A 461,373-nucleotide genomic window follows, 5' to 3' on the forward strand; every position below is an offset into this window, starting at 1 on the left:
TATGTTCGTTAATCATAATGTGCCCTCAAACAAGATTTGAAGATCTGATCATGACATTGAGATTTAGTTCAAAAAAATCCCCGCTAATTTCTTAGCAGGGATTTGTGTATAAGAGACAGCTTTAAAAGCGCCTTTCTTTATGAGCTAAAATTAATTATTCAACAGTTTGTGTAGCCGTTGGTAAGTTAAGTTCAGCATTTGCTTTAAGCGCTTCAATAAATACCATGTAGTTTTTATTAGCTTGCGCCATAGTAATGCTTTGTTTTGCTTGAGGGTCAATATTAGCTGCAACTTGTGCATCTGTTACCGACTTAAGCGCAACAATTGCTGCATCACCATTATTTAAATTCACAAGCTCAACTACCGCAGAATCTGCTGGGTGAGCCATTTTAAATGCTTGAGTCACAATAGCAGGTGAAACAGTGTAGCTTTGACGTGTTAACTGCGCTTCTTGACGAACCGTCAAGCTTTGCTCGTTTGCTACATCGTTTAAGCTCTTACCTGCTTGTACTTCTGCAAATAAGCTACGCGCTTTTTCTTTAGCAAGCTCAGATGATTTTTCATTAACTAAACGCGCTTTAATTTGCTCGCTTACTTCATCCAGCGCTTTAGTAGCAGCAGGTTTATGCTCGTTAATACGAACAATAATTGCATGCTCCTCACCAAGCTCAATAACTTCAGAGTTTACTTTATCTTCAAGTAAATCAACTGATGTTAGTGCTGTTACAACTGCAGGGCTGTTTAAAGGCTCTGGTAGAGCATTAAGTGCTAAAAGAGGTGTAGATTTAACTTCCACTTCAGCAACTTCTGCAGCGTCGTCTAAGCGGTCTGAAATTTCAAATGCAAGTGCGCCCATTTCTGTTTGCTTTTCGTAAAACGCATCTACTTTTTCAGCTTGTTCTAATTCAGCACGTAAGTCAGCTTTAACATCGTCATACGCTTTAACTTGTTGTGGTTGAATGTCTGTAAGTTTAATTATGTGATAACCAAACTCAGAAGCAACAACCTCAGAAATGTCACCTTTGTTTTGCAGTGCGAAAGTCGCGTCTTCAAATGCAGGGTCCATTACGTCACGTTCAATCCATTCAAGGTCGCCGCCCATTTCGCCACTAACGATATCGTCAGATGATGATTCTGCTAACTCAGCAAAGTCTGCACCTTGCTCTAGTTGTGCATGAAGTGCATTGGCTTTTTCTTTTGCTGCATCATCGTCTTCACTGTTATCAATTAAGATATGTGATACGCGACGTTTTTCAGGTTCTATGTACTGCGCTTTGTTTTGCTCGTAATACGCTTTAACGTCGTCCTCGGTTACCGATTCAACATTAATATCTGCTGCTTTAAGCTCAATATAACTTACTGAAATAAGCTCTGGAGATAAAAATTGTGATGCGTTTAGCTCATAGTAATCAGACACTTCTTGCTCTGATACTTCTACGTCCGCGGCAAGCGCTTCTTTATTAATGACTAAGTAGTCAATACTACGAGTTTGCTGCTGCAGAGCAATTGCGCTTTTAAGCTCACTCTCTAGGGCAAAGTCTGTACCTGCAACAGCAGATACTACCTGACTACGTGTCATATCTTTACGTAAGTATTCACGAAAAGCATCTGGTTGAAAGTTCATTTGACGAATTACTTGTAAGTAACGATCGTTATTAAATTTTTCACCAATTTGAAAGTACGGTAGTTCTAAAATTGTTTTACGTACACTTTCGTCGCTTACGCGAAGGCCTAAATCAGCCGCTAGCTGTGATTGCAATTCTTGTTGTACTAAGCGGTCAACTACACCTTGGCGAATTTGCGCCATGTAATTTGGATCAGCGGCAATTTGTGTAAAATATTCACCAAATTGTTGCTCTAAACGGCTACGTTCATTTTGGTAAGCACGGTTAAAATCGGTTTGACTAATTTTAATTCCATTTACTTCAGCAACGGGTTGTTCTGTGGTTTGACCTAAGTAACTACCGATCCCTGCTAAGGCAAAAGATAAAATCACCGCGCCTAAAATTATTTTGGCTACAGGTCCTTGCGAACCTTCTCTGATTTTCTCAAGCATTTGTTTATCTCTTTTTGATCAAGGTATTTTACCTTGTCACATGTAAAAAAAGCGTATCTTACCAGATACGCTTTTTCACTTGAAGTAACTGGCGGTAAAGTTACTTAATTCATCTGTTGTGGTGAATCAGTAACTTTACACTCGCCATAACTAATGTGTTTAAAACAGTGATTAGTTTACTGCGTCTTTAAGCGCTTTACCGGCTTTAAAAGCTGGAATAGTTGCAGCAGCAATTTGGATTGTTTCACCAGTTTGCGGGTTACGGCCTGAACGTGCAGCACGGTCACGTACTGAGAAAGTACCAAAACCAACAAGTGCAACTGAGTCGCCTTCTTTTAGCGCGCCAGATACAGATTCGATGAATGAATCTAGTGCACGACCTGCAGCCGCTTTAGAAATGTCAGCATCAGCTGCGATTTGATCGATTAATTGAGATTTATTCACAATATCATCCTCTTTCATTGTTATTATCAAGAGCGATGGTTTTTTAAACTAACATCACTTTTTTGAAAATTGTAGAGCAAACTTTTAATGCTCACATGATTATATTTTTCTTAAGCCTACGCCCCATAAGGGCTAGGCTTGAAAACCAGTGCTTAACTTATCATACCGTTTAGATTTGAAAAGCCCTAAAAAGCACTTTTTTTAGCTTTTTTCTTGGTTTTTAGGTGTTTCGACCGAAAAACTCTCAACAGGATGCACTAAAGCAAGCTTTAACACCTCGTCAATCCAAGTAACTGGGTGAATATCAAGACCTGCCAGCACGTTCTCTGGAATCTCTTTTAAGTCACGTTCGTTAATTTTTGGAATGATTACTGTTTTAATTCCACCACGATGCGCCGCCAATAATTTCTCTTTTAAGCCACCAATAGGAAGTACTTCACCACGTAGCGTAATTTCACCGGTCATTGCAACATCTGCTCGTACAGGGTTACCCGTTAAGCTAGATACAAGACCTGTTACCATTGCTGCGCCCGCACTAGGACCATCTTTCGGTGTTGCGCCCTCTGGTACGTGAACGTGAATATCACGTTTTTCGTAAAAGTCGCTATTAATACGAAATGTATCTGCGCGATTACGTACTACCGTCATTGCCGCTTGAATCGACTCTTGCATCACATCGCCCAGTGAACCGGTATAAGTAAGTTTACCTTTACCTGGTACAGCCGCACATTCGATTGTTAGCAAATCACCGCCAACTTCTGTCCATGCTAAACCTGTAACTTGACCAATACGGTCGCCATCTTCAGCTTTACCATAATCAAAGCGTTGCACACCTAAAAAGTCTTCTAGGTTATCTTGATTGATAGTCACTGTTTTAGTGTCTTTTTCAAGTAAGATATTTTTAACTGCTTTACGGCATAGTTTTGAAATTTCGCGCTCTAGGTTACGTACACCCGCTTCACGTGTGTAGTAACGAATAATGCCAATAATTGCACTATCTTCGATAACTATTTCAGACTCTTTTAAGCCGTTACGTTTTACTTGTTTAGTAATTAAGTGCTCTTTTGCAATGTTTAGCTTTTCATCTTCGGTGTAACCCGATAAACGAATAACTTCCATACGGTCCAATAATGGGCCAGGAATGTTAAAGCTGTTTGATGTTGCTACAAACATAACATCAGATAAATCGTAATCTACTTCAAGGTAATGATCGGCAAAGTGGCTGTTTTGCTCAGGATCAAGCACTTCTAATAGTGCTGAAGCTGGGTCGCCACGCATGTCTGATGACATTTTATCGATTTCATCTAACAAAAATAATGGATTTTTAACGCCCACTTTTGTCATGTTTTGAATTAGCTTACCTGGCATTGAACCAATATATGTACGACGATGACCACGAATCTCAGCTTCATCACGTACGCCACCAAGCGCCATACGCACATACTTACGACCAGTTGAACGCGCTATAGATTGCCCAAGTGATGTCTTACCAACACCTGGTGGCCCAACTAAACATAAAATTGGTCCTTTAAGCTTATTAGTACGCTGTTGGACCGCGAGGTACTCAATAATGCGTTCTTTTACTTTATCTAAGCCGTGGTGATCGCTATCAAGAATTTTTTGCGCGCCCGCTAAGTCTTTTTTCACTTTAGAGCGTTTTTTCCATGGCACATTAATTAATGTGTCAATGTATGAACGCACTACAGTCGCTTCTGCAGACATTGGCGACATCATCTTAAGCTTATTAAGCTCTGTCGTCGCTTTGTCTTGTGCCTCTGCTGGCATACCCGATTCTTCGATGCGTTTTTTAAGTGCTTCAAATTCGTCAGGTACATCGTCAAGCTCACCCAGCTCTTTTTGAATGGCTTTCATTTGTTCATTGAGGTAATACTCGCGCTGAGACTTTTCCATCTGCTTTTTAACGCGAGTACGAATTTTCTTCTCAACTTGCAGTAAGTCTATTTCGCCTTCCATTAATGCCATTAAATATTCAAGACGTTCTGTAACGCTTGAAATTTCGAGCACTTTTTGCTTTTCAGGTACTTTAAGCGGCATATGGGCTGCCATTGTGTCGGCAAGGCGTGCTGGCTCATCAATACCTGAAACTGAAGTTAGTACTTCAGGTGGAATTTTTTTGTTTAGCTTTACATAGCCTTCAAACTGGCTAATTGCGCTACGAATAAAAATATCTTGTTCTTTATCATCTACCGAATCAGATTCAATAAATTGAGCATTAGCAACAAAAAAGTCATCGTTATCTACAAATTCTTCAATTTGTGCGCGCTGTGTACCTTCAACTAAAACTTTAACTGTACCGTCTGGTAATTTTAATAACTGAAGTACAGTGGCAATAGTACCGATACGATAAATATCATCTTGCTCTGGTTCATCTACAGTTGCATCTTTTTGTGCAACCAAGAAAATTTGTTTGTCTTTGTCCATTGCCGCTTCTAGGCATTTTATTGATTTTTCACGGCCAACAAAAAGCGGGATCACCATGTGCGGGTATACCACAACATCGCGCAGTGCAAGGACTGGGATTTCGACTCGGTCGGTTCTCTCAAGCGTCATTATAGTTTCTCTTCGCACTTCATTTATTTTAAAGATTACTCAAGTATATGGGGATAACCTAATTAAAGTTCAACAATTTTCCCATACTCGATTAAATTAATTATAAAAAAAGGAGCCTAAGGCTCCTTTTTTCATTCAAATAGCTTAAAAACTATTCTGATGCAGCTTTATCTTGTTTATTATTTTCATAAATCAAGATTGGGTCTGACTCACCTTTAATAACGGTTTCATCAATAACCACTTTGCTTACGTCATCCATTGAAGGAAGTTCGTACATAGTATCAAGTAACACACCTTCAACGATTGAACGAAGACCACGTGCACCTGTTTTACGCTCCATTGCTTTGTGGGCAATTGCAGCTAAGGCATCATCGCGAAACTCAAGTTCAACGTCTTCCATACCAAACAATACTGAGAACTGTTTAGTAATCGCGTTTTTAGGTTCACTCAATATTTGCACAAGAGCAGCTTCGTCAAGTTCTGTTAACGTAGCAACTACTGGCAAACGACCTATAAACTCAGGAATTAAGCCGTATTTAACTAAATCTTCTGGTTCTACGTCTTTAAAAGTTTCACTTAAAGAACGACTCGCCGCAGATTCTTTCACGCTAACGCCAAAACCGATACCGGTATTTTTATGGCTACGTTGCTCAATTACTTTATCTAGGCCTGAAAATGCACCACCACAAATAAACAAGATTTTAGAAGTATCTACTTGTAAAAACTCTTGTTGTGGATGTTTACGACCACCTTGCGGTGGAACAGAAGCAACGGTGCCTTCAATCAGTTTAAGTAGCGCCTGTTGAACGCCCTCACCCGATACATCACGTGTAATTGACGGGTTATCTGATTTACGAGAAATTTTGTCAATTTCATCAATGTAAACAATGCCACGTTGCGCTTTTTCAACATCGTAATCGCATTTTTGTAAAAGCTTTTGAATAATGTTTTCAACATCTTCACCTACATAACCTGCTTCGGTTAATGTAGTGGCATCGGCCATAGTAAACGGCACATCAAGTAGACGCGCTAATGTTTCTGCAAGTAATGTTTTACCACTACCTGTTGGGCCGATAAGCAAAATATTACTTTTACTTAATTCAATGTCTTGCTTAGTCGATTGGTTACGTAGACGTTTATAATGGTTATAAACGGCAACAGACAATACTTTTTTAGCATGATCTTGACCAATAACATAATCGTCTAAGTGTTTACGAATTTCTTTTGGTACAGGTAGTTTGTCAGACGTATCATGCTTAGGAGCAATGTCTTTGATCTCTTCCCTGATAATATCGTTACACAACTCTACACATTCATCACAAACGTATACTGAAGGGCCTGCAATTAATTTACGCACTTCATGTTGGCTTTTGCCACAAAAAGAGCAGTATAACAATTTATTACTTTTGTCGCCGTCTGTAGGAGTGTCAGACATTCAGCTACCTCATTTTATTACGTTGGCCACCAAAACTGTTGGCGGCTATTTCAATACGCTTTAACTATACCAAAATTTATTGGTTTTCGCATAGTAACTCAAAGTGGCAAACAGGCAATCCTGTTCGCCAAGCGCTTACTTTTTGTCGCGATTTGTAAACACAGAGTCTACCAAGCCGTAATCTACAGCTTGCGTGGCACTCATAAAGTTATCACGATCTGTGTCTTTAGAGATAATATCTAATGGTTGGCCTGTATGCTCAGCCATTAAGCGGTTAAGCTTATCTTTAATAGACAGAATTTCTTTAGCATGTATTTCAAAGTCAGATGCTTGACCTTGGAAACCACCTAATGGTTGGTGAATCATCACACGTGAGTTTGGTAGGCAAAAACGCTTACCTTTAGCGCCAGCAGTAAGTAAAAAAGCACCCATGCTTGCAGCTTGACCTACACATATTGTACTTACATCTGGTTTGATGAAGTTCATTGTGTCGTAAATAGCCATACCCGCAGTTACTGAACCACCTGGTGAGTTGATGTATAAAAAGATATCTTTATCAGGATTTTCTGATTCTAAAAATAGCATTTGCGCTAAAATCAGATTTGCCATGTTGTCTTCAACTTGACCTGTTAAAAAGATAATACGCTCTTTTAATAATCTCGAATAAATATCATACGAGCGCTCGCCTTTCGGTGTTTGTTCAACAACCATTGGGACCAATGCATTTAGGGGATCTGTAATACCAGTATTCATACTTATTTAATTCCTTATGCGCTTATACTTATCCTTATTATAAGGAAGCATAGTTATCGTTTTTCGCAAATTTAGAGCCAAAAACTAAAATGGCCCGGGCACGCTGTATAAACAGAGTAGCACGAGCCATTTAATCGTTAGCGAGAGCTTAAGTCAATGACTTATTAAGCACCTTGCTGTGGATTCATGATGTCATCAAATGCTTTTTCAACATCAGTAACAACTGCTTTAGCTAAAATAGCTTCAACAGCTTGCTCTTCCATTGCTACATTACGCATTTGCTGCATAAGTTGATCATTACCTTTGTAGTATTCTACTACTTCAGTTGGGTCTTCGTATGCAGAAGCTACCGTTGCGATTAATGCTTCAACTTTAGCGTCATCAACTTTAATCTCGTTAGCTTTAATCACTTCACCTAATAAAAGGCCAGTTTTAACACGTGTTACAGCTTGCTCGTGGAACAATTCAGCTGGAAGCTCTGGCATGTTTTGAGCGTCGCCGCCAAAACGTTGAGCTGCTTGCTGACGTAGAGCATCAACTTCTTGATCAACAAGTGCTTTAGGCACTTCGATTTCGTTGTTAGCTAAAAGACCTTTGATTGCTTGGTCTTTAACGCTTGCTTTAACCGCTTGGTCTAGCTCACGTGTCATGTTCTTTTTAACTTCTTCTTTAAGCGCGTCTACGCCGCCTTCGGTAACACCGAATTTAGTTGCAAACTCTTCGCTTAATTCTGGTAATTCTTGCGCTTCAACTTTTTTCACTGTGATAGTGAATTGAGCCGCTTTACCTTTTAAGTTTTCAGCGTGGTAATCATCAGGGAAAGTTACATCAGCAACTACTTCTTCGCCTGCTTTTTTACCTACGATGTTATCTTCAAAACCTGGGATCATACGACCTTGGCCAAGTTCTAATGGGAAGTCTTCAGCTTTGCCGCCTTCAAATACTTCACCGTCGATAGTACCTACGAAATCAACTGTTACACGGTCGTTTTCGCCAGCAGCTGCATCAACATCAGCCCACGCTGCGTGTTGCTTACGAAGTGTTTCTAGCATGTTAGCTAAATCTTCGTCAGTCACTGTTACCGCTGGTTTCTCAACAGTAATTTTATCTAAACCTTGAACTTCAACTTCAGGGTAAACTTCAAACGTTGCTGAGAATTCTAAATCTTTACCTGCTTCAAGTGATTTAGGTGCGAATGTAGGCGCGCCAGCTGGATTGATTTTTTCAGAAACGATTGCTTCAATGTAATTACGTTGCATTACTTCGCCAGCAACTTCTTGACGAACTGCAGGGCCAAAACGCTTGTTAATTACAGATACTGGAACTTTACCAGCACGGAAACCATCTATACGCTGTGTTTTTGACAGTTGTTGTAGGCGTTTTTTTACTTCGGTCTCAACGTTCTCTGAAGGAACGGTGATAGTTATACGGCGCTCAAGGCCTTGGGTCGTCTCAACAGAAACTTGCATGATTTACCTCAATATTCAATTTTGGCGACTGTTCGCCTTCCTTTACAAACAAAGTGATCTGCATGAGTCTTGATAAAGTTTAAGCGGTTTTTCACGCTTAAAAGCATCCGTCGCTACCATGAGATACCATTGCTGCTTTGCCCTTCGGGCACTATGTTAAACAATAGACGCGGCATTATAACCTAATATTTATGATAGTCGAGTATAGGGGGCAATTATTTGGACTAGATAAGGGACTATAGAGACTAACTGAATAAAAAACAGGCTAACTAGGCATTGAATGGATTAAAGTAGAAATTATTTAATAGAATTATAGGCTAACAGATTTAGATTTATAACTTAGAGGAATTTACTTATTATTCTTATTAGATAAGAAAATGGTCGGCGATGCAGGATTTGAACCTGCGACCCCTTGGACCCAAACCAAGTGCGCTACCAAACTGCGCTAATCGCCGACATTGAAGAGTTAACTTCTTTTTTCATACTGAACACTTAAACTGAGAGTTTAAGACCATTTTAAGAAAATGGTCGGCGATGCAGGATTTGAACCTGCGACCCCTTGGACCCAAACCAAGTGCGCTACCAAACTGCGCTAATCGCCGATATTCGTTGTAAATGGGGTGACTGATGGGGCTCGAACCCACGACAACCGGAATCACAATCCGGGGCTCTACCAACTGAGCTACAATCACCGCTATATTTACATGTTTTCAAATGGTGCACCCAGAAGGATTCGAACCTTCGACCCACGCCTTAGAAGGGCGTTGCTCTATCCAGCTGAGCTATGGGCGCATCGAAAACTTCATAGTTTACCAATAAGCTATTCGATTATAATAAATTATAAAAATGGTCGGCGATGCAGGATTTGAACCTGCGACCCCTTGGACCCAAACCAAGTGCGCTACCAAACTGCGCTAATCGCCGAAACTTATTATTGTTAGCGAGTGACCTCGTTGACAACGGGGTGCATAATAGTGATTTGACGGGGTTAGGTCAAACGTTTTTTTAATAAAACCAATCAAGTGCTCATTTTTAGTGCACAATGGTTAAATATTATAATAGTAGGCTGAAATTTAAACTATTTAATAACTCAAATGTTATATACATTAAAAGCAACTTGGCGCTGCTATGCTTTTCTGCGAAAATAGTAGGCACATTATAAAACGAGTTAAATAAAGAGTATGTTTTCTTTATTAGCATTTTTACCCCTATTTTATTATGCATTCGTTTTTAGAGTATCGGTATCTAGTTAATTAACCCCAATTAAAGGTCACCCATGACGGCAAACATCATTGATGGTAAGGCAATCGCAAAACAAGTACGTAGCGCTGTAGCAGAACGCGTAAGTGAACGTGTAGCAAATGGTTTACGTGCACCAGGACTTGCAGTAGTACTTGTTGGACTTGATCCAGCAAGCCAAGTTTATGTTGGTTCAAAACGTAAAGCCTGTGAAGAAGTAGGTTTTATCTCCAAATCATTTGATTTACCAGCAGACACGCAAGAGCAAACTCTTTTAGATTTAATTGACGAGCTAAATAATGATGCCGAAGTTGATGGAATTTTAGTGCAGTTACCACTGCCAAAAGGTCTTGATGCTGAAAAGATTTTAGAACGCATTACCCCACATAAAGATGTTGATGGATTTCATCCATATAACATTGGTCGATTAGCACAGCGTATGCCTGCCCTTCGCCCATGTACCCCTAAAGGTATTATTACATTACTTGATTCAACGGGTGTACGTTATAAAGGGATGCATGCAGTTGTCGTTGGCGCGTCAAATATTGTTGGTCGTCCAATGTCGTTAGAGCTTTTATTAGCGGGTTGTACTACCACAGTATGCCATAAGTTTACTCAAGACTTAGAAACGCATGTTCGCCGCGCTGACTTATTAGTTGTGGCTGTAGGTAAACCTGAGTTTATACCTGGAGATTGGATAAAAGAAGGCGCTATAGTCATCGATGTAGGCATTAACCGTTTAGACACGGGTAAATTAGTCGGTGATGTTCAATACAGTGTGGCTGAACAAAAAGCGCATTTTATTACACCTGTACCAGGTGGCGTTGGCCCGATGACGGTCGCGAGCTTAATTGAAAACACACTTGAAGCGTGTGAGAAATATCACAGCTAAGCTGTTAAAAAATCAAAAAAGGGTTGCCATTTGGCAACCCTTTTTTAGTTGAACGTGAATTACTTTAAACGCTTACGCTTTACGCCACGTTGTTTTACCGGCTGAATCTTCAAGTATTACACCTAACGCATTAAGCGCATCACGTGCTTCATCAGCAGCAGCCCAGTTTTTACTCGCACGTGCTTCATTACGTTTTACAATTAATGCTTTAATTGTCGCAACTTCGTCGTCATCTTGCCCGCCTTGTAAAAAGGCTTCCGGTGCTTGTTGAGCAACACCTAAAACGTTACCAATACTGCGTAATATAAACGCAAGTTGCCCAGCTTGAACTGCGTCACTTTCTTTTACGCGGTTTAATTCTTTAGCAAGTTCGAACAACACAGGTAGTGCTTCTGGTGTATTAAAGTCGTCATTCATTGCTTTTCTAAATTTAGCAACAAACTCATTACCTTCTAAATCGCACTCTACCGGTTCGACATCACGAAGCGCTGTATAAATGCGCTCAAGTGATGAACGCGCTTGGTCTAAATTTTCTTGTGAGTAATTTAGTTGGCTGCGGTAATGACCTGAAATTAAAAAGTAACGAACAGATTCAGGATCGTATGCTTTTAAAACTTCACGCACTGTAAAGAAGTTATCTAACGACTTAGACATTTTTTCTTTGTTTACTTGAACCATGCCAGTATGAATCCATGTATTTACATACTTGCCGTTGTTTGCACAGCACGATTGTGCAATTTCGTTTTCATGATGTGGAAACTGTAAATCAGACCCCCCACCGTGAATATCAAAATGCTCACCTAAGTGCTTTGAGCTCATTGCCGAACATTCAATATGCCAACCCGGACGCCCTTCACCCCAAGGTGATGACCATGATGGTTCACCTGCTTTTGCTTTTTTCCATAACACAAAATCAAGTGGATCGTCTTTATCTTGCGCCACTTCAACGCGAGAACCTGATTGCAACATAGTTAAATCTTGCTGAGAAAGTGCACCGTATTGCTCAAACGTTGATACATCAAACAAAACATCGCCGTCGGCTGCAACATAGGCATGGCCTTTTTCAATCAAGCGCTTAACCATAACGATAATTTCATCCATATGGCTTGTAACTGTTGGCTCAATATCTGGGCGTAGCATATTTAGGCTATCAAAATCTTCATGCATCGCTTTAGTCATGCGCACAGTTAAGTCGTTTATTGACTCACCATTTTCGTTCGCACGCTTAATTATTTTATCGTCGATATCTGTAATGTTACGTACATATTTTAAATCGTAACCAATATGACGTAAGTAGCGCACAATAACGTCAAAACCAACAAAAGTACGAGCGTGTCCAATATGGCAGTAATCATAAATGGTGATACCACACACATACATGTCGATTTTCCCTTCGACCATAGGTTTAAATTGCTCTTTTTGTCGCGTGAGTGTGTTGTATATATTTACCATTTACTTTGAGTCCTTGACTATTTACTTGAACAGTTATGTTACCACTTGAAAAGCCCCTGCTCTAGCGCTTTATAACAAACCAAACATCTACTTTGTTAATCTTAGCCAACTACGATAAAATAGCGCCAATATTTAAACCGGATATAGGAAAACACATGGTTGTTCTACACACTAATTTTGGTGACATCACCATTAAAATGTTTGAGCAAGAAGCTCCAAACACAGTTAAAAACTTTTTAGAGTATGCAAATGCTGATTTTTTCAACGGCACTATCTTTCATCGCGTAATCGATGGTTTTATGGTTCAAGGCGGTGGTTTTGTTCCAGGTATGGAACAAAAAGAAGTAAACGACCCAATTCAGAATGAAGCGAATAATGGCCTGTCTAATAAAGTAGGCACTTTAGCTATGGCACGTACACCTGATCCTCATTCAGCTACAGCACAGTTTTTCATTAACGTGAACAACAACGACTTTTTAAACCACAGCAGCGAAACATCGCAAGGTTGGGGTTATTGTGTTTTTGCTGAAGTAGTAGAAGGCATGGACGTAGTAAATAAGATTAAAGCAGTTGCAACAGGTAGTACTGGTTTTCACCAAGACGTACCTCTTGAAGATGTGATTATAGAAAGCGTTACTGTTAACTAGTAACGTTTACTCATATTATGTGAGTATATAAGCGGGTGTATACTATTAGTATGTGCCCGTTTTTTTAAAACTAGAATAGACTGACCTATGACTCGCCAAACTTACTTTATTGCAGATTTACACCTAAGCGAAAACCGCCCCGACATTAGCGCTGCATTTTTTGACTTTTTAAATACACATATATTAAATAAAGATGTAGATGCACTTTATATTTTGGGTGATTTTTTTGAAGTATGGGTTGGAGATGACTACATTACTGCACTGAGTGCCGATGTAGCAAAACATTTAAGCGCCGTTAATGATGGTGGCACACCTGTTTATTTTATACATGGCAATCGTGATTTCATTATGCGCAAGCAATATGCCGACATGGCCGCAATGACATTACTCGATGAACAAACAGTCATTGATTTATATGGCACGCCTACCGTTATTTTACATGGCGACGAAATGTGCACTCAAGACACTGAATATCAAAACTTTCGTAAAAAGAGCCGTGGTTGGTGGTGGCCAAAATTGATGCTTGCAATGCCGCTTTGGTATCGTAAAAAAATAGCGCGTAATGCCCGCGAAAAAAGTAAGTTAAGCCAAGCTGATAAACCTATCGAAATTTTAGACGTTGTCGATGAGGCTGTACTTGCCACCTTTGCCAAACATAACGTTACGAATATGATTCATGGTCATACTCACCGCCCTAATGTTCATACGTATAAAGTTAATGAACAAACACTTACTCGCACAGTGCTAGGTGACTGGTATACCCAAGGCTCTTATTTAGTCGTTACCCCTCAATCACAAGAATTAATTAGCACGCCTTTCGCATAATTTAAAATTCTGACTATTATTTATCTATATATATGAATAATAGTGAGAGGTTGAATGATTAAGCTGTTAATTTTCATCGTAGTAATTGCCATTCCTACACAAGTATTTAGCAAGCAAACATGGCAAATTGTTACAGAAAACTACCCTCCCTATTTTAGCGAAAACCTACCTAGTAATGGCTGGCTATATGAAATAGCCGAATCAGCTCTTAAAACGCAAGGTATTAATAGCGAAGCCGAGTTTACGACCTGGGACCGCGCCCTAAAGCTATTAGAAAAAAACAGAAAAACCGCTATTTTAGGTGCTTTTTATTCATTAAAAAGAAATGAAGTTTTTTACTACTCTCGTCCACTTGCAGTTGCTCACTCAGGAGTTTTCAAACGAAAAGAGAGTGTTATTAATTTCGATGGTACAGTTCAATCATTAACACCTTATAGTATTGGTATAGAAGACAATGCCGTTGTAAGCCAAGAGTTTGCTAGAAATAGGGAGCTGGCAATAACGTCCACTAAAAGCCTTCCTACAAGCTTATATTTACTACAACAAGGGCGTATTGATTTAGTCGCGGGTACTAAAGAGGTTGGAAATTATTGGCTTGAACACACTAAAACCGAAGATTCAGATGATAATAATATTGAGTACTTATCGCCAGATCTTGCTTCTCATAAACTATATTTAGTTGTCTCTAAATCAAATTATAGAGCCAAAGAATACTTACAAAAATTTAATAGAGGAATTGATATAATAACTAAAAATGGATGCATTGCTAAAATTATGAAAAAACATAATTTCAGCAATCAGAAAATAGCAGAGTATATTAATTTCTTAAAAGAAAATTAGCTTTGCGTTATTGGAACACCGCTGTGAAATTTAAAATCAGTATCGGTTGTAGAAATTAGCTCTTTTTCTTTTTCACCAAAAAAGTTTACGCGTTCGGTAATATCAAAATCAGCAATTTCTTGCGCTAAAGTTAAATAATCTTGGTAATGACGCGCTTCTGAACGTAACAACGAAATATAAAAATCACCTAAACGTTTGTCAACATGCGGTGCAAGCTTTGCAAAACGCTCACACGAACGCGCCTCAATATAAGCGCCTACTATTAGCTTATCGACTAATGCATTGGGCTCGAACGTTTTAACATGACGGAGCATGCCTTTTGCGTAACGACATGGTGTAATACTTTGATACTCAACACCGTACTCGTCCATAATTTCGAGCACTTGATAAAAGTGATGCAGCTCTTCTTTTATCAGCAAAACCATTTTATCGATTAGACCTTGCCCGTATGGAGAACTCGATTTAGGAATTATTGATTTAGTGAGCTTATTTTTAGCAGCCAGATCGCGCCAATTCCCTTCTCGTTTGTAAATAAGCGTTTCAAATGGCTTTAGCCACTCGAGTAATGCATCACTACCCTCTTTATCTACCGCGTATTTACGTATTAAAAACATCGCACTTTGAGCTGCTTTTAATTCACAAATTAAGTGATCTATTAAAATGACTGATAAGTTTTCTTTTTTAATTGCTTGCTCTACCCATTGCTCTGGGGTGGTACACAATAAAAAGTTATTAATCGGCTCTAAAAGTTGGCTATGTGGCACGTTGACTGCTCATTACTAAATAAATTTGATAGACCATTATTTTAACACGAAATTTTGCTTGGGATAAATCAAAGCCCTGATCTGCGTCTAAATGTTAATACCGAGTTAACTTGACTTTGCAAAATAAGTGAACCATAACTGTACATAGACTGTATAAAAATAAACCAACCAAAACAATAATACGTTCCTTTTATGGAGTAAGTACTATGATACTAAATCACCTCTGGGGCATTTATGCTCACCCACTTGAAGAATGGCAAACAATAGATAATCGCCATGAAAGTTTAACCTATAGTTTGTCGCATATTTTACTGATTGCTTTATTTCCTTCAATAATGGGCTACTACTCATCTGTTTATTTAGGATGGAGTATAGGTGCAGGCAATCCCGTATTTTTAACGCACGATAGTGCACTGCTAATTGCAGGTGCAATGTATTTTGCATTAATAGCGGGTGTTTTTGCATTGGCGTATTTAGCCCATTGGATGGCGGTTACATTTGGCTCTAAACCTACATTTACACAAACACTTGAACTTGCAGCATATACTGCAACACCAGTGTTTATGTCGGCACTCGCCGCTTTTTGGCCTGTACTTTGGTTTGTAGTGTGTATTGGAATTATTGCACTGGCTTACTCGGTTTATTTACTCTACACCGGCGTACCAATACTTATGCATATCCCAGAAGAGCGTGGCTTTATTTACGCCAGCTCGGTAGTAACGTGTGGATTAATATTACTGGTTATTATTTTAGCTGTAACAGCTATGCTTTGGACTAATGGGATTGTTAGCCCAATGTTTACTTAATAAAGTTTACCTAATAAAGAGTCGTGTTTGATAGAAATGTTCCCTTTCTTTCCTTCGCAAAAAAGGAGCTAATTAGCTCCTTTTTTTTGTGTAACGACTTTTTATTAACTAATCATTAATCAGCTTCGTTTTCGTCTTGGTTGTGTATTTCTAAACCTGAAGACATCGCACTTTCTCGGGTGCTTTTTGCTGAATCGTTACGTAGCTTATCAATACGATTTAAATAGTTTTGATCAATATCGCCAGTAATATATTGGCCATCAAATACTGAAGTTTCAAACTTAGTAATTTCAGGATTTTCTTGGCTAACCGCAGCAATTAAATCTTTTAACGATTGAAAGATTAAACCGTCAGAACCAATACTTGCATTAATATCTTCAACTTCACGTCCGTGAGCGATAAGCTCAGCTGCTGAAGGCATATCAATACCGTACACATTAGGGAAACGTATTTCAGGTGCAGCTGATGCAAAGTAAACGTTTTTAGCGCCAGACTCTCGGGCCATTTCAACAATTTGTGCTGATGTTGTACCACGAACAATTGAGTCATCAACTAATAATACGTTTTTACCTTTAAACTCGCGATCAATTGCGTTTAGCTTTTGACGCACTGATTTTTTACGCATCTCTTGGCCAGGCATGATAAATGTACGACCAATATAACGGTTTTTAACAAAACCTTGGCGATACGGTAAATCAAGCACACGTGCAATTTCCAGTGCTACATCACATGAAGTTTCTGGGATTGGGATAACTACATCAATATCTTTATCAGCCCATTCACGTGCAATTTTTTCGCCTAGTTTAGTCCCCATGTTTACCCGTGTTGCGTACACAGACATACGGTCTATTGTTGAGTCAGGTCGAGCAAAATAAACAAATTCAAAAATACACGGCGAGTAAGATGCCTTATCAGCACAACTAAGTGAATGGAATTCACCTTCTTCTGTAACATATATAGCTTCACCAGGGGCAACATCACGTACAAACTCAAAACCGTCCGGTTTCAACGCAACGCTTTCTGAGGCAAACATGTACTCAGTACCTTTTTCGGTTTCGCGTTTACCAAATACAAGTGGGCGAATACCATTAGGGTCGCGAAAAGCAACAATGCCGTGGCCGATAATCATAGCAATAGTTGCATAACCACCGCTTACTTTATTGTTTACTTCGGTTACCGCAGTAAAAATATCTTCAGGGTCTAAATGCAACTTATCAGATTTGCTTAATTCGTGTGCCATGATATTAAGTAAAATTTCAGAGTCTGATGTTGTATTAACGTGACGACGTGCTTCAGAGAATAGCTGCTCTTTTAAAGCTTCTGCATTAGTAAGGTTGCCATTATGGGCAAGTGCTATACCAAACGGTGAGTTAACATAAAAAGGCTGTGCTTCAGATGAGCTTGAAGATCCTGCTGTAGGATAGCGCACATGGCCAAGACCAATTGTACCTTGTAGTCGTTTCATATGACGTGTGTGAAAGGCATCTTTCACTAAGCCATTTGCTTTGCGCAAGCTAAACGTATTATTCTCAATGGTAATGATACCCGCGGCATCTTGACCACGGTGCTGCAAAACAGTTAAGCCATCATAAATCGCCTGATTCACAGGGGATGTTCCGACTATTCCAACGATACCACACATGTAATTTATCCTCGCCGATTAACGGTTTACTGAATTTAAAAAGCTCGAGTTGTTTTCTAGGTACGAAAAGAACCATTCAACAACAAAGCCAAATTCTGGAATCAAAATAGAATTGCCCCACCAGTGCGTATTGGGTGCACCAGTAAAAGCATCAAGAAAGAAGAGTAACGCGCTCACGACCAACACGCCTCGTAGAGCACCAAACACTATGCCAAAGACACGGTCGGTACCCGATAAACCAGTACGATGTACAAGCTCACCTAAAATATAGTTTAGTAAACCGCCTAACAGTAGCGTCGCAAAGAATAATATGGCTATGGCCGCAGCATTTCTTAAAAGGGGTTCAGAAATGGTTGTTAGGAAGGAAGCTAAATATTGGTAAAATAAGCTAGAGATGATAAAGGCGCCAGCCCATACCGCTAATGACATTGCTTCTTTTACAAAGCCGCGTATTAAACCGATGATGGTAGACAATGCAATGATGCCAATAATGGCGTAATCAACCCAGATCATAAGAACCAATTAGTCGCTAATTTGGGGCGCATTCTATACCCAAACATCGTTAGTATGCAAGTTTAAACGGGAGATTACTGGGTTGTAGTCAATACAAAAAATTAACATTATAGAATGGGTATTGTGAGATAAAGATAATGATAAAAACAAATATAAATAAATAAAAAAAGGCTTGTGATACAAGCCTTTTATAATTATTTTGTTACTTCGTATTGCGTAACTTTACCATTTAATTTAGTAAGCTCTTTCAGCTGGGGAAGCTGCTTTTGTAATTCATTTTTATCAAGCGAAGGACCAACAAATACCTTGGTTAACGTCCCATTTGGGGTTTTAATCGGTTTAGTAAACGTTTTAAACCCTTCAACTTTTAATTTAGCCTGTAATGCTTTTACATTTGCAACATGTGAAAAACTACCTAATTGAATAACGTAAGCCATACTTGTTAGGTTTTCATCACTTTTACGAGGCGCAATAGGTTTTGGTTTAGCCTGAACCGGTGCCTTAGTGATCGGTGTAGCTTTGGGTTCAATAGTCGCTTCAACAACTTTATTCTCTACAGCGTAGTCACTTTCATCCATAGCGTTTTGCTGCTCAAAAGCTTCATCGTCAGCTTGAATATCTTCAATTTCATCTTGTTTTAGTGGCTCAGCATTAGTCATGTTTTCATCAATTGACTCTTGAAGATCGATTGTTTTGAACTCAGGGCGATCAGGTATCGCTTTAAAGCCTTCTTTATAATGCACTTTTTCGCCATCGAGTATATTAGGGATAAACACAATTGCTGCGATCACTACTATACTTGTTCCGACTAAGCGATTAATAAAACTTGAGTTCACCGACATCCTCTCTATTTTTTAAAGTAATTAATAGCGCCGGCCACTGTAAAAAATGAACCAAATACAATCAACATAGTATCACTTTGTTGTTTTGGTAAAATTACACTCAGTGCCTGTGCCACACTATCATAGCTATTGATAGTATTATGATGAGATATACCCTGCAGCGCATTTTGTAAATTACTTGCAGTGTCGCCTCGCGGACCACTTAAGCTCGCTAATGACCACTCATCGACCAAGTGACTTACTTCTTTAAGTACACCCACTTTATCTTTATCAGCAAGCATAGCGGCTAATGCATGAATTTTAAAGCCTTTATCTTTATAGCTTGATAACTTATTGGCTAAATAACGCGCCGACTCAGGGTTATGTGCTACATCAGTAAAGACTAAAGGCTCAGCGCTTAACTGCTGAAACCGCCCTTCTACAACTAAATTAGCGAGGCAACTTCGTATGACTTGCTCACTTGGTAATAAGCTTAAAACACTTAGCGCAGTTAACGCAGTTGCTGCATTTTGACACGGTATTGCTGGCTTATCTATTACAAGATTATGTTCTTTATATTGCCAATTAAAGCTCTCAGCATTCTCTTTGAAAATAAAGTCACTGCCCGACAACGTCATATTGGCATTAATTTCTTTGCCGTAATCAGTCATTGTGTGAGGAATATTTAAATCCCCTATAATAGCAGGCGTATTTTCACGAAAAATACCGGCTTTATCATAAGCCACTAACTCTCGTGTATCACCTAGGTACTCTTTATGATCTAAATCGATAGTGGTGATCACGCTTGCAAAGGGAGTTACTATATTTGTAGCATCAAAGCGCCCGCCTAGACCAACCTCTAGTAATACATAATCGACCTTACAGCGTTTAAAAATTGCCAACGCACCCAAAGTACCATATTCAAAATAAGTCAAAGGAGTGTCTTTACGGCCTTGCTCAAGCTGGTGAAAAGCATCTATATGAAGTTGGTCTGCCAGTTCTTCGCCATTAACTCGTACACGCTCGTTATAACGAATTAAATGAGGAGATGCGTAAGTACCCACGCTAAAACCTTGCGCTAGCAATAGCGACTCTAAGCAACGTGCAGTGGTGCCCTTACCGTTTGTACCGGCAATAAGAATAATTTTACTTGGAGTGTTTAAAAGGCCAATATTGTTGGCAACATTAGCAACTCGTTCTAGGCCCATTGCAATGTTAGCGGGGTGAACACTTTCTAAATAAAAAAGCCAATCATCAAGGCTTGATGATTGGCTAGGAATTGTTTTTGTCATAGCGTGTAATCAGTAAAGCTGAAATTTACGCTACTCTATGCTCTTGTTCCGTAGAAGGCAAGTTCATAAATTTAGCTAAAATGCGTGCAAGGGTATCGCGCATTTCACGGCGGTCAATAATCATGTCAATTGCACCATGTTCTAGCAAAAATTCACTACGCTGAAAACCTTCAGGTAATGTTTCGCGAACAGTCTGCTCAATAACACGAGGGCCCGCAAAACCAATTAACGCTTTAGGTTCAGCAACGTTAATATCACCCAGCATAGCAAGTGATGCAGATACACCACCCATTGTCGGGTCGGTCATTACTGAAATAAATGGAAGACCTTTTTCCGTCATTTTTGCAAGTGCAGCACTTGTTTTAGCCATTTGCATAAGCGACATAAGCGCTTCTTGCATACGTGCTCCGCCTGATGCAGAAAAACAAATAAGCGGCATGTTATGCTCTAAACATTGATCAACAGCATCAACAAAGCGAGCGCCAACAACAGAAGCCATTGAACCACCCATAAATGAGAACTCAAATGCTACCGCTGCCACTGGAATACCTTTTAATCGGCCTTTCATAGCTACAAGTGCATCTTTTTCACCACTTGCTTTTTGGGCTGCACTGATACGGTCAGAGTACTTTTTAGAATCTTTAAACTTAAGAATGTCTTTAGGCTCATGTTGTGTACCAAGCTCTTGACGATCACCTTCATCTAAAAAGTGCTCTAGGCGCTTACGGCCACTAACACGCATGTGATGGTCACACTTAGGACATACGTTTAATGACTTTTCTAATTCAGCTTTATATAAAATTGAATCACACGATGTACACTTAGCCCAAACACCTTCTGGGATTTCTTTACGACCTGATGATTTTGTCGTTTTAGGTAAGATTTTTTCTAGCCAACTCATTTGCAACTCTCTTAATACTGTTCTGTGTCGCGAGCCTGCTAATAGCAATTAGCAGACAAATTTTTTCAATTAAAACATGAATTACACTAACGCGGTATAAAAAACTGGTCTTAGTAGTTAAAAGTGCTCATAAAAAGTACTTATACCACATCTATATCAGGTAAAAATAAAGGGCCTAGAGGTGTTTGAGGAATATTAAATTGCTCAGGGTAGTCAACATCCACTAAATACAAACCAGCAGCCTTAGCGGTAGCACTGGCCTTTGCGCGTTCTTTACAATCGAGTAGCTCTTTTATCCATATAGGTTGTTGTTTATGTAAACCAACATCCATTAAGCTGCCTGTGATATTACGTACCATGTGATGTAAAAATGCATTCGCTTTAATATCAATAATAACGTAAGTACCTTGGCGCTGTACCGACAGATGATGAATTGTTCTTGTCGGTGTATTCGCTTGGCAATGTATCGCTCTAAAAGAGGTGAAATCGTGTTTACCTATTAAGTACTGACACGCCTCTTGCATCTTTGTTTCATCAAGATGATGATGAAAATGCGTAACACCCTCGTTTAATACCGCACCTCGTAGGGGGGAGTTATAAATAACATAGCGATAACGACGAGCTGTAGCACTAAAACGGGCATGAAAGTCATCAGCAACCGGTTGGGCAAAGCGAATAGCAATATCTTTAGGCATTAAAGTATTCATACCTAGTGTAAATGCGACCATATCGCGATCGGCTTGCGTTTCAAAGTGTATTACTTGGCCTGTACCGTGCACACCAGCATCTGTACGCCCTGCACATATAACTTCAACAGGATGATTACAAATACGCGACAACGCTTTTTCTACTTCTTGCTGTACGCTATTTACATGTGATTGACGCTGCCAACCACTATAACGTGCGCCGTTGTATTCAACTCCAAGTGCTACTCGCATAATTACCGTTTTACCTACTGTGCTAATGAACGAGGCATTTTATGCTATCTAACGATGCAATAAAAGGAGACCTGTCGTAATCAAACCAATACACATAAAAAAACCCGTATTTAGCTAAGCTAGATACGGGTTCTTATAAACATTTTAATTATTTTAGTTTAGCTTTTAAGCTAAGTGCTTCCTCTTGAACTTCTTCAGGACCTTTGTTAATGACATCCTCAATAACTTTAAGCGCAGAATCAAAATCATCAATTTCAATATAAGCACGCGCTAAATCAAGTTTAGCTGAGTAGCCACCACTTTCAGCATCAACATCCGTTGGGTTATCACCTGCAAGTAATGCATCAAACTCACTCAAACCGACATCCATATTAACGTCGGTGTAAGGTTCGTGTTCAAGTTCAGCGTCGTCACTTTCTTCTAATAATGAATCAATATCTACAAATTCGTCATTATCAAGTTGCTCAACATCACTACCTTCAACAAGTGACTCTTTTGTAGTTAATGAATCATCTGTCTCTAAGTCTTCTTTTAGCAAGCTGTCAAAGTCAACATCAAATTCACTGCTGTCATCAACACTTAAGTCTTCAGGCTCTGCTAACTCACTAAGTAATGAATCAAAATCAGTTTGCGTCAAATTCGACATAAACTCTTCATCAAGTTCGTCGTCAGAGCTAATATCAGTGCTACCCACTTCATCTAAGCTTGTTAACTGTGCTTCGCGCTCTGCATTTGTTTGCTCTTGCGATTCCTCTGATAACTCATCAGTTAGCGCTTGCTCTAAACTATCTTCGTCAAATTCAGCATCTAATTCAGAAAAATCATTTTCAATTAAAATCTCATCATCAAAATCATTTTCTAAACTATCTAAATCAGCATCTGCCATAAGTGCGTTTGCTAAATCTTGCTCAGCTTGGCTGGAAGCGACTCCCGGTGCCTCACCATCTAAATCATCCCCTTGTAATTCTTCAGGGGTAAATGGCAACTCACTTTCTAATGTTTCTTGAACTTCATCAAGGTTAAGAGGTTTGATGTCATCTTCAATACTTGGTGGTTCAACAGAATCAACCTCATTATTAATTTCTTGAAGTAAATCATCATCAAGCGACTCATCTTCAATCTCCGTTTCAGTTTCTAATTCAGAGAAGTCATTATCAATTAATAGTTCATCATCAAAATCATCTTCTAAACTATCTAAATCACCATCTGCCATAAGCGCATTTGCGAGATCTTTCTCTGTTTGACTAAGTGCTACTGCATTTTCATCACCCGATGCATCTCCTTTAAGCTCTTGCGGCTCAAACGAAGGCTCATTCTCTAATAATGATTGATCATCGTCTAATTCAAGTTCAGGATATTCATCCAACTCTTCACTTGGCGTTACAAGCTCGCTATCAAGCTGCTCTTCAATTTCAGTAAGATCTGAGTCATCGTCGCCCGCTAGCGGATCGTCACCAAGATCAACTTCTATTTCTTCAAGATCATCATCAAGCTCATCTAAAGACCAATCAGGTGTTTCTATATAGTCGTCATCAGTGGCCTGTTGTAGCTCACTTAAAAGCTCATCAACGCTCTTTAAAGTATCATCTGTATATTCTTCAAGTGCATCTTCAGGATCAAGAAGCGACTCTGATGTGTCTGAAAAATCATCAACCGTTACATCTATAAGTTCTGGCTCTTCTTCAAGCTTAGGCTCTTCTTCAAGCTTAGGCTCTTCTTCAAGCTTAGGCTCTTCTGCAAGCTCTGGCTCTTCTTCAAGCTCAGGCTCTTCTTCAAGCTCAGGTTCTTCTTCAAGCTCTGGCTCATCGTAAAGCTCAGGCTCTTCTTCAAGCTTAGGCTCTTCTTCAAGCTTAGGCTCTTCTTCAAGCTTAGGCTCTTCTGCAAGCTCTGGCTCTTCTTCAAGCTCAGGCTCTTCTTCAAGCTCAGGTTCTTCTTCAAGCTCTGGCTCATCGTAAAGCTCAGGCTCTTCTTCAAGCTTAGGCTCTTCTTCAAGCTCAGGCTCTTCTTCAAGCTCAGGTTCTTCTATAAGCTCAGGCTCTTCTTCAAGCTCAGGTTCTTCTATAAGCTCAGGCTCTTCTTCAAGCTCAGGCTCTTCTTCAAGCTCAGGCTCTTCTGCGAGTTCAGGCTCATCGTAAAGCTCTGGCTCTTCTTCAAGCTCTGGCTCTTCTTCAAGCTCTGGCTCTTCTTCAAGCTCTGGCTCTTCTTCAAGCTCTGGCTCTTCTTCAAGCTCCGGCTCTTCTTCAAGTTCTGGCTCTTCTTCAAGCTCTGGCTCTTCTTCAAGCTTAGGCTCTTCTGTAAGTTCAGGCTCTTCATTTAATGATGAAGCAAGCGACTCAATATCATCAACATTTAATTCTTCTTGAGCATCTGCTAAATCCTCAACTGAGTCTGCTAATGCATTATCAATTTCTGAATCTCTTACATCTGAATTTTTTAGTTCATCATCAATTAGGTTATCTATGTCGTCTAAATCAAAGTCGTCACTTTCCTCAACTAATGATTTATCTGCAGTATCTACTGCAGCCTCATCAATTAAGCTATCTATGTCGTCTAAATCAAAGTCGTCACTTTCCTCAACTAATGAATCATTTGCAGTATCCACTGCTGCCTCATCAATTAGGTTATCTATGTCGTCTAAATCAAAGTCATCACTTTCCTCAACTAATGAATCATTTGCAGTATCAACTGCTGCCTCATCAATTAAGCTATCTATGTCGTCTAAATCAAAGTCGTCGCTTTCCTCAACTAATGAATCATTTGCAGTATCAACTGCTGCCTCATCAATTAGGTTATCTATGTCGTCTAAATCAAAGTCATCACTTTCCTCAACTAATGAATCATCTGCAGTGTCAACCGCTGCTTCATCAATTAAGCTATCTATGTCATCTAAATCAAAATCGTCGCTTTCCTCTACTAATGAATCATCTGCAGTGTCAACCGCTGCTTCATCAATTAAGCTATCTATGTCATCTAAATCAAAATCGTCGCTTTCTTCTAGAAGTTCATCTTCGTCGAGTAACTCTGCATCAATTGAGTCATCTACCACATCACTTTTTGGGTCATTCGCTTCATCAATTAAGCTATCTATATCGTCTAAATCAAAGTCGTCGCTTGTATCAAGTTCAGCTGAAGTGTTATTTGAGGTATCTAATTCTGTTGATGTTTGATCTAATAATTCATCTATATCAAAATTATCATCATCTGCAAGCTCCTCACTTAAAGCCGCCATTTCATCATGAGACTCTAAGCTATCATCCTCTAAAGCTTCGCTTGTTTGCTGTGCATCAAACTCAGGTAGACTATCGTCTTCATCAAACAAGCTATCTAAATCGTCATTAGTTATAATTTCATCATTGTTTATTGAGTCATCAGATAAGTCTAAATCAATATCTTCAGCGTTTTCATCTGAAGGTTGATCAAACCCTTGCTGCATAAAAATATCGAGTTCATCATCGTCATCGGTATTTTCATCATCAAAAACAATGTCATCACTTAGTAGACTTTCAAGCTCATCCTGATCGAGTAAATTCTCACCACCTGAAAAATCATCTAGGCCGTCATCTAAATCATCATCAGGCAACATATCATTTTCGAGATTATCATCAAGTTGAACACTCAAGTCATCTAAAGGGTCGGGTACAATTGGATCGTCATTTAAACTTGGGCCTAAATCATCATCGCCAGTGTAAATTGGGGTTTGTGGTAAAAAGTCATCATCGTTTTGTGGCTCTTCTTGATTACTTGCTCGTTTGCGTAAAAACATAACAATTGCAAAAATAATCAGTAGCCCAGGAATAAACATTAATAAACCCAGCACTATCGGATTTGAAAATAATGAGCTTAAATCAAACGATTCTTTTGGTACTATCTCTTGTTTTTTTTGCTGTGCAATAATCTCGTTTTGCTTAACAATTAGTTCTTTTAATTGATTTTGAATTTCACTGTCTTGTCCTAACTGTAAGCGTAAGTTTTCGAGTTCGTTTGAAATACCTGATAATTGTTTTTTAAGATTATTATTCTCAACTAAAATTTCTTCTACATTGCTTACAGAATTTTTAAATTGTTGTTGTAACTCAACCAGCTTAGTACTTTGCTCTGTTTTTATTTCATTTAATTCTTTCTGTATCTCTTTTTTGGCATCGTCTACGTCGACTTTACGAGCTTGGGTTACTTTTGTTTGTGCTGAGGTAATTTCGCTTTGCGTAAGTGTGCCATTTTTTTTCTTTTCCCATAATGCATCATCTTGCTCTGAGCGTTGTTTTGCAAGCTGTGTATTTACACCTTTTATTTCGGCTAAAGTAGGGATTTTTAAATAGGCACCATTTTGAATATGATTAAGATTTTGTTCTAAAAATGAGTTGGGGTTTTTGTTATACAAGGCCTGCATAACTTGATAAATGCTGACGGAGTTATCTGGGCGCACTTTAGCCGCTATACGCCAAAGTGTGTCTGTTGGTTTAATTGGCCCAATAGATCGCCCTTGCGCACCATAGTCAACGCCTTTAGGCCCCTTTAATTGGGTACTGTCTTGAGAGTAAACTGGCGTTACTATCAATGCAGACGCTAATATAATAAGTGTAACTAAACCGCGCATGCTGATCCTTTAATATTTAAATATTAACAAAACACTTAAAGCTTAAGTGCATAATATTGTTGATTATTGCTGTTATCAGCCAAATGACTGACTCGCATTTATTATTACAATCTATTTTTATTGCAAGCTCTATTCCAATTACAAACTATAAACCAGTTAAGGCTTAATATCCATCGCAACACCTTGAAAATAAATGCCTTAAAACATCTTTATAAATATTAATTTATTGAGTGTTATCAATCAGTTTTTATACTTTTAAAAATAAACGGCAAAAAACTGACAAGCTCTATAAACAAAAAGCGGCAAACAAATAATGTTTACCGCTTCTAAAATGTGTTCAGCGCTATTAACTATTACATGTAATTAGCAATAAGCTCTTCTGCAATTTGAATACTGTTAGTTGCAGCACCTTTGCGAGTGTTATCACTTACAACCCACATGTTTAATCCATGAGGATGAGAAATATCAGCACGTAATCGGCCTATATAAACAGTATCGTTACCACTAGCGTCAGACACTGCTGTAGGGTAATCACCTTCATCATCAATTAGCTCGACACCAGGCGCGTCTTTTAAAAGTTGCTTAACGTGTTCAAAGTCATAAGGCATGCGCGTTTCAATATTAATTGATTCTGAGTGACCAAAAAACACGGGAACACGTACACATGTAGGATTTACTGCAATAGTGGTATCACCCAAAATTTTATGAGTTTCATTTACCATTTTCATTTCTTCGCGTGTATAGCCATTATCCTCAAAGCTATCAATTTGAGGAATAACGTTAAATGCAATTTGCTTTGGAAATACTTTATTATCCATAGGGCGTGCATTCATCAAGTTAGCTGTTTGCTTTGCAAGTTCATCAACCGCTTCTTTACCTGCGCCCGATACAGCTTGGTAAGTAGATACGTTAATACGGTCTATTCCGTAAGCATCATAAATTGGTTTAAGTGCTAACATCATCTGAATAGTTGAACAGTTAGGGTTAGCAATAATATTACGATTCCTAAAATCAGCTAGGCTTGAAGCATTAACTTCTGGCACCACTAGTGGGATTTCAAAATCATTTCTAAAGTGCGATGTATTATCGATTACAATACAGCCGGCATCAGCAGCAATAGGAGCATATTTTTCAGATACACTACCACCAGCAGAAAACAAACCTATATGCGCTTGGCTAAAATCAAAGCCTTCAACGTCAACTACTTCAATGGTCTCACCACGAAACTTTATGTCTTCACCTGCGCTGCGGCTGCTCGCAAGTAAAAAAAGCTGATCTACAGGAAACTTACGATCTGCTAGCGTTTCAATGATTTGACGGCCTACTAAACCAGTAGCGCCAAGTACGGCAACGTTATATTTTTGCGACATATTTCTTCCTCTATAAACGACATTAAAACAACATCGTTAGTTAAATAATTATTTAGCTATGCTAAAGCCAAGTTGACTAAGTGCTGCAAGTTGTGGGCTATCACCTTGTAGGAATAAGGTGCTAAATTCTCGCCTTACCGGATAATTTTTACGTAAACTATCAAAGCCCTCACCTTCTAAATGACGAAGTAAAATTCCGTCATCGCGGCGTACGTCATAAATTAAATGCACCAAACGGGCAATATCTTGCTCGCTTAGGCTTTGCGTAACAGTTGCATTTGTAATAGCAGGTATTGGTAAAAAATCATCCAACGATTTACTCACCTCTACACCTTTTAGGTCACACAATTTTTGATACAACATTTGTGTACCTCGTGCTTTCCCCTCAAGTGTATGCCCTGCGATATGCACACTGGCATAACGCACATGCTCTAGTAATTCAGTTTGAATATTGGGCTCTTTTTCCCATACATCAAGTACTATATCTAAATCAGCCCCAGCTTCCATTACCTCAAGCAATGCTTGATTATCAATTACGTCGCCTCGGCTTGCATTAATTAGCGTGGTTCCTGGCTTAAGTGCTTGTAATCGCTCTTTATTCATCATGTGCAGCGTTTTGTGCTCGCCACCTTTAATAAGTGGAACATGAAAAGTAACAACATCTGATTGCGCTAATAACTCATCAAGCGCTACATGCTCTTGTAGTAAGCCCTGTTCGTGCTTAATTGGATCGCATAACAGTACGTCGACATTTAATGCTTTTAATTTTTGCGACAAACACGTGCCAATGTTACCCATTCCTACAATACCAATTGTTTGACCGCACAATGGGCGCGCATTTTCTTGGCTTAATGCAAATAAACTACTAATTACATATTCAGCTACAGCAACTGCATTACAACCAGGAGCACTGGTAAAAGCAATATTTCTATCATGTAGTAATTGCGTATCAATATGGTCAATGCCAATTGTGGCAGTGCCCACAAAGCTCAGCTTGTTAGCTTGTGCCAATAGTTCATGATTAACATTAGTCACTGAACGAGTAAGGAGTACATCTACATTTATTAATTGTTCAGGCGTTAATTTACGACCATCAAAACGCTCAACCTCACCAAAGTCTGCAAAGTACTGCTCAACTAAAGGCATATTTTGATCGGCAAGAATTTTCATCACTGAGTCCGTTTGGCAATTAAGTGGCGCCATTGTAACGAACAACCAAGCCTTTACACAAACTAAAAAGGCGCATTTTAGCTGATACAAATACTTAAAAGTGGTTATGTTGATTGTTTTAAATCAGCAATTTAAATTAGGGATTTAAATTATGTGGATAATAATTTTACTATTGAATATATAAAGGCCGAATCACAGCATGATTCGGCCTTTGTTAATGAAAAATAAACTTCAATTACATTGAATTTTATTTACTTGATTTTAGTTTATAGCTCAAAATCTTTTTTGAATTTCAAACCAAATTCACTGCGGTCATTACTACGCATTACACCAACAAAACCTGATTGTTGTAGGCGACCAACATCGTAAACTTCGTTTAGAACGTTTTCACCATATAGTGTAACTTCCATATCGCCATATGGATTAGTGTACGAAATATTAAAACCAACTAGTTCACGAGAATCAATGGTCTCACTTTGGTTGTAAACTGATTGGCCTTGCATTTCACTGCGATACGAATAATTAGCATTAAACGCAAGTGTTGCGCCACTCTCTAAATCCATAAAGTAAGAAGGTGCAACCATGACAGTCCAGCGTGGCGTCAGTGCTGGTGAATCGCCTTTACCTATGCCTTGTACACCCTCAGCCACTTCTGTTATTTCAGAATCTAAATAACCAACTGCACTACGAATAGTAAAGTCATCGGTAATAGCAACAGTTGTTTCAAGCTCAATACCTTGCGCTTTAGATTGACCCGCATTTTCTACAATTGTTACAAAGCCACCACCCGCTGTTGGATCTGAAAACGGTAATGCTAAATCGGTGTAATCAGTCACAAATACCGCAAGCATCATAGATACATTTTCGTGTACTTGGCCTTTTAAGCCCATTTCGTAGTTAATCGCTTTTGTTTCGTCAAACGATACAAATTGATCTGGTCCACCAAATGGACGCGGTGGAAAACCACCTGTTTGATAGCCTTTTTGAATCTGGCCATAAACATTCATATTATTGCTAAGCTGATAAGATGCATTTACATCCCACGTAACCGCATCAAAATCTGCACTTACATATTTACGAGTTGGAAATGATGGGAATATAGCATTTGCATCTTTTTCATCTTTTGAATAACGAAGGCCACCACCTACCGTTAAATCGTCAGTTAAATCGTAGCTGGCATTTATATATGCTGCATACGAATTAGTTTCTTGGTTAATTTCAAATTCGCCGTAACCGCCAAATGATTCTGTTACACCATCATTCAACAAGCCATTAGGTGTATTAAATGGGCTAAATACAAACGGGCCTGAACGTGTAAAGCCATCTTCATTAAAAAAGTAAAGACCAGATACAAAGTCCATATTATCGAATGTTGCATTTAGCTGAACTTCAAATGAGTACTGATCAGCACCGCCCTCCTCTGGAAACTCAGACAAGTTTAAAGGTGATGCATCATCATCTAGGCCACCTTCATACTCAGATGTACGGTAGCTTGAGATAAACTTAGTGGTATAAGTATCGTTAATTGCCCAATCGGCTGAAAACGATGTGCCCCAACCTGAGTAAGAGGTAGATTCAATACCCGCAACAGTTGTGCCTAAATCATCAGGGTCTGATGGAATTAAATCTTGAGTCAATAATGGGAAGTCGCCATTAAAAACATCATTTGAGTCTAGTGGGTCTGTCAATTCAATTGTATAAGGCGATTGGCCAGATTCGTTATCAACACCATCTAAAGAAAAAGTGAATGCTAAGTCGGTATTTGCTTGCCATTTAAGTGCAACACGACCACTAAATTCTTCTTCCTCACCAATTTCTTTTTCTGGGTTTGCTAAATTAACAGCTTCGCCCACACCATCACGTGTTTTGTACGATGCACTTGCAGACATACTTACATCATCTGTTAGTGAGTTATTAAAATAAACATCACCGGCAATACGTCCTCGGCTTCCCAGCTTAGCTGCAGTAGTAACAATACCTTCATCACCAGGTTGCTTTGTAATTACATTTACAGCGCCACCTAATGTATTACGGCCATATAAAGTACCTTGTGGGCCACGAAGCACTTCAACACGCTCAACATTAGGTAATGATAAGTTAGAACCCATTTGACGACCTAAGTACACACCATCAAGATACACACCCACACCCGGATCGGTAGTTATTATGTGATCTTGCAAACCTATACCGCGGATAAATACAGACGCATGCGCAGAATTGCCCACGCCATAGCGGGTAATATTTAAATTTGGAACATATTTACCAATATCTTCTAGGTTACTCATATTGGCTTTATCAATTAGGTTAGCGCCAATTGAAGTGATAGCGGTTGGAGATTCAAACAGGCTCTCTGTACGTTTACGAGCTGTGACTTCTATCTTTTCAAATGCGTCTTGTTTAGCTGTTTTTTTAGTTTCTTCGGCGTTTACAGAGGTAGTGAGTGCAGCAAAAATTGCTAGACTTAACTGTGAGAGGTTACGTAATTTCAAAATATTCTCCAAAGGATACCGTGTGATTTAGTTATGCATTTATACTTAAAAGTATAAATTTCAGGCATAAAAAAAGATGCGTAATGCATCTTTCCTCTGGATGGGTATTATATGACAGAATTGTGAAGAAATGTATAAATTATTTAAATAAATGCATAAAGAATAAAAGCAATTTAGGCATTGTTGGCTTTAGGTGGATTATCATAAATAAAGAACATTAATATCAACCTCACTAAAAAGCTGTTTTAAAACAAAAAACCGCATAAATACAATTTTAAAAAGTACATAAAACGTACTTTACACATGTACTTTAGTGTATGAAAAAAGAGCTACAACACATTCTCCTATCATTGAAATTAACTAAAAATAAGAATATAGTACTAAAATGTAGTCTATGGATAGAATATTATGAATATTGAAAACACAGCTGATAAAAGCCTCAAATGCTTCACAAATCCAAATTACACTTCACTTTTTTGTGTTGCAGCTGACTTCAACGTTTTACTTGTTAATTATCAAGCTTTAAACGTCATTACCAATTATGAACTTATTAATCAATTCATGCTTAAAAATGGTCACCAAGGACTGGTAATTTTTGATGTACCAAAAGAATGCGATGTACTAGCATTAAAAGAGTGGCCAAATTTAAAAGGATTGTTTTACGAAGGTACTGACGAAGTACTACTTCAACAAGGATTAGAAGCCATTGAACAAGGAAAGTTATGGTTCCCTCGTGCAGTAACCGATGATTGGATGAGGCAAATGCTAGCGAGTGAACAACAAACTACTCTGCAATCAAACAACTTAACCTGCAAGGAAATGAAAGTATTAAACTTATTATTTTCTGGCTTACATTCAAGTGCAATTGCCGACACTTTATTTATAAGTGAAGCTACTGTTCGAGTCCACCTACACAAGGTTTACCAAAAAATTGCTGTAAAAAATAAGCAGCAAGCATTACTTTGGTGTCAAAAAAACTTAAATAAGATCAATAGTTAAGCGGGCTTACTTGAAACCTTATTGTGTCTACTCGACTCTGACTCTGACTCTGACTCTGACTCTGAATTATTATTTCAACTGAAAGCATAAAGTCAAAGTTGGACCCACTTAAATACCCTATACAACCAGCAACTTTCTTTTCTTAAACAGCACTCTGGAAGTGCCTTTCATGTCGAGTCAATATCAAAAATCCACTTTTTCGAACTTAATACTGCAAATAAAAATTATACTTTTCTCCTTACTATTTATTAATACCTGAAATAATTACAAGGTATTGATATTACTTATTGTATAAAGCAGTGGCCCGGCACCACAAACTTTCAGATCTCCAGCAAATAATGGACCAGGCCCTAGAGTAGTAATTACTGATAACGAAGGCCACCACTTTCAGAATGCTTGATTCTCCATAGGTGAATTACAATTAATCACTAGTTTTATACTCACGAGGTCATCTGAAAGTACTGCAAAGTATTATTTTGTGTAATGGAGACGCTAAATAGCGAGATATAACCTATCAAAAGACTTACTTCATCGTAACCGTATGCATTCATTGCAAAGCAGCATAATAAAAAAAAAGTTAGCTTCTTCATGAGCGCTATTTCCTTTGGACAATCTCGCTAAAAAAAATTTAATCCTATAATAAAACTTCCGTTTAGAAAGTTGCTATTTGCTTATAGCTAACTTTACTTATTAATAATTTCGACTATATATTTACATAAAATATAAACATTTAAACCAAGTAACTTATGTGAAATACATAGAGTTAAGTAATAGCAACTTTATGTAGCAGTAAATACAGCTCTGATGGCTTACAGATAAAATTATAAAAATAAGTTACAGGAGGCATATTTTTGTACCCGAAGACAGGGCTAAACATTTTTAAACACAAACATTCGCACCTGATTAATTTAAAAAACAAAATAATATTGACTAAAAATTAAATAAAAACCTTAAACCATTCTGTTCATTAGATAAATACTCGTTATGCACTTATACTAATAAAGAAATCAACATTTAAATAACAAATAGGAACAACATATGAAAAAGCTATCTGTAGCAGTGGCTGTATGTGCAGTTTTAGCATCTAGCTATGCTAGTGCTGAGGTAAGAATTAATGGTTTTGCATCAATTGTCGGTGGTAAAAGTCTGGATAGTGACAGTACTTTGTACGGCTATGATGACGATATCTCTTTTAAAAATGAGAGTAAATTCGCTTTACAATTATCTGCAGACCTACATGAAAAGCTAACAGCTACGGCTCAAATTATTGCGCGTGGAGAGGATGACTTTGACGCTACATTCGAATGGGCATACGTTACTTATGAATACAGCGATGAACTGCAATTTAGCGCTGGTAAAATGCGTGTTCCTTTTTACAAGTATTCTGATTTCTTGGATGTAGGTTATGCTTATCGCTGGGTACGTCCGCCAAAATCAGTATACGGTATCCCATTTTCAACTTATGAAGGAGTTAGTGTAGTTTACAGCTCTCAATTGGGTGATTGGGATTCTACGCTTCAAGGCTTTTATGGTGCATTCGATGGTGATATTGACGTATTTGGAACAGAATTACCTGCTGAATTAAATAATTTAGGCGGTATAAACTGGAGTCTATCATACGACTGGTTCAGTGCGCGAGCTGCATACATTGTAGCCGACACTAGCATTTCATCAGAGGATAGCGGCCTAATTGGTCTCGTAAGTGTATTGTCTGATAGTGGCTTAACTAATACTGCGAATGACCTAATCACTGAAGAAGATAAAACGAGCTTCGTTGGCGTTGGTTTTTCTGTTGATTATGAAAACTTTTTGTTTGATGCCGAATATACGCAATTTGAGGTTGAAGACAGTATACTACCAGAACAGTCACAGTATTACGCATCAGTTGGTTACCGTATTGACAGTGTAATTGTTCATTTTACTTATGAAGATAATGATGACAAACATGACTCATCACGTTTTAATACCATTGAGTCAATACCAACCTTAAATTCAGCTGTAAATGGTGCTCTTGAAGGTCTTCGTGCACAAAGTAACGTATACACAATTGGTGCACGTTATGATTTTCATCCTTCAGCTGCTTTCAAGATCGACTTTAGTCGTTTTGAAGATGACATAACTGATACAGAGACGGATGTTGTAGCTGTTGGTGTAGATCTTGTCTTTTAATTGGAGCTTATGATGAAAAAATTAATTTTAGTAAGTGCACTTTCATTGTGCTCAATTAATGTATTTGCAGAAGTTGCTGTGATTATTAATCCAAGCAATGCTAGCTCTGTAGATGCTGACACAATAAAAAAGATTTATCTGGGAAAAAGTAAGTCATTTAGTAATGGCGATAAAGTTAATCCTATAAATCAAGACGGTACATCTGTAGCTGATGAATTTAACGACAAAGTAGTGGGTAAGTCTAGCAGTCAGTTAAATGCATATTGGTCAAAGCTTGTATTTACAGGTAAAGGTACCCCGCCTGAAAAACTAACATCTGACCAAGCTGTTATTGATTTTGTTGCAGCTAATGGAAATGCAATTGGCTATGTTGATAGCGCTAAAGTGACCGATAAAGTAAAAGTTATTGCGACCTTTTAGCAGTGAAATTGATATAAAAAACCACCCAGAGGTTAATACAGATAGGTTGAGAAATATTTAACTAATCGATAAACCGGCCTTCGGGTTCCTTTATGAAGGCTTCTGAATTTATTCAGAGGCCTTTTTTTTGCAACCCACTACAACACTTTCTCTAGCCAATAGCTACGCACCCAATTCAGAAGACTTCTGTCAACTGAGTGTTACGACGTGTGCAATTAATATTATTAACTTAATTCAGACTATGTTTATTGAGAACTCAGGGAGCATCCCTAAATAAATAGAGCAATAGTAAGCTAAAGTAGAGCATCACATATTACTAATAAAGCGAGAGTGGACATATACTAGGTATGTCAAACCAGATATCCAAACAAAAAAGCCAGTCAGCGGTTAACTAACTGGCATCAACCCTAGGGTAGATTTTTATACTGGCTCAGTACTAAGCTTTACTCGATTCTAAACTTAGCGGTTGCATCTAATAGGTTATCAGATAGGTAATGTAGGTTTTTGGCTACGTCGCGTACAGCAAGTAGTGAGTCCATAGTATCTTCGAACGATACATGCATATTTGACACATTATCTACTACCATAGCTGCAACGGATGTTTGTTCTTCAGTTGCTGCTGCTATTTGCGAATTCATACCATTAATTTCTAACATTTGCTCTGCGATTTTCTCTATTGAAATACCTGTTTTTTCTGCGGCTGTAGCATTATCTGTTGCCATATCACGTGCTGAAGTCATAGCAGCAACAGATTCATTTGCGGCAGTCGTTAATGATCCCAATAGTTCACGTATTTCATTAGTAGAATGTGCAGTGCGAGAAGCCAGTTCACGAACCTCATCTGCCACTACAGCAAAGCCTCTTCCATGTTCACCTGCTCGTGCAGCTTCAATAGCAGCATTAAGAGCAAGTAAGTTTGTCTGATCTGCAATAGACGTAATTACATTCAAAATCTGCGATACATTTTTTGTATCGTCCGCAAGCTTATTAATAGTCCCTGCAGCTCGATTAATTTCATCACTGAGCGTACGAGAAGCGGTAACTGACATCTGTACTTGTGTACGACTTTGTTCAACTTCTTTCTCGGCCGTTTCAGCTGCGTGAGAAGCGTTAGCTGCAGATTCTGATATATCACCAACACTCTGCTTCATTTCTTCCATAGATTGCTTAACAATTTCAGCATCTGTGGTTTGCTTTGTTGTAGCACGCTCAGCTTGTTCCATACCTTGAACTAGTCGTGTTGAGTTTTCCATTAAAGGCTCACATACAGCAATAACTTCAAGAACTGTTTCTCTTAGTAAAGAAATAAATGCGTTAAAATTAATAGAGACTTGGCCAATTTCGTCTTCTGAGTTAACAGATAGCTGTGTGCTTAAAGAACCATTGCCGCTTGCTAATAAACTAAGGTTGTTAGCTGCATCACTCGCAGATGAACCTATATTCTTAGCAATCCAAATAGCCATAAACAATAATAAAATTAATGAAATAATGGATACAGCTAACATTAGAGTTAATGCTTCATCAGAGCGCGCTTTAGTGTTGGCAACCAGTTCAAAAAAACGATTATCCGCTTTTTGTTGAGCGCCTTTAAAACTTTCTAAGACAGATCCATATAAACTTGTTTTAAGCTGCGCTTGTTGCTGAATCTTACTAAAATCAGCAGTACCGTTAACCATACCTGTAGCAATACTTGAGGATATTTTTTCATAATCTGACAACTCATTAATAATATCGTTATTAATGTAGGAGTTATTAAGTTGCGTTATTAAGGTAATATTAGACTCTAAAGTTTGATATACCTCGTCTGCTTTAACTATAAGATCTTGCTCACCAAACGTAACCGCTTGGGTATAAAGTTCATCAAGTTTTTCTAAAAGCCCTACGTTTTGCGACGTTATTTTTACAACCTTATACGATGAGTTACTCATTTCATCGAGAGAAACCTTATTATCATTCATAGCTAAATAGTTTATCAATACGATCACTATGAAAGCCACTACCGCAATGCATGTTATTGCATGTATTTTTTTTGTTATGCTTAGGTTTTGAAAAGAGAAGCCTGAAGCCATACTGTGCTACCTTATTTTATTGTCTATATCTATTATCGGCTTGATATCTATAAGTGTGAGCTAAATTTGTAATATTTCTAGTTTTTTCTAACAAATAGAAGAATTATTTAACAATAAACACACATCGCTCATAAAACGATCACAATAAATTACAGATACAAAAAAACCAGTAACATCACTGCTACTGGTTTCTAAATTTGGTGCGGATGGGGGGACTTGAACCCCCATGCCCTAAAGCACCACCCCCTCAAGGTGGCGTGTCTACCAATTCCACCACATCCGCATTTTTTAAGCTTTCGCTTAATTGTTAAACATGTGATTTATTTGAGGACTATAAATCGTTTAACGATAGCTTTACGCTAAATTAGTTTGGTACGTCAGAGCTTTGCTCTTTAGTAGATGTTACTGGAACATCTTCTTCAACAGGAACTACTGTTTCTACTGCTGGAGCTGCTTCTAGGTTTTCCCATTCGTCAGTCTTTTTAATTTGACCAGCAGTTAGGTTTCCTAACACAATGCTTAATACAAAAAATACCGTTGCTAAGCTTGTGGTTGTTTTTGTCATAAAGTTACCTGCACCTGACGAACCAAAAACTGTGCCTGATGCACCAGCGCCAAATGAAGAACCCATATCTGCGCCTTTACCTTGTTGAATTAAAACCATTCCAACTAGAGCCAAAGCCACAACTAAATAAACTACTAATAAAATTTCGTACATCTTATACAGTCCCTTTTGCACTGTTACAGATTGCAGTAAAAGATTCTGCTTTTAGACTTGCGCCGCCAATTAAGCCGCCATCTATATCTGTTTGTGCAAATAATAATTCGCTATTTTTTTCATTAACGCTACCACCATATAAGATGGTAAGCCCTTGTGCTAAATTGCTATCAAGTGATGCAATTTTGTCACGGATAAATTTATGAACAGTTTGTGCCTGCTCTGGCGATGCAGTCTTACCTGTGCCTATGGCCCAAACGGGCTCGTATGCTATCACAGAATCTTTCAGTGCTGCTACACCTAATTTCTCTATTACTGCATCAATTTGTGCAGCAACTACTTGTTCGGTTTGGCCGTTTTCTTGCTCACTTTCGCTCTCGCCTACACATAATATTGGTGTTAACCCAACTTGCTGTGCTCTAGCAAACTTTTCAGCGACTGTTGCATTACTTTCGTTATAAATACTGCGGCGTTCAGAATGACCAACGAGTACGTAAGTTGCACCTAAATCTTTTATAAGCTGCGCATCAACTTCACCAGTAAATGCGCCAGGTGTATTTTCAGAAACAGTTTGAGCTCCTGTAGAAACACCGCTAGCTACCATTGCTGGTACAAGTGGGAATGGAGGAAATAAAACAATGTCCATCTCTTGTGATTTTACATCGTTAATAGCGTCAGACATTTGTTTAACTAACTCTAAAGAGCCATTCATTTTCCAGTTGCCTGCGACCATCGCCTTGCGTATTGCCATTATCCACTCCACATTAGAAAGCGGGCGAGATATTAACTTTTCTCGCCCAAAGTTACAAGAGATTATTGTTATTAATCAGTTTGTTTGCTCATAGATTCTACAACAGCTGCAATTTTTTGAGCGCTGTCTATTACAATCTTTTCTTGCTCGGCTTCAACCATAACACGAACCACAGGTTCAGTGCCTGACTTACGCAGTAAAACACGGCCTTTATCGCCTAAAGCAAGCTCTACTTCTGCTACAGCTGAAAGCACTTCTGGTGCTTTTGTCGGGTCAGTTCCAGCTGTATAACGCACGTTAATCATCTTCATTGGATACTTGGTAAAACCAGCGCCTAAGTCTTGCAATGTACGATTTTGTGCAACCATAGCAGCAAGTACTTGTAAGCTTGAAATAATACCATCACCCGTGCTAATTAAGTCTAGATTCAGTACATGACCTGAGCTTTCACCGCCAATTTTCCAGCCTTTTTGCTGTAGTAATTCCATAACATAGCGATCACCCACTTTACTGCGAGCAAACTCGATACCTTTTGCTTTTAAAGCGTTTTCAAGGCCCATGTTAGACATAACAGTACCAACTACACCACCACCCAAATTATCATCTTGGGCTGCTTGGCAAGCAATAATATAAACCAGATCATCACCATCAAAAACACGGCCATTATGATCAACCATCATCACGCGGTCACCATCACCATCGTATGCAATACCTACGTCGGCTTTAAGTTCAAGCACTTTACGTTTAAGGGTATCTACGTGAGTAGCGCCACATTCATGGTTGATATTAACGCCGTTAGGCTCACACGCATGTGTTATTACTTCTGCGCCAAGTTCACGCATAACAGAAGGTGCAATATGATAAGTAGCGCCATTTGCGCAATCGACAACAATCTTAAGACCTTCTAAAGACAGGCCTTGCGGGAATTGGCTCTTACAAAACTCTATATAGCGGCCATCCGCACTGACTAAACGCGATGCTTTGCCTAATTTATCTGAAGCAACACATGTCATTTGCTCATCAAGCATCGCTTCAATTTCAAGTTCTACTGCATCATCAAGCTTTAAGCCTTGACCATTGAAAAACTTAATACCGTTATCGTAATACGGATTATGTGAGGCACTAATTACAATACCTGCCTCAGCACGAAATGTTTGCGCTAAATAAGCAACGGCCGGTGTAGGCATAGGACCCAATAATACAACATCAATACCAGCAGCAATTAAACCAGCCTCAAGTGCGGTTTCAAGCATATAGCCCGAAATACGCGTATCTTTACCAATAATTACTTTTTTAGTACCACTTTGCGATAATACACGCCCAGCAGCCCAGCCTAGCTTCATTGCAAATTCAGGGTTTATTGGAGCAGCGCCTACAAGTCCACGCACGCCATCGGTGCCAAAATATTTTCTTTCTTTCATTGTGAAATTCCTTGTTCGCAGGCTTGATATACACCAAGTACATCTGCGGTTTCTTTTACGTCATGTACACGAATAATTTTTGCGCCATTTTGCGCTGCGATTAACGCACCCGCTAAGCTGCCCGCTAACCGTTCATTTGTATTTCTGTTTAATAAATTACCTATCATCGATTTACGAGATAATCCGGCCAATAATGGCAAACCTAATTTATTAAAATCGTCAAACTTAGCCAATATTTGATAGTTATGACTAAGCGTTTTTCCAAATCCAAAACCTGGGTCTAGAATAAGTCGTTCAAACTTAATCCCAGCTGTTTCACATGCTTTAATACGCTCACTAAAAAACATACTTATATCTGCAAACAAATTATCGTAATGAGGTGACGATTGCATACTGCGGGGCTGCCCTTGCATATGCATTAAACAAATTGCTACATCTTCATACTGCGCAACCGTTTCTAAGGCGTCTATTTCTTGTAAAGCTCTAACATCATTGACTATATCTGCCCCTGCAAGTATTGCTTGTTCCATTACCTGTGCTTTACTGGTATCAATTGAAATAACGCAATCACTGTGCTGACGTATCGCTTTAATAGCGGGGATTACTCGAGCAAGTTCATCTTCTAAGCTAACATCTGGCGCGCCTGGGCGAGTAGATTCTCCCCCTATATCTAAAATTGTCGCACCGTCATCTAATAATTGCATTGCGCGTTTTAGCGCTATTTTAGGATCTAAAAACTGCCCACCATCAGAAAATGAATCCGGCGTTACATTTAATATTCCCATAATAACGGGCTTTTCAAGATTAAGCGTACGCCCTCTCGGAAGCTTTAATATGTTAGTCATTGCCAACCTTTATTCTTTTTCTAAATAGCTGATACAAAAAAGCCCCGAAGTTCGGGGCTTTCATTACTATTTTAACGATTATTCAGCTTTGTCATCAAGGTTTGTTTCATCTTTTTTTGATGAATCATCAGTCTTTTGATTTTCATCAGCAACTGGTTCTTGAGGTTCTTCCGCTTTTACCGGTTTAGCTTCATGACGGTCATGTGCATCACGCGGTTCACGAACTGGTTGGCGTGCCATTAAATCATCAATTTGTTTAGCATCAATAGTTTCGTATTTCATTAACGCATCTTTCATTGAGTGAAGAATATCAATGTTTTCTTTTAATATTTCTTCTGCTCTTTGATAGTTACGATCTGAAAGTAATCGAACCTCTGCATCAATTACTTTTGCCGTGTCGTCCGACATGCTAGATGAACGACTACCGCCACCACCCATATACATTTCGTTCTGATCTTCAGCGTAAAGTAACGGGCCTAGTTTTTCACTTAAACCCCAATGTGTAACCATTTTACGCGCTATATCTGTAGCTCGTTCAATGTCATTACTTGCACCCGTTGTTACTTTATCTGCACCGTAAATAAGCGCTTCAGCAATACGGCCACCATAAAGGCTAGAAATCATTGATTCTAAAAGCTCTTTTGAATGACTAACACGATCCTGCTCAGGTAAATACATTGTTACACCCAGCGCACGGCCACGTGGAATAATAGATACTTTATAAACTGGATCATGTTCTGGCACCATACGACCAACAATTGCATGGCCAGCTTCATGGTACGCTGTCATTGCTTTTTCTTGCTCGCTCATCACCATGGTCTTGCGCTCTGCGCCCATCATGATTTTATCTTTAGCAGCATCAAATTCAGCCATACTTACAACACGTTTATTACCACGTGCTGCATAAAGTGCAGCTTCGTTTACTAAGTTTGCTAAATCCGCGCCAGAGAAACCTGGAGTACCACGTGCTATAAGAGCAGCTTCTACGTTATCGCCTAATGGCACTTTACGCATGTGTACTTTAAGTATTTGCTCACGACCACGAATATCAGGTAAACCTACTTCAACTTGACGGTCAAAACGACCTGGACGAAGTAATGCAGGGTCTAATACATCTGGTCGGTTAGTTGCTGCGATAACGATAATACCTTCATTACCACCAAAACCATCCATTTCTACTAGCATTTGGTTAAGCGTTTGCTCACGTTCGTCGTTACCGCCGCCCATACCGGCACCACGTTTACGACCAACAGCGTCAATCTCATCTATGAAGATAATACAAGGCGCCGCTTTTTTAGCTTGCTCAAACATGTCACGTACACGTGACGCACCAACACCCACAAACATTTCAACAAAATCTGAACCAGAAATTGTAAAAAATGGTACTTTAGCTTCACCAGCAACAGCCTTCGCAAGTAACGTTTTACCGGTACCTGGAGGACCAACCATTAGTACACCTTTAGGAATACTACCGCCAAGTTTTTGAAACTTAGAAGGATCTCGTAAAAAGTCTACCAGCTCAGTAACATCTTCTTTTGCTTCATCACAACCTGCAACATCAGCAAACGTTGTTTTAATTTGATCTTCACTCATTAAGCGAGCTTTACTCTTACCAAATGACATAGCGCCTTTACCGCCGCCGCCTTGCATTTGACGCATGAAGAATATCCATACACCTATAAGCAGTATCATCGGGAACCAAGAAATAAATATACTTGCTAAGAATGATTGTTCTTCAGGTTGTACACCCTTCACATTTACATCATTTTTAAGTAAATCATTTATTAAGTCTTCATCGTACATTGGCATCGTTGTTTGAAAACGCTCACCACTGCTCTTAGTACCAGTAATATTTCCTGTACCGCGGTCGATAATAACTTCTTGTAAAGAGCCACTGCGGACATCTTTTACAAATTGAGTGTAACTTGTTTGACGATCAACTTGCTCGCCGCCATTAAAGCTCTGAAAGACTGACATCAGCACAACTGCAATCACCAGCCATAGTATTAAATTTTTCGCCATATCGCTCAAGGGGTTAACCTCTTGTATCCAATTAATTTAAATTCAACTAAACGCCAAGCAACTGTACTACAGTTTGTATCCAGTCGCTACTATATATACTTCCCGAGAACGGGCACGTGAGGCATCAGGTTTGCGTATTTTCACTGCTTTAAAACTATTACGTACATCTTGCAAGTATTGATCAAAGCCTTCTCCTTGGAAAACTTTAACAATAAATGCGCCATTTTTCTTTAGTACTTGACTACACATATCCAGCGCAAGTTCTACCAAATACATACTACCCGCTTGATCTACTGAGTTATTGCCACTCATATTTGGTGCCATGTCAGAGAGTACCACATCAACATTTTTACCATCAATACGTTTTAACAACGCATTTAATACAGCCTCCTCACGAAAGTCACCTTGTAAGAAGTCAACACCCGCAAGTGAATCCATCGGCAATATATCACACGCGATCACTTGGCCTTTGTCACCTACTTTTTCAGCCAAATATTGAGACCAACTTCCTGGAGCCGCCCCTAAATCAACAACTGTCATACCTGGACGAAGTATTTTATCTCTATTTTGTACTTCATCTAATTTAAAAACCGCTCGGGAACGCCAGCCTTTTTTTTGCGCTTCTTGAACATATTTATCATCAAAATGTTCTTTCAGCCATCGCTGTGAACTGGCTGACTGTTTTTTATTTGTCATAAATTAACACGCAACTAATTAGTAATATTCTCTAGATGGCGTTAGAATACCCTTAATTCAAGCCATATTCAGCAAAATTTGTATAAACATGACATTATCAAACAAACAAAAGCAGTTTTTAAAAGGTCAGGCACATAGCCTTAAGCCTGTAGTTTTACTAGGTTCTAACGGTTTAACCGAGGGCGTAGTAGTAGAAATTCAAAGTGCATTAGAAATTCACGAATTAATCAAAGTTAAAGTTCCAACTGACGATCGTGAAACAAAAGCATTAATTTTTGAAGCAATCGTACGTGAAACTGGTGCGACTAAGCTACAAACGATAGGTCACACTATTGTGCTTTATCGTCAAAGCGTTGAGAAAAAAATACATTTACCTCGTAACTAATTATTCCTGTTAAAGGATTTAGTGCGTTTAAATTGAAAAACCAGCTTAATGCTGGTTTTTTATTATTTAACGTTTTAAATCAAAAACTCATTTTATGATGGGTTACATCATATTCACTACCATTACTACTGGGCTTCTTATTCAATATAAAGTACTGAGTAAATTGTGTTTCACTCATTGCTGGCACTTTTTCATTCGAAAGTAGCTCGGCTAGTTGCGATGTTGTATTACTGTGCCCAATAACAACAACTACACCTTTTAGTTTTAGTAACTCATTTTTTAAATCACTTAGCTCACCTGCGTTATACACATTTACGTCGGTATTAAAATATGCCTGCAAAGGGGCCGCTGTTTGTAACGTGCGTTTATAGTTGCTGCTGAAAATATGTATATTTTGATACTCTTTGAAAAAAGTAACTAAATTATTTGCACGTGCCTTTCCCACCTCTGAGAGCGCTGGATTTTTACCCGTTAACTTTTCGCTATGACGAAACAAATATATCTCATCAGGTGCTGCAAACACTAAACTACAATTGAATGACATGACTAAAAAAGTGATTGCTAATATTATTTTATTATTCATATTTTTTTACCTCGTTTGTATTCTAATAGCCTGTCGATAAATTCAGTCGTTAGCTCATTGATTACACCGGTTTCAGCATTAACTATTAAGCTAAAACCAATATTTAAGTGAGGAAATACAACCACATCACTTCTATAACCTTGCACCCAGCCACTATGATAGTAAAGTGTTTCATCAGCATAGTTATAAACGCGCCAACCTAACCCATAATAAGCTTCATTAAGGTGTTTTTTCCACACCCTGCGATGCATTTCTTTTTTTGTATGTGTATAAGGGCGTGTTTGTTTTGCTAGAGTATCCAATGACAAAATATCAGGATATTGGCCCAGCTGCGCTCTTAACCAAATAGCCATATCACTTGCGCTAGCGTTCACACCAGCTGCAGGTCCCACTTTATAATAATTTTTTTTAAGCTTAGCGCTATACCAGCGTTTTTTACCCCGCACATGAGGTAGAGCATAATTATTGTCATGCACCATTTGTTCAAAACCTAAGCTCGCATCACTCATTTTTAATGGCTCAAAAATAGCTTCTCGTAACCACTGTCCGTAACTTTTTTCGGTGTTTTGTAATATCACATCGCCTATAAGACTAAACATAACGTTTTGATAGCCATAACATTCGCCGGGTTTGCAAATTGGTTTGACGCTAAGCAGCTTTTCAACAATACCTGGGTAATCCATACGAGATTCAATTAAATTGTCGTATGCATTAGGAACTAATCCACTTGAATGACTTAAAAGATGAAACACCTTTAAATCATCTTGATAAACAGTCCCTTTAAAATCAGTTATGTATTCGCTAACAGGCTTATCTAATTCCAGTAGGCCGTTAGCAGCCAATTTAGCTGATAACGAGCCTGCAAATGTCTTCGAAACAGACGCGAGTCTAAACCGAGTATGCTTATTAACTTTTTGTCCATTTCGTGATTTAGTTACGCCCATGGTGTGGATGTAATCTGAATTGTTTATATTTACAATCGAAAGCGCTGCACCGGGTATACCTTTACTTTTTAATTTTTTTTGTGCGTAACGGCCGTACTTTTTTACAAATGCATCCCAATCAGGATCCGCTTTTGCTGCAAAACCCACAGAACTAAACAGCAAACACAAAGCAGATAGGCAATACAATAAAGAGTTGAGATACTTCATTTTTTATAAATTTTATCTTTTTAACTACATCTGCGCAGATAATATCATGAAGTTTTGTTTGGACTAACGTACAATACGACGATTATTTGGTTTTAAGCGAGTGTTTAGTACTTATGCGTTTTTTAGTTGTGTCACTTTTTATTTTATTAACAACTGGTTGTGCTATTACAAAGCAACCGGCCGAACCACTGGCTATGCCATTAAAGCCAACATTAAAAAGTCAGACCTATCAACTTGAGTACACTACAGAGCACTCATCTCCAAAAGTTAAATCGGTTCAACTTCCTGCACATAAAGTAGTTAGAAACCAAACAGTAAAAATCATTACCGATAAGGCAAGCGTAACCGATAAACTTCTATCGCAAATTAGCCAAGCACTGAACGATAAACAACTAAAAGTAACAACTAAAAATAACAGTGACTACACACTGACTATTCAGCAACTCGATTTAACTTTCACAGACGATACTAAGTACGCAATAAAGCAACCAGAGAAGCCATTTACTTTATATTCAAATGTTGCCCAGCAATACCCAACACAGCAGTGCGCTGCAATATTTGCACAAGTTAGTATGCGTCTCACGCACAAGTCATCGGGTGATGTTGTTTGGTTTGCTAAATCTTCAATCGACAGTGCAAGTTTTCATCGTGAACCACTAATTTACAATTTCACCGAAGAGCAAAAAATAACAAATGAGCTTGAGGTTGTCGCTTTTATTCATCAGCAAAACACTGACGAGGCCCGTATTGAAAGACTTGGCAAAGATATTCAAATCCCTCAGTACAAAACGTTGTCAAAACTATCTAGCCTTACTAAACTTAGCGGTCCATGTAATAGAACAGAAGTAAGTGCATTAACACCTATGATGCAGTTTTACTTGAGTAGTATATTAATCGATAAAATTAAAGTTCAGTAAATTAGGGTCTGTTGATCTTTACGGATTAAAATTTGTTCAAACTAGGGGCTATTTAATCGCGGCGCGAGATTTGTAACCTAGTGGGCTAAGTCAAAACCGAGCAACAAAGAGTAAATAGCCCCTAGGAAGAACCCTTTGGGCAGCGCCTGTTTGGCATTAATGCTACGTTATCGCCCATTTATGGGGAATAGCCACACTGCATAGGCTCTGCCTTACCTAAATACCAAACAGACTGCTGCAAATTTAACCTTGAAAGATCAACAGACCTAACACTTACTACATTTTTTTACAGATTAAAGGAACGAATTAACAATATACTACGCTTAATAACAAATAATAATTAGGCCCTAAGGGATGAGAAACGCTTTGCTTAACCATACTTTACTGAGCATAACACTGCTTTTTTGCTGCATTTTTAGCACGTCGAGTATGGCAAGTAACCGCTATTATGCAGATAATACGTTAGAGCCAACCCAAGGCTTTGCGTGGGATTGGAGTGCTGGTGCGGGCTTTTATATTGAAGATTCTTACCTTGTCGGCATTGAGTCTTACGATAAAGGCGTTGAGCTCGACTTAAGTCTTGCTGTTTCCTACGATAAATTTTACCTTGATTTCGATCACAATCAACTCAGTGGCGGCCTTGTAATAGGCTACAGTCTTATAGATAAATTTGATTGGGGCCTAGATATATTAGGCACAAATACTCAAGCTGGATTTGACGAAAAAGGCCTCGGATTCTATAACCATGGTGTTATAAAAGAACTCCAAGGTATAAAAAAACGTAATTACGACTTTGACGTCGGCCTTCGACTTTCTCGTCGATTTGAAAATTCTCAATTCTCTTTTGAATACCTTCATGATGTATCTGGCGCGCACAATGGCTGGGTTATAAACAGCTTTTTTAGTCACATTTTACCATGGCGAAACTGGGAGTTTAGATCTGGTGTTGGTTTAAGCGCCTACTCTGCTGACTTTACCAATTATTACTTTGGTATTGATAGCGATGAAGCCACCAGCCTTCGCCCGGTTTATAGCAGCAATGCCAGTACTAGTATTATTTTTGAGTTCCATGCTGAGTACCCAATAAGCCAAGATTGGGTGTTTTTATCCGGCTGGCTTACCACATGGTTTTCAAAAGAGATTGACGACAGTCCAATTATTTCCCAAGGATATCAACACAAAGCCAAGGTAGGCCTACGTTATGTATTTTAGATGGATCTGTGTATTACTGATCTTCCCCAGTACTTTTACTGTTAAAGCTCAGGAACCTCCTGAAGCACTTATAGCAGTTCCAGACACCTGCGTTGCATTGCGCGAAGGGCGAAATTGCTATGCTGACGTAACGCTAACGTGGGAGCAACCTATCATTGGTAATTACTGCCTACGTGACGCCACCTCAAAGTACATAATGCAATGTTGGCTCAAGCAACAGAGCGGTACCTTTAATTATGCATTTGATTCACAGCAAAGTATTTCATTTGAACTATTTGACAGCAATACCTCTAAAATAATTAGTATTGCCGAAGTAAAGCTTCAATGGGTATATCAAAACAGGCAAAAAAAGCGCCGCTGGCGACTATTTTAATACCAATCGCATTAAGGATATTTTCATGGATAACTATGGCACTATTTTACTCGTTGAAGACGATGTATCACTTGCTCAATGGGTTGCTGAATACTTAACAGAGCAAGGCTACACAACGCATGTTTGTCACAGAGGTGACGAAGTAATTAGCCAAGTCAAAACGTTAAATCCAAATATCGTGCTCCTTGATATTATGCTTCCAGGGCAAGATGGTATAAGCGTGTGTAGAGAACTTCGTAGTTTTTATAATTCGCCCATCATAATGCTCACCGCACGCGATGAAGAAATGGATGAGGTCATTGGTCTAGAAGTAGGTGCAAGCGACTACATAATGAAACCTGTGCGCCCTCGTGCATTGCTAGCGCGTATAAAAGCAGCCCTTCGCCAAAATAATGAGCCAAATACCCCACACGTTAACGAGAGTGTTATTAATGTTGGTGCGCTTAGTATTGATACCGAATCTAGAAATGTAAAACTCAACAAGCAAGACGTAAACATATCAAGTGCTGAGTATTTACTGCTTCATTACCTTGCGAGCAATGCAGGCCAAGTGGTCTCGCGTGACGCTGTATTTAAAGCAACCAAAGGCAGAGAATACGATGGGCTTGATAGAAGTGTTGATGTACTTATTTCTGCACTTCGTAAAAAGTTTAATGATGATCCACAAAACCCTGAAAAAATTAAAACTATTTGGGGCCGTGGATATTTACTTGTTTCTACTGCGTGGTAATAAAGTGATGAATAAATAAATGAAAAAGTTTTATATATCGCTTCTAGGCAGTGCACTTTTATCTATTGTGGTATTGGGCTGGCTTATTGATGCTTTTAGTCAACAAGCGCATACCCCACAGGATGAATTTAGTCAGCAAAGTAAAATGATCATGGGTTTTAGCAAGCAGTTAGCTAACATACCCACATCTGAGCGCAGCGATTATGTAAAACAACTGGCGCTAGAGTTTGATGTTTTAATTGATTACAAACCTAATGAATCACTTGCTTTACCGCCTTCTTTATTATTACAAATGCACACGCCGGGTGGGCTGATTTTAGAAGATCAGCAAGGCTTTTATATGCTTTATAGCAGCGCTGTTTTAAATCCTTTTCACTTATCAATGCGTTTAGATAAAATTTTTGATAGCGAGCAACATAACGACATTATATTAACCTTACTCTTTTACGCAGGCCTATGTGTATTTATGGGGTTTATTATTGCGCCCTTAGCTAAACGATTAACCGTGTTAAATGAAGCCGCTAAAAAGTTTGCCTCTGGTAATGTTCAAGCCCGAATAAAAGTATCGCATTTTACTTACATAAAAGACGTAGAGCTTACCTTTAACCGCATGGCCAGCCAAATAGAGAAACTTGTCGCCGAAAACAAGCTAATGGCCTCAAGTTTATCTCATGATATACGCACCCCTATCGCGTGCCTGCGATTTGGTTTAGATGCGGCATTAGATAGCCATGATGAGCAAAAAGTAAAACAGTATTTAACCCGTATGGAAAATGATTTAGACCATATGGAATCGATGCTTAGTAGCTATTTAGCATTTGCTACTTTAGAGCAAAATGCTAATAAGCTGACCTATTCATCAACAAACATTAAGTCCTACCTTGAAGATATTTTAGTGCAACTTGCACCTAAGCTTGAAATGCAAATGCTCAACGTACAACTCAATAGTACCGATAAAATAATAAATGCAGATCTTCACTGGCTTGCTCGCGCAATTACTAATTTATTAACTAACGCATGTGATTTTGCAAGCCAACATATTTACTTAAGCGCAAAGTTACACGAGCAACAGCTTATGATAACAGTAGAAGATGACGGCCCGGGTATCGCTCGAGAAAATTTTAGTAATGTATTTAGCCCATTTTTTAGGGAAGAAGATCACCGTAACAGAGCTGATAAAAGTTACGGCCTTGGTCTAGCTATTGTTGAAAAAGTAGCCGACTGGCATCATGGCAGTGTTAAAGTAAGTAAAAGTACCCAGCTAGGTGGTGCGTGTTTTACTCTCACTATTGCACAGCATCATAATTCGTAAAGCAATAGTTACAGACTGTAATTAACAATTATTAAACAAAATCAACTCGTTATTTTAAACGACTCGATAACAACAATTAAAATCGATGGTTATAACACACACTTTACTTATTAAATTGTGCTAGATCAGCAAATAAGCACTTTTTATTTTTTAACATTTCCAGTAGATTGTCACCGCCGTCACACAATAGAGAAGTACAATAATATGAGCGCAGTTAGAGGCGAGTTCAGCTCTCGCTTTGGTTTTATTATGGCCGCCGCGGGTTCTGCCGTTGGTTTGGGCAATATTTGGGGATTCCCTACACAAACAGCAAGTAATGGCGGTGCTGCATTTTTAGTCGCATATTTAGTGCTTGCGTTCTTTTTAGCCTACCCCGCTTTAATGGCTGAACTTATGATTGGTCGTCATGGCCAAGCAAACGCGGTTTCATCACTTCAAAAAATATCTAATAAGCCATGGCAAAAACACTTTGCCTTTATTGTTGGTTTTGGCGGTATTTTATGTGCTGGCTTTATATTAAGTTTTTACGCGATTGTTGCCGGTTGGATGCTCAGCGCTACAGCTGAACCCATAGCTACTCTTGTCGGTGCCGACACAGCATCGACATGGCTAAGTGAACAATCACTTACCCGAAACATTATATTCACTCTCGTCTTTATCGTACTAACTGTCGCTATTATCAGTAGAGGCGTTGAGAACGGTATTGAAAAATGGTCAAAACGTTTAATGCCCGCTCTTTTGGGGATTTTATTTGCACTTATTGCTTATGTAATGACCCAAGATGGCGCAATGGAAGGTTTAAAGGCTTACTTAGTTCCTGATTTTTCGTCTATTTTTGACGCAAAACTATTAGTTAGCGCACTAGGACAAGCTTTTTTCTCTTTATCGCTAGGTACTAGCGTAATGATTATTTACGGCTCGTACATTAGCAAAAAAGAAAATCTTGTTTCTTTAGGTGCCTATGTAACCCTTATTGATGTATTTATAGCCTTTGTAGCGGGTTTACTGATTATTCCGGCTATGTATGTAGCGCAAGCTCAAGGCGTTGAAATATTCTCGGCCTCAACAGGTAAATTACTCTCTGAAGATACGTTAGTATTTCAGGTACTCCCTGCTTTATTTGATGGAATGGGCGAAGTTGGCTTATTTGTGGGCTTTTCATTTTTTGCGTTAATGAGTATTGCCGCTTTAACGTCATCTATTTCAATGTTAGAGGCGCCAGTATCATACACTGTAGAACGCTTTGGGATGAAACGCGTTCAGGCAACCTGGTTGATTGGAGCTTTAATTGCTATCGTTAGCATTACAATTGTGTGTAACCTTAGTAGCTTATTTGGCTTAGTGATTACTTTAACTACAAAAGTAGCTCAACCTTTGCTTGGCCTGATGTGTTGTATATTTGTAGGCTGGATTTGGTACAGAGGCTCATTACTTAAAGCAATTAAAGAAGGTAATCCTGAGGTCCATAACACATTGTTTTGGAAAATATGGCCTTGGTATACCAAGTTTGTGTGTCCACTTGCTATTGGTATGGTATTTTTACACTCACTCTTGAGCTAAATAATACCTTAAAATAGTCTTAAATTAAAATAGCCCACATTAGTGGGCTTTTTTATAGCTGCTTAAATTGGATTTATTTAGTGAGTTTTAAAATCATATCTTGATGAGGTATACCGTCTTCTAAATATTCACTTTTATAATCCTCAAAGCCAAAAGAGCGGTAAAAATCAAGCAAGTAAGTTTGTGCACCTATATAAATATCTCGCTCAGGCCATTGTGCTTTGCAGCAGTCTATAGCTTCAGTAATAAGTAAAGTAGCATACCCATTACCACGCGCTCCTTCACTCACTAGCACGCGACCTATTGCGCTGTATTGCTCACTTTTGTCATAACAACGCGCATAAGTTTGTAGTTGCCCATTATCCAATGTATATAAATGCTGTGTATTTAAAGCAATATCTACATCATCAATTTCAGGGTAAGGACATTTTTGTTCTACAACAAATACATTAACCCGCCCACGCATAATAGTAAAAAGAGTCTGTGTATCAAGAGCGTCAAACTGCTCACATTTAAACTGCATATTAAATCCTATAAGCAAAAAACCCAGCTTAGGCTGGGTTTATTAAAATCACTCGCTAGCTTAGTTAGCTTATACTAAGTAAATAAGCGCTCTAGCTGATCACACAACTGCGATAGATTCACATGATCGTGCTCTATGGTCAAATCTACATAACCATCGCCTTTAAAGGCTCTGTCTAGCTCTATAAGCACATGTGTTTTATGTGCCTCTGGTACAAACGATAATTCAATCTCCTGAATGCCAAATAAGCTGCGGCTATTAGGCTTATACTCAAGTTCTTGGTAACACCCAGATAATGACTGAAAAGTTGAAGCCCGTAAGTGGCCTTTTTCTACGTCAGCTTTCATTAAACTAAAACCTAACTTTTCCATCGCTTGCATACACGTTTTAACCGCTTCATTAGGGTAAATGTGTAAATGGTCTTTATCTGTTGGGTCAAGTGCTAAGTCTATATCTAGGCCTGTTTCTAGCCATACATGCGATTGATTATAACCTGCATTAATTTCTGTAATAGGTGTTTCAGAATGAAGACGTGCTTCAAAAGGGATGTTTTTAACTTCGCCTGGCTCAATTGTACCAATATCTGTAATTCGCCATTGCTCAATTACATGATTAGTAAAATAATCGCCATCATCACCCGCAACTTTAACACGAGTCATTAATAATAAATCTAAGCCTGCGATATCTTGGCTAACATCCCCTGCTGTGATAACTATTTGTGCGTTAAAAAGTTGACCTGGTTGTAGGTGTTCAGTTTCTAAAATAGTGTCTACTTTTGCAGCACCAATACCTACCGACGCTAAAATCTTTTTAAACATATCTCTCTCCTTAAGCTGAGCTGCTCTATTATTTGCTCCGGCTTAAACTTCTTCGTTATCGCATCTTAACCATATTTAAAAGCTAATGTCAGTGAAAAAATGTTATTTACATACTATTTACGATTAAATAAGTGTTTAATGCGCATTTTTCATACGCAGCAAGGCAAGTAATTGATTAGACGCGTTCATTTTTAGGTCTATTATATTTTCAATGGCATAAATTTTTCGTTACACTGCAATACCAAATGAAGTGATATTAAGAATTATGGAACTAATCTATTTTGCTGCCGCGTTTGTTTGTGGTTTTGCCGTTTATCAATTAAAACTACCTCCTCTTATTGGATTTTTATTAGCAGGCTTTGCTTTAAATTTATCGGGTTATAAAAGTACAGAGTTGCTCGATACAATTGCAGCCCTTGGCGTTACCCTTCTTCTTTTTAGTATTGGCTTGAAACTTAAAGTTAACAGTTTAATTAAACCTCAAGTTTGGGCACCTGCAACATTGCATATCATTTTTAGCAGTGCGTTATTTAGTGGTTTTATGCTGTTACTTGGCGTATTCGCTATTCCACTATTTGTTGATTTAAGTTGGCAAAGTGCTTTATTAGTTGGGTTTGCGCTTAGCTTTTCAAGTACTGTATTTGCAGTAAAAGTGCTTGAAGAACGCGGAGAAATGGCAAGCTTACACGGTAAAATAGCCATTGGTATATTGGTAATGCAAGATATCTTTGCTGTTATCTTTTTAGCTATTAGCACCGGCAAAGTCCCAAATTTATGGGCAATTGCACTAATAATTGCTTTGCCTTTATTACGACCTGTAATGTATGGCGTATTGAACCGATCTAAACATGGTGAACTATTACCATTGTTTGGTTTTTTCTTTGCTCTAGTTGCTGGTTATCATGCATTTGAATTTGCAGGCCTAAAAGGCGATTTAGGTGCACTAATAATAGGAATGATGTTTGCCCCTCACAAAAAAGCAGGCGAGCTATCAAAATCCCTGCTTAATTTAAAGGACATATTGCTAGTTGGCTTCTTCTTAAGTATTGGTTTGAGCGCAGAGCTAACCACTAACTCCTTGATTGTTGCTATTATACTTATTTTAGTATTACCCGTTAAAATAGCGCTTTATTATGTGTTCACTAATATATTTAAACTACGCGCGCGTACATCATTACTTACTGCTTTTAGCTTATCTAACTACAGTGAGTTTGGTTTAATTGTATGTGCAGTGGCTGCAACTACAGGCATGATCACCTCTGAATGGCTAGCTGTAATGGCAATTGCTGTTTCTATTACCTTTATAATTGCCTCCCCATTAAATAAACGTTCAAACGAGTTGTACGTCAAAATTGAGCACTGGTTATTAAAGTTCGAAAGCAAAACTCGTTTAGCTGAAGAGCTACCTGTTAACCTTAACGATACTAGAATAGTCATTTTTGGTATGGGACGTATTGGTACTGGTGCTTATGAGACTATCAACGCGACTCACCCAAATGTTGTTGCAGGTATAGATATAAAACCTGAGGTGGTAGATAAGCACGTTAACAGAGGCCGCAACGTCTTAATTGCTGATGCAACCGACCCTGACTTTTGGCAACGAGTAAATCACTCACAAGTAGAAATGGTTATGCTTGCGATGCCAAAGCATATGCAAAATATCTTTGCCTTAGAGCAACTACAAGCCTCTGGTTATAAAGGCCAAGTAACAGCTATTGCAAACTACCCTGATCAACAAAAAGAACTAGAAGAAATGGGTGTTCATTCTACTTATAACTTTTACCTAGAAGCCGGTAGTGGTTTTGCAGAGCACGTTAAACAAGAGCTATTTAACGAATAATTACTTTTTATAACGTCTATAAATAACAAGGCCTTAATCCATTAAGGCTTTGTTATTAGTTTTTAAATAAAAAGCAATTCTATTTACATTCCTTTACAAGCCAATTCACCACAACAATGAAAAACAGGTAGACTAACTGTGTTGGTTAAATAAGAACCCATGTTCTAATAATAACTTAATTAGATCCCAGCTAATTAAAGTTCAACTAGGTTTATATCAATCAACATAAAATTATTAAATCAGAGGGCCTACTCCCTCGCAAAATAGGCTGTTTCTTGCCCGTCACAGCCTATTTTATATCTCTAAAATCCCTTACACTTACGCATACTTTAAATACATAAGTAGTTTTTATGGATCCAAAACAACTAAAAATAGCGATAAATACTACAATGCCGTTTGGAAAATATGCAGGACGGCCATTGTTGTTACTCCCAGAGCCTTATTTAGTCTGGTTTAATCAGCAAGGGTTTCCTGACTCAAAACTAGGTAGTCAACTTGCGATGATGTATGAGGTAAAACTAAATGGCCTTGAGCAAATGTTAATGCCATTACTTGAAAAAAATAAAAATAGTTGAGAACTTTTTTAAGCACCTGCGGTCTATTATATTGCTACTTGTTGATTTTGGTTTTTAACCGCAAAAAAAGCGCCTTTAGGCGCTTTTTTTATGTCTTAAATTTGAGGGGTAAATATACAATAAATTTAGCACCACCTAAGCTTGAGCTTTCTGCTTTACACTCTCCTTGGTGCCACGACACAATTTTAGCAACTATAGCGAGTCCTAAACCAAAACCACCGGTATCCTTGCCTCTACTTTTATCTAGTCGAGTAAAAGGTTTAAATACATTTTCTCGCTCAGCGGGAGCTATCCCCTCCCCATCATCTTCAACAATCAATACGATGTATTTTGTCTCTTGTAGCAATGTAATTTTGACTTGTTTATGGGTATATTTGAGCGCATTGCCAATTAAATTTTGAAATACTCGCGCCATAAAGTGACTATCACAGTAATAATTTAAATGCTCAGGGAGGTTTACGGAGAGCGTTGTTCGGGCTTCAAAGTTTAGCTTTTCAACAGTTGTTTTTACCAGCCCAGCTAAGTCACAGTTTATTGGCTGTAAACTAGGTTGTTGAGAGTCTAATCGCGCGTATTCGAGCATTTCAGAAACTAGTGACTCAAGCTCGCTAATGTCTGTTTGCATGTTTATTAAGTATTTCTCACCTTTTTCGTCAAGCATTTGTTCTTGCAGCATTACAATTGCAAACTTTAAACGTGCTAGTGGTGTTCTAAACTCATGCGACACCGATGAGGTAAGTTCTTGCTGCGCACTAAGTAAAAACTCAATACGTTGCTGCATTACCTTTAATGTATCAGTAATAGGTAAAAAGAAAGACTTAGAAGAGTCATTTAGTTGAAAGTCTTGCAAACCCTCTACCGCTTCACACGCTTTACGTAGCTTTGCAAAGTCGCGCCATAGTAAAAAGCTCCACAGCCCAACAGGTATACCTACAATAATAAGTAGTAATAAATACGGCCAAACAGAAGATGATTCCTGCGTTAATACACCTACCGGTCCTACTTGAAGTAATGAATCATTACCGAGATCTACATACCAAACAATGCGTTGTTGCTTATCGTATAAGTATAAGTAGTGGTTTTGGTTGAGCTGCGATTGTTGTTTTTGAGGGAGTATTAAATCACGTCGTTCAATCACTTTACTTTCAAAGTTGTGCTTTAATTTTTTAAGACCATTTGGAGTTTGTGAGAGCAACCAGAGTGATTGCCCAAACTCATCATCTAAGAAGACCTGTTGTTGCGACTCTTCGTAAGGCCACAATTGCTCTATAACACCGCTTACTACAAACAAAGAAACGATGATATATAAATATAAGCTGGTAAACAGTTTTCCCATTAAAGCCGACTAACCTTAAATAGTTCTAAAGATCCCATGCATCAGAAACAAATAAGTAGCCTTGTCCCCATACAGTTTTTATACGATACGGCTTATCGCTGTTGTCGCCTAATTTTTTACGAATTCGTGATACGCGTACATCCACAGTTCTATCAAGTCCATCGTATTGGCGACCAATCATATGCTGGTGCACATGTTCTCGACTTAGTACTTCACCCGCATTTGACGCTAATAGCCATAGTAACTCAAACTCGTGCGAAGTTAATACAATCTCCGAATCACTTAGTTTTACAATACGACTTGTTTTATCAATGACTAAATCACCAAACTGGAGCTCTTCGCTTGATTTTACCATGGGTTGTCCACGACGCAGTAATGCATTAATTCGCGCTAGTAATACACGTGGCTCTGCTGGTTTTATTACATAATCATCAGCGCCAAGCTCTAAGCCAAGTACTTGGTCGAAATCTTCACCTTTAGCAGTCAACATTAAAATTGGTAGAGTAAATTTATCTCTTACTTGGCGGCAAACGCTAAAGCCATCTTTACCTGGCAGCATAACGTCTAAAATCATTAAATCGGGTGTATTGTTTTCTAAGTAATTAAACACTTCGTCACCACGGTCTAATACTTCGACTTCAAGGCCATTATGTTCAAGGTAATCTTTTGTTAGTTGTTGTAAACCGAGATCATCTTCAACAAGTAAAATTTTTGGCATTAGTTGCTCCTAAATTAAAAAAAGCTCCACGGAGAGCGAAGCCTACGCCTATTTTTTTTAGCATGGGCGCTTTGTACTTCAACCTGTGTTTTTGCTATTAACACACCCGTATGAGGATTGATTAAGGAGTATATGGTCTCCACCTGAACACGCGCTTTATAATTAAATTGCCCAGAAAGTTGTTGCTCCCAGCATTGAAGCCGTTGCTCTTGCTGATACAAACAGACATCACTGTAGGTGTTTAATTGCCATTTAAATTGTAAATCAAGATCGCAAAAACCCTGCTGTTCAGAGACAACGCAGACTTTTGGAGAAACGCTAAAAAAAGGGGTTTGTGCCACACTAAAACCACTAAAAAAAGTGGTAATAAAGACAACTAATATTAAATACTTCATATTAAAAAGTACGATCGAATCCTATAAATGCAGTCATTGAATAAGTACGTTCGAAGAGCGGACTGCCATCCATAGCCGAATAGTCGTAATATGCTACATGAAAACGAAGAGAGTCAGCCTTACTCAGAGGCCAACGGGCATCGATTTTAGCATAAGGTTGCCAACTACTACCAACGTCTATTTTGCCAAATTGAGTTTCACCCTCATTAAGTCCATAAAAATAGCTATTTAGTTCCGCAGATTTATAGTTTATTCCAAGTGTTGGCTTTATTTTGAGCTTTCCTATCACAGTATGATACTGCCACTGTAATGCTGCGCGTACACCTCGATAAACATCGGTTATATCATGCAGAGCCTGAACCGAAAAAACATGGTCTTCATTTACATAGTGATATGCAATACCCGCATCCAGTGCAATTTGCCGTTTATGTAAATTATCAATATCAACATAGCGAGAGGACGAGGCTTCATCTTGCATTACGAACTGATTGTTGAGAGCACTGCTTTGTAGTGTAAATACATTTTTAGGGTGCCAGTCTATAAAAAAGCGAGACTCAGAGTTGAGTTCACCAACTAGATTAAAGTGATGCTTAGGGGTTTGCAAAAATGAATAACCAAGACGGCCATTATCAAAAAACCATTGCTCTGCATAAAACGCAACTTGAGGAATAAGCACGAGCGGAATATTATCTCCACCATGCAAAGGGTTGGTTATAACTCCAGCCCCCACGCTTAAACTCAAATGCAGACGATCGGTTGTTATATCTTGCTCTGTATAATCGTCAGCATGCTTGCTTGCCTGTGTTGCTTGCACCGAAAGGCAAATAAACAAAGTGCTAAAACATAGAGCTGTTAATAATGAGAAGGCATACCGCATCAGCGTAAATCAAAGTATCAAAATAAGTGAGTTCCCCATACTAGCAAGGTCTTTTTAAACTAGCTCTAGCTGGTTACAATTATTCACAATTTGTATACAAAAATGTTAACTTTATGCTTTTCGGACTATTTATCTTTCAAGGTAGTTGTGTCTAAGGATTGTACTTTGAGTTGCTTGTGTAGTTTTTGACTAATAGTACTTTAAGATACTTTGAAAATGAGGCACAACGTAGCAAATGCAATTATTCAAATAAAAAATTACTAAGAGCTAACTCGCTACAGCTCTATTGGGTTTTACCTGCTTGTTTACCAAAACTGAAGTTGGATTAAATCGCCCTAAATTGAGCGGCTTTAACCCAAATAAATCAAAAACCTCTGGTACTTATTAAATATCAGGGGCTATTTCTATACGATTTCGTCCATGTGTTTTGGCAATGTATAAGGCTCTATCTGCACGCTCAACTAAAACAGAACTATTTGTAAATGGTCGTAAAATTGCTAAGCCAAAACTTGCTGAAATAGCACGTTTTGCAGTTACATCATGCTTTTTACGAATCGCCAATTTTGCTATTGCTAAACGAATACAATCTGCAAATGCTATTATATCGTTAATAGTGTCAAAGTAGGCTGTTATGCAAAACTCCTCGCCACCATATCTATACACATTTGCAGCTTCAGTTGTATTTTCTCTCACTTTTTTAGCAACTAGCCTAAGCACTTCATCACCCTTTTGATGGCCAAAATCATCGTTAAAGCGCTTAAAATGATCAATATCAAACATAATGAGTACGGCAAGAGAGTCTTCTTGCGCTTGCTCTGAGTATTCGAGGCAAAAGTTTACAATATCAGAATCAAACTTACCTCGATTATAAAAACCCGTAAGCGTGTCGGTATCGGCTGCTTCCTTTGAAATATTGAGTGCTTCTTTTAAATCTTTTATTTCATTGTAGGCAACGGCTAATTTAGTCTGAAACTCCCGAGCATAATCTTGCATTGCAATAGAATCGTCGGTTAAACGCTCAACACAACCTAGTATCTCATTGTAAGAGTTTACATCAACAAGCATATTTAATTCATTTTGTGAGTCAACTAAACTCGTCGTAAAGCTTTTAGAGTGATCAAGCGTTGTGCTTATATCTTGCTGAACTTGCTCCATAGTTGTATGAAATTTTTCAGTCATTTCTTGAAAAAAAACGAGATCGTCTTGCGTTAAATGTTTATCAAAAATTTCTTTTGCTTTGTCTTGTGAACATGTTTGTTGCAGAGCAATAACATGGTCTAACTCAGCATTTAATGAAGGTTTGTTTCCTTGAATATAACAGTACCAAATTGCATAGTTGATGGGTGTAACCGGCATTCGGTATTTTACCATCAAAGGAATCGCCTTTTTTAGGCATTGAGCAGAATGAGCAAGTGATACGGCGTGGTTCATAAATAAACTCTCAAGCGTCATTGTTTTTATTATTAGCGCTCAATGTTAAGTAATAGTAAACTTATACGCAACCTATATTCATACTATTTAACTAACTTGCTTATTCTCTGCGCGCATTAAATCGCTTTTGCATCTAAAGTTTGCGCAATATTCCACAAAGCACTGATTGCAGGGTCATTTAACTCTTTCCTTAATACTGCCAAACCAATATCAAACCCATCAGGCGCTTGCATTTTTGGTGTTAGTATTTGTACTTTATCTTGCAGCGGGCTGTTATCTAGCACTATTTTAGGGACCATTGCGACACCTAATCCTAAGCTCACCATAGATACCATTGCTTCGTGCCCAGCAACTTGTGCGTAAATTTTCCCGTGAATATTATTTTTGCGCCACCAGTGTTCTAACCTTTGGCGAGAAAAACCTTGTTCTGGCACTATAAATTCTAAATCAGACCAATTAATGTCATCACCATTCTGCGTTAGTTTTTGTGTGATCGGGCATTGAATTTTTGGTCCAATTAATAAAAGTGGAGAATGCCCTATATCTACAAAAGCAATTTGCGCCGGTAACTTATTTGGCTTAGCTGCAATAGCCATTAATTCATGCCCATCTAACACACGGTTTATAGCAAGTGCAGGGTCGCCTGTATTTAATGTTATTTCTATATACTGATGCTGCGCACGAAGCTGCTCTAATATTTGATGTAAAAAACTATAAGATGCAGTAACCGAGCAATAGATACTTACTTTGCCGTAAATATGTTGTTGTGGGTCTTTCACATTCGTTTTAAAACGCTGCCAATTAGCAAGCGTTGCTGTGGCGTAATCAATAAACGACTCACCCTCACGCGTTAATTTAACACTGCGGTTATCGCGTACAAATAATGCAACACCTACCTCTTCTTCTAAGTGTTTTATATTGCGGCTCAAAGTGGGTGCGCTTATATGACAAAGCTCGCTTGCGCGTCCAAAATGAAGTGTTTTAGCCAGTGCTAAAAAGTAGTTTAAATGTTTATGATCCATGCCAAACCCAGTATTTCATATTATGAAACATTTTAATTCAAATATATCATTTTACGCAAGCAACGATTTTACATATGGTGTTTGTAAGCGCAACAAACCTTGCGCATCTAACAAACATGACTTTATAGGACACTAACAATGGCGAATTATTTCAATACCTTACCTTTACGCGAACAATTAGCGCAATTAGCGCAATGTGAATTTATGGACGCAGGCGAATTTGCCGATGGCGTTGACGCACTTAAAGGTAAAAAACTAGTTATTGTAGGCTGTGGCGCACAAGGTTTAAACCAAGGCTTAAACTTACGTGACTCTGGTTTAGATGTTTCTTACACATTACGTGCTTCAGCTATTTCTGAGCGTCGCCAATCATTTTTAAATGCGTCTGAAAACGGCTTTACTGTTGGTACTTATGAAGAATTAATTCCTACCGCTGACGTAGTACTTAATTTAACGCCAGATAAACAACATACCGCTGTAGTAAGTGCGATTATGCCACTTATGAAAAAAGACTCTACACTTGCTTACTCTCATGGCTTTAATATTGTTGAAGAAGGCATGCAAGTACGTGAAGACATTACCGTAATCATGGTTGCGCCTAAGTGTCCTGGTTCTGAAGTACGTGAAGAATACAAACGCGGTTTTGGTGTGCCAACTCTGATCGCAGTTCACCCAGAAAATGACCCTCAAGGTCTTGGTTTAGCACAAGCTAAAGCGTATGCAGCGGGTACGGGCGGACATCGCGCAGGTGTACTTAAATCATCATTTATTGCTGAGGTTAAGTCTGACCTAATGGGCGAACAAACCATTTTATGTGGCATGTTACAAACTGGCTCTATTTTATGTTTTGATAAAATGGTAGAAAAAGGCGTTGATGCGGGTTACGCATCAAAACTAATTCAATACGGCTGGGAAGTAATTACCGAAGCACTTAAGTATGGCGGCGTTACTAACATGCTTGACCGCCTTTCAAACCCAGCAAAAGTAAAAGCGTTTGAACTAAGTGAAGAGCTAAAACTAATTATGCGTCCGCTTTATAATAAGCATCAAGATGACATCATCGACGGCACTTTCTCACGCACTATGATGGAAGACTGGAATAACGATGACGTAAACTTACTTAAATGGCGCGCAGAAACAGCAGAAACTAACTTTGAAAAGACCCCTGCTGGCGATGTAGAAATCTCAGAACAAGAATTTTTTGATAACGGTATTTTAATGGTAGCAATGGTTAAGGCAGGTGTTGAACTTGCATTTGAAACCATGACAGCAGCCGGCATTATCGAAGAGTCAGCTTACTACGAGTCATTACACGAAACGCCATTAATCGCCAATACTATTGCGCGTAAAAAGCTTTTTGAAATGAACCGTACTATCTCTGATACTGCAGAATACGGCTGTTATTTATATAACCATGCATGTTTACCATTACTTGCTGATTTTATGAAAAACGTTGATACAGACATTATCGGTAAAGGCCTTGGCGAGCACAGTAACCAAGTTGATAACCAAACATTAATTCAAATTAACGCAGCATTGCGCGAACACCCAGTTGAAAAAGTAGGTGCTAAATTACGTGGCTACATGTCAGCAATGAAAAAGATTGTTTAACCCTAAACAATAAATGTTTCGCTTGTTAGAAACCAAGCCCGTATGCTTTTTGCATGTGGGCTTTTTTATGCCTGTTAATAAAACTTTAACCAATCTGGTATATCTTTGCCTATTCTGCTTAGCCAATATTTAGTTCCAAATAAATAATGTGCTAATATGTTTTTCTATTTAGTTGTAAAATTAATTAATATCATGACGATACAAAATCTTTCGATCACTCAAAAAATCACAGCTTTAGGCAGTGTTATTGCTATATGCGTAGCCGCACTGATTGGTTTGACTTCCCTACACAGCTCAGAGGATATTATTGAGCGACGTATGATTGAGTCAGAGCTCCCTAGTAAACTGCAAACAATCAGCAATCACATAGGCGGTGAAATCAACGAGTTACTCGGTGCTGCTCAGCAACTATCATCAAACGAATTTATTTTACAATGGGCTCAATCAAACAACCAAGACGATACATTACTATTAAAAGAATTAAATCGCGTTGCCCAGCAATACGATTTAGCCACAGCATCTTGGGCAAATAGAGACACTGCACAGTACTGGAACCAGAATGGGTTTTTGCGTGTGTTAAAAAACGATGCAGCCGATGGCTGGTTCTTTGCTTTTAAGCAATCAAAACAACCTTACTCTATCAGTATTTATCAAGAGTCAGCCAATGATGTGAAAATGTTTGTAAATCATCAGCAAGCTAATGGTACTGGTTTAGCAGGTCTTGCAAAAAGCATCACTGATATGCAAAAGTTATTACAGCAATTTAAAATTGAGCAAACAGGCTTTGTATTCATTGCAGATAAAAGTGGATTGATTCAGCTTCATAAAGATGCAAGTAAAGTAGCTAAAGCAAATATTGATGATTTGTATACTGCAAATATCCACAGCCAACTATTTAATAGTAATGGCTTTGCACTAGAAGAAATTAATTTAAATGGCGAACCGACACTTGTAGCTGCTATGCCTATTAAAAACACCGATTTATATGTTGTAGCTCAAGTGCCAAAAAGTGAAGTTTTCGCAAGCGTAAACACCCTCCAATGGCAAATATTTACTTTTACGGTAATTACAGCATTGGTTGCGAGTTTAATCAGTTATTTGCTTGCTCGCTCACTTTCATCTCCACTTTCTAAAATGGCTGAGTTATTTTCACGCCTAGGCTCAGGCGATGCAAATTTAGCGTACCGCTTACCAGAATCGAGCCAACCAGAGCTTAACAATTTAAGTAACGGCTTTAACCAGTTTATAAATAAAATAGAAACAGCGATTACTCAAGTTGCCAGCGAAAGTCACGATATTAGAAAAAGCTCTGATCATGTATTTGAACAAGCAAAACGGAACTCCCAAGCAATAGACAACCAAAAAGAACAAACAATATCTGTCGCAGCAGCAATCAACGAAATGGGCGCTACAGTACAAGAAATAGCGCAAAGCGCAGCAAATACAGCTAAGTTAACCGATAACAGCCGCGAAAACACCATTCAAAGTCACAAACAAGTACTCCAAAGCCAAGCAACTATATCAGCCCTTGCCAGCGATATTGATGGCATAACAGAGCAAGTTACTTTGCTTTCTAAAAAAACGGTTGATATTGCAAGTATTGTTGACTCAATTAGAGGCATATCGGATCAAACTAATCTACTTGCTTTAAATGCTGCAATTGAATCTGCTCGCGCAGGTGAACACGGACGCGGCTTTGCTGTTGTTGCTGATGAAGTACGTGCACTGGCAAACCGTACATCGCAATCAACCACCGAAATTCAATCTATGATTGAAGAGCTTACAAAAATATCTGATGATGTAGTTAATGATATTAGCCAATCGAAAGATAAAGCTCAGCAAAGCGTTGGTGCAATGCAAAGCTCTGTTGAATTACTTGATACGATAACCGAAACAGCAAATCAAATAAACGATATGGCTACGCTTATAGCGACTGCAACTGAGCAGCAAAGTAATGTGGTTGCCGATGTAAGTCGTAATATTGAGCAAATTAGCGAAATTAGCGATAAAGCAATGAGCGAACAAATCAATACAGAGCAAGCGATTCGCGACTTAGCCAACAGTGCACAAACACTTGATGCGCTTGTAGCTACCTTTGAAAAGCATCGCTAAGCGACTCTAATATTACACGCCAGCTATGAGCATAAGCTATATTCGAAGATAGTTTTTGCTCATAACGAATATGCTTAATTTACACAAACTAAGTACTTTTGCTATCGCCAGTATTAAATGCTGAAACGTACGCTTCCTTTTTAGCTCTAGGGAGCTTTTTTAATTGATACTCAAGCTTACTTGCTTCACTTTTATTACCTACTTGTTGTTGATGGATAAGTAAAAGAGGCCCTTTTCCTCTAAGGTTTTTAGCCCCTTTACCAGCTTGATGAGTTGCAAAGCGTTTTTCAACATTAGTCGTGATCCCTGTGTACCAATGACCAAATCGTGTTTCAACTATATATAAAAACCAAGTAGACTCAGTTTTTAAAATATTCGTTTCAATATGCTGTAAACTTTTTTCATTATCAGTGGTCAAAACATTACCTTAACGCCCTTAACATAAAACAATTGCTTAAAAGGGTTTTACCTTCAGTGACTAATCGGTATCATGCAGATTATAAAAAATAAGGATCACAACTAACAATGCAGTCGTTAAAAACTTTTTCTCTTTGGCTTATCGTCGCTTTAACACTTAGCTCAGCAGCAGGTTGCTCTAGCTGGGTATACCGAATTAACATTCCACAAGGCAACTTTTTAGAGCAATCGGATGTTGAAAAACTTCGTGTAAATATGACCCGAGAGCAAGTTGTTTATGTATTAGGTAGACCTATTGCCGAGGACGCCTTTGATAACAATACTTGGCGCTATATTTACAGCTTTAATAAAGGCCGTAAAAACGAACAAAATAAAGAGTTAGTAATTAACTTTGAAAATGAAAAGTTAGTTTCAATCTCAGGTGATTATGACCAACCTGAAAACTTTACTACACCGCTAGAGCAATAAACGCCTCAGGTAGTAAAAAAGGTGAGCATGGCTCACCTTTTTTATTGGTTTACTTAAAAAGCTTTTACCATTTTAAACGACGTTAGCGTGTGATTTAATCTGTTAAATTGTTCGAAGTTTATGCCGATTGGTATTACTTTTCGAGTGGGCGACCACCCGTTATTTTATTTGCACGCCCTTCTTCTTTTGCTTTTTCTGCACGTTTTCTGCGGGCATCTTTAGGATCTGCAATTAATGGACGGTATATTTCTATACGGTCACCGTCTTTTAATTCATAGTTAGCTTTTACAGTTCGATTCCACACACCTAACGTTAGCGATGTGGCATCTATTTCTGGGCACTTTTCTATAATACCTGACTGAATAACAGCTTGCTCGACTGTAGTCCCTTGTGGCACTTCAATTGATAAACACGTGGCCGTGGTCGGTAATGCAAAGACCACTTCAACATTAATCATACTCGCGCTCCATAAACCTGTTTTGCACGTTGAGTAAATGCACTCACCATATTTTTTGCTACATCGTTAAAAATCTTTCCAAAGGCAAGCTCTATTAACTTACTTGAAAATTCAAACTCTAGGTGCAAATGAACCTTACATGCTTTGGCGTCGAGCTCTTGAAAATGCCAGCGCCCTTTTAACGTCTTAAACGGACCATCAACAAGGCGCAGTAACACGGTTTGTTCATCAACAAAGGTGTTTTCGGTGGTAAACCACTTTTTTATACCCGCCTTAGATATTTCTAAACTCGCGGTCATGTTATTATCGTGCTGTGAAACAATTTTTGAGTCTGAGCAATTTGGTAAAAACTGTGAATAAGCTTCTACATCATTAACTAGATCAAACATCTCTTTAGTGCTGTACATAACCAGCGCACTTTTTTCTATTTGTGGCATACTCACTCCCAACTGTGTGGGCGAATTTTAGCAAGCTTTGCGCGTTTCCCCAAATTTTCATGCGGCTTAAATTAAAGCTAAATTTTTAAAAGCATTATTAAAAAAATCGATGTAAAACATCTCACATTACGTATATTATAGGGCACTATGGCTAAGAAAAATTCATCAAAATCGACAAGTAATACCATCGCGCTAAACAAAAAAGCGCGACATGAGTATTTTTTACACGATAAGTTTGAAGCAGGTATTGAACTACAAGGCTGGGAAGTTAAAAGTATCCGAGCTGGTAAAGTAAATATCACAGAAACTTATATTCATCTTAAAAATGGCGAAGCATTTCTACTTGGCAGTCAGATTCAGCCACTTATTAGTGCCTCGACCCATGTAATTTGCGACCCGCTACGTTATCGTAAATTGCTATTAAGCAGACGCGAACTTGACCGTTTATTCGGTGCTACAGAGCGCGATGGCTATTCTTTAATAGCTACAGCGATGTACTGGAAAAACTGCTGGGTAAAACTTGAGTTTCATCTAGCAAAAGGTAAAAAGCTACACGACAAACGCGAAGACGGTAAAGATAAAGACTGGTCGCGTGAAAAAGAACGCTTAATGAAGCATAAAGCATAATTAAAAACGCCTAATTTATTAGGCGTTTTTAATTTCACCTATATAAAAACTCAAATAATACCAGCTCGCTTAATTAAGTAATCTGTTTTGAGATAAGAAAATCGTGTCGATAACAAGACAAAACTTGTTATACCAATCTGCTTATATATGGGGTCTATTTAACGTTAAGAAAATTACGCTAGAACTAGGCAAAAATTTTTATATCTAGTTGTTCTAAATAAAAAATTTTTAACGACGTTATAGTGCAATTTAATTCGTTAAATTGATCAAAGATTTATGCAGGTTGGTATTACTTAGCCATTATCAGCAATTGCTCCTGCATTACCCCACCTCCTGTATCTAGCAGTCGTAAATCAGAAAATTTCAATGCCTTTAGCATCAACTTTAACCCCTCAAATTGATTAAGTATTACTGCGAATTGGTATTACATAATTGAATAAATTAAAAGCAGAAAAACAAACATAAGTTTTAATTTATAGAAATAAATTATTACAAATTATTTCTATCACTAGCTATTCCACACATGGCTTCATCTAGCTATATAACAATTATTAACTCTATGTCCTATTCACGCTTAGTTTCACCTAGAAAACAAAGTATAAATAAGGTCATAAAACCCACAAAAAAGCATTAAAACTAATACTTAAATCACAAATTAAGCTAATTGCTAACACTTAAGTTACATGATATTAATACCCGCGCTTGTTAAGCAAATAATTTTATAATATATCAACAAGGACTTAAGGATGAAGCAATCAACTGCATTTACACCAAGCATTATTGTGGGCGCAACACTCGCATTATCAGCAGGTTTTACAACAACAGCCTACGCAGCAGAAGAAGCTAAAAAAGTAGAGCGAATTCAGGTTACTGGTTCTCGTATTAAGCGAACTGATATTGAAGGACCTTCTCCGGTACAGTCAATCGGTAGAGCTGAAATCGAAAACATGGGTTACGATAATTTACAGCAACTTCTAGAAAGAATGCCTGTAGCAGGTAGCGGTACTTTCTCTACTCGTGGTAACAACCAAGATTCAACAGCTAACGGTTCAGCTGCAGTAAGCTTACGTGGCTTAGGAGCCGATGCAACACTGGTACTAATTAATGGTCGCCGTGTATCAATTAGTGCCTTTGCTGAAGGTATCACCAACTCATTTGTAGATATTAACAGTATTCCTGTTTCTGCTATTGAGCGTATCGACATACTAAAAGATGGCGCTTCAGCTATCTATGGCTCAGATGCAGTAGCGGGTGTAGTTAACGTTATCTTAAAGAAAGATATTGATGGTGTTGAGATTAACCTAGGCTATGGCGGTACGGATGGTCCAAATTATGAAGAAACAACAGCAAGCCTAGTTTGGGGTACAACAAGCGAAAAAAGTAGTGCATCTGTTATTATCGATTACTTTAAAAACACATCTCTTTCTTCTGATGAAATGGGCAGCCTTGGAACTGCAAACCAAGCACCTTATGGTGGTGAAGATTTCCGTTCATCTCGTGGTTTCCCAGGCTACTTTTATGTGGATGGCGTTAAAACAATCGACCCTGCCTGTCCTGCTGAAAATGCAACTTCAAGTGGTAGCTGTTTATTTGATTACGGCCCATATGGATATGTTGCCCCAGCATCTGAGCGTGTAGGCGCTATTTCACAATTTGAATACCGCTTTGATAACGGCATTACTGGCTTTTTAGAAATGGCTGTTCAGCATAACAGCTCTGTCGCTGCAGGTGCACCAACACCACTTGATGAAGATGCAGGCCTTACGGTACCCGCTAATCACCCAAACAATCCATTTGGTGAAGACATTCAAATTGGTCGTTACCGTACAGTAGATGCAGGCGCTCGCCAATGGGACATTGAGTCAGACACCTTACGCTTTGTTGCAGGGTTAAAAGGCGAAATAAACGATTGGAGCTGGGAGACAGCGGTACAAAAAGGTCGCAGTAAATCACTACAAACAGGCGATCGTACACAAGGCTGGGTACGCACCGATTTCTTACAACAAGAAATTGATGCCGGTAACTATAATCCATTCGGTGGCACATATAACGACCCAGCTGTAATTGACAGAATCACAACTAGCTTAGTGCGTCGCGGTGAGTCTCATATGACCTCTTTTGACGCTAACATTACAGGTGAAGCGTTTAGTTTTGGTGGCGAAGCTGTAATGATGGCCGCCGGTATTGAGTACCGTGAAGAAGATGTAAATGATATCCCTGATGATCAATTTCAACGTGGCTTAATATTTGGTACTGAATCAGTATCAGCTTCTGCTGATCGTGAACAATACGCTGCATATGTTGAGTTCTCAATCCCACTTGCTGAAAACCTCGAACTACAATTAGCCGGTCGTTACGATGATTATAGCGACTTTGGTACAACAACAAATCCAAAAATAGCTCTGCGCTGGGCACCGACTGATGAAGTAACGGTTCGTGGTTCTTGGGCGCAAGGCTTTAGAGCGCCTTCGTTAGCGCAAATAGGCTTAGGTCCATCACAAAAAAGCCAATTTTTTGTTGATACACAGCGCTGTGAACAAACAGGATTAGATTGCCAAGCACTTGATTACAACATTGAGTTCTCTGGTAACCCTGATTTACAAGCAGAAGAGTCAGAATCATGGAACGTGGGCGTTATCTGGGCACCAACAGCTGAGTTTGGTTTAAGTGTTGATGTATGGAGCATTACTCAAGATAATAAAATCGATGAAGAAGAATTTGGTCCTATTTATGCTGCAGAATGTGGTAACCAAAATAGTACCGTATGTGTTCGTTTAGCTCCTACAGGCGGAGCAAGCTTAGGCACAATACAAAAAATACACAGCACATTTAAAAACTTATCATCGCAGGAAGTATCTGGTGTTGATGTTTCAGCAAACTATAACCACTCTCTTGATGACTTAGGTTTACTTAAATTTAATTTAGAGTGGGCATATCAAGATAAGTTTGAAAAAGATGGTCGTGATTACACGGGTGAATATGGCTACCCAGAGCATCGCTTTATTTTCTCAACCAACTGGGAAATTGGTGAGTTTAACACCAATGTAAATATCAGTTATGTAGGTGAATTTGAAGATACGCCTGATATCGACTTTGATGGTAATTTAGACTTTGATAGCAATACTTCACGTATGATTGACTCGCAAACGCTTGTTGATTTACAAACGTCGTACCGTATTACTGAGTCAGCTAAAATATCTTTAGGTGTTAATAACTTATTTGATGAAGAGCCACCATTTGCAATTGGTGATGGCGATGGCGATTTATACGGTTATGCATCAGCTGTGCATAACCCTCGTGGCCGCTACTTGTACACTAAAGTAAGCTTTTCTTTCTAAATAAAAGACACAAAAAAACCGCCAATTGGCGGTTTTTTTATTTAAAACTAAGGGCTAAATTATAGCTCGCCTTCGTTTTCAGATAAGAACTTAGCAACGCCTTCAGGGCTTGCGTCCATACCTTTTTTGCCTTCAGTCCAACCAGCAGGACATACTTCACCGTGTTCAGTGTGGAACGCTAGCGCGTCAACCATGCGAAGCATTTCGTCGATGTTACGACCTAGTGGTAAATCGTTCACTACTTGGTGACGTACATTGCCTTCTTCGTCGATTAAGAATGAACCACGAAATGCAACACCTGCTTCTGGATGCTCAACGTCATACGCTTTACAAATTTCGTGTTTAACATCTGCAACTAGTGCGTATTGAACTTTACCAATACCGCCGTCTGCAACAGCAGTGTTACGCCATGCGTTATGTGAGAATTGTGAATCGATAGAAACACCAATTACTTCTACGCCACGCTTTTGAAACTCTTCAAAACGCTTATCAAATGCAATAAGTTCAGAAGGACATACAAACGTGAAATCTAGTGGGTAAAAGAAGATAACTGCTTTTTTACCTTTAATTGTTTCATGAAGGTTATAGCTATCTACAATTTCACCGTTACCAAGAACAGCTGCAGCGGTAAAGTCTGGTGCCTGGCGGCCTACTAATACACCCATTTTATTCTCCAAATATTTTGAGTTTGTTTTCAATTGCTTTCGCAATGCTGGTACTTATATGGGCGCTAAAAATTAAAAACCAATAGCGCACACATATAATTAATTGGCATTCTAAAGTTATTCACTACAAAAGAACAATCGCATTTAACGATGTGAGCAATCGAAAATAACGAACACTTACAACTTGCACTAATCTGCTTGAATAATAGGTCTATTTTGAAGTGTAAATTGCGTTGTAATTAGATAGAACTTTTGACGTTACTGAAGAAAGCTTAATACATTAAATTGTTTAAAAATTCATATAATGCGGTATTAATTTTTACAGCTACAAAAAAACCTGCAAATGCAGGTTTCTCGTTTAAATTTAATCCATTATATCTGAGGGCATATCGCCTCGAATTTTTTGCCAAATCTCACCTGTTTGATGACCGTATTTACGCATCATCGAAATAGCACCATCGTGCTCTTTATTTTCTGCCAAGATTGTTAAATCTTTATAAAACTGACGAGCAAGTTCACGAGTTCCAGCATCAGAGAAGTAATGACAACCAATCTTTGAATAAAAGCCTCTAAAACCGTTGAGTATTAATACATAAATACGGTTATTACCCGCAACGGCTAATTCATGATGAACTTTGTAATCGTAGTCAGCAAATGCCTGCGCAGTATCTTCTAGCTCATGACTTTGTGATAAAATTTCAATTACACGTTCAGGATTTAACTTAATTGCAGCACGTGTATAAATAGCACTAATATTAGTACGTGCAGATAAAAGCTGATCTGTCAGCTCAGGCATCTTGTCTTCATCTAAGCGCGCTAGTGTTTCAAGAATATTTAAGCCAGACGTTTCCCAAAAGTTATTTACTTTTGTTGGTTTACCATGCTGAATTGTTAACCAACCATCACGTGCTAAACGCTGTAATACTTCTCTCAAGGTCGTTCTTGTTACACCAATTAACTCTGAAAGTTCTCGCTCGGCAGGTAGAATTGAACCTGGAGGGAAATCGCCGTTCCAAATAGATTCAACTATATATTCTTCAGCAAATCCTGCTGGGCTTTTCGCTTTAAAAATTCTCATCCAGTTCCCACTCGAATTAATCAACACTCATCGTTTTACACGAATAACTGACTGATTGTACCAGACGAAGCATAACTAACAAGTAAAGTCAGGTATATTAATAAGCAAATGAGTAGAAATTAAAGATTAATAAATAATAAAATTTAGGTTTTTCTAATATAGCTACAATGTATAAATATACAGAGCAATATTCATTGTAGGTACATTGTAATTATTGGTATTTTTTATTTACACCATACCTAGCTTAATCAACTTAAAACACATAAGTACATTAAAAAGGAACACCTATGCAACAGAGCGTTCTAACCGCAACTTTAAAGAATTGATTAGGCAATGTACCATGTAGTATAAGTAAGCGATATAACTAAGCTTATGTATCAATGGGAACTAAGTAGAGCGTCATGTAGCCTCTGCTGAGGCTGCATTGAGTGGTCAATAATTTCATCTTATAAAAAGCGACTTCGGTAGCTTTTTTTTCCTTTTTGTTGCCGCATACATTATCCTAGGTCATAATCTAACGTCTTATTTAAACGCGGAATTTTTATGAACTGGCTTGCCCAATTACCCACCCAACGTACCCCGTGGCTTTTATTTACAGCTATCGTTTTTTTACTTGAAGTGACCGCCCTTTTCTTTCAATACCAAATGGGATTGGCGCCTTGCATAATGTGCATATATCAACGTACAGCCGTACTGGGTCTATTAGGCGCAGGAATCGTAGGTTCGACTAAACCACAGAGCAAAGCAGTTCGTATATTAGCGTATGTAATTTGGGGTGTATCGAGTGTTTGGGGATATTTAATTGCTCGCGAGCATATTGATATGCAAACCACCACAGACCCTTTTGCATTTAGCTGTGAGTTTGAACCAAACTTCCCATCGTTTATGCCGTTACATGAATGGATACCTAGCTTTTTTCAGGCGACCGGGGATTGTGGAAATATAGATTGGCAGTTTGTTGGTTTGAGCATGCCTGCTTGGATGGAAATTATATTTGGGATTTTCTCACTAACACTATTTATTATAGTTATTGGCCGTTTATTAATTAAAAAGTCGATTTGATATGTTTACATTTTTTTCAAGCCAATTAGATGAGCTTAAACATCTAAAAGTACGCAAGCGCCAAGACGTAATAGCACTTTCTTTAAGTATGTTATCGCCAACTGATAAAGTGTTACTGCGTATTATTAAATTAATATTACTAAGTCCACTATTTTTAATATTCACGGTATTTAAAGGTTGGATATTAATCCCGTTTTTGATACTCGGCGGACTTTGCTACCCACTTTTAACAACACCTATTGAAATCAACTTTGCTAAAAAACACTTAAGCGATGCATTAAAACAATTTAATCAGGGCGCATAGCGCCCTGATTGTTATCTACTGCTATTAAAGTGAAATTTTCCCCTCTAATTTGGCTAATAGTTTTTTACCAATTCCTTTAACTTGCGATAAATCACTAACGCTTTTAAATTCGCCGTTTTCTTCACGGTAATCCACAATTGCCTGCGCTTTTTTCTTACCTATACCCGGTAGCTTAGCAAGCATATCTGCATCAGCATTATTTATACTAATTGTCTCAACTTGAGGCATTTGCTTAGTTACTTCCGATAATTGTGCATATACGGTAGTTGCAGGTAGTAAGCATAATAAGCTTATTATGAATAAATTTTTTAACGTTTTCATCAAACTTGTCCCTATTCTTCTTTTCTTAATTTTGAATGTTGCTTAGGAAAACCAAAAAGTAAGGAACTGAAAAGCTCATCATTTAAAGTGTACCTAAACGCATTATCACTATGATCCGAAATCCTGAAAATGCAGCTGGTACAACAAGTGATTGCTTAACTAAAGTAAAGTTACCGTTTTTTGTCAAATTTAAGACACCTAAAAATTAATACTTCGCGCTTGCAAATTTACGCCCAAACCATTACTGTACATAAAAACAGTAATCTAATGGTTTTTACAAACCACGGTGCCAAGCAATTTTTCAGGAGAAATCATGGCTGTTGTTGTTAAATATGTTGTAGAACGAAACGGAGTCGAGCGTATGACGTTTACTACCAAAAAAGAAGCTGATGCTTATGACAAGATGCTCGATATAGCAGAATCACTTGAGCTAATGCTAGAAAAGGTAGACGTACCGCTTAGTGAGCAACAAATTGAATCACTTGCTTTAGAAATAGCGAAAAGCAAAGATGACTTTATGACCATATTAAAGGGCGGCAAAGATCCAGTTGTTACCAAAGCGCCAGCAAAAAGTAAAAAGTCAGATAACGTTGCGTCAATTGAAGATAACAACGATAAAAAAGCAAGTTAACTCGTAGATTGCCCTCTCCTCGGACGGGACAAACTAAATAAAAAAGGGAGCAACTTAGTTGCTCCCTTTTTTATTATACCAATTCGCTTAATTAAGTGATCTATTTTGAGGGTGGAAAAACGTGTTGATAGCTAGGCAAAAAATTGATATTTAGTTGTTCTAAATGATAATTTTTTAACGCCGGTAGCAACACGTTTAGCACCGCAAAATGATTAAGTATTATCGCGGATTGGTATTACTTACTACTCATTTTAAAATGAATAGTAATTGCTATTTAAAGCTCTTTTTCTACTTCATCAAATAAAGCAGTGATGTTTTGCTCTGGCTCTTTTGTTACTAAGCTAACAACAACAATTGCGATACTCGCTAAAATAAAGCCAGGTACTATTTCATACATAAAGCTACTTAAACTTTCACCATTAATAGTAAACGGACCATAAATCCAAACAAGCACTGTAAACGCACCTACTAACATACCAGATAAGGCGCCAGCAAAATTCATACGTTTCCAATAAAGGCTAAACAATACAAGAGGTCCAAAAGCAGCACCAAAGCCTGCCCATGCATTACTTACTAGGTCTAAAATAGAGCTATCTCTATCGTACGCTAAATAAATTGCAAACAGGGCAACAAATGCAACGCTAATTCGACCAACAGTAACTAATTCAAAGTCGCTAGCATCTTTACGTAAAAATGTTTTATATAAATCTTCAGTCAATGAACTTGAGCTTACTAGCAATTGCGATGAGATAGTACTCATGATAGCAGCCAAAATTGCAGCTAGTAAAAAGCCAGCAATAAGTGGATGGAACAATAACTCAGAAAGAATTAGGAAAATCGTTTCAGGATCTTCAACTACAATATTATTCTCATAAGTATAAGCAGCACCAAATATACCAGTACCAACAGCACCAAGGGCAGCAACAATCATCCATGTCATACCAATACGGCGAGCTTTAGGCATATCCTTAACACTACGTACCGACATAAAACGAACGATGATATGTGGTTGACCAAAATAACCTAAACCCCATGCCATTGCAGAAATAATACCTAATGCAGAGCCTGCTCCAATCCAGTTAAGCATATCTGGATTTACACTATGTAAAGTAGATTCTAGAGGTTGTTCAAGTAAAGAGTATGCAACGGTAGGCACTAGAATCAGCGCGATGAACATAATACAACCTTGCACGAAATCAGTTAAGCTAACCGCTAAAAAACCACCAAACAAAGTGTATAAAACAACGACACCCGTTGTAATGTATAAACCCACTTCATAACTTAAACCAAATGAGCTTTCAAACAATTTTCCGCCGGCTACAACACCAGATGACGTGTAAAGAGTAAAGAAGACTATAATCACAACAGCTGATACAACACGTAATAAGTTTGACTTATCATTGAAGCGATTTGAGAAGTAATCTGGGATTGTTATAGAGTCATTTGCTTTTTCAGTGTACACACGTAATCTAGGTGCAACTAACAGGTAATTTAACCAAGCACCAATCACCAAACCAATTGCTATCCATGTACTACTAAAACCAGTAACAAACATCGCACCAGGTAGGCCCATTAAAATCCAGCCACTCATGTCAGATGCACCTGCAGATAGTGCAGCAACACTTGGTGATAGATTTCGTCCACCTAACATGTAACCTGATACATCGCCAGTAGATTGCTTATATGCATATAGTCCGATACCTAACATTACAACAAAATATAATGCTAGTGAAATAATCATTCCTGTTTCCAAATTAGCCTCCGCATAATTATTAATAACAGGCTCTTGATCCGAATATTGACTCTTAAAATATTATAATAAAGACACTATTAGGATAAAAACCATTCTCGCTGACTATATCATGCCTAACAATAAAATCTCCAACTTGTTGCTTCCAGCTGATACAAAAATACTCATGTTGAATAATTTTAAAGCGAATTGGTAAAATATAATAAATTAAATAGAAGAAACACCTTAATTTATAATGATAATTTATTAATCATGCAAATATACGTAATGCTATTTTGAATCTTTTGCCATATATTATTACAATACCCAATTACATCACTCTTACGGAACTGTTTATGTATTTTTACGCTGCACGTCAACCGATTTTAGATAGAGATAAAAAACTTATCGGTTATGAGCTTTTATTTCGTGATGGCGTTGATAACGTATTTCCCGATATAGATGGTGACGAAGCAACAACACGACTTATAGAGGGTAGCCAGTTTAATTTTGGTTTAGAAGATTTAACCGACAATAAACCTGCTTATATAAACTTCACCCTAGAAACACTATCAAAGGGTTACCCTACACTACTAGGTAAAGACACTATAGTTGTAGAAATACTTGAAACTATCCAGCCTGGTAAGCGTTTATTAGCTATCGTTAAAGATTTAAAAGATAAAGGTTACACTATTGCTCTTGATGACTACATTCATCAACCTGTATGGCGTCATTTTTACCCATTTATTGATATTATTAAAATAGACTTTTTAGCATCCGATATAGATACAATAAAAACGGTTCTAAACGATTTAAAACCGCACTCACATATTAAGTTACTTGCCGAAAAAGTAGAAACCTATGAAATTTACCAACAAGCTTTAGAGCTTGGGTTTGATTATTTCCAAGGATTTTTCTTCTCAAAACCTGAAATGGTACAAAGTAAGGCTCTACCACCATCAGAAATGGCATTAGCTGAATTACTTTACGAAACATCAAGTGTTGATATGGATCTTAAGAAAATCACTGATGTGTTTGAACGTGATGTAAACCTATCTTATAAATTACTTAGGTATTCAAATTCTGCCGCATTTGCAAGACGCGCAGAAATAAGTACCATTAAGCAAGCTCTTATAGTGCTTGGCGCCAACGAAATTAAAAAGCTATTGTCACTACTGTTTGCAGCACAAGTATCAGCAGATAAACCTGTAGAGCTAATAAGGCTATCGCTTACGCGCGCTCGATTTGCTGAATTGCTCGCTATATCCCATGGGCAGTTTAAAGATACCGGCATGGCATTTTTAACCGGTATGATGTCGCTAATGGATGCAATTTTGGATGAGAGCATGGAAAGCGTGATGAAAAAGCTTCCACTTTCTAATGACATAAAAGCAGCGCTATTAAACGATGAAGGCTTGCTAGCAAAATATTTAAACTTAGTTAAATACTACGAGCAAGCAAACTGGTCAGCTGCAAACGAGCTAACGAAAGAACTAAATCTAGGTGAAAAAGTTCCCGATGCTTATCATGAAGCGCTAGCTTGGGTTAATGAACAAATGCAGTTAGTAGTGAACGAAAAATAAATATATAAACAGCAAATAAAAACGCCAGCATTTAGCTGGCGTTTTTATGAGTGGCTTTTCAATTATAAACTTTCTAAAAAGTCTTCATCAAAATCAGCTGGCTCTTCTTTTATAGGTGGGTTGCCATCGTACAGCTCATAAATTTGACGCTGGAAGTAAATATCTTTTACAAATAAGTACGGATCAAGTGAATCATTTAATAACCCTTCTTGTGGGATTAATGATGCACGTGCCTCAACTGCTTTTAAAACAAACACTAGAATAGTTTGTGGAGTCGTTAGCGCAACTTCAGGTAATACAAAGTTGTCGACTACATCACCGGTCAGGTTACGTGCTGTTGTAGGACCCATGCCAGGTAGCATTAAATAAGCGCCATCACCCACGCCCCATACACCTAACGTTTGTCCAAAGTCTTCATCTACAATTTCAAGACCAAGTGAACTGGCAACATCAAAAATACCAAAAATACCAACCGTAGAGTTAACTAAAAAACGCGCTAAGCTCACACTTGCATTACCCGGCTTACCTTGCAAACCCGCATTAATCATATCGACAGGTGCTGTAATATTACCTGTGAAATTAACAATACCATTTCTTACCGGTACAGGCGTTACTTCAACATAACCTACAGCAACTGGGCGCAATAAATAAGCATCCAGTACATCCATATTAAAGTCGTATAACGGACGATTAATACTTTGCAGCGGATCTCTGTCATCTACTTTGCTTTGTGGTACTTGAGCACACCCGGCTAGTATCAATAAACATAAAAAAGTAAAACTGTGTTTTAACATCTAACGTCCTTAAGGTATTAATGTATCAATTTGAAGTTGGTAGTCACTTACACTTTCACGCTTTAACGACTCTGAATGACCTTCTAGCTCACCAGAACTTGGCATAACCGAGTCATCTATAGAAATACGCGCCGAAATAATAATATTTTCTGCACTAGATAAGTTAAGCCCTGCAACCATTGCACTACTATCACTCAACTCAACTGTAATTGGAAATGAATATTTAGCGAGTTTAACAGCAGCTAATGGCATTGGCGAACCACTTGCTGCTTTTGCAAATATAAACAAGATACCGTCTTTTGGCTGTTTATCTATAAGCTCTTTTGCAATGTCGACTGTAACTGCAATAGCACCCGTTGTAGTAACTGGCATAACAGAACCTTCCGCTCGCATTTGCTTCTCTATATCAGCAATACGCTCAGAGATCATGCTATAACGAGAATCATTTTTTTCCATACTCGCAAGTAAAACTTCAAATGCAGCTTTGGCTTGAGGCCAATCTTTACGCTCATAAGCAATGAGTGCTAATAACGAAATTGCATCTAAATTGGTAGGCTCTACTTTTAGTACTTTTGAGAGCATACCTGCCGCACGGGTCATATTAGCTTCGCTACCTTCTAGCAATAAAACTTGGCTGTAACTAATAAGTACCTGCATATTATCAGGATTCATACGAAGTGCTTTATCAAATGACTGCTGCGCCATGTCAAATTCATTAAGCGACATAGCAACTCGTCCAAGTAGCATCCAAGCGACTTCGTCATCACCTGAGCGGCTAAGCTTTGTACGAAGTGCCAATGCAAAAGCCTGCAGCTCATTTTGGCTAAGCGGCTCACCTTTTTGCATTACAGCACGCTCGCCGTAATCAGCTAAATTATCCATTGCATCATGCCAAGCCGAAATTTGCTGCTGGCTACCCGTTAAACCATAAAAAACACCTGTTAGAGCAAGAACAAATGCGCCACCAGTTAAAGCAAAAATACGATTATTACCTTTGCTGTTTAGTGATTTTTCTGGTGATAACTCATTCAATAAACGGCGTTTTAATTCAATAATTGATTCTGCATGATTTACGGTATCAATACGCTGATTATCTAAATCGGTTTGTAAATCAACTAAACGCTGCTCATAAATGCTAATTAGCTCAGCATTGGCGTTATGAGTAATTGTTTGAACGCGCTCTTTTTTTAAAAAAGGCAACATCACAAACCCAAGAGCAACCAGTGTGAGTAAAGCAAAACACGCCCACATTAAAATCATTTAACTTTGCTCCTGACGTTTATTTTGTTCAATTAGCTTCGTTAACAGCATTTCGTCGTCACTGCTCCACGTTTGTTTTACTGATGCTTTTCGCTGGCGAATAACAATAAAACCAAAGCCGACTATGACAATTAATACAGGTAATACCCAAAGTACTAAAGTCGCTGGTGTAACTGGTGGGTCGTAATGAACAAAATAGCCAAAGCGGTCAATCATGTAATCAATCACTTCGTCTTTGCTCTTACCTTCTTTAACCAATACGAGCACTTTATCGCGCAAGTCTTTAGCAACAACAGCGTCAGAATCCGCAATGTTTTGATTTTGACACTTAGGACAGCGCAGCTCTTTAGTTAGCTCTTCAAACAATATTGCTTGTTTGTTGTTATCAAATTGATAGCGATCTTGCTCTGCAAACGCACTGATGCTTACAAAAAGGCTAAGCGTAAGTAGTAACCATTTCATTATTTAAGCTCCTGCATAATTGGCGCAAATTTGGCTCGCCATACTCGCGGGTTTATATCGCCCGTGTGATGCAACAAAATAGTGCCGTTTTTATCGACTAAAAATGTTTCAGGCGCACCCGAAACACCTAAATCCAACGACAAAGTACGATGTAAATCCAAGATATTAAATTGATATGGGTCACCCGCACGTTGTAGCATATCGCTCACTTCGGTGCGAAGTGATTGCATATCAAAAGGGCCATCAAAGTCAGCGTCGTAACCTTGTACGTAATAAAGCCCAATAATTTTAACGCCTTGCTCACGTAACTTAGTTAAATAACCAAGTTCAACTAAACATGTTGGGCACCAAGTACCCCATACATTTAGTAAGTAAACTTCGCCTTTTAAAGACTCGTTAGTCCACGGCTTATTGTCTTGCATTAAATCAGGTAGATTAAATGCTGGCATTTCTTGACCTAACCGACCCGTTTGAATTTCACGAGGATTAGCAAAAAGGCCTTGGTATAAAAATACACACACAAAAGCAAATACTAAAAGCGGCGCAATAGCTAAAATTTTACGGTTCATAAAACATTCTCCGATGCAGCTCTACGCGCTGTTTTAGCTGATGTACGGTAGCGTTTATCAAATAAAATCATAAATCCAGCTAGGGAAATAAGCACACCACCAATCCACATCCAACGAACAAACGGTTTATGATAAATGCGAAGTGACCATGCACCTTGGCTCAACTGCTCACCTAACGCTAAGTATAAATCACGTGTAAAGCCTGCATCTATTGCCGCCTCGGTCATAAACTGCATACCAATATCATACTTACGCTTTTCGGCGTGTAAGCGTGTTACTAGCTCATTGTTTTTAAGCACCGATACAACACCAGCATGACCACTGTAGTTCGGCCCGCGAATAGTTTTAACACCATCAAAGCGGTATTCATACTCGTTAAGCTGAACTGTGTCGCCTTGTTTCATCGATACGTCACGCTCAACTGAATATGCTGATGTAAGCGTTACACCTGCAATAACAAACGAAATACCAATATGCCCAAGCACCATAGCCCAGTAACTTACACCTAAGCGTTTTAAACCTTCTTTTAAGGTGCCGTGTACAGCAGATTTAGTATAAATGTCGATCCCAGTTGATATTGCAATCCAAACCGCAAGCGTAGTGGCTAGTAGCGTAAGTGGTTTTACTAAATCGTAACTTGAAAACAACCAAGCACAGGTAATCACTACACTGGCTAATACGCCCATTAATATTTTGTTTTGTAAGAAAGCCCATTTATTTTGCTTCCAGCGTAAAAATGGCCCTATCCCCATCAAAATAGCAAACGGCACTAAAATTATTGCAAACATCTTATTAAAAAACGGTTCGCCAATAGAAATACTGCCCAAGCCCATTTCTTTATGAACCATAGGTAATAAAGTACCCAGCAATACGATTAATGTAGCAACTACTAAAAATATATTATTGAGCCATAACGCCACTTCGCGTGATACAAACTTGTATCGACCTTCACTATGTACTTGCGATACACGCAGTGCATATAACGCTAAGCCACCACCTACAACTATGCCTAAAAAGGCGAGTATAAATAAGCCTCTATCAGGGTCTGTTGCAAAAGCATGTACCGATACAATAATACCCGAGCGCACAATAAATGTGCCTAATAAGCTCAATGAAAATGCTGCTATAGCAAGTAATACGGTCCACGATTTAAACACACCGCGTTTTTCAGTTACGCTTAACGAGTGCAGTAATGCGGTCGCAACAAGCCATGGCATTAATGATGCGTTTTCTACTGGATCCCAAAACCACCAGCCACCCCAGCCAAGTTCTGAGTATGCCCACCAGCTACCAATTGTAATACCTAGTGTTAAAAAGCCCCACGCAGTCATTGTCCAAGGACGTGACCATTTAGCCCACGTGTTATCAAGCTTGCCAGTTAATAGCGCAGCAATAGCAAAAGAGAAAGCAACTGATAGCCCTACATAACCCATGTAGAGTAATGGCGGGTGAATAATCATGCCCGGATCTTGAAGTAACGGATTTAAATCACGCCCTTCTACCGGGAAATAAGGAAGTAGGCGCTCAAACGGGCTTGAAAGTAGTAAGGTGTACATCATAAAACCTACACCTAAAAAACCAAGTACGCCCAATACTCGGGCACGTAGCACCCAAGGGAGTGATTTAGAACGCGCAGCAACAACGGCAGTCCAACCAGCTTGCATTACTAACCACAGTAAAATAGCGCCTTCATGGCCGCCCCATGTAGAGGTGATTTTGTAATACCAAGGTAGCGTACTACTTGAATGATATGCCACATACGATACGGTAAAATCATCCGTTACACTGGCGTAAATAAGTGCTGCAAAAGAGATTAAAACAAAAGCGAATTGCCCAATTGCTAAAGAGGGAGCTGCACGCATTAATCGAAGATTACCGGTATGCGCGCCCCAAAGAGGAAAAATACACAGTAAAACGCTTAGCACCATGGCAAGCGTTAAAGAAAAATAACCAATTTCTGGGATCATAGCTAATTACCACTATCTAAGTTGTATTTTGGTTTTTCGTGCTTAATACCTTTAACTGCCTCTGCAACTTCTGCTGGCATATATTCTTCGTCATGCTTTGCAAGCACTTCAAATGCTTCAATAACATTAGGTTCGATTAATACGCCCTGCGCTACAATGCCTTGCCCCTCACGAAACAAGTCTGGCAATATGCCTTGATAACGCACGGTCACTAATGGACCTGTATCAATTAGCTTAAAGCTTACTTGTAAGCTCTGTTCATTACGCTCAACCGTGCCTGGTACAACCATGCCACCAATACGTAGCTTTTGGCCAATGAATGGTTTTTCTTTATTAGGCCCTTTGCCATCAATAAGTTCGCTTGGCGTATAAAAAAGATTAATATTTTCTTGAAGTGCATAAAGCACTAAACCAATTGATCCACCAATACCAAACAGTACGGCAATAATTACCAATAGGCGCTTTTTACGTCTTGGATTCATGAGGCTTGTTCCTGTTTAGCTTTTTTAATTCGCGCTTCACGTATTATTTGTTGCTCAACTGAAGCCATAATACGTTTGGTATCTCTTAAAGAGTTCACTAAAATACCGAGTAAAATAAGAGCGCATGTACCAAAAGAAAGCCAGATATAAAACCCATAGCCTCCCATTGCAATAAAATCAGAAAAAGAGTCAAACTGCATAATTACCCCTTATTTAACAACAAACGCACCCACGGTCGGTGCTTTTCGCGTTGTAAAATTTCATTTTTAAGACGAATTAAAGTCACTGTTCCTACAAAAGCAGCAAAGGCTAAAATATTAACCATAAGTGGCCAAAACATACTTGGGTCTATTGCTTTAGTGTCTAGTTTTGTAATGCTTGCGCCTTGGTGTAGCGTATTCCACCACTCAACTGAGTAATGAATAATAGGTAAATTGATTACGCCCACAATCGCTAAAATGGAAGCCGCACGCCCTGCTGACTTCTTATCTTCAAATGCATGGTAAAGCGAAAGCACGCCAAGATATAAAAATAATAAAATAAGTTCAGACGTTAAACGCGCATCCCATACCCACCAAGCACCCCACATAGGTTTACCCCATGCAGCGCCAGTAATAAGCGCTATAGCTGTAATACAAGCACCAACAGGCGCTATAGCAATAACGGCAAGTTCGGCATTTCGTAGTTGCCATACAAGTGCAACAACAGCTGCAATAGCCATTGATGAGTAAGCCCCCATAGACAAAATGGCAGAAGGAACATGAATAAAAATGATACGGTAGCTGTCTTTTTGTTGGTAATCGGCAGGTGCAAAACCAAGCCCCCATACCCATCCAACAATCATACTAACTACAGTAACTACGGCAAAATAAGGCAGTAACGTATTGCATAACTGGTATGCACGCTCTGCTTTAGCATAGGGATGTAACCACTTCCACATTAACTTACACTCACTTTTAAAGCTGACGATATGGCAATTGGTGCGCTAATAATAGCAATAAGTAACATTGCACCAAGGATGGCAAGCTGCCCGCTATAATCCAGCGACATAGAGCTGGTATCGATAGCCGACGTTGCAAAAATCAAAACAGGAATATACAAAGGCAGTACGAGTAAACTCATCAAAATACCCCCTTTTTGTAATCCCACAGTAAGCCCTGCGCCTATTGCGCCAATAAAGCTCAATAGTGGAGTGCCTAATAATAATGTTAAAACAGTCGCTGTTAACGCCGTACTTTCTAGGTTTAACAACAATGCAAATAGCGGCGTCATTAATACAAGCGGTAAACCTGTTACCACCCAGTGAGCAGCCACTTTAGCAAGTACGGTTAACGATAACGGGTAAGACGATGCAATTAACTGCTCCAATGAGCCATCATTAAAATCATCTCTAAACAGTTTATCCAAGCCCAGCATGGTAGAAAGTAATGCGGCAACCCAAATAATTCCCGGTGCCATTCTCGCTAGTAAACCAGGCTCAGGCCCGATTGCTAACGGAAATAATGAAATTACAATTAAGAAGAACAAAATAGGATTTACAATTTCAGCGCGCTGGCGAAACGCAAGTTTTACATCTTTGGTAAATACCGCACTAAATAGCAACCAATAAGAATGTTGACGAGTCATTAGTGACGATACTCCAGTGTAACCGTTTGCAAGTTACTAAAATGGGTCGTTAAGTCTTGGTGAGTCGTTAATAAAATAGCACCACCGCTTTGTAAGTGTTCAGTAAATCGCTGCTGCAAAAAAGCAACACCGCTTTTATCAAGCGCGGTAAATGGCTCATCAAGTACCCATAATTTAGAATCACTTAACCAAAGCCTAACCAAAGCTACACGTCTTTGTTGTCCAGCAGATAACATTCTAACCGGTACATCTTCAAGTCCAACAAGGCCAAGTTGCGCTAAAATGGGATACAAGTCAGGCTGATTTATGTAGCCATTAATTTGTAACCAATGACGAACATTTTCAACTGCACTAAGCTGAGTATTTACACCTGTTTTGTGGCCTATAAAGAGTAGCTCTCTGGCATACTCTTCGTAATACTTAGATATAGGCTGTTCTTGAAATAAAACAGCCCCTTCATCAGGCACAGAAAAGCCTGCGATAATACGCAATAGCGATGTTTTACCAGCCCCATTAGGACCCGCTAATTGCATGATTTGACCGCTATTAAGGCTAAAATTAAGATCCGCAAACAAACAACGATCTTGCTTGATGCAGGTGACGGACTTAATGTGTAACAAGATGACGATTCTCTCTGCCAAAAATTAGGCGTTAGTCTACCATAATGATAGGGTAATACGAATATTGCTTTAAAATCGATTCACTTAAAATAGAGAAAACTTGATTTAAAATAATGAATACGCCAACGCAAATAACATTATCTAATTCATTGGTTATCAATCAATCGACAAACCCTCAAACCAATGAGTTATCGCAATTACCTAATGAGGTACTTGCGGCTAAAAACATTCAATTTTCGAAAGACTCGATTACGCTTGATGTATTTATTGATAAACATTGGCAGACATTAAGACTTGGCACTACAAGCGCACCTCAAAATTTACAAAAAATAGCCAGTGCTAACATACAACTTAGTCCCGATGGCAAACAGCTCAACATCACGCCAAACACTACAACCCTTACTTTAAATCAACCAGTACAATTACAGCGTTTATTAAATTATGTAAGCACGGGCACTGAGGTACAAAGCAAACCAATGGATTTACAAGTGGTTATGTCCCCTACCCCAAAATTAGTAATTGATAAACTTAACGCCAGTATTGCCATAAATAAAGACGTAGCGCAGTTACTTTTAACCGAGCAGCCTTTAAAAGTAGTTGTTAGCACTACTAACAAAGGCGCACAGCTTAATGTTATTAATCGTTTTGCTGATACGGTTCATACGCAACCACTTAGCCAAACTAAACTTACTAAATTACTCGTGGCCTTATTACCTAGTGCGCAACTTCAAGCAACACCTAAACTAGCTATTTTGACTCATCCTCAAAAGTCAGGTTCGTTTACAACGCCTATTACTAATCAACAAGTTAGTGAACTACCCAACACCCCCATTAAAGTAAATTTAGTAAATCAGGCTGATAAATTACTTATTAAAACCGCTACTAATAATATAAAAGTAACGCTTAATAACTCATTTTCTAAACCGTTTAACGAGATACTTTTAGCTCAAAAAAGCAGTGTCCCTGAAATACATTTTTCTGCGTCCACTATTAAAGCAAGCCCACTGCTTACACCTGATAGCCCAATAAAGTCGTGGCTACAAAATAGCTTTAGTGATTTAAAAACGCGAATTAATGATGCAGTTAAATATTTTGAAAGTAAGCCCTTTGCAGCAGCAAATAAATCTGAGTTAATGCCGCCGTCTGGATCATCTGCGATACAAAGGCCGAGCTTAGTTATGCAATTAACAGTATCACCGTTAAATAGAGTTAACATTACCCAAAATGTAAGTACTGCGTTAAATAGTAATACGAGCAATACTTTACCAGAGCACTTTTCAAGACTTCCGCCACTTGTACAATTAACTCAGCAAATAAAAGGAAGTGTTAGTGTTTGGCAATCATCTACAAATATAACAACAGCTAACACGCCAACGCCAACGCCAAATAATATTACTCAAAACGAAGTGGCGAGCGCTAAGCCAAGTAATTTAAACGCGAGTCAATTGAGTGCTCTGAATATTAGTACTAACAGTAAAGTTGATACGTTAATTAAGCCTACAAGTGAAATTGTTACTAAAGGGCAAATAACCTCTTCAGTGCAACCAGTAATAAACGGCAACAATCAAAACAGTGCAAACTCAGCCTCGATTAAAAACATGCTCCCATTAGCAGAGCCGTTATCTAATATTGCCTCTCGTAGTCAAATGCTACAACCAATAGAAGCAAAGCTATTAAGCACACTATTAAAGCTTCCTGATACCACAATCCCTACGGATAGAGTAGCTGGTAACAAACAGCTTTTAAGTAGTCAAATTACTGACATTACAAATAGAGCAACAAAAGAAACGCCCGATTTAACTCGCTTAATTAACCAAGCATTTAATCGCATGGTCTCAAGTAATAATATTAACCCTGCGACCATACGGCGTGAAGTATTAGCCACCTTACAACCATCTCAATTAACGGGTGATATACTACAAAGTAGCTTCACTAAAGGACTTGAACAAGTTGCAGTGAGTATTTTAGCAGCCCCTATAATTAGCCAATCAGTAACACCGATAAGCTTTAATAACCAAACTGGCTTAGATGCACTTTTACAAGTACTCATACCTACTTTTAAAACAGGAAACGCGGGAGCAAAAATACTTGAGCAACTGCAGCAAGCTCAAGTTCAAGCATTGGCTAGCGAAATCGTACAAGTTAAAAACACACTTACCCAAGTAAGTGTTTCAACACCAAATCAACAACCAGACACAAACCCGCTTGCGCAATTTTTATTACCAATGAAATTGCCGCCTGAGGCCGCCCAAACAGAAATAACATTGGGACAATATAAAAAGCCAAGCGCAGATAAATTAGAAGATAAAAATGTATGGTTTGTCAGGTTAAACTTTGATTATGCACAGATTGGGCAGTTACAGATTACCGCTGAGTTAATGGATAAAGCACTCGATTGCCAGCTATTAGCCTCAAGCCAAGAAGTAAGCGCAATTGCTCACCCTCACTTAGATAATTTAAGATCCAAACTAGCTAAGCATGGTTTACAGGTTGGAGAGCTCAACTTAAAGCGAGGTGATGCAAATAATCAGGCGTTTTATAAATCTCATGCAATTATTAATATTAAGGTTTAGTAATGAGTGATACACCTATTAATAAGTCAGCCATTGGGCTTTTATACGAAGCTGGCAACACCCCCACTGTAAGCGTAAAAGGGTTTGGTGAGTTAGCTGACGAAATAATTGCAGCGGCAAAATTAAAAGGAATTATGATCCACGAAGATGCAGCGCTTGCTAAAACGTTGTCGCATTTAAGCTTAGGGGAAGAAATCCCTAAAGAGCTTTATTATGTAATTGCAGAGCTTATTGCGTTTTCGTATGTATTAAGAGGTCAATTTCCGCCAGGCTGGCAAGACTTTCAAGGTAAGTTAAATATTAAAGCGTGAGATTATTTACACGCTTATAACTAAAAAGGCGCTAAGCGCCTTTTTGTTTATGTAGTGAAAATAGTAATTCGGCTTCTGCTCGCGGTAATTCGCATTCGCGTATCACCTCATCGAGGTCCGCACCTAACTCAACCATTTTTACTGCACGAGAGTAAATTTTAGCATCAGGGTCATCGTATTTTTGCGCAGCTTGTTGTTGTATTAAATCTTGATTTTGTTGCTCAACCTCAAGCACTCGCTTACCAATACTTAAAAGCCCTGTTCTAAGCTCTGAAATTTCACTTCGCAAAATATGAGTTTGCTCTGAGCTATCTTTAAGCTGCTGTAATACAGCATTAATTTCATTCACTTGTTTGTTTTTTAATGCAATTATTAGCGCAAGCGATATAAGACCTACCGCTAACGCTGATATAGCTATACTAAGTAACAGCATAATTTATTTGGTAAAGCTTATATATCGCTTAACTCATCCCATTCATCATCGCTGAGTAACTTGTTTAAATCGACTAAAATCAGTAGCTCATTATCACGATTACAAACGCCTTGAATAAACTTAGCACTTTCTTCAGTACCAACATTTGGTGCACTATCGATTTCAGAGCTGCGTAAATAAACGACTTCAGATACGCTGTCGGCTAAAATGCCGATAACTTGTTCTTCAGCTTCAATAATTAATATACGAGAATTATCGGTTGCATCAGCAGCTAACAAACCAAAACGTGCACGAGTATCAATAACAGTTACAACGTTACCGCGTAAGTTAATAATACCAATAACGTAAGAAGGTGCACCTGGTACAGGGGCTATCTCTGTATAACGAAGTATTTCTTGTACTTGCATTACATTTACGCCGTAGGTTTCTTCCTCTAGCTTAAACGTAACCCACTGTAAAATTTCATCATTATTATCTGCGTTTTTATTTGCTGACAGTAATTTATCTTGATTCATGCTATTACCCCGTAATGGTCATTACTACTGACGGCTATCTAAGCCTTTCTCTAATAATATATTTAAATTATCTACATCTATTAAAGCACACATTTTTTCTTTTATAACACCAGCAAGCCATGGGCGCTTACTTTTATTTGTACGCCATTTTACATCTTCTTTACTCAATGTAATGTTATTTATCAACTTTTCAGCTAATAAGCCCCACTGGCTATCACCTAAGGTAATTAAATACTGATAATCTAAAGACGCCTCTAATTTATCATCATACTTTTCTGGCATTACCCAACGAGCAGTATCAACAACATTAAGCTTTTCTTCTCTGTTGAGCATAACGCCTTTAAACCACTTTGGCTTACCAAATAAATGATTTACTTCACCTAATTGATGTATACCGCCTAATGCTTTTAATGGCACAGCCAATGTTAAACCAGCAACTTCAAAAAATAATGCCTGAAATTCACCATCAAAATAGTCAGATTGGCTAGTGGTTACAATCTGTGGTTCTGGTTCTTCTGTAATCGTACTTATCGGCTCTATTACTTCATCGTCAATGGCTTTATTAACTTTTGCGGCTTCAAATATCGGTTCAACTATTGGCTTAATTTCAGAATTAAGTAAGTCTTGATCAAATATTTTTTCTGCCGCTTTTATCTGTTCTTTTGGTTTTAAATGAATATGTTCTTGCTGCGAGTCGTGTGGCATTTGCTCAAGTAATTTTGCGACTGGCTCAAGGTTATCTACAGGCTCGTCTTCACATAACAAAGCCCCTAGGTATTGTTTCATTACTTTTTCATTAGCAAATAATTGCTTACTCATTCATTAACCTTGTTCAATTAAATATTCTAGCAGTGCTTTATATGCGTATACACCACGCGAACGAGGACAATACTCTACAGGCACTTTTTGCGCAAAGCTTGCATCTCTAAATTTAGTATCTACCGGTATCACACCTGGCCAGACTTTATCACCATATGTACTTTGCAGTGTTTTATATGCTTCTAACGATGCTTTAGTACGTTTATCATACATAGTAGGGATTATAGTATATTGATAATCTTTCGCTTGAGAGGTTTGCATTAATTCCATAGTGCGCATCATTCTATCAAGCCCTTTCAGTGCTAAAAATTCCGTTTGCACTGGCACTAAAATTCGCTCACTTGCTGCAAGCGCATTAACCATTAACACCCCTAAAACTGGGGGGCAATCTAAAATGGCATAATCGTAATGTTCACTGATTTTTGCAAGCGCTTTTTTTAGTATTAATCCCATACCTGTTTTATTACCCATGCTTCTATCAAGCGTGGCTATCGCCATTGTTGCGGGTAAAATATCTAGGTTTTCAAGTGTTGATGGGCATAAAGCTTGAAGTATCTCTTCACTTTGCATGCTCGTGCCACGCGCAAAAATATCATATACGCTGACTTCCAAATCTTCTGAGTCAATGCCAAAGTAATAAGTGAGTGATGCATGAGGATCTGTATCAATAAGCAACACACGCTTACCCTGCAAAGCTAAAATACCAGCAAGGCTCACTGCTGTTGTTGTTTTACCAACACCACCTTTTTGATTTGCGACAGTCCAAATCTTCACATTACATCCTAATTACTGTTCATTGCGCGTTGTTATGCGAATACCACCATGAGGCAAACGAATTATTTTTATTGTATCGTCATCTGAAGGGAGCTCAATTTCAGGCTCTGCCACTACTGGCTTGACGGCCTGTTCATCACCTTTAATGTCTTGTATTGGCGGTAAACCATACTTAGAAAGTGCAATAACAACTTTACGATTTTCTGCTCGCCCTTGTTCTGTATCGTTACTTACAAAAGGTGAATATTGACCATAACCTTCTATCGCCATTCTGGCAGAATTAATACCTAATGCTTCCAACTCTACTAAAATAGATGTTGCTCTAGCAACCGAGAGTTCCCAATTTGAGCGAAATATTTCATTGCGAATACTTTCATCATCAGTATAGCCACGCACCCTAATATAGTTATCTACTGGAGCAATAATATCTTTAACAATTTTGACGACTTGCTTTGCCCTAGAGTGTGCAACTGAGCTACCACTTGAAAATAACATACCTGAGCTTAGCTCTATAATCAGCCAATCTTGATTAAGCTCTAAACTGGCTTCTCCATCACGAATTTCATCAATAAGCGCTGACTGCAGCTTAGCAAGTAAGCTATCGAGTGGTTTTCCTAAATATTTTTGTTGTATGTTACTTGTATCACTTTGACCGTCGAGTAACTCTGGACCTTGTTCTTCTTTTAAAATACTTTCACCATAAAGAACTTCTTGTTCAGGTGTCACTCTATCAGTCAATATTCCATTACCATTGACGCCCTCACCTTGCTGGGAGTGCTGGCGGGCAGATTTATCAAAAACGTGTTCAAGGGAGTCTGACAATATTTGAAATTGTTCTTCTTTGTTGATCGCTATCGCATACAGCACCACAAAAAAAGCAAACATAATGGTCATGTAATCGGCATACGATACAAGCCAACGCTCTGTATGTTGACTTTTAGGAGCAGAGTGACGAAGTCGTCGGCGTAGCATGTTATTCGTCCACTAAATTAGGACGCTCTACACGGTAGGCTTCAAGCTTTAATTCTATATTTACTGGGCTTTCGCCAACGCTTATCGCAATCACACCTTCGGCAAGCATTTCATGGTAAAGCATTTTTTGCTCTACACGCTGTTTTAACTTATTTGCCATAGGTAAAAACAATAAATTAGCTAAACCAACACCATAAATGGTCGCGATAAATGCCGTTGCAACGCCTGCACCAAGCATTTGTGGGTCGGTAATAAACGACATTGCCTGTATTAAACCAAGCACAGCACCTAAAATACCAATGGTAGGACTGTAGCCCCCCATCGCTTCATAAACACGTGCGGCTTCAAGCAAGCGATCGCGTTCTAGCAGTAAATCAATTTCAAGCGTGTCACGTAGTTTTTGCTCTGAGCAGCCATCTACAAGCAAGCTTAAACCTTTTGCTGCATATGCATCTGGGTGAGCTAGCGCTTCGTTTTCAAGCGCTAAGTAACCTTCTTGACGTGCCTTATGAGACCATCGCTTAACTTGCTCTATTGCATCTTCAATATCATATTGTGGCGCAACAAAAACCCAAGAGCTCATATTTAGCATTTTTTTAAAGGTACTTGCTGATGTTTGCAACATAACAGCACCAAGCGTGCCGCCTAATACAATAATAAGGGCAGGACCATTAAATAAAGCAGAAACAACGCCGCCTTCTAAAGAGTAACCTAAACCTATTGCACCAAGTGCTACAAATAGTCCAAATATTGAGAGTTTATCCACAACCTACCTCTCTCTTGATACGTGCTGCAACATCGCTTAATGCTAAACTTTCACTCGAAAGCCCCGCATTAGCAATGGCTTGAGGCATTCCATAAACAACACAGCTTTTTTCATCCTGTGCCCAAATGGTTGCACCCGTTTGTTTTAACATTCTTGCACCGTCACGTCCATCAGCGCCCATGCCTGTTAAAACGATAGCAAGCACATCGCCTTGATACGTTTTTGCTGCACTGGCAAAAGTTACATCTACACTCGGTTTATAACTTATTCTCTCGCTATGATCTTCAAATACGCGCAGAGTTCTATTTGCACCACGCCCTTCTACCATCATCTGCTGTCCGCCAGGCGCTAGATAAGCAGTTCCTGGTTGTAAGCGGTCACCTTGTTGCGCTTCTTTCACTTTTATTTGGCACAGACCATTTAAACGTGCCGCAAATGCAGGTGTAAAAGCCGCAGGCATATGCTGAATAAGCAAAATAGGGTGAGGGAAATTAGCTGGCAATTGAGTCAGTATAGTTTGTAGTGCAACAGGGCCACCTGTAGAAGTGCCAATAGCTACAAGCTGGTATTGCTTTCCACTTGCTCGCATTGAGGCAACATTAGAACCTGACGGTGTTGTAGGTGCTGCTCTTTGAAAGCTTCTATCGGGTTGTTTTATCGAAGGCGTTAGTGTGTTTGTTCTTTGCGAAAGTGAGCTTGTTATCGGTTTACTTGATATTACTGGCTTAGGTGGTGTTGCAGCTTTAAACGTTCGCGGTAAACGTCTTCGCCCTATATCTTTCACTTTATTTTGTAAAAGCTTTATAGCGTCTTCATTATTGCGAGCGATGTCTTCAAATTTTTTCGGTAAAAAATCCATTGCTCCAGCATCTAGCGCATCAAACGTTGCTGTTGCGCCATCACGTGTTAGTGATGAAAACATTAAGATAGGCGTTGGATTACTCGCCATTATCTCTTTAACTGCGCTAATACCATCAAGCACAGGCATTTCGACATCCATAGTTATCATATCTGGACGTAGCTGAGCTGCTTTTTCAACAGCTTCTCTGCCATTCACAGCAAAGCCTATAACTTGTATGTCGCTATCTTGCTCGAGAATTTCGCTTACCCTGCGGCGAAAAAAGCTTGAATCATCAACAACTAAAACTTTAACGGCCATTTAGCTCTCTTATTAAATTTATGAGTAGGTATATATTAAATATATACCTACTTTATTATTAGCCTGCGTAATGTTTTAACATGTTTGGAACGTCTAAAATCAGTGCAATGCCACCATCCGAAGTTATTGTAGCACCTGCCATACCTGGTGTTCCTTGAAGTAACGCATCAAGCGGCTTAATTACAACTTCTTCTTGGCCAATTAATGAGTCAACAACAAAACCAATTTGCTGCGTACCAATTTGCACAATAACTACATGGCCTTTTGCTTTTCGCTGTGAGCGATCTGAGCCTTTAACTAACCAGTGCTCGAGGTAGAATAACGGTATTGCCTTCTTACGCACAATAATTGTTAATTGCCCATCAACCACATTTGTTTTCGTTAAATCTAAGTTGAATATTTCACTAACACCAGCAAGTGGTAACGCAAATGTTTGTGCGCCAACAATTACCATCAAGGTCGGTAATATGGCTAAGGTAAGTGGTACTTTTATCTCTAAAATGGTACCTACGCCTAACTCAGATTGAATACTTACAGAGCCGTTTAATTGGGTGATTTTAGTTTTCACCACATCCATTCCAACACCACGACCTGAAATATCAGATATCTCTTCTTTTGTAGAAAAGCCAGGTGCAAAAATGAGGTTGTATGCTTCAGTGTCAGAAAGTCGACTCGCTTGATCGTGGTCGAGTACGCCTTTACTAATTGCTATTTTTTTCAGTTTCTCAGCATCCATACCAGCGCCATCATCTTTAATGGTCAACAAAATATGGTCGCCTTCCTGAGACGCTGATAAAGTAACATTACCTGTTCTAGGCTTACCGGCAGCCTCACGAACAGCTGGCATTTCAATACCGTGGTCAACTGAGTTTCGAACTAAATGCACAAGCGGATCGGCTAGTGCTTCCACTAAGTTTTTATCTAAATCGGTTTCTTCACCTACAAGTTGTAAGTCAATGTCTTTGTTTAAGCTGCGTGCTAAATCGCGTACTACGCGAGGGAAACGACCAAATACCTTTTTAATTGGTTGCATTCGCGTTTGCATAACCGCGCCTTGAATATCAGCAGTCACTACATCTAAGTTAGAGATTGCTTTACCCATTGCTTCACTGTCTGAATTGGTCGCTAAACTAACCAAACGATTTCGCACAAGTACTAACTCACCAACCATATTCATAATTTGGTCAAGTCGTTTTGTATCTACGCGAACTGTCGTCTCTGCTGCTGGTGGCGCTGATTTTTTAGGCGTTGCTGGCGCTGCTTTAGCAACCGGTTTTTCTACCGGTTTAGAAGCGGGTGCTTTTACAGGTTCTGGTTTTTTTACAGGCACACTCGCTTTTGCAGCTGGTTTAGCTGGGATATTGGGCTGTTTCACAGCTGGAGTGCTTTCTATTGATTTAGGTGCAGTGCCTTTACCATGAAGTTCATCAAGAAGCGCTTCAAATTCATCATCACTAATTTCATCATCTGATGAATTAGCAGTATTTGACGCTGGTTTAGCTGGTTCTACAGGTGCTTTAACTACACTACTTTGCTCAGGTGCTTTACTGGCAACCTCACCAAAACTGCCAACTCCATGTAACTCGTCTAATAAGCTGTCAAATTCATCATCAGTAATATCACCATTAAAATCACTACTACTTGCTACTGGCTTTTCAACTGCAGGACCTTGTCCTTTACCGTGTAGTTCATCAAGTAAGTTTTCAAATTCATCTTCAGTGATTTCGTTTATTTCAGCATCACTAACCGAAGGAGTTCCGCTAAACATTTCATCAAATGCAAATGGATCTTCCTCATCAGCTATTGGCGTATCAACTACTTCATCAAGAGGTTGTTCAACGTCAGTTTCTGAAGCGACTCCGTTAAGCTCGGCTTCTGTTGGAGGTAGGCCCAAAATGTGGAGGGTTTGAAGTAACTCAGGATCTGCTGGTTCTGGCTTATCCCTATTTTGGATAGTCGCGAACATTTCATTAATGGTGTCGAGCGCTTGTAAAATAACATCCATTAACTCTGAATTGACCGTTCGCACGCCTTGACGTAGTAAATCAAATACGTTTTCAGCGCCGTGGCAAGCATCAACAAGTTCTGTCATAGCTAAAAAGCCTGCACCACCTTTTACAGTGTGAAAGCCTCTAAATATGGCATTTAGTAACTCGGTATCTTCTGGATTATTTTCCAGTTCAACTAACTGTTCAGATAAAAGCTCTAGGATTTCTCCTGCCTCTACAAGAAAGTCTTGTAAAATATCTTCATCGACTTCAAACATGCAGTTACTCTCCTCTTAGAAGCCCAAACTTGATAAAAGATCATCGACTTCATCTTGATCAGACACAACATCATTACGCGATTCTTTATCAATAATAGGGCCTTCAGGACCTGCTAAAGTTTGTGTGGCAACTGGTTCTTTTATTTTTTGTTGTTCTACTTTATTCGCTGTGTTGTCACTGTCATCTTGTTCAGCAAACGCTGTTAAAAGATGAAGTAAGCTTTCTTCTACTTCTCTAACAAGTTCTATAACACGGCGAATAACTTGACCTGTTAAGTCTTGATAGTCTTGAGCCATTAGTACATTTGTCATTAAGCTTTGAAGCTCATCCGTTTTATGATGAGAGTTATTCATAAACTTATCGATACTATGGCAAAGTTGTTTAAACTCACCAAGCTCAATCTCCCGGCTCATTAAACGATCCCATGTCGGTTTGATATGAGATATTTCATCTGCAAGTTGCTGAGCTATAGGTAAACTAGCCTCAACAGCATCCATTGTTTTATTAGCCGCATTTTCTGTCATTTCTATAACATAATTAAGCCGCTTTTTAGCATCTGGAATCGCATCTGTCGTTATGTTAGTTAAGCGAGTATCAAGCTCAAAGCTTTTAAGTGCTTCGTGCAGTTGACGAGTCAACTTCCCAACTTCAGCAAATAATTTAGACTGCTCTTGCGAAGCTGTCTCTAAAATCAACTGATTAGCTTTATCTTGCTCATCGTTTTCTAAATAAATGACGAGTTGACGAGCTTGTTCTAACGTTATTTGAGGCGCAGCTGGTGCTGACATAAGCCTCTCCCCCATCATTAGCCTAAGCGTTCAAATACTTTTTCTAATTTAGTTTTTAATGTTCCAGCCGTAAATGGCTTAACAATATAACCATTAACGCCAGCTTGCGCTGCAGCTATTATTTGTTCTTTTTTAGCCTCTGCCGTTACCATCAGTACAGGGATATGTTTTAACTTATCATCTGCACGAATTGCTCTTAAAAGGTCAATACCTTGCATTCCCGGCATATTCCAATCTGTAACCACAAAATCAAACACTTGATTTTGTAACATAGGCAAAGCTGTAGACCCGTCATCAGCTTCTTGAACGTTAGTGAAACCTAAGTCACGTAATAGGTTTTTTATAATTCGTCTCATCGTTGAAAAATCATCAACTACAAGAATTTTCATGTTTTTATCCAAAACATCCCCCAGTGAGGTATTAACCTTAGTTTACTTACTACTAGTTTATCCAGTCATTGATTTTAGCTTTAAGCTTAATCATCGCCTGACCATGTATCTGACTTACACGCGATTCGCTTACATCGAGTATATGTCCTATTTCTTTTAAATTCATTTCATCGTTATAGTATAAAGAAAGTACCATCGCATCACGCTCTGGTAATGACTTTATTGCATTTAGCAAAGACTCATTAAACCGATCATTTTTAACATTATTAAAAGGTTTGTCTAGCGCTAAATCTTGGCCTACGGGAGTAATAACATCCTCATCTACACCAAGGTCTTCTATGCCTAATACTTTACTGGTATTAACATCATTTAAAATATGATGGTACTCATTGAGTGAAATTTCAAGTTTTTCAGCAACTTCTGTATCTGTTGGTTCGCGATTCAGACTGCTTTCGAGCCCAGTAATTGCCTCTGCAACTTGTCGGCTTTTACGGTGTACTGAACGAGGAGCCCAATCACCACGGCGCATTTCATCAAGCATAGCCCCGCGAATACGAATACCGGCAAAGGTTTCAAAGCTTGCGCCTTTTGTTGCATCAAAGTTTTTTGAAGCTTCTATTAAACCTATCATTCCTGATTGAATTAAATCATCAAGCTGAACGCTAGGTGGTAATCGAGCAATTAGATGACATGCCACTTTTTTAACAAGTGATGCATGTTTCTCAACAATCACATTTAAGTTTTGTGTTGATTGATATCCCATAGCTCTATTCACCAATGTTGTCATAATTAGCCGTTTACTAGTTTCTCAATGAAAAACTCTAAATGCCCAGATGGTTGATTTGGTATTGGCCATTTAACTGCTTTTGTCGCCAGCGCTTTAAACGCGAGAGCGGCTGGCGAACTTGGAAAGAGCTCAACAATCACCTTTTGGCGACGTGTTGCTTTGCGCATATTTTCGTCATAAGGAACCGTTGCTACTAGCTCCATTGAAACATCTAAAAAGCGATCGGTAACTTTAGATAGTTTTGCAAATAATTCAGTGCCTTCACGCATACTGCGCACCATATTGGCAACAATTTTGAACTTATAAACACCGTGCTCGCGGCTTAATACTTTAATAAGTGCGTAAGCATCGGTTATTGATGTTGGTTCATCGCACACTACAACCATTACATCTTGTGCTGCTCGTGAGAAGCTTAGCACCATGTCTGAAATACCAGCGGCTGTATCTACAATTAAAATATCAAATTCGGTATTCAATTCGCTAAATGCACGAATTAGCCCGGCATGCTCAGATGGCGATAGTTCAACCATACTTTGCGAGCCCGATGTAGCGGGTACAATTTTAATACCAGCAGGGCCTTCAACTAAAATCTCGTCAAGCTCACATTCACCTGACAAAACGTGTGATAAATTGCGCTCTACACGTAAACCAAGCATCACATCACAGTTTGCTAAACCTAAGTCAGCATCCAGCACTAATACTCTATTACCTTGTTGCCCTAGTGCAATAGCAGTATTTAGAGAAACATTTGTTTTCCCTACCCCACCTTTACCACCGGTTACAGCGATAACTTTTACGCCGTTGTTATTGTTTTGACTCATTTTGCGCAGGCCGCTTGCTTGATCTAATACTGTGTTAATCATACATCCCTACTGTACTTGGCGCCACTGCTTGGTGCCTTGAATGTTGTGCTTTTGTTCTTTTTAAATATAACTGCTCAGCCTTTTTCACTAGTTTTTCAGCATTTGCAACACGAATATCTTCTGGCACTCGTTGACCGTTAGTAAGATACCCTATTGGAAGGCGATTTTGAATCGCAATACTAATAATCTCACCCAAACTTAATGATTCATCTAACTTAGTGAAAATACAACCACTTAACTGTACTTTTTTAAAGTGACGTACTGTTTCTTGTAATACATTAATTTGTGCCGTTGCGCTTAGTACTAAGTAGCTGCGAATATCCACACGTTGGTTACGCATTAACGTGTTTAACTGCTCAGTTAAACGTAAATCTCGCTGACTCATACCTGCTGTATCAATTAATACTAGACGTTTATTTCGTAAATGATATAAAACTTCAGCTAATTCATTAGCATCTTTAACTTGCTTTACACCACAACCAATAATACGGCCGTAAGTAGCAAGCTGTTCATAAGCACCAATTCTGTATGTATCAGTAGTTATTAAGGCCACTTTATCAGCGCCATATTTTTGTGCGCCTAAAGCTGCAAGCTTAGCAACTGTTGTTGTTTTACCAACACCTGTTGGACCCACTAACGCATATACACCACCTTGGCGAAGTATTTCATTATTGGTTGTTTGCATTTGATCTTCGACCATCGTTAACAACGCTTTCCAACCTTGCTTACGAGATACATCATCAGGTACAAAACATGCCATTTGTTGCGCTACTTCTTTATCAATACCCATACCGACTAAGCGGTCAACCATGCAAGCGCGTGTTGGATCGCGACGCGCCATATCTTGCTGCATTAAGCCCGATACTTGATGCTCAAGCAATTGACGAATTGCGTTCATTTCTTCACGCATTGTTGTCATTTCTTCGCTTTCATTATTGGGTGTTTGTTGGCGAGCCGTTGCTGGACTATCTAAATCATCAAAGTCGCTGTCTAAATCATCAAAACCTAAGCTATCCGCTTGAGTTTGTGGACGAACTGGCGCTGCATTTTCAGGAGCAAACATATTTTTAGTACGCTGTTCCATAACTGGTTCTTGATAGTTATCGGTAGTATCAATACCTGATTGTGAAAACATTGATGCAAGTTCAGGGGAGCGAGGACGCGGTGATTGGCGCTCTAATAAAGCTTGTAGGCTGTCAGCCACTTTTGCCTGCGGCTCTGGTTTGGCACGCTGAGGCTCTGGTTTTACAAAATTATGCATACTTTGCTGTGGTGCTTGAGCACGCGGCTCTGCAGTACGTTGTGGTTGCGCTGCTACTTTAGGGGCTGCTTTGTCATAATCAACTGCCGCTACAATTTCTACACCGTTAGCCAGCTTCTTATTTGACATAATAACCGCATCAACACCTAGCTCATCTTTAACTTCTTTAAGTGCTGTGCGCATATCTTTAGCAAAAAAACGTTTAATTTTCATGATTCAACCCCTGTTAAAATCTTATTGTTGGCCTACAGAGCTAACAATCTTGATCTGTCTTTCGTCTGGTACCTCTTGATAAGACATCACTCTCAATCCTGGAATGGTGTACTTAACAAAACGAGATAACACAGTGCGTAACATTCCTGACGTTAGCAATATAGAAGGTTCACCGGCCATTTCTTGATTTTGATGCGCTTGTGTCAATGACACTTGAAGTCGCTCTGCAAGTCCAGGCTCAATACCGGCACCTTCATCGCCTGCATTTTGTAATGACTGATGCAACATCTGTTCCAACTCAGGTGCCAAGGTTATGACAGGGATTTCTGATGACATACCAACCGCATCTTGAACAATTAACCTACGCAGAGAAATACGCACTGCAGCCGTTAATACATCAGGGTCTTGGCTACGCGGACCATACTCAACAAGGGTTTGAACAATTGAGCGCATATCGCGAATAGCTACACCTTCATTCAATAAATTTTGCAGTACTTTTACAATTGCAGTTAATGGCAACACATCAGGTACTAGTCCTTCTACTAAGCGAGGATGGCTTTTAGCAAGCATATCAAGCAGGTTTTGAACTTCTTCATGCCCTAGTAGCAACGCCGCACTGTTAGTTAATAACTGGCTAATATGAGTGGCGACTACCGTGGCTGAATCTACAACGGTATAACCTAGTGATTGCGCTTCATCTTTTTGATCAGGCTTGATCCATACTGCATCAAGGCCAAACGCAGGATCTTTAGTTTCAACCCCTTTAATTGGGCCAAATACTTGCCCTGGGTTAATTGCTAGCTCGTCGCCATGTTTAAGTTCGCTTTCACCGGTTGAAACACCCATTAGCGTTATTCTGTAAGCATTTGGATCAAGCTCTAAGTTATCGCGAATATGAACAGGTGGTACTAAAAAACCAAGTTCTTGAGAAAGCTTTTTACGTACACCTTTAATACGATTAAGTAACTCACCACCTTGAGATTGATCTACCAATGGAATTAATCTGTAACCTACTTCTAAGCCAATTACATCAACTTGTTGAACGTCATCCCAGCCAAGTTCTTTTTGCTCTTGTTTATTAGCAATACCCGTTGCAGCGCTTCCACCACTGGCGGCTTCTTCAGCTTCTGCTGCAGCGGCTTTTAACTTAGTTTGCTGTGTGTAGTAAGCTAAATAACCCAGTAACGCACCTAAGCTTAAAAAAGCAAAATGCGGCATACCAGGCACTAACCCCATGATGATCAAAATACCTGAAGCAATAAAGAGTGATTTTTCGTTACCTAGTTGTTTCTTAAATTGGTCACCCATATTGAGCGACTCATTTTGACGTGTTACAACAATCGCGGTACCAATTGAAAGCAGTAAAGAAGGGAGTTGAGCAACTAAGCCATCACCAATGGTAAGTAATGTATATACTTCCATTGCGTTGCCAAAACTCAAATTATGTTGAATCATACCGACAAATAAACCACCAACAATATTGATGATTAATATAACAATACCTGCAATGGCATCGCCTTTTACAAATTTACTCGCACCATCCATTGAGCCGTAAAAATCAGCTTCGCGAGTTACTTCCTCGCGGCGGTCACGCGCTTGCTCAGCACTGATAAAACCAGCGTTTAAATCGGCGTCGATTGCCATTTGTTTACCCGGCATTGCATCAAGGGTGAAACGTGCAGATACCTCAGAAATACGCCCAGCACCTTTGGTAATTACCACAAAGTTAATAATAATAAGGATTAAAAATACGACTAAACCAACTGCGTAGTTACCACCAATAACAACTGAGCCAAACGCTTCAATTACTTTACCGGCAGAATCACCACCATTATGACCTTCAAGTAATACAACTCGAGTGCTGGCAACGTTAAGCGCTAAACGCATAATCGTAGCGATTAGTAATACAGAGGGGAATATACCAAACTCAACCGGCTTCATCGTGTAAACAGTCACGAGTAAAACCACTAATGCGAGGGCAATATTAAAGGAGAAAAGAATATCGAGTAAAAATGGCGGTAACGGTAAAATCACCATTCCCAAGGCAGCAAGCACAAGTAAAGGAGTACCTACCCCTTTGGCATAGTCTTTTTTGTCTCTGTTAAGTTGTTGTAATACCGCTTTAAAACTCATAATTCTACAATTTCAAAAAATTGACACTACGTAGAATTAGCAATAACTATTCCAAGTTACTAAGTTAACGGTTTAATACTTGTAGGCATCGGGGATTGGGAGCTTGTTATTGAGCTTAGTTGGACGTTTACCGCGCCCTTTATTAAAGCGCTTAAGCTGAAATACATACGCTAAAACTTGCGCTACAGCAGTAAATAGCTGATCAGGTATTTGCTCTCCTACTTCAGCCGTATGGTAAAGCGCTCGGGTCAACATGGGGGATTCTAAAATAGGTACTTCGTTCCCTATTGCTACTTTTCTAATTTGCATCGCCATTTCATCAATACCTTTAGCAAGTACTATAGGCGCACCTGCGCGCTCTGTATCGTATTTTAATGCTACAGAGTAGTGAGTTGGGTTGGTAACAATAACATCAGCGTCAGGGACATCTTGCATCATACGGTTTTGCGACATTTGCCTTTGTGTTTGCCTAATACGCGCTTTTATTTGTGGGTCACCTTCAGAGTTTTTATACTCATCTTTAATCTCTTGCATTGTCATTTTAAGTTGTTTGTTATGGTTATAACTTTGAAATGGTGCATCAATAGCCGCAATAATAATTAAAGTGCACGAAAGACCTAAAAACATCCAGCCTAAAATCTCTAAGGCATGGATAATATTACCTGGTGCACTTTCTAAACTTAAATGCAGTATTTCATCAAAATAGGTATTAATTAAAAATATAGCAAAACTTGCAACCAAACCAAATTTTAAAAGTGACTTTACAAGCTCAATAGCCGCTTGCGGGCCAAACATACGTTTAAAGCCTTTCATTGGCGACATTTTACTTGCTTTAGGTGCAGCGGCTTCCCAGCTAAAATTAAAACCACCTAGTAACGTATTACCAATAAATGCAGCCAAAACTATAATTAATACAAACATAGCCATAGGAAACATTAAAGCGTCTGCAACCTCTCCCCATACGGCAAACATTTTAGTGGTATCAAAGGCTTCGTTGCGGTTTAAGCTAAGGGTTCGGCCCATTACATTGTATAAACCTTTGCCAATTTCTGGCCCATACATCAAAAGCGATATAGCCGAAAAAATAAGTACAAACATAGTACCTAGCTCTTTTGAGCGCGCTATTTGGCCTTTCTTTTTAGATTCTTCAAGCTTTTTGGATGTGGGTTCTTCTGTTTTTTCTTGTCCTGAGTCTTCAGACATGACTTTCTCCTAAGGTGAGCAACCAACTAAAGTACACATTAGCTCAACCATTTTTAACCATTGAAACTCAAACTGAGAAACAAAGTTACCTAGTGTCGCCCAAATAATAATAAGTCCCGCTACCAAGGTAAACGGAAAACCAATAGAGAAAATATTTAATTGCGGTGCTGCACGCGTCATAATACCAAACGACATATTAATAACGAGCATCGCGGTAAGCGGTGCAAGTGAGAGTACAAGTGCTGTAGTAAACATCCAGCCGCCCCAGGTCACTATGTCCCAGTAATGATCTACAGACCACCATGTGCCATCAATGGGTAGCACTTGAAAACTATGCACTACCATTTGAATCATCATTAAATGCCCGTTAAAAGCAAAAAATAACAAGGTGGCCAAAATAAGGAAAAACTGCCCCACAGCAGGCACACTCGCACCATTAGAAGGGTCAATAACCGAAGCAAAACCTAAACCGGTTTGCATCGCGAGTATTTGCCCTGCTAATACAAAAGTATTTAGTAAAAGTATAGATGCAAAACCAATAGCAACACCAATCAGCATTTGTTGAATAACGACTAAAATCATCTCAAACGAAAATAAATTAGTGAATGTAGCTGGGGGCAAAACAGGAACTACAACAAAAGTTACAACAACCGATAAACCCATTTTTATACGTGTAGGAACATTTTTAGCCCCCAAACCAGCCATAATCATAATCATTGAGCTAATGCGTACCAGCGGCAACAAAAAATCGCTCAACCATTGAATAACGACAGCAAAGGGGTATTCCACGTTTAACCTGCAATTTCAGGAATAAGTAATACTAGGCGAGTAAAAAAGTCCATTAGCTCTTGAGTAAGCCAATGCCCACCCACAATAAGCGCACTAATGGTAATTAATAAACGAGGTAAAAAGCTCAATGTTTGTTCATTGATAGACGTTGCAGCCTGAAACACGGCAACAACTAAACCAATAATTAAGCCTGGGACTACAATTGCAGACACCAGCTTAATAACTAAAAAAAGAGCGTCACTTAGGATATCAACAAAAATTTCCGGTTCCATGTTGTACTCCTATTGTTGGGTCATGTTAATGCTTTGCATACTAAGTCCCTAAACCAAAGCTTTTGGCTAAGGTACCCATCACTAAGCTCCAGCCGTCTACAAGTACAAATAACATAATTTTAAACGGTAAGGACACAATCATGGGTGAAAGCATCATCATACCCATCGCCATTAATACCGAGGCGACCACTAAATCAACAATTAAAAATGGGATAAAAAACATAAACCCTATTATAAATGCGGTTTGCAATTCGCTGGTTACAAAGGCGGGTATAAGCACTATTAACGGTGTGTCTTGCGGCGAATCTAGCTGATCATAACCGGCAATTTTAGCAAACGTTTCTAAGTCTTTGAGACGCACTTGAGAAAGCATAAAGGCTTTCATTGGCTCTTTAGCCAGCTCTAAAGCTTGTACTGAAGTAACCTGCTCATTTAAGTAAGGTTCTATAGCTCGCTCGTTTACCTGCTGATAAATAGGCGACATTATAAAAATACTTAGAAAAAGCGACATCCCTAATAACACTTGGTTCGACGGTGTTTGCTGCAAACCAATCGCTTGGCGCAAAATGGCGAGTACAACAATTATTCGTGTAAAGGAGGTCATCATAATTATGGCAGCCGGTATAAAACTCAGCGCCGTCATAATTGCTAAAACTTGTAACGTTACTGAGTAATCTTGTGTGCCATCAGCGTTTGTTGTAATAGTAAGCGCATCAATTCCTTCTGCGCTTACATTTGGTACAAACACCATGGCAAAAATAATAAGCAGCCACTTTGTCATAGGTTTAATTCTTTTTATTTTGGTTTGATTGCGGGTTTAAAAGTTTACCAAATCGTTTAGCTAATTCAGGTAGTTCTTTTTCACTTAATGGAGTTTCTAACTTGTGTAAGTAATTAATACTGTGGGGAGTTACACCAAGTAAATGCTGAGCATTATCTATCTCAACAACCATTAAACGCTCGCGAGAACCCAAAGGTAGACTTCTGACTACTTTAAATTCATCGCTGTTTGCTAAATTTGGATTAAGCTTTTTAACAAAAAATGCCAGCACAATAATTAGTACTAGCACCATTACAAGCGACAGCACCATAGAGAGTATATCTCCAGTAGGTGTTGCCACATCTGCTTTTGAAAAAACGGAACTCGTTAAAGCAACTAATAAGCTCATCGTAGTTTTTTGATCCGCTCTACTTGGCTTATCACGTCAGTTAAGCGAATACCAAACTTGTCGTTTACTACAACTACTTCACCATGGGCTATCAAAGTACCGTTAACTAGCACGTCTAGCGGCTCGCCCGCAACACGGTCAAGCTCAACAACAGAGCCTTGGTTAAGTTGCAATAAGTTACGAATATTAATTTTAGAGCGTCCTACTTCCATTGAAATAGTAACGGGGATATCTAAAATAGTGTCGAGTTTTCGTTTTTCATCGCCACTCATTTCGTGTTTTGAATCACTTAACTCATCAAGCTCTGCAACATGTGCTTCGCTACTATCATCTGGAGCTTCGGCTTCTGCTAATGCTGCTGCCCATTCATCCATTGTGTCTTGATCATCGCTCATACTTTTAACCTTTTAATCAATTACCAGTCTAAGTCTACACCGTCAGAGAGGTGTAAATCATCTTCTAGTTCTGCTAATTCTGCATCTGAGTCAATTTTCTTGCCGCCTTTGGTAAATACATGCAGCTCAGATTTAACTGAATCAGGTCGTTTAATTTTTTCACTAATTTGAAGCGCAACATTATCGCGAGAGCGACCCATTTTGGCTCTAAATGTAGGTAGTTCTTCAACAAACACGGTTATATGCTCAGGCATTTCAACCGGAATAATATCACCGGCTTTGAGTTCCATAATTTGTTTTAAGGTTAAATCAACTTCAAGTAACTGAGTTGATATTTCAACCTCTACATCCATTATTTCATCGCGAAGCGCTTTGCTCCAACGTAAATCAGTATCTTCAGTATCAGACTGAACACCCGCATCTAACAGCTCTCGAATTGGCTCAAGCATTGAATACGGAAGTGCAATATGAAAATCGCCACCGCCGCCATCGAGCTCAATATGGAAAGAACTAATAACCACAACCTCAGTTGGGCTTACAATATTAGCCATAGCTGGATTTACTTCAGAATCGAGGTATTCAAACGATACATCCATAACCGGTGCCCAAGCTTCTTTATAATCTTCAAAGATTATTTTAAGGAGCATTTGTACAATTCGGCGCTCTGTTGGGGTAAATTCTCGGCCTTCGATTTTTGCATGATAACGCCCGTCACCACCAAAAAAGTTATCTACCAAAATAAACACAAGTCGTGCTTCCATGGTAATCAGGCCAGTGCCTTTTAAAGGTCTAAAACGCACCATATTTAAACTGGTTGGAACAAATAGAGTATGAATATACTCGCCAAACTTAATCATTTGCACACCGTTAATAGACACCTCTGCGGTGCGGCGCATCATGTTAAATAGGCTAATTCGCATATGACGAGCAAAGCGTTCATTAACAATTTCCAGCGTCGGCATACGACCACGTACGATCCGATCTTGCGAAGAAAAATCGTACTGAAGCGTACTTCCTCCGCCATCTTCACCGTCGTGTATATCTTCCTCTTCAACGTCATCAACGCCATGTAATAGCGCATCAATTTCGTCTTGGGATAATAAATCGCTCACGCTAACCCCTTATTGCATCACAAAGCCGGTAAACAATACCCGCTCAATTACTTTGCTGCCTTCAACATCCATTAAAGCTTTTTGTACCTTTTCAAGTGCAGAAAAACGAAGTGTTTCTTTACCAGAGCTCGTACTTAACTCATCAGCTGTTGTAGTAGAAAACACACTTAATAGCGTCCCTTCTATTAGTGGAATGTGTTTTTTGGCTGTTTCTTCATTTACTTCGCCACGTACTAGTAACTGTACTTTAATTTGCACAATTCTGTCGCGACTTGAACCGGGAACGTTAAATACAAATGGGCGTGGCATTGACACATATAAAGCACTGCCTATTTCAGCTGAATCACCAACTGCAGCAGAGGGTGCATCTGCTGACATCGCAGTCTCTTCATCTAAGGTTTCAACTGGCGCATCCGAACCCGACATAAAAAAGTAACCTGCAGCACCGCCTACAATAAGTAGTACAGCTACTATGATTATTATTAGTTTCTTTTTGCTTTTACCGGTTTCTTCAATTTCTAAACTTGTTTCTTCAGCCATCATGATTCCTTTAATCGCAAAGGTACTTGCTTGTTTTAGTTATTATAATAGCAGCACTTAGGCATAGTAATCTATTGATGATGAAGTTTGTTGTCGAGAACTTTGTGCAGTGTTATTTGCTTGCTCGTCGTTTTCATCATTAACTGACTTATTATTAGCTAAATTACCTTGGGTTCCACTCTCACTTTGCTCAGCAGTTTCACCACCTGATTGCCCATAAGAAATAGTACTTTCACCAAGCTCTAATCCTTGTTGCGCTAACATTTCACGTAAGCGCGGCATTGATTGTTCAAGTGCTTCTTTGGCTTGCTGGTTTTGTACTACAAAGTTTATATGTGCTTGTTCTGCATCGCTACGAATACGTATTTGCATACTGCCCATTTCGGGAGGATCTAGGCGAATTTCTGCTTCTTTGTTATTAATGCTCAGCATTGAGCTAACGCGCTCTTGCAGTAATTTAGCTGCATCACTTTTAACAATATTAATTGCCTGCATTACACCAGGATCAATACTTACTTGCTTAACTTGCGATGTACTTTGTAATTGTTGAGTTTGTATTATTTGGGTATCAAGTAAGCTCTGCTCGTAACTTAATGAGTCGTATTGGCTTAATGTGCTCACTTGCTGAGTATTTAGAGCTGCTGTAATTTGCGTAAATACTTGTGCTACGCGTGCAGGAGTTTGTTCTGCAGTTATTTTTTTAAGGCCATCTTTTTGTAATTCTTCAAGTGATTTTAATAAATCATCACCCTTAGTTGAGGTTGTTACAGCTTTATTTAAATCAGCCCCTTCGTTTGTCGATGTCTTTAAGCTTAACTTTTGTGGATTATATACTGTATTAGGAGTCTCTGACGCCACAAACGTTTTTGAGTCGGTCTTAGCGGTATCGGCAAGTCCTATTTCAATTGAAGCTTTTAATTCATTAACTGTTTGCTTAAGCACTTCCAATTGCTCGCCTTTAGGCTGCTCTGCTTTAATATAAGCGTTTAATTGCGTTAATAAGCTTTGTTTTTCAGTTGTATTAAGTGAATTGATTTCTGCGCTAAAAGAGTGTTTTGTTACTGTGCTCTGCGTTTTTTCGTTATCAGTAATAAATTGCGCAAGCATTTGCTTAAGATTTGAAGTGCTACTAGTTGCGTTACTGGCTGAATCAGTATTTTCTAATACTTTAACTTGCGCGTTAAGTTGTGAGCGCTGCTCCGGCGTTAAACTAGCAATAACATTATTAGCTTTAATTAAGCTTGCATCTTTAGTCATTAACGTATCTATTGCTGCATTATTATCAGCTTCAGTTGCGACTAAAGAAGACTGAGTAACGCCCGCTTTGTCGGTGAGTGTTGGCAAAACTATATTATTTTCATCAGCAGACTTATTTTGTCCTATTTGCTCTTTAGAACTAATTAAGGTTGAGGCAACTTCAGGTTTTTCTAATATAGGGCCAATGCTGTCATCTGGCTTTTTATTTATAGAATTTAATGGCCCTTCAATAGCTTCAGCAACACCACTTTTACGATGCTTGAATTCATTTAATGGTAACGAATTTAAAGGTGGGGTGCTCAAGTTATCGCTTTTTGAATCAGTTAATTTAGCCGTTTTAGAGTCTACATTAGTGGCAATTGGATTTTGCACTACACTGGCTGTATTCGCTTCTTTAGCCGATACTTCATCACTTGTATTGGTGGATGCAATTATTGGTGTGCTTTGTAATTCTGTATTTTCTGATTCTGTATTCTCTACCTGTGTAGCTGCTAGCTCTGTATTTTCAGCTGTCTCAAAAGGCTTATTGACCGAAGTGCTCATTGCTTGTGCTGAATTAATTTGATCAAGCATCTCAACAGACACAAAAGTAACTTCGTCAGTTATTACTTCATCTAGCTTTACGCTCAGATTTTCATTTTCTTCTGGCTGTTTATGCTTAGGTATGGCAATAGAGTTTTCGGCATCGGGATTTTTATTGCCTTTAAGCAAAGGCTCCATAGAGTTATGCGCTTCGTTTAGCTGACTTAAAAATTCATCGCCTAAATTTTCTCCGCCATTAGCTAAGCTATTGTCTTTAAAAGCTAACAGTGAATCTTTTTCAGAAGAAACTAAAAACGAAATGTTATTCATCGCCATAAATCACCTAATACCATTACGGCAATATGCCACCGCATACCGCCAAAAGTTGAATCCCACTAAGTAACAAAGCAATTAACGTGCCTGAATTACAAAGCTTTACGACGTTGAAAAAACTGATTAGCTGAGAATTCATCTAACATTTTTTGCTCATTTTTAGCCATTAACGCATTTGCTTTAAGTTTTTGATTTTCGATTAGTTTGGCAACTGCTTTAGCTTTAATTTGCTGCTTAAGCCATAGAGTTTTACGTTGAGTAACAACTTGCTTAGCTGTATTTACGGTACTTGCTTGTTGGCGAATTGCCTCTTCAATTTTAGCTATAAAAGCATGGTACTGCCCAAACCCGGCGCTGGATAAACCCGACTTACCTTTTAGGTGTAACTGCTGAGAGTATTCAAGTCTAAAATTGTTTAAACCTTGTAGTTTTTGTTGATTCGATTGCAAGTTTTGATTAGCTTGTAAGTAACTCATGCGCAAATTTTCTTCTTTATCATTTTCAATTTTGAGCAATAAATCGAGTTTGTTTTTAGCCATTATGCTTGTCCTAGTAACTGAGCAAGACCTTGCAGACCATCATCGTAACTAATGACATCTCGCATACCTTGTTGTAAAAATGCATTTACTCTTGGCATCATATTTATGGCTTGGTCGAGCATTTGATCGGTCCCTTTTTGATAAGCACCTAAAGTAATCATATCTTTGTTTTGTTGATACATTGAATAAACTTGCTTAAGTACACGGGCTTGTTGCATGTGTGGTTCAGAAACGACTTGAGGCATAACACGCGAAATCGATTTTTCTATATCTATAGCGGGATAGTGCCCGCTGTCTGCTAAATCACGCGATAGTACAATGTGGCCATCTAATATAGCTCGCGCTGCATCAGCAATAGGGTCTTGCATATCATCGCCTTCACTCAACACCGTAAAAAAGCCAGTAATTGAACCTTGCCCTTCACCGCCATTACCAGCACGCTCCACCAGCGCAGGTAATTTAGCAAACACCGAAGGCGGATAACCCTTTGTAGCGGGCGGCTCGCCAACAGCAAGTGCAATTTCACGTTGTGCCATTGCGTAACGTGTTACCGAATCGAGTAACAATAATACGTTTAAACCCTGATCTCTAAAATACTCTGCAATAGTTACGGCGCTCTCACAGCCTTTTAAACGCATAAGTGGTGATGAATCAGCAGGCGCTGCGACAACAACTGAACGTTTACGTCCTTCTACACCGAGTATTTCTTCAATAAATTCTTTTACTTCGCGGCCACGCTCCCCCACCAAGCCAACAACAATAACATCGGCTTCGCTACCTCGGGTCATCATACCGAGAAGTACTGATTTACCCACACCAGAGCCTGCAAACAAGCCCATACGCTGGCCTTGCCCTACTGTGATAACCGAGTTAATAGCACGCACACCTACATCCATAGGCTTAGTGATTGGTCTTCTTGAAAGCGGGTTTATAGTATTTTGCGCAAACTTTAAATGATGCTCAGCATTAATTTTACCCAAGCCATCTAGCGGTCGCCCTAAACCATCCACCACGCGGCCTAATAAACTCATCCCTACAGGCAAACCTAAATTATTTATTTGAGGAATAACACGCGCACCAGGTAATACACCAGAGATGTGGTCGTTAGGCATTAAGTACAAAGTTTGATCGTTAAAACCGACTATTTCAGCGTCTACAAAGCCGTTCATAGTTTCTATTTTACATTGGCTACCAACGGGTGCACGTAAGCCTCTAGCCTCAAGGGTAAGGCCAACAACACGCGTTAAAATACCTGCCACAGCAGGCGCCGGGGTTTTAATATGTTGTTGATATTGAGATAAGCGTTCGCTTAAAGGTGCACGTTGAGTTGACATAACACGCCAATAAAATAGTTAGATACCACTATTATGCAAAAAACTATCCAACGTTTCTTTGACACGTGTTTTAAGGGTCATGTCGAGTGACGATTGCGCTGTTTTAACTTCACAGCCACCGCGCTCAAGAGTGGGCTCTGCCATTAATTGCCAGTTATTATCAATAATGGTTTGTTCGCCGTAGCTCTCTTTTATGAGTTCTAAGTCTTCGGGGTTTAAATGGATTCGTACTTTTTCTTGCTCCGCATTAAGTGAATCAATACTTTGCTTTAACGTATGTAAAATTACATCAGGCGATGTTTTTACTTCTTGATAAATAACAGCTTCCGCCAACATGCTAGCAAGTTGTACTAATTGCTTTTCAGCTTGTTCGTCCACTTTATCTAGCGGTGCAGTTAACCCCTCTAAAATGGTTTTTAAACTTGTTAACTGCTCTTCAATTAATGGTTTTACGTCATCAAGGCCTTGTGTTTTACCTTGCTCTAACCCTTCTTTGTAACCTGCTTCTTTACCTTCGCCAACGCCTTTTTCAAAGCCGTCTATGTAGCCTTGCTCATGACCTTGTTTAAGGCCTTCTTCGTACGCATCTTGTCTAATGCGTTCAAGCTCAACCATGGTAAGCGCAGGGAGTTCTGGTTCTTGTGGCTCATCAATAGGCATTTCTTCGGCTAATTCTTTTTTGTACAGCTCACTAAGCGGTGTGCCGTAAGCCGTAGAGCGATTACCAAAGCTGCTCTCATCTGGTGCTACATCTGGAATAGCCCAGTTTTTTAATAATTCATCTGCTTCATCAGCGTGAAGTGTGCGTCCTTTGAGTTTGCTCATGGTTTACAGGAACTCCTCGCCACCGCCGCCGCCCAGCTGAATTTCACCTGAGTCAGATAAACGACGCGCTGTTGATAAAATCTCTTTTTGCGCCGCTTCTACTTCGCTTATACGTACCGGTGCCATAGCTTCTAAATCATCAGCAAGCATTTCGGCTGCACGCTTAGACATATTGCCCAGTATTTTGTCTTTAAGCGCATCGTCGGTGCCCTTAATTGCTTTCATTAATACGTCTTGTTGTACTTCTCGTAGGATTGCTTGAATACCGCGGTCTTCAACATCCATTAAGTTTTCAAACACAAACATTAAGTCTTGAATTTGCTGCGACATCTCTTCGTCATGTTCACGAATAGAGTCCATTAACTGCCCTTCTACGTTGGTATCTAGGTAGTTCATAATATCTGCAGCTGCTTTTAAGCCCCCCATTTTAGCGGCTTGTGCACCTGCTTGGCCGGCAAATTGTTTTTCCATGATTTCGTTTAGCTCTTGCAGTGCTGCTGGCTGAACTTCTTCAAGGTTTGCAATACGCATGGTTAAATCTAAGCGCACTTTTTCAGGGAACTGAGCAATAATCTCAGCAGACTGCTCTGGCTCTAAGTACGATAATACAATGGTTTGAATTTGTGGATGCTCATTACGAATAATGTTTGCTACCTGCTTAGAGTCCATCCATTTTAATGAATCCAAACCTTTAGCGCCTGAGCCCATAACAATTTGGTCAATAAGGCTAGCGGCTTTGTCTTCACCAAGTGCTGCAGTAAGCGCTTTTTTAATAAAATCTTCTGACTGAAAACCAATGGTACTAAAGCTTTGAATTTGTTCTATAAACAAGTTGTGTACAGCGCTAATCTTAGCTTGTGATAAGTCCTGTAACCCAGCCATAGCCATACCCACTTTTTGTACCTGTTTAGGTTCTAAGTGTTTAAGGATTTGCGCGGCATCTTCTTCTGATAAACTCAAAAGTAATATAGCGGCTTTATCTACCCCATCTAGCTTATCAACATCAAAGGCTGGCGGGAGTTGTTTTTGTTCTTGATCAGTCATCTTCTGTTAACCACGCTTTGACTACTTGTGATGATAGTTCTGGTTCGTTAGCTACAAGGGCACGAATTGCTTTAAGTAAATCTTCGTCGCCATGTAAATCCGGTAACTGCAGTGTACCATCACTTGAGAAACCAACCGAAGCAGAATCAAAGTCTTTATTTAGCATATCAAGCGTATTGTCGCCAATATCTACGCCTGAACTTAATGCATCTTCGTCGTATTCTTCTAGTGTATCGTCTGGGTAAATTAAGCGTTTAAGCATTGGTTTTACTACTGCCATTATCAATACAATGATAACTAAGGCGCCTAATACAAGGCGAGCTATTTTCATAAACCAGTCTTGTTCCCACAGTGGCACTTCTATTGCTAAATTTGTTTCTTCACGTACAAACGGCACTGTTACGACTTCAAGTGCATCACCACGTTGCATATCAAAACCTACACCACCTTGCAGTAAGCGACGAATATTTGACAATGCCTCTACCGAACGTGGAGTCATGGTTGTTTCGCCGTTTTCTCCCACTTTAGCAATGTAGTCAACAGCAACTGATACGCTTATTCTACGTATTACACCACTTTGCTGGCGCTTATGAGAAATTGTAGTGTCGAGTTCATAATTACGCGTTGCTTCTTTGTGGCTGCGTGTTGGTGATGTAGCTGTGCCTGCACCACCTTGCCCCGCAACCTCAGGAATGTTCGAGTTTAACGGTGGCTGATTTGTAAGCGCACCTGGAATACCAACAGCTAGGCCGCCAATGTTATTTTCTTCAAATGTGGTTTCGCTTCTAACCGCTGGTAGGTCTGGGTTATAACGCTTTTGAGTTTCCTCAATCGAGCTAAAGTCCATACTCAAATCAACTTGAGCTGTATAGTTTGCAAGCCCAACAACCGGTATTAAAATACTGTCTATTTTTTCAAGGTACTCTTGTTCGCGCTTACGTTCTAAATCGTATTCTTTACGAGAGCGTGCTGCTAATGAGCTTTGCGAACCTGAATTTAGTAATCGACCATTTTGATCGGTAACAGTAACTCGCATAGGCTCTAAACCCTGTACTGCCGAGGCAATCATATCAACAACAGAATCTACTTCTTCACGGTCAAGTGAGCGCCCACGTTTAAGTGTTAATACAACGGTAGCTGATGGTTTTTTCTCTCTGCGGGCAAATACGTTTTCTTTAGGAATAGCTAACAATACTTTAGCGCGAGTAATGTTGTTAAGTTCTTCAATGGTGCGTGCAAGTTGTTGCTCGCGGCCATGTTTTAGGCGTTCGCGCTCTAAGCGTTGGCTTACACCAAAGCCCATATCTTGCATAATTATGTCAGAGCCCGACGCTGGCCCTTGCTCTAATCCTTCGCGGGTCATTAACAATTTAATATTTTGGTATTCGCTTTCATCAACCGATACAACGTTGCCATCTAGTTGATATTCAATTTGTTGCGCATCTAAAAAGTCGAGCGTTTGAATAAGCTCTTCAGTTTGCATTTTACCTAACGGACGCATATCTGGCTGACGAGCCCAAATAATAATGAAAATCGCGATAGCTAAACAAATAGCCAATGCTATAACCAATGTTACTTGGCGCAATACATCAACACCATTTAAAGCACTTAAGTAGCCTGACTTTTGTTCTTGTTGATCATCACCACCACTTTGGTCGATACCGCCGCCAGCAAGTGCTAGGTCTGTAGATTGGTTAGATTGCGCCACAATAATTCTCCACTACCTAATTAAACAGGCATGTTCATGATTTCTTTATAAGCTTCAACAAGTTTATTACGAACCTGTACTGTAGCCTCAAAAGCAACTGACGATTTTTGAGAAGCAATCATCGCCTCAGCAAGCGATACACTTCGATCACCCATTTCAACCGCTTTTACTTTTTGACCTGCATCTTGCTGTAAACCGTGCACTGTATTTAGTGCATCACTTAGCATGTCGCCAAACTGGGAAGTAGAAGTAGGCTGAACTTGAGTCGGCAATTTATTTATTTGATTATTACGGCCGGCTTCTAAAGCCATTGATTGCATTTCTTGAAATACAGCACTGTTTTGAATTTTCATAATTTATCTCTGACACGCAGTGAACTCTTACAAGTAATAAAGCACAAAGCATGCCAAATAATTAATCATTAAAATACAATAGGTTAACTTTAATTTGTGTTAGTCAGAGTTTTGACAACCCTAAGTTCGCAGCGCAAACTTAGGGTTTATAGGAGGTTATGCAGGAAGTGAAATACCTAAATCGCGCATTTGCGCTAGTTTATAACGTAAAGTTCGTGGGCTTATGCCCAACGTTTCGGCAACGTCTTTACGCTTGCCTTGGCAACGTGCAAGGGTTTCTAAAATAATGCGATGCTCTTTGTCTTTAAGCTCATCTTTATAGCTACCGGTATCTGCCGCTAGCAAGCCCTGCTTAGGTTCAGCCTCAACAGGTGCTTTTTCATCGTAGTATGCCGAGCTTAGCGTACTTTTATCAACGCCTTTATCTGCGTGAGCTAATTCTGTTGGCGATACTGTTTGCGCTGGTGCCAATGATGGCTCCATAACAAAATTATTAGATACTAAGTTTTCGATAAAAATAGCATGCTCGTTTATTGTATCGCCACTTCGCAGTATAAGTGCACGCTGTATAACGTTATCAAGCTCGCGCACATTACCAGGCCACGCGTGAGCCAGTAACTTTTGCTCGGCAGCTTTATCTAAATACGCCATAGGCTCTTTGCTTTTAATTATATGGCGCTCAATTAAATGCTTAGCCAATACAATAATATCGCCTGGGCGTTGGCACAATGGTCGCCACATTAGTGGAAAAACATTAAGCCTGTAATATAAATCTTCTCTAAACTGATTTTCAGACACGGCTTCTTTTAAATCACGATTACTGGTTGCCAAAATACGTACATCGAGCTGGATTGTTTTACGACCCCCTAAACGCTCAACTTCACGCTCTTGCAGTACGCGTAAAAGTTTAGCTTGTAACCCTAAGTCCATCTCAGTAATTTCATCAAGTAAAATAGTCCCGCCCTGTGCTTGCTCAAACTTACCCGGACATGCTTGAATCGCGCCCGTAAAAGCCCCTTTTTCATAACCAAATAACGTGGCTTCGAGCATATTTTCAGGTATGGCCGCACAGTTAATTGCCACAAATGGCTCATTACATCGGCTCGACTTATCATGAATATAACGCGCAAGTACTTCCTTACCCGAACCACTTGGGCCAAGTACCATTACACTTGCATCAGAGCGTGCTACTTTACTCGCAAGCTCTAATAATTGAATACTAGTTGGGTCGGCAACAATAGGTCCGTCGGTTTCTTTTGCTTTTTCAGGCAAATAACGGCTCACCATATTTAACAGCACTTCAGGTGCAAATGGTTTAGCCATGTAGTCAATTGCACCTAGGCGCATGGCTTCTACCGCATCGTCAATTGTGGCGTACGCCGTCATCATCAATACAGGTAAATCAGGGTGGTTTAATTTAATACTGCGTAGTAAATCAAGTCCACTCATTGCGCCCATTTGCACGTCGCTTACAACAAGCGAAAATTGATCTTTTTTAAGCAGTAACATTGCTTGCTCAGCACTGTTGGCTGCAACACATTCAATACCCGACATTTCAAGGGTATCTATTAAGGCTTCACGAAGCCCAGCGTCATCTTCGACAACTAAAATAGTGTTACTCATAATGACCCCTCTAGTTTAGATGTTGCCTTAATAGGCAGTAACAAGCTAAAGCAGGCACCACCCTGCGTATTATTGGTCACATCAACACGGCCTTGGTGCGCACTAGCCACCGAACTCACTACAGCAAGCCCTAAACCTGTGCCCTGACTTTTGGTAGTAAAAAATGGTTCAAAAATTTTATCGCTTTGGCTTAAATCAACACCTGGGCCATTGTCGCTCACACTAATACGAACCATATCTAAATCTTTTAAATCTCTTTGTGCGCTAATTTTTACTTTTGCACCGCCGCCAATAACTTGAATACTATTGTGCACAAGATTTTGAATAGCACTGGCCAATGCCGTTTTATTACCGACTATTTGTATATCTGGCTCTGGTAAGCTTACATCCAGCTCACTTTCATTAAGTGCGACCATCGCATCAGCACCGGCTTTAACTTCTGTTAAAAGCTGCTGCATTGAAACTTGCTCAACAACTTGCTGATCGCCACTTTTAGCAAATAACAGCATGTCGTTTACTTGAGTTTCTAAATCTTTTAAACGCGACATTAACTTTGTTTGAAAGTTATCGCGAGATGCTTCGGGTAAGCGCTTAGACCCTAAATTAGCCGCGTAAAGCATAGCGGCAGAGAGCGGCGTACGTACTTGATGCGCCAGTGACGCAACCATTTTACCCAGCGCGCTTAATCGCTGCATATGTGCAACACGTTTTTGTAAACGGCGAGTTTCGGTTAAATCCGTCATTAAAATAAGTTGCCCAGGCTCTGGGGCTAAAGCGGTAATATCAAGTTTTATTAGGCGCCCGTCTTTTAAAGACACTTCGTGACCATCATCTTGATGTGGCCTAAAAGAGCGCTGAATAACATTAAACCAGCGTTCGCCTTCAAGTGGCTCGCCAAGCATATCAATCGCTATTTGATTCGCTTTTGCAATCAACCCTTTGCCATCAAGTACAACCACGCCTGCTGGCATGGTATCAACCAAATGCGAAAGCCAACTTGCTTGCTTGCGCAGATCGCTTAATTCACCAATGTACTCCTCTTGAAGTAAACATGGGTTATACTGATTTGCAGAAAAAAACTGTGGTTTTAGCACGCTAGCAAGGGCCATAATCAAATCTCGAATTGATGTAGATACATGTCTAAATGCACGATTTATACCAAAATTTATTTACATACTTATCATTAAGTTACATCAATAATTTGAGCGACATAAAAATGACGCACGCAAAAAGGAATAATAATGAGTGAGCAAATAAAGTGCCGTTGCCCGTGGCTCGACACCACTAAACCCGACTACGTTATTTACCATGATGAAGAATGGGGCGTCCCCCTTTATGATGATACAAAGCTGTTTGAATTTATCACTCTAGAATCAGCGCAAGCAGGCTTAAGCTGGTACACAATTTTAAAAAAGCGCAGCGGTTATAAAAAAGCATTTGCTAATTTTGATGTAAAAAAAGTAGCACAATTCACACAAGATGACGTTGAGAGACTAATGCTTGATGAGGGTATTGTGCGCAATCGCTTAAAAATTTCGGCAACTGTTAATAACGCAAAGCGCTTTATAGAAATACAAGAAGAATTTGGAAGTTTTAGTAACTACCAATGGCAGTTTGTGGGTAATAAGCCGATTATAAGTAATTTAAATAACGTTGAGGACTACCCAGCAATTACAGAGGCATCAACTGCATTTGCTAAAGATTTAAAAAAACGGGGTTTTAAGTTTTTAGGCCCTACAACGGTTTACGCTCATATGCAGGCCTGCGGTATGGTTAACGATCACAGTAATGATTGTTTTAGAAAAGAAGAAATTATTGAGGCTTTTAGTAGTAAGTGATTTATAACCATAAAAGTGATTTGTTCACAAAGAGGTTAAGAGACGCTGCGCTATAGAGAAGTAACGCGTAAGTTGACTATGGTTTCTCATTTAGCCTCGTTTTTTCTCTTTGTGAAATAGCGTTTTATTTAAATGATTAAAAGCTACGCTTTTCACGCGAGCAAGTCTAGCGTCTACCGCCAAGGTTTAAGTTTGTGTTTATCTTGTAGACGCCAAGCTTGCTTGCGTGACGGGCAAAGCCCGTAAAGTGATTGATCACAAATGAATAATAAATAACGAAAAGTATTTCACCATTTTCGCACTTCTAATCTCTTGAAAGATTATACTTTTTCATTTTCTCAACGAGTGTTGTTCTGCGTACACCTAGTATTTCTGCAGCGCGAGCTACAACGTAATCATAGCGCTCTAACGCTTGGGTTATTAAGCTAATTTCAAGCTCTGCTAAATAATCTTTAAGTTCAATACCATCATCTGGCAATAGCCCACTACCCGTTTGGCTAAACTCAGCATCTGGCTCACTTTCATAATCACTAAAACCGGTGCTAAATATGTCGTTAAAGGCGTCTTTTTCCATTAACTCTTCAGGATATTCTGGCTCGTATGCTTCAACTTCAATGTAACGATATTTATTAGGTAAATCGGGAATATCAACCACTTTTTCAGGAAACATAATAACCATACGTTCCACTAAGTTAGCAAGCTCACGAATATTACCAGGCCAAGCATGTTCTTTTAAGCTCTCAACTGCGCGCTCTGTAAACTTAGCGGTAGAACCAGTCTGGTCGTTAACTCGGCGCATTAACTCCTTTAAAAGCAGCGGTATATCATCAGCACGTTCACTCAGCGATGGGTTTTCGATAGGAAATACATTTAAGCGGTAATATAAATCTTCCCTAAAACTCCCCTCTTCAATCATTGTTTCTAAGTTACGATGCGTGGCCGCAATAACGCGTACATCAGCCTGAATAGCCTTTGTGCCACCAACACGCTCGTAGCTGCGTTCTTGCAATACTCGCAGCAACTTAACTTGCATTTGCAGTGGCATATCGCCTATTTCATCTAAAAATAGCGTTCCACCTTGAGCAAGTTCAAAGCGCCCTTTACGAGCCGATATAGCACCAGTAAACGCGCCCTTTTCATGGCCAAATAGTTCACTTTCGAGCAGCTCTGCAGGAATAGCACCACAGTTAACTGGTACAAACGGTCCATTAATACGCTTTGAAAGCAAGTGAACATTACGGGCAACCACTTCTTTACCTGTGCCTGATTCGCCTAAAATTAAAACATTAGCGTCGGTTTTTGCCACTTGTTCAATTAAAAAGCGAACATCTTTTACGGCCTCTGTTTCACCAACAAGTCCATCAAAAATCTTATGCGGTTTAGTATGCTTATGCTCATTAGGCAGCATACGCTGATACTGCTGACAGTCGTGAAGTAACTGAGTTGTCACTTCGTGATTAAATGGCTCGCAAATAAGCCCCACCACATTAGCTATACTTAATAGTGGTTTTAGCGTTTCGCCAATTAATAAAAACGGTAATGTTGGATAGCGTTTAATTAAGCTTTCGTGGTCAAGTGATTGCAACGCTCCTAAAATAATCATGCATTCTTGCTGCTGATATTTTTTGCATTCTTGTTCAAAGCAGTCTTCGCTTAATAGTTGAGCAGCTTCACCAATAAAGCCAAGCGAAGCATTTAATCCTATTGCGCGGTTGTTATTATTATCTAAAATCAAGATCATATTTAGCGAGCCGTACTTTCACTAATTTGTATAATTAGTTAAATTGTAAGCCAGTTCAGCATGGATGCAAGTGATAGCGGCAGTTTTTTGACATAAACTGCCAAAAAACAGACACTTTTCGATTAATATATTAATTATCTGTAGGTAAAGATTACTTCGCCTACCAAAGTAAATTACAAATGGTAGACACTAGGTTAAATGCACTTTAGTTTTTTAATTAAATACAGAGTTCAATATTTGCATAACCTGAGTTTAAATTTTTTATTTAAACCACTAACTAAGAGTCGCACTTTGGGTGCAAACCCCAAAAACTGTAACCAACTTTACAAAACTAAACTCTTAAAGTGGCGCTAACTAAACTTAGCAGTATAATTTTCTTTTATAGCTTCAAGGTAGTTGCAAACTATTTGCGCACTAGTGTAATAGTTATTTATTGCTAACTGTTCATCCTGGTCGCTATACAAAGAATTTATTAACATTGAGTGAGTGTGTAAAAGTGTGCCGCGTAACAACTCATCAAAGTAGCTAATCGTCGTGTTATGAAAACTTGAAAGGCGACGAAGTTGCTCGTCTAGTACCTCTAACACTGCATTAATAGAAGCCGGTTGGCTTGACAGTTGCTCAATAAATAAATTACACAAATCTAAAAACAGCGGTACATCGTTGTGGATCGCAGCAAAAGCATCATTTGTATAAGTTTCTGAGCTTTTAATCTTGTCAGCTATATTTGAAAACAGTGCTGCTTTATTTTTTATTGGCGTACTAACTAATGAGTCGGTCTGAGTTGGCTTAGCACCTTCAACACAGGCTCCATCACTGCAATTTTTTATCTTTAAATGCGGATTTTGCGCTAATGTTCTTTCAAGTACAGAGTGAGAGTACTTAAATATCTCATCTGTTTCTACAAAGGTATCAGGATCAAAATTACCTTTTAGTTTATATTTTGCTTTGTGTTTATATAAGCCAGAGTCTTGGTCGCCCTTATAATACACACTGTTTTTGGAGTGATGCTGCTCAGACTTATAACCCATATCAACACCAAATAAGGTAATATCGGTAAAACCTATTTTTTCACAAAAAGCCAACGCACAATTACTTACGGTTGGATTACAATTTACTAGTAAAGCCGGTTTTTCTTTCAGCCCTAGACCTTGTACAAAAATTTTACTACTTGCTTCTCCCCATTTCACGCCCTGCACTTTATCTTCAAACATAGCAAACACAGAAGGTAAAACAGTATTTAAAGCTAAAAGGGTAATATCACTAAAAAACTCTTTATCGTAAAAAGAAGCTAATACATCATGTGTTACTTGGCAGCGCTCCATCTCACAATGGAAGTCTGGCTTTAATCCATATTGATGCAAAGCACTGAGTGCCGTGCCACAACTTATAATAATTGCGTTATCCTGATGCTCAATCAGCCATTGTATGTCTTTATCTAATGATGGACCATTAGCAATTAAGAAGACAGGTATATCTTTTAACTTCTCTAAGCTATCAGGCCTAAGAAAAGGCACGTCAAAGTTTTTTGAGAAGTTTTCAATACTCAAAATTGCATCATCATAAAAACCAAACCCTAAAATATTACCAACAAATTGCTGTGAAAGTTGCTTAGTAACACGGTCGAGATAGTCATCATGATAATGTTTATATAAAAAGCTATATCCTGAGAAAAAGCGTCCGAAGCGTTGAAACACCGATTCCACTTCTTTACTAATACCCAGTTCAGTATCAAACTCACCAACGCTAAAATGTAATTCAGTGTTATTTACATTAAGCTGCTCAAAAATGTGTGACCAATCGGTTAAAAATAAGCTTAAATAAAGAAGGTCAATATGAGGCTCATAAATATATAGCTTTTTCACTATATGGTCACTTAAAATAGAGTGAATATGATAACCGCAACCTATTCCCATTAGCATTAAAGTTGGCAAAACCTTAGGTAATCGATTACTTTTCTTTTGCTCGCTCTGCTGTTTTAAATTAATAGCAAGCTCATTTAAAAAATGACTATGAATAAATCCATCACTGATTTTTTCGCGGACAGAAAACTTATTTTTTAGCACAACTGGGTTTTCTTGAAAGCTTAAATACTGTACATATGAATCTTGATAAATATCATGTTTATATAGGTTTACTTTTTCTTTAGTGTCATAAACATTAACTTTCCCGTCTTCCATATGCAACTCAAAGCGGGAGAGCTGATAATTTAAAAAAGTATTGTAAATATCAGGATAAATAGACTCAAAAGCTAACATATTAGATTGAAACATTTTTTCTAAATCAAAATCAGGCCTTATAAAATCTTTTAATTTAACCTCGTATTTTTTTCTATTTTCAATCTGTGTCTGTAAAAATGATTGATAGCGCTCAAGTTCTTCTAACTTTTCATTTATAGCCAATGTTAGGTCATTCATAATTACTCGCTTCCTTAACTATTGAGTAAGCTTTTAGCTGTTTTTTCTTTTTTTGCATTGAGATAAGTAACATATGCAGCCTTACTTTTTCATCACCTAACAAGTCATAATGCTTTTGAGTTTCTGCTTGGAGCTGTACCATAAACTTACTGACAAACGCCTTACTTTCTGGTTCGAGACTACTGGATAGCTCAAGTAATTCGGCTAACAAGTTGTTTTTCTTTTCAATAACCTCTGCTAAACCGCTATAGTCTTCAGCCTTTGTCATAGAGCGCTCATCTTTAAGTAAGTTTTTTAGGCACTCACTAAGCTGCATCGCCTTGTAATTGAGAGACTTATCCACTTACGAACCACTTTGCTCTAAAAGTGCAAAACCTTTTTGTTTATCTTCTTCTGTAATACCATCCCAAGCTTCTTTTATAGGCGAAAACAACTCCTTTATCTCATCTAAAATATATATCGAATTTTGTGTATTCGCTTCTGATAATCTAATAACTAAATAATCATAAAGAGCATTTAAATTATCAGCTATATCACCACCTTGCTTTAAATTTAATCCTCCTTTTAATCCACCTATAATACCAATTGCTTTTTTAATACTATTATTTCTAGACTCAATATCTGAACGCTGAATAAAAACTTTAGCCTGATATACTTGAGTTAAAAATTCTCTCATCAAAATTTGAATAACTTGATGAGGATTGGCTTCTGAAAGAGAAAGTTCTTTTTGAGCTTTTTTATAGGTATTTACACGTAAGTTCATATTATTCCTATTAATTATCACTTGATACACTTGTTAATATACTTGAAATATAAGAGCTAGAAGTTTGGTATTGTGCAATTATGCTATCTAAAGACGCATACTGGCTTCGTAGTGATGCTTCAAGGTTTATAAGCCTTTCACTCAAAGTTTCTCTGTCTGTTTCAACTTTTTCTAAAGACACATTAAGACTTTCTTCTCTTTTTAATAAAGATCCACCACTACCGGTGTAAAGTTCAATTAAGCTATCGACCTTATTTACTAGACCATCCTCACTGCTAAAAAAGCTTTGTAATGAGCTATACCTATCAGAGATCGTACTATTTAGTAACTCTTCACCACTTTGTAATGTGCCAATACCTAATGTTGATATTTCCATCTCACCTTCACGGTTAAAGTTAATACCTATTTCTAATAATGACTGTATCTCTGTAGTACCACCTAGATCATTAGTAAACATTCTTTGCAATTGTTGTTCCACAGTTCTAACAGTACTGTCTGATGCTAAAGACCCAGATGAAGCATTTGACACCGTATCTAACTGCCCTTTAAGAACATTATAAGCATCAACAAACTCTTGCAAACCCTCTTTTACAACTCCTTCATCTACAGAAACACTAAACTCTTGGGGTTGAGTAGTTACTGATTTAAGAGTTATTGTAGTACCTTGTATTTTATCACTTAATTCATTAGTGGAGCTACTTACAGTCTGGTCGTTAATTAATGCCTTTGCGTCCTGTGATTGTTGTTGAATAACCATGCCTGAACTGCCACTAGGAGAACTCGTTGCTATGGCAGCAAGTGAATCATCATCTGATGTAACTGTAAGTGTATTACCGTCACCTGAAATGGAAGAGCTAAATGTTAAAACTGCGCCAGAGTCACTATTTACTATATTCGCACTAACACCAAAGTTTTCACTTTCTTTATTTATTTTATTTCTTATATCTTCGAGGGTATCTGCGCTTTCTATATTTACTGTAAATTCAGAACCACCTGCATTAAACGTTAAATTGCCAGTGCCAATAGTGCTATTGGAAGCACCTAATGCTACAGATTGTAATTTAGAGCCCTTTGCTAATTGCAACACTTCGACAGAAAAGTCTCCAGATTGCATAGAGCTGCCTACTTCTACTTCAAATGCTTGCTCTGACTCCTCTAAACCATTACCAAATGATACAAGCCTAGAATTGTACGTTTCATCATCGCCAAGTTTAGCAAGTGCATCATTAAATGTATCGAGGGCCGCTTTAAAAGTTCCAACACCTGATAGCTCTGTTGTGTAATTTATTTCACGAGCGTTGAGTTGGTTTGTCTTAACTGCGCTTTCAGCTTGAATAGTTACTTCAATTATAGACTCAAGATCTAAACCTGAACCTACCCCTGCAGATGTAATACTAGCCATAATTTAGCCCCTAAATTTCTTGGTCAAAAAGTAAACCTAGCGAAGTTCCAAAAATTTCTTCCTGTAATTTGTCTATTTTGCTTGCTAGCTCCAGCACTTCTTCACTTGGTATTTGACGTATAATTTCATTTGTTTCAGAATCGGTCACTACAACAAATGATTTTTTAGATTCTTCATGAATGTTAAACTTAAACTGTTTAGATTGAAGTTGAGATAGTGATTCTATTTTTAAAACTGACTCCTGCAAACTTTGTAACGAAATAAGTTCTCTAGGACTAACTTGAACCTCTTGTTCTAATTTTTCATCACTGGCATTTAAAGTGAGTTGCCGCCCTTCACTTAAAACAGAAGTTAAATTGATATTTAAGTTCTGTTTGTTTAAATCAGCGCTATTTGACTCCATTTAATTTCTCCCAAAAAAAAAGCTTTGTCTACCAGATATCTCCAGTATACAAAGCTTTTCTTAAATAAGCTTTTTTTATAAAAGAGACAAAGCAATCTGTGGTTGTTGGTTAGCTTGCGCTAACATAGAGCTTGATGCCTGCTGTAAAACTTGGTTTCGAGCAAGACTGGCACTTTCCGCTGCAAAATCAGCATCCATAATGCGAGATCGTGAAGCTGCAACATTTTCAGATACATTAGACAAATTGCGAATCGTTGAGCTAAAACGGTTTTGTTTTGCACCTAGATCAGCTCGTACATCATTAACCGTTTTCAGAGCTGCGTCTATACCATCTATAGCAAGCTGTGAAGTAGACGCATTACCTATACTCAAAGTATCAGTACCTAATCCGTTTGCTCCCATACTTGTAGCAATTGCAACTGAAATAGTTTGGCTTGCATCAGCTCCAACTTGAAATTCAACCCCATAACTACCATCTAACACTTTAACACCTGCAAATGTTGTAGTACTTGCAACTCGAGTGATTTCTTCATTTAATTGAGTAAACTCTTTTTGAAGAGAGGCTCTATCATCAGCGCTATTAGAGCCGTTAGCTGATTGGATAGACAATACACGCATACGTTGTAACATATTTGTTGTTTCATCTAACGCTCCCTCAGCAGTTTGAGCTATTGAAATACCATCATTTGCATTACGCGCCGCTTGGTCTAACCCTTTCATTTGAGACTCTAAGCGAGAACCTATTTGTAAACCAGCTGCATCATCAGCAGAGCTGTTTACACGTAAACCAGAAGATAGACGCTGGAATGACGTAGATAAATCGTTTGTAGAGTTTGATAAGTTACGTTGTGAGTTTAATGACATTACATTTGTATTTACGCTTAAAGCCATGATAGCCTCCTAATAATTTAACTAGATGGGAATCAAGCTTAACGTTAAACGTATTTTGCTCTGTGATTCCTGATTCAATTAAGTTATCGGCGCTAGATTTATTTACTTTAATGTTTTTTAGCTTTATTTTTTATTTTTATCTTCTAAAGCTTTAAAGCTAGGTAAAACCTAGCTTTAATTAGAAGACAATGGTTACTGTAATAATGATAATGCAATCTGAGGCTGCTGATTTGCCTGAGCAAGTATAGTACTTGATGCTTGTTGCAATACTTGATTTCGAGCCAAGCTAGCACTTTCCGCAGCAAAATCGGCATCCATAATGCGCGATCTAGAAGCCGATACGTTCTCTGCAACATTACTTAAATTTCGAATTGTAGAACTAAAACGATTTTGTTTGGCACCTAAATCAGCCCTAACATCATTAACAATTTTTAATGCGTCATCTATACTATCAATCGCTATTTGTGCTCCGGCCGCTGTCGAGATAGTGTCAGCGTTAACTCCCAATCCTGTAGCCCCCATACTTGTAGCAATTGAAACTGAAATGGTTTGGTTTGCATCTGCACCAACCTGAAACTCAGCAGAATAAGTACCATTTAGAACGTTTACTCCACCAAATGTCGTTGTTTCAGCTATTCTGTCTATTTCTTCTTTTAATTGGAGGAACTCTTTTTGCAGCGCAGCTCTATCATCATCGCTATTAGAACCGTTAGCTGATTGAATTGATAAAACACGCATACGTTGCAACATACTTGTTGTTTCATCTAAAGCTCCTTCAGCCGTTTGTGATATTGATATACCGTCGTTTGCATTTCTAGCAGCCTGATTTAAGCCATTTACCTGAGTAGTTAAACGAGAACCAATCTGCAAACCAGCGGCATCATCTTTTGCGCTGTTTACACGCAAACCCGATGATAGTCTTTCAAACGAAGTACTAAGGTCATTCGTTGAGTTTGCTAGATTTCTTTGAGAGTTTATCGAAGCAATATTTGAGTTTACTGTTAAGGCCATTTTACCATCTCCTAGTGTTAAGGTGCGGTTCTATATGCTTTAAGCAGGAACCACTATTTGTAGTTTATCTTTGTTAATTTAAATGCATGAGTCATGCCAACTAACAAAAAAACTTAAGTAACTGTTTTTAATTGATATATCCGGACAGGCAGTAGAATGAATTTGAATTAACATATTTTTATAAGGGAGTTATTAGTAAGTGACATATTTTTGCCGCTCACTTTCACTTATTTCTATATGCGAGGAGGCAAGTTATTACCTTTTAGTAAGCTAATAACTCTAATAACGGAATTTACAAATAATCAAATAATGAAAGGTTGGATAAACGCCCAAAAGTTGCCTGCGATGCTTGCAATGCAGTTTCTTGCTTAGTCAATTCGCTAATTGCTTCAACCATATCAACTTCTACTAAGTTAGAGCGATTACTTTTATTTTGTATGTCAATCGACAAGTTTGAAGCTGTAATTCTATCGACTACATTTAGCCGCCCGCCTAAATTTGCTTGGGTAAATACAACTTGTTCACCTGCATTCTGCAGTTGTACAACTCCATCAGCAAGTACTTGTTGAAAGTCTTCACCTTCAAGTGTGCCATCGTTAAGGCCTGCAATAAGTGCTTGTAATGTATTAAGTACATTTTCTTTGCCTGGTTTTTCAAGGCTAATATCTAGCTGTCCAGGCGCACTGCCTTCTAATTCAATCGTCATACCTGCGTATTCAATTGTATCATCGTTAACTTCGCCAGTTACTGCGGGGGTTAGTGCTGCGCCGTCTCGGTATATTTCGTAGGTTTGTGGATCTGTTGCTGTAGCACCTGGGCTTACTAATACACTATATGTATTTGCTGTTGCCGAAGCTGCTGGGTCTGCGTTGTAATTTGCTTGATGAAATTTATCAAACTCAGCTTGGCCGTCAACATATACACTTGCCGCTGTAATAGAGCCTGAAACACTTGCCGTGTTAGATTTTACGTTTAACCGCGCATCAACCTTTTCAAACGTATCAAAGCCGTTATCGCTTGATTTAATTGATACACCTTCAGCTATAGTTATTTGGTGCTGACCTTGGTCGCCATTATAAGTGTATTCTTCTGCAACTGAGTCAAACTGATATGGTTGCGTATTGTCTTGGTAACCTGAAAATATAAATTTCCCATCTTCTAAACGGGTATTCATTAGGTCAAGTATACTACTTTGTATCCCTTCTAATTCTGAAGCTATAGAACTTAAATCAGACTTACTTAATGCTCCGTTACCTGCTTGAATTGTTAATGTTTGTGCTTTTTGTATAGCATAGTTAATACTTTCTAATATAGTTTCTTCACTATTTAATCTATTACTAAGCTGGTCGATATTTTTAGTGTATTGCTCATTAGTTTGTATTTTATTTGAATACAGCATAGCTTGCGAAATAGCAGCTGGCGCTTCTGAGGTGGTTAAATACTTTTCACCTGTTGTTACTCGCTCTTGAGCATTTGCAACACCTTGTTGGTTGTCGAGTATTTTATTTATGTTGTTTTGGTACATTAAATTATTTGATAAACGCATAATTACCTCGCCGCATTTAATAAGGTGTCAAAAATTTCTTGAGCTGCTGCTAAAACTTGTGCTGATGCTGAATATGATTGTTGAAAACGCAGTAAATTTGCGGCCTCTTCATCAAGGTTTACACCCGATAACGACTCGTACCATGCCTCAGATTGCTGTGCTAGAGCATCAAATGCAGCCCCACTTGTGATTGCTTGGCCAGTTATCACACCTATATCACTCACTAATCCTGAATAAGCTTGGTTAAAGGTTTTATGGTTGTCGGCCGTTACTGTTGTTTCTACATTTAAACGGACTAACTCACCATTTTGTAAATCAGCTAATTTTAAACCATTACGGTTATCATCAAAGCCGCCTTCGTTAAACTCAAGTGTAAAGGTGTCGCCTGTTGCTGGTGTACCTTCTATATCAAAATCGAATCCGTAGGTATCGAATGGGGCACCCGCTTGCGATAACATTCCTTTTGCTGGAGGCGTAATAGTAAACGTACTCGTTCCGCTATTATCTGTAATTTGATATTCGTTAGCATTATCTGTTTTAACAAGTGTTATTTCACCGTTTGTTAAGCTTGGTGTTGAAGTAAATCCACCGGAGGTAACATTTGTTACTTCTCCCGCTGAAATAGTAGCGGTACCTATATTATTTAAATCGTTAGCAGTACGAATTGGCGATGCTAGTGCTAAATCTTCTGCGCGCCCTGTTGCAAGTGTAATACTTGAAGCGGCATCTGAATTAAGCTTTATTTGAAACTGATCGCCTTCAACACCTGCCCCAGATACATTCACTTGAAGGCCAAATGATTCGCCTGAGGTTATAGTCGATGAATCAATAACACCTGTCGATATATCAGCAAGTGAAGGCTGCCCCAGCGGCTCCCCTTTGTTATCTATAGGCTGAATACTTACTTCATTAGCATTGCCTGTATAGGTAATAATAAAGTCACTGGCAGGGAGTTCACTGCCCTTACCTGGCTCTACCGTTGCAGTCATACCGGCTGTACCTGTGTTAGCTTGATACGCATAAGCGCCAACGGTAGGAATATTAAAAATATTACCCCCTAGCTGACCTGTTGCATCCATACCCAATTTGTTTTGTTCGTTAAATGCATCAGCTATCGCTAAGCCCATTTGACCAATTTGGTTTTGCGCAGGGACTAATATGTCATCTCTAAAAGCAAGTAAGCCGCCAATTTTTCCTTTAAGCTTACTTACATCAACTTCAAGCGGCACTGCTTTGCCACCATTAACGTCAAGCGTGAATTCTTTAAAATTAGGATCGGGGTCGCCTGTCATCGAAAATAAGTTAAATGCGCCATTTTGCATAACAACCGCTTCGCCTGTGCCCATAAAAACGAGTTTTTCGCCATTTGGACCATCAAGCGTTTCTATGTCTATTAGCTCTGATAAGTCGCGTATTGCTTTATCGCGTTCGTTATAGGTAGAGCTCGCATCTGCGGCGTTATTAGTGCCATTAACTGCTGCAATATTTTGATTTAGCGTGCTAATACTTTGAATTAGTGAGTTTGCTTCATCTGAAAATATTTCGAGCTGCTCGTTCACTACACTTTTTTGATCAAGCACGATGCCCGAAAGTCTATCCATTTGATCAATTAAGCTTTGCGCATCTGTCATTACTAATGAGCGGGCAACGGTAGATGACGGCTGATTTAGCGCTTCTTGCACGTTATTAAATAAAGAGTTAATTCCGGTCGAAAGGTTGTTCGACTCTTCAGAAAAAATAGTATCAACTCTATTTGCCTCAGTAATAAACTGATCGAAAAACGATTTATTAGAGGTGTCACGATTTAGCTGTGACTGAGCAAACTCGTTTAGTAATCGGTATGTTTCGCCTCGCCCCACTTGGTTATCAACCATAGTGGTAAACTCTGTACGCTCACGCACATAGCCTACGGTATTTACATTGGCGATATTTTTACTTGTCGTTTGCAGTAGCTCCGAGCTTGCTCTAACCCCAGAACTGGCAATGTTTAATAAATTAAACGACATGTTACTCTACTCCTTGGCGGATCACGTTTGCCGCAATGTCTTTTAGCTGACTGCTATTGAGCACTTTTTTTATTTTGCTGGCATAATTTGGATCGGTTGCATAACCTGCTTTTTGTAATGAATCTAAAAAGTCATTTGGTTTTGCTGTATTTTGTAATGCTTCTTTGTAGCGTGGGTTTTGCGTTAAAAAATCAACGAAGTCGTTCACGCTATCTTTAATTGAATCGTAGGCTCTAAAGCTGGCTTGTTTTTTAACGGGTGTACCTTGCTCAAACTCAAGCGTTACTTTGCTTGCTTTATCGCCTTCCCAGCTATTATCTGACTTAATATTAAATAAGTTATTTGAGCTACCACCGTCACTTTTATTAATAATGTGCTTACCCCAACCGGTTTCAAGTGCCGCTTGTGCAACCATTACCGCTGGGTTTAAACCAATTTTTTGCGCTGCAGTTTTAGCGTGTTCCCACACTGAACTTATAAACTCTTCTGCATTTTTAAATGTTGGGCTATCGGTTTTAGACTCTGCAGTATTAACCTTAGGCTCAGCAATATCGGCTTTAGTGTTATTAACGATAAGATCGGGTTGCTTATTTTTTTGCTCATGAGGAAGAGCTGAGCCGACTTGCGTATCGCTAAAAATATCGTTGGTTGTTCTAAGCACCGAGCCTGGCATAAAGTTTTTAGACTCAGGCGATAACTGCTGAACAATTAAATCGGCAAGGCCTAACGAGCCATTTGATGAAAGCTCTGTTGAAAGTTGCTGATCGTGCATTTCTTCAAAAAACTTTACGCCACTTGAATTAAATGGGCTGTCTTTGTCTTCAAATGCTTCGTTAGCTTTGCGCATTCCTTTGAGCAACATTTGCGTAAAAATAGCTTCAAATTGTGCGGCCGCTTTTTTGAGCGCAGCTTTAGAGGCATCAGTTGATGCATCGCCACTGGTTAAGGCTTCTTTACGAAGTGAATCTAAGTTGCCTAAATCAAAAAAGTTTTGCTTATCGAGGTGGTTAGTTTCCATCGGCTTTTTGACACAAAATGAATAATGCAGTTAAAAATGCAAAAATTGAGCCACTACCGATAAAACGAGGAAGATAAAAATAATAAACTTAAGTTGTTGTAAATAAAAAGCCCTAGTTTCAAAAAATAGGGCTTAAGTAATACGTTATTTATTGGCTTGGGTTATTTATATAACAACTAACTGCCCGTTAATTGCGCCGGCTTCTTTTAGTGCTTCTAAAATAGCCATTAAGTCACCAGGCGCTGCGCCTACTTCGTTAATTGCGCGAACTAAATCGTCAAGGCTTACACCTGGATTAAATACAAAGGCGCGCGAGTCGTCTTGGTTTACATCAATAATACTTTGCTGTGTGACAACTGTATCACCGTTTGCTAGCGGGTTTGGTTGTGACACATTTTGTTGTTCTGCAATTGTTACTGTTAAGCCACCATGAGTTATAGCCGCAGGCTGAAGCTTAACGTTTTTGCCAATGACAATTGTACCGGTACGCGAGTTAACTATAATTTTAGCGGCCATATCAGCTGGTTTAAATTCTAAGTTTTCGAGTGTCGATAAGTACGATACACGCTGGGATGCATCGCGTGGCGCTATAACACGAATAGAAACAGAATCTATTGCTTGTGCGCTATTTGGGCCAACTAAGTCATTAATTGTTTTTTCTAGGCGTTTTGCCGTTGTAAAGTCTGGGCGGTTTAAGTTGAAGGTAATGTAATCGCCTTGCATAAATGGGCTTTCTACAGTGCGTTCAACTGTTGCGCCATTTGGTATACGACCAACTGTAGGGGTGTTAATTACAACCTTACTACCATCAAGACCTTGTGCGCCTAAGCCACCGACAATTAAGCTACCTTGTGCAATAGCGTACACGTTACCGTCTACACCCTTTAAAAAGGTTTGTAGTAAAGTACCGCCACGTAAACTGCCTGCACTACCAATAGAAGAAACCGTAATATCTATTGTTTGTCCGGGCTTTCTAAATGCAGGTAATTCTGCATGCACAGCAACAGCGGCAACATTTTTAATTTTAGGACTTTGAGTTGAAGGTAGCGTAATACCAAAGCTGTTCAACATGCCTCTAAAACTTTGTTGTGTGTATGAGTTTTGCTCGCCAGTGCCTGGTAAACCAACCACTAAGCCATAACCAACTAATTGGTTAGAGCGTACGCCTTCAACCATAGACACATCTTTTATGCGCTCAGCACTGGCAGTAAACTGCCAACCTAATAACACAACTAAACATAAAGCTTTAAGGCTATTCATGTTGTTACCCTCTAAAATGGAAACAGCGAACTGCTAAAGAAACGTGTAAGCCAACCAGGACTTTGCGCTTCTTGCGTTTGCCCTTTACCTGAGTATTGAATGCGTGCATTAGCAATACGGTTTGATTCAACCGTATTATCGGCGCTTACGTCTTGAGGGCGTACTAGCCCTTCTAAACGAATAAACTCCTCACCGGTATTAAGCGTTAGCCATTTTTCGCCGCGTATAACTAAATTACCGTTAGGTAAAACGCGCATTACATTAACCGAAATATCACCCACTAAGCTGTTTGACTGGTTTGATTTTGAGTCGCCCGTAAACGACGAATCGCTACCAATACCAAACTGAATACTATCGCCACCTATATTTACAGGTAGACCACCTAATCCAATAACGGGGTCTAAGCTTGCGTCGGTTTCTTTGTCTGTTTCTGTTTTAGCGGCTTTTGTTGCTTGAGTAGACTCTTGCAATTTAACCGTAATTATATCGCCAGTACGTAGCGCTTTTTTATCAGAATATAAGTCGTTTGATGTATGAGTATTAAACAATGAACCTGTGGCTACCAGCGGCTCTAAAATAGGCTCGGGGTACATAGGTGCGTAGTAAGGGTCGTCCTGCACTACTTCACTATTTTGCGTAGACATACAGCCACTTAAAAATAATGTGCCCGCTGTAAATAAAATAATATTACGCATAATTCCCCCTACTCTATTAAAGCTGTTGATTGATATAACTCATCATTTCGTCAACGGCCGAAATTACTTTTGAGTTCATTTCGTAAATACGCTGAGTTTCAATTAGGTTTACGAGCTCTTCAGTTACATTTACGTTTGAAGTTTCGAGTGAGCCTTGAATAATGCTACCTAACCCTTCAACACCAGGATTACCTTGTACCGGCGCACCACTTACAGCGGTTTCGGTATAAAGATTTTGACCGATTGGCTCAAGGCCCGACGGATTAATAAAATCACTAATAGTAAGCTGACCAATGACCACGTTATCAGCTTGGCCTGCAACACGTACAGATACTTCGCCGTCTTGCGAAACCGTAATTGATTGCGCGTCATCAGGTACATTCATTTCTGGCTGAATAACGTAACCTGCGCCCGATGTTACAATTCGTCCATCGCCATCGGTAGTAAACTGACCATTGCGCGAGTAAGCAATATTGCCATCTGGTTGCAGTACTTCAAAAAAACCTTCACCAGAAATCATCCAATCTAGTGAGTTTTCGGTGGTCAACATGTTGCCTTGCGTAAACTCTTTTTGGTTAGCTACAACTTTAGCACCCGCACCTAACATTAAGCCCGATGGCATTTCGGTATCTTGCGATGAACGACCACCTGGTTGATTAATATTTTGATAAAGTAAATCTTCAAATATAGCGCGGCTTTTTTTATAGCCTACGGTACTCGCATTCGCTAAATTATTTGAGATAACCGATATATCGGTTTGTTGAGCGTCTAGCCCAGTTTTACTGATCCACAATGCTGGATTCATAATCGTGTCCTCACTTTAAAGTTAAACTATGCGTAATAACTGATCTTGACGCTCGTCAATTTCTTCAGCTGTTTTCATTAATTTCACTTGTAATTCAAATTGGCGCTGGTGGCTTATCATGTCGACCATTTCGTGAACAGGGTTCACATTAGACATTTCAAGCGAACCACTTAAAACTTTTACATTGGCAGAGGTATCTACTGTTACATTTGCTTTTGGTCTAAATAAACCATCGTTACCTTTTTCGAGCTGTGAGCTATTTGCTTCTACTACTCTAAGCGTGTCTATTTCTTCTAAAAAGTTAGCGGGAGCGCCTTGTGGTCGAACTTGAATAGCGCCATCTTGGCTAAACCCTATTTTTTCGACTGGGACAGGTAAAATAACAGGTCCCCCTTCGCCAATAACTTGACGACCATGACTGGTTACGAGCATGCCTTGAGCAGTAACGTTTAACGTACCCACTTTTGTGTAAGCTTCATTACCGGAGGCATCTTGCACAGCAAGCCATGCGTTATCGCTCATCGCGATATCTAAGTCTCGCCCGGTTTGAACAATGCCACCCGATACCATGTTAGAACCCGGACGCTCTTGCATTGAAAATACACGTGTAGGCAAACCTTCGCCAAACGCTTGCATAGAACGCGCCTGCGCAAAGTCAGCTTTAAAACCCGTTGTATTTGCATTTGCCAAATTATTGGCTTTTAAAGCAAGCCCTTGTAGGCTTTGCTTAGCGCCAGAGGCCGCAATGTAGACCATTTTGTCCATAGTATCGACTCACATAAAAAATCTCTGAACTTACAAATGCAAAATAGATGCCAGATTAAATTTGACGCAACATTGAGAGGTATTTAGAAGGGCTTGCAAAGAGGACTTATAAAAAAGGCTGCAAAAATGCAGCCTAATATATTTAATAGGGTTTAGCTTATCGAATCTGCAAAATACTTTGCTGAATAGTTGAGTTAACTTCAAGCGCACGTGAGTTTGCTTGGTAATTACGCTGTGCAGTAATTAAGTCTACAAGCTCATTAGTAAGGTTAGTATTTGATTGCTCAAGTGCTGATGAGTTAATTCCACCAAACGTACCCGAACCAGCTTCACCCGCTACAGGTTCACCTGAATCAATACTTTGCTTCCAGCTTGTATCACCCACTTGTGATAACCCTTGTGAATTTGGAAAACGTACCATAGCCACTTGGCCTAGGAATGTTGAGTCACCATTACTGTAAGAAGCGACAATTTTACCGTCTGTTCCTATATCGATTCCGGCTAAACGACCAACTGTTGAGCCATCTTGATCGAGTGCTTTTACTTCAAAACCGCTAGAATACTGAGTTGGGATACGTCCTGCCGTGTTATTTTCATCGCGCCAGTTAAGCTCAATACCAGTACCTGGGAAAGTTGCACCATTGTCTAGTAATGTTGATAAACCAGCACCAGAACCCGCTGGCAGTAGTATTTCATCAAAAGTAGTTGTATTTGTATTTGCCACACCACCTGTTGTTGATGGTAAACCACTTGAGTTAAAACCTAGGGTAGTCAGTGGTGTATAAGGCGCGGTTTGTTCTCCACCAGTTGTGCCATCAACTACTTTGCCATCGAGTGTTGCGTATACTTCCCAACTGTTATCTGTACCACCTGCTGCGGCATCATCTTCTTTAGCAAAAAAGTATTGTAAAATATGTGGTTCACCTAGTGAATCATATACCGTTGTTGACGTAGATGAGTTATAAGTACCACTAGAAGCAGGGTCAAAATCTAGACCTGATGGATCCGCCGTTGCATCTAAATTAAACGACAAAAATACATTTTCTGTTGCGCGAGGAGAACCAGACGAATCAGGGATTTGAATTGGATCAGTTGTGCTCAAACTTACCGACGTTGTATCACCTGTAGATGAATCAACTGGGAATGCTTGTAAAAAGTTACCTTTTGCGTCAACCATAAAGTTATCTTGGTTAAGCTTAAATGCACCTGCACGTGTATATGTTAAATCTTGCGAAGATAAATCATCGGTCATCGCAAAATAACCTTCACCAGTGATTGCTAAATCAAGTGAGTTATTTGTAAATTGTAGTGAGCCTTGATGAAACTGCTGCGCAACCATGGTTGTTTGCACACCGTCACCATTTTTAGTCTTACCAGAGCTAAATACTGATGAAGCGTAAACATCGGCAAACTCAGCGCGTGACTCTTTAAAACCTGTGGTATTAACGTTTGCAATATTATTTGCCGTTACGTCTAAATCTTTTTGCGCGGCAGCAAGGCCGGTTAATGCAATATTGAAGCTCATAATTCACCTCTAACCTGTTAGTCTGTGGCCTGCTAGCAGGCGAAAAATACTAAAATTTATTACGCGATTTCTGCTACATCTGTCAGCCTAACCGCACCTTCTTTAGTGTTAATAATAATGCCACTTGAGCCATTAATATTAACGCTTTCAATGTTCTTGAATGTAGCAATGGGCAAGCTTGAAAATTCGCCGTCAGTACTTCCTTCGGCGGTTACTGAGTATTCACCTTCAGGTAAACGCTCACCGGCTTCATTTTTGCCATCCCACGCAAAACGTACTGCACCTGCTGATTGAGAACCCATATCAATAGTTCTCACTAGTTGACCTGATGCATCTGTCACTTTAATTTTTAAGTTATCAACGGCTTCTTCTGCCACTGCAGAGCCTCTGGCATCACCCGTTTCATTTAAATCCAGGGTGTTTGACTCAAGTAAAGCTTGCTTGCCAACAAGTGTTGATGCTTGCAATGCTGAATTTGATGTCATAGATGACGCTAAGCTATCAAAATTTGAATTTAAATCGCTGATCCCTTGCGCCATTGTAAAGCTCGTCATTTGAGCAATCATTTGATCGTTATCCGCAGGGTTACTGGGATCTTGAAACGATAATTGCTGAGTTAACAAAGAGAAAAAGTCTTCTTGTGTTAACGCATCACTCTCAGTATCACTGGTAGCAACTTGTTGCTCTTGCCAGCGTATAGAGTCTAAATAGGATGAAGATGTACTAATATCGTTACTCATAACCTACCCTCGGTTACCGCTGCCCTAGCAACAGTGTTTTACTTAGCATTTGCTTTGCTGCATCAGCAACTTGCACGTTTGTTTGGTAAGAACGAGAGGCAGAAATCATATTTGCCATCTCCTCTACAACATTAACGTTGGGTTTATAGATATAGCCATTTTCATCCGCACTTGGATGATTTGGGTTATATTCAATTTGTAATGGTGCATTACTTTCAACAATGCCCAAAACTTTAACACCAACTGCGGAGCCCTGCTGGTTACTTGCTGATGCTGAAGCTTTTGTTAGCTCAGCCGCAAATACAGGTTGGCGCGCTCGGTACGTTTTGTCTTGAGATGAACTAATGGTATTAGCATTAGAAATATTACTAGCTGTAGTATTTAAGCGAACGTTTTGTGCGCTCATACCCGAACCTGCAATATCGAAAACATTATATAAACTCATAATTTTTATCCTTGACTACCGAGAGCTTTATTCAGACCTTTGAATCTGCCGCTTAAAAATTGCAAGCTGGCCTGATACTCCATAGCATTCTGTGTATACAAGTTTCGTTCCACTTGTATATCAACCGAGTTACCATCGCCTGTATCTGATTGATTTGGCAAACGAAATGATTCTGAACTGCCCATACTATGAGTACCTCCACCAATGTGTTTATCATTAGTTCTTACCATAGTATTGCCGCTTTGCTGGGTTGACCTTGCCGCTTTTAAAGCTGAGGCAAAGTCTATATCTTTTGCTTTATAGCCAGGCGTATCAGCGTTAGCTATATTAGTTGCAATTAATTCTGCTCGCTGTGAACGGATCAACATGGCTTGCGGATGCACACCTAATGCTTTATCAAAACTGATAGCCATAACCTTCTCCAAAAAATTGACTTACCCATGAATAAAGCAAAAAATAAGCCATTAATATTAGGAAGTGTTATATTTTTATAAGACTATGTATCTAAATAGAAAAACGACGCTTGGTGCGTCGTTTTAGGGAAATGAATTAACTTAATTATTTCTTTTGGTAAATGATACCGGGGTTGCATCTAACCATATCGAACTCAGTACTTAAGCCAGTCAAGGACTCTGACGCTCCTAAAAATAAGTACCCTTTTGGGTTTAATGCTTGTGCAAACTGATTAATAATTTTAGCTTTTATTTCAGGCGCAAAGTAAATAAGTACATTACGGCAAAAAATAATATCAAATTTGCCCATTAACGCGTAAGAATCAAGCAAATTCAGGTGCCTAAAACTAACTTGTTTTTTTATTGTATCGTTTACTTGTGCCATACCATTGCCGCTGTCTTTAAAAAACTTTTTACGACGCTCTGCAGATAACCCTCTGGCAAGTGCAAGCGCGTCATATTCTGCATTTTTACACATATCAAGCATGGTATTAGATATGTCGGTACCAATAATTTGTGCACCCATACGAAGCACACCAGGTTGCTTAGTATTAAATTCAGCTACTGACATAGCTATTGAATAGGGTTCTTGTCCTGATGAGCTGGCAGCAGACCAAATTTTTAAAGGCCTTCTTAAGTCTTTAAACTCAGGAAAAAGCTTATTTTGGAGCAACTCAAACGGGTATTGATCTCTAAACCACAACGTTTCGTTTGTGGTCATTGCATCAACCACAGCGGCTCTTAATTGCCGCTCGTGAGGCCCGAGAGTTTTACTAACCAACTCCGATAAAGATCCCACATTAAATCGAGTCATTAACGGAGCAAGTCGGCTTTTAACTAAATACTGTTTGTTTTCACCTAAAACAATGCCGCATTGCTGCTCTAAAAACGAACGAAACTGGTCGTATTCACTTTGCTGCAAATCTTTATTATTCAAGTTAGTAGCACCTATTTTTGTTAATCACAATGAACCCACTTTTTAACCGCTGTTGCTAATTCGTCAGGGTTAAATTTAGCAATAAAGTCATCTGCCCCGACTTTTTCAATCATCGCCTGGTTAAAAACACCACTCAGAGAGGTATGCAAAATAACATGCAAAGGTGCAAGTTTGGGATCTGCTTTTATTTCAGCTGTTAAGGTATAGCCGTCCATTTCTGGCATTTCAACGTCTGAGATGAGTAATGCTACTCGCTCAGTAATATCGTTTTTACAATCAAGCTCTGCTATTTCTTTTAATCTTATAAGTGCTTCTTTACCATTTTTGGCAAGCTCTGTTTGCACGCCTAACGGCTCTAGGGCACGTTTAACTTGATTACGCGCAACAGCAGAGTCATCTGCAATAAATACGATACGTTCGCCTAAATCTTTTTGAATATCGCCGCTTTGTGCAACTTCAGCACTTACTTCTGTGTTTACTGGGCAAATTTCGTTGAGAATTTTTTCTACATCGAGAATTTCGACTAATTCATTTTCGATTTCGGTCACTGCTGTTAAATATGAATAACGTCCGGCGCCTGATGGCGGTGGCATTATTTTTTCCCAATTCATATTTACAATACGTTCAACTCCGCCCACTAAAAACCCTTGCACAGAGCGATTGTATTCAGCAATGATTATAAAGCTGTCTTTAATGTTGTCGATTGGGCGCCCACCTACAGCCATTGATAAATCAATTACTGAAATAGTTTGACCACGAATATGTGCAACACCACGAATATACGGATTAGATTTTGGCATGCTTGTTAGTGGAGGGCATTGCAGCACTTCTCTCACTTTAAATACATTAATACCAAAACGCTGACGCCCTCTGAGCTTAAATAAAAGTAATTCTAGGCGGTTCTGCCCAACCAACTGTGTGCGTTGGTTTACTGAGTCTAAAATGCCTGCCATTCAAATCTCCTAAAGAAAACAAATAATACGGAACGATAATTGCTTTCTATTTATAAAGCTACATAACATCGCGGGTGCGTCTACTTTTTGACGCAAAATATTTATACCCTGTTTGAAACCATAAGCATAGTCGAAACATTATGAGTTTGTTAAAAAAAATCAGAAGATACAGTGTTTTTTATTTTGTTACTAGCTTGTGCTTTGTATTCCCTTTGCAAGCTAAAGTGTTTAGTAAAGATTTATTACAAGACATGGCCGTTGCTTATATAGCTAAGCAGATTGGTACATTGCAAAATACTAATACTCAATTAAGTGCACTGCCTTTAGATAGTCGCATTCCTGATCGTGTCTGTAATACTGAACTTGAATTATCAACATCCGATGAGCCACCATTTAACCGCCAAGTAACCTTACAAGCCAAGTGCAATGATGCGCAAACGTGGGCTCAATACGTTCATGTAAGAGTTGTTGAAATGGCTCCAGTTGTTGTTGCCACTGCTAATTTAACCCGCGGTGAAGTAATAACTAAATCGCATTTAAGTATTGAAATGAAACCAACTCACTTTGTACGCATACAGTACTTAGATGACCCCACAATGCTAATAGGCAGCAGAAGTAAACGAAATATTAGAAGTGGTATGCCAGTATTACTAAACCAAATTTGTATGGTGTGTAAAGGTGACTCTGTTAATATTTACGCTAACCTTAGAGGCCTTAGAATTAAAACCACAGGTATTGCTTTAGAAGACGGTACTTTGGGCGAACAGATACAAATAAAAAACAAAAAATCAGGTAAAGTTTTAAATGCGCGAGTAGATGGTGTAGAGTCTGTTCAGGTGAATATTTAATTTAGATTTATACTAAAGTATCCTACGTATATGCCGATAACATGGCATAAGTTGGGTAATATACGGGTTTATTATTATGGTTAATCAAGTTAATGGCAGTAATCAACAAGCTAATGCGTTAACAAATGCAAAGCAACAACAAGTTGATTTAAAAAAAGATAACGCAAATACACAAGCGACGCAGACTCCTTCGCCTAAAGCAGCAAGTGACTCTGTAAGCTTGACGCCGCAAGCGCAGCAATTAAAAACGCTTCAAGATAAAGCACAGCAATCGTCTGGCTTTGATAGCGATAAAGTTGCTGAGCTAAAAAAAGCAATAACTGAAGGTAAATACCAAGTGGACAGTGAAAAGCTTGCTAAAAACTTAGCTGATTTTGAGTTTAACGTGTATGGCTGATCATAATAGTTTAATTAGCGTAAAACTAAACCAACAAGTAAGTTGTTTAGATTCTTTGCATACGCTATTAAACGACGAGCTTACTGCTATTGCTTCACGACGTGGTGCTGGTTTAAAAGAAATTACCCAACAAAAAATGTCTTTTTTAACTAAGCTAAGCACTCTAGATAAAGAGCTAAGTAAGCTTATTGCCAGTAACGACTCACAAAACCCTGAAATATCTGAGCTAATAAGCCAAGTTAAAACTCAACTTGCGCAATGCCAAAAACAAAATAATGTTAATGCTCATGCTGCCCGCCAAGCGCAACTAAGTGTTAAACAATTAAAAGAGATATTAATTGGCGCACCAACGTCAATGACCTACGACCAAGCCGGTAAATCTGTAAATACCGAGAGTAAACTGGTTCGTAATTTAAAAGCTTAAGCCCAAAATTTTACATTAAAAAAGCCTTATTGATTTATCAATAAGGCTTTTTTAATGTCCTTTATTCTTAAATTTCGTTATAAATAATATCAATTTGCTTAATAATATAAGCCCCCTTAATAAATAATTAAGAGGGCTCTATTAATATTAAATATCCGTTTGATTATTACTACTTTCAATTAAGTGTTTAATCATCTCTTCCGATTGATTTTGCACATCAACCGCAGGTGCTGCTGCATCAATGCTTCCCCCACTTTGAGCTGGAGTATAAGCAATTGCAGAGCCTTCATCCTCAACCAGCGTATTTAGCGCTATAAGCTGCTCTGCATCTTCGCTAATGATTACGTCATTAATATTAAGCGGTTCTGCCGAACTCATTTGCACCGTTTGCTCAGGTGTTGATAGACCACTCAAGTTACCTAAATCAATCGTTTCAGTGCTTAATACGTTGCTGCTTGAAACTTCATTAGGAATTGTATCGCCTAGAGCCGACTCTTCGCTAAATGATGCAGGGATTGTATCGCCAGAAGCAGCGCTTGCTCCACTATCGTAAATATTGCCTGACTCTATAAATACATCATTTCCATTTTTAACTTGATAATTACCAGCTTCGTCCACAGTATAGAAATGCGTGTTTTCAAGACCTGTACCCAGTAAACCTAAAAGATTCAGATCTAAATTAGTAGAGTCCCAATTACCTTGAGCATCTACAACTGCATATGGCGCTGAAGTTAATACTAAATCAATGCCTAAAACTAATGAGTCGAAAATATAGACCTTACTTCCCTCACCGCCATCAGATGTACCTTCGTAACCAACCAATATCCCTGTACCCAATAAATTAAGTAAGTACTCAGGTTCTACTGTAAAGTTGATCGGTGTATTATCAATAACCAATCCAGATAAACTACCGCTTGATGTTGCGTTTCCAGAACTATCGGTCGCTACAGCTGTTACTGTATAAGCCCCATCAGCTAAGGTAGTATTAGCTGCTACGCTCCACTCACCAGATGCATCAGCAAATACTGTTTCAGTTGCCTCTGTAGCGCCACTAAAGGTCACCGTTACTGACTCACCTGGAGCGGCTGTACCTGTTATAACTGGGTTTTGATCTGTAGTTAGTACCAATCCTGAATCAATTGTAATACCTGAGTCAATTGCGCTACTTGATGATTGCGTACCAGTATTACTTGCACCATCAACAATGCTTACATCAACGCTGTAGTTGCCCTCAGGAAGTACTTCTGCTGATGTCACGCTCCAAGTTCCATCAGCTCCAACTGTTGTTTGAACATTGTGAGTGGCACCAGCTGAATCAGTAAACATAACTATAACCGCTGCACCTGCAAAGCTTCCAGTAACTGACCCCGTAACAGTAGGCGTTGTATCTTGCCCTACCAATATTGGATCTATGACTATAGTTGGTGCAGTGTAGTCTGTGCTTGACACCATTGTATCGCTTGATGAGTTACCTGCAGCATCACTCACTGTCGCAGTAGCACTAAAGCTACCTTCACTAAGCGCGGTGGTAGCTGTTACTGACCATGTGCCACTTCCTGAAACTTGAGCGGTAACAGTTTGTGAATCATTATTAGCATCGGTAATAACAACACTCACATTTGTACCTGCTGGTGCATCACTTATACCTGTTATCGTCGGTAGCGGGTTATTGGTTACAGGTAATTGATCAACTTCAACTGTTGGTGGTGTTAAATCAATTATTCCACCAAGACTTGTAGAGCTTGAAAGCCCTAAGTCTTCAACTGTAGCACTTACAGTAAAGGCGCCTTCAGCTAATGGTGTTGTAGGTATTAGAGTCCATTCACCGGCAATGGCTGTGGTGTTATATGTCGTTGCTGTACCGCTACTATCGGTAATAACTACCTGTACATCACCTGCTAATACATCCGTGGTACCTGTAATCGTGGGCGTTGTATCGCTTGTATCTACAATTTGATTAATTAACAAACCAGGTAAGGTTGTACTAATAGTGCCTGTTTGGGTTGCTGTTGCTTCATTTCCAGCGCTATCGGTACTTATGGCCTCAACTGTAATTTCTCCTTCAGGTAATAAAGAAGCAATGACAGACCAAGTGCCATCTCCTAAAACAGTAGTAGTAACTGTTTGTACTGCGGCTGTTGAGTCAGTGATATTTACAGTAATTAAACTCCCTACTTCCTCATCGCTAGAGCCTGTAATTGTTGGTGTTAGAGTATTAAGTACTCCGAACGCATCTATTACTAACACTGGTGGAATGGTGTCTATAGTTACTTGTTCAATGGCTGACTGCCCAGTATTACCTGCGGCATCAGTAATACTCGCATACACATCATATACACCATCTGATAAGCTAGTTGTTACTAAAGACCACGTGCCGTCGCTACCAACTACAGCATCAAATACTGTTTCATCACCATTACTACCAATAACAGTTACGTCAATGTCTGTACCCTCAGGCTCTTCAGAACTGCCTGAAATAGTTAATATATCGGTATCGCTAATAGTCAATGGTAAAATATCAACCACTGGTACTAGTGTATCCACTACAAACTCGAGAGTATCGGTAACTACGTTTCCTGCATCATCAGTAATACTCACATTAGCAACGTGCTGCCCTTCAGATAATGCATCAACTTCAAGTGTAAATATTCCCAAAGCATCAACTGTAGTAGTTAGTACAGTGCCGCCATCTAGTTGTATTTCAACAACACCATTAATTAAATCACTGGTACCTTGGATTATTGGCGTGGAGTCTGATGTTGTGCCAATAACCTGTAAGCCAAGTGTTGGCGATATTGTATCCACCACTGCGGTAAGTAGTTGCGTGGTAGTAATACCGACCTCACTTAACACGTCAACTGTTACGCTAAATGTACCTTCAGCTAATGATTGAGGAACCTGTACAGCCCACGTATTATCGGCTTGCACTATAGCCCTAAGCTCTTGTACTACATTTCCGCTATCTACCACTTTAACTAGCACTTCAGTGCCTGGTGCTTGGTCGGTCGTACCACTAATTATTGGTAAATCGCCCTCACCAGTAGCAAAGTCAACTACTGCATTTAGTACTGGGGTTGAAGCATCTACATCAGCAGTCGTAATAGTGGTGGTGTTACCCGCATCATCGGTTGCAGAGGCTTCAATAACTGATAAGCCAATAACATTAACGGCTAGGCCTAATAGCTCCCAATCACCATTTGCATCTGTGGTTACATCGTATGTTAAATCGAGTAAATCACCTGCAAGCTCTAGAGTAACCGTAACGGTTTTACCTTCGCCCAAATCAGATGTACCAGATAAAGAAACCAACTGACCTAATAGGAACGAAGGCACAATTGTTAGCTCTGGTCCCACGGTATCAACCTCACCACCGGTTTTATTGTCAACCGAAGTATTGCCCGCAGCATCGCTAATAGTTGCACTAACACTGTAAACACCGTCAGCTAAAATATTATTAGCAGCCGCTTGCCAGTCTCCATTGCCATCGGTTTGAACGGTCATTTGATGAGAAACTCCAGCAGAATCAGTAAAGGTAACAATAACGTTTGTATTTTCCTCGTTAGACGTACCTGTAATCAATGGAGTGCTATCTTGAGTTAGTATTAATGAACTTTGATTAATACTAATTTCAGGAGCAATTGTATCAATGGTTGCTGTATTTGTTGCGTCCCCGGTATTACCCGCGCTATCAGTAACAGAGACTTCAACTGAATAATCTCCTTGTGATAGAGAGCTAGTTGCCTCTACAGACCATACACCACCAGTTTGAACTGTTGTATTTACAGTATGCTCATTACCTTGTGCATCAGTAAATACCACTGCAACAGCATCACCCACATTGGCACCTGTCACACTTCCAGAAATACCCGGGGTTAGGTCTGTACTTCCAACAATATCGCTAATAGTTACAACTGGCGCAGTTATATCAACTACCCCTGTAGTACTTGTGTTTACAGGGTTACCGGCAGTATCTGTGGTTGAAGCTAAAACCGTGTAAATGCCCTCACTCAACTCTGTACTTGCAGCGACTGACCATGTGCCATTTGCACCAACAGTAGCATTAACCGTCTGCTCTGCACCTAAGCTATCAGTAATTAAAATAATAACTAATGCGCCCTGTGGTGCAGTGGTTGTACCTGAAATAGTTGGCGTTGTGTCATTTAAAGTTACAAGCGGCGTAATACTAAGTGCTGGTGCTGTTAAATCGATAACACCACCGCCCGTTGCATTACTCGTTAATCCTCCTTCAGTTACACTTGCCGAAACAGTAAACTCACCTTCAGGAAGAATAGTTGTCGCATCAACACTCCAAATCCCGCCTACTACCGAAGTAGTTACAGTATGTGAAACGTTATTAACGTCAGTTATAACGACTGTGATCACCGAGTTATCTATTGCACTACTTGTGCCTGATATTGCTGGTGTTTGATCGTTCGTATCAACAATTGTATTAATATTAATTGTAGGCGCATTGGTATTTAAAGTTGCGGTACTATTTGCAACTGATTCATTCCCTGCGGCATCAGTAACACTTGCAGAAACTGTAACTTCACCATCAGTCAGTACATCTGTAATATCTACAGTCCAAGCACCTCCTGCACCAACAACAGTTGTGTAAGTCTCGGTACTATCTCCATCGGTCACAGTTACTGTAATACTCGTGTTTTCAGGTTCATTGGATGTGCCTGAAATAGTTGGCGTGCTGTTATTAATTGTACCTAATGCATTTATAGTAATACTTGGTGCTTGAGTATCAATAAAGCTCGAGCCTGTATCCAAACCTTGATTGCCAGCATCATCGGTAATACTTACCTCTACATCATAATTGCCATCTGGCAAGCTTGGCGCCGTAACTTGCCAATCGCCGTTAGCATCAACTATTGCGGTTAAAATGTGTGTGTCATTATTGCTATCTGTAATGACTATATCGACCACCGTATTCTGTGGTTCAGTTGAAGTACCACTTACAATTGGTGTATTAGTGTTAAATACAGTTATATCATTAAGTACAATAACAGGTACTTGGGTATCAATTGTTAAATCAATAGTCGTGCTGCTGATATTATTAGCATCATCGGTAATACTTACTTGCGCCGTATAATCACCATCAACAAGTGCTACGGGGACATCTACTTGCCAATTGCCATCAGTACCCACAGTTGCTGTTAGTGTTTGACCACCAATAATAATGCTTACATCTGCACCTATCTCATTACTTGTGCCTGAAATTGTAGGTGTTGTATCTATTGTCGCGTTAACTTCGTTCACAATTAATGTAGGATCAACACTGTCTATTTCACCTTGAGCCTGCTGCGTTGTTAAGTTGCCAACACTGTCTCTAACCTCTGCAACAACGGTATATTGACCTTGCGCTAGCTCTGCAGGTACAGCAACAGACCAGTCGCCACCGGCTTGAACTGTCGCAGTAAACGCTTGGCTTTCTCCTTCACTATCAGTCACGGTTATATTAATTACAGTGCCTTGCCCCATATCGGTGGTGCCGCTAATTACTGGCGTACTGTCATTAGATAAAGCATCGACACTAACTGTTAGGTCTGGCGCTACGTTATCAAAATCAAGTGTATTGATTGTTCTAACATTACCAGCGGCATCCGTTGCACTGGCAGTTACATAGGCAAGATTTAGTAAAGGTACTGTTATGTTTGCAAGCCCCCACGTACCATCAGGATTTGTTGTCGCTGTATAAGTTGCGCCAACTAACCCACCAACTAGGTACTCTGTAATAGTGATTACAGAGCCTCCTGGTAAATCAGAATCCCCCGAAAGAGAAACCAAATTTCCTAATAAAAACGATGGAATAATTTCAAGATCCGGAGCGGTTATATCCACTTCGCCAGTGTCTGTACCCGTGCCTGTGTTGCCTGCTGCATCGGTGATGCTGGCGCTGACGCTGTAATTACCTTCAGCTAATGTGCCTGTTGGTGTCGCACTCCAGTTACCATTGGCATCGGTTTGTACATCAATGCTTTGAGTAGCATTTGTTGCATCGGTAAACGTAACCGTGATGGTGCTGTTAGGCGCATCACTGGTGCCAGTAACCGTCGGTGTGCTGTCGTTTGTTAATAATGGCGCATCCACACTCACACTTGGTGCAGTGGTATCAATGGTGCCATTGCCTGTAATATCGGTGCTGTTACCTGCCACATCGCTGATGTTAGCTTCAATACTATACGGTCCTTCTGCTATCGCTGTTGGCACTTCGACTGAGAAGTTGCCATCTTCATCAACCGTGGTGGTGAACGTTTGTGTATTGCCTAAATCATCCACTACGGTGAAGTTAATAACGGTGCCTTCAACCGCATCGCTTGTGCCGCTAAATGTCGGGGTGATGTCATTACTTGAACCAGGGCTGGTAAGTATAAGTGTCGGTGCAATGGTATCTATTTCACCAGCACCTGTGGCGATGGTGTCATTGCCTGCTGCATCGCTCACGCTTGCGCTGATGGTGTATCCACCTTCTGCAATGGCTGCCGGTACAGGAATTGACCATGTGCCATTGGCTAGTACGGTGGCGCTCATTGTTTGCGGTGTGCCACTGCTGTCAGTGACAATAATCGTTACTTCACTGCCTTGCGGTGCATCGCTGGTACCTGCAATCGTTGGCGTGGTGTCGTTGCCTACACCGTTGTCGGTGATAACAAGGCTTGGTGCGGTTAAGTCAATCTCGCCTGTCTCGGTGGCGCTGCCGATATTACCTAGGCCATCGTCTACCTCTGCGGTGACAGTATATTCACCTTCGGCTAGTACGCTTGGTGCATCGACACTCCATACTCCACCCGTTACGGTCGCATCAACTGTCGTAATATTCCCTGCACTGTCTTCAAACGTTAAGCTAATGGTGGTGTTATCTGCCGTATCGCTTGTACCATTAATGGTTGGGGTGGTGTCGTTGGTATCAACCAGTGTATTAATACTGATGCTTGGCGCAGTGGTGTTGAGTGTTGCGGTTTCACTTAACGTGGTGGTGTTGCCTGCACTGTCACTGACGCTTGCTTCAATAGTAAGCTCTCCATCAGCTAATGCTGTCGGCACATCTGCTGACCAGCTGCCATCGGCTTGCACTGTTGCGGTAAACGTTTCTGTTGTGGTGCCGTCGCTTACACTGATGTTTATCACTGTGCCCGCTGGCGCATTGCTGCTTCCGCTGATTGTTGGGGTGCTGTCGTTAGTGGCGCCCACGGTATCCAGTGTTAATGTCGGTGCTAAGGTATCAAGGGTGCCTGATTGAACTGCGCCGCCGGTGTTCCCTGCCGCATCGGTGATGCTAGCCTGTACAGTGTAGCCCCCATCTGGTAATTCAGGGCTGGTTGCTTGCCAATCACCGTTTGCATCCACAGTAGCGGTGATTGGGTGTTCATCACCGTTGCTGTCAGTAATAACAATGTTTACAACCGTGCCTTCAGGCTCTGTTGAGGTACCACTAACAACTGGGGTGCTGTCGTTGCCAAGGCCCAGTGCATCAACGGTGACAACCGGTGTAATAGTATCCACATTACCACTGCTGTTTGCGGTGCTCTCATTGCCTGCCGCATCGGTAATACTCGCGCTTACAGTAAAATCACCTTGTGCAAGGGCACCTGGAATTTCAATATTCCAGTGACCATCGCTGCCAACTAGGGTCTCAATGGTTTGCACAGCACCTGTGCTGTCGGTGATAGTGAGCGTTACGGTGCCACCAATTTCATTACTGGTGCCCTGAAGCTCTGGTGTTAAATCGCTGACATCGCCCACGTTTTGAATGGTGAGCGTTGGCGCTTGCGTGTCGATGGTACTGGTGTCACTCACGGTGGTTTCGTTGCCGACACTGTCGCGTACACTTACTTCAATNTTTTCACTTAATGTAGTGGTGTTGCCTGCACTGTCGCTTACGCTTGCTTCGATAGTGAGTGGACCATCAGTTAGCGCGTTCGGTACATCCGCTGACCAACTGCCATCGGCTTGCACTGTCGCGATGAACGTTTCTGTATTATCTGCATCCGTGACGTTAATCGTTATAACCGTGCCTGCTGGCGCGTTCGATGTCCCACTAATTGTTGGCGTGCTGTTATTAATTGCACCCACTGTATCCAGTGTTAATGTCGGTGCTAGAGTATCAAGGGTGCCTGATTGTGTGGCGCCGCCGGTATTGCCTGCATCATCGGTGATACTGGCTTGCACTGTGTAACTTCCATCTGGTAATTCAGGGCTGGTTGCTTGCCAATCACCATTTGCATCCACGGTGGCGGTGATTGGGTGTTCATCACCGTTATTGTCGGTAATAACAATGTTTATAACCGTGCCTGCAGGCTCTGTTGAGGTACCGCTGATCACTGGCGTGCTGTCGTTACCCAAGCCCAGTACATCAACGGTGACAACTGGCGTAATAGTATCCACATTACCACTGCTGTTTGCGGTGCTCTCGTTGCCTGCCCCATCGGTAATGCTGGCAACAACGCTAAAGTCACCTTGCGCAAGGGCTGTTGACACTTCAATAGCCCAATGCCCATCGCTGCCGACTATAGTGTCAATGGTTTGTACTGTGCCTGCGCTGTCGGTGATGATGAGTGTAACGGTGCCACCAATTTCATTACTGGTGCCCTGAAGCTCGGGTGTTAAATCGCTGACATCGCCCACGTTTTGAATGGTGAGCGTTGGCGCTTGCGTGTCGATGGTACTGGTGTCACTCACGGTGGTTTCGTTGCCGACACTGTCGCGTACACTTACTGCAATGGTGCTTTGACCTTCACTTAATGGTGTCGCTGGTGTGGCACTCCAGTTGCCATCCGCATCCACAAGCGCGGTGATGGTTTGTGGATTACCATCACTGTCGGTCACTACAATAGTGACTTGCGCGCCTTCCCCCGCATCACTTGTGCCGCTAATAACCGGTGTATTGCTGTCACTTTGTGCTGCAACATCAACAGTGAGTGTCGGCGGTGTATTATCAAAGTCATCTGAGCTAATTGTACGGGTATTACCTGCGGCATCGGTCGCTGTTGCGATCACGGAGCCAACATCAAGTAAAGATACATCTAATCCGACTAATGACCAGTTGCCATCCGCATCCGTTGTAGTGGTATATGTTGCACCAATACCACCGCCTACCAGTTGCTCGGTAATGGTAATTTCACTGCCTGCAGGCAAATCAGAGGTGCCGCTTAGAGTAATTAACAAACCAAGTTCAAACGTTGGTGTAAAGGCAAGTGCCGGTGGGGTTACATCTACTTCGCCACCGTCCGTGCCAGTACCTGTGTTGCCTGCGGCATCGGTAATGCTGGCGCTGACGCTGTAATTACCTTCAGCTAATGTACCTGTTGGTGTCGCACTCCAGTTACCATTAACATCGGTTTGTACATCAATGCTTTGGATGGCATTTGCTGCATCTGTAAACGTAACCGTAATCGTGCTGTTAGGTGCATCACTGGTGCCAGTCACGGTTGGCGTGCTGTCGTTTGTTAATACTGGCGCATCCACAGTAATACTTGGTGCAGCGGTGTCTATTGTGCCGTTACCTGTAATGTCAGTGCTGTTACCGGCAACATCGCTGATGCTGGCTTCAATACTATACGGTCCTTCTGCAAGTGCTGTAGGCACTTCGACTGAGAAGGTGCCATCGGCATCAACCGTGGTGGTGAACGTTTGCTCTCCCCCTAAATCATCCGTTACGATGAAGGTGATCACGGTGCCTTCAACCGCATCACTGGTGCCGCTTAAGGTTGGGGTTACGTCGTTACTTGAGCCTGGGCTGGTAAGTACAAGGGTCGGTGCGGTGGTATCTATTTCACCAGCGCCTGTGGCGGTGGCTTCGTTGCCTGCCACATCTTCAACACTCGCGCTTACGGTGTATGCACCTTCTGCAAGTGCTACCGGTACAGGAATTGACCACGTACCATTAGCAAGCACGGTGGCATTTATTGTTTGCGCTGCGCCGTTGCTGTCGGTGACAACAATGGTTACTTCACTGCCTTGCGGTGCATCGCTGGTACCTGCAATCGTTGGGGTGGTATCGTTGCCTACGCCGTTGTCGGTAATAACAAGGCTCGGTGCGGTTAAGTCTATCTGACCTGTTTCGGTGGCGCTGCCGATATTACCTAGGCCATCGTCTACCTCTGCGGTCACCGTGTATTCACCTTCGGCTAAATCAGTTGGTGCATCAACGCTCCAGACGCCACCCGTTACCGTCGTATCAACAGTCGTAATATTCCCTGCACTGTCTTCAAACGTTAAGCTAATGGTGGTGTTATCTGCCGCATCGCTTGTACCATTAATGGTTGGGGTAGTGTCGTTGGTATCAACCAATGCATTAATACTAATGCTTGGGGCCGTGGTGTTGAGTGTTGCGGTTTCACTTAATGTAGTGGTATTACCGGCGTTATCACTAACGCTAGCTTCAATGGTGAGCTCACCATCGCTCAGTGCATTCGGTACATCCGCTGACCAGCTGCCATCAGCTTGTACTGTCGCGGTGAACGTTTCTGTTGTGGTGCCATCACTCACGCTGATGCTAATAACAGTCCCCGCTGGCGCATTGGTACTTCCGCTGATAGTCGGGGTGCTATCGTTCGTTGCGCCCACGGTATCAAGCACAAGCGTTGGCGCGAGGCTATCAATGGTGCCCGATTGTACGGCACTATCGGTGTTACCTGCGGCATCGGTAATGCTGGCTTGCACACTGTAGCTGCCCTCTGGTAATTCAGGGCTGGTTGCTTGCCAGTTGCCGTTCGCATCGACTGTGGCTGTAATTGGTGTTTCATCGCCGTTACTGTCGGTGATAACAATATTCACAACGGTGCCTTCAGGCTCTGTTGAGGTACCACTAATCACTGGGGTGCTGTCGTTGCCTGAGCCCAATGCATCAACGGTGATAACGGGTGTAATGGTATCTACATTACCACTGCTGTTCGCGGTGGTGTCGTTGCCTGCAGCATCGGTAATACTCGCGGTTACAGTAAAGTCTCCTTGCGCAAGCGCACTTGGAATTTCAATGTCCCAGTGACCATCACTTTCAACGGTGGTGGTAATGGTTTGCACAGCCCCTTCGCTGTCGGTGATGATGAGTGTAACGGTGCCGCCAATTTCATTACTGGTGCCTTGTAATATCGGTGTTAAGTCGTTTACATCGCCAACAGTTTGGATAGTTAATGTCGGTGCTTGCGTATCTAATATAATTGTATCTGTAACTGTTGTCGTATTTCCTGCTTCATCAGACACACTCACTTCGATGGTGTTATCACCTTCATTTAAATCTGTTTGTGGAGTTACTTCCCAGTTACCATTTGTATCTACTGTAGTGGTAAGTGTTTGTTCAACCCCGTTTTCATCGGTAATAACAACCGTGATACTGGTACCAACTTCTGCATCACTAGTACCTGAAATGGTAGGTGTTGAGTCGTTAGTTACAGTATCAAAGTCAACTGTTAAGCTAGGCCCTGATGTATCTATGTTGCCTGTAGCCGTATCTGAAGCGCTATTTCCTGCAGCATCAGATACTTCAGCTTCTACAGAGTAATCGCCCGAGGCCAACTCTTGAGAAAGTTCAATACTCCAATTACCTTCTACATCTGTTGTAGTGCTAAATGTGCGAACAACCCCTTGAGAATCAGTAACCGTTAAATTTATAACTGTGCCTGCAACTACGTCTGTTGTGTTACCAGAAATAACTGGGGTTGTATCATTACTTGTTTCTAGTTCATTTACTTGTATGGTTGGAGGCGTAATATCAATTACAGCATCAAGCTCTGCATTAGCCGTTCCACCACCTATGTCTGTTACTGTTGCACTAATTAAAATGGTGCCCTCAGCTAAATCGGTTGGCGGAGTAACACTCCAGAGTCCGTTTTCATCAACAACTGTGGTTAAAGTAATTGTTGCACCCGCTGAGTCAGTGATCTGAACTTCAACTTGAGAGCCAACTTGTGCATTAAAAGTATCACCATTTATTTGAGGTGTTTGATCGTTAGTTTCGCCAATAATATCAATGGTGATAGTCAATGCGCTTGTATCGATTGTACCTAAAGCACTTGCTGTGCCTTCATTACCAGCGCTATCACTGATACTTGCATCTACAGAGTAGGTCCCTTCTGCTAAAGCCGCTGACACTTCTGCAGTCCAACTCCCGTCTGCAATTACTTGTGCTGTAATTGTTTGTACTGCACCATTAGCATCAGTCACAGTTAGAGTAATAGTTGAACCAGCAGTCTCCCCACTAACTGTGCCTGAAATGGTCGGTGTTGTATCACTCGTATCGCCTAGCGCATTAATAGTAACTATTGGCGCTGTGGTATCAACTTCGCCTGTTGTTGTTGCGGTTGTTTCATTGCCCGCTGTATCTGTAACCGATACCTCAACCGTAAATTCGCCTTCGCTTAATTCATTTGGTACATCCACACTAAAGGTGCCATCGGCTTGTACTTCAGTAGTAATTATTTGTGGATTACCAGCTTCATCAGTGACCGTAATAGTAACTAACGTGCCCTCAGGCTCGCCAGTAGCGGTGCCTGAAATAGTTGGGGTGGTGTCGCTAGTATCAGCCAGTGCGTCTATCGTGATCACCGGTGCTGAAGTATCAACTTCGCCCGTTGTTGTTGCGGTAGTTTCATTACCTGCAGTATCAGTAACCGATACCTCAACCGTAAATTCGCCTTCGCTTAATTCATTTGGTACATCCACACTAAAGGTGCCATCGGCTTGTACTTCAGTGGTGATGGTTTGCGGGTTACCAGCATCATCAGTGACTGTAATTGTAACAACAGTGCCCTCCGGCTCGCCCGTTGCTGTACCTGAAATAGTTGGGGTGGTGTCGTTAGTATCAGCCAGTGCGTCTATCGTGATCACCGGTGCTGAAGTATCAACTTCTCCCGTTGTTGTTGATGTGGTTTCATTGCCCGCAGTATCAGTAACCGATACTTCAACCGTAAATTCACCTTCACTTAATTCGTTCGGTACATCCGCACTAAAGGTGCCATCAGCTTGCACTTCAGTGGTAATTATTTGTGGGTTACCAGCTTCATCAGTGACCGTAATAGTAACTAATGTGCCCTCAGGCTCACCCGTTGCGGTGCCTGAAATGGTTGGGGTGGTGTCGTTAATATCACCTACGGGGTCAATAATAACTGTTGGCGCGGCAGTATCAACTTCGCCTGTTGTTGTTGCGGTAGTTTCATTACCTGCAGTATCTGTAACCGATACCTCAACCGTAAATTCGCCTTCGCTTAATTCATTTGGTACATCCACACTAAAGGTGCCATCGGCTTGCACTTCAGTGGTGATGGTTTGCGGATTACCCGCGTCATCAGTTACCGTAATAGTAACAACGGTGCCCTCTGGCTCGCCCGTTGCTGTGCCAGAAATTGTCGGTGTGGTGTCGTTGCTATTTGCCAGTGGATCAATCGTAATAGCAGGAGCTGAGGTATCAATAATACCCGTTGTTACTTCTGTACTTACGTTACCAGCAGTATCAGTGATTGATACGTCTACGCTGTATTCGCCTTCACTTAATTCATCTGGTACATCAACAGTGAAAGTGCCGTCAGCGAGTACTTCTGTAGTGATGGTTTGTGGGTTACCAGCTTCATCAGTCACGGTAATAGTAACAACTGTGCCTTCTGGCTCGCCAGTTGCGGTGCCTGAAATAGTCGGTGTTGTATCGTTGCTATCAGCGAGTGCATCAATCGTAATAGTTGGTGCGGTATTATCGATAGTTCCTTGTGCTGAAGTTTCACTTTGGTTACCTGCTTCATCGCTAACGATGGCATTAACGCTAAAGTCACCTTCAACTAACTCATTAATAGCATCAGCTGTCCAGCTACCATCAGCTAGCGTTTGTGTTGTAATTGTTTGTGTATTACCACCAGCATCTGTCAATGTTAACGTAACCGTTGTTCCAGCTGGCACATTTTGTACGGAACCTGAAATTGTTGGAGTAGTATCGGCGCTATCTGGGATTGTATTAATTGCTATAATTGGAGCTGATAAATCAATTGTTCCAGTACCGGTATCGCTTGCTTCATTACCTGCAGCGTCTGTTACTGTTGCCGTAATTGTAAAGTCGCCTTCAGCAACAGCTTGGGTTGCCCCAACTTGCCAAGTTCCATCTTCTGACACAACCGCCGTCAATGTTTGAGACTCACCATTTGCATCAGTAACTAAAACACTAACAAGGCTACCCGGAGCTACATCACTCGTTGTTCCGCTAAATGTAGGCGTTGTATCGTTTGAATCAGCAAAGTCATTTACTGCAACTAAAGGAGGGGTGGTATCAACTGAGCCTAATTGTGAATCTTGAGCTGCGTTACCTGCATTATCAGATACATTAGCTGTTACTGTAAAATCCCCCTCACTTAAAGCAGTTGGAACCTCAATACTCCAAGTACCATCAGCACTTATAGTAGTAACTAACTGTTGCTCAGCCCCTAGACTATCGGTAACAATTAAAGTTACTTCACTCCCAGATGCTAAACCTTGGGTAGAGCCGGTAAGAATAGGTGTTGTATCGTTTGTATCTGCAATATTGTTGATAGTCACACTTGGTGCGGTTAAATCGACCGAACCTGTAACAGTTGCCGTACTGCTATTGCCTGCAGTATCGCTAACACTTGCTGTTACTGTGAAATCACCTTCACTGAGATCTGCAATAATATCCGCTGTATATGTACCATCTGTATTCGTAATTGTTGTAAGTGTTTGTTCATTGCCTTCACTGTCAGTTATTACTAATGTAACTTCGGTCCCTGCAGGTACATCAATTACATTACCGCTTACAGATGGGGTTACATCATTCGTATCCTCAATAGGATTTATCGTGATTGCCGGATCGGTTAAATCAATCTCTCCAGTTTCACTTGCAGAAGCTGTATTACCCGCAGCATCAGTTACAGTTGCAACCACACTAAACTGACCTTCAACCAATTCATTACTTGCCTCAACTGACCAACTTCCGTCAGCACCAGTAACTACTTGCACGGTTTCTGCTACGCCATCGCTTCCTGTAAATGTAACGGTTACTAACGCACCAGGTTCTACGTCTTGTGTAGAGCCGCTAATTGTAGGTGTTGTATCGTTAGTATCAATAATAAAATTAATACTTACAGTTAAATCAACATTACCTACTGCACTTGCTTGCGCTTCATTACCCGAGTCATCTATAACAGCAGCAACTACAGTAAAGTCGCCCTCCGGTAGAGGAGTTGTTACTTGTGCAGTCCACGAACCATCTTCTTGCGTCACTGCAAGTAATGTAAATGTACTCCCATCGCTTGCCGTAATAGTTAAAGTAATGGTTGTACCTGCAGGCACATTACCGGTGTTACCACTTAAAAATGGAGTGGTATCGTTAGTATTAGCAATTGCATCGATTTGAATTGAAATAGGAGCAAACGTTATTTCGCCGTTTGTTTGCGCAGTAGCCTCATTACCTGCTGCATCGGTTACTGACGCAGTTGCTGTAAACTCACCACCTGGCAAGATGTCATTAGCATCAACACTCCATGTACCATCTTCATTTAATAAAGTAGTTAAAGTTTGTACGCTACCGTTTATATCGGTTACTAATACTGTAATTACAGAGCCCGCTGGAGCGTCTTCTACCCTACCTACAAATGTTGGTGTAGTATCGTTAGTATCAGCAATTGCAGTAACGGTAATATCTGGATTTGTTAAATCAACAACACCTTGGTTATTTGCTTGGGCTTGATTACCTGCAGCATCGCTTACACTTGCATCAACCTCAAACTGCCCTTCAGCCAATGGCGTAGTTACGTCAATAGACCAATCACCATCAGCGTTAGTTTGGGTTAATAATGTTTGAGTTTGACCATTAAAATCGGTAATAACCACACTAATAATAGAGCCAGCAGGTACATCTTGCGCGTTACCTGTAATAGTTGGCGTGGTGTCTTGAGTGTCGTTAATATTATTAATTTGTACCGTAGGCGCCGTTAAATCAACTACTCCTGAATCACTTGCTAATGCTAAGTTTCCTACACTGTCGCTTACTTGTGCATCAACAGTAAAATCACCTTCGGGTAAAGGAGTCCCAACTTCTACACTCCAGCTTCCATCGGCTTGAGTAACCGCTGTTAATGTTTGTATTTGTCCTGCACTATCTGTAACAGTAATTGTTACTTGCGTGCCTTCAGGAACACCATTTGTTGTTCCAACAAGTGGTGGTGTTGCGTTATTTGTTTCATCAGTTACATTTACTGTGATTACCGGAGCAGTTAAATCTACATTAGCTAAAGCTTGGTCTACAGCTTGATTTCCAGCGGCATCAATCGCCACTGCGCTTACGTTAAACTCTCCTTCAGATAAAGGTGAGGTAGTAGTAATAACCCAATTTCCTAGCGCATCAACCTGAGTAACAATTGTTTGTACCGTACCTGCACTATCCGTTAACGTGACTGACACATTATCCCCAGTATTCAACCCAGATACAGTCCCTGTTACTGTCACTGTTTGCGAAGCAGAATCGGAAACAGGATCAATAGCAATAAGCGGAGGTGTTGTATCAATTTCTATAGAAATAGTGTCGTTTATAGGGTTGCCAACAGGATCTGTTGCTTCAACAACAACGGTCACAGGGCCATCCGCAACTGGAGTTGGTAGGGTTATTTCAAAGGTACCATCAGGGCCAATCACAACACTAACTACTTGAGAATTTCCATCAACATCAGTTACCGTTACATTAACCGTTTCGCCAATTAAGTTTTCACTCGTACCGGTAATTGTTGGTTGTGATGAATTAGTAACGCCCAGCTCATTAAGTGAAATAGAAGCCGAAGTTGCGTCAGGCACAATACCATCAGAGGTATCTCTTAAATTAAAAGCTTCAGTAGCGCTTTGATCAAAAGAAGAATCAAAAGTAACACTACTAGGATCAACACTTTCAGAAATTCGGGTTAACTGTACAAACGAACTACCTCCATCTGCACCAGCTGCATTACCGCCACCAGCGGCTGTTGCCTCTAAATTATCTAAAATGTCCCCATCACCCTCTAATGCATCTAAAAAATCTGTTACATCTGAATTAGCCGCCGTTGATGAGTCTTGCTCTGTACCTAAGTCTAAGCTTGCGATTGCTTCATCTAAACTTTCATCAAAAACAGTTGTTTCGCTAGAGTCTCTTGCTTCTTTAGCTAATAGGTCTGGTGTTATTTTTACCTTTTGATTTGCGGGTATAGATAAGGTTTCACCTTGCACATCTATTTGTAACGACGACTTAATAGCAGTAACAACTAAATCACCTACGGTAATAATGTCACCAACGTTTAACGCTCTTATTGATCCATCATCCAACACAACACCCGCCGAACCCTGAATATCAATAACTACAAGTTGATTTGCTTCCATTTAGATACCCTCAAACTTTTTAAAATAACAATCTAATAAGTTAAAGGTAGAACAAAAAAAGCACATAGATACTGGACTCAAGTACAGGTTTAGAAGAAAAATTCAAAAATAAAAAATCAACAAAAAAGTGGTAGAAATTTTTTTTTATGCTGTCCAAAAAGATTACTTGCAAAATTAGCACTCCTTTACTAAATATTTAAAAGAGTATTTTCGGTCTTAACAGGATCTAAGAGGAAGAAATGATTATAAAAAACACTTTTAAAAAGCATCAAGGGACTATGTTAATCGGATTAGCGATTACAGCCGTAACTTTATCAAACTACGTGCATGCAAACGAACAATCAGCAATGCCACTTACATACGTCTCAAGTAAAGCGATTGAAAACAATCCTGAAGTACAAGAAGCATGGCATGCTTTTAAATCTTCTATTTATGGAGTGGATGCTGCCCGTTCAGGTTATTTACCAAGTGTTGATGTATCAGCGAGCGCAGGATATGAAAGAAGAAATTACGGTATTGAAGAAGAATATAACCGTAATACAGCCGAATTAAGCGTTACTCAAATGCTTTATGACGGTTTTAGAACATCTAATACAGTTGACCGTTTTCAACGTATTCAACTTATTAGGTACTTTGAGCTTATTTCTCAAACAGAACAAACAGCACTTGAAGCCTCGATTGCACTACTTGACGTACAAAAATTCAAAGAGTTAGTGCAACTTGCAGAAGCTAATTTACAAGAGCACGAGTCTGTATACCAACAAATAGAGCAAAGCGTAAGCGCCGGTGTAGCGCGCGCAGCAGACCTAGAACAAATTAGTGGCCGTTTATCTCTAGCGCAATCTAATGTATTAACGGAGTACTCTAATTTACATGATGTAAGCGCTCGCTACCTAAGAGTTGTAGGTGAGCTACCTATGAACGATATAAAGCAAGCTGACCTTGATGAAAACAATATACCAATTTCGGTTAACCAAGCGCTAGACGTCGCCTACAAAAACAGCCCTTCATTTTATGCCTCTTTGTATAATATTGAAGCGCAAAAAGCGAACGCCAAAGCACAAAAAGCGGCCTTTCATCCTAACGTAGATTTATCTGCCCGCTACGGTAGCCAAGATAGAGATGAGCTTGGTCAAAATGAAACCAGAACAGAAGCGCGAGTCGGCATAGATATTAGTTATAACTTGTATAACGGTGGTCTTGATAGCGCTAATTTAGAACAAGCTTATCAAGATATAAACATTGCAAAATATCAACGAGATCAAGCCTGTATTGATATTCGTCAAAGTCTGCAAATTGCCTACTACAACGTAACTATACTAGAGCAAAAGTTGCCAGCGCTTAATCAACACCGCGAATCATCAACTAAAGTTAAAATTGCATATAAAGATCAATTTGATATAGGCCAACGAACTCTACTAGACGTACTTGATGCCGAAAACGAATCGTTCCAATCAACACGTTCATACATAGTTGCGCTTTACGACCGCCAATCGGCTATTTTAACTATGCTAAAAGAAATGGGGAAATTATTGCCAGCACTTGACGTAATGTCAGGTAAATACCCTACATTAAAAGAGCTAACTGACGATCCTATTGTGCATAACGCACAAAATATTTGTCCGAGTTACGATGTAGCAACCACCTTTAGCCGCAAGGCATTTCTACAAAAAAAAGCGAAGCAAGATAATGCCTACATGAGTGTAACCGCTATGCCAAGGTACTTAGATATACCGTTGGAAACCGACACTACACCAAGTAACTTTTTAGATGATGATGGTGACGGCGTACCAAACGAGCAAGACACTTGTCCGAGTACACCGCTGTCAACTAATGTTGATTTATCTGGCTGTACAATTTATAGCGCATCAACCTCGAATATAGAGATTGGTATCCCTTTTTCTGCTGACTCAAGCGATGTAAGGTCTCAATATATTCAAGAAATTAGTCGGCTTGCAGATTTTTTAAAAGAAAACCCAAATAAGCAGGTTGAAATACAAGGTCATGCTTCTCTAGATGGAGATCGAACATATAACCGCAAACTATCTGAAAAACGTGCGTTTGCCGTTGCTGAAATCCTAATTAAACAATTCGATATAAAACCAAAACGTGTTAAATCGTTCGGGTACGGTATTGATCAACCTCGAGTAAACGAAATATCAGTAAGAGCAAATGCTGCGAATCGACGTATCGAAGCTGTAATTACTGATAGCTAAGTCAATTAACGTTATGTAAATAACTAGGGTCTGTTGATCTTTGCGGATTAAAATTTGTTCAAACTAGGGGCTGTTTAATCGCGGCGCGAGATTTGTAACCTAGTGGGCTAAGTAAAAACCGAGCAACAAAGAGTAAATAGCCCCTAGGAAGAACCCTTTGGGCAGCGCCTGTTTGGCATTAATGCTACGTTATCGCCCATTTATGGGGAATAACCACACTGCATAGGCTCTGCCTTGCCTAAATACCAAACAGACTGCTGCAAATTTAACCTTGAAAGATCAACAGACCCTAAACTCGGCTTGAAATATTTAGGCTAAATTTATTTCTCGAGTTTAGGTTTAGTAGTAACAACCGCATGCAGTTCTACATAACATTGGATGGTTTATGGAATTAAACGATGTACTTGATCACGGTGGCATACTCGTTGACTGCCTAGCAGTTTTATGTCGCCATCATGATAAAGAGTTTTCAAGAGAAGCACTATTAAATGGACTTCCTCTAACTGATGGAAATCTTACTCCATCAGGTTTTTCGCGCGCAGCTAAGCGCATTGGCTTTAAATCGAAAGTAGTTAATAAGCCACTACAAAAAATTAATACAGCACTGCTACCTGCCATCTTAATTTTAAAAGACAATCAAGCCTGTGTTATTAATTCTATTGATTACGATAAGCAGTTGGTGAGTGTAATTTACCCAGAGCTTACCGAATCAGTTATCGAACAAAGCATTGATGAATTAGCAGGCAACAGTGTTGGTTTAATTATTTATGCACAACCAGAATTTGCATTTGATGAGCGAACACCTGTACTTGAAAAACTATCAAAAGACGGATGGTTTTGGGGAGTAATTAAAGAGTGCCGCTCACTTTATAAAGACGTAATCATTTCAGCTATTGCGTTGGGCTTTTTGTCGGTTGCCATGCCTTTATTTGTAATGAACGTATATGACCGCGTAGTGCCTAACCATGCAACAGAAACCCTTTGGGTACTTGCTATTGGTATTTTGATAGCACTCACTGCTGACTTTGTTTTACGCTTAGTAAGAGGCTATTTTGTAGAGCTTGCTGCAAGCAGAATAGATGTAAAAGTATCGGCTGTAATTATGGAGCGGGTATTAGGTATGAAACTAAAAAACCGTCCATCATCAGCTGGCTCCTTTGCTAGCAATATTCAATCATTTGAAGCTGTACGTAACTTTTTTAGCTCCATAACGCTTGTCGCATTAGTCGACTTACCATTCGTAGTTTTATATTTAATTGTTATCGCCATTATTGGCGTACCTCTAAGTTTACCCATTATAGCGGGCGCACTTATATTATTAGCTTACGCTATAGCCGCACACCGCAAACTTGAAGCCCTTTCAGAGCAAACAATGAAAGCAAGCTCAATGCGAAATGCAGTATTAGTAGAAAGTTTAACCAACATTGAAGATGTAAAAAGTTTTCACTCAGAGTGTAAAACACAATCTGTATGGGAAAAGTCGACCATTTACATTGCGCAAGTAAACGCACAAAGCCGATTAGTTTCCAGCTCAATATCAAATACAGCATCGTGGATACAGCAATGTGTAGGCGTGATAATAATGATAATAGGCGTACACCTCGTTATTGAAGGTGAGCTAACTCAAGGCGGATTAATTGCAGCCTACTTATTATCATCTCGTGCTATGGGCCCTATTGGGCAGTCAGCCGCTGTTTTAGCGCAATATCATCATGCCGCAATAGCAATGCAATCACTAAATGAGATTATGGAAAAAGAGGTCGAGCGCCCACCTGGTAAGCATTGGTTAAGCCACCCTATTTTAAAGGGCGATATAGAATTTAAAGATGTATGTTTTAAATACTCTGACGAATCTCATAATGCACTCAACGGCGTTAGCTTTAAAATTAAAGCTGGTGAAAAAGTTGCAATTTTAGGACGTAATGGCTCAGGTAAAAGTACATTAGAAAAGCTTATCTTAGGGCTATATGAACCCTGTTCAGGAGCAATTTTGATGGACAATAACGATATACATCAAATTGACCCTGCTGAGCTTCGCCATAATATTGGTTATGTACCGCAAACCGTTGCCCTGTTTTATGGGACCTTAAAAGACAACCTTACGATAAGCGCTTGGCATGCCAAAGACGAGCAAATTATTGAAGCCTGTGAGCGAAGCCAATTATTTGATTTAATTAATTCGCACCCAGACGGATTTGACCTACAAGTAGGCGAGCAAGGCCGCCAATTATCAGGAGGGCAACGCCAAGCTGTAGGTATGGCAAGAGCCATAATTAACGACCCACCAATACTATTACTAGATGAGCCAACCTCATCGCTAGATCACAATAGTGAAAGTAAAATTATTAACAATTTAAAAAATTATTCTAAAGATAAAACCCTAATTGTAGTGACTCACCGCTCATCATTACTCGAGCTTGTTGACCGTATTATAGTTTTAGATAACGGAAAAGTAGTTGCTGATGGACCAAAACAAAAAGTAATTGCGGCGTTAAATAATAAAACCGTGGAGCAAGCCTCATGAGTGATAACAAAAAACCACTTGAACAACGCTCTTTTGAATCTGTTAGCAAAGCAATAGAAGCAAGAAAACAAGGTAAGCCATCCGTATTTAATAAACTATTTAAAGGATGGATTTCACCGCCAAATACTCAAGACTGGGTAGTCGATGCACAGTGGGAAAAAATGCAGCAGGAACCAGCAAGCGCTAGGTTACTACTTTATTTAATTTGCTTAACGTTTATATGTCTCATTGTGTGGTCTGGCTTTGCTAATTTGGATGAAGTTGCTCGTGGCGAGGGCCGTGTTATTCCCTCTAATAAATTACAGCTTATTCAATCTTATGACGGCGGTATGGTCGAAAAAATAAATGTCCGAGAAGGCCAAATAGTAAACGAGGGGGATGTACTCATTAAAATAGACCCTACCCGCTTTATTTCTAGCTTTAGAGAAAATCAATCCAAGGTTGAATCGTTAAGTGCAAAAGTTGCGAGGCTCAGAGCGCTCACTCAAAAAAAGGAGCTCGTATTTAACGAAGATGTTATAAAAAATGCACCTCAGGTGGTTCAACACGAACGCTCTCTTTATTTAAGTAACAGCCAAGAGTTGGAGCAACAGGTAAGTATTCACAAACGCCAACTAGAGCAGCGACACCAAGATTATATTGAAGCAAAAGCGGCACTTCAGCAGCATACCAGCGCGCTACGCTTAACAAACAGGGAGCTTAAAGTGACCCGCCCATTGTTACGCACCGGTGCCATTTCGGATATAGATATTATTCGTTTAGAGCGTCAAATAGTTGATTTAAACGGCGAGATAAACAGAACCAAAGCCGTTATAAATAGGAGTCTTTCGGCCATTAACGAAGCTAAAAATAAGGTAACCGAAGTTGAGCTCGTTATGATTAACCGCTGGAACAATGAACTCTCCGAAGCGCTACTGCGATTAGATTCAATTAAAGAAACTGAATCTGGCTTAGCCGATAAAGTAACTCAAACTGAAATACGCTCTCCTGTTAAAGGCACTGTACAACGATTATTAGTTAATACTGTTGGCGGTATTTTACAGCCAGGTAGTGATGTTATGGAAATTGTCCCGCTTGACGATCAACTTGTAGTAGAGGCAAAAATCCCGCCTAAAGACATTGCATTTTTACGCCCTGGGCAATCTGCAATGATAAAATTTAGTGCCTACGACTTTGCCGTATATGGTGGCCTTGAAGCCGAAGTATTACATATAAGTGCCGATACAATTACAGATGACCGCGAGAATACCTTTTATTTGGTGCAGCTAAAAACCACCAAAAATAATTTTTCAAAAGAACTAACTATTATTCCAGGAATGACCACTCAAGTGGATATTATTACCGGTAAAAAAACCGTACTTGAGTATATTTTAAAACCGGTTCTTAGAGCTACATCGCAAGCAATGACAGAGCGTTAAAACATTTTATAAATGGAGAAGTAATGCGCCAAAGTATTTTTATTACACAGCCTGAATTTGAATCGAAACACTGGCATACAGCGTTTCCTGGTTGTTTGATATTCACAAAAGAACCACACAGAGTCACGGCATCAAGTATTATTTGGGTTTTGGCCGGCACACCTAATTGGCTTGAGCTTGTTAAAAAGTATTCTCAGCAACGTTTACTGGTTATAGTTATGACCAACGAACTAGAAATAAATCAACTAAGAAGTGCGCTTGAAGCAGGAGCTAGGGGGTACGTAGAAGCACTCGCTACTAAAGTAATTATTGAACAAGTACTTGAGACAATTTGTACTGGCGGAATATGGTTACCAGGGCAATTACTATCTAACTTAGTAGGTGCTTTATCAAATACACCGTTTAAATATGCGAGCACATGCGAGCTTGATGTACTCACAAAACGAGAACGCCAAGTAGTTGATATTGTTGTAACAGGTGCAACTAATAAGCAAGCTGCAGAATCTTTAAATATTACAGAACGTACAATTAAAGAGCATATGAGCTCTATATTTAATAAGCTAAAAGTACGCGACCGTATTCAATTAATGTTAGTTGTAAAAGGGCATTAACCGCACCGCTAATGCCTATTACTTACTCTTTAATAACCCCATCAAAACCTAAGTTAATAAGCGTATCTATATCATCTTGGCTTGTTACACCTTGAGCCACCACTTTAATGCCAATAGAATGCGCTAACGTACACACTCCTCGCAGGAATGTTTGGTTATCTTGGCTGTAACTAATATTGTGGCCGTAAACGCTATCAACCTTAATCATTTCAAGACCAAACTCCTGAATTTTATTAATTTTAGTAAATTCAGGGCCTACACGTTTTAATGCTACTTTAGCGCCCATACATCGAGCCTGCTCACAAAAATCTTTAAATATCTCAATTTCGCTAACGGCAATACTTTCACGAATATCAAAACAAATTTTAGAGGCTAAATCAGGAAACGCCGAAAGGTACGTAAGAATCGAAGCAAGTGCAGCATCATCAAGTAGCGTTTGAGCAGATAATTCAACCGAAATCAGTTCACTTGGTGGCTCAATACTATAATGAGCCACCAACGCCTTAATTAAACCCCAATCTAAACGCGCTAATAACTTTAATCGGTTAGCCCACTGGTAGTAGTAACTAGCACGGTATACTTGCCCACCAAGCTTTAGGCTCAACCCTAATTGATTTTGCATTACCTGCCCTGTAAAGCTCGTTACTGGGTAAGTATTTATTTCTAAATTATTATTGTTGAGTGCCTCTTCTATGGCATTTTTCCAGCTAGTTGCATTATCAAACAGCTCACTTTCTTGCTTGATTTGAGCTACTTTTGCTTGTACATCAGATTGTTTACCCGATGATTTTAAAAGTTCATCCGCACGCTTTAATACATCAAATCGCGTGTCGTCTTTTTGAATATAAGTACAGCTGTGAGGTATCGCTAGCTTAACGTTTTTATACTCTTCAACAAACGATTGATGCATCAATAAAATACGCTCACTGATTGCTTGAATATCATCAATATCACTAAATAAAACGGTAAAATCGCTGTGAGAAATACGTGCAATGTAATTTTCAGAAAAGTGTTCTTGGTTGCTCTCTAAGAAGCTAACCAACATCTGTGAAAATCGACGTAGAAAGTTAACCATTTCTACTCGTCCCACTTCCTCACTTACTCGATCGAGGTTTACAACCCTAAATAAAAACAAAGCACCATGGGCATGATCTTTCGATTTTTGTAAGTGAGCCTCAAGCGTTGCACCAAAGTATTCTCTATTTGCTAAACCAGTTAGCTCATCGTGTTGCGATTTAAATCTAAGCTCTTCTAAACGTTTGCTATCTTCTTTAATAATACGGCTAAAACGGGTAGATAATTGGTTCATTGATTGCACTAAACGCGCAAACTCAAAAGTGCGCGGAACGCTCGATTTAATAAAACGTTTTTCACCAAATGCATTAGCCTGATACACAACATCATCTAGTGGTTTTAATATCCTACTTAAAAAGTAAGCACTAACTATACAAGCAAAAAAAGCGACAATTAAAAAACTAAAAAATAGTTTAAGCGCACTTTCCCATAAGGCTTGCTCAGCATATTGACTATGGCTTTCTATAAACAAAGTACCAAACTGCTGCCAACCATTATTTACTTGCCCAACCCCTGGCTGTACATTTAATCCATATATTGCTCTAAACCACTGCGGAGCCGTCGCTTTAAGTTCATCGGTAAACGTGCGTTTAACAATCACCTCACCATTAGGGTTTTGTAGTTCTATTCGCTTATAGTGACCGGTATCAAATGTGGCCGATACTAATAACTCAAGCTCAACGGGGTCTTTGTCTAATTGGCTGATCATTAACGCGAGTGAACTGGCGTTATCTACATTTTTTAAGTACAGCTGGGTCGAAAAATAACTTTTAGCCGAATTAGTGCTAATTAAAACACTACTTATAAAGCCTACAAAAATAACAATTAATAATGCAATCCACAGCTCTTGCCTGAGTGTTATTTTTCGTTTTTTAAGATACTTAGATAAGGAAAATGATGCCATTACCACATAACTCCTTCTTTGGTTGTCTGCTCCAAAATTTTACGCCAGCGTGAAAGTCTTGCTGTTGGGCTGGCTACACTTTTGGTTGAATTATTAGCCCATAAACCTTGGCTGTTAAAGCTAAAAACAGGGCTTAAATCTACACGTTTTGCAGCAGGTAAAACCTTTGTTATTAAACTGTCTAAAATAAGTGGCTGAGCGTTTGGTGTAGCAAAATAACCTAACACCATATGTGCTTGCGTTTTGTTAGTGCCCGCAATTTTTGCTTTTACATAAATAAGACGTAACTTGTCGTCGCTCACCCCTAGGGCTCTCAAGCTTATATACTTTGCTATTGCGTAATCTTCACAATCACCTAAGCCTCTGCCTAACGTTTCTAAAGGGGTTGCCCAATAATCGTTTTGTTTCCATAGCAAGATATCAGTTTGATAGCGTAAATTACGCGCAAAAAAATCATTAACAATAAGAATTTGTTGTTGCTCTGGTTTGTTTTGAGTTTGTACCAACATACTTTGCCAGTTACGTGCAACAGCCGCTCGCGCAGGTCCATATTTTTGACCCATCAGCTCAATAAAGGTATTAAATTGAATAGTTAGTCGGCTTGCAAGCACACCACTAGAGAGTACAAAAAACAGTAATAGGTAGCGCAAATTGGCTTTGCACCATATAAATAATTTAGGATTTAAATAAGTTGGCTTAAACGCCATTTACAGAGCCACTGTTAATATAAGTGGCAATAAAATACATCTGTTGAGCACTACGCAATCTGCTTAAAAATTAATCCTAACAACAGCATAGCACTCAATATAAGAGGATGAGATATTTTGAATAACTTTTTTAATTAACTGGGCTATTTAGTAATAAGTTACTTTTTTAACTTCGCGTGGTTTTACTTCACCTATATATAAATCGTGCACACGCTTCATATTAAGCTCAAGCTCGGTCACGTAAGTGTCATCTACTGCGTAAGTTTTAATTATTTGTGCACCTTTAATAAGCCCCTGCACTTTACTTTCTAAGTAATCGTCTTGAGCAATTGAACCTTCCACCGTTGTTCCGGCGGTAATTTTTTGCCCATATACTTGCTCAGTAAGCTCGCGGTAAGCCTCAAGCTTAGAAGCTTTAATGGCCATAAGTTGTTTTTGCGACGCGTTAGCGCCTTTTTGCAAGCTAATAGGTGCATACCCTATCGCTTTTAAAACGGGGTAATTATTTGGCTCTACATATTTATATTCAACATGCTTATCAAAAACGCTGCTACAACCACCTAAGGTTAAACACCCAAGTGTAATAAGTAATGAAATTGCTCGCATAGCATCTAGCCCTTGTATAGTAATTAGCAGTACATATGCACGTTTAATGCCATTTATAGCATTACTAATAATTACCAAATAACATTGGTACAGTCCTTGCTCTACCTAGTTAATAGCTAACGTTTAATTGGAGTAAAAGTATGAAGTCGTTTTTATCATTGGCATTTGCAGGATTAAGTGTAACGGCATTATTAACCTTCTCCCCTTTTACTAAAGCACAGTGGTATGAATCAACGGGTCACGCGAACGTTCAAAATGGTGATACGAGCGCAGCTAAATCTGCCGCTATAAAAGATGCGATTACACAAGCGTTAGTGTTCTCTGGCGCACGGGTTAGCTCTGTACAAACCCTGGTAGATGGCGTGTTAATGCAAGATCAGCTAAAAATTAGCAGCCACGGCGAAATTCAAAAAATTGAACTGATCAGCGAAAATAAATACGACAATAAATTTGCTGTTACATTACGACTCGATATTTTTTCTCAAACAGAGCAATGCCCACAAAATAGTTTTAATAAGTTTGTGGCCGTTACACAAAGCCAACTTGTTCATCGTGAACATGCCAAAATGGGTCAAATATTTGACGTAAGCAAAGCGATTAGCAAAAATATTTTTACCTCTCTACAAAAATCAAAAATGAGCGCAGTACCTATTGCTTACTATAATAATGCAATAAGCGTTGATAAATACTTTTCGCAGCAGCACGACTATTCAAACGCTCAATTAGAAGAAATATCTTCGCGCAGTAACGCTCAATATGTTCTGCTTAGCCAAATAACCAGCCTTTCGACTAGCGACAAACTCAATAACGATTATGCATTTTGGCAAGACGAGGCGTATGAGCGCAGTTACAACATTGAGTTTGCACTGTTTGATGGCACTACCTATGAGCAACTTTGGCAAAATAGTTACCATACTCAAGCAATTTGGCCATTTGAAAAAACAACCATAGTTGATGTTAATAGTGATAGGTTTTGGCAATCGCCTTATGGGCAAAGCATAACCGATATCAACCAATCAGTAAGTTATGACATTCAAGCAGCTATGGCGTGTTTACCTACTCAAGGTAAAATAATGCATATGGAAAATAGCAAAATCGTTATTAACTTAGGTAAAGCTCATGGGTTAAAAAAAGGCCAAATGCTAAGCATTGCGCACCATAACTATTTAACCGACGCGGCAGGTAATGTTATGCCACACACCATCACCACGCTTAATAAAATTCGCGTAGAGCAGCTTTATCAGCAAACTGCAGTAGCTGTCAGTATTGATGACAAACCACTACCTGGCGTGCAAATTAACGATGTTGTAGAAATAATCAGCCAAAACCTTTAAATATTTAATTAACTTTTTTAGTTAATTTAGCTTTTAAATTAGGGTGAGCCGATAACCACTCGCCCAATTGTTCTACACCAGATAAATGCGGATAATGCTTTCTGCATGCAAACACCACATTACGCTGCTGATTAGGGAATATAGGCAAGTAATCAATCCCTACACGGTCGGTACATGCCAACTTTGGTACAAATGTAATACCGTCATCCATAGCCACTAACGCTAATAATGTTTCTAAACTATTACCTTTATACTGGTTAGATACATCGACTCCTGCAGAAAAACAAAACTTTTGGGCTTGATCTTTAAAGCAATGGCCATCACTTAACATTAATAGGCTGCATCCTTGAAGATCGCTCAGCGCTACTTTTTTATGCTTAGACAGCGCGTTATCGTGTGATACCGCCACTAAAAAATCTTCTTTGTATAAAGCAACCGTATGGTAATTAATAAGCTCTGGCACATCGGCTAAAATAGCAAAGTCGAGTTCACCCTTGTTTAAAGCTTCTAAAATTGTTGCTGTTTGCATCTCAATAAACGAAAACTGGCTATCAATAAATGCCGCTTTCATCGATGTTAATAACGCAGGCAACAAGTAAGGCGCAATGGTAGGAATAATACCAATAGTTAATTTACCTTGTAGAGGCTCGTTAGAAGTAGCAGCAAGTTCTTTGAGTATTTGCGTTTGTTCTAAAATAATCTCTATTTGCGTCAACAAACGTTCACCTTTTGCTGTTAAGGTAACTTGCTTGGTTGAGCGATCAAACAAAGTAACGCCAAGCTCATTTTCGAGTTTTTTTACTTGACCACTTAATGTAGGCTGGCTTACAAAACATGCATCGGCAGCTTTGCGAAAATGTTTATATTGCGCTATTGCTTTTACATATTCAAAATCTTTTAAGTTCATATTCAGCTCTACGTGATAGTTTATAACTATCAGTTTAATACAAACAAACGATTGGAACTATATTTAATTATTCACCATAATGGCTATCAACAAATCAAGAGGAACAAAAACTATGTTAAACAATATCGAAGGTCAAACAATCCCAAGTGTTACATTTGCAACTCGTCAAAATAACGATTGGAAATCAGTAACAACAGATGACATTTTTAAAGGTAAAACTGTTGTAGTGTTTTCACTACCAGGTGCATTCACACCAACATGTTCATCAACTCACTTACCACGTTACAACGAATTAGCAGGCGTACTTAAGCAAAACGGCGTTGACGAAATTGTATGTTTATCAGTAAACGATACCTTTGTAATGAACGCATGGGCTGAACATCAAGAAGCGCAAAACATTACTTTATTACCAGACGGCAACGGCGAATTTACTGACGGCATGGGCATGTTAGTAGACAAAAACGACCTAGGCTTTGGTAAGCGCAGCTGGAGATACTCTATGCTTGTTAAAGATGGCGTGATTGACAAAATGTTCATCGAACCAGATTTACCAGGTGACCCGTTTGAAGTATCTGACGCAGACACAATGCTTGATTACATCAACCCTAAGCAAGCTAAACCAGAACCAGTAAGCATCTTTACTAAACCTGGCTGTCCTTTCTGTAAAAAAGCAAAAGAGCTTCTTGCAGAAAAAGGCTTCGCATATGAAGAGATTGTTATGGGTGCAGGCGCATCACTAACAAGCCTAAAAGCTGTATCTGGTCGTGACACTGTTCCACAAATATTCATTGGTGGTAAACACATCGGTGGTTCAGACGACTTAGAAAAATACTTTGCTTAATTAATAAGTAAATTAAATACCTAACGTTAGTAGGTAAAAAATAGGGGCTTTTATGCCCCTATTTATTAGAGGAAAAAATACTATGAAAGAATTGCAAACCGATGTTGTTGTTATAGGCGCAGGCACTGCTGGTTTAAGTGCTTATCGTAATGCTAAACAGTTCACACAAAATGTATTAATGATCGAATCAGGCCCATACGGCACCACATGTGCACGTGTTGGTTGTATGCCAAGTAAGTTATTGATTGCAGCCGCTGAAGCTGCACACGCAATTGAAATGGCACCTGCATTTGGTGTTCATAGCTCAAAGCCTATCATTGATGGCAAAGCAGTTATGGCACGCGTTAAAAGTGAACGAGATCGTTTTGCAGGGTTCGTAGTAGAAGCCGTAGATGAATTACCAGATGGTGATAAAATTCGTGGTTACGCTAAATTTTTAGACACAAACCGCATACAAATAGACGACCACACAATTATTACAGCAAAACGCTTTGTAATTGCCACCGGTTCACGCCCTTCGTACCCTGGCGTATTTAATAACTTTGGCGACAAACTTATTATAAACGACGACGTATTTGATTGGGATGACCTACCAGAATCAGTCGCTGTATTTGGCCCTGGTGTAATAGGTCTTGAAATTGGCCAAGCACTTAGCCGACTAGGCGTAAATGTAAAACTATTTGGTGTAGGCGGCGCAATTGGCCCACTTACAGACCCAGTAGTAAAAGACTATGCAAATACTGTTTTTGCTGAAGAATTTTTTGTAGATACCGACTCAAACGTATCTGACATGATGCAAGTTGGCGACAAAGCACAGCTAACTTACACCGACAAACAAGGTGAAAAACACACCGAACAGTTTGACTACGTACTTGCAGCCACAGGCCGAGTACCTAACGTAGATAAACTAGGCCTTGAAAACACCGGCATTGAGCTTGATGAACGCGGCGTACCGCACGCAGACACGCACACAATGCAATGTGGTGAGTCGAACATATTTATAGCAGGCGATGCGAGTAACATGCTCCCATTGTTACACGAAGCATCAGACCAAGGTGCTATTGCAGGTCAAAATGCCGGGCGCTTCCCAGATGTACGTATAGGTCTGCGCAGAGCTAAAATTGCAGCTGTATTTAGCGACCCACAAATAGCGATGGTAGGCGAAAGCTACAAGCAAATTACCGACCGTTTAGGCCCATGTGGTTGTTTTGAAGTAGGCGAAGTCAGCTTTGAAAACCAAGGCCGTAGCCGAGTAATGCTTAAAAACAAAGGTCATATGCGAGTATACGCAGAGCAAGGTACAGGCTTATTTTTAGGTGCTGAGTTTATTGGCCCACAAGCCGAACACATCGCTCACTTACTTGCATGGGCTGTACAAAACAAAATGACCGTACCAGAAATGCTTGATATGCCATTTTACCACCCAGTAATTGAAGAAGGGTTACGTACCGCCCTTCGCGACTTAAATGCCAAACTTAAATTTGGCCCAGACATTGTAAATTCATGTATGGAATGTGGCCCAGGCGCATAACCTATTTGCCACACATACAAACTTGCTAGCAAAAGCCAAAACTAACGTTTTGGCTTTTTTTTATAATTTTTTTGAGCTGACCTCTCAAAAAAAAATTTAGCTGTTACACTTAATTGATAATTCAATTTAATAAATGGAATAGCTATGCCCAATAATAAATTTAGACTAGTCACCCGCAGCGATTTTGATGGCTTAGTTTGTGCTGTATTGCTTAAAGACTTGGACCTAATTGACGATATTTTGTTTGTTCACCCAAAAGACATGCAAGATGGCAAAATAGACATTACCGAAAACGACATTACCACCAACCTCCCCTACGTTGCAGGTTGTCACATCGCATTCGATCATCACCTTAGCGAAACCGTTCGTAACTCAAGCGACATAAAAAATCATATTATTGATCCAGAAGCCCCATCAGCAGCTCGCGTAGTTTATGACTATTATGGCGGCGCTGAAAAACTTCCAAATATTTCTGTTGAAATGATGGACGCGGTAGATAAAGGCGATGCTGCTCAGTTTTCAAAAGACGAAATATTAAACCCAACCGATTGGGTATTAATGAACTTTATTATGGATGCGCGAACTGGCCTTGGTCGTTTTCGCGAATTTAAAATTTCAAACTACCAATTAATGATGAAACTGATTGATGCGTGTAAAGATCAAAGCATCAAAGAAATCCTAAAAATGGAAGACGTAGCCGAACGTGTTGCTTTATATAACGAGCATAACGAAAAAGCCAAAGAGCAAATTTCTCAATGCGCTACCGTCCATAAAAACTTAGTGGTCCTTGATTTAACCCAAGAAGAAACAATTTACGCCACAAACCGATTTGTTATTTATGCAATGTACCCCGACTGCAATATTTCGATTCATAAAATGTGGGGCCTTAAAAAACAAAACGTAGTGTATGCCGTTGGCAAATCAATCACTAACCGCAGCTCAAACACGAATGTTGGCGAACTGTGCCTTAAATACGGCGGTGGTGGTCATTTAAATGCAGGTACTTGCCAAGTAGAAACAAGTAAATCTGAAGCCGTGCTTAGTGAGTTAATCGATACGATTACAAGTGATGGCTAGGTTTTAATATTTAATTATGTAAAAGCGAGTAAATTAACGTTTACTCGCTTTTTTTGTGCAACAAACTATTTTAGCTAAAGTCATAAAGACTATGAGCTATAAAGTCATTATCTGACTTAGTCGCGCCCTTCTTTACAAACCTTTATTACAATAAAGCATTTTATGCGCTGATTGCCATTAGTAAATTAACCAATCTAAACTTACGAGACTAGCAGTCGTCTATACATAATTCCGTTCATTAGTGCATTACTTTTCACAGTTCCGAACTTTATTGAAAATAAATTGGTTAACCAAAAAAAATCAAAGTTTTTTTCTAACTATAAGAAAAATAAAGCCAATAATAAGAAAAAATATAAGTTGCAAAATTGTAAATATAAAAATAACATATTGGATAGTAAGAAGCCAAAATAAAACCTTACCAATTTTAAAACCAATTAACTAGCAAGCCTTAATAAATAAGAGCAGAGGCTTACTACTTTTACATGGAAGAACATAATGCAACAAAGATATATAACACCAATGATTAAAGCATCTGCTGTAGCTATTGCTTTATTAAGCTTTACACCTAGTAAAGCATTAGCATCGTGTAACTACAGTGGTAACGCCCCTAGCGGCTCTTACGCACCTGGATATGTTTCTGGCAATCAACGTACAGAAGTACAAAAAGCTAAGTTACAGGTTGGTCCAAGCTCAACAACTTGCTACTCACAAAGCCAAATTAAAAACAGTAGTTCGAAAAACGACCATTTTTATACAACTTCAGATGGCTCCGTTATTTACTTTTATGAATCGGGTGATAGTAATAGATCAGAGCTTCGTGAGGAACGCGAGTTTAAAATTAGCGAAAATACATCATCAAGCCGCTACATCCGAATTAATTCAAAGTTTGTATCTAAATCATCAAACCTAGGAAAAGCCATTTTTGCACAAGTGCACGTAGATGAAAGCGGACAAAAAGGGCCACTAGCCGCACTTAAGTGGGCTGCAGCTGGCGAACAAAAAGATGCATACAACAACTCGCCTGAAGGGATCTACCTTTCACTTCGCAGAACCATGAACTGCTCAGGAACTGATTGTTTCACACATATTTATGTAGGCAATTACGACGAAACATTTAAAACTTATAGACTAGGTTTATTTAACGGAAAGTTAAGATTGAAGGTTAACGACTCATATATTAACTTGCCACGTAATGATATTTACGATGAAGACGGTGATGGCAATAAATCAGAAGTAAAAACTGGAAGCTCTATCGATTTAAGAAATAACGCTGACTGGAAAGATAAAAAACTCTACCTCAAAACAGGTGTTTACATAAACACAGATGGTAGCGCAAAAGTAGCAACTAAAAACTTAAAGTTTTATTAAGCGTTAGTAATATGTATAGCTCGTCAAATATACGACGAGCTTTACTTAGCGCTAATATAAATAAATTATGAATAAGCACAATCATGACAAAAAGCAAAAATAAAGCAACAAAATGGCAAAGTAAATCAACTACATTAACGTTGATGGCCCTCGCGTTTCTATGTGGTTATTCAACTGCTTTATTAGATGTATTTGACTCATTTACGGGAGAAGTTGAATCGTATGAAGTAAAAAACATTCAACAACTCACACTTACTAACCACGAAAAATTAGATACTCGCCTAGCTAATAAAAACCTAAACAAGACACAAGAAAGCGGAAAAAAAGTTCTTCCAAACCATACCAGCGAAAGTTTTGTTAACCCTGTTGAGGCTCACTTTCAAAGTATTGACACCTACGATGCCATATCAATGTTAAACAAAGTGATTATATTATCTGAAATGGGGAATTATGCTGACCAAGGTGAAATAGCAGAAGCACTTGATTCATTTAAAAACTTACTCGTCACCTCTGCCGATGAACAAGCTAACTTAATTGATCATATGAGGACACTCAGTTTTGAATCAAAAGAATTTCATCATATTGTATCTATTTTACAAGAACTACCTGAACACCAAGGTAGCCTTGCCTTAACGAGTGTTGCGCTTGAGCTTAGTCAAAATGATGATATTAAATCACAAGAACAGTTCTTATTACTTGCCGCAAACCTAAATAATAATATTGAAAATCCACGTATTCAAACTGCCCTTGCTGATATCGCAATTTACGCTGAAGACTCTGAGCACATTGTTTTAGATGCATTAACTTTATTAAAACCTTTTCATATGGATAACTACGAAAAAGAGCAAATATTAACGCGAATAAATAACCTATTAGCTACTAGCAATACTACTAACCGCAGCCAACTTATTAATAACGCATTAAAATTTAGCAACAACGAAGAACGCGAGCATATGGCAAGCCAATTTATAGATTCTAACTATGATATTGAAACACGCCATGAGATTTTAAGTGGGCTTCACACTGGCATTGTACCTCGCTCAAATCAGCTCAAAGAACTGTTATTAAACATAGCTAGTAATCAATCAGACCCGCTAAACCAGGCAGCACAAAGCACGCTAAAAGAGTTGTTTTATATTACCTACCAAGAATATAAACAAATTAAAAATTAAGCAGGCAAATACTAATGTCTACAAAACCATTGCAGTGGTAACTCATACCCAAATAGTACAGTTGAGGGTTTACTGCTAAAGCACTTGCACCAGGCATTATTCCGAAAGGGTAAACGGATGTAACCAAAAGCTAGAGCATGCTTTTCTCTAGATTAAGGAGCGCATTCAAAGAACTTGACCCAATAGAGATGAGATATTTTATTGTATTTCCATAAAGCTTCGTAATAGCGCAACAAATTACTTATTTTTATTAAGTAGTATTATTAAATAATTAGGCAGAGGTCGAATAAAATTAAAAACAATGTAGCCAATAACTGCAAAAACTCCCCCTCCAATAATTGGAATGATTGGGCCAAAGCCCATACTTGCCGCAACAGCATACCCCAGAAAATAAGCGGGTTTATAGATCCTAAAAAAAACAGCTGCTACCAGAATTGAGGGTAGCGCTAGCATCGAAACAAATTCTACATAACCAGCATAAAACAGTGCGCCGTTAACGAGTGCATAAAGACCGGCTCCAGCAAGTTGAAACCAAACGTGTTTTGGGTAGAGCTTACCGTACTGTTTATTTATAAGCGTCCCTAGTACCCAGCTCAATACGGGTAAAATTATTACTCCCCACCAGTTGGATATTGCAGGTAAGCTAGAGTCATTCAGTAAATGATGCGAAGGAACGCCGCTGTTGAAGTGCTGGTATGCTAAGTAGGCTACTACGTAGGCAATAACCATAATGACTAGCAATGAACGAGAGTCTTTGGTTTTATACATTTTAAAGCATCCTTGTGATTTATCTGTGATAGTTACTAGTGCGCAAAAAGTCAGTCTTGCGATTCTTACACCCTATCACGTAGAAGGTTTTCCACTAATATGGTTTTGTAAGCAAATATGTAATGATGATTATATTTACTCAGAAAATTTGTACTGCGGGCTACGGAGACATTTTTTTGATAAATTACACTATGGTTCTTCACTAAATATAATTTAGTAACTTAAATTATTTAAATTGATTTAAGTCATGTGCAAACAAGTTACGTATGTCGCATTATGGCACTTATCCGTATTTCGGCTTCGATCTGTAATCGGTAATTCAGGCTTAATGAATTAAAGTCTAGAGGTATTAATTTCGACCAAGAGCCAACAGGTGAGAGTTATTTATTGCAAGAAGCTGTTTTACATTATCCGTCTGATAATAAAATTAAACTTTATTGGGTAGGTGAAAACCGGCCTAATCCACCTTGGCGTGTGGAAATATGTACCTAACAAACGATTAATGTTGTAACTATCTGTTATGGCAAAGATAGTCTTGAATATAGTTGAGCCACTTTAATAAAAAGGCATCTATGAACTTTTTTAAATTTCAATTTACGCTGCTATAAATGCGCTATACAGAAATTAAAAAAAGGAGTAAGAGGTCTAACTTATTGATTTAATTGGTAGCCCCTGCAAGAATCGAACTTGCAACTGCCCCTTAGGAGTGCATTTTATTAATGTATTCCTATAAACCCCAATGAACAACCAAAAACAAAAAGTGCACTTAACCCATTGTTTTATATTAGTTAAAAACACAAAAACAATACACCATTGTTCTTTCTTGTTCTTTGCGGCACAATGAACCTGCTACATATGTGCTACACAGGAAAAGCCGCATGCCAATCAAAGCAAAAATAACATTGTCGAGTATTAAAAGCTTAACGCCAGCAGATAAACGATTAAATGATACAGAAGTCACAGGTTTCCATGCGCGCATTTCGAGTATTGGAGCAATATCCTACTTCTTGTTTTATAGGCACAAGGGTAAACAAGTAAATTATCACTTAGGTTATGATGGGCAAATTACTCCAGTACAAGCTAGAGACTTAGCTAAAAATAAAATCGCTGAAGTAACCCAAGGGATTAATGTTCACGAAGTAAAAAAGCAAGACCGTATTAAAACTAAAGAATCAAAGCTATCTACCTTACAAATCTTTTTAGATGAAAAGTACTTTCCTTGGCTTTTATCTCGTAACCCCAAAACAGCAGATAAAACAAAAAAAGCATTCCTGTCAGCATTTAGCAAATTTATGGATTTTCAGTTATCGGCTATTACAGCATGGGAAGTTGAAAAGTGGCGTAATAAACGTTTGGCCGATGGAATCAAACCAGCAACAACAAACCGCCAAATAAATTTAATTAAAGGCTGTTTAAGTCGCGCGGTTGAATGGGAAGTAATTGATAGCCACGATTTACAAAAAGTAAAAGCTCAAACTGTAGATAACGCTAAGGTTCGCTATTTATCTAAAGATGAAGAATACCGTTTACGGGAAAGTCTTGCTAAATTCGATATTAAGCATCTTACCACTATCGTTATTCTTGCTATTAATACAGGTATGCGTAAAGGCGAGATTTTATCGCTTAATTGGAATGACATTAACCTAGAAAACAAAGTACTCACTGTTGATTTTCAAAATGCTAAATCGGGCAACACTCGCCATATACCTTTAAATACACAAGCATTTAATGTTTTAAGTGATTGGCAAAAACTATCGGGAAATATTGGCTATGTGTTTAAAGATAGTAATCAGCAACGAATAGTAGATTTTAGATATGATTGGGCAGCACTTTTAGAAGATTCAAGTATTACCGACTTTAGATTTCACGACTTACGCCATCACTTTGCAAGTAAGTTAGTAATGGCAAGCGTAGATTTGAATACAGTTCGAGAGTTGCTAGGTCATAGTGATTTAAAAATGACGCTAAGATATGCACACTTAGCGCCAGAACATAAAGCTGCAGCGGTTAATTTGATTGGATAGTTATTTCAATAAATAACCATGCTAGCTAAATATTATATAGAAATATTTTTGTTATCGTATTTAGAATAACTCTACTTTTTTTGATGCTGAATTAGGTGATTCGTCATCTGAAAACTTACCACAAAGAGATGCCATTCCTAATTTCTCAGGGTCATTCGGCAGCCCAAACTTAGCCGAAACCCTACTTACAGCAACATCACATTTATGCCACTCTTGTTTTATGTCTAATAGGTAATCAACTCTAGAATAAAAAAGATCGTATATATAAGAATAATTCGGTTTGCCTGTGGTTCCAACAGGTAATCCTAAAGTAAGTAAACTTTGACCTAACTCAGTCTCTTCTATTTCGAGCCGAGAACGTGTTACTCCATCTTTTTCTTGTGCTACAAAATTAAATGCATATGCATCTAAATCAGTCTTTATGACATAATACCCTATTGATATACGGGTAGCATTAAAGCCATCTATTGTATTTTCAAACTTAACATCGCTAGGGTCTGATAATCGAATAACTTCTCTCGCTGCTGCAATTACCTGTTCTTTTGATTGCCCTTTAAACTCTCTAAGTTTCCATTCCTCTTGAGATATATCTGGCCTCTGGCTCGCACAGCCTGATAAAACTAAAACAGATATAATCATAATAATTCTAACCACGTACTACTCCTAATTCTTATTGGCTATATTAAATCCTTTATTGCACACCGACCAAAAACGCAACAACTTGTTAATTAATGTAATCGGCTTACTAGGGTAAATGACAATCCCTATAAAGCCAAATGTTAATTTTATAAATTCTAATACAAAATATAGATAAATAATAAAACGAATAAACTTAGCTAAGTTAATGATCACTTAATGTATTTCTGATACTTTAAAGCGGCTTTAATCTGTATAAAAATGGAATTAATTAATGATTGAAAAAGAATATTACCGATTAGATGAATTAGAAAAACGGTTCGATTTATCCTTTAGTGATGTGCTTTATTTAGTTGAAAACTCAAAGCTCGACTTAGCTTTTAGACTCGCTGATAATAAATTCATTATCGGTGGCTGGGCGAAGGGTAATGGCTTTATTGGATATGCCTCTGTCAAATATAGTGGCTTTGCAAGTATCACTCAGAAGGATCAGCTAACACTCCTCTCAAAGCATAAAACCAACTGTAAATACTTCTGGTTACTGAACAAAGATAAGATAGTTAGCGCAAATTATGACTATCCATTTGAATCAAAAACACCTAATACCTTTTTGCATACATGGCAACCAAAACAGCCAAGCGATATTAGCTGGGACAAAATTCCTGCAAAGCTGTTCCCAAAAGAGCAAGAACACACACTCCATTCGTTTAAAAATGCGATGACTAATACTTTTAAAGCATTAGGTGCAGAACAATCTAAACCAAACGAATATGAAAAAGAATTTGATGCCAGAATACCAAAGGTACAATTTTACTCAGAGGGGATTAATTTTGGGTTAACTGATATTTGTATTTTACATACCGATTTAGTTAAAGCAGGTATTACTAACAAACTAGAAGTCGTAATCCCACCAATTCCAACTAGCTCTCAACTTAATCAAACACCTAAAACACGCACTGATGATTTTCACGACTTATTAATCAGGCTTGTTGATGCAGAGCCAGAATTAACAGCTAAAGAATACTGGCGACTACTTGAAAATGAAGCCGAGGATATAGAAGGTTTCAGAGTGTTTGATAAATATAACTTATTGATTGAAGTTTCTGGCAACCACATAAAATGGCAAGATAGAAACAAGAAAATCAGAAAATCAATTAGCTTTAGCTCATTCTCAAATAGACTAACTAAAGTCAGAAAAAGCTCTTAACACTAATTTCAGAGCTAACATTTCAACAAGGTTAGCTCTGCATTAAAAATTATTTAAACCTTATTGCAAGTAAATATAATTCCATCAGATTCAGTTCGAGCTTTAAAAAATGTGTTTGTTATTTGAAGTACTTCTGATGATTCGCTACTATTTTGAGGAAACATGCTTTGAAGATCTAGCAAATTATCATACTCAGGGTTTTTTATGTTTTTAATTATAACTTCATTGGTTGTTTCAATTAAATAGCCATTTTTATATTCCCAGCTACCACTTGTGCTTACCCAGTATTCCAGCTTTGGTACGTCCAATATATCTATAATTAGCTTTCCAGCACTACTGTATTTTCCGTTGCGAACATAAGATACATCCATATCTAAGATGATATCAGCCCCCTCTACTCCCATTGAATTAATACAATTCCAGCCACCATAAAATCTAGCCTCTGGTTTAAATTGCGTAGTGTAATCATCTGAAGAGCTGCAACCAGCAATAAAATTTAAACCTATAAATAATGGTAATACTTTTAAAATTTTCATATACATCCTTATATTTGGAGGGAGTTTTAGAGGGCTGCTGACTGCAACCTTATTCAGAAATATAATTTAAACAAAATTAATATAATTACGCCACTCATATATTTTATGAATCTAAAATTCCCGTATAAGCTCATTCAATTCCTGAATTAGCTCATTTAAAAAAATCCGCATTGTAAAACACCTCCTGAAACGTTAATAACTCAGGAGGCACTTATGCCAACCACCACAAACAAACGCGCATTATCAGAAATAGAAACAGCCGAATATATCGGTATGAGTCGCTCTTTCTTACGTCAATCACGTATGGAAGGAAACCGCACTAACAGAACCCCTGCCCCGCCATTTATTAAAATTGGTCGCACTGTTCGTTATTTAAAAGATGATTTAGATAATTGGTTAAATAACTTTTGTCGCTTAGAGCATTTAGGCCAAAACCCTAATGGGGGTGATCATGCCTAAGTTAACTAAAGAGCAAACTCGACTACTAATTTGGTTATCGTTAGAAAATACGTATTTCGAAATTTGCCGTGAAATTGGTTATTCATATCGCCAAAAGAATGGGCTACATACCTATGTTAATAAGCATAGCCAGCCATTTAAATTTGATACGCGTACACTTGATAAACTCGTTGATGAAGAGCTTGTAACAAGTGAAATAATTTATCATTTTGGCGTTAAATATGAACATTACTTTTTGACCAAAAAAGGTCGTGGTTTTGTGTTTGCTTACGCTAATCCTAAATAACCAATGGGTACTTTTAGAGAAACATTAATTGCAAAAGCGATTAATGAACAAGACGATATTTTAACGCCGTATTTAGCACTTGTTGATAAGTACGATGCGGCGTTTTTAACGAAAAGATTAGCGCCATTTTCTAATAAAATTAAAAGCACTGTTTTATTTGATGCTTTTAACAAACCGAACAGCTTTGAGCGCAATCGCCACGTTTTAGATACCACGAATAAACTTTATAAACTCTTACCTAAAAAACTCGCTCACCTCTTTTTTTGCTTTGATGATGACATTAACAACATAGCGAAAGAGTGTGCAAACTATTGCCGCCAGATTGCCATTAACCCCGAAAAAGTTAACTTCCTTTACTATCAAGCTAAAAACAAACAGCGAAATGATAGCGAACTAGAGCGAACCGTTTCGCATGAGTTTCGTAGTAATGAAATGATTGATAGCGAAACTAATAGCGTAAACTCCGCTGTGTTTCGCTCTACCAATACCGAAATTAATAGCGAATTCGCTGATACCAAGCAAAAAGCCCTTTTTGATTTTTTATCAAACTATGCAATTAAGTTTGGTGTTTCGCCTATAGAGCCTAAAAACAACATTAAAATATCAGGCTGTATAAAACGCTATATCGATAACCGTTGGTGGCTACGAAAGTTTCGCAAACTTATTACTCAAGCAAACGAAAAAGCAGCCCTGCATTTAAATTTTGTGAACAGAAAAAGAGAAATCTATGCGAGCAATATAACAACTCAAAATCGTATTACTCAGCGCCAGCGAAATGACGAGCTGCTTAGTTCAACTTACATACTTAATGAGCAAGGCCAACGCTACTCGTTAAAAGAAATATCCGACCTTAATGTATCAAACCCAAAGATACGAAAAGATGAATTACTATGTCGTGCAAGAGGCTTTGAAGACTTAGCGAAAGATCTCGGTCATGAAGCACTTTTTATTACGGTTACGTGCCCTTCTAAATATCACCGCGCATTTTCAAAGTCGGGTGCAGCTAACCCCAAGTGGGAAGGTTTTATGCCTGATAAAGCCAATAGCTATTTAAACCACCAATGGCAAAAAGCCCGTGCAGAGTTTAAACGTCAAAATATTGCGCCTTATGGTTTTCGTGTAGCAGAGCCACAACATGACGGCACACCACATTGGCATATGCTGTTTTTTATTGAGAGCGAAAAGCTAGACTCATTAAAAGCAATTATTCGCCATTATGCGTTAGAAGTTGATGGTGACGAAAAAGGCGCTGCCGAAAACCGCTGTGACTTTAAACAAATAGACCCAAATAAAGGTTCTGCCACTGGCTATATTTTAAAATACATAGCGAAAAATATAGATGGTGAAGGTGTAGGCGAAGATAAATTCGGTAACGATTCTCTACTCGTAGCGCAACGTATTGATGCGTGGGCATCGTGTTGGTGTATTCGCCAGTTTCAACAAATTGGTGGTGCTAGCGTGTCTGTATGGCGTGAATTAAGACGTTTACGCTCAATGTTTAAGGATAAAAAAGATAGCCTATTAGAACAAGCTCGTTTTGCTGCTGACAACAACGATTGGAAAGGCTACATACTTGCTATGGGCGGTTTACACATAAAGCTAAAAGATAGACCTATCAAATTACATTACGATTTAAACATCGTTGAGGAAACTGGCGAGTGTTTGCAAAGCTATTACGATGGTGAACTGATACTCAAAGTAAAAGGCTTGTGGTTCGCTGGTAAAGCTATTATCACTAGGCATTACTCATGGAAGGTAGAAAAGGCATAACCTAAAGCTAGAACGAGTTAGCTAAAGCTCCCTATTACCTAAAAAGAGCTAAAGCTATAACTTAAAATTAAATTGCAGTTAAATACAATCTTTCAAATAGCTAAAGCTACCTATTGAGCTTTAGCTCTTATCAAACACCAGATTAAGCAAAAAAATTACCTTTAGCTTACCATTTGCCAGAATGGCAAAAAGGGTCTTACTTGGAGTTCTGTAAATAACTGTACTGAATAATTAAAATTAAAAATAAAGTTAGATATAAAACTTATTATTTATTTTAACTAAAAAATTTTAATTCTACAGTAAAGTGATAAGGATAAATTTTTAAATAAATCAGCTTAGAGAATTAATGCGATTATCTCAATATTTGAATCATTCATAAGGGATGAAAATCACCTTATAAATTTAAAAAATTATAATTTCCAAGACAATTTTTATAATCAAATATTTCAGAACCTCTGAAATTTATAAAAAGCGAAAGGGGTTTTATAGCCTTTTGAAATTAGCTACCCACTGTTGAGAGGTTTGTAATGGTATATAGTAGCTTTACTTCTTGAAATAAAAAGTTAGGACTGGTCTACTGAAATAAATTATTTTCATACTAAAATAAAAATATGCAGTTCAACTTTAAAAATAACTTTTTAAATAATATCAACTAAACACTAAAGCTATATTTATTTATCAATAAAGGAAATTATGGATATACGAGATTTGGCATTTATAGAGAGCCACTATGTTAAAGTCATGTTTTACCCTAGAGCTTGGGATGATGCTCAAGATTTTGATTTAGTATGGGATAATATTGATTTCCCTCCTATGCCAAGAGCATTAATACCAAAAAGCCCTGGGGTTTATGCTTTTATAGTGGAACCCAATTTATTTTCGTTAGAGCCTGCAAATGGTCTTTTTTATGTAGGTAAGGCTACAAATTTATATCAACGAATAGGTGCCTATATGAGTGAACTAACTAAGGATTTTTCAGTTTCAACTCGACCAAGGATATGGAAAATGCTTAATCAGTGGCGTGGTCGCTTCAAATATTACTATACAATTACTGACACTGTTGCAGAAGCTGAGCAACTTGAAAAAGTAATGTTAGAAGCTTTAAGGCCGCCATTTAATAAACAATATGAAGCAGAAACGAGTCAAATTATGAGGGCATTTCAATGAGTACTACACTTCTTCCAGCAATTCGTTCTAGAGTAGGTGACTGGATGACTTATCTTACGTGTATGTCATTTAGTGATATTGAAAAGTTAATTAAAGCCCCAGACGAAATACATGAAAGAAAAGGACTATCTGATTGGATTCAACGTGAAGCTATAGAATCCCACTCAGACAAAATAGCACTATACATAAAAGAAACACCACAGCGTTTTCTGGGTTCTTTAATAATTGGTGTTTATAATGGTAACCCCAATTGGGCTCCGCTTAATATCAAATTTACGCTCAACCTGTTAGAAGTTAATAAAGAGCAGCAGGCTAATATGGAAGGAAAGCTAGGACTGTTGCATTTATCGGGCGAAGAAAAGCTATTTGCAATTGATGGGCAACACAGGGTATCTGGGATTAAAAAAGCCTTAGCAGAAATTCCTTGTGATGATCCAATAGTAACTGACGAAGTAAGTGTGATTTTTGTATCCCATGATGAATCTTCAGAGGCTGGTAAATTGAGAACTAGGAGGTTATTTACTACACTAAATAAAAAAGCTAAAGCTATTTCTAAATCTGCTACTATTGCTTTGGATGAAGATAATGGTTTCGCAATAATAACTAGATTACTCATAGATCAACATTGGTTATTTGAAGATTCGAGGAATCATATATCATATTCAAGTACTGGCTCTATTTCATCAAAAGATGAATCAACTATAACAAGTGTTGTTGGTTTATATGAAATAATAAAAGATCTTTATTATCTCAATAACAGTTCTAAGTTTGAGTCAACGCGACCATCTACTGAAGAACTTGATAAGTATTTTTCTGACATAAATATCTTTTTAAATGCTCTCCTTAGTCAATGCTCAGAGTTTAAAGAAGTCTTTGTGGATAAAACTAATTGTGCTAGGTATTATAGAGAAAAAAATAACCACCTACTTTTCAGACCCGCTGGACAAAGAGCTTTTGCTCGAGCAACTCAAGTTTTAGTTAAACGAGGCTTAAATATAGATGATGCTGTAACTTCACTCTTAAAAGCAGATTTAAATTTAAACTCTATTCACTGGCGTCATATTTTATGGAACCCTATTAGCGAAACAATGATTACAAACAAACTAGTAATGGCTGAAACACAGCTTTTACAACTTTGTGGTCATGATGCAAAAAGTAACCGGAATAAAAAAAATCTTGAGGAATTATTAAATTCTGCACGCTAATTTATAGTTAACAATGTTCTAATTCAAAAATTTAATTTCTCCTAGCGATTGAGATTAACACTTTAATCGCTAGGCTTTATATACTATGAAAATAGAACTCGCCCTGCTACATATGTGCTACACAGAAATTAAACAAGAAAGAAAAATAAATGCAAGCTATTGATTTAATTGGTAGCCCCTGCAAGAATCGAACTTGCAACTGCCCCTTAGGAGGGGGCCGTTATATCCATTTAACTAAGAGGCCACAAACAAGCTGTGTGCTTAGAGGTGTGAATTATAACGGCATCTGGTTTTTTATATCAAGCGACAACTGAACTTAATTGCTTGATAAGTATATATCTTCTTTATTTAGTACATAAATTGGGATTAGTTTTCGACTACTCGCGACGATTTTTTTTGTATGCGCGTTAATTACACGTGTATTTACAACAACAGCATCACTGCGATAAATTAATGTACCCGCTAATACATGGCTCGCCATTTGATCTTCACTAAGCTTTTCAATATCGCGCGAAAAAGCAAAATCACCACGACTATTTACATCTATTGTTTGAGTGGTTTTAAAATCAACCACGCCATAACCAAACTTTTGTAACTGATGAATTAACGTTTCAGAAATTTGATTACCCAATTGATTACTTTTAGTAAGCGATGAATCAAGATCGACCAAGGTAGTAACGGCAATATTAATATTGGCGTTGGTATCACTTTCAAACTCAAGCGTATCAACCAAATCAAGTGCCATTTGCTCTACATAGTTAGCAAGTGTTTTATGGTGCTGAAGTGGTGTAAATTGATTGCCGTTAGCATCATCTTGAGTTGATTTTTGCTCGGCTGTTTTAAGCATGCTTGCTAAGTCATAATTTACTTGTGTGGTTGAAGATGCATTCATTTCAGCACTTTCATTATTTTGAGTAAAGGCACAACCAGTTAAATTAGCTAAAGCAAAAAAAACGATAAAGCGGTTAAATAATTTACTATACATAATTATCTCACTTGCTTGCTTGTTTTAACATTATGCCATCAGTGCGATAGCTACTATTAAGCGCATCAACAACTGACTGTGGAATAAACCCTTGTGCAGAACCTACCACGGCCTTACTTTCTAGCCCAACAATACGTGCATTAACAAGTACACCACCTTGATGGTTTACAAGCGTACCGGCTAGTACATATTTAAAGTTTTGATCTTGATTTAGCTCTAAATAGTCGCGACTAAATACAAAGTCGCCTGTTGAGGTAACACGCATATAATCAGTTGTTTTAAAATCAATAACGGGTACACCAAAGCTGTGTAATTCATGCATGAAGCTTTCTGCAATTTGGTTTCCTAGTAAGCTACCATCGTTGTAGTCTTCATCTAAAAAAATAAAACTCGAAACAGCTAACGGTGTTTGTTCACTTACGTACTGTAAGTTTTCAACCATGTCTTGCATTATGCCGCGCACATAATGGTTAATATTTTTGCGCATTGGCGGTGTTGCTTTTGTGTAGTTATCTTGTGGAGCCATTCCTGACTGAAATAAGTTATCGTCAGAAACAGGCGCTGCAACGTCGCGTTGGTTACTCACCAGTTGGTTGCTTTGCTCACTTTGTGGTGTTGTGGTGTCTGTATTCATTGTGCCTAGTATTTGAGAGCAACCAAAGCCCAGTGGTAAGCATAATGTAATTAATAGGTTTTTCATTTTGTGCTCCAAATTAGTATTCGCTTCGGTATAAAAGTCCGTCACGCTGCTGAATTTTCTCATTGCCCCACATTACATTAATTGGGATCTCGGTACTTCCCGCAGAGAGCACCTGTTTATTTTCTATATTCACAAGCCGTGCATTAACTATGTATGCATGCTGCTGGCGAGTCACTGTTCCTGTGATAACTAAGTCAATATTTTGGCGATTACGTAATTTACTTAAATCGCGACTTAAAATACTGTCTGAGTTTTCTGATAAAGAGAGGTTATTCCCAAGTCTGTACTCAACGGTGTGATAACCCAGTTGAGTAAATTGTGTAAGCAGACTTTCTTGGATCTGCTGACTTAAGCCTGAGGCTTGCCCTGTCACTAATTTTGTATCTAGTGCATCTGCATAAAAGAAGCTACTAACGCCAACACGTGCATTAGCATTTAATGCTCCGTTTAGGTGGTTAAGTTGCGACGTTAAATTAACTACATAGTCATTAACCGTAAAAGGAGCCATGGCTGCTTTAGGTGCATCTGTAGGCACACTTGGTTCTGGCGGTGGCACCAAGTTACAAGCAGCTAAATTTAAAAATAATAAAGGCAGTAAAAGGCGCATAATTGCCATCCTCTTCAAAACATACTGAGGATGAAGCAATTTGTATGCCGACTTAACTATTGTGCGATAAAGGGCTGATCTACGTAATAGCTAACTAAACAATTTATATTTTGGCTCTTTAATTTTTGACAGTCACCCATAGCGTTTTTTTTGTCTATGTATGCGCCTAGCTTTAAGCGGTTATACATAACTCCTTTTACATTTATTGTTTCAACATTCATCACAAAATTATCGCCTAGTAAGCTAGAAAGCTTTTTTTGAAGTTGCCTAAAAGCTAAAGAGAGTTGTTCTTTTTGCGTTATTGAAAGCACTTGTAAAGCAAATTTAGGATCAACTGGTTTTGTTACTTGTAAATTGGAGCGATTAATTGTGTTGCTATTAACTATTTCTGCTTTTATTACTGGTGCGTTTTTCTGCTCATTTTCTTTTGCAATTGTATTGAGTTGCAATATTAGTAAGCTTAAGTCTTCTTCAATAAGTAATAAACGCGCAAGTTCTGGCTTCATATTTTGCCACTGCTGGGAGCTTATTTTTAAAGTTTCAAGTTCTTGCTTTGTTATTTTTACGTAGCTTTTTTCGTCAGTTACGTTGGTCTGAGTAGCACTACCATCAATTGCTTTATTATTCGCACAACCATAACTTAGCAACATTGCACTGATTAAAAATATACATTGAACTCTTTTCATCCTAATTCCTTTAATGGAGTATTTTATGTGTTTCAACAACACACTTTAATCCTTGCGCTTTTACTGAGTCGCATACAGAAATAAGCTCTGGCGAACTGTTTGTTGCGTGCGCTAAGGCTAAAATAAATTTATTTTTAGCTTTATCATGCATATAAAAAGCTTCTTGCTGCTCTATTCGTGGTGCTATTAAACGGTAATAAATTTTTAAGATATTTAACGAACTAAAACTTCCTGCATTGGCAATGCTTCCAGTTGTTGCACTGAGCGCCTTTAACGTTAAATCAACGCCCATTACTACATCTCCTTGAGGCGATAAATTAACTGTTATATTTTGAGTGTTTTTTAGCTGCTTGCGTTGTTTATATTCATCATCAATTACTGCTTTATACTGCCCCGGTTTAAGGTCTGTAAATAAATAATAGCCATCATATGCTGCTTGAGTTTGTGCAACTTGATCCCCTTTCTCATTCAACAGCGCTATATTTGCAAAGGGTTGGATCTGTGTTGTATCACCTTTTTGTTGATAAACAACTCCCTCCACTTCACTGGCATTATTTAATGCGAAGTCCATATACTCTACAAAACCAGCCCTTGGTGTAATAGAAAAACCCTCATTAGCTGGTATTAAAAACGGATCTTCAAAACTATTTCTATCAAGTATTATATCTGTTGTACGATTTGCTGGCATTGAAGTTAATAGCGCAACGCCGTGTTCGTCTGTAATTGCTTGACGATAATTGTGAACGCCTTTTACTTTTACGCCGGCAACGCCGTGCTCATCATCATCCATAATACCGTTATTATTTTGATCTAAAAATACGCGTAACATTAAGCTACCTGTGTTAGTTAAGCTGCGCTTAGAGACAAAATATGTATTGTGTTCAACATCAAAACCTAAGCTAAAACGGCTATAAATGCCGAGCCGCCAATCATCGTTACTGTTGTAGTTTAAGTTACTCGTTAAACTAAACTTGTCGCTTTGCCAATTGAGCCCTAATTCGGCCGATTGAATATTATTACGAAGTGAATTAGTTAAAGTAAGTTCCGCTTGTAAATCTCGGCCCAAGTTGCGGCTAAACTCAGCCTCGTAACTAACAAGCTCACTTACTGGCGATATACTATAATCTATACCAAACCTTGTGTAGGTTCTCCCAAAGCGCTTTTGAAAACGTGTTGTTCCAAAAGTACTCTTAGAGCTATCGTCTTGTTGCCACAGTAATTGGTTACTTAGTGCAAATCCTGAGTATGAGTAGTTGAACTGGTTGCGTACTTGTTTAAAACGCCCTCTAATATCACTATCGTCATATAGGACGTTATTTTGATAAGAAAGGCGTCCATAGGTATTATTCATTAGCCCACCAGCTAAATTTATTTGGTAGCTGTTAAAATCTTGCTGCTGTTCGTCGGTACGATTTGTAGCGCTAAAAAGTAGTGATTGTTCGGCAATTTGAGTTCGGGCTGTAAATTCAAATTCTTGTTCATTGTTATTATTTTTTTCAACATTCGCATTTAATAATAATCGGTCAAACAAGCTTATATTGGTACCAAATGCATACTTAAGTAGATCGTCATCTGTATTTTTTTGACCTGATGTAGCAGTGTATACAGATATATTATCTGTAAGCCCTTGCTCATATCTACCCGCAACTTGCCAACCCTGCCCCTGCGAGCTTGAAACATTGTTATTTAGTAACTGCTTACCTTGTTCAGTAACCGACAATTCATAGTGACCTTGTCCCTGCTTAAGTTGATTTCCGTCCACAAAGTAATAATCACTTTTACGCTCAACTTGACCTTGAGGCCCATAAAAAATAAGCTCAAAATTATTAGCTCCAAATAATAGGTTTATATTATCAAAAATATAACGCCCATCTGCGAGGCTAAGCTGCTGGTCTATTAATATTTCATTACGATACAGCTCTACATCCCAACCTGGCTGTATAGCACCGCTTAAGTTAACTTGATTATTGACTATTTTTCTATTGGTTACATTATTAGAAATTTTAACACCTCGGGCATACTGATTACTGTAGCTATTACCCACTTGCGTGGCGATAACATCACCAAAAGATATTTCAGTAGGCATGAAGCTGTTTTTTATTTCTTTGTCTAAGTTTTGCTTTGTAAACGTTAACCTAGAGTTGGTAAGTAAGTCAGTACTTCGTCCAGACAAAAAATACTCTGCAGATAAATACGCAAAGTCTTGAGTGCCTAAAAGTGAATAGTTCGTAGAATGCCTATCATCGCTCGCGGTAAAATTTAGTTGTAAGTCGGCAACCGGAGAAGATAGCGCTTTATATGGGCTAGCTTTCCATGGCAGCGTAGGTGGCGATCTTTTGTTAGGTGATTTAAGGTTGCGCGACTGTCTGTATCTTTGTTGTTCAACCGGTAAGGGGCTCTCTGAGCTTATAAGTAATTCTAAATCTGGGTAATCAATATTAAACTCTAGATTTAAAGCATTATGTAAACTTTGAATATCTACATAAATATCATCTTCAATGGTAATTTGATTTTTTGCTAATAAGTAGCTCTGTGTAGGACTAGTAAATACAGCGGGTGTAACCGCTGCATTTAGAAAAAGAGGTTGTTGATTTGCTCCAACACCTTGAGCAATTCGATTGCTAGCATCAACATTCATTGCAAATTGTAGAATGTCAAATAAGTCGCTTAAACTAACTTGTACACTTTGCTCGCTTTTAATTGCTGCAACTTCACCTAAGTAGTATGAGTTTAAATAAAGCGAAAGTATTAATAACTCGCCTGTGGCGATTCGCTGTTGCTGATTTTCTTTGTTTTTATAATCAATTACTTCAACGGGCTTAGTTAGCTTTAGTTCAATTGCGCGTAGTGTTGTTAAAGCATCCCCTACGGAAGAATTAGGATTAGCGATTACACTATTACTAAGCAAACTACTTATGCTTAGTAATAGTGCATACAATAAATTATTTAGCGTCATTCACTGTTAAAACATTAAGTGATTGTGAAGTTAAAGGCAGAGTGTATTGTGCAAATGTAAGGTCTTTATATTCTTGACTGCCTTCATATTTAAAAATGACTTTTCCTGTTTTATCTAAATTTTTGTCACTAAATAAACTAAGGGTTACAAACGCATTATCCACTTCTGGATAAATACTTAAATTACCAATTTCTGCAATTTTAACTTGCTCGTTATTGCTATCAACAAAGTAAGCACTTAATTTACCGTAGCTACTAAACTTACCTTCTCGTTTTATATTCAATAAAAACTGAGGACGTTGATTGCTTTCATTTAGCACTAGTTGAGCTTGCTCTATGGCAACTTCTGGCTGTTTCATGTCTTTACGTAACAAAATAGGAATGCTGTAGCTCATAATCATATTAACTTTTATTGAGCTTGTTTTATTAGTATTTTCACCAGGCAATGCTTGAAATAGAAGATGAGAGCGGTACTCACCAGAAGCTAGGCCTTTAGGTTTACGTATTGCTATTTTTACTGTTTGTTTTTCACCAGGTGCTAAACGCATTTGTTTTGGTGACAAACGTGCCATTGAACTTAAACTTTCGCTTGTAGCCTCTGCCAACTGTATGTAGCCACCGCTAGGTTGCGCTTGCTTCTCACTCCATAAAACACGATATGTTTGATATTCATCACCTGTATTAATTACTGTAACTTTAGCGGTTCGTTGGCGTTCATCAAAACTAATACGGGTTGGAGAGATAAGTAAATTTGCGTATGCATTTTTTCCTAAAATACATACACTCAGTGCGAGCAGCACTACAACTTTATAAAGCATGTTTTTCCTTTAGTAATCAATCGTAATTTCTAATTGGGTGTCAGTAATAAAACTACCATCTAAGTAACTTTGGCTAGTCCCTGTCGTTATTAAACGGCCACCTACTTTGAGTAAAAGCTCTCCAAACTCATCGCTAGTTTGCGTTCTTGGTAAATCTACTAATACAACCGAAAACTTGGCACTATTAGCTCCTAGTGCTTCACTTTGCAATGTAGAGTCACTCGTTTTGTTAAACGATATTTGAGTAAGGGGAGGTAAATCGGTAAATAAAAGTTCTGCGGGATTACCCTCAGTTAATACGTAAATATTACCAAATGTGGTTGTTTCACCTTCATGGCTAATGGTTATAGAGCTTAAGGTATTATTTTGAGGGATAACTAAAGTGCCAAAATTAAGCGCTTCTTGTTGTATGCTTGCGCTATAGGCTTGCTCGCTAAACATTAACGAAAGCCAAGCAGAAACATACAAAAAGCGCATTGTTTGTTTAAACACTAATTAATATGACACTTCAATATTAAAGCTACCAGAATACTCACCATCAGGGTAATCCACACTTGATGCGTTTGATGAAGTAGAAAGAGTCGCGCCTATATTAAATGATACAGCGCCATCAACACCAGCCTGTAGGTTGGGCGTAGCACTTGTATATAATCCACCAGCATTAGTACCGCTCGTTATAAAGTAAGTCCAAGTACCTACAGTAAAATCAGGTTCATTCAACCCTTGACCAGCTAAAGGTTGTACTAAAGTATTTACTGGGTCGCTAATGGTTAAAATAGAATTTGGTACTACATCTGACACACTAAAAGCACCCGCTTCACCACCTTCAATTATTGATATAGTTGCCACATTACCAGCAGCGTCGTCTTGCGAGGTAACATTAGTTGCATCAGGATCAGGATTAATTGTAAGCGTAGCTTGCAGATTGCCTGTAGGATCTGAAATAGCACGAATAGTACCAAAATTTAAATCGTTATCTTTTGTGAGTACTACAGCATTTTGTACCGTTACTTTCGCTTCAAATGACTCTGTAGCAGCATAAGTGCTAAACGAGCTGACCACGGTGGCTACAGCTAATGCAGATAAATAAAACTTCATGCTAAATCCTTATAAGAAAATGGGCTTTATCAAATATTTGCCCAACTATAGTTAGTATCGACTATTAGTACAAATACTTTAATACTATATAAGTTTAAAAGGCCTAATTTATTAATTATATTGGCTTTCCGACAAAAGCAGCAATATTACATGCTTGATCAAGCTGATTAGCTAAATAACAAAACGCACTTACTTGAGCATCGTTTTTAAATGGACCTACACGTAATCCATACAAAGTCATATTATTATTTTTACGTTCAAACATAGTAAAATTAAATTGAGTAAATGCACTGGGGTATAATTGCTTAAGCCTTTCGACTCTTGCTTTAACAAGCTCTGGCTTTAAATACCAACCAAGCTGTGCTCCAATTTTAGTTTCATCTGTTAAGGTGAGTTCTGAATTTTGTAAGTTTGGTGTTTTTACTTCGGGAGTGTTATTTAGTGCCGTCGGTTCCAAATTCTGTGAAGGCTGATTACCATAGGTGATATCGGTTTTATTTTGCATGAGTAAAGGAGGGTTTTCAGTTAATTCACTTCGAGACGATAACGCCATAATTAACAGCTGTAAATCATCTTCCATAGCAGTTAAACGACCAATGCTTTCTTGCTGTAAGTGCCACTGCGAAACATACTCTTTTACTTGTTTATCAGTAATTAAAGAATGCTGCACGCTCTCGTTATTTACAGTTGCGCTGCTACATCCATATAAATAAAAAGATAAGAATAAAACTGATATTAAATGACAAGACTTAAAATACCGCATTGCAAAATGCACTCTACTAACCAAGATAATAAATCAAAGCAAATTTTGCGCCACTTTATAGCAACTTTTTAATTAAGTAGTCTATTTTGAGGTAAGAAAAGCCATATCGATAACAAGGCAAAATTTCATCATTTAGTTGGTATCACTAATTGTTGCTGCATTGCTCTAACTCCGGCATACATGCCGTCGTATATCAAAAATTATTAGCGAAGTTAGCGTCAGGTCTAATCCTTCAAATTGATTAGGTATTATTGTAGATTGATATTACATGCTGTGCGCTAAAGCTTTACTGGCTTATCAGTGTAGTTACTTACTATGCAATCGAGTTTGTACAGTTTGAATACGTCACAGTCTGCTTTTGCATTTTTAAAGTTTTGGTAAGAGCCAAGTTTCAGCCTGTAAAACATTTTGTCGTTTATTTTGGCGGTTTCTACGTTAGTCAATATTTTGTCTCTAAACAACGGCGCTGCTTTAGCATTTAGCTCTTGCCATGCTTTAGCCACACCTTGCTCGGAGTCAACCGAAGCTACTTGCAAAGCAAATACATGTTTAGGTGTATTTAATTTTACAGTTTGTTTTTTATCACTGTAGTTTTGTTTAGCTTGTTGGCGTGACTTAACATTGCGTGTGTTTCGTGGTGAGCGTACAGACTTGCTGCTGTACCCTTGATTAGACTGCGCAATAGCTTTGCTGTTTATAATATCAATATGATTTACGAGGTAAGTTATTTCTTTTTCTAATCTTAAAATTCGCTCTATGCCTTCACGAGCTTGTTGCCACTGCATTGCGGCATCTTTTAGCTGAGCAAGTTCAAGGGCTGTAATTGATACGTAGTCAGGCGAGTTACTTTGAGGTTGTTCATCAATGGTTTTTATTTCAGGCGAGACGCTGCATGCTGTACCAAATAAAAGCATTAGCAAGCTAAGTAAAAGCCCAATGTTATTTTTTTTATATATAAACATGTATTAGTTGTCCTGAAAGCAGTGTTTTTACACTACATTTCAGTTAAACATTCTCACAAGAAAGCGTTTAACTTTATTTAAGCTGTGAGCCATAAAACTAGCTCTTCGCATGCTTGTCAGTGTTTCGTAAAACACAACGTTGCATACTCCATCCCTTCCTTGAGAGCATTATTTAATACAAATTCAATGCCAATTAACACAAACTTTACAACATAAATAACAATATGTCTGTAATGACTTAAAAACTTTTATTTTAGAGCTATTCCTTTTCTAATTTTGATCCTGATAAAACTCATAAAAAAAGGCGCCGATATAGGCGCCTTTCATGTTTTCGTTAACTGTTAAATCAGTTTTTTGATAAATGATTTTAATTCATCGGCAAATTCATCGCGACGAAGTGCAAATTCAATCGTTGCCTTTAAGTAACCAATTTTACTTCCACAATCGTGGCTGCGGCCTTTTATAGCGTATGCATCTACTTTTTCGTGTTCCATTAACATCGCAATTGCATCAGTTAATTGAATTTCGTCGCCTGCACCTTGCGGAGTTTTTGCAAGTAACGGCCAGATATTTTCGCTTAATACGTATCGACCCACTACAGCTAAGTTTGATGGAGCTTCATCTACTGGCGGCTTTTCTACCATATTAAATATTGGCGAGCTTTCACCTTGCTTTAAGTCAACATCACCTAAATCAACCACACCAAACTGGTTAACTTGTGCCATTGGTACTGGTTCTACCATAATTTGACTGTGCTTGGTTTTCTCAAAATTAGCGATCATTTCTGCTAAGTTATCTTTTTTAAGATCGCTCTCTACATCATCAATAATTACATCTGGTAAAATAACTACAAACGGTTCGTTACCAATAATAGGCGCTGCACAACTAATAGCGTGGCCTAAGCCTTTTGCTTCACCTTGGCGTACGTGAATAATGGTTACGTCTTTAGGGCAGATTGCTTGCACTTCGGCAAGTAATTGCCGCTTAACACGCTTTTCTAAAGTAGCTTCTAGTTCAAAACTTGTATCGAAGTGATTTTCGATTGAATTTTTACTTGAGTGCGTCACTAACACTATTTCTTTAATTCCTGCAGCAACGGCTTCGTTTACTACATATTGAATTAAAGGACGGTCTACCACTGGAAGCATTTCTTTAGGAATTGCTTTAGTGGCTGGTAACATACGAGTACCAAGGCCCGCTACTGGGATCACTGCTTTCATTTTATGTTTTCCTTAATCTTTTATTATACTGAAAATGGATATTGAATCGCTTCATGGCATTGATAGCCTGTTACTTCAAAGTCGTCTCGTGTTACCCACGTTTCTATGTCTTCTAATGATGTAATTTTTGGATTAATTTTTAACTGAGGTGACGCAAATGGCTCACGCGTTAACTGCACGTCTCGCATCAGTTCAAGTTGGTTTTCGTAAATATGTGCATTAGCAATTTTATGATACGCCTTACCCGCTTTGTGGCCGGTAATTTGAGCCACTAACGCAAGCAACACAAAACACTGAATTTGATTGAAATTAAGGCCAAGCGGTACATCACAGCTTCGCTGGTATGACGTTAAGTATAGCGTATCGCCAAGTAGTGAAAAAGTGTGCGTATGCATACACGGGCGCAAACAACCAAGCTCAAACTCACCTGGATTATAAAACGTGATTATTTCACCACGGTCATCAATGCCATTTTTTAAGTTATCAATAACTTTGGAAAGCTGATCAAGCGTTGAGCCATCTGGACGTTGCCAACCACGGCCTTGTACGCCATAAACACGCCCCATGTCATCCTCACCTTTACGGTTAGGGTTATTAAGCCATGCGTTGTTATCGTTCGCGTTGGCATCCCATGTTTTACAGCCAATCTCACGAAACTGCTCAGCGCTGTCGTAACCGCGTAAATATCCTAGTAACTCAGCAATCGCTGCTTTGTAGTAACTTTTGCGCGTCGTGATCATTGGAAACTTATTATTAGCCACATCGTATTCTAAATCGGCATTAATAACGGTTAAACAACGCGTACCTGTACGTTTGTTTTCGACCCACTGACCTTCGTCAACAATACGCTGACATAATTTTAAATATTGTTTCATGCTTTTCTTATTATGCCTTAGCTGTTTTAACGTGTTGTGGTTGCTTATATGCCCAAATTAATAAACCTAAACCACCCACTATCATAGGAAGTGACAATATTTGTCCCATTGAAATAAAGTCGGCAAATAAACCTAGTTGTGCATCGGGTTGGCGGAAATATTCAATACAGAATCTAAACACGCCGTAACCTAATAAAAATACACCAGCTACGCTGCCTGCTGGACGTGGTTTTTTAATAAACCATTGCAGGATTAAAAACAGCACTAAGCCTTCGAAAAATGCCTCGTATAACTGCGATGGGTGACGCGCAAGCGGACCGCCCGTTGGAAATACCATTGCCCATGGCACATCGGTAACTCGGCCCCATAACTCACCGTTTATAAAGTTACCAATACGCCCTGCTAAAAGCCCTACAGGAACAAGTGGTGCAACAAAGTCGCCTACTTGAAGCAGTGACTTTTTACGCGTCCACGAAAAAATTGCGACGGCGGTTATAACGCCAAGTGTTCCACCATGGAACGACATACCGCCCTGATCTATCCTAAATAAATACAGTGGGTTTTCTATAAAATAACTAAACTGGTAAAACAATACGTAGCCAATACGCCCACCTAGTATTACCCCTAACATGCCGTAAAACAGTAAATCGCTTACTTGGTCTTTAGTCCAACCCGAATTTGGCTTTGACGCTTGACGATTAGCAAACCACATCGCAAATGCAAAACCTATTAAGTACATTAAGCCATACCAACGTACGCTTAGCGGTCCAACAGAAAAAATAATTGGATCAATTTGAGGAAACTCAAGTGCCATAAAAAATAAACCTTTAGCTAAAAACCATTTTAATTGCGATAACTACAAGCAGCACCGCGAAAACTTTCTTAATTGTATTAACAGGTAAATAGTGAGTTGCTTTGGCGCCAATGGGCGCAACAAACCACGAGGTAATAACAATCCCAAATAATGCAGGTAAATAAACAAACCCGGCAAAACCATGCTCTAAATCGGTAACATGCCAGCCTGCGCTGATGTAACCAATAGAGCCAAATAATGCAATAACAATTCCGCACGCTGCCGCGCAGCCAATTGCTTTTTTTATATCAACCGAAAAATAATTAAGCATAGGTACTATTAAAGCTCCGCCGCCAATCCCTATTAAACCTGATAACCCGCCCATTATTGCAGAAACGCCCCCTAAAATAGGACCTGCCGGCAACGGTTTTTCTGACATCGGTTTATTACGCGCGGAGAGCACCATTCTTGCTGCAATAAATACAACACTTATAGCAAACACTGTACGTAATATTTGTTCAGGGATTAAACTTGCTGCAAAGCCACTAATAAGTGCACCTAAAGCCACACCCGACATAACCCACGGGGCGATTGCCCAAGGCACATTATCATTTTTATGATGAGCCAGCGCTGAAGACGTTGAAGTAAATAAAATAGAAGCGAGTGAGGTTGCAATAGCAATTACTAATACATGATCAGCCGACGTTACATTAAATGAGAGTAGCAGAGTGCTTAGTACTGGAACGATAATTAAACCGCCGCCAATGCCTAGTAACCCAGCTAAAAACCCAACAATACAGCCTAGTAGTGCGCAGCTTGCGACTAACAAACCTAAGTCATACATAGTAATCTCAAATACCCTTTTAAGGTTTATATATTAAAGGATTATAAAACTAATAGCATCTGTGTATTGCAATTAATTAGGTGTACAAGCTTATTTGGGGGTGTAAAACAAATCACCTAATTTATGCTCTAGCATAAAGCTTCGCGTTAAACGTAGTACTTGTTTGGCAGTGGATTGCGCTAAACATTCACTTAGTAGTTGTTCCATGTCACTGACATTTAAACGCCTAAGTACCCACTTCACTTTATTAAGCGATGATAAGTTCATACTAAGGCGTCTGTAACCCATGGCAATAAGTAAAATAGCCCCTTCAGGATCGCCGCCTAGTTCACCACACAAACTAAATGGCAGTTCATATTGCTCACATTCATGCGCCACTTTATTTAGTACTCTTAGTACACCTGGGTGATAAGGGTTAAAAAGTTCGGCTACACGTGCGTTAGCTCTGTCTACTGCTAATAAATACTGTGTTAAATCGTTACTACCTACTGAGCAAAAATCGACTTTTTTTGACCACTCTGGAAGCATAAATACACTTGAAGGTACTTCCAGCATTATTCCTATGTCGGGTCTTTCTATAGTTTGCTCTGGGTATTTTTCACTTAACTCAAAATAAGCCTGTTCAAATAACGCAAGTGACTCGTCCACTTCTTCAGTGCCACTGATCATAGGGAGCATTATTTTTAAATTACCCAAACCAATATTTGCTTTAAGCATCGCTTTTAGCTGATCTAAAAATAACTCTGGATGATCAAGGCTAATACGAATACCACGCCAACCTAAAAATGGGTTTTCTTCGGTAATATTAAAGTAATCAAGTACCTTATCGCCCCCAATATCCAATGTACGCATAACCACAGGATTAGGATGATAGCTAGTTAGTACTTCTCGGTACCAATTTTCTTGCTCTGATTGCGAAGGAAACTGACCCTTTTGCATAAACCACGCTTCGGTTCGATAAAGCCCCACACCGTCACAAATATGAGCGCTACTTTGCTCAGTATTAAGCTCAAGGCCTGCGTTTAATAATAAGCTAACATGTTCACCGTCAAGCGTAATTGATTCTGAGTCTTGCTCAGCTAAAAAGCGGTTATTAAGTAGGTTATCTTGATGCTGTAACTCTGTGTATTCGTCCATCAGCATTTGTGAAGGCGATATATATAAACGCCCAGCAAATGCATCTAAAATCATCGGTTTGCCATTAAACTGCAGTAGAGGTAAATCCTCTATACCCCAAATGGCAGGAATGCCCATCGCACGCGTTAATATAGAAGCATGGCTATTTGCAGAACCATTTACGCTTACAACGCCTGTTAAGTGACCTTTTGGCACCTCAGCAAGCATAGCGGGCGTTAAGGTATTAGCAATTAAAATAGTGTTGGGCGGATAATTTTTAACAGCGTGCTCGGTATTTACAAGGTGGTGTAATACGCGAAGGCCAATGTCTTTAACGTCAACAGCACGCTCTTTTATATAAGGGTCTTGCATGGCATTAAATTGAGATATTAAACGCTCTATTACAATTTTTAGGGCGCTTTTAGCACACCAGCCTTCTTGTAATTGCATTTCAACATTATGCCCTAAACTTTTAGCATCAAGCAGTTGTTGATACACATCAAATACCGCAAGAGCTTCGTGCGGAATAGAATCGCTTAGCGTCATAGATAGGGTATTAAATTCTTTGCGCGTTGCAGCTACAGCTTGAGTAAACAAACGACGCTGCTCAGTGACGTCACTGTCTTTTAAAAGCTCAATAGATTTAAAATCAAGTTTTGGTAATACAACAAATGCTTGTCCTATACCTATTCCTGGCGCGCTCGATACACCTTTTAAAACAGACGTTTGATGAGATGATTCATCTTGGCGTAGTATTTCTTTAATTTCAGCATGCGCTAACTGTGAAGCAAGTTGAGCAGAAAGTGTTATTAAAAAAGACTCTTCGTCTTGGCTAAATACACGTGCCATTTTTTGTTGGACAACAATAACGCCCAGTACTTTTTTTTGATGAACAACGGGTACAGATAAAAAAGCGTTGTAGCCTTCTTCGTTTACTTCCGGGGAGAGCTTAAAACGAGGATGCGATTTAGCAAATGCAATATTAATAGGTTCTTCGCGTTGCGCTACTAGGCCAACTAAACCTTCGGTAAAACCAATTCTAAACTTACCTACCGCATCGGGGTTTAGCCCTTCGGTTGCCATAAGTACAAAATTGTCTTGGCTGTAATCTGCAAAATAAATGGAGCAGCACTGGGTTTTCATGGCATCTTTAACCATTTGCACAAAGCACACTAATGCGCTGTCTAAATTCGCTTGTCGCGATACAGACTCCGCAATAGATCTCAGTGTAGCCAGCATGTCCTGCTCCTTTATTTTATTCTGAATTAACTACCTTTTACTTCGCCAATGATCTTTATGTTGTTCTCTCTTATTAAAAGGCATGGCGAAAGGAGCAAACTCTTTCATTACACGTCGATAAACATCCCGTTTAAACGATACAACCTGTCTTACAGGATACCAATAACTTACCCAGCGCCAATCATCAAATTCAGGATGATGGGTTTTAAGTAAATTTACATCTTCGTCTTTACAGCGTAATTTTAGTAAAAACCATTTTTGTTTTTGCCCAATACACACCGGACTAGAGTCTCGGCGGATTAATCGTTTGGGTAATTTATAGCGTAACCAATGTTTTGAGCTTGCGACTATTTCTACATCTTCTGGTCGCAACCCTACTTCTTCGTGTAATTCACGGTACATGGTTTGTTCTGCAGTTTCGCCATCATCAACACCACCTTGGGGAAATTGCCAAGAGTGTTGACCATAACGTCTGGCCCAAAAAACCTGTCCCTGATTATTGCAAATCACAATTCCGACATTGGCACGAAAACCTTCGGCATCAATCACCTTAGTGCCTCATTTGTAAGTCGATTTTTAATGATTGTTCCACATTAGCCGCAATACGGCAAATACTATTATACCCAACCCGATTAGTAAGCTAAGTTTGAGCTTTTAGTACATTGATAAATTATGGAGAGTGGGTAAATATTTGGAAAATAACTTAACAAGGCTATTGCGGTTCTTGTTTTCCTCTAGTTACTCACAGTTTGTGCATAACTTTTGTAAAACACGCTCATTTTGCAAACAAATCCACAATATTAGATCTAAAAACTTGGCTTCTCCACAGATTCTGTGGATAAACATGTTCATATAGTTGTATTTATCCTTACAACTTTTAAATTGCTTAATCAAAACTGAATGTACAACATTAAAAAAACCAACTGAGTCAGTAACTTAAAGTAAAGCAGCTTAATTTCAATATGCTCAAAATTAACCCAAACAACAAGCGAGCAAAAAACACACAACTCTAGAGATATCCACGGCTTAGCCTATTTGCTATCATGGCTATGATATTTATACAACCGAAATTAAGAATACTGATTACGTTGAATTGACATTTATAATCGCAATAAAAAGTAGCTCAATAACAAAAAACTATCATATGCAGTTTCTCCGCATAAGTAATTTCAACGTAGTTAGTGAGTTATTAAACCTCTATAATATTCATATTTTAAAATTGGCATGACATGCGACCTACAAAACCACACTCAATAAACGATTTAATGCAACGCGTTAATAATATTGCCGGATTAACTCTAGGGCAGCTTGCTAACAAGTATAATTTTAAAACGCCAGATGATTTACTGCGCGAGAAAGGTTGGACTGGTCAGTTAATTGAATATGTATTAGGTGCTACTGCGGGCTCAAAACCACTTCCGGATTTTGAAGATTTAGGAATTGAGCTAAAAACACTCCCTATTTCCTATAAAGGTAGGCCACTTGAAACTACGTTTGTATCGGTTACACCTTTAATGAACGTTACAGGAATGACTTGGCATACCAGCTCTGTACGTAAAAAACTAAATCATGTTTTATGGCTGCCAATTTTAAGCGAACGTGATATTGCCCCGTTTGATAGAACCATCGGCAGCGGCTTTTTGTGGCAACCCACGTTTGAACAAGACGCTTTATTACAACGCGACTGGGAAGAGCAAATGGAGCTAATTGCACTAGGTAGAGTCGACGAAATATCAGGCCATTTAGGCGATGCGATGCAAATACGCCCTAAAGCTGCTCATAGTAAAATAGTGACTGATGCTATTGGTCCAAATGGGCAAATAATTAAAACCCTACCCCGTGGCTTTTACTTAAAAACCAGTTTTACAGGTGATATTTTAAAACAGCAGTTTCAGCTTTAACTGTGTTATAAAATATTAATTGTTGAGCCATTTTTGTGGGTACCCTCTTTTCGCTCTGTGCGCGCGCCAGCAAGCTTAACCCTACAACTTATTCTCATCTCTTTGAAAAAGTATCAGGCATAAAAAATCCCCGCTTATGCGAGGATTTTATCATCTAAAATTAAAAATTAGATTCTATATAAAATAGAATTACTGACCTTTAACTTCTTTAAGACCGTTGTACGGTGCTTTATCACCTAATTGCTCTTCAATACGTAGTAATTGATTGTACTTTGCAACACGGTCAGAACGGCTCAATGAACCTGTTTTAATTTGACCTGCAGCAGTACCAACCGCTAAATCAGCAATTGTTGAATCTTCAGTTTCACCAGAACGGTGAGAAATAACAACAGTAAAACCAGCATCTTTAGCCATTTTGATTGCAGCTAAAGTTTCAGTTAAAGAACCGATTTGGTTAAACTTAATTAAGATTGAGTTAGCAATACCGTTGTCGATACCACGTTTTAAAATCTTAGTATTTGTTACAAATAAATCATCACCTACTAATTGGATTTTATCACCCATTAGTTTAGTTTGATGTGCAAAGCCATCCCAATCAGACTCATCAAGACCATCTTCAATAGAAACGATTGGGTACTGATTAGTAAGATCTTGTAAGAAGAAGTTAAATTCTTCAGAAGTGAATTTTTTGCCTTCACCCTTAAGGTCGTAGATGTTTGCTTCTTTGTCGTAGAACTCAGATGCAGCACAATCCATCGCTAAAGTAATATCTTTACCTAGCTCGTAACCTGCGTTTGCTACAGCTACTTTAATTGCAGCAAGAGCCGCTTCGTTAGATGCAAGGTTAGGTGCAAAACCACCTTCATCGCCAACCGCTGTTGAATGACCATCAGCTTTAAGTACTTTAGCAAGGCTATGGAATACTTCAGCACCCATACGTAGGCCTTCGCGGAAGTTTTTAGCGCCAACAGGTTGGATCATGAATTCTTGAATATCTACAGAGTTATCTGCATGTTCACCACCATTGATGATGTTCATCATTGGGAGTGGCATAGAGTAAACACCTGGCGTGCCGTTTAAGTCAGCGATATGTTCATAAAGCTCAACTTTTTTAGACTGTGCAGCTGCTTTCGCAGTTGCTAGTGATACAGCTAAGATTGCGTTTGCACCTAATTTTTCTTTATTTTCGGTACCGTCTAAATCTAGCATCACTTTATCTACAGCGCTTTGATTTAATGCACTTTGGCCTTTTAAAGCATCAGCAATTTCGTTATTGATATAACCAACTGCTTTTAATACACCTTTACCTAAGTAACGTGATTTATCACCGTCGCGTAACTCTAATGCTTCACGAGTACCGGTAGATGCGCCTGAAGGTGCTGCTGCACGACCCCAAGAGCCATCTGCTAAATGTACGTCTGCTTCAACAGTTGGGTTACCACGCGAGTCCATAATTTCGCGACCGATTACTTTTACGATTTCTGACATCTTGATTCCTCTATATTCCCAAAATGGTGAGTTCAGCTAACTTTACTACGTTTTATATAGCTTAGTCAGCCCTTAAAACAAAAAAGCCGTGCAATATGCACGGCTTTTAAAATTACGAATTCGCTTTTTGGTGGATATGCGCGGCTGCTACAAACCCTTCAAATAACGGATGACCATCACGTGGAGTTGACGTGAATTCCGGGTGGAACTGCGCGGCAATAAACCATGGGTGATCTTTATTTTCGATAATTTCTACCAGTTTTTTATCTTCTGATAAACCAGTAAAGCTTAAGCCTGCTTTTTCAAGTATTTCTACAAAGTTATTATTTACTTCGTAGCGATGACGATGACGTTCAACTATTTCGTCGCTGCCATATACTTCGCGTACTTTAGAACCTGGCGTTAAATGACATTTTTGTGCGCCTAAACGCATAGTGCCACCTAAATCAGATTTTTCGCTACGTGTTTCAACATTACCTTCTGCATCTAGCCATTCAGTAATTAAGCCAACTACTGGCGCTTCTGAATTTGCATTAAACTCTGTAGAGTTTGCATCCGTTAAGCCTGCAACATTACGTGCATATTCAATTAATGCTACTTGCATACCTAAACAAATACCTAGGTATGGTACTTTATTTTCACGTGCGTATTTAGCCGCTAAGATTTTACCCTCAACACCACGTCCGCCAAATCCACCTGGCACTAAAATAGCGTCTAAATTAGATAACAGCTCAACACCTTTGCTTTCTAAATCTTGTGAATCTACGTATTGAATATTAATTGTTAAACGGTTTTTAAGGCCCGCATGCTTTAATGCTTCGTTAACCGATTTGTACGCATCTGGTAATTCAGTGTATTTACCAACCATACCAATTGTCACTTCACCCGTTGGGTTAGACTCTTGATAAAGTACTTGTTCCCACTCAGCTAAATCAGCTTCTGGTGGATCTAAGTGAAAACGACGACATACGAAGTTATCTAATTCTTGCGTTTTTAATAGCGCTGGAATTTTATAAATGCTGTCTACGTCAGGTAATGAAATAACCGCTTTTTCTTCTACGTTTGTGAATAATGAGATTTTTGCACGCTCATTATTAGGTAGTTTACGGTCTGAACGACAAATAAGAATATCTGGCTGAATACCTACTGAGCGTAACTCTTTAACAGAGTGCTGGGTTGGTTTTGTTTTAACTTCACCTGCAGGGCCTAAAAATGGCACTAACGTTAAGTGAATAAATAGCGCGCGTTCGCGGCCAATTTCAGTTCCCATCTGACGAATTGCTTCAATAAACGGTTGTGATTCTATATCACCTACAGTGCCGCCAATTTCTACAATAGCAATATCATAACCTTCAGCACCGTCGTATACACGTTGCTTAATATCGTTAGTGATATGTGGAATAACCTGAATAGTAGCGCCTAGGTATTCACCACGGCGCTCACGACGTAATACGTCTTCATATACACGGCCTTGTGTGAAGTTATTACGACTAGTCATTTTGGTACGAATAAAACGCTCGTAGTGACCTAAATCAAGGTCAGTTTCTGCGCCGTCTTCTGTAACGTAAACTTCACCGTGTTGAATTGGGCTCATTGTGCCTGGGTCAACGTTGATGTAAGGATCCAGCTTTAAAATGGTAACATTTAAACCACGGGCTTCTAAAATAGCGGCCAGTGAAGCTGCGGCAATACCTTTACCCAACGAAGAAACAACTCCGCCAGTAACGAAGATAAATTTTGTACTCATGCGAACCCTAGAATATCAGGAATTAAAAGGAATATAACACCCAAAGAAGAGCCTAAGGGTATATCATCAAGACGGGGCGAAATTGTACCAAAACACTGCTTATCAATCCAGCTAAAATTAGCTAATGCGCGCACAAAAAATGTGCATTATTTAACATTAAGCCTATTTTACTTTTTTAATCGCATCCCACGCACTATCCATCTCTTCAAAGGTGGCTGTATCTAAGCTTTTACCTTGCGCATGCAAATAGGCGTTTACCTTTTCAAAACGCGCTGAAAACTTATCATTAGCGCTACGAAGCAGTTGTTCGGGATCTCGTTTAACATGGCGTACAACATTAACAGTGGCAAAAAGTAAGTCGCCGAGCTCTTCCGCTGTATGATCAGATAACGGGTCTTGCTCAATCGCTTCTTTTACTTCAAGCACTTCTTCGCTCACTTTATCAAGTGCACCGTGATACGTTGGCCAATCGAAACCAAGTGCGGCAACGCGTTGTTGAATTTTTTTAGCTTTACTTAAGCTTGGCATATTGGCAGGAATATCTTGCCAAAAAGAAGGTGATTCTGTTTGCGCTCTAGCACTGCGTTCTTGTGCTTTGATTGCTTGCCACTGTTGCGATAATTGATCGTCTGTTAGCTCTTTTTTATCGCCAAATACATGCGGGTGACGACGTGTAAGCTTATCGTTTAATTGCTCTACTAGATCATTAAAATCAAATAGATTTTGCTCTTGTGCAAGCTGCGCATAAAAAATAATTTGAAATAACAAATCACCCAGTTCACCTTTAAGCTCACCTAACTTGCCTGACTCAATACAATCGGCAACTTCGTATGCTTCCTCTAGTGTATGCGGCACAATAGATTTAAAATCTTGTTTAAGATCCCACGGGCAACCGCCCTTGGGATCTCGCAGTGTTTTCATTATGCTAAGAAGTTGTGTAAGCGCTGCATTATCATTCATGATTAATGACCACGCTTGGCATCGTGTACACCTTCAATTTGGTGTAACTTAGAAAGAACACGGTTAGTACCCGATAAGTCATGTACTTCTATTTGCATCGTAAATATAGCTAACTGATTATCTTCAACCGTATTTACGTTCATGTTTAAAACATTTACTTTTTCGTTAGCAAGTACTGAGCTTATATCGCGTATTAACCCTGAACGATCGGTTGCTTCTATTTTAATACTTAGTGCGTACGAGCCGTTGATATCATCAGACCAACTTACCGAAATAACACGCTCTGGATGCTGATTTTTTAAGTTATTAAACGAATCACAGTCTTCCTTATGAACACCTATCCCTCGACCTTGCGTTATATAACCTATTATTTCATCGCCAGGGACAGGACGACAGCATTTTGCTACATGGCTCATTAAGCTACCAACGCCATCAACCACTATGCCGTTTTTGTCACCGGTTACTTTGCTAGGCGCTTTAATACGAATAACCGGTTCATCTTCTGTCCGATCACTTACAAAGTTAAGCATTTGATTGAGGCGTACATCGCCCGCACCAATTGCAACCATTAAGTCATCAAGTTCTTTAAAGTTAAAACGCTTGATGGCTGGCTCTAAATCTTTGTATGTTAAATTAAGCTTTTGTAATTCACTGTCGAGAATTTCTTTCCCCGCACTTAAGTTTTTGTCGCGGTCGAGCTGTTTAAACCAGTGATGAATTTTGGCTCTAGCGCGCGATGACTTAATGTATCCTAATGACGGGTTTAACCAATCACGACTTGGATTTGGTTGTTTTTGGGTCAGTATTTCTACCTGATCCCCAGTTGTAAGTTGATGCGTGAACGGCACTATTTTGCCGAAAATTTTTGCGCCAATACAACGATGCCCTACATTTGAGTGAATGTAGTAAGCAAAATCAAGTGGTGTAGCGCCAAGTGGTAAATCGATAATATCGCCGCTTGGGGTAAATATGTATACGCGGTCTTCTACTACTTGGTTTTTAAGCTCTTCTGCTAAATCGCCACCATCAACCACTTCTTCTTGCCATTGAAGTAACTTACGCAACCAGCTAATTTTTTGCTCATAACCCGAGCCGCGTCCCGGTAATGCACCTTCTTTGTACATCCAGTGTGCAGCCACACCCAACTCAGCATCTTGATGCATATCGCTGGTACGAATTTGTATTTCTACTGTTTTACCTTCAGGCCCAAATACTACGGTATGGATTGACTGATAGCCGTTTTGTTTTGGGGTTGCTACATAGTCGTCAAACTCTTTATTAAGATGACGCCAATTGGTGTGCACAATACCCAGCGCTCCATAACAATCTTGTAGGCGTTCAACAACGATACGCATTGCACGAATATCAAAAAGCTGATCAAACTCGTAGTTTTTTTGCTGCATTTTTTTATAAATGCTGTAAATGTGCTTGGGGCGGCCATAAACTTGGGCCTCTATGCCCGCTTCACTTAAACGGTTTTTTACTTGCTCAACCATATCTTCCATATAGGCTTCGCGCGTAAGACGTTTGTCGTCAAGTTGTTTGGCTATGCTTTTATAGGTGCCTGGGTGCAAATATCTAAACGATAAATCTTCCAGTTCCCACTTTAATTGCCCTATTCCTAATCTGTTTGCCAATGGCGCAAAAATATCAGCCGTTTCTTTAGCGGCAATGACGCGGTCTTCTTCATCCGCATTTTTTACATTACGTAAATGACATACCTGCTCGGCAAGCTTAATGACCACGGCGCGCACATCTTCAACCATGGTTAATAACATTTTTCGAATATTATCAACTTGCATAGTTCCTTTACCTTGATGCGATAAAGTACTAATAGTGGCCATTTGTGCAACCCCAGTTAACAGCATGGCTATATTACTACCAAGCTGCTCTTCTATGGTTTCTAGTGATATTAAATCGTTTAAAAAATACGGGGTTAAATACGCAGTAGCTAACGATTCGGGGTCGAGATTTAGCTCAGCTAAAATTTCAACCATTTCGATTGCAGTAGTTTGCCTGCTTTCATTATCACATTTTACGCAGAGCGCTTGCGCTTTAGTAAGTAGCTCTGTTTTTTCTTCAGACAAGGCAAGAAATGAAAGCCGAGTGCTAAAATCTGTTGTCTCATCTTGTTGATGTGATTGTCGTGTAGCTACCATAATGCGTTCTACCTCCGTTGAAATAACGCCATAGTTTCAATATGCCCTGTATGAGGGAACATATTCATTAGCCCAATTTTATTAAGATCAAAGCCAGCTTGTGAAATAATTGCGCTGTCACGGGCTAAAGTAACAGGGTCACAAGAGACATATAAAATAGTTTTAAACTGCTTTAAAGATAATTGCTCTAATACAGCCATTGCACCAGTCCTAGATGGATCGAGTACAAGCACATCTAAGTTTTTACTAAACCATGGGGCGCTCTGTATGCTTTGCGTTAAATCAAAGCAATGAAACTGCGCATTGGTAATAGAGTTAGTTTGCGCATTTTGAGCAGCCATTGCAACCGCTGAAGTCACACCTTCTACGCCAATTACAGATTTTGCTTGTTTTGCCAACACTAATGAGAAATTACCAATGCCACAAAATAAATCCAATAAATTTTCATCACCTTTTAAATCAAGCCAATTTGCGGCTTGCTTTAACATAGCTTCGTTAACTTGCGCATTTACCTGAATAAAATTACCTAAACCAAATTCAAATTTTAGATCAAACTCTTTAAGATAATAAAACGGCATGGCTAAGTGTGAATGCTCAATTACATCGCTCTCGCTTTGCCATACAACTTCAAACTGTTGGCTTTTTGTTATGTGCTCAACCAAAGCCTTTGTATCATCGTTAATTGCTTTAGTGTGACGAATAACAACAAAGTTTTTCTCATCACTTTGGCATAACTGTAAATGGCTTATACTGTGCAGCGCTTTGTGTTGATTAATTAAACCATCAAAAAGTGTAAAAACATCTGCAAATACTTCATCAAGTACTGCACATTTATTAATACTGACAATATTTTTTGAACCACTGGCTCTGTAACCCACACGCATTTTTTTTGCTGCTTTATCAAACATAACGGCTATGCGAGCGCTGCGCCTGTAATGCACAGACTTACTTAATAATGGAGCTTGCCAGTTTAAGCTGTTTAATTTAGCAAACTTACTAAATAGCTGAGTAACTGCAGTTTGTTTTTCTACAACTTGTTGGCTTACTTCTAAATGCTGTAATTGGCAGCCACCACACTGATTATAGTGCTCACAAAAAGCGTCTACTCTTGATTCACTCGCTTTAATAACTTTAATTACTTTTGCACTGCTGTATTTAGCTTTATCTTCGACGAGCATTGCTTTAACTGTTTCATTTGGTAATGCACCGCTTACAAAGCATACTTTATTATTATGCTTAGCAATGCCACGCCCTTGATGATCCATTCCCGTTATATTTAATTCTAATGTTTGTTGCTTAAGCGGTTTTTTTTTCGCTTTAAAAATTTGCGCCATTAGGCATTACCTTCAGTTTATTTATGAAGCACCTATATTTAGATGCTTTAGAATGCGTGTTGAACCGTATATACTCAAATCATACTAATAACGATAAAACGCTCCCATTATGACCAAATTAGGCTTACGCGATTCTGTTTTAACACTGACCCTGATCCCAACGGTGATCATAGGATTACTACTTGGTGGCTATTTTACAATAAATCGTTACATTGAGCTTGATGAAATTTTATATCAGCAAGGTACTACTATTTCTGAGCCCCTTGCTATTGCGCTTGAGCAACCCATGCTCGAAAAAAACAAACAGCTATTGAATCGCCTTATAAGCTACACACATAACAAGCACTCCCCTACAATTAAGTCGATTGCAATTTTTGATAAAAATAATGCGCTATTAATGACGAGTAATTATCACCGCTCATTTGAAAAGTTAATTAATCAAAAGACGCTCATAAATTTAAAAACGACCCACGTGCAAAAGTCAGATGAGCTTGTTACATTCTTCACACCCATTATTAACCATACAAGTCACGACTCTAAATGGGATCCATCTGCTTTTCAGTCATCTCTGGGCACCGTTATTATACAGCTAAACAAAGACCAAGCTGTTATAGGGCAGCAACGTGCTTTATTAATTAGCGGTATTGTAATTATTTTATCATTGGTATTTGCAGCAATTTTAGCTTTAAGGTTAAGCCGCATGTTTATGACGCCGCTTAATAAGTTAGTACTTGCAACCGACAAGTTAGTCGAAGGTAAAAGAAGTACTGGCCTTAACGACAACATGATAGGTGAATTTGAGCTATTGCGAGAAGGCTTAAATACCATTGCTCACACTATGGTGATGCAAAAAGATGAAATGCAAAAAAATATTGACCAAGCAACTAGCGACTACCGCGAAACACTAGAGCAATACGAAACTTCAAATATAGAGCTCTCATTTGCAAAAAAAGAAGCTCAAGATGCTAACCGCGTAAAATCAGACTTTTTAGCTAAAATGAGTCACGAACTTCGTACTCCGTTAAATGGTGTTATTGGATTTACACGCCAGCTTTATAAAACACCGCTGAATAAACATCAAAAAGATTATCTCGATACTATTATGCTATCAGCAAATAGTTTAATGACTATTATTAGCGACATTCTAGATTTCTCCAAACTAGAAGCGGGTGCAATGGAACTTGAGTCGATTCAGTTTCAACTTCGTGATGCTGTAAATGAAGTGATGACACTACTCGCTCCTAGCGCACACGATAAGCAATTAGAGCTATCCATTTACATTAACCAACAAGTACCAGATGACTTAACGGGCGATCCCACTCGCTTTAAACAAGTGCTGATAAACCTATTAAGTAATGCGATTAAATTTACTGAAAAAGGCTCCATTAAGGTCGACATAAGCCATCGGTTACTCGATGACGAACGTACTTCTTTACTTGTGTCAGTAACAGATACTGGCGTGGGTATACCTATGGATAAGCAAGACTCTTTATTTACTCCATTTGGGCAAGCAGACTCAAGCATTACACGTAAGTTTGGTGGTACAGGTCTTGGCCTCATTATTACCAAGCATATTGTTGAAGCGATGAATGGCCGCATAACATTAAACTCTGCACCAGGTAACGGTACCTGTTTTACATTCAATAGTGTATTTAGTTTGCCCAATCATGTATTTACTAACGACTTACCGACTAAATCGCTCATTGGTAAACGTATTTTGTATTTAGAGCCACACGAGCATACACATCACGCTGTACTTTCGTTATTGACTCAGTGGGAATCAAGCGTAACGGCATGTTTTAATGAGACTAGCTTTTTAGACGCTATAAAAAATACTGAACATAAATATGATGTTTGCTTAATTGGCCATATGGCATCAGTTGATGATATGCAGCAACTAAAAAGCTATGTAAAAGCCGTGCGTGAATCTACAGACTACTTATACTTAATGCTTAATACAGTATCGCACAATATGCGAGAAGCCTTTATAGGCAGCGGTGCTGATGCGTGTTTAAGTAAACCACTTAATCACCGTAAGTTATGTGAAGTACTTGCCGCACCTTACAGGCTTGACCACCCTACTCATAATATTGAACAAAACGATCAAGCTTTGCTGCCGTTAAAAGTATTGGTTGTTGATGATAACGATGCCAACTTAAAACTTCTCCATACTTTATTAAGTGAGCAGATTGAAGTAATTGAAACGGCACATAATGGTTCACAAGCATACAGCTTAAGTAAAAGTCATAAATACGACATAATTTTTATGGATATTCAGATGCCAATTATGGACGGTATAACCGCATGCAAGCTTATACAAGAATCATCACTTAATGAAGATACACCAATTATAGCTGTAACGGCACACGCCCTTCAAAGCGAAAAAGAGCAACTACTAAAAGATGGCTTTAAAGGCTATTTAACTAAGCCTATTGATGAAGATATGCTTAAACAAATTATTAGCGATCATAGTCCACAGACCCCGGTTAATCGCGATAAAGCTAAAACAGATACACCACAAAGCCCGGCTCCATTTCAAAGTAGTCGAATTGATTGGGCACAAGCCCTGCAGCGTGCTGGAGGAAAGAGCGAGTTAGCGCTAGAGATGCTTAATATGCTACTTCTAAGCGTCCCTGAAACTCTTACATTGCTTGCAAAAGCGATAGAGACCGATGATTGTCAGCAAGTCCTAAGTATTGTCCACAAGTTTCATGGCGCATGTTGTTACACTGGTGTACCAAAACTTAAATCACTCGCAGAAACAATTGAAACATCACTTAAAAATAAATGCTTGTTAGAGAATATTGAACCTGAATTATTTGAGTTACAGGACGAGCTTGAAAACTTACTTGCTGATGCAAGCGTAACTGAGCTACAAAGATAAGCTTTGAATTTTAGATACAAAAAAACGCGGCATTAACCGCGTTTTTTTAATTAAGCTTTTTAAATACTTATGTAGATTCGTATTACATTCTTGCTTCAATCATTAATCGTTTCATGTCGCGTACGGCTTTATCGAGCCCATCTATCGCTGCACGAGCAATAATAGCGTGGCCAATATTTAGCTCATAAATCTCAGGCATCGCGGCAATGGGTTTAACGTTATGGTAATGAAGACCATGGCCAGCGTTAACAATCAAACCTAAGCTTGCTGCGTATTTAACACCTTCACGAATATGCTCTAACTCTTTGTGTAAATCAGTATCATTTGTTGCATCAGCATACGCGCCTGTGTGTATTTCTACATAAGGAGCACCACATTCTTTAGCTGCATCTAATTGTGCTTTATCTGCATCAATAAATAGCGATACTTTAATACCCGCGTCGGTAAGCGTTTTTGTTGCGGCTTTAATTTTATCTATATTACCCGCTACATCTAAGCCGCCCTCGGTGGTTAACTCTTCGCGCTTTTCAGGTACTAAACACACGTACTCGGGTTTTACTTCAAGCGCTATCTGTATCATTTCATCGGTAACAGCGGTTTCAAGATTCATGCGAGTTTGGATAGTTTTAGCCATCACATAAACGTCGCGATCTTGAATATGGCGTCTGTCTTCACGTAAGTGAATCGTAATACCGTCTGCGCCTGCATGCTCTGCTACACTGGCTGCATGCGCTGGATCTGGGTAACTTGTTCCACGCGCTTGACGAAGTGTTGCAATATGATCTACGTTTACACCCAAAAGAATATCTTTCATTTTCTTACCTGTAAAATTACGTTTATTGAGAGGCCATAAATAGCTCACGGCTTTTTAATGGTTTACTACCTAATAAGGGTTTTAATAAATAGCGACTTAATTGCTTTGCCATATATAGCACATCACTTTGGCTAAAGTCATGATTTGCTATGGCGTTGAGTTGTTTGCCACTAAATCCAGAACGCGTATCTTCTTGTACTAAAAAACCAAGTTCGGGGAAATAACTATACGTCTGCTTTTCATCTATTGGTTCACCACTAGCATCAAAACTAAAATCCACGCCATAACCGAGTAATTCCAATAATTGAAATTCGTACGAGCGAAGCACTTCTTGTAAATTGGCTCCGCTGTTTAGGTTTCCTAGGTGGGATTTATATAGCTCAAATACTTGTTCAATTGGCTCATTAACAGGAACGATGCGGTTAGTCAGTTCGTTCAAATAAAAACCACAATAAAGCTCATCACCTTTTAAAAAGTGCGGGTTACCATGCAGTTCAAACTTATTGATATATTTTAAATCGTACTTGCCACTGTAATTAACAAGGAGTGCCTGGAACGGCTGAAGTTGTGCTTTATGTTTAGTGGCCTGGCGACCACTAATTCGGGCCAGCATTCTTAACTGGCCAACGCCTTCTACAAGCATATCTAACATTACTTGGGAGTCACTATAAGGACGCCGATGTAATAAATACGCGGTGTAGAAGTCGCTATCCATTCACTAAGCTACTGCTTGGTTTAGTCTTCACTGTAACCTAAGCTTCTTAGTGCACGTTCATCATCAGCCCAACCCGACTTAACTTTAACCCAAAGCTCTAAAAATACTTTGTTATCAAGCATTTCTTCTATGTCTTTACGAGCTTCACGGCCAATGGTTTTTAGCTTTTCGCCTTTATTACCAATAACCATGCGTTTTTGTGTTTCGCGCTCAACAAGAATTAACCCATTGATGTGCCAAATACCGTTGTCTTGCCATTTAAACTGCTCAATTTCAACAGTCACAGAATACGGTAGTTCTTCACCCATAAAACGCATTAGCTTTTCACGGATAACTTCAGCTGCCATAAAGCGCATCGAACGGTCAGTTACATAATCTTCAGGAAAGTAAAATTCGCAAGGAGGTAAGCGTTTAGTTACTTCTGCTTTGATTAAATCAACGTTTTTACCTTGCGTTGCTGATACTGGCATAATTCCAACAAAATCAAACTTGTCACTTAACCACTTCATGTGAGGCAATACAAGATCACGGTCTTTAACTTGGTCAATTTTATTAATAACTAATAATACAGGCTTACCACTTTGCGATACTTTATTAAGTACCATATCGTCATCTGCATTCCAATGAGTGCCTTCAACGACAAAAATAATAAGCTCTACATCGCCGATAGAACTAGACGCTGCTCGATTCATTAAACGGTTAATAGCACGCTTTTCTTCAACGTGTAGACCCGGTGTATCTATGTATACCGCTTGGTGTTTATCTACGGTATGAATACCCATAATACGATGACGTGTAGTTTGTGGTTTACGTGAGGTAATACTCACTTTTTGCTCAATGATTTCATTAAGCAAAGTCGATTTACCTACGTTTGGTCGACCGACAATCGCCACCATTCCACAAAATGTATCTACATCACGTTCATGAGGCTGTATTAAGGTATCAAGGTTCATTTTTAAGTATCTTCAATGCTTTTTCAGCAGCTTTTTGTTCGGCCTTACGGCGCGAGCTACCAACAGAAATTATGCTATCCATTCCATCAACAATACATTCAACCGTGAATGTTTGATTGTGTGCTTGGCCTTGTGTATCAACCACTGTGTAGCCCGGTAACGATAATTTACGGGCTTGTAAATACTCTTGCAGCAGGGTTTTAGGATCTTTCTGGTTAAGCCCTGGTGAAATAGCATCCAAACGTGATTGGTACCACGCCAATATAAGATCGCCACAACTGTCGATACCTGAATCTAAAAATGCAGCGCCTATAATAGCTTCTACTGCATCAGCAAGCGTTGACTCGCGACGAAAGCCGCCACTTTTAAGCTCGCCCGGCCCTAAGCGTAAATAATCGCCTAGACCAAATTCAAGACCAAACTCAGCAAGTGTTTGACCACGCACAAGTGTTGAGCGCATGCGGCTTAAATCGCCTTCACGCGCTTTAGGGAATTTGGCATAAAGTGCATTGGCAATCACAAAGCTTAAAATCGAGTCGCCTAAAAATTCTAGTCGCTCATTATGTTGGCCTTTGTGGCTGCGGTGCGTCATTGCTTGTTCAAGTAAACCTTGATCAGCGAATTCATAGCCAATTTTTTTATATAATTCTGTTACATTTTTTTTCATCGTTACTGAATATTACCTAGGCGTTCAAAGCGAACACCAGTTGGAACCCATCCTGGTAAAATATCATCAGGGCCATTCTCAAATTCAAAACTCATCCATATAAAGACAGCTTTACCCACCAAGTTTTCTTTTGGTACAAAGCCCCAAAAGCGACCATCTTGGCTGTTGTCGCGGTTATCACCCATCATAAAATAATGATCAGCAGGAACAGTCCATTCATCAGAAGGCGTGCCCGGTTGCTGATAGTAACGCCCTTTTCTTTCAGGCGCTTGTGGGTTGATTAATATATCATGCGTAACTGTTGTTAAATTTTCATTCACACGAGCTAGAGGCATTGGGCCTTGTTTAAATTCGTTATCATTAATTAGTTTAAAATCAATTTTATTGAATTCATTACATAAAAGCTCACCCTGTTGGGTTTCGCCTTCTTTACAGTTTGGCTGAATATATAAACGTTTATCACGATAAACAATTTTATCGCCAGGTAAACCAATCGTACGTTTAATATAGTCAACACTTTCATCTAAAGGGTATTTAAAAACAACAATATCACCACGTTCAGGCTCACCGACATCAACTAACTGAGTGCGCCAAACTGGGTCTTTTATTCCATATGAATACTTTTGTACTAAAATAAAGTCACCCACTAACAGTGTAGGCATCATTGAACCAGATGGAATTTGAAACGGTTCAAAAATAAATGATCTAAAAATAGTAATTGCTGCAATCATCGGGAAAATCGACTTTGCTGTTTCTGTTAGTACTGGTTCTGGTGCAATTAATGCCGCAGTTTCTTCATCTAACGGAGCTCCAGCAGACGTTTGCGCTATCGCTAAGCGTTCCTGTCTTTTAGGTGCATACATTAAGTGATCTATTAACCATATTAAGCCTGAGCCTAAGGTTAATAGCACCAATAAAACTGAAAAATAACCAGCCATTTATAATCCTTTGTTTTTATTTACCAACTTTTAAAATAGCTAAAAACGCTTCTTGAGGCACTTCAACATTACCTACTTGCTTCATACGTTTTTTACCATCTTTTTGCTTTTTAAGTAGCTTTTTCTTACGACTCACATCGCCACCGTAACACTTAGCAATTACGTTTTTACGTAACTGTTTTACCGTAGTACGTGCAATAACGTGTTGTCCAATCGCTGCTTGAATCGCAATATCAAACATTTGACGAGGAATAAGCTCTTTTAATGCATCAGCTAATTGGCGACCACGAGACTGAGCACCATCACGGTGAACAATAATCGCAAGTGCGTCAACACGCTCACTATTGATTAAAATATCAACACGCACCATATCTGATGTTTGAAAGTGTTTAAAGTTATAATCAAGCGATGCAAAACCACGGCTTGTTGATTTTAATTTATCAAAAAAGTCCATTACCACTTCAGCCATAGGTAGCTCATACGTAACAGCTACTTGCTTTCCGTGATAGGTCATTTTTGTTTGGCTACCGCGTTTTTCAATACACAAAGTAATAACATTACCTAAGTATTCTTGTGGTACCAAAATATTAGCTTCAACAATCGGCTCACGAATTTCTAAAATATCGTTTACTGCAGGTAAATCAGACGGGTTATCAATCTGGAATGTACCTTCTTTAGTAACTATCTCATAGATTACCGTAGGTGCCGTTGTAATTAAATCAATATCGTATTCACGCTCTAAACGCTCTTGAATGATTTCCATGTGTAGCATACCTAAAAAGCCACAGCGGAAACCAAAACCTAATGCAGTTGAATTCTCTGGTTCAAAGAATAACGACGCATCGTTTAAGCTTAATTTATTAAGCGCATCACGGAATGATTCATACTCATCAGATGCAATTGGGAACATACCTGCATAAACCTGAGGCTTAATTTTTTGAAAACCAGGTAAACGAAGTGGAGCCGCATTTTTTTGATGAGTTATAGTATCGCCTACTGGCGCACCATGTATCTCTTTGATGCCAGCAATAACAAACCCTACTTCACCGGTTCTTAAAATACCGGTGTTAGTTTGCTTAGGTGTAAACACACCCACTTGGTCGGCAGTATGTATATGCTCATTCGACATTATTTTTATTTTGTCGCCAGTGCGTAATTCACCGTGCTTAATACGCACTAATGATACAACGCCTTGGTATGGGTCAAACCAAGAATCGATAATAAGTGCTTGTAGAGGTCCATCTGTATCGCCTACTGGCGGCGGAACATCTCTAACAATCATTTCAAGAACTTCGGCAATACCTACACCCGTTTTAGCGCTACATTGCACTGCATCAAGGGCATCAATACCAATAATTTCTTCAATTTCTTCTGCAACGCGCAAAGGATCCGCTTGCGGTAAATCGATTTTGTTAAGTACTGGAATTACTTCTAATTCCATTTCAATAGCGGTGTAACAGTTAGCTAATGTTTGTGCTTCAACGCCTTGGCCTGCATCGACAACGAGTAGTGCACCTTCACATGCAGCTAAAGAACGCGATACTTCATATGTAAAATCAACGTGTCCTGGAGTATCAATGAAATTAAGTTGATAAGTTTCGCCATCGTTCGCTTTGTAATTCAACGTTACACTTTGCGCTTTAATGGTAATACCACGTTCGCGCTCAATATCCATTGAATCCAAAACTTGTTTTTGCATTTCACGGTCGGTTAAACCGCCACAAACTTGGATCAAACGATCTGAAAGGGTCGATTTACCATGGTCAATATGGGCGATGATCGAAAAATTACGGATATGCTTCATAAACTGGATTCTATACTTCTATTTTAATGGACTAAATATGAATACCTAAGTGACTTGAAAATACTTGCTGTAGGATGCCATAAGCTCAGTTTGTAAATTACAAACATCACGAATGCTTTTTAATATTGATTAAAACCATTTTATTTATTGAATAACAATAAGTTAAATTTATTTAACTTACATAATTCAGCTAGATAAAATAATTTAAAAAACCACTATTCCCTGTATTTCCAAGTTACTTTGGTATAAAACGGCAATTTTACATTTAATTGGCGTCAATCACCATCTATTTGAGTTAAAGGGATACTAATTGGGTGAATTTTTATAACTTTTATATCGTGCTTTAGCGATTTCACGCGAGTTTTAGCTATAAAGAAACCAGTAACACCACCTAAAGCTGCAGCTAAAATTTGCCAACCTTCGGAAGACATAAATAATTGCGCTGCAATCAGTGCAAAAACCAGACTTAAAAGCAGTGGTAGCATGTATACCGCAAATGCATGCTTAACGACGTGACTATCATCAAGTGACAAGGTTACCTTTTGTCCTACTTCAACAGAGGATTCAAATTTATAAGGGAAGGTTTTTTTTGCAGTGCCAAACAGCTTACCAAACACTTGTGAGCCGCAACGACCATTGCAGCCTTCACAAGCTTGTTTTTGTTGTGCTTCTAAATGAGCAATGTGGCCATCGAGGGCCACAACAGTGAGGGTTTGTTCAATCATAACAATCCTTACGAATCGTTTATAATGCGCGGGTAACTGACTCAGCAATCGCTTTTGCGGTCATACTCGGTACATTACCAACAACCGATACATCAAAATTACCGCCATTATGCACATATACTGTCGTTGCACCAGAGGTTAGTGCACCACTTAAACGCTTACCCGGTAATGGACGCTGAATAAATACCGAAATTTCAACAAAACCATCAGAAAACAAGTAATAGTCTGTTAATTCGTTATTTAAATCGAGCTTATGTCTGTCTGATTTTAGTAATTCAAAGCCATCCGGTAACCAACTAATTTGCCAGTTAGTCGCTGTACTGTCTTCGTTTATAAGTGCATCGTTTGGTAAAGGCGTTGGAAAGTTTCGATTGAGCACTTCAAGTAACATACCTGCTGGCTGCTCTGTCACACTAATGTGAGTAAGCTGTAACTGCTCTAAGGCCTCACCTTCATGGTTAACGTACGCGGCTTTTAGTAATAACGACGATTCCATATCCAGCCAAATCCAATAATTATATTTATACTCGTCTTTAGATTCTATGCGAACTAGTTGAGCAGCACGCCCTGCAATACGACCTTTCCCGCCTAATACAAAATCATAGTGCGCGCTTAAGCGATCTATATCTTTAAAAAGCACTTCAGGAATTGGACCCGCTATTGAATCTGTTTTTAGGGAGTATGGTTCTGACTGAGGTTCAAAATAAGTAACTTGGTTGTCAATACGGACCATTTCAAGCCCAGCACCGTTAAGTAAACTTAAATGCTCAAGTTCTGTGTCACCTTGTAAAGCATGCACCCATCGGTAGGGTTCCATTGTTTTACCTTTGACAACCACAAACGAAGCGTCAAAATTACGGGTGTGAACGGCATTAGCCATTTTTAGTAATAAATCTTTGGCAGGATTTGTGTCGTTGGCAAATGCATTAAAGCTTACTACCAACGACAGAACAAAAGTGATTACTTTCATTTAATTAGTTTTTTTCCTCAGACGCTTTGGTATTAGTTTGCGCTGTTTCTAAAGAATTCGCAACTCGTGCTTGGCGTTGATGCTCAAGAACTAATGCACCAATACGTTGTTGCTGTAATTCACGTAAACCTTGCTCTGCATTTTCAATCGCAGGCTCAGATGAGTAACTTACTGGCGATGCCATACCTGTCAGCGGTGTGGTTTGTAGTAATGGAATTTCGCTTTGTTGCTCGTTGTTGCTTTGAGGAAGCGTATTAACTCCAACAATAGCAAACATTGCCACACTGGCTGCAATTGCTAGTTGAGCAACTGGCTTGCGCCAATTAAAAGCCACTACTTTATTATCTTGTACCGTCTCAGTGATTGCTTGAGGCTGTGTTTTTGACTGACTAAAGTCAGCATAAACAGGCTCGCTTTCAAGTGCTAATGCAACGCGATCGCTAATATCAATATGTATGTCGTTATTATTTTTTTGAGCACGCATCGCATCACCAATTAACGCATAACGGCCAAACGTAGTTACATCTTGCTCTGCAATTTTTGCATCAGTCAGATGTTGCTCGCCATCAAGTAATGCCGATAACGCTTCGTTATCTAACTTGTTAAGGTGTGCTTTTGTCATACTAAGACTCGCCTATTAATGGGTTTAATTTGTTATCTATTGCTTCACGGGCACGAAATATACGCGAACGCACAGTCCCGACCGGGCAATCCATTACCACTGCTATTTCTTCATAGCTCATCCCTTCGATTTCTCTAAGGGTGATTGCGGTTTTAAGATCTTCAGGCAAACTATCAATCGTATTAAAAATAACAGCGCGTACTTCTTCGCTTAAAAGTAGGTTTTCAGGAGATGCATTAGATCGCATTGAATCTGCACAATCATAAAACTCGGCATCTTCAGCGTCTATATCATTTGCTGGCGGCTTACGCCCCTGGGCTACTAAGTAATTTTTAGCACAATTAACGGCAATACGGTATAACCACGTGTAAAAGGCGCTGTCACCTCTAAAGTTTGGAAGTGCACGGTAAGCTTTAATAAAAGCCTCTTGTGCTACATCAGCAATATCGCCTTGGTTTGATACATAACGTGAGATCAAACCTGCAATTTTGTTTTGATACTTCTTTACTAATAGGTTGAAGGCGTTTTTATCTCCTTGCTGGACCCTTTTTACTAGCACTAAATCTAATTCCTGCTCGCTCATTCGAGCCGGTACTCCTATGTCTGATTTTTGCTTGTTATTCATATTGTCGTCATTGTTCACAAATACTCTGACCTCTTTATGAATAAAAAGTTCTGCTTAATATTATTTTTTTATAAAATAGATGATAAATAACGGCGCTAAGCCTTTAAAATCACTACGTAGTAGTATGACAAATATGGTACAACTACAGATATTAAAAACAAATATTGCTCTATACGAGCATTGTAACCGCAAAGTACCTCTGACATGAACCAAAATAAACATCACATTGCAGATGTCGCTATTATAGGTAGCGGCGCAGCAGGCTTATCACTTGCATTATCTCTAGCTAATTATTGTAACGTTACCGTGATCAGTAAAGGAGCGCTTACAGAAGGTTCTACTTTATATGCTCAAGGTGGTATAGCAGCTGTATTTGATAAACAAAACGACAGCATAGAATCTCATGTTGAAGATACACTCGATGCGGGCGGCGGTTTATGCGACAGAGACGCTGTTCATTATACTGCCAGCAATGCTCACGATTGCCTACAGTGGTTAATCGACCAAGGTGTTCCCTTTGATATGGAGTTTGATAGCAAAGGAAAAGAGCGTTTTCATTTAACACGTGAAGGCGGTCACAGCCATCGTCGTATTTTGCATGCAGCCGATGCTACTGGCAAAGCTGTGCAAACCACGCTTATTAGCCAAGTTAAAATTCATAAGAATATAACGCTCTTAGAGCAATACAATGCTATTGATTTAATTACAGATAAAAGCGCCGGAAAAACAGGATCACACATTGAAGGTATGTATGTGTGGAACAAAAAAGCTAAAAAGGTAGAAACCATTTCAGCTAAATTTGTTGCTCTTGCCACTGGTGGCGCAAGCAAAGTGTATTTGTATACATCTAATCCAGATGTATCAAGTGGTGATGGCATTGCAATGGCATGGCGCGCAGGCTGTAAAGTTGCCAATATGGAATTTAATCAATTTCATCCAACGAGCCTTTATCATCCAGAGCTACAAAACTTTTTAATTACAGAAGCTATGCGCGGTGAAGGGGCTTATTTAAAACGACCTGATGGCACTCGTTTTATGAAAGATTTTGACAGTCGTGAAGAACTTGCTCCACGCGATATAGTGGCACGCGCAATCGATTTTGAAATGAAGCGTTTAGGTGCTAATTGTGTTTATTTAGATATTAGCCACAAAGATAAAGACTTTATTATTGAGCACTTTCCTACTATTTACGCAAAATGCCTAAGTGTAGGGCTTGATATAACAAAAGAAGCAATCCCAGTTGTACCTGCTGCGCATTACACTTGTGGTGGCGTAATGACCGACTTTAACGGTAAAACAGATCTCGATAACTTGTATGCTGTTGGCGAAGTCGCTTACACAGGCCTACATGGTGCAAACCGTATGGCAAGTAATTCATTATTGGAATGTATTGTATTTGCCCACGCTGCAGCTAAAGATATTTTAAGTAAAATTGAACATGCACCAGAGCCAATGGCTCTACCTCATTGGGATGAAAGCCGTGTTAGTAACTCTGATGAAGAAATTGTTATTACCCATAACTGGCATGAACTACGTTTATTTATGTGGGATTATGTAGGTATTGTACGCTCTACTAAACGCTTAGAACGTGCACTGCATAGGGTTGAGTTGCTGCAGCAAGAAATACATGATTATTATGCAAACTTTAGAGTAAGTAATAACTTGCTTGAGCTTCGTAACTTAGTACAAGTGTCAGAACTCATTATTAGAAGTGCAATGGAGCGAAAAGAAAGCAGAGGCCTACATTATACTATTGATTACCCTGAACAAAATGAAAATCCAACACCGACTATTTTGACTCCAAAACGCAATTAATCGCGTTTAAAGTAGCACGTTTTAGACGCGCATAGCTTTGTTCATTAACACCATTGGCTGAAATTATAAGCCAATGGTTGTTACTAAAACCTTTAATATGTAGCCATATATTATTGCCATAAAAACGGCTTTTTTTACTAATTTCACCCTGAATTTTTAAACCTTCACCCTCAAACCTAAATAGCTTGGGTTCTAGAATTATAACGCCATGGTTTGGATGAATTGCCAACACTTTTTGCCACACTAAAAAGCCAGCTAATATATTAATTATCAAACAAAAAAGCATAGCTAGTAGCGAATCTAAAAATAAACATAATATTAAAATGAGCATGCAAAAAAAGACCACAATAGGTTTGTGGTCAGCGTTATTATTAGTAACTGTAAACCTATACACGAACTCGGTCTAAGATCAGCGAAACCATACCGTTTAACTGCTCATCTTTACATTCTTGATGACCCATAAACCATGCAAATAAGTCAGGGTCTTCTTCTGTTAGCAAACGCTGAAAAATAGCCTGTTGCTCTGCGCTTAAAGAGTCGTATGCTTCTTCAACAAACGGCATAAACAAAACATCAAGCTCTAACATGCCACGACGGCAAGCCCAACGAATACGTGCTTTACTATGAATTTCAACCATTTTAAACCTCATACTTAATTGACTCGAGTTTAACAAACACAAGCCTATTTAGCAGCTATTAATCTCTCATTAAAGAATAAACCCGCACCAATAAGCGCTTGTCTGTACCATACGTAACAACTGCGTTATTATGTCACTTCATTTATATTGCAAAGAAGGTTTTTATGTCGAGCGTTTATGCATGTCCGTTATCTCATCAACTTATTAGCCTCTGCGGTGCTGATAAATTATCTTATTTACACGGGCAAATCACTCAAGATCTAAATAAATTAACCAGCAGTAATTATTTGTGGGCTGGCCATTGCAGCGCTAAAGGTAAACTTTGGGGCGTATTTAAATTATTTTCTTATCAAGACAGCTACTACCTTACAGGCAGCGAAAACGAAGTAGAAAAATCGTTAGCTGAGCTAAAAAAGTATGCCGTATTTGCAAAAGTTGACATTAGTGCATGTTCAAAGCGATTAATTGGTCTCATTGGTGATGATTTATCGGATGTACTCGCACAACTTGATATTAACTTTGAAGGTGATGCGAGCGCGTGTGACTTTGAAAGCGGTAAAGCACTAAAATTAGCTGATAACCGTGTTTTATTGATGGTCGATAGCCAGTTTAGTATGCCTGATGACGTATCTACACTTGATAACGAAGCTCCTTGGCAACAAGCATCTATGCTTGCAGGTGAACCTCAGTTAAGTGCAGATGCAATTGGCGAGTATGTTCCTCAAATGGTAAACCTACATGCTATTGGCGGTATAAGCTTTAAAAAAGGGTGTTATACCGGTCAAGAAACTGTGGCTCGCATGAAGTACCTAGGTAAAAATAAGCGTGCAATGTATATAGTCTCAGGTCAAAGCGAAGGGATACTTTCAGAGCCCGATTTAGAAACCCAACTAGGCGAAAATTGGCGCCGTGCGGGTAAACTTATTGCACAAAGCTTTAATGAACAAACAAATAAATTAACAGGCCTCGTTGTGTTGCCAAACGATACTGATGTAACTCAGGTACTTCGTGCAAAACACACACCTCAGGTGGAGCTAAGCATTCTGCCTCTACCCTACTCTCTTGAAGATGAATAAATAGGAATGACTATGATCGTTGCGGCAAACAAAGTGGTAAAAATGCATTATTCGGTAATGGATAATGATGGCAATAGCATTGATAATTCGTTCGGTGGTGAGCCACTACACTTTATCATTGGCACAGGCTACTTAATTTCAGGCCTAGAAAATGCTTTGCAAGGCAAACAACCAGGCGACACACTTAGCGTAAAAGTTGAACCTGATGAAGGTTATGGCGAACGCCACGATAACCTAATGCAAGCTGTACCTAAGTCGATGTTTGAAGGTATGGAAATTGAAGTCGGCATGCAATTTCGTGCATCAACAGATGATGGTGACCAATCAGTAATGATCATCGATATCCAAGATGAAGAAGTTATTGTAGATGGTAATAACCCACTTGCAGGCATAACACTTAACTTTGATGTAGAGATACTAGAAGTACGTGATGCAACCGAAGAAGAACTCACTCATGGTCATGTACATGGTGAAGGTGGATGTGGTCACGACCACTAATACACTGTTAAACCAAGTAAAAAAGCGCCTAGGGCGCTTTTTTTATATCATATTGTTGCGCTTAACCGTTTCAGTTTTTGCCTTACTAGGCAGCGCGATTGATACATTCTTTTCTTTTAGAGCGGCGAGTAAACCTTTTTGATCGTTTGTGCCAACTCGATACAAAGTGCCATCTTTAAGCGTTAGCTGTATTGCACTAAAGCCAGATACTGTATACACCCAACCATCGTGAGTAATTCGCATACCAATACCGTGTCTGTAAGAGTTTTGAACTGCCTTAGCTTCTACTACTTCGCCAAGCTCAATGCTTTGCCCTGCAACGCCTGGGCCAAACGCCCAGCTAATATTCTTATCATCTACTTTTACTGTTAGACCATGGAACAAAAAGCCCACCAGCACTAAAATCCCAGCAAATATCATTAAAGGTCCATCAGCGCCTAACAAGTTCCATGCAAGCGCTACAAAACCGCCTATCCACGCTAATACAAAAAAGATAAACACCGCATACTGTTTATGCTGATACATAATATTCTCTAAATTAAATAAATACTTAAAAGCTGTACACCAATGTAGCACTCAGCTCTGAGTCAAACTTGAGTTTATCATCTTCGGGTTTTGAATTATAACGATACATGTAGGTAAATTTGAGTGATACCGCACCAATCACTTGGCTTATTAGTGCGGTTTCCGATTTTAAGCGAGAATTAAGACCTGAGAGCGACTGCTCTATACTCACATCTTGATTAAAACGAGTACGCTTAGAAACCAAACGTTCCCACTGCATTGCAACACGTACTAAATAACCGGTTTTATTAATTTCATCTTCGCTCACATCCGAATCTTCATCGGCTACTGAACGGTATAAACCAGGTCCTATATCAATATCTACTTTGTTTTTAGAGCCTTGATATACACGCGCACCATAGCCTGTTGCCACCGTACTTTTAAAATCAAGTCCACTAAACTCATCTTCTTCGTAATCACCGTAAATAAAAAATGAGGAGTTTTTAACACCTACTTTATAGTTACCTTGCGCTGATACAAAAACACGATTAGCTGTAACATCAGTGCCACCGCTTTCATCGTTCTCATCACGCTTATAAAGAGAGTCTATTTTAAATTGGTTACGCCACTTTTCAAAGTCTTGGTATAAATTACCTTTGAGCTTAAAACTGGTCGAATTGGTGTTACCTTTACTTAGAATAAAGCCAAATTCAGTATCACCGTAGAACATGTCACCTTTGTGTAACTCATGAATTTCTTCATCAGAGAGCTTGCCATATTCATGAAAATCTTCAAATGGATCAACGGCCCAACTTGGGCAGCTAATTATTAAAAAAATTAAAAATAAATACTTACGCACAATACTCTCTCTGCACACAATTATAAAAATAAGCAGTATTGCTTATTCAGTTTCTTTCCATAAAATATGACAAAACGGAGCATCTTTATCACGACTAATCAAAATTTTAGCAAACAAAACATCATCATTTTCAAATTCTAAACCAACCAACACCTGAATAAAGTGCTCTGGCTCTATTTCAAGGGCTACAAAGTCTTGCCACTGGTCATCTGGCTCGTCTTCTTCAATAAAGCCTAGGTCTTCTCTAAACTCATTAAAGTCTTCAACATCTTTTTCACTCAAGTTATTTGGCGCTAACTCTAAAAAAATATCATAAGCTTGGTGAGTAGCTTCTTCTACCGTATATAAACGTGGACCCGACATATGTGCTTAACCTTAAGCTTTTAAGTTGCGCTATATTATCAAATCTCATCATCATTTTGATAAAAAAAAGCTTAAAACACTGACTTTTTTGTAACCGAGTCATGCTTTATTCAGCATACAACTAAAACGACGAATAACAACTTACCTAACCTATTGAATATAAAGATTACTTTTATTATTTAAGTTAAAATAACAACGTAAAATATTTTTATTATCTTAGGTTCGAATTGTTTAGCTTTTTCTCATCTAAAACCAATCCTTTAAGACTACGGCTTTAGCAATAAATTCCATTTATTTAAAAAATACCGTCACTTTACTTAATTCCTATAACAACATAAGCTCAAGCAACAGGTCAGAGGAGTGTGTAATGATAAAACTAGAAAAACAAAATGGCATTGCAACCGTCACGCTTAGCAGAGCAAAAAAACAAAATGCATTAAGTTTTGAAATGTTTGTAGAGCTAAACAAAGCCATTAAAAATATAAAAAGAGATCGTAGTATTCGTGCTGTGGTAATAAAAGGTGATGGCGAGCATTTTTGTGCAGGCCTTGATATATCTGCAGTAATGGCTACACCAATGAACATAGTGAAATTATTGCTTAAATGGTTACCAGGCAATCAAAATTTAGCGCAAAAAGTAGTATTAGGCTGGCAGTCACTTAGTGTGCCCGTTATTGCACAAATTGATGGCAACTGTTTAGGGGGTGGTTTGCAAATAGCTTTGGGGGCAGATTACAGAGTTGTTCATATTGATGCCAAACTTGCCATTATGGAAGCGCGTTGGGGATTGTGCCCCGATATGGGCGCAAATGTAATGATGAGCGGTTTAGTTAAGCGCGACCAAGCACTTTGGCTTGCAAGCCACGCAAACCCAATCACTGCACAACAAGCAAATGAGCTAGGTTTGGTTACTAAACTTACCGATGATACTCAACAAGCAACGCAAAACATGCTCGATACATTACTTGAGCGTTCACCCGATACGCTTGCTGCTATTAAACGTGTTACACAACTTAGCTATAAACCAAACCAACGAAAAATACTCGCTAAAGAAACCTTAAGCCAAATTCGCTTACTGCTAAACCCAAACACTAAAAAAGCAATTGCTAAAGCTAAAGGAAAAGCAGATATAACCTACGCAAATACAAAGCACTGGTAGACTATTGCACAATGCATAAAAGAGTTTGATTTGTTAAAGTTAAGCTCTTATCTTTTCTGTGAGCCACTTTGATGAAATATCTGCTCAGTAGCGCTATTATTTTACTCTGTTTAGCCTGCGCTAAACTCATTATGCACTTTATTGGTGGAAGCTTTCCTGCACCGTTACTCGCTATGGTTATTTTATTAGTTTTACTCTTATCGGGTATTGTAAAAGAGCAACATGTAAAACCATGCGCCTCCCCTATTTTAAATATTATGCCTATCTTTTTCATTCCTGCGGGTGTGGGATTTATTGAACATCTCGGCCTTATAAAGTCGCACTGGGCATTTTTAGCCTCAGTTATGGTGCTAGTCCCTATAACTACCTTGTTGCTTGTTAGCAGTGTAATTGCGTACTTTAAGGGAAGAGAAAATAATGACTAATTTTACTTTTTCCGCTATTTCAGAGCTACAGCCTAATTTATGGTGGCTAAGTATTCCTTTTATTATTGTATTATTTTTAGCACTAAGGGCCGTAAACCAAAGTATAAAAAACAGCGTATTTAAATCGCTCACTAACCCCGTATTTTTAAGTATTAGTATTATCGCTTTATTACTAATTAACCTAAATCTGCCTTATACGCAATTTGCCTCGCACAGCAAATTATTAAGCTGGTTATTAGAGCCCGCGATTGTAGCTTTAGCACTCCCTTTATATCAGCAGTTTACACACGTACGAAAAAATCTATTACTCATAGTCGCAACATGTAGCTTAGGTATTGTTAACGCAACCGTTGTGGCATTTTTGCTAAGCATATTATTTAATGCGCCTGCGCAGCTAAGTGCATCTGTTGCCGCACTCAGTGTCACAACCCCAATATCTTTAATTGTTACTGAGTCATTAGGGGGGATTAGCTCTCTTGCTGCGGCTTTAGTTATTTTTATTGGTTTACTAGGCGCTTTATTTGGCTTTATGCTTTTTCAACTCATTAATATTTTTAATCACGAATCTCAAGGTGTTGCAATGGGCACAGCTTGTCATGCAATTGGGACTGCTGCTGCTATTGCTGAGCATCCAAAAGTAGGCGCTTACTCCTCAGTTGCAATGGCGCTAAGTGCTTTATTAACAGCAATTATAGTACCGCTGTTATATCCATTTTTAGTCAACATTTTGCTATAGTTGGAAAAATACAACATAGCCCTAACATAGAGCGCTTTATGATCAGTTCTGAAATCGAACAGTTTGAAAAATATTACACCATGCTTACTGAGTATATGGTTACCTACAGTATGCAAATTGTTGGCGCTATTTTTATCGTCCTCATTGGTTTGTGGATAGCACAAAAGCTTGCCAAATTTGTAGCAGCCTTAATGACCCGTCATAACGTTGACATTACGCTCACTAACTTTGTCAGTAGCGTGGTAAAAGTACTGCTAATTGTAATGGTTATAATTATTGCACTTGGCAAAATAGGTATCAGCGTTACGCCATTTGTAGCAGCCATTGGTGCTGCATCTTTAGGTGCTGGTTTAGCGCTGCAAGGAATGCTCTCTAACTATGGTGCGGGCCTTGCCATTATAGCCACTCGACCTTTTGTTGTTGGTGATACTATTGAAGTTAAAAATGTAAGCGGCCAAGTTAAAACAATTGAGCTTGGCTACACTATTTTAATCAATGAAGAAAAAGTAGAAATTACCATTCCAAATAAGCACATAGTAGGTGAAATACTTCATAACTCATTTAGTTACTCATTGGTCAAAGGTGAAATAGATATAGCCTATAGTGCTTGCTCTGATAACGCGATTAGCCTTATTGAAGACGTACTTAAAGCACACGAATTAGTCGCACAAAATCCGTTATCACAAGTGGGTATTGAACGCTTTGCCGATAGCGGTGTTACAATAAGCTACCGATATTGGGTACCTACTACTAAAATTATCGAAACCAAGCTGGCTATTAATGGCGGTGTTTATAAAGCAATTAATAACGCTGATATTGAAATCCCATTCCCTCAACGCGTCATTACAATTAACAAAGCCGATTTAGAAAGCTAATTTATTTTTATATTGAGCTTGCATACCTGCAAGCTCATTCTTTCCTATCCCCTCTCCTCAGAATAAACTCAAATAGTTGTGTTATAGATTTATTTGCCATATAAATAGTGTTAATAAATACCAATACGCACTTAATTTTAATAATAAAAAAACAATAATGAGTAATTATGATGCGCAACCCCTTCTACCTAGGCGATTGGCAAGTAACACCTTCAACTAACTCAATTCAGCTCACTGGTAAAGCCAAACAGTTAGAGCCTAAAGCGATGGATGTTTTATTGCATTTGTGTCAACAAAATGGCGACATTGTAAGCAGCGATGAATTGCTCGATAAATGCTGGAAAAATACTGATATTGGCGATAATCCTTTACATAAAACTATCACTCAGCTAAGAAAAGCGCTCGGTGATAAAGCCAATGAACCGCATTATATTGAGACTATCCGTAAACGTGGCTACCGCATTATTGCAAAATTATCTTTTCCATTAGCTGATCCTATCCCAAGCACTAAAAGTACATGGCAAGGAGGCTCCCCTTTTTTAGGCCTGCGTGCATATAACCCAAATGATACCCACGTTTTTTTTGGCCGCACCCAATCTATAGCTACCCTGCTGGAAAGGATATCTAGCCAGGTAAATTACGGTCGTGCTTTTTGCTTAATACTTGGCCCTAGCGGTACAGGTAAATCCTCGCTTGTTAATGCTGGAATTTTACCAAAACTGCTAGATGAGCGAGGCTATAATGGCATCGGGGTTATTTCCTACACCCAGATCGACTTTGCAGATGTGCATAAAAATAGACTTTTTCTAGACTTAGCTTCTGCATTACTTGATTGGGATATAAACGCCCAGCCTGTGTTTGAAGGATTAAGCGCGCAAACACTGGCAGAGCAACTAGAATTGACAATCGATGGCGTAATCAACGCCATACAAATTGCACTTAGCAAAGCCTCTACACAACTTAAAACACCACAGTTATTTTTATTTATTGACCGCTTAGAAGTACTGCTTTCTTCTCCTATATTTAGTAGCGAAACGCGCAGCCATTTTTTATCGGTTATTGAGCGCTTAGCAACCTCTAAAACTGTGATTGTATTTAGTGCGTGTCGTAACGACTTTTACCCTTTAGTCGTTGAACAACCAAGTCTAATGGCAGGCAAAGCTCATGGCGCCCACTACGATTTAACACCGCCAAACCGCCAAGAGCTCCAACAAATTATTCGCCTGCCAGCGCTAACCGCTAATTTAACGTTCTCCAATGACCCACAAACCCAAACACCACTGGATGAAATATTGTGCGCCGATACAGCTAATAACCCCGATGCATTACCCATGCTGCAATACACATTGCAAGAGCTGTACTTGCAGCGCAGTGATAGTAACGAGCTACTGCACAGTGTTTACACAAAACTCGGGGGTATTGAGGGAGCCATAGGCAAAAAAGCAGAAGATATATTTATTGACCTCAGCAACGAGCAACAACAGCAACTAAAAAGCGTGTTATCACAACTGATCACTTTAAATCCAGATGGTAAAACCATTACGAGCCGCGCTGCCCGCTGGCAAACATTAACGAACACAAGCCAAAAAGAGCTTGTGCAAGCCATGGTCGATAGCCGTTTATTTGTATCGCATTTACAAAATCAAGAAGCCTGTTTTAGCCTTGCTCACGAGGCATTATTACGTCAATGGCCGCGAGCAAAACAATGGATTAATGATCATAAAGATGCCTTAGCAATAAAAAGCCGCTTACAACACCAAGCGCAAAATTGGATAGATGAAGGTAAAAGTAGTGCTTACCTCCTAGCGCCAGGTAAACCGCTACAAGAAGCGCAGCTATTACTAAACGACAAACTGTTTAAATTAGATGATAACGAGCACACTCTTATCAAAAGCTCTATTAAAAAAACAAAAACAAAAATAAGAGTAAAACGGGTGACCGTTGCTTTATTGTGCTTACTTACATTTACCGCGTTATTAATGAGCTTTACTAGTTTTAAGGCCCAACAACATGCGCAAAAGAAACAGCTTGAGGCCGAAAGCTTACTAGGGTTTATGGTGGGTGACTTTGCCGATAAATTACGTAGCGTTGAACGCATGGACTTACTTGATGGTATTAGTAATAAAGCACTTGAGTATTTTACTGATCAAACTGACGATTCAAGTTCACTTTTTAGCTTTAGCGATAATAAAGCACAATTTAACAACCGTTTTCAGTACGCACAAACCCTCGAAGCAATGGGTGAAGTAGCTTATTCCCGAGGTAAAACCGATGAAGCCTTTACCGCCTTTGAAAACGCCCGCACCCGCCTTGAGGCATTATTAAAAATACAGCCTAACAACTTAGAGCTACTCACGCTTGCAGGTGCCAATGCCTTTTGGCTTGGTCAATTAGCTTATGATCAAAATGATCATCAAGCTACTGAGCAAATGTTTAAAAAATACCACGCTTACAGTAAAAAAATGTATGCGCTGGCAGCCAATGATTTTAACTCCATTATGGAATTGTCGTATTCATCTAATTCTTTAGGTTCTTTATACATAGAAAAGTCTGACTACAGCGCTGCAAAAAAGAACTTTACAGAGTCGCTTTTACTTAAAAATAAAGCACTTGAACTAAAACCGAATAACAAAAATTTACTTCGAGATAAATCAGATACGATTAGTTGGCTTGCAAAAACAGAAGAGAAGCTAAGTAACTTTAATGAAGCAGTTAATATATTGGAAGGTGCAGTTGAGGTAATCACAAAATTGACTGCTAACTACCCTCGTGATGCAAGCCTTTTTTACACGTCAGCAAACATATATATGCAACAAAGTTATTTACTGAGCTATTTGAGTGATAAACGGATGGCTCATAAAAAAGCCAGCTTGGCTAATCAAGTTATCAATGAAGCTTTAGTACAAGATCCAAAAAACAATAAATTTCAGCTTATGTATTATCGCTCTTTAGCACATTCACTAATGCTATCTACTGATGAAAGTACTGACTCAACAATTGAAAAAATAATTAACTTTTTAAAATCTCAAAATTTTAAAAATACCAGCACTATCAATACACAAATTACACTGATTCAATATTTTATAAATAGACAATCACCACTCAAAGCACAGGAGTTATTAACTGAGCTTGAGAATAATGAAAACTACACACATCAATTAGCCAACCTAACTAGAACTGGTGATTACTTAGTACATACAAGAATAAACTTAATCAAAGCGAACTTAGCTACAACTAATAAACAGCGAGAGCAATTTTGTTTAAGTGCTATCAAAACTATTTCTGAAGCAGCAAAAACAAGTCAGAGCGTAAAAATAACATACCCACTAGTACAAGCTTATACCTGTTTAAACAGAGAAGACGAGATATCAGAAATAAAAACAAGCCTAGTTAAATTAGGCATTACGAACTTCCAACTATAATTACTCATAAAGGAAATGATATGAATAACACCCTAGAAAATGTCAACTTTCAAGTAAATATTAAACTTAACAACGGTGAAGCTATTTTTAGTTATACAAAAAATGGCGAACCCGCTACTGGCGGTGGTGTTGTAAGAACCGAAACCGCTGGCAACTACAATTTAGACGACGCCACAATTCAAAATGGTTTCGTATTTACTGGCGCTACTATCACCGATATCGACACACAAAAACCATGCGCCCAAGACTTCAGCTATAAAGTAAGTGATAACGGCCACACAATTATCATTACCGACACAGACGAAAATAATGGATCTGTATGCTTAATCTTTAACGTTGAGTGTAATGGCAAAAAATATGAAAGCGCCGATCCTCAAGTTAAGAATGAAAAAGAACTCTAATTAGCAACGCTTCTTTTTAAATTGCACAGGCCTATTAATTGCGGTGCAATTTTTTTTAAAAACGCCCCTAAATAAACATTAAATAACAATAACTTAAATCAGAAGGTTACCGAAAGGTTTAAAACCCATAAATTAAATAAACTCCTAGACATAAAGTTTCATTAACAATAAAAATGAGCAACACCATGTCTAACAATAATGAAAATAGCAGAGCAAACAACACCGACAACGCTGTATCTGCATTAATCAGCAGCATTTCTAATACCGTTAACAATGAAAAAATAAGCGCAATTATTAATGTCACTAATGTCATGGCCGATGCTATTTTTATTGTTAATGCAGATGGAGTGTTTGAATCAGTAAATCCCGTTGCAGCTCGTTTTTTTAATGTTACGTCTGACTCATTAATAGGTAAAAAATGGCAAGATTGTTTACAAGAACAGTATCGCGATGACTATCAATACATGTTTGAAAGTTGGAAAAACAACTATCAAACACCACTCAATCATGGCCCGAAAGAAGTTAAAATAATAAAAAACAATGGTAACTGTTTAGATATAGAGCTCTCAATTTCTTGTATACCCGCATCAACCACAAACAATACCCCTCTATTTATTTGTATTATGCATGATATTTCTAGGCATGTTAAAAAGTATAAAGTACTCGAAAACATAGCAAAAATAGATCACCTTACAGGCGTCGCTAATCGCTGCACTTTAGAAAAGGCGATTATTAAAAATTGGCAAGAATGCATAGTAGACAAACAGCCTTTGAGTTTTATCTTGATCGATATTGATTTTTTTAAACTGTTTAATGATAATTTTGGTCATGTAAAGGGTGATAAATGTTTGCAAAAAGTAGCTCAAACAATTGAAGACTGCCTCCCCTCAAAAGATAGTTTAGTAGCACGCTATGGTGGTGAGGAGTTTGCTGTTGTATTACCCCGCTCACATGTCTCAAATGCAGAAATGATCGCAAAACGTATTCAAGAAAAAATACTCAACATTAATTTTAGAGATATTGGTTTGCCAGCGAATGTAAAGATAAGTGTAAGCCAGGGTTTAGCGTGTGAATACGATAATCAATACAGAACATCTGAGGCATTAATATGCGCGGCTGATACGGCTTTATATAGAGCGAAGTCGGAAGGTCGTAATAAATTATGTATAAGGTGATGTACTAACTATTTGGTATAGCCTTTATCTACTAAAATAAAAAACCGCAATTGCGGTTTTTTATTACTTGAGAAAAGCTTAAATGTCAATTAGCAGCCCTTCGTCTTTTTTAATCTTTTCGATCACCATATAAGTATGATGAGTGCCCACGCCGGGAATATCGACTAAGTCGCCAAGAACTTGTCTATATTCTTCCATATTAGAAACGCGGATTTTTAATAAATAATCATAACCGCCTGCCACCATGTCGCATTCAACGACTTGTTGTATTCTTAGTATATGCTCTCTAAATACCTTAAATACTGCTGTATTTGAAGCAACAAGCGACACTTGAACATGTGCTACTAAGCTTTGATTAAGCTTTGCTTCGCTAAGCTTAGCGTAGTAGCCTTCGATATAGCCTTCTTGCTCTAATCGTTTTACACGATCTAGGCACGGGCTTGCACTCAAATTAACCTGTTTTGCGAGGTTAACATTTGAAATTCTGCCGTTCTTTTGTAGAACGTCTAGTATGGCTAAATCAATACGATCTAGCATGCGTAATCTATTTGGAATTGTCATAACAGAATTTTATGCGGATAAGTTAAATTTATGCCCTGTAAATTATCGTAAAACGCGAAATTTAACCAGCATATTCTGCTGAAATTTAATTAGAATGCACTCACAATATCACTGGTAATTTATTGGTAATTAATTTTACTTTAATTCTTAACACTCCTGAGGGTTGCTTATGTTATTCAACGGCGATTTAACAACGATTTGTCCTATTAGACAAAGAATCCGTGACTTCTACCGCATAGATGAAAATGCGGTTATTGATCATATTTTACCGCTTGCAGAAGTAGGCGTAAAAGCACGAAGTCGTGCCTGGGAAAGAGCCCGCCAGATTGTTTTAAACATTCGTAAAGAGCAAGATGGGCAAGGCGGTGTTGATGCGCTTTTAAATGAATTTTCACTCTCTAGTGAAGAAGGCGTTGTATTAATGTGTTTGGCCGAAGCGCTGCTTCGCGTACCAGACAAAGCAACTCAAGATGTACTGATTCGTGACAAGTTAGCGAAAGGTGATTGGAGCTCTCATTTGGGCAGCAGCGATTCTTTATTCGTAAACGCGTCTTCTTGGGGATTATTAGTTACCGGTAAAATGGTTAACTACACAGACAAAACGAAAGAACAACAGTTCGGCATGCTTAAAAAGACCATTGGTCGTTTAGGTGAGCCAGTTATTCGTAAGTCTGTAAATTTTGCTATGAAAATTATGGGTAAGCAATTCGTTATGGGTCGTACCATTGACGAAGCAATTGAACGTGCTGCCGATACAGAGCAAAAAGGTTATGTATATTCTTACGATATGCTAGGCGAAGGCGCGCGCACAATGAAAGATGCGAAGCGTTACTTTGACAGCTACATGAATGCTATACACTCGATTGGTAAAGCGGCAAATGGTCGTGGTCCAATTAAGAGCCCTGGTATTTCAGTTAAGCTTTCTGCTATTCATCCACGTTATGAGTTCACTCATAAAGACCGTGTGATGGAAGAAATTGTACCAAAGTTAAAAGAGCTTGCGCTTGCCGCTAAGAAATACGATATCGGCTTTACCGTTGATGCTGAAGAAGCTGACCGTTTAGATATTTCTCTTGATGTGATTGAAGCGGTATTTAGTGATGAAGATCTTGGTGATTGGCAAGGATTTGGCTTAGCGGTTCAAGCGTATCAAAAACGCGCTATTTTTGTAATTGAATGGCTAACAGACCTTGCAACCCGTGTTGGTCGTAAAATGATGGTACGTTTAGTTAAAGGCGCGTACTGGGATACTGAAATCAAAACCACACAACAAGATGGTTTAGAGCATTTCCCTGTATTTACCCGTAAAGCAACAACCGATGTTTCTTACAAAGCATGTGCTATTAAAATGCTTGAAGCGCGCGACGTACTTTATCCGCAGTTTGCAACACACAACGCTTACACTGCCGCGACTATTTTAGAAGTAGCGAAAGGCGACAACACCGGTTTTGAATTTCAACGTTTGCACGGTATGGGTGAATCATTATTCGACCAAATCGTTAACGAAGAAAAAATTCAATGCCGTGTATATGCACCGGTTGGTCAACACGAAGACCTACTTGCTTACCTTGTTCGTCGTTTGTTAGAAAATGGTGCTAACTCATCATTTGTAAACGCGATTGTAGATACAACAAAACCTGTTGAATCATTACTACCAGACCCTGTAGAAACACTGCAAGGCTTGCGTAATAAGTACAATACGCAAATAAAAATGCCAATTGATTTATACGGTGAAGAACGTGCTAACTCTAAAGGCATGGATTTAACCGATATTAATGTTATTACCCCTTTCAAAGAGAATCTTGAAACATGGTTTAACGAGCACTTAATTGAGCAAAGCCAAGTACCAGAAGGCTCATTGGCTGTTAAAAACCCAGCAAATCACAAAGAAATCATCGGCCACGTTAAGTTACAAACTGGCGAAGAGATGAAAGTATTACTGGCTAACGCTGAAGCGGCACTTGAATCATGGTCACAAACACCAGTAAAAGAGCGCGCTAATTTACTGCGCCGCGTTGCTGACATTTTAGAACGTCATCACGACGAACTAGTCGCTATCTGTATTAAAGAAGCGGGTAAAGTAGCGCAAGATGGTATTGATGAAGTACGTGAAGCGGTTGATTTTTGTCGTTACTACGCAGCGCGCGCTGAAGAGTTATCTAAAGATGAGCGTTTCGAAGCCCGTGGCGTTATTTTATGTATTAGCCCGTGGAACTTCCCGCTTGCAATATTCTTAGGTCAAGTTGCTGCTGCGATTGTTACAGGTAACACTGTAATTGCCAAGCCTGCTGAGCAAACAAGTTTAATCGCCCTTCGTGCCATTGAACTAATGCTATCTGTTGGTTTACCTGAGCACGTTGTTCAACCTGTTATCGCTCGCGGCTCAGAAGTAGGTAAAACAATTGTTCCAGATGAGCGCATTCAAGCGGTTATGTTTACAGGTTCTACTGAAACAGGCACATTAATTTCTCAAACACTTGCTGCACGTAACGATATTCAAGTACCGTTAATTGCAGAAACAGGTGGCCAAAACTGTATGATTGTTGACTCAACGGCGCTTCCTGAGCAAGTAGTTGACGATGTGATCAGTTCTGGTTTTCAAAGTGCTGGCCAACGTTGTTCTGCTCTTCGTGTTTTATTCATTCAAGATGACGTAGCTGATGGCATTATCGAAATGCTTAAAGGCGCTCTAGCTGAGTTACACATTGGCGATCCATCGTTACTATCAACTGATGTTGGCCCTGTAATTGATGAAAAAGCACTTAAAAACTTAAACGAGCACGTTGAGTACTTAAAAGGTAATTCTATACTTCATTACGAATGTAAAATTCCTGATAACACTCAAAATGGCGCATACTTTTTTGCTCCTCGTTTATACGAAATTAAAGACTTATCAGTACTTAAACGTGAAGTATTTGGCCCATGTGTTCATATTGTTCGCTTTAAATCGAATGAACTTGATGATGTGATGGATCAAATAAATAACACAGGCTATGGTCTGACAATGGGTGTTCACTCACGTATCGAAGAGCGCTGTGAGTACCTTGCTAAAATGTCACGTGCGGGTAATGTTTACATTAACCGAAACATGATTGGTGCCATTGTTGGTGTGCAACCGTTTGGTGGCCGTGGTTTATCAGGTACTGGCCCTAAAGCCGGTGGCCCTAACTACCTACAACGTTTAGTAAAAGAAAAAGCATCACCAGATAACGTACAAATGACTAACCTAACGCCTGACGAACTTGATTTACACCACTACAGCGGTGCGAATGAGCAAGTTAAAAAGCTAATGGCCAACTCAATGCGCGATGAAAAAATCTGGCGTGCAACACCACTAAACGACCGTGTTTCGGCTGTACGTCAGTTGCTTGCTAAAATCGCGACGGTAGAAATTATCGACGATTTAGCAGACGACTTAGCATTAACATTATCAGAAGCACGTGCACAGCTTAACCGCCTTGAAAAGCACATGCGTAAGTTTACTACCCTGCCTGGGCCAACGGGTGAGTCTAATACACTTCATCTAGAAGCACGTGGTTGTGTAGTGTGTTATGCAGATAAGAGCACATCATTTAACTTCTGGGCATTGTCTATCATTACTGCTATTGCCGCAGGTAATACGGTAATTACTGTAGCGTCTGAGCTGTTTTATGATGAAGCCGTTGCCTTTAAAGATAAATTTATCTCTACAGGTGTTGCAGAAGGTGTTTTCCAAGTAGCTAAACCTAACCAGTTACAAGCTATTTTGGCGCACCCTCATTTAGCCGGTGCGGTAGTTGCTGCTCGCTCGTCTCGCTTGGGCTACTTTAGTCAACAGCTTGCACAGCGTAAAGGTGCTATTTTACCAGTAATTAGCTCTGAGTATTACGATACATTAATCAAACGTCTTATTACTGAAAAAACAATCAGTATTGATACAACAGCATCAGGTGGTAACACATCACTAATGACGCTTGTTGAAGATGATGAATAATTAAGCTAATGCTTTTTAACTAAAAAATAAAAAAGGCACTGAAAAGTGCCTTTTTTATTAGGTAGTAGCGTATATATTTGTTAGCTTAATGAACGATTAATAATAGAAGTAATAAATTTGAAAATAATTCCTGTTGGTCAGTTACTGCCTGGTATGTTTGTGCAAAGCGTTACTAGACAAACTGGCAGTATTAAAATTAAAAATCAAGGCTGGGTTAAAACTCAGGCTGGTATTAATAACCTAATAAAAGCAGGTATTTTAGAAGTAGAAATCGACCCTGATAAAACCCTCATTGACTCAGTCCCTGAAAAAGCTCCTATTGCTGTACCTGCAACAAAAATAAAGCGTGACCCTTGGCAAAAAACACACAGTGCCGAACAAGAAATGGGAAAGGCAAAAAAACTGTATGACGAAGCTAAAACACTGCAAATAAAAGCATTTAAAGATATTAAAGCAGGCCGCGATATAGATATTGCACCATTCAAAGAGCTGGCAAGTGGCTTTATGGACTCTGTTTTTAGAAACCAAGATGCCCTAGCCTGCCTTACCCAAATGCGCCAAAAAGATGCTTACCTACTTGAGCACTCTATTAATGTATCGATATTAATGGGGATTTTCGCTAAGCATTTAGGTATAGAAAAAAACATTATCGTTGAACTGACTACCGGCGCACTTTTACACGACATTGGTAAGATAAAAATCCCTGATGAAATACTCAATAAGCCGGGTCGCTTTACCGATGATGAATTTAAAATAATGAAAATGCACTCGCTTTTCAGTAAAGAAATATTAGAAGAAGCCGGCTTAACGGGTGTTGCGGTTGATATTGCAGGTATGCATCATGAAAGGCTTGATGGTAAAGGCTATCCGTTTGGTAAAAAGGGCGATGAAATAGGTCAGTACGTACGTATGGCATCAATTGTAGATGTGTACGATGCACTTACCGCAGAACGTGTTTACAAAGCAGGCATGGAGCCAATAAAAGCGTTTAAAATACTAAAAGACGGATGCCCAGATAGCTTCGATCCCGTGCTGCTTAATAAGTTTATTCAATGTATTGGTATTCATCCGGTAGGAACGCTCGTCAGATTATCGAGTCAAAAAGTTGGTTTAGTGACCGAGAGTAATCCCAGTACACCACTAAAGCCTATCGTTAAAACATTTTACAGCGCCAAACATAGTCGCTATACAGAGATAAAAGATATCGATTTATCTAATAAAAAAACCTTAGATACCCTTGAATCAGCGGTGAAACCTAAAGAATATAATATTGATTTAGAACGCTTTTATAAAAACTCAATATTACCCTAAGCAATATTGAGAGCTCAACATTCTACCGAGCTCTCAACATAATAGCTAAGCGTTTACTGCGGCCAGTCTTGCAAAGCCTTTAAGCTAAACTCATAACCATCAAAATCAAGTACACTTTGCTCAGGTGTAATTTCTCTTACAGTTAAAGCACCTATGCTCTCTCCTTCATGTAACTCTCGGCCATTTAGCTTGATCCAACGTTTGTCAGCACTCGATGAATAAATATGCGCTTGATATTTAATACTAGGCAACATTGATTGCAAACCATCTGGTAGTAATTCTACAGGCTCAACACGTGATGACGTTTTTGATGCATGGGTAACTTCATAATCCTGATTTTTTTCGACGTCTTGTATAGCTTGCGCAAACGCATTTTTAAGTGTTGTAGGCACCTCATCAAGCTCAGGATCGCTCATCTGTTGAGATTGGTTGTTACCATTAATTGGCTTACCTAGTACTTTATATTTACTCATATCTAGTTGAGCTGATGCTGTATTTTGACTTTGCCCAAATACCGAAGCGTTCTGTGTATTATTTGGATTGTAATTATTTTGTGGATTAAATACTGGCTGATTATAATTTTGAACTGGCATTACTTGTTGCACGTTCTGCTGATTATAACCCGTTGCGCTCGTGACCGGACTCGATGGCATAGGAATATATTGCCCATTAGGCGTTAATAACATTTGCTGTACACCATTAGGTGTTTGCACATGCACAAGTTGCCCTTCAATCGTTGCAGTATTATTTGGAGCTATTTTAGCGGGTTCTAACTTAGCTATTTGCTGCTTTTCAACTGCGGCATCTACCTCTTTAACTTGTTCTTTAGGTGACGATTTTTCGCTTTCAACCACCTTAATTACAGCGGGTTCCGATGTGTTTAATAAAGTAGTACCTTGTAACCACTTACCAGTAGTAAACCCACCAGCTACCGCAATAAAAGCAGCTAAGCTTGTACCAAATACTAACGCTAATCGTCTATAACGCTTTAGTGCTTGCTGTTGCTTTAACTGCTCTGATTGTAAGTCGTATTGCTCAGCACTCATATCTGATTGCTGCGACTGCTTTAGCGCATCTAATAAATAAGACATAACTTACCTAACTATAAAATAAATGAAAGCCCAATGCCTACGGCAAATAAAGCAACGAATGCAAGGCTATATGGTACAAATGACGTTGCTTTGTTGGCCTCATTAACTGGCGCTACAAAATCCATGGGTAATGACTCATGTGCTGATTTTTTTATTATATCGCTATCAACTATCAACTGCTGCTTTGCAAAAGTGCCTACCAAAGCTCGCTCACATACCAAGTTCATTAATCGTGGCACACCACCGGTTAATTGATGAACAGCTTGCATGGCATCCATCGAAAAAATTCCTTTATCACATCCTGCAACATGTAACCGATGCTTTATGTAAGCAACTGTTTGGCCTTGCGTAAGTGGTAATAAATGGTAACGAGCTGTTATTCTCTGGGCGAGTTGCCTTAATTCATTGCGCTTTAAAAGCTCTTGTAGCTCAGGTTGACCAACCAATACTATTTGTAATAATTTTTTATGATCGGTTTCTATATTTGTTAGCAAGCGTAATTGTTCAAGCACATTAGGGGCAAGTAACTGCGCTTCATCAATTATAAGTATGGTGTGCCCACCCGATTTATTATTGGTCTCTAAGTGCTTTTTTATAATATCGGTAAGACTTTTAAGCGTCGCATTATTAGCATCGTAACTAATGTTGAGCTCATCACAAATACTAGCCAATAACTCTAGCTCTGAAAGTGCTGGGTTATGGATCATCGCTACTTGCGTGTTTTCAGGTAACTGCTCTAACATACTGCGGGTAATTGTAGTTTTACCAGTACCCACTTCGCCTGTTAATAATACAAAACCACCGTCTTCACCTAATCCATAGGTAAGGTGTGCTAAGGCTTCTTTATGTCGTTCACTTAAAAATAAGTAATGAGGGTTGGGCGAAATTGAAAAAGGTTTTTCATTCAGGCCAAAATAGCTTAAATACACCGTGATGTTCCTTCGTAATTAAATCACGGCCTATAATGGCAAAAAAACGCACTAAGTGACAACGTTGTAAGCGCTTTATTATTGAAATAACGTAAATTTATGTAAAACAAAAAAATGCAGCGGTTTTAAGGCTGCACTTTCATCTGTCTAATCTTAGTAAGTACTTTATTCTTCGTAGCGAACTAACCGTAAATACACATTACTAGTTTTGGCGTGCAAGCTATTCAGCCCACTATCAAATTGATAAACCCATGCAGAGCTCATCGTGCTCACACCCGATGTATTTGACCAATAGTTTTGAAGCTTAGTACCAAAAAACACCTCTTCATTAATGCTCGGCTCGGTGCAACTGTGCTCTAAAATACTCGCCAACTCTTTAATGTTAGGCATTTGCCAATCATCGTAATCTGCAGTTGTATCATTTTTAGCACCGCGTAGTGCTTCTTGCCAAGTAAGAGAAGGTGTAGAGCCTTCGCAAAGCTGCGTCTCTGTATTATAAATTTGCCCATAACTACAACGTTGCCACATAAGGCCAGTTTCGGTATCTGACACTGTGCCATCTGTATTTATAGTAAATCTATCTGTCGGCGTTGTGGTATCTGCACCGTCGTAGCACGTTTGCGCCGCTGCAATATTAAAGCTCAAGCTTATAGTTGCTAGTGCATAGAGTAATTTTAATTTCATTATTTTCTCCTAACGGCTTCTAACTAAACGAACATACGCGGTATTTTCTTTTGGATAAGCAAGATCGTTACCATCACTCATATCAATAATGTACGCTTGCGATAAACTTGTACCATCGGCTGCGGTTTGTGAAGTCCAATAACGTAAGTGACTTAATGCACTTTCACTTGGCATATTGGGGAAAAACACCTCATCAATTAATATGCTTTGCCCTTGTTTACCATAATCAATTAAACCTAAAAGCTCTGTATAAGTAGGTAACCGCCAATTTGTACCACCACAAAAATCTAAGTTATTCACTTCGTTTATATAACTTTGTACTCCACAACTCGTATCATCCGGACAAGTTGAATTGGCTGTACTAGTATCGGTAAAAGTAGTGTCGCCTAAATCCCAAAAGTAATGATTTTGCCCCTCACGCAAGCTTGTATTTGGCAATACTCCAGAGGATTCAGTTTTTACTTCCCATACAAGTCCAGTAACATTATCGCGTATACAGGTAAAGTCACTACTATCATCACCAACTTCATCCGCAAACTGATTAAGTTTAGTGTAATCAAACGCTAAATTACCTTTACCAACCTTATCTAAGCGGTTTGCATAGCTATCGCGTCCAAGTTCAGCATCTTGCGCTGGAAAGTCATCGCTTTCACAGTTAATGCGTTGGGTGTTGTTATAGCACTCACCAACACCACTATCGTTTATAAGCCCAAGCGCTTTTGGTGATACATCAACAAATAAAGAATCTGTATCGGTGCGTCCTTTTGAGTCGGTTACCGTTACTTCAAAGCTCAACGTGGATTCAGTATCTACATCAGAGGCAAAAAATGTCGTTGTACATTGGTCGCTATTACTTAATGTTTCGCTATTACCGGTAAGTTGTTGCCACTTACACTGATAGGTATAGGTGACAGTTTCGCTATTCGTTGCATCAAGCGTTACTTCTTCAAACTCTTCGACATTTTGATCAGCGCCTGCATTTGCATCCACTAGTTCATTTGTTTTATTAAGCGTCATTGAATATTGAGTACTCGCCTCACCGCCTTCATCATCAGTGACTGTTAGCTGCCAAGATAAATTTACGTTACTTTCTAGTAAAGGATGAGAAAAGCTAAGAGTTGACTCATTAAAGCTAGCAATATCTAAGTCAGGACCTGATAGCAGTTGCCACAAATAACTATCAATTTGGCCATTATCATCAGGATCGCTCGACTCAAGAGCGCTCAAAGTCACGGTGTCTTTGTATACAGAAGGAAGTGTTTCAGGAGATGTTTGCGTAGCAACAGCAAGTGGTAGTTGATTATTAGAGCTCACTGAAATAGAAATGTCGTCACTAACAGCGCTACTACCGGTGCTTTGATAGCTTACTCTTAAGATTATTTCACTATCAGTTTTTACGTCAGGGGCTGTCAATGTTTGCTCAGCGCCTTCAAGCGGAAAACCTTCTAAGCTTGGGCCGCTAACTTGTTGCCATGAAAACGTACCATCAGCGGGGGAGCCTTGTGCTGTGATGGTAAATTCAGTTTTTTCGATAATTTGTAAATCGGTTCCAGCATTAACAGATGTTTCTACAACTGTATTATCGCTATCACCGCCACCGCCTCCACACGCACTCAGCAAACCGCAAGAAATGAGGGGGATTAAAGCAAACGCTTTCATACGCAGCACCTTATTATGTCAAATAATTACTATAGTGTAATTACTAGCAATAAAGATGCCATTAAAGTACTACATATATGTATCTTGATGAATGCGTACAAACAACTTCGTACCGATTTTACTGTAATCTACTTTGTATTCACGCCCATCTAAAGCTTGAATAAATAGTAATTGTTTTTCTTCGCCAAATACATCAGGGCTTCCAACATAGACTATTTCTAAATAGCGATCTTTTGCATCACGGCGGTTTTTAGGTAACTCTTCTTTAAATGGCTCTAAGCCATGTTGAGTCACTTTAATTTTAGGATGAATTTCAGAGTTTACAATCACTAAATCATGCTTTTTATCTTTATGTATTATGGTGTTTCGACCACTTTTTAAAAAGGCTCTCTCTTGACTCATTTTTCTTTCCTACAGTCGCAGTTTAATTATTAATTTGCGACGCTATAAACTGACTAGGCTCGCGCTTCCACTTATTTAAGTTAGCACTAAATGCCCAGATATCTCTATCTAACACACTGGCTGGTAGTAATAAATCGTAACCGGTTAACAGTTGAAGGTGCTTAGTCCTGTTAGCAAACATAGCTATAAGACCAGTATAGCTTATCCCTTTATGGGATGTGTAATGTGTATCTTCTATTAGCCATTCTGATGGGCAATTGCCATTTTTGCAATGTTTTTGAACAACTTGCATAAATAAATTACGCTGCTCTATTAATAATTTCCCTGCAATTCGAGGCGCTATGCTTGTTAAAAAGTCATCTATGTCGTTTACCTTTATACCAACCGCATTTAATTCTAAGTAATCAAAGCCATCTTCTACTTTGGGTATACCACTGTGATTAAAGTTACTATGAGGCATACACCAAGCTCCGTACTTATGGTAATAAACGAGCTCAGACTCATTTAATATAAGGCTATGATATGGCTCTTGAGTTTTTAAATATCCAATAAAAATAGCGGCAATACACAAGCTCACTAAAAATATTTCAAGTATGCTAATCTCACCCGGCCTCAGTAAATTAAACAACATAATGAAAACTAAACCAATTGCACCTGCAACAAGCACTTCAATTGCGTTTCGCGCACCTTGTGCCCGAAACTTAATGACATTGTTAGATTTATCCATATTGGTAAAACACCATATAAAAAACAAGCATAATAACAGCCCAAATTATGACCTTTCTTGTTGTTATACATAAGTTACAGGTGGTTTTAAATTTCATACATTACCGCTTTTTCCTCAACAAAATAGGAACAATGAATAAATCTTATTTACTTTTACGCTTAACGCACAAATTTATGAGACACATAACCGTCTTTTCCCGGTCTTATTTCGTACAATACTTACAATTCATTTTCAGGTATGAAATCAATGTACTCAAGACAATCAGGTAAAGCACTTTTTCCATTTATTATTACGTTACTTCTAATATTTAGCGTTTATTTATATCTACCCGCTAGCCACGGCGAACAGGCCGATTTATCACAAATGTCTACTCAAGTAACAGCTCATACTGTTACTTCTCAGGAAAACGCAGTGATGATAGAAGCGATCGGTAGCGCGCGTGCAAACCAAGCAATCTATATAAAAAGTGCGCAAAACGATTATGTCACAGATATATATTTTAAAGACGGCGACTTAGTCAGTAAAGGACAAAAGTTAGTACAGTTACAGAGCCAACAAGAACAGCTTGCCGTTAAAGAGCTTGGCATTAACTTACGTGAAGAACAACGTCAGTTAGATCGCCTAACCGAACTTTCACGCTCGCAATCAACGGCAAAGTCGTTACTTGAAGAGCAGTTATCTCGTGTTGATGCAACAGAGGCCCAACTAGAAAGCGCTAAAACTAAATTAAACGAAATGACTATTAGTGCGCCCTTTTCAGGCCTGTTAGGTAAGCGTGAAATATCAATAGGTGCTTACGTAAGTAATACAACAATAATCACAACACTTGATGATATTAGTATTATTAAAGTTGACTTTAAAGTACCTGAAAAATATTTAGCACAATTAAATATGGGCATGAAAGTGCTTACGCAAAACGATGCCTACCCAGGACAAACATTTAACGGCAAGGTAACGCATATTAGCTCGCGTATTGATTCGGTTACTCGCAGTGTTGAAGTAACAGCAAGTTTTGCCAATAAATCAGGATTACTTCGCCCTGGTATGTTACTAAATACAGCACTTGAGCTAAGCAGCAACCAAGCTTTAATGGTGCCAGAAAAAGCGGTTATACCTTTGCAAGACAAACACTTTGTTTTTCAAATTCAAGATGGGATAGCTAATAAAATTGAAGTGCATGTTGCTAGCAGAAATAATGGCTGGGTTGCTATCGACGAAGGCCTAACTGATGGCGAGCAAATTGTTACTGAGGGGCTAATAAAAATTCGCTCTGGAAGTAAAGTAAGCGTAAAGGGGTAATACGTGAAAATTACAGATACTAGCGTCAAGCGCCCCGTTTTTGCCATTGTAATTAATTTACTGCTTCTTACTTTTGGACTGGTTGCGTTTACTATGCTGCCACTTCGTGAATACCCGGATATTGAAACGCCGATTGTAAATATCAGCACTGAATACACAGGTGCTTCTGCCGAAATTATAGAAACCAAAATAACGCAAATAATAGAAAATCGAATTTCAGGTATTGAAGGTATTAAAAGTATTAACTCATCGAGTCGTAATGGGCGTTCAAACATTACCATTGAGTTTGATATTAACCGCGACATAGATGCAGCATCTAACGATGTACGCGAACGTGTAGCACGTGCACTTGATAGTTTGCCCGATCAGGTACGCCCGCCAGAAGTATCTAAATCAAATAGTGATGAAAGCCCAATCGCCTGGTTTGTATTAAACAGCGAAACAATGGACTCGTTACAGCTATCTGATTACGCGCAGCGTTTTATTGTTGACCGCTTAGCCGTAGTAGATGGTGTATCTAATGTACGTATTGGTGGTGAGCGCCAATACGCAATGAAAATTTGGCTTAACCGCCAAGCAATGGCAGCACGGGGTATTACCTCAAGCGATATAGAAAACACACTTCGTACAGAAAACGTTGAGTTACCGGCTGGCGAAATAGAATCTATAGATCGTGACTTTACCGTTCGTACTGCCCGTAGTTATAAAGATCAGCGCGATTTTAAAAACCTGGTAATTAAACGTGGTGATGAAGGTTACTTAGTACGTTTAGGTGAAGTTGCCGATGTACGTTTAGAAGCTGCCGATGACGAAAGCTTATTTCGTGGTAACGGGCGTAATATGATTGGCTTAGGTATTGTAAAACAAGCTAAAGCAAACACACTAACCGTAGTAGATAACGCACGCAGCGAACTTGAAAAAATCAAACGCAACCTACCTGAAGGCACTACAATTCAAGACAGCTACGATTCGTCTGTATTTATTAAAGAGTCTATTAATGAAGTTTACAGCACACTTGCCATCTCTATGGGTTTAGTCGTACTCGTTATATTTTTGTTTTTAGGCAATATACGAGCAACGCTTATCCCTGCGGTCACCGTACCGGTCGCACTTGTTGGTAGCTTTATGTTTTTGTTGGCAATGGGCTACTCAATTAACTTACTAACTTTACTTGCCTTAGTACTGGCCATTGGTTTAGTAGTAGATGATGCTATTGTAATGCTTGAAAACATTCACCGCCGTATTGAACTGGGTGAGCCGCCGTTACTAGCTGCATTTAGAGGCGCGCGTGAAGTAGGTTTCGCTATAGTAGCAACCACTCTTGTACTAATATCGGTGTTTGTGCCATTAGTATTTATGGATGGCCGTATAGGTGCATTATTTACTGAGTTTGCTATGGCGGTAAGTGCTGCCGTATTTTTCTCAAGTGTTACAGCACTGACTCTCGCACCAGCCTTGTGCTCTAAAGTACTTAAAGTATCAGACAAACCAAATAAATTTAGCCAATGGATGGACCGCCAGTTTACTAAAATTGAAGTAAGTTACCGTAATTCACTCTCCACCAACATAACCCGTAAATGGGGTTTAATGGTGAGCTTATTATTAGCTGGCTTTGTTAGTTACTCGTTGTTTTTACAAGTTCCTTCTGAGCTAACGCCAAAAGAAGATCGTGGCACGTTCTTTATTATGATGAGCGGCCCTGAGGGCGCAAGTTACGAAAATAACGCCGCTAATATGGCTAAAATTGAAGAGCGCTTAATGCCTTACTCGCAAGCCGGTGAGCTAAGTCGCGTACTTGTTCGAGTGCCTGGCTGGGGTGGCAGCGGCGGTGTTGCGATTGTGGGTATGGCCGATTGGGATAAACGCAAACGCTCAACGTGGGAAGTAATGGATGAAATAAGCGGTAAAATGCAAGAAGTTACCGATGTTCGTGCATTTGCCATTATGCGCCGTGGTATTGGTGGTGGTGGCTCATCTCGCCCAATTGAGTTTGTACTGCAAGGTAATGATTACGCTCAACTTGCCGATTGGCGTGACCGTATAATAAAGCGTGCTGAACAAAACCCTGGTTTAGTAAGAATCGATCATGATTACAAAGAAACCTTCCCACAGTTTTTAGTCAGCATAGATAAAAACAAAGCTGCCGATTTAGGCGTTTCGGTATCTGATGTAGGCCGTACACTAGAAACAATGCTTGGCCAGCGCCGTGTTACGACCTTTATTGACCGCGGTGAAGAATACGATGTGATTTTAAAAGGAACAAAAGAAGATTTTACCAATCCTACTGATATTTCAAATATATACCTTAAATCACGAAGCGGTGAACTAGTTCCACTTGATAGCCTTATCAGCTTAAAAGAAGAAGCAACAGCATCGCGCTTAAACCGTTACAACCGTATGCGCGCAATTACATTAAGCGCCAACTTAGCTGATGGCTATACACTTGAGCAAGCGCTTAACTTTTTAAACGAAGTAGCCGCGCAAGAAAACGATATAGATGGCGCAGTAGATTACAAAGGTGAGTCGCAGCTTTATTACGAAGGCGCATCAGCGATGACCTACGTATTTATACTTGCACTCACCGTTACCTTTTTAGTACTTGCTGCGCAGTTTGAAAGCTTTATGCACCCATTTGTCATTATGCTTACCGTACCGCTTGGTTTAATGGGCGCTATGTTTGGGCTTTGGGCTACAGGGCTTACCTTAAATATTTACAGCCAAATAGGTATTGTCATGCTCATAGGCTTAAGTGCTAAAAATGGTATTTTGATTGTAGAATTTACTAACCAATTACGCGATAAAGGCGTTGAATTTAGTGAAGCAATACTACAAGCGGCTACCCAGCGCCTTCGCCCAATAATAATGACATCACTTACAACCGTTATGAGCTCTGTTCCCTTGGTTTTTGCTTCAGGCCCCGGCGCTGAAAGCCGTATGGTAATTGGTGTAGTTGTGTTTACAGGGGTTATTGTATCTACCCTGCTGACTCTTTTTGTTGTACCTGCTGCGTATTATGCTCTATCGAAAAATACACAATCACCTGAGTTTTTACAACAAAAGTTGAATAAACAAGCTGCTGAAAAGCCTTTCGAAGAGATCTAATCTCTTTATTGCGCCGTAACCTTGTTGTTGCGGCGCATACAATTTATGCTCGCCTTTAAACTCCATATACATTTTAGGAATACTTATGAGCTCAACAACGCAAGTAGCAACATTTGGTGGCGGCTGTTTTTGGTGTATAGATGCAGCATTTAGACGTGTAAATGGCGTATTAGATGTGAGTTCTGGCTATACCGGTGGCGAAACCGACACCCCAACCTATAATTCTGTATGCTCTGGCACAACTGGGCACGCTGAGGTTGTTAAAATTGAATTTGATACTACTGTAGTTAGCTTTGAAACACTTTTAGCAATGTTTTTCACTTTGCATGATGCTACACAATTGAATCGCCAAGGTAACGATATAGGCACACAGTACAGAAGCGTTGTTTACTATCACGATGAAGCTCAACTAAAGCAAACCAATGAAATGATAGCTCAACTGCAAAGCCATGTGAGTGAGCCCATTGTGACAGAAGTCAGCCCTGCCACTACGTATTATCCAGCAGAGCATTATCATCAAGATTACTATAACGAAAACCCACAGCAGGGTTACTGTAGTATTTTAATAGCACCTAAATTACATAAGTTTGAAACCGTATTTAAGGAGTTCTTAGCTGACTAGCTAATTTGAGTAGTTAAATTGATTAGTTAAATTGATTAGTTAAATTGATTAGTTAAACTTAGCTACACATTAAAAAGCCCGACATAAGTCGGGCTTTTTAATATTAATAAATACCGTTAAAACTGGTAGCTTGCGCCTGCAAAAAAGCGACGCTCTGGAGTGTTGTAGTAATACACTTGACCCGTTGTAAAATCAGTATTTGAATCAACAGCGTTATACTCTTTATCAAATAAGTTTTCTACACGAAGCGAAACTTCAATATGTTCATTTACTTGATAATTACCCGCTAAGTTCCAAAGCGTGTATGACCCTAAACGCGTCACAGCACCTTGTCGGTCACTACGATATTGCATGTCTAAGCTTGCATCAAAAGCACCAAACTGTTTTGCTAGTTCCCAGTTAAAAGTACGTTTAGCAACATTACGTAACTCTGCGCCCGTTTCTTCGTCTTCTGCACTCAAATAAGCAAAGTTAAGGTTGCTATCAAAACCAAAAAACTGCTGAGATAAGCTAAATTCAACCCCTTCATAACGTGCTTCATCAATATTAGCTAATGCAAAGTTTGCATCGTAATCAATTTTATCTTCTATATCGTTTCTAAAAATTGCAACATCAACTTGCGCAATATCAAAGTCCACACTCAAACCTAACTCACGGTTTACTGATTTTTCAGGCTGTAAATCAGGGTTACCATAAAGTGGGAAATATAAATCGTTAAATGTAGGGGCTTTAAAGCCAGTACTTTGGCTTATACGAAATGTTGCATTTTCAGATAAATGATAACCCGCAGCGGCTGTATACGTTGTTTCGTCGCCAAATTGCTCGTCGTCATCTTGGCGAACAGTTAAATTAGCTAATACTTTATCTGCATCGTAGTAAGCACCTACAAACACAGCAAGTACATCTCGGCTGTCTTCAACAAATAGTTGCGAACTATGAGATACATCATCGTTGTACCAATTGATACCACCACTAATGTTAAGCTCATCAGATAATAGGTATTGGCCGTTATAATCAATTTGTGTGCGTTTAGTTATAAAAGTACTTGTTGTTGGTCCAACTGAAAAATCAACATATGTATTGTCTGAATCATCCGTTGCTAGCGCTAAATCAATACTGTGCGTTTGGTTAGTGTAGTTTTTACTCCAACCTGCAGAAAGCTGATAGTTTTTAAAATCATCTCGTTCAATCGTACTGTCGGCTGGGCTAAAGCGGCTGTCGTAATCTGCGAAACCTTCACTGTATTGACCTAATAACTTAAAGTCGCCGTAGTGTGCATCAGTATAATTTACTTTAAAACCAAGATTTTTATTTTCATAGCCATCTTCATCTGGTGCTACGCCTTGCAGTACATCAAAGTTATCTGTTTTTTCAAAGCCTGCATTAAATGCTGTTGTTATATCGCCTGATTTTACAGAGCCTGCCACTTGATAATTTTGGTAAGAATCAGAACCAAACGTAGCACTCACAGATAAGTTATCTGATTCACGCGTTATAATGTTAATTACGCCAGCAAGTGCATCAGAGCCGTAAACAGCCGCGCGAGAACCCTTAATAATTTCAATGCGTTCAATACTATTTAAAGGGACATTATTTAATGCTTTTTGACCAAGTGTTGCTGAGCCTGTACGTACACCGTCAATCAAAATTAGCGTATCGCCAGAGCCAGTACCACGAAGTGACACACCTGTATTTTGGCCAAAACCACCGTTTGGATTAACCTGAAAACCAACTCGCGTGCTTAATAAGGTTGGTAAATCGCGTACGTTGCTTGCGTCTATTTCTGCACGCTCAATAACATTTACACTTGCTAAAACGTCATTGATTGATTGCTCAAATTTATTAGCTGTAACGGTTATTTTTTCAATTGATTGCTCTGCGCCAGACACAGAAAATGAAAGCGCAGCAGAAATAGCAACACCTAAAGTTGTTTTGTTTAACATGATGTCCCCTACCTTTGCCCACCGCAAAGATTTAAGTAAGTAAGATTGCATCAAGGCCGGTCTCCGGACTCAGTAAGCACATCAAAATATGCAATACTTTACCGTTGCGGGGGCAGTGTTGGGCTTGTAGTCATCATGAAAACGCACCAACTTCCCGATTATCCTGCTAAAAAAATCATTACATGAAGTGGCTAGCAAGCACCTTGAAAATATGTCGCTATTGTGAGTATTTTGTTTACAAATGTCAATGGACGTCTATACAGCTAAAAACCTTTAAAATGCAGTTAGGGGCTAGTATAGTTTGAAGAAACTCCATATTTATCAAGTAGCTTCTGAAGTTGTATTTGTGCAGTAGGTAAGCTTAGTATTTCATCCATTTTATTACTAGTGATCTTATTTGATTTAGAGTTAACTAAAAAGTGCGTTTTATAAACGGCATCTGGTACGTTACTTTTATAGAGTAAATCCATATTAAAAGTATTTTGATTTTTAAAATATTGGTAAGCAATATTATTTAAAACACCTACTTCCGCGCGCTTTAATAGCAGCATTTTAACCACATTGAATTCATCAATGGTTAAACTTACCTGATGTTCCTCACTTAAAAATTCGGCATCGGTATTAAATCCAGCAAATTGATACGAGTACCCCAATACCCCAACCTTTGTTAATGACGTAATGTCGTCAAAGTAAGCTTGCTCATTTGTATTTTCTTTAAGCGTATAAAGCTCATTTTTGGTAATGGTATAAAATTCGGTTTTTTTAATATTCTCTTGCGCTGATTGTGGGATCCATTGCAGTGCCATTAAAAATAAAACATCAAAATTATTTTTTTCAACTGACAAAGCAAGCCTTTTTACAGGTAGAGACTCAAGTACGAAGTTAAACTCCTGCTGTGCGCCGTTTAAAATCTTAATAAACTCAGGAGCAAAACCCTGTTTTTTTTGCGCATTAATAATAATGGGAAAGTAGCCATCTTCAACCAGTATATCAATATCAACTGTTTTTGATAAGCTTGGTTTGGTAAATGTAAGCAAAACAAATAACAAAAATAATTGATGACGTTTCATTTTAATACCTTCTAGTGTGAAGTACTTAATTGCATGTGATTAAATATAATAGCTTAAATATCAAAAAGGAGATTAATACATACGGGAGTATCTAGGCAATAAAGAGGGATAATAGTGAGATATTTAAAAAGAGTAAGTAGCTTCAATCTGTCTGTAAGTATAAACAGATTAAAGCATGCTTAATTTAAAACTATTTATTAATTAATCGCGGAAATTTTTAAACTGAAAAGGCTGACCTAGCTCAGCACTGCGCACTACTTGCATAGCCTCTTGAAGATCGTCACGTTTTTTACCCGTTACACGTACTTCTTCGCCTTGGATAGCAGCTTGAACTTTAACTTTAGAGTCTTTAATGGCTTTAACTACTTTTTTAGCCATGTCCTTTTCGATACCTTGCTTTAAGCCAACGTTACGAAATACATTTTTACCTGCACGGGTAATATCTTGAAGCTCTAAGCTTGATACATCCATACCACGCTTAGATATTTTGTTAGCTAAAATATCAAATAATTGCATAACCTGAGAGTCTGCTTCAGCTTTAAGCTTAATTGTTTTGTCATTTAGCTCAATAGATGCATCAACGCCTCTAAAGTCAAAGCGAGTCTCTAGCTCACGATTTGCATTATCAACTGCGTTTTTAGCTTCGTTCATTTCTACTTCAGATACAATATCAAATGAAGGCATTGGTTTGCTCCTAACTATTTAATCTTAATTTTATGTGGCAATTATAACGCTAAAATTATAAATCTTTACATTTTTCTGCATCTTGTTCAGGTGCGATATTAAATTAGTTTGATATACTTGCGCCTCTTTTTTAAGCGATTTTAGGATTTGTCGTGACAAGGCGTGTTTATCAAGCAATTTTTTTAATCAGCATAGTAGCTTTTACCTTTTTATTTGCCAAAGAAATAAAAGGTGGCGTTGTAAATTTATTTCCTCATGTTGATAAAGTCGCCCATTTTGGGATTTTTTTTATACTAGCCATAATAATGGATAAAGCGTTTAAGCTTCCTTTATATGCGCAAATACTTTTATTGGCAGGTTATGGCGCCTCTATAGAAATAATGCAAGACGCACTTCCATATAGGCAAGCATCACTCGGTGATTTTTTTGCTGATTTTGCAGGTGCCGCAAGCTACTTTTTACTTAGAGTAATTTTTACACCTCGAAAAAAGAACCCATATGGCTAATATTTTAATTGTCGGCGATGGTGCTATTGGCTTGTTACTTAGTCATTTTCTAAGTGCGTCGCATAATGTCAGTGTTTTAACTCGCAAAAGCCCAACAAATACCCGCTTTTATAGTCGAGGTAAGGGTGCATCTAAAAAAATTGACGCACAATTTATTGCATTAAATCAGCTAAATAAAGCGGCTGAATTTGATGTTGTTTTATTTACCGTTAAAGCCTTTCAAGTACTTGATGCATTTACGCAAATAAAGCCGTTTTTACCAAATCATTGCTCTGTTGTACTTTCGCATAACGGAATGGGTAATGTTGATGAGGTAAATAGCCAGCTAAGCACTCACCAAGCACTCTACTTTTTAACGACAAGCATAGCGGGCTTTAAATCAAACCAATACATTGTGCAGCACACTGGTGAGGGACAAAGTGTTATTGGTGCTTGTAATGAATTAGCTTTTCAAAATAGCGCGCCAATAGCTGATATTTTTAAAGTAATACCCAGCCTCAAGTTTACTAATAACATTCAGCAGCTTCGTTTTGAAAAACTACTCGTAAATATTGCCATTAACCCATTAAGCGCTTTAAGTAATGTAAAAAATGGTGAGTTACGCGCACCTAAGTACAACGCTATAATTTTTAATGCACTCACTGAAGCATGCAATATAGCAAAGGCTCAAGGGCTTAATATCCCATTAATTAAAGCTCTCAATACCGCTTATAAAATAATGGAGTTAACCGCAAATAATTACTCATCAATGCAGCAAGATATAGCTCACAATAGAGAAACTGAAATATCAGCTATATGTGGCTATATTAGCCAACAAGGTAAACTTCACAGTATTCCAACGCCTTACAACGATGAGTTGTTAGTCAAAATTCAGGCAAAAAAAAGCGTGGTATAAACCACGCTTATATTAATTCTTAACTTTAAGACGACAAACCTTATGGGCGGTAAACTTTTACAGTTTCAAAGCCTTGTTCGTGCAGCATAAGTGCCTGTAGTTGGCTCATTACGCCTCTATCACAATATAAATAGTAGTCAGTGTCTTTTGGTAAATCACCAAACTTAGTCGCCAGACGGAAGAACGGTAAATGAACCACTTCAACACCGTCGATTGCAAGCGGTGCAGCTTCTTCTTCCTCTGGTGAGCGAATATCAACTACCACAGAGCCTACAGGCAAATCAGCAACCGATTCAGCTTCTTTAAGTTCTTGTTTGGCTTCTACGTCAATATCACGCACGTCCATTATACGTGCGTTGTTTACAACGGTATCAAGTACATCAAAGTCGAACTTTTCTTCTTCACCAAGAATAACGTCTATTTTGGCTTTAACCGTTGGCTTTTTAGAAATAACACCACAGTATTCAGGCATTGTTTCTGCCATTTCGGCCGTACCAATTTGACGAGCAATATTAATAATTTCTTGCTTATCGTGTTGAATAAGCGGGCGTAAAATAAGCGTTTCAGTAACACGGTCAATCACGCTTAAATTCGCTAATGTTTGACTAGATACTTGGCCAATACTTTCGCCAGTAACAAGTGCCTGAATGTTTAACTTTTGCGCAACCACACTCCCTGCGCGCATCATCATACGTTTAAGTACAACACCCATTTGGCTGTTTTCAACGTTTTCTAAAATTTCAGCAACAACAGGTTCAAAATCAACCGTTACAAATTTAACTTTATGTGTAGAGCTATATTTTTTCCATAAGTAGTAGCTTGCTTGCTTAACGCCAATTTCGTGCGCTGCGCCACCTAGATTAAAGAATAAAAAGTGCGTGCGTGCGCCTTTTCGAATCATTTGGTAACTTGCTACGCCAGAGTCAAAACCACCAGACATCAGCGAAAGCACATCTTCTTGAGTTGGCAGAGGAAAACCAGCCATACCAAAATGTGTATGAGAAACAATGTAAGCTTTATCGTCTTTTACTTCTAGGCGTATTGTTACTTCTGGGCGGCTAAGCTTTACGCTTGCGCCTTCAATATGTTGATTTAATCCACCACCAACATAACGCTCTAAATCAGTTGAGGTAAAATCGTGTTGCCCTATGCGCTTAGCACGAACACAAAAGGTTTTACCCACAATAGTATGACCAACTAAAGCGATGGTTTTTTGATAAATATCATCAAGAGTTTCGAATTGTGTTTCGGTTACTTCAATAAATTGAACAATGCCAGGGATGCGTTTAAGGCTATCGATAAAATCAAGGCGAACTTGCGCGTCTTCAAGTTTTGTAACAACTGAAATGTTATCCCAGTTATTTCTTACTTGTACTTTTTCGTCAACACGGCGCAATACAATTTTAATGTTATTTTCTAACACTTTAGTAAAGCGTTTACGGACTGAACGGCTTTTAATGGCTATTTCAGGATGTAGTTTGACGATAAATTTAAGCATAGTTCACTCTTAGACTGCGGGAATTCGCGCTCCCAGGCATTTGGCGCGGGATTATAGCAAAAAATTCAGCGCCTAGGAAACAGCCTATTACTATCGATTAAACTACAGCTAGGGCCTGTTTATCTTTCGAGGTTAAATTTGCAGCAGTGTGTTTGGTATTTAGGCAAGGCAGAGCCTATGTAGTGTGGTTATTCCCCATAAATAGGCGATAACGTAGCATAAATACCAAACAAGCGCTGCCCAAAGGGTTTAGCCTAGGGGCGATTAACTCTTTGTTGCTTGGTTTTTACTTAGCCCACTAGGTTACAAACCTCGCGTCGTGATTTAATCGCCCCTAGATTGAACAAATTTTAATCCTGAAAGGTCAACAGGCCCTAAGGCTTGTTGCGCTAATTCAGTATATTTTTCACGTAGCAGGTTCATTTTATCAATGCTTTTATCGGTACTGTACGCTCTAAATAATGTAAGTACTTTTAAAATACCATGATATATATCTTGCTCAGCAAGCGTACCGCTTGGCCTACGGGCTTTAATATAAGGCGTCCAAAAACTAACCGTTAACTTTAGTGTATGTGCTAAATCAATGACATCCTGCTCATCAATAGCAATCATTTCACTGTCGCGAAGTCCTAAAATAATTTTACGAACTTGCTCTAGTAATTCGAGTTGAAAATCAATATAAGCTTGTTTTAAATCAGCATCTCTAGAGAGAATATCACCGAGATTGTCGTAAAAAAAATGATAGCGCCACATCAGCTCAAATAACGAATCTAGGTAAGCCGTTAAATGATTAAATGCATCATCATCTTTATTTATTGGTTTAAAGTGAGTATTTAAATGATCGCGATACAACGCAAAAATATGACGGATAATGTCTTCTTTATTTTTAAAATGATAATAAAGATTACCCGGGCTCATCCCTAAGTTTGATGCAATATGATTTGTCGTTATTGCACGCTCACCATTTTCGTTAAACAACAAAATACTGGTGTGTATTATTTTATCCTTGGTATTCATATGCTAATACTCAAATTATCTATAGGCTACATTACACTCAAAAGTGGTAAACAGTATAAACAAATATGAATCATTAAAACACTCCCACCATGGACTGACCTGTTTAAAGAAAATAAGTGTTTATATGGTTTTTTAGCTAGGCTGCTTTGTGGCATAAACACTGTTAAACTAGCGCTAAAATAATAAATAGTGAACATTATGAAAGTTATTGCAATTTACCCTGGCACCTTTGATCCACTAACTAATGGGCACACAGACCTTATTCAACGTGCAGCTAAAATGTTTGATACTGTATTAGTTGCGGTTGCTAATAACCCAAGTAAAAAACCCTGCTTTAACCTTGAAGAACGTGTTGAGCTTGCAAACTCTATTTTAAGCCACATAGATAATGTTAAGGTGATTGGTTTTTCTGGTTTATTGGCTGATCTTGCACGCGATCACAATGCTAATGTGCTTATTCGCGGTATTAGAGCTGTATCTGATTTTGACTATGAATTTCAATTAGCTAACATGAACCGCCGCCTGAACCCCGACTTAGAAAGTGTATTTTTAACACCCGCAGAGCGAAATTCATTTATTTCATCAACACTCGTTAAAGAAGTAGCTCGCCACAATGGTGATGTAAGCGAGTTTGTAGACCCGGTAATTGTTAAAGCGCTAAAAACTAAATTGGGCTGTGGTGCCCAATAACACTTCCCGAATTAGCGCATAACTTGTATGCGCTAATTCGGCTTTTGTATAGATGATTTTAATTTTTTAATTAACCAAACAAGTTTTAGCAAATCTTTATTGATAATTAGTATTAGCGCCATAGTGATATCAATAATAGGCATAAGAAAACCATACAGCATCCACAACCACCAAAAATCCCAATTGCCATAAAGAGTATTATCAATGTACATCCCCATAAACAGTGAGGCATTGATAGCAAGCCCTACAATAAGATAATAAAATCCGTACGGTATTTTACGTCCTAAAAAAATACGCCACATAAAAATAACGGCAATTGTTAGTACATCAAATATAAACAACTTTAAATGCGGAGCCGCAGTAGTTATGTCCATAAACAAACTAAATGTATACGAAGCCATCATAATAAAGCAAAGGTGAACTCGGCTTTTATCTTGCTTATTAATAGCCGCTGATAGAGTGAACAAAAAAGAAAAAACAAAAAGCCATGTAATAAATATTCCAAAATATTCGTTAACTGAATTTAATTGCCAAAATAGCTCCTCCATTTTATTCAACCTTTTGATGGGTGTTTTTTATACGATTAAGTAAATACCGTTTTAATGCAACCAAACCTAAAAAGTCTTTATTAATTAGGAGAACTAAAAGCATCGTTAAATCAGAAATTATTTGCCCTATTACATATAAGGCCCAAAACCACCAGTAATCCAAATTTCCTAAAACAATACTGTCGTAGTGCATTCCAAAAAAAACAAATGCGTTAAAGCTAAGTCCAACTAAAAGATAATAAAAGGCTACGGGGAGGTTTTTACTAAAGTATATCAGCCATATAATCAGAAAAAACATAGTTACGATATCAAATATAAAAAGGGTCAAATGGGGTGTGTTGCTCAAGGGATCCATAAAAATACTTGAGGTGTAAGATACCATCATAATGAATGCAAGTTGTGTGCAGCTTTTGTCAGACTTGTTAATGCTTGCAGACAAATTATATAAAAAAGCGAGTACAAAAGACCATGTAGTAAAAATAGTTATATAGTCGTATAAACTAGCCAGCTGCCATAAAAAATCATGCATTGCGTGACCTTTTAAATTTTTCAGTTAAAAATTTAGTAAGCTTAACTAGACCTAAAAAATCTTTGTTAAAGATAAGCGCTAATGGCATTATCAAATCTGTAAAGTACATACCAAATACATAAACGTTCCAAAACCACCAATAATATAGAGTACCTAGAATCTCTATATCGTAATGCATAGCTAAAAATAAAGATGCATTAATACTCAGACCAAATACAAGATAATAAAATGCGTTAGGAATTGGGCTTCGGCTGTAGTACCTAAACGTAAAAATAATAATTAGAGTTACAATATCGAAGTAAAAATAGTTTAAGTGAGACACTATAACCATATCGAACAGTGTACTTAAGGTATACGAAATCATCATAATACCAGAAAGGTACATTGTATTTTTATAGGGACTATTTATGCTTGCTGATAAATTATAAAGAAATGCAATTACAAAGAACCATGTAATAAAAATACCTACATAATCTCTAATCGCTACCAGATCCCACAGTATGTCAGACACTAACTATCCTCTTCAAACTCGCAATCAAACCATTTCTAAATTTCATCAAGTATAAAAAATCTTTGTTTATAAAAAATATAGTTACCATTATGAAATCAGCAGCGTTGACCCCTATTGCGTAAGCATTCCAAAGCCACCAGTAGCTTGTATTATTTGATATATAGATGTCGTAATGCATGAGAAAATGTAGAGTTGAGTTTATAGCTAAACCAGTAATGATATATAGATAGGTAATACCATCATGCCAGAGCCGCCTAAGGGAAATAATAACTAGGAGAGTTAAAATATCGGAAAACAAAAAATCTAGATAAGTTACCGTATCCAGATTTGTAAATATACTAAATGAATATGAAATACTCATAACCAAAGACAAATACACTCTTTCTTTATTAGGCTTATTAATCGAATGAGCAAGGGAGTACAAAAAGGCCATAAGGAATCCCCATTGTAAAAATGCACCTATGTACAAAGAAACTGTTGGGCTAATTATGAGTTCACTCATTATTATTAAGATTTTTTTTATTCAAATTAATAATTTTTAAAGGCGACATTTTTATAAGATTTTTATTAAGTATTAGCGAGAGCATCATCAATACATCTATTAAAGTACTCCCAACAGAATAAAAACTCCAATACCACCACTCATCTAAGTGGTAAAGAATATATAGATCGTAATGCATTACTGATGCGAGGAGGCTATTAATGACTAAACCTATCAGAATAAAATTGGCACTTGGGCAACATTTAATAAAGTCAATTTTTATAAAAAAGAGTATCGCTACTATGGTAAGAAAATCATATAAAATCCAATCTAAATAAGGAGCATTCAATATAGTAAAGTATCCACTTAAAAAATATGAACACAACATAATGCTTGATGTAATGAGAAGGGATTTATTTTTAATATTGACACTAGATACTAAGCAGTACAAAAAGGCCATTAAAAAGCCCCATTGTGTAAAAGCATTTATATAATCCAGAAAAGCACCAGTTAAGTACATTTTAAACTAGGTTACTTTATGGGTATCGTTTGACTTGAAGTAGCTGAGGATTTTGTTCTTTAATTTATGAAGACCGAGGAAGTCTCTATCAACAATTAATGCGACTATCATTATTACGTCTATAATATTAACTGAAACTGCGTAAATGTCCCATAATAACCACCGTTCTTTGTTTTGATGTACATATAAATCAAAATACATCAAAAGAAAAAAAGTTAAATTTATTGATAGTCCTACGGTCAAGTATATGAATGAAACGGAGGTTTTTTTCTTACAGGCTAGGCTCACAGAAAGAATTAGAATAGTTAGAACATCATATATTGCCCAATCCAAATATACTGTAGTTTTTATCGACAGCCATGTAAAGAAGTAATCTGATAGTGTATAAGAAACCATCATTACAAACGAACTGAATAATAGGTTTGTATCTCTTTTCACATTTAGGGAGTAAACAAAGACATTGAAAAAAAATGCCATTAAAAACCCCCACATTGTAAATGCAGAAAGCGAAAAAAAGCCAAAAAACTCAGTTAAAAACATTTATAACCTTAATTAATCACTTAGGTTTTATAGGTATCATACCACCACCGCGCTGTAATTCTGCACCAGCTGCAGCAATAGCCTCTTGAGAAAAGCTCACTGTATCAGATTGCAGGGTTTTAGGGCTAGCAGTTTGTTCCATTGCAGGCTTTAATTGTTGTGTTTTGTTGTATGCTTGCATTTGTAATTGGCTATTAGCTGAAACTTGCATGTGATTGATCCTTGTAAAAGTTTTAATTATATTTGGTGCAACTTTTAACCACATTATTATGTAGATAAATGCATCACCTGTTTAAAGTAGTGATAGCTATTTTGCTATCTACCTTATATAAAGCAACCAATGTGCCAACTTTTTTTGACACCTTAAAACTCACTTAAAACATACTTATATAATCAAACCAAACAGCTCCGACCAGTTTACTGCAAACATAAAAAAACGCACAGGGATAACCGTACGTTTTTTGTATCCAGGGAGTTTAAGCTACGTATTTACACGGGATCTCCGCACGTGTACTTAGCTTCAAAATATATTCCATTGCTACTTCGTCACAATTTTCTTTACGAAGGCAAAGTTCACAATCTTTCATTACTTTTTCAGGCAAAGAGTCTTTGCTACAAAAAGTAAAACGTTGTTGTTCAAAAAAATCTGGTACGCGTGTTAATACAATAACTCGGTTAAGTGCCAATTTTTTGGCTTTAGTAAGTAGATGATCTACAAGCTGTCTACCCTGCCCCGACACTTTACTTTTTGGGTCTATACCCAATGAGCGTATTTCAGCAAGGCCGGTATCGTAAATGTATAACGACGCACAGCCCGACACTTTTCCATTTATTTCTGTTACTGCAAACTCGTTAATAGAGTGCACCATATCACTTTTTGCACGAGGCAGATTTTCACCTACCGTTGCCCAATGCTGTATAAGCGTGGCAATTGCTTCTACATCATCTAAATTTGCATCACGTACCGTTATTTGCTGTTTTTTTTTGGCTTCTTTAACAGCATTCGTTACTTGTTCAATAGACGTCCCACCAAGGGCTTTACGTGCTTTTATACACGCATCAATTTCAAGTACTGGGTAAACATCGTCTTCAAATACAGTGTTTACTGATTTGTACTGCTCAAGCGATAGCTCTTCAAGCGTTTTACCTTCGCTAATCGCAAGCTGTACAAGTACACCTACAATGTGATGCCCTTCCCTAAATGGCACACCTTTAGCAACTAAGTAATCAGCAAGTTCGGTGGCGTTTGCATGCCCTCCTTTTGCTGCAGCAAGTGTCTTATCACCGTTTACTTTAACGCCTTTAATACATGCTTGCGCCATATGAATACATGCAAGCCATGTTGGCATAGCGTCGAACAGGCCTTCTTTGTCTTCTTGCATATCTTTATTGTATGCAAGTGGCAGCGCTTTTAACGTCATCATCATAGCGCTAAATGCACCAAACACACGTCCGGTTTTACCGCGAATAAGCTCGAGTGCATCAGGGTTTTTTTTCTGAGGCATGAGCGATGAGCCTGATGTTACGTTATCAGCAAGCTCTATAAATCCGGCTTCACCCGAATTATAAAAAATCAAATCCTCTGACATACGAGATAAGTGAATCATCGAAATAGACGCACAACTTAAAAGATCTAACACAAAATCACGATCAGATACGCCATCAAGGCTATTTTTTGTAGCCGCTGTAAAACCTAATCCGTGTGCTAATGCTTGGCGATCAATCGGATAAGCTGTACCTGCTAATGCACCACTGCCTAATGGGCAAAAATTCATGCGCGCTTTAGCATCTTGCAGGCGGCTTTCATCACGCTCTAGCATCTCTACATACGCCATACACCAGTGGCTAAACAATACTGGTTGTGCGCGCTGTAAGTGCGTGTAACCTGGTAATATTGTGCCAAGCTCTCGCTCTGCAAGCGCTACAAACTCGCCTTTAAGCTGTGCAATAGCATCTAGTAAATGGTCAGCCGTATCACGGCACCATAATCTAAAGTCGGTGGCAACTTGGTCATTACGGCTTCGGCCTGTATGTAATTTTTTAGCTAAATCACCTACTTTTTCAATTAGAGCTGCTTCAACATGTGAATGAATATCCTCTGCACCTGAAGTAGCTACCGCTTGTGGATCTGCTTTAACTTCTTCAAGCAGCTCATTTAATGCAGCCACTAATCTTGTGTGCTCGTCACTTGAAAGTACACTTACCTGTTCAAGTGCACCAGCCCATGCCACAGAGCCAATAATATCTTGCTCTGCTAACTGGTAGTCAAAGGGAAGAGAGTCGTTAAATTGCTTAAACGCCTCATCTGGACCCGTAGAAAAACGTCCGCCCCATAATGCCATGAAATCTCTCCAAACCCTGTAGTGCCCCTTTTATAAGGGGCGTAATAAATTACTTTTTAGCGAGTGCTGAAATTCTGCTTGAAAGCGAGAATAAACGAATAAAGCCTTCAGCGTGTGATTGGTCGTACACATCATCTTCGCCAAATGTAGCAAATGCTTCGCTGTATAAGCTATTTGGTGACTGCTTTTGAACTGCAGTTACTTGGCCTTTGTATAGCTTAAGTACCACTTCACCTGTTGCCACTTTAGAAAGTGCTTCAGCACCGGCTAAAATAGAATCTTTAAGAGGCGTAAACCAACGGCCGTCGTATACTAAATGCGAGAACTCGCCACCGAGTACTTCTTTCCACTTACGGCTTGCTTTATCAAGCACTAGCTCGTCAATGGCTTGAAGCGCAGCCATAATGACTGTGCCGCCTGGCGTTTCATAACAACCGCGTGACTTCATGCCAACTAAACGATTTTCTACAATATCAACACGTCCAACACCATGAGGCGATGCAATATCGTTTAATTTAACTAAACAATCGTAAGGTTTAAGTTCTATGCCATTTACAGCAACCACTTCGCCTTCAACAACTTTTAATGTTACTAGTTCTGATTTATCTGGAGCTTGCTCTGGAGAATTAGTCCAAGTCCATACTTGTTCAGTTGGTTGACACCATGGGTCTTCAAGCTCACCACCTTCATGCGAAATATGCCAAGCGTTAGCATCACGGCTATAAATTTTTGTAGCAGATGCTGAACACGGAATGTCACGCTCTGCTAAGTAATCAAGTAATGATTCACGGCTCGATAAGTCCCACTCACGCCATGGCGCAATTACTTTTAAATCAGGGGCTAGTGCTGCAAAACATGATTCAAAACGAACTTGGTCATTACCTTTACCAGTACAACCATGAGAAAGTGCATCAGCACCTACTTTACGTGCAATTTCAACTTGTGCTTTAGCAATAATTGGGCGCGCCATAGAAGTACCTAATAAATAAGTACCTTCGTAAATTGAGCCCGTTTTAAGCGTTGGGTAAATGTAATCACTTACCATTTCATCTTTTAAGTCAACTACGTAACATTCAGATGCACCAGAGGCAATTGCTTTAGCTTCTACGCCTTCAAGTTCTTCAGCGCCTTGACCTACATCGGCAACAAACGCGATTACTTCACAGCCGTAGTTTTCTTTTAACCATGGCACGATAGCCGACGTATCAAGACCACCAGAATAGGCTAAAACGACTTTTTTAATTGAACTCATAGGTGTTCCTTAACAAAATTTGGATTTAGTAATGTAACTAGCAGAGCATTTTGCGCATGCATGCGATTCTCTGCTTGTTGAATGATTTTTGATGCTGGACCATCCATTACCTCAGAGGTAATTTCAAATTCACGGTGTGCCGGTTGGCAATGTAATACCGTAGTCGCACCTGTTTGATCTAGCAATGCCTGGTTTAATTGATAAGGCATGTATTTTTCTTTTACTTGCTCAAGCGGCGTTGTATCACCCATTGATACCCATGTATCTGCATATACAACGTTTGCACCAACTGCAGCTTCAACTCTATCGCTCACCATGACTGATGCGCCATTCATTGCTGCAATTTGCTCTGCTTTTTTAAGTATTTGTGAATCTGGCGAACACCCTTTTGGTGTTACAGCAACAAAGTCAGTACCAAGCGTTGCCGCTAAAAGCATTAATGAATGAGTTACATTGTTTCCCTCACCTAAGTAAGCTACTTTAAGCTGACTCACATCGCCATGTACTTCTTGAAGTGTTAAAAAATCAGCAAGCGCTTGGCAAGGGTGGTACAAGTCACACAAGCTATTTACCACAGGTACCGATGAATATTCACCTAACGTGGTTAATGTGCTGTGCTGATTTACACGCGCCACAATACCGTCGGCCCAAGTAGAAATATTAAGTGCAAAATCTTTAATTGATTCACGTGCACCCATAGCGCCATTTTGCTGATCTAAATAAACAGCATGACCACCAAGGCGATTAATACCTATATCAAACGATAAACGTGTACGTAAGCTTTGCTTTTCAAACAATGTTACGATTGATTTACCCGATAATACTTGGCTGTATTTTTCTGGCTTTGCTTTTATATCTTGCGCTAACTTTAATAAATTAAGTGCGCCTTCTTTGTCTAACTCTAAACCCGTTAAAAAATTCTCAAACATAATAAACCTATGGTGTAATCTTTGTTCCGACATGCTTGCCTTGCAGCAGAGCAGTTAAATTTTCTGGCTTTTGCCAGCTGGAAATATACACACCGCGTCGTAAATGTTGGGCAGCGTGAAGGCTGGTCTTAACTTTGACCTCCATCCCGCCCACAATTACTCCATCTGTAATTAAAGTATCAATGTGTTTTGTGTCAAGTTGATGTAACGGTTGTTTATTTGCGTCAAGTACCGCTTCTACATCCGTCATAAAAATTAGTTCTGCATTTAAATTACTGGCAATAGCCGCTGCAGCTTCATCTGCATTTACGTTGTACCACAAGCCTTGTTCATCAAAGCCGATAGAGCTAACAATAGGTAAACGAGAAATTCTAAGTAAATCATTGATGATAGAATCGTCGTTACTTGTGCATTTACCCACTAAGCAAAGCGCTTTTAATTTTTGGGTTGCAGTCACACCCGCCTCAAAAAGACTTAAGCCGACAGGCTTATGCCCTGCGCTTATAGCTTGAGTCATTAATTGTTTATTAGCGCAACCTGCAAGCGCACCCACTATATAAGGCATTTGCTCTGCTGGACTAATACGTAAACCTTGGTGTTTAGCACTAGCAAAACCCGCTTGCTTTAGCCATGTATCTACTAAAGAACCACCGCCATGAACAATGACAAACTCATCATTTTTTTGCTCGCTTAGCACGTCAAATAACGCTTTTGCTGCATTTTCTGTATTAAGTACTGCACCACCGAGTTTAATAACCCACGTTTTTTTACTCATTTAAAACGCTCCTTTTAAGCCCGTAGTGTGATCTAAATTCATAGAAATATTAATACACTGCAAAGCTTGTCCAGCAGCGCCTTTTAATAAGTTATCAATGGCAGACATTACAATTAACTGCGTGCCTTGTTGCTGCCAGCCAATATCAACAAATGGTTGCTTAGCAACACCTTTAATTGAAGGTATTTTATCGCCTAACAAACGAATTAATGGTTCATTAGCAAGCACTTGATAAGCAGATGAAACGTTTTCCTTGGTAACGCCAGGCTTAAGTTGTACATAAATAGTTTCTAAAATACCGCGCGCAAAGCTACCTAGATGCGGTGTAAATAATACTTTGTGGCCAAGGTGTTGTTCAATTTCAGGACCGTGGCGATGGTTAAACAAACCATAAGGTGCAAGCGATACCTCACAAAAATGTGTTCCTACACTCGCTTTACGCCCGGCACCCGTAACACCCGAAACGGCATTAATAATAATACTTTCGCTGCTCAATAAGCCTGCTTGTTTAAGCGGTTTAAGTGCATTGAGCGCCGCTGTTGGGTAACAGCCTGCAACAGCAATTAGCTTTGCGTTAGCGATAGCATCATGGTTCCACTCTGCTAAACCGTAAGCCGCTTCATTTAAAAGCTCTGGGTGTTGATGCTCAAAACCATAATAAGTAACGTAATCATCATTATTTGCTAGGCGATAGCCACCAGATAAATCAAATACTTTTTTACCCATAGCTAAAAATTGAGGCGCTAAATCAACACTTACTTTGTGATCGGTACATAAGCATGCATAATCAGCATCACTTTGAATGTCATCAAAAGCTGATGCACTAAGAGGAAGTAAAGGACAATCTAGTAAGCCAAGGTGCTCTGGGTATAAATCACTTAGTAATTTATTTTTATCTAAGCTACCCTCAGATACATAACAGCCTGTTAAGGTAAGGTTTGGATGATTAGCAACTAAGCTTGCTAACTCTGCGCCGCTATAACCGCTTGCGCCAATAATAACTACATTCATTGATTACTCGTTATTTTAAAATTTACTGCTAAATATATATGTTGTTCGCTTAAACTAGCTAAGACGCTAAATTAAGACTTAATTTAATGAATTTGTAGATTATCGTCGCATTATTTTCATAGCTTTACTTTAATATATTTATGCTTAAAAAGTGAATTGATATTCATCATAAATACTTTTATATTGTTATGCAATTAAATTGAATAATAATTTTGGATTTTTTTATGCCTTTGCCTTCGTTTATTTCTATGTATCAACAATTGATTGCAGCCCCTTCTATTAGTGCAATTGAAGACAGCTTGTGTATGAGCAATAAAAACGTAATTGAACTCCTTGCGAGGTGGTGCGAAACACTCGGTTTTACGTGTGAAATTATAGAATTAGAAGGAGGTAAAGGGCGCTATAATTTATTAGCAAAACGCGGAGAAGGTGATGGCGGATTAATGCTAGCTGGTCATACCGACACAGTGCCTTTTGATGACAGCCGCTGGAACCACAATCCGTTTAAACTTACCGAACTCGACAATAAATTGTACGGGCTGGGAAGCATTGATATGAAAGGTTTTTTTGCTTTTGTATTACAAGCAATTAGTGAACTTGATGAAAAGCAGCAAACTCAACCTATTTTAATACTCGCCACTGCCGATGAAGAAACAACTATGGCAGGTGCACAGCAAATATGTAATCACCCTAATTTAAAACCTGCACGCTGTATAATTGGCGAACCTACTGATATGACGCCAGTATTTATGCACAAGGGCCATATGAGTACAGCAATAAGAGTGGTTGGTCGCTCTGGGCATAGCTCAGATCCCGAACGTGGCCTTAACGCCATTGAAGTAATGCATAAAGTGATTACAAAATTGATGATCTTAAAAGAGCAATTAAAGCATAAGTATTCAATAAATCACTTTGAAATTCCTTATCCAACATTAAACTTAGGTAATATTCATGGTGGCGATAACGCGAATAGAATTTGCGGTTGCTGTGAAATGCACATAGATATGCGCCCATTACCTGGTTTAAGTGTACAAGAACTACAAGCATTAGTACTTGATGCAACAAAAGAGATAAATCAGCAATATCCAAATGCGGTGAGCGTTATTGATTTACATGAACCAATCCCGGCATTTAGTGGTAGCACCGACAGTGCTTTAGTTAAAATGGCTGAAAAAATAGCAGGGCAAAAAGCGGTCGCGGTAAATTATTGCACTGAAGCGCCGTTTATCCAGCAACTCGGTTGTGAAACAATCGTAATGGGCCCAGGCTCAATTAACCAAGCGCATCAGCCTGATGAGTTTTTAGCGTTGGAAAAAATAAAACCATCGCAACAAATAATTACCAATATCATAAAAGCAAACTGCTTTAGCAATCAGAGTTACTAACTGCTTATAACAACACAAAATAATAAAGGCGCCAATTGGCGCCTTTATTAATACAAAACTAAGGCCTAATCACCTTTAACTTCTAAGTTAATAAACTTAACTAGCTCTTCAGGTTGCCCTACTAGCATCATAACTTGTTGGTTAATTTCCATCATAGTTTTACCTTCAGGTAGCTTTGCAGACACACTGAATGAATTTAAACCTTTAGCAAAGCTAGTTAAAGCCTCTGCAATATCTTCAGTTACAGGAGCTTGTTGTAACTGCTGCTCTAACATCATTTCCATTTGCTCTAGCGTCATGCCTTGCTTTTCAAGCTCACTTGATAGTAAGTCTTTTAACTTACCTTGGTTATTTAAGGCAAAGCTAACATTGCGCGGCTCTAACTTACTCATTGCTTGCATAACAAGTGTTTGCTGCTGTAACTCTTGCTCATAAGTAAGTGGCTGGTTACCCGCTTCTTGCTGCGCTTTACTAATCGCCAATGAAGCATCCATTAATGCTTTTGAATTAGCCAAGCCCATATCCATATTAAAACTAACAATGTCTTTTGCATCAAGCTTAACTACTACATCACTATTGCCAGACTCTTCATCGTAATCAAGTGATGAATGTAAGTCGTAACTTGCCGACGCGAGCATTTCGTTTGTATCAGCAGGTAATTTTGAAACAAAGTCTTTATCAAACTGAAAGCTTTTTACATCAAATGATGTATGCGGTGATATTTTATCTGGCTCGTAACCTGTTATTTCAATGCTTTGAATATTAGCAACATTGTCGCCCTCTGGGCTTATTACTTCCATGTTTGTTATTTCTATGCTTTTTGAAATAACACTTGCCGATAAACCAGCGTATTTAAATGTAGCGCCAGTTTGCTCGCTTACTAAAGCAAGTTGCTTATCTACTTCTGCACGCACTTCTTGTGTAGCTACATAATTTGCATAGCTCACGCCACCAACGCCCGCAGCTACAATCGCTGCAACTATTACTAACTTTTTCATGTTATTTCCTTATTCTATTCTTTGTGTAAACCGAGTTTTATTAAGAGTAACATTACACATTAACACCCGTAAGTATTAATTAATTAAACTAAGCAACTCATGTACTGTTTTAACTGGGGTAATTTTAGCGCCCAGCCCTTCCATCGACTTATGGTAATTACGAAATGGAATATATATTTCTGTAAAACCATGTTGTGCCGCTTCTTTAACACGTGGTACTCCACTGTCAATTGGGCGTACATCGCCATTTAAGCTAAGCTCACCCATAATACACGTGGTACGAGGCACAACAAATTCGTTTAAGCTGCTAAGTAACGCGGTAACCAATGCTAAATCAATACAAGTTTCTGTTTCATCAATTCTTAGGCCACCCACAATATTAAAAAACGTATCGTGGAATATTTTGGTTTTAGTGTGTTTTCGTAATATGCCAGTCAGCATTTTTATGCGGTTCATGTTTAAACCAACGCACACACGCTGCGGAAATTCCGCCTCGGTTTCGGTCGTTAAACACTGAATTTCAAGTAGTAGATTTCGATTCCCTTTACGGATACAGGTAATTGTAGAGCCTGGCGAGTCGGTTGTAGACCCCGATAAAAATATTTCGCTCGGGTTATCAACGCTTAACATCCCACGTTCGCACATTTTAAAAATGCCAACGGTATCTATATCACCAAAGCGGTTTTTATTTGCCCTAAGGGTTCGAATTTGCCCATCATTGGTGTCTATGTGTAAAAGCGCATCGACAATATGTACAAGTGTTTGAGGACCTGCTATTTCGTTATTTTTATTTACATGAGCAATAATGAACATGGTTACATCATTTTGCTTACAGTATTGAGTCAATGCTTGGGCGGCACTTTTTACTTGCGAAGGGGAACCTGGGCTACCATTTGCCGTTTCGGTTACAACCGCTTGAATAGAGTCAATAACAGCAAACTTAATTTTATTTTTCTCGAGCTCTTCAATGATGGTTTCAACACTGGTTTCTGAAAGTAAATAAAGCTCGTCAGGGTTATAGTTTAACTTTAAACGATTTACCCTGTTTTTAAACTGCGATAATGACTCCTCGGCCGTACAGTAAAGTGACGGCATACGTTGTGACATTCTCGCGACTAGGTCAGATAGCAATGTTGTTTTACCAGCACCTGGATCACCCGAAATTATATTAACAGAGCCGGTAGTTACACCACCGCTTAGCACACGATCGAGCTCGCCAATTTCTGTCAGCTGTTTTTCTGCCTCTGACGTAGCAATATCATTAATTTTTTTAGAGCCGCCACCAGCACCGCCAGCATAACCACCTACATTTGCTCGAACTGACGCTTTTTTACTCTGCCCTGCTGAAGGTTTAAATTCTGCTAATGTGTTCCACGCACCGCAGCGGCATTGACCCTGCCAACGTGGGTAGTTCATACCACATTCTGTACACACAAACTCTATTTTTGCCGCTTTAGTCATTTATAACCTTATCTACGATTCTCTAATTTTAAAAACATTTACTGTTAATAACTTATTTTGCCACTTCAAGCATTTACTTAGCAACAAACTCTTGCCTGCGTAAAAATCTAGCGTCACAATCATTAAATACACATGGTGTTTCTTTTTAGCTATAATTTAGGGCATACTTTTTGCTTTGAAATAGTTTAAAGTAACTTGCCAACAAAATGGCATATAACACATAATAACAAGAGCTAAACAGTAGTAACTAAAATAATTGTACCTATATTAACAACATAGCGCGATTTAACGTTTATTGAACTTCTAATAAATGGACTTAACAGTATACCTACTTTTTCAATTAGACGGTGATGGTTTTATAAATGGCTGATGACATAATGCTCAAACACGAAGACCTCGTGAATGAGTTAAAAACATATTTAGGCAATGCTAAATTTGACCTAATTTTCAAATCAAAAACCGCTGGGTTAACCAAACCTGAGCAATTTTTGATGAAAATGGAAATGTCACGCTTATCTCAGCCAGTGGCACGCTTTGTTGATCTTCGTGGATTAGTGACGGGCCAAGTAAAACCGTATGAGCATAATGGTAAACAGCACTTTATGGATGACACAGCCATTGAAGTGTTTGAAAAAGCACTTAAACAGCATGGTGAATATACCCTAGCCGTTTACGAAGCCGTAATGAATACAGAAAATAACCACCGCGTATTACAAAAACAAGCCGCCGAAAAATCAGAACTACAAGAATCAGAAAGTAACTTAAGCACTGAAGTAATTAAGTTTGCCTCTTACGAGAGCCGCCGTGAAGAACGGATGAATTACTCAATAAAAGTAACTATTGATTACAAAGATAAAAAGAACATTGCTGCTAGCACCTCAGATATATCTTTAAGCGGTTGTAAAGTTAAGCTTGCAACGCGCTACTCTATAAAAAAAGGTGAACTAATAGCAATGCGCTTGGTAGGCCTTGAACAAGACTTTGAACTTGGCCTAAAAAACGGTATTCAATACGAAGTTGTTGCCGTTGAAAATATCTCTCGTGAATACAACCACATTCGCTTAAAACGCACTTATATCGAAAATAACGATGCCTTTAATGACTTTTTAGAAAGCTTTATTCACGGTAATAAACGTCGTTATAAAGTAAATTTAGATAACACGCTCGATGCTGTAGTATCAAAGGGGTATGAGCAATACTACATCCCTCGTGTAACGTCTTTATATGTATTTTTAAGCAAAAAAGATGAACAGTATTACCCAAGCCTTAGCCTTACTACTGAAAATAATATTTTTATCCAGCGCTATTTTACCGATGAAAGAAAAACACCGTGTTTGTACAATATACTCAATCATCAGCGCATTACACAATTACTAACCCAAATTACCGCGGTCAAAGAAGATTACCTCTATACATTTACACATATATCATCGGGTAAAATTTACTATTACTCTGCGACACGAACTGAGCTAAATAATAACCCTAAATTACGTGATCTATTTTTAGGTTTTGGTAGCCAAAAAGAAAGTTGGCAGTGCTTTAAAATACAAATAATGCCAAGTCATCCAGATGATTCTTTTATACCGCTTTCATTACCTAATAGTGCTGGCGCTAATATTGAAAAACTCAACAAGCCGCCTTCCCCTAGAGTTAAAGGCCTTATAAAAGACGTTAAATATATTGTTGTACTTACAAGTATTGGCAATAAAACAGAGCAAGCAGATTATAAACAACTTACTTTTGATAAAGCGTTAGTAAATCAGCTTAAACATTTTGGCCACGCAAAACATAAAACGCCGCCTTATTTAGATATTGTGCCACTTGAATACGTAAATTTACGCTCGCATAAGCGCTACCTTTATAAAACACCGGTTAGCGTCACTATTAATGATGAAGTATTTAACGGTTATACACGTGACTTTTCTGTAATGGGTTTGCAATTAGAGTGCGAGCAACCAGTCACATTTAAAAAAGGTGATATAGTACTTTTAACATTTCCTGAGCTTCAAAAAATAACTAAAAAGCATAAACTTAGCGAACTAAAGTACGAAATAATGGCCATTAGTAAGTCATTCACTACTATTAACCTAAAAGCGAATCGTGTTGCTGATTTACCCCATGCTGGCGTGACTTTTTTCACTCAGCTAATAGAAGGTAATAAAGACAAACTTAAAGTATCTGAAGAAGCCGCTAAAGTAGAAGGCTTATCTACCGCGCTTAGAAATATGGTCACAAAAAGTGTATGCCAATTTCCGCTGTATTTACACAAAGAAGCTGCACACTTTAAAACAGGTGCAATTGGTTATGGCTTATACGCCAGTCCTATGCATGTTATTTTGCAAAACTTTGGCTTATTAGGTAACAAAACTGACTTTTCGAGTATTCTTACCGAAGAGCAAATTATTAATGTAATAACGCCTAATATTAAAGATCGCAGTCGCCAAGATGCACCGCTTGCTTTTACACTCGCTATTAATTTCGACCCTCGTAAGGGCAAAATTGAAGAGGCTATTGTTAGCCAATGCGCTTTAGGTGAAGACTACTCAAGCTTTTATAAACAAATTAGTAAAGGCATTACATCACAACTTATATTTGTGATGCGTTTGTATATTTCGCGCACAGGTCGCCCCGATACTGACTACCTATCTAATGAGCTTAAATACGTAAGCCAATATGCAATGCATAAAGCAAAAGATTTAGAAGAAGCATTATGGGCTGTTGCAGGCGTGGGGGACGTAGTAGATATAACTGAAGAAGCTCTAAGCCATTTAGAGCTTAAAAAAGAGCAAGTTGAACAAATGGGCCGCCGTAAACTAATTTGGTTAAACCGCTTACGCTAAGCGGTTTAACTTAAACAACTTTAAAGAGCGGGCTCTCTATCTAACGGAATAGCCAACATATACAGCAATTGCAATAATGACCCTTCACAAATAGCCGCTTGTGCTTGCTCAACTACTTTAGGTTTGCCATGCACTGCTACACCTAGGCCAGCTTTAGCCATCATGATTAAATCGTTTGCGCCATCGCCAATAGCAACTGTTTGCGACTTCTCAAGCCCTAGTTTATGTTGTAACGACTCTAGAATAATTGCTTTTTGTTGTGCATCTACAATTGTACCCAGTACTTTACCTGTTAGTTTATCGTCTTTAAATTCGAGTACATTAGCGTGCACTTCATCTAAATTAATAAGCTCTTGAACGCGCTCTGCAAACGGTACAAAACCACCTGATGCAATTGCTAAATACCAGTCATGCTGTTTTAGAATTTGACACAGCACTTTAATACCCGGCATGAGTGGCAATGCACTTTTTAGTTCTTCAATTAAGCTTTTTTCAATACCAGCCAGTTTAGCTACACGCTGATTTAAACTCTCGCTAAAATCAAGTTTACCCGCCATTGCAAGTGCGGTTACAGAGGCAACTTCGTCGTAAACATCCGCAAGCCGTGCTATTTCGTCTATGCACTCAATAGTTATTGCAGTTGAATCCATATCCATAACCAATAAACCAGGCTCATATAAATTAGGCGCAGTAGCAACTTGCACTAATTGACAATCTAGAGTGTTTGAAAACTCTTGTAGTACTAACGGGTTTATAGCTTGATCGGAGTTTTGCGCGTAAAAACACAGTGCTGGAGCTAACCCTAAATCTGGTTGATATTGGCATATAGCAGTGACGGTTTGGTTATGCATAGCTAAAAAACCAATAATGCTAACAATGTGTTTTTCTTCAAAATCACCCGCAAATGCGATGCTAAATAACCCTAATGCTTTGTTTGGTATATAATCAAGAGGTGTAAATACACCACCACTATAGCTAAACCATTTATTTAGAGTTAAGTGTTGTAATGGTTGCTCAGCAGCTTGCTGTGCCATGTTGATTTGCGACATGGGATCTCCGTGTTTATTTTTATTTTCCTGATAATTGGCATATCATAACTGGTATTCTCAACACTAAATTCGCCATCAGGTGGGGTTTAAGGTTATAGTTAGTGTAGTTGTAACATCAAATCAAAATGCTGTCAGTAGCATAAACGGTGACTATGAAAAATAACCATATTAAAAACCCTATTACGGCTTCTCAAAGAAAACGACTTGTTCGCTTAATACTAGCGGCTGGTTGTTTTGTATTACTAAGCTGGGTAGGTGTTAATAGTAGTTTTCAGAGTCATCAGTTACTTTATGATAGTGCCGATAGCACGGCAAAAAGCCTCACTCAGTTTATGGCTTTAAATGTTAAAACACCGCTTATTGAAAAAAACAAACCACAGCTCAACGCCATTTGTAACGACATAAGTAAAGATGAATTTGTGCTTTCTGCGACTATTTATGATCAACAAGGCATTTTAATTGCTAGCAGTGACAATTGGCAGTCACATCATATTTATGGACAACTCCCTGACTCTACACCGGGTATTAGTAAACTAAAAACACCTTTTATGGAACCCGTGATAAGCGATGATGACCGCCCTATAGGCTTTGTGTCTGTTACTTATTTAACTCGCGCCGCAATATCAGACAGCCATAATCATTTTCATGACTTAGGTCGGCAGGTACTATTAATGCTAGTGATTGCATGTATTTTTACGTGGCAGTTAGGGCGTGGATTAAAACGTTGGCAGGTAAATCGCTATATGCAAAAAACATCTGAACAAGAATCGTAAAGCTGCTTTGCAAGCGTCCCTCTTTCACTATGTGGCTTTAAATCACATAACGCGTTAAATACATCAGGTATATGCAGTGGCGTGTTAACTTCACCTTGATGACCGCTTAACGGCATTGAAGGTGAGTCGGTTTCAAGTACTAAGTGCTCTGGCTCAATAGCAGCAATAACAGCGCGTGTTTTAACTGCGCGATCATAGGTAATAACACCGCCTATGCCAAGCTTAAAACCCTGCTTAATATAGTACTGCGCTTGTTGAAGTGATCCTGAAAATGCATGGATCACTCCCCCGTTTTTTGGCTTACACCGCTTAAACGATTGCGCAATTAAATCATGGCTTTGCCTATGATGCACAATGAGCGGTAAGTTAAGCTCATTAGAAAGCCCTATTTGCTGCTCAAATAAATAAGTTTGTTTAGGAAGGTTTTCAATACTTCGATCAAGCCCGCACTCCCCAATAGCTACCAACTGATACTTATTTGCAGTCGCGAATTCAAATAACGCTTCTATGTGCGATTCATTATGTTGCTCTAAAAAGTAAGGATGTAGCCCTGCGGCTATTTTTATACTTGGGTAAGTTGCTTTGAGTTTTATGAGAGTATGCGATTGAGCAAGCGTAATACCCGGCACAACAAACTGATTAACTCCCTTTGCTACACACTCGTTTATGAGCGATTCACGATTCGAATCAAACTCGCTAAAGTCGAGGTGGCAATGAGAGTCAATAAATTGCACGGTTACTTACTCATCTTTTAATTAAGGGTTTAAGCGTGTAATTTGCCAGCTGTTATCTGCTTGGCGCTGATATATAAAGCGATCATGCAAACGATGCGCCCCACCTTGCCAAAACTCAATTTTAGTGGGTACTACACAATATCCGCCCCAAAAATCAGGGAGTGGAATTTCACCTTTAGCAAACTTATTTTTCATGTTGGCGAAGGTTTCCATGAGTACTTTACGTGATGACACCGGACGACTTTGCGCTGACGCCCACGCCGCTAATTGGCTTTCTTTAGGACGAGATAAAAAGTACTTTGCCACAGCAGAGGTAGGCAATGGTTTAGCCTCGCCATATACAATAACTTGGCGTTCCATGTGGTGCCACGGAAAGTGCAGTGATATTTTGTTATTACCTTTAAGCTCTTGCGCTTTACGCGAACCTGTATTGGTAAAAAATACAAAACCGTTATCATCCAAATGCTTTAAAAGCACAATACGCTGTGAAGGCTGACCGGTTTCATCAACAGTTGCTACAACCATCGCAGTTGGATCGGGTAACTGGCTTGCCACTGCATGCTCAAGCCATGTTCCAAACTGCTTAAACGGATCATCTTGCAAGTTATCTTCGCTTAACGCGTCTTGCAGGTATTCACGACGGATATCTTCGAGTTTCATAACAAGTCCTTTAAATAGAGCTTAGAGTAGCGAGCTTAAAACATTAGATGTTGAGTAATAACAAATATTAAGATTCAGGTGCATGCGATAGCAATAACACCGAGTCTCGAGTGCATTCGATAGCAGTAAACATAGAGTCTCAGGTGTATCGTTGGGTTTCGTTTCACTCAACCCAACCTACAACGTAAACTACACAACTCAGATATCTGCAAGTGTAGGAGTCCTAGCAAGGCGGTAAAACTATTTATGCCAAGGAGCATACGGTTTGTATGTGACTTTGGCTAAATAAATTTCTTAACGCAGCTAAAGCGAACTACACAACTCAGATATCTGCAAGTGTAGAAGTGCTGACAAGACGGAGTGCTTTTTTATGCCAAGGAGCATACATTTAGTATGTGACTTAGGCTAAAAAAGCACGACAACGCAGTCAAAGCGAACTACACGCAGCAGAAGGTGATTACATTTGCTCCATAACTTCAATACCTAGCAAATCTAATCCCGTTTCTAGTGTTTTAGAAACCAAATTACACAACACTAAACGGCTATCGCGCACGCTTGGCTCTACGCCTTCTTTAAGTACTGGGCAGGCTTCGTAAAATGTCATGTATAAGCTTGCTAGCTCATATAAGTAACCACATAGTACGTGCGGTGTTGCTTCGCTGATCATTAAATCAAGTACTTCTTCAAGCTGTAGTAGCTTAAGTGCTAGTGCTTTTTCTTGAGGCTCAATAATTGCAACATCTGAATTTAATGTAGCTGCATCAACGCCTGACTTACGGAAAATACTGCGTATACGTGTATAAGCATATTGTAAGTAAGGGGCGGTTGCGCCTTCAAAGCTTAGCATGCTGTCCCAGTTAAAAATGTAATCGCTGGTACGGTGCTTAGAAAGGTCGGCGTATTTAACTGCGCCAATACCTACTTTACGTGCAATCTCGCTGCGATCGCTATCACTTAAATCAGACTCACGTTCAGCTAGTTTTGCAGCTGCACGGTTAATTGATTCTTCTAATAAGTCAGCAAGTTTTACTGTGCCGCCAGTACGTGTTTTAAATGGTTTGTTATCGGCGCCCATCATGGTGCCAAACGGGCAAAACTCGTAACTTGTTTCGTCTCGTAATAAACCTGCTTTACGCGCTGTAAGCTCTACTTGATTAAAGTGTAGGTTTTGACGTGCATCTACAAAAATTAAGATACGATCAGCACCTAATTTATTTGAACGATAATCACATGCCGCTAAATCGGTTGTTGCATATAAAAAGCCACCGCCAGATTTTTGTACAATAAACGCAGATGGTTCGCCATCTTTGTTGGCAAGTTCATCTAAAAACACAACTTGCGCACCTTGCGACTCTACTGCAATATTTTTATCTTTAAGTAGGCTAATAATATCGTTAAGTTCTGCGTTGTATGCGCTTTCAGCCATAATATCAGCTTGAGTAAGTGTTACATTTAAACGCTTATATACTTCTTCAGAGTGCTTAACTGAGGTGGCTATAAACAGTTTCCAAAGTTTTTCACAGTGCGCGTCGCCGCCTTGTAATTTAACAACGTAATTACGTGCTTTATCAGCAAAGCCTTCTTCGTCGTCAAAGCGTTTTTTAGCATCGCGGTAAAAGGTTTCTAAATCAGCAAGCGCTACAGAATCTAAATCTACACCTTGGCTAATTTGATCTTCTAAATGCGCGATTAACATACCAAATTGCGTGCCCCAATCACCCATGTGATTTTGACGTACAACCGTATCGCCTCTAAATTCAAGCGCACGCACAATTGAGTCACCAATAATGGTTGAACGTAAATGGCCTACGTGCATTTCTTTAGCAAGGTTTGGTGATGAATAGTCAACAACCACTTTTTGCGGGTTAGCATGCTCATTTACAGCAAGCTTTGCATCACTATTAGCTGCTTTAACGCTTTGCGCTAAAAATTCAGGCTTTAAATGAATATTAATAAAACCTGGGCCAGCAATTTCAGTCTTTTGAGCAATATCGCTTACATCAAGATTATCTATAATTTTTTGCGCAAGCTCACGTGGGTTGCTTTTCATTTTTTTAGCCGCGCCCATAGCTGCATTAATTTGGTAATCACCAAATTGTGGACGTGTGCTTTGTGTTACTGCTGGGTTTGTGTCTTCAGGTAAGCCTGCGCCAGCCATAGCTGCAATAGCTTTTTCGATTAAAATAGTACGAATATTCATGTTTTTACCTTTATAAGCCCACCAAAGCAGGCTTTCTTTTAATTCTTTGAATGAGTTCTAGTTTTCGCGTGTATGGTTAAACGTTACTTCTGGGTAACGCTCTACCGATAAGTTAAGGTTTACACGGCTCGGCGCTATGTAAGTTAAGTTATCGCCACCATCGAGTGCTAAATTACTTTCGCACTTGCGTTTAAATTCTTCAAACTTTTTAACATCGCTGCTTTCTACCCAGCGTGCTGTATTTACGTTTATACCTTCGTAAATAGCATCTACGTTATATTCAGCTTTTAAACGTGCTACAACCACATCAAACTGAAGTACACCTACTGCGCCCACAATTAAATCGTTGTTTATAAGCGGTCTAAATACCTGCACAGCACCCTCTTCAGAAAGCTGTACTAAGCCTTTTAATAATTGCTTTTGCTTAAGCGGATCGCGAAGACGAATACGGCGGAATAATTCAGGCGCAAAGTTAGGGATACCGCTAAATTTAAGTTTTTCGCCTTGGGTAAATGTATCACCAATTTGAATTGTACCGTGGTTATGCAAACCAATAATATCGCCAGCGTAAGCATCTTCTGCTCGCTCACGATCGCCCGCCATAAAGGTTACCGCATCAGAAATGCTCACTTGCTTGCCAATTCGCACGTGATTCATTTTCATGCCTTGGCTGTACTTACCCGACACAATACGCATAAATGCAATACGGTCTCGGTGTTTTGGATCCATGTTTGCCTGAATTTTAAATACAAAGCCGGTAAAGTTTTCTTCAGTTGCAACAACAAGTCTGTCTTCAGTTTCACGTGGTAATGGCGTTGGTGCCCATTTAGTTAAACCATCTAAAACATGGTCAACACCAAAGTTACCCAGTGCAGTACCATAATAAACAGGCGAAAGCTTACCGGCTAAAAACAGCTCTAAATCAAATTCGTTTGATGCGCCAATAACAAGCTCAAGCTCATCGCGTAATTGCGCAGCTAAATCTTCACCAATGGCAATATCAAGTTCTGGGTTATCAAGCCCTTTAATGGTACGAACTTCTTGAATTTTATGACCTTGACCTGTTTTGTATAAAACAGCTTCGTCATTATGAATGTGGTAAACACCTTTAAACTCTTTACCACAGCCAATTGGCCAAGTGATGGGCGCACAGGCAATATTTAGCTCTGTTTCAACTTCGTCAAGCACTTCCATTGGGTCGCGTATTTCACGGTCACACTTATTCATAAACGTAACAATTGGCGTTGTACGCAGGCGTGTAACTTCCATTAGCTTACGGGTACGATCTTCTACACCCTTTGCCGCATCAATAACCATTAAGCACGAATCTACCGCTGTTAGCGTGCGGTAAGTATCTTCCGAGAAGTCTTCGTGTCCTGGCGTATCAAGTAAATTAACAAGCGCATTGTTATACGGAAATTGCATTACCGAGGTAGTAACCGATATACCACGCTCTTTTTCCATTTCCATCCAGTCAGATTTTGCATGCTGGTTAGAGCCACGGCCTTTTACAGTGCCGGCTCGTTGAATAGCTTGTCCGAATAACAATACTTTTTCGGTAATGGTTGTTTTACCAGCATCCGGGTGAGAGATGATAGCAAAGGTACGTCGTTTATTAATTTCACTAAGGAGATTTTGATCTGCCATTAAAAAAGTTCTTTTAGTTTGTATACGGATATTATCCACTTTAAGTATGCTGAGCTTTCAAGGCTTAAATAATACCAATTGCATTAAAGTAGTGATCTATTATAGCGATAAGAAAATAGCGCAATAACAAGGTGAAATTATGACATAGAGTTATTCTCTATGAATAATTTTTAACGTAGTTAGTGAGTTATTTAATACGCTAGAACGATTTTGTTTTAATAAAATTGGTATAGAGCAACCTCGAAAGCTCAACACACCATCAGAAAAGCCCTAAATTGGCCCTTCACATGCGATCCGTTATGTTAATCGTAATTGAAGACTATTTTCGCTGATCTTGGCCTTATAAACAATCAATGGTTGGTTATTAGCTGATCTTTTTTATTAATATGGATTTTGGGAAGCCTAACTGCAAATGAGGTACAAAAAAATCAGTAATAAGCCAAATAAATAGGATCAGCACTCAATACACCAAGCCTCTGCACACCATTAGAATTTTTAAGCCTTGCTTGAGAATATAACCTAGTGGCCCGGCTAACAGCCCTGCGTTAACCCACTGGTATTTATAACTGAGAGTAAATTAGAATATTCAATTTTAAGTGATAGCATTTATCTTTAAAAAAATGACTTTAAAAGATGTAAATTTATGTAAACTTTTTTGAACAATAAAATAACGGTTATAAGCATGTAACTTATTAAATTAAAATAACTTAATAAAATAAAAAAACACCAATACAGAGCTAAATACCATGCAACTACTGATTGTAATTTAGCCACCAAGACCGCCACAAGCTTGTGTAATAAAGTCGTAACGCATATTATTGATAGATTGCATGGAGGATAAGTCGTTTGGTCATGAAAACCAGTAAGTTAAGTATTAGATTATTATGGTATATAACACCCCTTGTTATTCTACCGCTGCTATTTTTAGGTGGCTTTACGCTCACCAATGTAACTAATTCAACACAAAAACAAGCTGATTTAATAATGAGCCGTTTTGTTGAGCAACAACAGCAAAAAATATTTAATTATATCGACTCTTTTCACTCTACAGCAAAACTACTTTCAACCTCGCCAGTACTTAGTGATTTTTTAGCAAACGACATTCGCGCCAACGGTAATTACACCCGAAAACTTGGCGCGCTTATGGATGTATTTGCCAGTTACAGTGAGGCTTATCCCGATATAATTAGCATTAATTTAGTTTCAGCCAGTGGGAAAAGCGATGCCTACTACTCTAACAACCTAACAACAGCGCCTAAAAGCTACCCGTTTTTTAATCAAGTATTGCAAAGTAATTTAAGTAAACAGCAATTTATGATTCAAAAGGATGATGGCACCACTAGTTTATATTTTATTCAACGAATTTATAGTGTTGATTACTATTTAAAACGACCACAGCAGCTTGGTTTTATTGTAATACATATAGAACCTTCAATACTAAACTCTAGTATTTTAGAAGCGCCATATAACAACACGCTTAATTTAATGTTGACTAAAGACGGGAAAATTTTATTTAGCTCCGATTACAATATGCGTGGCCAATACATAAGCGAGTACGAACTTAATCAAGTGCACGACCTCGCTGATATCGGCATGCTTTCAACTATTGAACTCTCAAGCATAGACAAAATAGAGCGAATGATTTTTGCAGTGCAAATGCCTGGCGGATATTATTACGTATCGACCATTCCCAAAGGGGTGCTTTATCAATCAGGTAAAGCCATAAGTTTAATAACAGGCTTAATTGTTATTATTTCGGTGATCACCCTGCCAATATTAATTTTTGTAGTGGTCCGCAATTTATTACTTAACCCAATTGAGTTACTCGGGGCTGCGAGTCATCGTGTTGGTGATGGCGATTTGTCGGTGCACTTACCAGCTCATACAAATGATGAAGTAGGTGTTTTATTTAACGACTTTAACCACATGGTTAATCAAATAAGGCACTACCAACAACAGCTTGAAGAATACAAACACCACCTTGAAGATAAAGTGGAAAGTCGTACCCAAGCACTTGAAGCTATGAACAGCCAACTTGAGTTAGCTATTGGCCAAGCTGAGCAAGCTAATCAACTTAAGAGTCGTTTTTTAGCTAACATGAGTCACGAAATACGCACGCCGCTCACGGCCATTATGGGCTTTACAGAGCAGTTACTACACAACGATAAAGTAGCGAATGACAAACAACACCTAAGCACTATTTTACGTAATTCAAAACACTTACTAGAGTTAATAAATAACATACTCGATTTATCTAAAATTGAAGCTGAAAAGCTGGCTGTTGATTTGTCAGCGTTAAACGTAGTGCAGCTTGTGCACGACATTGAATCAATTATTCAACCACTGGCACAAGAAAAACAATTAACCCTTAATATCGACTATCAACTGCCGCTACCCCGCACCATTTATAGTGATGTGACCCGCTTAAAACAAATACTTATAAACATTGCTAATAACGCCGTTAAATTTACCGAAAATGGTAGCGTGTCTATTTGTGTGCATTATTTACAAGCAAGTCAAAAGCTAGAGTTTGTAATTAAAGATACTGGTATTGGTATGTCTGAGCATCAAATAGAACGTGTATTTAAGCCGTTTGAACAAGCCGATGCCACAACTACACGCCGTTTTGGTGGTACAGGTCTTGGGTTGTGTATTTCTAAAAACTTAGCACTGTTACTTGGTGGCGATGTAAACCTTGAAAGTGAAGTGGGTGTAGGTAGCCGAGTTACAATTAGGGTGGCATGTCAGCTATCTGATGATCAACCCATGCTTGAGTTTTTAACGCAAGAAAGCCAGTTAATACCAGAGAAAGATCCTCTCTTATCGTTTGCAACCAATAGCTTCGACGCCAATATATTAGTGGCTGAGGATAACCCAGATAACCAACTATTAATTAAATTATTACTGCAAACCTGGGGCCTTGAACCCGATATTGCCAGTAATGGCGCACAAGCTGTAGAAATGGCGCTCGTAAACGACTACCAACTTATTATTATGGATATGCAAATGCCTGTAATGGGCGGATTAGAAGCGACTAAAATGCTTCGTCATGCAGCGTATGATGGCCCTATCATTGCCCTTACTGCCAATGTAATGAACCATGATATAGGCACTTATCTAGAAGCTGGTTGCGACAAAGCACTGGCTAAACCCATTGATAAAGATGCTCTGGAAAACGTACTCGTAAGCTACCTGCATCTTGAAAAAGATAATCAAAATAAATGGGATAGCCTATTAAAGAGCGAAAAGTTTCAGCAAATTGCCGATAATTACTTAGCTAACTTACCTACATATTTAGAAGAAGTTAAAGCTTTGCAGCATTGTGATGATTGGGAAGCATTAAGAGGTATAGCGCACAGTGTTAAAGGCAGTTCTGGATGCTTTAACTTTGATGAAATTTACCATAGCGCTGCGGCACTTGAAGAGAACTTAAAAAGTAACAATAAAGTACCAAGAGACGAGCTGGTAAATGATTTAATAGCAGCCATTGAGCAAGCAATTAGCGACAAAGTAACCTAAAAAGCAAACTTACAAAACTGTACAAATGCAGTACTTTAACGGCTCTATATTTTAAATGCTAATTACCGACTTTAATTATGAAAAGTTTAAACCTAGCGCCATACCCATTAAAATAGCGTCTTCAAAGCCATTTTTAGCAGGGTTATCACTTGGGTAGTAGTTTTTACGCACTGACATCTCAGCAAAGCCTGCGCGCTCGTACAGCGCAATAGCACGCGTATTTGATTCGCGTACTTCTAAAAAGAGGTTTTCAGCATTTTGCTGCTCACCATATTCAATAAACTGCGCTAACAACTGCCTTGCAATACCCTTCCCTTGGTGACTTGGTGTTACACAAATATCCATAAGCGTAAAATCAGGCCCTGCTTTTTCACCAATATAAAAACCAATCATGCTCGCCTCATCAAATGCGGCAACATTAAAATAGCGCCCACCTATACATGAACCCATTGTATTTAAAGTCCACGGATGGCTATGACACGCTGTTTCGATGGCCATTAATTGAGGTATTGCAGTTTCATCTACTGATTTAAAGTTTATCAAGGTGTTTACTCATTAAAGCCCATAAAGCACGCTTCTCAGAGACGTTGAGCTGTGGGGTTGGCAATGTAAGCTTATTATCGTTTAATTGCATCTCACTGCCCTGTACAACGCTATTTATAATAATAGGCTCTGCACTGAGTTTAATGTCTGCAAGTAGTTGCTCATTTAGCGTTAAAGAACTAGTTATCGTGCTTTGCGATAAAGTATTAGCTTGATCATTTGCTTGAGGACAATAATGTTGATTGAGTTCAAGATTTTCTATATCAAAAATAGCTGCGTAACGTGGATGCATAACAACTCAGTAGATTAGACATTTGAACAATATAAGAAGTAATAAAAACGATGTAAAGAAGAAATGGCAGGGGCGGAGAGATTCGAACTCCCAACCATCGGTTTTGGAGACCGCTGTTCTACCAATTGGAACTACGCCCCTGCAATGACGACGAATTATAGAGAAGTTTCGCCAAAGGTAAAGAGAAAAATCACTCTTTTAGTTTAACTGCTTTTTAAATAAACAAAACGGCGAATTAGCATGCTAATTCGCCGTTTTTTAATCACTTAAAATTAGTTAATTAAAACTAAAATTAATTATTCCCATTCGATAGTTGCAGGTGGTTTACCTGAAATATCGTAAACAACACGAGAAATACCATCTATTTCATTAATGATACGGTTTGATACCACACCTAAAAACTCATAAGGTAAATGTGACCAGCGCGCTGTCATAAAGTCGATTGTTTCCACACAACGAAGTGATACAACCCAATCGTACTTACGTGCATCGCCCATAACCCCTACCGATTTTACAGGTAAGAATACAGTAAACGCTTGGCTTACTTTATGGTAGAGCTCAGCTTTGTGAAGCTCTTCGATGAAAATCGCATCAGCGCGGCGTAATAAATCACAGTATTCTTTTTTGATTTCACCAAGTACACGCACACCTAAACCTGGTCCAGGGAAAGGATGACGGTAAAGCATGTCGTACGGTAAACCTAGTTCTAGGCCAATCTTACGTACTTCATCTTTGAATAATTCACGTAATGGCTCAACAAGGCCCATTTTCATGTCATCTGGTAATCCGCCCACATTGTGGTGAGATTTAATAACATGCGCTTTACCAGTTGCAGATGCCGCTGATTCAATTACATCAGGATAAATTGTACCTTGCGCTAACCATTTTGCATTTTTAAGCTTTTTGGCTTGCTCATCAAATACATTAATAAACGTATGACCAATGGCTTTACGTTTATCTTCTGGGTCTGACTTACCCGCTAGATCATTTAAAAACTGCTCTTCAGCTTCAACTTTAACAATATTTAAGCCAAATTTATTACCAAACATGTCCATTACTTGTTGGCCTTCGTTTAAACGAAGTAAACCATTATCAACAAATACACATGTTAGTCTTTCGCCAATTGCACGGTGAATAAGCATAGCCACAACCGATGAATCAACACCACCAGAGAGGCCTAAAATAACTTCGTCATCGCCAACTGTTTCTTTAATACGCTCGATAGCATCATCGATAATTTTTGCAGCAGTCCACAATTTTTCACAGCCACAAATATCAATAGCAAAACGCTCTAATAAGCGCTGACCTTGGTGCGTGTGTGTTACTTCTGGGTGAAACTGTACACCGTAAAAACGTTTTTCTTCGTTAGACATTGCAGCATGTGGACAAGTAGATGTTTTAGCTGTTGTTGCAAAACCAGCTGGAATATCCATAACTTTGTCGCCATGGCTCATCCATACGTCGAGTATGCCGTTGCCGCCATCGGTAATGCTGTCTTCAATTGCATCAAATAATGCACAGTTGCCTACTTTTTCTACTTGTGCGTAACCAAACTCTTTTTTATCAGAGCTGTGTACACTTCCGCCAAGTTGAGCTGCCATTGTTTGCATACCGTAGCAAATACCTAGCACAGGCACGCCTGCATTAAATACATACTCAGGAGCGCGCGGGCTGTTTTCAAGTGTTGTTGATTCTGGACCACCAGAAAGAATAATACCTTGTGGGTTGAACTCGCGGATTTGCTCTTCAGTCACATCCCATGCCCAAAGTTCACAGTAAACACCAATTTCACGCACACGACGGGCGATTAATTGAGTGTATTGTGAACCAAAGTCTAAAATGAGAATTCGTGAATCGTGAATATCTTTGCTCATGGAGTATCTCGTAAAGTCTGATGCTAAATGCCGTTTGTTAATGTAAACGACTAAAAAGAGGGCTTGCAAAGCAAGCCCAGTATATTAAATTAATTACGCTGCTTAACCTAAGCGGTAATTAGGTGCTTCTTTAGTGATTTGCACATCATGAACGTGCGACTCACCCATACCCGCTGAAGTAACGCGTACAAACTGTGGTTTTGTATTTAGCTCTTCAATTGTTGCACAACCCGTTAAGCCCATAGCGCTTCGTAGGCCGCCCACTTGCTGATGAATAATCGTTGCAATTGGACCTTTATAAGCTACGCGACCTTCAATACCTTCAGGTACTAACTTGTCTGCTTCGTTTGATTTTTGGAAGTAACGATCTGATGAACCTTCTTTTTGATCCATCGCGCCCAATGAGCCCATACCACGGTAAGATTTGTAATAACGGCCTTGGTATAATTCAACTTCACCTGGTGCTTCTTCAGTACCAGCAAGAAGTGAACCCACCATTACACACGATGCACCAGCAACAAGTGCTTTAACAATATCACCAGAAAAACGAATGCCACCATCAGCAATAACAGGAATGTCGCGACCTTTTAAGCCTTCAACAGCATCTGAAATAGCTGTAATTTGTGGAACGCCACAACCGGTAACAATACGTGTAGTACAAATAGAACCTGGGCCGATACCTACTTTAACTGCATCCGCTCCCGCATCAGCAAGTGCAATCGCACCTTCAGCTGTTGCTATGTTGCCTGCAATAATTTGTAAGTCTGGGTACTCTTTACGCGTTTTAGTAACACGGTCAATAACACCTTGAGAGTGACCATGAGATGTATCGATAAGTAAAACATCAATACCCGCTTCTACTAATGCAGCAATACGCTCATCAGTACCTGCACCAACACTTACAGCAGCACCTACACGTAAACGACCTTGGTCGTCTTTACATGCGTCAGGTTTGTCTTGGGCTTTTTGGTAATCTTTTACTGTGATCATGCCTTTAAGTTTAAATTCATCATCAACAACAAGGATTTTTTCAATGCGGTGTTCGTGCATTAAGCCTAAAATTTCTTCGCGTGCTGCGCCTTCTTTAACGGTAACAAGCTTTTCTTTTTTAGTCATAACGGTAGAAACAGGCTGTTCAAGCTTAGTTTCAAAACGCATATCACGACTAGTAACAATGCCTACAAGCACATTATTGCTATCGGTAACCGGAAAGCCTGAAAAACCTTTTTCGTGCGAAAGCTCAATTGCATCTGCAATTGTTAAATCGGCAGTAACCGTTACAGGGTATGAAACAATACCTGCTTCGTAGGTTTTAACTTTACGTACGTTTTTCGCTTGTTCTTCAATAGTCATGTTTTTATGAATAAAACCAAGACCACCTTCTTGCGCAAGGGCAATAGCTAAACGAGCTTCTGTAACAGTATCCATAGATGCTGAAATAAGCGGCAAGTTAAGTTTGATACCACGCGTTAAGCGAGTTGAAATATTTGCCGTGTGTGGCAAAACAGTAGAATGACCAGGTACTAAAAGTACGTCATCAAAGGTAAGAGCTTCTTTAGCGATTCTAAGCATTTTGGCAACTTCTCACATGTGGATCTAAGATAAGGAATTGCGGCCAAATTTTAACAGCGTTGTTGGCATGAGTAAATAATATTTCGCAAATATTTATGATAAAGTAGTGCAATAAATAGTTTTAGGTTGTTTTTTATGTTTTCGAAGCCTTCGCAAGCGGTTTACACCGTTTCACGCCTTAATAGAGAAATTCGCACAATCCTTGAGCAAGGTTTTGCATCTTTAGTGCTCACGGGCGAAATTTCTAACTTTATTACCCCTGCATCTGGACATTGGTACTTTTCGTTAAAAGACGATAAAGCACAAATTAAAGCCGCAATGTGGCGAGGCAATAATCGCAACCAAAGCTACCGCCCTGTAAATGGCGCACAAGTTACAGTAAAAGCGCGTGTATCGCTTTATGAACCTCGCGGTGACTACCAGCTTATTGTTGAGCATATGGAACCCGCAGGCGAAGGTCAGCTAAAACAAGAATTTGATGCGCTTAAAATGCGTTTAGCCGCCGAAGGATTATTTAGCTCTGCTCACAAACAGCCATTACCGCAAAATATTAATCGCATTGGTGTTATTACCTCAGCAACAGGCGCTGCTATAAAAGATATTTTAACGGCACTCAAACGCCGTGCACCGCAGCTAGAAGTCATTATTTACCCTGCTATGGTACAAGGCAAAGAAGCGCACGTGCATTTAATTAACCAAATTGAATTAGCCAACACACGTGACGAAGTAGACGTACTTATTTTAGGGCGAGGCGGCGGATCACTTGAAGATTTATGGTGTTTTAATCACGAACAGCTCGCCCGCGCTATTTTCAAAAGTGAATTACCGATAGTAAGTGCGGTAGGCCACGAAATAGATACCACTATTAGCGATTACGTTGCTGATGTTCGTGCAGCGACTCCATCAGCCGCAGCTGAGCTTGTAAGCCCAAATACGCAAGAGTTACACAACAAAGTAAAGCAATTAGTTAATCGTTTATCTAACGCGTTTAAGCACGGAATTGCCGACAAGCGCGCACTAGCAACGCAGTTACAACACCGCCTTAATTTATGTCATCCGCGTAATCAGCTTAATCAAAAATCACAACGTTTGGATGAGCTAAGCATTGCGCTGCAACAGGCGATGCGTAATCGTTTATACCAGCAAGAACGCACACTCAATAACTTAACGCCGCGTTTAATGCGCCAATCACCCGATAAAAAACTCGCTACAGCAAGCCATCAACTTTCGCAATTACAAGCTAGGCTAAACCAAGCTATACAACATCAGTTACAGCAAGCGAATAATAGCTTAGCACTGCAAGCAAGCAGGTTAGATTCAGTAAGTCCGCTTAATGTTTTAGCGCGCGGCTATAGCATCACTAAAACACAACAAGGCAAAGTGGTTAAATCTGTGGGGCAAATTAAAACAGGCGATGTTTTGATTACAGAGCTCGTTGATGGCTCTATAGAATCACAGGTTATACCTGTTACATAAAGTTGGTATTACTTAAAACTCTGTACTTAGCAACAATTTAAGCTCGCTATCGCTTGATGTGGAGGTAGTGCTTTTAAATTGTTGCCAAAACTCTTGCTTCATCAACTTGTCGTTTAGTTCTCGCCATTGAGAATTATCAAATGTGTCGTTATCAGCGGGTGCGGCAAGTTCAAATTCACATATCGTCGTTTTACATTTTGCGCTAACAACATCGGGTATAATCGCTAAATCAGCTGTTAATAAAAAATCTTGTAATGCCATTTCAGTACGATAAGCCCATTCTTCGTCACGCGTTTGCTTTTCAAATTTATCACGTAAGATCTTCTCAAAATCTGAAGGACCTCTCATTTGCTTTAAAATGCTTTTAACTGTCGCTTTCTGTTCGGCGAGTTGCTGCTTAAGCTGAGTTACTTGCTCTTCTAAAGGTAGTTCATCAAGCATTTGGGTTTCTGAATAGGTTGGAGGCGTATCTTCAGCGGGCTCTATACTAGCGACTTGCTCAGGTACTGCAGAGTCTGCATTACTTAATACCTCATTACTTTGTTGTTCAGTATGAAGCTTTTGCTGTTTTTCATAACTTGGCTGCGACTTAACAGATTCTGGATGACTTGAAGCTGCATTAAAGTAGCCCCAAGTTAAACCTACACCCGCAATAAACCCAATCCCTAGAGCCAATAAACTATTCTTGTTCATGTTAATTCCTTTTAAGTTTTATAATTTTTAATTACTTATAGCATTGCACTCGTGTGCGATTCGTTTTCAGGCTCAGGATTTGCTAAAAAGTTTTGGTTCATACTTTGCGCCGGACACTCACAATCCGGTCGACCAATAATTTTAGCGGGTACGCCAACAGCGGTTGTGTGTGGTGGAACATTGCTAAGTACAACTGAGCCCGCACCAATTCGTGCGCCCTCACCTACTTCAATATTACCAAGCACTTTAGCGCCAGCGCCAATTAATACACCCGCTCTAATTTTAGGATGACGATCGCCCTGCTCATTGCCTGTACCGCCAAGCGTTACAGATTGCAAAATTGATACGTTATCTTCAATTACTGCTGTTTCACCAATAACAATACCGGTTGCGTGGTCAAACATAATGCCTTTACCCACTTTACATGCTGGGTGAATATCGACCCCAAACACTTCAGAGTTACGGCTTTGAATAAAGCGCGCTAGCTCTTTGCGGTTTTGTTGCCACAAGCAATTAGCCAAACGGTGCGCCTGAATAGCATGAAAACCTTTTAGATTTAATATAACCGTAAGATAGGTTTCTGATGCAGGGTCGCGGTCTTTTACCGCTTTAATATCCTCAGCAACAAAAGATAGCATACGGTCACATTTTACAAATGCTTGGTCAAACAGCTCTCGGATAGTGAATGCCGATACCACCGCATCAGCCAACTTATTAGCAACAATAAAGCTCAATGCCGAACCTAAACAATCATGATTCAAAATGCATGAATAAACATGACTTGCTAATAATGGTTCACGTGTTACTACATCGTTAGCTTCGTCGCGAAGCTGTTGCCAAATTGCATGACGCATAATACTGCACTGCCTTAAGTTGATATAAAATAGCCTTTTCCCAAGTCTAACGGATTTAAAGCCTAAGGTGTTAATCCCTTAGTTATTTGTTCTGGTTATTAGGTATAACTGTTTATTAAGTTTCATTATTAAATAATAAAAATGCCCCAGAGCTTTAAAGCACTGGGGCATTTTTTATACGTTTCAAGATAGTTTAAAAACCACTTAAATTATTGAAATACTTTATCGACTTTCATCACTTCAATATTTTTAGCAGGAATTGCTAATTTGTAATCAGCAATCACTTTATCTTCAGCCACTAATTCGGCAGGTTTATTCGTGTTGTAAATCATTGGCGATGTTTGCTGCGATGCCAAACGTTTTTGCATATCAGCGCCGTCACCAGTAATAAATACATAGTGAACATTGTCTGTTTGTAAGTTTTCTTTAATAACGCGATTTACATCAGCAAGCGTTAGCGTTTTAAGTTTGTTAGTTACGTAACTTACAAAGCTATCTGTGTTGTAAAATTCGCTATCAAGCGCGTAACCTAATTGGCGATTTTGACTTGCGACCATTTGCGGCACAAAGTTAATTAAAAAGTTACGCGTTGCTTCAAAGTCATCTTCGCTCATACCATTTTTAATTAGCTTATCAAGCTCAAATAAGGCTGTACGAGTTGCAAAGTGCGCATCGTTATTAGAGCGAAGTGGGCGTAACCACACTTGAAATATTTGCTCTGAGCGCCCTAGGTTTGCATCAGGTTTGGTTTGAAACATACCACGTGGAAAGTATTCAATGTATGCGTAATCGCCATAGTTCATGCCGCGAGTTTCACGAATGCGCTCATATAAAAAGCTGTTAGAACTACGGTGCTCACCAAAGTACGAACGCACAAGCCAAAGGGCTGTCCAGTCTTCGCTACTTCTTATCGTATCAATAGGGAAACCAAACGATACCGCTGTCGATTGCGCCGATTTTTCTACAATCGTTGCATGATGACCTTTAAGCACTGGCGCATCAGGAATGCTTAAACGGCTTTGCTCACCTTTTGGTAGCGTTGCAAAATCGCTCATCATTTTAGCTTTAAGCTTTGCAGGTACAGCCCCAATTAAACCAACCGTGAGTTTAGATTGCGTAAGCTCGCTGTTATAAAACGCTTTAACATCATCTAGCGTCAACGCTTCTAAATCCGAAATATCACCATAGTTGTAGCTTTCGTAAGGGTGATTTTTGTAAAGTGCACTGTAGAGTACTTCTTTGCCTAGCTCTTCATCGTTAGATGCTTTTAAGCCTGATTTAATACCGTCGATCATTTCTTTTTTAAGGCGCTTAAAGTCATCGTCTCTAAAACCTGGGTTTAGTAATTGATCGCTCACAAGTGTATACCACTGCGCCGCATTATCTTTATGGATACGCCCTTGGAACGACAGCATTTCTTTATCTATTTGATAGCCAAAGCTACCCGCAAGCGGATAAAGTGCTTTTTGAATATCTTTATAGCTTGTCGCCTCTGAGCCACCTTGTGCAAGCATAGCCGCAGTTAACGCAGCAACACCTTTTTTGCCTTGTGGGTCGGCAGCCGCACCGGTATTGAATAAAAAGTTAACATCAATTAATGGCGAGCCATTCGTTTTATCAAGTACTTTAAATACAGGTGCCGCAGGTGCTTGTTTAAGCTTTGCAGTAAGCGCATTTAAATCAACTTCTTGCTCGAAACCTGGGGCTTTATCAAGTGCCGACATCGTTAATGTGGTACGTGCGTTATCGGTAAAGTATTTATTAGCAACGGCTTTAATATCTGCGCTGGTAATATTATCTGCCGATTTATATAGCTGGTTTATAACTTCAGGATCGCGCTCAAAATGCATGTAGCTGGCAAGAGTTGATGCAATCGCTTGCGATGAATCCAAGCCATTAATAAAGCTGTATTTAAGGTTCGATTTTAAATCACTCAACTTTTGCTCATCAACAAGCTCAGTGCGTGCTTTTGCATAAGTGCGGTTAATGGCATCGCGCGCAGTGGCTAAATCGTCTGCGTTTTCTACTTTAACAAATACGTGTAATAAACCCGGATCTTTAGTCTCAGGGTTATAAGTAAACATTTGGCTGGCAATTTGTTTGTCGACCACTAGCTCTTGATATAAATCTGAATTATTTGAAAAATAAAGCTGTGAGATTAAATCAAGCGCCGCTCTGTCTTTTTTAGCAGGCTCCCACGCAGCGCCTTTGTACGATACAAGTAACCAATGCCCTGGTAGCGCTTCATCTTGCTGGTGCAAATATTTTGGTGCTTGTTGAACAGGCTCTGCTTTAATGTCGGCAACATAGTTACCCTTTTTCCAGCTGCCCCAATGCTTTTTAACCATTGCCATTGTTGCTTGTGGATCTACATCGCCCACAATAACAAGTGACACATACTCAGGCTTATAAAACTTAGCAAAAAATTCTTTCCCGTACGCCATTTGATCAGGCATGGCTTCTATGTCTTTAAAAAAGCCCATAGTGGTGTGTTTATAAGTGTGCTTATCAAACGCTTCTTCGCGCACAGCGCTTAATAATTTACGAATTGGGCTCGCGTTGTTTTTTAAGTACTCACCTTTTACCGTTTGCGCTTCGGTTCTAAATTGCTCTTCGGTGTAGGTTAAATTTTGAAAAATATCAGCTTCAAGCTCAAGTACTTTATCAAGATGCTGTTTTGAAAAATTTAAATGGTAGTTTGTAAAATCGTTTGTTGTATAAGCGCGGTTATCAACACCTGAATTTTTTAATATGTCTGAATACACATCTTCAGGGTATTTTTGTGAGCCTTTAAACATCATGTGTTCAAAAAAGTGAGCAAAGCCTGTTTTGCCCTCTTCAACTTCGTTACGCGATCCAACCGATACCGGAATTTGCAGCGACACTACATCAGGGTAATCGGTTTTAACAACCATGACACGTAAGCCGTTTTCTAGCTCTTCAATTAAATAATCTTGCGAAAAAACACGATCATCAGCTTTATTTACTTGTTCTTGTTGTGCTGTTGTTTGCGTGCTTTGGTTTTGTTGCATGGCGCAACCTGTTAACGCCAGCGATACCGCTAAGCTGGTTGCTAATAATTTAAATTTCATTGTTGTCCCTTTTTAAATTGAGCAAATTTGTTGTCAGATTTAACTCTTTAATTATGCCCCAAAGCCAATAAATATAAGAGCCCCAAGGGAATTTATTATGTAAACAACTGTGTCAATTATAAATAATGGGAACAAGCACTATGAATAAACATCATGTTAGTTGAAAAACTTTCACTAAATAAATCTATCTAGACGTCTAAATGGCTGCTATATTAAATCCATCAAAACAAACTTAGCTGGAATGAGGATTATGGCTTTATCACTAAAAGAGAAGATAGTGGACACCAATCAAGGTGTTTATCTTATTGGTACTACCCCGCCTAAAATTGGCACCGATAAAGCGCAATTAAAAACCATTGCAGAAAAGCTATTAGGTCGCTTACACGAAATTGAATACGACGGCGTGATAATTTACGACATTCAAGACGAAAGCAGCCGAACCAATCAAGACCGCCCATTTGCGTTTAAACAAACCGTTGATCCGCGTGAATACAGCCATTTACTTCGTAATTTATCTGCACAAGATGTGATTACTTATAAAAGTGTGGCGCAGCGTGGCGTAGGCGAATTTAAAGATTGGCTAAGTGAAACTAAAAACGACTACGATTTACAAAATGTTGTTTTAGTAGGTAGCCCATCATCGATAGGCGATATAAAGCTAAGCCTGCCAGATGCTTATAAAGCGATGGCTGAGCAATCAGATGATTTCTTTTTAGGTGGCGTTACGATTGCCGAGCGCCATTCAAGTAAACGAAATGAGCACGAACGATTAATAGAAAAAACAGCACAAGGCTGTCAGTTTTTTATATCACAAGCTGTTTACGATGCACAAGCTACTATAGAGCTAATTACTAGCTACGCACGTACGTGTAAAGCGCAGGGTATTACACCACAACGTATTATATTAACGTTTACCCCGTGCGGCGGCGAAAAAACCTTAGAATTTATGCAATGGTTGGGTATCTCAGTGCCGGAGGCAACTAAATGGCGCATGCTTGATGCAGACAATACATTAAGCGAATCAGTCCGTATTTGCCGCGAAAACCTCGACTTAATACTTAAAAGCTGTGCGCACCTAGACGTGCCACTGGGCTTAAATATTGAAAGCTTAACAAACCGTAAAGAAGAAATTGATGCGTCAATTAACTTATACCGTTTATTAAAAGCCATTATGGAATTGAACCTTGCGGAAAAGCTAATAGCTTAAAAGCTAGGTTAGAGCTAATTAACACCTTCTTGGCAAGCCTCATGGCTTGCTTTTTTATGTCCGTTCTTTGAAAAATTAATTAATAAATACAAGTAAAGATTTGCAGCTTAAGCTATTTATTGAAGGTGTTTTTGGTTATTACTCTCAAGCCTTTTTAAGGCAAACCCCATCGATGAGCACATAACACCAAGAATTATTCCCTCATTAGATATAAATCTAATGCTAGGGAACGTTTAAAATAAGCTTATTATTGCTAAGGAAAAAATAAAACCTATCGCAGAAAAAACTAGCCAAGTTTGTGTGGCATGAGTCATAACGAACCTCCTTTTATTATTGTGCTTTTTTAGCGAGCTTGTACGCTTGTTTATTTTTATACATTGCGTGGTCTGCATCATTTAATAGCGCTTCAAAGGGCTGCTTTTGTTTATTAGTAAAACTATAACCAATACTAAGCGATAAATCGCAAACGTCTTCTTTGAGTAAGGCTTTTGAATACTCAGTCGAAATTTTATCCATGATGTAGTTAATCTTGCTTTTATCGCTTACTTGCATTACTGCAACAAACTCATCGCCACCTAAGCGCCCTACTATATCAGCATCTCTTAAATGCGTTTTTAGCGTATCTGCCAATATAATTAAGGCTTTGTCGCCCACTTCATGTCCGCAGGTGTCGTTTAATTTTTTAAAGTCGTTTATATCGATAAACAAACAACACACGTCAAAGCCTAAACGTAGCGCTAAGTTAAGTTTTTGCTGGGCTAATAAGCTAAGTGCTCGGCGGTTATAAATATTCGTTAGTGAGTCTAACATGGCTATTTCGCGCATTTGCTCATAGCTATACACAAGCGCTAGGTCGTCTTCAATTAAATCGCGTAGTTGCTCTATGAGTTCAAAGTATTCATCGGTATAGCTTGTTTTTTTAGTATCTTTTAAACATAACGTACCAAATACTTCGCCTTCAGGCCAATGAATAGGTAAACCTAGGTAGGATTCAACACCATCTTCAACTACTTCTGGTAGGGTGTTCCATGCATCGTTATTGCTTGCATCATTAACATATAAAATATTTTTAGTTTCAGCAACGTACCGACAAAACAGAGGTGTTTGAGGAGGGAGTATAGGGTTGGTCTCAAAGTTAGAGCCACCTTCGTTACTTCTAATAACAACGCGATAGCCTTTGCTTGTTGCCTGAACTATATAACCAGACGGGGCTGAAAAAAGCCCCGTTATAAGGTCGATTGTTTTTTGCCATTTATGCAAAGATATTTGGCCATCAATACCAGAAAATGCCCATTGATCAATTTCAAACATTGCTTTACCTCGGCTATTTAGTCGCTCCAGTATAGGCAAAAAAGTAAAGTAAAAGCTATTATTTACGACGTCTACTTGGCTCTCTTTTACCAGTGATACGTTTTTTATCGCGATCTTTTCGCGACTTGTTAGTATTTTTACGATTATCTTTTGGCTTTTTATTAGGATCTGGCTCGTAACCTTCTAACCACTGCGGCGTTAAACGCGTATCGAGTAGTACTTCAATTTCTTCTAGCAGCCATTGCTCATCAAGACTTACCAGCGACATAGCAAGTCCTTGTTCACCAGCACGACCTGTACGGCCAATACGGTGCACGTAATCCTCGGCAATGTACGGTAGTTCAAAGTTAATTACGTATCTAAGTGTAGAAATATCTAAACCACGCGCAGCTACATCGGTTGCAACAAGTACGCGTGTAATACCTTCTTTAAAGTTTTGCAATGCACGGTCGCGTGCGCCTTGCGATTTGTCGCCATGGATTGATTCGGTTTTTAAACCATCTTTACACATTTCTTTAGCAAGCTGATCAGCCATTTGTTTTGTGCGAGTAAAAATAAGCACTTGGCGCCAGTTTTTCATGCCAATCATGTGCGATACAAGTTCGCGCTTACGATCCTCATCTACAGCGTAAATAACTTGCTCTACTTCAACCGCGGCTGAGTTGCGTTTATCAACTTCAATTAGTTCTGGGTTTTTAAGTAACTTTTTACTGAGTTCAAACACGCTGTCATCAAACGTAGCTGAAAATAGTAAAGTTTGGCGATCGCCCGGGATATGTCGCAATATACGTCTAATTTCATCAATAAAGCCCATATCAAGCATGCGGTCAGCTTCGTCAAACACTAAGGAGTCTACGCTTGAAAGTACCACACTGCCTTTAACTATATGATCAAGTAAACGCCCAGGTGTTGCCACTATAACTTGGGCTGTTTTAAGTGCTTTTATTTGTGGACCAATACTTACGCCGCCATACGCTAAAGCACCATTAATGTTAGTGCCTTGTGCGTACTTTTCAAAGCTTGCAAATACTTGCTGAGCAAGCTCACGGGTTGGCGTTAAAATTACAACACGAGCAACGCCTGGTTCATCTTTTTTAGGTGTATTTAAAAGCTTATGTAACAGCGGTAAAACAAAAGCAGCTGTTTTACCTGTACCTGTTTGTGCACTGCCCATTACATCACTTCCGGCTAAAATAGGCGGAATGGTTTTAATCTGAATTGCGGTAGGTTGAGTGTAATTATTTTGCTCAATCGCAGTTAATAATAACGGGTCGAGATTAAGTGATGAGAACGTAGTGGCAGACATAGGCTTAGCTTTAAAATAACAAAGAGCGCTATTGTACGCATATTACTGTACTGCGTAAATTAACCAGTTCAGAAAAGTATTTAATCGTAGTTACTCACTTTCGCTTTAGCGCTAAAACAATAAAAAACCAATAAAAAAGGCGCTAAATAACAGTTGTATTTAGCGCCTTTTATAATTTTCTGTAGCTTTAAGCTGGCTTTAGTGTCGCTTTACGTTCGTTGTAAAACGCGATTAAATCATCAACTGTTGCTTGGCAGTATTCGCGAATACCCGAAACCACCATGTGCTTTTCACCACTACCCACTTTAACGCCGTTTTCTAACAGGTTAAAACGTAGTGTGATTTTTCCGCGCTTACCGGCATACTCAAAACTAGGCTCTGCAAACTCAAGTTCTGGTTCTGTAATATCAAGATTATCAAGATTGATAAGCATTGATTCGTAAATCACCATCGGACGAGCAGGGTTTATCATTACCTCTTGCTTGCCCATTAATGGAATAATTACATGCGGAAAAGTAGTACCAGAAAACTCAACATAATTTTTTATAAGACTATTAGTTAATGCTGGGCATTGGCTGGTTTTACCGCTGCGCTTTACCTTTAAAATTACTTTTTCGCCATTGGTAACATCAAACTCATCAGCTCCCTCAGGAAAATTAAGTTTGGTGTTTTCATCAACCATACCAGCAAAAGTAAATTCCATTTGTTCACTAATACCGTAGCGGTCTAGTACCAATGAAAAAAGTAAGTCTCCTGGCGCGCAAAACTTTTTGGCATCTTTGTCGTGAAGTGGATTGTAATCGTCAGCAACGCATTTAGCGAATCGACAACCCTGCTCACGAGAGATAGAAACATAATCAGCATGCTGCTGAAAAAAAGGACTTAACATAGTTTGTTCACTGCTTAAACTGCTTATAACCTATCTATATTACCAGAAAAAAAATATTGAGAGGTCGAATCTGTTAGATTAATGGCTAAATAAAACAGAGCAATAAAAAACAATGACTTTTTATTTATTAGCGCTATCAATTATATGTGTTTTTCCGTACTGCAAAATATCAATAATGCGGCAACCCCTTTGGCACTACTTACTAGCTTTAAGTGTTGTAAGTGCGTATTTTCAAGGTTACATAAATTTATATGCACTGCTCAGTACTGGGCTTTACGTTGTTTTATACTACAGCGTGCTAAATACAAAGCGGGCAATAATACGCGCTATATTAAGTACTGTTTTTATAGTTTCCTCATTGGCATTAGCACTTCATTGGGTGCCTGGTTTTAATAACCTCCCTATTGTTATAGACGAGCGTATTACAAGCGATGCGATTACTTTTACCCTTTATGCTAACTTTGATAAAGCTATGGCTGGGTTATTTCTTTGTGCTTACTTTTTTTCAAACTTAGATTCAAATAAAAAGCCTTTACAAACAGACTCTAATAAAGCGGGCCCATTAAACGTTAAACAACCCATTTTAATAATTACTGCTGCTGTTTTAGCTACGCTCACTGCGGCTTTAACACTTGAACTTGTAAGCTTTAACCCAAAAGTGCCGGACTTTTGGTTGGCCTTTATTGTTATTAATCTTTTATTTACCTGTGTTGCCGAGGAAGCTTTATTTCGAGGTTTACTTCAAACTAAGCTTAGCAAAATAATTACACCGACCCGTTTAGCAATACTTGCCCCTGTAATTACTGCAGGTATTTTTGCTTTGGCACATTTTGCTGGAGGAATTAACTATGTATTGGTTTCGTTTATTGCAGGCTTAGGATACGGCTATGTTTTTTATAAAACGCAGCGCTTAGAGTGGGCTATTTTATGCCATTGGTTGGTTAATGTTTGTCACTTCTTTTTGTTTACTTACCCTATGCTCAGTAAAATCTAAATACATTTACAAATGCTAACAATTTACTCAGCAGTAAACATTGCCAGCATTTGATTTTGTTAGTAATTTACTACTTTAAATAAATTAAAGGATTAATGAATATGCTACGTTTTATAGCAACAATAACTGTGCTCGCCACAATAACTGGTTGTTCAAGCATGACTTATCATACAGATATAGACAACGGCGTTTTATCTCAAGAAATTGGCACCTACGTTAATAAAAGAGATTTACAGCAATTTTATAGCGACCAAGAAGCACACGAAAGTGGCGCAACACTTTTAGGCCGAATAGAAGGTGAAAGCTGTGATGACGACGGTATGGGCAGCAATAATGCAAGTTACAATCGCTCTAAATCAAACGCGATTGATTTACTTAAAGCTGATGCCATGCGCAGAGGCGGAAATGCTTTTACTATTAATTCTTGTAGTGAAACGTCTGTATCGTATTGCGACCTATCTGTTTTATGCACCGGACAGGCCTACGACTATTAATAAGTAAAAGTGCAAATTATATATTAAGCGCAAAGCTCAGTAGTACGCGCTTTCCAGACTCGATTTTAGATACGCTGTGTTCGTACTTATCGGGTCTGAACAAATACACGCGATTAAATAAATTTATAATGCATTTTGAACATTTAAATACCCCACCCGCTTTAGGTTTTTCTAATACAAAGTTGAGCTTGTAATAGCGCCCTTGCTGCACAGGGTCAATATGGTTCATTACGCTGTGATTAGTTGGGTAGGTAACAAGGTTTATCGAAAATGTATTACTGCTAAAAATAGCTTTGTTTTTAACGGTTGCAATCATACTGCCTCCCATGAGTTTATATGCCGCATTGTAGCATTTAGTAAATTATGAATGCTTAGGCTAAACAATATCAAAATACGATGTCATATAGCTAAACAGCCTGAAACAAAAAAGCCGAGCTTAATAAAGCTCGGCTTTTAATACTTTTAACAACTAACTATTGAGCCGTTATTATTAAATACTATGCGCTTGGGTATTCGCGGTACGCACGTTCTATATTTTTAGCCTGCTTTTTAGAAATACCTAAATGAGCAAGCGCTACACGTAAACGAGCACGTGATAAGTCAGAGCCTAAAATTTCCATTGCATCAAGCACTGACGTACTTGATGTTTTGCCAGTAATTGCGACAAATATTGGCTCTAAAAAGTCTTTAATTTTTAGCTCATGGAATGTTGCAACTTCTTTTGCGATTGCAAAAATAGCGGGCTTTTCAAAGCTACGCAAGCCTTCAAGCTGCCATACAAAAAATTGTAGCGCTTGGCGAATTACGTTTTCGTCTGCTTTGCCGGCTGTTAATAACGCAGGATCGTAAGTTGGAATTCCGCCTACAAAGTGCCCTGCTAGCTCAACCATATCCGACAGCGTATTAATACGTGTTTTAACTTCTGGTAATATTTTAGCGAGCATTTCGCCGTTAAACTTCCAATCAACAAAGCGCTGAATTAACTGCTCGTCGGTTAGGTTTTCGCGGATCCACATGCCGTTTAACCAGCTTAATTTATCTACGTCGAATACTGGACCACCAAGCGATACGCGCTTCATGTCGAAGTTTTCAATCATCTCGTTTAACGTGAACTTTTCACGCTCATCTGGCATTGACCAACCCATACGGCCTAAGTAGTTAAGCACGGCTTCTGGCAGGTAACCCATTTCTTTATAGTAGTTAATAGACGTTGGGTTTTTACGCTTAGACAGCTTTGATTTATCTGGGTTACGTAGTAATGGTAAGTGACCAAGTACTGGTGCTTCCCAGCCAAAATCTTCATACAGTTTTAATAACTTAGGTGCTGAGTTAATCCACTCTTCACCACGGAAAATATGACTAATTTCCATATGGTGGTCGTCAACTACGTTCGCTAAAAAGTACGTTGGAAAGCCATCCGCTTTTAAAAGCACTTGCATGTCTACGTTTTCCCACGGGATCTCAATTTCATCACGTAAGTAGTCGTTAAACTTAAATGTGCCTTCGCTTGGGATTTTCATACGTATAACGTAAGGTTTGCCTTCAGCTAAGTTTGCTTTAATTTCTTCATCTGTATGGTTTAAACCACGACCGTCATATTTAGGGCGTAGGCCTTCTGCCATTTGCTCTTCACGCATTTGATCAAGCTCTTCGCTTGTTGCAAAGCAGTAAAACGCTTTACCATCATCAACTAACTGATGCGCGTATTTTTTATATAAATCGCTACGCTCAGATTGACGGTAAGGACCAAATTCGCCACCCACATCAGGACCATGATCCCACTCAAGCCCTAACCAACGTAGGCTATCCATAATCGCAAGTTCAGACTCTGGCGTGCTACGTACTTGGTCTGTATCTTCTATACGAAGTACAAATTCACCGCCTTGTTGTTTAGCAAAACAGTAGTTAAATAAGGCGATATAAGCGGTGCCAAGATGCGGGTCACCAGTTGGCGACGGGGCAACACGGGTGCGAATTGTCATGGTATATTCTCTTTAAATAAGTGAGATAATAAAAGTGGTTTATGCAGCTACTTTGTTTAAGTAAGCAATAATATCGTTTGATTCGTACAGCCATTGTACTTGGCCGTTTTGCTCTATACGCAGGCAAGGCACTTTAACTTTGCCGCCTTGTTCTAGTAGCTCTTGACGATATTGCTCATTGTCTTTTGCATCACGCGTTTCTATGTTTAAGCCTTCGCGTTTAATGGCGCGACGTACTTTTACACAAAACGGGCATGCTTTAAATTGATACAGTTTAAATTGTGAGGTTTGCTGATCAAGCTGTGCTTGCTCGTCGCTTGCACGCTTTTTACTGCGAGGAGTAAATACAAAATTAAAGAATAAGATTATACAACCTAAAAACCAACGAACTAATTTCATGTTCTGTGCTCTGCTTACAACAATTTAAGGAGCCAGATTTTAGCACAAATTTACAATCAAAAAAGTGTAATACTGCGAGAATTACACTCAAGTAATTTAATTTACTAAAAGTGCTTCTATAGCAAGACCATATCATCCCTATGAAGTACTTCTGCGCCACTATCGTAATCGAGTAATTGGCCTATTTGACTAGAATGCGCACCCTTTATTTTATTTACCTCGGTGCTACTAAAGCGCGTTAAGCCCCGTGCAATTACTTGATTTTTATTATCTATTAAATCAATTAAATCACCGCGTTCAAAACGTCCAAATGCATTAGTAACGCCTTTAGCAAGTAAGCTTGCGCCTTTATTTTGCAGCGCTGTAATAGCACCTGCATCTATAACAATTTGGCCGGTACTTTTAGGCCCGGCTAGTAACCATTTTTTACGGCCATCTTTTGGAGCGGTGAGTTTTAAAAAACGCGTGCCTGGTAACTCGTCACTCATGCATTTTAAAATAACGTTTTTACCTGCGCCTTTAGCAATAATAACTTCAACACCTGCGCGCCTTGCAATGTCGGCGGCCTGCAGTTTAGTTGCCATACCGCCGGTGCCTAAATTTGTACCACTGCCACCAGCAAGTTGTCGCAGCTCATCATTTATATGTGTTACTTCACCAATGAGGGTGGCATCGGCGTTTGTGCGCGGATCGCTGGTAAATAACCCTTCTTGATCGGTAAGTAGCAGTAACTTATTAGCATTAGCCAAAATAGCGACAAGTGCCGATAAATTATCGTTGTCGCCTACTTTTATTTCGCTGGTAGCGACTGCGTCATTTTCGTTAATGATGGGTACAACGTCGTAATTTAATAATGCATTGAGTGTATCGCGGGCATTAAGGTAGCGCTCTCTGTCGTCTACATCAGCGCGAGTAAGCAGCATTTGCCCCACATTTACCCCATATAAACCAAACAAGCTCTGCCAAATATGAATAAGTTGACCTTGTCCAATTGCAGCAAGCATTTGTTTATCAATTAAGCTTCTGCCACAGGGTTTTAATAGTTGTTCGCGCCCAGCAGCAACCGCGCCGCTCGATACTAAAATAACCTGGTGGCCTTGTTTTTTAAGCTCGCAGCATTGGCGTACTAATTCAACCATGTGCGCTTTATCTAGTTTATCGGTGCCGCCAGTAAGTACGCTTGTACCAAGCTTTACAACTATTACCTGTTCCCTTTGCATGTGCTTTTTACTACTGATTAATTAAAGATGAATTAATTTATACCAGCTCGGTATTTTTGAACAAGTTAAAAATATTCATGCTAGGATCTGATTTTATTAAATTATGTAAATTACTCTTTATGCCTGCCAGTTTATGTTTAATTATTGCCACCTTTTTATGGGGCAGCTCTTTTATAGCGCTTAAATACGCCATTGCTATTTACGACCCTGCATTGGTGATATTTTTACGCATGCTCACCACGTTAGTTTTGTCGCTTTGTTTGTGGCGCTACGTTATTCGGTTTGAGTATTTAAAAGGTGATTGGAAGTATTTAGTGGGTATGTCGCTTGCTGAGCCTTGCTTGTACTTTTTATTTGAAGGTCATGCAATGGAATATACATCAGCCTCGCAGGCGGGTGTTATTGTGTCGTGCTTGCCTATAATTATTGCGCTGCTTGCCTTTTTATTACTTAAAGAATACATAAGCAAAGCCATTGTTGTTGGCTTTACGCTATGTATTGGCGGCAGTATTTTACTTACGCTTCTTTCACCCAATTCTGAGCAAGCACCTAATCCGTTACTAGGTAACTTTTTAGAGCTGATGGCTATGGTGTGCGCTGCATTTTATACCGTAAGTATTAAACATTTAGCTAATCGCTACTCGCCTCTTACTTTAATTGCGTTGCAAGGTATTAGCGGCAGCTTGTTTTTTGCGCCATTTTTGTTTTTTATCGACCTGCCAAGCGAAAACCAACACGACTTAACCGCGCTTATGAGCATTTTATATTTAGGTTCGTGTGTAACCCTTGGCGGCTACGGCATGTACAACTATGCAATTAGCAAAGTATCGGTATTAACCGCTGCTGCGTACTCTAATTTAATTCCTATTTTTACACTTATTTTGTCAGCTATTATTTTGGGCGAAGTGCTCAACGTTTGGCAATGGCTGAGCATATTTGTGGTGTTTATTGGTGTAATGGTAAGTCAGCGCCATCAAGAACTTGTGGTTGATATACCGCTTAATGAATCGGGCGAAGACATTTGCGCAGATACAAGCAATCTTAAATCAGTACCCAAGGCAAGCGAATCAAAAGGGTAACAGGTAAGCAAATACAGCCCGGGTGTTTGTAAAAATGTGTTTTGGGATTGATGAATAACCTCAATCCCCGTTACTTTATAATTTTGTATCACCCCACTTTGCAGCTGCAAAGTAAACGCTTCCCCCACTTTTGCGTTTTGTAAAAATGCAAAGTGGGTGTCGTTATGCCCTGCTATTAGCGCGCCTTTTTCGTTTCCAAATTCTTTTCCGCCAAGCTCCCCTGCGGGTAAAAATTGGCTAGGCGCAAACGCTAAATTACGACCACTCGCTCCAGCCAATACACTTAATGTTTTATTATGACTTGGCCAATCAAGCTTTGCAGTAACGTAGCTGTCGGCGTAATACCACGGCTTTACTTTAGTGCCGGGTGATTTAAGCGCCTCTTGCCATGCTTGTTCAATTAATACTTGAGCAAACCACGCTTTTGCCTGCATATAAGCACCGTGGCCAAATAATCCAAGCCCAGCTATTAGTAAGCCCGCGCTTAGCCACTTTTTCATTTACGCGCCCTGCTTAATTTAAATGATCGGTTTATTTTAAGAGCGCCATAGCCGAGTAATAAAATACATCCTAGCAATATATGTAATCTGCTTTGCCCATCGGTTTGCGGTAAACGCATTGCCATACCTTGTGGTACTGCATTAGTAGCTTGCGCCGTTTGCTTTGCCACTTCTTTTATGTGAGTTTGTTCAATCGCTATAAAAGCAGTAAACGGGCTAAGTAATTGATGAGTAAGCGCAAGCCCCTGTACTTCATCTTTAACGGTACTTTGCTCGTTGTATAAAAGTAATGACTTAATTTTTTGGCGCGCCCACAGTTTTGCTATACCTTTAGCGCTTGAACTATTTTGTGTACTTAATCTAATACTTAAAGGCCCTTGTGCTGTTTGCCCAGCAAGTACCACACTTTTAGCATTATTAAGTTTTATAGCGACCATAATAGGCTCGCCAAAATATAAATCAGGTAGTGGTGATGGCCAAAAATCTAAGCTGTTACCGCTTTCATCGCTTAGCGCCAAATTAGTAATCGCAGGATGTGCAAGCTTATCAAACAACTGCTGCATTTTAGGTTGCACCTCGCTTGTGCTGCCTATAAACGTAAACGAGCCCTTACCGACATCTGCCGCTCGGCGCATAAAAAAGCTGTTAGGTGCGCTGCCAATACCCACTGTAAATAAGCGGCTATCACCTAACTTACTTTGAATATTTTTAAATAATGCATCTTCATTACTTACGCTGCCATCAGTTAAAAATACAACTTGGCGTACAAAACCATCAAACTCGCTGCCATCAAGTACGGCATTAAGCGCACCTTGTATTTCTGTGCCGCCGTCGGCTTCTAGGCTATAAATAAATCGTTCTGCACGGCGTAAATTAAAGTCGCTGGCTATAAGTGGTTTATCGCTCATTGGAGTCACTATGTTATCAAAACCAATAATGTTAAAACTGTCGTCGCTATCAAGTAATGACAGCGCATAAAACAACGCTTTTTTAGCTTGCTCCATAGATTGCCCGTGCATAGAGCCAGACGTATCAACTACAAATACCATTTCGCGAGGTAATCGCTGTGTTTGTGTAAAGTGATCCCCCGGTGGCATTAGCATAGCAAGGCCGTATCGGGCACCATTTTCAAACTGCTGAGTAAAAAATGCGGCTTGAGCTTGCTCTTTTTGCAGCGGTTTAAACTCAAGTACAAAGTCGCGATTAACTGCATTTGTCTCATTTAACGCTATTTTATATTGCCCAAATGCTGTGTTTTGTACATCAACATTATGAAATTTAGAATTGATATCCACCAGCTCTAAGCCTACATCTATATCAATGTTTAAGCTAAATTGGCTGCTTGGTACGTTATCATTTTGAGTACTATTTTGAGTGATGTTTTGAATGCTGTAAACAGGACTTAACCACCCAGTTGGGAGTGGGTTAGTATGCGTTTGGTTTTGAGTATTAACCTCAACCTCACCACTAATCGCATGATAACGCGGTGTAATGGTAGTAGGAAACCTAATAGCGAATGTGCCGCTGCTATAGTCAATTATTTCTTGATACTCAAGCTCAATAATTACTTGCTCACCAGGACCAATATTTGCCACATTCGTAATAAACATATTGGCGCGTTGCTGGCGTACTAGGGCAGCTTGCTTACCTGCTTTTTTAGCCTCCTCGTATTTTTTTTCGGCCTCTACCTTTTTATCAATTTGGCCTTTAATGACTCGCTCACCAATGTGCATGGTCATAGCATGCACGGCGCTTTCATCTGGCAATGGAAAAATGTAGCGCGCATTAACTGCAAATGGGTTTTCGTTTTGATAGGTCTGCGTTACTACAACGTGATTAATTAGGCCAGTTAAGGTCATATTGGCATCGCTTTTTAATATTATTGCTGGGCCTGCTGGCGCACCATTGCTATCAAAAAGCTCTAACTTGGGTGATTGCGCATGGCTTTTAAAGCTAGCTAACAGCACAATCGCTATGAATATAAAAATGCTTACTTTAGTAAGCATTTTGGTTGGTTTACTCAATTTAAACATAAATCACTCCATCGAACGCTTAGCTTTACTTAGATTCAGTTAGTTTTAGTTACTCGCCGTTTGGCCATTTACACTATTCATTGAGCGAGTGGTAAGCGTTACGCGTCTATCAAAAAAGTTATCTTCCACCGTGTTGCTATTAGCCAATGTTTGCTGCTCGCCAAATGCCTGCGTGCTTAAGCGTTTATGGCTCACGCCGTGTTTTATTAAGTAGCTTTGCACGGCATTTACACGCGCTTTAGAAAGTAAAAGATTAGTTTGCTCATCGCCGCGCTGATCGGCAAAGCCACTTAAATCAAGCGCGAGTTGTGGTTGGTTGTTTAACAAGGTAACTAGTTGGTCTAACTGCAGTGCAAAATGCGGGGCAATAACACTTGAACCCGTTTTAAATTGCACCGTCATCGCCAATAAGTTATTAATTTGAACTTGAGTTAACTGCTCATTTTGATTGGCAAGCACTTCTAGCTGCTGCTCTAACATATTGTTGTGGTTAAGCACGTGTTGGTAATCGCTGGTTTTTTCTTTCATGACCGTAATTGCACGCTCTTGCTCTGCAATTTTGTTATCAGCTACTTTTGAATCACCTATTAAACCACCGGTAAATGCCCCAATAAATGCACCAATTGGCCCGCCCACTACGCCGCCAATAATAGCGCCTGCACCTAGCCCAATAGCCGTTTCTTTATGGGCTTCTTTTGATGGCGTGTTGGATGTTGAGGCAATTGCTGGTGTACAAAAACTAGCAACCAGTGTTAACGCAATTAATGTCTTCTTCATGATTTGATCCTTAAACTTACTTTTTAATTTGTGATGTTTTGTATTGATGGGTGTATTAAAACAAGCTCAAGTGGCAACAAAGGGGAGCAAAAATGGCAAACTGCTGAGCAATTGTGGCAAAAAAATGGCAATTGCCTTTTTAAGCGTACTTAGCTTAAAAACTTCGATATAGTGCACAACAGAGGCAATAGGATAATGATTAGAATGAAAAAAATAGCCATCATTGAAGATGAACCCGCAATCCGCGAAAACTACATAGAAATGCTGAGCTTACAGGGCTACCAAGTGAGTGGCTTTGCAGATCGCGCTAGCGCAGAAGCTGCATTTAAAAATGCCCTGCCCGATTTAGCTATTGTTGATATTGGCCTAGGCCATGAAATAGATGGTGGTTTTTTACTGTGCCAAACATTGCGTTCGCTTTCTAAAACACTGCCTATTATTTTTTTAACCGCCCGCGATAGCGAAATAGATACTGTATGCGGCCTGCGCATGGGCGCCGACGACTACCTAACAAAAGACATAAGCTTGGCTCACTTGGCTGCACGTATTGGTGCGCTGTTTCGCCGAATGGAAGCACTTGAACAACCCGCTGATGCAAACGCCCTCATAACACGCGGGCAGTTAACGCTCGACACGCAACGTATGCAGGTATTTTGGCAGCAACAATTAGTTGATTTAACCGTAACCGAATTTTGGATGCTGCATTCACTCGCCCAGCGACCAGGCCATGTTAAAAGCCGTAACGATTTAATGAGCGATGCAAAAATTTATGTAGACGACAGCACTATTACTTCACACGTAAAACGTATTCGTAAAAAGTTTATAGCACTCGATAGCACCTTTGATTGTATAGATACCGTGTACGGTATGGGCTATCGGTGGGAACAACACTAATGCTACGATTTGGTCTGCGCAGTAAATTTATATTACTTTCATGTTTTTTGTTTTTGCTGCCGTGGCTTGGCTACGAGTACGTATGGGAAATGGAAAAGTTTTTACGCCAAGGCCAAGAAAAAACCCTAGTAGGCACCACTCGTGCTCTTGCTACTGCATTACATGAGCGCCCCGCATTATTTGACGAGCAAACCAACTTTTTAGACCAAGTAGTAAAAGGCCGCGATTTATACGCTTATAATCTTAAAAACCCTATTCAGCTCGACGGTAAACTTAACGATTGGGACAGCTACCAGCCGTTATTTTGGCATTACGACAAACGCTACTTACAAAAAACAGATAACAAACATCAAGCCAGTGACTTATCGTTTGATCATATGGTGGGAAAATTTGATAACTACTTATACGCCGCATTTAAAGTCACCGACAATACCCTTATTTATCGCGCTAAAAATAGCTTAAGCATTACCAATAACGATTATTTACAAATTGGCCTAAAAACGCCAGACGGTCAGTTTAATACTTACATTATTGCGCCGCGCCAAGATGGTTGGGTTAATGCGTTTGATGCAAATACCAAAGCCCCTTTTACAAAAATTCAGGGCTATTTTGAAAGTACCAAATCAGGATATAACGTAGAGCTGCGCTTTCCTATTAACATGCTGGGCAACAAACTTGGCTTTGCCATTGTAGACATTGATAGTAAAGAGGCATTGTTAGAGCCTAAAATAATGTCGACTTCAAACTTAAATAACCCAAACGATTTAGGCTCGGTATTAGTCCCTTCTCCAGAAATTAGCCGTATTTTAAAAGGCATGGGCCACAGTGGTAGCCGCATTTGGGTGGTCGATAACCATCATCGCGTACTTGCACAATCGGGTACTATTCAAAATGCAGATGGCGTTTGGGCTGATGGGCTTGCTAACCAAGCACCTAAAACTTGGTGGCAGCGCTTTGAGCAAAATTACTTGCACCCAATTTACTATAAGATATTAACGCGCCCCGAAAATGAGTTTTTAGATACCCTGCACGATGTAGCTTCTATGCAGGGAACACATTTAGCGAAAGCATTAAAAGGACAACCAGCATCGTCTTGGCGATTAACACCCGACAGTAAAGCCGTTATTTTATCGGCCGCTTACCCTATTTGGATTCAAGACCAAGTAATTGGCGCGGTAATAGCAGAGGAAACCACAAACGGCGTACGTACGCTGCGTAATAAGTCACTCGAAAAACTCTTTAACGTTATTTTAGCTGTGATGCTAATTGGTACTGTCACACTGTTCTTTTTTGCCTCACGTATATCGAACCGAATTAGGCGGCTACGCGATACAGCTGAACAAGCAATTGATGCACAAGGACGTGTTACCGGCAGTATTAATTACAGCGATGCTAACGATGAAATTGGCGATCTGTCTCGTAGTTTTTCAAACATTGTTAGTAGACTTGGTGGCTATACCGATTACTTAGAAAATATGTCGTCACGATTGTCACATGAGCTGCGCACGCCGGTTGCTGTAGTGCGCTCGTCACTTGAAAACTTACAAAGCTTGCCACAGAACGAGCTGAGTCAGAAATACCTCGATCGCGCCAGCGAAGGCGTTGAACGCTTAGGTAAAATAATAACTACCATGAGCGAAGCCACTCGCCTTGAACAAAGTCTTCAAAGCAACGAGCCTGAGCCTTTTGATTTACAAAAAGTAATAAATGGTTGCATGCAAGGCTATCAGCTTACTTACCCAAACCAGTTATTTACGCTTGATGTATGCCAAAACAAATTACCTATGCAAGGTGCACCGGAGTTTATAGCTCAGCTGCTTGATAAACTTATTAATAACGCGCTGGAGTTTAGTGAAGCCAATACGGCTATTAATGTAGGCCTTAAGCAGAGCGAAAATAAAGCAATATTAACAGTGAGTAATACAGGCCCCGCGTTACCCGAAGGATTAACTGAGCATATTTTTGACTCTATGGTGTCGGTACGTAGCCAGCAAATGCAGCAACAGCCACATTTGGGGTTAGGTCTTTATATTGTAAGGCTGGTGTGCGACTACCATAAAGGCAGTGTAACAGCGCAAAACAACGAACAAGGTGATGGTGTAGTATTTACCGTAACACTGCCGTTAGTAAATGGTTAAGGCTGTATTTATACCGTTATATTTGTACCGTTATATTTATAACCACAGCATTATATGCAAATAGTAAGTACGTAATAAATTAAATTCAGCTGTATATTTTTAGTTAAAAAAAGTTACTTTAATTTACCTTAACTCCATATAAATTAACAAATAAACCCCTTTCATCCCTCAAAACCTGCCGGTTACAATTTAGTACAACTTCAAATGTAACTATTCACTTTTAATTCAGTCGAATGACCATACCCTACATCATATTAAAGTATTAAATTGAAGGAATACTCATGAAACCATCACTAGAGCGTGAAGAACTAGACTTTATTTTTGATTTATACAGACCCTCTAAAAAACCTGAGTCTGAAAATGTAAAACCAAAAAGTACAAACTACAAAGAGCTAAGAAAGCACGACGCGAGCAAAAACCAAGGCGTATCGCACTACTTAGTCTAATTTTATTACGCTTGGGACTTCTCATGTTCTAAAAATGCTTTAATGCAGTTTATTTCTGCAAGTTTTACTTCTTCGCCAATTTCAGGGCCTTTTTTGCCATTTTTAAGTGCATTTTGCACTACCAGTTTCTTATCCATTTTTTGCAGTTCAGTATGAATTGCTCGCAGCTTAGCTGCTTGCGGGTATGGCTTATCAACAAGTGTTTCACCACGCCCTTGTGCATCGCATTGGCATGCTTGGGTAAACGCCATAAAACGTTCTGGGTGTACCAACGCATTTAAGTTAGTCACTATTAGCTTGTGAATGGTTTGCGGCCTTAACTGGTCAATCGTGTGGCAAAGGGTATGATTATCACTGGTGAGTACGCCAACATCGCGAAAACGGTTAGGCACTTTTAAGCGCTCACAAAACGCCTCAATAACTGCAACACCTTCGCGTTCGTGCCCACGTAGGTTTCCATATTTTTTAAAACTAAGCGCTTTTCCAAAATCATGGGTTAGTGCAGCAAAACGTGTTTCTAAATTAAAATTTAAATCGGCTGCACGCCTAAGTACCAGCATAGTATGTACAAATACATCACCTTCAGGATGATGGTTTGCCGGTTGCGGTACATTAACCATGCGCTCAAGTTCTGGAAAGATACCTAAGCCTTGCAGTGCTTCAAAATAAAGCTCAGGGTACTTTTCACCCAGTGCTTTTTCAGTTTCAAGCCACACGCGCTCAGGTACTAAATGATTTAGCTCACCTTTATTTTTAAGCTCGCGCATTAATGCATACGTACTTGGGTGAATACGCCAATCACTGCCATAGCGCGCTAAAAAACGGGCAATACGCAGTACTCGAACAGGGTCTTCTACAAATGCCTCAGTGGTGTGGCGCAGTGTTTTATTTTGTAAGTCAGCTTGGCCATTAAACGGGTCAATAATATTACCGTGTTCATCAAGCGCCATTGAATTTATGGTTAAATCGCGTCTTGCTAAATCTTCTTCGAGCGTCACTGTTGGGCTGGCATCAACCACAAAGCCAGTATAGCCTTTGCCGCTTTTACGCTCTGTGCGCCCTAGCGCATATTCTTCTTTTGTTTTTGGGTGCAAGTAAACCGGAAAGTCGCTACCTATTGGCACAAAACCAAGCGATTCCATCGTTTTTGGTGTTTCACCAATCACTACATAATCGTTATCTTTTGATTTTATATTTAGCAGTTTGTCGCGCACTGCACCACCAACGAGGTAAACTTTTTTTAAGTTACTTTTCACTTTATTCCCATAAACATTAATAAAATTGTTTGATACTAATCATAACATTAATTAAAAAATTCTGCGGTGTTTGCCAAGCTTAAGTAAGCTCATTACAATGGCGCATTATTTTCAGCTATAGCCTCACAATTAATGAAAAACCATTCATCAAAAAAAGAACTTATGTTACTACCCATTTTATTAGTGGTTATTTTAATGTGTGTGGCGGGTCACTTTTTACTGCAAGCAAATTTTCAAGACAGTAATGTGGTTGAATACATGTTAGCAGCACTGCCGTTTGCTATGTTTGGATTGGTTATTGTGGCGTTTAAAATGGCGGCTAAAAGCGAAAAGGATGAACAAAACGAGCAGGACTCTTAACCCTGCTTAGTTTTAGCTACTTATTATAATTTAAAGTATGTGATAGCCAAACCAGTCTGGCTTTATCGGCTGCGATATACCGCTGGGCGTGAGCTTAATGTTTAGCTGGCTGTCGAGTAAATCAATCGCAAAGCAATCGTCTACGTCATGTAAATCATCTTTATGAATATGGCTAAGCCCTGCTAGCAAATCGCTTTTAGCTCGCTCTTTAGCTTCATGGCTACTGCTTGCAACATACAGTGCAAAGTCGTGTTGCTCAGCCATAGAATCACTTCTGTAAGCACCTAAATTTACAAAATAGAGTTGTTTATTTTGTTCAACGTACGTATCAACAATCTCTACTTTAAAGCCATCAATATGATTAATTGCCATATAGCTATCCATGTGAACACTACTTCTGTCGCCTACCCATTGGCTTTTTAACTTTGTATAAGTTTGCTCAATGTTTTGCCCTACAACAAAACGAATATCATGCATTTCAATGTGGCAACCTTGAATCCGGCCACCTAAATACACCATAAATAACTGCATGCTTTTCCTTAACCTAAATTATCAACATCAATATTATGCTTTTTAATCAACTTATAAAAATCTGATCGATTGCGCTTGGCAAGCTTAGCGCCTTCGGCTACGTTACCACCTGCCATTTTTAAAGTGTTAATCACATAGTCGCGCTCAAACTCTTTTTTAGCGTCGTTTAGTGATAATGGTTCTACGTTTGTTTCATTACTATTTAGCGCAGCTAACACTAAGTGCTCTGAAATAACATCGCTTGGCGTTAATGCTACAACCTGCTCTACTACGTTTTGTAGTTGGCGGATATTACCTGGCCAGTCGTAACGCACAAGCGCATGCATAGCATCGCTTGCAAAGTGTTTTTCAGTTTGCTTCATGCGCTTAGCAATGCTTGCACTAAAGTGCTGTGCTAATAAGCTTATATCTTCGCGGCGCTCACACAATGGCGGTAATTTTAAATTAACTACGTTTAAGCGATAATATAAATCTTCTCTAAATTGCTGGTTTAAAATAGCTTCAGGAAGATTTTTATGTGTTGCCGATACAATACGTACATCAATTGCTATTTCTTCTTGAAAGCCTACGGGGCGAATTGTTTTTTCTTGTAATACGCGCAGTAACTTAACCTGCAAGTTAAGTGGCATATCGCCTATCTCGTCTAAAAATAGCGTGCCGCCCTCAGCTTGCTGAAACAAACCTTGATGATCTTTAATTGCGCCCGTAAAAGAGCCTTTTTTATGACCAAATAATTCTGACTCTAAAAGCTCACCCGGTACAGCGCCGCAGTTAATTGCAACGAAAGGGCCACCGCTTACATGACTATGCTGATGAATCGCCTGTGCGAGTAGCTCTTTACCTGTACCACTAGCCCCCGAAATCAATACATTAACTTGCGTTGGCCCAAGTAGTTTTACTTGCTCTAACAAGTGCAGCATTGCACCACTGCGCGTAACTATATTACTTTTAGGTGCTGCTTCATCTGCATTAACACCATGTATTTCTATCGCTTTAGCAAGGCTGTCAAATAGCTCATCTTTATCTACAGGTTTAGTTATAAATGCAAAAATGCCCTGCTTAGTTGCCTCTACGGCATCAGGAATTGAGCCATGCGCTGTCATCATAATGACAGGTAATGCAGGGTAGCGGCTTTGCAGCTGACGATGCAGTGCCATGCCATCCATTTCATCCATACGTAGGTCGGTTATTACGGCGTCAAACACTTGGCTTTTAAGTGTTTGTAGTGCGGTTAAGCCACTTTCACAGGTCGTTACTTCGTATCCTTTTGATTCGATACGAATAGCGAGCAGTTTTAATAAGCTAGCGTCGTCGTCAACGAGTAATACTTTTGCACCTTGCACTTTAGTTGCTGCCATAGTTACTGCTCCTTAGTTTCTTCTCGTAGTAAAAGCTGCTGCTCAATTGTTGCTAACGATGAGAGGGTTTCTTGCATTTTATTATTAAGTGCTTGCTGCTCTTTTTTAGCATTTATTTGCATAGTCACTTGCTGCTTTTGAAGCCATAAATATTGCTTTATATCATCTGGCCAAAAGTAAGCAAGATCGAGTTTTAGCAACTTAGTCATTACCGTATTTGGATCATCATTTATGTTTAAGCACATAAATTTAAAAAAACGTTTAAGATCGTTTTCACCTGTAAAAATATCTTTTTTTGGCACCAATTTAAATCCGCCACACTGATTAGCGTGCCATGCAATAACTTGCTCTGCAGGCGGATAGCTTGGTTCAATTTTTGGTCTGGGTTTTGGACTAGGTTTACTGTTTTTGTCGTTTGCTATTTTGGTATCGACCACAGGTGCAGGTGTAATTGACACACGCTCTTCTTGCCCATTAGTAATTTCACAACCTGATATAACCATGCTGCTACTGAGCACACATAAAATAGCGATTAAACGCAAGCGCATGTTAATTAACTCCTAGATTTTTTGTTATGGGAATTTTAATTGAAAACCGGCAACCATGCGGCTCGTTATGCTCAACAGTAAGTGTACCTCTTAGCTGTTCAACAGATTCTTTCACAATAGTTAAGCCAAGCCCACTGCCTTGCAGCGTAACATTTTTACTGTGTTTACCTTGATAAAATGCGCTGAAAATTTGAGTTTTTTCTTGCTCTTTAATACCGCACCCTTTATCAAGTACAGCAATGCAAAGTTGGTTTTGCTCAAGCGCTAAATTAATAGTAACGCTTTGCTTATCTTGTGAAAATTTTAAGCCATTTGAAATAAGCTGAATTAAAATCATCTCAATAAGCTCACTAGGTAAAGCAAGCTGTTTATTAGGTAAGTTATTTTGCCATTGCAGGGCTTGCTGACGCGCACTTAAGCGATGTTCAAAATGGCTATTAATTTTATTAATAAGATAGCTAAACTCAACTTCGCTTAGGCTGTCTTTACTGGTGCGAATCGCATTATAACTCAGCAGGCTATCAATCATTGTACGAAGGCGCACCATAGATTGGCTAATAAGCTCAAGCACTGCTTTTTGCTCAGCAGTAATTGGGCCTACTATTTCATCAGTTAGTAAATCAGTGCCTTCGACCATTGAAGCAAGCGGCGTTTTTAGCTCATGGGTAACATGGCGTAAAAAGGTATCTTTTTGCTGCTCAAGCATATGAAGTTGCTCTTGCACCCATTGGAGTTTTTCTCCTAGCTCAACTAGCTCAGCGGAGCCTTTCACAGATATTTTTTGCTGCCAATGCCCCTGCCCTAGCTTATCAATAACCGTAGTTAACCCTTTTAGTCGCCCACTTATACGCCATAAAAAACCACCACCAACAATTAAAGTAAGCGGAATAAGTGCCACCAGCCAGTTTATAAATGAAGTTTGTAGGCTTGTAAGCTCATTTTGGTTATTGGTAATTTGCGCTTCATTTTTATCACGTAACCATAAAGTAAGCTCAGCAACTAAATCGCTCACTGGCACAAATAGCTCCGCTTGCTGTTGTTTTTGCTCAACAAGCTCTACATGCGCTGTTTGTAAGGTGACATATAAGCGTTGCCATTGGTGGGTGTAATCTTTATCCGTGTTTACAAATTTAAGTTCATCAATACTTTGCAGGGATGATTGCCATTTATCGACAATGAGCTTATCTAGCGATTCGCTTTTTAATACCCAATTTTGCCTAGTGGCGCGCTCAAGGCTGTTGAGTTCTTGTTTTAGAGTATTAAACGATTTGGTAACTTGGTAGTTGTTACTCACGATACTTTGAGTCACTGCTAATTGCTTGTTAAGCGCATTTAAAAATACAATCACCACTATAGAAAGCGGGAGTAACGAAAGCAGCATACTCATTGCAAATTGTCCAATTAAATTAGGCCGCCAGTTAAGCATTGCATGGTATTTTTTAGCTATGGTTGCTGGCATTTCGTTTAGTCCTTTTAAGTTAAGCGTTCTATTATTAAGTGCTTACCTTATACACTAGCTGAACCAGCAATTATATTTAATACGATTAACAGCCAGCGCTACAAACACAATGTGTCGCCAAATAGAGACAACATAAACCATTGATTTTTAAACCCTACCTTTAATCTCACTACATAGTGTTGCAAAAGGTACACAAAAATTACAATAAACCCCGTAAAAACTTCCCACCCCTTTTAAGTTAAAAACATAAACACTTGAAAATTAACAACAATTATTTTTGGCATCATTTTTGTAATAGGAGTAATAACTTTAATCAATAAGGAAATAATTATGAACAAACGCATTTTAGTAATTTCATCATTACTGGCTTTAGGCTTTTTAGGCGCTAACGCACACGCAATGGACGTTCACGCGACTTTTAACGAGCTTGATAAAGACAGTAACGGCACATTAAGTGAAGCCGAAGCAGGTGAAGATGCCGTTCTACACGAAAATTTTTTACAAATTGATACTAATCAAGATGGGCAATTGTCGCTAGATGAATTCAAAAAATTTATTCAATAAACTCATTTAATAAGGAACGTGATTATGAAACAACTTATAGCCGCTTTTTCATTAATGTTTTTAGCAATTAGTGCCACCGTAATTGCATCGCCAACAAACGTGCGCTTTGCCCATTTAGATAAAGATATGGATGGACAAATATCAATTGTAGAAGCAAAGGAAGACAAAGAAGTAATGAGACAATTTGCCGACTTAGATGAAGACGGTGATGAAAAAGTCTCAAAAAAAGAATTTGAAAGCTTTAAGCCTTAATGAGTAATTACTGATTAAGCTTTACTTAAGCTTGTTACATGTAAACTGAATTTAAAAGCATTTGCCATAATCCCTGAGGGAGTGTGTAAAAGGATTTAATGTTGGGAGTTAAATTACGGCAAGTGCTTTTTTCCTTTTTACTTTATTTTAGCCACGAACTTTTAATACATCTTTTGGAAGGAAGACCATGAAGATACTTTCCCTTGTTATAAGCATTTTAATGCTATTAAGTTTTGATGCCGCGGCACTTGATGTAAAGCAGCGCTTTGATCACCTAGATAGTGACAAAAGTGGCTATTTAACACACGACGAACTTGATCCCCAACCACAACTTTTAAACACCTTTGTAAAATGGGACAAAAACCAAGATAACCAAATTTCGCTAGTCGAATTTAAAAGTTATCTAACTAACAACCTTTACTAAGTGATTTGTATGAAAAGTATTAGCTATATAACGCTGCTGGCGTTTAGTATTTTTAGCGCATTTAGTTTTGCCGCAAGTAACGACATTGCAAAGCAATTTAAAAAGCTAGATAGGAATAAAGACGGTTTTTTATCACGTTCAGAAACCGCTATAGACCCGGCTTTGTGGTCACGGTTTTCAAGCTACGACAGTGACAAAGACGGTAAATTAGCATTAAATGAATATGGCTTATATGCAAGTAAGTAGTTTTATAGCTAGGTAAAAAAACACCTAGCTTATTATATTTATATCTATTAATTACGTTCAGGTTTTATTTTTAGAACAATGCGCCAAATACTCTGCATCAGTAGGTTTTGGGCTTACCATAAAATCCATTTTGAGATAAGTTAGAATAGATTGATTACTCGTATTTTCAGTTGTCGCTTTCCAGCGCCATAAACCCACAGCAGCTGCCGCATTATTATCAAACACGCCCTCAGGGTAGGATGCAATAACCTTATACCCTTGGGCTTCACCTTGTGAATTAATTAACGTAGCAAGCTCAACACAACCTGAAATACTTCTTTTTGCAGCTTCTATCGGATATCGCGGCTCTACTCTTTTAACAACATCCCAATACTCACCTGCCTTACTTCGCAGTTCAGGACTCGATAAATCAATAATACTCAGCATTTCATCGCTTACTTGTTTATCAGACGTTGAGCTACAGGCTGTTAGCATCATGCTCAAGGGGAGTAATAAATAGAGAGCTTTCATAGCATTTCCTTATTCTTGATGCTTATTTAGTTATTTGTAATATTCGTATTAAACTCATACCCATCAGATTTTATAAAGGTTCGATCCAAAATGTTACACACACTGAAGGTAACTTTAAAGTGAGGTAAATAAGTACTTTTTTCAGACCTATAATTTTCACTTTACTTGAAATGTTCATCAGTAGGAGATTTTTTTAATTTTACCTGTTACTTGAAATGTTTCGCCAGCCGGACAATTTTTTAAATATTTTTTACCTACTGGTATTGAATCAATCATGAAATCAATTCTGATATGCGTAAGTACAGGTTGTTTAGCTACATTTACGGCAGTAGGTAGCCAAGCCCATGCACTTAAAGATCTCGCTGCGGCTTCATCAAATAACCCTTTAGGATATGAGGAAATTACTTTATACCCCTGCGCCTTACCCTCAGAATTAATAATAGTCATTAACTCTACACAGCCCGCTAAGCCTTTTTTTGCTGCCTCTACTGGGTATCGTGATTCAACTTTTGTAAAAATACTCCAATAGTCTTTCACCCTATCGCGCAGCTCAACACTTGATAAATCTATATAATCGCGTATTTCAGCATTTGATACATCAGTATGGTTTAGCTTTTCTACACTTTTATCTGCAGTAGGTGTCGATCCACATGCCGCAAGTAATGAAGTTAATGGGAGTAATAAATAGAGGGCTTTCATAGCGTTTCCTTATGCTTTATTGATTATTTTACATACTAAATAATTACATCAATTACCTATTTTGTAAACAGTTAATATAGAGAAAAGCCTTAAAATGAGGTCTATCAATTCATTGGTATTATAAAATCAAGTTTGTTAATGTAAGTAAATTAACAATAAAAATTAAGTAACTATGCCACTCAAAAAAATAATCAAACCACTCATACTAGCCAGCCTTTGCGCTAGTTCTAGTTACACTCTCGCACAAACAAAAGTAATTTATAACGCCAATGGTTATACCCCTTTATACAAAGGTGAAGTACAGCAGTTTTCTACCCTCGTTATTAAAAATGGCAAGGTAGTTAAGCTCGGTAGCGAAACACTTAAAGATAGCTACCCAGATGCCAAGCTAATTGACGCGCACGGTAATACCTTATTACCTGGCTTAATTGATGCTCATGGGCACGTTATTGGCCTTGGCGACAATTTATCGCAACTTGACGTACGCGGCGCAACATCGGTTGATGAAGTAACAAATAAACTAAAAGTATTTGCCGATAACAAACAAGGTTGGATTATTGGGCGAGGTTGGAACCAAGAGCTTTGGGCTGATACACGCTTTCCTACAGCTAAAAATTTAGACAAAGTAGTGAGCGATCGACCTGTGGTTCTTTCGCGGGTTGATAGTCACGCCATTTGGGTTAATTCAAAAGCGCTCGAACTTGCTGGTATTAACGCCCAAACAAAAGCGCCTGAAGGCGGTGAAATAATTAAAGACGAATTTGGCAATCCTACGGGTATTTTTGTAGATAAAGCAGAATCGCTAATTACCCAGCATATGCCAGCCCCTTCAAAGCAAGATATAAGTGACTCACTAGATGCAGCAGGTAAGCATTTATTAAGTTTAGGCATTACCTCTACTCACGATGCAGGTATTGATAAAGCCACATGGGAGGTTTACAAAGAGCGCGGCGACCTTGGTAATTTACCGCTACGTATTGTGGCAATGTTAAGTGGTGCAAGCCCTGATTTAGATACAATGTTAAAGGCAGGCCGATACCACGACAAAAATGACTTTATGGAAATTCGCAGTGTTAAAGTTTACGCCGATGGCGCACTTGGCTCTCGCGGAGCCGCTCTGATTGAAGAATACGCAGACAGACCTGGTCACCATGGTTTAATGCTTGAAACACAAGAAAAACTCGAAGCGCTCTTTACACAAAGCTTTAAAAGCGGCTTTAGCGCAAATACCCACGCAATTGGCGATAAAGCAAATAAAGTAGTACTTGATGCTTATCAAAATGTGTTTAAAAAAACGGGCGGTATATTACTACGTAACCGAATAGAGCACGCACAAATTGTAACGCCTGAGGATATCCCTCGCTTTAAAGCGTTAAAAATAATCCCTTCAATGCAGCCAGTACATGCCACATCTGATATGCATATGGCAGAGCAACGCTTAACTGAAAAACAATTAAGCGGTGCCTATGCTTGGCAAACATTTTTAAAGCAAGGATCGGTTGTTGCAGCAGGCTCTGATTACCCGGTAGAGCTTGCAAATCCATTTGATGGTTTGTATTCAGCCATTACACGCATGGATCATAACAAACTACCTGAAAACGGCTGGCGCGCAAGTGAAGTACTAAGCCGCGAAGATGCATTACGTGCATTTACTCTCGGTGGCGCTTATTCAGCTCATCAAGAATTTAAGGTGGGTAGTTTAGAAAAAGGTAAATGGGCCGACTTTATTTTACTTGATAAAGACTACTTTAAAGTACCTGTTGACGAGATATACAAAACAAACGTACTGCAAACATGGGTAGCAGGAATAAAACGGTACGAAAAAACCAAAACAGAAAATACTATCGATAAATAAATAAAAAGGGTTAACGCAAGTTAACCCTTTTTATTTGTGTAATAAAACATGTTTAGCTAAACATGTTTTTCACATCTTTTAGCATATCGTTGTATTCATCACTTGTGAATAATTGCATAGACGGTATTACACCTTTATCTATGTACGTTTGCAGCGCTGCTGACTTATCAGAAACCTGTAATGTTCCCTCTAAAATAGCGCCTACTCGAATAAAGTCTACGTAACTAACTTTATCAGGTTTGTAACTTGGATCTGCCCAGCTTAGAGCTACATCAACAAACTCTTTAGGAAATTCCCACGCTTGCATAATCGACGAGCCAATTTTTCCACTCAGCTTTTGAATTGCGTGCGCTAAAAAGCTTGGGTTGGCAAACACTTCAGGGTGGCGCTCAGCTTCTGTTAAAATTGGTAATACACCAATATTATAAACAAGCGCAGCTAATGTAATTGAATCACGATTTAATGAAGTGTGTTTATTGTTTTTTAAGTAAAACTCCATGAGTGTTATTGAATGGCTAGCAACGGTTAATGTTTTTTGCCAAGCCTTGCCCATGTAGCCTTTAATTAGCTCATTGTTTGATACAAATAATTGCTCCATAGCCATAGCCGTTGCAATATTTTTAATTTGGCGCAACCCAATGCGAGTCACTGCTTGTTGTAAATTAGATACTTTTACAGAACGTCCCATAATCGCACTATTAGCTACTTTTATCATACGAGCTGAAAGCGCTGGGTCTTGTGAGATTACATCTGACATTTGCATTAAATTCACATCAGGGTTATCTGCAGCTTGGCGAACCTTAATCGCTACTTCAGGTAGCGTTGGTAAAACCAACGTATCGTTATTTATTCTATCGACTAGAATCGTTAATAAAGCGTTTTCTGTAGACATAAAGCTGCCGTCCTTTTGTGTTCAGCCTGTAAAGTAACTGCAAACTCAGGCAGTTAATTTTCGTATTAGTAATATAATTAGTATTGTCTAACTTACCGATAAAGTTAAGAAAACTATAGAAGTTTATTTTTATTTATAATGCTTTATCGCTCATGCTTGCCTTACAACGCCAAATACTTGCTATTTACTATTTAGTTTTGCTTTAATGCACTCACAATTAAGGAAGCGTTTGTACATATTTAGTTTTTTAACTAAAGCAGTACAAATTATTAAACTTACTTTTTAACAGGTAATATAATGATCTTAAATAAAATTAGCCAAGCAATTATGCTCTCTGGTGTCGTTTTTCTTAGTGCATGTTCTGAACAAGCGCCGTCTTCTACCGACAACACAGCCACAGAGCTTGCTCAAAAAAGCAGTGCACAATCAGGCCCTGAGCTTATTAATGCAAATAACCAACGTTTAGATATTTACACCGACTTTAGCTTACAAAGTGATTTATCGCACTTAAGCGATAACCAACGAGCAATGGTTGCAAAGCTTATTGATGCTTCAAAAATAATGGACGAGTTATTTTGGAAACAATCTTTTGGCGAAAATAAAGATGCGTTTTTAGCAAAGTTAGGTGATGAAAAAGTACGTAAATTTGCCGATATTAACTACGGTCCATGGGATCGTTTAAATGGCGATGAAGCGTTTTTATCCAGCTATAAAGAAAAACCTCTTGGCGCACAGTTTTACCCTGCCGATATAACCAAAGAAGAGTTAAACAATGCAGATGTTGAAGACAAAACAGGCCTTTACTCTGTAATTAAGCGTGATGAGCAAGGTAAGCTTTACAGCGTGCCATATTCAAAAGAATACGCTAATGAGCTTGCAAAAGCCGCTGACCTTTTACGCGAAGCAAGTAAACTTGCTGACGATAAAGAGTTTGCTAACTATCTAAACTTGCGTGCTGATGCCCTACAAAAAGATGACTTCCAAGTATCTGACTTTGCTTGGATGGATATGAAAAACAACCCAGTAGATGTGGTTATTGGTCCAATTGAGACTTATGAAGATCAATTATTTGGTTACCGCGCAGCTTATGAATCTTACGTACTTATTAAAGATTTAAAATGGAGCGAATGCTTAGCTAAGTTTGCCGCATTTTTACCAGAGCTTCAAAAAGGCTTACCCGTTGATGCTAAGTATAAACAGGAAGTACCGGGCTCTGACGCCGACTTAAACGCTTATGATGTTGTTTATTACGCAGGTCACTCTAACGCGGGGAGTAAAACAATTGCAATTAACTTACCAAACGATGAGCAAGTACAGCTAGAAAAAGGAACTCGTCGCCTGCAACTTAAAAATGCGATGCGTGCTAAATTTGATAAAATTTTAGTACCAATTTCAAAGCAGTTAATTGTACCTGAGCAGCGTAAACACATTACTTTTGATGCATTTTTTGCCAATACGATGTTCCATGAAGTCGCTCACGGTTTAGGTATTAAAAATACAATCACAGGTAAAGGTACTGTTCGTCAATCATTACAAGAACACGCAAGTGCGCTTGAAGAAGGTAAAGCCGACATTTTAGGCCTGTACATGATTGAGCAATTACTTAAAAAGGGCGAAATTACAGAAGGCACTATTGAAGATTATTACACGACCTTCATGGCGGGTATATTCCGCTCAGTTCGTTTTGGAGCATCAAGTGCGCATGGTAAAGCAAATATGATTCGCTTTAACTTTTTTGCTCAAGAAGGCGCTTTTTCTAAAAATGAAGAAGGCCTGTACCGCGTTAATATGGAAAAAATGAGCATTGCAATGGCCAAGCTTTCTCGCTTAATTTTAACCTTACAAGGTGATGGCGATTACGAAAAAGTAGATCAACTAATTGCAACGCATGGCGATATAAAAGAAGAACTTGCTGAAGACTTAGAAAAACTAAGTAAAGCAAATATCCCTGTAGATGTAACGTTTAAACAGGGTAAAGAAGTACTAGGGCTTAAATAAGTTTAGTTAAACTTAGCTAAACCCTAAAAAAGCGTTGCAGCTTAAAACTGCAGCGCTTTTTTTAACGCTGTAATTTGTACATCTGTATACGGCACAGCTGGATACTTACCCCAAATTGGCGCAGGCCAAGCAGCATCAGTAGTAAAGCGTGCAATATGGTGAATATGTAATTGCGGCACCATATTACCCAAAGCCGCTATATTTAACTTATCAGGGCTAAACACATCCATTAATAATTTACTTAGCTTGGCTGACTCTTTTAAATACACAACTTGATCATCCTCAGATAAATCAATTATCTCTTTTAAGTTAGCCTGCCTAGGCACTAATACAAACCACGGATATTGGCTGTCGTTCAATAAAAGTACTTTACACAGTGGCCAATCGGCAAGCTCTATACAGTCGCGTTTAAGTTCTGGCGCTAGTTTAAATTCAGGGTTAGTCATTGTTATGTCCTACTTTGTCTTTAATAATCGCCACTTTATAGCATTTAGTTGCAGTTGCACACGCTTGGCTTTACCATCAAAGCAATATTTATAATAAGCTAAGGCAACCTTGTGCTAAAAAAAATAAAACACCTCTCACTAGCCCTCCCATTAATGGTTGGCGCTATTAGTGTTCAAGCAAAACCTTTATCGTTGGAGCGTATTTTTGACGATCCGAGCCTTTCAGGTAAATCACCTGTACAACTTAAATTTTCGCCTGACGGCAGCCGTGTAACTTATTTACAAGGCAAAAGCGATGACTACAACCGTTACGATTTATGGGAATACAATCTAAAAGATAACACCAACCGTGTGCTAGTTGATTCGGCAAAGTTATTTTCAGGCCCAGAAAACCTATCTGATGAAGAAAAAGCACGCCGCGAACGCCAACGTATTTTTGGTAAAGGCATATTAGAATACAAATGGTCTAAAGACGGTAAAGCACTTTTATTCCCACTTAACGGCGACCTTTACTATTACGATTTAGCCTCTGCTAAAAGTAAAAAACTAACCGACACTGAAACATTTGAAACCGATGCACGCTTTTCACCTAAAGGTAACTACGTATCGTTTATTCGAGAGCAAAACCTATTCGCTTTAGAGCTTGAATCAGGTAAAGAGATTCAGCTTAGTAAAGATGGCGGCGGCGTAATTAAAAACGGCATGGCCGAATTTGTAGCTCAAGAAGAAATGAGCCGCATGACGGGTTACTGGTGGTCAGGTGATGAAACTAAAATTGCCTATACCCGCGTTGACGAAACCCCAGTAAAAGAAGCTATCCGTAACGAAATTTACGCTGATGAAGTTAAATTATTTAACCAACGCTACCCGTTTACAGGTACCGATAACGTAAAAATTCAACTCGGTGTGGTTAAGCTAAATGACCAAAAAGTAGATTGGATTGATTTAGGTAAAGATGAAGACATTTATATCGCGCGTGCTAAATGGCTAAAAGACGGCAATACACTGTCGTACCAATGGCAAAATCGCTCACAACATAAATTAGAGCTTCGTTTTTATAACAGTGAAACTAAAGCATTAAAAGTAGCACTAACCGAAAACAGCGAAACGTGGATTAACCTACATTTTGATCTTGAGTTTTTAAAAGACAAAAAGCATTTTGTGTGGGCATCTGAGCGCGACGGTTTTAAACACTTATATCTGTATCGCACAAACGGTCAACTTGTTCGTCAAATTACTTCTGGCGATTGGGCTGTTGATAGCTTAAAAGGCATTGATGAGAAAAAAGGCATTGTTTACTTTGCTGGTCGTAAAGACACTCCTCTTGAGAGCCATTTATACAGTGCGCCTTTATTTAAAAAAGGCGATGCCAAACGTATCACCGAAAAAGGTCAGTACCATAATGTTGTGCTAGCAAAAGACAATAAAACCTTTATCGATAATAGCTCATCTGATAACACACCAAATTCAGCAGCGCTTCGTAAAGTAAACGGCGAATTTATTACATGGCTTGAAGAAAATAAGCTTGATAGTAACCATCCGCTTACTCCTTATTTAAGCGACTTAACAAAACCAGAATACGGCACAATTAAAGCCGATGATGGCCAAGTTATGCATTACCGTTTATTTAAGCCTAGCACCATTGCTGATGGCAAAAAGCACCCTGTTATTGTTAACGTATACGGCGGCCCGCATGCTCAACGAGTGACAAATAGCTGGCGCAGTAAAAACTTGTACTTTCAGTACATGGCGCAAAAAGGTTACGTCATTTTTCAACTAGATAACCGTGGTTCGTACAACCGTGGTAAAAAGTTTGAAGATGCTATTTATAAAAACCTAGGCGTGGTTGAAGTTGCCGATCAAATTAAAGGCGTAGAGTTTTTACGTACACTTGATTACGTAGACCCACAACGCATCGGTGTTTATGGCCACAGCTACGGCGGCTACATGGCACTTATGACTATGTTTAAAGCAGGCGATTACTTTCAAGCCGGCGTATCGGGTGCTCCTGTAACCGATTGGGCTCTATACGATACGCATTACACAGAGCGTTATTTAGGTCACCCTGATACGAATGCTAAAGGGTATGAAGACAGCGCAGTATTTCCATATGCTGATGGCTTAAAAGGCCCATTAATGATTTATCATGGAATGGCTGACGACAACGTGCTGTTTACTCATTCAACTAAATTGTTTAAACAACTGCAAGATAACGAAAAACAGTTTGAAATGATGACCTACCCAGGCTCTAAGCACAGCCTACGTGGTAAACAAGTGCAAACACACTTACATCAAACAATTACAAACTTCTTTAATCGTCATTTTGATGTTAAATAAGCAAGTAAAGTAATAACAGACTAAAGGCTGATTGATAAATCAGCCTTTTTTTTGCATTAATGGGCGTTAAGCCTAGATTAAACTCTTTTTTTAGCTACGCTTATTCTATGCGCTAAAGCGCACACTTTTTGAGGATAAATGTATGCCTAGTCTACGTAGTTTTAGTATATTCCAACGTTTCTCGCTGCTCATAGCTATTGTTGTATTTGGGCTTATAGCGCTTAGTGTAGCCAGCCTAACTCACCAATATAGCTCTCTTAAAAACGAGCAGTACCTTAAAACACAAAATGTAGTAGAAACTGCGTACAGTATAATCGAGCACTTTTATGACCTTGAGCAAAATAATACTCTCACTCAACAACAAGCTCAATCGCAAGCACTTAATGCAATAAGAGCTCTGCGCTACGACAAAACCAATTACTTTTGGATTAACAATTACCAGCCAAAAATGGTTATGCATCCTATAAAACCTGCGCTTGAAGGAAAAGATTTAACCAATAATAAAGACCCTGACGGCAAAGCATTGTTTGTTGATATGGTTAATATAGTTAAACGCTCTGGCGAGGGATTTATTCCTTATAAATGGCCAAAACCAGGTAAAGAAAAACCAGTTGAAAAAATCGCATTTGTTAAAGGTTTTAATCAATGGCAATGGATTATTGGCTCAGGTGTTTATCTTGATTCAATTGACGAAGCATTTAGCGAGCAACGTAATCTAATAGTCGTCAGTGCAACAATTATGATTATTGCTGTTATTTTACTTAGTTACTTTATAGGCAAGAGCATTTTAATACCTACTCGTTTAGCAGCTGATATGATGAAAGATATTTCACAAGGTGAAGGCGATTTAACTCGTACATTAAATGAATCCGGTAACGATGAAATATCTGAACTATCACACTCATTTAATTTATTTGTTTTAAAAATGCGAGAGTCTCTTGTTCATGTATCACAAAGTGCAAACGATGTAAGCGAGCATGCGCATACAGTTGATGATTCAAGTAGAACAAGCCACTCGTTTATTGAGCTTCAAAACGATAGCTCAACCCAAGTTGCAGCTGCCATGGAGCAAATGACTCACCAAATACATGATGTAAGCCGTAACGCCGAAGCCGCAGAGCAAGCAGCTAAGGATGCAGCACAAAACGCATCAACGGGTAAAAATGTAGTTGCGCAAACAATTACAGCAATAGAAACACTCTCAAGCAACATAGAAACAGTCAGCCGTGTAACAGAAGATTTAGCCAACGAGAGCCATAATATAGGCTCTGTACTTGATGTAATAAGAAGCATATCGGAGCAAACAAACTTACTGGCATTAAACGCTGCCATTGAGGCTGCTCGCGCAGGAGAGCATGGCCGAGGATTTGCTGTTGTTGCAGATGAAGTAAGAACACTGGCCAGTCGTACAGGGCAAAGTACCGACGAAATTCAAACCATGATCACTAAACTTCAAGAAGGTGCAAAAGCAGCAGTAGAAGCTGTTAAATCAAGCCAAGCACTTTCAGTTTCTACCGTAGATCAGGCGTCATCGGCCAATACTTCACTTAATGAAATAGAACGACTTGTTTCAATTATTACCGAAATGAACAGCCAGATAGCACGCGCCACAGAGCAACAAACTCAAGCTGCCGACGAGGTTAATTTGCGTATTAATGAGCTATCTCAATCAACTGAGCAATCATTAAATAATACTAAACAGCTTACCGATGCCAGTGATAATCTTAAACAAAGTAGCCTAGAGCTTTCGAGCGTAGTTAATCGTTTTAAATTAGATTAATAGCCCATACCGTTATCATAAAATGCAAAAGCCCTGAATTAACAGGGCTTTTTTATTGCATGTAGGTTTTTAGCTTACAAACAGTAACGTGCAAACAAGCTCGTTACTGATGCAGCCGTTGGCTTGCCATGCTGCCAATCACCGCCTTCAACACCGCTTCCAGCAATGTCCATATGCACATAAGGCAAAGGTTGTGCAGAGTCGTTACCGTGCTTATCAAGCCCACCAACAATAGCCATAAACGCCATAGGGAACTGATGTCCACGCGCAGTAACAGCAGATGCTGCGTTATTACTCGAGAGTACATCGTCAGCTAGCGTGCGTGGTTTAATAAAGTCGTAATCTTCACGGCGAGAACGCGATACTTCTGCGCCATCGGCCCACAAATCTCCAAGGTCAGCTATTTGACGTGAAACACCAGCGCTACGAGCTGGACCATTTTCAACATACGCACCGTAAGGACCCATTGCACGTGCCGCGTGACCCGTTAATGTAGCTACAGTAAATAACGTTGGGTTTATTTCGCCTTTAGCTAAATCTTTCATTTCGCTAAGCAGGTCGCCCATTGCTAAGCGCCCTTCTGCATCGGTATTACCAATACGTACACGGATACCTTCGCGGCTAGTAATAATTTCATCTGGCACAAAACAATCCGAGCCAATAGAGTTACGAACAACGGCTAAGTACGATACCACTTTAACGCCTTTAGGCTGATAATCCGCAACGGCTTTCATAAAGCCCGCAACAGAAGCTGCGCCACCTTTATCACGGCTCATGCCTGCCATATGGCCACCTACTTTTAAATCTGCACCGCCTGTATCGTATACAAGACCCTTACCTACAAACATAAGTGTGCGAGTAATTTCGCCCTCTGGTACATATTCAAGCTTAACAACACGTGGGTGATGGCGCTCAACTGCATACGATGCACGAGCAACAGTGCTTAGCATTGGGTAGTTTTTATCAATAGCTGCAATATCATCAATTACGTCAACTGCAATGCTTGAGCCTTTAAATAAATCAACGCAGTAATCAGCAAAACGTGGTGGAGCCATACGCTCAGGTTCAGTGCCACATAAGTCACGCGCGGCATATTGGCCTGCAGCAATCGCATTAACAGCTTTAATTGTTTGCTCGCTTGCGCCAACTAAACCAATTTGAGTAATAGGTTCAATACTTTCACCGTGATATTCACGCGCTTCTAATGGCTGCCATAAGGCCTGGCAAGCGCCTAAATAAGCAACTTCTAAAGCATGCTGATAACGGCTATCGCCATTTAAATTTGGTAAAAATAATGCAGGGTTAACACTACCCGACGCTTTTGCTTCGTTAATCGCTAATTTAGCAGCATCAAAATAACGGCGAACATCGTCGTAATCTCTATTTAACGGACCCGTTGGCGCAAGTACAACGCGTTTGTTTTCAATCAATAATAAAGTAACTTGTTTACCAATACGAGAATCAACTTTTGCTTGGTCTAAAATAGCATCACGTAATGAGTTATTTGGTAATAGAGAAAAGTCATCACTAATAATAATAAGCGCATCATGAGATGTGCATTCAAGGCTTGCACTAGCCGCTTGAGGGTATGCCATAAATAAAGTCCTGTTAGAAAACATAAGCCCCTATTATCGTCGATTTAAATATTGAAGACCAGCAAGGTGCGATGGGCTAATTATACAACCTGCCAATAAATGGCAACTTGGAGTTACAGGCTTTACAGCTTAATCGAGAATACTAAGTTGAAAGTTTTGTTCTGGCTCGCTTTTAATACCAACGCCTATGCCAAGTAATCTTACAGGTTGTTGTAGCCCTCGTTGGTAGGCCTTAGTAAGGAGTTGAATAAATATTTCTGTGTTTAGCTCGTGGTATGCCTGATCGGCTGAGGTCACTACAAAATTTGCAAACTTCACTTTAACACTCAGCTTATTAATACGGTTTTGTAATTGCTGTTTATTAAGCCTTAAAACTAATTCGTCTAACAATTTTGGCAGCTCATCTAAGCACTCTTGCAAACTTGTTTTGTTGTATTCGTAGGTATGCTCAACACTCAGCGACTTTCTGATGCGATCTGTTGATACTTTACCAACATATTCACCTGCACATTTTTGATAAAGCGACACACCAAAATTACCCACATGTTGCTGCATCCAGTTAACGCCTTTTTCACGTACATCCTTGCCGGTATATAAGCCTTTTAAATTTAGCTTTTCGAGCGTTACTTTACCCACCCCCGGAATTTTCCCCAGCGGTAATTGCGCTAAAAAGTCATCAACCTCATGAGGCAAAACGACAAATTGACCATTCGGTTTTTTTTCGTCGCTGGCTATTTTGGCAATAAATTTAATCGGTGCAATGCCTGCTGATGCAGTGAGCCCGGTGGCATTGTAAATATCGGCTCTTATTTGCTGTGCAATAAGTGTAGCACTGCCTTTACAAGCGGTGCTGTCTGTTACATCTAGGTAGGCTTCGTCTAAAGAAAGAGGTTCAACTAAATCTGTGTAGCGGCTAAATACTTCACGTATTTGATTTGAAGCTTCTTTGTATACAGCCATGCGCCCTGGGACAATAACTAAATCGGGGCATAATTGTTTAGCATGATAGTTCGACATAGCCGATCGCACGCCATATTCTCTAGCTATATAGTTAGCGGTTGAGAGCACGCCTCGTCGGCTATTGCCTCCAATAGCAAGCGGTACACATGCAAGTTTTGGATTATCTCGCATTTCTACTGCTGCATAAAAGCAATCCATGTCTATGTGAATAAACTTCTTCATCACCACAACAACAATAACTGGTTATTTATACAGTCATTATTATAGAATCAAATGTGATAAGCAAGCCTAGGGCCTGTTTATCTTTCGAGGTTAAATTTGCAGCAGTATGTTTGGTATTTAGGCAAGGCAGAGCCTATGTAGTGTGGTTATTCCCCATAAATAGGCGATAACGTAGCACAAATGCCAAACATACGCTGCCCGAAGGGTTCTGCCTAGGGGCAATTTACTCTTTGTTGCTCGGTTTTTACTTAGCCCACTAGGTCACAAACCTCGCGCCGCGATTAAATAGCCCCTAGATTGAACAAATTTTAATCCTGAAAGGTCAACAGGCCCTAGTTAGCGATTAAAAAAAGCGCTTATTACTTTCTTGCTCTTTATAACCGCGCAACCAAAACATAACCTCGAAAAAAAACCCCGCTAACATTAAAATAATAGCGCCTGATTCGTTACCCATTGCGTAACAGGTAAAAGAAGCTATAAAAACCAAACAAGCTAAGGACCAATTAATTATGTTCTGCATATTTCTACCTCTGTGTGTTTTCTGTGTTTGTCTGTGTAATTTAACTGTAGACCTAAAATTAAATAGGTACAATCATCTTATAAAAAAACATGCCATTAATTACCTTGAGCTCGTAACCCCATGTTGATAATCTAAGTACTTTAAAATTAAGGGCCAATAAATAATGCAAACGTTTAAAGATCAGCACCCTATCCATACCGACATCACCGTAGCGTGGGCTGATATGGATGCACTACAACACGTAAATAATGTAGTGTATTTACGTTACTTTGAAATAGCCCGAATCGACTTCTTAAATAAAATAAATCTGTTCGATACAATAAGCCCTAATGGCGTGGGCCCGGTAATAAGCGAAAATAACATTCGTTATAAACGCCCAGTTACATTCCCAGATACGCTTACAGTCGGTGTTACTATTTCTGATATAAAAACAGACCGATTTGTTATGAATTACACCGTATTTAGTCACGCACAAAACGCTATAACAACAACAGGCACTTCAAAAGTGGTTATGTTTGATTTTGAAACAGGCCAAAAAGCCCTCATTGCAGAGCCTCTTTTATCGGCGTTAGTTAGCTACTCTCAAGACGAGCAATAAGGAATTCTCATGCAATACAGCCCACTTGGCAGCAGTGGTATTAACGTTTCAAGAGTATGTTTAGGCAGTATGACTTGGGGTAAACAAAATACTCAAAGCGATGCTGATGAACAAATAGCCTACGCGTTAGAGCAAGGCGTAAACTTTATTGATACAGCCGAAATGTATGCGGTACCGCCCTCTCCAGAGACCTATGGTAAAACTGAGGAAATTATTGGCGATTGGCTATCGCGTAATCAGCAAAAGCGCAGCGATGTGGTACTTGCTACAAAAATTGCAGGCAATGGATTATCGTGGGTACGTGATGGTGGCAATATTACGCGCCAAACGGTAATAGAAGCCGTAGACGATTCACTTAAGCGCCTTAAATCCGACTATATTGATTTATATCAGCTGCATTGGCCAAACCGCTCTACCCCGCACTTTGGCAGACAGTGGCCCGGCACTCTTAAATTTACCGACGTAAATACACAAGAGCAGCAAGCTAGTATGCTTGATATTCTAGAAGGCCTTAATGAATGTGTTAAAGCAGGTAAAATTAAGCACTGCGGTTTATCTGACGATACGCCATGGGGTATAAGCCAGTTTTTAAGTTTGGCCAAAGAGCATAACTTACCGCGCATGGTATCTATTCAAAATGAGTTTAGCTTAGCGCACGCTAAAGACTGGCCGTATTTAATAGAACAATGTGTACACGAAGATATTGCCTACTTACCGTGGTCGCCCTTAGCAGCCGGTTTATTAACGGGTAAATACCTAAACGGTGCTCGTCCTGAAGGATCTCGTTGGACCTTCATGCAGCGCAACGGTATTTTTAGAGATACACCCAATGCAGAGCAAGCCACTAAGCAGTATGTTGAGCTGGCTCATGCAAACAATATTACTCCAGCACAACTAGCACTCGCATGGTGTAACCAAGTAGATGGCGTAACCTCTTCAATTATTGGTGCAACAAGCATAGCCCAATTAAAAGAAGATATTGATGCATTTAACATCACGTTAAACGACGAAATTCTTAGTGAGATTAACACTATATTTAAAAACTATCCTATGCCTTATTAAGCATGTATGAGTTAAAGCAGCCTTGAATGAGGTTGCTTTTTAACTAAAATATTTGACCCTACTACAACCAACACTATACTTTTATTAAGTTTTCTTAATTCAACGAACACTTATCAATGCTGAAAAACGGATACTATGCATTTTGCTTATTAATTGTATTTAACGCGCACGCCGTTGAGCAAAGAGTACAGCCTCTAGAAGAAATTATTTGGCTGCAAAGTTACACGCCCCCTTTTCATATAGCTAAAAGTGAAAGCGCACCACAAGGCGGAATTTGCGACAACCTAACCGAGCAACTCATTAGAACAATAAAAGATGTAAAACATACCCGCTTAATTGTTCCTCAGCAGCGTATAAATAAATATTTAAATGAAGGAAAAAATGTATGTTTTCCGTGTGTTATTTATAAAAAAAATAATAACCAACAACTTAACTACTCAAATCCAACAACGGTATATCCCCCATTTTCAATTATCACGACTAAAGAGCTAAAGCCCAAATTAGAAGAAAAGCACGGCTCGCCTATTCACCTTATTAATTTATTAACCGACCCGCAATACGTATACGGGCAAGCTGCTGCACGTAAATTTACAACTAAAATTAATACAATTATTGAAAATACAAAACGAGATAAAGAGTCGTCGTTAAGTTGGAGTAGCGAAAATGAAAGTCAGGCTGTTATAGCACGCTTGAGTCACGGCTTTTTAGACTACTCAATTGATTACCCGTTTATGGCCGATTACTTTAATAAACAAGGAGAATATACGAATATAGAGAGTGTACCAATAGAAGAAAATGACATTCAATTTATACGAGGAGCAATAGGTTGTGCGGCTAACGCACCTAATAATTTTGCACAGCAAGCGCTTAAAAAAATTAACCGCGCACTAAAAAACAATGTACTACAATCGCCTGAGTATCAACAAAGTCAGCATAATTGGCTTAAAACTACCTTTGCCGACTTTGATCAACACTACCAACAGCAAGTTATTAATTTTTACTTACTTGCCACTGATGCTCAAGCAAGCACTGATCATTAGCATAAAGTGCCACAGCAAAAATACTTTTAGGTGTTACCTCGCCTACGCCCGACGGTGTGCCTGTCATTACTACGTCACCATCTTCTAAGCTCATAAATTCACTAATTTCTTGTAAAATTGAGTCCGGATTATGCAGCATAAAATGAGTATCGCCTTGCTGAACTACTTTATTATTAATTTTAAGTTCAAAGGTAAAGTGCTTCATTGCATCAGTTAGCGCTACAAAATCAGTTAAAATTACAGAGCCGTCGAACGCTTTAGCGCGCTCCCATGGAAGTCCTTTATTTTTTAATTTACTTTGCACAGTACGCTTAGTTAAATCAAGGCCGAGTCCAACACCTACAAATTTTTTATTTTTAACTACAAAACATAGCTCGGTTTCATAATGCAACGTATCGCCGTTGTGAGCTGCAAATAACGTGTTAGTAATTGCGCTATTTGGCTTATTAAATAACACCATTTGATCTGGCGTTTCGTTATTTAGCTCTGCAATGTGTGCTGTATAATTACGGCCAACACACACTACTTTTGATGGTGTTAATTCTTCAGATACTAACTTTATTGAATGCATATAAATAATGTCTCAGTTATTGGACCTGTTGACCTTTCAGGATTAAAATTCGTTCAATCTAGGGGCTATTTAATCGCGGCGCGAGGTTTGTAACCTAGTGGGCTCGATAACTGCTCCTGCGTTATTCTACTGACTTACATCCACGTAAGAATAAGTAAAAACCGAGTAAAGCTTCCGCGTCCTGCTCACGCCCCTTACCTAAATCCATGTAGGCAACAAAGAGTAAATAGCCCCTGGGCAGAACCCTTCTGGCAGCGCATGTTTGGCATTTGTGCTACGTTATCGCCTATTTATGGGGAATAACCACACTACATAGGCTCTGCCTTGCCTAAATACCAAACATACTGCTGCAAATTTAACCTCGAAAGATAAACAGGCCCTAGCTAATAAGCGTTTCAAGTAAGCTCAAATTAATAGGTTTAAGTAAAACTCGGTCAATATTTAAATCTTTTATTTCTCTAGGGTCTGGCTCTGCGCCACTTACAATCACCAAGCGTAGCTCTGGATATCGCTCATTAACTTGCTGGCCTAAATCAATGCCACGCCCATCGGGTAAATGCATGTCTAACAATACCTTATTAAATTGCTGGTCGTGATTAAGTATTTGCAAACATTGTGCGCAGCTAGACGCAATGACCGTTTCAACACCTAAGCTTTCTAAAAGTAGCTGCGTAATTTGCGCTGCATCGTGATCGTCCTCAACAAGTAAAAAGCGCTGCTTTTTCTCGGTTAAGCCCTTACTACAATTTATATCTTTAGCTTGCGGTGCATGCTCTGGCGCTACCAAATAATCTTGCAAACATTGATATAAAGCCGCGCTATCAACAGGTTTTGGTATTACATCGTTAAAGCCAAGTGCAGCAAGCTCCTCATGTATGCCTTTCATAGTAGCGGCAGTGAGCGCGATTATTGGGCCTTTGTAACCCATTTTTCTAAGCTCTATGGTAGCTTCCTTGCCGCCCATTACAGGCATATGAATATCAATAAAAATAATGTCGTAAGGCGCTTTATACGCATCTGCAATACGCACCTTTTCAAGCGCTTGTTGGCCATGTTCGGCATAATCGACGCGCGCACCACAGGTACTGATCATATGACCAACTAGCATGCGTAAATCACGTAAATCATCAACTACTAATACTCGCCCATGCACTTTACATGGAGCCGATTTACTTTGTAGTTGCGGCGCACTGCTAAAATTAAGTACCTGTCGTTCTACTTCGCTAATATCACCTGGGTAAACCGAAATAGTAAACGTAGAGCCTTTGCCAATTTCAGAATGCAAACTAATATCACCGTGCATACGTGCTAACAATTCAGCACATATTGCCAAGCCTAAGCCTGCGCCACCTACAGAGCGTGATTCTACATCAGCTATTTGTTCAAATGGCTTGAATATTAGTTCTTGTTTTTCAGGGGCAATGCCCATGCCTGAGTCTTTAATGCTAAAAAATAGCATTTCATGATCATCAACCCACTGCGTCCACGCATTAACAACAATTTCGCCTTTATCGGTAAATTTAACCGCATTGTTTATTAAGTTTATTAAAATTTGGCGAACCCTTGTTGCATCCAGTCGTGCAACTAAGGGCAGTGGCTGTTGAGATTCAAAAAGAAGCGTAAGCCCTTTATCAAGCACCGATACACGCATTAAGGTGTATACATCGGCAAGCATGCTATCAAGGTTAACTTCGCTTAAGGTCAGTTCGAGTTTATCGGCCGCTATTTTAGATAAATCGAGCACGTCGTTTAATAAGCTCAATAAATGTTTACCATTTCGATAAATAACACCCAATTCATTTTCTGCTTGCTGACTAAAGTCGCTCTGCATTAATAATTCGGTGTAACCTAAAATAGATGATAGAGGGGTTCTTAATTCATGGCTCAAATGAGCTAAAAAGCGGTCTTTTGAACGATTTTCAGCTTCGGCTTTTAAACGTTCAACTCGCTCGCCTTCAACATCTTTACGAGCAAGTGCATAACGAATAGCACGTGCAAAACGGCTCGAACTCATTTCTGTTTTTATTAAGTAATCTACTGCACCGGCGTCAAGCGCTGCCGAGTCTAACTCATCGTTTGACTGCCCGGTAAGCATAATAATTGGGCCGCTAAAGCCATTCGCAATGGCCTCTTTTAATACATCTAAACCATTAGATGCACCCAAGCGGTAATCAAGCAAGCAAATGTCGTGCTCATTTTTACTAAGCGTTGCAATTGCCTGCTCTGGGGAGCTTATCCATTGAATGTTAAACGTGTGTGAATCCAATTGGTCCAGATAGTCGCAGGTGAGTATATAATCATCTTCATCGTCCTCTACAAGCAGCAACTGAGTCACTTTATCTAACATACAATCTCCATTAATCGTTAAATGTTGTCGGTAGCTCTACAAACTCTACCCAGTATTTTCCTAGCGTTTTCATCAAATCAACCAAACCATCAAACGTCACTGGTTTTGTAATATAAGATGCAGCACCTAAGTTATACCCTTTAACCATATCTTCTTCTTGCTTAGATGTAGTTAAAATAACGACCGGAATTCCCTTTAAATTAGGGTTCCCTTTTATAGCTTCAAGCGCTTCACGGCCATCCATTCTTGGCATATTTAGATCAAGTAATATTAATCCTGGTCGCGGCGACACTGTTTTATCTTCAAACTTACCTTTACGTTCTAAATATTCAAGTAACTCAACGCCGTCTTCTACAAAATGAAGCTCGTTAAGTACACGGCTTTCGGCAAGGGCATCTTGTGTTAACAAACGATCATCTTCATCATCGTCTGCCATTAAAATAGTAATCGGTTTTACTTTTGAATAGGGCATTTAAGCCTCTCCTTGCAATGTGAAAAGCGCAGCTTCCACAGGTAGTTTTATAATGAAGGTTGCACCTTCACCGTCTTTACTTATTGCTGTAATTGTTCCGCCGTGGCGCTCCACAATACGCCTACATACAGAAAGACCAATACCTGTGCCTTTATATTGTGAGCGACCGTGCAAACGTTGAAACGGTACAAATATTTTATCGGCATAGTCTTGTGAAAAACCAATACCGTTATCTTCTATAGTAATAACTTGAAAGCTTAAATTAGCATTATGATCCTCGCTAAAAATGTCTTCATGCTGGTAACTAATTTTTATATGTGGACTTACATCTGGGCGTCTAAATTTAACAGCATTCGACAACAAGTTTAAAAACAACTGCTGCATTTGGCTTTTATCAGCCTGAATAACTGGTAAATCCTCTACATCAACTTGTGTATTAGACTCGCCTATGGCAATTTCTAAATCACTGAGTATACCGGTTACAACGTCGTTTAAATTTGTATCATCAAAATCTTTACCGCGTGTAGTAATACGTGAAAACTCTAGTAAGTCGTTTATTAAATTAGACATGCGTTGCGCCGCATTTTTCATACGTCCAATATAATCAATACCCTTTTCACCAAGCTCATCTTTAAACATAGTTTCGAGTCGGTCACTAAATGCCTGAATTTTCCTAAGAGGCTCTTGTAAGTCATGGCTTGCAACAAAAGCAAACTCCTCAAGCTCTCGGTTACTGCGACCTAATTCCTCAGAGTACAAAGTTAATTCTTGCGTACGCTCAGACACTTTAGTTGCTAAAGTCTCGTTTTGTTTTTCAAGCTCAAAACGATACTTAGCTGCATTTCTTAAATTAAGACGTGTCATTACAAACATACCAATAATAAGTAATAAGCTTGTGATTGCTGTAATAGCAAACGTGATTTTAGCTTCATTCTTAATTTGCGCTAACTTTGAAAAATGGCTCACTTTAAAGAGTAATTCACGGTCTTGAATTTCATTAACATACTCTCTAATTTGCTTATAAAGCTCCCGACCTTTATGTGTATTTAACACATAAATTGCACGTCTTTCTCTATCATCAAGTGCTAGGTTTACAGTTTGCTTCAGCTCTTTAATTTTGCTATCAACTAGTACTAACAACTGAGCAATGCGCTCAGCTTGGCCGTCAATCTCAGAGTGTAGTGACTTAACATGATTTGTTTGAGCTTCAATTTGTCCAATAGCATCGTAATAAGGCGTTAAATAGTCAGTCTCTTCTGTTAATAAATAACCGCGCTGACCAGACTCAGCTTGCACTATTGATAAATGCAGTTGCTCAATTGCCGTTGTCAGCATATTAGTGTTATCTAAACTCTTTTGGGTTTGCGTTAAACCTTGAATCGTATTCAATGCTAAAACTGCGTTACCTACAATAATACTTAACACAACAACTATAAAAGCTGCCCAAGTAACATTCGCTTTACCTTGCTGTTTTTGCTTGCTCATTTAGCTTCCCGAATTAGAGTTTGTACAACACTTACTATTTATTGAGAGTCAGTTATTTTTTGTAAACTTTCACTACACTGTTGGCAATTGTTAATAATTTTATCAAGTGCATCTAGCGCTTTTTCTTTTGGCATATCGTTTTCAAGTACCAACTTAATAAGCTCTGCATTCATCGATATACGATTAAGCGGCGCTCTTGCATCGTGTACTAATTTATTTAGTTGCTCTGTTTGGTTATCGGATGTCATGCCCTTCCTCAAATCTATTTATATTCGCCAATACCGCCATATGCATTAAGGCGGTTATAAAGTGTTTTGGTGCTAATACCCAGCATTTGTGCAGCAAGCGTTTTATTACCTTGCACCTTATCAAGCGTTGCATGAATAAGTTCTTTTTCAACTTCTTCAATGGTTTGTCCTGCTGATACTGGCTTTTCGGCCGCTTGATTATTAACGCGCGAAAAAGGCGACTCTAAGTTATCAGGTAGAGTAATATCGCTGGTTTGCGGATCGCTCATAATAAATGCACGGTGTATAGCGTGGCGAAGCTCTCGCACATTACCTGGCCATTCATAGCTTTGTAACTCTTTGAGCTGCGCTGGCGTCCAACTAAATGGGGTACCGTTTTCATCATTAAGTTGATCTAAAAAGGCTTTAGCTAATAAAGGAATATCTTCTTTTCTGTCGCGTAGTGGCGGTATATCAATAGGGAAAACAGCCAACCTAAAGTAAATATCTTCACGAATAATATTATTTTGCGCTAAATCAGTAAGCGAGCGGTTAGTAGCCGAAATAACGCGACAATTGGTTGGTATTTCTCTGTTACCACCCACGCGTGTTACTTTTTTAGTTTCAAGCACTCGCAGTAAATTTGGCTGCATATCAATTGGCATTTCGGTCACTTCATCTAAAAACAAAGTACCGTTATTTGATTGCTCAAATACCCCTTCTTTGCGGGCTATAGCGCCGGTAAAGGCGCCTTTTTCATGGCCAAATAATTCACTACCTATTAATTCTTTTGAAAGCGCACCACAGTTGCTCGCCACTAACGGGCCTTCGCACTGGCTTGCGTTATGAATAGCTTGAGCTACAACTTCTTTACCTGCACCACTTTCACCCATCAACATTACATTGGCATTTGTTTTAGCAACGCGTTCAATCATATTGTAAAGCTTGTGCATTACTTCTGATTCGCCAATTAAACCACCAAAGTGACGCGTTATACCGCCCGACTTTGCTTTTTTAACTGCTTTTTTAGGGCCATTTAAAACCAGTTCTAAATCTTCGCGTTGTAATGGCTTTAATAAATGCCCTACATTTGGCTCACACATCTCAGCTAAAATGCCTTTAACTGAAGGATGACCCGATATAAGTGTAATTTTTGGAGATTGCCCAATCGTTTTTAGGTGATCAAGTAAGTGCAAACCGCTACCATCAGGTAACATAAAATCAAGCAGCACATGGTCAAAGGTATTATTTTCAAACCATTGATGTGCTTCTTTTAAACTGGTGGCGGTGCTTATATTGTGGCCGAGGAATTCGACTATGTGGCATACAACGTCACTAAACTCGACGTCATCGTCTACTAAAAGTATGTCTAACATGATAAATCCCTATGCTTTTTTTCTTATTCTACGCATCCTAAATATTAATTTAAAGGCGCACCTAGAATCTAATTACTTAAATAGTTAAGTAATCCAATACTATCTATTTTACCAACCTAACATTTACGTATGCTTAAAAAAAACGATCACAAATTACGAAAAATAATTAAAATCGTTTCTATTTATAGAATGGTAGCAACTGTTATCATTAAAAACCTAAAAAAGGAGACGAAATGCAGCAATTAAAAACCTTAATACATTCAGGTATTAATATTGACCAAGGCAGTCAATTTACCCGTTTAACGGCTCGCGCCATTGTTATTAAAAATAATAAAATACTTTTAATGTATACAAACCGCTATGAAGACTACAGTTTACCTGGTGGTGGAATAGATGAAGGCGAAAATATTGAACAAGGCTTAATTCGCGAACTAAGCGAAGAAACCGGTGCACAAAAAATAAGTGTTGTTAAAGCCTTTGGACTCTATGAAGAATATCGCCCTTGGTATAAAGACGACTTTGATATTATTCATATTAAATCGTATTGCTTTGTATGTAATATTGCCGACGAGTTTGGCAAAGCACAGTTAGAGCATTATGAGCAGCAAAATGGCATGACCGCTAAATGGGTTGATATTAACGACGCAATTGCACATAACGAGCGCACACTTGCTAATAGTGAAAAACAAGGACTCTCCATTTTACGAGAAACCTACCTACTAAAGCGCATTGCTAAAGAACTTCTATAAGTTGAATAAGCATGAGCAGTCAACCTTGTAAATTTTGCATCAATCAGAACTTTTTACTGCTTTGGATAATATATTCATAGTAGTAAAAAGTTATTAGCAGAATAAAAAACCCAAAATAGATACTATATTTCAATAGCTTGAGATTAATTAACACTGTTTTTTTGATATTGGCTTTCGTTTTGCACCCTTATAGATAATTAATTTGTAAGGAGATAGAAATGAGTAACACAGTTAAAACGATTAATCCGGCAACTGAGCAAACCATTGAAACCTACACGCTACTTTCTCAAAAAGAAGCAGAACAGGTAATCGAAAAATCTCACGAAACATATTTAAAATGGCGCTTAACGTCGTTCACTGAACGTGCGAGATATCTTAATAAGTTAGCCTCACTTTTCGAAGAGCAAAAAGAATCTATCGCAAAACTCATGACCGAAGAAATGGGTAAAGTATACGAGCAAGGCTTTCAAGAAGTTGAACTATGTGTAGGAATTTGTCGTTACACAGCCGAACAAGGCCCACAAGTACTTGCTGACGAAGAACGTGATATGGACGGCGGCCGTGCAATTATCAGCTACCAACCAACAGGTGTACTGTTAGGTATTCAACCGTGGAACTTCCCGCTTTATCAGGTAATTCGCTACAGTGCTGCCAACATAATGGCGGGTAACACAACCGTATTAAAACATGCTGGTAACGTATTTGGCATGGCTGAAAAAATTGAAGAGCTATTTAAACAAGCCGGTTTCCCAGAGTACTGTTTCAGCAACTTACTCATCGACGGTAAAACCGCCAGCTCACTCATTGCGCACAAAGCAATTAGCGGCGTAACCTTTACGGGTAGTGATGCCACAGGTAAAAAAGTAGCTGCAGAAGCGGGTAAACACGCTAAAAAAACAGTGTTAGAACTGGGTAGCAACGATGCATACTTAGTACTCGATGACGCTGATTTAGAGCTTGCAGTTAAAACCTGTGTAACAGGTCGCATGATCAATAACGGCGAAACGTGTGTTTCAGCTAAACGTTATGTTGTTGTTGAGTCACTTTACGATGACTTTAAAGCACAAATTAAAGAGCAGTTCGAAGCCATGAAAATGGGCGACCCAATGGCAGATGGCACAGACTTAGGCCCAATGGCTCGTGAAGATTTACGCGACGGCATTCACGACCAAGTAATGGAATCAGTTAAAGCAGGTGCAAACATAGTAACGGGTGGCGAAATACCATCGCAAACAGGTTACTACTACCCACCAACGCTACTTGATAACTTATCGCCTGGCATGCCTGCGTACGATGACGAACTATTTGGTCCAGTTGCTTCGCTTATTAAAGCGAAAGATAACGACGATGCTATGCGCATCGCCAACGATTCTCGCTACGGTTTAGGCGGTGGTATTTTCTCAAAAGATGAGAAAAAAGCCATTGAGCTTGCTAAAAAGTACTTCGACACCGGCATGATCAACATTAACGGCTACGGTTTAGCACAACCTAACCTACCATTTGGTGGCGTTAAAGGCAGTGGCTACGGCAGAGAACACGGCGGTTTTGGTATGCGCGAATTTGTTAATGTTAAAAGCATTATGATCGCCAGCTAATTTAGCTGCATAAATGAAATAAGTGTTTTAAATACAGATTTTTAATACGTGTTTAAAATACAAAAATTATTAAGCCTAAAAGTGGGTAACCGCTTTTAGGCTTTTTTATGACTTTTAGAAAGTAGTTTTCAGGAGACAGTACTTAGTTTTTAGTAAGAGATAGTACCGAGTTTTGGATATATTCGTAGGTGCGATTTTACATCGCGCTTTTAATGTGAATATGAGGAGCTAAAAGCTAAAAAGTAGCCTTTAATGTTGAACAAATATCGTGGTCTAATTTTATGTTTAATCGTAAACTCTCATACCCACCAAGTGTTCAGTCGTTTTTAATGTCTTTGCTAAATCATTTACTGCGGCCTGAACAACTAACCAAGAAATATCACATGTATCTGCATCAGGGTACATTTTACTAGCCATTTGCTCATAAGGATGTATTAGATTTCGGAACCCTCAAAGTGCATGAGAGGACTGTCTAGCATTTAAACCTAACTAACCTACATGATGTGTTACATCAATTACTATTTTTCGCTTACTAGCGTTACTTACAGCTGGCTCTTGGTATTTTACGAGAAAGTTTGATGAGGAATGGAGAATGATTAGGTAATATTTAGCTAGGTACTCAAAGCGCTTTTTCTCAAGCCCTAGTATTAGAAAAGCTATCGAACGCTTAGTGAATAAACTAAATTGCATAATAATCGAGTTAATTCGTTTATCTGATTTATATTTTTCAACTTCAATAAACTTTGTGCCCATTTTACGTTTCGTATTTTGCTGGAGCATCCATAAAGTGAAAACTGCCCCAGAGTAATAGTAAAAAAAACATGGGCAGAGAAGCCAATATAAGGTCATATTCTATAAAATTATCGCTAAGCCAATAGCATCCAAAAAACACCATGGGATATATTAAAACGCCCCATAGAAAAAATTTATTCATGATTCTATTAAACAATGGAATATTAATACTAGGCTTACTTCCTAAGCCCATAAGACTAGCGATAACTGCAAATGGGTATACAAGTAAAGGAATAGCACCTAAAACCAATAAAGTAAGCCGAAAAAACTCAAACATATAATCGAACATCCAACGTTTTGAACGTATTAACGCTATTCTCAATGACTAAAAAGTACAAACAAGGTAAGTTAATTGCCAGCGCTTATTTTGAGAGCTTTACCACTCTTTACTTCTAAGAAAACAAGTATATATATTAAAAATAAAGTATAAACCAAATAACACAGTAACAATTCAACACAAGTCAGGCTTCAGCTATTAATAACTCAATGCTTTATATAAATACCGCTATATCTAACGTTACTAATCAAACCTCGGCACCTTTCGCTTATCGGCTTTACTCATTGCGAGCTCTTGGATTTCTTCTTGCTTGTGCTGCGCCGATTTAGTTTCTAATGACTGCTGATTAGCGTTTTCGTAAGAAAGCTCAGTGAGTAGCGCAAAGTGATCTGAGCCATATTTAGCTAAGCGCTTAATACGCTTTACTTTAAAGCCTTCGCTGTGAAATAAATGATCGAGCGGCCAACGCATAAAAAAGTAGCCTGCATGAAAGGTATTATAAAAACCACGGCCTTTTCGAGGGTCTAAAAAGCCACTTATTTGCATAAACAAACGGGTGCTGCGCGACCACGCTACGTCGTTTAAATCTCCGGCAACTATGGTAGGTCGTGTAGGGTTTTTAAGTGCTTTAGCCACCATTATTAGCTCTGAGTCGCGCGGACGTGATGAGTCTTCCTCTGTCGGGCTTGGTGGTGCTGGGTGAATAAAGTGCCCTTGCATTTGTAGGCCTTCATCGTTTTCAAACAAAATATGAATTGAGGGAATATCTTCTTCTATAAGCTCACATATTTGTGCATCGAGTATTTTAAACTTGCTGTATAAGTGCATGCCATAACGATTGTCTTTAGGGCATTCTATGTAATACGGGTAATTTTTTTTAATGACTGATAATTTATTTTCCCACCAGCTATCGCTCTCAAGCGTAATAAGTAGGTCGGGTTGATGCTCATCAACAAGACTAATTAACTTCTCACTTTTATGGTTCGACATAAGTACATTTGCCGACATAATTCGAATGCTATGGTCGATGTGCTTAGGTGCGCTTTGCACTTCTTTTTTAGCAAGCCACGTATACGGGTAAATCCATTTACCTTGTAAAATCATTATAAGTAATGAGGTTAAGGCTATAAATACATAGCCTATTGCGCTACTTTGCCATAATAAAAACAACGAAGTAACGGCTACAAAACTGGCAATATAAAAAACCTGTAAGCGCACAAAATCGCAGCTACGCACTAAGTAATGCTGGCTGTACGACATAGGTAATAAGGTAACCAGTAAAAAAAAGCCAATAATTATAGCCAGCGCAATGAGCATTTTAATATCCTTATAAAGTTAATTTAGCGACTTAAAATTGAAAGTATTTCTCGAGTATCGTGCACCATATGGATAACTGTACGGTCTATTTCAATACTCACTGTACCATTATCTCTAGAGCGTTCAATCACTCTACCTCTTTTGTATAAATCGCGTTCTAAAAAGTCGCCTCGATGATAGCTTTTACTTAGCCCTGGTGGCGTCCAACCTGCGCGGATTAGCTGCTTTGCCTCTTTTTTAGAAAGGTAGTCATTGTCGTTATGCTTATGTGAATGATGCTTTTTATGGCCGTGTTTATGACCATGCTTATCTTTATGCGGTTTTGCGTCTGCGCTTATTGAACATAAAGCCAATGCTATTAGTGCTGTGTATATAGGTGCTTTCATAAATAATCTCTAGCATAATTAATAGCTAAAGGTTAACAAACACGGATGAACATCATATGAAACAACTAACACCTATTTAACGTTGTTTATATTGTGTTTTACAGTGGCTTCGCATAATAGCGGGATCGCGTAATTTTAAATGTTTTGTTTTACGACCTGCATGGCGCTTACGCCAAACTTTAAAACTGCCTTTTGAAACATTGTCTCGCATAAAAACCACCAGCTGCGGATACTTTAATCCGTATAGCTGCTCTATAGCCTCGTAGGGGGTTCTATCTTCCCACGCCATTTCGATAATGCGTGACTGCTGTTCTGCGTTAAACATGGTATATCTCACAAAATTTAACTTATACGCTAGGTAAAAATACTTAGATCAATGCAATTAAACTCAGTAACTGTATAATTGGCGTTCAAGTTATGTACTTTAAAAGATATCGAATTTATATTTATGCGCGCAATATTCCTGTTTTTAGCTTTAACTTTACCTTCGTTATTACTTGCAGCGCCAAGTAAAACCCTGCGCTGCGTAACAACCCACTACCCGCCTTTTACTATATTTGATGAGAAAAGCGATACGTTCACGGGTTTAGATATTGAATATTTAACGTTTATTGAGCGTAATTTAAATCTTAAAATTGACGTAATTCATCTGCCATGGGCGCGCGTTAAAAAAGAAATGGCGCTGGGTTACTACGACTGCTATTTCTCTTTGGCCAATACAGAGGAACGTGCAAAGTATTTAGATTTTACAAGCGTGCCTTTGCACACTACTAAGTATGGTTTATTTACTTTAAACAAAGATAAACTGCTCACTGACGATTTATCAAATACCCCAATAGCGATGCTGCGCGGCGTTGCTTTGCCTGAGGTTATTGCTAAAAAGTACAGCCTTGATGAGAATAATCTACTTCGCTCACTTTCAACTAAAGACACTTTTGAGCTACTAGAAAAAAAACGTGTTGAATACGCAATAACTAACTATCAAGCAGGTTTGTGGTACTCAAAAGAATATAAAAACATTTATGCTCGGCAATTAAATGAGTTTACATTTCCTACTTACATTGCTTTTAAGCGTGGCGTAATTGATACAAAATTAGTTGATGAACAAATAAAGCGTTTTAAAGCACAAGCTCAATAATTAACTTTGCCATATTAAGAGATAACCAATGTTTACAAAACTACCAAAGTGGGTTGAATATGGCGCGTTTACGCTCGCATTTATAGCGGGCATAGTAAACGCTGTAGGCTTATTAGGATTTGAGCACCAGGCTATTTCGCATGTATCTGGCTCTGTTACTTTACTTGGTATTAAAGCAATAACTAACCCCAGTACTGCCTTATTGCTACTTTCAATAATTGTTAGCTTTATGTTGGGTTCTGCACTGTCGGGATTTTTGCTCTCTGGTGGCTCATTAAAACTTGGTCGTCATTACGACACTTTGCTTTTTATTGAAGGATTGCTACTACTTGCGAGTGCTTATTTACTCAAAAACACATTCGTTTACGGCATTGTTTTAACGTCTGCTGCGTGTGGGTTACAAAATGCGCTAGCCACTAATTACAGTGGTGCTGTTATTCGAACGACACATTTAACCGGTATTTTTACTGACCTTGGTTTAATGCTAGGTAAAGCACTTAAAGGTGAGCAATTTGATACCCGTAAAGGCGTTATGTTTTTACTCATTATTGCAGGCTTTTTACTAGGCGGTATAACCGGCTACGTTTTATTTAAGCATTACTTAGTGCTGGCTTTGGTGTTTCCTGCTGTAGCTTGTTTTGTTTTATCAATTACGTATCGGGTTTATAGGTTACGTACGCTTTAACGCAACGAGTTTAAAAGCACATTAAAACCGCATATTATAGAGGTAATGCAATATAGATTACTTTCAAGGAATGTATGAAACCTTATTTTTTGCCGCTGATATTACCCTTTAGCCACACTGCGTTTGCCGATAATCAAAACAACGATGCAATAGAAACCATAACAACTACGGCATCACGTATTGAAGCGCTATCGACCCCACTCCCTTTATCAATAAGTACACTTAGTGAAGCACAGCTAAATAGCATAGCGCCTACCCATATTGAAGAAGCCCTGCAACGTGTAGCAGGGGCTAATATTCAACGCGGAAATGGCCAAGAGTATTTACCCGCGCTTCGCTCACAAGTGCTTTCGGGCGCAGGCGCTTGTGGTGGCATATTGACTTTGGAGGATGGAATACCACTGAGAGCAGCAGGGTTTTGTAATATAAACGAGCTATTTGAGGCGCACAGCGAAATGGCGCAGCGCATTGAAGTGTTAAAAGGTCCTGGCTCTGCACTTTATGGCTCAAATGCTGTGCATGGTGTTATTAATGTAATAACGCCCGACACCACACAAGGCGGTGGCTTAGTTGGTTTAGATTATGGCTCGTACGGTTATACTCGCTACAAATTACGTGCAGGACAAGATTACGGCAACAGCGGTATCGGCATTAACGCAAGTGTTACCGATGATAGCGGTTACCGCGACGACGAAAGCGTAGAGCAACAAAAAGTAAATATTCGCCATCGCTATTCAAATAATAATTTATTACTTACCTCTGGGCTTACTTACACAAACCTAGATCAGCAAACGGCTGGATTTATTACAGGCTTTGAAAGTTATAAAAACGAAGACCTCTCGCAAAAAAACTTTGACCCAGACGCATTTAGAAAAGCACGTGCATTTAGAGCATGGAGCAACGCAACATGGCAATTAAATAACAATGATGTGCTCTCTACTACGTTATATTTTCGCGACCAAAGCATGGACTTTTTTAAGCACTTTTTACCCGGCACACCGCTTGAAAAAAACAGTCAAACTGGTTTTGGCGTACAGTCGCTTTATCAACATAATTTACTAAGCAATATAAAAATAAACCTAGGGCTTGATGGCGAATACACGCAAGCCGACTTTACTCAAAGCCAATACGAGCCCACTCAAGGTTCTGCATTTTTAGTTGCTACAGTGCCACAAGGTAAGCATTACGATTACGATGTAAACGCCACGCTTTATGCCCCTTTTGCATCTATTGATTGGCAATTAAATAAGTGGTTACTTACCGCAGGTGTGCGCTACGAGCATATGCAGTACGACTACACCAATAATATGCTAGCAGGTAGAACAAAAGACGATGGCACAGAATGCGGCTTTGGTGGCTGCCGATACAGCCGCCCTGAAAGTGGAAAAAATAGTTTTAGTAATTTATCGCCAAAGCTTGGGGTTAGTTATCAGTACAATACGAATAACACGCTTTATGCAAACTTTTCTCGCGGTTACAGAGCGCCACAAGCGGCTGAGCTATACCAATTACAACGCGAGCAAACCACTGCAAATTTAAGCGCCGAAATAGCCAATAACGCAGAGCTGGGTATTAAAGGGATTTACGAAAAGCTACGTTATGGCGTGTCTGTTTACGCTATGAGTAAACACAATACGATTTACCGCGATAGTGACTTTTTTACGGTAAATAATGGCAGCTCTCGCCATCGTGGTATTGAGCTTGAACTTGACTACCAGCTAACGCAGTCGCTTGCACTTAACTTTGCAGGCACTCACGCAAAGCATACTTATACTAACAACCAAATACTTAACGGTTTAAATATAAACGGCAACGACATAGATACCGCGCCGCGTAATATTGCTAATCTCGATTTAACATGGCAGGCATTAAACAACGCGCAATTTGCTTTGCAGTGGCACCGCGTTGGTAACTACTACACCGACCCAGAAAACTTAAATAAATACCAAGGGCATGATGTTTTAAGCCTGCGCGCTCAGTGGCAAGTTACTAATAACCTTGAAGTACTTGCCCGCATTATTAATTTAACTAATGAGGCTTATGCAGAGCGCGCCGATTACACCAGTTTTACCGGCGACAGGTACTTTCCTGGCAAACCACGTAATGCCATGCTTTCGGCAACTTATACGTGGTAGTGCTTATTTAAGGGCTAAACTTATTTAAGAGCTAAGCTAATTTAACTGATTTAAGTCGCTCATGTATTTCATGGGCGACTTTTTCATTACCTTTTTAAACATAGTAATAAATGCACTCACCGACTCATACCCTAACAACTCCGACACCTGCTGCACACTTTGCTTATCAGAAAGCGCTTTTAAGGCTGTAATTATATGCAATTGCGTACGCCATTTTCCAAATGTCATGCCTGTTTCTTTTTTAATTAACCGCGCTAATGTGCGCTCAGTTAATGCAAACTGCTTAGCCCATTGTGGTAGTGTTTTTCGGTTATTTGGCTTGTTTATAAGCTGATCGCTCATAGTTTGAATTACCTCATTTTTAGATAATACAAAATCCAGTGGCTGTACGGGCATTTCAATAAGTTGATCAAATAACACCTGCGCTAAACGCGCTGTTTTACTATTTAAAGTATAGTGCTGATTATGCGCAGCCAACTCGCACATTAGCTCTTTAACCAGCGGCGTAATGGCTAAAGTACAAGTATTTAGCGGCATACCGTTTTTACTACTATCAATAAATAAATGACAAAGCTGCGCGTTATCAGACGCCCTATTGCTATGCACCTTTTGTGCTGGGATCCAAATTGCACTGTGCGTGGGCACCATCCACATTTTGGCCGACACTTCACAGGTTACATAACCATGCAGGGCTAAAATTAACTGCCCTTTAGGATGGGTATGCAAAGGTATTTCGTGACTTGCATGCGCGTGCTCTATTTTGGCTATTATGGGCTGCGCCATAGTTTCAAAATTTTTAATGTCGTCCCAACCGATTGCATCAAACATAGTTTTGTCTGTTTTTAGTTATTTAATGTCATTATCTCTAAATTATAGTTTTTGCTAAGCCTTTATACTAGCGCCCATTAAGTATTAGCTTTAATGGTCTTCCCTTTTGTTAAATAACACACCTAAATCACGCTTTGCTGGCATATTACTTGTGCTTGGCATATTACTTATTGCCGCAAATTTACGCGCCACATTTACAGGTATTGCACCTGTGCTTGAACAAATTATTAATCACTTTGGGCTTAGCGCATCACAAGCCGGTTTTTTAACAACGTTGCCACTCATTGCCTTTGCGGTTGTATCGCCAATGGCCGCAACTCTTGCTAAAAAACAAGGTTTAGAGCGCACCTTATTTGTCGCTTTATTATTTATACTTGCTGGGGTTGCAGCACGGGTAATAAATACCTCAACCATGCTGTTTGTGGGTACCGCTATTATTGGTGTGGGCATTGCCATTGCAAACGTATTATTACCAAGTTTAATTAAGCGCGACTTTCCTGCAAAGGTCGCGTTAATGACCTCAGCCTACGTGCTTACGATGGGCGTGGTATCGGGCGGGTTTTCTGCTTTGGTATTCCCGCTGAGCCAGTTAAACGGATTAGGATGGCAACTTGCGCTGGGTTCATCAGCTATTATCACTCTGGCGAGTATTATTGTGTGGATGTCGCAATTAAGTAAACATACTAAACCCGCGAAAATTGCTCAGCACGTTAACAGTTCAAAAAGTGTATGGCGTTATTTACTAGCATGGCAAATTACCCTACTGCTAGGCTTAAACTCATTTTTAAATTATATAATTATTACGTGGTTACCCAGCATATTAATCGAAACCGGCCAAAGTGCTACGCAAGCAGGTGCTTATCATGGGGCTTTTCAAATAGCGACTGCATTACCGGGTTTAATATTAATTCCGCTATTGGCAAAATTAAAAGATCAAAGCGCGCTTAGCTTTATTTTAGCCATGCTCAGTGCACTCAGTGCATTGGGGTTACTTTACATGCCTAGCTTTGCTTTTGTTTGGACCTTAATGCTGGGCTTTTGCTCTGGAGCATGTTTTATATTGGGGCTGTCGTTTATTAGTTTGCGAACTGACGATTCGCAGCAAGCGGCCTCGCTTTCTGGTATGTCGCAAAGCGTAGGTTATTTACTCGCGGCTATTGGTCCTATGCTAGCTGGTGCATTACACACAACTACGGGAAGTTGGAGTGCGCCATTATGGCTGTGCGCTATTGCCGGAGTACTGTGTGCTTTATGTGGTTTAGGCAGTGGTAAAAACACTACTTTAGCTAAATCAGCTAACGAGTTGCTGTAACCACGAAAACAGGCCAGACGAAGGTTTGTTACTCGTGTGTTTTTGCTCATAGCGTTTATTAGTTGCTTCGCGCTGTTCACGGCGCTCTTGTGCTAAATTAGCTTTTGCGGCAAAACGTAGGCGTTGCTCTTGAGTTAGCTCATCATTAAAACTAATGGCTGTTTTTTTAACTGCTCGGCTGCTTTTAGGTGAACTACACATAATATTTCCTCTGTTGTGTAACTACTAAAATAGACAGCCTTTTAGCAAATAAAATTTCAGAAAACTTAACTTTTAATTTAAAGTGAGCCTATACACTCAACTTCTACTAAAGAATCAAGCGCTAACGCCTTTACAGCAAAAGCACTACGTGCAGGATACGGCGCACTAAAATACTGAGTGTAAATGGCATTGAATGCTTTAAAGTCGTTTATGTCGGTAAGCATAACGGTGCATTTAACTATATTGCTCATACTGTAGTTATGTTGCTCTAAAGTGCGTTTAATATTTTCAAGTGTTTGTTTAGTTTCACCTTCAAAACCACCAGCCGCTAACTTACCGGTTGCAGGGTTAATCCCTATTTGCCCCGACATATAAAGCGTATTACCGGCTTTTACTATTTGCGAAAATGGTAAGTTAGGATTAGCTTTGCCTGTATTTAAAAAGTCGACATTACTGGGTTTTGCCTGCGTAAAACCAGTAAGTAGTACGCTTGCTAATAAGGCTGTTTTCATCAGTGAGTTCATCATCTGGCTTACCTTATTTTTGTGGTGTGGTTTCAAAAGCAGGAACTTCGTGTAAATTATTTAACCATGTAAGCGTTGATTGTGACCAAATTTGTGCAGACGGTTTAAACTCATCGCGCTGATCAACCGCACCAATACGCAACCCATAAACACGACCTTCTTTTTCTGCATTTGTAGCATAAAGTGTTGTACCACATGTGCCACAAAAGCCCTGCGCACGCTTGTTACCGCTTTGGGCTGTTTTAACAAACTCTTTTGGCTCACCTTGGGTAAACACAACCGAGTTTGGCTCTGCAATTATAACTGCTCTAAATGGGCCGCTCGACATACGTTGGCAATCGCTACAATGGCAAACAAGTGCGTTGTTATTTTGAGACTTTGCTTGGTATTTAATTTCACCACAGTAACAGCTTCCAGTAATTTTCATTATTTAAATCCTTAATGCTTATGAAGATTGAATCGAGATATAAGACCGGCAATATCGATTCATTATTTTTAAAATATAAAAAACTGCTCGCCGGTTCATTTTTATATTCGGTTAGATTTTTAATTTTTTAGAGTGATTTTTTAAAAGTTGAGCAAGTGCTACAAACATGATCCGATGTTTTAAATAAAACAGCAATACCACGTTAAGCTAATAGCGTAACGTGGTGTGTTTAAGCTATTTTTATACCAATTCGCTTAATTAAATTGTCTATTTTGAGGTAAGAAAACCGTGTCGATAACAAGGCAAAAATTTCGTTATTTAGTTGTTCTATATGAGATATTTTTAACGAAGTTAACGTGCGGTTTAATCCCTCAAATTGATTATGTATTATTGCGCGTTGGTATTAATGTGCGTTTAAATAATCAACAGCTAAGAGGCTAAGCGCCTTAGTGCCTACTTTAAACGACGATTCGTCGGCATAAAAATAAGGTGAGTGATTACTAGCCACTGTATTTAAATCTTGCTCACTTGGTGTGCCGCCTAAAAATACAAATACACTCGGCACTTCTAATGCGTAAAACGAAAAGTCTTCTGCGCCGGTTATTTTTCCCATTTCCACTACGTTTCCATTACCTGCTGCTTTTTTAAGGCTAGGTAACATTTGCGCAGTAAGCTCAGGGTTATTAATCGTTACCGGATAACCTTCGTGAATGTGTACCTCTGCAGTTGCACCTGACGATTTAGCAATGTGCGTGGCTGTGGTTTTTATTTTTTCAAATATTTGTGCACGATTATCCATATCAAAGTTACGAATTGTGCCTACCATTTCAACTTCTTCAGGAATAATATTATTACGTACCCCACCCGCTATCTTACCAAACGAGACAATAGCAGGCTCTTTGGTAATGTTGATTTGGCGACTAACAATATGATTTACGCCTGTTACTATTTGCGCTGCTGCGGCAATGGGGTCAACCCCAGTCCACGGTGCAGAGCCGTGTGCCTGCTTGCCATGTACTGTTATTTCAAATCGGTCTGCACTGGCCATTGCAGGGCCACTTCTATAACCAATTTTACCGCTGTGCAAACTAGATGTTATGTGTAACCCAAAAGCAGCCTCTGGTTTGTATTGTTTAAATATGCCTTCTTTAAGCATTAACTCAGCGCCACCCTCTTCCCCCTCTGGTGCGCCTTCTTCTGCAGGTTGAAACACAAACATGATGTTGCCATGCAATTCATCTTTCATATTTGCTAATACTTCGGCTGCGCCCATTAACATAGCCACGTGCGTGTCGTGCCCACAAGCATGCATTATGCCTACATCTACACCACGGTAATTAGTGGTTTTAGTTGATTTAAAATCAACATCGGCTTTTTCAGTAACTGGAAGCGCGTCCATATCTGCACGTAGCATTACTGTTGGACCTGGCTTTGCACCTTTTAATAACCCCACAACGCCAGTAAAAGCAACCCCCGTTTGTACTTCCATACCCAGCGACTTTAAGTGCTTAGCTACAATACCTGCTGTGCGGGTTTCGCGATTTCCAAGCTCAGGGTTTTGATGAAAATCACGTCGCCAATCAATAACCTGTTGCTCTACCTTTTTCACTTGCTGATCAATGTTTGCATTGGCATTAAGCGCACTAAGGGCAGCAAAGCCCAGCGCTATTGAAATTAGTGATTTTTTCATCCTGTTTGTCCTTATTATATTTATTGGTTTTATAATATTGATGAGCACGAGCCCTTATATACTATTGAGAACATAATTAGTTCGCTCTATAACCACTATTACCGAAGGCTCCACAATAATCAATCCCATTTAAGCTAGATGCCCAACTATGAAGGGCCACTTCACTTTTCACTGGTTTTATCTATTTTTAGTTTGAAGATTTAGCGCTAATTAAGCCTACCATTTTTGTTTTTATTGATTTAAGAATGGCATTTAATAGTCAACCAACGCACGTAAAGTGAGTTTTAATAAGCGCGGTGGTGGATAGGAGAAGTTAACGAGTAATAGGCTTGGTACATAATTGCTATTCAAACTATAAAATAAGAATAGCAACGTAAAACCTCCCCTAATGTTGGCGGGAGTTATTTAAATACATTTGCATCTTTAATGCTATCAAAATCGTTAAAGCGCACGTTGTGCTGTTGCATTACTTTAAGTATTTTTTCACTTAGCATTTGGCGTAAATAAAACGGCTGATTTGGCACAAAATGATGGATGGTATGCGTTTTACCAAAGTTAAAACAAAACAAGTGAAACGGCATAAATAAACGACTCGTTAGTACGTGTGTTTGTTCAAGCATATTATTAACGCCGCCATAGTAATGCATGCTTGAGGTAACAAAATTAAGCGAGCTTGAGCGAATAATATTAGGCACAATAAGTACGACCATTAAAAATTCAAACACACTCATTGTACTTAACAACCAGTTAGGTGAATTTAGCGAAAGTGGTATAAATAAATCAACAATATGAAATAGAATAACGCTATATAAAACAGCAAAATACGCAGTCGCTATCGGAAACCCCGCATTAAAAACACTCGAAAAACTAAAGCCATTAATTTCTTTTCTAAAACGTTTAGTAGAAATAACTAACCCTAATAGCCCATCGACAATAACTAGCGCACGTAAAAATGGGTTTTTAATACCATTACCCACCAAGCGTTCTTCAAGGTCTTGTTGTGTGCCTGAGGTTTTGTGATGATGTAAATGCATTTTACGTCGGTACCACGGGCTAATAGTATTTGGCCGCATTAACCATACTGTTAGCATCATAAAGTTATACATGAACGGCTGATTACTAAAGTATTGTTTATGTATAAGGTCGTGCTCTAACTCATGGGAAATAGACGCAGCAATAGCCGCAAGTACTATACATACCCAAGCAGGTATGATGGCTAAATAATATAAAACACCAACACCAATTAATGCGCTAAGCGATAGCAATAAAATAATTAACCCTAAGGTATTTTGGTGTGCAAATAATGGGTGCTTTTGACGAAGTGATACTTCTTCTGCCTTAATTGCTTTAACAATCGCTTGAATGTTCTGCTTGGCACTTAATTGAGTCATATGTAATGTCTTAAAAACCTTGTTGTACAAATAATACCTGAATTAAACGCAACATCGGAATAAAGCAGGAATAATTATTGTAATACGATTAACTATTACCAATAGTTCAATTGCTTACGTATTCAATCGCATAACAAGTTTAATAGCACTCATAACCTAAAACATTCGCTTTTTGTATCAGCCAAAAAGACTTAAAAAAATTCCCTGTTGAGTATCTTTACTATAAACGATTAATTATCAACCAGTTGTTTATGCAAATAAAAGAAAAGGCTTGCCGCCCCCTCTTTTGTTTGTATAATGCGGATACAGAATAAGAGGTATATAAGTATCCTTTTTATTTTAAGTGGTTTTTCTTTATTTTTTATATTTAAAAGATTAAAGAAAAATTATGCCAGCGTGATGAAATTGGTAGACATGGGGGATTCAAAATCCCCTTCCGAAAGGAGTGCCGGTTCGAGTCCGGCCGCTGGTACCACTTTTTAAACCTCAGCTAATTATTGGCTGAGGTTTTTTTATGCCTAAAAATTAACTAGTAACTTATACCAATTCACTTAATTAAGTTAGCTACTTTTAGGTAAAAAAACGGTTTCGATAACAAGATGAAACCTAGCTCAGCTGAAGCAAAAGCCTTCCATTAAAGCTCTCGGCATATCTTAGGGAGGTACATAAATCTGATTAGCATGCTAATTATGCATCTTGCTCTTGATTTGTTATATCCCCAATTCGATTATTTAACTCTTCGTCACTAACATCTTCTTTGTGTGTACCAATGATCCATATATGACCAAATGGGTCTTGTAGTGTGCCGGTCCTATCCCCATAAAACTGGTCATGTACGGGTCTTATTAGTGTTGCACCTAGCTCAATTGCTTTTTTAAATATGGTATCAACATCTTCAACATAAAGCATAAGGCTTAGCGCTGTACCACCGAGTTCTTTTGGACTTTTTAAATACTCTTCAGAACCAATATCTGAAAGCATAATATGCGAATCACCAATTATTATTTCTGCATGGGCTATTCCACCATCAGGTAAAGGCATTTGCATTACGTGTTCAGCACTAAATGCATCACAATAAAAATCTATCGCTTTTTGTGCGTCATTCATAATTAAATAAGGTGTAACTGAATGAAACCCTTTTGGTATTGCCGAAACTGACATAGTGATCACCTCGCTGTTGAATCCATGTTATTAAAACTGATTTAAATGCTGTCTGTAATAGGCACTAAAGTTTTTAAATAAAGGTCAGATTGACTGACCTTAAAACAATATATAAATTAAATAATAGCTCTAATAAATACTTAGCGCTGCCAAAAACGTAAATTACGTAATGACTCTATAAATGCCTCGCCCGATACGGTAGCTAAATCAATCCAGCCATCATCAGCTTTGTCATCGAGCCCTGCGGCTTTAAATAATGGCTTAGCCTTACTTGTAAAACCTATGTATTTCATATGTGCATACGCATCACTTACAAAGTCTTTAGCTTCTGCAATAGCTGCTAGTTTTTCGGCTCCCTCTTCAGTGGTGAGCACAAGTACCGCATCGTATAAAACCGATGGACCACCATTAATAACCTGATCAGCTTTAAAGTGCTTACCTTTACTGCATTTGGCACCGCCAACTTGTGGGGCAATAATTTCAAAGTTTGCGCCTTCACTTTTAAGTGCATTGGTAACCGATTCAAAAATTTCTGCATTAAAGCCATCACTTACTAAAATGCCTAATTTACGGCCTTTGAAGGTGTTGGGCGCATTTTTCAAAATACTTAATGCATCAGATACAGGTAAGTCTTTACGTGTTGGCATTGCTGCTTCAGCTGGGTCTGGCATTTCTTGCAAGCCAAGTCCTTCAGCAACTTTATTTGCGAGGGTTTCGTCAATATTTAACAAGTGCGATACCAAACGTTCTCGTATTGGTAAATGCTCAACTTTAGACAGCTCAAACACGTACGCAGATTGAATATGCGCCTGCTCTACCTCTGTTTGACTTAAATAAAATTGACGGGCTTGACTGTAATGATCGCTGAATGTTTCTGAGCGATAACGCAGTTTATCACCGCCGCTTACTTCAGGTTCCTTTGAGCTTTTAAAGCCATGTACTGGGCATTCGCGCGGGTTGTTTTCGTCGCCGCTCCATGAGTTTGGTTCGTAATTAACACGCCCTTTTGGATTATGCATTGCCATGTGGCCATCTTGCTGAAAATGACGCATTGGGCATTTAGGCGCATTGATCGGGATATGCGTAAAGTTAGGTCCACCGAGGCGTTTTGTTTGAGTATCAAGGTATGAAAAGTTACGACCTTGCAGTAGCGGGTCGGGTGTAAAATCGAGTCCCGGTACAATGTTTTGAGTACAAAATGCTACTTGCTCTGTTTCTGCAAAAAAGTTGTCTACAACACGGTCAAGCACCATACGGCCAACAATTTGCACTGGTACTTGCTCTTCAGGTATAAGCTTGGTGGCATCAAAAACATCAAATTCAAATTCATCAGCAAATTGCTGATCAAACACCTGCACACCTAACTCCCACTCTGGGTAGTCGCCGTTACCAATAGACTCCCACATATCTCTGCGATGAAAATCAGGGTCCGCGCCGTTTAATTTAAGTGCCTCGTTCCACACAACTGATTGCATACCGCCTTTTGGTTTCCAATGAAATTTAACAAATTTCTCTTCACCTTTGTCATTAATGAATTTAAAGGTATGAACGCCAAAACCTTCCATAAATCGCAATGAACGCGGAATAGCCCTATCAGACATTGCCCACATAACCATGTGCATTGACTCAGGCGATAAGCTCACAAAATCCCAAAAGTTATCATGTGCTGTTTGCGCTTGCGGAAAACCTCGGTCGGGCTCGGCTTTAGCTGAATGAACTAAGTCAGGAAACTTCATCGCATCTTGAATAAAGAATACCGGTATATTGTTACCGACTAAATCCCAGTTTCCTTCTTGGGTATAAAATTTTACCGCAAAACCACGTACATCACGTGCTAAATCTGGAGACCCTTTATTACCTGCAACTGTAGAGAAACGAGTAAATACTGGGGTTTTTTCACCTTTTCGCTGAAAAATATCTGCACAGGTTAAATCTTCAAGCGTGTCGTAAGTTTCAAAATATCCGTGTGCACCATAGCCTCTAGCGTGCACTACACGCTCAGGAATGCGCTCGTGATCAAAGTGAAAGATCTTCTCGCGCATTATGTGATCTTCTAATAATCCTGGGCCACGCTTTCCAGCACGTAATGAATTTTGATCGTCACTTACAGGGCAGCCCTGCGCGGTGGTCATGGTAGGGTGTTCATCCGACGCTTTTTGATGCAATTCACCGCCATGCCCTTTATTACCTGCGTATTTAAATGATTCAGCCATGTTTAGTCCTTCATACAGTTTGATTTAATGGGTCAATAGTTTTTATGAGCTTAAAAGCTAAAAGCGACTATGCAAATGCAAAATAAAGACCAGCCATCCAACCTAGTAAAAAAGGGCTGTACAGATAACAATGTAGTATTTGAAGTGGTTTATAAAAGAAAAGGTTACACAGGTATGTAACTTTTTCACACAAAAAAAGAGCACTTAAAAGTGCTCTTAGATTTAAATCATTTTAAATTTAGTTAATCTTTGCTTTCGTTAACTAAAATAACTTTACGATGTGGGAAAGGTATTTCGATGTTGTTTTCATCCAGTGCTTTTTTAATTAACTCTGGCACCGTATAAAGAATATCGAAGTAATGCTCGCCCTTACAAAAAGGTCTTACTAAAAAGTCTACTGAGCTGTTGTTAAGAGTTTCTACTTCAACAAAAGGAGCTGGATCTTTTAGTATGTGTGGGTGCGCTGCAAGTACGGCATCTATAACTTTACGTACAGCCGTTGTATCTTCACCGTAAGCAACACCAAAATGCATATCCACACCACGAATTGGATGATGTGAATGGTTTATAATTTGCGCGCCCCAAATTTGACTATTTGGAATAATAACCTGTTGGTTATCGAACGTTTGTAAAATAGTAGTAAACATATCTACTTCTGTTACTTTACCAAAACGCCCTGCGGCCTCAATAAAATCATTCACTTTATAAGGTCTGAAAACAAGTAGCATAACGCCTGCGGCAAGGTTCGACATTGCACCTTGTAACGCCAAGCCTATAGCAAGTCCCGCAGCACCTAGCAAAGCAATAATAGAGGCTGTTTGTACACCAAAGCGATTTAATACAGCAATAATAACGAACGCTAATATGATGTAGCGAGCCATGCTGCCTAAAAAGCGAAAAAGCGTGTCATCAAGATGAGTGTATTTATGACACAAGCCAATAATTAAATTGCGTACTTTGCCTGCCAACCATAAGCCCGCAAGTAAAATTGCAATCGCCAGTAATATGTTGGTTGCCCACGTAATTGCAGCGGGTAAATATTGATTAATATCAATGTTGTTTATTATGTCTTCCATTGTTTTTCCTGTTTTAAAAACTTTTAACTAGTTTTAGCTAGTTTTACTATACCAAGCGCAATAGTTTAACAAAAAATTAACTAAAGTACGACTATAGGAGTAATTTAAAACATAACGAAAGAGTATTTCCTCAAAACATGTCATCGCTCACGTAAATCTTTCAACACATATTTTTGCTTTACCCCTTGGTTTATAGCTTAAATAATTAAACTTTAACTAGTTCATAAATAAAGCTAATACCCGAGGTAAATCTCGGTTAACTCTTTTAATTTTCTAATTATTGCTGGCACTCATCTATAAATTTACCGATAATCTCACCTAAGCGCGCATATATTGGCGAGACAACACAATTGGATGAAATTAAAACAAAGGATTATTATGAAAAAGTACTCAATTTTACTTACAGCGGCAACACTTACTGTACTTGCTGGTTGTTCAACATCTGTTGCAGTAAGAGACTTTGAACAAAACCCTATTCCGCAAACATCAACAATTACCAACAGTGAAGCTGACGTAGAAAAGGGTATTCTAAAGGCATGTATTCAGCTTGGTTGGAAGTGTACGCCTATGAGTGAAGGTAAAATAAAAGGTGTACTGGATATTCGAACACACCAATTAACTGTCGATATTGCGTATGACAAAACGGCATACTCAATCAACTATAAAGACTCTATTAACTTAAACTACAACGGCAAAAAAATTCACCGCCAATATGTTAATTGGGTATCAAACCTAATACGCCATATAGATGCTGAAATGATTTAGCAGCGCGTTAACCTGCTTTACATATTATAAAAATCACTAAATATGAATAATAAAAATGGAGAAGCTACCTATAGCTTCTCCATTTTTTAGTTGAGATTTAAACAGTAATAATCAAGTAAAAAGTATTAATAACTTTCAACCAGTTACAAGTAAAAAAGCACCAAACCTAACACTATTAGTAAAAGTACTCTCCCGTATTTCCACTCTTTAATGAATGAGTAATTTTTTACTTATCCCCCTTCGTAAAAACATATTTTATATCTTGCTATAACGCAGTTTCGCTCATATAGTCAGCAAATTATCACACCTTTATTTTGAACATCTTTGTTTATGAAATCTTCTGCTCCTGCTAGTGATTTTGGTACCTTATTAGGTTATGCACCTGGTAATGTTGCTGTGTACTCATCTGATTATGATACGGCTGATGAAAGCATTTATCCTAATCGTAGCGCCTATCGTAGTTACCTTGATGGCATTTACATGGGCTATAAATGGCAATGCGTTGAATTTGCACGTCGATGGATGTATCTCAACCATAGCTATATTTTTGATGATATTGCTATGGCTTACGATATTTTTGAGCTGCGTTCGGTGCGCGATGTAAATAGCCAAAACAGATTGCCACTAAACGCGTTTAAAAATGGTGCAAAACATCATCCTCAAGTAGGTAGCTTACTTATATGGGAAGAAGGCGGCGAGTTTGAAGAAACAGGCCATGTTGCTGTCGTTGTTGAAGTGCATAAAGATAAAATACGTCTTGCTGAGCAAAATGTAGGACATCAAATATGGCCAAAAGATCAAAGCTGGTGTCGTGAGCTAAAAGCAAAAGTAACTAAAGATGGCGACTATTGGATTGAGTGCTCTTACAGCGACGCCACTATTTTAGGCTGGATGACACAAACTGATGAAACAGAATATGCTGAGCCAACGTCTGAGCTAAACACTGATTTATTTATTATAGAAGCCCATAAAGCAGTAGATACAGGGCAAGCAAACAAGTCATGGTTAAATATTGCGAATGACGATGAAGCTGCCTACGTAGAAATGATGCAAGGCCATAAACTTACATCAGTAGCTGAGGATCAACATAATTACTTTGCGATATCTCAAACGGCGCAGCAAAGCATTGAGCATGCAACAAATGAGCTGCATGGCTTATTTATGCATGCAACCGACTATGTACTGCAGCACCCTGAGTTATTAAAAAAGTTTAATTTACCCGATGTTGTGATTAATAAAATTCGCCAATCGTGGGATAACCGCTTAAACCAATTAATTACCAGTCGGTTTGACTTTGCTTTAACAGCAGCAGGTTTAAAAGTTTACGAATATAATTGCGATTCGGCATCGTGTTACATGGAAAGCGGCAAAGTTCAGGGTAAATGGGCAAAACACTTTGGTGTTAAAACAGGTGTAGATGCAGGCCAAAATTTATTTAAAGATCTCGTAAAAGCATGGCGTAAAAGTGAAGTAAAAGGTCTTGTTCATATTCTGCAAGATGATGAACCAGAAGAGCATTACCACGCATTATTTATGAAAGAAGCCATTGAAGCCGCGGGCTTTGAGTGTAAGTTAGTAATTGGCTTAAGCACACTTCGCTGGAATGAATCAGGCAACATAGTAGATGAAGACGGCACACAACTGAGTTACGTGTGGAAAACGTGGTCGTGGGAAACCGCACTTGATCAAATTCGTGAAGAATGTGAAGCCGACCAATCATTAGGTGATAACTTTGAACCACAATTCAAAATTGGTGAAACGCCACGCTTAGTCGATGTACTGCTGCGTAAAAACGTGATGGTATTTGAACCACTGTGGACATTAATTCCTAGTAACAAGGCTATTTTACCAATACTGTGGAGTTTATTCCCTAATCATAAATATTTACTTAATACCGCGTTTGAGCTTAACGACGAGTTATTACAAACCGGTTATGTAGTTAAACCAATAGTAGGGCGTTGTGGTGCTAATATTCAACTTGTTGATGAACAGCAGCAAGTTATAGAAAAAACAATGGGGCACTTTGCCGAGCAAGACCAAATATACCAACAACTATTTGCACTGCCTAAAGTAGATGACTACTTTGTACAAATATGTAGTTTTACAGCCGCCGGAAAATACTCTGGTGGTGGCGTACGTGTTGATAAAAGCATGATCATAAACGGCCATAGCGATTGTATGGCACTGCGTATTAAATAAATAATACTAAGCCCGCAATTTTGCTGCGGGCTTAAGTTTGTGTAGACCCCCTTCCCTCTTTTAAGTTTTATAGCTATCTCAAGCGAGTTACTCCTGATAGAGTAAATTTATTAAACACCACAAACTAAGGTATTTCATGGCGAATCAATTTAATGTACTTGGCACACGTTTAAAACTATGTTGCGGTAATGGTGGCTACACACGAGAAGGATTTTGTTATGTACCAGAATCAGATCTTGGCAATCACAGTGTGTGTGCAATTATGACTGACGAGTTTTTACAATTTTCAAAATCACAAGGTAACGACTTAATAAGCCCAAACCCTCTTTACGATTTTGAAGGTTTAAAAGCCGGTGATAAATGGTGCTTGTGTGCAGTAAGGTGGCTTCATGCTATTTCAGCAAACGTTGCGCCACCAGTGGTACTTGAAGCTACAAATAAAAAATCATTAGAAATAGTGCCGCTCGATGTTTTAAAAGCGCACGAATATATAGCCAAAGTTTAAATACACTTAAGCGTTATTAAATTAAAGTCTGCAGATTTTACAAATGTATGCAGGCTTTTCAAAAATTCAATCCCCCCTCCAGCCTCTAAAATCTTAAATAAAAACATAACCACATGTTTTTAAATAACTTTTAAAAACAATCAGCTTACGGCATAACAGTTGCTTCATTAAGTTTAAGTCATGCTCATAACGCAACATATTATATGAGCAACACATTACTTAATGTAGGAGAAATTATGAGTAACAATAACGAATCAAACAAAACAACTAAATTTACCGCGCCAGGTATGAGTGACGAATCAGCTCAAAAAACAATAGCTACGCTAGATAACCGCATGGTTGCATTGATAGATTTACAGCTTACTTTAAAGCATATTCACTGGAACGTAGTGGGACCTAACTTTATTGGCGTACATGAAATGATAGACCCACAAGTAGACATTGTGCGCGAAATGACAGATACAATTGCAGAGCGAATTGCGACTCTTGGTGGAGTGCCCGTTGGTACGCCAAAATCAATTGTAGATCGTCGTACATGGAACGAATACTCAGTAGGTAAAGGGTTAGTAACCGAGCATTTAGCCGCACTTGATAAAGTATACAACGGCGTTAATGGCGATCACCGCAAAGCAATTGAGACTCTTTCTGAATTAGATCCGGTGTCTGAAGATATGATCACCAGCCAACTAGCTGACCTAGAGCAATTTCAGTGGTTTATTAGAGCACATTTAGAATCATCTACAGGCGAGCTAAAAAGCTAATATATTTAATCTAAGAAAGCCCAGCATTAATATGCTGGGCTTTTTTTTTTCGCAAAAATCACTCTATTTATAATCATATATAGATATGTATCAGTAAGCTCTAATACAAAATTCATATAAAAACAATAGAAAATTGGTATTACCAAAACAAATAACCAAAATAAAATTGAATGATTTTATACTCCTTACTATTTCGCAAATTTATAAGCCATAGCCAACCTTTAATGAACATCTCATTATTTTAACATCACTTAAAAAACAAACTAAATACGTATAAAAGTACGACATAAAATTTAAAAATAGTACTAAAAAATGTATTTAATAGTACAAATAATATAAAAAACGCCTTTGGTAAACATACTTCAATAAAATTCACTCAAAATATAAAAAATAAAAATACACCATAAGCTATTAAATTTATTAAATATAAGCAAAATAAAAGAACACTTTGTAATACACCTTGTGAATTTTTGGTAAACAAAGGTTGTAATAAAAGCTGAATTGGACTAATTTCAACCATACCACCTGTATGACACGCTACAGGGAAATAGCAGTTAAATTGGTTAACCAAACCAAGTAACAACACACACAATGACGTAAGTCGTACCCAAACGGGAGAGATACATGAAACTCAATCAAATTACTTCAACATTAATTAATAAACATAAAAGAAGTAGCTCTACAACAATCAGTGCAGCAGCCCTTTTACTAATGGCTTCTTCAAATATTGCAGCGCAAGAGGCTCCGGCAGCTTCAGAAACGGCAGCTGCAGATATTGAAGTTATTGAAGTAAAAGGCATGCTAGGTAGTATGAAAGCCGCCGCTATGCTTAAGCGTACTGACGGACGTATTGTAGATGCGATTGTTGCTGAAGACATTGGTAAGTTACCTGATAATAATATTGCAGAAGCACTGCAACGTATTACTGGTGTATCTATTAATACCGATTTTGGTGTGGGTGACAGTGTTTCGATTCGTGGCTTACCTCAAAACCGTGTTGAATTAAACGGTCGCTCTACTATTGGTGACTCTCGTGACGGTATTAGCTTACAAGATTACCCATCAAGTTTCTTAAAAACAGTAGAAGTCGTTAAGTCTCCTACTGCCGATATGATTGAAGGTGCATTAGGCGGAACAGTTAGCTTAAAAACAGTTCGCCCATTAGAGCTAGATAAACTAACTGGTGCTGTTTCATTAGATGGTGAGTACGCTGATAAAACAGAAAAAGTAGCACCTATTTTTAGTGGTTCACTTGGTAACAACTGGGACTTTGACGAAATGGGTACCTTTGGTGCCATTGCTATGTTTTCATATCAAGATCGTGAAATTCGTCAAGATGAAACGTCTAGCCGTGTTAAACCTCAAGACATTGATATTAATGGCCAAGAAGGTAATACACCAAGTGGCAACGCTATCGTACGAGACGAGCACAGTGTTGAACAATATGTAGAACAACGTAAACGTACTGCTGTAAATTTATCACTTCAATGGGCACCGCAATCTGGTAATGGCATGGTGTATCTAGATTTAAGTGGCACTAAACGCTCTGGTGAGCAAAGTGGTAACTCTATATTAGGTGTTGCGGGTTCGTTATCGACAGATGCAAATACAACTCAAGATGCTAACGGCGTAAATAATTACACGCTAACAAACGAATTTGGTATCCCTAAAACATACAGTGACTTTCGTGAAACTGACTCGTTTTCAAATGCACTTGGTGCAGAGTGGAATCTTACTGACAGTATAAAAATCTCTGGTGAAATTGCAGTAGCATCATCAGAAAGCGTAAGACCTGATTCTGAATTTACACTTCGCCCAATCGAAAAATCAACATTTGAAGCAAGTGGCGGAACTCAGCTAACAAATCATTTATATGATGGTGCATTTTCTCAAGACGGTAATAAATTACCAAGCATCATTCATTCAGATCCAAATGCATTTACTGACCCACAAAACTTAGCACTACGTACGTTTAAAAGTGAAGATAGAAGAACAGACAATGACGAAACAGCTATTCGTTTTGACGTTGAAATGTTTGAACCTCTCAGCAGCTTAAGCTGGGTATCTAAAGTAAAAGCAGGTGTACGTGTTACTAACCGTGATTACGAATACGAGCAATACAAAGTAGAAATTAAAGACATTTACAAAAATGCATTTAACGACTCAGATGGTTCATTAGCTACTTTATGGGTTGATGACTACAACGCTGCTTTTTCAAATAGCTTCACAACAGTTAGCCACGACAACTCTTTTGACCAATTAGGTCATTCAGGACAAAATGACCTACTAACGTTTTTAAGCTACAACGGTTTATCTAACCCTGCAAATACTTACGCTCAACTTCAGCAGTTACTTGCAGGTACTAACCTAGCGTCAACAGGTAGTCTTTCAGATAACCAAGAGTTCCAAGAAAGCGCATACCGTAACGTAGTTGAAGATACAGCTGCTGTGTACATATCAGCGTACTTAGACTTTGATAACATCACTGCGATTGTGGGTGGTCGTTATGTGACTACAGATTTAGAATCAAGCGTATTTCTTAATGGCGAAAAAGTAACTGGCGACAATGACTACAGCGACTTTTTACCAAGCTTAAACGTTACGTATAACTACTCAGACGAAACATTATTCCGCTTTGCTGCTGCAAAAGTTATGCGCCGCGCTGACTTTAGCGAGCTAAGCCCTGCATTTGACGTTAATAACGACATTACAGGTGCAACGCAAGGCTCTATTGATTTAGAACCATACCGTGCAACGCAATACGACTTATCTGTAGAGCATTACTTTGATGAAGGTAACGTACTATCTTTCGCAGTATTTTATAAAGATGTTGAGTCTTTCTTAAGTAACGAAAGTAGCTGTGTAGCAGCATCAAGCACTTCAACAGGTCAAAACGTAACTCAGTGGAACCAAGTATGTCAGCTTGACGTTGCAGGTGTATCTCAAGACAACCTAGTTTACTCAGATGCGACTGACTACCCTGTAGATATAGATGGCTTTAACCATGTTGCAGGCTTGCGTGACGCAGGACTAACGGGTATTGATACAGTTAAAAATGTAAACGGTGAAAACGGCTCAGTACAAGGTTTTGAAGTTGGTTACCAACAGTTCTTCACAAGCTTACCTGGTGCATTTTCTGGCTTAGGTGTTAATGCAAACTACACGTATGCAGACAGCGAACAACCAAACGGCAACCCATTATTAGATATTTCTAAAAATACGTACAACTTACAAGTATTTTGGGAATACGAAGGGTTCTCTACTCGTATCGCTTATAACTACCGTGACAGTTTCTTAGATACAGAAAACGAGAAACGCGTAGAAAATATTAACTCAGACGGCAGCATTTCAGCAGAAGGCACTGTTTACGGTAATAACTACCGTGACGACAGAGGCCAGTTAGATTTCTCTGCAAGCTGGGATATTAACGAAAACGTGACCTTAGTAGGTAATGCGACCAACTTAACGGGTGAGCCTTCAATCTACCTATCTGAACTAGGTGGTGCTTGGAAGTACACTGAAGCGGATCGCCGTTACAGCTTTGGTATTCGCGCTAAATTTTAATTTTCCCTAAAAACTAAAGCCTGCTTTTATGCAGGCTTTTTTACGTCTATAAAAAAGTAGCTTTATATTACGTAAAAAACACACCCACCTAGCTATACTTATTTGAACATTAAATTTACTATCAAAGCGTTACTACTATTAACAGGAAAAGTTGAAGTGCTGTCGCGTTTATATAATTTTATGCCGGGTTTAGATACATTGCTGCACTACGAGCGACAATGGTTTGCTGATGATGTAAGAGCGGCGCTATCGGTAGCTGCGGTAGCTTTACCTGTTGCCATTGCTTACGCACAACTAACCGGTGTTAACGCCGCCGTCGGTTTATATTCTTGCATACTGCCAATGATGCTATATGCGCTTTTTGGCACTTCTAAGCAATTAATAGTCGGCCCTGATGCCGCCACCTGCGCCGTTATTGCAGCAGTAGTAACACCTCTTGCTGCAGGTGACAGCTTTAAGCATTGGCAACTTGTTGTCACAATGACCGCTATGACCGGCTTTTGGTGCTTTATAGCCAGTAAATTTAAGTTAGGTGTATTAGCCGACTTTTTATCTAAACCTATTTTAATGGGCTTACTAAACGGCGTGGCTATCACTATTATTGTGGGTCAATTTTCTAAAGTATTCGGTTTTACCTTTGACGAACGCTACCTACTTGAACGCCTAGGAGGTGTACCCACATACCTAGCGCAAACACATGTTCCCACCTTACTAATGGCTTTGTTTACACTGGCGGTTTACTTTGTCATGAAGCGCATAAGACCCACGTGGCCTGCATCTATGTTTGCCATTGCTTTTGGTGCGCTTTTGGTATGGATTTTTGATTTAAAACAACTTGATATAAAAACCATTGGTACCGTAACTGGCGGGCTTCCCGTTTTTAATACCCCTGTTTTTGATTTAGGGATTATTCGTGAGCTAGTGGTACCCGCACTTAACTTAGCCATCGTGAGTTTTGTTAGTATGATGCTAACTGCGCGCAGCTTTGCCGCTAAAAATGGCTACGACATAGACGCCGATAAAGAATTTAGAGCGCTAGGTATTGCCAATATAGCGTCAGCTCTTTCGCAAGGTTTTGCAGTCAGTGGCGCCGACTCACGCACCGCTGTTAACGATGCAACGGGTGGTAAAACGCAGTTAGTATCAATAATAGCAGCGGCCATTATTGCGGTCATAGCCGTATTTTTAACAGCGCCACTTGAATTTATTCCAAGCGCAGCGCTAGGTGTTGTACTTATTATTGCCTCTGTTCATTTACTCGATTTAAAAGCTGTTTGGCAACTAAAACGAAAAGACAAACAGGCATTTTATCTCGCCTCAGCCACCTTACTTGCGGTGTTATTTATTGGCGTTATACCAGGGATCACACTTGCTGTATTACTGGGGTTATTTCAGTTTATTCGCACTGTAATGCGCCCAACCGACAATATACTCGGCGTAGATGTTAACGGTGTAGTAAGAAGTTTAGACGCCACAGATAAAGCAAAAGCAGTGCAAGGCGTGTTTATCTATCGCTTTAATTCACCTTTAACTTACTTTAATGCCAGCTACTTTAAACGCAGATTACTTGAGCAATACGCAAGGCAAAAAGACGACACCCACTGTGTAATAATTGACGCTGTGCCCTGCTTTACTCACTTAGATTTAAGCGTAATGGCAATGCTTGCCGATCTAGATGTTATATTTAAAAAGCGCGATATAAGGCTTGAACTTGCAGGTAGAAAACGCCAACTACTTTCGTGGTTTGAAATTGCAGGAATGAAGTCGGGAAAAGAAGGTATATATATTCACTCAGACCTATATATCGCCCTAAAAAGAAATAGCGTAAGCCAGCACACAGAGGAAGTTAATTTATTCGTGGCAGATGAAAATAAAGAGGTGCTAACACAGCCATGAAATACTAAACAGCAGATCAGCTAACTGATCTGCTTATTGTATTAAGTACTTTTTATACTTTAGGGTAATTTGAAGGGAAAAACGCTTTTTTAGCGTCTTCATCAAACTCTTTTTTAAATGCTACATCAGTACCAATTACGCGTGCACGTGCAACCGCTGGGCGGCTATCAATGCTTTCAAACCAACGCTTAAGATTTGGGTACGGTGCTAAGCCCTCTTCACCTAGTACAACCGGTGCTTTATCAATCCAACCCCATGCAGATACATCAGCAATGGTATACGTATCACCCACAATAAAGTCGCGGCCCTCAAGGTGCGTATCAAGCACTTCGTAATGGCGCTGCGCTTCACGTAAATAACGATTAGCCGCGTAATCAAGCCCTTCTGGCGCCATGTGTCTAAAGTGTACACTCTGCCCTGAATACGGACCTAAACCAGATGCGATAAACATTAACCACGACAGCATTTCAGCGCGATCATCGCCCTTGCCTTCTAGCTTTCCATATTTTTCAGAAAGGTACATTAAAATAGCATTCGAATCGAACACACGAGTTTCACCATCAACAATTGCTGGCGCTTTAGCGTTTGGATTAATTGCTTTAAATTCAGGTGTATGTTGCTCACCTTTTAAAGTATCAAGAGGAACAAGTTCAAACGGTAAGCCTGTTTCTTCTAAAAAGAGTGCAACCTTCATTGGGTTAGGAGTATGGTGAAAATAAAATTTAATCATGTAAAGTTCCTCAATAATTGAGACATGATTAAAACACAACTTGAGCGGGTGTTCAAATTAAGTTTTAACCAAGTAAAATATACAGTTAAAACGTGATTTAATTGTGAGTATTGCGTGATACTTCAATCTTAAAAATCACTTATGCTAAAGAAAAAATAAATTTTTGTAAGAAGTAATACACTTAAAAATCAATTATATAAACAACAAACTAAAAGCATGGCAAGTATTAGCACTACTCATATTTGGCCCATTAAATAAAAAGCCGATATTGAGCAACGCTCAATATCGGCTTTATTAATCATTTAATTTTGTCTAAATTAATCGGCTAAAGTTGGAACTGTAATAGGAATTACAACCCTTCTTACAACTGCGCTACCATCACCTCTTATCCAAAGTATCACTTCGTAATTTAATTCCTCAAGAGAGGCATTTTTAATCCCTTTCAAATTAATTTCAAAGGTCACTTCTTCATTTGGTTTAACGTTCTCAATTAAGACTGGTGTAATGGTTTCAACCCACTGTTCCCCTGAAATCACTTCAATTGAGAGATCGATTTCTTTTAAAGCCTCATCAAGAGCTGAAGAAATAGTCGCTGCAATTTCGCTACTATCATACGACAATAAAAATGTTTGTCCCTTAGTAGCTAACACAATTGAATCTAAATCATCTGTAGCTAGGTCAATAGAGCCGCTTTGCAATCCAAATACAGTCACACCTTTTTCTTGTAATATATTGATGACCTCAGTTTTGCCCGCACCTGGGTAATTATCATCTATATCTGAATCATGAAATGGCGCGTCTGTCGCTAATAAAATAACTTTTAAAGCACCTTCACGCCAACCAATATTCATAGGTTCAATATCACCCAAACTAGTATAATTTCCATCGTTGTCTATATCTCTACCAGCCCCAGTTACAGCTTGGTACAAACCTTCTAACTGTGACTCTTGATAATCATTACCTGAATAAATAGTTAAATTGTTAATACCTATTTTTGCGGCATCTATATCCGTTGTCATCGACTGTAATAAATAGAACGCTTCATCACCATCGTATTCACTGCCATATCCATCAATAGGGAAATCTGAAAAAGCAGAAACTCCAAAAGCAACATTAATTCCACGGCCAGATAAGTTTTCTAATATTTTGTCAGCTTGCTCTTTTAAACTGGCTATATCATCAGCATAACTACCGCTAACATCAATTAAAAACATAACATCAATTGCTGTCACAGTAGTTGCAGGTAAGGTAAAACTTAATTGCGAAGTAGTTTTATCCCCTTTAGATAAAGCAATTGGAGCCTTAACTTCTAAAACAGAATCAACAGTTAAATCGGCTGTTTGTATTGCAGAATGAATATTTAGTAACTGCGTAGGACCGGTTGTGCCTAGCGCTTTTGACTCTTCAGAAAGCGTTAAATTAGAAGATGTAGCAACTAAAATATCTTTAATCTCCGCTGCTTTTAATGAACTATTAATTCCTTTCACAATCCCTGCAGAGCCTGTTACTAAAGCAGCTGAAAATGATGTACCTACGCCTAAGCTACCATCAGTATTCCCCCACCCCATTTGATCACCAGGAGCTGCAATATTTACGACGTTACCCATACGTGTAAAATCAGTTTCTTTATCATCTGCATCTGTTGCCGCTACAATCAATGTATTTGTTTGCCAAGCATCTTGGGCAATATCATTGATATCAACTAAAAGTTGATCATCATTTTTTTCACAGTTATTACCAGCCGAATAAACTAGTAATACATCTTTTTCTTTTGCGTATTCCACTAAGTTAGTTTGTTGTAGACGCCAATTTCTATTACTTTTTAATCTAACTTGTGAGTCGTCAGCACAAGTGCTTGTATCACCCCAAGATATATTTACAATGCTCGCACCGTTATCTATAGTCGCCTTAGTTCCTGCTATTAAATCAGTTATATAAGTTTTAATAGGAGATTCAGATGAACACTCTTCAGTAGTTGATCCATCCTTGCAACGCTTAACATAAATATCGGTATGTATTAAGTTGGCACTGTGATCAACACCATACACTGCACTGCCTTCGCTCGTGTTATGTCCTGCAATAAAACTAGATACCCACAACCCATGAGAACTATCAGTTTCTGTATCATCACCTTCAACAACACCAAATTGGCCATTCTCTTGTGCGCGTAGACGAGTTAAGCGAGAGCTTTCAATGCTATTTTGTCCTGCACCTATACCGGTATCAACAACACCTAATGTCACTGGCGCTAAAGTACGTTCTTGTAATGCATCCCATGCTTTATCTGCGGCTACAGCTTTAACCCAATAATCTCCAGAAAAAAGAGGCTCATCAGTGCTTTCCTCTGCAATATATTGTATTACAGTGTTTTTATTTTTGATTACATGATTGTAATTACTAATCAGACTTAAGTTTTTTGACTCTATAACAGTATTTAAACCTGCATGCCTAACGCCGCCCATTTCACCAATTTTTGTTATCAAGCTATTTTCAGAAGCGCCTTCTCTAACTCTTATCTGTAATACTTTTAATGCATCATCAAAACTTGCGATTCCAGCATCATTATTACTAATCTCATCAAAAACAGCTTCTAATTCAGCTTCTGTAACATCATCGTTTAAATGTACTAATACTTCATTCAGCGCTGCTTCAACGGTTTGCCCATCTATAACAATATTTTCACTACCACCAGGTATAGACATAACACTTGCGGCAACATTAGTCACATCAACAAAAACACTACTTGTAGCTGTTTGACCATCATTATCAGTCACTGTTAAGTCAAAAGTTAACGTTGTATCAAAATCAACTTCTGGAGCAATAAATTTTAAAGAATCATTAGTTAAGTTATCAATTTCAATGATAATGCCGTCAGTTTGTTGCCAAGCATACGAAACTATTGAGCCATTAGAATCTTCTGCTATGCTTGTAATTTCTACTTCTGTATTTTCTTCAACAGTGACTCTTTCGTTTAAGCTCAATGTTGGTTCTACTAGTACATTTTTAATAGTAATTGAAATAGAGTCAGATGCAGTTAAACCACCATCATCAGTAGCAACTAATTCAAATACAACAACTTGCTCTTCATCTACTTCTGGCGCTGTAAAAGAAAGGGTGCTTGTATCTAAGCCGCTAAGCTCTAAATCAATCCCTGAGGTTTGCTGCCATGCATAGCTTGCTATTGTACCGGTTGAGTCTTCAGCAGTTCCTGTAAATGAAATAGATTGATTTTCATCTACGATAAGGTCAGCTCCTGCATTTACTGAAGGTGCTGTGTTGGCTACTACTTTAGGTGTTTCACTAGTACTAGATGGGTCTTTATCACTGCCACACGCAGTTAAAATAGAGGTTGCGATTAAACACAATGCAAAGCACTTTGTCTTTTTCATTTAATAAATCCTTTTGAAATTTACTGATTTTTAGTAAATCAAACATCCGTTTAAAACTAAAATCGGGTGTTTTGACCCAATAAAAAGTTATATTGAAACCTTATTTTAACTAAATGACACTTAAAGGCAACAATTAAAAGTCAAATAAAACAACAGGATAGCAACTTAGGCAACATAACACCGTACCACTTATCAGAACAATAAAAAACTAAAACACAAATAATTAACTTAATTAAAATAATAAAACGAAGCGATACTTCCTAAAACAACTCACTATCCCCTTATTTCTAGATAAAAAAGGCTAGAAAACTAATTAGCATAATATTTATTAGGTAAATATAACCCTGATAAATATCGTAATCTTTATTGCTAATAACCAAATAAAAACTCAAAATTTGATAACCTCTATATAAAAAAACACTTACACACTAAAGGTTGATGCTTTTAACTAACAAACCATCAGATTAAGTATTTCAATAATTGAGAAGCTAAATAAAATGCACAGTTAAAACGTGATTCAATTGTGAGTATTTCGTGATACTTCAATATTAAAAATCACTTATGCTAAGGTGAATATTAGCCTTTATGAGCCACAGCATGCTTTCTAAAACATTATATCGTCCATTCCTTATCGCATTTTTTGGGTTAATAATTTTTTGCTTTCAAAGCCAAGCTGCTGAGCAAGTGACTATTTCCAGTACAGCTAATCCGACTACCTTTTTAGAGCTTTATACATCGCAAGGCTGCAGTAGTTGCCCACCAGCAGAGCGCTGGATTTCAACGTTTACAGATGATGAAAAACTATGGACTGATTTAATCCCTATTAATTTTCATGTTACTTATTGGGATTATTTAGGATGGAAAGACCCGTTTGCCTCTGCTGTTTTTAGTAAAAGACAACGTACTTATAAGGCACTCGGTAAAAGTAGGATTGTAGCAACCCCAGGATTTATGGTTAACGGCAGCGGGTGGCAAGGTTGGTTTTATAAGCAAGCTATTCCTGTAGCTAAAGCCCCTTATTTAGGTAATTTAAAAGCGACTATAAACAACAGTAAAATTAATCTCGAATACGATACTGTTAATACCGAAGATAATACTAACCAAAACTTAATAGCCCATGTAGCTCTGTTAGGCTTTGGCATAGAAACACAAATACACAGCGGCGAAAACGCAGGCCATAAGTTAAAACACGACTTTGTTGTTATTGGCTACGAGCAAAGTGACATGCAGACCAAGCAGCAATTATCATTAACTGACTTACCCCTGCCTCGCGCTAATAATGTATCGCCAACAAAGCAAGCCTTAGTATTTTGGGTATCTGAAAAAAGCGACCCTACCCCACTACAAGTTGCAGCAGATTGGTTTTAATATGGATAAAATAAACAGCTGAAGTTTAAAAATAGGCCACCATTACACTTTTAACTATACAGCTTGTTAGTAGTCCACTCATACCCATATACGTAAACATAAAGCGTTGTTCAGAATCTGTTTTAAACACGAAAGCGACTAAATAAAGAGAAGTAATAATAGCTACGCTTAGCATAAGCCCATAAATAAATGAGCCGCAATAGTGTGGTAATACAGCTAAAGCGAGTGCGGTTAAATTAGTGCCAAAGAATGCTACGGGCTTTTTAATACCGCGTAAAATGGCAAATAGCGGTATAACAAAAGTAAGACAATACAACCAAATAATATGAGTAGACCATTCGTAACTTAAGGGAGCTTTAACTTCAAAAGTAGAAAACTTAAAATTACTCGAAAAGGTCAATCCTGTATTAATAATTACACTTACAATAAAAGCCCCAATAAATAGAGCGACTAACACCGCCTGCGGTAGCCCCTGCTTTCTCTTTTTCTATAATTAAAATAATGACACTTAACAGCCCACTTAGTTGCAACCACTGCCAATAGTCGCCCGTAAATAGAGGAATAGCAGCTAAAACGATCGTAGTTATAATTAACTTACTTCCATCATTTGAGCGCAATAAATAAAAGGCCATTATGGCAATATAAAATAGAGCTGTTACATCAGGCATATCAACAACTTCCTTGTAAAAATATAATAAAAACCAATAAACGCAGCGATTATACCTATTACTGAGCCCCTATAAAATCCGATAATTGTGTTTACTTTTTAGCTGTGCAATATTAACTCACTATAAAACACAAGGATCGCTAAGCCTATCAGAGGTTTGGTATAAAAACTAAAAAAGGATGAATATGATTAAGCCATTTTACGCTAGCTGTTTGTTAGCCCTCTCGCTATTAACACCCAGCCTTGTAAAAGCCAACCCGACAGCCTCGCAATATCAGGAAATTCTTAACGATAACCTTGCTGAAAACGAGCCTGGGGTATCGGTAATTATAAGCAAAAATGGCAAAGTACTTTTTAAAGGAGTGCGCGGGCTTGCCAACCTTGAGCATAACATTGCACTTAATGAGCAAAGCGTTTTGCGTTTAGGTTCTATTTCAAAACAATTTACTGCAGCTGCAATTATGATGTTGCAAGAGCAAGGTAAGCTAGAGGTTACCGATGATATTCATAAGTATGTTGCAAGCTTTCCAACAGAGGGCAACCTCGTCACAATCGAAAACTTATTAACCCACACCTCAGGCATCGCCAACTACACAGATGACGACGATCTCTTTGATAAAGAAATACAAGTCCCCACCAGCGTTGACGATGCACTAGCGCGATTTGCCAAACACCCAATGGTGTTTAAACCCGGCGAAGCAATGGCTTATTCAAATACCGGTTATTCACTGCTTGGGAAAATAATTGAAGTAGCAAGTGGCCAGTCTTACAAAGACTTTATTGAACAACACATATTTAAAAAACTAAAAATGAATCAGAGTAGTTATGAAGGGCAAGAACTTGTTACCCATCGCGCATCTGGCTATGAGCAAACAGAGCAAGGATTTATCAACACTAGCTACATTAATATGGATTGGCCATATGCCGCAGGTGCGCTTATATCTACCCCAACTGACCTAAGTATTTGGTTTAGTGCGTTATCGTCTGGCAAGCTTATTAGTAAAGCAGGTTATGAGAAGATGGTAAGCCCTTTTAAACTAAATGACGGCAGCTTTTCATCCTATGGTTACGGATTAATTATTAAGCCTTTGAATGAATACACCGTAATTAAACACACTGGCGGAATAAATGGTTTTTTAGCGCATGCACGCTATATTCCAGAGCAAAAGCTATATGTAGCCGTACTGGCTAATTCAAACCACATAAACCCTATTTTTATCAACGAAAAACTCACAGCCAAAGCACTGGGTATTGCACTCCCCGAGTTTAAAAAAGCAGAGGTAACAGAGCTGCAATTAGCGCCCGTATTGGGTGATTACCGTATTGATGAAAACACCTTACGCAGCCTAATTTTTGAAAATGACGTTTTGTATTCAAAGCGCACTGGTGGCGATAAAACAAAACTTATTACCATGTCTAAAAATAGCTTTTACTACCCTAATTCAAACAATTACTTAGTAATAGAAAAAAACAGCCAAGGCCAATTAGTAATGAAGTATTTTAGTGGATTATCAACAACGCCTACTGAGGCGATTAAGATTTAGCTTTATAAGCCTCCCAAAAAACAATGCCCGCAGCTTTCTCTACTTATAAGCTCGGGTATTTTTATTTTGAATCCTCGTTAACGCAACAATAAATTATAAAATTAGTATGTGATGTGTAAAAGGTAATAAATATGTTACTTTTTATATGCTAATTTTATACTTAACCTATTTAAAATAATTTACAAACCGAAAATAAGGAATAAGCATGCTTTTTCACCCTCACGGTAAATCCTATATTTTCGCGCCTTTGCTCATTATTTTGCTATCTGCTTGTACTTCAAACCCAGCTTTAATGCCTACACCCAATTTATATGTAAGTACGCCTTATTCAGAAGCCCAAGTACCTAAAAACCTACATACTACAAGTATGGAATTACTCTATGTTACAGACCGAGCAGTTTCTGAAAAAGAGGGGGTTATGTATAACGCAAGTCGGTCGCCATCAATTGCGTACGGTGTAGCAAAAATAAATTTTGGCGATAAATCTTTGCAGTGGAGTGAGCTATTAAAGCAAAGTAGCCTTAAAAATCGCTCCGGAAATTTGACTTACGTAATGGAAAAAGCGGATGAATTAGGTCGCTTCCCTTTATCGCCTTATAAATTTAGACGCGTAAAAAACAAACTCCAAATTGACGAAGATATTTTAGAACGCAAAATTTTTCACGAAACCCAATTAAACAAAAATATTAATCAGCGTTTAAAAAACAGTAATAATAAAGATGTTATTTTGTTTGTGCATGGCTTTAATAATACCTTTAACGAATCGGTATTTACTCTTGCTGGTATTTGGCATTTTTTAAACCGACAAGGCGTACCTATTGTTTACTCTTGGCCTGCTGCCGCCACAGGATTAACCGGCTATTTTGAAGATAAAGAGTCTGGTCAATTTACTATTTTTCATTTAAAAGAAACCTTACGACTACTTTTTAAAAATCCTGAAATAGAAAATATTCATATTATTGCGCATAGCCGTGGCACAGATGTAGTAACCACAACTCTTAGAGAGCTTATAATTGAAAACAGAGCCAGTGGCGGAAATCCTCGAGAAGACCTGCGTATTGAAAACTTAATTTTAGCCGCCCCCGATCTTGATTTTGGTATTATTAAACAAAGGTTAATGGCTGAGCAATTTGGACCTGCATTTGGACAAATTACCATTTACACCTCTCAAGAAGATAGCGCATTGGGTATTTCACAGTGGCTAACAAACAGCTTAAGCTTTGGTCGATTAAACACAAAAGATGTAAACATAAACGAGCAAGACATATTTACTTCTGTAGGTAACGTAAGCCTAATTAAAGTACCTAAATCTGGCAGCTTAATAGGTCATGATTACTTTCATAGTGACCCTGCGGTCAGTTCAGATCTTATTAATTTGATACTGCATAAGGCATCGCCTGGTTCTAGAAAGCGACCTTTGCAAAAACTCGAAAATAATTTTTGGTCACTCGATTCAAACTACCTAATTACAACGGATGCAGCTAACTTACAAAATTGAACGTTTACTGCTGGCTCAATAACCACTCTTTTGGCGCTTGCCCTGTTTTTTTTCTAAATACACGGGCAAGTGCAGAGCCATTTTCGTAACCAACCTGATTAGCCACTAAATCCATATTTTGATTTTTTAAAATAAGCTTTTTAGCGACCGATAAGCGCCAATCAGCTAAATAATCAGCCGGTGTTTGCTCAATTACACGCTTAAACGTGTCGGCAAATTTAGAGCGTGACATGCAGCATTCCTCAGCCATAGCGCTAAGCGACCAGCTTTGCTCTGGGGTTTGGTGTATTTTTATTAATACTTTGGCTAACTGAGGATGAGTAAGCCCTGCCATCATCCCGCTTTTAATTGTGCCCTCTTTCAATACCTTACGCAGCACACTAATTAAAAATACATCGCATAAGCGATCTATAATTAAATCCTTACCACTGGCGTCTTTAAATGCCTCTTCAAAAATCCAAAAAGCGCTCTGCTCTAATAATCCATTACCCGTTAATTCGTAATTTAAGCAAAAAGGCAGCGCCTGCAATAAAGGGCTATGCCCTCCACTTTGATAGCTAATTTGTGCACACACTAAATCAGCACCATCGCTTTTATCCGAAAATAAACAGTGCCCTGTAGAATGAGGAAAAAATATAACCGAAGGCGTAGATAAAACAACTTCAAAGCCACTGTTACTGCGCACTTTTAGAGTACCTGAGCGCAATAAATGTAAATGCCCAACACCTTGATCGTCACTAAAGTCGCTCGTACCGCACATGTTTCCACTAAAAAATACATTGGCGTTAAGTGAAAAGTGACTCAGTACACTCGAAAGTACGTCCATAAGCGCCTCTTTGGATTATTGGTATGAAAATATAGACTAATAGACGCATATTAACCAAGCAATAACGATAAAGTACAGTTGAGTTTAAACAAACATACTAATTAAATTACCCTTTGGAGATACACATGAAATTTTCGACAATCACTAAATCAGCTTTTTTTGCAGCATCTGTACTTGCCAGTTCACTAAGCTTTGCAGCAGACATAGACGCAAATGCCGACGTTAACGATATTGCAATTAGTGGTTACGATACCGTTGCTTACTTTACCCAAAACAAAGCAGTAACAGGCAGCTCTGAATATACTGCAACACATAAAAATGCCATTTATAAATTCACCTCAGCTAAGCACCGCGACTTATTTAGAGCGAATCCAGAAAAGTACGCACCACAATTTGGTGGCTTTTGTGCATTTGGTGTATCAATGGAGAAAAAGTTTGACGTAGATCCAGAAGCGTTCAAAATTGTTGAAAACAAACTTTATTTAAATCTTGATAAATCAGTTCAAAAACAATGGCTAAAAGACGTACCAGGCTTTATTACTTCAGCCGACTCAAACTGGTTTGACATAAAAGACAAAACAGCAAAAGAGCTTTAATAAACAAAGTTTCATTTAAATATAATATTGTGAGGCTGCTTTAGCTTACACCAGCAGCCTTAAATTTAGTGCGTTGTTCATTATTAGCAGTAGAGAGTTTTATGTTGAAATCGTTGTTAGTTATTATAAGTGTTACCTTTTTATCGTTTAGTACATTGGCTGATCAAGCCTCTGATAAAGTAGCGATAAAAGCCGCAGTAAACGACTACTTTCAAGGTCAAGGGGAGGCGAGTAAAGCGCGTTTATTTCGCGCATTTGCAGCAGAGCACGCAACAATGGTTGGCGTCGTAAAAAACGACGACGGTAAAGACGTTATTAAGTCGTATAAAGACATGACCAGTGTACTTAACCAATGGGCATCAAACAAAAATCCAGCAGGTGGAAACCTCGATGGTGAAGTTATCAGTATGAACATTGTTGACGACCGTTTAGCTGTTGTTTTATTTCGCTCTACCAACCGTTTTTACGATGCACTAACATTAGCTAAACTAGATAATGAATGGAAAATAGTCGCTAAAGCTTATATTTTGCAATAACTATAAAACCAATAATCGCTGTTATAAATTTTAGCCTGTTTGTTTGACCATTAACGTGGCTCAACTATTACTTTGATTTATTTAACAGCGCTTTTAAATCGGCAAATGGGGAATGCGTTGCAGCCTCAACTTTTCGCTCTGTAGTCGACCCGCCATACATAATATGTTCGTGGTATTTATTGTGCTCATTATCATGGCAATAAATACACAATAGCTCCCAGTTACTGCCATCTTCAGGGTTATTACTGTGATTATGATCAACATGATGCACCGTTAACTCACGCAAATTAGAGTACTCAAACTCACGAGCACAACGCCCGCATACCCAAGGGTATAATCTTAAGGCTTTTATTCTATAACCTTCCTCTTGCTTCACATAAGCCTGAGGTACTGCGTTATTATTACTCATAGTATTCCTGGTAAATTCACTATTTCGGTGCTCAATACTAAAAAAACTTAATTACTGACAAATCACCAAAAGAAGTATCTATATGCCGGCCTGTTTGCTCCCATGCACGAAGTACAACCATAAGTTTTTTATTGTCAGAAGTCCAAGAAATTCCACCGCCGTATGCTTCAACTTTTTCACCGCCCGAATCTTTTAACCCCAGCCCAGGGTCTGTATTTCGAATATTTCCCTTACCTACTTTGTATTCAGCAAATACGTGAACATTATGCGGCAACGAAAATGATAAAAGCGAGCCAATACTCGCCCCGTACGAATTAGAAATTAACTTAGTGACCTGTGGTGCAGACGAATTTAAAAAATCAGCCTGAAACACAATATTATCTTTATTCTCAAGAGATACATGCTTGAAAGACCACGCGCCAACAACACTTAACGACAAATCAAATTTGCTGCTTAGCTTTGGTCTATTAAGAAAAAAATGCTCAAACAAAGACTCTTTATTATTAAAAGTATAAAAGTTGTGTTGGCCAGATAGCTCAAACTTGGTTGAACGTGTATTTTGCGAGAAAATTTGATCCGTTTGATTGCCGCTTAAATTGCTAGCCGTGCTTTGCAGCCCTTCAAGCGTTTGATAGTTAAATGTGATTTTAGAATTTTTAAATTTTCTATACGAAAGCAGTATATCTTGTGTTTTTGTTTCAACATCATCTTCAAAAATATCGGCAGAGTAGCCAATTTCAATGTCGTTAATATCAAAAAATACACCCACACGTTGGTTGTTTATGGGCTCTAACGAAAACAGTGTTTTTTGATTACTCCCAGCCAAGTCGTCATATATTAACGCGTGGCTAGTGTTAGGGTTTGAAATAGTGGTTCGTACCGACTTTAAGTCAAAGTCGAAAGCCAATACGGCACCAGATTGAAATGCCGCTAAAACAGCAAAGCTCACAATAACCAAGTAATTGCGATTCATTAAAAACACTCAAAAATTAATTTGTATTAGAGTAGCGTTTTTTTTACCTTAAATTATCACAAAAGGTTAACAATTGATGAAAACTTTAAATAATGCGCTTTATGCCATTTTTTGAGGTGCTTTCAAGGTCAAACTCACTTACATGCTTAATTAGCTCCGGGAAGAACGCTAAAAACACGGCTTCTAATTCATCGTAGTTGCGCGCAATATCGTCAGCAGCGCCCGCAAAGTTATTTGTAAAACGGATGCGGTTAGCAATATTATCAAGTGCTAGCCCTATTCCATCTATGGTTTCGTATTCTTTAAACCAATCGTTTTTAGTCATGCTTGTTACAACATGCTGCATACGCGTTGGCATAACAGGTATGCGATTATTTAAAAGCTGATAGCTGGTGTACTTAAAGTCACTTAAAGGTTGCTTGCTAAATCGCTGCCAATGCACAATTAAAAAATGATCAAACACCACATCAATAGCTACACCAGCAAAGCGCTTACGCTCGGGTGAAAAGTACTGTTTAGCGTGTTTTACTACAGGATGGGAATCGGTAAATTTATCGACTAAATAGTGGTTATCGAGCCCATTTTTAACCGTATTTGGTAAGTGCTCTATATGTCTTTTTCCACCAAAGTCGCCCAACAAGTTCCCAAAGTGAGAATCGGCTGTGGGCTGTGCTAAATAAAGATGAGCTAAATAATTCAAAGTGTTCTCTGATTGGCTAATACAAACAAATAATAACGTAAATTTAAACCAAACTCACATTCGTGTTTAAAGCAGTACTTATGGTTTTGCTTACCAATTTTCACTCAAACATACTGTAAATTATTGTATAAACAGCGCAAATATAAAAACGAGTATATAAAAAACCGCTACATCAGCTATAGCGGCTTTTTAATGCTTTAGCTTTGTTATTAGTTTGATCAAAGCTAGTTATTCGACTTTACCCAATTTCCATTGTCATTTTTGCTATAACTGTTTTTAACCGCAGACCAAGCCACTTTGTGCGCAGTGGTTTCGCGGTCGTCGTCGTTTTTTCTATCGCTCGGGTCCTTGTAGGTATCCCATGCACTATTAAACGCCTCTTGATATATGTCTTGAGCATGTTTAGGTAAGTTACTTTTTACCGACTCAGGTAGTTCGTCACGGTTTTTATATGGCATAACTTTCTCCTTATATTTACTTAATTACGCCACAAGCAACACGGCTACCACCGCCACCTAATGGCTTTGGCTCATCTGCATAGTTATCACTTCCTTCGTGGATCATCACAGCATGTTGTTTAAGTTTTTCAAGCGTGAGCCTTGGCGCTAAAACAGGCGATTTAGCTTGGCCACTTTCATTTACATACAACGCCGGTAAATCGCCTAAATGGCCGTTAGCCCAAGGAGCATCATGATGCTCGCTAGCTTTTGGATCAAAATGCCCACCAGCGGCACCACCTGGCACTACCTTATCGCCTTTTTTCTTGGGTTCACAACTAGCAAATTGATGAACATGAAAGCCGTGTTGCCCCGGCGTTAAACCTTTTAAGTTTGGTGAAAAAACAACGCCATGATCATTTTCTGTTAGTGTAATAGTGCCTAGTAATTGCCCCTGGCCCGACTTAGTAACTTGGTGCATTTCAACGTTTACATTAGCCAGTGCACTATTTTGTAGTAACACGCTGGTAAATAATATTGCAAAAGCAGGTTTTAAAACGCGGTTTAAACTTCTTTTAGTTTTTGAATCAAACTGCAAACAATTCATCACCATCTCCTGGTTTAGTATCAAATTAATAAAACAATATCGCTAAATTAAGCGACTATTAAATAAGTAGTTTCAATGTCTATACCAGTCCTATGTTCAAACATACATTTATGTATTTTTTAGTCGCAATTTATTGATTAAAATAACTTTAACTAAATAGCCATTTAATTAATGAGCTAACTTTTACTCAAAGATTAAGTAAAAACCGAGGCATATTTACAAAGCTCGTGAGAAAAGATTACCAACGTCCCTACCAAAAAAGACAATCCAAGTGAAAAAGACGATATTAAAGAGGCCCTTATTACTTAGGCGGTAGTCTCGAGTGTTGGTGTTGGTTGAATGGCCGTACGTTATAAAATAAAGAAGCGCCAATCTAAATAAGTCTTTTACAGAGACTCTTCACGCATTATATTTATAAGGGGTATTTATTAATCAAAGCATGTTTTAAAAAAATCCGCTTATATATGGGTCCCTTTAATGACAAAAAATTACGTTACTTAGTTGTTCTATATCAGAAGTTTTTAACGCAGTTAGCGTAATATTTAATCCCTCAAATTGATTAAGTATTATTGCTTGGCACTAAAAAGCGAGCACAAAAAAAGGTGAAACCAAGTTTCACCTTTTTAATTAATTAGCTAACGTTACGCTGTAGAAACGTTACTTGCGCCTGCATTGTTAAGTATTTCTTCAATAGCATTTTTGTTGTCACTATTGTACTTAATACCAATTAATATAGAGCCTTTTTCAATGGCATCTTCATAATACTTAATTTCGTGCTCGGGGATAAACGCACCAACTGCAGCACCTAAAGTACCACCAACTGCAGCGCCTGCGCCACCAGCAGCAAATGCAGCGACTAATGGACCGGCAACTAATAAGCCAGTACCACCTGTTGCTACAGTCCCTACGGCAGTGAAACCACCAATAATTGCAGCAAGAATACCACCCGAAGCCGCGCCAATAAGGCCGCCTTCAGAAGCTTTAGTACCTTCGTCTACAGCAAAATCTTCCTTTGCGTATGAGTCGTTGGCTACAATACTTATATCAGCTTCATTAATACCTAAAGCTTCTAATCTATAAATTGCGAGTGTTGCTTGTGATGCACTTTCGAATAACCCAGTAATAACGGTACTCATAATAACTCCTTTATTTATTTAAGAAAATACACTTACTACCAAGCAAAACTCAAACCAAGTAAATTATCATTTAAAATCAATAATATAAAACAAAACCCCGTGCTAACACTCTTATTATTAGAGTAAAAATTGCCAAATTTTGTAAAAAAATCCTACCCACATAAACAAACTTACTAACAAGCGATAGTAGTTTTAATATAAATATATTTACAAAAGAAAAATTTATTACTCAGACCATGTAATTTCAGCTAATTGATTGGTCGCTGTTTGGTGAATAATCAGCCCGTTATTCCCCATGCGCATATGCCTAATTAAGCCTGAGTAAACCCCCTCTTTACTCGGAATTTGCCAGCTCTGCATGGTTTCGGTATTAAGGTCGAACCTTACCAAGGTTTCAGGGCGTTTGGCTGACTCGTTAAACCAAATGGCGTTATCGGCATATTCAATTGCATACGGGTGACTGTTTTCACCACTGGGATTATCCCACTGCGTTATTTTACCGTTTTTAGGGTTATAGCGGCCAAGTTTACCCATGCCAGAATTAACATAAAAAACCATATCGTCAGGCGTAATGGCAAGTCGCCTTGCATGCGTTTTAGCACCCGGGAGTTTAATTTCGCTAAGCTCCATAGAGCTTTTATCAACTTTAACCAAACAGTTACTACCATTACACGAAACCCACGGCGTGCCGTTTGAATCAAGCTTAATACCATATGGCCGTGAGCCTTTAGTGGGTAAAGTAGCGAGTTTAATATCGCCAGTTGTAGGGTCTAGCTTGCCAATCATATTACTGTGCTGGAGGGTAAACCAAAATATACCTGCCTCGTCAAATACACCGGTATGCGGGTCGCGGGCGTTTTTATCGGGCATTTTATACACTTTAAATTTTTCGGTTTTTAAATCTAAATATCCAACCGTGCCATTTTTATTACCTAAAAACCAAGGAGTTTGATTTTTATCAAGCGACACACTGTGCGCATAGGTACCACTTGGCAGTGTGTACTCTTTCATATCGCCGGTTTTAGGGTCTAACCTGCCTAAAATATTACCCCACTGGCCAACCCACCAAATAAGTCCGTTTTTACCTTGTACCGGATCGCGAGCGCGCTGCCCAAGCGTAGGCACTTGCCAGTACTTAAAGCTAAGCTTTAAATCGCCCGTAACAACCTTAGATTCGCGCTTGGTATTAACAGGATAATGCTCAGCTAAGTAAGCGCTTATATCTTTACTAAGCGCAGTACCCTCGCCCGTATCAACCATATAACTTATTAATGTTTGCCAGTCCTGCTGACTATAACCCGCGCTACTCTCAAGGTTAGTTAAACTATGGCAACTAGCACAAAGCTGCTCAACTAGCGGCCCTTGCTCGTTACTAAGCACAGTTACCGGTGCAGCCAAAGTGCCCGACACAGCCATTACTGCAACGTATTTATTAAATAAAAATCGATTTTTACTCATAACGCCTCCCTTGTTTTTTAATATTAAAGCATAGGGCGAAGGTGTTTACTATATGTACAGATAAGCCGACTAGAAGGTAAGTTAAATTGCAGGGTTAATATCTAAAAAGAAGATTTCGAGCAGAGCTGCGCACGCTCTACATTGGTTATTTAGCTTGTGGTAAGTGTGGTGTGAGCGTGGTTTTAAACGACTAATTTGCACAAATACAAAACGCCCTAATTTAAAAGCTCCTCAACCTATCGGTATGTAAATTGCTGGTACTACTGTTCTTACTTAAAGAGTTACATATTGATAACTCACGCTACAACTAAATAATCGAGGGTAATATGAGTAATAAACAGCTAATTACGACGATAGGTATAGGTCTGGCCGCTGCATCTGCAGGTATGTTAACAAGGAAAACTTTACAAAAATCGTGGGAAAAGGTTACCAACGAGCCAGCCCCAAAAGATAGGCCAAGCGAAGAAACCGATCTCAAAGAGGCCGTTACATGGGCAGTAGTCTCAGGTATTGGTGCGGGTGTTGCAAGAATGGCCGTACGTTATGTACTAGACAAGCGCCGCACCAAATAAACCCCCTATTAATACCTCTTATAAGTATTAATATTTACAAGAGGTATTTGATAATTGTCCTACATACCAGTGATCACCAAGCTAGTTCCGAAAGTGAGAATTAACCGCAGGCTTTATTAAATAAAGGTGAGCTAAATAATTCAAAGTATTCTCGGGTTTGGTAGTTAGTACAATTCAAATAGTAACTTAATTTTGAGTGACTCTCATATTAGATTTTAAAGATTAAAGGCTTAGCTTTAAGTGAGCTAGAAAGTATTTACTAGTAAAATTAGTCAGTAAATTACATCAAAAAGAAGACAAAATGAAAGCTCACCTCTGATAATTTACAATTTATTTTTTTCTATTCTTGTTGGCTGTATTGCATCAACCAAGCTCTGAACATTCAAACCTGGTAGCTGTCCTTTTTTTGCCTTCCCAGCCAAATACTTTGGAAACTTAGTTCTTAAATAACTATCGTCTAGCCACTTCCTAAATTCACCAAGTGATTCAACTGGATATATCCATGCTTCTGGGTTTTTTTGAGGAAAATCATCTGGAAATTGATGAAGATGCTTGATCCTTATACCGAACGTCTCATCATAATTTTTTTTATTCCACTCTTTAGCCCAAATCTGTCCAACACTAATGTCAGGCATTGTTTCTGAATCGAAAGGCATACCCTTTCGAATACTAGTAATTAAAATATTAGATATCTCAGAAAAAACACTGAAGTAACCAGAAGGTAATTCATTTAAAGTGATGCGATCATGATAAGTTTGCCAATATTGAGGAACTCCATCATCAACTGTATACCCTGTTCGTTTGTAAATATAAGTTCTAAGACTTAACCTAGCTAAGCTTCTGTAATTTTGTTTAGCTCGCTCTGAACTTACTGGTGCTTCAAATGCATAATATTCAAGTATAGCCATACAATTAACGTCATTAATTACATCCTGAATAACTCCATTTATAGGCGTCGGAATATATAAACCGACTGAACTTTTCCCCTGAGAATCAATAATTCCCTTTATAAATTGCCCTTTAGCTGTATACTTTTGAGCATCCCAATTTTTAATTAGATTAGTTATATCAATTTCCGCTGCATCACATAATAATGCTAAACCACGGACTCCAAGGTATGGAGTGCCATCACTCATAACTCCCATATCTAAACCGTCATTACCAGTATGGGAAACTAATGAGACCTGTATATTATTCTGATTAGTAGACATTTATGTTCCTTTTTAAGTTTTTTTCAAATAAATATAATAGTCAAAAAAAACCAATCATATAATTTATTTTCAGGTACGGTTTTTAATTAATATAAAAATCTATAAAGGCTGATCTTGCATATAAATGTACTTTCATGACGCTCACGTATTAAGCATGATGCTCGGAGGCATGAAGAGAGTCTAGACAACTGACAGCACTATTTAGCTGCTGCCCAGTCCGAAGAAATTTAAATAAGGTTAATAAAATAGCTTACAAAATTTTTCTAGCTTCAATCCTACTTTTTAAAAAATTAAGTTCTTTTGATATGTTTATAGCAATTTTTTGTCTTTTATCCTCTGAAGATAGAATATAAAGATCGGCTTCAGTTAAATTTTTATAATGTGTTTTTGGTTCTACATAGCGATAAAAAGGCCAATTATAAGTTCTCAGACCTTTAATTTCGGGCTCAGTATCAAAGATATCTACTATTTCATTATACTTTATTGGTTTTTTTTCTTTAAAGCATCTAACACCAAAGATAATACCGTCGCCTTGCATTTCGACTCCTAAACGATAAGAGTCATCGTCGACCGCATAGTGAATCCCAAAATAATTGCTACCTTTACGACCTTCATAAAAATTTTTAATAGCATTATGTTTATCTTCACTGTTTATTATTGAGCCTTCGCATTCTATGCCTAAGAGCTCAGACGAAGCCTTTTGAATACGTTCCCAAAGGTCAACCTGTAGATCTATCAGGACTTCATTGTATGCTTGCTGAAGATCAATAAAATTAGCTAAATTGTTATCTTTATTTAGCAGGTTTTTAAGTTCTTCCATATACTTTTTACTCCTAAGTTTAGATGTCAGCTTTTCAAGCAATTCAAGATATTGTGAAAAACTTTCTCTTAATGCTGGCTCTCTAACTGAATATGACAAACACTTTTCAATCCAACTACATATATCAGTTTTATAGCTAAGACAAATAAACTGGTTCGAATCTACGTAAGAACTTTTAAGCTTACCTATACTCTGATGTGAAGGGTTTGAGCCGTCTAAAGTTAGATAAATTAGATATATCTCTTTATAACCTTCAGCAAGAATTGATTCATAGTATCTAGAGAGTTGGTTATCTTGATCCCCTGCGTAAATTTTGTTTTCAATTATTATTGCTATGTCATCAATTTTAATAAAAATATCAATATTTTTATATTCTGTCATGACGAGCGCATCTTTGCTTCGCTGTGGAGAGATTTTTAGAGTTTCTAGAAACTCATCTAAAAACAGGTTTTTGAATCCATGTGTACCGTTAGGACTCAAAATCTCTCCAAGAAAACGAGAGTGCAACTTCACTTCATCAGAACTACTTCGAAGAACTGAGAAAAGATTAAACTGATACTCAGTATAATATTTGTCCTTTAAAAGTTGAATATGACTAAAAAAACTAGTGTTAAACAATATAATGCTTCCTATGCTTTTTAAAATTTATACTCGTATTATTTCCTTACGAAATATTTGGTCGAACGCTTACTATTCATTGCTAGTAAATAATAATTTTACCATATAAATTATAAAGTAAATTTTACATATATTATTTTAGGAGTATCAAAAAATAATATATGTAAACGGTATACCACAGCTATAGCTGAGACAAAACCTTGGATAAGGTTTTTAATATTTAAATAAAACAAGCATTAAATTGGGTATTCTGTGATGAAATTTGATATATCGGATGGCACGGCTGCGCCACTTATCCGACCTACGTAGGTTGGAAAAGCCGAAGGCGCCTTCCGACATGCACTCCTAAATTTTAAGCTGATACACTCTATTAAACATTAACTCCCTTTCAAAGTTGTTGCCTGCCTACAAGCTTGCGTATAATGCCCGCATTCCGGCTGCATTTTTTAGCCGCTAACTTGGATTTTATTAATGAAAAAACTCTCTGCAGTGCAAATAAAGCAGCAAGCACTTGTGCTTAATACAGCTGAAAAATTAGAAGAACAAGGCCGCGCTGAGCTCCCAGGTATGCTGCAATGCTGGTTTGATGTGGAATATCACTTATTTCCAAGTTCACTACTGCTGTGCTTTCAGTTTGAAAACGAGCAAGCCTTAGCTGCCGCAGAGCCAGATTTATTAAAGTGGCAAAAGCGTTTAAGCGGCGCAATGCTTAAAAAAGGCGTTATTTTAAAAGATATGCGTAAACATTTAGTGTTTACTTTAAAAGGGCCTGACGATTAAAGAGAAAGGTTTAAAACTATATTTTGGCTTACGCTCGTGTCGCCACAAGCGCATAAAACCATAATGAAAAGCCGCTGCATTACTACAGCGGCTTTTTACTTTTGATTAAAACTTAAAGTAGAGCCCATAAAAATCAATTTTGGCTCAAAGATTTTTATTAGCCGATGATGCTAATTAGCCGTTAAACAATACTAATACACGGCAAAAGCAAATATCAGTCGATTCAACGTTAATTGGTTGCTCTTGATTAGCAATCGTAGGATAGTAAATTACACATAAAAAATAGCTTTATCTTAGGAGTATTATGATCAAAGTATTATTAGCGACCAGCTTAATCGCCTCTTCATTCGCTGCTTTAAGTAATCCTTTAACTGTTGAAGAACAGCGCATTAACAAAGCCCAATCGGCAATGCCAAATGTTTTAAAAGCATTTACCCCACAAGTATCAAGTTTTGAGCAGCAATTTAAAGAGCTTAACGACTTTAAAAGTGCAAAAATATTAGTACAAAGCTTTAGCTTTGAACTGTGGGAAAACGCCAAGCAACGCATAGTAAAAACCAACAATTACGACGACCGAGAGCTCTACTGGGCACGCCTGCTTTCAAGTAAAGTAATACGCACAACTTCACCTAAGTTTTCAATTACGCAGGCTCAACTAAATACTTTACTAACCCTACTTGAGGAAGGCAGCAGAGGCCGTACCGACCTTGCTTTTTCATCAGGCAGTACTAAAAAAATATTACTTACAGGCTTTGACCCATTTTTACTCGATAGAAACATAAACCAAAGTAACCCCTCAGGTGTTGCAGCGTTATTACTCGACGGCCAAGTTATTAATTACAACGGCGTGAGTGCAGAAATTAACACCGTTATGGTGCCTGTACGCTACGAAGACTTTGACCAAGGCATAATAGAATCACTACTTGCCCCCTACTACGCACTTAATAATGTAGACATGGTAGTAACCGTAAGTATGGGCAGAACAGAATTTGATTTAGAGCACTTCCCGGGTAAACGCCGCAGTGTAACCGCACCCGATAATGCCAATATTGTGTATGGTGGAACGCAAACAAGCCCAGTAATACCAAAGCTTAATGGCCGACCACTCCCGGGCAACGAGTTTGTAAAATTTAGCTTGCCTGTAACTTACATGCAGCAAGCCAAAGGCCCTTATAAAGTTATCGACAATCACGAAGTCACCACGCTTGAAAAAACCTATAAAGCGCCTTCGTACGGCGAGCTTAAAAATAGTATTGCGGTAAATGGCGGCGGCGGTGGTTACCTGTCTAACGAAATATCGTACCGAAGTATTCGCCTGCGCGATGCGCTTAATTCAAGTATACCTACAGGGCACATTCATACCCCACGTATACAACAATTCGAACCTGAAACAGAAGCTAAAATAGTAAAACAAATAAAAGCAATGCTAGAGCAAAGCTTAGTAGCGATATAGTTTATAAAAATAAGTTTAAGCGCGTAATAAAGGGCAATAACATTGCCCTTTATTAAATGGGGTTACTAGAGGAAGGTTTTGCATTTTTCCTTAATCACAAAAGGCAAAAAGAAAGGCCTAAGCCTACTGATTCCTCTTTATGGTTTGTCTGCCAAATTAGCATCACTTATCAACCCTTTTTCACCGTGTTTTTCAGTCTTATCAAATCTTTTAACTAAAAAGTAAGCATCCTCTTTCAAAGATGTAGCAAGATCATTATCAACTACGATTATTTGATAACTTTCTTTTGATGCAACCTCATTTAAATCAGCCATTGATTTATAAATTTGCTCGTAAATAGCTGGGTCTGATAGACTGCTATCATCTCCATCTTCTCTTGAATATTTTCCTATATTTTGTCCTGGAGTGTCCAACAATAAAGTTGTTGGTAAGTATCCTCCATTCTCAAGGAGGTATTTTAATCTAGAAATGTACAAATACACCGACATTAAAGTCCTAACACCACCCGACGAGATTTTAGAGTAAGTTCTTTCTCTAAAGTTAGGCATAAACTTTTTGTCTATAGAGGAACCGTAAATTCTGGTCAGCTTAGAGCTATCCATTAGACTTTTATAATGTGTAGAAAGCTTCTCAATTATATCGTCTGTAGATACTAATTGAGACTCTACTCGCTTAAAGTCAGTTTTCAGTTTCCCAATATGTATTTCTTTACTTTTAATTCTGGAATAAATATCTTCAAGCTTTTGAACTAACTTTGAATTCCTTTCAAGTTCTACAAGTCTTCCGAATAATGAGCGCCTTACAGCCTCAGCCCTTGAAACCATTTCAATTATTGGAGATAGTGATTCTAAATTATTCTCTTCAAAATTATACCTAACTTTGCTTAATAGATTCTTTCTTTCGGTAATATTTTGATCTAATAAAGTAAGATCCGACTTGATTCTATCAATTGCCTTAGCGCAGCCAGACAGTCTATTTTTTATGGAACGTTGCTCAAGTTCGAGTTGTTCAGCAGTTAGAATCTCATCATCTAGCTTTATGGCGCCACTACATGTAGGACAGCTTACTTCTTTTTTGGTTAGCTCATGAACACTTAAAGAATCCCTCATTATGAGTGAATCTTTAATACAGGTCAGATCCTTTTCGTAAGAAGCCTTGAGTCGTTTATAGTCGGTTAGTTTTGCTTTTATTACATACCTATTATTTTCTAAACTCTGAATGCTTTCAGCTAACTCTTTTATTTCTATGCTGAACTTATTTGAAGTAGATGAAGCAAGTTTACTATTTGTTTTTAGTAATCTGATTTCTTCATCAATAGCCTCTAATTCTATTTTAAGTTTAACTACATCTTCACCAGAGTTTATCTTAGAGTTAGTTGCAGATAAAAACTCATCGACAGACTTTGCTGTGCTACTAAGTGCTTTAAAAGCTTCTGTCTCTTGTTGGATTTCCTCATTCAATTGCGCTAGCTGATCATCATGAACACCATAAACAAACTTTTGTACTTCTACATTTCTATTGAATAAAGGTCCATTAGCTAAATCCATTAAATTGTCACTTGCGACACGCTTTTGTTTTAAATGAATCAGCTTCATTAAATCTCGAAAGCTCAATCTACTACTATTAGAGTCATCTTTGTATTTTGACTGTTTAAGCTTTACTTTTGGTATATCTAAGTAATCAAGTAATATATCTGAAACCCAGCCATCAGGCTCTTGACCTTCTGAAGATGCAGAACACAATAATGGGTAGTGCTCATTAATATTTGCATAACAGCATTCATATACCTTTATTAGGTTGACTTTATCACCTAAAACTCGGTTTAAAGTTATTACTTTTTGGTTAAGTGAAACCTCTAATACAACACTTCTACCGTATATTTTGATTTCGTCATTATCTAGGTCACCAAACTTCCCACCTAAAGCAAAATCGATAAGATTAAGGATACTAGATTTACCTGAGTCAAGATCTCCCCATATCAAATTCAACCCAGATTCAAATGTACATTGATATTCACGCTCAACACCGACTATTATTAGCTTTTTAAATTCCATTTTTACTTTATTCATGAATTCTCCGATACAAGTCTTATAAGTTTGCTTTCGTTTAGTGATGCAAGCTTTTTCAGGAGCGATAAGTTTTTATCAAGGAACGCTGATGAAGATTTGAAGTTAGGTAGCTCTAGAGCCTCAATCATACCTTCATCATTGAGACAAATTTTTTTTGACTCAGTCAAAAGTAAAAAAGGTATTATTACATCACTCTTGTTTTTGATATCAGAAAATTGATAACCTTTTTCATAAAGATCTTCTTGATAGCCATACACACTACCTAAATCCATAGCATTTGAGATTTTTTTTAAAAGTAATGGATTGTTAATAATGAAATACAGCAACTCTAATTTCTCTAGAGTCAAAATTTTTCTTCCACTCCTATTCTCAGATAAATTACGAATTAGAAATGATACTAAAAAAACTCTATAAAACCTTTCGTTTCTATAATCAAACAAATTACCTGACCTCATTTTCAATAGAGTTTACTGTTATATTATCACACCAACTCACATCCAAGTTTAGTCGGTTAGACTCCTGATGGAGAATTCCTTTTTTATGAAGGAAATTGAGATACTCAACGAGGCAATTTAAAGAACTTTTGTCTAATTCAACTATTTTACTATGAATCTCTTTAACAACTTCACTATTTGATTTCCCCCCTTTGCAGGCGCTATAGGTTCTGTACAAACTTATAATTTTACTTCTAAGTTCTTTAAAAACTTCTAGTTCATTTTTCTTAGCAGATTTCATAATAAGCTCTGCATGGAAAAAGGACTCTTTCGCATCCTCTATTAGCCTTTCTTCGATTGAAGCCAATACCATTTTAATTACAAAAATTTCCTTATCGTATGAGTGTACATCAGCTTCATACTCGACTTGGGTTAACTTATTTTGTCTATGGGCATGAAGTATCTCCTCTAAATACTTACTTACCACTTTGTAAGTGAAATCCTTTGAATTTAATGGCTTGCAAATTTCACTATGACTAACTTGTAATGTTTTAGATTTAAACTTTTTCACCGTATTTGGGGTAGCACTTAATCTTCCAACACATTCATCATGCTGCGCTTCAACGTAGTAACTTTTCGGTAATTCATCAAAGCTATCAACCCAGAGATCATTTAACGCAGTCATATCTTCATTTAATGGTTGTAGTTCTTTAGCATTCACATTAATAGGGCCAAGGATTACAGATGGGAATGAACCTCTGTGGGGTGTAGCCAAAGAAATATACCCTATCACAGGTGTTTGAATATCTTCATATTCTTCAGCAATGTGATTTAAGATAAAGCTTTTACCAATAAGCCCGCCCATGCTATGGCCAATTAATATTATACTGTCATAATGTGCACTTTCGACTTCGAGAAATGTAGCTAGTGAGCTTGTTAGTGAATTTATGGATGAGTTTTTTCTAATTTTCGGTTTACTAAAATTTAATCCTGGAAATTTATTAATTAAGCCTACAAATGATCTTCCCAAAACATTTTGGGTCAGATTGGCTATTTTTGTAAAGTAGTCAAACTCAATAACATCAACTTGCTCACTTATTTTACTATCAGCTCGCAGTAATTCAGAAAAATTAGCTCCACTTTCATCATTAACCCAAGTCTGAACTCCACCAGTCAGACCATGAATCATAACGACAACAGTTTTACTCATTTGATTAGCTTCCCTAAAATGGTAATGCTAGGTACTGCTAATACAAATTGCATCCCAGCTAATTAATTTAATTCTTTAATATCAATAAAATATCATATACTAAATATGAGAAAATACAAAAGAGTGCAGAGGGTCAGGTCTTGTATCTTGCCAAGACCAAGCACCAACCTCACGTTTAACACCCTTCCCCCGTCATCACGCCCTGAAAATAAGCAATTGATGAGTAATGCATTTCATGGATGAAATGAAAGCCATGCTTGCACATGGATGTGCTTTCATGGCGTTTACGTTCACATCAATTGTGGTTTGAAGGATTAAGCGTGATGCTCGGGTGCGCTGAGAGAGTCCAGAGAGGGGTCAGCGGCAGCCCCTCTTTGGCTGCCGTCGCCAGCGCGACAAAACCTTGAATAAGGTTTTTTAATTTCTAGAAGTGCCAAACGTATTCACATTATCGGTGATGATAAACCTCAAACACCTATTTAAATACTTATTCGGGCTATCGCCCGCGCGCCAGCAAGCTAAACGCCTACAATAAATAACACATACTCTTGGTTTGTGAGCGAGTAAGTATATTTTTGATTTGTTGGGTTTCGTTTCACTCAACCCAACCTAGAGGAAATACAGAGGGTCAGGTCTTGTTTCTTGCCAAAACCAAAAACCAACCTCACGTTTAACACCCTTCCCCGTCATCACGCCCTGAAAATAAGCAATTGATGAGTAATGTCGCGCATGGATGCGCGATAAGGCGAAACTAGGCCATGGATGGCCTATCTTCGCCGTTTACGTTCAAATCAATTGTGCATTGAAGGATTATGCGTGATGCTCGGGTGCGCTGAGAGTGTCCAGAGAGGGACCAGCGGCAGCCCCTCTTTGGCTGCCGTCGCCAGCGCGACAAAACTTTGAATAAGGTTTCTAATCTTTAAAAAGTGCCAAACGTATTCGCGCTATCTGTAATAGTAACCTCAAGCACCTATTTAAATACTTATTCGGGCTATCGCCCGCGCGTCAGCAAGCTTAACGCCTACAACTAATAACACATACTCTTGGCTTTTGAGCGAGTAAGTATATTTGTGAATTGTTGGGTTTCGTTTCACTCTACCTAGCCTATGCAATTTGTGTTGTTAGGCGAAAGTTAAGTGCTTTCATCACTTTAAAAATAGTTTCCCAACGTGGTTTAGTTTTACCGTTAACTGCTTTATATAAGCTTTCACGGTTTAACCCCGTTGCTTTAGCAATATCACTCACGCCATGCTTTTTAACTAATAAGCCAAGTGCTTCAATAAAGGTATTTGGATCATCATCAGCTAAACACTCTTCTAAAAATGTATTAATTTCTTGCTGTGTTTCCATATAATCAAACGGATTAAAATCTGATGTTTGTAGCGCCATAGTAATTACTCCTATTTATTCAACTTGCTAAATGAATGTAGTCTAAAGGCTACGAGTGCACAATGTTATTTATAACTTTTGGCTTTTGAGCGAGTAAGTATATTTGTGATTTGTTGGGTTTCGTTTCACTCTTCCCAACCTACGGCCATATTATTTATGGCTTATCTTCACGCACAAAAAAGCCGTTGCATTGCTGCAACGGCTTTTATAATTTTGATAAATTTCCAAACTATAATGGAACTTACTACCCATTAAAGTTCAAAAATTAGTCTCTGCTCTTAGTCGCGATAAGTCTCTACCGCTGGGCATGAACATACTAAGTTACGGTCGCCGTATACGTCATCTATACGTGTAACGGTTGGCCAGAACTTGTTTTTAGCTACTGCAGGCACTGGGAATGCAGCGTAAAAACGGTCGTATGCGCGGTCCCATTCGTTACCTAACACGTCGCCTTGTGTATGCGGTGCAAACACTAGCGGGTTGTTTTCGATTGACCATTCGCCAGAAATTACTTTTTCAATTTCGCCTTTAATTGACACCATGGCTTCGATAAAGCGGTCAATCTCACCTTTTGATTCAGACTCTGTTGGCTCAATCATTAATGTGCCAGCTACTGGGAACGACATAGTTGGTGAATGGAAACCGTAATCTTGCAAGCGCTTAGCTACGTCCATTTCAGTAATGCCTGATTGCTCTTTAAGCGGGCGTAAGTCAACAATACACTCGTGAGCAACACGGTTGTTACGACCACGATATAAAATTGGGAAGTGCTTGCTTAGCTCATGCGTTAAGTAGTTAGCATTAACAATTGCCATTTCAGTGGCTTGTTTTAAGCCCTCTGAACCCATCATGGTGATGTAAGCCCATGAAATAGGTAAAATAGCGGCTGAGCCGTAAGGCGCTGCCGATACCGCACCGTTACCAATGTTAGTACCTGGTACGTTAATTACGCTGTGGTTTGGCATAAATGGCGCAAGGTGCGATTTAACACCAATTGGGCCAACACCTGGACCACCGCCGCCGTGTGGAATACAAAACGTTTTATGTAAGTTTAAGTGCGATACGTCTGAGCCAATAAAGCCTGGGCTTGTTACGCCAACTTGCGCGTTCATGTTTGCGCCGTCCATGTAAACTTGGCCGCCGTGCTCATGAATAATGTCACAAATCTCGCGAATTGTTTCTTCGTATACGCCGTGCGTAGACGGGTATGTGATCATAATACACGATAAGTTTTCAGACACTTCCTCAGCTTTCGCTTTAAGGTCGGCCATGTCTACGTTACCGTTTTTGTCGCAGTTAACTACCACAATTTTCATGCTCGCCATTTGCGCTGATGCAGGGTTAGTACCGTGCGCAGAGCTTGGGATTAAACATACATTACGGTGTGCATCCCCTCGTGACTCGTGGTATTTACGAATCGCGATTAAGCCTGCGTATTCACCTTGCGCGCCAGAGTTTGGCTGAAGCGATACTGCATCGTAACCGGTAATGTTTACTAGCCAGTCATGTAACTCGCCAATCATTATTTGGTAACCCTCTGCTTGATCCAGCGGGCAGAATGGGTGAAGGTTTGCAAACTCAGGCCACGTAATTGGGATCATCTCAGCAGTCGCGTTTAGTTTCATGGTACATGAACCTAACGAGATCATTGAGTGATTAAGCGATAAGTCTTTGCTTTCTAGTCGCTTAATGTAGCGAAGCATGTCTGTTTCGCTGTGGTAGCTGTTAAAGTTTGGATGCGTTAGTACTTCGTCATCACGTACTAAACTTGCAGGAATTGACTCACTGCCATTTGCTTCAACGTCGGCTGCAATAGCGTCAACACTTAGGCCATGGCCTTCGCCTAAAATAATATCAAATAACTCAGCGACATCGGCACGTGTTGTTGTCTCTGATACCGAAATTGAGTACTCGCCTTCGTGGTTTGTTGCAAAGTTTACGCCTTTTGCAATTGCACGCGCTATTACGTCGTCTTTGTTGTCATCTGCAATTGTAAGGGTATCAAACCAAGTACTGTGCTTAAGTGCGATGCCTTTAGCTTTAAGGCCAGTAGCTAAAATATCAGCAAAGCGATGTATACGCTGCGCGATAGTTTTTAAGCCTTGTGGGCCGTGGTACACCGCGTAAAACGCTGCCATGTTGGCAAGTAATACTTGTGCTGTACAAATGTTTGAATTGGCTTTGTCGCGGCGAATGTGTTGTTCGCGCGTTTGCATTGCCATACGTAGTGCGTCGTTACCTAAACGGTCTTTAGATACACCAATAATACGACCTGGTAATGAACGCTTGTAGGCGTCACGTGTTGCAAAAAATGCAGCATGAGGACCGCCGTAACCCATAGGTACGCCAAAACGTTGAGCCGAACCAAGTACTACGTCTGCGCCTAGTTTACCCGGTGCTTTTAATAGTAATAAACTCATTATGTCGGCAGCAACACAGGCAATGGCCTTTTTGCTTTGTACGCCAGCAATTAGGTCAGTTATGTCTACCACTTCGCCTGATGTAGTTGGGTATTGGAACAATGCGCCAAAAATATCGTGGTTTACGGCATCTTCTGCTTTACCTACAATTATTTCAAAACCAAACTGCTCGGCACGCGTTGTTACTACGTCGATTGTTTGTGTGTGTACGTCGTCAGCGATAAAAAAGGCATTGGCTTTTTTAGCTTTTGATACGCGTTTTGCAAGGCCCATAGCCTCTGCAGCGGCTGTTGATTCGTCAAGTAGTGATGCGCTTGCTAAATCAAGACCAGTTAAATCTAGGGTCATAGTTTGGAAGTTTAATAATGATTCTAAACGCCCTTGTGCAATCTCTGGCTGATACGGTGTGTACGCTGTATACCAACCTGGATTTTCTAGTACGTTACGTAAAATTACGTGCGGTACGTTAGTTGGGTGGTAGCCTTGGCCAATGTACGATTTGAAAACTTTATTTTTGCTTGCTACTGATTTTAGGTAGCTTAGTGTTTCAACTTCAGTACGACTTTCGCCAACTGTTAATGGCTGCTCTAAGCGAATGCTAGCAGGTACAGTTTGGTCAATGAGCTCTTGCACACTCGATACTTCTAAAGCACTTAGCATATCGCTTACTTGTGCTGGGCTTGGCCCAATATGGCGGCGAATAAAATCTTGCTTTTGCTCTAGTTCTTCAAGAGATTTGGCGTTTGACATGAATCCAGATTCCTATGATCCTAAATGCTAATGGGTAACTAGCATTAATTAAAATATTTGACGATTTAACAGCTCACTCAGTATGGGTTGTGCGCTGTAAAATCATAAAAGCCCCATTTTTATACATTAAACGGGGCTTTTAGTTATCTTCAAAAAATGATTATTCTTCGTCGATAGTGTGCGAGTAACCTTCAGCGTCTAATAAGTTGTCTAGCTCAGACTCGTCAGATGCTTTAATACGGAATAACCAACCGTCGCCGTAAGCGTCGTTGTTTACTGTTTCAGGTGAATCTTCAAGCTCTTCGTTAATAGCAACAATTTCGCCACTGATAGGTGCGTAAATGTCTGATGCTGCTTTAACTGACTCTGCTACTGCACAGTCTTCGCCAGCGTCTACTTCGTCGCCAACTTCTGGTAATTCAACAAATACCATGTCGCCAAGAAGTTCTTGTGCATGCTCAGAAATACCAACAGTAAATGTACCGTCGCCTTCACTGCGAACCCACTCGTGTGAAGGTGCGTATTTTAACTCGCTAGGAATGTTGCTCATTTTATTTGTCCTTTGGTTTATATTGGGAGGATACCAATCGCAATAATTATTGTGATTGGTATAACCAAATTATTTAAATTATTGATTTACCGTTACGTACAAAGCTAGGCTTTACTACTTTAACGTTTACTAATTTTTTACGCATTTCTACTTGAGCTGTATCGCCTGTTGAACGTGGTACACGTGCAAGGGCTACACTAAAACCAAGTGTTGGTGAAAAAGTACCTGATGTAATGATACCTATCCCACCATCAACAATTACTTTTGAACCGCTACGCAAAACGCCTTTTTCTTCAAACACTAAGCCAACTAGTTTGTCAGTGCTTTTTTCTGCGCGTTGCTTAACAAGTACGTCACGGCCAATAAAGTCGCGATCTTCTGGTTCCCATGCAATGGTCCATGCCATGTTAGCGGCAAGTGGTGATACGCTTTCGTCCATATCTAGGCCGTAAAGGTTCATACCTGCTTCTAAACGTAGCGTGTCGCGTGCACCTAAACCAGCAGGCTTAACACCTGCGTCTAGCAGTTGTTGCCATAAATCGGCTGCTTGGTCGTTCGGTACTACTATTTCGTAACCGTCTTCGCCAGTATAACCCGTTGTGGCAATAAATAAATCACCTACTTGAACACCAAAAAACGGCTTCATACCTTCAACCGCTGCTTGTTGCTCGGCATTTAAAAGAGTGGCTGTTTTTGCTTTAGCGTTAGGGCCTTGTACTGCAATCATTGCAAACTCTGGGCGCTCTGTAACAGTTACGTCAAAGTCGCTCGATACGTTAGCTAAATGCGCTAGGTCTTTTTCGCGTGTTGCTGAGTTAACAACTAGTCGGTAAAACGTTTCGCTAAAGAAATAAATAATTAAGTCGTCTATTACACCGCCTTGCTCGTTAAGCATGCCTGTGTAAAGCGCTTTGCCTGGTACGGTTAATTTTGCAACGTCGTTAGCTACTAGCTTACGTAAAAATGCTTGTGCTTGAGGCCCTTCAATATCAACAATGGTCATGTGTGATACGTCAAACATACCTGCATCGGTACGCACGCTATTGTGTTCTTCTATTTGTGAGCCGTAGTTGATTGGCATTTCCCAGCCATGAAAATCAACCATTTTTGCGCCCGCTTCTAGGTGCTTAGCATGTAGTACAGTTTTAGAAGTCATAACATTCCTTCACGTTTAAATTAACCCTGTTTAGGGCGTGGCTTAAATAGACTTTAATTGCTTAATCGCAATTAAAAACAGGCAAACATTGTTATGTTCACCTGTTGTTTGTATTCGTTATGCGGCTTCACTATGCATAAGTGCAAAACCTTGCGCTTGCATGTAGCTTTGCCATTTTTGTAATTCTTGTTGTTTAGCGACTAATACAAAGTGTTGTTCGTCGTTTTTATCAATGGCGGTAATAAATACATCACCACTTTGCGCACCGTAGCATAGTTGCGCGTCAGAAAGGCGCAAACCGGGTGTTAATTTAAAAGCATTTACTAGAGTATCAAACGCGTTGTCGCCACTTAAAATAAAGCTTGCTAGGTCGGTGCGTACTACATAATCAATATCAAAACGTAGCTGTTGCTCGTTTATAAGTGCTTGTAGTTGAAGGCTTGCGTTATGTGGCAGTACAAATCTAAAGGCGGTTTCGCTAAAGTAATAAACAGCAAAGCTGTAGTCAGAATTATAGTCGCCATCAAGCGTGCCTTTTAAGCCTAAACCGCTGGCGGTAAGCTTAGTTAAATCAAGGCCTAAAATAGTGCTTAAAAATACACTGGTTTCGGTGCCGCTAAAATCCATTACAACGTGATTGTTGTTAGTTTGCAAAGCGTTAGTAACCGCACTACTTGCGTTGCTGTGGCGGGCAAACATTATTGGGTTAAAAGTCATAACAAACACCTGTGTATTTTCGATTACAAAAGTATATTGCCCACGCCTACCAACAACAAATTGTAATTTTTTATCAATTGATAAATAATACTTATATATATAGCTATATAAATTGTAATTTTAAATATGAAAAACATATCAACAGACGGTTTACGTACTTTTGTAATGGTAGTTGAAATAGGCGGCTTTGCTAAAGCAGGCGATTTACTTGGCCTGTCGCAACCTGCTGTAAGTTTGCAAATAAAGCGCCTAGAAGACGTGCTCGGATATAAACTATTTAAAAAACAAGGACAGCGCCAAGTATTAAACCAGTACGGCGAGCTATTATTGCCTATGGCAAAACAAATGATGCAACACAACGATGCTATTTTGCAGCAGTTCACATCAGAAAACATTGCAGGTAAAGTGCGCTTGGGTATTCCGAGCGAATTTGCTGCGCGTATTTTACCTTCTATTATTGGCGACTTTGTGGCGCTCTACCCTGAGGTGTCGTTAGAAGTTAAGTCGCGTTTAAGTAAACATTTACTTTCGGCTTCTCGCCAAGATCAGTTCGATTTAGTACTTGCGCTAAATGAGCGACTCAACTCCGATAAGTTTCCTATTTTTATGCAAGACGAGTTAGTGTGGGTGGGCGACCTGTCACTTGCGCAAAACGACGTGGTTACGCTAGTTACCGCACCAGAGGGGTGTATTTATCGTCGCCGTGCAATTGATGCATTAAAAAGTGCGGGCATAAAATACCGAATTGTATATAGCAACGCTGATTTAACCGGCCTTATTGCCGCGTTAAAAGAAGGCTTAGGTATTACGGTACTTGCTAAAAGCACAGTACCGAGTGAGCTTAACTATCAAGTTCAAACCAAACATTTACCCACTCTTGGTAATATTGGTATTAGTTTAATTAAAAGTTCGGGTGAATCGGATCATGCAGTAGATAAGCTCGCGGAGTTTATAGCGCTACGTTTAGGTTATAGCTAATCAAAACTTTATAACGAGTAAAGCAATTACAAACTAATACAAAAGAAACAATTTAGTTAACAAAGTTGCATAAGTAGGTGCTTTTAGTTCTATTAAACTGAATAATTAAATACTTAATAACATTGATTCGTATTCGTTAACGTGTTCAAATTACGCCAATTAAGATAATTGACATGATTAGGAACACAATGAACCCTAAGTTTTTAGTATCTACCCTAGCAACTGCGGTTGCTTTGTCTTTTAGTGCTACTGCAATAGCAAAAGACACCAGCAATAAAGAACAACGCTTTGAACAAATTACCGTTATTGGCTCAGAACAAGCAATTAACGATATTCCTGGTTCGGCTACGTTTATTTCTGATGAAGAACTTCAAAAATTCAAATTTACTGATATTTCTCGCGTTTTAGCGTCTGTTCCTGGCGTTTACGTGCAAGAAGAAGACGGCTACGGCCTTCGTCCTAATATTGGTATGCGCGGCACAGGTACTGGTCGTAACGATAAAATATCAGTAATGGAAGACGGTGTATTAGTTGCACCAGCACCATACTCAGCACCATCTGCTTACTACTTCCCTACTACGGGTCGTATGGAGTCTATTGAAGTATTAAAAGGCGCGGCATCAGTTAAGTATGGCCCGCGTACTACGGGCGGTGTTTTAAACTTACTTTCGCGCAGCTTACCTACTGAGCCAAATAGCTCAAAGGGTATGGTAGATGCTGCCCTTGGTGGTGATGGTTACTACAAAGGTCACGCTTACTTCGGTAAAGAAAAAAACAACACAGCAGGCTTAATTGAAGTATTTACTTACGGCGCAGACGGCTTTAAAGAGCTGCCAGTAGGTAATGACAACACCGGCTTTGAAAAAACAGATTTACTATTAAAGTTTGGCCATACGTTTGGTCAAAACGATGCGCATAATCTTGAGCTAAAAATTAAGTACTCTGACGAAACATCAGACGAAACATACATGGGCTTAACTGACGAAGACTATCAAGAAAGTCCTTACCGTCGTTATGCTGCATCGCAAAACGATGAAATGAATACTCGCCATAACGCATACCAACTTAACTACGCGTACCGTTTTGGTGATGGCTATGAATTTTTAGCTACGGCTTACTTAAACGATTTTCATCGTAACTGGTATAAAGCCAGCAAAGTAAGCGAAAGCTACCTTGAGCAATACAGTGAATTTGAAGCAAACCCGACAAGCGAAGGTATTGAAGGTATTGGTATTAAAGCTAATAACCGCGATTACCAAGCTAAAGGTATTCAGTCTGAATTACATATTCCTGCAGGCGATCACTATGTGACTGTTGGCGTACGTTACCACGAAGACGAAATGGATCGTTTTCAATGGGAAGACAAATACACACTTAATCAAGACCTAAGCTTAACGCTTACAGAGCAAGGCGTTCCGGGCTCTGACAGCAACCGTGTAGATAGCGCAGAAGCAAGTACATTGTTTATTCAAGACGAGTGGACAATTGATGCATTAGTAGTAAGTGCAGGTCTTCGTTATGAAGACATTACTATTACGCGTGAAGAGTGGTCTAAATCAGATCCAACACGCAGCAACGGTTTAACTAAAGATGTGTCGAACGACACTGAAATTTTAGTGCCGTCACTAGGTGCTACTTACACGCTTAACGAAAACGTAACGCTACTTGCGGGCATTCAAAAAGGTTATGCACCAGCAGCACCTGGTAATGCTGACCAAGAAGAAGAAGAAAGTGTAAACATTGAGTTTGGCTCTCGCTTTAATATGGATGGCTTTAGCGGTGAAGTAATTGCGTTTTACTCTGACTACAGCAACATGCACGGTAACTGTACTGCAGCAGTTGGTTGTAGCGACGACAACATTGGCGACCAATACAACTACGGTGAAGTAGAAGTAGCAGGCTTTGAATTTAGTGCAGCACGTACGTTTGCAACTGATACAGCTATGTTCCCAGTTAAATTAACGTATACCTACACAGACTCTGAGTTTAAAAACGATTTTAATTCAGAAATTTGGGGCACGGTAGAAAAAGGCGATGCAATGCCTTACGTACCAGAAAACCAAGTAGCATTATCGTTAGGTGCTGAGTTTTCTGCGTTTGTAGTTAACAGCCAAATACGTTACGTATCTGATGCGCATGCTAACTTAACTGAGTCGGGCTTAAACGCAATTGATAGCCGCGTAGTATGGGATTTAGCTGCTAAATACTTAATCGATGAAAATCAAAAAGTATACCTAAGCGTTGATAATTTGTTTGATAAAACATACGTTGCTAACCGTTCAAACGGTGGCATTCAGCCAGGTAAGCCGCGTACAGTACAGATGGGCTACACTTATAGCTTTTAAGCTTAAAGCTGGTTAAACGGTTCACTAACTACGTTAAAAATAACTCATATAAGAACAACTATATTTCGTTATTTTTGCCTTGCTATAGGGTTATTTTCCTATCGCTATAATAGAGCATCAATTCAGTACAATTGATGTAAAGTTAAAAGCGTAAGTTACAGATACAAAAAAGCCGAGATTGAATTTCAATCTCGGCTTTTTAATACATAAAACTTATCGTTTTATATATTAGTTATTTGCGTTACGTTGGCGTAATACTTCAAACAAACAAATACCGGTGGCTACCGATACGTTTAAGCTTGAAACAGTACCCGCCATTGGGATTTTAACGAGCATATCGCAATGCTCACGCGTTAAGCGTCGCATGCCCTCGCCTTCTGCGCCCATAACAATCGCCATTGGCCCCGTTAAGCTTGCATCAAATACGTGGTTATCAGTTTCACCAGCAGTACCTACAACCCATACGCCTGCATCTTTAATTTCGCGAAGCGTACGTGCAAGGTTAGTCACCTGAATAAGCGGTACTGTTTCGGCTGCGCCACAAGCAACTTTACGTGCTGTGCCGTTAAGCTTGGCAGAGCGATCTTTAGGTACAATTATAGCGTGAACACCTGCCGCGTCTGCACTACGTAGACATGCGCCTAAGTTATGCGGATCGGTAATACCATCAAGTACAAGTAAAAACGGTGTGTCTTCACGAGCGATTATCGCATCAAGATCTTTTTCATTAAATGTAGGAGCAGCTTTTACGTTGGCAATAATACCTTGATGCTGCTCACCTTTTGATTTGCTATCAAGAGCTTTACGCTGCATAAACTGTACTGAAATGCCAAATTTACGTGCTTCATCAATAATCGGAGTTGAGCGTTTGTCGTCACGACCTTTAAGGGCGTAAATTTCTACAAAGCGCTCTGGCTCGCTTTCTAAAATTGCTTCAACAGAGTGAAAGCCAAAAATTAATTCATTACTCACGTATTATCTGCTCCTGGGCTAGTACTTTTACGGGCATTTTTGCCAGCTCTTTTAGGCTTTTTAACTGCCTTCTTCTTCGGTTTTTTCTTTACGGCAGTGTCTGCTGCTTTTTTATCTGCGGGTTTTGTTGCAGACTTATTTGCAGGCTTGCCTTTATCTTTATTTGCTGGCTTTTTTTTGTCCTTTGGTTTGTCATCGCTGTGCGATTTTTTACCCGGTACTTTGCCTGCTTTTAATTGTGAGCGAACACTTGCTGGCGCATGCTCAGATTTACCTGAACCTTTTTTTGGCGCACGACGACGTGAGTATCTGTCTTGTGCTACATCGCCTTTAAGCGTTAAGTTGATACGGCGATCGTCTAAACTAACCGATGCAACGTTTACTGTTACTTTATCGCCAAGGCGATAAACTTTGTGAGAGTGCTCACCTATTAGGGTGTGTTTTGCTGCATCATGCGCAAAAAACTCGTCGCCTAAATTAGTAACGTGAACAAGCCCATCAATTTGTAAATCGTCTAAACGAATAAACAAACCAAAGTTAGTGACCGATGAAATAACACCGTCAAACTCGTCACCTACGTGATCTTGCATAAACTCACATTTAAGCCAATCCGCTACTTCGCGAGTTGCATCATCGGCGCGGCGCTCTGTGGTAGAACACTGCTCACCAAGTTGATCAACTTCGTCGTCGGTATAAGCGTATTCGCCAGACGTTTGCTGACCTTGTGCTTTTATAACTGCTTTAATAGCACGATGTACTACTAAATCTGGGTAACGACGTATTGGCGATGTAAAGTGCGCATAAGCCGATAACGCTAAACCAAAGTGACCAATGTTATCTGGCTGATATACAGCTTGTTTCATTGAACGCAGTAGCATAGTTTGAATAAGCTCGGCTTCTGGGCGGTCACCTAGTCGCGCTAATACTTGAGTTATTTCTTTTGGCGTTGGCTCGTCGCTTAATGTGCTTTCGATACCTAACTCGCCTAAAAACTTAGTAAAGTTACCTAGCTTTTCGCTGTCTGGTTCGTCATGCACACGATAAAGCGCGCTTGCTTCGTGCTTTTCAAGAATTTTAGCCGCCGATACGTTGGCTAAAATCATACATTCTTCAATTAGTTTGTGCGCATCGTTACGAATAACAGGCACTATTGATTCTATTTTACGCTGAGCGTTAAATACAAAACGTGTTTCTAGGGTTTCAAACTCAATGGCACCACGGTCTTGGCGTGCTGCTTTAAGTGCCATATACATTTGCTGTAAGTCAGTTAAATGTGGCACTACGGCTGAGTATTCTTCGCGTAGTTTTTCGTCGTTTTGTAAAATGGCATTTACTTTGGTGTAAGTTAAACGTGCATGCGAGTTCATTATCGCTTCGTAAAACTTATAACCCGAAAGTTTGCCCGAGCTCGATACGGTCATTTCGGCAACCATACATAAGCGATCTACTTTTGGATTAAGCGAACATAATCCGTTAGAAAGCACTTTTGGTAGCATCGGAATTACTTGCTCAGGAAAATACACTGAGTTACCACGCAAAATTGCTTCTTTGTTAAGCGGCGTGTTCATTCCTACGTAATGCGATACATCGGCAATGGCAACCCATAAGCGCCAGCCACCCGATTTTTTAGGTTCACAGTACACGGCGTCATCAAAGTCGCGAGCGTCTTCGCCATCAATGGTTACAAGTGGTAAGTCACGTAAATCTACGCGGCCTTGTTTGTCAGCGTCTTCAACAAACTCACCTAGGTGAGCAACTTGTGCTTCAACTTCTTCTGGCCATACATGTGGAATATCGTGATTGCGCAGTGCGACTTCAATTTCCATACCTGGGGCTAAATGCTCACCAAGTACATCAATAATTTTACCTACCGCGTTCATGTTGCGGCTTGGATTTTGAGTGATTTTAACCTGCACCATTTGGTTATGGCGGGCACCGTTTTCGTTGCCTGGTAAAATCATTATATCTTGCGTTATGCGCGGGTCTTCAGCTACCACAACGGCAACACCATGCTCTACAAAGTAACGGCCAACAATTGGCGCGCGCTCGTTAGTAAGCACTTTTATAATACGTGCATCGCATTTTGAGCCAGAGCCACGTTTAGTGCCTTTAGCTAGTACAATGTCGCCATGTAACACCATATTCATTTGGTGCTTAGCAATAAACCAATCTTTACTCTCGCCTTCAACTTCTAAAAAGCCAAAACCGTCTCTGTGGCCTATTACTTTGCCTTTGGTTAAACCGGCTTCGTCAATTAGGGCATAGCATTTAAATTTATTAAAATACAGCTGTCCGTCACGCTCCATAGCGCGAAGGCGGCGTTTAAATGCTATTTGGCGTTCGTCATCGTTTACTGCTAGTTCTTCACATAATTGCGCGTAGTTAGCAGGTTTTGAACGTTCTTGAAGGTGAGTAAGTATAAACTCACGACTAGGGACTGGGTTTTCGTACTTTTCTTGTTCTCGACTGAGATTTGGATCTTGGTTTGACATTCACTATCTTGTTAGTTGGTTATGTAGGTATTTTAACCCATATAGTTATAATGAGACAGGTAAAAGCGATTAAACTTTTAAGAAAGCACTTTTACCTTGCTGTTTATCTTGCTGTATAGTCTAAAAATCTAGCGCAATGGGGCTTAACGACCCCTTAACTACAAAGTGTTTAGTCATATCGTAGTAATGCTAAAACCCTTTTCTTATACTATTTTTTTTTGTAGATTTTTCCACAGCAGTTTGCTTATATTATCAATAAAGCTTGGGTCTTCTTCTTTCATCGTAAGTAAAATTTGCTTATTCATTTGTGATTTGTTTTGAGCGTAAATCCAGCGGTTTTTATTAAACTGCTGGGCAAACTCAAGTACACCTGTTTGTAGTTCATCGTTATTTGCAAACACAGCTTCAATCACTTTATTGTCTAGCAACTGCTGTGCACCAACACGCTCTCCTGACATAGCTAAACGATTAAAGAAGGTTTGCGAAATAGCTTTATTAATTATAGGAAACATCGACGGTACAAACGGCACCATTACGTCCACTTCAGGAAAACAAAAGAAGCCTTTATCTGACTTCATAAATCTAAAATCGCACGCACACGCAAGCACCGAACCATTGCCATAGGTATGCCCGTTTAACGCAGCAATAATAGGCATAGGAAAAGTAACTATGCGCTTAAACAAGTCACTTATTTGAATCATAAAGTCAGAAATTGCAGCAGGTAAAATACTTGGATTAGACATCCATTGAAGGTCGATGCCTAATGACCAGTTTTTGTCACTCGAGGACGTTAGAATAACTGACTTAATATTTTGATCTGCTTCAATGTGGTCAAGGTGTAAATTAAACTCAACCAAAAACGCTGGATTGTGGCGGTTTTCAGCGGTATTCATGGTGAGTATAGCGGTGTTATTTTTAGTTGTTAGTTCTATTAGATTTGCCATTAAACCCTCTTTTAACGCTTTTTAAGCTAATTTTAAGCTAATTTTAAGCTAATTTTTAGCTAATTTTAAGCGCTGTTCGTTACTTTTATAAGTAATACTTTGCTTATAATTTATAAACCCACTATTTAAAGCCATCCTTTTTGTTTAGCTATACGCGCAGCATCTATACGGTTAGTGGCGTTTAGCTTAGCAATAGCGTCTGATAAATAATTACGTGTAGTACCTTCGCTTATAAATAACTGCTTGGCTATGTCGCTTGTTTTAAGGCCGTCGCTTGCAAGTTTAAGTGCTTTGCGTTCTTTATCGGTAAGCGGATCTGCGTCGTCTAATGCATTAATAGCAAGCTCTGGGTCTATCACTTTTTGCCCCTGCATTACTTTTTTAAGCGCATTTATTAGCTCTTCACTGGGTGCTTCTTTTAAAATAAAACCTTTAACGCCTGCCGTAAGCGCTCGCCTAATATAACCCGCACGAGAAAATGTAGTCATAATAACCATTTTTATAGCGGGAAACTTAGCGGCTATTTTTTCACTCAGCTCTATACCATTCATGGTTGGCATTTCTATATCGGTTAAAATTATATCGGGATGTAAATCACTATCAAGCGCTTCAATTGCATTAAGTGCATCTTGCCCGTTACTTGCTTGCCCAATAATCTCAATATTAAAATCGAGTCCTAACAATGCTGCTACTGCGTCGCGCACAAGCGCTTGATCTTCCACTAAATACACTCTGATCATTATAAATCCTTAGCTGAAATTGGTAGCATTACATTTAAAGTAAAAATATCGCCACAGGTAAATGTTGCACTACCATTGAGTTGCTCTGCTCGCTCTTTAATACCATTTAGGCCATTGCCCGAATTTAATGTGGAGCACGGTGCACGATCAATAACGGTAATGAGTAGCTGCTGCGCTGTTTGTTCTATATTTATTTCGCAATTTTTTGTGCTGCTATGACGTAGCAAATTGGTAACGGCTTCTTTAATTATAAGGCCTGCGATGCCCTCTACTTTAGCGGGTAGAGTATTTAAAACTACATTAAATGAAACGTTAAAGTCTTGTTCTATTAATCTTTGTTTTAACTGTGCTACTTGGCTAACAAGGTTAAGCTGTTTTAAATCACTAACGGCGCTTCTTACATCACTAAGTAACTGCCTTGCAAGATCGGCCACTTGTGCAATTTCGCTATTTGCTTGAGCGTAACGCTCACCTTGGTTTAATTTATTGGCAAGCTCAGCTTTTAAAGCAATAGATGACAATGAGTGACCTAAAATATCGTGCAAGTCGCGGGCTATCCGTTCACGCTCAGCAATTGCTGCTAATTGCTCTAATTGGTTAGCGCTTTCTTGCTCACGTTTTTTGTACAGGCTCTCTCTTTTAGCTGCAATACCGTAACTAAATAAGGCTGCACATAAAATCAAAGCAACGGCTAAAAAGTATTGAACCTTCCCTATATCACCAATATATGCGCTTAATAAAACCGTAGATATAATCGCGAGTGCAGCATAAATTCTTTGATGGTAGTTGTATGCATAGCCTGCTACGTAGGCTGCAAAGCCAAATAAAGTAGGAGTACCTGTGGTGTAAAAAGTGGCGCAAAAACAAATTAATAGCATGGCTACAAACAACTTGGTCACCCCTGCACTTTTGCAGTTTATTGCTTTTACATATAAAAGAATAAAAGCAACATAAAAGGCTAAAGACATCGTTATTTGGTTAGCAGTAAAGCTCGCAAAATTAATTATTAGTGGGAGTAAATAAAAGCCTGTAAAAATTAAATGCCCATATTTCCAAAAACCTTTATCACTTTGTTGAGAAAAGGAGTTAAGCGAGCTCATACTAATACCTCAGGCATATTATTTTTACTTATAGGACTATTTTTATTAATAAATATAAATAACATAAAAATGCATGCCAGCATAAAGCAATCTGCGTACGTAATCGTAAAACTTAACGCCTCTAGCACTTCATTAATAGTTAAGCTGATTAAAATTAAAGAATTCATAATTATCCCCTGTTGAGTAAGGTAACTATGCCAGCGTATAAAAATAATAAGAGTGTGAAGTGTCATCAACTTTTATGACATTTGTCATGCGATAAAAAAATTCATCTTAAGAATTTTTAAGCAATGTTAATATGTTCAAAAAGTACAACAAGGAAATTAAATGCAATCTCAGCAGCAAAGTTTAATTTATTTGCACATAGCGGTATTACTTTTTGGCGGAACCGCTCTATTTGCCAAGCTTATTGGTTTAAATGCTTTAGATATTACCGTTTACAGAACTGCAATTGCAGGAATGGCTATTTTAGCCATGCTGTATTTTCAAAAAAAACAAATTAAACTCAACAAACCTAAAGACTACCTTATTGCGTTATTTTTAGGTGTTGCGGTGGGTATTCACTGGGTTACCTATTTTGCTGGTATGCAAATGGCCGGTATAACTATTGGAATGCTGGCATTTTTTAGCTATCCCGTAATGACGGTGTTTTTAGAACCCTTATTTAATAAAAGCAGGCCAAAAGCAAAAGATATAATAAGTGCGGCGGTGGTTGTTTTAGGTATTTACCTGTTAGTACCAAGTGCAAATTTAGGCGACGATGTGACCTTAGGTGTAATAACAGGTGTTATATCGGCATTGTTTTTTTCAATCAGAAACATTACCCATAAGCGCTACTTTAGCCAATATGGTGGCCCGCAAACTATGTTTTATCAAACCTTAGTGGCAAGCATTATGCTGTGCGCATTTATAGAAGTGCCGGTATATGAGGTTAGTCATCACGACCTAATTTTAATTGCCATAGCGGGTGTTATTTTTACAGCTACACCGCACTCGTTATTTGCAGCAAGTTTAAAGCATTTATCAGCGGCAACTGCGGGGTTAATTTCTTGCTTACAACCACTTTATGGCACCATACTGGCTATAGTAATTATTCATGAACGTCCTACTGTTATGACGTTAGTTGGTGGAGCACTTATTGTTAGTGCCGCTTGTTTTGAAACGTGGTCAATCACTAAAAAGGCTCGACAATGAAAGTATTTGCACACCGTGGTGCCAGTGGGGATTTTCCTGAAAACACCAAAAGCGCTATTTTAGAAGCGTTAAAAGTAGGTGTTGATGGTATTGAAGTAGATATTCAAAGTTCCATCGATGATTACATGTTAATACACGACTCATGGCTCGATAGAACCACCAGCGGTAAAGGTAGGGTGAGTAACTTTACGGCACATGAACTCTCTAAACTTGATGCTGGAAATGGTGAAAAAATTCCCACTCTTCAGCAGCTGTTTGATTGGAATAATAATAAATCTTTATTAAATATTGAGCTTAAACATACGTTTGAACTAGAAAGGTTTGTGTCTCAACTAGAACAAAACATTGAAGCTAACAAAATATCGAAAGCGAATATTTTAGTATCATCGTTTGATCATCATCAACTACAGTGGCTTAAAAGCAAGCTACCATGGCTTAAAATAGGCGCCCTTACTTCTTCTATTCCAATTAACTATGCAAAGTTTGCAAGTGATTTAAATGCTTATAGCGTACATGCAGATAAAACCTTTATAAATAAGGCTTTTGCCGATGATGCAAAAAAAAGAGGCTTAAAGATTTATGCTTATACGGTCGATAGAGAACAAGATATAGCGCTAATGCTTGAGTATGGCATAGACGGAATTTTTACAAATTACCCAGCGCGAACCAAAGCTTACTTGTTATCGTTACAAAAAAGCTAACTTACACCTCCCTAACTAAAATAAGAATCGTAGGGCTTAAGCATAATGAGTAGTTTTATGAAAATTTATAACTATATAGAGCAAACATTCTTTTTTACGTTAACGCGTAAAATAGTCGGTAATTTGAGTTTTGTATTATTGTTCCAAGCAATTACGTTATTTTGGCTGCATCAGAGCTTAAGCGAACAACAGCAAAGTACAGGGCTATTTTGGCTACTTACGCTTGTTATTATATCTGGTTTTATTTTTACTCTTTTTTATATGCGTTTTTTAATTGTTCGCCCTGTTACTGCTATGCGCGATACTTTGATAAAAATAAACCAACAAGATGCAAATTTAGCAGCAAAACTTCCTCACTTTTCGTATGACGAATTTAAAGATTTAAGTACGCAGTACAATATATTTACTGCCCATTTAAGTGAGTTACTCAGCACAACATATAACAGTGCTCAAGCTAGTGCACACAGTAATATACAAGTCACTGAATCGATGAAAAATACTGAGCAATCAAGCGAGCAACAAATACAGTTAAGCCACAGTATTATTAATGCCAGTATGCAAATAACCCAAAGCTTACAAAACATAGTAAATAATACAGATAGCGTGCATAACGTTAATAATGAACACCTTAATTTTGTAAAACTATCTGCATCAGAGCTCGCTGCTTTAGTAAAGCAGGTTAAACTTATTACTAATATGCTAGGTAGCTTTTCAAATACAATTGCGGGACTGAAAGAGAACAGTGAAAACATTCGTAGTATTTTAAAAATGGTTGAAGAGTTTTCCGATCAAACTAATTTGTTAGCCCTTAATGCCGCAATAGAAGCAGCTAGAGCGGGTGAAGCTGGCAGAGGGTTTGCCGTAGTTGCAGACGAAGTACGCACACTTTCAATAAAGGTAAGTGGCGCAACTAGGCAAATAAGCGACTTTATTACTCAAATGAATGAGCTAGTAAATGAAACAAATAAAGAGTCAGAGCAATTAATGACTCACTCCAATAATGCACAAAGCTCAATTAGTGCAACCTGTGAGGGTTTTACAAAAATGCTTAGTGAGTTTGAGCACAACCAACAGCAACTACAACAAATAGCCAGTGCTGTACATATGCTTGAGGGCACTCAAACTAATACTCACCAATCGGTAGAGCAAATAGTAGCTTTAGGTGAGCAAGCTAAACAGCAAATAGATACGGCATTAGCCGATAGCGAGCAATCTCAACAGTTAAGCTTACAGACCCAACAACAGTTAAAGCGCTTCGTGCGCTAAGAAGCGTTTTCGGGCTCGGAGAAATATGGTAAATTACGCAGCTATTAATTTAAGTGTGTGAAGTGTGTGAGCAACCCTACCCCAGACTATGAAAAATTAGCCCTGCAAATAAAAACCTGGGGGCAAGAGCTTGGTTTTAGCGAAGTAGGTATTACTGATATTGACCTATCTAAGCACGAAGCCCAATTGCAACGCTGGCTTGATGCTGGCTACCACGGCTCGATGGATTATATGGCTGCTCACGGCATGAAACGCGCTCGCCCTGCTGAATTAGTACCTGGTACACAGCGTGTTATATCCGTAAAAATGAATTATCTCCCTCCCGATGCTGGCTTTGCAAAAACCTTAAAAAATAAAGAAAAAGCATACATAAGTCGTTATGCACTGGGTCGTGATTACCATAAATTAATGCGTAATCGTTTAAAAAAACTTGGCCAAAAAATAGAGCAAGAAATTGGCGAATATGGCTTTAGGCCCTTTGTAGATTCAGCCCCGGTACTTGAGCGTCAACTTGCCGAAAAAGCCGGTTTAGGGTGGCGCGGTAAGCATTCGTTATTAATTAATCAAGAAGCAGGATCATGGTTTTTTTTAGGCGAGCTATTTATTGATTTACCCCTACCAATAGATGCAGAGAACACGTTTGAAGGCTGCGGAAAATGTGTTGCTTGTATTACTCTTTGCCCTACAGGTGCAATTGTAGAGCCTTACGTTGTTGATGCACGTAAATGCATATCGTACTTAACGATAGAACACCAAGGACCCATACCCGAACAATACCGAACTTTATTAGGCAACCGTATATATGGTTGTGATGATTGTCAGTTGGTATGCCCTTGGAATCGTTATGGACAAATAACGGATGAAAATGATTTTCATCCTCGTACTCAATTAAAAAATAAAGATTTACTTGAGCTATTTGCTTGGGATGAGCCTACATTTTTAAAAAATACCGAAGGCAGCCCTATTCGCCGCATAGGTCACGAACGTTGGTTACGTAATATAGCGGTCGGTTTAGGTAATGCAGAGTTTAGCCCGGCTATTATTCATGCCCTACAAGATAAAAGCCAAATATGCAGCGAGCTTGTTTTAGAACATATTGAATGGGCGCTTGCTCAACAAAACGATAAACAACGATTACAAATTCGTAAAACGGCTAGGTTAATCAGAATCGTAGAAAAAGGCTTACCCAGAGATGCATAATGCAGTTGGAGTAAGCCTTAAAGTAACATTATTTAATTAAGTATATTTAGCTCTTTAAAAGCAATGACAGGTCTTGCTCAATTTCAGCAAAAGCTGCTTTTACCTGTTTAACAGACTCCTCTCTGGCCACTGAGTTTTGGATAGTTTCATCTACTTTTTTATAAATAAACACCTCCTGATCTTCATCTAATCCCATTGATGGGATACGTTCTTCGAGCTCTTCTTGTAACTGTTTAAACACTTTTTCGTTGTTTTGACGGTTGTCATTCAATAAGCTAATTAAGCCATGAAACTTACTGTGAACTGTACTTGCTACGGCATTAAGTTTTGCTTGTTGTGATTCAAGCATTTTCTTAGTCATGATGGCGCGTAGTTGCTGCTCGGTAACACTGACAATAAAACATACGTGGTCGCGTATACGCCCGTGCTTATCTGGATCGTGATCAGGCATATTTAAAATAAGTAAGCTAATCAATTCATAGTTAACTAAAATTCGATGCGAAAATTCATGTAAACGCCCTTTGTTTTTAAGCATTTCAAATAGCTCCACCACAATAGGTGAACACACGCCACTTAATGCAAAGTGACTAATTTCATCGTTCTCTCTAAACTCAATATTACTTTGCAAATCAAAAGATTGTAGGCAATCTATAAGCGCTTTACCTAGCTCTTGAGGGTCGTTAATAAAACCTATGTTTTCAACGTAGTTAACTATCTGCCCCATTTCACTGCTGTTAGCCATGGCATTAAATGCAGTTGATGTAGCATCTTCAACTTGCTTTTCAAGGCTTTGTTTTTCAACAAGTACTTGGTTTAAATTTTTAAGCTTTGACTTAAGTTCATCATGGCCAAAGGGTTTTACAATATAGTCTTCTGCACCAACCGAGTAGCCTTCCATGCGTTCTTCAACTGTGCCACGAGCAGACACAAACATAACAATAATGTGTGCTGTATTTGGGTTTGCTTTAAGTGCCTTACATACTTCATAACCGTTCATTTGCGGCATACTTACGTCGAGCAATATAACCTGAGGCATATAGCCTTCAACCATGTTTAAACACTCAGGACCACTTGTTGCTACTTGTAATTCAAAATCAAGCTCCTCTAAAATTTCCTCAATAATTTCAAGGTTAAAGGGTTCGTCATCAACGGCAAGTATTTTAGTTAAGGCCATAATTTATCATCCATTCAAATTCTCAAAAAAAGTTACTTGGTATGCTAACTAGCAATTAATTACTGTGTTGTATTAATTGTTCTTCAGCCAAATGATCATCTAGATTTATTTCTAATGGCACCTGTATAGATATAGTTGCACCACCATTTTCGTTGTTACGTGCAGTGATCTCACCTTGATGTAAAGACACAAACTCTCTACACAATGCAAGGCCCAATCCGGTACCACCGGCACCGCTATTTGTTTTGCTGCTTTGTACAAACTTAGTAAAAATATGTTCCAGCTCATCTTCTGGTATACCGACCCCATTATCGGTAACCTCTATAGTAGCAAGCTTATTATCTGACTCTAAATTTACCCGTATTTTACTTTTGGGTTCGCTAAATTTAAGTGCATTACCTAATACGTTTCGAAGTAACTGATTTATTTGCTCTTCATCACATTGCGCAATTACAGGTAATGGCTGCGCGGTAAATACAACCTCAATTTCTTTTTCCATTGCCGTACCAGATACATCATCAATACTTGTTTTTATAATGTTCGCTAAATTATATGGACGAGGATTAAATGGAAACTTACCCACATCTAGCTTAGATAGGTCGAGTAAATTATTTAGTAACGACAGTAAACGCTCACCACTACTCTCTATTCGCGATAGGTATTTAATGAGTTTCTCTTTTGCAAAATCTCCAGTTTCTAGTTTGCTTAAACCAAAACGTGAAAAGCTTAAAATAGAGTGCATAGGTGTTCGAAGTTCATGCGACATGTTTGCTAAAAATTCTGATTTACTTAAGTTTGCAGCCTCAGCCACGTTTTTAGCGTGCTCGAGTTGTGAAGTACGCGCTCTTACTTGCTCTTCAAGGATATCTTTTGCTTCAAGTAGTAAATCTTCTTTTTGCTTGAGGTGAGTTACATTTTTAAATATTACGGCAAGTGCTATTTCGCCATGGTGATCTATCTCATTAAAAGATCCCACTAACGGTATATAGCCCCCTGCAGTTTTAGATAAACGTAAGTCGCAGCTAAATTGGCGATTACTATTTAATGTCGAAATTTTATTTTTAATACCTAACGTTGAATCATCATCTAAAAAGCTAAATACTGATTTACCTTCTAGTTCGTTAAACGGTAAGTTAAATAGTTTTAAACAAGCATCATTAGCTTCTATCACTCTACCGCATTTCTCAAACAACATAATTGCATCAGGCGTATGCTTATAAATAACCTGAAGTAGGCTGTCTTTTTCAATCAGGGCATCAACCGTATCTTGTAGCCTTTCGACAAGTTCTGCGTTATGGCGTTTTAATAACTCTGTTTGCCACAGTTTATGTATTGATTGTAATAATGAGCTGTCGTTCAATGGCTTAATAAGTACGTCTTCTACACCTTGACGAATAGCTTCAATCATTGAAACTTGATCGGGACGTGAGGTAAATAATAAGCAACGGCAATGTGGTTGCATTATTTTTAAGTTTGAAAAAATTTCTAAACCGGTTCCGTCATCTAAAACAAAATCACTTATTAGTATATCGATTTGCTTTTCTTTCGTAATTTCTAAAGCTTCTGCAGAGGTGGTTGCTGTATGGGTCTCGATATGAGCACCAATCAAGCTATTTTTCATTTTTTCGAGGCGTTCAGGAACATGATCGACGAGTAAAATAGCGGGTAATTGCAAAATATGATTAGAGCCTAATTCTAGTAGGCTCTCTAAAAGAGAAGTAATTTCTTTATTAGAAAAAAATGGGTAGATCACGGTTGCGTCAGGCGCAACATGATTTAGCTCACTAAACGCAGTTAGTTGCTCACCACTTTGTGCTTTTGGAGCAAGCAGCATAAAACGCTCTTGCGCTACTTGGCTAACAAGCGGTTTTATAGAATCAACAGGCACACCATGGGCAACAACAACTAAGTCGTAGTCGCCTATATTGGTATACATGTCTAGCATGCTGAAATGAATTAATTCGACTTCACATCCTATTAATTCTAAAAGCACTTTCACACGCATTGCGATGACACTGCTACTATCAACAATTAATATTTTTCGAATCATCAAGCTACACTTCAAATTAATAAACTTAATATGTTAATAGCGTAGACTATTTTTATTTAATTGGCATAAACCCTTCGTCTTATTTTGTAAAAAAATATTACAACATTATGAAAAATAATTTATTCCAGATGTTTTCCAAAAATAGTAAGGCTATACGCCTTATCATCCATTATGGCAACGCTTGGCAACTCACCCCATATTGCAAAATCAAAATGCTTAAACAATTTAACACTCGGTAAGTTATGACTAAAAATAAAGCCGAGTAATACTTTAATATTTAATTGCTTAGCTTGTGTTTGAGCAAATATCATTAGCTTTTTACCAAGCCCTTTACCTTGCGCTTTACTGGTAATGTAAATGCTCATTTCTACTGTGCCGTCGTAAGCTGGGCGCCCATAAAACGATTTATAACTTACCCAAGCAAGTACTTGGTTATTTTCGCAGTAAACGTAAATAGGCCTTTTATCGTTGTGGCTATTAAACCAGTCACGCTTTTCGTCAACGCTCACTTCTTGCGTATCTGCAGTTACCATTCGCCCTGCAATAGTTTCGTTGTAAATGGCTACAATTTCATTAAGATCATTAATAGTTGCTAAACGGATTGTCATAGGTCATTAGAGGGTTGATCAATTTGTTCCATATTAGCGTATGATTATCCAATCAAACAATCGTAAATTTTAGGTAATGTAATGCTAAAAAAAATTATAATAGGATTAATGGCTTTATTTATTAATGCTTCACTCCAAGCTGAAACATCATCAACTATTAACCAAACCTCTGCCCAAGACTGTCAAGATTTTACTAATGTAGATATACGAAAGCTTCGCTCAAAAGAATCTATTAACTTGTGCCAATTTAAAAATAAACCTTTGTTAATAGTAAACACGGCAAGTAATTGTGGTTTTACATATCAATTTAAAGGCCTTGAAGCGCTATATCAACAATACAAAGAGCAAGGTTTAGTCGTATTAGGGTTCCCCTCTGATGACTTTTTTCAAGAAGAAGACAATGAAAAAGAAACAGCGAAAGTATGCTTTGTAAATTATGGTGTAACTTTTCCCATGTTTGCCACCAGCAAAGTTCGTGGTAGCGAAGCAAATCCAATTTTTAAATATTTGAATGAGCAAACTAGCTCTCCAAATTGGAACTTTTATAAATACTTAGTGTCTGCTGATCGTAAAACAGTTTTACGGTTTAACAGCAAAGTGGCACCTAATTCAGAGCAAATGATTACTGCAATTGAAACTGCGTTTTCTGATAAATAAGTTTATACTGGTACAATTAGTTGAAACTAACTAGAATGATATTTCAATTCGGTTAAAAAAACACCACACTATACTCGGGAGATTTTATGACAGTAGCAAGCGCACGACATATACTTGTAGACAGTGAAGCACAATGCTTAGACTTAAAAACAAAAATTGAGCAAGGCGAAGACTTTGCTGAACTAGCAAAAGCACATTCTAATTGTCCTTCAGGTCAGGATGGCGGTGCTCTTGGTGAGTTTGGCCCTGGTATGATGGTTCCAGAGTTTGATAAAGTTGTGTTTTCTGCGCCAATTAATCAAGTACAAGGCCCTGTGCAAACTCAATTTGGTTATCATTTACTTGAAGTTACTAGCCGTTCAGAATAAATTTAACTGTACTGTAAGTAATATTTGATAAAAGCCGCTTATGCGGCTTTTTTATGGAGTAATTATGCAATTAATTGGTTCTGTACCTTCACCTTACGTGCGCCGCATTAGAATTTGGGCACAACAAAACAGCTGCAAACTAGAGCTTGTAAGTCTCGATATATTTTCTGAGCAAGATCGCCCTACTATGGCCAGTAAAAATCCAGCTCGAAAAATCCCAATACTGGTAGATGGCGACTTAACTCTTAGTGACTCTAATTCTATATTGCGTTATTTACTTGAAAAAACAGGTCAGCCAAAACTAACGTGGCCTCAAGAGCACTTACTTACGACTATAAATGCTTGTAACGATTCGTTAGTAGAAATGGTGTTATGTAAACGTTCTGGATTTGACACCAAAAGCGATAAATTATTTTTTAATCTGCAAAACGAACGTATTGAACAAACATTAAGCTTTTTAAATACCCATTTAAGCGATGAAGAATTTAAAAGCTGTGAATACCTCAACATCAGTTTATACTGCCTGCTTGATTGGATTTGCTTTCGCGAATTAGCTGACTTTAGTCAGCATTCAGCGCTTGTTGCTTTTCATAAGCAATATGACGAGCGCCAAGCAGCAATAGACACCAATCCTCGTCACTAATTTAAAAGGGTAAACACATGAGCGATATCGAAATTGAATCACAACTAGTTAACTTCGTAGAAAAAGTACGTGTTAGCGAAGTAATTTGGGCACTTGGTGCAGAAGATAATGGCTTTGTAGTGTGCGATTCTAACCAATTTGACGAAACTGACGTACTACTGCTTTGGGAAAGTGAAGCAGCAGCTAAAGCACAGTGTAAAGAAGAGTGGAAAGATTACAGCCCAGTAGAAATCAACCTTGATGAATTTTTAGATGCATGGGTTGAAGACTTAAATGAAGATAACGCACTTGTTGGTATCAATTGGAATGACGACCAAGTATGTGCAGAAATTGAACCTACAGGTTTAGCTCGCGCATTGAGTGAATAATACTTTATACGCTTTACTCTAAAAGCGGATAAAACCCGACTAGCATCTACTGCTAGTTGGGTATAAAATAAAACACATCATTATTTTCAAGGTATTACGTTGAAAACCCATCTTGGTCGCCGGCCCTTTTCAGCCATGGAACTGCACACTCTTTATAATGGATATATATACGGTGATTTTAAAGTTGCACGAGAGCAACCAAAACACTGGCATTTTTGGCTCCCTTTAATTGCATATTATAGTGGTGCTTATAGCGATGAGATTGGTTATTTAACGCTTGATGATCTGTCCCTTGAAAAAAACGTCTTATGCTTTAATTTTCATACCCACGGTAAAATAAAACCTCGCTTAGTTCCTGTACATCAAGCACTTATAAATGCTGGATTTAATGAATATATAACGTTCATCAAATCGCAAAACCAACACCGATTAATGTTCGACTTACCCGCTAAAACTGGCAGGTACAGTGAAAAAGTCCGCATTTGGTTTTCAGGCGAAGGTGAGCGAGCCGGTTATCTGCAAAAATGTGATATACCAAACGTAGATCAACTCGGTATGAAAACAGCAATAAGCAGTCTTCGTCTTAACTTTGAGCAACAAGTGCGTATATACGCCCTACAAGCTAACTCTAAAGACGCTTTTAATTACTTGATGGGTTTTAACGAGTATCCACACGATGTGTTTAGCGATACCTACTTATTAAATACCGTTGTCCAACAAATACGTATTATTAACTCACACCTGCATTGGCAGCGTTTTATAACACGCGAAAGCCACTGACAAACTTTGTTACTATTTCCCCTTAAAGTCACCGTTATAATCAATTACTCTATTTAAAAAAACTGTTAGGATATCTAACCCCCTAATTATATGAGCATAAAAAAGCCTATTTAGGGTAGTTTCTAACAACAACAATCTAGGGATCACTATGTTTCTTAAAAGCCTCTTAACAGTGAGCGTTGCTTTAGCAATGGGTGCTGCAAACGCTAACGAATTCGTTATTGAAAAACTCGCAAAACCAAGTTCACAACAGGTGTCGTTAACACTCGACCCGAGCCAAGATACATTCACAGGGATGACTGAGATTTCCCTAGAAGTACTAAAGCCAACAAAATACATTGAGTTAAATGGCGTAGCTTACGCTGTTAAAATGGCGCAACTGCTTGGTGATGAAAACTGTGATTTAAACAATGAAATGCTTAAAACAGGTAAAGTTAAATTTAGCTGTGATGAACAAATTCAACCAGGTAAATACACACTTAAAGTTGATTTTTCAGCGCCATATAACCGTCAAAGTGTTGGTTTATACAAAACATTAGACCAAGGCACTCCTTACTTATTTACTCAATTTGAAATGAGTGATGCACGCCGTGCATTTCCTGTTTTTGACGAGCCAAGTTACAAAATTCCATTTCAGTTAACGATTACTGCGCCTACATCACAAAAAGTATATTCAAATACGCCAGAGTTAAAAACAACAGTTAATGGCGATATGACCACACACTTTTTTGATAAAACACCGCCAATCCCTTCATACCTAGTAGCGATGGCTGTTGGCCCGTTTGAAGAATTAGAAATTAAAGGCATGCCAATTCCTGGTCGTGTAATTACCCCTCAAGGTAAAATTCACTTAGCCCAATACGCAAAAGAAAATATGCCAAAAGTACTGGGCGCACTTGAAGCGTATTTTGGTATCCCTTACGTTTACAAAAAATTAGACTCAGTAGCGGTACCAGAGTTTCCATTTGGCGCAATGGAAAACTCAGGCTTAGTGACCTACAGAGAAGATATTTTATTGGTTGATTTAGCTGCCGCAACACGCAGTAAAAAACAACGTAATGTATCAATTATTGCTCACGAACTTGCTCACCAATGGTACGGTAACTTAGTAACCATGAAATGGTGGAACGACTTATGGTTAAACGAAGCGTTTGCTAGCTGGATGGCTGCAAAAATTACTAAGCAGCTTAACCCTGAGTTTGAATCGCACTTAGACCTGCCGCAAAATAACGTAATGGCACTTGATGCACGCCTAAGCACCAAGCCTATTCGTAAGCCAATTAAAACCGAAGCCGACATTATGGACGGTTTAGGTCTAGCTTACAGTAAAGGCAGCTCAGTACTTGCTATGGTTGAAAACTGGATTGGCGAAGATGCATTCCAAAAAGGTATTCAAAGCTACTTAAAAGAGTTTTCATATAAAAATGCTGAAGCGGCCGACTTATGGGAAGCACTTGGTAAAGCATCAAATAAAGACGTAGCGAGTGTTTTAAAATCGTTTATTGAACAGTCTTCTTTCCCACTAGTTAAAGTAACTCAACAAGGTAGCAAAGTAACTATTTCACAAAGCCGCTTTGTAAATGCAGGCGTTGATGCGCCAGAGCAGTTATGGAATGTACCGGTTGCAATTAAATATGGTGCTGGCGATAAAGTAAAAACAGCAAATGTATTACTTAATAAACAAAGCCAAACTCTAGACTTAGACTTTGAACCAGAGTGGATTTATCCTGACCAAGGTGCACTAGGCTACTACCGCTGGGTAATGGATGACGCACAATTTAGCGCACTTGTTAAAAAGGCACCAAGCGTACTGAGTGATCGTGAACGCTTAGCGTTGTTATCGGCTACTGATGCACTACTTGACGCTGGTGTTATATCTGCTGCTAAGTTAATGCAAACACTTGAAGTGTTCGTAAGCGATAGCCACCCTCGCGTAGCAAATACCGCGCTAGGTTACTTAGTATCGCAACAACGTACTTTTAAAGACGATAGCAATAAAGACCTATGGCCTGAATTTATTCGTAATGCAGTAACGCCTGCAGCTAAAAAATATGGTTTAGAAGCTAAAGCGGGAGAAGACGGAGCTATTGCACAACTTCGTGCGGCCGTTGTATCACGCTTAGGTTTTGATGGTGAAGATCAAAACGTAATCAGTAAAGCGAAAGAACAAACACAAGTTTATTTAAATGCTCCACAAAAAGTAGACCCTTACTTAGCCGGTACGTACTTAACTCTTGCTGCTTTTCATGGTGACAAAGCGCTGCTTGATCAATTCATGACAACGTTTAAAACAACGAAAGATCCACAAGTACGCACTAACATGCTTGCTGCAATGGGCTTTTTTGGCAAACCTGAATTACAAAAAGCGGTATTAGCTTATAGCTTAACGGATGAAGTAACAGCCTCTGACATGCGTACTATTTTGTCAGGTCAAAGTTACACAGATGAGCGCCAAGCGTTATTTATTGACTGGGTTTACAGTAACTACGATAAAGTAACAGCAAGCTTACCGCCTTTCTTTATTCCTAACTTACCGTACTTTACAACGGCGAGTTGTAATGCAGAAAGCTTAGCTAAAACAAAGACCTTTTTTAACGAAAAAGTAGCCGATGTAGCCGGTTACGCTCGTACATTAAGTAAGCTTGAAGAAAGCACAAACGATTGTATTGCGCTTAAAACACGTGAACTTGAATCGGTTAATAGCTTCTTAAAAAGTAAGTAACCCTTAGGTTTATTAAGCTATATGTCCCGTCCTAAAATACGTTGACGGTTTTAATTGAAGGCCAGTAGCTTTTGCTCCTGGCTTTTTTTGTGCACTTGGTTTGGTGTTTTCATTCCTAAACTCAAATGCGGCCTCATTTCATTGTATATTAATATTGATTCTCCGACGAGTTCACGTAGCTCTTTTAGATTTTGGCATTTATAGAGTAAGAACTCCTGCTTCAATATGCCGTTAATACGCTCCGCCAGTGCATTTTGATAGCAGTCATAGCCATCGGTCATTGATGGAATAATGCCATTTTCATTAAGCTTTACTTGATATACCTGCGAGCAATACTGCAACCCTCTATCTGAATGATGAATCGTACTACATTGATACTGACGATTATTGATTGTCATATCTAATGCCTTAACAACATCTGTCGCCTTCATTTCATCACTGAGTTCATAACCCATAATTTTGCGACTATACGCATCAGTTACTAGCGATAGATAGTGAACACCTTGCTCTGATTGAACATAGGTTATATCGCTTACAAAAACCTCTTCTGGTCGCGATGGTTGCACATCTTTTAGCAAGTTAGGATGCTTTTTCATCCAATGTTTACTAAAAGTAGTTTTAATGTAACTACGCTTAGGTTTAACCAATAAACGTTCATTTTTCAAATAACTAAAAAAAGCGTCTCGACCTAAACTTATGCCTCGCTCTATGGATTTTGGTTTAAGTAAAAAATACAACTTTCTTCCACCTAAGCGCGGCATAAAACGTCGTATTTCCAATACCATCGCTTTAACTGGTGCTAGTTCAGTAGCACGCAGTTTAGCTCTGCTCTCTCGTTGATATATCGCTTGTCTCGTTATACCAAGCAGCATGCAAGCACGTTCTAAGCTAACTATTTTTTGCTTTTGAAGGCTTCTTGCTCCTTGGCAATATACTTTTTTCGAAGGCTTGTTCCATGCTCAGCGTCAAGAATATTAACCACTTCATTGAGTAACAGGTTACGTAAGTGATCATCTTCAAGCTCTCGCTCGAGGCGTTTTATTTTTTGAGCGGGACTTTCTTTGGCTTTAGGTGATGTAGGCATAGTTATCTTAGGTGATTGAGTCCAATCCATCTTACCGTGTTTTCTTAACCAAGTAAGCACGGTAGAACGACCTTGTATGCCATAAATTTTTTGGGCTTGTTTATAAGTCATATCGCCTTTTTCTACAGCGTCGACAACTTGTAATTTAAAGCCTAATGAATAATCTCGTTGTGTTCGTTTGATCGGTGTATTATTTGACTTGGTCATAATAAATCCTAAATGTGTAAACACATTTCAGGACGAGACAATAAAAACACAAAAGCCGCTGAATATAAATTCAGCGGCTTTTTACGTTTATGTTTTACTAGTTACCAATAATCATCGTTAGCTTGGCTATAAAGTCTTTGGCTGCTTGCTCAGAATTTATTTTAAACGCCACACCGTAGTGAATAGGCTGAGCACTTTTAAAAATACGTGTAGGAAAGCGTGTCATCTCGCTGCTATGAAAGTAGCCTTGCGCACGCGTTACGCCATCAATATCACTAAAGTCATCGCTAAACACCTCAAATGCTGGGCGAATTACTATTTTACCCTTGCCGCTTTCGCTGTGGGTATAAAATGCTTCTTTAGAGTTTACTAACATGTACTCAGCAATATTTTTAATCTTAAAATTACTTCTACACTGTAATTTAATGAGCTGTTCTGTCAGCTCGTCTGCACTATAAGCCACGTGTAATCCCTATTAGTTAATTTGCGTATTAGATTAACGCATACACACAATAAAATCTGAATTTATTTGTCTGCTTTACTGCGTTATATCACATACAAAAGCGAGTTTTTCATTGTTGTAACTCATTCTTGTTATATTTGTTTCGCAGTAGGTGCTTAAATTAAGCCATTGCGATACTTCATCACTTCCATCAAGTTTACGCTGATAAACGCGGTTTTTAATAGCATAAGCGATAGTTGCATCATCTTTCAAAATAAAATCTTGAACTTGAGCAGGTAACCTTAGTAGGTCTTCAACTTGTTTATCTTGTGGATTAAAACTCGCTAAAATATGTTGCTCGTTTTTAGTGTAACTAAATAAAAATGCAGCCGTAGAGTTGTTATAAATAAGCGTTCGGCCAATATTACTGGCAGCTATTTTCCCCTTAGCTTGTGCAACAGAAGTATATTGAAGAGTATGAGGTTCACCTAAAATAAACATTACTAAATCATTTTGAACGCCCCAAGCATGGTACCCAACAGGTTCAATCCAATCAAAAATACGACTTGGCGTATCTTCGCTTTTGAGTGGGTATTGCCACAGTTTTTGCTTACCATCTACCTCTACAACAATCGCTGATACTGCATCACCACTTGGCATAACCGTTGGTGAATATTCGCTTACGGGAGAGTTACTGATATTAATAACTTTTTTTGATGTTAAATCATAATAAGCAATATCGGTTTGGCTTTGCTCATCTGCAATCACCTCATGAGTAAAGTATAAACCTGTACTTGTTAAGTGCGGTTGGTTGTTATAACTGTTTTTATCACTCACTATACTAACTTGTACCCCGAAAGGTGTATTTAAATCAGCAAGTAATACTTGGCTTTTTGGCATGCTAGCCTGCGCCATAATTGGGCTAAGCGCTGCTATAGAAAATATCCCAAGTAATGGTTTAATAAGTTTCATGCTTTCTCTCGTTTTAATTTTAAGCACCTCATGATAACGTTATTTGCTGATGACGTCACTTGAGCTAAGTCAGTCAACTCTTAAGATACCCAAACGGCTTAAAATAATGTTAAGTTTAGTCTGGTTATAAAACCTGGTCCTAAAAAAGAGAATTAACATGTCAGCTAAAAATCCTATTATTGCGATTACGGGTTCGTCTGGTGCGGGTACAACCACCACAACCAATGCAATTAAACATATTTTCCGTAGCCTTAATATTGAAGCGGCTTTTATCGAAGGAGATAGCTTTCATCGTTACACTCGCCCTGAAATGGATAAAAAAGTACGTGAAGCACAACAAGAAAATAAACACATTAGTTACTTTGGCCGAGAAGCAAATGACTTTGGTGCTTTAGAAGCGTTGTTTGAAAACTATAGTGAAACAGGCCAAGGTAAGTTACGCCGATACTTACACACCTTTGATGAAGCCGTCCCATATAATCAATTACCGGGTACATTTACTCCTTGGCAAGACCTTGATAGTAATACTGATATATTGTTTTATGAAGGGTTACACGGCGGCGTAGTTGATCAAGATGTAGACGTTGCAAAGCATGTCGATTTATTAATAGGCATGGTTCCAATTATTAACCTTGAATGGATTCAAAAATTAATACGCGACACATCCGAACGAGGCCATTCTCGCGAAGCGGTTATGGGCTCTATTGTGCGCAGTATGGATGACTATATAAATCATATTACCCCGCAGTTTTCTCGTACCCATATTAATTTTCAGCGGGTGCCTACTGTTGATACATCAAACCCATTTAGCGCCAAAGATATTCCATCTCTCGATGAAAGCTTTGTAGTTATTCGCTTTAGGGGTATTGATGATGTTGATTTTCCTTATTATTTACGCATGATCGAAGGCAGTTTTATGTCTCGTATTAATACGCTTGTAGTACCAGGCGGCAAAATGGGCTTGGCTATGGAGCTTGTGCTTACCCCATTAATTAAAGATATTATTTTGAAAAAGCGTGCACTGGAAAACCTAGCACCACTCGATTTACCTATTTGATTACCGACTCTTTTTTGTTAAAGCTAACTCACGTACACTGCTGATTTTGCTCAAGGTGAGATCAGCATGTCACAACAATTAAAAATTATTGTCGGTTCTAAAAATCCTGTAAAAATAAATGCCGCTAAACATATTTTTACTATGTATTTTCCAGAATGTATCATTGACTGTGAAGGTGTGAATGCTCCCTCAGGCGTGCCCGATCAGCCTATTGGCGAAGACGAAACACGTATTGGCGCGCAAAACCGTGTTAATTATTGCAAAAAGCACCACCAAGCTCACTATTACGTTGCAATGGAAGGCGGTGCAGAGCAATTTAGCTATGGTGCAGCAACCTTTGCTTACGTTGTTATTGATAATGCCTTAAATCAAGTTGTAGGGCGTAGCAGCAACCTTCCTCTACCCCAAGTACTTTATAATGCATTACTTAAAGGTGAAGAACTTGGCGATGTAATGGACAAAGCATTTAATACCACCAACGTTAAACAAAAAGGTGGCGCTATTGGTCTACTTACCAACAATCATGCCACGCGCGAAAGTACCTATACACAAGCACTCACTTTAGCTATGGCGCCTTTTTTACACCCTGAGCTATACGGCCAAACAAATTAATTTAGGAAGTTTAATGAAGTACAACTATGTATTGTTTGATGCAGACGAAACCTTATTTAGGTTTGATATTTTAGCGGGCATGACTCGCATGTTTAAAGCTTACAACGTAGATTTTAGCCAAGACGATTATATTCATTATCAAAAAACCAATAAGCAGCTGTGGGTTAATTATCAAAATGGCACTATTAGCGCAGATTACTTACAAGTAACACGCTTTAATGAGTGGGCTTCAAAACTTAATGTGCCAGCAAAAGAGCTAAACGATGCTTTTTTAGATTCTATGGCGCAAATTTGCGAGCCATTACCTGGTGCTATTGAGCTTTTAAATAAACTTAAGCCAAATGCTAGATTAGGTATTATTACTAACGGATTTGCCCGCTTACAAACCGTACGCCTTGAGCATACTGGCTTAAAAGATATGTTTGAATGGTTAGTTATATCTGAACTTGTAGGTATAGCAAAACCGAATAAAGCGATTTTCGAGCACACATTTGAGCTAATGGGTAACCCAGATAAAAGCGAGATACTTATGGTAGGTGATACTGCTGCAAGTGACATACTTGGCGGCAACAATGCAGGTATTGATACTTGCTGGTTACAACACCCTGGTGAACAATTAGCCGACGGAATAAAGCCAACCTATACAGTAGCTAGTTTAAATCAGTTACAAGCTCTTTTAGAGTTATAATAAAGTATAGAGCTATTAAATTTCACGCAAAAAAAATGACGCTAATTAGCGTCATTTTTTATAACTGTTTTTCGAGCTGCTCTTTTACTGCTTTTAGGCTGGAGCTAACTCAAGACCGGGTGCAGGCATCGTCACAGGCGTTTCAAATGTTGCCCACTCCCATGCTGACTCTGTAGCCATAATTTTACGAAGTAATTTATTATTTAAATCATGACCCGATTTAAATGCAGTTACTTTACCTAAAAGATTATGGCCTGTCATAAACATGTCACCAACACAGTCTAATATCTTGTGCTTAACAAACTCGTCGCTATAACGTAAACCGTTAGGATTTAAAACTTTGAACTCATCAAGTACCACAGCACTATCCATGCTACCACCTAGCGCTAGGTTGTTTGCATGCATGTATTCAATATCTTTCATAAATCCAAAAGTACGCGCACGGCTAATTTCTTCAATAAAGCTTTGCGTTGTTATATCCAACCCAATACGTTGGCGACTTTCATTGATAGCTGGGTGGTTAAATGCAATCTCAAAGTCGATATGAAAACCATCATATGGTTCAACTTCAGCCCACTTATCACCTTCTTCAATGCGTACTTTTTCTTTAATACGGACAAAGCGTTTAGCAACGTTTTGCTCTTCAATTCCGCCTTTTTGTAACAGATATATGAATGGTAATGCACTACCATCCATAATCGGCACTTCTGAGCTATCTAATTCTACAATTAGATTATCAATTCCCATTGCAGCAACGGCTGCAATAAGATGCTCAGTAGTCGATAAGCGAACACCATCTTTGTTAATTAAACAGGTACACAACTGCGTATCACCAACGGCTTCAGGTGTTGTTTCAAAATCAACAACCGGATCAAGGTCGACACGACGAAATACAATCCCAGTATTTGCGCTCGCAGGTCGGAGAGTTATTGTGACCTTCTCACCTTTATGAAGTCCAATTCCTATGGCTTTGACTACTTCTGCAATCGTACGCTGTTTAATCATAGGTATGCTCACTTTTAAATCAGTTACAGTTATATGGCGGATTTTAACATAAATCCTTTTGCCTTTCAATATTTGTACATATTTCAAACAAAAGTATTATTAAATGTTAATCAGCCTGCTTACGTAAAAAAGCGGGGATATCAAAATAATCACCACCTTCTGATTTATCCGCTTTTTTACTATTTTGTGCTGAAGAGCTTGATGCACTGCTTGAACTAGTTGTAGGCGCTTTTTCTTTGCTTTGCGTTTGCGCTTTAGCAGTGTTTTCTTCAGTGTTTGTATCTTGGCTTGCAAAGCTTGGTACGTACATACTGCTCGTTTGGTTTGATGTGCTTGCAACATCAGAACCTGATGCTTTTTTAAAGCCGTTATCAACAATACCAAACTGTGGACGACGATCGCCGCCTAAGCCAGTTGCAACAACCGTTACACGTAGCTCATCAGTCATTTCTGGGTCGATTACCGCACCAACAACAACCGTTGCGTTTTCTGACGCAAGTGCTTTAACGTGATTACCAACAATTTCAAATTCTTCAATCGCAATGTCCATACCTGCGGTGATATTAACTAAGATACCTTTAGCACCTGTTAAATCAACGTCTTCTAGTAGTGGGCTTGAGATAGCCGCTTCTGCTGCTTCTTGTGCACGATCAGGACCTGACGCAGATGCCGTTCCCATCATTGCAGTACCCATTGCAGACATTACAGTTCTAACATCGGCGAAATCCACGTTAATTAAACCAGAACGTGTAATTAGCTCTGCTATACCTTGTACCGCACCAAATAATACGTCATTAGCTTTAGCGAAGGCATCTAGAAGTGTAGTCCCTTTTCCTAAAACTTTAAGCAATTTATTGTTCGGAATTGTAATAAGTGAATCTACAATTTCTGACAATTCGTTAATGCCTTGTTCAGCGGCTGCTGCACGTTTTTTACCTTCAAAATCAAAAGGACGTGTTACAACTGCAACAGTTAAAATACCTAGCTCTTTTGCTATTTTAGCAACTACCGGTGCTGCACCAGTACCTGTACCGCCGCCCATACCGGCTGCAATAAATACCATATCGGCGCCTTCAAGGCTGGCACGAATTGTATCTGCATCTTCTTCAGCCGACTTACGGCCTACTTCAGGGTTTGCGCCCGCACCCAACCCAGAGGTTATTTGCGTGCCTAGCTGAACTGTAATATCGGCAGCAGAGTTACGTAATGCTTGCGCATCTGTATTTGCGGCTATAAAACGCACGCCTTCTATTTGTTGCTTTACCATGTGCTCAACAGCGTTACCGCCACCACCGCCCACGCCGATTACTTTAATTACAGCTTCTTCGCTGTGTTGTTCCATTATATCAAACATGTTTACTCTCCGACTTGAGTCTTAAAACTCGCCTTGGAACCATTTAGTAATGCGGTTCCACCAATTATTGTTATCCTCTGCTTTCGACTTTTGTGCATTCATCGATTGCATGGTACGCCCGTATTGTAACAAACCAACAGCGGTTGCGTACGAAGGATCATCTACATAGTCTGTCAAACCAACCATCCCGATTGGTTTGCCTATTCTTACTGGCATTTGGAAGATATCTTCTGCCACTTCCATCGCGCCAGTCATTTTAGCAGTTCCGCCTGTTATAACGAGACCTGCCGCAATTTGGTCTTCTAAGCCTGAACGACGAATTTCTTCCATCGCAAGCTCAAATAATTCTCTAAAACGAGGCTCTACCACCTCAGATAATGTATGGCGCGACATTAACCTTGCTGGTCGTCCGCCTACACTTGGTACTTCAATTGTGTCTTCGCTACTTGCCATTTGGCTACTAGCACATGCGTATTGTACTTTGAGTGACTCGGCATGTGATATAGGTGTGCGAAATATTTTTGCAATATCACCAGTAACTTGGTTACCCGCCACTGGAATAACCGCAGAGTGACGAAGTGCGCCATTAATATAAATGGTGATATCCATAGTGCCGCCACCAATATCAAGTACTGCAACACCTAGCTCTTTTTCGTCATCTGTTAGTACAGAATAACATGACGCTAATGCAGTAAAGATAAGTTGATCGACTTCAAGACCACAGCGCTCTACGCATTTCTCGATATTTTTTGCCATATCGTTTGAGCACGTAATAATGTGTGCACGCGCTTCCATACGAACACCACTCATACCAAGTGGGTTTTTAATGCCCTCTTGCATGTCGATACTGTATTCTTGCGGCAATGCATGCAGCATTTTACGCTCTGCCGAAATAGGCACAGAACGCGCAATATGAATTACATTTTCAATGTCTTCGTCAGTGACTTCGGTATTATTAATTGCCACCACGCCACTTTCGTTTTGGCACTGTATATGTTTGCCAGAAATACCCAAATACACAGAGCTAATACGACAATCAGCCATTAACTCGGCTTCGTCTATTGCTCGGCGAATAGACTCAGACACTAAGTTTAAATCGTTAACGCCGCCTTTATCCATACCATGAGATACTTGGCTGCCCACACCAACAATGCTGAGCTTGTTATCTGCGGTGATTTCACCTACCGTGGCAACCACTTTCGAGGTGCCAACGTCTAACCCTATTACTAGGTTTCTTTCTGCTGACTTAGTCATGCCTTACTCTTATTTTGTAATTGTTCTTCTTGCACTGGCTTAAAGCTGACTGCAAGGCCGGTATCATACCGTAAATCTATTGTATCTACTTGTGCATCTGCACGTTGTTCCATTCGTGGATAAACGTCTATAAAACGTTGTACACGCTTGGCTTTATCTTTACGTCCTAAATTTAAACGTATTCCGTTATCTAACCATAGTTGCCACGAAAAGCGCTCCGACAATGCCAAACTTGTTAACGTTAAGCCGTTAACTTTTAGCATTTCATCAAATTGCTTAAAAGCAATCCACGCTTCTTCTTCGCTGCCTTCTGGGCCGTATAACTGCGGTAAGTCATCATCTAACTTATCGCTGCTGGCTTGAAATGCCTGACCACTTTGGTTGAGCAATAAGTCGCTATTCCAATGTGCTACTACTTCATGTTCAACAACATATACTTGTATAGTATCAGGCCATTGTTTACGCACCGAAGCGGTAGCAACCCAGGGTAAGTCTTGAACTAGCTGCTGCACATGCTTGACATCGAGTTCAAAAAAACTACTTAAATCGGCTTTTTTAATCGCTTTTATAATTGCCGTTTCATCTGTGTATTTAGGCTGCCCTTGCACTGTAAGGTGCTTAATTTGAGCATCTTTGTTTTCAACTAACCAATCCGATACACCTGTTGTAATTTGCACTAAGCCAATTACAACTATCAGAAAAAAGCTCACACCAAAAATCAGAGACCAATTAAGTTTCAGTTTGATTTCCTGAGCTTTTTCTAAAAGGGGATGCATATTAAAGCGTTTGCTCTAAAATGCGAACAACTAATTGTTCGAAAGTTGCCCCATTCGCTTTTGCCGCCATTGGCACTAACGACTTTTCAGTCATGCCTGGTACTGTATTTACTTCAAGCAGGTAAAAGTTACCTTGCTCGTCTTGCATCGCATCAACACGGCCCCAACCACTTGCGCCCACTAAATCAAATGCATCTAGCGATATAGCTTGTAAGTACTTAGTATCTTGCTCTGATAAATCTGCAGGGCAATGATACTGCGTTGTATTTGATTGATACTTAGCTTGGTAATCGTAAAAACCATTAGGTGTAGTCATCTCAATGACTGGTTGTACTTCGTCGCCAAGCACTGTAACTGTGAATTCACGTCCCGTGATCCACTGCTCTACAAGCACTTGATTATCAAATTTAAATGCATTAGCTAGTGCGTCTTCAAGTTCTTGTGCTGTACTTGCTTGCGCCATACCTATGCTTGAGCCTTCGTGCGATGGCTTAACCATTACCTTTTTAAACTCACCCATAATAGCTGCAGCATCAAAGCCTTTTTTAGCGTCAACTACGGCATAAGGTGCAGTGCTTAAACCCGCTGATTTAAATAAGTGCTTACAACGTACTTTATCCATAGCAAGTGCTGAACCCAGTACATTACTGCCCGTGTAAGGCAGGTTCATAAATTCAAGCGCACCTTGTACAGTTCCGTCTTCGCCACCACGACCATGCAAAGCAATAAAAACGCGCTCTACATTTAATTCTTTTAACTCCCACAAAGAACGACTTTGCGGGTCAAATGCAATTGCATCAATGCCACTATTTTGCAGCGCATTTAAAACAGCCTGACCCGATCGTAAAGACACTTCACGTTCTGCTGAGTTACCACCTAGCAGTACCGCTACTTTACCAAATTGTGTGTTTACCTGAGTCATACTTCACCTTGCTTAAGTTTTTCTATCGACATACCCGTCGCAGCTAATGTTTTAACTAACTGACCTATATTACCAGCGCCTTGGGTTAATACTAAATCATTATTTTGTAAATTTGCGGCCAAAACGCCTGCAAGCTCTGCATTTGTTGCTACATGCAGCGGCTCTTTGCCACGTTGACGAAGGCTACGGCATAAGCTTTTGCTGTCTGCGCCAACAATAGGATCTTCACCAGCGCTATACACATCAAGCAGTAGCAACTGATCTACATCAGCAAGTACTTTTACAAAATCTTCGTATAAGTCGCGTGTACGGGAAAATCTATGAGGTTGATATACCATTACTAAACGCTTATCAGGCCAACCTTCACGTACTGCTGCAATTGTTGCTGCAACTTCTGAAGGATGATGCCCGTAATCATCAACTAACATGACATTGCCACGCTCGTTTTCGAATTCACCATAGTGTTGAAAACGACGACCAATACCTTCAAACTTCTGCAGCGCTTCTAAAATTGCATGATTCGCAATATTTTGATCTTTTGCCACAGCAATCGCAGCGGTTGCATTAAGTGCGTTGTGTCTACCTGGCATATTCAACGTGGCAGTTAAACACTCACCTTGCTTGTTAGTTACTGTAAATGTGCATGTATTAGCTGATTGGCTAAAGTCGCTCATGCGATAATCAGCATCCTTCGATTCGCCATACGTAATAACTGGGCGACCAAAGCGCGGGATAAGTTCAGCAGCAACTTCAGAATCAATACATACAACAGCTAAACCATAAAACGGCAAGTTATGGATGAAATCTACATACGTGTCTTTCATTTTTTCAAGACTGCCGCCATAAGTATCCATGTGATCTTCTTCAATATTTGTGATCACCGATACCATTGGCTGTAAGTGTAAAAACGACGCATCGCTTTCATCAGCTTCTGCAATTAAAAAATCACTTTTGCCTACTTTTGCGTTACTACCTGCGCTATTTAACAAGCCACCAATAATAAAGGTTGGATCAAGCCCTGCTTGTCCATAAATACTCGCAATTAAGCTTGTTGTCGTTGTTTTACCATGCGTACCCGCAATGGCTATACCGTGGCGAAAACGCATTAATTCAGCCAACATTTCTGCGCGGCGAACAACAGGAACTCTTGCGGCTTTAGCTGCAATAATTTCAGGATTTGTTTCATCAATCGCACTTGAAACAACGACTACATTGGCATCTTTTACGTTATTTTCATGATGGCCAATAAATACTTCTGCACCGGCTTTAATTAAACGATCTGTCATAGCGCTGTGGGCAATGTCAGAACCTGTAATACGGTAGCCTTCAAAAGCGAGTACTTCAGCAATACCGCCCATACCTGCTCCACCAATACCAATAAAGTGAATGGTTTCTATTCGGCGCATTGCAGGGCGTGTGTGTTTTTCTTGTACTGACGTTTCTTTCACTTATTTTCTCTTATTTGTTACTTGCTCACAGTGCGTTGCTACGCTTGCTGTGGCATCTAAAATGGCTTGTTTTTTTGCATTTGTAGCCATTTCAGTAATTAATGAAGGTTGGGCTAAATACGGGCTTAATAGTTCAACAATTGATTGTTTATTAAACTGCCCTTGTGGCATTAATAATGCGCCATTAGCCATCACTAAATATTGTGCGTTCGCTGTTTGATGGTCATCCACAGCATGTGGAAACGGAACAAAAACGGCCATTTTACCTGCCGCTGCAATTTCGCTAACAGTTAACGCACCAGCACGGCAAACAACAATGTCGGCCCAGCTATACGCTGCGTCCATATCATCAATAAATTCAGCTATTTTTGTATTACTGCCTGTAAAAGCATGCATTTTATAAGCGGCTTCTACGGTAGTTAAATGACCCTTACCTGTTTGATGCCATATACTTATTGGAGCTGTATTATTTAGTACTTTAAATGCTTCTGGTAATGTTTGATTAAGCACTTGTGCACCAAGCGAGCCGCCCACTACTAAAATATTAATAGGGCTTGATACATCGCGTTTGGCTATATTCATAACGCTTTGGCGGACTGGGTTACCTACTAGCTCGGCTTGACCCTGTGCAAAAGCACTTGGAAATGCAGCTAATACCCGTGTAGCCACCTTAGCTAGCAGTTTATTACTTATACCCGCTACAGCGTTTTGCTCGTGAATAACCAGCGGAATACCTAAACTTTTTGCGGCAATTCCCGTTGGCCCCGTAACATAACCGCCCATTGCAAGTACTACATCAGGACGCTGTTCTTTCAATACCTTACGCGCCTGTAATACTGCATTAATTACCATGAATGGGGCTTTAATAAGACGCTTTAATCCGTTACCACGAACACCTTTAACGTTAATAAAATCAATATCTATATTGTGCTTAGGTACAACGCTCGCTTCCATTCGATCTGGTGTGCCGATCCAGCTAACTTGCCAGCCTTGCTGTTTTAAATAATCAGCCACTGCAATACCGGGAAAAATGTGTCCGCCAGTTCCACCAGCCACTACTACTAATTTTTTACTCATCGCTTACCTCCGCGTGAGGTGGCTTGTTTGGTTGCCATTTTGGTTTCAAAATCTACGCGTAATAAAATACCCGTGGCAATCGTCATAATTAATAAGCTTGAGCCGCCATAAGAAATAAACGGCAGGGTTAAACCCTTCGTCGGTAAAATACCCGCGCTCGCACCTACATTCACCATGGTTTGAAATGCAAACCAAATACCAATGGCAAATGAAAAGTAGCCTTCGTATTCCTTGCCGCACTTAAGGGCTTGTTGGCCTATTAATAAGGCTCTAAATACTAAAGTAGCTAATACCGTTAAAATACTTACAACGCCTATTAAGCCAAGTTCTTCACCTATAACGGCAAAAATAAAATCGTTATGTGCTTCAGGTAAATATTGTAGCTTTTGTACACTGTTACCTAAGCCTTGGCCAAACCAACCACCCTGGCTATATGCCATTAGCGATTGCACCAACTGATAACCCTTGCCAAAAGGATCATCCCAAGGGTCTAAAAAGCCAACAACACGTGCCATACGATATGGTTCAACAATAATAAGTAATACAACCAGACCAACGCCCGTTAAAATAAGTACAAAAAACTGCCATAACTTAGCACCAGCTAAAAACAATAAACCAACCGTTGTTACAAACATAACAACCACTGTGCCTAAATCTGGCTGCAGCAGAATAAGCAGTGCATACACTGCAAATACAGCAATTGGCTTTGCAAAACCTTTAATATTTTCTTGTACTTCTTCGCGTTTTCTTACCAAATAACCCGCAATATAACTAAAAAAGTACAACTTAGCGGCCTCAGCCACCTGAAAACCAACAGGTCCAATAGGTATCCATCGTTTAGCGCCGTTTACTTCACGCCCAATAATCAATACCGCTATTAATAGCACCATGCCTAGTATTAATAGATAAGGGTTTGATCGTTTCCACCACTCCATTGGCACACAAACGCTTATCCAAAAAAGCACAAAAGCCATTGCCAAAAACATGCTGTGGCGAATGGTAATATGGTACGGGTCATCAAATAACCGCTCTGCGGTAGGCATTGATGCGCTGGTCACCATGATAAAACCAACACCAATGAGCATTATTACGCAGTACAATAGCGGTACATCGTATAACTGCGCCGAAGGCTTAGGTGTTAATGCGTCTCTTATATCGGCAAAAGCAATCATAACGCCTCTGCCATTACACACTGAACAAAGTCATCACCGCGTTGCATATAATTGTTATACATATCAATGCTGGCACATGCGGGTGCTAATAAAACAATATTGCCTGTACTACTAAGTACTTTGGCCAAAGTAACGGCTTCTTCCATATTGTTAGTTAAATAACTCTTATTGGTAATCGCAGCTAAGTCACTTGCATCTTTACCAAAACAAATTAATGCTTTTACATGCTGTTCTATGTAAGGTTTAAGCGCATTTAAATCAGCGCCTTTGGCATCGCCACCAGCAATAACAATCAGATTTTCACCGTCACTAGCTAAACTATCTATTGCAGCAATGGTCGCTCCAACATTAGTTGCCTTTGAATCGTTAAAATACTTTACACCGTTAAGCTCAGCTACAAATTGGCAGCGATGAGCCAACCCATTAAATTGACCTAATGCATTTTTATATTGCTCTTTGCTTACTTCAAACGGACTTAAGAGCGCCATTACTGCAAGCGTATTTAAATAATTGTGCTTACCCACTACCGCAAGCGTATCAACAGGTAAAAAAGCATCGCCTTTAACCATAAAGTGAGTTTCGCCATTGTGCTGCGCTAAATGGTAATCACCTTGTTGAGCACCAAAGCTAATTAGAGGAGCCGTACCGCGCTCAACTGGATGTGTTTGACTATCGTCTGCGTTGACAACAATAAGCTCTGCGAAATTATAAATACTTAGCTTTGAGTCTATATATGCTTGGTAACTGTCGTAGCGGTCAAGGTGATCTTCTGACACATTTAATACCGTTGCACTTACTGGTTTTAAACTCGTTGTGGTATCTAGCTGAAAACTCGATAACTCAAGCACATACACATCAAAATCATCATTGAGTAAATCAAGTACCGCTGTGCCAATATTCCCACCCAAAGCAACTTTATAGCCGGCTTCTTTTAACACTTCATAAGCGAGCGTAACCACGGTTGATTTACCGTTAGAGCCCGTTATTGCAACAACAGGTTTTGAATTAATACGTGCAAATAACTCAACGTCGCCAATCACTTCAACACCTGCGTTAATTGCATTTGCAACAGCTGGTATTTTTAAGCTAAGCCCAGGGCTTATAATAATCATATCGCTTGAACAAAGCTCTGCGTCATCCAAATTACCGAAGTGGGTATCTAGAGTTGGCGCGTGCTCTTTTAACCAATCAATCCCCGGCGGGGTTACTCGGCTATCAACGACCTTTGGTGTTAGGCCATGAGATAATAGAAAACGCACAATGCCCAGACCGGTTACACCGAGTCCGAGCACTGTTATTTGTTTGTTTTTTATCTCGTTTAAATACTGCATTTATCGAATCTTTAAAGTAGCTAAGCCAGCAAGCACTAGCACAACAGAAATAATCCAAAAGCGCACAATAACGCGAGGCTCTGGCCAACCTTTTAATTCATAATGATGATGAATCGGCGCCATTCTAAAAATACGTTGACCGCGTAATTTATACGACCCCACTTGTAATATCACCGATAGTGCTTCCATTACAAATACACCGCCCATAATAATAAGCAGTAACTCTTGGCGTACTAAAACAGCAATAATACCTAATGCACCACCAAGTGCTAATGAACCAACATCGCCCATAAATACTTGTGCTGGGTAAGTGTTAAACCATAAAAAACCAAGCCCTGCGCCCACAATGGCAGTACATACAACCACAAGCTCACTCGCCAGCGGTAAATGTGGAATATGTAAGTAAGCCGAAAAGTTAATATTACCTGTTAAGTAAGCAATAATTGCCAATGCCGAAGCCACTAAAATAATTGGCACAATCGCCAAGCCATCTAAACCATCGGTCAGGTTTACCGCGTTTGATGTACCTACTATGGCAAAATACGTAAGCACGATATAAAACAAACCTAATTGCGGTAATACGTCTTTAAAAAATGGAACAACAAGTGATGTTTCAGATGCTTGTGCACTGGTAAAATACAAAGCAGTAGCTACAACTAATGCAATGACCGACTGCCAAAAGTACTTCCACTTAGCAATTAAGCCTTTTGGATCTTTACGAATAACTTTACGGTAATCATCAACAAAGCCAACAATACCTAAAGAGCCAATTACAAACAGTGTTGCCCATACGTATTTATTTGATAAATCGGCCCAAAGTAGCGTGCTGGTAAAAATGGCCGCTAAAATAAGTAAGCCGCCCATAGTCGGTGTACCCGACTTAGACAAATGCGATTGCGGACCATCGTCGCGTACTGTTTGACCTATTTGCATACGTTGCAAACCACGAATTAACTTAGGTCCTAAATAAAGAGACATAATTAGCGCAGTTAAAATACCTAAAATGGCACGTAGCGTTAAATACGAAAAAACATGAAAACCACTAAAATACTGTGTTAAATACTCTGCCAGCCAAACTAACATTATGATACTCCATTGATGGCTTGTTGCTGGCCATTAACTAAATCGGTTACTAATAATTCCATGCGAGAACTGCGCGATCCTTTCACTACTATTGTTGTTTTAGTATTCACTTTATTAATACTTTCTTGAATTTTTTGCTGCATCTGTTCGCGGCTCGAAAAGTGGCGATTAGGTAGTTCAAACACATCACTTGCGTATTTACTTAATACACCTAATGTAAATAACTCATCAATCCCTTGCTCAAGTGCATACTCGCCAACTTCTTGATGGTACGTACGTGCATCTTCACCTAGCTCACCCATGTCTCCGAGTGCTAAAATACGGTGACCTTGCATATCACTTAACAAGTCAATCGCAGCCTTTACCGACTTAACATTGGCATTATAGGTATCATCAACCACGGTGAGTAAATCAGACACTTCAATTAAATTAACGCGCCCTTTTACATCCCCCATTGTGGCAAGTGCATTGGCTATTTCTTCAAGGGTTACATTAAATTCACTGGTCAGTGCAGCAGCGATAAGTGCATTACTAATATTGTGCTTACCCGGAAGTGCCAAAGTAACAGGTACTTGCTTGTTTTTAGTGCAAAGCGTAAAGCTTGCGCGAGCGTTGGCATCAAGTGTTATATCTTCTGCCCAAATATCGAGTTTTTCGGTTGTAGAAAAGCGTTTAACATTGCGCCCTTCAAGCTTATCTAACCAATATTGGCTAAATTCACTATCGCAGTTAACAATCGCAACGCCGTCATCTTTAAGGCCATCAAAAATCTCACCTTTAGCTTTTGCGACGCCCATTAAACTACCAAAACCTTCTAAGTGGGCTGCTGCAACATTACATACAACGGCTACATCTGGTTTTGTCATTGCAGTAGTGTAAGCAATTTCACCTAAGTGATTTGCACCTAGTTCAATTACTGCAAAACGATGTTGAGGCTCTAAGCGCAATAACGTAAGTGGGACGCCAATATCGTTATTAAAATTACCTTTAGTAGCTAATACATCACCGTGAACCGACAAAATTGCCGCACACATTTCTTTTACGGTGGTTTTGCCTACACTACCTGTAATTGCAATTGTTTTAGGCGCCACTTGGGCCATAACAGCGGTGCCAATTGCACCTAGTGCAATACGTGTATCGCTTACTATAAATTGTGAAATATCTACATCAACTTTGTGCTGAACAATAACGCCAATAGCGCCTTTTTGTTTAGCCTCAGCTATAAATTTATGCCCATCAAAATTTGGCCCTTTCAGTGCTAAAAACACTTCACCATCGCACACTGTACGAGTATCAGTATTTATATTAAGCACGTGTTGATTATCACCTTGATAATCGGTTGTTAGCACATTAGCTAACCAATCAAAATCCATTGGGATCATTGTGTTATCCCTCTTACTGCTTTTTTTAGTTGTTCTTGTACATATCGGCGATCGCAAAAGTCGATTCGCTTATCGCCTATAATTTGGTAATCTTCGTGGCCTTTACCTGCAATCAAAATAACCTCATCAGCTGTAGCATTTTCTATAGCAAAACGAATTGCAGTTGCTCTATCAGCCTCTAAATGTGCATTTTGAGGATGGGTTAAACCGCCTGCTACATCTGCAATAATGTCATCAGGGTTTTCTGAGCGAGGGTTATCACTGGTAATAATAACTTTATTAGCGTTTTGCTCAGCAGCTTGCGCCATCAATGCACGTTTTCCTTTGTCTCTGTCACCACCACAACCAAATACACAACTTACACCACCTGGCACATGCAGCTGCAATGCTCGTAATGCAAGTGCAAGTGCATCGGGCGTATGTGCGTAATCAACAACACATGTCGGCATGCCTGCTTGGCTAAATGCTTGCATTCGCCCAGCTACTGGCTGTAACTGCGCACAACCTGAAACTAATTGCTCAAGCGGATAACCAAGCCCTAGTAATGTAGCGATCGCGGCCGTTAAGTTATATAAATTAAATTCGCCAAACAGAGGCGATTTAATCGACATATCACCCCAACTAGTCGATAACTGCGCCGAAATACCTTCACTTGAATATTCAACATCAGAAAAATAAACGTACTGAGCATTCTTAGGGGCTAAGTTTTTGCGGCCATAACAGATTAGGTTATTAAAATCATACTTTTCAAGCCATTGCTCAGCTTGAGAATCATCTTGATTAAGCACTACAACTTGCGGCTCAAAATCACGGAAAAGCATTAGTTTCGCATCACCGTAACTTGCCATATCAACATGGTAATCTAAGTGATCGCGCGAAAGATTAGTAAACACAGCCGCTTTAAACGCGCATTTAGCAACACGCTGCTGCACTAATCCATGAGATGACACTTCCATGGCTACCAGCTTTTTATGCTGCGAATTTAAATCGCTCAAAATATGCTGCAAATCAACCGTTGAAGGTGTGGTATTAATCAGTGGAATTAAGTTATCAGGATGACCATAACCCAAAGTGCCAATAATAGCCGAATCAGTACTGCAAAATTGCGCTAAGTGGGCAATCATTGCTGTGGTTGTCGATTTACCGTTTGTACCTGTCACACCAATTAAATCAAGAGCCTGACTTGGCTGGCTATAAAAGCGACTTGCTAATTCTGGAAGCTTTTTATCAAGCTCCGAAACTAAATATAGTGGCTCAAAACTTGTTTCAAATTCACATAATCTGTCAGCAATAATAGCTGTTGCGCCATTTTCAATTGCTTTATTAATAAATTGACCGCCATCAAGTGCATGGCCTTTAATAGCAACAAATACATCACCTGGCGTTACTTCACGGCTATCAAGGCGTAAATGTTTTACCAGTTGCGAGGGCGCATCTATTTCGATGTATTTTAAAATATCCTTTAAATCACGCATCGTTATCTTTACCTTGTACGTACGCAACCTCTTCCTTGTCAGGCGCTACGTTTAATATTCTTAATGCGTTAGAGATGATTTCTGCAAATGCAGGGCCAGCGGTGGCACCTCCATAGTACACATCACCACCTGGTTCATTAATCATAACTACCACGGCTAAACGAGGATTACTTGCCGGCGCTACACCTGCAAAATAACCTACATATTCATCACCATAACCACCTGCTACGGCTTTTTTAGATGTACCTGTTTTACCAGCTGCACGATACCCATCAACTTTTATGTTGCGAGCAGTACCGTCTTTTTCAAATACACTTTCCATCATGTGCACTACGGCTTCTACGTCTTTTTGTTTAAAAATACGTTCGCCTTCAGGTATATTGTCTTGCTTTAAAATAGTCAGTGGTCGATTAACTCCACCAGCGCCTAACATGGTATAAAAGCGCGCCATTTGCGCAGTACTTACCGAAATCGCATAACCAAATGATAAAGTGGCAATTTCAAAGTCAGACCAACGACGATTTGGATAAAACAAACCGCTGCTTTCACCGACCATGCCTGTTCCAGTATCACTACCAAAGCCTACTTTTTGGTATAAACCAACAAGGTAATCTTTAGGCACTAACTGAGTAACCTTCGCAACTCCCATGTTTGAGGAGTACTTTAGTATTTCGCGCAGTGTTAGTTCGCCGTGATTACGGGTATCTCTCACTAAACTACCACCTAAACGCATCCAACCAGGGTAGGTATCAATCGTGTCATCTGCCTGAATGGCGCCGTAGTCTAGCCCAGCCAAAATGGCTAGAGGCTTAACAGTTGAGCCTGGTTCAAACAAATCTGTAATTGCGCGGTTACGACGTTTATGAGGTGCAGCATCGCTTAAGTTATTTGGATTAAATGAAGGGCTATTTACCATTGCCAGTACTTCACCGGTTTTAACATCAACTACCATAGCTGAGCCCGATGTGGCTTTATAAGTCAGTACAGCTGATTTTACGGCCTTGTACGCAATGGCTTGAATTCGTTGATCAATACTTAGTTCTATACTTTCTGGCTCTACACGTTCACGCTCGTCAAGTACTTCTACCTCACGCCCTTGTGCGTCTTTACGAATAGTACGGCGGCCTTCCTCGCCCGTTAAAGCGTTTTCGTATAGCTTTTCAATGCCTTCAATGCCTTTGCCATCGATATTGGTAAAACCAATAACATGCGCGGTAACTTCACCTGCAGGGTAGTAACGTTTAGATTCATCTAGTAAATGGATACCAGGGAGGCGTAAATCACCAATATAATTTGCTACAGCAGGAGTAACTTGGCGCTTTAAATACACAAAGCGACGCGAAGGATCGTTTAAAAGTCGAGAATTAATCTTTTTAGGATCAATACGCAGCACATCTGCAAGCTCACGCCAGCGTAAATCGTTTTTATAATAAAGTGCAGTACGCTTATCAAGCTCAACAGTGTTTTCAGTTAAAGATAAGTGATCTTCGCCGCTTTTGCGTGCTTGTTTGATTACTTTAGATACAAGCGATTTATGTAATGCTTTAGGATCAGCATATACACTTACCACAGGCACACTTACCGCTAATTCTTTACCATTGCGGTCAAAAATCATTCCGCGTTGCACATGCAGTTTTTCAACACGTACCGTACGTTTATCACTTTCTGAACGTGCTTTATCAGGTTCTATCACTTGTAAATAAGCAGCGCGAGATACGAGTGTTACAAACACCATAAACACAACTGTACACACCAGCATAAAGCGCCATGTGATTAAATTAGTGACTGGTTTTTTGCCTCTATTTCTCATTGTACTATTATTACCTGCTCATCTTGACTCGTAGGTCGTTTCATTTTTAATTGTGATATAGCAACTTCTTCAATGCGTGCATGTTGCGAATAAAATTCTTCTTCAACAAGTAAGTAGCGCCACTCTAAATCGAGTTCATCACGTTCTTGTAATAATTGATCTTGCTTTATAAGTTGCCCACGAGCTAAATGTGTTGTTTGCACAACAGCTAAACTAGAAGCGAATATCACAACCAACAAGGCCGAGGTTAGCTTGTTAGCACCTAGGCCTTTTAATATTTCAAAGAATAAATTGGGTTGACGATAGCTCGCTTTTTTACTCATCCCAACCTCTGTGCAATCCTAAGTACAGAACTACGAGAACGTGGATTACGTTCTACTTCAACAGTACTTGGCTTAATAGCCTTACCCACTGCTTTTAACGTCAGGTTTTTATTTATTTGTGCATCAGTTAAAGGCAGACCTCTGGGTAACACTTCTCCCCTACTCTGTTTTCTAATAAACTGTTTTACAATACGATCCTCTAGTGAGTGAAACGAAATCACCACTAAACGTCCGCCTGGCTTTAGCACTTTAACTGCAGACTGTAGCGCTGTTTGAATCTCTTCAAGCTCGCTATTAATATAAATACGAATCGCCTGAAAAGTACGTGTTGCAGGGTGCTTAAACTTATCTTTTACCGGTACTGCTTCATCAACAAGGTCAGCAAGTTGCTTGGTTGTTGTGATTGGCGTGTGCTCACGAACTTCGAGTACTTTGTGTGCAATGCGTTTACCAAACTTTTCTTCGCCCAGTTTTTTAATTACGTGGGTAATATCATCTAATTCAGCTTCTGCTAACCACTGCGCAGCACTGCGACCTGTTGTTGGGTCCATGCGCATATCAAGTGGCCCATCTTTCATGAAACTAAAACCACGCGCAGCGTCATCCAGTTGTGGCGACGAGACACCAATGTCTAATAAAATGCCATCCACTTTACCAATGAGATCGTTCTGCTCTGCTACTTCGTATAAATTTGAAAAACGAGTATGTGCAATCGCAAAACGTGGATCATCAGCAAATTTTTCGGCTGATTGTATCGCTTGTGGATCTTGGTCAATTGCTTGCAGGCGACCTTCATCACCTAGGCGTGCTAAAATTTGTCCAGAGTGGCCGCCACGTCCAAACGTACCATCCATGTATATACCGTCTGGCTTAATTGCGAGGGCATCGATGGTTTCGTCCATTAATACGGATACGTGTTCAAATTGCGCTGTCATTAGCTATTATTTGCCTTTTTTTGTGCTGTTAGAGTGTAAAATTATCTAAATCTTGGTTAGGTTCAAAATCGCCAAGCCTTTCAAGCTCAGTATCTTGCTGCATTTGCTCGTGCCAACGCGCCTCATCCCAAATTTCAAATTTATTCATCAAACCAACTAGCATGATTTTTTTGCCAAGTGATGCATGAGCCCGCAGTGACGGCGCAAGCAAAATTCGACCATTTTTATCAAGTTGATATTCAGTAGCATTCCCGAGCAACATACGCTGCATTCGACGGGCTCGTGGGTTCATATTGGAGATTTTAGCTAAACGGCTTTCTATTTCGAGCCACTCAGCCAGCGGATACAACCATAAACACGGCTCATTTAATGCGACGGTACAAATAACCGTTCCCTGATCTTCAGACAATAGAGATTCTCGGTACTTAGTCGGTACCGCAAAACGCCCCTTATCATCCAAACTCAGTGAACTCGCGCCACGAAACATAAAAAACCTACTTTAAAATTGTTTTATTCAACTTTTGTTTATTTTTATCCAGTGTGATCCACTAAAAACCACTTTTTACCACAGTGCTCCAGTTTAGGGCTTGACAAGCCATTTTGTCAAGTAAGCTGACCAGCTTTAGTAAGTCCCAAAGCTAGAAAAAATAAGGGCTCAAGCGAAGCGTTTGAATTACGTGGGAAAAAGTGGGATTGTGATGAAAAAAATATCTATTCTGTTTTTTATAACTTTCTGTTTACACGCTTTGCTTACTGAATAACCAATGAATATTTACAACTTTTTAAGCATTTTTACTCCCTTTGTAAAATTTACCTAACCGTGTAGTAATAGTTACTGTTTGCTTTAAATTACCAAATACGAAAAGTTATATACAAACAACAAAAACAAACAAACTCAATAACTTAAAATAAATAACAGTTTTGGTTTAATCATTGCATCATCTAAATCACTATTTAAATTTTTAACTTATTAAGGATTGATTATGGCTACTGCAACAAATACGAAACCAAACACAACTTCAGATGTTAAGCCTGACGTTAAACTAACAAATACTGAATCACCTCTTACAGAAAAAGCAACATCAGCGGCGCACGATGCTGTAGATGCACTTTCTAGCAAAGCAGCAACAGCTGAAAGCAGTGTTCGTAAAGGCGCTTCGAGTTCAGCAGATGCATTAAGCGAAAAACAACTTATTGCACGCGAAAAGTTAAGTGAATGTACAGCTAAAACCCGTGCATTTGCTTCTGAAAATCCATTAGCAACCGCGGGTATTGCTTTTGCTGCGGGTATGCTGATTACATCACTATTTCGTCGTAAGTAATCAGTGATGAATAACCCACAAACAAGCGCAGCCAAGGATGGTGAAGCGCAAAACCAAACAACTGAGCAGCAGAGCCAAAAGGACGATTGGCAAGATCATATTGCAAAGCTTTTAGAGTACTCTAAGCAGCTCAAGGATGATTACCAAACTCAAGGAAAGATCACCCATCAGCTTGCTAAAGCTGAATGGCGGTTATCGCTTAGATCGCTTGCATTGATCACTATATTTTTAGGCTGTTTTGCCAGTGGTTTGGTTTTGTTGTGGGCAGGAGTATTAGGTGCTGTTGGATACGGTGTATACGATGTTTTTGGGTCAGTATGGCTGAGTATTGCAACAGCTGCTTTGCTGCAAGTTGCTTGTTTAGCATGGCTTTGGAAAAATACGGTTTACCTAAGCAATAAAATTGGCTTTAGTAAAACGCTCAAAAGCTTAAAACAACTGTTTAACTTATAAGGAAATTATCATGTTAGTTAACTACTTAATCAAAGCACCTAATGAAAACGTTGATGCTCTTAGTAAGCAAATGGACACGCGCAGTGAGTTAAAACGCCAACATCATGCAGCGTTTCAATATAGACTTAAGCGTTTTGCCGCAACTAAAGTGGGACTAACAAGTGCCTTTTTAGCCGGTGCAGCTGTACAAGCGGGGAAAGGCGAAACCAGCTTGGTAAGAAAATACGGCTGGCTTGTTAGGCTGTTTGCTTAAACGCTAAACATTTCTACCGTGATCAGATAAGTAATCAATACTTGGGCCACTTGGCACAATTTGTGTTGGATTGATCATTGTATGGCTAAAATAGTAATGACGTTTAATGTGGTAAAAATCAACCGTCTCTGCCACACCTTCAACTTGATATAACTCTCTAAGGTATCCGCTCAAAGCAGGGTAGCTTTCAATTGTGCGTAAATTACATTTAAAGTGACCAACGTACACACTATCAAACCGAATGAGCGTGGTGAATAATCGCCAATCTGCTTCTGTGAGTTCATTTGTGGCTAAATAACGCTGCTTGTTCAGTATCCCCTCTACTGTATCGAGTGCTTTAAATACATCGTTAAACGCCTCTTCATACGCATCTTGAGTTGTAGCAAAGCCCGTACGATAAACACCATTATTTATACTTGGATAAATCAACGCGTTTAATTCATCAATTTTTGGTTGCAGCGCCTCAGGGTAGTAGTCATCGTTATTACCTGTTAACTCATTAAACGCACTATTGAACATACGTATAATATCGGCAGACTCATTACTGACAATTTTATTCAGCTTTTTATCCCACAATACGGGAACGGTTACTCGCCAGGAGTACTTTGGATTATTTTTTGTATAAACTTGATGTAAGTAGTTACTATCAAATAAAGCATCGCCAGTACTGTTGTTTTGCGTATCAAAAGCCCAACCACTATTAAGCATATCAGGACTAACAACCGACACCGTAATTAAGTCTTGTAACCCTTTTAATGCTCTAAATATAAGCGTTCGATGCGCCCAAGGACACGCAAGTGACACATATAAATGATACCTGTTCGCTTGAGCTTTAAAACCGGCCTCGCCCGTTATTCCAGCACTACCATCAACAGTTATCCAGTGACGTAACTGCGCCGTTTCGCGTTCAAACTTACCGTTACTTGAATCGGTGTCGTACCATTTATCTTGCCATTGACCGTTAACTAATAATCCCATAAAACTCTCCTAAAAATACCGTTAAATTTTGCCAAACTCACCGTTTTGATAATCACGCACTGCTTGCTGTACTTCAGCTTGAGTCGTCATTACAAACGGCCCCATATGAGCAATCGGCTGATTAAGTGGATCGCCAGCTAAAACCAAAACACCAGCGCCGTGCTCAGAGCTAATATTAATGTCACTGTCTGGTTCTAAAATAAGTAACTTGCCCGCTGGTATTGTTTGATTGTCGCTCATTATTAGTGAGCCGCTATGAATATAAAGCATTACTTTTTGTTGG

At 39.1% G+C, this 461,373-nt stretch carries 405 protein-coding genes, 9 tRNA genes, 1 pseudogene and 1 riboswitch (1 of these 416 only partly in view); of the genes and pseudogenes, 133 read left to right on the plus strand and 282 right to left on the minus strand.

The genetic code is table 11. From position 1 onward, the window contains the following. Nucleotides 1-154: 154 nt before the first annotated feature. From I6F47_RS00005 to I6F47_RS00055, 11 genes are all read right to left on the minus strand, one after another. Nucleotides 155-2,056, minus strand: a complete 1,902-nt coding sequence (locus tag I6F47_RS00005) for a SurA N-terminal domain-containing protein (RefSeq protein ID WP_101163092.1) — start codon at nucleotides 2,054-2,056, stop codon at nucleotides 155-157. A 171-nt stretch (nucleotides 2,057-2,227) separates the two neighbouring features. Beyond that, nucleotides 2,228-2,518, minus strand: a complete 291-nt coding sequence (locus tag I6F47_RS00010; protein ID WP_157823336.1) for an HU family DNA-binding protein — start codon at nucleotides 2,516-2,518, stop codon at nucleotides 2,228-2,230. 183 nt (nucleotides 2,519-2,701) lie between these two features. Further along, nucleotides 2,702-5,071 (minus strand): endopeptidase La, encoded by a 2,370-nt coding sequence (lon, locus tag I6F47_RS00015; protein WP_197152826.1) that lies wholly within the window; start codon nucleotides 5,069-5,071, stop codon nucleotides 2,702-2,704. Nucleotides 5,072-5,222: 151 nt separating this feature from the next. Then, the gene (gene clpX, locus I6F47_RS00020) at nucleotides 5,223-6,506 is read right to left on the minus strand and encodes an ATP-dependent protease ATP-binding subunit ClpX (RefSeq protein ID WP_002958344.1); all 1,284 of its coding nucleotides are present in this window, start codon (nucleotides 6,504-6,506) and stop codon (nucleotides 5,223-5,225) included. Nucleotides 6,507-6,641: 135 nt separating this feature from the next. Beyond that, entirely contained in the window at nucleotides 6,642-7,259 is a 618-nt protein-coding gene (gene clpP, locus I6F47_RS00025) for an ATP-dependent Clp endopeptidase proteolytic subunit ClpP (protein WP_007580937.1), read from the minus strand. A 164-nt stretch (nucleotides 7,260-7,423) separates the two neighbouring features. Beyond that, nucleotides 7,424-8,728, minus strand: coding sequence for a trigger factor (gene tig / locus I6F47_RS00030; protein WP_007580935.1), 1,305 nt, complete (start codon nucleotides 8,726-8,728; stop codon nucleotides 7,424-7,426). A 378-nt stretch (nucleotides 8,729-9,106) separates the two neighbouring features. Continuing rightward, nucleotides 9,107-9,183: transfer RNA gene (locus tag I6F47_RS00035), tRNA-Pro, on the minus strand. A 70-nt stretch (nucleotides 9,184-9,253) separates the two neighbouring features. Further along, nucleotides 9,254-9,330 (minus strand) — tRNA-Pro (locus tag I6F47_RS00040). Between the two features lie 14 nt (nucleotides 9,331-9,344). Then, nucleotides 9,345-9,420 (minus strand) — tRNA-His (locus tag I6F47_RS00045). 23 nt (nucleotides 9,421-9,443) lie between these two features. Beyond that, nucleotides 9,444-9,520, minus strand: a tRNA-Arg gene (locus I6F47_RS00050). Nucleotides 9,521-9,575: 55 nt separating this feature from the next. Beyond that, nucleotides 9,576-9,652 (minus strand) — tRNA-Pro (locus I6F47_RS00055). A gap of 352 nt (nucleotides 9,653-10,004) precedes the next feature. Here I6F47_RS00055 and folD point away from each other — a divergent pair. Beyond that, nucleotides 10,005-10,859: a bifunctional methylenetetrahydrofolate dehydrogenase/methenyltetrahydrofolate cyclohydrolase FolD gene (gene folD / locus I6F47_RS00060; RefSeq protein ID WP_002958348.1), complete on the plus strand. Its 855-nt coding sequence runs from the start codon at nucleotides 10,005-10,007 to the stop codon at nucleotides 10,857-10,859. 72 nt (nucleotides 10,860-10,931) lie between these two features. On the opposite strand, the gene cysS is transcribed toward folD, so the two are convergent. Continuing rightward, complete coding sequence (gene cysS, locus I6F47_RS00065) at nucleotides 10,932-12,311, minus strand: cysteine--tRNA ligase (protein ID WP_197183132.1); 1,380 nt, start codon at nucleotides 12,309-12,311, stop codon at nucleotides 10,932-10,934. A gap of 155 nt (nucleotides 12,312-12,466) precedes the next feature. Between cysS and I6F47_RS00070 the strand changes: the two genes are divergently transcribed. From I6F47_RS00070 to I6F47_RS00080, 3 genes are all read left to right on the plus strand, one after another. Next, nucleotides 12,467-12,958: a peptidylprolyl isomerase gene (locus tag I6F47_RS00070; RefSeq protein ID WP_007580931.1), complete on the plus strand. Its 492-nt coding sequence runs from the start codon at nucleotides 12,467-12,469 to the stop codon at nucleotides 12,956-12,958. Nucleotides 12,959-13,045: 87 nt separating this feature from the next. Beyond that, a complete protein-coding gene (locus tag I6F47_RS00075; RefSeq protein ID WP_007580929.1) occupies nucleotides 13,046-13,783 on the plus strand; it encodes a UDP-2,3-diacylglucosamine diphosphatase in 738 nt (245 codons plus the stop codon). 54 nt (nucleotides 13,784-13,837) lie between these two features. Next, nucleotides 13,838-14,623 carry a transporter substrate-binding domain-containing protein gene (locus I6F47_RS00080; protein ID WP_197111005.1) on the plus strand — a complete coding sequence of 262 codons (786 nt, stop codon included), beginning with the start codon at nucleotides 13,838-13,840 and terminating at the stop codon, nucleotides 14,621-14,623. Here the strand turns inward: I6F47_RS00080 and miaE are convergent. Then, a complete protein-coding gene (gene miaE, locus I6F47_RS00085) occupies nucleotides 14,620-15,387 on the minus strand; it encodes a tRNA isopentenyl-2-thiomethyl-A-37 hydroxylase MiaE (protein ID WP_197111004.1) in 768 nt (255 codons plus the stop codon). The genes I6F47_RS00080 and miaE overlap by 4 nt on opposite strands. Nucleotides 15,388-15,593: 206 nt before the next feature. Between miaE and I6F47_RS00090 the strand changes: the two genes are divergently transcribed. Next, entirely contained in the window at nucleotides 15,594-16,193 is a 600-nt protein-coding gene (locus I6F47_RS00090; RefSeq protein ID WP_007580923.1) for a Yip1 family protein, read from the plus strand. 115 nt (nucleotides 16,194-16,308) lie between these two features. On the opposite strand, the gene purF is transcribed toward I6F47_RS00090, so the two are convergent. From purF to I6F47_RS00140, 10 genes are all read right to left on the minus strand, one after another. Next, on the minus strand, nucleotides 16,309-17,835 hold the full coding sequence (purF, locus tag I6F47_RS00095) for an amidophosphoribosyltransferase (RefSeq protein ID WP_007580920.1): 1,527 nt from the start codon (nucleotides 17,833-17,835) through the stop codon (nucleotides 16,309-16,311). Between the two features lie 18 nt (nucleotides 17,836-17,853). After that, entirely contained in the window at nucleotides 17,854-18,348 is a 495-nt protein-coding gene (locus tag I6F47_RS00100) for a CvpA family protein (protein WP_007376853.1), read from the minus strand. Between the two features lie 194 nt (nucleotides 18,349-18,542). Further along, nucleotides 18,543-19,184, minus strand: a complete 642-nt coding sequence (locus tag I6F47_RS00105) for an SPOR domain-containing protein (RefSeq protein ID WP_197183133.1) — start codon at nucleotides 19,182-19,184, stop codon at nucleotides 18,543-18,545. Nucleotides 19,185-19,195: 11 nt separating this feature from the next. Further along, complete coding sequence (gene folC, locus I6F47_RS00110) at nucleotides 19,196-20,461, minus strand: bifunctional tetrahydrofolate synthase/dihydrofolate synthase (protein ID WP_197183134.1); 1,266 nt, start codon at nucleotides 20,459-20,461, stop codon at nucleotides 19,196-19,198. 25 nt (nucleotides 20,462-20,486) lie between these two features. Next, nucleotides 20,487-21,362, minus strand: a complete 876-nt coding sequence (gene accD, locus I6F47_RS00115; RefSeq protein ID WP_007376856.1) for an acetyl-CoA carboxylase, carboxyltransferase subunit beta — start codon at nucleotides 21,360-21,362, stop codon at nucleotides 20,487-20,489. 140 nt (nucleotides 21,363-21,502) lie between these two features. Then, entirely contained in the window at nucleotides 21,503-22,300 is a 798-nt protein-coding gene (gene truA, locus I6F47_RS00120; RefSeq protein ID WP_007584098.1) for a tRNA pseudouridine(38-40) synthase TruA, read from the minus strand. A 148-nt stretch (nucleotides 22,301-22,448) separates the two neighbouring features. After that, nucleotides 22,449-26,894 (minus strand): FimV/HubP family polar landmark protein, encoded by a 4,446-nt coding sequence (locus tag I6F47_RS00125; RefSeq protein WP_197183135.1) that lies wholly within the window; start codon nucleotides 26,892-26,894, stop codon nucleotides 22,449-22,451. Between the two features lie 353 nt (nucleotides 26,895-27,247). After that, nucleotides 27,248-28,264, minus strand: coding sequence for an aspartate-semialdehyde dehydrogenase (locus I6F47_RS00130; protein WP_165721606.1), 1,017 nt, complete (start codon nucleotides 28,262-28,264; stop codon nucleotides 27,248-27,250). Between the two features lie 48 nt (nucleotides 28,265-28,312). Beyond that, nucleotides 28,313-29,434, minus strand: a complete 1,122-nt coding sequence (locus tag I6F47_RS00135; protein WP_197183136.1) for a 4-phosphoerythronate dehydrogenase — start codon at nucleotides 29,432-29,434, stop codon at nucleotides 28,313-28,315. Between the two features lie 266 nt (nucleotides 29,435-29,700). Continuing rightward, a complete protein-coding gene (locus I6F47_RS00140; RefSeq protein WP_197183137.1) occupies nucleotides 29,701-31,923 on the minus strand; it encodes a TonB-dependent receptor in 2,223 nt (740 codons plus the stop codon). A gap of 408 nt (nucleotides 31,924-32,331) precedes the next feature. Between I6F47_RS00140 and I6F47_RS00145 the strand changes: the two genes are divergently transcribed. The 3 genes from I6F47_RS00145 (at nucleotide 32,332) to I6F47_RS00155 (ending at nucleotide 35,511) form a co-directional block, all read left to right on the plus strand. Continuing rightward, nucleotides 32,332-32,922, plus strand: coding sequence for a LuxR C-terminal-related transcriptional regulator (locus I6F47_RS00145; protein ID WP_197183138.1), 591 nt, complete (start codon nucleotides 32,332-32,334; stop codon nucleotides 32,920-32,922). Between the two features lie 1,038 nt (nucleotides 32,923-33,960). Further along, nucleotides 33,961-35,091 carry a porin gene (locus I6F47_RS00150; protein ID WP_197110997.1) on the plus strand — a complete coding sequence of 377 codons (1,131 nt, stop codon included), beginning with the start codon at nucleotides 33,961-33,963 and terminating at the stop codon, nucleotides 35,089-35,091. A 12-nt stretch (nucleotides 35,092-35,103) separates the two neighbouring features. Continuing rightward, nucleotides 35,104-35,511: a phosphate ABC transporter substrate-binding protein gene (locus I6F47_RS00155; protein ID WP_024590963.1), complete on the plus strand. Its 408-nt coding sequence runs from the start codon at nucleotides 35,104-35,106 to the stop codon at nucleotides 35,509-35,511. Between the two features lie 443 nt (nucleotides 35,512-35,954). On the opposite strand, the gene I6F47_RS00160 is transcribed toward I6F47_RS00155, so the two are convergent. The 8 genes from I6F47_RS00160 to rlmE all read right to left on the minus strand — a co-directional run bounded on the left by I6F47_RS00160 (nucleotide 35,955) and on the right by rlmE (nucleotide 44,033). After that, a complete protein-coding gene (locus tag I6F47_RS00160) occupies nucleotides 35,955-37,580 on the minus strand; it encodes a methyl-accepting chemotaxis protein (RefSeq protein ID WP_024590962.1) in 1,626 nt (541 codons plus the stop codon). 198 nt (nucleotides 37,581-37,778) lie between these two features. After that, nucleotides 37,779-37,863 (minus strand) — tRNA-Leu (locus tag I6F47_RS00165). Nucleotides 37,864-37,944: 81 nt separating this feature from the next. Continuing rightward, on the minus strand, nucleotides 37,945-38,298 hold the full coding sequence (secG, locus tag I6F47_RS00170) for a preprotein translocase subunit SecG (RefSeq protein WP_002962769.1): 354 nt from the start codon (nucleotides 38,296-38,298) through the stop codon (nucleotides 37,945-37,947). Between the two features lies 1 nt (nucleotide 38,299). Then, nucleotides 38,300-39,049, minus strand: a complete 750-nt coding sequence (gene tpiA / locus I6F47_RS00175) for a triose-phosphate isomerase (protein WP_007586641.1) — start codon at nucleotides 39,047-39,049, stop codon at nucleotides 38,300-38,302. A 71-nt stretch (nucleotides 39,050-39,120) separates the two neighbouring features. Further along, nucleotides 39,121-40,470, minus strand: coding sequence for a phosphoglucosamine mutase (glmM, locus tag I6F47_RS00180; protein WP_007586638.1), 1,350 nt, complete (start codon nucleotides 40,468-40,470; stop codon nucleotides 39,121-39,123). After that, nucleotides 40,467-41,315, minus strand: a complete 849-nt coding sequence (gene folP, locus I6F47_RS00185) for a dihydropteroate synthase (RefSeq protein ID WP_010553862.1) — start codon at nucleotides 41,313-41,315, stop codon at nucleotides 40,467-40,469. The genes glmM and folP overlap by 4 nt, the downstream gene beginning before the upstream one ends. 78 nt (nucleotides 41,316-41,393) lie before the next feature. Beyond that, a complete protein-coding gene (gene ftsH, locus I6F47_RS00190; RefSeq protein WP_231609128.1) occupies nucleotides 41,394-43,337 on the minus strand; it encodes an ATP-dependent zinc metalloprotease FtsH in 1,944 nt (647 codons plus the stop codon). Between the two features lie 66 nt (nucleotides 43,338-43,403). Then, nucleotides 43,404-44,033, minus strand: a complete 630-nt coding sequence (rlmE, locus tag I6F47_RS00195; RefSeq protein WP_007586629.1) for a 23S rRNA (uridine(2552)-2'-O)-methyltransferase RlmE — start codon at nucleotides 44,031-44,033, stop codon at nucleotides 43,404-43,406. An 88-nt stretch (nucleotides 44,034-44,121) separates the two neighbouring features. Between rlmE and yhbY the strand changes: the two genes are divergently transcribed. After that, nucleotides 44,122-44,418 carry a ribosome assembly RNA-binding protein YhbY gene (yhbY, locus tag I6F47_RS00200; RefSeq protein ID WP_002963153.1) on the plus strand — a complete coding sequence of 99 codons (297 nt, stop codon included), beginning with the start codon at nucleotides 44,122-44,124 and terminating at the stop codon, nucleotides 44,416-44,418. Between the two features lie 79 nt (nucleotides 44,419-44,497). On the opposite strand, the gene I6F47_RS00205 is transcribed toward yhbY, so the two are convergent. Further along, nucleotides 44,498-45,001 carry a SixA phosphatase family protein gene (locus tag I6F47_RS00205; protein WP_197116700.1) on the minus strand — a complete coding sequence of 168 codons (504 nt, stop codon included), beginning with the start codon at nucleotides 44,999-45,001 and terminating at the stop codon, nucleotides 44,498-44,500. After that, a complete protein-coding gene (locus tag I6F47_RS00210) occupies nucleotides 44,998-46,152 on the minus strand; it encodes a serine hydrolase domain-containing protein (RefSeq protein WP_197183139.1) in 1,155 nt (384 codons plus the stop codon). Before I6F47_RS00210 ends, I6F47_RS00205 begins: the two co-directional genes overlap by 4 nt. A 113-nt stretch (nucleotides 46,153-46,265) precedes the next feature. Between I6F47_RS00210 and I6F47_RS00215 the strand changes: the two genes are divergently transcribed. The 6 genes from I6F47_RS00215 to I6F47_RS00240 all read left to right on the plus strand — a co-directional run bounded on the left by I6F47_RS00215 (nucleotide 46,266) and on the right by I6F47_RS00240 (nucleotide 52,256). Further along, nucleotides 46,266-47,069 carry a hypothetical protein gene (locus I6F47_RS00215; RefSeq protein WP_024606927.1) on the plus strand — a complete coding sequence of 268 codons (804 nt, stop codon included), beginning with the start codon at nucleotides 46,266-46,268 and terminating at the stop codon, nucleotides 47,067-47,069. A 429-nt stretch (nucleotides 47,070-47,498) separates the two neighbouring features. After that, nucleotides 47,499-48,281 (plus strand): MipA/OmpV family protein, encoded by a 783-nt coding sequence (locus I6F47_RS00220; RefSeq protein ID WP_007586620.1) that lies wholly within the window; start codon nucleotides 47,499-47,501, stop codon nucleotides 48,279-48,281. Continuing rightward, nucleotides 48,271-48,654: a DUF3019 domain-containing protein gene (locus I6F47_RS00225; RefSeq protein WP_007586617.1), complete on the plus strand. Its 384-nt coding sequence runs from the start codon at nucleotides 48,271-48,273 to the stop codon at nucleotides 48,652-48,654. Before I6F47_RS00220 ends, I6F47_RS00225 begins: the two co-directional genes overlap by 11 nt. A gap of 25 nt (nucleotides 48,655-48,679) precedes the next feature. Next, nucleotides 48,680-49,384 (plus strand): response regulator transcription factor, encoded by a 705-nt coding sequence (locus tag I6F47_RS00230; protein WP_101216200.1) that lies wholly within the window; start codon nucleotides 48,680-48,682, stop codon nucleotides 49,382-49,384. A 19-nt stretch (nucleotides 49,385-49,403) separates the two neighbouring features. Next, entirely contained in the window at nucleotides 49,404-50,696 is a 1,293-nt protein-coding gene (locus I6F47_RS00235) for a sensor histidine kinase (protein WP_165721600.1), read from the plus strand. 204 nt (nucleotides 50,697-50,900) lie between these two features. After that, nucleotides 50,901-52,256 (plus strand): sodium-dependent transporter, encoded by a 1,356-nt coding sequence (locus I6F47_RS00240; protein WP_165721599.1) that lies wholly within the window; start codon nucleotides 50,901-50,903, stop codon nucleotides 52,254-52,256. 73 nt (nucleotides 52,257-52,329) lie between these two features. On the opposite strand, the gene I6F47_RS00245 is transcribed toward I6F47_RS00240, so the two are convergent. Together I6F47_RS00245 and I6F47_RS00250 are read right to left on the minus strand one after the other, a co-directional pair. Next, the gene (locus tag I6F47_RS00245; RefSeq protein ID WP_165721598.1) at nucleotides 52,330-52,779 is read right to left on the minus strand and encodes a GNAT family N-acetyltransferase; all 450 of its coding nucleotides are present in this window, start codon (nucleotides 52,777-52,779) and stop codon (nucleotides 52,330-52,332) included. A gap of 74 nt (nucleotides 52,780-52,853) precedes the next feature. Further along, nucleotides 52,854-53,597 (minus strand): sporulation protein, encoded by a 744-nt coding sequence (locus tag I6F47_RS00250; protein ID WP_007586609.1) that lies wholly within the window; start codon nucleotides 53,595-53,597, stop codon nucleotides 52,854-52,856. A 265-nt stretch (nucleotides 53,598-53,862) separates the two neighbouring features. Here I6F47_RS00250 and I6F47_RS00255 point away from each other — a divergent pair, with 265 nt between their 5' ends. Together I6F47_RS00255 and I6F47_RS00260 are read left to right on the plus strand one after the other, a co-directional pair. Beyond that, the gene (locus tag I6F47_RS00255) at nucleotides 53,863-55,437 is read left to right on the plus strand and encodes a cation:proton antiporter family protein (RefSeq protein ID WP_007586608.1); all 1,575 of its coding nucleotides are present in this window, start codon (nucleotides 53,863-53,865) and stop codon (nucleotides 55,435-55,437) included. A 350-nt stretch (nucleotides 55,438-55,787) separates the two neighbouring features. Then, nucleotides 55,788-56,012 carry a DUF3820 family protein gene (locus I6F47_RS00260; RefSeq protein ID WP_101216204.1) on the plus strand — a complete coding sequence of 75 codons (225 nt, stop codon included), beginning with the start codon at nucleotides 55,788-55,790 and terminating at the stop codon, nucleotides 56,010-56,012. Between the two features lie 88 nt (nucleotides 56,013-56,100). Here the strand turns inward: I6F47_RS00260 and I6F47_RS00265 are convergent, their stop codons facing one another. The 6 genes from I6F47_RS00265 to ilvY form a co-directional block, all read right to left on the minus strand. Next, entirely contained in the window at nucleotides 56,101-57,348 is a 1,248-nt protein-coding gene (locus I6F47_RS00265; protein ID WP_165721597.1) for an ATP-binding protein, read from the minus strand. 25 nt (nucleotides 57,349-57,373) lie between these two features. Next, nucleotides 57,374-58,066, minus strand: a complete 693-nt coding sequence (locus I6F47_RS00270; protein WP_007584133.1) for a response regulator — start codon at nucleotides 58,064-58,066, stop codon at nucleotides 57,374-57,376. Nucleotides 58,067-58,080: 14 nt separating this feature from the next. After that, nucleotides 58,081-58,461 carry a DUF3019 domain-containing protein gene (locus tag I6F47_RS00275; RefSeq protein WP_007584132.1) on the minus strand — a complete coding sequence of 127 codons (381 nt, stop codon included), beginning with the start codon at nucleotides 58,459-58,461 and terminating at the stop codon, nucleotides 58,081-58,083. A gap of 1 nt (nucleotide 58,462) precedes the next feature. Continuing rightward, on the minus strand, nucleotides 58,463-59,275 hold the full coding sequence (locus tag I6F47_RS00280) for a MipA/OmpV family protein (RefSeq protein WP_024608151.1): 813 nt from the start codon (nucleotides 59,273-59,275) through the stop codon (nucleotides 58,463-58,465). Between the two features lie 447 nt (nucleotides 59,276-59,722). After that, on the minus strand, nucleotides 59,723-60,769 hold the full coding sequence (locus I6F47_RS00285; RefSeq protein ID WP_180961421.1) for a GGDEF domain-containing protein: 1,047 nt from the start codon (nucleotides 60,767-60,769) through the stop codon (nucleotides 59,723-59,725). 116 nt (nucleotides 60,770-60,885) lie between these two features. Further along, on the minus strand, nucleotides 60,886-61,791 hold the full coding sequence (ilvY, locus tag I6F47_RS00290) for an HTH-type transcriptional activator IlvY (RefSeq protein ID WP_007584128.1): 906 nt from the start codon (nucleotides 61,789-61,791) through the stop codon (nucleotides 60,886-60,888). Between the two features lie 138 nt (nucleotides 61,792-61,929). On the opposite strand from ilvY, the gene ilvC reads away from it, so the two are divergent. Continuing rightward, the gene (gene ilvC, locus I6F47_RS00295; RefSeq protein WP_024589917.1) at nucleotides 61,930-63,402 is read left to right on the plus strand and encodes a ketol-acid reductoisomerase; all 1,473 of its coding nucleotides are present in this window, start codon (nucleotides 61,930-61,932) and stop codon (nucleotides 63,400-63,402) included. A gap of 192 nt (nucleotides 63,403-63,594) precedes the next feature. Next, nucleotides 63,595-65,514, plus strand: coding sequence for a methyl-accepting chemotaxis protein (locus tag I6F47_RS00300; RefSeq protein ID WP_024589916.1), 1,920 nt, complete (start codon nucleotides 63,595-63,597; stop codon nucleotides 65,512-65,514). Between the two features lie 88 nt (nucleotides 65,515-65,602). Here the strand turns inward: I6F47_RS00300 and I6F47_RS00305 are convergent, their stop codons facing one another. Continuing rightward, nucleotides 65,603-65,932: a GIY-YIG nuclease family protein gene (locus I6F47_RS00305; protein ID WP_007584123.1), complete on the minus strand. Its 330-nt coding sequence runs from the start codon at nucleotides 65,930-65,932 to the stop codon at nucleotides 65,603-65,605. A 107-nt stretch (nucleotides 65,933-66,039) separates the two neighbouring features. On the opposite strand from I6F47_RS00305, the gene I6F47_RS00310 reads away from it, so the two are divergent. Further along, the gene (locus I6F47_RS00310; RefSeq protein ID WP_004335706.1) at nucleotides 66,040-66,399 is read left to right on the plus strand and encodes an outer membrane protein assembly factor BamE; all 360 of its coding nucleotides are present in this window, start codon (nucleotides 66,040-66,042) and stop codon (nucleotides 66,397-66,399) included. A gap of 133 nt (nucleotides 66,400-66,532) precedes the next feature. Here I6F47_RS00310 and I6F47_RS00315 read toward each other — a convergent pair whose 3' ends face one another. Both I6F47_RS00315 and I6F47_RS00320 read right to left on the minus strand, forming a co-directional pair. Continuing rightward, entirely contained in the window at nucleotides 66,533-66,856 is a 324-nt protein-coding gene (locus I6F47_RS00315) for an RnfH family protein (RefSeq protein ID WP_007584122.1), read from the minus strand. Continuing rightward, complete coding sequence (locus I6F47_RS00320) at nucleotides 66,853-67,293, minus strand: type II toxin-antitoxin system RatA family toxin (protein WP_007584120.1); 441 nt, start codon at nucleotides 67,291-67,293, stop codon at nucleotides 66,853-66,855. The genes I6F47_RS00315 and I6F47_RS00320 overlap by 4 nt, the downstream gene beginning before the upstream one ends. 147 nt (nucleotides 67,294-67,440) lie before the next feature. Between I6F47_RS00320 and smpB the strand changes: the two genes are divergently transcribed. Continuing rightward, complete coding sequence (gene smpB, locus I6F47_RS00325; RefSeq protein ID WP_024599180.1) at nucleotides 67,441-67,920, plus strand: SsrA-binding protein SmpB; 480 nt, start codon at nucleotides 67,441-67,443, stop codon at nucleotides 67,918-67,920. Between the two features lie 746 nt (nucleotides 67,921-68,666). Beyond that, the gene (locus I6F47_RS00330) at nucleotides 68,667-71,258 is read left to right on the plus strand and encodes a TonB-dependent receptor (RefSeq protein ID WP_024608153.1); all 2,592 of its coding nucleotides are present in this window, start codon (nucleotides 68,667-68,669) and stop codon (nucleotides 71,256-71,258) included. 59 nt (nucleotides 71,259-71,317) lie between these two features. On the opposite strand, the gene I6F47_RS00335 is transcribed toward I6F47_RS00330, so the two are convergent. Both I6F47_RS00335 and fadR read right to left on the minus strand, forming a co-directional pair. Continuing rightward, nucleotides 71,318-71,923: a peroxiredoxin gene (locus I6F47_RS00335; RefSeq protein ID WP_007378637.1), complete on the minus strand. Its 606-nt coding sequence runs from the start codon at nucleotides 71,921-71,923 to the stop codon at nucleotides 71,318-71,320. Between the two features lie 364 nt (nucleotides 71,924-72,287). After that, on the minus strand, nucleotides 72,288-73,001 hold the full coding sequence (fadR, locus tag I6F47_RS00340) for a fatty acid metabolism transcriptional regulator FadR (RefSeq protein ID WP_004335692.1): 714 nt from the start codon (nucleotides 72,999-73,001) through the stop codon (nucleotides 72,288-72,290). Between the two features lie 543 nt (nucleotides 73,002-73,544). On the opposite strand from fadR, the gene dsbB reads away from it, so the two are divergent. Together dsbB and I6F47_RS00350 are read left to right on the plus strand one after the other, a co-directional pair. Beyond that, nucleotides 73,545-74,063 carry a disulfide bond formation protein DsbB gene (dsbB, locus tag I6F47_RS00345; RefSeq protein ID WP_007584117.1) on the plus strand — a complete coding sequence of 173 codons (519 nt, stop codon included), beginning with the start codon at nucleotides 73,545-73,547 and terminating at the stop codon, nucleotides 74,061-74,063. A gap of 1 nt (nucleotide 74,064) precedes the next feature. Continuing rightward, nucleotides 74,065-74,367: a DUF6170 family protein gene (locus I6F47_RS00350; protein WP_010553884.1), complete on the plus strand. Its 303-nt coding sequence runs from the start codon at nucleotides 74,065-74,067 to the stop codon at nucleotides 74,365-74,367. A gap of 24 nt (nucleotides 74,368-74,391) precedes the next feature. Here the strand turns inward: I6F47_RS00350 and I6F47_RS00355 are convergent, their stop codons facing one another. Continuing rightward, entirely contained in the window at nucleotides 74,392-74,688 is a 297-nt protein-coding gene (locus I6F47_RS00355) for a ComEA family DNA-binding protein (protein WP_024589927.1), read from the minus strand. Between the two features lie 313 nt (nucleotides 74,689-75,001). Here I6F47_RS00355 and I6F47_RS00360 point away from each other — a divergent pair, with 313 nt between their 5' ends. Continuing rightward, complete coding sequence (locus tag I6F47_RS00360; protein ID WP_007584105.1) at nucleotides 75,002-75,319, plus strand: YebG family protein; 318 nt, start codon at nucleotides 75,002-75,004, stop codon at nucleotides 75,317-75,319. 274 nt (nucleotides 75,320-75,593) lie between these two features. Here the strand turns inward: I6F47_RS00360 and putP are convergent, their stop codons facing one another. Further along, nucleotides 75,594-77,072, minus strand: coding sequence for a sodium/proline symporter PutP (gene putP, locus I6F47_RS00365; protein WP_101217622.1), 1,479 nt, complete (start codon nucleotides 77,070-77,072; stop codon nucleotides 75,594-75,596). Between the two features lie 332 nt (nucleotides 77,073-77,404). On the opposite strand from putP, the gene I6F47_RS00370 reads away from it, so the two are divergent. Then, the gene (locus I6F47_RS00370; protein WP_007584100.1) at nucleotides 77,405-78,631 is read left to right on the plus strand and encodes an EAL and HDOD domain-containing protein; all 1,227 of its coding nucleotides are present in this window, start codon (nucleotides 77,405-77,407) and stop codon (nucleotides 78,629-78,631) included. A 62-nt stretch (nucleotides 78,632-78,693) separates the two neighbouring features. On the opposite strand, the gene I6F47_RS00375 is transcribed toward I6F47_RS00370, so the two are convergent. The 10 genes from I6F47_RS00375 to ccmA are packed head-to-tail and all read right to left on the minus strand — an operon-like array spanning nucleotide 78,694 to nucleotide 86,411. Further along, complete coding sequence (locus I6F47_RS00375) at nucleotides 78,694-79,425, minus strand: MlaA family lipoprotein (RefSeq protein ID WP_007585858.1); 732 nt, start codon at nucleotides 79,423-79,425, stop codon at nucleotides 78,694-78,696. Nucleotides 79,426-79,434: 9 nt separating this feature from the next. Then, a complete protein-coding gene (gene ccmI, locus I6F47_RS00380; RefSeq protein ID WP_024589929.1) occupies nucleotides 79,435-80,685 on the minus strand; it encodes a c-type cytochrome biogenesis protein CcmI in 1,251 nt (416 codons plus the stop codon). Continuing rightward, the gene (locus I6F47_RS00385; RefSeq protein WP_024589930.1) at nucleotides 80,686-81,147 is read right to left on the minus strand and encodes a cytochrome c-type biogenesis protein; all 462 of its coding nucleotides are present in this window, start codon (nucleotides 81,145-81,147) and stop codon (nucleotides 80,686-80,688) included. It lies immediately after the preceding gene. Continuing rightward, nucleotides 81,147-81,716: a redoxin family protein gene (locus I6F47_RS00390; protein WP_007585852.1), complete on the minus strand. Its 570-nt coding sequence runs from the start codon at nucleotides 81,714-81,716 to the stop codon at nucleotides 81,147-81,149. Before I6F47_RS00390 ends, I6F47_RS00385 begins: the two co-directional genes overlap by 1 nt. Next, nucleotides 81,713-83,683, minus strand: a complete 1,971-nt coding sequence (locus tag I6F47_RS00395) for a heme lyase CcmF/NrfE family subunit (RefSeq protein WP_024589932.1) — start codon at nucleotides 83,681-83,683, stop codon at nucleotides 81,713-81,715. The genes I6F47_RS00390 and I6F47_RS00395 overlap by 4 nt, the downstream gene beginning before the upstream one ends. A 2-nt stretch (nucleotides 83,684-83,685) precedes the next feature. Continuing rightward, nucleotides 83,686-84,165 carry a cytochrome c maturation protein CcmE gene (gene ccmE / locus I6F47_RS00400; RefSeq protein WP_007585848.1) on the minus strand — a complete coding sequence of 160 codons (480 nt, stop codon included), beginning with the start codon at nucleotides 84,163-84,165 and terminating at the stop codon, nucleotides 83,686-83,688. After that, a complete protein-coding gene (gene ccmD / locus I6F47_RS00405) occupies nucleotides 84,162-84,365 on the minus strand; it encodes a heme exporter protein CcmD (RefSeq protein ID WP_007585846.1) in 204 nt (67 codons plus the stop codon). The genes ccmE and ccmD overlap by 4 nt, the downstream gene beginning before the upstream one ends. Nucleotides 84,366-84,367: 2 nt before the next feature. Further along, the gene (locus tag I6F47_RS00410) at nucleotides 84,368-85,105 is read right to left on the minus strand and encodes a heme ABC transporter permease (RefSeq protein WP_007585844.1); all 738 of its coding nucleotides are present in this window, start codon (nucleotides 85,103-85,105) and stop codon (nucleotides 84,368-84,370) included. After that, on the minus strand, nucleotides 85,105-85,791 hold the full coding sequence (gene ccmB / locus I6F47_RS00415) for a heme exporter protein CcmB (RefSeq protein WP_024608159.1): 687 nt from the start codon (nucleotides 85,789-85,791) through the stop codon (nucleotides 85,105-85,107). The genes I6F47_RS00410 and ccmB overlap by 1 nt, the downstream gene beginning before the upstream one ends. Then, nucleotides 85,791-86,411: a cytochrome c biogenesis heme-transporting ATPase CcmA gene (gene ccmA, locus I6F47_RS00420; RefSeq protein ID WP_076915509.1), complete on the minus strand. Its 621-nt coding sequence runs from the start codon at nucleotides 86,409-86,411 to the stop codon at nucleotides 85,791-85,793. Before ccmA ends, ccmB begins: the two co-directional genes overlap by 1 nt. Before the next feature lie 113 nt (nucleotides 86,412-86,524). Here ccmA and fliK point away from each other — a divergent pair, with 113 nt between their 5' ends. Together fliK and I6F47_RS00430 are read left to right on the plus strand one after the other, a co-directional pair. Beyond that, a complete protein-coding gene (fliK, locus tag I6F47_RS00425) occupies nucleotides 86,525-88,984 on the plus strand; it encodes a flagellar hook-length control protein FliK (protein WP_197183140.1) in 2,460 nt (819 codons plus the stop codon). Nucleotides 88,985-88,986: 2 nt separating this feature from the next. Further along, nucleotides 88,987-89,295, plus strand: coding sequence for an EscU/YscU/HrcU family type III secretion system export apparatus switch protein (locus I6F47_RS00430; protein ID WP_024589934.1), 309 nt, complete (start codon nucleotides 88,987-88,989; stop codon nucleotides 89,293-89,295). A 31-nt stretch (nucleotides 89,296-89,326) separates the two neighbouring features. Here I6F47_RS00430 and I6F47_RS00435 read toward each other — a convergent pair whose 3' ends face one another. The 31 genes from I6F47_RS00435 to I6F47_RS00585 form a co-directional block, all read right to left on the minus strand. Then, a complete protein-coding gene (locus tag I6F47_RS00435; protein WP_007585829.1) occupies nucleotides 89,327-89,728 on the minus strand; it encodes a DUF2802 domain-containing protein in 402 nt (133 codons plus the stop codon). 17 nt (nucleotides 89,729-89,745) lie between these two features. Continuing rightward, on the minus strand, nucleotides 89,746-90,243 hold the full coding sequence (locus tag I6F47_RS00440; RefSeq protein WP_002959294.1) for a chemotaxis protein CheW: 498 nt from the start codon (nucleotides 90,241-90,243) through the stop codon (nucleotides 89,746-89,748). A 24-nt stretch (nucleotides 90,244-90,267) separates the two neighbouring features. After that, complete coding sequence (locus I6F47_RS00445) at nucleotides 90,268-91,062, minus strand: chemotaxis protein CheW (protein ID WP_101216685.1); 795 nt, start codon at nucleotides 91,060-91,062, stop codon at nucleotides 90,268-90,270. Between the two features lie 3 nt (nucleotides 91,063-91,065). Further along, on the minus strand, nucleotides 91,066-91,836 hold the full coding sequence (locus I6F47_RS00450; RefSeq protein WP_007585827.1) for a ParA family protein: 771 nt from the start codon (nucleotides 91,834-91,836) through the stop codon (nucleotides 91,066-91,068). A 12-nt stretch (nucleotides 91,837-91,848) separates the two neighbouring features. Then, nucleotides 91,849-92,808: a flagellar motor protein MotB gene (locus tag I6F47_RS00455; protein WP_165721593.1), complete on the minus strand. Its 960-nt coding sequence runs from the start codon at nucleotides 92,806-92,808 to the stop codon at nucleotides 91,849-91,851. A gap of 1 nt (nucleotide 92,809) precedes the next feature. Then, entirely contained in the window at nucleotides 92,810-93,574 is a 765-nt protein-coding gene (locus I6F47_RS00460) for a flagellar motor protein (RefSeq protein WP_007585825.1), read from the minus strand. Continuing rightward, nucleotides 93,567-94,733 carry a protein-glutamate methylesterase/protein-glutamine glutaminase gene (locus I6F47_RS00465; RefSeq protein ID WP_197152042.1) on the minus strand — a complete coding sequence of 389 codons (1,167 nt, stop codon included), beginning with the start codon at nucleotides 94,731-94,733 and terminating at the stop codon, nucleotides 93,567-93,569. Before I6F47_RS00465 ends, I6F47_RS00460 begins: the two co-directional genes overlap by 8 nt. 58 nt (nucleotides 94,734-94,791) lie before the next feature. Further along, a complete protein-coding gene (locus I6F47_RS00470) occupies nucleotides 94,792-96,999 on the minus strand; it encodes a chemotaxis protein CheA (RefSeq protein WP_165721591.1) in 2,208 nt (735 codons plus the stop codon). A 15-nt stretch (nucleotides 97,000-97,014) separates the two neighbouring features. Continuing rightward, nucleotides 97,015-97,788 (minus strand): protein phosphatase CheZ, encoded by a 774-nt coding sequence (locus tag I6F47_RS00475; protein WP_007585814.1) that lies wholly within the window; start codon nucleotides 97,786-97,788, stop codon nucleotides 97,015-97,017. 17 nt (nucleotides 97,789-97,805) lie between these two features. Then, complete coding sequence (cheY, locus tag I6F47_RS00480; RefSeq protein WP_008132609.1) at nucleotides 97,806-98,189, minus strand: chemotaxis response regulator CheY; 384 nt, start codon at nucleotides 98,187-98,189, stop codon at nucleotides 97,806-97,808. A 40-nt stretch (nucleotides 98,190-98,229) separates the two neighbouring features. After that, nucleotides 98,230-98,940 carry an RNA polymerase sigma factor FliA gene (locus I6F47_RS00485; protein ID WP_007585810.1) on the minus strand — a complete coding sequence of 237 codons (711 nt, stop codon included), beginning with the start codon at nucleotides 98,938-98,940 and terminating at the stop codon, nucleotides 98,230-98,232. 26 nt (nucleotides 98,941-98,966) lie between these two features. Then, complete coding sequence (locus tag I6F47_RS00490; RefSeq protein WP_007585809.1) at nucleotides 98,967-99,827, minus strand: MinD/ParA family ATP-binding protein; 861 nt, start codon at nucleotides 99,825-99,827, stop codon at nucleotides 98,967-98,969. After that, nucleotides 99,820-101,301: a flagellar biosynthesis protein FlhF gene (gene flhF / locus I6F47_RS00495; RefSeq protein ID WP_197183141.1), complete on the minus strand. Its 1,482-nt coding sequence runs from the start codon at nucleotides 101,299-101,301 to the stop codon at nucleotides 99,820-99,822. The genes I6F47_RS00490 and flhF overlap by 8 nt, the downstream gene beginning before the upstream one ends. Nucleotides 101,302-101,322: 21 nt before the next feature. After that, nucleotides 101,323-103,434 (minus strand): flagellar biosynthesis protein FlhA, encoded by a 2,112-nt coding sequence (gene flhA / locus I6F47_RS00500; protein WP_010553901.1) that lies wholly within the window; start codon nucleotides 103,432-103,434, stop codon nucleotides 101,323-101,325. A 72-nt stretch (nucleotides 103,435-103,506) separates the two neighbouring features. Then, nucleotides 103,507-104,637 (minus strand): flagellar biosynthesis protein FlhB, encoded by a 1,131-nt coding sequence (flhB, locus tag I6F47_RS00505; protein ID WP_007585806.1) that lies wholly within the window; start codon nucleotides 104,635-104,637, stop codon nucleotides 103,507-103,509. A gap of 9 nt (nucleotides 104,638-104,646) precedes the next feature. Beyond that, nucleotides 104,647-105,426 carry a flagellar biosynthetic protein FliR gene (gene fliR / locus I6F47_RS00510; protein WP_024589943.1) on the minus strand — a complete coding sequence of 260 codons (780 nt, stop codon included), beginning with the start codon at nucleotides 105,424-105,426 and terminating at the stop codon, nucleotides 104,647-104,649. 2 nt (nucleotides 105,427-105,428) lie between these two features. Further along, on the minus strand, nucleotides 105,429-105,698 hold the full coding sequence (gene fliQ / locus I6F47_RS00515) for a flagellar biosynthesis protein FliQ (protein WP_002959325.1): 270 nt from the start codon (nucleotides 105,696-105,698) through the stop codon (nucleotides 105,429-105,431). 40 nt (nucleotides 105,699-105,738) lie between these two features. After that, entirely contained in the window at nucleotides 105,739-106,479 is a 741-nt protein-coding gene (gene fliP, locus I6F47_RS00520) for a flagellar type III secretion system pore protein FliP (RefSeq protein WP_165725378.1), read from the minus strand. Between the two features lie 4 nt (nucleotides 106,480-106,483). Further along, nucleotides 106,484-106,867: a flagellar biosynthetic protein FliO gene (gene fliO, locus I6F47_RS00525; RefSeq protein WP_007377952.1), complete on the minus strand. Its 384-nt coding sequence runs from the start codon at nucleotides 106,865-106,867 to the stop codon at nucleotides 106,484-106,486. Next, nucleotides 106,864-107,262: a flagellar motor switch protein FliN gene (gene fliN / locus I6F47_RS00530; protein WP_007585803.1), complete on the minus strand. Its 399-nt coding sequence runs from the start codon at nucleotides 107,260-107,262 to the stop codon at nucleotides 106,864-106,866. Before fliN ends, fliO begins: the two co-directional genes overlap by 4 nt. A gap of 20 nt (nucleotides 107,263-107,282) precedes the next feature. Continuing rightward, nucleotides 107,283-108,374: a flagellar motor switch protein FliM gene (fliM, locus tag I6F47_RS00535; RefSeq protein ID WP_024608166.1), complete on the minus strand. Its 1,092-nt coding sequence runs from the start codon at nucleotides 108,372-108,374 to the stop codon at nucleotides 107,283-107,285. 9 nt (nucleotides 108,375-108,383) lie between these two features. Then, entirely contained in the window at nucleotides 108,384-108,914 is a 531-nt protein-coding gene (gene fliL, locus I6F47_RS00540; protein ID WP_007585800.1) for a flagellar basal body-associated protein FliL, read from the minus strand. A gap of 57 nt (nucleotides 108,915-108,971) precedes the next feature. Next, a complete protein-coding gene (locus I6F47_RS00545; RefSeq protein ID WP_197183142.1) occupies nucleotides 108,972-111,029 on the minus strand; it encodes a flagellar hook-length control protein FliK in 2,058 nt (685 codons plus the stop codon). Between the two features lie 89 nt (nucleotides 111,030-111,118). Continuing rightward, nucleotides 111,119-111,565, minus strand: coding sequence for a flagellar export protein FliJ (fliJ, locus tag I6F47_RS00550; protein WP_024589948.1), 447 nt, complete (start codon nucleotides 111,563-111,565; stop codon nucleotides 111,119-111,121). Continuing rightward, on the minus strand, nucleotides 111,565-112,899 hold the full coding sequence (gene fliI / locus I6F47_RS00555) for a flagellar protein export ATPase FliI (protein ID WP_197183143.1): 1,335 nt from the start codon (nucleotides 112,897-112,899) through the stop codon (nucleotides 111,565-111,567). Before fliI ends, fliJ begins: the two co-directional genes overlap by 1 nt. 18 nt (nucleotides 112,900-112,917) lie before the next feature. Continuing rightward, entirely contained in the window at nucleotides 112,918-113,724 is an 807-nt protein-coding gene (gene fliH, locus I6F47_RS00560; RefSeq protein ID WP_024606215.1) for a flagellar assembly protein FliH, read from the minus strand. Nucleotides 113,725-113,727: 3 nt separating this feature from the next. Then, nucleotides 113,728-114,768 (minus strand): flagellar motor switch protein FliG, encoded by a 1,041-nt coding sequence (fliG, locus tag I6F47_RS00565; RefSeq protein WP_007581881.1) that lies wholly within the window; start codon nucleotides 114,766-114,768, stop codon nucleotides 113,728-113,730. Next, entirely contained in the window at nucleotides 114,761-116,476 is a 1,716-nt protein-coding gene (gene fliF / locus I6F47_RS00570) for a flagellar basal-body MS-ring/collar protein FliF (protein ID WP_007581880.1), read from the minus strand. The genes fliG and fliF overlap by 8 nt, the downstream gene beginning before the upstream one ends. A 20-nt stretch (nucleotides 116,477-116,496) precedes the next feature. Further along, nucleotides 116,497-116,829 carry a flagellar hook-basal body complex protein FliE gene (fliE, locus tag I6F47_RS00575; RefSeq protein ID WP_008168784.1) on the minus strand — a complete coding sequence of 111 codons (333 nt, stop codon included), beginning with the start codon at nucleotides 116,827-116,829 and terminating at the stop codon, nucleotides 116,497-116,499. Nucleotides 116,830-116,985: 156 nt separating this feature from the next. Continuing rightward, nucleotides 116,986-118,452 carry a sigma-54-dependent transcriptional regulator gene (locus tag I6F47_RS00580; RefSeq protein WP_197183144.1) on the minus strand — a complete coding sequence of 489 codons (1,467 nt, stop codon included), beginning with the start codon at nucleotides 118,450-118,452 and terminating at the stop codon, nucleotides 116,986-116,988. Continuing rightward, complete coding sequence (locus tag I6F47_RS00585; protein ID WP_007581877.1) at nucleotides 118,449-119,561, minus strand: sensor histidine kinase; 1,113 nt, start codon at nucleotides 119,559-119,561, stop codon at nucleotides 118,449-118,451. The genes I6F47_RS00580 and I6F47_RS00585 overlap by 4 nt, the downstream gene beginning before the upstream one ends. A 132-nt stretch (nucleotides 119,562-119,693) precedes the next feature. Between I6F47_RS00585 and I6F47_RS00590 the strand changes: the two genes are divergently transcribed. Beyond that, on the plus strand, nucleotides 119,694-120,290 hold the full coding sequence (locus tag I6F47_RS00590; protein ID WP_024594882.1) for a DNA-3-methyladenine glycosylase I: 597 nt from the start codon (nucleotides 119,694-119,696) through the stop codon (nucleotides 120,288-120,290). A gap of 304 nt (nucleotides 120,291-120,594) precedes the next feature. Here I6F47_RS00590 and I6F47_RS00595 read toward each other — a convergent pair whose 3' ends face one another. The 21 genes from I6F47_RS00595 to I6F47_RS00695 form a co-directional block, all read right to left on the minus strand. Continuing rightward, nucleotides 120,595-122,031 (minus strand): sigma-54 dependent transcriptional regulator, encoded by a 1,437-nt coding sequence (locus I6F47_RS00595; protein ID WP_007581875.1) that lies wholly within the window; start codon nucleotides 122,029-122,031, stop codon nucleotides 120,595-120,597. A 350-nt stretch (nucleotides 122,032-122,381) separates the two neighbouring features. Continuing rightward, nucleotides 122,382-124,448, minus strand: a complete 2,067-nt coding sequence (locus I6F47_RS00600) for a motility associated factor glycosyltransferase family protein (protein ID WP_197183145.1) — start codon at nucleotides 124,446-124,448, stop codon at nucleotides 122,382-122,384. Beyond that, nucleotides 124,441-124,716, minus strand: coding sequence for a hypothetical protein (locus I6F47_RS00605; protein WP_197183146.1), 276 nt, complete (start codon nucleotides 124,714-124,716; stop codon nucleotides 124,441-124,443). The genes I6F47_RS00600 and I6F47_RS00605 overlap by 8 nt, the downstream gene beginning before the upstream one ends. Nucleotides 124,717-124,791: 75 nt before the next feature. Further along, complete coding sequence (fliS, locus tag I6F47_RS00610) at nucleotides 124,792-125,211, minus strand: flagellar export chaperone FliS (protein ID WP_197183147.1); 420 nt, start codon at nucleotides 125,209-125,211, stop codon at nucleotides 124,792-124,794. 10 nt (nucleotides 125,212-125,221) lie between these two features. Continuing rightward, nucleotides 125,222-126,613 (minus strand): flagellar filament capping protein FliD, encoded by a 1,392-nt coding sequence (fliD, locus tag I6F47_RS00615; protein ID WP_197183148.1) that lies wholly within the window; start codon nucleotides 126,611-126,613, stop codon nucleotides 125,222-125,224. A 10-nt stretch (nucleotides 126,614-126,623) separates the two neighbouring features. Further along, nucleotides 126,624-127,016: a flagellar protein FlaG gene (locus I6F47_RS00620; protein ID WP_197183149.1), complete on the minus strand. Its 393-nt coding sequence runs from the start codon at nucleotides 127,014-127,016 to the stop codon at nucleotides 126,624-126,626. 75 nt (nucleotides 127,017-127,091) lie between these two features. Then, nucleotides 127,092-127,907 (minus strand): flagellin N-terminal helical domain-containing protein, encoded by an 816-nt coding sequence (locus I6F47_RS00625; RefSeq protein ID WP_024594800.1) that lies wholly within the window; start codon nucleotides 127,905-127,907, stop codon nucleotides 127,092-127,094. 192 nt (nucleotides 127,908-128,099) lie between these two features. Continuing rightward, nucleotides 128,100-128,918 (minus strand): flagellin N-terminal helical domain-containing protein, encoded by an 819-nt coding sequence (locus I6F47_RS00630; RefSeq protein WP_197183150.1) that lies wholly within the window; start codon nucleotides 128,916-128,918, stop codon nucleotides 128,100-128,102. A 292-nt stretch (nucleotides 128,919-129,210) separates the two neighbouring features. Beyond that, entirely contained in the window at nucleotides 129,211-130,464 is a 1,254-nt protein-coding gene (gene flgL / locus I6F47_RS00635; RefSeq protein ID WP_197183151.1) for a flagellar hook-associated protein FlgL, read from the minus strand. Between the two features lie 2 nt (nucleotides 130,465-130,466). After that, nucleotides 130,467-132,470, minus strand: a complete 2,004-nt coding sequence (flgK, locus tag I6F47_RS00640; protein WP_197183152.1) for a flagellar hook-associated protein FlgK — start codon at nucleotides 132,468-132,470, stop codon at nucleotides 130,467-130,469. A 1-nt stretch (nucleotide 132,471) separates the two neighbouring features. Next, nucleotides 132,472-133,488: a flagellar assembly peptidoglycan hydrolase FlgJ gene (gene flgJ, locus I6F47_RS00645; RefSeq protein ID WP_197183153.1), complete on the minus strand. Its 1,017-nt coding sequence runs from the start codon at nucleotides 133,486-133,488 to the stop codon at nucleotides 132,472-132,474. A 165-nt stretch (nucleotides 133,489-133,653) separates the two neighbouring features. After that, on the minus strand, nucleotides 133,654-134,748 hold the full coding sequence (locus tag I6F47_RS00650; protein WP_024592771.1) for a flagellar basal body P-ring protein FlgI: 1,095 nt from the start codon (nucleotides 134,746-134,748) through the stop codon (nucleotides 133,654-133,656). An 11-nt stretch (nucleotides 134,749-134,759) separates the two neighbouring features. Next, nucleotides 134,760-135,443: a flagellar basal body L-ring protein FlgH gene (gene flgH / locus I6F47_RS00655; protein ID WP_010553251.1), complete on the minus strand. Its 684-nt coding sequence runs from the start codon at nucleotides 135,441-135,443 to the stop codon at nucleotides 134,760-134,762. A 16-nt stretch (nucleotides 135,444-135,459) separates the two neighbouring features. After that, nucleotides 135,460-136,248 (minus strand): flagellar basal-body rod protein FlgG, encoded by a 789-nt coding sequence (gene flgG / locus I6F47_RS00660; RefSeq protein ID WP_002959420.1) that lies wholly within the window; start codon nucleotides 136,246-136,248, stop codon nucleotides 135,460-135,462. Nucleotides 136,249-136,269: 21 nt separating this feature from the next. Beyond that, the gene (locus I6F47_RS00665) at nucleotides 136,270-137,013 is read right to left on the minus strand and encodes a flagellar basal body rod protein FlgF (RefSeq protein ID WP_007581863.1); all 744 of its coding nucleotides are present in this window, start codon (nucleotides 137,011-137,013) and stop codon (nucleotides 136,270-136,272) included. 157 nt (nucleotides 137,014-137,170) lie between these two features. Further along, on the minus strand, nucleotides 137,171-138,538 hold the full coding sequence (gene flgE / locus I6F47_RS00670) for a flagellar hook protein FlgE (protein WP_197183154.1): 1,368 nt from the start codon (nucleotides 138,536-138,538) through the stop codon (nucleotides 137,171-137,173). Nucleotides 138,539-138,597: 59 nt separating this feature from the next. Continuing rightward, nucleotides 138,598-139,278, minus strand: coding sequence for a flagellar hook assembly protein FlgD (locus I6F47_RS00675; RefSeq protein ID WP_024595787.1), 681 nt, complete (start codon nucleotides 139,276-139,278; stop codon nucleotides 138,598-138,600). Between the two features lie 13 nt (nucleotides 139,279-139,291). Then, the gene (gene flgC / locus I6F47_RS00680) at nucleotides 139,292-139,723 is read right to left on the minus strand and encodes a flagellar basal body rod protein FlgC (protein WP_024595786.1); all 432 of its coding nucleotides are present in this window, start codon (nucleotides 139,721-139,723) and stop codon (nucleotides 139,292-139,294) included. 5 nt (nucleotides 139,724-139,728) lie between these two features. Beyond that, nucleotides 139,729-140,136: a flagellar basal body rod protein FlgB gene (gene flgB, locus I6F47_RS00685; protein WP_010553246.1), complete on the minus strand. Its 408-nt coding sequence runs from the start codon at nucleotides 140,134-140,136 to the stop codon at nucleotides 139,729-139,731. Nucleotides 140,137-140,281: 145 nt separating this feature from the next. Beyond that, nucleotides 140,282-141,112 (minus strand): CheR family methyltransferase, encoded by an 831-nt coding sequence (locus I6F47_RS00690; protein ID WP_007581859.1) that lies wholly within the window; start codon nucleotides 141,110-141,112, stop codon nucleotides 140,282-140,284. A gap of 20 nt (nucleotides 141,113-141,132) precedes the next feature. Further along, nucleotides 141,133-142,065, minus strand: a complete 933-nt coding sequence (locus I6F47_RS00695) for a chemotaxis protein CheV (RefSeq protein WP_007581858.1) — start codon at nucleotides 142,063-142,065, stop codon at nucleotides 141,133-141,135. Nucleotides 142,066-142,205: 140 nt separating this feature from the next. On the opposite strand from I6F47_RS00695, the gene flgA reads away from it, so the two are divergent. The 3 genes from flgA (at nucleotide 142,206) to I6F47_RS00710 (ending at nucleotide 143,734) form a co-directional block, all read left to right on the plus strand. Further along, nucleotides 142,206-142,913: a flagellar basal body P-ring formation chaperone FlgA gene (flgA, locus tag I6F47_RS00700; protein ID WP_007581857.1), complete on the plus strand. Its 708-nt coding sequence runs from the start codon at nucleotides 142,206-142,208 to the stop codon at nucleotides 142,911-142,913. A gap of 76 nt (nucleotides 142,914-142,989) precedes the next feature. Next, nucleotides 142,990-143,310, plus strand: coding sequence for a flagellar biosynthesis anti-sigma factor FlgM (flgM, locus tag I6F47_RS00705; RefSeq protein ID WP_007581856.1), 321 nt, complete (start codon nucleotides 142,990-142,992; stop codon nucleotides 143,308-143,310). Continuing rightward, nucleotides 143,303-143,734: a flagella synthesis protein FlgN gene (locus tag I6F47_RS00710; protein WP_024592769.1), complete on the plus strand. Its 432-nt coding sequence runs from the start codon at nucleotides 143,303-143,305 to the stop codon at nucleotides 143,732-143,734. The genes flgM and I6F47_RS00710 overlap by 8 nt, the downstream gene beginning before the upstream one ends. A gap of 147 nt (nucleotides 143,735-143,881) precedes the next feature. On the opposite strand, the gene I6F47_RS00715 is transcribed toward I6F47_RS00710, so the two are convergent. After that, nucleotides 143,882-161,080 carry an Ig-like domain-containing protein gene (locus I6F47_RS00715; protein ID WP_197183155.1) on the minus strand — a complete coding sequence of 5,733 codons (17,199 nt, stop codon included), beginning with the start codon at nucleotides 161,078-161,080 and terminating at the stop codon, nucleotides 143,882-143,884. Nucleotides 161,081-161,319: 239 nt separating this feature from the next. Here I6F47_RS00715 and I6F47_RS00720 point away from each other — a divergent pair, with 239 nt between their 5' ends. The 4 genes from I6F47_RS00720 to I6F47_RS00735 all read left to right on the plus strand — a co-directional run bounded on the left by I6F47_RS00720 (nucleotide 161,320) and on the right by I6F47_RS00735 (nucleotide 167,849). Beyond that, nucleotides 161,320-163,296 (plus strand): TolC family outer membrane protein, encoded by a 1,977-nt coding sequence (locus I6F47_RS00720; protein WP_197183156.1) that lies wholly within the window; start codon nucleotides 161,320-161,322, stop codon nucleotides 163,294-163,296. 385 nt (nucleotides 163,297-163,681) lie between these two features. Further along, entirely contained in the window at nucleotides 163,682-165,820 is a 2,139-nt protein-coding gene (locus I6F47_RS00725; protein ID WP_024593177.1) for a type I secretion system permease/ATPase, read from the plus strand. After that, nucleotides 165,817-167,238: an HlyD family type I secretion periplasmic adaptor subunit gene (locus I6F47_RS00730; RefSeq protein WP_024608819.1), complete on the plus strand. Its 1,422-nt coding sequence runs from the start codon at nucleotides 165,817-165,819 to the stop codon at nucleotides 167,236-167,238. The genes I6F47_RS00725 and I6F47_RS00730 overlap by 4 nt, the downstream gene beginning before the upstream one ends. Nucleotides 167,239-167,261: 23 nt before the next feature. Further along, on the plus strand, nucleotides 167,262-167,849 hold the full coding sequence (locus tag I6F47_RS00735; RefSeq protein ID WP_010553236.1) for a response regulator transcription factor: 588 nt from the start codon (nucleotides 167,262-167,264) through the stop codon (nucleotides 167,847-167,849). A gap of 22 nt (nucleotides 167,850-167,871) precedes the next feature. Here the strand turns inward: I6F47_RS00735 and I6F47_RS00740 are convergent, their stop codons facing one another. The 3 genes from I6F47_RS00740 to I6F47_RS00750 all read right to left on the minus strand — a co-directional run bounded on the left by I6F47_RS00740 (nucleotide 167,872) and on the right by I6F47_RS00750 (nucleotide 171,140). Next, nucleotides 167,872-169,827 carry a bifunctional diguanylate cyclase/phosphodiesterase gene (locus I6F47_RS00740; RefSeq protein ID WP_197183157.1) on the minus strand — a complete coding sequence of 652 codons (1,956 nt, stop codon included), beginning with the start codon at nucleotides 169,825-169,827 and terminating at the stop codon, nucleotides 167,872-167,874. After that, on the minus strand, nucleotides 169,827-170,534 hold the full coding sequence (locus I6F47_RS00745) for a transglutaminase-like cysteine peptidase (RefSeq protein ID WP_007583156.1): 708 nt from the start codon (nucleotides 170,532-170,534) through the stop codon (nucleotides 169,827-169,829). Before I6F47_RS00745 ends, I6F47_RS00740 begins: the two co-directional genes overlap by 1 nt. 147 nt (nucleotides 170,535-170,681) lie before the next feature. Continuing rightward, entirely contained in the window at nucleotides 170,682-171,140 is a 459-nt protein-coding gene (locus tag I6F47_RS00750) for an LPP20 family lipoprotein (protein ID WP_008168853.1), read from the minus strand. A gap of 140 nt (nucleotides 171,141-171,280) precedes the next feature. On the opposite strand from I6F47_RS00750, the gene I6F47_RS00755 reads away from it, so the two are divergent. After that, on the plus strand, nucleotides 171,281-172,474 hold the full coding sequence (locus I6F47_RS00755; RefSeq protein WP_121953504.1) for a flagellar assembly protein FlgT: 1,194 nt from the start codon (nucleotides 171,281-171,283) through the stop codon (nucleotides 172,472-172,474). A gap of 4 nt (nucleotides 172,475-172,478) precedes the next feature. Here I6F47_RS00755 and I6F47_RS00760 read toward each other — a convergent pair whose 3' ends face one another. Then, entirely contained in the window at nucleotides 172,479-173,381 is a 903-nt protein-coding gene (locus tag I6F47_RS00760) for a LysR substrate-binding domain-containing protein (RefSeq protein ID WP_024589976.1), read from the minus strand. A gap of 112 nt (nucleotides 173,382-173,493) precedes the next feature. Here I6F47_RS00760 and I6F47_RS00765 point away from each other — a divergent pair, with 112 nt between their 5' ends. The 5 genes from I6F47_RS00765 to I6F47_RS00785 all read left to right on the plus strand — a co-directional run bounded on the left by I6F47_RS00765 (nucleotide 173,494) and on the right by I6F47_RS00785 (nucleotide 179,370). After that, on the plus strand, nucleotides 173,494-174,222 hold the full coding sequence (locus I6F47_RS00765; RefSeq protein WP_010553231.1) for a glutathione peroxidase: 729 nt from the start codon (nucleotides 173,494-173,496) through the stop codon (nucleotides 174,220-174,222). 82 nt (nucleotides 174,223-174,304) lie between these two features. Then, entirely contained in the window at nucleotides 174,305-175,753 is a 1,449-nt protein-coding gene (locus tag I6F47_RS00770; protein ID WP_039484710.1) for a dihydrolipoyl dehydrogenase, read from the plus strand. A 144-nt stretch (nucleotides 175,754-175,897) separates the two neighbouring features. Next, nucleotides 175,898-176,830 (plus strand): exopolyphosphatase, encoded by a 933-nt coding sequence (locus I6F47_RS00775; protein WP_165723021.1) that lies wholly within the window; start codon nucleotides 175,898-175,900, stop codon nucleotides 176,828-176,830. 495 nt (nucleotides 176,831-177,325) lie between these two features. Then, a complete protein-coding gene (locus tag I6F47_RS00780; RefSeq protein WP_197101070.1) occupies nucleotides 177,326-178,198 on the plus strand; it encodes a polysaccharide lyase family 7 protein in 873 nt (290 codons plus the stop codon). 83 nt (nucleotides 178,199-178,281) lie between these two features. Beyond that, nucleotides 178,282-179,370 carry a hypothetical protein gene (locus I6F47_RS00785; RefSeq protein ID WP_197183158.1) on the plus strand — a complete coding sequence of 363 codons (1,089 nt, stop codon included), beginning with the start codon at nucleotides 178,282-178,284 and terminating at the stop codon, nucleotides 179,368-179,370. 237 nt (nucleotides 179,371-179,607) lie between these two features. Here the strand turns inward: I6F47_RS00785 and I6F47_RS00790 are convergent, their stop codons facing one another. Next, a complete protein-coding gene (locus tag I6F47_RS00790; RefSeq protein ID WP_165734516.1) occupies nucleotides 179,608-180,138 on the minus strand; it encodes a hypothetical protein in 531 nt (176 codons plus the stop codon). 333 nt (nucleotides 180,139-180,471) lie between these two features. Between I6F47_RS00790 and I6F47_RS20505 the strand changes: the two are divergent. Together I6F47_RS20505 and I6F47_RS00795 are read left to right on the plus strand one after the other, a co-directional pair. After that, nucleotides 180,472-180,630: pseudogene (locus tag I6F47_RS20505) on the plus strand (VOC family protein); the annotation flags it as partial. A 386-nt stretch (nucleotides 180,631-181,016) separates the two neighbouring features. Next, nucleotides 181,017-182,162 (plus strand): site-specific integrase, encoded by a 1,146-nt coding sequence (locus I6F47_RS00795; protein ID WP_197183159.1) that lies wholly within the window; start codon nucleotides 181,017-181,019, stop codon nucleotides 182,160-182,162. 60 nt (nucleotides 182,163-182,222) lie between these two features. Here the strand turns inward: I6F47_RS00795 and I6F47_RS00800 are convergent, their stop codons facing one another. Next, nucleotides 182,223-182,816 carry a hypothetical protein gene (locus tag I6F47_RS00800; RefSeq protein WP_166377248.1) on the minus strand — a complete coding sequence of 198 codons (594 nt, stop codon included), beginning with the start codon at nucleotides 182,814-182,816 and terminating at the stop codon, nucleotides 182,223-182,225. 256 nt (nucleotides 182,817-183,072) lie between these two features. Here I6F47_RS00800 and I6F47_RS00805 point away from each other — a divergent pair, with 256 nt between their 5' ends. Further along, nucleotides 183,073-184,005: a hypothetical protein gene (locus tag I6F47_RS00805; RefSeq protein ID WP_197183160.1), complete on the plus strand. Its 933-nt coding sequence runs from the start codon at nucleotides 183,073-183,075 to the stop codon at nucleotides 184,003-184,005. A 53-nt stretch (nucleotides 184,006-184,058) separates the two neighbouring features. On the opposite strand, the gene I6F47_RS00810 is transcribed toward I6F47_RS00805, so the two are convergent. Continuing rightward, entirely contained in the window at nucleotides 184,059-184,541 is a 483-nt protein-coding gene (locus tag I6F47_RS00810; RefSeq protein ID WP_165727543.1) for a hypothetical protein, read from the minus strand. 213 nt (nucleotides 184,542-184,754) lie between these two features. Here I6F47_RS00810 and I6F47_RS00815 point away from each other — a divergent pair, with 213 nt between their 5' ends. From I6F47_RS00815 to I6F47_RS00835, 5 genes are all read left to right on the plus strand, one after another. After that, nucleotides 184,755-185,000 (plus strand): helix-turn-helix transcriptional regulator, encoded by a 246-nt coding sequence (locus I6F47_RS00815; RefSeq protein WP_008170945.1) that lies wholly within the window; start codon nucleotides 184,755-184,757, stop codon nucleotides 184,998-185,000. Beyond that, on the plus strand, nucleotides 184,993-185,286 hold the full coding sequence (locus I6F47_RS00820) for a hypothetical protein (RefSeq protein WP_197183161.1): 294 nt from the start codon (nucleotides 184,993-184,995) through the stop codon (nucleotides 185,284-185,286). Before I6F47_RS00815 ends, I6F47_RS00820 begins: the two co-directional genes overlap by 8 nt. A 3-nt stretch (nucleotides 185,287-185,289) precedes the next feature. Then, nucleotides 185,290-187,056, plus strand: a complete 1,767-nt coding sequence (locus tag I6F47_RS00825) for a replication endonuclease (RefSeq protein ID WP_197183162.1) — start codon at nucleotides 185,290-185,292, stop codon at nucleotides 187,054-187,056. 693 nt (nucleotides 187,057-187,749) lie between these two features. Beyond that, on the plus strand, nucleotides 187,750-188,223 hold the full coding sequence (locus I6F47_RS00830; protein ID WP_197183163.1) for a GIY-YIG nuclease family protein: 474 nt from the start codon (nucleotides 187,750-187,752) through the stop codon (nucleotides 188,221-188,223). Further along, complete coding sequence (locus tag I6F47_RS00835) at nucleotides 188,220-189,428, plus strand: DNA sulfur modification protein DndB (RefSeq protein WP_197183164.1); 1,209 nt, start codon at nucleotides 188,220-188,222, stop codon at nucleotides 189,426-189,428. Before I6F47_RS00830 ends, I6F47_RS00835 begins: the two co-directional genes overlap by 4 nt. A gap of 169 nt (nucleotides 189,429-189,597) precedes the next feature. On the opposite strand, the gene I6F47_RS00840 is transcribed toward I6F47_RS00835, so the two are convergent. The 17 genes from I6F47_RS00840 to rppH all read right to left on the minus strand — a co-directional run bounded on the left by I6F47_RS00840 (nucleotide 189,598) and on the right by rppH (nucleotide 205,638). After that, a tRNA-Arg gene (locus tag I6F47_RS00840) sits at nucleotides 189,598-189,672 on the minus strand. Between the two features lie 72 nt (nucleotides 189,673-189,744). After that, nucleotides 189,745-190,413, minus strand: coding sequence for a FlgO family outer membrane protein (locus I6F47_RS00845; RefSeq protein WP_024609029.1), 669 nt, complete (start codon nucleotides 190,411-190,413; stop codon nucleotides 189,745-189,747). A 7-nt stretch (nucleotides 190,414-190,420) separates the two neighbouring features. Further along, on the minus strand, nucleotides 190,421-191,113 hold the full coding sequence (locus tag I6F47_RS00850; protein WP_007583141.1) for a FlgO family outer membrane protein: 693 nt from the start codon (nucleotides 191,111-191,113) through the stop codon (nucleotides 190,421-190,423). Nucleotides 191,114-191,126: 13 nt separating this feature from the next. Further along, a complete protein-coding gene (locus I6F47_RS00855; protein WP_007583140.1) occupies nucleotides 191,127-191,720 on the minus strand; it encodes a FlgO family outer membrane protein in 594 nt (197 codons plus the stop codon). Nucleotides 191,721-191,776: 56 nt separating this feature from the next. Next, a complete protein-coding gene (locus tag I6F47_RS00860) occupies nucleotides 191,777-192,406 on the minus strand; it encodes an SPOR domain-containing protein (RefSeq protein WP_197183165.1) in 630 nt (209 codons plus the stop codon). Nucleotides 192,407-192,416: 10 nt separating this feature from the next. Continuing rightward, entirely contained in the window at nucleotides 192,417-195,362 is a 2,946-nt protein-coding gene (locus I6F47_RS00865; RefSeq protein ID WP_231609130.1) for an MSCRAMM family adhesin SdrC, read from the minus strand. Continuing rightward, nucleotides 195,349-196,179 (minus strand): fimbrial biogenesis chaperone, encoded by an 831-nt coding sequence (locus tag I6F47_RS00870; protein WP_024589984.1) that lies wholly within the window; start codon nucleotides 196,177-196,179, stop codon nucleotides 195,349-195,351. Before I6F47_RS00870 ends, I6F47_RS00865 begins: the two co-directional genes overlap by 14 nt. Before the next feature lie 9 nt (nucleotides 196,180-196,188). Next, the gene (locus I6F47_RS00875; RefSeq protein ID WP_024589985.1) at nucleotides 196,189-196,671 is read right to left on the minus strand and encodes a DUF4402 domain-containing protein; all 483 of its coding nucleotides are present in this window, start codon (nucleotides 196,669-196,671) and stop codon (nucleotides 196,189-196,191) included. Between the two features lie 3 nt (nucleotides 196,672-196,674). Then, on the minus strand, nucleotides 196,675-197,277 hold the full coding sequence (locus tag I6F47_RS00880; RefSeq protein ID WP_024589986.1) for a DUF4402 domain-containing protein: 603 nt from the start codon (nucleotides 197,275-197,277) through the stop codon (nucleotides 196,675-196,677). Nucleotides 197,278-197,392: 115 nt separating this feature from the next. After that, nucleotides 197,393-197,947 (minus strand): SPOR domain-containing protein, encoded by a 555-nt coding sequence (locus tag I6F47_RS00885; RefSeq protein WP_024589987.1) that lies wholly within the window; start codon nucleotides 197,945-197,947, stop codon nucleotides 197,393-197,395. A gap of 371 nt (nucleotides 197,948-198,318) precedes the next feature. Continuing rightward, on the minus strand, nucleotides 198,319-199,002 hold the full coding sequence (locus I6F47_RS00890; protein WP_024589988.1) for an SPOR domain-containing protein: 684 nt from the start codon (nucleotides 199,000-199,002) through the stop codon (nucleotides 198,319-198,321). Nucleotides 199,003-199,343: 341 nt separating this feature from the next. Then, nucleotides 199,344-200,222 carry a UTP--glucose-1-phosphate uridylyltransferase GalU gene (galU, locus tag I6F47_RS00895; RefSeq protein ID WP_024589989.1) on the minus strand — a complete coding sequence of 293 codons (879 nt, stop codon included), beginning with the start codon at nucleotides 200,220-200,222 and terminating at the stop codon, nucleotides 199,344-199,346. 23 nt (nucleotides 200,223-200,245) lie between these two features. After that, nucleotides 200,246-201,097, minus strand: a complete 852-nt coding sequence (locus tag I6F47_RS00900; protein ID WP_024589990.1) for a thymidylate synthase — start codon at nucleotides 201,095-201,097, stop codon at nucleotides 200,246-200,248. 10 nt (nucleotides 201,098-201,107) lie between these two features. Next, a complete protein-coding gene (lgt, locus tag I6F47_RS00905; RefSeq protein WP_007583122.1) occupies nucleotides 201,108-201,911 on the minus strand; it encodes a prolipoprotein diacylglyceryl transferase in 804 nt (267 codons plus the stop codon). A gap of 13 nt (nucleotides 201,912-201,924) precedes the next feature. Then, nucleotides 201,925-202,734, minus strand: a complete 810-nt coding sequence (locus I6F47_RS00910; RefSeq protein WP_024589991.1) for a sulfite exporter TauE/SafE family protein — start codon at nucleotides 202,732-202,734, stop codon at nucleotides 201,925-201,927. A gap of 90 nt (nucleotides 202,735-202,824) precedes the next feature. Continuing rightward, a complete protein-coding gene (ptsP, locus tag I6F47_RS00915; RefSeq protein ID WP_076923556.1) occupies nucleotides 202,825-205,089 on the minus strand; it encodes a phosphoenolpyruvate--protein phosphotransferase in 2,265 nt (754 codons plus the stop codon). A 30-nt stretch (nucleotides 205,090-205,119) separates the two neighbouring features. Then, nucleotides 205,120-205,638 (minus strand): RNA pyrophosphohydrolase, encoded by a 519-nt coding sequence (gene rppH / locus I6F47_RS00920; RefSeq protein ID WP_002958704.1) that lies wholly within the window; start codon nucleotides 205,636-205,638, stop codon nucleotides 205,120-205,122. Nucleotides 205,639-206,318: 680 nt separating this feature from the next. On the opposite strand from rppH, the gene mutH reads away from it, so the two are divergent. Next, nucleotides 206,319-206,990 (plus strand): DNA mismatch repair endonuclease MutH, encoded by a 672-nt coding sequence (gene mutH, locus I6F47_RS00925; RefSeq protein ID WP_010553218.1) that lies wholly within the window; start codon nucleotides 206,319-206,321, stop codon nucleotides 206,988-206,990. Between the two features lie 189 nt (nucleotides 206,991-207,179). Here the strand turns inward: mutH and eno are convergent, their stop codons facing one another. The 5 genes from eno to rlmD all read right to left on the minus strand — a co-directional run bounded on the left by eno (nucleotide 207,180) and on the right by rlmD (nucleotide 214,678). Continuing rightward, entirely contained in the window at nucleotides 207,180-208,478 is a 1,299-nt protein-coding gene (eno, locus tag I6F47_RS00930; RefSeq protein ID WP_121953496.1) for a phosphopyruvate hydratase, read from the minus strand. 112 nt (nucleotides 208,479-208,590) lie between these two features. Then, nucleotides 208,591-210,225, minus strand: a complete 1,635-nt coding sequence (locus tag I6F47_RS00935; protein ID WP_169044253.1) for a CTP synthase — start codon at nucleotides 210,223-210,225, stop codon at nucleotides 208,591-208,593. Between the two features lie 162 nt (nucleotides 210,226-210,387). Beyond that, the gene (gene mazG, locus I6F47_RS00940) at nucleotides 210,388-211,185 is read right to left on the minus strand and encodes a nucleoside triphosphate pyrophosphohydrolase (RefSeq protein WP_197183166.1); all 798 of its coding nucleotides are present in this window, start codon (nucleotides 211,183-211,185) and stop codon (nucleotides 210,388-210,390) included. Nucleotides 211,186-211,187: 2 nt separating this feature from the next. Beyond that, nucleotides 211,188-213,344 (minus strand): GTP diphosphokinase, encoded by a 2,157-nt coding sequence (gene relA, locus I6F47_RS00945; protein ID WP_010553214.1) that lies wholly within the window; start codon nucleotides 213,342-213,344, stop codon nucleotides 211,188-211,190. Between the two features lie 8 nt (nucleotides 213,345-213,352). Then, nucleotides 213,353-214,678 carry a 23S rRNA (uracil(1939)-C(5))-methyltransferase RlmD gene (rlmD, locus tag I6F47_RS00950; RefSeq protein WP_121953493.1) on the minus strand — a complete coding sequence of 442 codons (1,326 nt, stop codon included), beginning with the start codon at nucleotides 214,676-214,678 and terminating at the stop codon, nucleotides 213,353-213,355. A 109-nt stretch (nucleotides 214,679-214,787) separates the two neighbouring features. On the opposite strand from rlmD, the gene barA reads away from it, so the two are divergent. Continuing rightward, complete coding sequence (barA, locus tag I6F47_RS00955) at nucleotides 214,788-217,562, plus strand: two-component sensor histidine kinase BarA (RefSeq protein WP_197183167.1); 2,775 nt, start codon at nucleotides 214,788-214,790, stop codon at nucleotides 217,560-217,562. Between the two features lie 82 nt (nucleotides 217,563-217,644). Here the strand turns inward: barA and pdxJ are convergent, their stop codons facing one another. The 10 genes from pdxJ to rpoE all read right to left on the minus strand — a co-directional run bounded on the left by pdxJ (nucleotide 217,645) and on the right by rpoE (nucleotide 226,353). Then, nucleotides 217,645-218,376, minus strand: coding sequence for a pyridoxine 5'-phosphate synthase (pdxJ, locus tag I6F47_RS00960; RefSeq protein ID WP_007581734.1), 732 nt, complete (start codon nucleotides 218,374-218,376; stop codon nucleotides 217,645-217,647). Between the two features lie 22 nt (nucleotides 218,377-218,398). Next, a complete protein-coding gene (gene recO, locus I6F47_RS00965) occupies nucleotides 218,399-219,091 on the minus strand; it encodes a DNA repair protein RecO (RefSeq protein ID WP_007581733.1) in 693 nt (230 codons plus the stop codon). A 20-nt stretch (nucleotides 219,092-219,111) separates the two neighbouring features. Further along, the gene (gene era / locus I6F47_RS00970; RefSeq protein ID WP_007581730.1) at nucleotides 219,112-220,044 is read right to left on the minus strand and encodes a GTPase Era; all 933 of its coding nucleotides are present in this window, start codon (nucleotides 220,042-220,044) and stop codon (nucleotides 219,112-219,114) included. Next, nucleotides 220,034-220,711 carry a ribonuclease III gene (gene rnc / locus I6F47_RS00975; RefSeq protein ID WP_007581728.1) on the minus strand — a complete coding sequence of 226 codons (678 nt, stop codon included), beginning with the start codon at nucleotides 220,709-220,711 and terminating at the stop codon, nucleotides 220,034-220,036. Before rnc ends, era begins: the two co-directional genes overlap by 11 nt. Before the next feature lie 2 nt (nucleotides 220,712-220,713). Beyond that, entirely contained in the window at nucleotides 220,714-221,649 is a 936-nt protein-coding gene (lepB, locus tag I6F47_RS00980) for a signal peptidase I (RefSeq protein WP_024589998.1), read from the minus strand. A 16-nt stretch (nucleotides 221,650-221,665) separates the two neighbouring features. Then, a complete protein-coding gene (lepA, locus tag I6F47_RS00985; protein WP_007581724.1) occupies nucleotides 221,666-223,453 on the minus strand; it encodes a translation elongation factor 4 in 1,788 nt (595 codons plus the stop codon). Nucleotides 223,454-223,728: 275 nt separating this feature from the next. Continuing rightward, nucleotides 223,729-224,178, minus strand: a complete 450-nt coding sequence (locus I6F47_RS00990; RefSeq protein ID WP_024609022.1) for a SoxR reducing system RseC family protein — start codon at nucleotides 224,176-224,178, stop codon at nucleotides 223,729-223,731. Nucleotides 224,179-224,197: 19 nt separating this feature from the next. After that, entirely contained in the window at nucleotides 224,198-225,148 is a 951-nt protein-coding gene (locus I6F47_RS00995) for a MucB/RseB C-terminal domain-containing protein (protein WP_007581719.1), read from the minus strand. Nucleotides 225,149-225,152: 4 nt separating this feature from the next. Then, nucleotides 225,153-225,770: a sigma-E factor negative regulatory protein gene (locus tag I6F47_RS01000; RefSeq protein WP_197183168.1), complete on the minus strand. Its 618-nt coding sequence runs from the start codon at nucleotides 225,768-225,770 to the stop codon at nucleotides 225,153-225,155. Nucleotide 225,771: 1 nt separating this feature from the next. Then, nucleotides 225,772-226,353 carry an RNA polymerase sigma factor RpoE gene (rpoE, locus tag I6F47_RS01005; protein WP_002958721.1) on the minus strand — a complete coding sequence of 194 codons (582 nt, stop codon included), beginning with the start codon at nucleotides 226,351-226,353 and terminating at the stop codon, nucleotides 225,772-225,774. A gap of 246 nt (nucleotides 226,354-226,599) precedes the next feature. Here rpoE and nadB point away from each other — a divergent pair, with 246 nt between their 5' ends. Further along, complete coding sequence (gene nadB / locus I6F47_RS01010; RefSeq protein WP_007581714.1) at nucleotides 226,600-228,210, plus strand: L-aspartate oxidase; 1,611 nt, start codon at nucleotides 226,600-226,602, stop codon at nucleotides 228,208-228,210. On the opposite strand, the gene I6F47_RS20510 is transcribed toward nadB, so the two are convergent. Together I6F47_RS20510 and I6F47_RS01015 are read right to left on the minus strand one after the other, a co-directional pair. After that, complete coding sequence (locus I6F47_RS20510) at nucleotides 228,185-228,541, minus strand: hypothetical protein (RefSeq protein ID WP_231609131.1); 357 nt, start codon at nucleotides 228,539-228,541, stop codon at nucleotides 228,185-228,187. The two genes, nadB and I6F47_RS20510, sit on opposite strands and share 26 nt — an antisense overlap. A 55-nt stretch (nucleotides 228,542-228,596) precedes the next feature. Continuing rightward, nucleotides 228,597-228,848 carry an FAD assembly factor SdhE gene (locus tag I6F47_RS01015; protein WP_007581709.1) on the minus strand — a complete coding sequence of 84 codons (252 nt, stop codon included), beginning with the start codon at nucleotides 228,846-228,848 and terminating at the stop codon, nucleotides 228,597-228,599. Nucleotides 228,849-229,012: 164 nt separating this feature from the next. On the opposite strand from I6F47_RS01015, the gene ygfZ reads away from it, so the two are divergent. Together ygfZ and I6F47_RS01025 are read left to right on the plus strand one after the other, a co-directional pair. Further along, on the plus strand, nucleotides 229,013-229,924 hold the full coding sequence (gene ygfZ, locus I6F47_RS01020; RefSeq protein ID WP_165741703.1) for a CAF17-like 4Fe-4S cluster assembly/insertion protein YgfZ: 912 nt from the start codon (nucleotides 229,013-229,015) through the stop codon (nucleotides 229,922-229,924). A 12-nt stretch (nucleotides 229,925-229,936) separates the two neighbouring features. After that, nucleotides 229,937-230,422, plus strand: a complete 486-nt coding sequence (locus I6F47_RS01025; RefSeq protein ID WP_007581704.1) for an FKBP-type peptidyl-prolyl cis-trans isomerase — start codon at nucleotides 229,937-229,939, stop codon at nucleotides 230,420-230,422. Between the two features lie 42 nt (nucleotides 230,423-230,464). Here I6F47_RS01025 and I6F47_RS01030 read toward each other — a convergent pair whose 3' ends face one another. Genes I6F47_RS01030 through I6F47_RS01040 form a run of 3 tightly spaced genes read right to left on the minus strand, consistent with a single transcriptional unit; the run spans nucleotide 230,465 to nucleotide 232,148 of the window. After that, a complete protein-coding gene (locus tag I6F47_RS01030; protein ID WP_197101104.1) occupies nucleotides 230,465-230,947 on the minus strand; it encodes a hypothetical protein in 483 nt (160 codons plus the stop codon). A 25-nt stretch (nucleotides 230,948-230,972) separates the two neighbouring features. Continuing rightward, the gene (locus tag I6F47_RS01035) at nucleotides 230,973-231,785 is read right to left on the minus strand and encodes a DUF481 domain-containing protein (RefSeq protein ID WP_010553209.1); all 813 of its coding nucleotides are present in this window, start codon (nucleotides 231,783-231,785) and stop codon (nucleotides 230,973-230,975) included. 42 nt (nucleotides 231,786-231,827) lie between these two features. After that, complete coding sequence (locus I6F47_RS01040; RefSeq protein ID WP_007581697.1) at nucleotides 231,828-232,148, minus strand: HI1450 family dsDNA-mimic protein; 321 nt, start codon at nucleotides 232,146-232,148, stop codon at nucleotides 231,828-231,830. A gap of 367 nt (nucleotides 232,149-232,515) precedes the next feature. On the opposite strand from I6F47_RS01040, the gene I6F47_RS01045 reads away from it, so the two are divergent. From I6F47_RS01045 to I6F47_RS01075, 7 genes are all read left to right on the plus strand, one after another. Beyond that, nucleotides 232,516-233,307 carry a crotonase/enoyl-CoA hydratase family protein gene (locus I6F47_RS01045; protein WP_165727562.1) on the plus strand — a complete coding sequence of 264 codons (792 nt, stop codon included), beginning with the start codon at nucleotides 232,516-232,518 and terminating at the stop codon, nucleotides 233,305-233,307. Between the two features lie 71 nt (nucleotides 233,308-233,378). Next, entirely contained in the window at nucleotides 233,379-233,732 is a 354-nt protein-coding gene (locus I6F47_RS01050) for a CidA/LrgA family protein (RefSeq protein ID WP_166420189.1), read from the plus strand. Next, the gene (locus tag I6F47_RS01055) at nucleotides 233,725-234,468 is read left to right on the plus strand and encodes an LrgB family protein (RefSeq protein WP_197183169.1); all 744 of its coding nucleotides are present in this window, start codon (nucleotides 233,725-233,727) and stop codon (nucleotides 234,466-234,468) included. The genes I6F47_RS01050 and I6F47_RS01055 overlap by 8 nt, the downstream gene beginning before the upstream one ends. 38 nt (nucleotides 234,469-234,506) lie before the next feature. After that, the gene (locus I6F47_RS01060) at nucleotides 234,507-235,343 is read left to right on the plus strand and encodes a mechanosensitive ion channel family protein (protein ID WP_002958733.1); all 837 of its coding nucleotides are present in this window, start codon (nucleotides 234,507-234,509) and stop codon (nucleotides 235,341-235,343) included. A gap of 167 nt (nucleotides 235,344-235,510) precedes the next feature. Beyond that, on the plus strand, nucleotides 235,511-238,765 hold the full coding sequence (locus I6F47_RS01065; RefSeq protein ID WP_197183170.1) for an nSTAND1 domain-containing NTPase: 3,255 nt from the start codon (nucleotides 235,511-235,513) through the stop codon (nucleotides 238,763-238,765). Nucleotides 238,766-238,785: 20 nt separating this feature from the next. Continuing rightward, entirely contained in the window at nucleotides 238,786-239,166 is a 381-nt protein-coding gene (locus tag I6F47_RS01070) for a DP-EP family protein (protein WP_197183171.1), read from the plus strand. A 185-nt stretch (nucleotides 239,167-239,351) separates the two neighbouring features. Beyond that, entirely contained in the window at nucleotides 239,352-240,341 is a 990-nt protein-coding gene (locus I6F47_RS01075) for a sensor domain-containing diguanylate cyclase (RefSeq protein WP_121954206.1), read from the plus strand. A 78-nt stretch (nucleotides 240,342-240,419) separates the two neighbouring features. Here the strand turns inward: I6F47_RS01075 and I6F47_RS01080 are convergent, their stop codons facing one another. Next, a complete protein-coding gene (locus tag I6F47_RS01080; RefSeq protein WP_024590009.1) occupies nucleotides 240,420-240,902 on the minus strand; it encodes a winged helix-turn-helix transcriptional regulator in 483 nt (160 codons plus the stop codon). Between the two features lie 169 nt (nucleotides 240,903-241,071). On the opposite strand from I6F47_RS01080, the gene putA reads away from it, so the two are divergent. Both putA and I6F47_RS01090 read left to right on the plus strand, forming a co-directional pair. Continuing rightward, the gene (gene putA, locus I6F47_RS01085) at nucleotides 241,072-244,875 is read left to right on the plus strand and encodes a bifunctional proline dehydrogenase/L-glutamate gamma-semialdehyde dehydrogenase PutA (protein WP_010553201.1); all 3,804 of its coding nucleotides are present in this window, start codon (nucleotides 241,072-241,074) and stop codon (nucleotides 244,873-244,875) included. A 117-nt stretch (nucleotides 244,876-244,992) separates the two neighbouring features. Further along, on the plus strand, nucleotides 244,993-246,186 hold the full coding sequence (locus tag I6F47_RS01090; protein WP_165725557.1) for an HD-GYP domain-containing protein: 1,194 nt from the start codon (nucleotides 244,993-244,995) through the stop codon (nucleotides 246,184-246,186). Between the two features lie 53 nt (nucleotides 246,187-246,239). On the opposite strand, the gene I6F47_RS01095 is transcribed toward I6F47_RS01090, so the two are convergent. The 6 genes from I6F47_RS01095 to I6F47_RS01120 form a co-directional block, all read right to left on the minus strand. Next, nucleotides 246,240-247,277 carry a general secretion pathway protein GspB gene (locus tag I6F47_RS01095; RefSeq protein WP_121954208.1) on the minus strand — a complete coding sequence of 346 codons (1,038 nt, stop codon included), beginning with the start codon at nucleotides 247,275-247,277 and terminating at the stop codon, nucleotides 246,240-246,242. Nucleotides 247,278-247,288: 11 nt separating this feature from the next. Beyond that, nucleotides 247,289-248,206, minus strand: a complete 918-nt coding sequence (locus I6F47_RS01100) for an ExeA family protein (RefSeq protein ID WP_024592309.1) — start codon at nucleotides 248,204-248,206, stop codon at nucleotides 247,289-247,291. A 165-nt stretch (nucleotides 248,207-248,371) separates the two neighbouring features. Continuing rightward, entirely contained in the window at nucleotides 248,372-248,890 is a 519-nt protein-coding gene (locus I6F47_RS01105) for an Lcl C-terminal domain-containing protein (protein WP_165721046.1), read from the minus strand. A gap of 9 nt (nucleotides 248,891-248,899) precedes the next feature. Continuing rightward, nucleotides 248,900-250,549 (minus strand): Lcl C-terminal domain-containing protein, encoded by a 1,650-nt coding sequence (locus I6F47_RS01110; RefSeq protein ID WP_165721047.1) that lies wholly within the window; start codon nucleotides 250,547-250,549, stop codon nucleotides 248,900-248,902. 69 nt (nucleotides 250,550-250,618) lie between these two features. Continuing rightward, complete coding sequence (locus I6F47_RS01115; RefSeq protein WP_007581673.1) at nucleotides 250,619-250,951, minus strand: hypothetical protein; 333 nt, start codon at nucleotides 250,949-250,951, stop codon at nucleotides 250,619-250,621. Between the two features lie 22 nt (nucleotides 250,952-250,973). Further along, on the minus strand, nucleotides 250,974-251,678 hold the full coding sequence (locus tag I6F47_RS01120) for a DUF2982 domain-containing protein (protein ID WP_165721048.1): 705 nt from the start codon (nucleotides 251,676-251,678) through the stop codon (nucleotides 250,974-250,976). A gap of 246 nt (nucleotides 251,679-251,924) precedes the next feature. Between I6F47_RS01120 and I6F47_RS01125 the strand changes: the two genes are divergently transcribed. The 3 genes from I6F47_RS01125 (at nucleotide 251,925) to msrA (ending at nucleotide 256,701) form a co-directional block, all read left to right on the plus strand. Further along, nucleotides 251,925-252,977: an efflux RND transporter periplasmic adaptor subunit gene (locus tag I6F47_RS01125; RefSeq protein WP_024590017.1), complete on the plus strand. Its 1,053-nt coding sequence runs from the start codon at nucleotides 251,925-251,927 to the stop codon at nucleotides 252,975-252,977. A gap of 3 nt (nucleotides 252,978-252,980) precedes the next feature. Beyond that, nucleotides 252,981-256,079, plus strand: a complete 3,099-nt coding sequence (locus I6F47_RS01130) for an efflux RND transporter permease subunit (RefSeq protein ID WP_010553194.1) — start codon at nucleotides 252,981-252,983, stop codon at nucleotides 256,077-256,079. Between the two features lie 85 nt (nucleotides 256,080-256,164). Continuing rightward, a complete protein-coding gene (msrA, locus tag I6F47_RS01135) occupies nucleotides 256,165-256,701 on the plus strand; it encodes a peptide-methionine (S)-S-oxide reductase MsrA (protein WP_165721049.1) in 537 nt (178 codons plus the stop codon). A 116-nt stretch (nucleotides 256,702-256,817) separates the two neighbouring features. On the opposite strand, the gene I6F47_RS01140 is transcribed toward msrA, so the two are convergent. From I6F47_RS01140 to I6F47_RS01150, 3 genes are all read right to left on the minus strand, one after another. Continuing rightward, complete coding sequence (locus tag I6F47_RS01140) at nucleotides 256,818-258,644, minus strand: TonB-dependent receptor domain-containing protein (protein WP_165721050.1); 1,827 nt, start codon at nucleotides 258,642-258,644, stop codon at nucleotides 256,818-256,820. Between the two features lie 37 nt (nucleotides 258,645-258,681). Beyond that, nucleotides 258,682-258,865, minus strand: a riboswitch (cobalamin riboswitch). 63 nt (nucleotides 258,866-258,928) lie between these two features. After that, nucleotides 258,929-259,714, minus strand: coding sequence for an ABC transporter substrate-binding protein (locus tag I6F47_RS01145; protein WP_197183172.1), 786 nt, complete (start codon nucleotides 259,712-259,714; stop codon nucleotides 258,929-258,931). Between the two features lie 201 nt (nucleotides 259,715-259,915). Further along, entirely contained in the window at nucleotides 259,916-260,398 is a 483-nt protein-coding gene (locus I6F47_RS01150; protein ID WP_007377833.1) for a YajQ family cyclic di-GMP-binding protein, read from the minus strand. 152 nt (nucleotides 260,399-260,550) lie between these two features. On the opposite strand from I6F47_RS01150, the gene I6F47_RS01155 reads away from it, so the two are divergent. After that, nucleotides 260,551-260,904, plus strand: coding sequence for a VanZ family protein (locus I6F47_RS01155; protein WP_007581666.1), 354 nt, complete (start codon nucleotides 260,551-260,553; stop codon nucleotides 260,902-260,904). Next, complete coding sequence (locus I6F47_RS01160) at nucleotides 260,897-261,799, plus strand: ketopantoate reductase family protein (protein ID WP_165721051.1); 903 nt, start codon at nucleotides 260,897-260,899, stop codon at nucleotides 261,797-261,799. Before I6F47_RS01155 ends, I6F47_RS01160 begins: the two co-directional genes overlap by 8 nt. A gap of 40 nt (nucleotides 261,800-261,839) precedes the next feature. Here I6F47_RS01160 and thiI read toward each other — a convergent pair whose 3' ends face one another. Together thiI and I6F47_RS01170 are read right to left on the minus strand one after the other, a co-directional pair. Further along, complete coding sequence (thiI, locus tag I6F47_RS01165; protein WP_101164302.1) at nucleotides 261,840-263,297, minus strand: tRNA uracil 4-sulfurtransferase ThiI; 1,458 nt, start codon at nucleotides 263,295-263,297, stop codon at nucleotides 261,840-261,842. Between the two features lie 324 nt (nucleotides 263,298-263,621). Next, complete coding sequence (locus I6F47_RS01170; protein ID WP_024592300.1) at nucleotides 263,622-264,314, minus strand: TetR/AcrR family transcriptional regulator; 693 nt, start codon at nucleotides 264,312-264,314, stop codon at nucleotides 263,622-263,624. 198 nt (nucleotides 264,315-264,512) lie between these two features. Between I6F47_RS01170 and coaD the strand changes: the two genes are divergently transcribed. After that, nucleotides 264,513-265,004: a pantetheine-phosphate adenylyltransferase gene (gene coaD, locus I6F47_RS01175; protein ID WP_024592299.1), complete on the plus strand. Its 492-nt coding sequence runs from the start codon at nucleotides 264,513-264,515 to the stop codon at nucleotides 265,002-265,004. Nucleotides 265,005-265,036: 32 nt separating this feature from the next. Here the strand turns inward: coaD and I6F47_RS01180 are convergent, their stop codons facing one another. The 9 genes from I6F47_RS01180 to argC form a co-directional block, all read right to left on the minus strand. Further along, nucleotides 265,037-265,552 (minus strand): hypothetical protein, encoded by a 516-nt coding sequence (locus tag I6F47_RS01180; RefSeq protein ID WP_024590027.1) that lies wholly within the window; start codon nucleotides 265,550-265,552, stop codon nucleotides 265,037-265,039. 1 nt (nucleotide 265,553) lies between these two features. Next, nucleotides 265,554-266,081: a hypothetical protein gene (locus I6F47_RS01185; protein ID WP_101164304.1), complete on the minus strand. Its 528-nt coding sequence runs from the start codon at nucleotides 266,079-266,081 to the stop codon at nucleotides 265,554-265,556. Further along, nucleotides 266,074-266,592, minus strand: a complete 519-nt coding sequence (locus tag I6F47_RS01190) for a hypothetical protein (protein ID WP_101164305.1) — start codon at nucleotides 266,590-266,592, stop codon at nucleotides 266,074-266,076. Before I6F47_RS01190 ends, I6F47_RS01185 begins: the two co-directional genes overlap by 8 nt. A 1,557-nt stretch (nucleotides 266,593-268,149) precedes the next feature. Next, nucleotides 268,150-268,344 (minus strand): hypothetical protein, encoded by a 195-nt coding sequence (locus I6F47_RS01195; RefSeq protein ID WP_101164309.1) that lies wholly within the window; start codon nucleotides 268,342-268,344, stop codon nucleotides 268,150-268,152. 265 nt (nucleotides 268,345-268,609) lie between these two features. Beyond that, nucleotides 268,610-270,475: an argininosuccinate lyase gene (argH, locus tag I6F47_RS01200; protein WP_007581654.1), complete on the minus strand. Its 1,866-nt coding sequence runs from the start codon at nucleotides 270,473-270,475 to the stop codon at nucleotides 268,610-268,612. Nucleotides 270,476-270,524: 49 nt separating this feature from the next. Next, nucleotides 270,525-271,727 (minus strand): argininosuccinate synthase, encoded by a 1,203-nt coding sequence (locus I6F47_RS01205; protein ID WP_165721052.1) that lies wholly within the window; start codon nucleotides 271,725-271,727, stop codon nucleotides 270,525-270,527. After that, nucleotides 271,724-272,656, minus strand: a complete 933-nt coding sequence (locus I6F47_RS01210; RefSeq protein WP_165721053.1) for an ornithine carbamoyltransferase — start codon at nucleotides 272,654-272,656, stop codon at nucleotides 271,724-271,726. Before I6F47_RS01210 ends, I6F47_RS01205 begins: the two co-directional genes overlap by 4 nt. Nucleotides 272,657-272,663: 7 nt before the next feature. Then, nucleotides 272,664-273,431, minus strand: a complete 768-nt coding sequence (gene argB, locus I6F47_RS01215; RefSeq protein ID WP_165721054.1) for an acetylglutamate kinase — start codon at nucleotides 273,429-273,431, stop codon at nucleotides 272,664-272,666. Then, complete coding sequence (argC, locus tag I6F47_RS01220; RefSeq protein WP_165721055.1) at nucleotides 273,432-274,442, minus strand: N-acetyl-gamma-glutamyl-phosphate reductase; 1,011 nt, start codon at nucleotides 274,440-274,442, stop codon at nucleotides 273,432-273,434. Nucleotides 274,443-274,666: 224 nt separating this feature from the next. On the opposite strand from argC, the gene argE reads away from it, so the two are divergent. Continuing rightward, complete coding sequence (gene argE, locus I6F47_RS01225; protein ID WP_165721056.1) at nucleotides 274,667-275,827, plus strand: acetylornithine deacetylase; 1,161 nt, start codon at nucleotides 274,667-274,669, stop codon at nucleotides 275,825-275,827. 65 nt (nucleotides 275,828-275,892) lie between these two features. Here the strand turns inward: argE and I6F47_RS01230 are convergent, their stop codons facing one another. Together I6F47_RS01230 and radA are read right to left on the minus strand one after the other, a co-directional pair. Continuing rightward, nucleotides 275,893-276,825 (minus strand): hypothetical protein, encoded by a 933-nt coding sequence (locus I6F47_RS01230; protein ID WP_165721057.1) that lies wholly within the window; start codon nucleotides 276,823-276,825, stop codon nucleotides 275,893-275,895. 75 nt (nucleotides 276,826-276,900) lie between these two features. Continuing rightward, nucleotides 276,901-278,286 (minus strand): DNA repair protein RadA, encoded by a 1,386-nt coding sequence (gene radA, locus I6F47_RS01235; protein ID WP_024590039.1) that lies wholly within the window; start codon nucleotides 278,284-278,286, stop codon nucleotides 276,901-276,903. Between the two features lie 362 nt (nucleotides 278,287-278,648). Here radA and I6F47_RS01240 point away from each other — a divergent pair, with 362 nt between their 5' ends. Continuing rightward, on the plus strand, nucleotides 278,649-281,126 hold the full coding sequence (locus tag I6F47_RS01240; RefSeq protein ID WP_024608996.1) for a PilZ domain-containing protein: 2,478 nt from the start codon (nucleotides 278,649-278,651) through the stop codon (nucleotides 281,124-281,126). A 20-nt stretch (nucleotides 281,127-281,146) separates the two neighbouring features. Here I6F47_RS01240 and serB read toward each other — a convergent pair whose 3' ends face one another. Continuing rightward, nucleotides 281,147-282,175 carry a phosphoserine phosphatase SerB gene (gene serB / locus I6F47_RS01245; RefSeq protein ID WP_165721058.1) on the minus strand — a complete coding sequence of 343 codons (1,029 nt, stop codon included), beginning with the start codon at nucleotides 282,173-282,175 and terminating at the stop codon, nucleotides 281,147-281,149. Between the two features lie 152 nt (nucleotides 282,176-282,327). Between serB and I6F47_RS01250 the strand changes: the two genes are divergently transcribed. Then, nucleotides 282,328-282,948, plus strand: coding sequence for an AhpA/YtjB family protein (locus I6F47_RS01250; protein ID WP_007581635.1), 621 nt, complete (start codon nucleotides 282,328-282,330; stop codon nucleotides 282,946-282,948). On the opposite strand, the gene I6F47_RS01255 is transcribed toward I6F47_RS01250, so the two are convergent. From I6F47_RS01255 to prfC, 4 genes are all read right to left on the minus strand, one after another. Further along, complete coding sequence (locus I6F47_RS01255; RefSeq protein WP_165721059.1) at nucleotides 282,915-283,682, minus strand: TatD family hydrolase; 768 nt, start codon at nucleotides 283,680-283,682, stop codon at nucleotides 282,915-282,917. The genes I6F47_RS01250 and I6F47_RS01255 overlap by 34 nt on opposite strands. Before the next feature lie 21 nt (nucleotides 283,683-283,703). Next, nucleotides 283,704-284,342, minus strand: coding sequence for a pyridoxamine 5'-phosphate oxidase (pdxH, locus tag I6F47_RS01260; protein WP_165721060.1), 639 nt, complete (start codon nucleotides 284,340-284,342; stop codon nucleotides 283,704-283,706). Nucleotides 284,343-284,799: 457 nt separating this feature from the next. Continuing rightward, a complete protein-coding gene (gene argS, locus I6F47_RS01265; protein WP_165721061.1) occupies nucleotides 284,800-286,542 on the minus strand; it encodes an arginine--tRNA ligase in 1,743 nt (580 codons plus the stop codon). 57 nt (nucleotides 286,543-286,599) lie between these two features. Then, nucleotides 286,600-288,189 carry a peptide chain release factor 3 gene (gene prfC, locus I6F47_RS01270; RefSeq protein WP_165721062.1) on the minus strand — a complete coding sequence of 530 codons (1,590 nt, stop codon included), beginning with the start codon at nucleotides 288,187-288,189 and terminating at the stop codon, nucleotides 286,600-286,602. Between the two features lie 852 nt (nucleotides 288,190-289,041). On the opposite strand from prfC, the gene I6F47_RS01275 reads away from it, so the two are divergent. After that, entirely contained in the window at nucleotides 289,042-291,708 is a 2,667-nt protein-coding gene (locus I6F47_RS01275; RefSeq protein ID WP_165721063.1) for an ATP-binding protein, read from the plus strand. A 75-nt stretch (nucleotides 291,709-291,783) separates the two neighbouring features. Here I6F47_RS01275 and rimI read toward each other — a convergent pair whose 3' ends face one another. The 5 genes from rimI to guaB form a co-directional block, all read right to left on the minus strand. Further along, nucleotides 291,784-292,251 carry a ribosomal protein S18-alanine N-acetyltransferase gene (gene rimI / locus I6F47_RS01280; RefSeq protein ID WP_007581622.1) on the minus strand — a complete coding sequence of 156 codons (468 nt, stop codon included), beginning with the start codon at nucleotides 292,249-292,251 and terminating at the stop codon, nucleotides 291,784-291,786. Continuing rightward, entirely contained in the window at nucleotides 292,238-292,543 is a 306-nt protein-coding gene (locus I6F47_RS01285; RefSeq protein WP_197183173.1) for a hypothetical protein, read from the minus strand. Before I6F47_RS01285 ends, rimI begins: the two co-directional genes overlap by 14 nt. A 64-nt stretch (nucleotides 292,544-292,607) precedes the next feature. Continuing rightward, nucleotides 292,608-292,684 (minus strand) — tRNA-Trp (locus tag I6F47_RS01290). Between the two features lie 155 nt (nucleotides 292,685-292,839). Then, nucleotides 292,840-294,417, minus strand: coding sequence for a glutamine-hydrolyzing GMP synthase (gene guaA, locus I6F47_RS01295; protein ID WP_008170177.1), 1,578 nt, complete (start codon nucleotides 294,415-294,417; stop codon nucleotides 292,840-292,842). 102 nt (nucleotides 294,418-294,519) lie between these two features. Continuing rightward, nucleotides 294,520-295,989 carry an IMP dehydrogenase gene (guaB, locus tag I6F47_RS01300; RefSeq protein ID WP_002958783.1) on the minus strand — a complete coding sequence of 490 codons (1,470 nt, stop codon included), beginning with the start codon at nucleotides 295,987-295,989 and terminating at the stop codon, nucleotides 294,520-294,522. 135 nt (nucleotides 295,990-296,124) lie between these two features. Here guaB and xseA point away from each other — a divergent pair, with 135 nt between their 5' ends. Then, nucleotides 296,125-297,465, plus strand: a complete 1,341-nt coding sequence (xseA, locus tag I6F47_RS01305; RefSeq protein ID WP_197183174.1) for an exodeoxyribonuclease VII large subunit — start codon at nucleotides 296,125-296,127, stop codon at nucleotides 297,463-297,465. Between the two features lie 12 nt (nucleotides 297,466-297,477). Here xseA and I6F47_RS01310 read toward each other — a convergent pair whose 3' ends face one another. The 3 genes from I6F47_RS01310 to I6F47_RS01320 form a co-directional block, all read right to left on the minus strand. Then, on the minus strand, nucleotides 297,478-298,158 hold the full coding sequence (locus I6F47_RS01310; RefSeq protein ID WP_007581614.1) for a hypothetical protein: 681 nt from the start codon (nucleotides 298,156-298,158) through the stop codon (nucleotides 297,478-297,480). Nucleotides 298,159-298,193: 35 nt separating this feature from the next. Beyond that, nucleotides 298,194-299,012 carry a serine O-acetyltransferase gene (gene cysE, locus I6F47_RS01315; protein WP_007581613.1) on the minus strand — a complete coding sequence of 273 codons (819 nt, stop codon included), beginning with the start codon at nucleotides 299,010-299,012 and terminating at the stop codon, nucleotides 298,194-298,196. A 209-nt stretch (nucleotides 299,013-299,221) separates the two neighbouring features. Then, entirely contained in the window at nucleotides 299,222-302,104 is a 2,883-nt protein-coding gene (locus I6F47_RS01320; protein ID WP_197183175.1) for a M16 family metallopeptidase, read from the minus strand. A 250-nt stretch (nucleotides 302,105-302,354) separates the two neighbouring features. Between I6F47_RS01320 and I6F47_RS01325 the strand changes: the two genes are divergently transcribed. Then, the gene (locus I6F47_RS01325) at nucleotides 302,355-303,311 is read left to right on the plus strand and encodes a methylenetetrahydrofolate reductase (protein ID WP_021032136.1); all 957 of its coding nucleotides are present in this window, start codon (nucleotides 302,355-302,357) and stop codon (nucleotides 303,309-303,311) included. Nucleotides 303,312-303,641: 330 nt separating this feature from the next. Here the strand turns inward: I6F47_RS01325 and I6F47_RS01330 are convergent, their stop codons facing one another. From I6F47_RS01330 to I6F47_RS01340, 3 genes are all read right to left on the minus strand, one after another. Then, complete coding sequence (locus I6F47_RS01330) at nucleotides 303,642-304,622, minus strand: sensor domain-containing diguanylate cyclase (RefSeq protein WP_197183176.1); 981 nt, start codon at nucleotides 304,620-304,622, stop codon at nucleotides 303,642-303,644. A 58-nt stretch (nucleotides 304,623-304,680) separates the two neighbouring features. Further along, nucleotides 304,681-305,928, minus strand: a complete 1,248-nt coding sequence (locus I6F47_RS01335; protein WP_197183177.1) for a DEAD/DEAH box helicase — start codon at nucleotides 305,926-305,928, stop codon at nucleotides 304,681-304,683. A gap of 187 nt (nucleotides 305,929-306,115) precedes the next feature. Continuing rightward, nucleotides 306,116-306,817: a DUF3581 domain-containing protein gene (locus I6F47_RS01340; protein WP_024598641.1), complete on the minus strand. Its 702-nt coding sequence runs from the start codon at nucleotides 306,815-306,817 to the stop codon at nucleotides 306,116-306,118. A 112-nt stretch (nucleotides 306,818-306,929) separates the two neighbouring features. On the opposite strand from I6F47_RS01340, the gene I6F47_RS01345 reads away from it, so the two are divergent. Together I6F47_RS01345 and I6F47_RS01350 are read left to right on the plus strand one after the other, a co-directional pair. Next, nucleotides 306,930-307,811, plus strand: a complete 882-nt coding sequence (locus I6F47_RS01345) for a CPBP family intramembrane glutamic endopeptidase (RefSeq protein ID WP_197183178.1) — start codon at nucleotides 306,930-306,932, stop codon at nucleotides 307,809-307,811. Nucleotides 307,812-307,912: 101 nt separating this feature from the next. Further along, on the plus strand, nucleotides 307,913-308,305 hold the full coding sequence (locus tag I6F47_RS01350; RefSeq protein WP_197183179.1) for a hypothetical protein: 393 nt from the start codon (nucleotides 307,913-307,915) through the stop codon (nucleotides 308,303-308,305). A 16-nt stretch (nucleotides 308,306-308,321) separates the two neighbouring features. Here I6F47_RS01350 and I6F47_RS01355 read toward each other — a convergent pair whose 3' ends face one another. The 4 genes from I6F47_RS01355 to proB form a co-directional block, all read right to left on the minus strand. After that, entirely contained in the window at nucleotides 308,322-308,621 is a 300-nt protein-coding gene (locus tag I6F47_RS01355; protein ID WP_021032137.1) for a hypothetical protein, read from the minus strand. 181 nt (nucleotides 308,622-308,802) lie between these two features. Next, nucleotides 308,803-310,287 (minus strand): glutamate--tRNA ligase, encoded by a 1,485-nt coding sequence (gene gltX / locus I6F47_RS01360; protein ID WP_007581594.1) that lies wholly within the window; start codon nucleotides 310,285-310,287, stop codon nucleotides 308,803-308,805. Nucleotides 310,288-310,326: 39 nt separating this feature from the next. Continuing rightward, a complete protein-coding gene (locus I6F47_RS01365; RefSeq protein ID WP_007581591.1) occupies nucleotides 310,327-310,686 on the minus strand; it encodes a glutaredoxin family protein in 360 nt (119 codons plus the stop codon). Nucleotides 310,687-310,802: 116 nt separating this feature from the next. Next, nucleotides 310,803-311,906 carry a glutamate 5-kinase gene (gene proB / locus I6F47_RS01370; RefSeq protein ID WP_197183180.1) on the minus strand — a complete coding sequence of 368 codons (1,104 nt, stop codon included), beginning with the start codon at nucleotides 311,904-311,906 and terminating at the stop codon, nucleotides 310,803-310,805. A gap of 119 nt (nucleotides 311,907-312,025) precedes the next feature. Here proB and I6F47_RS01375 point away from each other — a divergent pair, with 119 nt between their 5' ends. Further along, a complete protein-coding gene (locus tag I6F47_RS01375) occupies nucleotides 312,026-312,985 on the plus strand; it encodes a DMT family transporter (RefSeq protein ID WP_197183324.1) in 960 nt (319 codons plus the stop codon). Here the strand turns inward: I6F47_RS01375 and I6F47_RS01380 are convergent. Genes I6F47_RS01380 through pdsO form a run of 3 tightly spaced genes read right to left on the minus strand, consistent with a single transcriptional unit; the run spans nucleotide 312,880 to nucleotide 316,295 of the window. Beyond that, nucleotides 312,880-313,485, minus strand: coding sequence for a class GN sortase (locus tag I6F47_RS01380; RefSeq protein WP_197183181.1), 606 nt, complete (start codon nucleotides 313,483-313,485; stop codon nucleotides 312,880-312,882). The two genes, I6F47_RS01375 and I6F47_RS01380, sit on opposite strands and share 106 nt — an antisense overlap. After that, nucleotides 313,482-315,518, minus strand: a complete 2,037-nt coding sequence (locus tag I6F47_RS01385; RefSeq protein WP_197183182.1) for a marine proteobacterial sortase target protein — start codon at nucleotides 315,516-315,518, stop codon at nucleotides 313,482-313,484. The genes I6F47_RS01380 and I6F47_RS01385 overlap by 4 nt, the downstream gene beginning before the upstream one ends. A gap of 45 nt (nucleotides 315,519-315,563) precedes the next feature. Then, the gene (gene pdsO, locus I6F47_RS01390) at nucleotides 315,564-316,295 is read right to left on the minus strand and encodes a sortase-associated OmpA-like protein PdsO (protein ID WP_197183183.1); all 732 of its coding nucleotides are present in this window, start codon (nucleotides 316,293-316,295) and stop codon (nucleotides 315,564-315,566) included. 204 nt (nucleotides 316,296-316,499) lie between these two features. Here pdsO and pdsR point away from each other — a divergent pair, with 204 nt between their 5' ends. The 3 genes from pdsR (at nucleotide 316,500) to I6F47_RS01405 (ending at nucleotide 319,773) form a co-directional block, all read left to right on the plus strand. Continuing rightward, entirely contained in the window at nucleotides 316,500-317,189 is a 690-nt protein-coding gene (pdsR, locus tag I6F47_RS01395; protein WP_077535803.1) for a proteobacterial dedicated sortase system response regulator, read from the plus strand. Beyond that, nucleotides 317,189-319,327: a proteobacterial dedicated sortase system histidine kinase gene (pdsS, locus tag I6F47_RS01400; RefSeq protein WP_197183184.1), complete on the plus strand. Its 2,139-nt coding sequence runs from the start codon at nucleotides 317,189-317,191 to the stop codon at nucleotides 319,325-319,327. The genes pdsR and pdsS overlap by 1 nt, the downstream gene beginning before the upstream one ends. A 281-nt stretch (nucleotides 319,328-319,608) precedes the next feature. Further along, nucleotides 319,609-319,773, plus strand: a complete 165-nt coding sequence (locus I6F47_RS01405; protein ID WP_010553154.1) for a hypothetical protein — start codon at nucleotides 319,609-319,611, stop codon at nucleotides 319,771-319,773. A gap of 5 nt (nucleotides 319,774-319,778) precedes the next feature. On the opposite strand, the gene I6F47_RS01410 is transcribed toward I6F47_RS01405, so the two are convergent. Continuing rightward, nucleotides 319,779-321,029, minus strand: a complete 1,251-nt coding sequence (locus I6F47_RS01410) for a multifunctional CCA addition/repair protein (protein ID WP_197183185.1) — start codon at nucleotides 321,027-321,029, stop codon at nucleotides 319,779-319,781. A 132-nt stretch (nucleotides 321,030-321,161) separates the two neighbouring features. Here I6F47_RS01410 and I6F47_RS01415 point away from each other — a divergent pair, with 132 nt between their 5' ends. Next, on the plus strand, nucleotides 321,162-321,389 hold the full coding sequence (locus I6F47_RS01415; RefSeq protein ID WP_007581571.1) for a hypothetical protein: 228 nt from the start codon (nucleotides 321,162-321,164) through the stop codon (nucleotides 321,387-321,389). A 30-nt stretch (nucleotides 321,390-321,419) separates the two neighbouring features. On the opposite strand, the gene I6F47_RS01420 is transcribed toward I6F47_RS01415, so the two are convergent. The 4 genes from I6F47_RS01420 to I6F47_RS01435 are packed head-to-tail and all read right to left on the minus strand — an operon-like array spanning nucleotide 321,420 to nucleotide 325,285. Continuing rightward, the gene (locus tag I6F47_RS01420) at nucleotides 321,420-321,920 is read right to left on the minus strand and encodes a DUF1543 domain-containing protein (RefSeq protein ID WP_197183186.1); all 501 of its coding nucleotides are present in this window, start codon (nucleotides 321,918-321,920) and stop codon (nucleotides 321,420-321,422) included. A gap of 8 nt (nucleotides 321,921-321,928) precedes the next feature. Continuing rightward, the gene (locus I6F47_RS01425; RefSeq protein WP_197101161.1) at nucleotides 321,929-323,278 is read right to left on the minus strand and encodes a sigma 54-interacting transcriptional regulator; all 1,350 of its coding nucleotides are present in this window, start codon (nucleotides 323,276-323,278) and stop codon (nucleotides 321,929-321,931) included. 2 nt (nucleotides 323,279-323,280) lie between these two features. Next, a complete protein-coding gene (locus I6F47_RS01430) occupies nucleotides 323,281-323,826 on the minus strand; it encodes a hypothetical protein (protein ID WP_165734572.1) in 546 nt (181 codons plus the stop codon). 1 nt (nucleotide 323,827) lies between these two features. Next, nucleotides 323,828-325,285, minus strand: coding sequence for a sensor histidine kinase (locus tag I6F47_RS01435; protein WP_010553149.1), 1,458 nt, complete (start codon nucleotides 325,283-325,285; stop codon nucleotides 323,828-323,830). A 330-nt stretch (nucleotides 325,286-325,615) separates the two neighbouring features. Between I6F47_RS01435 and I6F47_RS01440 the strand changes: the two genes are divergently transcribed. The 4 genes from I6F47_RS01440 to I6F47_RS01455 all read left to right on the plus strand — a co-directional run bounded on the left by I6F47_RS01440 (nucleotide 325,616) and on the right by I6F47_RS01455 (nucleotide 326,771). Then, nucleotides 325,616-325,849 (plus strand): cag pathogenicity island protein Cag25, encoded by a 234-nt coding sequence (locus I6F47_RS01440; protein ID WP_007581561.1) that lies wholly within the window; start codon nucleotides 325,616-325,618, stop codon nucleotides 325,847-325,849. Between the two features lie 24 nt (nucleotides 325,850-325,873). Beyond that, nucleotides 325,874-326,101 (plus strand): hypothetical protein, encoded by a 228-nt coding sequence (locus I6F47_RS01445; RefSeq protein WP_007581559.1) that lies wholly within the window; start codon nucleotides 325,874-325,876, stop codon nucleotides 326,099-326,101. 187 nt (nucleotides 326,102-326,288) lie between these two features. Further along, a complete protein-coding gene (locus I6F47_RS01450; RefSeq protein ID WP_007581558.1) occupies nucleotides 326,289-326,525 on the plus strand; it encodes a hypothetical protein in 237 nt (78 codons plus the stop codon). Between the two features lie 9 nt (nucleotides 326,526-326,534). Continuing rightward, nucleotides 326,535-326,771 (plus strand): calcium-binding protein, encoded by a 237-nt coding sequence (locus I6F47_RS01455; RefSeq protein ID WP_007581557.1) that lies wholly within the window; start codon nucleotides 326,535-326,537, stop codon nucleotides 326,769-326,771. A gap of 57 nt (nucleotides 326,772-326,828) precedes the next feature. On the opposite strand, the gene I6F47_RS01460 is transcribed toward I6F47_RS01455, so the two are convergent. After that, on the minus strand, nucleotides 326,829-327,281 hold the full coding sequence (locus tag I6F47_RS01460) for an energy transducer TonB (RefSeq protein ID WP_197183187.1): 453 nt from the start codon (nucleotides 327,279-327,281) through the stop codon (nucleotides 326,829-326,831). Between the two features lie 177 nt (nucleotides 327,282-327,458). After that, on the minus strand, nucleotides 327,459-327,980 hold the full coding sequence (locus I6F47_RS01465; protein WP_101163424.1) for an energy transducer TonB: 522 nt from the start codon (nucleotides 327,978-327,980) through the stop codon (nucleotides 327,459-327,461). Nucleotides 327,981-328,152: 172 nt separating this feature from the next. On the opposite strand from I6F47_RS01465, the gene I6F47_RS01470 reads away from it, so the two are divergent. Continuing rightward, nucleotides 328,153-329,835 carry an amidohydrolase gene (locus tag I6F47_RS01470; protein ID WP_197183188.1) on the plus strand — a complete coding sequence of 561 codons (1,683 nt, stop codon included), beginning with the start codon at nucleotides 328,153-328,155 and terminating at the stop codon, nucleotides 329,833-329,835. A 52-nt stretch (nucleotides 329,836-329,887) separates the two neighbouring features. On the opposite strand, the gene I6F47_RS01475 is transcribed toward I6F47_RS01470, so the two are convergent. Then, nucleotides 329,888-330,727: an HDOD domain-containing protein gene (locus I6F47_RS01475; protein WP_024590070.1), complete on the minus strand. Its 840-nt coding sequence runs from the start codon at nucleotides 330,725-330,727 to the stop codon at nucleotides 329,888-329,890. 297 nt (nucleotides 330,728-331,024) lie between these two features. Here I6F47_RS01475 and I6F47_RS01480 point away from each other — a divergent pair, with 297 nt between their 5' ends. Then, entirely contained in the window at nucleotides 331,025-332,725 is a 1,701-nt protein-coding gene (locus tag I6F47_RS01480) for a dipeptidyl-peptidase 3 family protein (RefSeq protein WP_197183189.1), read from the plus strand. 41 nt (nucleotides 332,726-332,766) lie between these two features. Here I6F47_RS01480 and I6F47_RS01485 read toward each other — a convergent pair whose 3' ends face one another. Then, complete coding sequence (locus I6F47_RS01485) at nucleotides 332,767-333,171, minus strand: HIT domain-containing protein (protein WP_197101171.1); 405 nt, start codon at nucleotides 333,169-333,171, stop codon at nucleotides 332,767-332,769. A gap of 111 nt (nucleotides 333,172-333,282) precedes the next feature. On the opposite strand from I6F47_RS01485, the gene I6F47_RS01490 reads away from it, so the two are divergent. Both I6F47_RS01490 and I6F47_RS01495 read left to right on the plus strand, forming a co-directional pair. Then, nucleotides 333,283-335,508 (plus strand): S9 family peptidase, encoded by a 2,226-nt coding sequence (locus I6F47_RS01490; RefSeq protein WP_197183190.1) that lies wholly within the window; start codon nucleotides 333,283-333,285, stop codon nucleotides 335,506-335,508. Nucleotides 335,509-335,650: 142 nt separating this feature from the next. Beyond that, on the plus strand, nucleotides 335,651-337,288 hold the full coding sequence (locus tag I6F47_RS01495) for a methyl-accepting chemotaxis protein (RefSeq protein ID WP_197183191.1): 1,638 nt from the start codon (nucleotides 335,651-335,653) through the stop codon (nucleotides 337,286-337,288). Nucleotides 337,289-337,362: 74 nt separating this feature from the next. Here the strand turns inward: I6F47_RS01495 and I6F47_RS01500 are convergent, their stop codons facing one another. After that, on the minus strand, nucleotides 337,363-338,883 hold the full coding sequence (locus I6F47_RS01500) for a M17 family metallopeptidase (RefSeq protein WP_197183192.1): 1,521 nt from the start codon (nucleotides 338,881-338,883) through the stop codon (nucleotides 337,363-337,365). Nucleotides 338,884-339,012: 129 nt separating this feature from the next. Beyond that, nucleotides 339,013-340,065, minus strand: a complete 1,053-nt coding sequence (dinB, locus tag I6F47_RS01505; RefSeq protein WP_024590076.1) for a DNA polymerase IV — start codon at nucleotides 340,063-340,065, stop codon at nucleotides 339,013-339,015. Nucleotides 340,066-340,748: 683 nt separating this feature from the next. Between dinB and I6F47_RS01510 the strand changes: the two genes are divergently transcribed. The 3 genes from I6F47_RS01510 (at nucleotide 340,749) to I6F47_RS01520 (ending at nucleotide 343,285) form a co-directional block, all read left to right on the plus strand. Continuing rightward, nucleotides 340,749-341,183, plus strand: coding sequence for an acyl-CoA thioesterase (locus I6F47_RS01510; protein ID WP_010553137.1), 435 nt, complete (start codon nucleotides 340,749-340,751; stop codon nucleotides 341,181-341,183). A 9-nt stretch (nucleotides 341,184-341,192) separates the two neighbouring features. Continuing rightward, nucleotides 341,193-342,245 (plus strand): aldo/keto reductase, encoded by a 1,053-nt coding sequence (locus I6F47_RS01515; protein ID WP_197183193.1) that lies wholly within the window; start codon nucleotides 341,193-341,195, stop codon nucleotides 342,243-342,245. 116 nt (nucleotides 342,246-342,361) lie between these two features. Next, nucleotides 342,362-343,285, plus strand: a complete 924-nt coding sequence (locus I6F47_RS01520) for an ABC transporter substrate-binding protein (protein WP_197183194.1) — start codon at nucleotides 342,362-342,364, stop codon at nucleotides 343,283-343,285. On the opposite strand, the gene I6F47_RS01525 is transcribed toward I6F47_RS01520, so the two are convergent. The 6 genes from I6F47_RS01525 to I6F47_RS01550 form a co-directional block, all read right to left on the minus strand. Further along, nucleotides 343,236-343,856, minus strand: a complete 621-nt coding sequence (locus I6F47_RS01525; protein WP_165721089.1) for a fumarylacetoacetate hydrolase family protein — start codon at nucleotides 343,854-343,856, stop codon at nucleotides 343,236-343,238. The genes I6F47_RS01520 and I6F47_RS01525 overlap by 50 nt on opposite strands. Nucleotides 343,857-344,235: 379 nt before the next feature. After that, a complete protein-coding gene (locus I6F47_RS01530) occupies nucleotides 344,236-346,203 on the minus strand; it encodes a hybrid sensor histidine kinase/response regulator (RefSeq protein WP_197183195.1) in 1,968 nt (655 codons plus the stop codon). Nucleotides 346,204-346,213: 10 nt separating this feature from the next. Continuing rightward, on the minus strand, nucleotides 346,214-346,675 hold the full coding sequence (locus tag I6F47_RS01535) for a response regulator (protein WP_002958089.1): 462 nt from the start codon (nucleotides 346,673-346,675) through the stop codon (nucleotides 346,214-346,216). After that, nucleotides 346,676-348,160: a sensor histidine kinase gene (locus tag I6F47_RS01540; protein ID WP_197183196.1), complete on the minus strand. Its 1,485-nt coding sequence runs from the start codon at nucleotides 348,158-348,160 to the stop codon at nucleotides 346,676-346,678. A 38-nt stretch (nucleotides 348,161-348,198) separates the two neighbouring features. Next, a complete protein-coding gene (locus I6F47_RS01545; protein ID WP_007581523.1) occupies nucleotides 348,199-348,408 on the minus strand; it encodes a histidine kinase dimerization/phospho-acceptor domain-containing protein in 210 nt (69 codons plus the stop codon). Nucleotides 348,409-348,422: 14 nt separating this feature from the next. Then, entirely contained in the window at nucleotides 348,423-349,763 is a 1,341-nt protein-coding gene (locus tag I6F47_RS01550; protein ID WP_197183197.1) for a sigma-54-dependent transcriptional regulator, read from the minus strand. 233 nt (nucleotides 349,764-349,996) lie between these two features. Here I6F47_RS01550 and I6F47_RS01555 point away from each other — a divergent pair, with 233 nt between their 5' ends. Together I6F47_RS01555 and I6F47_RS01560 are read left to right on the plus strand one after the other, a co-directional pair. After that, complete coding sequence (locus tag I6F47_RS01555; protein WP_197183198.1) at nucleotides 349,997-350,512, plus strand: NUDIX hydrolase; 516 nt, start codon at nucleotides 349,997-349,999, stop codon at nucleotides 350,510-350,512. 218 nt (nucleotides 350,513-350,730) lie between these two features. After that, nucleotides 350,731-352,107: an NAD-dependent succinate-semialdehyde dehydrogenase gene (locus tag I6F47_RS01560; protein ID WP_197183199.1), complete on the plus strand. Its 1,377-nt coding sequence runs from the start codon at nucleotides 350,731-350,733 to the stop codon at nucleotides 352,105-352,107. 285 nt (nucleotides 352,108-352,392) lie between these two features. On the opposite strand, the gene I6F47_RS20660 is transcribed toward I6F47_RS01560, so the two are convergent. The 5 genes from I6F47_RS20660 to I6F47_RS01580 all read right to left on the minus strand — a co-directional run bounded on the left by I6F47_RS20660 (nucleotide 352,393) and on the right by I6F47_RS01580 (nucleotide 355,204). Beyond that, on the minus strand, nucleotides 352,393-352,524 hold the full coding sequence (locus I6F47_RS20660; protein ID WP_257983178.1) for a hypothetical protein: 132 nt from the start codon (nucleotides 352,522-352,524) through the stop codon (nucleotides 352,393-352,395). A gap of 337 nt (nucleotides 352,525-352,861) precedes the next feature. Continuing rightward, the gene (locus I6F47_RS01565; RefSeq protein ID WP_231609134.1) at nucleotides 352,862-353,176 is read right to left on the minus strand and encodes a hypothetical protein; all 315 of its coding nucleotides are present in this window, start codon (nucleotides 353,174-353,176) and stop codon (nucleotides 352,862-352,864) included. Between the two features lie 243 nt (nucleotides 353,177-353,419). Next, the gene (locus I6F47_RS01570; protein ID WP_121953941.1) at nucleotides 353,420-354,493 is read right to left on the minus strand and encodes an endonuclease/exonuclease/phosphatase family protein; all 1,074 of its coding nucleotides are present in this window, start codon (nucleotides 354,491-354,493) and stop codon (nucleotides 353,420-353,422) included. Between the two features lie 23 nt (nucleotides 354,494-354,516). Continuing rightward, complete coding sequence (locus I6F47_RS01575; RefSeq protein ID WP_121953942.1) at nucleotides 354,517-354,879, minus strand: hypothetical protein; 363 nt, start codon at nucleotides 354,877-354,879, stop codon at nucleotides 354,517-354,519. 76 nt (nucleotides 354,880-354,955) lie between these two features. Further along, entirely contained in the window at nucleotides 354,956-355,204 is a 249-nt protein-coding gene (locus I6F47_RS01580; RefSeq protein ID WP_007581511.1) for a TIGR03643 family protein, read from the minus strand. 123 nt (nucleotides 355,205-355,327) lie between these two features. Here I6F47_RS01580 and I6F47_RS01585 point away from each other — a divergent pair, with 123 nt between their 5' ends. The 3 genes from I6F47_RS01585 (at nucleotide 355,328) to I6F47_RS01595 (ending at nucleotide 358,837) form a co-directional block, all read left to right on the plus strand. After that, the gene (locus I6F47_RS01585) at nucleotides 355,328-356,017 is read left to right on the plus strand and encodes a substrate-binding periplasmic protein (protein WP_197183200.1); all 690 of its coding nucleotides are present in this window, start codon (nucleotides 355,328-355,330) and stop codon (nucleotides 356,015-356,017) included. A 28-nt stretch (nucleotides 356,018-356,045) separates the two neighbouring features. After that, nucleotides 356,046-356,702, plus strand: coding sequence for a YoaK family protein (locus I6F47_RS01590; protein ID WP_165725609.1), 657 nt, complete (start codon nucleotides 356,046-356,048; stop codon nucleotides 356,700-356,702). A 74-nt stretch (nucleotides 356,703-356,776) separates the two neighbouring features. Next, on the plus strand, nucleotides 356,777-358,837 hold the full coding sequence (locus tag I6F47_RS01595; protein WP_197183201.1) for a TonB-dependent receptor: 2,061 nt from the start codon (nucleotides 356,777-356,779) through the stop codon (nucleotides 358,835-358,837). Between the two features lie 36 nt (nucleotides 358,838-358,873). On the opposite strand, the gene I6F47_RS01600 is transcribed toward I6F47_RS01595, so the two are convergent. Beyond that, complete coding sequence (locus I6F47_RS01600; protein ID WP_024605835.1) at nucleotides 358,874-359,665, minus strand: AraC family transcriptional regulator; 792 nt, start codon at nucleotides 359,663-359,665, stop codon at nucleotides 358,874-358,876. A 106-nt stretch (nucleotides 359,666-359,771) separates the two neighbouring features. Here I6F47_RS01600 and I6F47_RS01605 point away from each other — a divergent pair, with 106 nt between their 5' ends. Further along, on the plus strand, nucleotides 359,772-360,977 hold the full coding sequence (locus I6F47_RS01605; protein ID WP_197183202.1) for an MFS transporter: 1,206 nt from the start codon (nucleotides 359,772-359,774) through the stop codon (nucleotides 360,975-360,977). On the opposite strand, the gene I6F47_RS01610 is transcribed toward I6F47_RS01605, so the two are convergent. The 5 genes from I6F47_RS01610 to I6F47_RS01630 form a co-directional block, all read right to left on the minus strand. Then, entirely contained in the window at nucleotides 360,957-361,178 is a 222-nt protein-coding gene (locus I6F47_RS01610; protein WP_076923652.1) for a hypothetical protein, read from the minus strand. The genes I6F47_RS01605 and I6F47_RS01610 overlap by 21 nt on opposite strands. A gap of 77 nt (nucleotides 361,179-361,255) precedes the next feature. Further along, entirely contained in the window at nucleotides 361,256-361,705 is a 450-nt protein-coding gene (locus I6F47_RS01615) for a RidA family protein (RefSeq protein WP_231609135.1), read from the minus strand. Nucleotides 361,706-361,715: 10 nt separating this feature from the next. Beyond that, nucleotides 361,716-362,129, minus strand: a complete 414-nt coding sequence (locus I6F47_RS01620) for a GFA family protein (RefSeq protein ID WP_165721100.1) — start codon at nucleotides 362,127-362,129, stop codon at nucleotides 361,716-361,718. A 403-nt stretch (nucleotides 362,130-362,532) separates the two neighbouring features. After that, nucleotides 362,533-363,819, minus strand: a complete 1,287-nt coding sequence (locus I6F47_RS01625) for an amidohydrolase (RefSeq protein ID WP_165721101.1) — start codon at nucleotides 363,817-363,819, stop codon at nucleotides 362,533-362,535. Nucleotides 363,820-364,220: 401 nt separating this feature from the next. Beyond that, nucleotides 364,221-365,210, minus strand: coding sequence for a fatty acid desaturase (locus I6F47_RS01630; protein WP_165721102.1), 990 nt, complete (start codon nucleotides 365,208-365,210; stop codon nucleotides 364,221-364,223). A gap of 390 nt (nucleotides 365,211-365,600) precedes the next feature. On the opposite strand from I6F47_RS01630, the gene I6F47_RS01635 reads away from it, so the two are divergent. Next, a tRNA-Leu gene (locus I6F47_RS01635) sits at nucleotides 365,601-365,685 on the plus strand. Nucleotides 365,686-365,897: 212 nt separating this feature from the next. Here the strand turns inward: I6F47_RS01635 and I6F47_RS01640 are convergent. The 3 genes from I6F47_RS01640 to I6F47_RS01650 form a co-directional block, all read right to left on the minus strand. Next, nucleotides 365,898-366,371, minus strand: a complete 474-nt coding sequence (locus I6F47_RS01640; protein ID WP_165721103.1) for a VOC family protein — start codon at nucleotides 366,369-366,371, stop codon at nucleotides 365,898-365,900. A gap of 140 nt (nucleotides 366,372-366,511) precedes the next feature. Then, nucleotides 366,512-368,584 (minus strand): catalase, encoded by a 2,073-nt coding sequence (locus tag I6F47_RS01645; RefSeq protein ID WP_197183203.1) that lies wholly within the window; start codon nucleotides 368,582-368,584, stop codon nucleotides 366,512-366,514. 242 nt (nucleotides 368,585-368,826) lie between these two features. After that, nucleotides 368,827-369,660 carry a mechanosensitive ion channel family protein gene (locus I6F47_RS01650; RefSeq protein WP_010553100.1) on the minus strand — a complete coding sequence of 278 codons (834 nt, stop codon included), beginning with the start codon at nucleotides 369,658-369,660 and terminating at the stop codon, nucleotides 368,827-368,829. Between the two features lie 378 nt (nucleotides 369,661-370,038). On the opposite strand from I6F47_RS01650, the gene I6F47_RS01655 reads away from it, so the two are divergent. From I6F47_RS01655 to I6F47_RS01680, 6 genes are all read left to right on the plus strand, one after another. Then, a complete protein-coding gene (locus I6F47_RS01655) occupies nucleotides 370,039-370,425 on the plus strand; it encodes a hypothetical protein (protein ID WP_197183204.1) in 387 nt (128 codons plus the stop codon). Nucleotides 370,426-370,755: 330 nt separating this feature from the next. Then, a complete protein-coding gene (gene gss, locus I6F47_RS01660) occupies nucleotides 370,756-372,624 on the plus strand; it encodes a bifunctional glutathionylspermidine amidase/synthase (RefSeq protein ID WP_197183205.1) in 1,869 nt (622 codons plus the stop codon). Between the two features lie 136 nt (nucleotides 372,625-372,760). Beyond that, nucleotides 372,761-373,129 carry a DUF2237 family protein gene (locus I6F47_RS01665; protein ID WP_007581464.1) on the plus strand — a complete coding sequence of 123 codons (369 nt, stop codon included), beginning with the start codon at nucleotides 372,761-372,763 and terminating at the stop codon, nucleotides 373,127-373,129. Nucleotides 373,130-373,365: 236 nt separating this feature from the next. Beyond that, the gene (gene dps / locus I6F47_RS01670) at nucleotides 373,366-373,890 is read left to right on the plus strand and encodes a DNA starvation/stationary phase protection protein Dps (RefSeq protein WP_010553097.1); all 525 of its coding nucleotides are present in this window, start codon (nucleotides 373,366-373,368) and stop codon (nucleotides 373,888-373,890) included. Between the two features lie 624 nt (nucleotides 373,891-374,514). After that, nucleotides 374,515-377,454 (plus strand): TonB-dependent receptor, encoded by a 2,940-nt coding sequence (locus I6F47_RS01675; RefSeq protein ID WP_007581455.1) that lies wholly within the window; start codon nucleotides 374,515-374,517, stop codon nucleotides 377,452-377,454. Nucleotides 377,455-377,610: 156 nt separating this feature from the next. Then, complete coding sequence (locus I6F47_RS01680; RefSeq protein WP_165734680.1) at nucleotides 377,611-379,350, plus strand: SulP family inorganic anion transporter; 1,740 nt, start codon at nucleotides 377,611-377,613, stop codon at nucleotides 379,348-379,350. A 52-nt stretch (nucleotides 379,351-379,402) separates the two neighbouring features. Here I6F47_RS01680 and I6F47_RS01685 read toward each other — a convergent pair whose 3' ends face one another. Both I6F47_RS01685 and I6F47_RS01690 read right to left on the minus strand, forming a co-directional pair. Then, nucleotides 379,403-380,080, minus strand: coding sequence for a glutathione S-transferase family protein (locus I6F47_RS01685; protein ID WP_197183206.1), 678 nt, complete (start codon nucleotides 380,078-380,080; stop codon nucleotides 379,403-379,405). A 317-nt stretch (nucleotides 380,081-380,397) separates the two neighbouring features. Next, entirely contained in the window at nucleotides 380,398-383,469 is a 3,072-nt protein-coding gene (locus I6F47_RS01690) for a PKD domain-containing protein (protein WP_197183207.1), read from the minus strand. 597 nt (nucleotides 383,470-384,066) lie between these two features. Between I6F47_RS01690 and I6F47_RS01695 the strand changes: the two genes are divergently transcribed. Further along, entirely contained in the window at nucleotides 384,067-384,837 is a 771-nt protein-coding gene (locus I6F47_RS01695; protein WP_197101339.1) for a DUF1223 domain-containing protein, read from the plus strand. Between the two features lie 407 nt (nucleotides 384,838-385,244). Here I6F47_RS01695 and I6F47_RS20520 read toward each other — a convergent pair whose 3' ends face one another. Next, on the minus strand, nucleotides 385,245-385,505 hold the full coding sequence (locus I6F47_RS20520; RefSeq protein WP_231609136.1) for a hypothetical protein: 261 nt from the start codon (nucleotides 385,503-385,505) through the stop codon (nucleotides 385,245-385,247). Between the two features lie 184 nt (nucleotides 385,506-385,689). Here I6F47_RS20520 and I6F47_RS01705 point away from each other — a divergent pair, with 184 nt between their 5' ends. Together I6F47_RS01705 and I6F47_RS01710 are read left to right on the plus strand one after the other, a co-directional pair. Next, nucleotides 385,690-387,048: a serine hydrolase domain-containing protein gene (locus tag I6F47_RS01705; RefSeq protein WP_197183208.1), complete on the plus strand. Its 1,359-nt coding sequence runs from the start codon at nucleotides 385,690-385,692 to the stop codon at nucleotides 387,046-387,048. A 205-nt stretch (nucleotides 387,049-387,253) separates the two neighbouring features. Further along, a complete protein-coding gene (locus I6F47_RS01710) occupies nucleotides 387,254-388,546 on the plus strand; it encodes an alpha/beta hydrolase (protein ID WP_197183209.1) in 1,293 nt (430 codons plus the stop codon). 4 nt (nucleotides 388,547-388,550) lie between these two features. On the opposite strand, the gene I6F47_RS01715 is transcribed toward I6F47_RS01710, so the two are convergent. Next, entirely contained in the window at nucleotides 388,551-389,372 is an 822-nt protein-coding gene (locus I6F47_RS01715; RefSeq protein ID WP_197183210.1) for an AraC family transcriptional regulator, read from the minus strand. Between the two features lie 125 nt (nucleotides 389,373-389,497). Here I6F47_RS01715 and I6F47_RS01720 point away from each other — a divergent pair, with 125 nt between their 5' ends. Together I6F47_RS01720 and I6F47_RS01725 are read left to right on the plus strand one after the other, a co-directional pair. Beyond that, the gene (locus tag I6F47_RS01720) at nucleotides 389,498-389,968 is read left to right on the plus strand and encodes a YHS domain-containing (seleno)protein (protein WP_197183211.1); all 471 of its coding nucleotides are present in this window, start codon (nucleotides 389,498-389,500) and stop codon (nucleotides 389,966-389,968) included. A 101-nt stretch (nucleotides 389,969-390,069) separates the two neighbouring features. Beyond that, nucleotides 390,070-390,504, plus strand: a complete 435-nt coding sequence (locus I6F47_RS01725) for a nuclear transport factor 2 family protein (protein ID WP_024599511.1) — start codon at nucleotides 390,070-390,072, stop codon at nucleotides 390,502-390,504. Nucleotides 390,505-390,571: 67 nt separating this feature from the next. Here I6F47_RS01725 and I6F47_RS01730 read toward each other — a convergent pair whose 3' ends face one another. The 7 genes from I6F47_RS01730 to I6F47_RS01760 form a co-directional block, all read right to left on the minus strand. Beyond that, nucleotides 390,572-390,913, minus strand: a complete 342-nt coding sequence (locus I6F47_RS01730; protein WP_024599512.1) for a YajD family HNH nuclease — start codon at nucleotides 390,911-390,913, stop codon at nucleotides 390,572-390,574. Between the two features lie 37 nt (nucleotides 390,914-390,950). Beyond that, nucleotides 390,951-391,886 carry a hypothetical protein gene (locus tag I6F47_RS01735; protein ID WP_024590242.1) on the minus strand — a complete coding sequence of 312 codons (936 nt, stop codon included), beginning with the start codon at nucleotides 391,884-391,886 and terminating at the stop codon, nucleotides 390,951-390,953. Nucleotides 391,887-391,971: 85 nt separating this feature from the next. Next, entirely contained in the window at nucleotides 391,972-392,586 is a 615-nt protein-coding gene (locus I6F47_RS01740; protein WP_197183212.1) for an acyl carrier protein phosphodiesterase, read from the minus strand. Between the two features lie 224 nt (nucleotides 392,587-392,810). Next, on the minus strand, nucleotides 392,811-393,044 hold the full coding sequence (locus tag I6F47_RS01745) for a ChaB family protein (protein WP_169044173.1): 234 nt from the start codon (nucleotides 393,042-393,044) through the stop codon (nucleotides 392,811-392,813). A 16-nt stretch (nucleotides 393,045-393,060) separates the two neighbouring features. Beyond that, entirely contained in the window at nucleotides 393,061-393,630 is a 570-nt protein-coding gene (gene sodC, locus I6F47_RS01750; RefSeq protein ID WP_197183213.1) for a superoxide dismutase family protein, read from the minus strand. A 641-nt stretch (nucleotides 393,631-394,271) separates the two neighbouring features. Further along, complete coding sequence (locus I6F47_RS01755) at nucleotides 394,272-394,766, minus strand: hypothetical protein (protein WP_197183214.1); 495 nt, start codon at nucleotides 394,764-394,766, stop codon at nucleotides 394,272-394,274. Between the two features lie 225 nt (nucleotides 394,767-394,991). After that, nucleotides 394,992-396,224: a Vgb family protein gene (locus I6F47_RS01760; protein ID WP_197183215.1), complete on the minus strand. Its 1,233-nt coding sequence runs from the start codon at nucleotides 396,222-396,224 to the stop codon at nucleotides 394,992-394,994. A gap of 326 nt (nucleotides 396,225-396,550) precedes the next feature. On the opposite strand from I6F47_RS01760, the gene I6F47_RS01765 reads away from it, so the two are divergent. Further along, nucleotides 396,551-396,796: a DUF4235 domain-containing protein gene (locus I6F47_RS01765; protein ID WP_197183216.1), complete on the plus strand. Its 246-nt coding sequence runs from the start codon at nucleotides 396,551-396,553 to the stop codon at nucleotides 396,794-396,796. A 323-nt stretch (nucleotides 396,797-397,119) separates the two neighbouring features. Here the strand turns inward: I6F47_RS01765 and I6F47_RS01770 are convergent, their stop codons facing one another. Beyond that, on the minus strand, nucleotides 397,120-398,007 hold the full coding sequence (locus I6F47_RS01770; RefSeq protein WP_197183217.1) for a hypothetical protein: 888 nt from the start codon (nucleotides 398,005-398,007) through the stop codon (nucleotides 397,120-397,122). A gap of 250 nt (nucleotides 398,008-398,257) precedes the next feature. Further along, entirely contained in the window at nucleotides 398,258-399,445 is a 1,188-nt protein-coding gene (locus tag I6F47_RS01775; protein WP_197183218.1) for a PDDEXK-like family protein, read from the minus strand. Between the two features lie 471 nt (nucleotides 399,446-399,916). Between I6F47_RS01775 and I6F47_RS01780 the strand changes: the two genes are divergently transcribed. Further along, the gene (locus tag I6F47_RS01780; protein ID WP_024596321.1) at nucleotides 399,917-400,225 is read left to right on the plus strand and encodes a hypothetical protein; all 309 of its coding nucleotides are present in this window, start codon (nucleotides 399,917-399,919) and stop codon (nucleotides 400,223-400,225) included. A gap of 304 nt (nucleotides 400,226-400,529) precedes the next feature. Next, nucleotides 400,530-401,678 carry a hypothetical protein gene (locus I6F47_RS01785; RefSeq protein WP_197183219.1) on the plus strand — a complete coding sequence of 383 codons (1,149 nt, stop codon included), beginning with the start codon at nucleotides 400,530-400,532 and terminating at the stop codon, nucleotides 401,676-401,678. Between the two features lie 137 nt (nucleotides 401,679-401,815). Here the strand turns inward: I6F47_RS01785 and I6F47_RS01790 are convergent, their stop codons facing one another. The 8 genes from I6F47_RS01790 to I6F47_RS01825 all read right to left on the minus strand — a co-directional run bounded on the left by I6F47_RS01790 (nucleotide 401,816) and on the right by I6F47_RS01825 (nucleotide 412,373). Further along, nucleotides 401,816-403,747 carry an ATP-binding protein gene (locus I6F47_RS01790; protein ID WP_197183220.1) on the minus strand — a complete coding sequence of 644 codons (1,932 nt, stop codon included), beginning with the start codon at nucleotides 403,745-403,747 and terminating at the stop codon, nucleotides 401,816-401,818. Then, the gene (locus tag I6F47_RS01795) at nucleotides 403,744-404,094 is read right to left on the minus strand and encodes a hypothetical protein (protein ID WP_197183221.1); all 351 of its coding nucleotides are present in this window, start codon (nucleotides 404,092-404,094) and stop codon (nucleotides 403,744-403,746) included. The genes I6F47_RS01790 and I6F47_RS01795 overlap by 4 nt, the downstream gene beginning before the upstream one ends. A 94-nt stretch (nucleotides 404,095-404,188) precedes the next feature. Then, entirely contained in the window at nucleotides 404,189-405,391 is a 1,203-nt protein-coding gene (locus tag I6F47_RS01800; RefSeq protein WP_197183222.1) for an ABC-three component system protein, read from the minus strand. Between the two features lie 1,104 nt (nucleotides 405,392-406,495). Then, nucleotides 406,496-406,780: an addiction module antidote protein gene (locus I6F47_RS01805; protein ID WP_024596316.1), complete on the minus strand. Its 285-nt coding sequence runs from the start codon at nucleotides 406,778-406,780 to the stop codon at nucleotides 406,496-406,498. 278 nt (nucleotides 406,781-407,058) lie between these two features. Further along, nucleotides 407,059-409,950, minus strand: a complete 2,892-nt coding sequence (gcvP, locus tag I6F47_RS01810) for an aminomethyl-transferring glycine dehydrogenase (protein ID WP_197183223.1) — start codon at nucleotides 409,948-409,950, stop codon at nucleotides 407,059-407,061. 160 nt (nucleotides 409,951-410,110) lie between these two features. After that, nucleotides 410,111-410,500, minus strand: coding sequence for a glycine cleavage system protein GcvH (gcvH, locus tag I6F47_RS01815; RefSeq protein ID WP_024590231.1), 390 nt, complete (start codon nucleotides 410,498-410,500; stop codon nucleotides 410,111-410,113). 73 nt (nucleotides 410,501-410,573) lie between these two features. Then, a complete protein-coding gene (gene gcvT, locus I6F47_RS01820) occupies nucleotides 410,574-411,656 on the minus strand; it encodes a glycine cleavage system aminomethyltransferase GcvT (RefSeq protein WP_121955113.1) in 1,083 nt (360 codons plus the stop codon). 117 nt (nucleotides 411,657-411,773) lie between these two features. After that, nucleotides 411,774-412,373: a hypothetical protein gene (locus tag I6F47_RS01825; protein WP_002958026.1), complete on the minus strand. Its 600-nt coding sequence runs from the start codon at nucleotides 412,371-412,373 to the stop codon at nucleotides 411,774-411,776. Nucleotides 412,374-412,499: 126 nt separating this feature from the next. On the opposite strand from I6F47_RS01825, the gene I6F47_RS01830 reads away from it, so the two are divergent. Together I6F47_RS01830 and I6F47_RS01835 are read left to right on the plus strand one after the other, a co-directional pair. Beyond that, the gene (locus I6F47_RS01830; RefSeq protein ID WP_007579940.1) at nucleotides 412,500-413,351 is read left to right on the plus strand and encodes a LysR family transcriptional regulator; all 852 of its coding nucleotides are present in this window, start codon (nucleotides 412,500-412,502) and stop codon (nucleotides 413,349-413,351) included. Nucleotides 413,352-413,539: 188 nt separating this feature from the next. Then, the gene (locus I6F47_RS01835) at nucleotides 413,540-415,696 is read left to right on the plus strand and encodes a TonB-dependent receptor family protein (RefSeq protein ID WP_197183224.1); all 2,157 of its coding nucleotides are present in this window, start codon (nucleotides 413,540-413,542) and stop codon (nucleotides 415,694-415,696) included. Nucleotides 415,697-415,924: 228 nt separating this feature from the next. On the opposite strand, the gene rlmB is transcribed toward I6F47_RS01835, so the two are convergent. The 5 genes from rlmB to I6F47_RS01860 all read right to left on the minus strand — a co-directional run bounded on the left by rlmB (nucleotide 415,925) and on the right by I6F47_RS01860 (nucleotide 421,944). After that, nucleotides 415,925-416,668, minus strand: coding sequence for a 23S rRNA (guanosine(2251)-2'-O)-methyltransferase RlmB (gene rlmB / locus I6F47_RS01840; protein ID WP_007378377.1), 744 nt, complete (start codon nucleotides 416,666-416,668; stop codon nucleotides 415,925-415,927). Next, nucleotides 416,665-419,160: a ribonuclease R gene (rnr, locus tag I6F47_RS01845; RefSeq protein WP_197183225.1), complete on the minus strand. Its 2,496-nt coding sequence runs from the start codon at nucleotides 419,158-419,160 to the stop codon at nucleotides 416,665-416,667. Before rnr ends, rlmB begins: the two co-directional genes overlap by 4 nt. A gap of 203 nt (nucleotides 419,161-419,363) precedes the next feature. Further along, nucleotides 419,364-420,104: an enoyl-CoA hydratase/isomerase family protein gene (locus tag I6F47_RS01850; protein WP_197183226.1), complete on the minus strand. Its 741-nt coding sequence runs from the start codon at nucleotides 420,102-420,104 to the stop codon at nucleotides 419,364-419,366. Nucleotides 420,105-420,229: 125 nt separating this feature from the next. Further along, complete coding sequence (locus tag I6F47_RS01855) at nucleotides 420,230-420,844, minus strand: response regulator transcription factor (protein ID WP_058154167.1); 615 nt, start codon at nucleotides 420,842-420,844, stop codon at nucleotides 420,230-420,232. Further along, nucleotides 420,844-421,944, minus strand: a complete 1,101-nt coding sequence (locus I6F47_RS01860; RefSeq protein ID WP_197183227.1) for a sensor histidine kinase — start codon at nucleotides 421,942-421,944, stop codon at nucleotides 420,844-420,846. The genes I6F47_RS01855 and I6F47_RS01860 overlap by 1 nt, the downstream gene beginning before the upstream one ends. 327 nt (nucleotides 421,945-422,271) lie before the next feature. Between I6F47_RS01860 and I6F47_RS01865 the strand changes: the two genes are divergently transcribed. The 4 genes from I6F47_RS01865 to queG all read left to right on the plus strand — a co-directional run bounded on the left by I6F47_RS01865 (nucleotide 422,272) and on the right by queG (nucleotide 426,305). Beyond that, nucleotides 422,272-423,138 (plus strand): DMT family transporter, encoded by an 867-nt coding sequence (locus tag I6F47_RS01865; RefSeq protein WP_010554316.1) that lies wholly within the window; start codon nucleotides 422,272-422,274, stop codon nucleotides 423,136-423,138. Further along, on the plus strand, nucleotides 423,135-423,839 hold the full coding sequence (locus I6F47_RS01870; protein WP_197173168.1) for a glycerophosphodiester phosphodiesterase: 705 nt from the start codon (nucleotides 423,135-423,137) through the stop codon (nucleotides 423,837-423,839). The genes I6F47_RS01865 and I6F47_RS01870 overlap by 4 nt, the downstream gene beginning before the upstream one ends. A 45-nt stretch (nucleotides 423,840-423,884) precedes the next feature. Next, a complete protein-coding gene (locus tag I6F47_RS01875) occupies nucleotides 423,885-425,105 on the plus strand; it encodes a methyl-accepting chemotaxis protein (protein ID WP_010554314.1) in 1,221 nt (406 codons plus the stop codon). 66 nt (nucleotides 425,106-425,171) lie between these two features. Further along, nucleotides 425,172-426,305, plus strand: a complete 1,134-nt coding sequence (queG, locus tag I6F47_RS01880; protein WP_007579922.1) for a tRNA epoxyqueuosine(34) reductase QueG — start codon at nucleotides 425,172-425,174, stop codon at nucleotides 426,303-426,305. Nucleotides 426,306-426,351: 46 nt separating this feature from the next. Here the strand turns inward: queG and I6F47_RS01885 are convergent, their stop codons facing one another. The 3 genes from I6F47_RS01885 to I6F47_RS01895 form a co-directional block, all read right to left on the minus strand. Beyond that, nucleotides 426,352-427,479 carry a response regulator gene (locus I6F47_RS01885; RefSeq protein WP_165721128.1) on the minus strand — a complete coding sequence of 376 codons (1,128 nt, stop codon included), beginning with the start codon at nucleotides 427,477-427,479 and terminating at the stop codon, nucleotides 426,352-426,354. A 55-nt stretch (nucleotides 427,480-427,534) separates the two neighbouring features. Then, the gene (locus I6F47_RS01890; RefSeq protein ID WP_197112332.1) at nucleotides 427,535-429,529 is read right to left on the minus strand and encodes a hybrid sensor histidine kinase/response regulator; all 1,995 of its coding nucleotides are present in this window, start codon (nucleotides 429,527-429,529) and stop codon (nucleotides 427,535-427,537) included. 119 nt (nucleotides 429,530-429,648) lie between these two features. Then, nucleotides 429,649-430,137: a GNAT family N-acetyltransferase gene (locus I6F47_RS01895; RefSeq protein WP_007579917.1), complete on the minus strand. Its 489-nt coding sequence runs from the start codon at nucleotides 430,135-430,137 to the stop codon at nucleotides 429,649-429,651. Nucleotides 430,138-430,218: 81 nt separating this feature from the next. Here I6F47_RS01895 and I6F47_RS01900 point away from each other — a divergent pair, with 81 nt between their 5' ends. The 6 genes from I6F47_RS01900 (at nucleotide 430,219) to I6F47_RS01925 (ending at nucleotide 435,675) form a co-directional block, all read left to right on the plus strand. Then, nucleotides 430,219-430,794, plus strand: coding sequence for a glutathione peroxidase (locus tag I6F47_RS01900; protein ID WP_197112330.1), 576 nt, complete (start codon nucleotides 430,219-430,221; stop codon nucleotides 430,792-430,794). An 86-nt stretch (nucleotides 430,795-430,880) separates the two neighbouring features. Next, nucleotides 430,881-431,162 (plus strand): peptidylprolyl isomerase, encoded by a 282-nt coding sequence (locus I6F47_RS01905; protein ID WP_002958009.1) that lies wholly within the window; start codon nucleotides 430,881-430,883, stop codon nucleotides 431,160-431,162. Between the two features lie 64 nt (nucleotides 431,163-431,226). Then, nucleotides 431,227-431,805, plus strand: a complete 579-nt coding sequence (locus I6F47_RS01910; protein WP_007579913.1) for a glutathione S-transferase family protein — start codon at nucleotides 431,227-431,229, stop codon at nucleotides 431,803-431,805. A 17-nt stretch (nucleotides 431,806-431,822) separates the two neighbouring features. Then, on the plus strand, nucleotides 431,823-432,173 hold the full coding sequence (locus I6F47_RS01915) for a DUF2750 domain-containing protein (protein ID WP_007579911.1): 351 nt from the start codon (nucleotides 431,823-431,825) through the stop codon (nucleotides 432,171-432,173). A 99-nt stretch (nucleotides 432,174-432,272) separates the two neighbouring features. Continuing rightward, the gene (locus I6F47_RS01920; RefSeq protein WP_021032099.1) at nucleotides 432,273-432,953 is read left to right on the plus strand and encodes a hypothetical protein; all 681 of its coding nucleotides are present in this window, start codon (nucleotides 432,273-432,275) and stop codon (nucleotides 432,951-432,953) included. 148 nt (nucleotides 432,954-433,101) lie between these two features. Next, a complete protein-coding gene (locus I6F47_RS01925) occupies nucleotides 433,102-435,675 on the plus strand; it encodes a M1 family metallopeptidase (RefSeq protein ID WP_165734619.1) in 2,574 nt (857 codons plus the stop codon). 50 nt (nucleotides 435,676-435,725) lie between these two features. On the opposite strand, the gene I6F47_RS01930 is transcribed toward I6F47_RS01925, so the two are convergent. The 3 genes from I6F47_RS01930 to I6F47_RS01940 all read right to left on the minus strand — a co-directional run bounded on the left by I6F47_RS01930 (nucleotide 435,726) and on the right by I6F47_RS01940 (nucleotide 438,380). Then, a protein-coding gene (locus I6F47_RS01930; RefSeq protein ID WP_197183228.1) for an IS3 family transposase occupies nucleotides 435,726-436,966 on the minus strand; the annotation gives its coding sequence in 2 pieces (ribosomal slippage) (nucleotides 435,726-436,597 and nucleotides 436,597-436,966; 1,242 coding nt in all). A gap of 97 nt (nucleotides 436,967-437,063) precedes the next feature. Further along, nucleotides 437,064-437,429 (minus strand): hypothetical protein, encoded by a 366-nt coding sequence (locus tag I6F47_RS01935; RefSeq protein ID WP_007579906.1) that lies wholly within the window; start codon nucleotides 437,427-437,429, stop codon nucleotides 437,064-437,066. Nucleotides 437,430-437,504: 75 nt separating this feature from the next. Continuing rightward, the gene (locus I6F47_RS01940; RefSeq protein ID WP_197101283.1) at nucleotides 437,505-438,380 is read right to left on the minus strand and encodes a hypothetical protein; all 876 of its coding nucleotides are present in this window, start codon (nucleotides 438,378-438,380) and stop codon (nucleotides 437,505-437,507) included. Nucleotides 438,381-438,537: 157 nt separating this feature from the next. On the opposite strand from I6F47_RS01940, the gene I6F47_RS01945 reads away from it, so the two are divergent. The 3 genes from I6F47_RS01945 to yjjG all read left to right on the plus strand — a co-directional run bounded on the left by I6F47_RS01945 (nucleotide 438,538) and on the right by yjjG (nucleotide 440,737). Continuing rightward, on the plus strand, nucleotides 438,538-439,437 hold the full coding sequence (locus I6F47_RS01945; RefSeq protein ID WP_007579904.1) for a phosphoribulokinase: 900 nt from the start codon (nucleotides 438,538-438,540) through the stop codon (nucleotides 439,435-439,437). A gap of 66 nt (nucleotides 439,438-439,503) precedes the next feature. After that, entirely contained in the window at nucleotides 439,504-440,049 is a 546-nt protein-coding gene (gene yjjX, locus I6F47_RS01950) for an inosine/xanthosine triphosphatase (RefSeq protein ID WP_007579903.1), read from the plus strand. Between the two features lie 13 nt (nucleotides 440,050-440,062). Continuing rightward, nucleotides 440,063-440,737 carry a pyrimidine 5'-nucleotidase gene (yjjG, locus tag I6F47_RS01955; RefSeq protein ID WP_165721132.1) on the plus strand — a complete coding sequence of 225 codons (675 nt, stop codon included), beginning with the start codon at nucleotides 440,063-440,065 and terminating at the stop codon, nucleotides 440,735-440,737. Nucleotides 440,738-440,830: 93 nt separating this feature from the next. Here yjjG and lpxC read toward each other — a convergent pair whose 3' ends face one another. The 16 genes from lpxC to mraZ all read right to left on the minus strand — a co-directional run bounded on the left by lpxC (nucleotide 440,831) and on the right by mraZ (nucleotide 458,571). Continuing rightward, nucleotides 440,831-441,742 carry a UDP-3-O-acyl-N-acetylglucosamine deacetylase gene (lpxC, locus tag I6F47_RS01960; RefSeq protein ID WP_024592892.1) on the minus strand — a complete coding sequence of 304 codons (912 nt, stop codon included), beginning with the start codon at nucleotides 441,740-441,742 and terminating at the stop codon, nucleotides 440,831-440,833. A 106-nt stretch (nucleotides 441,743-441,848) separates the two neighbouring features. Then, a complete protein-coding gene (ftsZ, locus tag I6F47_RS01965) occupies nucleotides 441,849-443,096 on the minus strand; it encodes a cell division protein FtsZ (protein ID WP_007582938.1) in 1,248 nt (415 codons plus the stop codon). A gap of 21 nt (nucleotides 443,097-443,117) precedes the next feature. Then, a complete protein-coding gene (gene ftsA / locus I6F47_RS01970) occupies nucleotides 443,118-444,350 on the minus strand; it encodes a cell division protein FtsA (protein WP_007582937.1) in 1,233 nt (410 codons plus the stop codon). Further along, a complete protein-coding gene (locus tag I6F47_RS01975; protein WP_007582934.1) occupies nucleotides 444,347-445,126 on the minus strand; it encodes a cell division protein FtsQ/DivIB in 780 nt (259 codons plus the stop codon). Before I6F47_RS01975 ends, ftsA begins: the two co-directional genes overlap by 4 nt. Nucleotide 445,127: 1 nt before the next feature. Next, complete coding sequence (locus I6F47_RS01980; protein ID WP_010554298.1) at nucleotides 445,128-446,048, minus strand: D-alanine--D-alanine ligase; 921 nt, start codon at nucleotides 446,046-446,048, stop codon at nucleotides 445,128-445,130. After that, entirely contained in the window at nucleotides 446,045-447,496 is a 1,452-nt protein-coding gene (gene murC, locus I6F47_RS01985; protein ID WP_002957994.1) for a UDP-N-acetylmuramate--L-alanine ligase, read from the minus strand. Before murC ends, I6F47_RS01980 begins: the two co-directional genes overlap by 4 nt. Next, nucleotides 447,497-448,573 (minus strand): undecaprenyldiphospho-muramoylpentapeptide beta-N-acetylglucosaminyltransferase, encoded by a 1,077-nt coding sequence (gene murG / locus I6F47_RS01990; RefSeq protein ID WP_197183229.1) that lies wholly within the window; start codon nucleotides 448,571-448,573, stop codon nucleotides 447,497-447,499. It abuts the gene before it with no gap. After that, nucleotides 448,570-449,745, minus strand: a complete 1,176-nt coding sequence (gene ftsW / locus I6F47_RS01995; RefSeq protein ID WP_007582927.1) for a cell division protein FtsW — start codon at nucleotides 449,743-449,745, stop codon at nucleotides 448,570-448,572. The genes murG and ftsW overlap by 4 nt, the downstream gene beginning before the upstream one ends. After that, the gene (gene murD, locus I6F47_RS02000) at nucleotides 449,742-451,076 is read right to left on the minus strand and encodes a UDP-N-acetylmuramoyl-L-alanine--D-glutamate ligase (protein ID WP_197183230.1); all 1,335 of its coding nucleotides are present in this window, start codon (nucleotides 451,074-451,076) and stop codon (nucleotides 449,742-449,744) included. The genes ftsW and murD overlap by 4 nt, the downstream gene beginning before the upstream one ends. Continuing rightward, nucleotides 451,077-452,159 carry a phospho-N-acetylmuramoyl-pentapeptide-transferase gene (gene mraY / locus I6F47_RS02005; protein WP_007582922.1) on the minus strand — a complete coding sequence of 361 codons (1,083 nt, stop codon included), beginning with the start codon at nucleotides 452,157-452,159 and terminating at the stop codon, nucleotides 451,077-451,079. Next, entirely contained in the window at nucleotides 452,159-453,541 is a 1,383-nt protein-coding gene (locus tag I6F47_RS02010) for a UDP-N-acetylmuramoyl-tripeptide--D-alanyl-D-alanine ligase (RefSeq protein WP_197183231.1), read from the minus strand. The genes mraY and I6F47_RS02010 overlap by 1 nt, the downstream gene beginning before the upstream one ends. After that, entirely contained in the window at nucleotides 453,538-455,016 is a 1,479-nt protein-coding gene (gene murE, locus I6F47_RS02015) for a UDP-N-acetylmuramoyl-L-alanyl-D-glutamate--2,6-diaminopimelate ligase (protein ID WP_197183232.1), read from the minus strand. The genes I6F47_RS02010 and murE overlap by 4 nt, the downstream gene beginning before the upstream one ends. After that, nucleotides 455,009-456,826, minus strand: coding sequence for a peptidoglycan glycosyltransferase FtsI (locus I6F47_RS02020; RefSeq protein WP_010554293.1), 1,818 nt, complete (start codon nucleotides 456,824-456,826; stop codon nucleotides 455,009-455,011). The genes murE and I6F47_RS02020 overlap by 8 nt, the downstream gene beginning before the upstream one ends. Further along, nucleotides 456,823-457,149: a cell division protein FtsL gene (gene ftsL / locus I6F47_RS02025; RefSeq protein ID WP_007582915.1), complete on the minus strand. Its 327-nt coding sequence runs from the start codon at nucleotides 457,147-457,149 to the stop codon at nucleotides 456,823-456,825. Before ftsL ends, I6F47_RS02020 begins: the two co-directional genes overlap by 4 nt. Continuing rightward, the gene (gene rsmH, locus I6F47_RS02030; RefSeq protein ID WP_008167099.1) at nucleotides 457,146-458,084 is read right to left on the minus strand and encodes a 16S rRNA (cytosine(1402)-N(4))-methyltransferase RsmH; all 939 of its coding nucleotides are present in this window, start codon (nucleotides 458,082-458,084) and stop codon (nucleotides 457,146-457,148) included. The genes ftsL and rsmH overlap by 4 nt, the downstream gene beginning before the upstream one ends. Nucleotides 458,085-458,112: 28 nt before the next feature. After that, nucleotides 458,113-458,571, minus strand: a complete 459-nt coding sequence (gene mraZ, locus I6F47_RS02035; protein ID WP_007582904.1) for a division/cell wall cluster transcriptional repressor MraZ — start codon at nucleotides 458,569-458,571, stop codon at nucleotides 458,113-458,115. 496 nt (nucleotides 458,572-459,067) lie between these two features. Here mraZ and I6F47_RS02040 point away from each other — a divergent pair, with 496 nt between their 5' ends. From I6F47_RS02040 to I6F47_RS02050, 3 genes are read left to right on the plus strand one after another with little or no spacing between them, the layout of a single operon-like run. Then, nucleotides 459,068-459,406 carry a hypothetical protein gene (locus tag I6F47_RS02040; RefSeq protein ID WP_007582901.1) on the plus strand — a complete coding sequence of 113 codons (339 nt, stop codon included), beginning with the start codon at nucleotides 459,068-459,070 and terminating at the stop codon, nucleotides 459,404-459,406. A gap of 6 nt (nucleotides 459,407-459,412) precedes the next feature. Further along, nucleotides 459,413-459,859 carry a hypothetical protein gene (locus I6F47_RS02045; protein WP_101216889.1) on the plus strand — a complete coding sequence of 149 codons (447 nt, stop codon included), beginning with the start codon at nucleotides 459,413-459,415 and terminating at the stop codon, nucleotides 459,857-459,859. A gap of 10 nt (nucleotides 459,860-459,869) precedes the next feature. Continuing rightward, on the plus strand, nucleotides 459,870-460,112 hold the full coding sequence (locus I6F47_RS02050; RefSeq protein WP_007582895.1) for a hypothetical protein: 243 nt from the start codon (nucleotides 459,870-459,872) through the stop codon (nucleotides 460,110-460,112). A 3-nt stretch (nucleotides 460,113-460,115) separates the two neighbouring features. Here I6F47_RS02050 and I6F47_RS02055 read toward each other — a convergent pair whose 3' ends face one another. After that, on the minus strand, nucleotides 460,116-461,090 hold the full coding sequence (locus I6F47_RS02055) for a glutathione S-transferase family protein (protein WP_197183233.1): 975 nt from the start codon (nucleotides 461,088-461,090) through the stop codon (nucleotides 460,116-460,118). A gap of 21 nt (nucleotides 461,091-461,111) precedes the next feature. Continuing rightward, nucleotides 461,112-461,373 carry the 3' end of a pirin family protein gene (locus I6F47_RS02060; RefSeq protein ID WP_197183234.1) on the minus strand. The gene runs 581 nt beyond the window's last position, so only the last 262 of its 843 coding nucleotides appear in the window; its start codon lies beyond the right edge, outside the window — the gene reads right to left on this strand; its stop codon occupies nucleotides 461,112-461,114.

It is taken from the genome of Pseudoalteromonas sp. NZS37 (assembly GCF_015864265.1).
In the GTDB taxonomy this organism is placed as follows: domain Bacteria; phylum Pseudomonadota; class Gammaproteobacteria; order Enterobacterales; family Alteromonadaceae; genus Pseudoalteromonas; species Pseudoalteromonas arctica.

What these genes read in the sequence shown, in the direction of transcription:
- I6F47_RS00215 (WP_024606927.1), top strand. Translation starts at nt 46,266, where the DNA reads ATGCGTTTTTTAGTTGTGTCACTTTTTATTTTATTAACAACTGGTTGT.
- I6F47_RS00695 (WP_007581858.1), bottom strand. Translation starts at nt 142,065, where the DNA reads ATGGCAGGCATTTTAGACTCAGTAAACCAACGCACACAGTTGGTTGGG.
- I6F47_RS00250 (WP_007586609.1), bottom strand. Translation starts at nt 53,597, where the DNA reads ATGTTTAAAAAGATTTTAGCGTCGGTAGGTATTGGTGCTGCAAAAGTA.
- I6F47_RS01745 (WP_169044173.1), bottom strand. Translation starts at nt 393,044, where the DNA reads ATGCCATATAAAAACCGTGACGAACTACCTGAGTCGGTAAAAAGTAAC.
- I6F47_RS00135 (WP_197183136.1), bottom strand. Translation starts at nt 29,434, where the DNA reads ATGAAAATTCTTGCCGATCAAAATATGCCTTTAGTTGAGCAGTACTTT.
- flgB (WP_010553246.1), bottom strand. Translation starts at nt 140,136, where the DNA reads ATGGCTATCAGTTTTGATAAAGCATTAGGTGTGCATCCGCAAGCCATG.
- I6F47_RS00145 (WP_197183138.1), top strand. Translation starts at nt 32,332, where the DNA reads ATGAATATTGAAAACACAGCTGATAAAAGCCTCAAATGCTTCACAAAT.
- tig (WP_007580935.1), bottom strand. Translation starts at nt 8,728, where the DNA reads ATGCAAGTTTCTGTTGAGACGACCCAAGGCCTTGAGCGCCGTATAACT.
- I6F47_RS00720 (WP_197183156.1), top strand. Translation starts at nt 161,320, where the DNA reads ATGATTATAAAAAACACTTTTAAAAAGCATCAAGGGACTATGTTAATC.
- I6F47_RS01145 (WP_197183172.1), bottom strand. Translation starts at nt 259,714, where the DNA reads ATGAAACGTCATCAATTATTTTTGTTATTTGTTTTGCTTACATTTACC.
- I6F47_RS01800 (WP_197183222.1), bottom strand. Translation starts at nt 405,391, where the DNA reads ATGAGTAAAACTGTTGTCGTTATGATTCATGGTCTGACTGGTGGAGTT.
- flgG (WP_002959420.1), bottom strand. Translation starts at nt 136,248, where the DNA reads ATGAATCCAGCATTGTGGATCAGTAAAACTGGGCTAGACGCTCAACAA.
- I6F47_RS01115 (WP_007581673.1), bottom strand. Translation starts at nt 250,951, where the DNA reads ATGAGTCAAGAGAGAGCCTTTTTAAAAAGTGGTCGAAACACCATAATA.
- galU (WP_024589989.1), bottom strand. Translation starts at nt 200,222, where the DNA reads ATGAAAGCAGTGATCCCAGTAGCGGGCCTTGGTACTCGTATGTTACCA.
- I6F47_RS01045 (WP_165727562.1), top strand. Translation starts at nt 232,516, where the DNA reads ATGATAAAACTAGAAAAACAAAATGGCATTGCAACCGTCACGCTTAGC.
- flhB (WP_007585806.1), bottom strand. Translation starts at nt 104,637, where the DNA reads ATGTCTGAAGACTCAGGACAAGAAAAAACAGAAGAACCCACATCCAAA.
- I6F47_RS01825 (WP_002958026.1), bottom strand. Translation starts at nt 412,373, where the DNA reads ATGACTTTTAACCCAATAATGTTTGCCCGCCACAGCAACGCAAGTAGT.
- I6F47_RS00330 (WP_024608153.1), top strand. Translation starts at nt 68,667, where the DNA reads ATGAAGCAATCAACTGCATTTACACCAAGCATTATTGTGGGCGCAACA.
- fadR (WP_004335692.1), bottom strand. Translation starts at nt 73,001, where the DNA reads ATGAGAATTTTTAAAGCGAAAAGCCCAGCAGGATTTGCTGAAGAATAT.
- I6F47_RS00350 (WP_010553884.1), top strand. Translation starts at nt 74,065, where the DNA reads ATGTTTACATTTTTTTCAAGCCAATTAGATGAGCTTAAACATCTAAAA.
- I6F47_RS00845 (WP_024609029.1), bottom strand. Translation starts at nt 190,413, where the DNA reads ATGTATAGTAAATTATTTAACCGCTTTATCGTTTTTTTTGCTTTAGCT.
- I6F47_RS01585 (WP_197183200.1), top strand. Translation starts at nt 355,328, where the DNA reads ATGCGCGCAATATTCCTGTTTTTAGCTTTAACTTTACCTTCGTTATTA.
- I6F47_RS00125 (WP_197183135.1), bottom strand. Translation starts at nt 26,894, where the DNA reads ATGCGCGGTTTAGTTACACTTATTATATTAGCGTCTGCATTGATAGTA.
- I6F47_RS01185 (WP_101164304.1), bottom strand. Translation starts at nt 266,081, where the DNA reads ATGCATGATTTTTTATGGCAGCTGGCTAGTTTATACGACTATATAACT.
- fliO (WP_007377952.1), bottom strand. Translation starts at nt 106,867, where the DNA reads ATGAGCTTATTAGTTGCTTTAACGAGTTCCGTTTTTTCAAAAGCAGAT.
- I6F47_RS01515 (WP_197183193.1), top strand. Translation starts at nt 341,193, where the DNA reads ATGCAATACAGCCCACTTGGCAGCAGTGGTATTAACGTTTCAAGAGTA.
- I6F47_RS00230 (WP_101216200.1), top strand. Translation starts at nt 48,680, where the DNA reads ATGGATAACTATGGCACTATTTTACTCGTTGAAGACGATGTATCACTT.
- flgL (WP_197183151.1), bottom strand. Translation starts at nt 130,464, where the DNA reads ATGCGTTTATCAAATAATTTAATGTACCAAAACAACATAAATAAAATA.
- I6F47_RS01380 (WP_197183181.1), bottom strand. Translation starts at nt 313,485, where the DNA reads ATGAAAAAGTGGCTAAGCGCGGGCTTACTAATAGCTGGGCTTGGATTA.
- I6F47_RS01460 (WP_197183187.1), bottom strand. Translation starts at nt 327,281, where the DNA reads ATGAAAGCTCTCTATTTATTACTCCCCTTGAGCATGATGCTAACAGCC.
- smpB (WP_024599180.1), top strand. Translation starts at nt 67,441, where the DNA reads ATGGCTAAGAAAAATTCATCAAAATCGACAAGTAATACCATCGCGCTA.
- I6F47_RS00870 (WP_024589984.1), bottom strand. Translation starts at nt 196,179, where the DNA reads ATGCTTTATAAAGTTGTAGTGCTGCTCGCACTGAGTGTATGTATTTTA.
- flgH (WP_010553251.1), bottom strand. Translation starts at nt 135,443, where the DNA reads ATGCGTAATATTATTTTATTTACAGCGGGCACATTATTTTTAAGTGGC.
- eno (WP_121953496.1), bottom strand. Translation starts at nt 208,478, where the DNA reads ATGTCAGAAATCGTAAAAGTAATCGGTCGCGAAATTATGGACTCGCGT.
- purF (WP_007580920.1), bottom strand. Translation starts at nt 17,835, where the DNA reads ATGTGTGGTATCGTTGGAATAGTCGGAACATCCCCTGTGAATCAGGCG.
- I6F47_RS02045 (WP_101216889.1), top strand. Translation starts at nt 459,413, where the DNA reads ATGAATAACCCACAAACAAGCGCAGCCAAGGATGGTGAAGCGCAAAAC.
- I6F47_RS01510 (WP_010553137.1), top strand. Translation starts at nt 340,749, where the DNA reads ATGCAAACGTTTAAAGATCAGCACCCTATCCATACCGACATCACCGTA.
- cysS (WP_197183132.1), bottom strand. Translation starts at nt 12,311, where the DNA reads ATGGTAAATATATACAACACACTCACGCGACAAAAAGAGCAATTTAAA.
- recO (WP_007581733.1), bottom strand. Translation starts at nt 219,091, where the DNA reads ATGGATAGCGACTTCTACACCGCGTATTTATTACATCGGCGTCCTTAT.
- I6F47_RS01685 (WP_197183206.1), bottom strand. Translation starts at nt 380,080, where the DNA reads ATGATTAAATTTTATTTTCACCATACTCCTAACCCAATGAAGGTTGCA.
- I6F47_RS00465 (WP_197152042.1), bottom strand. Translation starts at nt 94,733, where the DNA reads ATGGCCGTTAAAGTTTTAGTTGTTGATGATTCAAGCTTTTTTCGCCGC.
- I6F47_RS01570 (WP_121953941.1), bottom strand. Translation starts at nt 354,493, where the DNA reads ATGCTCATTGCGCTGGCTATAATTATTGGCTTTTTTTTACTGGTTACC.
- I6F47_RS01640 (WP_165721103.1), bottom strand. Translation starts at nt 366,371, where the DNA reads ATGTCAGTTTCGGCAATACCAAAAGGGTTTCATTCAGTTACACCTTAT.
- gcvT (WP_121955113.1), bottom strand. Translation starts at nt 411,656, where the DNA reads ATGACTTCTAAAACTGTACTACATGCTAAGCACCTAGAAGCGGGCGCA.
- I6F47_RS00630 (WP_197183150.1), bottom strand. Translation starts at nt 128,918, where the DNA reads ATGGCCTTAACAGTAAACTCAAATATTGCTTCGATAAACTCTCAAAGA.
- ygfZ (WP_165741703.1), top strand. Translation starts at nt 229,013, where the DNA reads ATGTCGAGCGTTTATGCATGTCCGTTATCTCATCAACTTATTAGCCTC.
- dinB (WP_024590076.1), bottom strand. Translation starts at nt 340,065, where the DNA reads ATGAAGAAGTTTATTCACATAGACATGGATTGCTTTTATGCAGCAGTA.
- I6F47_RS01330 (WP_197183176.1), bottom strand. Translation starts at nt 304,622, where the DNA reads ATGTTTGAAATTGATCAATGGGCATTTTCTGGTATTGATGGCCAAATA.
- flgA (WP_007581857.1), top strand. Translation starts at nt 142,206, where the DNA reads ATGAGTTTGTTAAAAAAAATCAGAAGATACAGTGTTTTTTATTTTGTT.
- I6F47_RS00605 (WP_197183146.1), bottom strand. Translation starts at nt 124,716, where the DNA reads ATGACAAAGGCTGAAGACTATAGCGGTTTAGCAGAGGTTATTGAAAAG.
- I6F47_RS00865 (WP_231609130.1), bottom strand. Translation starts at nt 195,362, where the DNA reads ATGACGCTAAATAATTTATTGTATGCACTATTACTAAGCATAAGTAGT.
- serB (WP_165721058.1), bottom strand. Translation starts at nt 282,175, where the DNA reads ATGTCGCAAATCAACATGGCACAGCAAGCTGCTGAGCAACCATTACAA.
- glmM (WP_007586638.1), bottom strand. Translation starts at nt 40,470, where the DNA reads ATGAAAGAAAGAAAATATTTTGGCACCGATGGCGTGCGTGGACTTGTA.
- I6F47_RS00160 (WP_024590962.1), bottom strand. Translation starts at nt 37,580, where the DNA reads ATGGCTTCAGGCTTCTCTTTTCAAAACCTAAGCATAACAAAAAAAATA.
- I6F47_RS01600 (WP_024605835.1), bottom strand. Translation starts at nt 359,665, where the DNA reads ATGTTTGATGCAATCGGTTGGGACGACATTAAAAATTTTGAAACTATG.
- I6F47_RS01180 (WP_024590027.1), bottom strand. Translation starts at nt 265,552, where the DNA reads ATGGAGGAGCTATTTTGGCAATTAAATTCAGTTAACGAATATTTTGGA.
- I6F47_RS01015 (WP_007581709.1), bottom strand. Translation starts at nt 228,848, where the DNA reads ATGGTTGAAATTCATAGTAAAGCACGTATTCGTTGGGCTTGCCGTCGT.
- gcvP (WP_197183223.1), bottom strand. Translation starts at nt 409,950, where the DNA reads ATGTCAAACGCCAAATCTCTTGAAGAACTAGAGCAAAAGCAAGATTTT.
- argC (WP_165721055.1), bottom strand. Translation starts at nt 274,442, where the DNA reads ATGAATGTAGTTATTATTGGCGCAAGCGGTTATAGCGGCGCAGAGTTA.
- I6F47_RS01050 (WP_166420189.1), top strand. Translation starts at nt 233,379, where the DNA reads ATGAAATATCTGCTCAGTAGCGCTATTATTTTACTCTGTTTAGCCTGC.
- I6F47_RS01240 (WP_024608996.1), top strand. Translation starts at nt 278,649, where the DNA reads ATGGCTGATGACATAATGCTCAAACACGAAGACCTCGTGAATGAGTTA.
- I6F47_RS00445 (WP_101216685.1), bottom strand. Translation starts at nt 91,062, where the DNA reads ATGAGTAAGCAATTATTTGCTAATGAAAAAGTAATGAAACAATACCTA.
- I6F47_RS01645 (WP_197183203.1), bottom strand. Translation starts at nt 368,584, where the DNA reads ATGGCTGAATCATTTAAATACGCAGGTAATAAAGGGCATGGCGGTGAA.
- I6F47_RS01785 (WP_197183219.1), top strand. Translation starts at nt 400,530, where the DNA reads ATGATCAAAGTATTATTAGCGACCAGCTTAATCGCCTCTTCATTCGCT.
- I6F47_RS01540 (WP_197183196.1), bottom strand. Translation starts at nt 348,160, where the DNA reads ATGAGCAAGCAAAAACAGCAAGGTAAAGCGAATGTTACTTGGGCAGCT.
- I6F47_RS00265 (WP_165721597.1), bottom strand. Translation starts at nt 57,348, where the DNA reads ATGGGAAAACTGTTTACCAGCTTATATTTATATATCATCGTTTCTTTG.
- I6F47_RS01595 (WP_197183201.1), top strand. Translation starts at nt 356,777, where the DNA reads ATGAAACCTTATTTTTTGCCGCTGATATTACCCTTTAGCCACACTGCG.
- I6F47_RS01830 (WP_007579940.1), top strand. Translation starts at nt 412,500, where the DNA reads ATGAAAAACATATCAACAGACGGTTTACGTACTTTTGTAATGGTAGTT.
- I6F47_RS00315 (WP_007584122.1), bottom strand. Translation starts at nt 66,856, where the DNA reads ATGATTAATGTTGAAGTGGTCTTTGCATTACCGACCACGGCCACGTGT.
- I6F47_RS01060 (WP_002958733.1), top strand. Translation starts at nt 234,507, where the DNA reads ATGATCAGTTCTGAAATCGAACAGTTTGAAAAATATTACACCATGCTT.
- I6F47_RS00225 (WP_007586617.1), top strand. Translation starts at nt 48,271, where the DNA reads ATGTATTTTAGATGGATCTGTGTATTACTGATCTTCCCCAGTACTTTT.
- I6F47_RS00590 (WP_024594882.1), top strand. Translation starts at nt 119,694, where the DNA reads ATGAGTGAGCAAATAAAGTGCCGTTGCCCGTGGCTCGACACCACTAAA.
- I6F47_RS00790 (WP_165734516.1), bottom strand. Translation starts at nt 180,138, where the DNA reads ATGTATAAAACCAAAGACTCTCGTTCATTGCTAGTCATTATGGTTATT.
- I6F47_RS00155 (WP_024590963.1), top strand. Translation starts at nt 35,104, where the DNA reads ATGAAAAAATTAATTTTAGTAAGTGCACTTTCATTGTGCTCAATTAAT.
- I6F47_RS00995 (WP_007581719.1), bottom strand. Translation starts at nt 225,148, where the DNA reads ATGAAAGTAATCACTTTTGTTCTGTCGTTGGTAGTAAGCTTTAATGCA.
- I6F47_RS00335 (WP_007378637.1), bottom strand. Translation starts at nt 71,923, where the DNA reads ATGGGTGTATTAGTAGGCCGCCAGGCACCAGACTTTACCGCTGCAGCT.
- I6F47_RS01625 (WP_165721101.1), bottom strand. Translation starts at nt 363,819, where the DNA reads ATGAAAAAATCACTAATTTCAATAGCGCTGGGCTTTGCTGCCCTTAGT.
- I6F47_RS00360 (WP_007584105.1), top strand. Translation starts at nt 75,002, where the DNA reads ATGGCTGTTGTTGTTAAATATGTTGTAGAACGAAACGGAGTCGAGCGT.
- I6F47_RS00285 (WP_180961421.1), bottom strand. Translation starts at nt 60,769, where the DNA reads ATGAACCACGCCGTATCACTTGCTCATTCTGCTCAATGCCTAAAAAAG.
- I6F47_RS01415 (WP_007581571.1), top strand. Translation starts at nt 321,162, where the DNA reads ATGAAAAACCATTCATCAAAAAAAGAACTTATGTTACTACCCATTTTA.
- I6F47_RS01650 (WP_010553100.1), bottom strand. Translation starts at nt 369,660, where the DNA reads ATGGAAGACATAATAAACAACATTGATATTAATCAATATTTACCCGCT.
- fliI (WP_197183143.1), bottom strand. Translation starts at nt 112,899, where the DNA reads ATGTCAACTCAACGTGCACCTTTAAGCGAACGCTTATCTCAATATCAA.
- I6F47_RS00600 (WP_197183145.1), bottom strand. Translation starts at nt 124,448, where the DNA reads ATGAATGACCTAACATTGGCTATAAATGAAAAGTTAGAAGAACTTGAG.
- I6F47_RS00580 (WP_197183144.1), bottom strand. Translation starts at nt 118,452, where the DNA reads ATGAGTAACACTATTTTAGTTGTCGAAGATGACGCTGGGCTTCGTGAA.
- I6F47_RS00735 (WP_010553236.1), top strand. Translation starts at nt 167,262, where the DNA reads ATGCGCCAAAGTATTTTTATTACACAGCCTGAATTTGAATCGAAACAC.
- I6F47_RS01550 (WP_197183197.1), bottom strand. Translation starts at nt 349,763, where the DNA reads ATGTTAGACATACTTTTAGTAGACGATGACGTCGAGTTTAGTGACGTT.
- fliP (WP_165725378.1), bottom strand. Translation starts at nt 106,479, where the DNA reads ATGACAAAGTGGCTGCTTATTATTTTTGCCATGGTGTTTGTACCAAAT.
- I6F47_RS00410 (WP_007585844.1), bottom strand. Translation starts at nt 85,105, where the DNA reads ATGTGGAAGTGGTTACATCCCTATGCTAAAGCAGAGCGTGCATACCAG.
- I6F47_RS02050 (WP_007582895.1), top strand. Translation starts at nt 459,870, where the DNA reads ATGTTAGTTAACTACTTAATCAAAGCACCTAATGAAAACGTTGATGCT.
- I6F47_RS01630 (WP_165721102.1), bottom strand. Translation starts at nt 365,210, where the DNA reads ATGACTCAATTAAGTGCCAAGCAGAACATTCAAGCGATTGTTAAAGCA.
- I6F47_RS01420 (WP_197183186.1), bottom strand. Translation starts at nt 321,920, where the DNA reads ATGCAGTTATTTATGGTGTATTTAGGTGGCCGGATTCAAGGTTGCCAC.
- I6F47_RS01610 (WP_076923652.1), bottom strand. Translation starts at nt 361,178, where the DNA reads ATGTGTAGTTCACCTAAAAGCAGCCGAGCAGTTAAAAAAACAGCCATT.
- mraZ (WP_007582904.1), bottom strand. Translation starts at nt 458,571, where the DNA reads ATGTTTCGTGGCGCGAGTTCACTGAGTTTGGATGATAAGGGGCGTTTT.
- I6F47_RS01055 (WP_197183169.1), top strand. Translation starts at nt 233,725, where the DNA reads ATGACTAATTTTACTTTTTCCGCTATTTCAGAGCTACAGCCTAATTTA.
- I6F47_RS00130 (WP_165721606.1), bottom strand. Translation starts at nt 28,264, where the DNA reads ATGTCGCAAAAATATAACGTTGCCGTACTTGGCGCTACTGGTTTAGTA.
- coaD (WP_024592299.1), top strand. Translation starts at nt 264,513, where the DNA reads ATGAAAGTTATTGCAATTTACCCTGGCACCTTTGATCCACTAACTAAT.
- I6F47_RS01365 (WP_007581591.1), bottom strand. Translation starts at nt 310,686, where the DNA reads ATGAAATTAGTTCGTTGGTTTTTAGGTTGTATAATCTTATTCTTTAAT.
- I6F47_RS01895 (WP_007579917.1), bottom strand. Translation starts at nt 430,137, where the DNA reads ATGACAATCCGTTTAGCAACTATTAATGATCTTAATGAAATTGTAGCC.
- ftsA (WP_007582937.1), bottom strand. Translation starts at nt 444,350, where the DNA reads ATGACTAAGTCAGCAGAAAGAAACCTAGTAATAGGGTTAGACGTTGGC.
- I6F47_RS01615 (WP_231609135.1), bottom strand. Translation starts at nt 361,705, where the DNA reads ATGATGAACTCACTGATGAAAACAGCCTTATTAGCAAGCGTACTACTT.
- I6F47_RS00240 (WP_165721599.1), top strand. Translation starts at nt 50,901, where the DNA reads ATGAGCGCAGTTAGAGGCGAGTTCAGCTCTCGCTTTGGTTTTATTATG.
- I6F47_RS00780 (WP_197101070.1), top strand. Translation starts at nt 177,326, where the DNA reads ATGCAACAAAGATATATAACACCAATGATTAAAGCATCTGCTGTAGCT.
- clpX (WP_002958344.1), bottom strand. Translation starts at nt 6,506, where the DNA reads ATGTCTGACACTCCTACAGACGGCGACAAAAGTAATAAATTGTTATAC.
- I6F47_RS00730 (WP_024608819.1), top strand. Translation starts at nt 165,817, where the DNA reads ATGAGTGATAACAAAAAACCACTTGAACAACGCTCTTTTGAATCTGTT.
- fliH (WP_024606215.1), bottom strand. Translation starts at nt 113,724, where the DNA reads ATGAGCAAACTCAAAGGACGCACACTTCACGCTGATGAAGCAGATGAA.
- I6F47_RS00595 (WP_007581875.1), bottom strand. Translation starts at nt 122,031, where the DNA reads ATGATCTTGATTTTAGATAATAATAACAACCGCGCAATAGGATTAAAT.
- I6F47_RS01730 (WP_024599512.1), bottom strand. Translation starts at nt 390,913, where the DNA reads ATGAGTAATAATAACGCAGTACCTCAGGCTTATGTGAAGCAAGAGGAA.
- I6F47_RS01720 (WP_197183211.1), top strand. Translation starts at nt 389,498, where the DNA reads ATGAAATTTTCGACAATCACTAAATCAGCTTTTTTTGCAGCATCTGTA.
- flgC (WP_024595786.1), bottom strand. Translation starts at nt 139,723, where the DNA reads ATGAGTTTATATAATGTTTTCGATATTGCAGGTTCGGGTATGAGCGCA.
- I6F47_RS00245 (WP_165721598.1), bottom strand. Translation starts at nt 52,779, where the DNA reads ATGCAGTTTAAATGTGAGCAGTTTGACGCTCTTGATACACAGACTCTT.
- I6F47_RS01355 (WP_021032137.1), bottom strand. Translation starts at nt 308,621, where the DNA reads ATGATTGCAACCGTTAAAAACAAAGCTATTTTTAGCAGTAATACATTT.
- I6F47_RS01530 (WP_197183195.1), bottom strand. Translation starts at nt 346,203, where the DNA reads ATGTTAGATAAAGTGACTCAGTTGCTGCTTGTAGAGGACGATGAAGAT.
- I6F47_RS01065 (WP_197183170.1), top strand. Translation starts at nt 235,511, where the DNA reads ATGATGCGCAACCCCTTCTACCTAGGCGATTGGCAAGTAACACCTTCA.
- I6F47_RS01495 (WP_197183191.1), top strand. Translation starts at nt 335,651, where the DNA reads ATGCCTAGTCTACGTAGTTTTAGTATATTCCAACGTTTCTCGCTGCTC.
- I6F47_RS00990 (WP_024609022.1), bottom strand. Translation starts at nt 224,178, where the DNA reads ATGATTGAACAAACCCTCACTGTTGTGGCCCTCGATGGCCACATTGCT.
- I6F47_RS01900 (WP_197112330.1), top strand. Translation starts at nt 430,219, where the DNA reads ATGCTAAAAAAAATTATAATAGGATTAATGGCTTTATTTATTAATGCT.
- I6F47_RS01310 (WP_007581614.1), bottom strand. Translation starts at nt 298,158, where the DNA reads ATGAACAAGAATAGTTTATTGGCTCTAGGGATTGGGTTTATTGCGGGT.
- ilvC (WP_024589917.1), top strand. Translation starts at nt 61,930, where the DNA reads ATGGCGAATTATTTCAATACCTTACCTTTACGCGAACAATTAGCGCAA.
- I6F47_RS01565 (WP_231609134.1), bottom strand. Translation starts at nt 353,176, where the DNA reads ATGTTTGAGTTTTTTCGGCTTACTTTATTGGTTTTAGGTGCTATTCCT.
- I6F47_RS01885 (WP_165721128.1), bottom strand. Translation starts at nt 427,479, where the DNA reads ATGGCCTTAACTAAAATACTTGCCGTTGATGACGAACCCTTTAACCTT.
- I6F47_RS00910 (WP_024589991.1), bottom strand. Translation starts at nt 202,734, where the DNA reads ATGTATGACTTAGGTTTGTTAGTCGCAAGCTGCGCACTACTAGGCTGT.
- I6F47_RS00650 (WP_024592771.1), bottom strand. Translation starts at nt 134,748, where the DNA reads ATGAATAGCCTTAAAGCTTTATGTTTAGTTGTGTTATTAGGTTGGCAG.
- truA (WP_007584098.1), bottom strand. Translation starts at nt 22,300, where the DNA reads ATGCGAGTAGCACTTGGAGTTGAATACAACGGCGCACGTTATAGTGGT.
- I6F47_RS01835 (WP_197183224.1), top strand. Translation starts at nt 413,540, where the DNA reads ATGAACCCTAAGTTTTTAGTATCTACCCTAGCAACTGCGGTTGCTTTG.
- pdsO (WP_197183183.1), bottom strand. Translation starts at nt 316,295, where the DNA reads ATGAAGAAGACATTAATTGCGTTAACACTGGTTGCTAGTTTTTGTACA.
- flgE (WP_197183154.1), bottom strand. Translation starts at nt 138,538, where the DNA reads ATGAGCTTCAATATTGCATTAACCGGCCTTGCTGCCGCGCAAAAAGAT.
- I6F47_RS00880 (WP_024589986.1), bottom strand. Translation starts at nt 197,277, where the DNA reads ATGAAGTTTTATTTATCTGCATTAGCTGTAGCCACCGTGGTCAGCTCG.
- rlmE (WP_007586629.1), bottom strand. Translation starts at nt 44,033, where the DNA reads ATGACAAATAAAAAACAGTCAGCCAGTTCACAGCGATGGCTGAAAGAA.
- I6F47_RS01675 (WP_007581455.1), top strand. Translation starts at nt 374,515, where the DNA reads ATGAAACTCAATCAAATTACTTCAACATTAATTAATAAACATAAAAGA.
- I6F47_RS01195 (WP_101164309.1), bottom strand. Translation starts at nt 268,344, where the DNA reads ATGCAAGTTTCAGCTAATAGCCAATTACAAATGCAAGCATACAACAAA.
- I6F47_RS01915 (WP_007579911.1), top strand. Translation starts at nt 431,823, where the DNA reads ATGAGCGATATCGAAATTGAATCACAACTAGTTAACTTCGTAGAAAAA.
- pdxJ (WP_007581734.1), bottom strand. Translation starts at nt 218,376, where the DNA reads ATGAAAGATATTCTTTTGGGTGTAAACGTAGATCATATTGCAACACTT.
- fliN (WP_007585803.1), bottom strand. Translation starts at nt 107,262, where the DNA reads ATGAGCGATGATCAAGACACAATGGATGAATGGGCAGCAGCATTAGCA.
- I6F47_RS01755 (WP_197183214.1), bottom strand. Translation starts at nt 394,766, where the DNA reads ATGAGTACCGTTATTACTGGGTTATTCGAAAGTGCATCACAAGCAACA.
- I6F47_RS01375 (WP_197183324.1), top strand. Translation starts at nt 312,026, where the DNA reads ATGCCTGCCAGTTTATGTTTAATTATTGCCACCTTTTTATGGGGCAGC.
- I6F47_RS00100 (WP_007376853.1), bottom strand. Translation starts at nt 18,348, where the DNA reads ATGATCTGGGTTGATTACGCCATTATTGGCATCATTGCATTGTCTACC.
- I6F47_RS02055 (WP_197183233.1), bottom strand. Translation starts at nt 461,090, where the DNA reads ATGGGATTATTAGTTAACGGTCAATGGCAAGATAAATGGTACGACACC.
- mraY (WP_007582922.1), bottom strand. Translation starts at nt 452,159, where the DNA reads ATGTTAGTTTGGCTGGCAGAGTATTTAACACAGTATTTTAGTGGTTTT.
- I6F47_RS01230 (WP_165721057.1), bottom strand. Translation starts at nt 276,825, where the DNA reads ATGAAAAAGTTAGTAATAGTTGCAGCGATTGTAGCTGCGGGCGTTGGT.
- I6F47_RS00320 (WP_007584120.1), bottom strand. Translation starts at nt 67,293, where the DNA reads ATGCCACAAATAGAAAAAAGTGCGCTGGTTATGTACAGCACTAAAGAG.
- I6F47_RS01890 (WP_197112332.1), bottom strand. Translation starts at nt 429,529, where the DNA reads ATGATTCGAAAAATATTAATTGTTGATAGTAGCAGTGTCATCGCAATG.
- argS (WP_165721061.1), bottom strand. Translation starts at nt 286,542, where the DNA reads ATGAATATTCGTACTATTTTAATCGAAAAAGCTATTGCAGCTATGGCT.
- I6F47_RS00070 (WP_007580931.1), top strand. Translation starts at nt 12,467, where the DNA reads ATGGTTGTTCTACACACTAATTTTGGTGACATCACCATTAAAATGTTT.
- fliE (WP_008168784.1), bottom strand. Translation starts at nt 116,829, where the DNA reads ATGAAAATTCAAAACAGTGCTGTATTTCAAGAAATGCAATCAATGGCT.
- barA (WP_197183167.1), top strand. Translation starts at nt 214,788, where the DNA reads ATGACCAAATTAGGCTTACGCGATTCTGTTTTAACACTGACCCTGATC.
- I6F47_RS01435 (WP_010553149.1), bottom strand. Translation starts at nt 325,285, where the DNA reads ATGCCAGCAACCATAGCTAAAAAATACCATGCAATGCTTAACTGGCGG.
- mazG (WP_197183166.1), bottom strand. Translation starts at nt 211,185, where the DNA reads ATGAATGATAATGCAGCGCTTACACAACTTCTTAGCATAATGAAAACA.
- I6F47_RS01590 (WP_165725609.1), top strand. Translation starts at nt 356,046, where the DNA reads ATGTTTACAAAACTACCAAAGTGGGTTGAATATGGCGCGTTTACGCTC.
- I6F47_RS00220 (WP_007586620.1), top strand. Translation starts at nt 47,499, where the DNA reads ATGGCAAGTAACCGCTATTATGCAGATAATACGTTAGAGCCAACCCAA.
- I6F47_RS01525 (WP_165721089.1), bottom strand. Translation starts at nt 343,856, where the DNA reads ATGCATTCAATAAAGTTAGTATCTGAAGAATTAACACCATCAAAAGTA.
- lepB (WP_024589998.1), bottom strand. Translation starts at nt 221,649, where the DNA reads ATGGCTGGTTATTTTTCAGTTTTATTGGTGCTATTAACCTTAGGCTCA.
- I6F47_RS20520 (WP_231609136.1), bottom strand. Translation starts at nt 385,505, where the DNA reads ATGCCTGATGTAACAGCTCTATTTTATATTGCCATAATGGCCTTTTAT.
- I6F47_RS01555 (WP_197183198.1), top strand. Translation starts at nt 349,997, where the DNA reads ATGCAGCAATTAAAAACCTTAATACATTCAGGTATTAATATTGACCAA.
- fliD (WP_197183148.1), bottom strand. Translation starts at nt 126,613, where the DNA reads ATGGCTAGTATTACATCTGCAGGGGTAGGTTCAGGTTTAGATCTTGAG.
- I6F47_RS01770 (WP_197183217.1), bottom strand. Translation starts at nt 398,007, where the DNA reads ATGTCTACTAATCAGAATAATATACAGGTCTCATTAGTTTCCCATACT.
- I6F47_RS01925 (WP_165734619.1), top strand. Translation starts at nt 433,102, where the DNA reads ATGTTTCTTAAAAGCCTCTTAACAGTGAGCGTTGCTTTAGCAATGGGT.
- I6F47_RS01865 (WP_010554316.1), top strand. Translation starts at nt 422,272, where the DNA reads ATGCAATCTCAGCAGCAAAGTTTAATTTATTTGCACATAGCGGTATTA.
- I6F47_RS00620 (WP_197183149.1), bottom strand. Translation starts at nt 127,016, where the DNA reads ATGGAGTCAAATAGCGCTGATTTAAACAAACAGAACTTAAATATCAAT.
- lepA (WP_007581724.1), bottom strand. Translation starts at nt 223,453, where the DNA reads ATGAAGCATATCCGTAATTTTTCGATCATCGCCCATATTGACCATGGT.
- I6F47_RS00485 (WP_007585810.1), bottom strand. Translation starts at nt 98,940, where the DNA reads ATGGGATATCAATCAACACAAAACTTAAATGTGATTGTTGAGAAACAT.
- I6F47_RS01385 (WP_197183182.1), bottom strand. Translation starts at nt 315,518, where the DNA reads ATGTTTAAATTGAGTAAACCAACCAAAATGCTTACTAAAGTAAGCATT.
- I6F47_RS01455 (WP_007581557.1), top strand. Translation starts at nt 326,535, where the DNA reads ATGAAAAGTATTAGCTATATAACGCTGCTGGCGTTTAGTATTTTTAGC.
- I6F47_RS01040 (WP_007581697.1), bottom strand. Translation starts at nt 232,148, where the DNA reads ATGTCGGGTCCACGTTTATATACGGTAGAAGAAGCTACTCACCAAGCT.
- I6F47_RS01780 (WP_024596321.1), top strand. Translation starts at nt 399,917, where the DNA reads ATGAAAAAACTCTCTGCAGTGCAAATAAAGCAGCAAGCACTTGTGCTT.
- I6F47_RS01860 (WP_197183227.1), bottom strand. Translation starts at nt 421,944, where the DNA reads ATGAGCTCGCTTAACTCCTTTTCTCAACAAAGTGATAAAGGTTTTTGG.
- I6F47_RS00675 (WP_024595787.1), bottom strand. Translation starts at nt 139,278, where the DNA reads ATGAGTAACGATATTAGTACATCTTCATCCTATTTAGACTCTATACGC.
- I6F47_RS01070 (WP_197183171.1), top strand. Translation starts at nt 238,786, where the DNA reads ATGAATAACACCCTAGAAAATGTCAACTTTCAAGTAAATATTAAACTT.
- I6F47_RS00795 (WP_197183159.1), top strand. Translation starts at nt 181,017, where the DNA reads ATGCCAATCAAAGCAAAAATAACATTGTCGAGTATTAAAAGCTTAACG.
- I6F47_RS01465 (WP_101163424.1), bottom strand. Translation starts at nt 327,980, where the DNA reads ATGAAAGCCCTCTATTTATTACTCCCATTAACTTCATTACTTGCGGCA.
- pdxH (WP_165721060.1), bottom strand. Translation starts at nt 284,342, where the DNA reads ATGAAACTCGAAGATATCCGTCGTGAATACCTGCAAGACGCGTTAAGC.
- xseA (WP_197183174.1), top strand. Translation starts at nt 296,125, where the DNA reads ATGTTTTCGAAGCCTTCGCAAGCGGTTTACACCGTTTCACGCCTTAAT.
- ccmE (WP_007585848.1), bottom strand. Translation starts at nt 84,165, where the DNA reads ATGAATCCAAGACGTAAAAAGCGCCTATTGGTAATTATTGCCGTACTG.
- fliJ (WP_024589948.1), bottom strand. Translation starts at nt 111,565, where the DNA reads ATGGCTAAAAACAAACTCGATTTATTGCTCAAAATTGAAAATGATAAA.
- I6F47_RS00270 (WP_007584133.1), bottom strand. Translation starts at nt 58,066, where the DNA reads ATGCCAAAAATTTTACTTGTTGAAGATGATCTCGGTTTACAACAACTA.
- I6F47_RS00430 (WP_024589934.1), top strand. Translation starts at nt 88,987, where the DNA reads ATGAGTGATACACCTATTAATAAGTCAGCCATTGGGCTTTTATACGAA.
- ftsL (WP_007582915.1), bottom strand. Translation starts at nt 457,149, where the DNA reads ATGAGTAAAAAAGCGAGCTATCGTCAACCCAATTTATTCTTTGAAATA.
- I6F47_RS01000 (WP_197183168.1), bottom strand. Translation starts at nt 225,770, where the DNA reads ATGACAAAAGCACACCTTAACAAGTTAGATAACGAAGCGTTATCGGCA.
- I6F47_RS00260 (WP_101216204.1), top strand. Translation starts at nt 55,788, where the DNA reads ATGGATCCAAAACAACTAAAAATAGCGATAAATACTACAATGCCGTTT.
- I6F47_RS00440 (WP_002959294.1), bottom strand. Translation starts at nt 90,243, where the DNA reads ATGAATCAAGATAAATTACTGTCAGCAAATAAAAACGCAGATAATAAT.
- I6F47_RS01790 (WP_197183220.1), bottom strand. Translation starts at nt 403,747, where the DNA reads ATGAATAAAGTAAAAATGGAATTTAAAAAGCTAATAATAGTCGGTGTT.
- I6F47_RS02020 (WP_010554293.1), bottom strand. Translation starts at nt 456,826, where the DNA reads ATGAGAAATAGAGGCAAAAAACCAGTCACTAATTTAATCACATGGCGC.
- I6F47_RS01325 (WP_021032136.1), top strand. Translation starts at nt 302,355, where the DNA reads ATGGCTTTATCACTAAAAGAGAAGATAGTGGACACCAATCAAGGTGTT.
- pdsS (WP_197183184.1), top strand. Translation starts at nt 317,189, where the DNA reads ATGCTACGATTTGGTCTGCGCAGTAAATTTATATTACTTTCATGTTTT.
- I6F47_RS00740 (WP_197183157.1), bottom strand. Translation starts at nt 169,827, where the DNA reads ATGGCATCATTTTCCTTATCTAAGTATCTTAAAAAACGAAAAATAACA.
- I6F47_RS01110 (WP_165721047.1), bottom strand. Translation starts at nt 250,549, where the DNA reads ATGAAAGCGTTTGCTTTAATCCCCCTCATTTCTTGCGGTTTGCTGAGT.
- I6F47_RS01350 (WP_197183179.1), top strand. Translation starts at nt 307,913, where the DNA reads ATGCTACGTTTTATAGCAACAATAACTGTGCTCGCCACAATAACTGGT.
- I6F47_RS01285 (WP_197183173.1), bottom strand. Translation starts at nt 292,543, where the DNA reads ATGCATCCACGTTACGCAGCTATTTTTGATATAGAAAATCTTGAACTC.
- I6F47_RS00390 (WP_007585852.1), bottom strand. Translation starts at nt 81,716, where the DNA reads ATGAACCGTAAAATTTTAGCTATTGCGCCGCTTTTAGTATTTGCTTTT.
- I6F47_RS01760 (WP_197183215.1), bottom strand. Translation starts at nt 396,224, where the DNA reads ATGAGTAAAAATCGATTTTTATTTAATAAATACGTTGCAGTAATGGCT.
- I6F47_RS01030 (WP_197101104.1), bottom strand. Translation starts at nt 230,947, where the DNA reads ATGTATCAGCATAAACAGTATGCGGTGTTTATCTTTTTTGTATTAGCG.
- dsbB (WP_007584117.1), top strand. Translation starts at nt 73,545, where the DNA reads ATGAACTGGCTTGCCCAATTACCCACCCAACGTACCCCGTGGCTTTTA.
- I6F47_RS01765 (WP_197183216.1), top strand. Translation starts at nt 396,551, where the DNA reads ATGAGTAATAAACAGCTAATTACGACGATAGGTATAGGTCTGGCCGCT.
- I6F47_RS00900 (WP_024589990.1), bottom strand. Translation starts at nt 201,097, where the DNA reads ATGAAACAATATTTAAAATTATGTCAGCGTATTGTTGACGAAGGTCAG.
- I6F47_RS00765 (WP_010553231.1), top strand. Translation starts at nt 173,494, where the DNA reads ATGTTAAACAATATCGAAGGTCAAACAATCCCAAGTGTTACATTTGCA.
- I6F47_RS00150 (WP_197110997.1), top strand. Translation starts at nt 33,961, where the DNA reads ATGAAAAAGCTATCTGTAGCAGTGGCTGTATGTGCAGTTTTAGCATCT.
- I6F47_RS00750 (WP_008168853.1), bottom strand. Translation starts at nt 171,140, where the DNA reads ATGCGAGCAATTTCATTACTTATTACACTTGGGTGTTTAACCTTAGGT.
- I6F47_RS00475 (WP_007585814.1), bottom strand. Translation starts at nt 97,788, where the DNA reads ATGTCAGCACCAGCTGCGCCTCAAATAACGTTAGAACAAGCTCGTCAA.
- I6F47_RS00545 (WP_197183142.1), bottom strand. Translation starts at nt 111,029, where the DNA reads ATGGCGATGAATAACATTTCGTTTTTAGTTTCTTCTGAAAAAGATTCA.
- I6F47_RS01275 (WP_165721063.1), top strand. Translation starts at nt 289,042, where the DNA reads ATGAAAACCAGTAAGTTAAGTATTAGATTATTATGGTATATAACACCC.
- I6F47_RS00850 (WP_007583141.1), bottom strand. Translation starts at nt 191,113, where the DNA reads ATGAAAAACCTATTAATTACATTATGCTTACCACTGGGCTTTGGTTGC.
- I6F47_RS00625 (WP_024594800.1), bottom strand. Translation starts at nt 127,907, where the DNA reads ATGGCTTTAAGCGTAAATACAAATGTAATGTCATTAAACTCACAACGT.
- I6F47_RS20510 (WP_231609131.1), bottom strand. Translation starts at nt 228,541, where the DNA reads ATGCTCATTTTAATATTATGTTTATTTTTAGATTCGCTACTAGCTATG.
- fliG (WP_007581881.1), bottom strand. Translation starts at nt 114,768, where the DNA reads ATGACTGATCAAGAACAAAAACAACTCCCGCCAGCCTTTGATGTTGAT.
- sodC (WP_197183213.1), bottom strand. Translation starts at nt 393,630, where the DNA reads ATGAATTGTTTGCAGTTTGATTCAAAAACTAAAAGAAGTTTAAACCGC.
- I6F47_RS01665 (WP_007581464.1), top strand. Translation starts at nt 372,761, where the DNA reads ATGGCGAATCAATTTAATGTACTTGGCACACGTTTAAAACTATGTTGC.
- I6F47_RS00860 (WP_197183165.1), bottom strand. Translation starts at nt 192,406, where the DNA reads ATGAAAAGAGTTCAATGTATATTTTTAATCAGTGCAATGTTGCTAAGT.
- I6F47_RS00275 (WP_007584132.1), bottom strand. Translation starts at nt 58,461, where the DNA reads ATGAAGTATTTAATATTAGTTGTCTTTATTACCACTTTTTTTAGTGGT.
- era (WP_007581730.1), bottom strand. Translation starts at nt 220,044, where the DNA reads ATGAACCTTGATACCTTAATACAGCCTCATGAACGTGATGTAGATACA.
- mutH (WP_010553218.1), top strand. Translation starts at nt 206,319, where the DNA reads ATGCGACCTACAAAACCACACTCAATAAACGATTTAATGCAACGCGTT.
- I6F47_RS01945 (WP_007579904.1), top strand. Translation starts at nt 438,538, where the DNA reads ATGTCAGCTAAAAATCCTATTATTGCGATTACGGGTTCGTCTGGTGCG.
- I6F47_RS00255 (WP_007586608.1), top strand. Translation starts at nt 53,863, where the DNA reads ATGGAACTAATCTATTTTGCTGCCGCGTTTGTTTGTGGTTTTGCCGTT.
- I6F47_RS01725 (WP_024599511.1), top strand. Translation starts at nt 390,070, where the DNA reads ATGTTGAAATCGTTGTTAGTTATTATAAGTGTTACCTTTTTATCGTTT.
- I6F47_RS01120 (WP_165721048.1), bottom strand. Translation starts at nt 251,678, where the DNA reads ATGGATAAATCTAACAATGTCATTAAGTTTCGGGCACAAGGTGCGCGA.
- fliQ (WP_002959325.1), bottom strand. Translation starts at nt 105,698, where the DNA reads ATGGAACCGGAAATTTTTGTTGATATCCTAAGTGACGCTCTTTTTTTA.
- putA (WP_010553201.1), top strand. Translation starts at nt 241,072, where the DNA reads ATGTTATTCAACGGCGATTTAACAACGATTTGTCCTATTAGACAAAGA.
- I6F47_RS00010 (WP_157823336.1), bottom strand. Translation starts at nt 2,518, where the DNA reads ATGAAAGAGGATGATATTGTGAATAAATCTCAATTAATCGATCAAATC.
- thiI (WP_101164302.1), bottom strand. Translation starts at nt 263,297, where the DNA reads ATGCTTAAATTTATCGTCAAACTACATCCTGAAATAGCCATTAAAAGC.
- I6F47_RS01345 (WP_197183178.1), top strand. Translation starts at nt 306,930, where the DNA reads ATGACTTTTTATTTATTAGCGCTATCAATTATATGTGTTTTTCCGTAC.
- I6F47_RS01335 (WP_197183177.1), bottom strand. Translation starts at nt 305,928, where the DNA reads ATGTCTGCCACTACGTTCTCATCACTTAATCTCGACCCGTTATTATTA.
- yhbY (WP_002963153.1), top strand. Translation starts at nt 44,122, where the DNA reads ATGACATTATCAAACAAACAAAAGCAGTTTTTAAAAGGTCAGGCACAT.
- yjjG (WP_165721132.1), top strand. Translation starts at nt 440,063, where the DNA reads ATGAAGTACAACTATGTATTGTTTGATGCAGACGAAACCTTATTTAGG.
- proB (WP_197183180.1), bottom strand. Translation starts at nt 311,906, where the DNA reads ATGCAAAGGGAACAGGTAATAGTTGTAAAGCTTGGTACAAGCGTACTT.
- pdsR (WP_077535803.1), top strand. Translation starts at nt 316,500, where the DNA reads ATGAAAAAAATAGCCATCATTGAAGATGAACCCGCAATCCGCGAAAAC.
- I6F47_RS01320 (WP_197183175.1), bottom strand. Translation starts at nt 302,104, where the DNA reads ATGAAATTTAAATTATTAGCAACCAGCTTAGCGGTATCGCTGGCGTTA.
- accD (WP_007376856.1), bottom strand. Translation starts at nt 21,362, where the DNA reads ATGAGTTGGCTAGAAAAAATCTTACCTAAAACGACAAAATCATCAGGT.
- yjjX (WP_007579903.1), top strand. Translation starts at nt 439,504, where the DNA reads ATGTCACAACAATTAAAAATTATTGTCGGTTCTAAAAATCCTGTAAAA.
- I6F47_RS00355 (WP_024589927.1), bottom strand. Translation starts at nt 74,688, where the DNA reads ATGAAAACGTTAAAAAATTTATTCATAATAAGCTTATTATGCTTACTA.
- folP (WP_010553862.1), bottom strand. Translation starts at nt 41,315, where the DNA reads ATGACTAACATATTAAAGCTTCCGAGAGGGCGTACGCTTAATCTTGAA.
- murD (WP_197183230.1), bottom strand. Translation starts at nt 451,076, where the DNA reads ATGCAGTATTTAAACGAGATAAAAAACAAACAAATAACAGTGCTCGGA.
- I6F47_RS00770 (WP_039484710.1), top strand. Translation starts at nt 174,305, where the DNA reads ATGAAAGAATTGCAAACCGATGTTGTTGTTATAGGCGCAGGCACTGCT.
- I6F47_RS00300 (WP_024589916.1), top strand. Translation starts at nt 63,595, where the DNA reads ATGACGATACAAAATCTTTCGATCACTCAAAAAATCACAGCTTTAGGC.
- I6F47_RS01805 (WP_024596316.1), bottom strand. Translation starts at nt 406,780, where the DNA reads ATGGCGCTACAAACATCAGATTTTAATCCGTTTGATTATATGGAAACA.
- I6F47_RS01710 (WP_197183209.1), top strand. Translation starts at nt 387,254, where the DNA reads ATGCTTTTTCACCCTCACGGTAAATCCTATATTTTCGCGCCTTTGCTC.
- I6F47_RS01870 (WP_197173168.1), top strand. Translation starts at nt 423,135, where the DNA reads ATGAAAGTATTTGCACACCGTGGTGCCAGTGGGGATTTTCCTGAAAAC.
- I6F47_RS00725 (WP_024593177.1), top strand. Translation starts at nt 163,682, where the DNA reads ATGGAATTAAACGATGTACTTGATCACGGTGGCATACTCGTTGACTGC.
- I6F47_RS00385 (WP_024589930.1), bottom strand. Translation starts at nt 81,147, where the DNA reads ATGAAATGGTTACTACTTACGCTTAGCCTTTTTGTAAGCATCAGTGCG.
- gcvH (WP_024590231.1), bottom strand. Translation starts at nt 410,500, where the DNA reads ATGAGCAACATTCCTAGCGAGTTAAAATACGCACCTTCACACGAGTGG.
- I6F47_RS01620 (WP_165721100.1), bottom strand. Translation starts at nt 362,129, where the DNA reads ATGAAAATTACTGGAAGCTGTTACTGTGGTGAAATTAAATACCAAGCA.
- I6F47_RS01250 (WP_007581635.1), top strand. Translation starts at nt 282,328, where the DNA reads ATGAAAAATAACCATATTAAAAACCCTATTACGGCTTCTCAAAGAAAA.
- I6F47_RS00205 (WP_197116700.1), bottom strand. Translation starts at nt 45,001, where the DNA reads ATGAATAATAAAATAATATTAGCAATCACTTTTTTAGTCATGTCATTC.
- I6F47_RS02010 (WP_197183231.1), bottom strand. Translation starts at nt 453,541, where the DNA reads ATGATCCCAATGGATTTTGATTGGTTAGCTAATGTGCTAACAACCGAT.
- fliK (WP_197183140.1), top strand. Translation starts at nt 86,525, where the DNA reads ATGAATACGCCAACGCAAATAACATTATCTAATTCATTGGTTATCAAT.
- ftsW (WP_007582927.1), bottom strand. Translation starts at nt 449,745, where the DNA reads ATGATTGCTTTTGCCGATATAAGAGACGCATTAACACCTAAGCCTTCG.
- argE (WP_165721056.1), top strand. Translation starts at nt 274,667, where the DNA reads ATGCCTTTGCCTTCGTTTATTTCTATGTATCAACAATTGATTGCAGCC.
- I6F47_RS01910 (WP_007579913.1), top strand. Translation starts at nt 431,227, where the DNA reads ATGCAATTAATTGGTTCTGTACCTTCACCTTACGTGCGCCGCATTAGA.
- I6F47_RS00090 (WP_007580923.1), top strand. Translation starts at nt 15,594, where the DNA reads ATGATACTAAATCACCTCTGGGGCATTTATGCTCACCCACTTGAAGAA.
- I6F47_RS01475 (WP_024590070.1), bottom strand. Translation starts at nt 330,727, where the DNA reads ATGTCTACAGAAAACGCTTTATTAACGATTCTAGTCGATAGAATAAAT.
- I6F47_RS01690 (WP_197183207.1), bottom strand. Translation starts at nt 383,469, where the DNA reads ATGAAAAAGACAAAGTGCTTTGCATTGTGTTTAATCGCAACCTCTATT.
- I6F47_RS00760 (WP_024589976.1), bottom strand. Translation starts at nt 173,381, where the DNA reads ATGAACTTAAAAGATTTTGAATATGTAAAAGCAATAGCGCAATATAAA.
- guaA (WP_008170177.1), bottom strand. Translation starts at nt 294,417, where the DNA reads ATGAGCAAAGATATTCACGATTCACGAATTCTCATTTTAGACTTTGGT.
- lon (WP_197152826.1), bottom strand. Translation starts at nt 5,071, where the DNA reads ATGACGCTTGAGAGAACCGACCGAGTCGAAATCCCAGTCCTTGCACTG.
- lgt (WP_007583122.1), bottom strand. Translation starts at nt 201,911, where the DNA reads ATGGCACTTGAGTTTCCTCAAATTGATCCAATTATTTTTTCTGTTGGA.
- msrA (WP_165721049.1), top strand. Translation starts at nt 256,165, where the DNA reads ATGAGCTCAACAACGCAAGTAGCAACATTTGGTGGCGGCTGTTTTTGG.
- I6F47_RS00310 (WP_004335706.1), top strand. Translation starts at nt 66,040, where the DNA reads ATGCAGTCGTTAAAAACTTTTTCTCTTTGGCTTATCGTCGCTTTAACA.
- folD (WP_002958348.1), top strand. Translation starts at nt 10,005, where the DNA reads ATGACGGCAAACATCATTGATGGTAAGGCAATCGCAAAACAAGTACGT.
- ilvY (WP_007584128.1), bottom strand. Translation starts at nt 61,791, where the DNA reads ATGGATCATAAACATTTAAACTACTTTTTAGCACTGGCTAAAACACTT.
- I6F47_RS00375 (WP_007585858.1), bottom strand. Translation starts at nt 79,425, where the DNA reads ATGTTAAAACACAGTTTTACTTTTTTATGTTTATTGATACTAGCCGGG.
- I6F47_RS01080 (WP_024590009.1), bottom strand. Translation starts at nt 240,902, where the DNA reads ATGACAATTCCAAATAGATTACGCATGCTAGATCGTATTGATTTAGCC.
- I6F47_RS01560 (WP_197183199.1), top strand. Translation starts at nt 350,731, where the DNA reads ATGAGTAACACAGTTAAAACGATTAATCCGGCAACTGAGCAAACCATT.
- I6F47_RS01975 (WP_007582934.1), bottom strand. Translation starts at nt 445,126, where the DNA reads ATGCATCCCCTTTTAGAAAAAGCTCAGGAAATCAAACTGAAACTTAAT.
- fliL (WP_007585800.1), bottom strand. Translation starts at nt 108,914, where the DNA reads ATGGCTGAAGAAACAAGTTTAGAAATTGAAGAAACCGGTAAAAGCAAA.
- I6F47_RS01695 (WP_197101339.1), top strand. Translation starts at nt 384,067, where the DNA reads ATGCTTTCTAAAACATTATATCGTCCATTCCTTATCGCATTTTTTGGG.
- I6F47_RS01205 (WP_165721052.1), bottom strand. Translation starts at nt 271,727, where the DNA reads ATGAGTTCAATTAAAAAAGTCGTTTTAGCCTATTCTGGTGGTCTTGAT.
- cysE (WP_007581613.1), bottom strand. Translation starts at nt 299,012, where the DNA reads ATGCGTCATGCAATTTGGCAACAGCTTCGCGACGAAGCTAACGATGTA.
- I6F47_RS00080 (WP_197111005.1), top strand. Translation starts at nt 13,838, where the DNA reads ATGATTAAGCTGTTAATTTTCATCGTAGTAATTGCCATTCCTACACAA.
- radA (WP_024590039.1), bottom strand. Translation starts at nt 278,286, where the DNA reads ATGACTAAAGCGGCAAAAATAGAGTTTGTGTGTACAGAATGTGGTATG.
- I6F47_RS01535 (WP_002958089.1), bottom strand. Translation starts at nt 346,675, where the DNA reads ATGCCCTATTCAAAAGTAAAACCGATTACTATTTTAATGGCAGACGAT.
- I6F47_RS00005 (WP_101163092.1), bottom strand. Translation starts at nt 2,056, where the DNA reads ATGCTTGAGAAAATCAGAGAAGGTTCGCAAGGACCTGTAGCCAAAATA.
- I6F47_RS01485 (WP_197101171.1), bottom strand. Translation starts at nt 333,171, where the DNA reads ATGACTAACCCTGAATTTAAACTAGCGCCAGAACTTAAACGCGACTGT.
- gltX (WP_007581594.1), bottom strand. Translation starts at nt 310,287, where the DNA reads ATGACAATTCGCACCCGTGTTGCCCCGTCGCCAACTGGTGACCCGCAT.
- prfC (WP_165721062.1), bottom strand. Translation starts at nt 288,189, where the DNA reads ATGGCAGATCAAAATCTCCTTAGTGAAATTAATAAACGACGTACCTTT.
- I6F47_RS00890 (WP_024589988.1), bottom strand. Translation starts at nt 199,002, where the DNA reads ATGTTTATATATAAAAAAAATAACATTGGGCTTTTACTTAGCTTGCTA.
- I6F47_RS00710 (WP_024592769.1), top strand. Translation starts at nt 143,303, where the DNA reads ATGGCTGATCATAATAGTTTAATTAGCGTAAAACTAAACCAACAAGTA.
- I6F47_RS00825 (WP_197183162.1), top strand. Translation starts at nt 185,290, where the DNA reads ATGGGTACTTTTAGAGAAACATTAATTGCAAAAGCGATTAATGAACAA.
- I6F47_RS01450 (WP_007581558.1), top strand. Translation starts at nt 326,289, where the DNA reads ATGAAGATACTTTCCCTTGTTATAAGCATTTTAATGCTATTAAGTTTT.
- I6F47_RS01575 (WP_121953942.1), bottom strand. Translation starts at nt 354,879, where the DNA reads ATGAAAGCACCTATATACACAGCACTAATAGCATTGGCTTTATGTTCA.
- I6F47_RS00775 (WP_165723021.1), top strand. Translation starts at nt 175,898, where the DNA reads ATGCCCAATAATAAATTTAGACTAGTCACCCGCAGCGATTTTGATGGC.
- I6F47_RS00455 (WP_165721593.1), bottom strand. Translation starts at nt 92,808, where the DNA reads ATGCTACGCCGACGACTTCGTCACTCTGCTCCTAAAAGTCAACATACA.
- I6F47_RS01075 (WP_121954206.1), top strand. Translation starts at nt 239,352, where the DNA reads ATGTCTAACAATAATGAAAATAGCAGAGCAAACAACACCGACAACGCT.
- I6F47_RS00810 (WP_165727543.1), bottom strand. Translation starts at nt 184,541, where the DNA reads ATGAAAATTTTAAAAGTATTACCATTATTTATAGGTTTAAATTTTATT.
- flgK (WP_197183152.1), bottom strand. Translation starts at nt 132,470, where the DNA reads ATGTCGTTTAATTTATTAAACATTGCCAGTTCTGGGGTTAGAGCAAGC.
- I6F47_RS00395 (WP_024589932.1), bottom strand. Translation starts at nt 83,683, where the DNA reads ATGATCCCAGAAATTGGTTATTTTTCTTTAACGCTTGCCATGGTGCTA.
- I6F47_RS01905 (WP_002958009.1), top strand. Translation starts at nt 430,881, where the DNA reads ATGACAGTAGCAAGCGCACGACATATACTTGTAGACAGTGAAGCACAA.
- argH (WP_007581654.1), bottom strand. Translation starts at nt 270,475, where the DNA reads ATGGCATTATGGGGCGGACGTTTTTCTACGGGTCCAGATGAGGCGTTT.
- murE (WP_197183232.1), bottom strand. Translation starts at nt 455,016, where the DNA reads ATGCGTGATTTAAAGGATATTTTAAAATACATCGAAATAGATGCGCCC.
- relA (WP_010553214.1), bottom strand. Translation starts at nt 213,344, where the DNA reads ATGGTAGCTACACGACAATCACATCAACAAGATGAGACAACAGATTTT.
- ccmB (WP_024608159.1), bottom strand. Translation starts at nt 85,791, where the DNA reads ATGACTCGTCAACATTCTTATTGGTTGCTATTTAGTGCGGTATTTACC.
- I6F47_RS01150 (WP_007377833.1), bottom strand. Translation starts at nt 260,398, where the DNA reads ATGCCTTCATTTGATATTGTATCTGAAGTAGAAATGAACGAAGCTAAA.
- gss (WP_197183205.1), top strand. Translation starts at nt 370,756, where the DNA reads ATGAAATCTTCTGCTCCTGCTAGTGATTTTGGTACCTTATTAGGTTAT.
- flhF (WP_197183141.1), bottom strand. Translation starts at nt 101,301, where the DNA reads ATGAAAATTAAACGTTTTTTTGCTAAAGATATGCGCACAGCACTTAAA.
- I6F47_RS20660 (WP_257983178.1), bottom strand. Translation starts at nt 352,524, where the DNA reads ATGGCTAGTAAAATGTACCCTGATGCAGATACATGTGATATTTCTTGG.
- I6F47_RS00210 (WP_197183139.1), bottom strand. Translation starts at nt 46,152, where the DNA reads ATGAAGTATCTCAACTCTTTATTGTATTGCCTATCTGCTTTGTGTTTG.
- I6F47_RS00235 (WP_165721600.1), top strand. Translation starts at nt 49,404, where the DNA reads ATGAAAAAGTTTTATATATCGCTTCTAGGCAGTGCACTTTTATCTATT.
- dps (WP_010553097.1), top strand. Translation starts at nt 373,366, where the DNA reads ATGAGTAACAATAACGAATCAAACAAAACAACTAAATTTACCGCGCCA.
- I6F47_RS00470 (WP_165721591.1), bottom strand. Translation starts at nt 96,999, where the DNA reads ATGTTTGAAGTCGATGAAGATATTTTACAAGACTTTCTTGTAGAGGCA.
- I6F47_RS01125 (WP_024590017.1), top strand. Translation starts at nt 251,925, where the DNA reads ATGTACTCAAGACAATCAGGTAAAGCACTTTTTCCATTTATTATTACG.
- flgJ (WP_197183153.1), bottom strand. Translation starts at nt 133,488, where the DNA reads ATGGAAACTAACCACCTCGATAAGCAAAACTTTTTTGATTTAGGCAAC.
- I6F47_RS00435 (WP_007585829.1), bottom strand. Translation starts at nt 89,728, where the DNA reads ATGCTGTTACTTAGTATAGCTATATCAGCGTTAGCGGTAGGTCTTATA.
- rpoE (WP_002958721.1), bottom strand. Translation starts at nt 226,353, where the DNA reads ATGAGCGAGCAGGAATTAGATTTAGTGCTAGTAAAAAGGGTCCAGCAA.
- argB (WP_165721054.1), bottom strand. Translation starts at nt 273,431, where the DNA reads ATGAGTAAAAAAACGTGGGTTATTAAACTCGGTGGTGCAGTACTTAAT.
- I6F47_RS01735 (WP_024590242.1), bottom strand. Translation starts at nt 391,886, where the DNA reads ATGAATCGCAATTACTTGGTTATTGTGAGCTTTGCTGTTTTAGCGGCA.
- rnr (WP_197183225.1), bottom strand. Translation starts at nt 419,160, where the DNA reads ATGTCAAACCAAGATCCAAATCTCAGTCGAGAACAAGAAAAGTACGAA.
- I6F47_RS00745 (WP_007583156.1), bottom strand. Translation starts at nt 170,534, where the DNA reads ATGGCGTTTAAGCCAACTTATTTAAATCCTAAATTATTTATATGGTGC.
- I6F47_RS01655 (WP_197183204.1), top strand. Translation starts at nt 370,039, where the DNA reads ATGAAAAAGTACTCAATTTTACTTACAGCGGCAACACTTACTGTACTT.
- I6F47_RS01580 (WP_007581511.1), bottom strand. Translation starts at nt 355,204, where the DNA reads ATGTTTAACGCAGAACAGCAGTCACGCATTATCGAAATGGCGTGGGAA.
- I6F47_RS00830 (WP_197183163.1), top strand. Translation starts at nt 187,750, where the DNA reads ATGGATATACGAGATTTGGCATTTATAGAGAGCCACTATGTTAAAGTC.
- I6F47_RS01405 (WP_010553154.1), top strand. Translation starts at nt 319,609, where the DNA reads ATGAAACCATCACTAGAGCGTGAAGAACTAGACTTTATTTTTGATTTA.
- I6F47_RS00820 (WP_197183161.1), top strand. Translation starts at nt 184,993, where the DNA reads ATGCCTAAGTTAACTAAAGAGCAAACTCGACTACTAATTTGGTTATCG.
- I6F47_RS00785 (WP_197183158.1), top strand. Translation starts at nt 178,282, where the DNA reads ATGACAAAAAGCAAAAATAAAGCAACAAAATGGCAAAGTAAATCAACT.
- clpP (WP_007580937.1), bottom strand. Translation starts at nt 7,259, where the DNA reads ATGAATACTGGTATTACAGATCCCCTAAATGCATTGGTCCCAATGGTT.
- I6F47_RS01430 (WP_165734572.1), bottom strand. Translation starts at nt 323,826, where the DNA reads ATGCGCTTGCGTTTAATCGCTATTTTATGTGTGCTCAGTAGCAGCATG.
- I6F47_RS01425 (WP_197101161.1), bottom strand. Translation starts at nt 323,278, where the DNA reads ATGGCAGCAACTAAAGTGCAAGGTGCAAAAGTATTACTCGTTGACGAC.
- I6F47_RS01875 (WP_010554314.1), top strand. Translation starts at nt 423,885, where the DNA reads ATGAGTAGTTTTATGAAAATTTATAACTATATAGAGCAAACATTCTTT.
- I6F47_RS00490 (WP_007585809.1), bottom strand. Translation starts at nt 99,827, where the DNA reads ATGATTAACACAGTATTAGATCAAGCAAGCGGCCTGCGCAAAATGAGT.
- I6F47_RS01445 (WP_007581559.1), top strand. Translation starts at nt 325,874, where the DNA reads ATGAAACAACTTATAGCCGCTTTTTCATTAATGTTTTTAGCAATTAGT.
- I6F47_RS01545 (WP_007581523.1), bottom strand. Translation starts at nt 348,408, where the DNA reads ATGACATCCGATAACCAAACAGAGCAACTAAATAAATTAGTACACGAT.
- I6F47_RS01470 (WP_197183188.1), top strand. Translation starts at nt 328,153, where the DNA reads ATGCCACTCAAAAAAATAATCAAACCACTCATACTAGCCAGCCTTTGC.
- I6F47_RS00370 (WP_007584100.1), top strand. Translation starts at nt 77,405, where the DNA reads ATGTATTTTTACGCTGCACGTCAACCGATTTTAGATAGAGATAAAAAA.
- I6F47_RS00075 (WP_007580929.1), top strand. Translation starts at nt 13,046, where the DNA reads ATGACTCGCCAAACTTACTTTATTGCAGATTTACACCTAAGCGAAAAC.
- I6F47_RS01170 (WP_024592300.1), bottom strand. Translation starts at nt 264,314, where the DNA reads ATGAATACCAAGGATAAAATAATACACACCAGTATTTTGTTGTTTAAC.
- ftsZ (WP_007582938.1), bottom strand. Translation starts at nt 443,096, where the DNA reads ATGTTTGATATAATGGAACAACACAGCGAAGAAGCTGTAATTAAAGTA.
- I6F47_RS01715 (WP_197183210.1), bottom strand. Translation starts at nt 389,372, where the DNA reads ATGGACGTACTTTCGAGTGTACTGAGTCACTTTTCACTTAACGCCAAT.
- rlmD (WP_121953493.1), bottom strand. Translation starts at nt 214,678, where the DNA reads ATGGCGCAAATTTTTAAAGCGAAAAAAAAACCGCTTAAGCAACAAACA.
- nadB (WP_007581714.1), top strand. Translation starts at nt 226,600, where the DNA reads ATGAACCAAAATAAACATCACATTGCAGATGTCGCTATTATAGGTAGC.
- I6F47_RS01140 (WP_165721050.1), bottom strand. Translation starts at nt 258,644, where the DNA reads ATGTTAAACAAAACAACTTTAGGTGTTGCTATTTCTGCTGCGCTTTCA.
- ptsP (WP_076923556.1), bottom strand. Translation starts at nt 205,089, where the DNA reads ATGCTGGCTACACTGAGATCTATTGCGGAGTCTGTATCGCGACAAGCG.
- murG (WP_197183229.1), bottom strand. Translation starts at nt 448,573, where the DNA reads ATGAGTAAAAAATTAGTAGTAGTGGCTGGTGGAACTGGCGGACACATT.
- I6F47_RS01520 (WP_197183194.1), top strand. Translation starts at nt 342,362, where the DNA reads ATGCTGAAAAACGGATACTATGCATTTTGCTTATTAATTGTATTTAAC.
- I6F47_RS01480 (WP_197183189.1), top strand. Translation starts at nt 331,025, where the DNA reads ATGATCTTAAATAAAATTAGCCAAGCAATTATGCTCTCTGGTGTCGTT.
- ccmI (WP_024589929.1), bottom strand. Translation starts at nt 80,685, where the DNA reads ATGATTTTAATGTGGGCGTGTTTTGCTTTACTCACACTGGTTGCTCTT.
- I6F47_RS02040 (WP_007582901.1), top strand. Translation starts at nt 459,068, where the DNA reads ATGGCTACTGCAACAAATACGAAACCAAACACAACTTCAGATGTTAAG.
- ftsH (WP_231609128.1), bottom strand. Translation starts at nt 43,337, where the DNA reads ATGGCGAAAAATTTAATACTATGGCTGGTGATTGCAGTTGTGCTGATG.
- I6F47_RS01105 (WP_165721046.1), bottom strand. Translation starts at nt 248,890, where the DNA reads ATGAAATTAAAATTACTCTATGCACTAGCAACTATAAGCTTGAGCTTT.
- I6F47_RS00815 (WP_008170945.1), top strand. Translation starts at nt 184,755, where the DNA reads ATGCCAACCACCACAAACAAACGCGCATTATCAGAAATAGAAACAGCC.
- I6F47_RS01855 (WP_058154167.1), bottom strand. Translation starts at nt 420,844, where the DNA reads ATGATCAGAGTGTATTTAGTGGAAGATCAAGCGCTTGTGCGCGACGCA.
- flhA (WP_010553901.1), bottom strand. Translation starts at nt 103,434, where the DNA reads ATGAGTTTTAAAGCGGTATTACAACAACTTAACAGAGACAAAAAAGAC.
- flgM (WP_007581856.1), top strand. Translation starts at nt 142,990, where the DNA reads ATGGTTAATCAAGTTAATGGCAGTAATCAACAAGCTAATGCGTTAACA.
- rnc (WP_007581728.1), bottom strand. Translation starts at nt 220,711, where the DNA reads ATGAAAAAAAATGTAACAGAATTATATAAAAAAATTGGCTATGAATTC.
- I6F47_RS00855 (WP_007583140.1), bottom strand. Translation starts at nt 191,720, where the DNA reads ATGCGCCTTTTACTGCCTTTATTATTTTTAAATTTAGCTGCTTGTAAC.
- tpiA (WP_007586641.1), bottom strand. Translation starts at nt 39,049, where the DNA reads ATGGCAATACGCAAGGCGATGGTCGCAGGCAACTGGAAAATGAATGGC.
- lpxC (WP_024592892.1), bottom strand. Translation starts at nt 441,742, where the DNA reads ATGATTAAACAGCGTACGATTGCAGAAGTAGTCAAAGCCATAGGAATT.
- I6F47_RS01850 (WP_197183226.1), bottom strand. Translation starts at nt 420,104, where the DNA reads ATGGCAAATCTAATAGAACTAACAACTAAAAATAACACCGCTATACTC.
- I6F47_RS01500 (WP_197183192.1), bottom strand. Translation starts at nt 338,883, where the DNA reads ATGGCATACCCTCAAGCGGCTAGTGCAAGCCTTGAATGCACATCTCAT.
- fliS (WP_197183147.1), bottom strand. Translation starts at nt 125,211, where the DNA reads ATGAACTTACGTGTAAATACCTATAAAAAAGCTCAAAAAGAACTTTCT.
- I6F47_RS00585 (WP_007581877.1), bottom strand. Translation starts at nt 119,561, where the DNA reads ATGGCCCTTGCTAGCGTGCTAAAACCACAGTTTTTTTCTGCAAATCAG.
- I6F47_RS01440 (WP_007581561.1), top strand. Translation starts at nt 325,616, where the DNA reads ATGAACAAACGCATTTTAGTAATTTCATCATTACTGGCTTTAGGCTTT.
- I6F47_RS00935 (WP_169044253.1), bottom strand. Translation starts at nt 210,225, where the DNA reads ATGAGTACAAAATTTATCTTCGTTACTGGCGGAGTTGTTTCTTCGTTG.
- I6F47_RS01210 (WP_165721053.1), bottom strand. Translation starts at nt 272,656, where the DNA reads ATGTTTGAGAATTTTTTAACGGGTTTAGAGTTAGACAAAGAAGGCGCA.
- I6F47_RS01705 (WP_197183208.1), top strand. Translation starts at nt 385,690, where the DNA reads ATGATTAAGCCATTTTACGCTAGCTGTTTGTTAGCCCTCTCGCTATTA.
- I6F47_RS00805 (WP_197183160.1), top strand. Translation starts at nt 183,073, where the DNA reads ATGATTGAAAAAGAATATTACCGATTAGATGAATTAGAAAAACGGTTC.
- I6F47_RS00755 (WP_121953504.1), top strand. Translation starts at nt 171,281, where the DNA reads ATGAAGTCGTTTTTATCATTGGCATTTGCAGGATTAAGTGTAACGGCA.
- I6F47_RS00665 (WP_007581863.1), bottom strand. Translation starts at nt 137,013, where the DNA reads ATGGACAAAATGGTCTACATTGCGGCCTCTGGCGCTAAGCAAAGCCTA.
- I6F47_RS00835 (WP_197183164.1), top strand. Translation starts at nt 188,220, where the DNA reads ATGAGTACTACACTTCTTCCAGCAATTCGTTCTAGAGTAGGTGACTGG.
- I6F47_RS01940 (WP_197101283.1), bottom strand. Translation starts at nt 438,380, where the DNA reads ATGAAACTTATTAAACCATTACTTGGGATATTTTCTATAGCAGCGCTT.
- folC (WP_197183134.1), bottom strand. Translation starts at nt 20,461, where the DNA reads ATGACAAAAACAATTCCTAGCCAATCATCAAGCCTTGATGATTGGCTT.
- rsmH (WP_008167099.1), bottom strand. Translation starts at nt 458,084, where the DNA reads ATGACAGCGCAATTTGAACACGTATCCGTATTAATGGACGAAACCATC.
- I6F47_RS01160 (WP_165721051.1), top strand. Translation starts at nt 260,897, where the DNA reads ATGGCTAATATTTTAATTGTCGGCGATGGTGCTATTGGCTTGTTACTT.
- I6F47_RS01025 (WP_007581704.1), top strand. Translation starts at nt 229,937, where the DNA reads ATGATCGTTGCGGCAAACAAAGTGGTAAAAATGCATTATTCGGTAATG.
- I6F47_RS01980 (WP_010554298.1), bottom strand. Translation starts at nt 446,048, where the DNA reads ATGACTCAGGTAAACACACAATTTGGTAAAGTAGCGGTACTGCTAGGT.
- secG (WP_002962769.1), bottom strand. Translation starts at nt 38,298, where the DNA reads ATGTACGAAATTTTATTAGTAGTTTATTTAGTTGTGGCTTTGGCTCTA.
- guaB (WP_002958783.1), bottom strand. Translation starts at nt 295,989, where the DNA reads ATGCTTAGAATCGCTAAAGAAGCTCTTACCTTTGATGACGTACTTTTA.
- ccmD (WP_007585846.1), bottom strand. Translation starts at nt 84,365, where the DNA reads ATGCAGTTTGACTCTTTTTCTGATTTTATTGCAATGGGAGGCTATGGG.
- I6F47_RS01340 (WP_024598641.1), bottom strand. Translation starts at nt 306,817, where the DNA reads ATGTTAAGTCCTTTTTTTCAGCAGCATGCTGATTATGTTTCTATCTCT.
- I6F47_RS01095 (WP_121954208.1), bottom strand. Translation starts at nt 247,277, where the DNA reads ATGTCTTATTTATTAGATGCGCTAAAGCAGTCGCAGCAATCAGATATG.